Origin of the sequence: Albidovulum sediminicola (assembly GCF_025751575.1) — a bacterium.
In the GTDB taxonomy this organism is placed as follows: domain Bacteria; phylum Pseudomonadota; class Alphaproteobacteria; order Rhodobacterales; family Rhodobacteraceae; genus Albidovulum; species Albidovulum sediminicola.
This window is the reverse complement of sequence record NZ_JAOWLA010000002.1, coordinates 1-354,720: the sequence shown is the minus strand read 5'-3', so window position 1 is coordinate 354,720 and position 354,720 is coordinate 1. Positions and strand designations below refer to the sequence as shown.

The window sequence follows — 354,720 nt, the reverse complement described above, 5'->3', positions numbered from 1 at the left end:
AGAAACGCATCGGCTTCGAGCACATCATCGAGACCGCGCTTGGCATGCAGAACGTCTCCCAGATCGCCGCCGCCTCCAGGCGCAACGAAAGCCTCCACTTCGGCGTCGCCGACTACGCCGCCTCCACTCGCGCCCGCACCACCATCATCGGCGGCGTCAACCCCGACTACTCCGTCCTCACCGACCCGCTCGATGACGGCTCCCGCGCAATCCACTGGGGCGACATGTGGCACTACGCGCTCGCCCGCATGGTCGTCGCCGCCCGCGCCAACGGCCTGCGCCCCGTCGACGGACCCTTCGGAGACTTCTCCGACCCCGATGGATACCGCGCCGCCGCCAAACGCGCCGCCGTCCTCGGATGCGAAGGCAAATGGGCCATCCACCCCTCCCAGATCACGCTCGCAAACGAGGTCATGAGCCCCTCCGACGCCGAGGTCACAAAAGCTCAACGCATCCTCAAAGCCATGGAAGACGCCGCAGCCGCCGGGAAAGGCGCCGTCTCACTCGACGGAAGACTCATCGACTACGCCTCAATCCGACAAGCCGAAGTCCTCGTCCAAAAAGCAAAGCAAATCAAAGGAGAATAAGGCCTATGGACGGGTTGCGAGACAGGGCCGCCAAGCTGTTCCGGACGGCCTGCGAGGCCGCCGACCCGGCGCACGCGCTGGCGCGTGAGATGTCGCGCAACCCGCCTGGAAAGCCCGGCAAGAACGGTCGATACATCATTGTTTCCATTGGGAAAGCGGCCATTCCCATGACAGAGGCTCTGCTGCCCGCGTTGGCCGGCGCGCCGGTCGAGGCAGTGGTCGTCACGAACTATGAGAACGCCCGCGCCCTGCCCGGCGCGATGGTGATCGCCGCCGGGCACCCGGTGCCGGACGAAAATGGGGCAAAGGGCGCAGAGGAGGTCATCCGCCTGCTCTCGTCAGCCGGCGCGCAGGACCGCGTGATCGCGCTCATCTCGGGCGGCGGCTCGGCCCTTCTGCCCGCCCCCGTTGAAGGGGTGTCGCTGGCCGACAAGGCCGAGGTCAACCGCCTGCTGCTGGCTAATGGGTTCGAGATTACCGAGGTCAATCTCGTCCGCCAGCAGCTCTCCCGCCTCAAGGGCGGCGGCATGCTGCGCTTTGCGGCGCCCGCACCGGTGACGGCCTATATCCTGTCGGATGTCATCGGCGACGACCTGCGCGTCATCGCCTCGGGGCCGACCGTGGCGCCCGTCGGCACGCGGAGCGATGCGCGCGCGCTTCTGACCGACCGCGGGCTTTGGCCGCGCCTGCCCGAATCGGTCCGGCTTCACCTTGACGCACCCAACGAACCCGCTCCGTCCGCTCATCCGGCCCAAAACCACCTGATCGGCTCCAACCGGCTCAGCCTTGAGGCGGTCTGCGCTGCCGCACAAGACATGGATGCGGAGATCGTGAGCGACGAGCTGACCGGCGACGTGGCGGAGGCGGCGGAACGCATCGTCGCCGCCGCGCAATCAACGCGAAGTAATGGCGACAAGTGCCTGATATTTGGCGGGGAAACCGCCGTAACCCTCAAGGGGACGGGCCTTGGAGGGCGCAACCAGGAACTGGCGTTGCGCGTCGCCATGGCCATGCCCGATCTTGGCCGCGGCTGGGTGTTCCTGTCAGGGGGAACCGACGGCCGGGACGGCCCAACGGAAGCGGCGGGCGGCATCGTCGATGCCGGGACACCCGCCCGCATCGTAGCCGCAGGCGGCGATCCCGAAGCGCTTCTGGCCAACAACGACAGCAACCGGGCGCTCGCCCTGGCGGGTGACCTGCTGGTCATCGGGGCCACGGGCACCAATGTCGCCGATGTGCAGATCCTGCTCCTGGGGCCGAAGGCCGTCTAACGCCCCCAGGGGTCAGACAAGCTTGGCGTCGCGGGCGCGGCGCAGCGCGTCCTCGGGCGTCGAGACGAAGAAAAGGTCGCAGAGATCCTTTTGCCGGGCCTTCACCGCAGCCTCGGTCAGGCCGGTGCGCCGGGCGAGCTTGGCTGTCCCTTCCCCTTTGGCGAGGCCTTCCAGAACGGCTTTCTGCGCCTCCGTCAGGGACGCTGGCGGCGCGGTCAGCGCGTGCAACTGCTCGACAATCTCTTTCGCCTCCGCGATCTCGTCCTTGGAGGGATCGCGGTCCTGACGGCAGATCGAGCAGATGCTGAGCGCCGATCGCGGGCCAATCGCGATCGAGGCGCCATGCTTCAACCCGTGTTCGGCCGCCTGCCGCAGCACACCGAAGGGGTCGGGCAGGAAGGGCGAACTCCACTTGATCGTGCCGCCTACCGTCAGCGCCCAGGTCGTGACCGGGTCGCGCATCATGTAGCCGTTTTCCATGTAGGTATCGAGCCAGTCCTGCGGGAAGGTCTTGAACACCATGAGCGGCGAGGCCCCGCGCACCCGAAGGGCCAGAAAATATCCCGCAGGTGCAATGGCTTCCAGCCTCTGGACGGCGTCGTCAATGGCTTCACTCGGTGTCACTGGCGCCTCCGTCGGGCGGCCGCCCCGCCCCGGCGCGCGCCCCAGGGCGCAAGGGGGATGGCCGCCGCGGGAATGGTGGGTCGTGAGAGACTCGAACTCCCGACATCCTCGGTGTAAACGAGGCGCTCTACCAACTGAGCTAACGACCCTGCGGATGCCGACATAGCCTGCCTTCCCCGTTGGGGCAAGAGGTCAGTCAAGGCGGCGGTGATGTCCGTCCTGCAAGTGATAGACGACGCCCTGCCCGCCGGGAAGTGCCGCGATCCCCTCAAGCTCAAGTCCGAGGACCGCGCCCCTTAGGAAGCGTGAGAGCATCCCATGCGCGATGATGACCGACGGCCCGGTCAGACCGGCCAGGAAGTTCTCCACGCGCGCCTGCAGGGCCGCGAACCCTTCGCCGCGCGGTGCGGTATCGTACCACAGGAACGGGTCCTGTTCGTCGAAGGCGCCTGGGAACCGCTGGCGGATTTCGTCCCGCGTGAGCCCCTCGTAGGCGCCCATCGCGATTTCGCGCAAGCGCGTGTCGACTTCTGGGTTAACCCCAAGCGGGGAAAGCACGATGCCGGCCGTCTGCCGCGCCCGGCCCTGCGGGCTAACATAGAAGCGATGCGTGCGCGGGCCCAGGCCAAGGTCGGCCAGGATCTGCGCCTGCCGCCGGGCCTGCGCGATCCCGCGTTCGGTCAGTGGGGAATCGAGCGCGCCCTGGATGCGTCCCTCTGCGTTCCAGAGGGTTTCGCCATGGCGAAGGACAAAGAGTTCCGGACAGGCCAGCATCGTCCCCTCAAGCGCGAAAGCGCGCCGTTTCGGGCGCGCTTTCGGTATGGATGGTGGGTGATAAGGGATTTGAACCCCTGACATCTTCGATGTGAACGAAGCGCTCTACCGCTGAGCTAATCACCCGATGGGCCGGGTAGGTAACGCTATTCCTTCCGCGCCGCAAGGGGTTCATGCAGGGTTTTTTAGAACCCCCGGCGTCACGGTTTTCGGGGTCAACACCTCGTTTCCGCGGCGCAAGGTGCGAAGGCGAGGTGCGTCGGGGTGAGGCAGGCATCCCGCCCCGGCACGAGGCGCAGAAGCCACCTTCGGGGCACACGGCGATGGCCAAAGGGAAAAACGGCCGGGGAAATACCCCCGGCCGCCAGATTGTCAGTGCGCAACCGCGCTGGCGGAATCAGACTTGTCCGCCAAGGCGTTTGAGGCGGCTTCCTCAGCGGCCTCGTCCCATTCGACCGGCTCGGGCTGGCGAACCAGCGCCAGCTTCAGAACCTCGCGCACATGGGCAACAGGGATGATCTCCAGCCCCGCCTTCACGTTGTCGGGGATCTCCGGCAGGTCCTTGGCGTTCTCCTCCGGGATCAGCACCGTCTTGACGCCCCCCCTGAGCGCCGCGAGGAGCTTTTCCTTCAGCCCGCCGATGGCCAGCACATTGCCGCGCAGCGTGACTTCGCCGGTCATGGCGATGTCCTTGCGCACCGGAATGCCGGTCAGGACCGAGACGATGGAGGTGACCATCGCCACCCCGGCCGAGGGCCCGTCCTTCGGCGTCGCGCCTTCCGGAACGTGGACGTGGATGTCCACCTTCTCGAACTTCGGCGGCTTCACCCCGATTTCCGGGCTGATGGAGCGCACGAAGCTCGACGCGGCGTCGATGGATTCCTTCATCACGTCGCCCAGCTTGCCGGTGGTCTTCATCCGCCCCTTGCCGGGCAGCTTCAGCGCCTCGATCGACAGAAGGTCGCCGCCCACCGACGTCCAGGCGAGCCCGGTCACGACGCCGACCTGGTCCTCCTTCTCGGCCAGACCGTAGCGGAAGCGCTTGACGCCCAGGAAATCCTCCAGGTTCTCGGGTGTGACCTCGACCCTGTCGGTGTCCTTGCGCACGATCTTCGTCAGCGCCTTGCGCGTCACCTTGGCGATCTCACGCTCCAGATTCCGCACGCCCGCCTCGCGGGTATAGGTGCGGATCATCTCCTGCAATGCGGCATCGCTCAGCGCGAACTCCTTCTTCTTCAGACCGTGGTTGGCGATCTGCTTCGGAATGAGGTGCTGTTTCGCGATCTCGCGCTTTTCGTCCTCGGTGTAGCCGGCCAGCGGAATGATCTCCATCCGGTCCAGGAGCGGCCCGGGCATGTTGTAGCTGTTGGCCGTGGTCAGGAACATCACGTTCGACAGGTCGTATTCGACCTCAAGGTAGTGGTCCATGAACGTGTTGTTCTGTTCGGGGTCCAGCACCTCCAGCATCGCGCTGGCCGGGTCACCACGGAAGTCCTGCCCCATCTTGTCAATCTCATCGAGCAGGATCAGCGGGTTCGTGGTCTTGGCCTTCTTCAGCGCCTGGATGATCTTGCCGGGCATGGAGCCGATATAGGTCCGGCGGTGACCGCGGATCTCGCTCTCGTCGCGCACGCCGCCGAGGCTGATGCGGATGAACTCCCGCCCCGTGGCCCTCGCCACCGACTTGCCAAGAGAGGTCTTGCCGACGCCCGGAGGCCCGACGAGGCATAGGATCGGCCCCTTCATCTTGGCCGAGCGCTGCTGAACGGCAAGGTATTCGACGATCCGTTCCTTGACCTTCTCAAGACCGTAGTGATCGGCGTCCAGCACCTCCTGCGCCTTGCGCAGGTCCTTCTTGACGCGGCTCTTCACGCCCCACGGCAGGCTCAGAAGCCAGTCGAGGTAGTTGCGCACCACCGTTGCCTCTGCCGACATCGGCGACATCGACTTGAGCTTCTTCAGCTCGGCTTCCGCCTTGTCGCGCGCCTCCTTGGAGAACTTGGTGGCGTGGATCTTCTCGGCCAGCTCGTTGATCTCGTTCTGGCCATCCTCGCCATCGCCCAACTCGCGCTGAATGGCCTTCATCTGCTCATTCAGGTAGTATTCGCGCTGGGTGCGCTCCATCTGGCTCTTCACGCGGGACTTGATCTTCTTCTCGACCTGAAGGACCGACATTTCGCCCTGCATCAGGCCGTAGACCTTCTCAAGTCGCGCCGCGACCTCAAGGGTTTCCAGAAGGTCCTGCTTCTGCGCGACCTCGATCCCGAGATGCCCCGAAACGAGGTCGGCAAGCTTCGCCGGATCGCGCGTTTCCGCGACCGTCGACAGTGCCTCCTCGGGGATGTTCTTCTTGATCTTGGCGTATTTTTCGAACTCGTCGGCGACGGAACGCACCAGCGCCTCCACCGCAGCTTCCTCGCCCATCGTTTCCTCGAGCGCCTCGGCATCAGCCTCGAAGAAGGCTTCGTTTTCCACGAAGCCGGTGATCCGGACGCGCGATTTGCCCTCGACCAGCACCTTCACGGTGCCGTCGGGCAGCTTGAGAAGCTGAAGCACGTTCGCCAGAACGCCGAAGCGGTAGATGCCGTCCGTGGTCGGCTCATCGACCGACGGATCGACCTGCGAGGACAAGAGGATCTGCCTGTCCTCGGCCATGACCTCTTCCAGCGCGCGGACGGATTTTTCCCGGCCAACGAACAAGGGCACGATCATGTGCGGGAAGACCACGATGTCGCGCAGTGGCAGCACCGGATAGGTATGGGTCTTTTGCTCGCTCATTCTAATTCCTTTCCTGCAGGATGGCGCCGGCCCCTTTCAGGCAGCTCCGGCCATCCCCTGTTCCGGACCATAGATGGGGCCGGATGTGTCCTGCTTCAACTCCACCCGACTCTCCTGCTTTCGACGGGCGAGTGCAAGGGGAGGACGCCCCAGCCGCGCGGGATTGCGGCGGCATTGGAACGGATTCCCCGCTTTCGACCCCCGTTGGCCACAATTCGGGCCGATTGCCCTGCGTTCTTGTGCGTCAGGGGGACAATCTGCAATGACCAGGACGTTCGAAGGCACGCTCAGACGCATCTACCGCGAAAGGCGCCGGCTGGGGGTGGTTTCGCTTTTGGTCTTCGCGGCAGGCTACCTGCTTTACGCCCGCTACGGTGCGCACCGGGTCTGGGGAATGCCTGCGCCGGTCTTTGCAGCACTCCTCTACACCTTCGCCATCGGTGCGGCCTCAATCGCCACCGCGCTCTTCCTGCCCCGCCTGCGCTTCACGGTGGAGGCGATGGCCGCCGCCCGTCTCGTCTTTGCGGGCGTCGCGGCCCTGAGCGCGCCGGGCGTCCTGCCGGATGCGCGCGCGCCCGCGCTTCAGGCGACGCTGATCATCGCGCTCGCCGTCATCCTGGTGCGGCTGTTCTTCGGCGGCTGGTCAGCCCGGCGCCTGCTGGTCACGGGGCACGTCGCCGTAGCGACGCGTTTTTGCCACGAAAGCCCGGAAACGCTATTGCGCGCGCTTGGAGGAAGCAGCGGCACCCCGTCCTGGGCCAGCGCGTTGCGAGGTCTTTCCAGCCCCGACCGGACGCTTGACCGCCTGATCGAGGGCGCCGCGGACCCGGAAGCCGTCGCGGGGATCGAGGCGCTGCCCGACCGCCCCGGCTGCCGCATCCATTATCGCGCCGACCGTGGCCCCGCGCCGCTTTGGAAGGAGGTCGCGATCGAGGATCGGGGCACTCACCGCCGCGTGACGCTGAAGGTCGCCCATGGCCCCCTGCCCTTGTCCGCCGCCGTCACCGCCTGGCTTGACGACAGCTACGGGCGCTTCTGCGACAACCTGATCGCCGCGGCGCGGGCAGATGCCCTGGCGCCCGCGCAGGCGGAGGCCGCCCCGGCCCTGGCCTGAGCGCGCTCAAAGCGGCCCGATATCGCCTTCGGCCCGCAAGGCATGGAAATCGCGCACGAAATCGGCCAGTTTCCCGGCCGCGATCGCCGTGCGCAGGCCCTGCATCAACTCCTGATAGTAGTGCAGATTGTGCCAGGTCAGCAGCATGCCCGAGATCATCTCCCCCGCGCGGAAGACGTGGTGCAGATAGGCGCGCGAATAGCTGCGGCAGGCCGGGCAGGTGCAGGTTTCGTCCAAGGGGCGCGGGTCGTCCATGTGGCGGGCGTTCTTGATGTTGACCTGCCCCCGCCGGGTCCACGCCTGCCCCGTCCGGCCCGAGCGCGAGGGCAGCACGCAGTCCATCATGTCAATCCCGCGCTCGACAGCGCCAACGATGTCATCGGGCTTGCCCACGCCCATCAGGTAGCGCGGCTTGTCCTCGGGCAACATGTCCGGCGCATAGTCGAGCACGCCGAACATCGCTTCCTGCCCCTCGCCCACAGCAAGGCCGCCAACGGCGTAGCCGTCAAACCCGATAGCCCTTAGCGCCTCGGCGCTTTCGGCGCGCAGGTCCTTGGTGACGCCGCCCTGCTGAATGCCGAACAGCGCGTGCCCCGGCCGGTCGCCAAAGGCCGCCTTCGACCGTTCCGCCCATCGCATGGAAAGCCGCATGCTGGCCGCCACCGTCTCCTCCGAGGCGGGCAGCGCGGGGCATTCGTCAAAACACATCACGATGTCCGAGCCCAGGAGGCGTTGGATCTCCATCGACCGTTCCGGGCTCAGCATGTGCTTCGACCCGTCGATATGGGAGGAGAAGCGCACCCCCTCCTCCGTCAGCTTGCGAAGGGCGGCCAGGCTCATCACCTGGAAGCCGCCGGAATCGGTCAGGATCGGGCGATCCCAGTTCATGAACTTGTGCAGGCCGCCCAGCCGGTCGATGCGTTCGGCCGTGGGCCGCAGCATCAGGTGGTAGGTGTTGCCCAGCAGGATGTCGGCCCCGGTCGCGCGCACGTTTTCGGGCAGCATCGCCTTGACGGTCGCAGCGGTGCCCACGGGCATGAAGGCGGGCGTGCGGATTTCGCCGCGCGGGGTTTGGATTACGCCCGTGCGGGCCTTGCCGTCGGTGGCGTTCAGCGTGAAGGAGAAGCGTTGGGTCATGGTTCCGCGCCTATAGCGCAAGCCGTCCGCCTTGCCTATTCGTCTTCGCGCGTTTTCGCGCCTCAGGCCGCGCGGCCGTAGAACCCGATCTGCTCTTCGGTTGTGAACCGTGCGCCCGGGCGCTCGTAGTAGGTCAAGACCGCGATGATGCGATCCCGGCCACCCTTGACCGGGGTCACGCGATGCGCGGTGTTCTTGCCGCGAAAGACATTGAGCGTGCCCGCGTTGAGCCTGAGCCGCCGCATCTCCGGATCTGCGCCCTGCAAGAGACGCGCCACGCCGTCGTAGTTGGGGTCCGACTCGCTGCGCAGGTCGCTGCGGTACTCGAACTCGCCCCCCGCGTCCGGGGCTTGCAAGAGCAGCGTCACCGTGAATTCCGAGCGGTCGAAATGCCAGTTCAGCCCCTCCCCCTCGCGGTAGCACATCACGTTGTGCGAGGCGAGCGGATCGGCCATCGGGTAAAGCGCGGGCTTGTCCATCGTGGCAGCCAGGAAGGCCGCGAATGCCGGCCACTCGTAAAGCGCCCGGATCGCGCCGCCGACCTGGTCGCCGCACAGTGTGCGGTTGACGGTCTCGACCTCCTGCAAGGCCGGGTGGTCGGGCGGCAGACCCTCGATCGACTTTCGGAAATAGATGTTGTGACGGCGCTTGTGGGTAAAGGCCTCGGTCGCGAACTTCGGGGTCAATTCGGCCACCGTCTGCTGCAGCGGCCCCTGCCTGACGAAATCGGCAAGGTTGAACATGCCGTCGCGGGCAAGGTCGGCCCTGGCGCTGCCGACAAGCGCCTGCCATTCCGGGCTTTCCGGACGGTCGAGAGGGTAGAGATCAAGATCGATGATGGACTGCATGGCGCGCTCCCCTTTTGACGCAGCATTCGTCGGGGGCGCGTCGCTATGCAACATGGATTATTTTCGATATCCATAAGAAAATATTTCGGAGTATCCCCGTGCGCCCGCTCCCTCCCCTCAACGCCCTGCGCGCCTTCGAAGCCGCGGCGCGCCACCTCAGCTTCGTTCAGGCAGGAACCGAGCTTGGCGTGACCTCTGCCGCCGTCAGCCAGCAGGTGCGCAACCTTGAGGACTTTCTGGGCAAGCGCATGTTCGTCCGGCAGGGCAACCAGCTTTTCCTGACCGACGCGGGGCGGGAGGTCTATCCACGGCTGGAACAGTCGCTCGCCGATATCGCGGCGCTCGCCGAACAGGTCCGCGAAGGCGGCGCGCGGCGGCGGCTGGTCCTTTCGGTCCTGCCATCGCTGGCCGAACATTGGCTGGCCCCGGCGCTGGAAGGCTATCAATCTCCCGGCGGGCTCGACCTGCGGGTGGAGGATGATCCGGTCGCCTTTGCCCGAGACGGGGCCGATCTCCGCCTGACCTACGGCGCGGCCTATTACGCCGGGCACCAGGTCGAAGAGCTTTTTACCGACACCATCGTCGCCGTCGCCGCACCGGGCATGGCCGATGTGCCGCTTGAGGATTTGGAGGAGGCGCGTTTCATCCACACGCACTGGGGCCCCAATTACGTCACCCAGCCCTCCTGGGCGAACTTCTTCGCGCATACCGGGATCCGTCGCAGCCTGGACCCCGCGCGCGGCACGCGCGTCGGGCAATCCGGTCTTGCCCTCGCCGTTGCCCGCGCAGGCTTGGGTGTGGCCCTCGTCCAGCACCGGATGGTCAGAGCCGACCTCGCCTCCGGCACACTTCGTCAGGTCCACCCGACGCGGATGCCGATGCCGTTGCCCTATGTCGCGGTCCTGCCCCACGGCCGGACGCGCCGCGCCGACATCCGGGCGCTGGTCGCACATCTTCTGCGCAAGGCGGCCATGCCTTGAGCGCGGCTTTCGCCTCTGGACCTCCTGCAACCCATTCCTTATATAATTCCTCAGGAACCGAGCGAGAGACCATGACAGTCGAACCGAAAGAGCCGATCGAAGGCGCGCCCCTCATCAAGCCATCGACCACCGATCACCCGCTTTACGACAGCGTGGTAGAGGCCTGCCGGACCGTCTACGACCCCGAGATCCCGGTCAACATCTTCGATCTGGGCCTGATCTACACGATCGAGATCTCACCCGAGAACGAGGTGCAGATCGTCATGACCCTGACCGCGCCGGGCTGCCCGGTGGCCGGCGAGATGCCCGGCTGGGTCGCGGATGCGGTCGAGCCGCTCGACGGCGTGAAGCAGGTCGATGTCGAGATGACGTTCGAGCCGCAGTGGGGCATGGACATGATGTCGGACGAGGCGCGGCTGGAACTGGGGTTCATGTAGGGCGCCCCCCTTCCCCGACGGCTTGAGATCGCACAGACCCCGCCCTAGATTGAAAGGGCAGGAAACGGAGACGGATATGTTCGGCATTCCCGGCAAGGCCCCGGTGACGCTTACCCCGCGCGCGGTCACCCAGATCGCGCGGCTGATGGCGCGCGACAATGCCTTTGGGCTGAAGCTCGGCGTCAAGAAGGGCGGCTGCGCGGGCATGGAATACACGATGGAATTCGCCGCCGAGGCCGGACCTCTGGACGAGATCGTCGAACAGGACGGCGCCCGCGTGATGATCGCCCCCATGGCGCAGATGTTCCTTTTCGGGACCGAGATCGACTATGAAACCTCGCTGCTGGAAAGCGGGTTCCGGTTCAACAACCCGAACGTGGCCGAGGCCTGCGGTTGCGGGGAGTCGATCAAGTTCAAGGACGCGCCAGACAGCGCCGGAGCATGAGCGTCTCGGCCGCGGAGATCGCCTTCGCGCTGGAACTTTTCCAGGGGCTTGGCCCCCTGACGCACCGCAAGATGATGGGCGGGCTCTGCCTTTACCGGAGCGGCGTCATCTTTGCGCTGCTGCATTCCGACGGTTCGGTCTGGCTCAAGGGCGCGGGCGGTTTCGCCGCGACGATGACGGCCGAGGGCTGGGAACGCTGGACCTATGCGCGCCCCGGCGGCAAGCCCGTGGCCATGCCTTACTGGCGCCTGCCCGACGCGGCCCTTGACGATCCGGACCTGGCCTGCAATCTGGCGGCTCAGGCACTGAACGATCTGGGATAGGGACAAACGGATGCGGCGGAAACTGGCGGCGGGCAACTGGAAGATGAACGGCACAAGCGCAAGCCTGGCCGAGGTCGCGGCCCTGGCGGCAGCCTATCCGGCCCCCACCTGCGAGATGCTGATCTGCCCGCCCGCGACGCTGGTCGCGGCGGCGGCGTCCCTGCCGGGCCGGGGAGCGATCCAGATCGGCGGCCAGGACTGCCACACCGGCACCTCGGGCGCCCATACCGGCGACATCGCGGCGGGGATGCTGGCCGACGCGGGCGCGAGCCATGTGATCCTTGGCCATTCCGAACGGCGCGCCGACCACGGCGAAACCGACGCGCTGGTTCGCGCCAAGGCCGAGGCCGCGCTCGCGGCGGGCCTGATCGCCGTGATCTGCGTGGGCGAGACCGAGGCCGACCGCGATGCGGGCCGCACGCTCGACGTGGTGGGAACCCAGCTGGTCGGATCGGTTCCCGATGACGCGACCGCCGCTACCGTGGTCATCGCCTATGAACCGGTCTGGGCCATCGGAACGGGCCGCACCCCGACGCTCGCACAGATCGCGGAGGTCCATGACTTCCTGCGCGCCGGGCTGGTGGCGCGCTTCGACGACGGCGATGGCTTCCGCCTGCTCTACGGCGGTTCGGTCAAGCCCGCCAACGCGGCAGAGATCTTTGCCGTCTCCAACGTCGATGGCGCGCTGGTGGGCGGCGCGAGCCTCAAGGCGCAGGACTTCGGCCCCATCGTGGCGGCGCTGGCTTCGGCCTGACATTTGCGTCACCGGCGCGTCGGGAACGGACGCGCCGCGGGGGCGGGATGGATCGACGACCGCGGCAGAATCCGACGGACCCGTGAGATCCCCAGTCATGACCCACTTTCCAGACCGCGGCCTGACCTCCGGTTCTAGCGGCCACTCATTGCCGCGGCCCCGATGCTGGTCTGGGCGGCGGGTTTTCCAGCCGGCGACGCGCTGCTGTAACAGATCGCGCCGGCCCACCTTGCCACGATCCGTATCGCGCTTGCCGCCGTGATCCTCCTGCCCCTCTGGCTGGTGCTTGAGGGCGCGCGCGGCGCTGCCCTTCGTGGCCGCCGCGCTGGTTATGGCGGGGGTCAGCCTGGCCATGGGTGGCCTCGGGGAGGCAGTCGCTACCGCGCTGTCATCCCCCGACATGCTGGCCATCACCCTCCTTTACGGCATGGGCTCGCTCGCGTTGTCGCGGTTGCTTTGGCTGATGTCGGTGCAGCGGCTGGGGATCGGCGTTGCCTCGATGCATTTCAACGCAGCGCCCTTCTACGTCATGCTGATCGCCTGGTCGCTGGGGGGCGCTCGTCGTCCTGGCGGGCGTCCTGGTTGCCCAAGGGCGCGCCGCCCGGCCAGGCCGGGCGGCGGCAGTGGATCCTACCTGACGATCGTTTCGGGCCCCATCACCTCGGTCGGTAGCCAGGTCGACAGGATCGGGACATAGGTCACGATGATCAGGAAGATGAAGAGGATGCCGAGGAACGGCAGCGCCGCCTTGACCACCCGCATCATCGACATCCCCGCGACGCCCGACGTCACGAAGAGGTTCAGGCCCACCGGCGGCGTGATCATCCCGATTTCCATGTTCACGACCATGATGATGCCCAGGTGGATCGGATCGACGCCAAGATCGATGGCGATCGGGAAGACCAGCGGCGCGACGATCAGGATCAGGCCCGAGGGCTCCATGAACTGACCGCCGATCAGCAGGATCACGTTGACGATCACCAGGAACATGATCTTGCCGAAGCCCGCGTCCAGCATCGCGGCCGCGATCTTCTGCGGGATCTGTTCGTCCGTCAGCACATGCTTGAGGATCAGCGCGTTCGCGATGATGAACATCAGCGTGACGGTCAGCTTTCCGGCCTCGAACAGCGTGTTCTTGGTGTCGGGATGGAAGAAGGCCGTGATCAGCGCCTGGGGCTTTTTCAGAAGGTTCGTGTTGCCCCCCTCTTTCGCCAGGGGCCCCATGTCGCGGTAGATGAAGGTCGCGACAATGAAGGCCCAGACCGAGGCGACAGCCGCAGCCTCGGTCGGCGTGAAGATCGCGCCGGTGATGCCGGGGATGCCGTAAAGACCGACCATGATGATGACGATCAGCATCAGGCCCCAGAAGGCCTCGGCGAAGCTTTCCGCAACCTCGCCCCAGCCCTGCCATTCGCCCTTGGGCAGCTTCTTCCAGATCGCAATCCCGAGGATCGCCGCCATCAGCATCCCGCCCGCCAGAAGGCCCGGGAAGACACCGGCCAGGAACATCCGCCCCACAGAAACATCGGTCGCGGAGGCATAGACGACCATCACGATCGAGGGCGGGATCAGGATGCCCAGCGTGCCCGCATTGCAGATGACCCCGGCGGCGAAATCCTTGGAATAGCCTACCTGCCGCATCGCCGCGATGACGATGGAGCCGATGGCGACCACGGTCGCGGGGCTGGAACCGGAAAGCGCGGCGAAAAGCATGCAGGCGAAGACGCCGGCGATTGCAAGCCCGCCCGGCAGGTGCCCCACGCAGGCGATGGAGAAACGGATGATCCGCTTGGCCACGCCACCCGTGGACATGAAGCTGGAGGCAAGGATGAAGAACGGGATCGCCAGGAGCGTCGCGTGCCCCTCCATCGCCTGGTAAAGCGTCTGCGCGATCGAGGCGAGCGAGGTGTCGGAGAACCACAGCAGGAACAGCGTCGAGGCAAGGCCCAGCGAGACCGCAATCGGTACGCCGACCAGCATGAAGCCGACCACCATCACGAAAAGAAGAACGACTTCCATTGGTTATTCCTCGTAATTCATGTGGCGGACATCTTCGATCGCGTCCTCGGCCTCATGGCTGACGATCAGGCTCGCGCGGGTGCCGCGCAGGATGCCGACGCTGGCCTGAAGAAGGCGGAACAGAAGCAGCGCGCAGCCGATCGGCAGGATCGCGTAGGGGATGAAACGCGGCAGCTTCTCATAGACCTCACCCTGGTTGAAGATGGGCTCGATGAAGCGCAGCCAATCGAACATCGGGATCGTCTCGGTCACATACCAGGCCTGGTCGCGGGTCTTGATGAACTCGGTGGGGAACCAGCGCCCCCCGGTCTGCTGGTAGCCACCAAAAGGCGCCCAGTAGTCCCAGGCCCCCTTGAGAAGAAGGAAGGCATAGGCCACGCACAGGGCCGCCGAGACGATCGCCATCACGCGCCGCCCGCGGTCGGGCAGGATGTTGATGATCGCATCGACACCCAGATGCGCGGTGACCTTGACCGCATAGGACATGCCGAAGAGGACCAGCCAGGCGAACAGGATCAGCGTCGCCTCAAGCCCCCAGATCAGCGAAGAATTGAAGACATAGCGCAGGATCACGTTGACGAAGGTGATCAGCGTCATCGCGCCAAGAATGATCGCGATGAAGGTTTCCTCAAGGCCGTTCACGATCTGGCCCAGCCGCGATTGCGGCGCGTGTCGGGTGTTCATCCCGGTCTCCTCCCCCGGAAACGCCGGGCCCGGCCTGATGCCGGACCCGGAAAGGTTGGTCGTACCGGCGGTCTTAGCTGCCGCCGTTGAAGGCCTGCGCCGCGTCGATGTTGTCCTGACCCACGCCCTCGGCGAACTTGTCCCAGACGGGCTTCATCGCATCGACCCAGGCCTGACGCTGTTCGTCCGTCAGTTCGCGGATCACGCCGCCCGCGTCGAGGATCGACTGACGCGCCGCGGCATCGACCTCGCTGACGGCGGCGTTACGCTCGGACGAGACCTCGTGCAGGATCGTGGTCAGCTGGGTGCGCACATCCTCGGGCAGGCTGTCCATCCAGTCGACCGAGGTCACGACGAGGTAGTCCAGCACGCCGTGGTTGGTTTCGGTGGTGCCGTCCTGAACCTCGTAGAACTTCTGGCCGTAGATGTTCGACCAGGTGTTCTCCTGCCCGTCGACGACGCCGGTCTGCAGCGCGCCGTAGACTTCCGCGAAGGCCATCGGCTGCGGCGAGGCGCCAAGCGCTTCCATCTGCGCCACGATCACGTCCGAGGGCTGGACGCGGATCTTCAGGCCCTTCATGTCCTCGGGCAGGGCCAGCGGCTTGTTGGCCGACATCTGCTTAAGCCCGTTGTGCCAGAACTCCATCCCCAGGAGGCCGCGGCGGACCATCGATTCCTTCATCTTCTGGCCGGTGTCGGAGTTCTGGAAGCCATCGACCGCCTCCATGTTCTTGAACATGAACGGCAGGTCGAAGATCTGGAACTGCTTGGTGAAGGTCTCGAACTTCGAGAGCGAGGGCGCGGCGAACTGCACGTCGCCCTGAAGCATCGCCTCAAGCACTTGGTCGTCATCGTAAAGCGTGGAGTTCGGGTAGACCTCCATGCAGGCCTTGCCGTCCATCTCGTTGTTGACGCGCTCGGCGAAGAGCGAGGCCGCGATGCCCTTGGGGTGCTTGTCGGTGTTGGTCACATGGGCAAACTTGATCACGATCTCGCCGTCGTCGCAGCCCGGCGTGGCCAGCGCCGCGCCAGCCGACAGGGCCACGGCCATCGCGGTCATGGTCATAAGGGTCTTCATCAGTGGTTCCTCCCGTAAGGTGTTCCGTTGCGCCGCGAAGCGATCCGCAGCGCCCACGCCAAGGATGCAGCCCGGCGCGCCTCGATCAACGATTTCGTGACGAGCCTCGGCCACAGGCGTTTTTTGCTTCCAAAACACTTACTTGAGAGATCTTCCTGCCAAGGGCCCTTTCGCAGCGTGGCGAAACTCCGCACAGGGGTTAGCGCCCAATGTGCGCAAACCCACACACTACCGCCGGAAGTCTTCGGGCCGAATCGCGTGCCGGGCGAGCTTGTCGTAGAAGGTCTTGCGCGGCAGGCGCAGGGCCGCTGCGGCCTCGGTCGCGTTGCCGCCATGGCGGCGCAGCGCGTCGATCAGCAGCGACTGTTCCACCTGCGCCATCTGCTCGGCGAGGCCCAGCACAGGCCCGCCCTCCGGCGCCTGTTCGACCCCCATGGCAAAACGCATCGCCGCCCCCATGAGCGCGCGCGCGTTCCCCGGCCAGTCCTGCGCCATCAGCCGCCCGACAACGGCGGGCGTGATCTCGGGCGGCACCAGACCGGATTGCTCGCAGGCCAAGGCCACATAGTGCCGGAACAGGATCGGGATATCCTCGGGCCGTTCCTTGAGCGCGGGGATGCGGACCCGCACCACGTCGAGCTTCCAGTAGAGGTCCGGGTTGAACCGGCCCTGCTGCGCCTCGCCCGCCAGGTCGCGGTAGGTGCCGGCGATCACGCGGGTGCCCGCGTGGCCGTCCAGCAGCTCAAGCAGCGCGAACTGCGCGGCGGCGGGCAGTGCGGCCACCTCGTCCAGGAAGATCGTGCCCCCCTCGGCCTTCTCGAAGGCCGCAGCCAAAGCCTCGGGCGTCGCGCTGACCGCGGGCAGTTTCAGGAAGGGCCGCATGGCCGCCCCGGAAAGAAGGTGGATCACCTCCGCCACCTTGGAGGTCCCCGCCCCCGGCGGGCCGGAGACCAGCACCTCGGCCGCGTTGCGCGCAGCCGCCCGCGCGGCATCGCGCATCTGCTCTGACAGGGCCGAGGTCCCGACCAGCATCCGCGCCGCGGCGTCTCCGCGTCGCAGTTCCCGTTTCAGCGCGCGATTTTCCATCACCAGCGCCCGCGTCTTCAGCGCCTTTTCGACCACGGCCAGAAACGCTTTGGGATCGCAGGGCTTTTCAAGGAAATCGAAGGCGCCCCCCGCCATCGCGCGGACCGCCATGGGGATGTCGCCCTCGCCGGTCAGCAGGATGACGGGCAATTCGGCGTCAACCTCCCGCGCGTGGTCAAGAAGGGCAAAGCCGTCCTTGCCCGGCATCCGGATGTCTGTGACGACGATGCCCTCGAACTCCGGGCCGATGTGGTCCTTGGCCTCGATGTAGCTGCCGGCGAGCGTGGAGCGCAGATTGGCAAGTTCGAGCGTCTGCCCCAGCGCCTCGCGTACGGCGCGATCATCATCGACCAGAAGCACACGCCCCGCGCCCACCGCCCTCATGCCGCTGCCTCCACTTCCGCCGCATCCAGTTCAACCGTGAATTCGGCCCCGCCGCCAGGGCTGTTGCGCCCCGCAATCGCGCCCCCGAAGCTCTGGACGATCCCGTAGGAGATCGAGAGCCCAAGGCCCATCCCCTCACTATGGCCGACCTCCTTGGTGGAATAGAACGGGTCGAAGATCCGCTCCGGCTCGGCGATGCCGGGCCCGTTATCGGCGACCGAAAGCCGAACCCGACCGCGATCGGTTGTGATGGAGATCTGTATCCGCGCGTCCGCCTGCCCCGCGATCGCGTCGGCGGCGTTCGACAGCAGGTTCATCACCACCTGCTGAAGCCGCACCTCGCCGCCCCGGACCATCACCGGCTCGGCGGGCGCCGCCCAGTCAAGCGCGACGCCAGATGTCCTGAGCTTGGCCTCGGTCAGTTCCAGCGCCGCCTCGACCACGCCGACAAGATCGACATTGCCGATGGCTTCGCTTTCCTGCCGGGCGAAGGCGCGCAGGTTCTTGATGATGCGCCCCATCCGCCGCGCGAGTTCCGAGATGCGGGCCAGGTTATCGCCAGCGCGCCCCGGCTCACCACGCTCCAGGAACAGGCCTGCGTTTTCCGCGTAGGAGCGGATCGCCATAAGCGGCTGGTTCAGCTCGTGGCTGATCCCCGCCGACATCTGCCCCAGCGCCGAAAGCTTGCCTGCCTGCACCAGTTCTGCCTGCGTCAGCCGCAGCTGGTCGTTGGCCTGGCTCAGTTCGCGTGTCCGCTCCTCGACCCGCGCTTCCAGCCGGGCGTTGGCGACCGCCTCCGCCGCAAGCCGCAGCGCCAATGCCCGGCGCCGCTCGACCAGGGCGAACAGCACCGCCCCGAGCCCAAGCGCCAGCGTTCCCGCGGCCGAGGCCAGCAACATCGCCTGCCGCCGCGCGGGGAGGGTATCGACCAGCACCTCCGCCGTCAGCTCCACCACCGGGAAGCTGCGCGACAGGTGGATGGCTTCCGCCGGCAGGTAGGGGCCGCCCTGAAGGGTCCAGATCTCGAACCCCGCCGCGACATGGGTCGCATGATCCAGAAAGTCGCGCAGCGCGCCTTCCGGATAGCCTGTGGGCAGCGCGCCCCCAGACTTGCGGCGGCGCAAGACCAACTCCTCCCGGCTGGCCACGAAAACCACATCCTCGGCATCGGTGAAAAAGACCGTCAGGGGATCGCCGCGCCAGGTGGCCTCCACCCGTTCGGTATCGACCCGCACCACGACAGCGGCCGGAACCCGACCCCGCGCCCGGACCGGTGCGGCATAGGCGAAGGCGCGCCGCCCCTGCCCGACGTCAACCGCGTGCGAAAAATCAAGCGCACCCTGAAACGCCCGGCCCACGAAGGGCGCCCGGTATCCCGCCCCGCCAGTCGAGGCCGCCAGAACCCGCCCGCCCGGCGCCACCAGCGCGATGTCCATCGCCCCGGTCTTGTCGGCCGAGCGCAGGAACAACGCCTCCAGCCCCACGGCCTCACCCGAACCCTCGGCGAGTGCCCGCACCTCGGGATGGTCGGCCAGAAGCACTGCAAGCTCGCGGTAGCGCCGCAACTCCCCGGTCAGCCGGTCGCCGGCCAGCGCGAGGTCCGCCTGCCCTCGCTCGGCAAGGCGCGCCACCTCGCCTGTGTAGGCCTGGCGCCACACGCCATAGGACAGAAGCGCGATCGCCAGCCCATAGGCGAGTATCAGCAAAAGGCGTCGGTTCATTGCTCCTCCCGGTCCCGCAGGTTAGAAACTCGGGCCTGCGTTGGCCAGTGGCTTTCGCTTGCCCCCGGTCCCCTGCCCCCTGAGGCCGCCATGCAAAGCCTGTCCCAGTCCCCGACCGATCCGGCCTTCGTTCAGGACCCCTACCCGTTCTACGAACGCGCCCGCGCCACCGGCCGGCTGTTCTTGTGGGAGGATTACGGGCTGGTCTGCGCCACCTCCGCCGCCGTCGTGGGTGCGATCATGCGCGACCGCCGCTTCGGGCGCGAGGTTCCGGAAGCGGCCCGCGCACCCATTCCCGAACACCTCAGGCCCTTCTACGCGGTCGAGGCGCATTCGATGCTGGAGCTTGAACCGCCCCGCCACACCCGCCTGCGGTCCTTGGTCCTGCGCGCCTTCACCAGCCGACGGATCGCCGCCCTCGCCCCCGAGATCGCCGCACTGTCCCACGCGCTGATCGATGCCTTTCCGGCGGTCGACTTCGACCTCATCCGCGCCTTTGCGCAGAAGCTTCCCGTGACGATCATCTGCCGCCTGCTCGGCGTGCCGCAAGCCGACGGGGACCAGATGCTCGCCTGGTCGAACGCAATGGTCGGCATGTACCAGGCCCGCCGCACCCGCGCGACCGAGGAAGCCGCCGTCGCCGCTACGGAAAGCTTCGTGGCCTATATGCGTGCCTATGTGGAGGAACGGCGCGGCAAGCCCGCAGACGACCTCATCACCGAACTCATCGCCGCCGAAAGCGGGGGCGAGCGGCTCTCGACCGACGAGCTCATTACCACCTGCATCCTGCTTCTGAACGCCGGGCACGAGGCGACGGTGCATACGCTTGGCAACGGGGTGAAAGCGCTTCTCGAAGGCGGTTACGGCGCCGAGGTGCTAACCCCGGACCGGGTCGAGGCCACGGTCGAGGAGATCCTGCGCCAGGACCCTCCGCTCCACCTTTTCACCCGCTGGGTCTACGAGGACACGGAGCTTGGCGGCCACAGCTTCCGCAAGGGCGACCAGGTCGGCTGCCTCCTGGCCGCGGCCAACCGCGACCCGCAAGCCTGGGACGACCCCGCGCGCTTCAACCCAAGCCGTCCGGTCAAGGCCAACCTCAGCTTCGGCGCGGGACTCCATTTCTGCGTGGGCGCGCCGCTCGCGCGGCTCGAACTCCGTGTCGCCCTGCCGATCCTCTTCGAGCGCTGCCCAGGCCTCGCTCTCGCCGCCGCGCCCCGCTATGCAAACCTCTACCACTTCCACGGCCTCGAAAGCCTGATCGTCCGCCGCGCCTGACCTCTTCTTCTTTTTCCTAAGTATCCTCGGGGGGCCCGGGGGGCAGACAGCCCCCCGGCGTCTACCCCAATCACAGCGGCAGCAGGGTCGTCGACTTGATCTCTTCCATCGACAGAAGCGCCGTCACGTTGTGGATCCTGACCTCCGAGATCAGCGCCTGATAGAACGTGTCATAGGCCCGCGCATTCTTGACCCGCACCTTCAGGATATAATCGATATCGCCCGCCAGCCGATGCGCCTCCAGCACCTCGGGCCGGTCCTTCAGCGCCTTGAGGAAGCGGCGCTGCCAATCCGCCTCATGCTCCGAGGTACGGATGAGCACGAAGAAGCAGGCCTCCAACCCCAGCGCCTCGGGGTCGAGGATCGCGGTCTGCCGGCCGATGACGCCCGCCTCCCTCAGCTTGCGGATACGGTTCCAGACCGGCGTCTTCGAGGACCCGACCTTCCTCGCGATCTCGTCGAGCGACTGGCTCGCGTCCTCCTGCAACTCGGCAAGAATTTTTCGATCCATGTCATCAAGGCGGACAGACATTCGGATTTTTCTCCGGTTTGAAGACAAAGGTTCCACTCGTCGCGAAAAACAGAACGATCATCCTTATTCGTACGAGGTAATGGCGGAGATATGGGAAATTTTCCTATATTGGAAGCGGAAATTCAGCAGCCCCGAGAGTCCGTCCATGGCCCGCAGCTTCACCCCCAAGGTCGTCACCGCCAACGCGCTTGTCGAGGGCGACGTGATCTACCTCACCCAGGATGACCGCTGGTCGCGCTCCCACCAGGAGGCGGAGCTGCTCGAGGACGAGGCGCACGCCCAATTGCGCCTTCTTTTCGCGCAGGCCCAGAAGGGCCAGATCGTCGGCGCCTATCTGGCCGACGCCAAGGCCGGCCCGAACGGCCCCGAACCCATCCATTTCCGAGAGGCCTTCCGCACCCGCGGCCCCTCGAACTACGCACACGGCAAGCAGGAGGCCGGTAATGTATAAGTATTCCGACTTCGACGCGGCCTTTGTCGCGCAGCGCAATGCCCAGTTCCGCTCCCAGGTCGCGCGCCGCATCGACGGCTCGCTGACCGAGGACGAGTTCCGCCCGCTGCGCCTGATGAACGGTCTCTACCTCCAGCTGCACGCCTACATGCTGCGCGTGGCGATCCCCTACGGGACGCTGTCCTCGGCGCAGATGCGCCAGCTTGCCTATATCGCGGAGCGCTGGGACAAAGGCTACGGCCATTTCACCACGCGTCAGAACATCCAATACAACTGGCCGAAGCTGACCGACGTGCCCGACATCCTGGACGCGCTGGCCGAGGTGCAGCTGCACGCGATCCAGACCTCCGGCAACACGATCCGCAACGTGACCGCCGACCATTTCGCCGGCGCCGCCGCCGATGAGGTCGAGGACCCGCGTCCGACGGCCGAATTGATCCGCCAGTGGTCCACCGACCACCCGGAATTCCAGTTCCTGCCGCGCAAGTTCAAGATCGGCATCACCGGCTCGCCCAACGACCGCGCGGTGATCAAGTCGCATGACATCGGCCTGCGCATCGTGCGCGGCGGTTCCGGCAAGCTCGGCTACGAGGTCGTCGTGGGCGGCGGTCTTGGCCGCACCCCGATGATCGGCCAGGTGATCCGCCCCTTCCTGAAGAAGGAAGACCTGCTGCCCTACCTGGAGGCGATCGTCTCGGTCTACAACCTGATGGGCCGGCGCGACAACAAGTACAAGGCGCGCATCAAGATCACCGTCTTCGAGAACGGGATGGAAGCCTTCCGCGACGCCGTGGAAGAGCGCTTCAAGGTCACCCGAACCGAGTTCTCCGGCGTCGATCAGGACGTGCTGCGCGAAATCGAGGCGCAGTTCGCCGCCCCCGCCTTCCGCAACGCCCCGGCCGATGCCTACGCGACCGCCCGCAAGGCCGATCCGGTCTTCCGGTCCTGGACCGACACCAACCTGGCCGAGCACCGGGCGCCGGGCTATGCGATCGTCACCGTCTCGCTCAAGGCGCATGGCGAGACGCCGGGCGACGCGACGGCGGCGCAGATGCGGCTGCTGGCGGATCTTGCGGACCGCTATGGCCACGGCGAGTTGCGCATCAGCCATGAGCAGAACGTGATCCTGCCGCATGTCCACAAGTCGGACCTGCCCGCGCTGCACGCGGCGCTGAAGTCCGAGGGTCTGGCGACCGCGAACATCGGGCTTGTCTCCGACATCATCGCCTGCCCCGGCATGGATTACTGCGCGCTGGCCACCGCCCGCTCGATCCCCGTCGCGCAAGAGATCTCCACCCACTTCAAGGCCATCGGCCTTGAGGAAGAGATCGGCGCGCTGAAGATCAAGATCTCCGGCTGCATCAACGCCTGCGGACACCACCACGTCGGCCACATCGGGATCCTCGGTCTCGACCGCGCGGGGGTGGAGAACTACCAGATCACGCTCGGCGGCGACGCGACCGAACACGCCCGCATCGGCGAGCGCGCCGGCCCCGGCTTCGCCTACGATCAGGTCGTGCCCGCAATCGAGCGCCTGCTGCGCGCCTATCTGGACCTGCGCACCAGCCCGTCGGAAACCTTCGGAGACGCCTTCCGGCGCCTTGGGGTCGATCCCTTCAAGGCCGCCCTTTACCCCGCCGAGGCCGCCCGGGATGCCGCTTGACGACCACGCAACGGGACTGGCCCGCAAGGCCGCCGCGCTCAACGACCGCTATCGCCATCACTCGGCGACGGCGGTGCTTGAGCGCGCGCTGAAGGATCCGGAGGTGGGCGACCTTGCGCTCGTCTCCTCCTTCGGGGCGGAATCGGTGGTGCTTTTGCACCTCGTCTCGGTCATCGCGCCGGGGACGCCGGTTCTCTTCATCGACACGCGGATGCTCTTTGCCGAAACGCTGGCCTACCAGCAGGAGTTGGCGGCGACGCTCAACCTGACGGACATCCGCACGATCCGTGCGGACCTGACGCTTCTGAACCGCGACGACCCGGACGGGACGCTTCACCAATTCTCCACCGACGCCTGCTGCGGGCTGCGCAAGGTCGAGCCACTGGAACGCGCGCTGGCAGGGTTCGACGGCTGGATCACCGGGCGCAAGCGTTTCCAGAACGCCGACCGCGCCGCGCTCGACTTCTTCGAGGTCGAGGCGGACAAGCGCCTCAAGGTCAACCCGCTGGCCCACTGGGACCGCGCGGATCTTGAGGACTACATGGTCAACAACCGCCTGCCGCGTCATCCGCTGGTGGCCAAGGGATATCCCTCCATCGGCTGCGCGCCCTGCACCACGCCGGTCAAACCGGGGGAGGACCCGCGCGCGGGCCGCTGGCGGGGTTCGGCCAAGGTCGAATGCGGCATCCACTTCATCAACGGGCGCGCCGTGCGCGGCCCCCTGCCCGCCGAAGAGGCGCAGGCAGCCAATGCGAACAAGGAGAACGCGGCATGAACGTGATCGTGCGCGACGACGGCTTCCATGCCGATGACTTCACCGGGGACGCGGCGCTGGATATCGCGCCCGACACCCTGCCAGAGGCGCTGCCGACAAGCTTCGAGGGCGTCGAGATGATCCGCGTCGCCTTCCCCTCCTTCAGCGACGGGCGCGGGCTGACGCTGGCGCGCCACCTGCGCGCGCGCGGCTTCCGCGGCCGGCTGCGGGCCGGGGGCCACGTCATCGCGGACCAGTACACCATGGCCCGCCGCGCCGGCTTCGACGAAGTGGAGATCCCGGACGAGTTGGCCCAACGCCAGCCCGCCGAACAGTGGATCTTCCGCGCCGACTGGCGCGACCATGACTATAGGTCGCGGCTGAAAGGGTGATCCGGGGCTTTCCCGACCTCTGAAATCTGCATAGAAGGGAGAGCGCGCCAGACGCGCCAAAGGCACATGAACGATCTGAAAACCGTGAACGACACCCAAGCCACCCCCGTCCGCACGCTTCCCGACGCGCAGACCGTGACGACGGTCCGCCACTGGACCGACCGCCTGTTCTCCTTCCGGGTGACGCGGCCGCAAAGCCTGCGCTTCCGCTCCGGCGAATTCGTGATGATCGGCCTTCTGGACGACCGCGGCAAGCCGCTCCTGCGGGCCTATTCCATCGCCTCGCCCTCCTGGGACGAGGAGCTTGAGTTCTACTCGATCAAGGTGCCCGACGGCCCCTTGACCTCGCGGCTTCAGCATATCCAGCCGGGCGACCAGATCATCCTGCGCCCGAAGCCCGTGGGCACGCTGGTGCTGGACGCGCTCCTGCCGGGCAAGCGGCTGTGGTTCCTGGCCACCGGCACCGGCATCGCCCCCTTCGCGAGCCTGATGCGCGATCCCGAGACCTATGAGAAATACGACCAGGTCGTGATGATGCACACCTGCCGCACTGTCGCGGAACTGGACTACGGGCGTCAGCTGGTCGAAAGCCTCAAGGACGATCCGCTGATCGGCGAACTGGTGGGCGACAAGCTCAAGTACTACCCGACGACGACGCGCGAAGAGTTTTCCCAGATGGGCCGGATCACCGACAACCTGACCTCGGGCAAGGTGTTCGACGATCTCGGCATCGCGCCGATGGACCGGGAACGGGACCGCGCCATGGTCTGCGGCTCCCTCGCCTTCAACCACGATGTGAAGGCGGTGCTGGAATCGTTCGGCCTGCGCGAGGGCGCGAATTCGGACCCGCAGGAATACGTGGTCGAGAAGGCCTTCGTCGGAGACGGCATCTAGAACAATCCGCGCGAGCGAAAGGTTCTTTTCCACAGCATCAAGCCAATATCGAACCGGGCGGCCGCAGTCGGCTGCCCGGTCTTGGCGCGCGCGCGGGACCGATCTATTATCCGTCGGATCGGGGGCGTATTTCCGCCCCAACGCCGGAGCCACATTATGAAAACATCCGCACGGGCGTTCAGGTCAGCTTCGCCCGAACGTCTGTCCGATCGGGTCATTCACCTGTCGGTCGATGCGCGCCAGGTCGCGTTCGTTCTTTTCGCCGGCCTCGGCGTGCTCGCGCTTCTCGATATCTATTCGATCTACCTGACCGCCCAGGGCAGCGCGCTCTCCTGGAAGATGAGCGTGCTCGCAGGGCGCCTTCAGATGGGGGAGGAGGTCTCTCTCCCGACCTGGGCGTCGAGCGTGCTGCTGGCCTTCAACGCGGGGCTGCTGTTCCTGACGGCGCAGGCGAGCCGCAAGGCGCGCGACGGCAGCGCGCTGCATTGGGCAGGGCTCGCCCTGATCATCATGCTCCTGTCGATGGAGGAGATCGCCCAGTTCCACGAGGCGCTCGGATCGGCCCTGCGCCATCGTTTTGGCACAACCGGCGTGCTGTATTTCGCCTGGGTCATTCCGGGCATCTTCTTCGCCCTCATCGTGCTTTTGACCTATACCCGCTTTCTACTTCGCCTGCCCACGCGCGAACGCATCCTGTTCCTGCTGGCGGGCGGGCTTTACATCCTCGGCGCCGTGGGGGCTGAGATGGTCGGTTCTGCCATCGTTTCAGCACGCCTCGTCGGCGCGGCCACGATCAGCGACACGCAGTACCTCTTCGTCGTGCTGATCGAGGAATCGCTTGAGATCTTGGGGCAGGCATTGTTCGCCTATGCGCTCGTCGATCACCTTGCGGCACGAGGGCTTTGCCTGACGGTCGGCCAAAGCGAACCGGGTGCGGCGCAGCGGCGGGACGCCGCCTGAGCGGCCCGCGCCGCGCATCATAAGGCGCGCGGCACGGGCCATGTTTTGCGTGTTCGGGTCAGAGGCCGAGCGCGGCCTTGACCTGATCGACGACGGTCTGGACCAGCGCCGGATTCTGGGCGGCGCCATCGACGGCCGTCTTCAGCGACATCTTCGTCGCGTCATCGAGCTCGGAGCCGTCGATCGCGGCCTTGATCTTCTCGGCGTCGAAGTTTGCCGGGTCCAGCGCGGCGCCCATGTCATCGGCGGCTTCGGAAACGGCGTCCGCAGCTTCGGTCGCGGCTTCTGTGGCGGCCTCAACGGCGCCTTCCACCGCTTCGGTCGCCTGCTGCGCGGCGGACTCGGCGGCCGCGGCGGCCTCTTCCGCGGCCTTGGCGGCGACTTCCTCAGCGGCTTTCGCGGCCTCCTCAGCCGCTTTGGCGGCGGCCTCTTCGGCGGCCCGTGCTGCGGCGGCAGCTTCCTCGGCGGCCTTCGCGGCGGCTTCCTCTTCGGCCTTCTTCGCGGCTTCCGCGGCGGCGGCGGCAGCCTCTTCGGCGGCCTGCTCGGCAGCGGCGGCTTCCTCGGCCGCTTTCTGCGCCGAGTAGTAATAGTAGCCGCCGCCCGCCAGGACGACGATCAACAGGGCGATGAGAACATTGCGGTTCATGGCACAATCCTTTCGATTGCGGCTGGTCATTTTATGCATGCCGCTATGACACATCCGCCGGACATAGGCAAAGGCCCGGCGCAAGCCAAGGAATCCGGGTTGTGTCGGACCTCCCCCGCGTCTATTTTGCGCGCCGAACCGAATGGCCACCATAGAAGGAGCGCCACCATAGCCCGCAGACCGCACAACGCCCCGCCGCAACGCGATACGGGACCCCGCGTCAACGACCGCATCCGCGCCCCGGAGATCCGCCTCATCGGCGCGGACGGGGAAAACGTGGGCGTGGTGACACCGGCACGCGCCATGGCGCTGGCAGAGGAAGCCGGGCTCGACCTCGTCGAGATCTCGCCCAACGCGGTTCCGCCGGTCTGCAAGATCATGGACTTCGGCAAGTTCAAGTACGAACAGCAGAAGAAAGAGGCCGAGGCGCGCAAGAAGCAGAAGATCATCGAGATCAAGGAAATCAAGTTCCGCCCCGGCACCGACACGCATGACTATGATGTCAAGATGCGCTCGGTCCTGAAGTTCCTGTCCGAGGGCGACAAGGTCAAGATCACGCTTCGCTTCCGCGGCCGCGAGATGGCACACCAGGAGCTTGGCCTCGAACTGCTCAAGCGCGTGGCGGCCGACGTCGACGAGGTCGCCAAGATCGAGAACATGCCGAAGCTGGAAGGCCGGCAGATGGTGATGATGATCGCGCCCAAGTAACGGCGCGGCGGCGAAGGCCAGCGGCCCTCCCCTTCGGGAGGGCCTTTTCATTTCCGGCGGAAAGAAACCGGTCGCTGCTCCGGCGCTCCCGGCGGTGCCGGGGGGGCGGTCGTAGTGCCGGGTCTTAGTCATGTGCCTCGCGCCGGAATGGGAACGCGCGCCACGCATCCGGAACGGACGGTCACGCTTAGGACCTGATCGCGGACATTGTTCATCGCGGCCCTCGCCTCGGGGATCATCGCGCGGGCGGGCACGCGCCGGTCCGACCGGATCGTGCTTCGCCTGACGCTCGCGGCCGATCTACGGTCGTACTCGGCGTGGGTGTTGCGGTTTGCCTCGCGCTCGGGCTAAGGCGTCGGAACATGCCGCCGGCCGACTGGGATACGCCAGAGCGGTGGGCTTGCCGAAGGGGACCGGATGCTTTCCTACCAGCACATCTACCACGCCGGGAACCTGGCCGACGTGCACAAGCACGCGCTACTGGCCGTCATGCTCGATTACCTGACGCGCAAGGACAAGCCGCTGAGCTACCTTGAGACCCATGCCGGACGCGGTCTTTACCGCCTTGACGCGCCCGAGGCGGCAAAGACCGGCGAGGCGGCGCAGGGCATCGGCCGGCTCGGCTCGGCCTTTCCCGCAGGTCACCCCTACGCCCGCGTCCTGTCGCGGGTTCGGGAAGTTTACGGCCCAAGCGCCTACCCGGGCTCGCCACTGGTGGCGGCTCTGTCGCTGCGACCCTTCGACCGGATGCATCTGGCCGAGCTTCATCCTCGTGAACACGACGCGCTGGCCGAGGCGATGGCGCCCTACGGCGCCGACATCCGACATCAGGACGGGGCCGAGATGGCCCTGGCCCTGACCCCGCCCGAGCCGCGCAGGGGGCTGATGCTCATCGACCCGAGCTACGAGGTGAAGGCCGACTACGCCGCCATGGCGCGGCTCGTGGGCCAGGTCGCGCGGAAGTGGAACGTCGGCATCCTCGCGCTCTGGTATCCGATCCTCGCCAGCCGCGCGCATGAACCGATGCTGGCCACGCTGGCGGACAAGTCCCTTCCCGGCGCGCTCCGACACGAGGTGCGCTTCCCGCCCGCGCGGGCAGGCCACGGCATGACCGGAAGCGGCATGTTCATCGTCAACGCCCCCTTCGGCACCGACGCGGAATGCGCGCGGCTGGACGCGATCTTCGCGCGCCTGCAAGGCTGAGGGCGGCGCGGGGACCCTGCCCGGCGCACTCAGGCCGCGAAGGCCAGCGCGACGCCGAAGGCGCGCTCGGGCGGCAACACCAGGCGCTCTCCCGCCGCGACCAGACCCTTACCGGAAAGCGCAGCAATCGAACTGCATCCGATCGTCAGCCCTGCCAGGTGCGGACCGTCCGCCGGATGCGGCGGGTCAACGCCGAATGCCTGCCGAAACGCGCCGTCGCTGGCGAGGATGATCGACCCGGTCGCGGTATTGAACGTCACCCGCCCGTCCCCGATACGCCCTTCGCATCCCGTGAAGGCCGCCATATGCCCGGCAAGGTCAAGCGCGCCAGGCCCAGACACCCATACCTCCCGAACCGACTGGGCCGTGTTCGGATGGTTTAGGAACTGGGGTTGCTCGTAATACTCCGGCCGGAAATGTTGGCAGGCGAAATGGCCAAGCCAGGGCGCGGCCCGCGATGAGGTAAAGGCCAGGGCGAAGCCAACCCGCGTTTCGCTGCCGTCGGGAAGGCTGGCGATGCGCGAGAACGCGAAGGGCTCGTAGACCGGCAGCCCCTTGGCCTGCCAGACGCGCCGGTCCTCCGCCGCATCCTGCGAGCCCAGGACGACCATCGAGAACCCCTCGTGCCGCTTAAGGTAATCGCGATTGAATGCCGAAAACGAGAAACTGCGCGCGCCATGTTCGACCACATCCGCCGGTCGCGTGACGGCCAGCAACTCCAGATAGTTGCCATGGAGCTGGATGATGGTGTTGCCGGTGCCGAAGGGATGCTGACCGGGCGGCGTCAGAGTGAACCCGATGCCCTGATAGCTCGCGCGCATCGCATCGAGATCGTGCCCCGCCAGTACGAGATGATTGATGCCGTCCACCTGAGCTCCCGCATCACCGACACCCTGCGGACAATCTACCAGATGGCGCGCGGTGGTGTGAAACGATTTGGGGGTGGCAGGAACCGCGCGAGGCTGCCCGCAGAAAAAAACGCTGCGGGGGGAGGCCCGCAGCGTTGTCAGGACTGGCAGCCGGAAGGGAGGGCTGCACTAAAGACCGCGCGGCGTTCACACGCCAGCCAGGGAGAGACGCGATCTCTGAATTCGACCATAGCGATTCCCGGGCCGCACGCCTTGATCTATGTCAAGCAAGACTGCGGACGCTGCCCCCGTGGCCGTAGCCCGCGATCACGCCGGCCCGTGTCCCTTGACAGGCGCGCCGCCAAGCCCCTTGCTGAGGCGGTCACTTCGGAGTGCCCCGATGCCCCTGGACCTTTGGCTTGCCTTTGTCGCCGCCTCATTCGTTCTTCTGGTCATTCCCGGCCCGACAATCCTGCTGGTGCTGAGCTACGCACTAAGCCAGGGCCGCAGGGTTGCCTTGGCGATGGCGTTCGGCGTGGCGCTTGGTGACCTGATCGCAATGACGGCCTCGCTCGCGGGGCTTGGCGCGCTGGTCATGGCCTCGGCGGAACTCTTCTCGGTCCTGAAGTGGATCGGCGCGGCCTACATGGTCTGGCTGGGGATCAGGCTGGCCCGGTCGCGCCCAACGACCGCCGTGGACCCCGGCCAGGCCCTGCCCGCGCGCGGCATCTTCCTGCACGCGGCGGCTGTCACCGCGCTCAATCCGAAGTCGATCGCCTTCTTCGTGGCCTTCGTCCCGCAATTCCTGCGCCCGGAGGCGGCGCTTCTGCCCCAGTTCGCGGTCATGATCGCCACGTTCGTCACGCTCGGCGCCGCGAACGCCCTTGCCTACGCGCTTCTGGCCGACCGGATGCGGGCAGGCATCGCGCATCCTTCGGTCACGCTTTGGATGGCGCGGGCGGGCGGGGCCACGCTGATCGGCATGGGCACCTGACCGCCAGCTTGCGCCGGGCCTGACACCGGAAGAGCGACTCCTTTTGGCCTCCGCGCGGGTCCCGCACAAGGAATGTGGACAGACGCGCTGGAAGGCGCCATCTGGGCGCCGTATCGAAACAGTCAGACACCGTTTTGCCCCCATTTGACCCCCAGGATGTCAGACTCCTTGCGCCGCCCGACAGGCGAAGGGACAATGGCTTTGGGTAATTTCCGCTTGGGCGGGTGATTGGATGCAGGACGACAGGCTGCGAGACGGCGATCTGAGGTCGCTGACCGATGGCGAATGGCTTCAACGGCTTGAGGCGATCGGCGAGGATGCGGGGTATTTCGCCCCGCTCGGCCCGATGCATTCGGCCATGTTCCTGGACGATTCCGCGACGCTGCTTGTCACCTTCGACACGGTGAAGGGCATTCGCCAGTCCCAGCCCTCGCAACTGCCGCTGGGCTATCTGATCGCGAAAAGCCGCCGCTGGTCGCATCTGGGCCTGATCGCGCGCCACAATACCTGGTTCCGCGACCGCTCGGTCTACGGTTTCTTCGACCGGCTGATCGAGGATGCATTCTTCGAGGATTTCGACCAGGTCGTCTTTTACGGCGCGGGCATGTGCGGCTACGCGGCCGCGGCCTTTTCCGTTGCGGCCCCGGGCGCGACGGTGATCCTCGTGCAGCCGCAGGCGACGCTCGACCCGCGCATCGCGGGCTGGGACCCCCGCTTCACCGAGATGCGGCGCACCTCCTTCACCGATCGCTACGGATTTGCGCCGGACATGACCGAGGGCGCGGGGCCGGTCTATGTGATCTACGACCCCGAACAGTCGCTCGACGCGATGCACGCGGCGCTTTTCGCGCGGTCCTACTCCACGCTCCTGCCCTGCCCGAACCTGGGGCGCGACATCGCCGGATCGCTCGACGGGATGCGCATCCTGCCCTCGATCCTGACCGCAGCGGGAACGGGGGCCTTCGATGAGCGGCTGTTCTGGACCTTTTACCGCTCGCGGCGCAATCATCTGCCCTACCTGAGGGCGCTGATGGCGCGGCTCGACCGCGACGCGCGCCCCTATCTGAACGCGCTCTTGTGCAATAACGTGACCCAGCGGCTTGACGCGCCCGATTTCGCGCGCCGCCTGACCGAGGTCGAGGCGGACCTGGTGCGCGCGGGCCTTCCCTTTCCGCCTCTTACCACCGCCTGAGGGTCAGCAACTGTAGGCCTTGGCGTGCAGCTTGTAGACATCCGAACCCGGCGTCGCCTGGTCGAAGACGACCGTGTTCGCCCCGGAATCGAGCGCATCCGCCATGATCGTGTTGCGGGCGTATTTCAGCGCCTGCTGCCCCAGAACCGGCCCGTAAAGCGAGGGGCGCATGGAAATGTCGCTGATGTAGCGGCAGGCGAGCACGTCCTCTGCGCGCGCCTCTCGAACACCGATGACGCCTCGAAAACCGGGGTCGTTGGTGCAGCCGGCAAGCGCCGCCGCACAAAATAGAAATGCCGTGATGCGCACGATCCGCCCTTTCCTCATGTCCGGCGGTCCGTGCCGCCTTGGCGGCAGTGTCGCAAACCGTGGACCGGACGCAAGGCCCCGCCCGGCGGATCGGCGGAAACCGTCCTATTCGGCCCGGACTGCCAGACGGTAAAGATGCCAGCTTGCATGGCCCAGGACCGGCAACACGATCGCCAGCCCCAGGAACAGCGGAATCGTCCCAAGCACCAGCAGGCCGGCCACGATCGCCCCCCAGGCCAGGACCGGCCCGGGCGCCGCGCGCGTGACCCTGAGCGAGGTCACGATGGCCGCAGGCAGCCCGACATCACGATCCAGAAGCAGAGGAAAGGTCACGATCGCGCTGGCTAGAACCATTGCCGCGTAGACCGCGCCAAGGGGAACGCCGATCGCGATCATCGCCCAGCCCGAAGGCGTCGTCAGCACGTCGCGCACGAAGTCCTGCGCGCTCATCGGGATCTCCGGCCCCATCGTGACCAGGAACACGAAATAGGCCGTCAGCAGCCAACCGAAGAACACCGCGGCCAGCATCATCGCGCCGATGAACATCACGCCGAATGCGGGCGAGGCCAGGACCCGGAATCCGTCAAGCCAGTTTGCCGCCTGCCCGGCCTCGCGTCGTCGGCTCATCTCGTAAAAGCCGATGGCGACGGCGGGCCCAACAAGCGCGAAGCCCGATGCGATGGGAAAGACCAGGTGCAGCAACGCGCCGTGCCAGGCGGCCCAAACCATGCAGATCCCCGCAAGCGGATAAAGCATCGCGGCGGCGATCACATCCGTCCTGAGCGCCGCGAAGTCCCGCAGGCCCAACCGCAGCGCCGCACCCAGGTCGGCGAAGCTTAACGCGCGGACCCGTGGGATCTCGCCCGTGCCACCGATCCTGCGGCTCACTTTACCGATATCGTCCCCCGCCGTGCCCAGTTGTCGAAGGCCCCAGCTCAGGGGGTTGCCGATCGTTCTGACCATCACGCACCTCCGTCCGTTGCATGTGGGGGCGGACCTGCAAGCACACCGAAATAGCGTGCCCGGGGCCCGCCGTGATTAGCTGATATTAACACGAAAGCGCCTTGGGCCCCTGCACGATTGCGCGACTGCGCGAAGCCGTGTAGGGGCAAGGCCATGACCCAGACACTCACGCTTCGCCGTCCCGACGACATGCACCTGCACCTGCGCGACGGCGCGATGCTGGAGGCCGTCCTGCCCGAAACCGCGCGCCATTTCGCCCGTGCGATCATCATGCCGAACCTCGTGCCGCCCGTCGTCACCGCGGCCCAGGCCGCCGCCTACCGCGACCGGATCCTGGCCGCCCTGCCCGAGGGCATGACGTTCGAACCCCTGATGACGCTCTACCTGACCGAGGCGACGGACCCGGCCGATGTCGCCGCCGCCCATGCCTCGGGCCTCGTCAAGGCAGTCAAGCTCTATCCCGCGGGGGCGACGACCAATTCGCAATCCGGCGTGCGCGATTTCGACAAGGTCCGCGCCGTGCTGGAGAAGATGGCCGAGATAGGCCTGCCGCTGTGCGTCCATGGCGAGGTGACCGATCCCGCCGTCGACATCTTCGACCGCGAGGCCGTGTTCATCGACCGCGTGCTCGACCCGGTCCGGCGCGCGACGCCGGGCCTTCGCGTCGTCATGGAACACATCACCACCAAGGACGGCGTTGACTATGCGCGCGCGCAGGGCGACGACCTGGGCGCCACGATCACCACGCACCACCTGATCATCAACCGCAACCACATCCTCGTGGGCGGGATCAAGCCGCATTACTACTGCCTGCCCGTCGCCAAGCGCGAACTGCACCGCCTGGCCCTGCGGGAGGCCGCGACCAGCGGCGAGGCGCGCTTCTTCCTCGGCACCGACAGCGCGCCACACCCCGATCACCTGAAGGAACATGCCTGCGGCTGCGCGGGCTGCTTCACCGCCACCAACACCATGTCGCTTCTTGCCCATGTATTCGAGGAGGAAAGCGCGCTCCACCGGCTGGAGGCCTTCACCTCCTTGAACGGCGCGGCCTTCTACCGCCTGTCGCCAAATCCGGGCACGCTGACCCTGACCAAGGGCGAACCCGTCGCCTTCCCGGCCAAGATCGAGACCGGTGCCGGTCCCGTGACCGTCTTCGATCCGGGCTTCGCCACACACTGGAAAGTCCAGGATTGACCTTTCATTCTGGTCCAAATACTCCCGCCGGAGGCGCCCGGCCCTGCCCGCGGAAGCCTCCGGCGGGAGTATTTTCGCCAGACTGAAACCGCCAAGCGAGGAACGCCCGATGATCCCCACGTCCTTCCCCCTGAAAGAGGAAATCGCTCGCCTGACGGCGCGGATGCTGCTGGAGATCAAGGCCGTACACTTCAACGCAGCGGAACCCTTCACGCTGGCTTCCGGCCTGCCTTCGCCGACCTATATCGACTGCCGCAAGTTGATTTCCTATCCGCGCATCCGGTCCACCCTGATGGATTTCATGGCCGTCACCGTCATGCGCGAGGCCGGCTTCGAGGCATTCGACAACATCGCGGGCGGCGAGACGGCGGGCATCCCCTTCGCCGCCATGGTGGCCGAACGGCTGGCACTGCCGATGACCTATGTGCGCAAGAAGCCCAAGGGCTACGGCCGCAACGCCCGGATCGAAGGCGTGATGACCGAGGGCCAGCGCGTGCTCCTGGTCGAGGATCTGACGACCGACGGCGGCTCGAAGCTGTCCTTCGTTGACGCGATCCGCGAAACCGGGGCGAGTTGCGCGCATACGGCGGTGATCTTCTACTACGGGATCTTCCCCGAAACGGTGAAGACGCTTTCCGATCACGGGGTGGCGCTGCACCACCTCTGCACCTGGTGGGACGTTCTGGCGGAGGCCCGCGAGTCGGGCGCCTTCGACACCGAGACCCTGGCGGAGGTGGAGGCTTTCCTGACCGATCCCCGCCCCTGGCAGGACGCGCGGAAGAAGTCCTGACGGGCTGTGGGCAATTCGCACTAACTTGTGGGTAAGTCGGGGACAGATCGAGAGTCTCGGCCACGATTCGGCCCACAGGAAGCGGCGTCCTCGCACTACGCCACCAAATGTGGTAATCAAGAAATCATACATAGGTTATCCACACCGTTCGCGGGCGGATATCCACCGAAACATGAACCTTGAATCCTGCGGCTTACTCGATATGAGGCCTCCCAAGAACGGGGGACAGAATGAACGACGTGGCGAAGATTCGGGCGGTGGAGCAGCCACCCGAAGCTGAAACGCTTCCGCATAACATCGAGGCTGAGCAGCAGCTTCTCGGCGCGATCCTGACCAACAATGATATCTACGACCGGATTGCCGCGCTCGTGAAGGCGGAGCATTTCTTCGAGCCCGTCCACCGGCGGATCTACGAGATCGCCGTGGCGCGGATCCAGAAGAACGCGCTGGCCTCGCCCGTCACGCTCAAGGGTTTCCTGGAGGAAGACGAGGGGCTGAAGGCCCTGGGCGGGCCAGCCTATCTGGCGCGGCTTGCCGGGGCGGCGATCTCGGCCTTCGCGGCGCGCGACTATGCGCAGATGATCTACGAACTCGCCGTGCGGCGGGAATTGATCCGGCTCGGCCAGGACATCTCCGATCGCGCGCGGACGATCGAGGTCGAAAACGACCCCAAGGACCAGATCACGGAGGCCGAGCAGCGGCTTTACACGCTGGCCGAACAGGGCACGGCGGAGCGTGGCTTTGTCTCCTTCCTGAAGGCCACGACCGAAGCCGTGCAATCGGCGCTCGCCGCCTATCAGCGCGAGGGCTCTCTGTCGGGCATCTCGACCGGCCTGGTCGATCTGGACAAGAAGCTGGGAGGTCTGCACCCGTCCGACCTTCTGATCCTTGCGGGCCGCCCCTCGATGGGCAAGACCTCGCTGGCCACCAACGTTGCCTTCAACATCGCCAAGGCCTATCGCAAGGGCCAGAAGCCCGACGGCAGCGAGGGCGCGGTCGAGGGCGGCGTGGTCGGCTTCTTCTCGCTCGAAATGTCGGCCGAGCAGTTGGCCGCGCGGATCCTGTCGGAAGCCTCCGAGGTTCCGTCCGAACAGATCCGCCGCGGCGACATGAGCGAGGCCGAATTCCGCCGCTTCGTCGAGGCGGCCAAGGCGCTGGAGGCCTGTCCGCTTTACATCGACGACACGCCAGCGCTGCCCATCAGCCAGGTGACGGCACGCTGCCGCAGGCTCAAGCGCACCCATGGACTGGACGTCGTCTTCGTCGACTACCTTCAGCTGTTGCGGGGCACCGGGCGGGGCGACAACCGGGTGCAGGAGATTGCCGAAATCTCCATGGGTCTCAAGGCCTTGGCGAAGGAACTTAGCATTCCCGTCATCGCCCTGTCGCAGCTTTCGCGTCAGGTCGAAAGCCGCGACGACAAGCGCCCGCAACTGTCTGACCTGCGCGAATCCGGCTCGATCGAGCAGGACGCCGACGTGGTCATGTTCGTGTTCCGCGAGGAATACTACAAGGAGCGCGAGAAGCCCGGCGACCACGACCTTGAGGCCATGGCCAAGTGGCAGGAGGTCATGGAGCAGGTCCATGGCAAGGCCGAGGTCATCATCGGCAAGCAGCGCCACGGCCCCATCGGCACGGTCGAGTTGAGCTTCGAGGGCCGCTTCACCCGCTTCGGCAATCTTGTGAAACCCTGGCAGGGTGACGGCGGGTTCTGATCCGCCGCCGCCACGTCCCCGCACGATTGTGACTGGACAGGCGCGTTGCCGGGCGCAAGGTTGGGCCATGCGCCTTGCCGCCCTTCTGTCCGCCGCGTTCCTGTCGCTCCCGACCGCCGCCGCCCCTGCGGAAGAGGTCGATCTGGAGCTTCTTCTGATGGTCGATGTCTCCCGCTCCATGTCGGCGGAAGAGCTGGAGATCCAGCGTCAGGGATATGCCCGCGCGCTGACGGGCGACGCGGTTGCCGCCGCTCTGGGCCGGACGCTGACGGGTCGCATCGCGCTGGCCTATGTGGAATGGGCGGGCGAATATCGCCAAAGCATCCGCCACGACTGGGCGTTGATCGAGGACCGCGACGACCTGGAGGCCTTTGCGGCCACGCTTCTTCAGGGGCGCAGCGTCACGCAAAGCCGCACCTCCATCGCCTCGGCGCTGCGTTTCGGCGCCTTCCTGATCGGCGCGAACGAGTTTGCCGGCCTCAGGCGGGTCATCGACATCTCCGGCGACGGGCCGAACAACCAGGGCGGCCTCGTGACCGAGGCGCGCGACGAGGTTCTGGCCGAGGGCATCACCATCAACGGCCTGCCACTGATGACACATGACGACTATGGGGCACGCTGGCGGCTGGAAGACCTCGACATCTACTATTCACGCTGCGTGGTCGGGGGGCCAGGCGCCTTCGTCGTGCCGGTGACCGACTGGCGCGACTTCTCGGACGCCGTCACGCGTAAGCTTGTCCTCGAAATCGCGGGCGCGCCGGTCGAGCGGCTGCATGCAGCCCAGGCAGATGCCCCTTACGACTGCCAGATCGGCGAAAAGATGTGGCGCCGGAACCGGCGCTTCGACGACATGCCCTGAGCGCGGGGCAAAGCGCTTGCCAGTTGCGGGCGCGCCTGCGAAAAGACGCGCCATGACACAGGCACAACTGACCATCGACCTTGACGCCATCGCCGCCAACTGGCGCGCCCTCGCCCGCCTTTCCGGCGCGGCGGAGGCGGGTGCCGTCGTGAAGGCCAACGCCTACGGGCTTGGCGCCGGTCGCGTTGCTGCGCGGCTTCAGGCCGAGGGTGCGTTCAGCTTCTTCGTGGCTGAGGCGCAGGAAGGCGTCGCGCTGCGCGCAGCGGTGGGGCCGACGGCCGACATCTACGTCTTTACTGGCCACATGGCCGGTGACACCGCGGCGATCGAAGGCGCGGGGCTGATCCCGCTGCTCAACTCCCCCGAACAGGTCGCACGCCATCGCGCCGCCCTGCCCGGCCACGTCTTCGGCGTGCAGCTCGACACCGGCATGAACCGTCTGGGCATGGAAGAGGCCGACTGGCGCGCAGTGGCACCAGAGCTTTTGGCGCTGGCGCCCAAGCTGGTGATGTCGCACCTGGCCTGCGCGGACGAGCCCGGCCATGCGATGAACGGGCAGCAACTGGCAGCCTTCCGCCGGATGACGGACAGAACGGGCCTGCGCCGGTCGCTTTCCGCGACGGGCGGCATCCTGCTGGGGGCCGAGTATCATTTCGACCTGACCCGGCCGGGCATCGGCAGCTACGGCGGCCAGCCCTTCGCCGAGGCGCGCCCCGTCGTCCACCTGTCGCTGCCCGTGGTTCAGACCCGCACCGTCGATGCGGGGGAGACCGTGGGCTACGGCAACACCTGGACGGCCCCCCATGCCGCGCGCATCGCGACAGTTTCGGCGGGATATGCCGACGGGCTCTTGCGGGCCCTGACGGGCCACGGGAGGCTCTATTGCGGCGACACGCCCTGCCCGCTGGTCGGGCGCGTGTCTATGGACCTGATGGGCGTCGATGTCACCCACCTGCCGGAGGCACCCGAAACGCTCGACATCCTCTGCCCGGCGCAAGGAGTGGACCGTCTGGCGGAGGCCGCCGGAACCATCGGGTATGAGATCCTGACCTCGCTCGGCGGGCGCTACGCTCGCACCTATACCGGGACCGACGCATGAGCTTGCTCTTCGCACCGCTCAGGGGCATCGGCCGCACGACCTTTGCCGCCTTTGCCGCCATCGGGCGGATCGCAATCTTTGCCGGCGCGGCCATCAGCCATCTTCTGCGCCCGCCCTTTTACCCGAAGGAGTTCCTGCAAGCCTTTCTTCAGATTGGGTATTTCAGCTTGCCCGTCGTAGGCCTGACCGCGCTGTTCACCGGGGGCGCGCTGGCTCTGCAGATTTATTCCGGCGGCGCACGCTTTTCGGCCGAAACCGTCGTGCCCTCCATCGTCGCCATCGGCATGGTGCGGGAGCTTGGCCCGGTTCTGGGCGGGCTGATGGTCGCGGCGCGTGTCGCCTCCTCCATCGCGGCGGAGATCGGCACCATGAAGGTGACCGAGCAGATCGACGCGCTGGTGACACTCTCGACCCACCCGATGAAATACCTGACGGTGCCGCGGGTGCTGGCTGCCACGCTGGCGGTTCCGATCCTGGTGGCGGTCGGCGACAGCATCGGCATCTTCGGCGGCTACCTGGTCGGCGTGAACCGGCTGGGCTTCAACCCCGCCAACTACCTGAAGAACACACGCGAGTTCCTTGAGATCTGGGACGTGGTCTCGGGCCTTTGGAAGGGTGCGGCCTTCGGCTTCATCGTGGCGGTGACGGGCTGCTACTACGGGATGAATTCGGGCCGTGGCGCGCAAGGCGTTGGGCGCGCGACCAAGGCCGCCGTCGTCGCGGCCTCGGTCCTGATCCTGGCCACCAACTACCTGCTGACGGAGGTCTTCTTCTCCGCATGATCACGCTGTCTGGCATCCACAAGGCCTTTGGGCCGAACAAGGTTCTCCGCGGGGTGGACCTGAGCGTTCCGACCGGCCAAAGCATGGTAATCATCGGCGGCTCCGGGACCGGAAAATCCGTTCTTCTCAAGTGCATCCTGGGCCTTGTTCACCCCGATACGGGCACCATCACCGTGGACGGGCAGGATGCAGACACCGCTGCTAGGGACGCGTTCCTCGCGCGGTTCGGGATGCTGTTCCAGGGTGGCGCGCTATTTGACTCGCTCCCCGTCTGGCAGAACGTGGCATTTCGCCTCCTGCGCGGGTCGCTGAAGCGCCCCAAGGCCGAGGCGCGCGAGATTGCTATCGAGAAGCTTCGCCGCGTCGGCCTGAAGCCCGAGACCGCGGACCTTTTCCCCGCCGAACTGTCAGGCGGCATGCAAAAGCGCGTGGGCCTGGCCCGCGCCATTGCCGCCGAGCCGGAGATCATCTTCTTCGATGAACCCACGACCGGCCTCGACCCGATCATGGCGGGCGTGATCAATGAACTGATCCGGGAAATCGTGACCGAGATGGGGGCGACCGCCATGACCATCACGCATGACATGTCCTCGGTCCGCGCGATCGCCGACCGTGTGGCGATGCTGCACTCGGGCGTCATCCAGTGGACCGGCCCGATCGCGGAAATGGACACAACCGCAGACCCTTACGTCCAGCAGTTCATCCATGGTCGCGCCGAGGGCCCGATCGAGGCCGTGCGCTAGACCCATGCTGCGGGCTCTCAACCTTTTGCTCCTGATTCTTTTTCCGGTGGCCTGGTTCGCCCCGATGCTGCGGGCGGGGTTGCTGCCCTTCTTCGCATTGGATGAAATCTCGGTCGTCACGGGGCTCCAGGCGATCTGGAAAAAGGACATCCCGCTGGCGCTCGTGGTGACGTTCCTGGCCCTTTTCGCGCCCTACGCGAAGGTTCTGGGCCTTGCGCTGGTGCAGTTCGACCTCGCCTCGCCACGCATCCAGCCCGCGCTGCATGTGCTGGGGCGGCTGGCGATGGCCGACGTGTTCCTGATCGCGATCTACATCGTCGTCGCCAAGGGCGTCGGGGTCGGCCGGTTGGAAACCGCCTGGGGCCTTTACCTTTTCACCGGCTGCGTGCTGGCAAGCTTCCTGATCGCGAAGGCGAACGGCAAGGGCTGAGGCCAAGCGCGCTTGCCACGCCCCCGACCTTCGGGCAGGAAGGGCCATGGCCAAGGATCTATCACGCTTCGTCTGTAGCGCCTGCGGCGCAGTCCACCGCAAATGGGCGGGCCGCTGCGATGCCTGCGGCGCCTGGAACTCCATCGCCGAGGAGGCGCCGCTCTCCGCGGGCCCCGGCGCGCGCGCCCTTGGGGCTGCGCGGGGTCGCACTGTCGAACTGACCACGCTGGCGGCGCAGGACGCTCCCTTGCCCCGCCGCGCCAGCGGGCTTGAGGAATTCGACCGCGTGCTTGGCGGCGGGCTCGTCCCGGCCTCCGCCATCCTGGTGGGCGGCGATCCCGGCATCGGCAAGTCCACGCTGCTGCTTCAGGCGACCGCAAGTTACGCCCGCAAAGGACTGAAGACGCTTTATATTTCCGGAGAGGAAGCCAGCGCGCAGGTCCGCATGCGGGCGCAGCGTCTTGGCCTCGCCGAAGCGCCGGTAAGGCTCGGCGCCGAAACCAACCTGCGCGATATCCTGACGACGCTCGACGCCGAACGCCCGGACCTTGCGATCATCGATTCGATCCAGACCATGTGGCTCGACACCGTCGAAAGCGCACCCGGCTCCGTGGCGCAGGTGCGCGCGGCGGCGCATGAACTGGTGACCTTTGCCAAGACCCGCGGCACCGCGGTTATCCTTGTCGGCCACGTCACCAAGGAGGGGCAGATCGCCGGTCCCCGCGTCGTCGAGCACATGGTCGATACCGTGCTTTACTTCGAAGGCGAGCGCGGCCACCAGTTCCGCATCCTGCGCGCGGTCAAGAACCGCTTTGGCCCCGCCGATGAGATCGGGGTGTTCGAGATGACGGGCGCGGGCCTCTCTGAGGTGGCCAATCCCTCCGCCCTGTTCCTGTCCGAACGCGGGCAACCCGCACCGGGATCGGCGGTCTTTGCCGGGATCGAGGGGACGCGCCCGGTCCTGACCGAGGTTCAGGCCCTGGTCGCGCCCTCGCCGCTTGGCACGCCACGGCGCACGGTCGTCGGCGTCGACTCGGGCCGGCTCTCGACGATTCTCGCGGTGCTGGAGGCGCGCTGCGGCATCCCCTTCGCCGGGCTCGACGTTTTTCTGAACGTCGCGGGCGGCATGCGGATCTCGGAACCGGCCGCGGATCTTGCGATCGCGGCCGCCCTTCTTTCGGCGCGCGAGGACGTGGCGATCCCGCCCGACATGGTGATTTTCGGGGAAATCAGCCTGTCAGGGGCGCTCAGACCCGTGGCCCAGACCGAAAACAGGTTGAAAGAGGCGCAAAAACTTGGTTTCTCAGGCGCGGTAGCCCCGGAAAATTCCAAGTCCGAGGCCAACGGTAGCGGGATGAGGGTGCGCAAGATGCCCGATCTCGTGACCTTTGTCGGCGAAATGTTCGGCGCAGGTTAGGACAGGAGAACGAGCATGCAAGGCTTCACCATCGTCGACGCCGGGGTCGGTGTCATCATCCTGCTGTCGGCGGTGCTTGCCTACAGCCGCGGCTTCGTCCGCGAGGCGCTGGCCATCGGGGGGTGGATCGCTGCGGCTTTCGCGGCCTTCGTCTTCGCGCCCCAGGCGCAGCCGCTGATCCAGCAGATCCCGGTTCTTGACCGTTTCCTGGGCGACAGCTGCGAACTGTCGATGATCGCCTCCTTCGCGGTCGTCCTCGCGCTGACGCTTGTCGTCGCCTCCATCTTCATTCCGTTGTTCGCCTCTGCGGTGCAACGCTCGGCGATCGGCGGGATTGACCAGGCGCTCGGGTTTCTCTTCGGCGCGCTGCGCGGGATCGTGCTGATCGCGGTGGCCTTCCTGGTCTACGAACGCGCGCTTGCGGGTTCGACGCTTCCGGTCGTGGACAATTCCCGTTCGGCCCAGGTTTTCCAGGACTTCGAGGCGCGGCTGAACGAACAGATGCCCACCGACGCGCCGGGCTGGGTCGTGCAGAAATACGAAGAACTGGTGAAAAGCTGCCCCGCGCCCGACGGTTCCACCGATGCGCCGCAGTCCGATACCGGCGCCAAGACGCTGACCGCCCCGGCCTCCGGCGGCTGACAGTTTCATAAAAGTGAGGATGGAGGGCGTGACAGCGGCGCTCCATCCCACTAAAGGAGGGGCCGTTCGGAACCCGGATTCGGAGCCCCCCCGATGACACGCTACCTTGCCCACCCCTTCGACGACGACAAGCTGAAGGAGGAGTGCGGCGTTTTCGGCGTGATCGGCGTTCCCGACGCGGCGAACTTCGTGGCCCTTGGCCTGCACGCCCTGCAACATCGCGGACAAGAAGCCGGCGGCATCGTCGCCTATGACGAGCGCGAAGGCTTCAACAACGCCCGCCGCTTCGGCTACATCCGCGACAACTTCACCAAGGCCGACGTGATGCAGATGCTGCCCGGCAGCCTTGCCATCGGTCATGTGCGCTATTCCACCGCAGGCTCCAAGGGTCACACCGCGATCCGCGACGTGCAGCCCTTCTTCGGAGAGTTCTCCATGGGCGGCGCGGCGATCGCGCACAACGGCAACCTGACCAACGCGGCGGCGCTGCGCCGCGACCTGATCGACCGGGGCGCGATCTTCCAGTCCTCCTCTGACAGCGAATGCATCATCCACCTGATGGCGCATTCGATCCACAAGTCTCTGGCGGAGCGGATCAAGGACGCCCTGCGCGCGGTCGAGGGAGCGTTTTCGGTCATCGCGATGACGCGCACCAAGCTGATCGGCGTGCGCGACCCTCTGGGCGTCCGCCCGCTGGTCCTTGGCCGGATCGGCGAGGACGGCTACGTGCTGTCGTCCGAGACCTGCGCGCTCGACATCATCGGCGCCGAATTCGTGCGGGAGATCGAGCCGGGCGAGATGGTCGTGATCGCGAAGGGCCAGGTCGCAAGCTCGCGCCCCTTCAACCCCGCGAAGTCGCGTTTCTGCATCTTCGAACATGTCTACTTCTCGCGCCCCGACTCGATCCTCGGCGGACGCTCGGTCTATGAGACGCGGCGCCAGATCGGGGTCGAGTTGGCCCGCGAAAGCCCGGTCGAGGCCGATCTGGTCTGCCCGGTGCCGGATTCGGGCACGCCCGCCGCGATCGGCTTTGCCGCCGAAAGCGGCATCCCCTACGGCATGGGGATCATCCGCAACCAGTACATGGGCCGCACCTTTATCGAGCCGACCGAGCAGATCCGCAACATGGGTGTGCGCCTGAAGCTCAACGTCAACCGCGCCCTGATCAAGGACAAGCGCGTGATCCTGGTGGACGACTCGGTGGTGCGCGGGACCACCAGCCGCAAGATCAAGGACATGATCCTCGATGCCGGCGCGGCGGAGGTGCATTTCCGCATCGCCTCGCCCCCCACCGCCTGGCCCTGTTTCTACGGGGTCGATACGCCGGACCGCGACAAGCTTCTGGCCGCGACGATGAGCGAGGATGAGATGCGCGACTGGATCGGCGTCGACTCCCTGAAGTTCATCTCGCTCGACGGGCTCTATCGCGCGGCGGGTGAGGCCAAGGGGCGCGACGCCTCGTGCCCGCAATATTGCGACGCCTGCTTCTCTGGCGAATATCCCGTGGCGCCCTCGGACCAGATCGCCAAGGGCTTCACCATGAAGGCGGCGGAGTGAGCGGGCGCCCCGTCCGCTACCGCCCCCACCATTTCCTCTGCTCGCTCGGCTTCGAGGGCAAGGGCTATTCCGAGGCGTTCACCGCCAACATGACCGCGATCGTCATGGGACGTCTGCGCGCGCAGGGCGGTGATGCGACGGTGATCGAGGTCACGGGGGCCGCGGACGATATCTGCGCCCCCTGCCCCAAGCGGCGCGGCAATCTCTGCGCCAGCCAGGACAAGATCAAGGTGCTGGACCGCGCCCATGCGGCCGCGCTTGCGCTGGCGCCGCGTGAGCGGCTGACCTGGGGCGAGGCCAAGGCGCGCATCCGCCGCAATGTCCCGCCCGGACGCCTCAAGATCCTTTGCCAGGGCTGTGAGTGGGAACCCTACGGCATGTGCGAGGCGGCGCTGGCCCGCCTTCACGCGGACACCTGACGGACGCCCTTAGCGGTCCATCAGCCGTCCGGGCAGCGCGATCGCGCAGAGACGGTCGAAATCGGCAAGGTCCACGGTCGCCCCGTCGATGGTGACGCCATCCTCCCGAAGCTGCTTAAGCGCGCGCGACAGGTTTTCGGGGGTCATGCCCAGGTAGGACGCGATGATGCGCTTTTCGTAGGGCAGCGCGAAGGTCCGGCTGCGGCCGTTGCGTTCGCATTCGGCAATCAGGAATGCTGCGAGCCGTTCTTTCGAGTTTCTGAGCTTGATGTTCTTCGCGTGCCGAACGACGCCCCGGTAGGACCCGGCGAGTTCGCGCACGATCGCCTGCGCGAAAGCCGGATCGCGGGCGAAGACCGAACGCAGGTCCGTGCCGGGGATCAACGCAACGCGCGAGGGCACCAATGTGCGGGCCGACATCAGGTAGGGCGCATCGTTGATACAGGCCGCGAGGATGAAGGTGGACACGGGTCGCACCACGGCCATGGTGGTTTCCCTGCCGTTCCATCGTGCGAAAAGCTCGACCGCGCCGTCGGTGATGACGTGCAGGAAGTCGGCGGGCCGCCCCTCGACGATCAGGTCGACCTGGGGCGGAAAGGATTGGTGGTAGGCCCCCCGCGTCAGTTCCGCGAAATGCGCAGGCGCCATGTCGCGAAAAAGCGGCAGGGAGCGAATCTCTTCGAGGTCGGCGCTACGCATGAATCGCAAGGGTCCGAATTTCGGTTCTTGATAATTGTTAAGGCATACGCTGAAAAAAGTCGATCAAGGTTCCAAAACTTCTCATCCCGGCGGGCCGGGATTTTGCCCCCCTCAGATGACATAAGTCATAAATCATTGTTTTTCATATGTAAAATTTCAAAACTTGACCTGAATCAACCTCCCCCGCGCGGACCGATGGTTCTGTGCCGCCAATCGCGCGGGATCCGCCTGCGCGTCTCAAACGGAGGCGACAATGCTTCAGGGCTTGCATGTGTCGAAGGGCGACCAAAATCGCGCCCTCGCTCTTAGCACCATCGCGTTCACGGTCTGCTTTGCGGTCTGGACGATCTTTTCCATCATCGGTGTGGCCATCAAGAAGGAGCTTGGCCTCAGCGAATTCGAGTTCGGCCTACTGGTCGCAACACCGATCCTGACCGGCTCTCTCACCCGCCTGATCCTTGGCGTCTGGACCGAGAAATACGGCGGCAAGCTGGTGTTTTCGTCCCAGATGATCCTGACGGGCCTCGCGACCTGGGCACTCACGCTGGCGCATACCTACACGATGTACCTTGTCGCCGCGCTGGGGATCGGCCTTGCCGGCGGCTCGTTCATCATCGGCGTGGCCTATGTGTCGCGCTGGTATGACGCGGGCAAGCAGGGCACCGCGCTTGGCATCTTCGGCGCCGGGAACGTCGGCGCCGCCGTCACCAAGTTCCTCGCGCCCTTCGTCATGGTGGCCTATGGCTGGCAGGGCGTCGCGCAGGTCTGGGCGGCGGGCATCGCCATCATGGGCGTCCTGTTCTTCATCCTCGCCAAGGACGATCCGGAACTGGTCGAGCGGCGCCGGAAAGGCGTCAGCGCCCCGAGCCTGGCCGAGCAGTTCGCACCGCTGAAGAAGCTCCAGGTCTGGCGCTTCTCGCTTTACTACTTCTTCGTCTTCGGCGCCTTCGTCGCGCTGGCGCTCTGGACCCCGCACTACCTGATCGATGTCTATCATGTCGATGTCCGCACGGCCGGCATGTCGGCGGCGGCGTTCTCGCTCTCGGCCTCGCTGTTCCGGGCCTATGGCGGGCACCTGTCGGACCGCTTCGGCGCGCGGGCGGTGATGTACTGGACCTTCCTCTTCTCGCTCGTGTTCCTGTTCATGCTCTCCTACCCGCCCACGGATTACGTCATCCAGGGCAAGGAAGGCCCGATCCACTTCTCGACCGAGATGGGGCGCTGGCCCTTCGTCGTGACGCTCTTCGGCCTTGGCTTCTTCATGAGCCTCGGCAAGGCGGCGGTCTACAAGCACATCCCTGTCTACTATCCCAGCCACGTCGGCGCGGTCGGCGGTCTGGTCGGCATGATCGGCGGCCTTGGCGGCTTCATCCTGCCGATCATGTTCGGCGCGTTGCTTGACCTGACCGGCATCTACACCAGCTGCTTCGCGCTGCTCTTCGTGCTCGTTGCCATCGCGCTTACCTGGATGCACCTGTCGATCCGCGCGATGGAACGTTCCGCCCATGGCGCATCGCTCGACGAACTCCCCGCCCTGCCCGAGTTGCAGGACATCCACATCCCCGGCACGACCGAGATGGCGCACATGCTCGAAGACTGGCGCCCCGAGGACCGCGCGTTCTGGGCCGAAAAGGGGCGCCGCATCGCACGCCGCAACCTGTGGATCTCGATCCCCGCGCTGCTCCTGGCCTTCTCGGTCTGGATGGTGTGGTCCATGGTCGTCGCCCGGCTTCCGGCCATCGGCTTCGACTTCACGCCCGGCCAACTCTTCTGGCTGGCGGCGCTGCCGGGGCTTTCGGGCGCCACGCTGAGGATCTTCTACAGCTTCATGGTCCCGATCTTCGGCGGGCGGCTCTGGACGACGCTTTCGACTGCCTCGCTGCTGCTTCCGGCGGCTGGCATCGGCTACGCCGTGCAGAACCCCGAAACCCCCTACCTGATCTTCATGGTTCTGGCGCTTCTCTGCGGGCTTGGCGGCGGCAACTTCGCCTCCTCCATGGCCAATATCGCCTACTTCTTCCCCAAGGCCGAAAAGGGCAACGCCCTTGCGTTGAATGCGGGCCTTGGCAACCTCGGCGTCTCGGTCATGCAGTTCCTGGTTCCGATCGTCATCACCGCGGGCGTCTTTGGCGCCATGGGGGGTGACGCGCAGGTGACAAAGGACGGTGCCGAACTTTGGATGCAGAACGCGGGCTTCGTCTGGGTGCCCTTTATCATCGTGGCGACCATCGCCGCATGGCTCGGCATGAATGACATCGCGGAGGCGAAGGCCTCGTTCCGCGATCAGGCAATCATCTTCTCGCGCTTCCACAACTGGATCATGTGCGTGCTCTACACCGGGACCTTCGGTAGCTTCATCGGCTACTCCGCCGGCTTCCCGCTCCTGACCAAGCTCATGTTCCCCGAGGTCAACGCCCTGCAATACGTCTTCCTTGGCCCCCTCGTCGGCGCGCTGTCCCGCGCGGGCACGGGCTGGGTCAGCGACCGCTGGGGTGGCGGCCGGGTCACCTTCTGGACCTTCCTCGGCATGATCGTGGCGGTCTTCGGCGTGATCACCTTCCTGCCCAGCGACGGCGCAGGTGGCAGCTTCGTGGGCTTCTTCGCCTGCTTCATGGCGCTGTTCTTCCTGACCGGCGTCGGCAACGCCTCCACCTTCCAGATGATCCCCGCGATCATGGGGCACGAGATCCCGCGGCTGATGCCCGCGCTCGACGCCGCCGCGAGCCGCCGCCAGGCGGAGCGTGAAAGCGCCGCGATCATCGCCTTCACCAGTGCCATCGCGGCCTACGGCGCCTTCTTCATCCCGAAGGCCTACGGCACCTCGATCGCGATGACGGGCGCACCGTTCCTGGCGCTCTGGGCGTTCCTCGGCTTCTACGCCATCTGCCTCGTGCTGACCTGGTTCTACTACACCCGTCCGGGCGGCGTCCTTCATGACATCGAGCGTGGCCGCGTCCATGCCGCCCCGGCACAAGCCTGAGAGGAAAGGAGAATACGATGAGCCATCTTCTCGACCGGCTGAACTTCCTGAAATCCGTCCGCAAGGATACCTTTGCGGACGGGCACGGACAGACCACGATCGAAAACCGCGACTGGGAGGACACCTACCGGAACCGCTGGCGCCACGACAAGATCGTGCGCTCCACCCACGGGGTGAACTGCACCGGGTCCTGTTCGTGGAAGATCTACGTGAAGTCCGGGATCGTGACCTGGGAAACCCAGCAGACCGACTATCCGCGCACGCGGGCCGATCTGCCCAACCACGAGCCGCGCGGATGCGCGCGCGGCGCCTCCTACAGCTGGTATCTCTACTCGGCCAACCGGGTGAAGACGCCGCTCGTGCGGGGGCGGCTCATGCGGATCTGGCGCGAGTTGCGCCGGACGATGTCGGCGGTGGAGGCCTGGAAAGCGATCCAGGCCGACCCGGCCAAGCGCGCCGACTACACCCGCACGCGCGGCAAGGGCGGCTTCGTCCGCGCAAGCTGGGACGAGGTGACGGAGATCGTGGCGGCGGCCAACGCCTACACGGCCAAGACCTACGGTCCCGACCGCGTTTTCGGCTTCTCGCCCATCCCGGCGATGTCGATGGTCAGCTACGCGGCGGGCTCGCGCTACCTGAGCCTTCTGGGCGGCACCTGCATGTCCTTCTACGATTGGTATTGCGACCTGCCGCCAGCCTCGCCCATGACCTGGGGCGAACAGACCGACGTGCCGGAATCGGCCGATTGGTACAACGCGGGCTTCCTGATCCTCTGGGGGTCCAACGTGCCGCAGACCCGGACCCCGGACGCGCATTTCTACACCGAAGCACGCTATCGCGGCACCAAGTCCGCCGTCGTCAGCCCCGACTATTCCGAGGCCGCGAAGTTCTCCGACATCTGGCTGAACGCCAAGCAGGGGACCGACGCGGCGCTGGGGATGGCCATGGGCCATGTGATCCTGCGCGAATACCACCTGGACCGTCAGGCGCCCTATTTCGAGGACTACTGCCGCAAGTACACCGACATGCCGATGCTGGTGAAGCTTGAGCCCAAGGGCGACGGCTTCATCCCCGGCCGCCAGCTTCGCGCCGCCGATTTCGACGGCGCGCTCGGCCAGGCGAACAACCCCGACTGGAAGACCGTCGCCCTTGACGAGAAATCGGGCAAGGTCGTCGTCCCGAACGGCTCGATCGGTTTCCGCTGGGGCGAACAGGGCAAGTGGAACCTGGAGGAGAGCGCCGGCGGCGCGGATGTGACGCTGAAACTGAGCAACATCCTCGACACCGACCGCGACGATGTGGTGGGCGTGGACTTCCCCTATTTCGGCGGCCAGGCCACGAACGGCTGGGCTAATGATGCGCGGGGCGAGGTGCTGACCCGCAACGTGCCGGTCCGCAAGCTCACCCTCGCCGACGGGCAGGAGCACTACGTCGCCACGGTCTTCGACCTTTTCTGCGCCAACTACAGCCTCGACCGGGGCTTGGGCGGGGATCATGTTGCGACCGACTACAACGCCGACGTGCCCTTCACCCCCGCCTGGGCGGAACGCATTACCGGCGTGCAGCGCGACCGCATCATCCAGGTCGCACGGGAATTCGCCACCAATGCCGAAAAGACGAACGGCAAGTCGATGATCATCATCGGCGCGGCGATGAACCACTGGTACCACATGGACATGAACTACCGCGCCGCGATCAACATGCTGGTCATGTGCGGTTGCGTGGGTCAGTCGGGCGGCGGCTGGGCGCATTACGTGGGCCAGGAAAAGCTGCGCCCGCAAACCGGCTGGACGGCGTTGGCCTTCGCGCTCGACTGGGCGCGCCCACCGCGGCACATGAACTCCACCTCGGCCTGGTACGCCCATACCGACCAGTGGCGGTATGAGACCGTGACCTCGTCCGAGATCCTGTCGCCCACGGCGCCCGAAGGCGACTGGAAGGACCTGAGCCTCATCGACTACAACATCCGCGCCGAGCGGATGGGCTGGCTGCCCTCGGCGCCGCAATTGCGCACCAACCCGCTGGAAGTGGGGCGCGCGGCAAAGGCGGCGGGCAAGGACATTCCCGCCTTTGTGGCCGAACAGCTGAAGGCCGGAACGCTGGAGATGTCGGCCGAGGACCCGGACGCCCCGGAAAACTGGCCGCGCAACCTCTTTGTCTGGCGCTCAAACCTGCTCGGCTCCTCGGGCAAGGGGCATGAGTATTTCCTCAAGCACCTCTTGGGCACCGATCACGGGGTCCTGGGCAAGGACCTGGGCGAGGAAGGCCGCCAGAAGCCGGCCGAGGCGCGCTGGCACGACAAGGCGCCGGAGGGCAAGCTCGACCTCTTGGTGACGCTCGACTTCCGCATGTCCACGACGGCGGTCTATTCCGACATCGTGCTGCCGACGGCCAGCTGGTACGAGAAGGACGACCTCAACACCTCGGACATGCACCCGTTCATCCACCCGCTTCAGGCGGCGGTGGACCCGGCCTACGAGTCGAAGACGGACTGGGAGATCTTCAAGGCCATCGCGCGGAAGTTCTCTCAGGTCGCGCCAGAGATCCTCGGGGTCGAGACCGACGTGGTGCAGCTTCCGCTCCAGCACGACAGCCCGATGGAAATCGCGCAGCCGAGCGTCAAGGACTGGAAGAAGGGCGAATGCGACCTGATCCCGGGCAAGACCGCGCCGAACTACATCGCCGTGGAACGGGACTACCCCAACCTTTATGCCCGCTTCACCGCCCTTGGCCCGCTGATGGAAAAGGTCGGCAACGGCGGCAAGGGCATCGCCTGGGACACCAAGGACGAGGTCCATCACCTCAAGGACCTGAACGGCACCCATCGCGAAGGTCCGACGCAGGGCATGGCGAAGATCGAGACCGCCATTGACGCGGCCGAGGTCATCCTGATGCTGGCGCCGGAAACCAACGGCGAGGTCGCCGTCAAGGCCTGGAACGCGCTGTCGAAGGCCACGGGGCGCGAACACGCCCACCTGGCCGAAGTCAAGGAAGACGAGAAGATCCGCTTCCGCGACATCGCCGCCCAGCCGCGCAAGATCATCTCCTCCCCGACCTGGTCGGGCATCGAGAGCGAGGAGGTCTGCTACAACGCCGGCTGGACCAACGTGCATGAGCTGATCCCCTGGCGCACCGTTTCCGGCCGCCAGCAGCTTTACCAGGACCACCAATGGATGCAGGCCTTCGGCGAATTCTTCGTGACCTGGCGCCCGCCGGTGGACCTCAAGACCATCACCGCCTCGGCCACCCGCGCGCTTGGCGCGAATGAAAAGCACGTCGTGCTGAACTTCATCACGCCGCACCAGAAATGGGGCATCCACTCGACCTACTCCGACAACCTCTTGATGCTCACGCTGAACAGAGGCGGCCCGGTGGTCTGGATCTCCGAGAACGACGCGGCCGTGGCCGGGATCGTGGACAACGACTGGGTGGAGGTCTTCAACTCCAACGGCGTGCTGACCGCCCGCGCGGTCGTCAGCCAGCGGATGAAGGATGGCACGCTCTTCATGTACCATGCGCAGGAAAAGATCGTGAACACGCCGGGATCGCAGATCACCGGCAAGCGGGGTGGCATCCACAACTCCGTCACCCGCGCGGTCGTCAAGCCCACGCACATGATCGGCGGCTATGCCCAGCAGAGCTATGGCTTCAACTACTACGGCACCGTCGGCTCCAACCGCGATGAACTCGTGGTCGTGCGCAAGATGGAAAAGGTCGACTGGCTCGACCGGCCCGCAGCAAGAACGGAGGCAGCGGAATGAAAGTCCGTGCGCAAATCGGCATGGTGCTGAACCTCGATAAATGCATCGGGTGTCACACCTGCTCTGTCACCTGCAAGAACGTCTGGACCAGCCGCGACGGCGTCGAATACGCCTGGTTCAACAACGTCGAGACCAAGCCTGGCATCGGTTATCCGAAGGACTGGGAAAACCAGAAGCGCTGGAACGGCGGCTGGGAACGCACGCGCTCGGGCGGCCTTCGCCCGAAGCAGGGCGGCAAATGGCGGATCCTGGCGAACATCTTCGCCAACCCCGACCTGCCAGAGATCGACGACTTCTACGAGCCCTTCGACTTCGACTACGACCACCTGAAATCGGCCCCCGAGATGGAGGCCTTCCCCACCGCGCGCCCGCGCTCCAAGGTCTCGGGCGAGCGGATGGAGAAGATCGAGTGGGGCCCGAACTGGGAAGAGATCCTGGGCGGCGAATTCTCGAAACGCTCCAAGGATTACAACTTCGAGGGCATCCAGAAGGACATCTACGGACAGTATGAAAATACGTTCATGATGTATCTGCCCCGGCTTTGCGAACACTGCCTGAACCCGGCCTGCGCGGCCTCCTGCCCCTCGGGTGCGATCTACAAGCGCGAAGAGGACGGGGTCGTCCTGATCGACCAGGAAAAGTGCCGCGGCTGGCGCATGTGCGTGTCCGGCTGCCCCTACAAGAAGATCTACTACAACTGGTCTTCGGGCAAGTCGGAGAAGTGCACGCTCTGCTATCCGCGTCTGGAAAGCGGGATGCCCACGGTCTGTTCGGAAACCTGCGTCGGGCGCATCCGTTACATCGGCGTGATGCTTTATGACGCCGACAAGATCGCGGAGGCGGCCTCGGTCGCGGGGGAGAAGGACCTTTACGACGCCCAGCTGGGCGTCTTCCTCGACCCCAACGATCCGAAGGTGATCGAGGCCGCGCGCGCCGAGGGCGTGCCGGAGGACTGGATCGAAAGCGCGCGCAAGTCGCCGATCTGGAAGATGGCGATGGAGTGGAAGATCGCCTTCCCGCTGCACCCGGAATACCGGACGCTGCCGATGGTGTGGTACATCCCGCCGTTGTCGCCGATCCAGAACGCCGCCGCCGCGGGCCAGATCGCGAGCCAGGACGACATGCCGGACGTGAAATCGCTCCGCATCCCGGTGCGCTACCTCGCCAACATGCTGACGGCGGGGGACGAGGCGCCGGTGGTCTCGGCGCTGGAACGGATGCTCGCCATGCGTTCTTACATGCGGTCGAAGACGGTGGACGGGGTCGTGAACCTTGGCGTCGCAAATCGCGTGGGTCTCACGCCCCATCAGATCGACGAGATGTACCGGATCATGGCCATCGCCAATTACGAGGATCGCTTCGTCATCCCGACGACGCACCGCGAAATGGTGGAGGACGCCTACGACCTGCGCGGCGGCTGCGGCTTTACCGACGGCAACGGCTGTTCGACCGGCACCTCGGGCGGCAAGCTCTTCGGCAGCCGCAAATTCGTGACCCCTGCGGAGGGCTGGAAATGAAGACGTTCAAGGCACTTTCGGCGCTGCTCTCCTACCCCTCCCCGGACCTTCAGGCCGCGGTCCCCGCGATCCGCGAGGTGATGGTCAAGGAGGGGCTCTTGAACAGCGACCAGCGCGCGGCGCTGGAACCGCTGCTCTCGGACCTGGAAAGCGGCGACATCTATGACCTGCAGGAGCGCTATGTGCTCCTGTTCGACCGCTCGCGGACGCTCTCGCTCAACCTCTTCGAGCATATCCACGGCGAAAGCCGCGACCGTGGCGGCGCGATGGTGGACCTGCTGGAGACCTACCGGGCGGGCGGTTTCGACCTGACGGGTCCCGAGCTTCCAGACCACCTGCCGGTGCTGCTGGAATACCTCTCGACCCGGACAGTGGCCGAGGCGACGGCGCTACTGGCCGACGCCGGTCACATCGTCGCGGCCTTGTCCGAACGCCTGACGCGGCGTGAAACGCCCTATGCCGCTGTCCTGACCGCGCTTGTTCGGATCTCCGGGACCGGAACCGACAGCCCCGAGGCAGAGGCGCTTCTGTCCGAGGCCGACGACGACCCCGAGGACCTGGCCGCGCTCGACGCGGTCTATGAGGAGGCGCAGGTGACCTTCGCCCCGGACCCCAACGCGGGATGCCCCGTTTCGCGCGACATCCTCGCGCGGATGGACATTCCAAGGACCCCGGCGCCGGCCGGCGTGCCCCAGTGAAGGAGGGCTAACGATGCATCAATTCTTCTTCGGAACCTATCCCTACATCGCGCTTTCGGTGCTGCTGCTGGGATCGGTCGCGCGCTATGAACGCGACCCCTTCACCTGGAAGTCGTCCTCCTCGCAACTGCTGCGGCGCAAGCAGCTTGTGATCGGATCGAGCCTTTTCCATGTCGGCGTGCTGGTGATCTTCTTCGGGCACCTGATCGGGCTTCTGACCCCGATCCAGGTCTTCGACGCGCTCGGCATCAGTCATGGCGCGAAGCAGCTTCTGGCGGTGATCGCCGGGGGCATCGCTGGGGTCATGGCGCTGACCGGGGGCGGGATGCTGCTTCACCGCCGCCTGACCGACCCGCGCATCCGCGCGACCTCAACCTTCGCGGATACCGGGATTCTGGTGCTACTGCTGGCGCAGCTTGTGCTTGGCGTGCTGACGATCTTCGTCTCCCTCCAGCACCTCGACGGGCACGAGATGACGAAGTTCATGTCCTGGGCCTTCGGGATCTTCACCTTCGACGGCCAGGCGGCCAGCTACATCGCGGATGTGAACCCGCTCTTCAAGCTGCACCTGTTTCTCGGGCTGACGATCTTCCTGCTGTTCCCCTTCACCCGTCTCGTTCACATGCTCTCGGCCCCGGTCCGCTACCTGTGGCGTCCGGGCTACCAGATCGTTCGCACGAAGAAGCGCGGGGCCTAGGATGGGACCGCTCCTGAACGACATCACGGTGAACGGCGAGGTCATCCCCGCCGCCGCCATCGCCGCCGAGGCGCAGATGCACGCCGCACCGAAGGGCAAGCCGGGTCTGGCCTGGCGTGCGGCGGGCCGGGCGCTGGCCGTCCGCGCCCTGCTTCTGCAAGAGGCGCGCCGCCGCGGCCTCACCCCCGCGCCGGTGACGGAAGGCAGTTTGGCCGAGACCGAGGAGGAGGCGCTGGTGCGCCAACTCCTCGACATGGCAGTCCTGCCCGCCGCCCCGGAACCTGCGGACGTGCGCGCGGCCTATGAAGCCGATCCCGGCCGCTGGCGGGCACCCACGCTTTACGAGGCGGCGCATATCCTCTTCCCGGTCCGGCCGGGCGATACCGAGGCGCTGGCCGCCGCACGCGCCAAGGCCGAGGTGGCGCTGGCCGAGTTGAAGCGCGCGCCGCGCGACTTCGACCGGCTCGCGCGGGAACTGTCCGCCTGCCCTTCTCGCGAGGCCGGCGGGCGTCTGGGCCAGATCGCCACCGGCGATACCGTGCCCGAATTCGAGGCCGCGCTAAACGCTCTGGCGGAGGGAGAGCTTGCGGCGGAGCCGGTTGCGACGCGCTACGGGCTTCATGTCATCCGCCTCGACGCGCGGGCCGAAGGCGCGGTCCTGCCCTTCGAGGCCGTTGCCCCCCGCATCGGGGAAATGCTGGCCAAGGCCGCTTGGACCACCGCCGCGCGCGACTTCGTCGCTTCCCTGGCCGAGGCGGCCGAAGTCACCGGCATCGACCTGAAGGCGGCATGAGATGGGCGAGGTGCTCGACGCGCTGCTGGATCGCAACCGGAAGTGGTCGGCCCAGATCCGGGCCGCCGCGCCGGATTACTTCGACGGCCTTGCCGAGCAGCAGACGCCCGAGTTCCTCTGGATCGGCTGTTCGGACAGCCGCGTGCCCGCCAATGTGATCTCTGGCCTCGCCCCGGGCGAGGTCTTCGTTCACCGAAACGTGGCGAATGTCGTGCACTCTTCGGACATGAACCTTCTGTCGGTGCTCGAATTCGCGGTGGAGGCGCTCAAGGTCCGTCAGATCATCGTCTGCGGCCACTATGGCTGCGGCGGCGTCCGCGCCGCGACGGAAGAGGACCTGCCCCACGGCCTCGCCGACCACTGGCTGGAGCCGATCCGGCGACTTGCGAAACGCCACATCCACGAGTTGTCTGCGATTGAGGACGTCGAGATGCGCCGCGACCGGCTGGCGGAATTCAACGTGCTGGAAAGCGTGGCCCGCGTCGCCGAAACGCCGATCCTTCGCCGGGCCTGGAGCAAGGGGGAGTACCCGCTGCTTCACGGTCTGATCTACGGGATCCGTGATGGCATTCTCAGAAGCCTCGACTGCACGCTCAGCGGCGCCGACAGGCACTGAAAGGGACGACAGATGCATCTTGCCTATATCACCTCCGCCCAGAGCGGAGAGACTGACCGGGTCTTGTCTGAAACCGCCGCGCTGCTGGCCCGGCGCGGCGTCCGGCTGGCGGGCGTCGTTCAGACCAATATCCATCGCCCCCGGCGCTACCGCTGCGACATGGACCTGAGGCTTCTGCCGGACGGGCCGGTCATCAACATAACGCAGGACCTTGGCGCGAACGCGCGCGGCTGCCAGTTGAACCCCGGCGCGCTGGAGCAGGCGGTCGCAGAAGTCGCCCGCCGCCTCGCGCGCGGGGACGCCGACATGCTGATCCTGAACAAGTTCGGCAAGCACGAGGCCGAGGGCCGAGGGTTCCGCGAATTGGTGGGTGAGGCGCTGGAACGGGGTCTGCCGGTGTTGCTGGGGGTCAACGGGCTGAACCTTCCCGACTTCCTGGCCTTCACGGGCGGGCTGGCCGTGCCCCTGCCCTGCGACCCCGCGGCGCTGGCCGACTGGGCCGGACAACGGGCGCTTACCCCGGCCTAGAGGCCGATATTGGTGAAGCTCGCGCCCTGGAACTTGCGCCGGTAGGCCGCCGCGGTGATCCCCGCGCACCGCTTGAAGAGCCGCCGGAACGAGGCAGGGTCGTCGTAGCCCACCTCCATCGCGATGTCGTCGATGGGCTCTGAGGTGGCTTCGAGCATCTGCTTGGCCTCCTCGATCCGCAGCGCCTGAACGTATTCGATCGGGCTGTAGCCGGTCGCGGCCCGGAAGCGCCGCGCGAAGGTTCGCTGCGACAGGCCCGAGCGCTCCACCATCTCGCTGACCGGGTTCGGGCAGCCGTAGTTGCCGGCGATCCAGGACTGGCTCTGGGCGATAACGGCATCCAGCGCAGACACCGGCCGTGGCATCGCGGCATAGGGAAGCTGCCCGTCCTCATGATGCGACAACAGGAAGACCTTCGCGGCGGTGGCGGCATGGTTCGGCCCGCAGTAGCGCGCGATGAGGTAAAGCACCAGGTCCTGCCAGGCGGTGACGGCGGCGGCGGTCACGATGTTGTCGGCCTCGCTGCTGCGGCAAACGGCGGTCTGGTGGCGCAGCTTCACGCGGGGGTAACACCTGCGGAACAACGCCTCATAGGCCCAGTGGGCGGCGGCCTCCCGCCCGTCCAAGAGGCCGCTTTCGGCCAGCACAAGCGCGCCCGAGCAGACCGCGCAGATCAGCGCCCCGCCGGAATGCACCCGGCGCAGCCAGGCGATCTCCTCGGGGTATTTGCCGGTCATGGGCACGTCGATCGGCGTGAACATGTCGCAGACGATGACGACATCGGGGTCGGCCAGATCGCCGATCGACTGGTGCGGCTCGATCACCACATTGCCGGTGCAGCGGAAGGGCGCCCCATCGGCGGCGACGATGCGGACATCCAGAAGCCCCTCTCCCGGCTCGCCCACCGTCAGTTCGGGAAAGATCGCGCCGACCGAGTAGAGCACGTCATACAGGCCATAAAGCACCGATGGCGAGGTTTCGCGCGAGGTCAGCAAGGCGAAAACCGGTTTCCGATCCCGTTTCATGTCCCCAATCCAGGTCCGTTCGCCTGTCCAGTTTGGCCCGTTTTCGCCATTTTTGCCACTGACATGTCCACGCGCCCTCCGTCACACTCGGTCATGGACTTGCAGGAGGGAGAGGTCATGGACATCGAAACAACCGCAGGAACCACCTTTTCGAGATCGTCGGAGGCCAAGGCGCTGGCGACCAGGATCTCGGGCGAGCTGATCGCGCCAGGCGATGCCGCCTATGACACCGCACGCGCTGTCTGGAACGGCATGATCGACCGTCGGCCCGCGCTGATCGTGCGCCCGAAAGATGCCGCCGACGTTGTGGCCACGGTCAATTTCGCGCGCGGCGCGGGACGGCCGGTCTCGATCAAGGGCGGCGGGCATAATGTGGCGGGGCATGCGACCTGCAACGACGGGATCATGATCGACATGAGCCTGATGCGCGGGGTCGAGGTCGATCCCGAGGCCTGCGTGGCCTGTGTTCAAGGCGGCGCGACATGGGGCGATGTCGATCGCGCGACGCAGGAATTCGGCCTGGCGACGCCGGGCGGGCTGATCTCGGACACGGGCGTGGCGGGACTGACCTTGGCCGGCGGCATCGGCTGGCTTCGCAGCCGCCACGGGCTCGCGGCCGACAATGTGCGGGCCTTTCACCTTGTCACCGCCGCCGGGGAGCGCGTGACCGCATCGGCCGACAGCCACCCCGATCTCTACTGGGCGCTGCGCGGCGGCGGCGGCAACTTTGGCGTGGTGGTCGAGTTCGAATTCGCGCTGCATCCCTGCGGGCCGACGGTCATGTTCGCCGCCCCGATCTACCCGCTTTCGGCAGGCAGCGGCCCGATCCGCTTCTGGCGCGACTTCCTCGCTGACAAGCAGGACCGGATCGGATCGCTCTGCGAATTCTCGACGATCCCGCAATCGGAGGACTTCCCCGAACGCTATTGGGGCCAGCGCTGCTATACGCTCGCGGCCATGTGGGCGGGCGATCCTGACGAGGGCGAGCGCGTCATGCAGCCTCTGCGCGAGTTGGGCGAACTTGCCGCCGATTTCTCTGGCCAGATGGCCTATTGCGAGTTGCAGTCGCTCTTTGACACGCTCATGCCGGCCGGGGCCTTCCGATGCTACTGGAAAAGCCACTACCTGCCAGAACTGCCCGATGAGTTGATCGATATCGCCCTCACGAACGCGATCGAGGCGCCCTCGGACAACACGCTGAGTTCGCTGTGGAACATGGGGGCCGGCACGATGGCCGTGCCGCCGGAGGCCACAGCGATCGACCGGCGGGGCATGGCCTGGATGTATTCGCTCGACTCGGTCTGGGAGGGGGCGGAAAACGATACCGCGAACCTCGCCTTCACCCGCAAGGCGTGGGAGGGGAGCCGTCGCTTCTCGACCGAGGGGCGGCTTTACCTCAACTTCGCTGGCGGCAGCGACGAGGGCAGCGGCCTCGTGCAGGAGGCCTATGGCGACAGCTATGGTCGGCTGAGCCGGGTCAAGGCGCACTATGATCCGGACAACAGGTTCCGCTTTAACGCGAATATCGAGCCCGCCGCGACCTAGGGCAGCGCCCGCGCGAAAGCGGGGCAGCACCCTGCCCCGCCTTCGGGATCAGTCGGTGACCTTGCGCACGAACTGGGACTTCAGCCCGATCTGCCCGATGCCGGGGATCTTGCAGTCGATGTCGTGATCGCCCTCGACCAGCCGGATGCCCCGGACCTTGGTGCCGACCTTGATGACCGAGGACGAGCCCTTGAGCTTCAGATCCTTGATGACCGTCACCGTATCGCCGTCCGCCAGCAGGTTTCCGACACTGTCGCGGACCCCGGCCTCTTCACCCCCCTCGGCCGTCGCGGCCCATTCGTGCCCGCACTCAGGGCAGATCAGCAGGGCGTCCACTTGATAGGCGAAGGACGAGGCGCATTCGGGGCACGGGGGCAAGGGCGTTGTCATGGCCCTTGCCTTAGCGCCCCGACCGGGCGCGGGCCAGCGGAAATTCCGTTCCCTCCCCACCTTCCGACTCTTTGCGCCCGGACGGCCTGCGCCGGGCGCGACGATTTGGCAGTTGCAAAACATATCTCGACTTCCGAATGTTGCCCGGTTGCCCCGCGACCGGCAGCGGCATCGGAGGCCCGCATGAGCTTACTCAAGACCGTCTTTCTTCGTGGCCTCGCCGTGGCTCTGCCCTCTGCCGCGGGGGTGGCGGCGATCATGTTATCGGGCGCCATCGCGCAAGCCCCCGAAAGCAAGGGGAAATCCCCGAACCCGGCCCCGGTCCGCGTCCTGACGCTGGCGCCGGTTGAGATCGTTCCGCGCGTCATCGGCTACGGCGCGGTCGGGCCCGCCCGCGAATGGCGCGCCGTGGCCCGGATCGACGGCGAAGTCGTGGAAACCGCGCCGGACCTTGCCAACGGGGAAAACGTGTCCGCAGGCACACCGCTTCTCAGGATCGACGATACTGACCTCAGGCTCGCACTCGCCCAGACAGATGCGCAGTTGCGCGCGCTCGACGTGAAGGACGCGACCTTGCGCGCCAGCCGGGCGCTGAGCCAGTCGGACCTGGAGCTGAGCGCGGCGGAACTGGCGCGCCAAAGGACGCTCCAGGATCAGGGCGTCGCGACGCGGAGCAGGCTGGAGCAGGCTGACCGCGCCGTCCTTGCCGCGCGGGCGAAGGTGACCGAGATCGACAACCAGATGGCGCTGAACGCCGCCGAACGGGAGGTCTTGACCGCGCAGCGGGATATCGCGCGCCGCAGTCTCGACTTCACCACGATCCGCGCGCCCTACGACCTGCGGATCGGCGCCGTCAGCGCCGAGCTGGGGCAGGTCGTGACCCGCGGCGCCACGCTTTTCACCGCCGAAGGGACCGAAGCGGCAGAGATCGCCGCGCAATTCCCCCTTGGCCGCATGGCCCCCGTCGTCCGCGCGCTGGGACCGGAGGTCCAAGTCAGCAACCTGCGCGCGGTGGTCCGGCTTCCCGTACCCGGCCACATCGCCGAATGGCCCGCGACGGTCATGCGCGTGGGCGAGGCCATCGACGCCCGGACCCAAAGCGCCAACATCGTGGTGCGGGTGGACGACCCGCTGGACCTTACCCAGCCCGGCCTGCGCCCGCCGCTCCGGCGCAACATGTATGTGGAGGTCGAGCTTTCCGCCCCCGCGCGCCAGGCGCTTGTCATCCCGGCCGAGGCGATTTCGGCGGGCCGCGTGCTCCTGGTCGGCGCGGACGACCGGCTTGAGACCCGCAGCATCGTGCCGGCCTATGCCATCGGCGGCCTCGCCATCGTCACCGAGGGGCTGGCGGCGGGCGACCGGCTGGTCGTCACCGATCCGACGCTCGCCATCCCGGGCATGGCTGTCACGCCCCTCGAGGACGCGCGCCTTGCCGCCGCGATTGCCGCAGAGGCCAAGGGCGGGGGCACGGGCGAATGATCGGCCTTTTCGCGCGCCACCCGACGGCGTCCAACATCCTGATGCTGGCGCTGATCGGGCTTGGTCTCGCAGCGGCGCCCACGCTGCGCCGCGACACCTTCCCGGTGGTGCCCCCCTCGGATGTGGAGGTCCGCATCGCCTATCCCGGCGCCGCCCCGGCGGAGGTCGAGCGCGGCATCTGCATGGCGGTCGAGGACCCGATCCGCGCGGTCGAAAACCTCTCTGAACTTCGCTGCGAGGTACGCGACAACCTTGCGCTGATCACGGCCGAGATCGTCGAGGACGCCGACATGGACCGCTTCGCCGGCGATGTGAAGGCGGCCGTCGATGCGGTCAGCGGCCTGCCTGACAAGGCCGAGGACCCGGTGACGCGGGTCGTCGAACGCGTGGCCAATGTCGCCTCGGTCGCTGTGACGGGGATCGAGGACCCCGCGATCCTCTTCGCCTATGCCGACCGCCTTGCGGAAGACTTCAAGCGCAACCCGCAGATCGCCCAGGCCACCGTCTCGGGCTTTTCGGAACGCGAGGTCGCGGTCGAACTCTCCGCCGCGGCGCTGGAACGCCATGGCCTGACCATCGCCGATGTGGCCGCCGCGCTGGAACGCAGCAGCCTCGACCTGCCAGCGGGCACGATCGAGGGGCTGCGTGGCGACGCGCTGGTCCGCTTCGCGGGCGAGCGGCGCAGTCCCGAGGACTTCGCCACCGTTCCCCTGGCCGGTTCCACCCTGGGCGGGCAGGTGCTGTTGGGGGAGGTCGCAACGATCCGCCAGGGCTTTGCCGACCCTGGGGTTGCGACCTACTTCAACGGCGAGCGTGCCGCGATCATCGCCGTGACCAAGACCACCAGCCAGGATGCCTTGAAAGTCATGGCGGAGCTGCAAACCGAACTGGACGCCGCCCGCGCCGCCGCCCCGCCGGGCGTCGCGCTGACGATCTCGCAGGACAGCACCTCGAACATCGTGGAGCGGCTCCGGATCATCACCACGAACGGGATACAGGGCCTTGTGCTAGTGCTTGTCGCGATGTGGCTCTTCTTCGGCTTCCGCTTTTCGTTCTGGGTGGCCCTAGGGCTGCCGGTTTCATTCCTTGGCACGGTCTTCGCGATGCAGGTGATGGGGTTGACCATCAACATGATCACGATGGTGGCGCTTCTGGTGGCGATCGGCCTGCTGATGGACGATTCCATCGTCATCTCGGAAAACATCGTGCGGCGGCGGCAGCAGGGCGAAGGTGCGATCGAGGCCGCAGTCAAGGGCGCGAGCCAGGTGATGCCGGGGGTCGTCGCCTCGTTCCTGACGACGGTCATGATTGTGGGGCCCTTGGGCCTCATGATGGGCGCGATCGGGGCGGTGCTGAAGTTCCTGCCCATCGTGCTGGTCATCACGCTGATCGTGAGCCTGTTCGAGGCCTTCTTCATCCTGCCCCGCCACCTAGCCCATTCGCTGGAGGGCGAACAGCGCCAGGGCGCTGTCGGCCGGGCCGTCAACAACGGCTTCGCCTGGCTGCGCGACCGCGTAGTTGTGCCGCTGGCGGCGCTGGCGCTCCGGTTTCGCTACCTGACGCTTGGGCTTGCGGTGTTCCTCATGCTCTTCTCCGTCACACCGATCAGCGGCGGCTTCCTGAAATTCCAGAGCTTCCCGGCCCTTGAAAGCGACACGGTGGAAGCGCGGCTGCTGTTGGCGCAGGGCGCCCCCCTGTCGCTGACCGCCGAACGGGTGGACAAGATCGTGGCCGCGCTTGAAGACCTCAATGCCGAGGAGACGCCGAAGCAGCCGGGCGGCCAGTCCCTGGTGGGCAAGGTCACCGTGACTTACGGCAGCAATTCCGATGTGGCCGACAGCGGCCCCCACGTGGCAACGGTCAGCGCCGCGCTCTTGCCCGCGGGAACCCGCAGCACCACGGTCACCGCGATACTGGATCGCTGGAAGCAACTGACCGGCCCGATGCCGGACATGGCCGCGCTGCGCTTCACCGACCGCGAACGCGGCGTCGGCGGCAAAGCGATCGACATCCGCCTGCAGGGTCCCGACCTCGAAGACCTGGAGGCGGCGGCGCAGGATCTGCGCGACTTCCTGCGGGGCTTCGCGGGGGTGCGTGACGTGACCCATGACCTGCGGCCCGGCAAGCGCGAATACGTGCTTCGCCTCGGGCCTACCGCTACGGCGCTCGGTATCACCGCGCAGGGCGTGGCCACCCAGCTTCGCGCCGCGTTCCGGGGCGACACGGCGCTTTCCTTCCCCGATGCGCTTGGCCAGGTGGACGTGGTCGCGCGGCTCGCCGCAGCAGACCGATCCGAGGCCGCCGACATCGCCCGCATCCGCATCACGGGTCCCGACGGCGCGCTGGTGCCCCTGTCGGCAGTCACGGAGATGACCGAGACGCGGGGTTTCGCCGGGATCACCCGGATCGACGGCCAGCGGACCGTCTCTGTCACCGGCTCGATCAACCCCGACATCGCCAATGCCCGCGAACTCGTCGCGGCGGTGAAGCGCGACTTCCTGCCGGGCTTGAGCGAAACCCGTCCGGGCGTGCGCGTCATCGTTTCGGGCGAGGAGCAGGACACCGCGACCACCGGCGGCTCCCTGGCCAAGTACCTGGCGATGGGCCTGATCGGGGTCTACCTGATCCTCGCGTTCCAGTTCCGCAGTTTCATCCAGCCGGCGGCTGTCCTTGCCGCCATCCCGCTTGGCGCGGTGGGGGTCGTCTGGGGGCATATGGCGATGGGCATGCAGCTGTCGTTGCCGAGCCTCGTCGGCCTCGCAACGCTCGCCGGGGTCGTCGTCAACGACTCGATCCTGCTGATCGAGTTCATCAAGGACCACTACGCCAGGGGCGAAGATATCGTGGCCGCCGGGGTTGGCGCCGTGCGCGACCGCTTCCGCGCGATCTTCCTCACCTCGCTCACGACGGTCGTCGGGCTTGGTCCGCTGCTGTTTGAGCAGTCAACCCAGGCGCAGTTCCTGCGCCCCATCGTCACGAGTCTGGCCTTTGGCCTGACCGGGGCGACGTTGCTGGCGCTGTTCGTCTCGCCCGCCGTCTTCGCCGTGCTGCACGACCTCAGACTGATCCGGCGCCGACTGCAGGAATAGATCAGGGCAGGCGCCTCAGCCCCCCGCCGTCCCCCCCCCTCGGCCACGTTCATCTCCACCCCGTCAAACCTGTCCGGCGCGCAGGAGATGGAGTCGATCTCCGCCGCGACCAGCGCCTTGGCGACGTCAGGGTCGTGGGATGGGGGCGGGACGGTGGCCGCCCCGGCATCCTGCCCGAACAGCCCCTCCTTCGCGGCGACACCGACGCCGGTGTTCTGATCGCGTTTTTGCAGGGGTTGTGCCTATCGCTGTCCGGCGCCCAACGCGCGGCAATGGAAACTGGAGCTGCACGCTGCGCAACTCGGCAGGGCACACCAGCGACTCCTTCATGGGTTTGGGGCGCGGTCCGGTCTTTCCCCATGCCCTGCTGGCCGCTTTCCTCAAGGTCGCGCCACATCTTTGGCCCGACGCGCCCGCGCCTAGACGTCCAGACCGGCCAGCCGGAAGCCCTGCCGCCAATGTTCCCGGTCCTCCTCGCGCAGGCAGGTGGCGATCTGGGCCAGCGCGTAGTCCCCAAGGCGAAAGCCCGGCGACCCGGCGCCATCCAGGGCCTGTGCGCAGGCCCTGGCCTCCTCTAGCCGCCCAAGCTGCGCCAAGGCCGCGACGAACACCGCCGCGAAGGCTGGCGGGGCCTCGGCCTGTCCGCTGAAGCTATCCAGTGCCGCGACATAGTCTCGGTTCATGTATTGGGTGTCGGCGTAGCAGGCGGAGATCATGTAGCCGCCAAGCGGGTTGAGCCGGCGTGCCCGCTCCAACCATTCCAGTGCCTCTCGGGGCTTCCCGGCGAAGGCCAGTTGCCAGGCCTGGAACAGCATGATCTCGCAATCGTGGGGATTGAGGCGGCTGGCGATGGCGGCATGGGTCACCCCGCGCTGCTTTTCCAGAAGCGGCGAAAACCCGAAGGCCATGCTGGCGTAGGCATGCACAATGGGGTCATTCTCGTCGAGCGCCAGCGCGGCCTCCGCGTGGAAGCGGCAGTTGTCCGCGATCTCCCCCAGCGATAGCCCCTGTGTGCCGCTATAGAACTGATAGGCATTCTGAAGCGCCAGATAGGCATGCGCGCGGGCGAAGTCGGGGTCCGCCTCGACCGCGCGGCGCGCGAAGGCGAAGGCCTCGCGGTCATTCCCGTGCCACCAGGCAGAGCGGGCGCGCAGAAGCAGGTCGTAGGCGTTCAGCATGTTCGTGGGCCTGCGCCGTGCCTCCGCCGTCTTCACCCCGTCAAGGCTGAGGCCAAGGTTTGCCACGACCGAGGCCACGACCTCATCCTGAACCGCGAAGATGTCATCCAGGCTGCGCTCGTAACGGTCGGCCCAGAGATGCGCACCGCTTTTGGCATCGACAAGCTGCGCGGTGATGCGCACGCGGTCGCCCGCCTTGCGGACGCTGCCCTCAACCAGATAGCTGACGCCCAGACGTCCGCCCGCGTCCCGTTCCCCCTGGTCGAGTTCGGTGAACGCGAAGGAGGAGCTTCGGCCAATCACCCAAAGTGTCGGGAAGCGCGAAAGCTCGGCGATGATGTCCTCGGTCAGCCCATCCGCGAAATACTGCTGTTCGGGATCGCCGGAGAGGTTGGCGAAGGGCAGGACCGCGACATAGGGCCTTTCGGGCTGCGCCGCCGGCTTGGCGCCGGGTCCGGCGGCGGCTTCTTCCCCGAACGACAGGCGCGTGTCACGCAGCCAATCCTCGAAGGCCGGATCGCGGATGCTCAGGCCCGCCAGAAACGGCTCGCCATTCGCCGCCTCGACAGAGACCTTGCCGGGATCGAGCGCGACGCTGTCCTCCTCGATCCGCAGCAGACCTGCCCCCTCGGCGCCGAGGTCCCGGCGCAACCCGGTCAGCGCCTGCCGCAGCGAGGCCCGCGCCTGCGCCTCGCCCCGGTCGGACCAAAGCAGCGCCATGATCTCTTCTCGGCTCCGGGGCTTGCCGGGGCCGAGCGCGAGGAAGGCGATCAACGCCCTGGCCTTGCGCGAGGTCAGGCGCACCGGCGCGCCATCCGGACCGATCAGGGAAAAGGTTCCGAAAAGGTTCAGCCGGTACATACCGTTCCCCGCGCACGGAAATACACGCATTCCCGATTATTAACAGAGATTTCACGTCTCGCACAGCGCGGGAGAGCCGCCATTCACGCGGTCCTTCACGGCGAAATCACGGGTCCGGACCACACTGCTTGCAGAGGAGGAACGGACATGTATGGCGATCTTTACAGCTCTCTCACCTTCACCGGCTCCTACGAGGCCGCGGTCCGCGCCGCGCGGGCACGCGAATTGCAGATGCGCCGACAGGCGCCCGACGCTGACGCGGCGGAGGACGCGATGCGCTGCACTGAGGCCCCCGCGCCGGGGTTCCTTGCGCGGATCGGCAGCTGGCTGCACCTGCCGCTTCTGCGTCACACCTAAGACGCGCCCCAGCCGTCGGGCCCGTGGCTAGGCGGGCCGCTGGGCCAGAAGCCAGTCGCGCACCTGCGCCGCCGCGCGCGACAGAACGGCGTCGCGCGGCCAGACCACATGGAAGCTCTTGCCGGTGGAAACGACATTGTCGGTCAGCCGCAAGAGCACTCCCTTCTCCACCATCCCCTCGACCAGGTGACGCCAGCCAAGGGCGATCCCCTGCCCTTCGAGTACGGATTGCACCACCAGCACATAATCGTTGATCTGAAGCCCCTTCGGCACAAGCCTGCCCTCGATCCCGACGGAGCGGAACCAGTCGCGCCAGGTCGTGGCGTAGCGGAAGGGTTCCTCCAGGTGGATCAGCGGATGGGAGAGCAGGTCCGGCGCCGTCGCTGGAGGCTCATTCGTCGAAAGGTAGCCCGCGCCACAGACGGGATAGATCTCTTCCGGCGCCAGGGCCTCGGCCTGGTACTGCGGCCAGTCGGCGGGCTCGCCCCCACGGATGCCCAACGGGATGCCCTCCCCCGAAAGGTCCAGGTCGCGGTCGGCGGTCTGGATGCGCAGGTCCACCTCGGGCAGGTCCTGGCGGAAGCGGGCCATTCGCGGCACCATCCAGAAGGCGGCGAAGGCGGTCGAGCAGGACAGCGTCACATGCCCGCCCGTCGCGACCGCGCGCAGGTCCTGAGCGGAGCGCTGGATATGTGACAGCCCGATCGAGACATCGGCGTGGAACCTTTCGCCCGCCTCGCTCAGCCGGACGCGACGGTGTTCGCGCAGAAACAGCGTGGCGCCCAGATGATCCTCAAGCCCCCTTATCGCGTAGGATACGGCGGCCTGCGTCATGTTCAGTTCGCGCGCGGCGGCGGTGAAGCTGGACAGGCGGCCAGCGGCCTCGAACACCACGAGACTGTTGATCGACGGGAGCAGGCTACGAAGGGAATCCATAAACCCACCTTATCAATCTTATCAGGATTTTCAGGCGTTACAGCGACATTACGCAGTCGTATTTTCGCGCTGATCAAAGGAGGGGCCGATCATGCCGGACGGTGACAGCACAAACCAAGACGCGAAACGCCAGCGCAGCGGCCGCAACCAGCGACGTGAAACCCGCCTGGGCGGCGGACAGGGGGTCAAGCGCCCCTACATCGTTCGCAACATCCCCACCTATGACATCCTCTCCGACGAAAGCCTGTCGCGGATCGAGGCGACGGCCGACCGCATCCTGGCCGAAATCGGCATCGAGCTGCGCGAGGACGCGGAGGCGATGCGGCTTTACAAAGAGGCTGGCGCCGATGTGACCGAGCAATCGGCCGACGTGTGGCGGATCAAGTTCGAACCCGGCATGCTGCGCGAGGTCCTGAAGACCGCACCGGCGGAGTTCACCCAGCACGCCCGCAACCCCGCCAACTCGGTCCGCATCGGGGGCAAGAACGTGGTCTTCGCGCCCTCCTACGGGTCGCCCTTCGTGATGGACCTCGATCGCGGGCGCCGCTACGGCACCATCGAGGACTTCCAGAACTTCGTGAAGCTGGCGCAATCCTCGCCCTGGCTGCACCATTCCGGCGGTACGGTCTGCGAGCCGACCGACGTGCCGGTGAACAAGCGCCACCTCGACATGGTCTATGCCCATATCCGCTATTCCGACCGAGCCTTCCTGGGCTCGATCACCGCCGCCGAACGCGCCGCCGACAGCGTCGAGATGGCCCGGCTGGTCTTCGGCGAGGCCTTCACCGATCAGAACTGCGTGGTGATGGGGAACTTCAACACCACCTCGCCGCTCGTTCTGGACGGCGTCACGACCTCGGGCATCCGCACCTATGCGGCCGCCAACCAGGGCTCCATCCACCTGCCCTTCCTGCTGGGCGGCGCGGTGGCGCCCCTGACCATCGCCGGCATGGTGGCCCAGGGCCTCGCCGAATCCATGGCGTCCTGCGCACTGACCCAGCTGGTTCGCCCCGGCGCGCCGGCGATCCTGGCCAGCTTCTTCTCGTCCATGTCGCTCAAATCCGGGTCGCCAACCTTCGGCACGCCGGAGCCCGCGATCGGCTCGCTCGCCATGGGGCAGCTCGCGCGGCGGCTGAACCTGCCCCTGCGCTGCGCCGGCAACTTCAGCACCTCCAAGCTGCCCGACGGGCAAGCAATGCAGCAAAGCATGATGTCGATGATGTCGGCGGTTCAGGGCGGCGCGAACTACGTCCTGCACTCGGCCGGGTTCCTCGACGGGCTTTTGTCGGTGTCCTACGAAAAGCTGGTGATGGACACCGACATGTGCGGCGCGCTGCACGCCTATCTGGACGGGATGGAGGTCAACGAGGACACGCTCGGCTTCGACGCGCTCGCAGAGCTTGGACCGGGTCAGCATCTGTTTTCCACCGCCCACACGCTGCGCCACTATGAAACCGCCTACTGGGACAGCGCGCTGAACGACGATCAGCCCTGGGAAACCTGGGATGAACAGGGCGGGCTGGACTACGCGGTGCGCGCCAATGCGCGCTGGAAAAAGCTGCTGGCGGAATACCAGGCCCCCGCGCTGGACGAAGGCATCGACGAGGCGCTACGCGATTTCGTCGCGCGGCGAAAGGGCGACATGCCCGACATGTGGTACTGACACCACCCCAACCCGACCCGACCCCAGATTGCTGAAAGACCCCCGGCGCACGTCCGCGCCGGGGAACGGGACCCCGCGCCCGCAATCCTTATCCCCACGAGGAGACTACGCAGATGAGCAACGATTTGGTCGCCCGGCTTGACGACAAGCTGCGCGCCCGGCGCGAAAGCTTCGACAGGATTCCGATGGTCGACCTGGCGCCGCTTCTGGATGGCAGCGACAAGCAGGGCGTGGCCCGCCAGATCCGCTGGGCGCTCTCGAATGCCGGCTTCATGTATGTGAAGAACCACGGCATCGCGCAGGACTTCGTCGATCAGGTCTTCGACGTGACCCGCCGCTTCTTCGACCTGCCGATGGCGGAAAAGACGGCGCTGCATGTCAGCTGGTCCGACGTGGCGCTGCGCGGCTATATCGAGCCCTTTGGCGAGAACACCGACCCTGGCAAGACCCGCGACCTGAAGGAATGCTTCGACATCGGTCCGGAGCGCGACACGATCGAGGGGCCGTTCTTCGGACCCAACCAGTGGCCGGCCGGTTTCCCCGAGTTCCAGGAACTGGTCTACGGCTATCACCAGAAGATGGTGACCCTTTCGAAGTCGATCCTGCGCGGGATCGCGCTGAGCCTTGACCTGCCGGAAACCCATTTCGAGGGGCTGATGTCGAACCCGATCAGCATCCAGCGTCTGCTGCACTACCCGCCGCAGACCGGCAACATCGGCGAGGATGTCATCGGCATCGGCGCCCATACCGACTACGGCAACCTGACGATCCTGGCGCAGGATGACGTCGGTGGTCTTCAGGTGATGAACCGGGACGGCGACTGGATCGAGGGCACGCCGATCCGTGGGGCCTTCGTCATCAATATCGGCGACCTGATCCAGAAGCTGACGAACGATCTTTACCTCGCGAACATGCACCGGGTCATCAACACCTCGGGACGGGAGCGCTATTCGATCCCGTTCTTCATCGACGCCGACTTCGACGCCGTGATCACGCCCCTGCCCTCCTGCGTGTCCGAGGCGAACCCGCAGCGTTACCAGCCGGTGACCTGCGGGGCGCACAAGTTCGGCCGTTTCGCCGCGAGCTACGCGCATCTCACCAAGCGCGCGAGCTAAGGCCTTTGCGACCCGGCGGCCTCCTCCCCGCCGGGTCGTATTGTCCTGCGAAGCGGGGGCTGAACTTTCTTGCGCGCCGTCACTGGCATTCCAATTCATGAATGTTTAAATGACCCAGAGATGTCCGAAACCGGTCATGCTGGTGCCCGCGTTCCGCCGTTTGCTGAGCATCGGGGCCAGGCCCCGGCCAGCGTTTCCGGACGATGGCAAGACCCGCAGACAGGACCGATCAAGACATGTCCCGCTCATACGACCTTCCGTCCTGGTACGAGGAGGTCAGCGCCGCGCTCGCCTACTCCGACCACCTCGTTCTATCGGGGAACCTCGGCGATCTTTACCCCGCCCCGCAGGATGTGTCCGAGGACTTCCAGGAGCTTGACGCGATCCTGTGGAACCTGCTGCGGGCAGCCGGCTTCGGGGCGCTTCTGCGCTACGATCCGGTGCAGGGCCTGAGCCTTCTTGCCGGTTCGGAGGAGGGGCACGAACAGGCACTGCGCAAGGCGGGCTTGCCCATCGGCGCGGTTGCGGCGGGCCTGTCGGACATCAGCGACATTCACGCCAAGGTGGCGGCCTTCGACAGTTTCCCGGTCGCGTTGCTTCTGGACCATGCCTCACACCTGCGGCCCGCGTCCGGTGACGGCGCCGAGGACTTTTTCGTCGCCATCGACGCGGCCTCGCGCGCACGGCGGCGCGAACACGGCGGTGCGCCGCTCAACCCGACGATCTGGCTGGTCGATCACCCCGCCGACCTGCCCGACTGGTTCGTCCTGCAAAACGCGGCCCTGCGCGAGATCCAGGTCGAACACCCGAACCTCGAAGACCGCTTCCGCTTTGCCAGGCACCTGGCGCAGGCGCGGGGCTGGCTCGACGATCTGGCAGAGGCGGATCAGGACCGGTTTCTTCAGCAATTCGCGCTGGAATGCGACGGCAAGCCGCTGCTGGCGATGGATGCGATCGCCCGGATCGCCGCAATCGAGGGCTTCACGCTGTCCCATATCTCGGACGCGATCCGGGTGTTCCGCACCGGGTCGCGCCGCAATCCCTGGACCTCTCCGGTGCTGCGCAAGCGGATGCAGCGCGCGGGCGCGATCCTGGGCGCGCGGATCAAGGGACAGTCGCACGCGCTGGAAAAGACGCTCGACATCCTCGCCCGGTCGATCCTTGGCCTGTCGGGGGCGCAGTCGGGGGCGATGCACACGCGCCCGCGCGGGGCGCTGTTCCTTGTCGGCCCGAGCGGTGTCGGCAAGACCGAGCTTGCCAAGGCGGTGACGGAGCTTCTGTTCGGGGACGAAACGCTTTGCCACCGCTTCGACATGTCGGAGTTCATGGCCGAAAACTCCGTCGCGCGGCTGATCGGGGCACCTCCCGGCCATGCGGGCCACGAAAACGGCGGGCAGCTTGTCAACGCCGCGAACCGCCGTCCCTTCAGCGTCTTTCTGTTCGACGAGGTGGAAAAGGCCCATCCCCGCGTGCTGGACGTGTTCCTTCAGATCCTTGACGAGGGGCGGCTGACCGATGCGCGCGGCATGACGGCCTACTTCTCGGAGGCGCTGATCATCTTCACCTCCAACATCGGGATCGCCAGCGGGTCGCGCGCCAACAACATGGGCATGAACGTCCTGCCCTCGGACAGCTATCCGGAATTGTCGAGCAAGATCGGGCGCGCGGTCGAGGATCATTTCCGCACCGAGCTCAAGCGGCCGGAGCTTCTGAACCGCATCGGCCAGAACATCGTCGTCTTCGACTTCCTCAAGGGCCCAGGCATGGCGCAGATCTTCGATGCGCTTTTGGGCCGGGTGATCCGGCGGATCGAGTCGATGCACCACATTTCGCTCGGCCTGTCGCCCGAGGCCGCATCCTTCCTGCGGCTGCTGTGCACCCAGGACTATTTCGAGGGCGGACGGGGCATCGCGAACCGGATCGAGACGCACTTCATCAACCCCCTCGCCCGCATGATGTTCCTGGAGGGCGTGACAGGCGACATCTACATCGCCAACGTCAAGGAGGCGGAGGGCAAGACCGTGCTGGAACTCGGCACGCCCCAACCGGAGGTTCAGGACACCCCATCCGCCCCCGCCCTTCCAGAGATCGAGGAACCCCGGATTCCGCGCCGGGTAACCCCCGGGACCGACCGCTGGCGCGCACGCTTCGAAAGGTGACGCCCCCGGCCGGTCCGGGTGACGGCCGCCAAGGTCGGCTGCGCGCGGTCACGCGGTTACAGTCAATCCGTTACGGTCAGGCCGCATCGTGCGGCCCAGCCGCCGCGCGATAGGCGTCTGACAGGATCTGCGCGCCTTCATACTGAAGCATGGCCGCGGCCAAGGCCACCGTGATCTCCGCATGGGTGTGCTCGGCAACCGGGCCGAATTCGTTCATCATCATGCCTTTGGCGATGTGGATGTAAGCCTCGGCGCGGGCCTTCGACAACTCCATCATGGTTTCCAGCTGTGCTGCGGACATGCTTTCCCCGCTCCTCTCCATTACGGGGCCAGCCTATATCGGGCACCGGTCTGTTTCCCACGGATTTGCGACGGCGACCGGGGACAACCCGTCGCTGCGGCGCGCTGGTTGAGAGATCCGGCCGTTCGTGATAGGGTTCCTCGCAAGGGATGCGCGGTCAGGGATGTGTGGCCAGTCGTCCCACCAACAATCATTCTTTCTGTGGCAGTTTCCTGGGCTGACGTCGCGGCAGCCGCATTCCGATCACCGGCGTGCGGACCAAGGAAGGAGTCGTCTAGATGAAAGACTGGAGCATTCAGGGCCTGGAACTGGCCAACTGCAACTGCAACTTCGGCTGCCCCTGTCAATTCAGCCAGCCGCCCTCGCACGGAAGCTGCGAGGCTGTCGTCGTCTTCGATATCCAGAAGGGCCACCATGACGGCGTGATTCTGGACGGGCTTCGCGCGGCGGGCGTCTACAAATGGCCCGGCGCGATCCATCAGGGGAACGGGCAGATGCAGCTCATCATCGATGAGCGCGCGGATGCCGCGCAGCGCGCCGCTCTCGAAACCATCATGACCGGCGGCGACACGGAAGAATTGGCCACCATGTGGTTCATCTTCAGCGCCATGTCCCCGAACAGGCATGAAACCCTCTTTGCGCCGATTTCCTGCGATATCGATGTCGATGCGCGGAAAGGGAGCGGCGAGGTGGGCGGCGTCTTCGAAGTTACGGGCAAGCCCATTCCCAATGCCGTGACGGGCGAGCCGCATCGCATCAGCATCCACCTGCCGAATGGGTTCGAGTTCGACACGGCGGAAATGGGATGCGGCAGCGCCAGCACGACCGGCGGTGCGATCCGGCTCTCGAAGAACAACGACACCCACGCCCATTTCGCGCGCCTGCATCTGACCGGCACCGGCGTGGTACGGGCGGCCTAACGAGCGCCACGCCATGAGCAAGACAGGACCCCAGCGGACCGCCAGCCCGGTCGAGAGGTTGGTCCAGCATGACCGCGCCATCGTGGTGGGCGCGGTCATGATCATCGTCGCGGGCGCGGCAATTTACACCGTCTTGGGCGTCGGCATGTCGATGTCCGCGATCGAGATGACGCGCATGGCCCGTTCGGTCGGCCGGCCCATGCAGATGGGCGGGCCGATCGCCTGGACGCCCGCCTACGCGCTGCTGGTCTTCCTGATGTGGTGGATCATGATGATCGCCATGATGACGCCCAGTGCCGCGCCGATGCTCCTGCTTTACGCGGCACTGAAGCGCCGGGGACCGCAGAGCGATCAGGCATGGCTTTACAGCCTCCTGTTCCTCGTGGGGTACCTTGCGATCTGGGCCGGGTTCTCGGTGATCGCGGTGGCGCTGCAATGGGGACTGGAACAGGCGGGGCTGGTGGCGTCTTCGATGATGACGCTCAGTTCGCGGGCTTTGGCGGGCGTCGTGCTCCTGGCCGCCGGGGTCTACCAGTTCACGGGCTTCAAGGATGCCTGTCTCAGCCATTGCCGCTCGCCTGCCGAGTTTCTGGCGCGACACAACCGGCCCGGCGCGGCGGGGGCCTTCGGGATCGGCGTCCACCACGGCACCTACTGCCTGGGCTGCTGTTGGGCGCTGATGGCGCTCCTGTTCGTGGGCGGGATCATGAACCTGTACTGGATCGTGGGTCTTGCCCTTTTCGTTCTGGCAGAGCGGCTGGCGCCGGGCGGCCGGCTCTTCGCCCGCCTGGCCGGCGCCGCGCTTGCAGCGGCGGGCGTCTACATGCTTGCGAGCGCGGTGCTTTGACCGGGTCCAGCATCCCCGACCACTGCCCGGTCAAAGGGAGGAGATATCCACCGCGCCTTCGATGATGGCGAAACCGCTGGCCCCAAGGGTCAGGATGCCGGCGCGATGGCTCGCATTGCCTTCGATGCGCGCCGCGCCGCCCTTGCAGGCCAGCGTGTGGGTGTCGGCTGACAGGTTGAAGACGCAAAGCGTACCCGCCCCGCGCCGGAAGCCCAGCAGAGGTTCCGGCAGTGGCAGGAAGGCGGTCGCGCCTGCCATCAGGTCGGCACTGGCCTTTCGGTAAGCAAGCATCCGGCGATAGAAGGCCAGGACGGAACCCTCCCCCCCTTGGGTATCGACCGCGACCGCGCGCTGGGGGTCACGGACGGGTAGCCATGTCTTCTCCGCCGTCGAAAAGCCCGCGTTGGGTGCGTCGCGTTCCCATACCATCGGGGTCCGGCACCCGTCGCGGCCCTTTTCCTCGGGCCAGAAGTTGATGCCTGCGGGGTCGGTCAGTTCCTCGAACCGCAATTCGGTTTCGGTCTGGCCCAGTTCCTCGCCCTGGTAGAGGCAGATCGAGCCCTGGAACGACAGCAAAAGTGCGGCGGCCTGTTTCGCCACCTCATCCCGCCCCGCGCCCTGGGCGAGCCAGCGCGTGACGTGGCGGTTCACGTCATGGTTGGAAAAGGCCCAGCAGGGCCAGCCGTCGGGCGCCCCGGCAAAGAACTCCTCGATCTTGGAACGGAAATGCGCGGCCGTGAATTCCGGCCCCAGCATGTCGAAGGAATAGCACTGATGCAGTCGCCCGCCAGAGGTGTAGTCCCCCATCATGCGGATGGCGTGGTGGCTTTCCCCCATCTCGCCCACCAGCATGCGGGAGCCATAGCTCTCACTCAGCGCGCGCAAGCGTTCGAGAAAGGTGATGTTCTCGGGCTGGTTCTTCGAGAACAGGTGATACTGCATGTTGTAGGGGTTGTTTTCCAGCTTCGACTTCACCCGGTAGTCGGCCGCGTCATCGCGTAAAAGCCGGTCGTGGAAATAGTAGTTGACCGTGTCCAGCCGGAACCCGTCCACGCCCCGGTCGAGCCAGAAGGCCATGTTGTCGAGATGCCAGTCCTGAACCTCCGGGTTATGGAAGTTGAAGTCGGGCTGTTCGGGCAGGAAGTTGTGGAAATAGTACTGGTGCCGGCGTGCATCCCAGGTCCAGGCGCTGCCGCCGAAGACCGCGAGCCAGTTGTTTGGCGGTGTCCCGTCGGGGTGCGGATCGGCCCAGACATACCAGTCGGATTTCGGCCCCGTGCGGCTGGCCCGGCTTTCGACGAAGGCCGGATGCAGGTTCGAGGAATGCGAGATCACCTGGTCGATGATCACCTTCAGGCCCAGCTGATGCGCGCGCGCGACCATGCGGTCGAAATCCGCAAGCGTTCCGAAGACCGGGTCGATGTCGCGGTAATCCGACACGTCATAACCCATGTCCCGCATCGGCGAGGTCGAGACGGGCGAGAGCCAGACCACATCGACGCCGAGGTCGGCCAGATAGGGCAGACGCCGCGTGATGCCCGGCAGATCGCCGATCCCGTCACCGTTGTCGTCCTGGAACGAGCGGGGATAGACCTGATAGGTCACCGCCCCACGCCACCACTCTGCCGTCATGTCCGCTCCGTCCTGCCTTGTCCTCGCCCCCGGCGGGCGCGTCTGTTCATTCCGTGGTGCCGGCGGCCGCCTTGCGGGCGGCCAGCCTTGCGTCCTCATCCCGGACATAGACCCGGATCGACTGGGCCGCCATGACCGCCTGGCCCGACACGCTCGGGCCGGGGGCCGTCGCCGGCGCCCGGGTGTCGAGCCGGCACCGCCACGCGCCGTCCGGCAGGCGCAGCGCGACCTCATCGCCCGCGTTGAAGAAGGCGAAGACATCCCGGTCACCGCGACAAACGGCCGTTTCGGCCGATTCCCGGATCAGGAGGCCAAAGGCCTTCCAGTCGGGCGATTGCCAGTCTGCATCCGTGGGCGCCGCCCCGTCCGCGCGCCGCCATTCCAGATCGGGCGGATCGCCCTCCGTCCGGCGCCGTCCGTGCAGGAAGCGACGCTGGGACAGCACCGGATATTCCCGCCGCAGGGCGGCAAGGCGCGCCACGAAATCCGCGAACTCTTCCTCCGCCCCGCTCCAGTCCACCCAACCGGTGGGGTTGTCCTGCGCATAGGCGTTGTTGTTGCCACCCTGGCTGTTTCCCGCCTCGTCCCCAGCCAGGATCATCGGCGTGCCCTGCGACAGGAAAAGTGTCGCCAGCAGGTTTCGGCGGCGCAGGTCCCGCAGCGCCTTGACGCCGGGATCGTCGCTTGGCCCCTCGACCCCGAAATTCTCGGAGTGGTTGGCGTCGTGGCCGTCGCGATTATCCTCGCCGTTCGCCTCGTTGTGCTTGTGGGCGTAGCTCACAAGGTCGGCCAGCGTGAAGCCGTCGTGACAGGTGACAAAATTGACCGAGGACACTGCCGGACGCCCGCCGTGATCGAAAAGTTCGGCCGAGCCCAGAAGCCGCCGGGCAAGATGCGCCGCGCCATAGGTGTCGCCCCGCCAGTAACGGCGCACATCGTCGCGGAACCGGTCGTTCCATTCGAGGAACGGATGGGGAAAGCGGCCAAGCCGGTAGCCACCCGGGCCGATGTCCCAGGGTTCCGCGATCAGCTTCACCCGCGACAGGACAGGGTCCTGGCGCAAAGCATCCAGAAAGGCGGATTCGGGCTCGAACCCCGACGGGCCGCGCGCGAGAGCGCTGGCGAGGTCAAAGCGGAACCCGTCCACATGCATGACCTCCACCCAGTAGCGCAGCGAGTCCATGACCATCCTGAGCACCATCGGATGATCGAGGTTCAGCGTATTGCCCGTGCCGGTGTAGTTCAGATAATGCCGCCCCGCCCCCGTCAGCCGGTAGTAGCTGCCGTTGTCGATCCCGCGAAAGCACAGCGTCGGACCCAGTTCGTCGCCCTCGCCCGAGTGGTTATAGACGACATCCAGCAGCACCTCGATCCCGGCGGCATGGAAGCGCCGTACCATGGCCTGGAATTCCCAGACCGCGCCCTGGCTCATGTAGCGCGGCTCCGGCGCGAAGAAGCCGAGCGTCTGGTAGCCCCAGTAGTTGCGCAGGCCCCGTGCCTCCAGGAAGCGGTCGTTGAAGAAGCACTGGACGGGCAGCAACTCGACCGCCGTGACGCCAAGGCGCGTCAGATGCTCGATCATCGGCTCGGAACTCATGCCGAGGAAGGTGCCGCGCAAGCCCGGATCGACGCCGGGATGCGCCATGGTCTGGCCGCGCACATGGGCCTCGTAGATGACCGTCTGGCGCAGATCGCGCCGAGGGGGACGGTCATCGCCCCAATCGAAGCTCGTATCGGCGACCACACATTTGGGCATGGCGAAGGCGCTGTCGCGGCTGTCGAAGGAAAGGTCCGCGGCAGAAGCCCCCACGCGGTAGCCCATCAGCGCGTCCGACCACTTCAGCGGCCCGACGATCTGGCGGGCATAGGGATCGATCAAGAGCTTGTTCGGGTTGAAGCGGTGCCCGGTCTCAGGATCGTAGGGGCCATGGACGCGAAGACCGTAGCGGGTGCCTGGCGTCAGACCCTCCACATGGCCGTGCCAGATGTCCCCGTCACGTTCGGGCAAGGCAAGCCGCGCGATCTCTCTCCGCCCGTCGTGGGTGAACAGGCAGACTTCGACCTTGGTCGCGTGGGCGGAGAAGACGGCGAAGTTCACACCCGCGCCGTCGAAGGTCGCGCCCAGCGGCCAGGCCCGCCCCCCGGCGACGGCCCGGTGACTGAGCCGGTCCGGTGCCACCCCGGGCCGCGTGGAGGTCATGACATCAGGTTCCGGTAAAGCGCGGCGTAGGCACGCGCGGGCCCGGACCAGCCGACCTCCGCCCGCATGGCGCGGCGGCGCATCGCCTCGAACAGGCGGCGGTCGGCGTGAAGCTGAACGAGACGGCGGAGCGCGCCCGACAGCGCGATCCCATCGACCGGATGAAAGGTGATCCCCGTCGCGGCCTCGGCGGCAAGGCTTGCCGGTGTCGCGCCGATGACCGTGTCGTTCAGCCCGCCGGTCGCCGCGACGACCGGGATGGTGCCGTAGCGCAGGCCATACATCTGGGTCAGGCCGCAGGGCTCGAACCGGGAGGGCACCAGCACCGCGTCGCCCCCCGCGAACATGCGGTGCGCCAGCGCCTCGTCATAGCCGATGCGGACCCCGACCCGGCCGGGCCAGCGCCCGGCCGCAGCCTGCATCGCGCCTTCAAGGCCCGGATCGCCCGCGCCCAGAAGCGCAAGCCCGCCCCCCGCCTGCACGAACCCGTCAAGCGCCCCGGCCAGAAGGTCGATACCCTTTTGATCGGTCAGCCGGCTGACCACGATGGCAAGCGGCCCCTCCACCGCCTCCAGCCCGAATTCGTCGAGAAGCCGCTGCCGGTTGACCGCCTTGCCCTTCAGGCTGCGCGTCGAATAGGGGGTGATTTCAGGGTCAGCCTCCGGCGACCAGACGGCTTCATCGACGCCGTTGAGGATCCCCTGAAGATCCGCCGCACGGGCCGCCAGAACCCCCTGAAGCCCCATGCCGAACTCCGGACGCATCAGCTCCTCGGCATAGGTGGGCGAAACCGTCGTGATCCGGTCGGCGGTGACAAGCCCCGCCTTGAGGGTTGAAAGGTTGCCGTAGTATTCAAGCCCCTCGCTGGTGAAGGCATGGCCGGGCAGCCTGAGCGTGCCCAGCCGGGATGCGGGCGCAATCCCCTGGAAGGCCATGTTGTGGATGGTCAGGACGCTTTTCGCCCGCGCAGGGGGGCCGTAGCGCAGGTAGGCGGGCGCAAGCCCACCCTGCCAGTCGTGTGCGTGCAGGATATCGGGCCGCCAGCCATCCTGCCCGGCGCCGCGCGCGATCTCTGCCGCGGCCCAGGAAAGTGCCGCGAAACGTTCGGGATTATCGGCATGGTCCGCCCCGCCAGAGGCATAAAGACCGCCCGCACGGTCGAACAGATGCGGCGCGACCAGAAGCAGGATCTCAAGCCCGCCGACCGAACCGCGCAGAACACGGGCCGGGCCGCCGAAAAGATCGCTGTCCCGCCAGATGACCTCTGCCCGCTCCAGCCGCGCCTCCAGCCCTGGATAGGCGGGAAGAAGCACGCGCATGTCCCAGCCTTCGGCGGCCAGCGCCTTGGGAAGCGCGCCGACGACATCCGCGAGCCCACCGGTCTTGATCAACGGCACGCATTCGGACGCGACCGAGAGAACCTTGCCCAACAGCTTTCCTTTCGCGCGAGCCTCTAGCCAAGTTTCGCGGCCCGGCGGTCCAGCATCTCCTGCGTGATCAGGACGATGCCGGCGTCGGTCCGGCGGAACCACTTCGCATCTTCCTCGGGGTCGGCGCCGATCACAAGCCCCTCGGGGATGACCACCCCGCGGTCGATGACGCAATTGCGCAGCTCTGCCCGCCGGTTGATCGTGACATAGGGCAGGATGACCGAAAACTCGACGCTGGAAAACGAATGCGCACGCACCCCGGTGAAAAGGAGCGAGTTCTTCACCTCAGAGCCCGAGACGATGCAGGCGCCCGAGATGAGCGAGGAGACGGCAGAGCCGCGCCGCCCGTCCTCGTCATGGATGAACTTGGCGGGCGGGACGATCTCCGCATAGGTCCAGATCGGCCAGCTGTTGTCGTAGATGTCCAGCTTCGGGACGAAGTCGGTCAGGTCGATATTGGCCTGCCAGAACGCGTCGATGGTACCCACGTCACGCCAATAGGGCTCCTCCTCGGTGCTGGCGCGGACGCAGCTTTCGGAGAAGCGGTGCGCCATCGCCTTGCCGTCCCTGACGATCTGCGGGATCAGGTCGTTGCCAAAATCGTGGCTGGAATTCGCGTCCTCGGCATCGCTCAGCAAGAGCCCCCTGAGGAACGCCCAGTCGAAGACATAGATCCCCATCGAGGCAAGAGAATGGTTAGGGTCGCCCGGCATGGCGGGCGGGTCCTTGGGCTTTTCCAGAAAGGCCGTGATGCGCCCGGTCGCGTCCACGTCCATGACGCCGAAGGCGCTCGCCTCCTGCCGGGGGACGGTCAGGCAGCCGATGGTCACGTCGGCGCCCGTGTCGACATGCTGGCGCAGCATGATCTCATAGTCCATCTTGTAGATGTGGTCGCCTGCGAGGATGATCACATACTTGACGTTGTAGCTGTCGACGATGTCGATGTTCTGCGTCACGGCGTCGGCGGTGCCCAGGTACCACTTGCTTTCCTCGACCCTTTGGCTGGCCGGCAGGATGTCCAGGTATTCGTTGCGCTCCGCCCGGAAGAAGCCCCAACCCCGTTGCATGTGCCGGATCAGGCTATGCGCCTTGTATTGCGTCGCGATCGCCATCTTGCGGATGCCCGAGTTCAGCGCGTTCGACAGCGCGAAATCGATGATCCGCGCCTTGCCGCCAAAAGGCACCGCGGGTTTCGCGCGCTTGTCGGTCAGTTCCTTCAGGCGGCTACCGCGCCCTCCGGCAAGCACGAAAGCCATGGCCTGCGATGACAGGCGCTGGTTGGGCCTTGGCTGCATTCCGTCCTCCCCTCATGTGGCAGGTCGCGCCTGCCTGAATACCACCGCGCCGAGCGGCGGCAGATCGACCGCCGCTGAATGCGCCTGGCGATGCCAACCGACCGGTTCGGCCGTGATCGCCCCGCCATTGCCCCGGTCGCCGCCGCCGTAAAGGCCCGCGTCGCTGTTGAAGACCTCGGCCCATGTGCCCCCTGCCGGAAAGCCGATGCGGTAGCCCCTCCGCTCGACGGGGGTAAGGTTCAGCGCGACAACAACCGCCGGATCGCCCGCGCCGCCGCGACGGATGAAGGCGAAGACGGAGTTTTCCGCGTCATCCGCCTCAAGCCATTCGAAGCCTTCAGGCCGGCAGTCATTGAGGTGGAGCGCGGGCGTCTCCCGGTAAAGCCGGTTGAGGTCGCGCACCAGAAGCTGCACCCCGCGATGGTGTGGGTCGTCGCACTGGTGCCAGTCGAGGCTGGCCGCGTGGTTCCATTCGCGCCCTTGCGCAAACTCCTGCCCCATGAACAGGAGCTTCTTGCCCGGATGCGTCCACATGAAGCTGTAGTAGGCGCGCAGGTTCGCGAATTTCTCCCACGCGCTCCCCGGCATCTTGCCCAGCATGGAGCCCTTGCCGTGCACCACCTCGTCATGGCTGATCGGCAAGATGAAGTTCTCCGACCAGGCATAGGCCATACCGAAGGTCATCTGGTTGTGGTGATGCCTGCGATAGATCGGGTCCTTCTGGATGTAGCCGAGCGTGTCGTTCATCCAGCCCATGTTCCACTTGAAGCCGAAGCCCAGCCCGCCCCGGTCCACAGGCGCGGAGACGCCGGGAAAGGCCGTCGATTCCTCGGCCGCCGTCATGATGCCGGGCACCTCGCCGTAAGCCAGGCTGTTGACTTTCCTCAGGAAAGCGATCGCCTCGTAATTCTCGCGCCCGCCGTGGACGTTGGGGACCCACTGGCCCTCGCCGCGCGAATAGTCGCGGTAAAGCATCGAGGCCACGGCATCCACCCGGAGCCCGTCCAGATGGTATTCCTCAAGCCAGTAAAGCGCGTTGGCGACAAGGTAGTTCGACACCTCCGCCCGGCCGTAGTTGTAGATCAGCGTGTTCCAGTCGAGGTGGAAGCCCTCTTTCGGGTCGGCATGTTCGTAAAGCGGCGTACCGTCGAAGCGGCCAAGCCCGTGTTCGTCCGTCGGGAAATGCCCCGGCACCCAGTCGAACAGCACGCCGATCCCCCGCCGGTGCGCGGCGTCCACGAAGGCCGCAAATTCCTGCGGGGTTCCGTGCCGGATCGTTGGGGCGAAAAGCCCGATGGGCTGGTAGCCCCAGGAGCCGTCGAACGGGTGTTCGCTGATCGGCAGAAGCTCGATATGGGTGAAGCCCATCCACTCCACATAGTCCAGAAGCGCGTCGGCCAGTTCCAGGTAGGACAGCGGTCGCTGATCCTCACCGGTCCGCCGCCAGCTTCCCAGATGCACCTCGTAGATCGAAATGGGCGCATCGACGGAATTGCGCGCGGCGCGCGCCGCCATCCAGTCGGCGTCATCCCATTGCGCGGCGCCCGGACGGCGCACCACCGAGCCGGTCTGCGGCGGGTGTTCCGACCCGAACCCAAGCGGATCGGCCTTGAGCGGCAGCAGCGCCCCGTCAGGGCCGCGGATCTCGTATTTGTAAAGCGCGCCCTCGGCGAGGCCGGGCAGGAAGATCTCCCACACGCCCGTCGCGCCGCGCCGCCGCATGGCGTGGACGCGGCCGTCCCAACGGTTGAAATCGCCCACGACCGAGACGCTTTGCGCATTCGGCGCCCAGACGGCGAAATGCACACCCCCTGCCCCCTCGTGCGCGATCAGATGCGCGCCGAGCGCGCGCCAAAGGTTGCGGTGATTGCCCTCGCCGATCAGGAATTCGTCGATCTGCCCCAGAACGGGGACGAAGCGGTAGGGATCCTCGATCTCGCGCAGCGCGCCGTCGCCCGACTCGATCCGCAGCCTGTAGGGCCCCGCCCCGCCCGTGCCGGCGGCGAAGATATCGCCGAAGACCGGGTGGCGCTGCATCTCCTCCGGTTCGCCGTCTGCGGGTACGACCCAGACCCGTGCCGCGTCCGGTATCAGGGCCAGAACCCGACCGCCATGCGGCCCAAGAATGGAAAACGGATCGCCATGCCGGGCCGATGCCAGCGCCGCAAGGGCACCATCGTCGGGCCAGTCTACCTGTGGGTGCACTTCCGTCGTGGCCGCCACCGTCTGCCTTTCCCCGGCGCTCAGAGCGCCGAACCGGTGTTCCAGATATCCCTCATGTAACCGCGAATTGCGCGATCTGACGAGAAAAATCCCATCCGCGCGGTGTTGATCGCCGCCTTGCGCGACCATCCGTCACCGTCCTGATAGGCGGCATCAACCGCGCGCTGCGCCGCGCAGTAGGAGGCGAAGTCGGACGCGACCAGGAAGTAATCGTGGTTCCAGACGCGATCGACGATGCCGTGGTAGCGCCCTGGCTGACCGGGGCTGAAGCGGCCCTCTGCCAGCATCTGCAGCACGTCTTGCAGCATCTGGCTTTCCATGATCGCGTGGCGCGCGTGGTCAGGGTCCTTGCGGCGCTCCAGAACCTCCTCGGCGGTGAGGCCGAAGAGGAAGAAGTTCTCGGCCCCGACGTGATCGCGGATCTCGACATTGGCGCCGTCGAGCGTGCCGATCGTCAGCGCCCCGTTCAGCGAAAGCTTCATGTTGCCGGTGCCCGAGGCTTCCTTCCCGGCGGTGGAGATCTGCTCGGAAAGGTCCGCCGCCGGGATCAGCCGTTCGGCCATCGAGACGTTGTAGTTCGGCGGATAGACCACGCGCAGCAGGTCGCGCGTCGCGGGGTCGGCGTTGATCACGCCGGCCACGTCGTTGATCAGGTGGATGATCTCTTTCGCGACGACATATCCCGGCGCAGCCTTACCGGCAAAGATCTTGACCCTTGGCACATGGTTGGCGTTCGGGTTCTGGCGGATGTCGTGCCAGACCGCGATCGTGTGCAGGAGGTTCAGCAACTGGCGCTTGTATTCGTGGATACGCTTGACCTGCACGTCGAAAATCGCGTCGGGGGACACCGTGGTCCCCGTCGCCCGCCGGATCCAATCCGCCGTTTCGGCCTTGTTCGCGCGTTTGGCGGCCGCGAAGCGCTCGCGGAAGGCGGCGTCGCCCACATGCCCTTCAAGCCCCGCGAGCCGGTCCAGATCATCCTCCCACCCGGCGCCGATGGCCTCAGTGACCAGCGTCGCAAGGCGCGGGTTGGCCATGCGCAGCCAGCGGCGCGGCGTGATGCCGTTCGTCTGGTTCACGATCCGGCCCGGATGAAGCGCGTCAAGCTCGGGGAAGAGCCGCGCCTTCACAAGGTCCGTATGCAGCGCCGAGACGCCGTTGACGCGGTGGGACGAGATGAAGGCGAGCTCGCCCATCCGCACCTCGTGGTGCTTGACGATGCCCACGTAATGGGGCCGCTTCGGATGCGCCTTGAGGTGATCCTCGTCGATGCGCTCGATGATCTGCATGTGGCGCGGCAGGACATTGCCCATGAGCCAGGTCGACCACCGCTCCAACGCCTCGGGAAGCAGCGTGTGATTGGTGTATCCCAGACAGGCGCGCGCGATTTCCACCGCTTCGCCAAAGCCGATCCCGTGGTGGTCGGTCAGAATCCGGATCAGTTCCGGCCCGGCCAGCGCGGGGTGGGTGTCGTTCATCTGGATCGCGACCTTCGCGGGCAGCGCGCGCAGATCCGAATGGCTGTCGAGGTAGCGCCGCAGGATGTCCTGGATCGCGGCGGAGGTCAGGAAGTATTCCTGCTTCAGGCGCAGCTCCTTGCCCTGATAGGTCGCGTCCTCCGGGTAAAGAACGCGGCTGATGGTCCGGGCCAGCGTCTCGGACTCGGCAGCGGCCGCATAATCGCCGCTGTTGAACCGCGCCAGATCGAAGCGCTTCGTGGGCAGCGCCCCCCAAAGCCGCAGCGTGTTCGCCCAGCGTCCCGCCCAACCCACGACCGGCGTGTCATAGGCCGAGGCACGCACGCTTTCGCCAGCCACCCAGACGCTGCGCCCGCGCTGCGTCTCCACTTGGCCCTTGAAGCCGATGGTATAGGCGCATTCGGGGCGCTCGAATTCCCAGGCGTGTTTCTGCGACAGCCAGTCCTCGGCCAGTTCGACCTGCTGGCCGTTCTCGAACTCCTGCCGGAAAAGGCCGTGTTCGTAGCGAATCCCGTAGCCGTAGGCCGGACAGCCAAGCGTCGCCATGCTTTCCATATAGCAGGCCGCCAGCCGCCCCAGCCCGCCATTGCCAAGCGCCGCGTCGGGTTCGGTGGCGGCCACGGTCGCGAAGTCCTGGCCAAGATCGGCCAGCGCCTCGGCCGCGACCTCCCTGAGGCCGAGGTTGATGGCGGCGTCCTCAAGGATGCGGCCGATCAGGAACTCCATCGACAGGTAGTAGACCCGCTTGTGGTCCTCCGCCCAGGTGCGGCGGGTCGCGTGGAACCAAGGCGTGACGATCCGGTCACGCAAGGCAAAGGACAGCGCCATCCGCCAGTCGTAAAGGGAGGCGTGCGATGCATCCTTCCCGACCGTGTAGGTCAGGTGGCGAAGGATCTCGGCGCGGAAGGCGTCGCGGGTCAGCGGGGCGGGATGTAGCGCGTTCATACGCCCGATTCTATGCATCTTTCGGGCGAGACAAAAGCCATTCCGTGGCGGTCCGCCGCGCGAACCGCGCGTCGTGTCAACGCGGCTCTGGCTGGTATCCGAGTCCCGCCTGGAAACGCGCCATTTCCCGTTCGCTCGGGGTCTGACCCGAATAGGTTTTGACGTAGGCGGGGATGCGGGCCATCCGGGTGGCGAGGCTTTCCGTCACCTGCATCGAGATATAGCCGATCTGGACCAGGTAGACGGTTCGCGCGCGCACGTCGGCCTCTGCCCCCGTCAGCCCGAAGCGTTCGAACATGCCCCTGATCGCTGCCAGCCGGCGTTCGTCCGCCGCGGCCACGCGGGCCATCACGGCGTCGGACTGATGCGCCCAGCCCCGGATCGCGAAATCAAGGCGCGGCTGGAAGCGGGTGTCATCCAGAAACACGCTCAGAAGGTTCAGCACCGCCTCGGTGATCGTCTCGGCATAGGCGTCGCAGGCGCTGACAAGGGCCGCGGTGTTGGTTTCATCCCAATGTTCGAGCAACGCATCAAGGATTGCGGCGCGATCCTTGAAAAACCAGTAAAAACTGGTGCGTGACAGGTTAAGCTGACTGGCGAGCGGCTGGATCTTCACCGCCTCGATCCCGCTTTCCAGAAACGCTGCCTTCGCAGCCTCAAGCCAGCCCTCGCGGGAGCCGCGCCAGCCGGTCGCCTTTCTGTCTTCGTCACATGCGTGCGCGTCATCCATGGCACAAGCATACTGCGCCGCCGCAGCCCGCTCAATCCAAATCAACACTCATGAACTTTTTCTTGACACAGGTGAACATTTTTTGGATTTTGCCTTCATATCGATAGGGAGCCCCCGATGTCCAACGACCCGCTGCTTCAACCCTACCAGCTCAAGCACCTGACGCTGAAGAACCGCCTGATCATCACCAGCCACGAACCGGCCTATCCCGAGGATGGCATGCCCAAGGCGCGTTACCGGGCCTATCACGCAGAGCGTGCCAAGGCTGGGGTTGCGATGACGATGACGGCGGGCTCGGCCTCGGTCGCGCGCGACAGCCCGCCGGTCTTCAACAACATCCTGGCCTGGAAGGACGAGGTCGTGGGCTGGATGAAGCAGCTGACCGACGAATGCCACGACCACGGTTGCGCGGTGATGATCCAGCTGACCCACCTTGGCCGCCGCACGCGCTGGGACAAGGCCGACTGGCTGCCCGTCGTCTCCCCCAGCCATGAACGCGAGCCCTCGCACAAGGCCTTCCCGAAGAAGGCCGAGGATTGGGACATCGCCCGCATCATCGAGGACTACGCCGACGCCGCCGAGCGGATGAAGGAAGCCGGCCTCGACGGGATCGAGCTTCAGGCCTACGGCCACCTGATGGACCAGTTCTGGTCGCCGCTGACCAACGACCTCGACGGCCCCTATGGCGGCAGCCTCGACAACCGGCTGCGGTTCACCTTCGACACGCTGAAAGCGATCCGTGAGCGTGTCGGGCCAGAGTTCATCGTGGGCATCCGCTACACGGGGGACGAGGACATGCCCGGCGGTCTGACCAAAGCGGACGGGCTGGAGATCTCGCGACGCCTGAAGGACAGCGGGATGGTCGACTTCCTGAACGTCATCAAGGGCCATATCGAAACCGACGCGGCGCTGACCGACGTGATCCCGGTTCAGGGCATGCGCAGCGCGCCCCATCTGGACTTCGCGGGCGAGGTGCGCGCCGCGACCAACTTCCCGACCTTCCACGCCGCCAAGATCCAGGATGTCGCAACTGCGCGCCACGCCATCGCCTCGGGCAAGCTCGACATGGTGGGCATGACCCGCGCCCACATGGCCGACCCGCACATCGTCGCCAAGATCATGCGCGGCGAGGAGGAGCGCATCCGCCCCTGCGTCGGCGCGAACTACTGCCTCGACCGGATCTATCAGGGCGGAATGGCGCTTTGCCTGCACAACCCCTCGACGGGCCGTGAACTGGAACAGCCGCACGCGATCGCCAAGGCGGAAACCCGCAAGCGCGTCGTCATCATCGGCGCGGGACCGGCGGGGCTTGAGGCGGCGCGCGTCGCCGCCGAGCGCGGGCATGAGGTCATCGTGCATGAGGCCGCGAACGATCCGGGCGGCCAGGTGCGCCTGACGGCGCAAACCCCGCGCCGGGCCGAGATGATCCAGCTGATCCAGTGGCGGTTCGAGGAATGTACACGCCTTGGCGTGACATTCCGCTTCAACAGCTTCGCCGATGCCGACACCGTTCTGGCTGAAAAGCCCGATGTGGTGATCGTCGCCACCGGCGGCCTGCCCCATACCGAGGTGCTGGAGGACGGCAACCCGCTGGTCGTGTCCACCTGGGACATCCTGTCGGGCGACGCGCAACCGGGTTCGAACGTGCTGATCTATGACGACGCGGGCGACTATCCCGCGCTTCAGGCGGCCGAGAAGATCGCTGCGACCGGCGCCAAGGTCGAGATCATGACCCGCGACCGGACCTTCGTGCCCGAGGTTATGGCCATGTCGCTAACCCCTTCCATGCGTGAACTGCAAAAGCGCGACGTGACCTTCACGGTCACCTGGAAGCTCGACGCGGTGCGCCGCGACGGCAACGAGTTGATCGCGACCCTGGGCAGCGATTACGGCGGGGTCAGCCGCGAACGTCGCGTGGACCAGGTCATCGTCAACCACGGCACGCGGCCGCTCGACGATCTCTACTTCGACCTGCGCGACGGTTCGGTCAACCAGGGCGAGGTGGACTACGAGGCCATGGTCGCCGGCCAGCCGCAGACCGTCACGCGCAACCCGGAAGGCGCCTACCAGCTTTTCCGCATCGGCGACGCGGTCGCTGCGCGCAACACCCATGCGGCGATCTACGACGCGATCCGCCTCGTGCGCCACGTCTGACGAAAAAGCCCGGCGCGGGAACCACGCCGGGCTTTCACTTCTGAACGGAAATCGCTGCCCTCAGGCGTCGACCTCCACCGTTCCGATCGGCTTCGAGCAGCAGGCCAGGATATAGCCCGCCTCGATATCTTCCTCGCTGATACCGCCGTTGTGCACCATGAGGACCTCGCCCGAGATCTTCTTGACCTTGCAGGTCCCGCAGATCCCGAAGTTGCAGCCCGAAGGCACCGGCAGACCCGACCCCTTGGCGACCTGAAGCACGGTGTCCGTCTCGGAGCAGTCGACCGAGATACCCGCGCGGGCGAACCGGATCTCGGCGCGCGCCTCGTCGGCGGGGACGAAGTCGTCGAAGACCGTGATGTCCTCGACCGTCTCGGCAGGCGCGGCGAAGGATTCCTGGTGGTACCGGCCCATGTCGTAGCCGAGCGAGATCAGGATCTCGCGCACCGCGTTCATGAATCCCTCGGGCCCGCAGCAATAGACGTCGCGTTCCAGGTAGTCGTGGCACATCAGACCCAGCATCAGCTGGTTGAAGGTGCCGCGATAGCCGGTCCAGACCTCGTAGGGGTCGCTGTTCTGCACCACGAAGTGCAATTGCAGCCCGCTGATGCGGCCGGCCATGAACTCCAGCTTGCGGCGGAAGATCAGCTCGACCGGCCGGTTGGCGCATTGGATGAAGCAGATGTTGGGGTCCTCTCCCCGCTCGAAAAGCGTGGTGGCCATCGACATCATCGGCGTGACACCCGACCCGGCGGAGATGAACAGATACTTCCCGTCCGGCTGCCGCGGCAGATGGAACAGGCCCGCAGGCCCGAAGGCCTTGATCCGCATCCCGGGCTGCAGGTGATCGAGCATCCAGCGCGTGCCGATGGAATCCGCCTGAGCCTTGACCGTCACCGTTATATAGGCGCTCGACACCGGAGAGGAGGAGATCGTGTAGGTGCGCTGCACGTTTCCGCCCGGCACCGGCAGGTCCAGCGTGATGAACTGGCCCGCCCGGTAGACGAAGGTCGCACCCGAAGGCGGGCGGAAGGAAAAGGTCTTCACGCCCGGCGCCTCGGGGATCACCATCACACATTCAAGCGGCTCGCTGTCCTTCCAGACCGGCGTGTCTTCGCGGGGCATCGGGATCATGGCGTTACTCCGCGGCGACGGCTGCGCGGCCGACAAGGCCGGCCTGAAGCGAACGGCAATACCAGTCCACGAACTGGTTCACGCCGCCTTCTTCGACTTGGCTGTAGGGGCCGGGCACATAGGCCGGGGTGTTGATGCCTTTCTGGTTCTCCTCGACGATGCGGCGGTCCTCGTCGTTGGTGGCGATCCAGACCTCGGTCAGGCGGTTCAGGTCATAGTCCACGCCCTCCACCGCGTCCTTGTGGACCATCCAGGTGGTGGTGACCTCGGTCTCCTCCGGCCCGATCGGCAGCACGCGGAAGGTCAGGACGTGATCCGACAGGAAGTGGTTCCAAGTGTTCGGGTAATGGAAGTAAAGGCAAGAGCCTGCGTTGTCGAAAGGCATCGAGCCCACGCGCTTGGTGACCGCCGCCTTGCCGTCCATCGTATAGCTGACGCCATTGCCCAGGAACGGGATGCGGACAAAGCGCCACTGCTCGGACGGGGCAATCGCGTATTTCGAAGGCAGGCCCGCAGCCTCGCAGCGCTCGACATGCGCCTTGCCCATGTTCGAAGAGGTCGAGTCGTCCGCGCCGACCAGGTTCGGGTCGTCGGGGAAGGTCACGCAAAGCGCCGGGTGGTTCGCGCTGCAGTGGTAGCATTCGCGGTTGTTTTCCAGCACCAGCTTCCAGTTCGCCTTCTCGATGATCTTCGACTGGTGGGCGACCTTGAGGTTCGACAGGTCGTGCGGCGCGAGGTAGCGCGCCGCCTGCGCCTCAAGCGCGGCGGTGTCCGGCGCCTCCTTGCCAAGGCAGATGAAGATCATGCCCTGGATTTCGCGGCAGTGGACAGCGCCAAGGCCGTGGTCGCCGGGCTTGAAATCCGGTCCCATCTCGCGCGCCCAGAGAAGACGCCCGTCCAGTTCGTAGGTCCATTGGTGGTAGGGGCAGACGATCTTCGGAGAGGTTCCCTTCTCGGCCGAACAGATCCGGCTGCCGCGGTGGCGGCAGGAGTTGTGGAAGGCTCGCGCGATGCCGTCCGCGCCGCGCACGACGATCACGGAATAGGTGCCGATCTGGACCGTGACATAGCTGCCGGTCTTGGGCAGTTCGGGACCGGCCACGGCGTAGATCCAGTCCTTGTACCAGATCTGTGCCAGATCGGCCTCATAGGCGCCGGCGTCACGGTAAAAGGCTTGCGGCAACGAGTGCCACGGGCGCCGGGTAAGGAGGAGAGAGAGGACCTCGGAGTTCGTCATCATGCGGGCAAAGCCTTCGGCTGAGGGGCGTTGGAATCTGGGCGCACAATGCGCTTCTCAGGCCAATACAGAAATGCTGAAACCGTCATGATCGCAGCCAAATCTGACACGCCGCTGCATCGCACAGGGCGCGGCCACCGCGGCCGCGCCACAAGGACGAAGCGCCCCGCCGCACGGGACGCTTGACAAATATAAAAACAAATATGATATCAGTATCAGTTTTTTGGATGAGAGCGGCCATGGGCCTTCCGGATCAGCGCCAGACGCCCTCGAACGGTCAGCCCTCGGGCTTCGCCGACTGGATCGCGCGCGGCCGCGACGGGATGCGCAAGGGCGAGCGGACGCGCACCGACCTTCTGGTCGCCGGCGCCGGTTTTCTTGGCGCCCATCCGCTTGACACCCTGACCGTCGCCGCCATCTGCAAACACGCCGGGATCGCGCACGGCACCTTCTACCTCTACTTCTCAGACAAGAGCGCGCTGGCGAGCGCCGTCCTCAGCGCCTTTGTCGATCACCTGCAGGACCGCATGCGCGCCGCCGCGCGCCAGCCCGGCGACGCGGTCCGCAACACGACCGCCGCCTATCGGCGCCTGTTCGAGGAAAACGCAGGCTTGATGAAATGCCTTGTCGTGGGTGTCGATACCTTCCCCGAGGCCCGCGCGGCCTTCCAGCGGCTGAACCGGGAATGGGTTCAGACGGTGGTCCGCTCCTCCCTGCGCCGCCACGCGGGTGCCGCGCGGTCGGAGGAGGACCTGACGCGCCGGGCCTACGCGCTTGGCGGCATGGTCGATCAGTATCTTTCCGCCCTTTTCATCACCGGCGACCCCTGGGTCGGCGCCTTGTCCGAGGATCGCGAGGCGGTGCTGGAGATGCTCACCGATCTTTGGAAACGAGGCATGGCGCCATGAGCCTGATCGACAACGGACACCGCATTCCCCTGTCGGACCTGACAGAACACCGCCAGGCCGCCTGGGAACGGCAGGGCAGCTACGTCGCCCGGCATTCGGCCTTCTACCAGCGGATCTGGAACGGCAAGACCCCGCCCCGGCGGCTGGCGGATCTGGGCGAACTGCCCTTTTCCGACAAGGCCGACCTGCGGCTGTCGCAGCCCGCGCACCCGCCCTTCGGCGACTACCTGGCCGCGCCCCGCGACCGGGTCAGCCGTCTGCACCGCACCTCGGGAACGACGGGCCAGGCGATGAACCTCGCGCTCAGCGCGCGCGACTGCGAGGTGACGGAGATTGTCGGCGGCCGGGCGCAGGCGCTGGCGGGGCTCAGGCCCGGAATGATGGTCGTGCATTGTCTGAATTACCAGATGTGGATGGGCGGGCTGACCGACCACCTGACGCTGGAGCGGACGGGCGCGACGGTGGTCCCCTTCGGCGTCGGCTCAACCGAGCTGCTGGTGCGCACGATTCTGGAAACCGGGATCACCGCCATTTCCTGCACGCCCTCCTACCCCGCGGTGCTGGAACGTGTGGTGGCCGAGAAATTCCCCGGCCTGAGACCCGCCGACCTGGGCCTGAAGCTCGGGTTGTTCGGGGGCGAACCGGGGCTGGACGATCCGGCCTTCCGCCAGCGGTTCCGCGACACCTGGGGGATGGAGGCGCGCAATTCGAACTACGGCGTATCGGATGTCTTCTGCAACTTCGCGGCCCAATGCGAAGACGACACCGCGCTGCACTTCGTCGCCCATGACGTGCTGCATGCCGAACTGATCGACCCCGATACCGGCGCCCCCAGGGTGCTTGAGGCCGGTGCGGAGGGCGAACTGGTCCTGACCCATCTGGAGCGCGAATGCCAGCCGCTGGTCCGCTTCCGCACCGGCGACATCATCGCCGTGGACGCGACCGAGACCTGCCGCTGCGGCTGCGCTGGCTTCCGCTTCCGCGTCATCGGACGGTCGGATGACATGGTGGTTGTGCGGGGTCTCAACATGTTCCCCACCATGGTCGCGGCGGTCGTCACCAGCTTTGCCGAGCTTTCGGGCGATTACCGCATCGTTCTGGACAGCCCGCCGCCTTACGACGCGCTGCCGGTCCAGGCGGAACTGGCAAAGGGCCGCGCCGACGACGGCACGCTGGCGCTGCGGATCGAGGCGGCCTTCAAGTCCAAGCTGGGTGCCACCGCCCGGGTGACCATCGTGCCTTCGGGCACCTTCCCGGTGACCGAGGGCAAGACCAAACGCGTGATCAGGAGCCATCCATGACCGATTTCACCTACGACACGATCCTGTCGACCATGACCGGCGAAGGCGTGCGGACCATCGCGCTGAACCGTCCCGGCGCGCTCAACGCCATGAACCGGCGGCTGATCGACGAGGTGGCGCTGGCTTTCGACGACGCCAACCGCGACCCTGCCACCCGCGCCATCGTCTTCACCGGCGAGGGCCGCGCGTTTTGCGCGGGCGACGATCGCCACGAACACGTCCACCCCGAGACCGAGGAAGAGGCGCGCGCCCTTGTCGATGCGATCCAGCGCGCGACCGTGGCCATCGTCTTCGGGGCAAAGCCCGTTGTCGGCGCGATCAACGGCTGGGCGGTCGGCGGCGGCTTCGAGTGGGCGATCAACTGCGACTTCCCGATCTGGGCCGAAAGCGCCAAGGCATTCTTCCCCGAGGTTTCGCTCAATCTTTTCGTGACCGGCGCGGTGACATCGCTGCTGCCCGCGATTGTCGGCCCGGTGAAGGCGAAGGAGATGCTGTTCTTGGGCCAGCGCTACACGGCCTCGGAACTGAAGGACTGCGGCGTGGCCTGGCGGGTCGTGCCGGATGCCACGCTGAAGGAAGAGGCAGGCAGGGTTGCGGCGCAACTGGCCGCGCTGCCGACGCTGTCGGTGCGCGCGATGAAGCGGGTTCTGAACCAGGCCACCGCCGGCGGCCTCAACCGCGCGCTGGAACTTGAGACCGACGCGACCGTCGCGGGCTTCCTCGACCCGGAAACGACCCGGCTTCTGAAGGCGTTCTAGCCCCCCCGCGACGCCAGGATCAGGTCGCGCAGTTCGGCGGCGTTGCGGTCCTGGTCGTGCAGACGCTCGACCCGCGCGCGGCCCTCGCGGCCCATGGCGGAAAGCGTCTGCGGGTCTGCGGACAGAAGCGCGCGCAGGCAGGCCTCAAGGCTCGCCTGATCGCCGGGCTCGGCCAACCAGCCGCAGGCGGCGTCCACGAGCTCCGGGATGCCGGTGATCCGGGTCGTCAACACCGGACGGCCGAGCGCGAAGGCCTCCATGATCACGATCGGCAACCCCTCGGCGAGGCTCGGCAGGACCAGCGCGCGCGCGCCCGCCAGCGCATCGGCGACCTCGGGGTTCTTCTTCCAGCCGGCCAGTACCACGCTTTGCCCCAGGTCAAGCGCCGCCATGCGCGCCTCGATCGGCGCGCGCAGATCGCCGTCCCCGATCAGGACCAGCCGGGCCCCGCGGAAGTCGCGCGCAACCGCCGCGAAGGCCTCCACCAGCAGGACCTGCGCCTTGGCCTCGCACAGGCGCCCGACACAGACGAGCGTTTGACTGTCCGACACATCGCCGGGAGGGGCGAAGTCGCGCAGATCGAGGCCGCAGCGCACGACACGGATCTTGTCCGCATACTTGCCTTCGGTGAAGCCGTTCACAACCGAATGGCAGTAGTCGCTGATCACGGCAATCAGGGTCGCGTGGCGCACCTTCGCGGTCAGAGAGTTCTCCGCCATTTCCCACAGTTCGTCGGGGCCGTGGATGGTCATGCTGTAGCTGGGTCCACCCATCAGGAAGGACAGCAGCGCGACCGTGGCGGAGTTGGTGGAGAAATGCGTGTGCAGGTGGTCGATCCCTCGCCGCGACGCCTCGGCCTTCAAAAGCACAGCTTCGACGAAATAGGCAACATGCTTCAACCGCTTGCCCCGTGCGGGCCGCGCCAGGGAAACCGCCGAGGCAAGCCCCCGGAAAAACCCGCGCGGGTTGCAGACCAGTTCGCCCAGAACCTGCCCCAGCATCTTGGGCACGCCCTGGCGCAACAGGTAGTAGGTCCTGTCCGCATCCGCGACATCGCGCGGATCGACAAGCCCCTGCCCCCAGGGCCGGATCGCGAAACGGTCGATCGCCACCCCTGCCCGCTCATGGGCCTCGATCTCGCGGCGAATAAAGGTCGTGCTGGTCATCGGGTAGGCGTTGAGGAAATAGCCGAGCTTCATGGGGCCGCCGTCCCTGGCGCCGTCCCGCGCGCGGCTTCCGTCAGCGCGGCGATGCTTTGGCTCAGCGCGTGGGGAACAAGGGCGCTTTCGCTGCGCCCCGCCTCGACTGCGGCCTTGAACTCCGTCAGGATCGGGACGTAGCAGGTGGCACCGTAGCTCAGGAAGGCGCCCCGCGCCGGGGCCCTTGCCTTGAGCGCGCGCAGCATCGGCAGGGCCTTCAACCGCGACTTCAACCCCGCCCGCGCCCCCTGCGCGCCGCCGGACAGGTCGGCAGCCTTCCAGGACAGGATCTCGGGAAGCAGCGACCCGGGCGCGAGGCTGGCCAGACCCTCCGGCAGCGCGACATCCAGCCGGTTGGGGCCAAGCCGATCGAAGGACAAGGTGATAAAGGATGCGCCGCCGCCCTCATGCGTCAGCCGCAGGTCCGCGCTTGTGTCCAATCCATCCGCGCGGCGGGTGACGTGAACCTCTTGCGACTGCACGGGGCCGTTGATGGCGATCGCCGCCGCATAGCCGTAGACGGCCCGGTCCAGAAGGACACCGCCCTGTCCGGGATTGAAGTAATGCGCATCCTCGGACGCGATCAGGGGCATGGAGAAGTCGAAGAAAAGCTGGCCGCCCGCGTCGCCGGCCCGCGCCCGGACCAGGTCCCGAAAGGCCCGGTAGGCCGGAAGGGCCAGCGTCCAGATCGCCTCCATCACCAGAACGCCGTCGGCACGCGCCTTGCCCAGGATCTCGGCGCAATCGGCGGAGGACAGCGTCAGCGGCTTTTCACACAAGACCGGAACCCCGGCCGCGATCGTGGCGCGCAGGTAGGACGCGTGGATGCCAGGCGGCGTCGCGATATAAAGCGCGTCGATCCCGCCCAGCGCATCGCCCAGATCCTCGGTCGCGCGGGCGCCGGGGGCGTGCGTGTCGCAGAACGTCCGGGCGCCCGCGACGCGGCGCGACAGGACCGCGCTGACCGTCAGCCCCGGCACATGCCGGGCCGCGCGGGCCATCTCTGCCGCCATTCCGCCGGTTCCGACTATTCCGAGGCGCATTGGCCCGTCCCCTCGCTTGGCCTACCGCAGCTTCTGTGCCCAGCCCAGCGCGGGCAACGGGTCGCATGCGGTCTGCATCATATACGTTTCGCTAGCCTCGCCCGCGTTCTGCAGATGCAACGCGGCCTCCGTCACATGCAGGGCCAGCCGGTCGTCGCAGCGGTTCGTGTCGCCCTCGTGAAGAAAACGGAACATCTCCTCCGCCCCCAGAAGGAAATCCATCGACGCCGAGCCGCGGCGCCTGGCCCGGCGCCGTGCCGGACCTTCCGCCAGCCTAATGCGCCGGGGCAAAGGCGCCTCCATCAACCGGCGGCGCATGACGAAGCGGCGGCGGAAGCGGACCTTGGCACTGTTGTCCCAGGTGTCGCGGACCTCCAGCGTGCCCTTGTCGCCGGTCATCAGAAGCCGATGATCATGTGGCGCGACGATGCTGCAGGTCAGCCGCACGACCTGCCCGGCGCGGAACTTCAGGATGCCGATCGACATGTCGGGTACCGTGCAGCCGCCCTCCAGCCCCTTGTCGATCGTGGCAGCGGAGAACGCGGTGATGGAATGGATCGAGCCGAACATCGCAACGAGCCAGCTTAGCACGTAGCCCGCGTGTTCCAGCGTGCAGCCGGTGCGCATCTCATTCTCGTAGGGCCAGGGCGCGCCGCTTTCACTCAGCCACTTCTGGTGCGGGGCCTGCGGGATGTAGCCGTCGTCGAGTTCGGCATAGACCAGCCGGACCGGCCCGCAGACCCCGGCACGGGTGGCGGCGGCAAGGGTTTGGGCGGCCTCGGACAGGTAGCTGCACGGCGCACCGCCAAGAAGCCTCCCGCGACTGCGCGCCAGGTTAACCAGGTCTTGCGCTTGAGCCAGATCCATCGCCAACGGTTTTTCCGAATAGACGTGGCGGCCGGCCTCAAGACTGGCGCGCGTGACCGCGTAGTGCGCGTCCGGGTTGGTCAGGTTCAGGACGATCCCTTCGCCGGGCAGGGCATCCAGCACCTCGGCAAGCGAGGCGAAGGGCCTGAGGCCCCAGTGCCGGCAGAAGGCGGCAAGCCGCCCCTCGCGAATGTCGAAGGCGCCGACGACCTCGATGTCCGGGTGCAGATCGCGCGACCGCATGTAAAGGTCGGCGACATAGCCGGTCCCGACAATCGCCACCGCTTTGCGGGCAACTTCCAAAGACACACACCCTTTTCACAAACACCGGATCGAATGGGCGAGAGTAAGCATCTTGCCGGGAACGAGACAATCCCCCTGCCCCTTCACCACGGGAGCGCGCATCAGGACGGGCCGGCGCCAGAGGCCGCATCTGGGCGCCATCGTCATGCATCGGCCACAAAACGCAGGATTTCAGAGCCTTGGAACGCGCAGCGCGCCTATCTGAGAGCATGAGATCCGTTGGCCCGCGCAGTTTCACAGGCAAGAAAAGTCTTGCCGCGTGCGCGGGATTGTATCCCATTCGGCACAAATCTTGACGGCAGCCCTAGGCGCTCCGGTCGGCCAGGATCATCGCGGCCCCCTTTTCGGCGATCGCCATCGTCGGCGCGTTGGTGTTGCCCGAAGTGATGCTTGGCATGACCGAGGCATCGACGACCCGAAGGCCGCCCACACCGCGCACGCGCAGGCGGGGGTCCACGACCGCATCCTCTCCCGGCCCCATGGCGCAGGTACTGACCGGGTGGAAGATGGTCGAGGCGTGCTGCATGGCCGCGACGACCAGTTGCTCGTCATCCGTCAGTTCGGCGCCGGGGCGGACCTCCTCCGGCGCATAGGGGTGCAAGGCGCGCGCCTGCATCAGCCGCCGCGTCAGCCGAAGCGCCGTCACCATCTTGCGCCGGTCCTCGGGCGCAGAGAGGTAGTTCGGGTCGATCGCGGGCGCGTCCAGTGCCTCCGGCGTGACCGCATGGACCGAGCCCCGGCTTGCGGGGCGCAGGTTGCAGACGCTGGCGGTGATCGCGGGAAAATCATCAAGCGCGCCGCCGAACCGCTCAAGCGACAGCGGCTGGAAATGATATTGCAGGTCCGGAGAGGCGACATCGGGGCCCGAGCGGACAAAGGCCCCGAGCTGGCTTGGCGCCATCGACAAGGGGCCCGTGCGGCGCAGCGCGTATTCAAGGCCGATCCGCGCCTTTCCCAAAAGACTGCCCGCCAGCGTGTTCAAGGTCTTGGCGTTGCGGACCCGGAAGACCGGGCGCATCTGCAGATGGTCCTGGAGGTTCTCGCCGACATTCCGGCTCTCGGCGAGGACGGGAATGCCAAGCGCGCCCAGCCGCGCCCCCTGCCCGATGCCCGAAAGCTCCAGCAGCTGCGGCGAACCGATCGCGCCGCTGGACAGGATGACCTCGGACCGGGCGGTGACGGTCCGGGTTTCTCCGCCGATGCGCAACGCGACCCCGGTTGCGCGGCGCCCCTCGAAGACGACACGCAGGACATGTGCCTCGGTCAGCACGCGAAGGTTCCCGCGGGCCCGCGTGGGTCTCAGAAACGCCGCCGCCGCGCTGACACGGATGCCCTGTCGCTGGGTCACGTCGAAATAGCCCACGCCCTCATTATCGCCGCGGTTGAAGTCCTCGGTCGCGGGAATACCGCTTTCGACAAGCGCCGCGCGGACGGCGTCAAGGATCTCCCAGCGCAGGCGCTGCTTTCGGATCGCCAGTTCTCCGCCCGCGCCGTGCAGGTCGCTTGCACCCGCGTGGTAATCCTCATGCTTGCGGAAAAGCGGCAGAAGATCGTCCCACCCCCAGCCGGTATTGCCCATCTGCGCCCAGCCGTCGTAATCGAGCGCCTGGCCACGAATGTAGATCATGCCGTTGATCGAGGAGCAGCCGCCCAACCCCTTGCCGCGCGCGTAGTTCATGCGCCGCTTCTTCAGATCGGCCATCGGCGTCGTCTGAAAACACCAGTCCGTGCGGGGATTGCCAATGCAATACAGATACCCCGCCGGGATGTGGATCCAGGGGTAGGTGTCGCGCTTTCCCGCCTCGATCAGCAGCACGCGGCTCTGCCCGTCGGCCGAAAGGCGGTTCGCCAGAAGGCAGCCCGCCGTTCCCGCGCCGACGATGATGTAGTCGAAATCCCCCAGGTCCGTGGTCATGCCGTTCCGGTTCTCCGTTGCGCGGCTTGGGTCCGTGCCGCGCCTCACGGCAGCAGGACGACCGAGCCCGTTGTCCGGCGCGCCTCAAGCTCCGCATGCGCGCGCGGCGCGTCTTTGAGGGCGAAGGTTGTCATCGTGGGCACGGCGATCGCACCCGTGCCGATTGCCTCGAAAAGGCGCGCCGCGCCTGCCTCGTACTCGCCGCGGTCGGCCGTGTAATGCGCGATCGAGGGCCGCGTGACGAAGAGAGAGCCCTTGCCGCCGAGTTCCGCGACCTTCAGCGCGGGCACCGGGCCTGAGGCCTCGCCGAAGCTGACGAGCGTTCCGCGCGGGCGCAGGCAGTCGAGCGAGCCTGCGAAGGTATCTGCGCCGACCGCGTCGAAGACCGCGCGCACGCCCGTCCCGCCGGTCAGCTCGCGCACGCGGGATGGGAAATCCTCTTCGCGGTAGTTGATCACATGGGTGCAGCCATTCGCCCCGGCGATCTCCACCTTGTCGGCCGAGCCGACCGTCCCGATGACCGTCACGCCCTTCTGGCGGAGCCACTGCGCGGCGATGGACCCGACCCCGCCCGCCGCAGCGTGCCACAGCACCGTTTCGCCCGGAGCGACCGGGACGCAGCGGTGTATCAGGTATTCGACCGTCAGCCCCTTGAAGATCAGCGCCGCCACCGTCTCCGGCGCGAGCCCGTCCGGGAGCTTGAGCGCCCGGGCAGCGGGCAGGTTGCGCGCCGTCGCGTAGGCGCCGGGCGGCCCGCCGACATAGGCGACGCGGTCGCCAACCGCGAAATTCGCCACCCCCTCGCCCAGGGCGGTGACGATGCCAACCCCCTCAACCCCAAGGCCCGAAGGCAAGGGCAAGGGTGGGGCATAGACGGCCGTCCGGTGATAGATGTCGATGTAGTTCACCCCGATCGCCAGATGGCGCAACTGGACCTCTCCGGTCGCCGGCGGGGCCAGATCGACCTCTTGCCAGTGCAGGACCGATGGATCGCCAAAGCCCGAGATCCGGAAAGCCGATGCCGTCTGCGCCATGTGATACCTCCGCCCGGGCCGTTTTCGCCGCCGCCGCGATCCCCCTTGGCGGAATCGGGCCCAGCCTTGGCACCATGACACAAAATCGCGCCAAGGCCATGGCCGGGGGCCCTAAAGCAGCACATCCCAGAACGCCTGTGCGGCCGGTCCAAGCTTGCGGTCAGCCCGACAGATCATCCGCAACGCGCGCCGCGTCGGCGGATCGTCGGGGCGGACGAAGCCGATGGCGCTGCCCAGGATCGGCACGGCCCCTTCGGGCAGGACCGTCGCTCCCAGCCCCTCGCGCACGAAGGACAGAAGCGCGGTGGTGTTGCGCGCCTCCAGGTTGCAGGCCTCCAGCAGGCGGGCGACCACGGGACTTTCAACCATCGAACAGAGCGGGTTGGAGATCAGCGGCTCCAGCGCCAGAAGCGACCAGGAGGGCGCGCCTTCGCCCTCCGCAAGCGCGCGGGCGATCGGGCCGTCCGTGCGGTAGACGATCCCCAGCCGGTCGGCGGCGACCGTGACGCCCTCGCCCGGTTCGTCGACCGCAGCGGACAGGATGCCGATATCGGCCTCGTCCAGGCGGATGCGGCGGCGGACGGAGGCGGAGTCGAGGTCGCTGATCTCAAGCCGAACCTCGGGGTGGGCGAAGCGGAACCGCGCGATGGCGCCGGGCAGAAGCGTGGCGATGATCGAGGGCACGGCCGCGATCCTGACCGTTCCCGCGGTCGAGGCCGTCAGCCGCCGGATCGCGCCCATGCTGCTGTCGAACACGTCCGTGGCGCGCACGGCCTCCTCCAGGATCATCTCGCCCAGCCGGGTCAGGCGGTTCTTGCGGTCGGTCTCGAACAGCGGCGCGCCGATGTTTTCCTCCAGCCGCGCCAGCGTCATGGAGACGGCCGAGGGCGTCCGGCCCAACAGATCCGCCGCATCGGCCAGCGCCCCCTGCTCCGCCACGACCCGGAAGGTGCGCAGCATCTCCAGCTTGATCGCCATTTCATATTTCCTGAAATAATATTCAATTGTTTCAGATTGCCTGAATATCCTGTCTGCGTCTAGTGTCCTGCCCAAAGGATCAGGAGGACGAGATGGCGGAAACGAACGGTCTTTACATCGCGGGACGTTGGCAGGACGGCGCTTCGACGGTCGAGAACGTGAACCCCTCGGATCTTTCGGACGTGATCGGCGCCTTCGCCCAGGCCGACAGCGCCCAGCTTGACGAGGCGCTTGCCGCCGCACGCAGGGCGCAACCCGCCTGGTGGGCGGCTGGCGTTCAGAAGCGCCATGACGTGTTGATGGCAATCGGCAACGAGCTCATGGCGCGGGCCGAGGAAATCGGCCGCCTGTTGGCGCGCGAGGAAGGCAAGCCGCTCGCCGAGGGCAAGGGCGAGGTCTACCGCGCCGGCCAGTTCTTTACCTATTTCGCCGCCGAGGCCCTGCGCAACCAAGGCGATCTGGCCGAAAGCGTCCGCCCGGGGATCGAGATCGACGTGCGGCGCGAACCGGTGGGCGTGGTGGCGATCATCTCGCCCTGGAACTTCCCGGTGGCGACGCCCGCATGGAAGATCGCGCCCGCCCTCGCCTTCGGCAACGCGGTGGTCTGGAAGCCCGCGAACCTGACCCCCGCGAGCGCGATCGCTCTGACCGAGATCATCGCGCGCCAGGACATTCCGGCGGGTCTCTTCAACCTCGTCACCGGGCCGGGCCGCGCGGTCGGCCAGCGGCTGGTCGAAAGCCGCGACGTGGATGCGATCAGCTTTACCGGCTCGGTCTCGGTCGGGCGCGGCATCGCCGCCAGCGCGGTGGCCAACATGACCAAGGTGCAGATGGAAATGGGGTCGAAGAACCCCATGCTGATCATGGACGACGCCGACCTGGACCTTGCCGTCGCGCACGCGGCGAACGCGGCCTTCGGCGGCACGGGGCAGAAATGCACCGCCGCCTCGCGCCTGATCGTGCACGAGGCCGTCCACGACGCCTTCGTCGAAAAGCTGGTCGCTGCGGCTCAGGCCCTGAAGGTCGGCCACGCGCTGGAGGCTGGTACGCAGATCGGACCCGTCGTCTCGGCCGGGCAGCTGGCGCAGAACCTCGACTACATCGCCGTCGGCAGGGCCGAAGGGGCGGAACTGCTCTGCGGCGGTGAGCGGCTGGAACGCCCGACCGAGGGCTACTACATGGCGCCCGCCGTCTTCGCCGGGACCCGCAACGACATGCGCATCAACCGGGAAGAGATGTTCGCCCCCGTCACCTGCGTGATCAAGGCGGGCAGCTATGGCGAGGCCCTTGCCATCGCCAACGACAGCGACTTCGGCCTGACCGCCGGGATCATGACCTGCTCGCTCTCCCGCGCCAGCCACTTCCGCGCCAACATGCGCGCGGGCTGCGTGATGGTGAACCTTCCGACGGCGGGCACCGATTACCACGTCCCCTTCGGCGGGCGCGGCGCGTCCTCCTTCGGCCCGCGCGAGCAGGGCCGCTACGCGGCGGAGTTCTACACCACCGTCAAGACCGCCTATGTCGCGGCCGGGGCGCCCGAATGACCGCGCTCATCGACGGGCTGCAATACGCGAACTGGTCGGAAAAAATCTTCCGCCAGATGCGCGCAGGCGGCGTGGATGCGGTGCATGTGACTATCACCTATCACGAGACGTTCCGCGAAACGGTCCTCAACATCGAACGCTGGAACCGCTGGTTCGAGCGTTTCCCCGACCTGATCTTCCAGGGCCGGACCGCCGCCGACGTGACGCTGGCGCGCAAGACCGGACGCACGGCGATCTTCTTCGGGTCGCAGAACCCCTCCTGCATGGAGGACGACATCGGCCTGGTCGAGGTGCTGCACACGCTCGGCCTGCGCTTCATGCAACTGACCTACAACAACCAGTCGCTGCTGGCCTCGGGCTGTTATGAGGCCGACGATACCGGCCTGACCCGCATGGGCCGCGCCGTGGTGTCCGAGATGAACCGCGTGGGCCTGGTCGTTGACATGAGCCATTCGGGCGAACGCTCGACGCTTGAGGCGATCGAGCACTCCACCCGCCCCATCGCGATCACCCATGCCAACCCGGCAAGCTGGCACCCCGCACTGCGCAACAAATCCGAAACCGTGCTGCGGGCGCTTGCCGAAAGTGGCGGCATGCTGGGCTTTTCGGTCTACCCGCACCACCTGAGGGGCGGCAGCGCCTGCACGCTTCAGGATTACTGTGAGATGATCGCACGCACCGCCGATCTCATGGGGATCGAGCGGATCGGGATCGGCACGGATCTTTGCCAGGACCAGCCCGACAGCATCGTCGAATGGATGCGCGTCGGCCGCTGGACAAAGACCATCGACTACGGCGAAGGCAGCAAGGACGCGCCGGGGTTCCCGCCGATGCCGGACTGGTTCGAGGGCAACCGCGACTTCGGGAAGATCGCGTGGGGCCTCGGCGAAACGGGGATGACCGCCGCGGAGGTTTCGGCTGTGATGGGCGGCAACTGGTTGAGGTTCTTTGCGGAAGGCTTCGGCCCCGCCACGGGCCCACGCGCCCACCAGAAAGGGGCATGACCGATGACCGATACCACCGCCAGCCAGCTCGAAGCCCCGGCCATCGGCCTGCGCCCACCGGAAACGGTCATGCGTTTGGCCAGGATGGGATCGGCGCATCCCACGCGGCTGTCGTTCCTGCGCGTGCTGCTCAGGCGGATGCGGGACGAAGGCTGGCGCTTCGACCGCCCGGTCTGGGAGATCGACGGCAAGGGCGTGGGCCGCGCGGTCTACCGGGCGGTCGGTCCCGTGCGGACCTATAGCCTTGTGGCCTTCGCCCATGACTTGCCCGACGCCATGCGGTCGGACAGGGTGATCGCCACCGCCTGGGACGCAACCTTCGCACTCTTCGACGGCACGCCGACGGCGGCGGACCTGGACCGACTGCAGGCCAATGTGCCCTTGCAGGAAGCCGGCCGCATCTCGGCGCGCGAGCTTTCGCTCAGCCGCGCCAACCGGTCGGTGCGGCTTTGGGCCCATGTCGTGGAGAGCCTGGCCGCGGGGCGCCAGCCCGATCCGGCCGAGATCGATGCCGTGGGTTACCTGATGCGCACCACCGCGGTCTACGGATCCGGAAAATTCGGCGCCGCGGACCGACGCGACATCGCCGAACGGCCCGAATTGCAGGGCCCCTTCCAGGCCGAAATGCTGTCGGTCTGGCTGACGCGGCAATTCACCGTGGACATCGTCGAACATCTTGCGGCGGCGAAGGGCGGCGACCAAGCCGCTCGGCTTGCCCCTGAAATCAAGCGCCGCCTCGGCGTCGGCAATTCCACCGGGCTTGGCATGGCCCCTTTCCTGGTGCGCCATCCCCTGCTCTTGAACAACTGGATGGCGATGCGTGAGGCCGCGCTCGCCCGCGTCCGCGCGCTAACCGGGGTTGGCGCCCAGGCCATTGAACGCCTGCGCCACGCCTACGCCCAAGCTTGCGAGAACGCCGAAAGCTGGCATTCGGACCATCCGATCCAGATCGCGAAGCTGCGTGACCTGCGCGATGACCTGGCCCGGATCGGCGCGCGGCTGCAATCCTTCCCCGGCGACGCGGCGCACCCCTGGGACGCGCTGTGGCGCTGGGGCGAAGAAACGCTGACGCTCGAAGGGCAAGAGATGCTGTTCGCCCTGCTGATCGAACCGCACGGCGACCTTGTTGACGATCTTGCCGCTGGCATGAGCGCGGAGGAGGACCCGGCCCATCCGATCAACGGCGCCATGTCTGTCGCGTCCTTCCGCGCGATCCTGGCGCAGCGGTACGCCTGGGCCTTGGCCATTGACTTCGACCGGCCCGAAAACGCGGCGCGCTTCTGGTATGTGTCAGAAGAAAAGTTGGAACCCCGGCTGGGCGAACGCGCGACCGAAGCGGGGGCCGAGCGCGAGCAGCCGCTTTGCACCGCCCGCCTTGTTGCGGAGCTTCACGCCGCGCTGGCAGGGTGGCCCGACCAACGGCCGCTCGCGGCCTTCCTGCTGGCCCATCCCGAACACCGTTACATGGCGCGGCGCGTCCAGATCGCCGCCGACCATCCCTATGCCGAGGTGCAGGACAACCTGATCGCGGCCGACATGCTGCCCATCGACCTGATGCGCTGCAAGCTGGCCTTCTTCGGCGCAAGCCATTTCGACCCGAGGTCGGATAAATGGGTGCGCATCAGCCTGTTCCAGGGCGCGCCCTATCCGCTCGATATGCAGGGAGGGGCAGCTCAATGACGCTGGAACCGAACGACCCGACGGCCTCGGGCCCGTCCTTCCCGGATGCGGGTGCCGCCGTCGTCCTGTCGCGCAACGAAATCGAAAGCCTGTGCGCCAAGGCGGCCCGTGGCGCTGGGATAAGTTGGGGCGATGCCGAAGAGGCGGGGTTTGCCGCGGGCTGGCTCCACGCCCATGGCCTCGACGGGTCGTCGGTGCTGCTGACCCACCTCGAAACCGGCGCGGCTAATCGCCCGATCGTGGGCCAGGGGCACTGGCGGCCCGCCGGTGCGGGGCCGCTTTGCCCGATCGCGACCGGCGCCACGCTCAGCGATTATTGCACCCTGCCCGAGGGGGCGTTGGGCGGGGGCGGCCTGACGGTCGAGGCCGTGGCCAGCCCGGTGCTGCTTTTGCCGTTCCTGTCGCGGAATGCCACCCGGCTGGGCCACGGGATCGCGGTCAGCTTTCCGGGCGGCGCGGTCATCGTGGAGGGTGCAGGGGCCATCGCGGGTGACCTGGGCCTGCTCGTGGCGCAGGGGACGGCAACGCTTTTGATGAAACCCTGCACCAGCGCTGCGGCTGCGCCACATCGCGCACCGGCGGGCTGCGTCGGCACGGTGCTTGCGCGGCTGAATCGGCTTGCAATGCAGACAACGGTCCCGCCCTCCGATCGCTCGCGGGGCGACGCGGGGTCTGGCACCGACGACAACGACTGACCAGGAAAATCTGAAAAAGCGGGGCAAGCCATGCGGATCAGCATCGAGGACATCGCGCGGATAAGCGAGCGGGCGCTTCTGGCGAGCGGAGCCGGCGCCTGGCAGGCGGCCGAAGTCGCGCGCGCCGTCGCCCGCGCCGAGGAAACCGGCAACGTGATCTGCGGCCTTTACTACCTGGAAAGCTATTGCCGGCAACTCGTCTCGGGCCGGGTCCTCGGTCGCGTTGAGCCCAGCGTGTCCGCCCCGCGACCGGGCGCGGTCACGGTGGACGCCCGTTTCGGCTTTGCCCAGCCCGCCTTCGCACGCGGGCTGGACCCCGCGATTTCGGCGGCGCGGGCCTGCGGCATCGCCAGCCTGGCGATCTGTCACTCGCATACCTGCACATCGCTGGGATATTTCACCGAACAGATCGCCGCGCGCGGGCTGATCGGGATCGGCGTCACGAATGCCTCGGCCATCGTCGCGGGACCAGGCGGCAAGCGGCCGGTGATCGGGACCAACCCCATCGCCTTTTCCATCCCCGGGCCGGATGGCATCGCCATGCATGCCGATTTCTCGACCGCCGCGGTCGCGCTGGGCAAGATCACGCGCGCGCAGGCCGCGGGCGAGGCGATCCCGCCGGGCTGGGCCGTGGACCGAGACGGAAACCCCACGACCGACCCGGCCGCCGCCCTTGCCGGATCGCTGGTCAGCGCCGCTGGCTACAAGGGCTGGGCGCTGGGGCTTCTGATCGAGTTCCTGGCGGCGGGGCTGACCGGATCGGTGAACTCGCTCGGCGTTCGAGGCCTGAAGGCCGAGGCCGGGCCGCCACATGACCTGGGTCAGTTGTACATCCTGATTGACCCCGAGACACATGCCAACACCCTGGCCGACCGCATCGCCCGCGTCGCAGATGCCATCGCCGAGGATCCGGACGTTCGCATTCCGGGCCGCAATCGCCGAACCCTGGACACGGTCGAGGTGGCGCCCGCACTTTGGGCGCTGGTGCGAGGGCTTGCCGGCGAAGGCTGAGGGTCTCCCCGAACGCCTTGCTTCCAAACCGCGCACGACGACAAAGGCCCCCCGGATAACCAGGGGGCCTTGGGTTCTGCGACGCTTGTCCGCTTACATCAGGTTCTGGACACTGACGCCGAAGGTCACGGCCCCGATCAACTCGCCGGACGCCGGATCGAAGATCGGCAGCGAGGCCTGGGTCTGGTAGAAGCCGGTGCTGTCGTCGAACTCGATCTCGCTGACATGCATGCTGCCGCCGCCGTTGCCATAGGTCTCTTGCCACTTCGCCTCGTCACCCTGCCAATAGTCCGAGGTGACCGCGCTTTGGCCGACGTTCAGGCCCTTGTCGTCCATGACGAAGACCTCGGTGACCAGGCTGGCGGTGCCGGTCTGCTTCTCCAGCAGCCATTTCGACAACGGGCGGCCCATCACGGTCGAGATCAGGTCACCCGCCGCGCCCTTCGCCTCGGCCCGCCACTGCTTGTCGAGCGCGTCGATGTCTTCCTGTGTCAGTGCCGCATGTTCGGCGTTCTGCGCCTTGACCGCGGCGATCAACGCCGGATCCGTCAGCCATTGCGACAGCTCCGAGTCGACATAGGCCTTGAGCGGAACCCGGTAGACCCCTTCCTGTCCCGGCGACGAGATCAGGTGCAACGTGATGGTGTTGTGCAGGTCGTGGTCAAGCGACTTCGACATTTCGAGGGCTTGGGCTTCCATATCAGGCGTGACCGCCGCCCCTGCAAGGACCGCGTCATAGACGCCCTTGCCGCCCGTCCAGGTCTGGTAGGACTTGTCGAGCGACGCCCTGACCGCGTCGTTCCGGGGCGGGTTGATCCCGGCCGCGGGGAAACCGTCGCGCAAGGCGACCAGCGACCGGCCGAACAGGTCCACCGTTTCGCGCAACTCTTCAACATTGCCCAGTTCGGGATCGCCCGACGCCAGGGCGCACATCACTCGCGACATGCGGCTGAGGAACATTTCCTGCCGGGCCATGAAATCGAGCGTGAGGGCGTCGGTCTGCAGCAATTCCTGCGGGTTGGAATAGTGACCCGAGGTCCGCGCCGTCAGCTCGATCGCCCGCTCCAGCAGGTCCTTCAGCTTCTCCGCGATCACGGGCATGCCGGCACCGCGCCCGCCCGCCAGAAGCGTGTTGGCCTCGGCCTCGATCGGCCCCCAGTCCGCCGACACCGCCTGAAGATTCCGGAGGATGTCGCTGGCCTTTTCCGGCGCGGGAATGCCCAGGGCCGTGTCCCCGTCGCGCAGACCCTTGACGATCTTGCTGAACTGTTCCGTTGCGACCGCAAGGTCTTCTTGCGCCTCGCCGGCCCCCAGCTTCGCGTCCACGCGGCAGGCCGCCGAGGCCACCTCTTCCGTCAACGAACGCAGCTTGGCGGAGAACTTCACGCGCGCCTTGCCGCCATCGTAAAGCGCGTCCTGGGCCAAGGCGGTGCCGCTGCCCGCCAGGACGGTGCAGGCCGCCGCCGAACACAACAATGCCCCGGCTCTCGCGATCATTTTCGGCCCCTGTGCGCCAGGCGCTCCGCGCCGGCCAAAATACATTCTCAGTGACTTCATCTCGATGGTTCCTTTTTGCGCAACATCATCGATCAATGCTTTGGCATCGGGGCTGCCGGGCCGGGTCGTACGTAAAGCGCTGGGCGCGCCGCCCTACCGGCCTGACATTCCGATACATGCTCAATCCCGGCTTAGTCAGCGGCGGTCTTGTCGATCCACACCTCGACCCGACGGTTGATCCCGCGTCCGGCTTCGGTGCTGTTGCACGCGGCCGGGGCGATCTCACCGTAACCCTGAGAGGTCAGGTCGATCCCCGCCAGGCGAGTACCGGCATAGCCCACAAGCTCGTCCGCAACGGCGCGTGCACGTTCCTGGCTGAGCTTCTGGTTGGACACGAAGGCGCCAACATCGTCGGTGAAGCCGACCAATGTCACGCGGGTGCCCTCGGGCATGCGCTCAAGGTATTTCGTGAGCCGCTCCATATCCAGCCGCGCCCGCTCATCAAGGTTCGCCGAACCCAGGCGGAAGCGGAAGGTGGTTGAGAGACGGTCGAACTGGATCATCTGCGCCAGGAATTCGCGGATCACGTTGCCTTCAAACGCGTCCACCTGGCTATTCAACAGGCTCACCGCGCGGCCGCCGTCGATGGTTTGCGCGCGCCGCTCGACACCCAGATCGACGAAGCCCGCCTTGGCGATCACCCCGTCCGCCGATTCCGACTGGGCGAAGGTCAGGAAGTCGCGCGTCATCTGATCCGCCGCTTCCGTGGTGTAAAGGTAGAGACGCCGTTGCAGCGCGTATTCCTCGGTCTTGGCCGAGAACGAGTCCGGCTCGACGGTGATGTTGCATTCATTGACCAGCGTCACCGGCTTGGCGCCACGTTCGAAGGCGAAGCCCACGAAACCGATTGCGCCGGGCTCCTGGTTCACCGCGGCAGCGACGGCCGTGTTGTCCTCGACGATGATCGCCGAGTCGGGCCGGGGCCTGGGGCTAGCGCCGAAGATCTGGGCGTCGAGCACCGCGCTTGAATCCGAACCCTCAGGCGGCGATACGACGGTGATGGGAAGATCGACGCCGCCGAGCTGGCTCCAGTTCGTGTATTCACCCGAGAAGATCCGGGCAAGATCCTGAACGTTCAGGGTCTCGACTTCGTTTTCGGGATTAACGATGACGACCAGCCCATCGACTGCGACGATGTATTCCTGCGTCGGCGCGACCATGTTGCCCATGCCCGCACCCTTGAGCGCCCGCGCCTCGGCAGGCGTGATGCGCCGCGACGACATCGCAATCGCCGCTTCCTTGTTCAGAAGCGCCTCGAAGCCGTTACCAGAGTTGGTCGAGGAAATCAGGAAGCTGCCGATATCGTCGCCGAAGCCCGCGTCGGCGACCAGGCTTGCCAGCACCTGCCCCGCGACGTTGGTGTTCGTGATCGATGCCTCGGCATCGAGATAGCCGGCGTATCCGCTCATCAGAAGCGGCATGACGCCCTCGCCCAGCGTATCCGAACCAGTGATGCGCACGTTGGCAGCCGCGGTTTCGAAGGTCGGGCAGCTGTCGCCCTCGCAACGAACGCGGCTTGCGGCGACCCGCAGTTCGCCCAGGGCGGTGCGGATGACGTAGCTGTCATCCTTGAACTCGATCAGCTCGCCCACAAGATTCACGGTACCGTCGGACGATTTCAGCGCGACTTCGCCGGCAAATCCAAGGTGGGGAAGCAGCCCCGCAAGCATGGCGGCGGTCGCCATGAGTGAAGACTTTCTGTACGATTTCAGAAACTTGTTCACGGCAGAACTCCTTAATCTGCGTTATTCAAACATCTCTGGGAAACAAAAAGACCGTCTTACATCCGGCCGGCACTCGCCTGTGGTCGTGATTGTTTTCGACCTCGGCCCGAACGGTTATTTGCATCTGTGGCAATTTTTTGACCGAAGATTGACTTCAGTGGCGCTTCGAAAAAAGCGCGAACTTTCCGACAAGTTCATGAAATAGGATTGAAATTCACGAATTTCGGCTATTTTTTTGACGCGTCCGAACCAAATTTCGCCACACGCAACACGACAAACAAAACCGCCTCAAGCCGAAATTATTGTTCATTAACATTGCAAAAGGCCGGGGCGGATCGCAGCGTCTTGTTTCCGGATCGCGGCCAAACACTAACCTTAATTTCCTCGCTTACGCCTTTTTTTGGGCTTGTTTTCGCGAATCATTGCATCAATCAGCGCCTCAAGGCGCGACGTTAATTGGTGCGAGGTGTTTCACGGGTCTGATCACATTTTGACAGGTAGAGCATGCAGATCGCCGCCCTTTCACAAAAAGAAGATACATTCGAAACGGACGAATTGACCCCCGGCACTTCGCTCCTGCGCGGTCAATACACGATCGAGAAATTCCTCAGTACGGGCGGTTTCGGCATCACCTATCTGGCGCGGGATTCCCTCGACCGCCGGGTGGTGATCAAGGAATGCTTTCCCAACGCCCTGTGCCGCCGCGCCGGTCCCAGCGTTTCGGCGCGCACGCGCGTCCGTCAGGCCGAGTTCGTATCGGTCGTCAAGCTGTTCGTCCGCGAGGCATGGTCGCTGTCCAAGCTGACCCATCCCAACATCGTCGGCGTTCACCAGGTCTTCGAAGACAATGAAACCGCCTACATGGCGCTCGACTACATCGACGGCTACGATCTGCTGGAGGTGATCAAGGACGAAAACCTTCGCCTCTCCAAGCCGCAGGTCGAGGACGCGCTACGCAAGATCCTGAGCGCGGTCGCCTTCATCCATTCGCAGGACGTGCTGCATCGCGACATTTCGCCCGACAACATCCTGATCGAGCGCGAGACGGGCGAACCGGTGCTCATCGACTTCGGCGCAGCGCGCGAGGAAGTGTCGAAAGTCAATCGCGTATTGTCGGAATTGCGCGTGGTCAAGGACGGCTACTCGCCCGAGGAATTCTACGTCAATGGCAGCACGCAGGGACCGTCCAGCGATCTCTATGCGCTGGCGGCCACGTTCTATCATGTCATCACCGGGGCCGCCCCGCCGTCGTCGCAGTCGCGCCTTTTCGCCATCGCGACCCAGGACCCCGACCCCTTCGTCCCGCTGGACACGACATGCGGCTACGATCAGGCTTTCGTCGCCGCGATCAACATGGCGCTGGCGGTGCTGCCCAAGGACCGGCTTCAGTCTGCCGACGAATGGCTGGCGATGATCTCGCCCGAGTCCGCGCCCGTTATTGCGCCCGCGAAATCCGATCCCGCCGATGCCCCCAAGCGCGGGGATTCTGTCGCCGCAGCCAAGGCGACCCTTGACCGTGCGGCCGCCGCCCAGCTGCAGCAGTCGGCGCCGGCCCGGAAATCCAAAACGCCGTTCTTGCTGGCTTCGGCCGCGGTGATCGCGATCGCGGCCGGGTTGACGGTGACCCTTGGTGGCAAGTCCGAGAGCGAGCCGCCCGATGTCGAGGTCGCGACCGCGCCGCTTCAGCCCGTCGCCCCAGCCGAACCCGCCGTCGCGGTGACGGTCGCGCGCGCTGCGACCCCGGCGCCTGCGGAACCCGTGGACGCCGACGCTGAAACCGCGCTCGCCGAGGCAACGCCGGCTGCGGTTGTTGACACGGCTGCGGCGCCTGACCCCGAGCCCACGGAAAAGGTCGCCTCGGCCGATCCCGCGTCCACTGAGGCCGCGCCCGTCGTGGACATCGTCCTGCCTGAGGGCGTCGAGTTGATCACGCCCGCCCCGGGCTACAAACTGGCCGAAACACCTGACGCAAGCGGCAATTCCGTGCCTGCGGCGGACCTACAAGTGGCCGCCGCAGCGCCCGCCCTGCCCGACGGCCTGGTACTGCCGGAAGGCGTTGAGCTTATCACCCCGGCGCCGCAGCCCGGCACGGAAAGCGCGCCGGAACCCGAGGTCACGGGCGGCCCCGACGCCACGGCGCCCGCAACAAAGGCAGAGCCGGCGCCCGCCGCACAACCTCTCAGCACCGAACTTGCCCTTTCGGCAGTGACCGAAACGCAGGGTCTGCACTTGCCGTTCTTCCACGATGGCGCGGCGCTGACCCGGATCGCGACACTGGCCCCCGGCGCGGCGGACTGGATGGCACCAGGCCAAGTCATCGTGGATATCGCGGGCGATCCCATGCGCAGCTTCGACGACATTCCCGGCCTGCTACGCTCGAAGGTGAACTCCGCCCGGACCGCAGGCAAGACCGAGGTGTCCACGATGGTCGGCATCGAGGCCTATCCCGGTGCCGAGATCATCCGGAAGCCACTTTCCCTCGCGATCGTGCCCGAGGTTTCGATCGGCCGCAGCGTTCAGATGCAGGTCGTCCAGACCCAAGACGGGCTGCGCCCGGTCGTGACGGCGATCGCCCAGGACGTCCAGACAGACTTGCAGGTCGGGGACATCCTCCAGATGTATGTCTCGAAGGATGGGCCGATCGAAATTGGCGGCAATCTGCGAGAAATCGTGATGCGCGAAATCGCGTTGGGCACGCGGCAACTCAACTTCGCGGTGACCCGCGACGGAGATGGCTGGCTGGCCTCTCTGACGATCGACCTTCAAAGTTAATCTTTTCACGAGCACGCCCGCCATTTCCCGGCGCAAGGGCGAAGGTTTACCACGCGATAGCCGGCGCGGCGGACCGTCATCGCGTCAAAACAAACGAATTAACAAAATAAAAATATGGGATTAATGGCATGTGGCGATCCAGGGAGCCGCGATACGATGTTGCCTCGGCCATCGACACCGGTGCGCGCGACTATCAGGAAGACGCGATCACGAGCGACTTTCTAGTGGGCGCCGACTCGGGCTTCGTTGTGGTCGCCGATGGCATGGGCGGCCACGCGGCCGGAGATGTCGCCAGCAAGATCGTGTTGACCAAGGTCTTCAGCGAGCTGAAGTTTCAATACGCCGACGTGGACCGGTTCGAAGCCGGCGCCACACGGGTCCTGCGCGAGATCGCCGAAGTGGCGAACGAGTGCATCGGCGCCCACATCCGCTCGCACCCTGAGACCAGGGGCATGGGCTCGACCCTGGTGGTCCCAGTGATCCTGGAAAACCGCCTGTTCTGGATCTCGATCGGCGACTCGCCTCTTTACCGCCTGCGGGGCGGCAAGCTCCAGCAGTTGAACGCGGATCACTCGATGGCGCCACAGATCGACCTGATGGTGGCGACCGGGCTCATGCGCCCCGAGGTGGCGCGCGATCATCCCGACCGCAACTGCCTGACTTCGGCACTCATGGGGGGAAGGATCGCAAAGGTGGATTGTCCGTCGGAACCGGTGGAATTGCAGGCCGGCGATATCCTGCTGTGCGGTTCGGACGGGATGCAGGTTCTGCCGGACGCCCATCTTGAGCGGCTGCTGACCAAGTACCGCCGCAAGCGCAGTTCGGAAATCGCTGAGCGGCTTCTGGACGAGATCCGCGCCGCGAGGAACCCGCATCAGGACAACGTGTCCTTCTGCATCATCAAGATCAACGACGCCAGCGCGACCCCCCTGGAGGAACGCCGCAGGCGCACCCCTGCGGGCGCACTCCAGGCCGGGCTGCTGACCCGGCTGGTCACCGAAGAGTCGGCCGAGCCCCCCGCCATGGCGGAACCGGCCCCGCTGAAGGCGGCTTCGCGGGGTCGCTAGGCGCCGTGGCCCCCCGGGGTCAGAGGTTCCCCGCGGCAAGCACCGCGATCAGCCGGTCGCACATCGCGTCGCAGGCCGCGAGTTGGTCGAGCGCGATGAACTCGTCCGGTTTGTGGCCCTGCTCCATCGAGCCCGGCCCGCAGACGACGCTGGCGATACCCGCGGCCGCGAAATGCCCCGCCTCGGTCCCGCAGGCGATCTTGGTGATCGCCGCGCCAGGGACAAGACCGCGCATCAGGTCCAGCGTCCCCGCATCCCCGGTCAGGCCGAGGCCAGGATAGGCGTTGACCGTCTCGACCTCGATCCGGGCGCCGGGGAAGGCTGCACGGAACGGGGCGGCGGCAGCTTCGGCGGCGGCATCGATCGCGGCGTGGACGGCCTTGGCGGATTGAGTGGCCGGATAGCGGAACTCAAAATCCACCACCGCGCGGTCGGGCACGATGTTGAGAGCCGTGCCCCCCGCGATCCGGCCCGCGTGGACGGTCGCATAGGGGATGTCATAGCCGTCCTCGCGTACGCCGTCCCGCGCCAGGTCGCGTTGCAGGGTGCGCAGCCGCGCGACGAAATCGGCAGCAAGGTGGATCGCGTTGACGAAGTCGGGCGCCATCGCCGAATGCCCCGCCTGACCGTGGCAAATGGCTCGCAGCGCGACCTTGCCCTTGTGACCCACTGCGATCTGCATCTGTGTCGGCTCCCCCACGATGCAGAGCTGCGGGCGGCCGATCGCGGCATCAAGCGCGGGCAGCATCTGCGGGATGCCGAGACAACCCACCTCCTCATCCCAGGAAAAGGCGAGCTTCAGGGGCGCCGCCAAGGACGCGCGCGCGGCGCGTTCAGCGGCCGAAAGCATCGCGGCCAGAAACCCCTTCATGTCCGTGGTTCCGCGCCCGTAAACCCGGTCTCCCGAACGCCGCAACCGGAACGGGTCGGCCGACCAGTCCTGCTCGGCCACCGGAACCACGTCGGTATGACCCGAGAGCATCACCCCGCCCGGCCCCGCCGGGCCAATGCTGGCGAAAAGCCCGGCCTTCGCCCCTGTCGCATCCGCGACCCGGTGGACGGCCGCCCCGCACCCCGAGAGCACCGAGGCGATGTAGTCGAGGATCGGAAGGTTGCTGTCGCTGCTGACCGAAGGGAAGGCCACCAGCCGGTCGAGGTGTTCTATAGTGCGCGTCATCATCCGCTTAATCCGCCGCCAGGTCCGCAACTTCGCGGCGGAACGGCAGGGCGTCGCCGATGTCGGGTCCGTCCAGGTCCCGCGCATAGCGGTGACCGGCATAGGTCGCCCAGGCAATGGGGCCCGGCGCCGCCGCATCCCCGATCAGTTTCACCGACCGGATGCCCGCGTCTGCCCAGTCAGCCTGACGCGCCATCAGCGCGTGGTAAAGCGCATCCTCGGACCGGCGCGAGGCGACGACGACCACGGCATCGCAGGACGTGACCTCGCGCGCGTCGGTGTAGGTGCAGTTGGTCTCCACTCCATCCGCGCGGATCGCCGCCACGCCCCGGTTCAGGACGATCTTCACCCCCGCCCCCGCCAGCCGCACATGGATCGCGTGCTGTTCCAGCGTGTTGCGCGCCCAGTCGGAGACATAGGGCGCGGGCGTCACCAGCGTGACCTCGCAGCCCTTTTGCGCAAGAAGCTCGGCGATCACGCCGCCCATGTAGTAGTGGTCGTCGTCATAGACCACGACCCGGCCCGAGGGCAGTCGTCCCGCCATGATGTCGTCGGGGGTAAGAACCGGCATCGCCGGGTCCATCGGCATGGGGACAACGTGTTGGCGGCTGACGCCGTCGGCGCGCCAGTGCGATCCGGTCGCGATGCAGACGTTCTGGAACCCGAAGTCGAGGATCTGGTCCGCATCCAGTTCGGAGCCGATGTAGGTCTCCACGTTCGGGCGCTGCGAAAGCTGGTATTGCCGGTAATCGACCACCCGGCCCCAGGCCGACAGCCCCGGCAGCAACCGCTCGCGCGCGACGCGGCCGCCGATGACCTCCCGCGCCTCGGCAAGGGCGACATCGTAGCCGCGCAGCGAGAGCGCCCGTGCCGCTTCCAGCCCCGCCGGCCCCGCGCCGACGATCAGCACGCTGGAACTGTCGCCCTTCGCGTTCATCCGCTCGGGGTGCCAGCCCTTACGCCATTCCTCCATGAAGGTCGGGTTCTGGGTACAGCGGCTGATCGACATCGTCATGTCGCCGGTGATGCAGATATTGCAGCCGATACATTCGCGGATGTCCTCGATCCGCCCCTCCTCCACCTTCTTGGGCAGGAACGGGTCGGCGATGGAGGGCCGCGCGCATCCGATGAAGTCGAGCGCGCCGGATTTCACCATCCGCACCATCACATCGGGCGAGGTGAAGCGGCCGACCCCCACCACCGGCTTGTCGGTCAACGCGCGGATGCCGCGCACCAGCGCCTCCTGCGCGGCCTCCTCCTTGAAGCGCGAGGGGCCGGAGCAGTCCTCCCACGTTCCCTGCGCGAGGTCCCAAAGGTCGGGCAGGTCGCGGTTCATCTCGATGAAATCCCGCACCTCGGCGTTGGAAAAACCGAGATCCCCGATGCTCTCGTCGAGCGACACCCTCAGCGTCAGCGCCATCGTGTCGCCCACCGCGTCGCGCATGTCCGCGATCACCTCCCGCGCGAAACGAGAGCGGTTTTCGAGACTGCCGCCGTATTCGTCGCCCCGCTGGTTTGTCGCGCGGCTGAGGAAATGCTGGAAGATGCCGAAGCCATGGGCCCCATAAAGGCAGATCAGGTCGAAGCCCGCCACCTTAGACCGCTTCGCCGCATTGACGAACCAGCGGCGCAGGTCGCGGATGTCGGTCTTGTCCATCGCGCGCGCCTGGACGGGATCGTTGGTGAAGGTGCGGATCGGCAGCGCGGTCGGCGCCAGCGGCACCTCCTTGGTATAGAGGTTGGGGCCGTTGATCCCCGAATAGGCAAGCTGGATGCCCGCCAGCGCGCCATGGGTCTTCATCGCCTCCGACATCTTGCGAAGCGCGGGAATGTCCTTGTCGTCCCAAAGCCTGAGCTCGATGAAGGGCGTGATTTCCGAGGTGTGGTGCATCTCCGTCTGCTCGGTGAAGATGACGCCCCAGCCGCCCTCGGCCTTGATCCCCCGCATCGCGGCCGCCGCCGAGGGGTCGCGGTATCCGCCGCCATTGCAATGCGGCACCTGGTAGAACCGGTTCTTCGCGCTCAGGGGTCCGATGGCCATCGGCTCGAACAGGATGTCGTAGCGGGGGTCGCGCAATTGGGTCTCCTCAGGGTCGGTGCGGCGCGCACTTTAGCGTGGCGCATCTTCGAATACAGTCGCCTATGCGGAAGCCTTGGTTAGGAATTTCCTACGCCTCGCCCGGCCGCGCCGGAGAGGTCGGGCGCACGGACATCCCCGGCAGGCCCTCGCCGCCGACGACTTCGCGGCAGTGCTCAATGAAACGCCTGACGGTCAGGACGCTGTCCGCCCCCTCGGCCGCCAGAAGCCCCACGACCATGGGGCGCACCTTTCCCACCAGCGGCACGCAGCAAAGCCGGTGGCCGTCGGGCGACAGGTCATTGGGCGGCCGGCTGTTGGCGATCGAATAGCCGAAACCGTTGCCGACCAGGCTTTGCATCACCGCCATGTCGCGCGTCCGTTCGGCGATCATGGGCTTGACCCCGGCCGCGCGGAAGAAGGAGAGGAAGTAGTCTGCACTCAGCGGCAGGTCGAGAAGCACCATGGGGTGATCGGCCAGATCCTCGACGGTCAGCGAACCGCGCCCGGCCAACGGATGCGCCTCCGGCATGAGGACATAGGGCGGCAGCGTGGCGAGCGGGGCGAAGCGCAGGTCCTCGGGCAATTCCAGGTCGTAGGTCAGGGCGACATCGAGTACGCCGCTGCGTAGCGCCTCGAAGATCTGCTGCTGGTTCAGTTCTGTCTGCCGCATCCGGACCGCCGGGTAGCGCAGCTCGAACCCCCGGCGCAGCGCAGGGACGACAAGCTGGGCGAAGGTCAGCAGGCAGCCAAGCGCCAAAGGGCCCTGCACCGCCCCTGTCACGTCGCTCGCAAGACGGGTCAGCGCCTCGGCCTCACGCAGGACCTGCCGGGCCTGGTCCATGACCTGCCGTCCCGCCTGCGTCAGCGCCAGCCCCTGTGCATGCCGGCGCACGAAAAGCGACAGGCCCAGTTCGGCCTCAAGCTGCCCGATCGCGGTCGAGATCGAGGGCGAGGAGACATGAACCCGCTCCGCCGCAAGCGCGATCGACCCCGCCTCGCCCACGGCGACGAAGTATTCGAGCTGGCGAAGGGTGAAGCGCAGCGGCATGGGCCGACTATCCTTTGCGCCCCGGGGCGGATCAAGCCCGATCCGTCTCACTCGTCGCCCGGGACACCGTAGGACGGCGCCGCGCGCGGGTCGAGCGCGCGCTGAACATAGGCGTCAAGCTGGGGCTTGTAGATGTCCCACGCGGTGGCCACGGCCTCGATCGGGCAGCCCTCAGTCCAGTCGCAGCGCAGATCGGCCACGGGCCAGGACATTCGATCCACGACCTTCATCCCCGCCGAGTGGACAGGCCCGGCCTCGCCCCCCGCGGCCAACCCCGCGCGCAAGGCCGCAACCAGCCGGTCGCCCAGATGGCCATCGGAGTCCAGGAAGGCCGCAACGATTGCCCCCGGCACACCGTCATTTGCCAGCAGATTTCCACCCGAGGCCACGTTGTCCGCGCGCGCCTCCGCCCAGATGCCCAGCGCGTTGGGGCCCGAATGAATCGCGGTGCCGCCCGCGGCATCCACAGCAAGCACCTGGCGATATTCCATGAAGCGCCCCTGCCGGCGCAACTCCTCCACCGCCGCCTCCGCCGTCATCCCGCCCGCCATCAGGTCAAGCGCCATCGGCCCCAGCGCCGGGTCCGTCACGTTCTGCGAGGCCACCGCGCCCACGCCCGCCCGCGCATGCGAACAGCGCGCCGCCACGGCGGGCGAGGACGATGAAATCGCCACCCCGAACATTCCGGTCCGTTCGCACCGCGCCACCAGCGAAAAGGTCATGCCCCAGCTTCCTTCTTCATTGTTGAAATACCCCACGGGGGTCCGGGGGTGTGAAACCCCCGGGGGCGGCCCGGCTTAGTCCGGAATGACCGCCGTCGCGTCGATTTCCACCAGCCAGTCAGGCCGCGCCAGCGCGTTGACCACCAGCCCGGTCGAGACCGGATGCACCCCCTTCAGATATTCCCCCATGGTGCGGTAGACCGCCTCGCGGTGGCGGACATCGGTGATGTAGACCACGATCTTCACCACATGCTCCATCCGCCCGCCGCATTCCTCGACCAATTGGCGGATGTTCTGCATGACCTTGTGGGTCTGTTCGACCGGATCGTGGCTTTCGATGTTCTTCGCGGTGTCGAGATCCTGCGGGCACTGGCCGCGCAACCAGACCGTGCGCCCGCCTTGGGTGACCACGGCCTGACAGAGGTCATTGTCGAGCTGTTGCTCGGGATAGGTGTCCTTGGTGTTGAACTTGCGGTGGCGGTAATGCGCCATGATGAGTCTCCTGAAGGGAAAGTGGGGCCGTCCCGGTTCCGCCGATCAGTTCCGTGGCGGACCGGGAGGTGTCAAGGGGTTTGCCTTGTCGGGGCGTCTCAGCTGCCGGTGCCTGCGGGTGCGCCCGGACCGCTGTAGTCGCGGTACTTGCGCTGCGTGACGATATGGTCCGCCACATGCCTGGCATCATGCCACACGCCCCAGATGAAGCTCGACCCGCGCCGCGACAGCCAGGGCAGGCCCACGAAATAGACCCCGGGTTCCGAGGAAACGCCCCGCTGGTGCTTCGGCTTGCCCTTGTCGTCGAACGCATCGACCTGAAGCCAGGCGAAGTCGAGCGCGAAGCCCGTCGCCCAGATGACCGAGGTGATCCCGGCCGCGCCCAGGTCCAGTTCCAGGATCGGGTTGGTCAGGCAATCGGGATCGGGCAGCAGATCGCGCGCGCCGGGCTCCTCGGGCAGGCCGAGGCCGTTGCGCCGGACATAGTCGTCGGCCTTGTCCAGAAGCTTCAGATAATAGTCGTCGCCCCGCGCGATGTTGCCAACCAGGTCCGGCTGGAAGGAAACCTTGCCGTCCGCGAAGCCCTTGGTCAGCCCGACAAGCGTGATCCCCTCCTGCGCGAGGACACGGAAATCCACCGTGCGCCCGCCATAGGCGCCGCTGACCGCGATGGTGACATGTTCGGTCCCCGGCGCCAGCGCCTCGATGTCCCACAGGCCCAGCACCCCCAGCCACCAGACGAAGTCGCGGCTGCGGTAGGACCGGGGCATGCGGTCATGCGCGCCGACCGACAGGTAGACCTTGCGCCCCGCGCGGCGAAGTTCGTCCGCGATCTGCGTGCCCGAGGACCCACCCCCGACCACCAGCACCGCGCCCTCGGGCAATTGGCCGGGGTTACGGTATTCGGCGGAATGGATCTGCATCAACACCCCGTCCCTGGGTGCGATGGCCGGGATCACCGGCCGCTGGAACGGCCCTGTCGCGGACACGACGCGCTCTGCCTCGATCACGCCCTCGGAGGTTTCGACGATGAAGCCCCCCCGCCCCTCGTTGCGCACGACCTTCCGGACCTCGACCCCGCAGCGAACGGGGGCGTCGATCATCTTGGCATAGTCGACGAAGTAATCCGCGATCCGCTCTTTCGAGGGGAAGGCATCGGGATCGACGTCGGAAAACGTCAGCCCCGGAAACCGATCATGCCAGGCCGGCCCGTTCGCCACCAGCGAATCCCAGCGATGCGTCCGCCAGCGCTCGGCGATGCGGTCGCGTTCCAGCACCAGATGCGGCACCCCCGCCTTGCCCAGATGCTCGCTCATCGCGATGCCGGCCTGACCCGCCCCTACGACCAGTGTGTCTATTCTTTCGGTTGCCATCTTTCGTCCTTGTCCGGCGGCCCGGTTCCCTGATCGGCGGGCCATTCGCCGGCGCAAACTGAGCGAAGCTGGCTTTGGCTACAAGTAATAGGTTTATCAGCTGCGATTAGTGAAAATCTAATCAAGCTGTTTGCGACGCCCGACCGAAAACGGCTCTCCCGGACCGATCGCGCAAAGCGCCGGGAACATGGTGCGCCCTTGCACCGCGCGCCCCTGCGACCGCAAACCCGGCAGGGTTGAGGTGTGACACCCAGACTATACCGGCGCGACAATCTGCCCTATTGTGAGGGGCAGGACCGCGGACAAGAGGATTCTTGCATTGTACAACCCCGCACCATTACGCGCGCAAGTCTGGGGACAAGATCACGAGGCATCATCGTTACGCACGCTGAACACGTTCGCGGTGGATCTGATAGGGATCCCCAGCGCCGAGGACCTTTTCTGGTATGTCGCGCAGAACGTGGTGGGGCGGCTCAATTTCGTCGACTGCGTCATCTATCAGGCAGACGACGCGCAGACCGAACTTCGCCAGGTCGCCGCGTGGGGCGAAAAGAATCCTTACGGCCGCAACATCATCAACCCGCTGGTCATCCCCTTTGGTCGCGGCATCACCGGCCAGGTCGCGCAAACCCAGAGGGCAGTCATCGTCGATGACCTTCTGCAGGACAAGAACTACATCCCCGACACCCAGTTGGCGCGGTCCGAGATCTGTGTGCCGCTGGTCTTTCGCGGCCGCGTCGTCGGCGTCATCGACAGCGAACACCCCGAGCCGCACGCCTTTGGCGAGGCGGAGCTGGAGATCCTGAGCACCGTTGCGGCCATGACGGGGGCCAAGCTTGAACTGCTGGCCGAGGCGCAGCGCTCTACCCGGCGCTATCAGGACCTGATGGCCTCGCATGCGCAATTGACGCTTGAAATCAACAATCGCAAGGCGCTGGAGGCTAAGCTTTTCGAGGCAAAAAAGCTCGAAGCGATCGGCCGGCTTGCCGGCCGCTTCGCGCACGAATTCAACAATCTCTTGACCGTGATCCTCGGCAATCTCGAATTCCTCGAAGAGGACATGGCGGGCCCGGAGTCCGGGCAGTACCTCTCTGACGCCAGCACAGCGGCAAGCCGGGGCGCCCGGCTGATGCAGGACATGCTGATCTTCGCCCAGCGGACGCGGCTGGAGCCATCCATTATCGACATGAATGCGCTGGTTCATGACTTCTGCCGCTCCCACCCGTTGGAGCGGAACTCCGAAACGGACTTGCACCTTGGCGAGCGGCTCTGGAGCGTTTCGGCCGATGCCAAGGCGGTCGAGAACATCCTTTCAAACCTGCTTGAGAATGCCCAGGATGCCATGCCCTCTGGCGGCAGGGTCATCGTCCAGACCGAAAACATCCGGCACCACCTCGGGGCCAACGCGCTGTTCGGCACCGATCTGCTTCCCGGGCGCTACGTTCGCCTGAGTGTGACGGACGACGGCATCGGCATTCCGGAGGATCGCCTGTCACAGATCTTTGACCCGTTCTACACCTCCAAGCCCGTAGGCTCGGGCACCGGCCTCGGCCTTTCGATCGTCCGCGGCCTGGCACAGCAGCTCGGCGGTGCCGTGGCCGTGGAATCCGAGGTTGGACGGGGCACCACCTTTCAGGTGCTCCTCCCCGCCGTCTTCGAAGGCGCAAACGATTTCTTAACCATCAAGCGTTAGCCCAAGACAGTTTTAGACCGGGGCGCGTCCCATGACAGTTACGTTCCAGCGATATGATCGTGTGCTTGAGGGGCTCCCCCTGATCGACGTGGCGGGGCTGCGGCGCGGGGACCGGTTCCAGGTCGCACGGATCGCGGACGAACTGGGCCAGGCAGCGCGCGAGATCGGGTTCTTCCGCATCACCGGCCACGGGATCGACCCTGCGCTGATCGAGGCGACCTACCAGGCGGCCGCGCGCTTCTTTGCGCGGCCCGAAGACTTCAAGCAGCGCTATTACATCGGCCACAGCCGCAACCATCGCGGATATGTTCCATTCAGCGAAAAGGGCGACTACGCCGACGAGATCAACCGTAACTACGAGGCCTTTGACCTTGGCCTTGACCTGCCCAGCGACGATCCGGATTTCCTGTCGGGCAATCTCATCCTGGGACCGAACGTCTGGCCCGACCTGACCGGTTTCAAGGGAACGGTTTCGCGCTACTATGCCGAGATCTCGTCACTTGGCCGGCTCGTCTGTTCGGCGCTGGAACTTCATCTGGGTTTGCCCCGCGGCGCGATCACCGATCACATGAGCAAGCCGATCTCGCAGCTCCGCCTGCTCCACTACGTCCGCGAAAACGAGGCGACCGACCACAAGTCCATCAACATGGGCGCCCATACCGATTACGAATGCCTGACACTCTTGCACACCCGCAACGAGGGGCTTCAGGTCATGACGCAGGAGGATCGCTGGATCGACGTGCCCGTCGATCACAGCGTTTATGTGGTGAACATCGGCGACATGCTCGAAGCATGGAGCAACGGGCTTCTGCGGTCGACCCCGCACCGGGTCCTGAACCGGAGCCGTGAACGCTTCTCGATGCCCTATTTCGTCGCGGCCAACCACGACACCGAGATCCGGCCCTTTCCACAGCTCGTCGGCCGTGGGCAACCGGAAAGATATCAACCGTTCCTGGCCGGGGCCCATCTGGAACGGATGCTGATACGGGATTTCCCCTATCTTCGCGAACGCCGCCGGCTGAGCCAGGCGGCGGGCCTCATTTCACCGGATGCACCGGTTCACAATCCTTTCGAACACCGAATCAATCGGAGTCCCACCAGTTGATGCCTTCATTTCAATCCATTCTTTCCGTCTGCCTCGCCGGACTGGCCTTGAGCGCCACGCCCGGCCCCTCCATGCTCTACGTCCTGTCGCGCAGCGTCGGGCAAAGCCGGGCCGCGGGCCTGGCCTCGGCGCTGGGTCTATGCCTGGGCGGGATCGTCCTGGCGGTCGCGACCGCGCTTGGCCTTGCCACCGTTTTCAGCAATGCCGGCTGGCTCGTCGATATCCTGCGCTACGTCGGCTCGGCCTATCTGGCCTGGCTGGGGCTGGGGATGATCCGCGGCGCGCGGAGCGGGGCGCAGACCGAGCTCCACACCACGGACGTCGGCAGCAAGCCCCTCTACGCCATCATGTGGCAGGGCGTTGTCGTCGAACTGCTCAACCCCAAGACCGTGCTGTTCTTTGCGCTTTTCCTGCCGCCCTTCGTCGCCCTCGACGGCGCGCGGGCGGACGTGGGTGCGCAGGGCGGAAGCGTTACGCTTCAACTCCTGGTGCTGGGCGTCCTGGTGCCACTGACGGCAGTTCCGTCTGACTTGCTGGTGGCGATGATGGGCGGATCGATGAAAAAGGCACTGAACAGCAGCAGACGCGCGCGCGAGCTTCTGGCCTGGGCCGGCGGGCTGACCCTGATCGGGATCGCCCTCACCATCCTGCTGGAGGCGATGTAGCGCCGCCCGGCGGCTGGGCCGATTGCCCCTTGAGAACGCGGGAAAATCCGCGGCCCACATCAAGGCATCCCCCGGTTTCAACGAAAAACGCCGCCCCGAAAGGGCGGCGTTTCCTGTTCTGGCTGCGGCTTGAACTCAGGCGTTCTTGCCCTTCAGCGCCGCCCAGCCGCCGGTGACGATCAGCGCGGCCATCACGGCCTTGATCGCATCGCCCAGCAGGAAGGGCGCCATGTAGTACTGCCAGATCAAGGCGAAGCTGTCCGCGCCCCATTTCGTGGCGTCGAGACCAAAGACGCTGTCGGCCAGCATCGCCCAGGCCACGCCCGGCACATAAAGCAGAACCGAAGCGACCAGCGCCACCAGCGCGCTCGGGACCAGCCCCTTTACGCCGCGGTCGGCGGCAAAGCCCGCGAGCCATGCCATTCCGACGAAGCCGACGAGGAACCCGGCGGTCGGGCCGAAGAAGGCAAGGCCGTTCATGCCCTGCGCGAAGACCGGCAGGCCCATCGCGCCCTCGGCCAGATAGGCCAGCAGCGTCGCGGCGCCCATGCGCGCGCCGAAGGTCATGCCAACGATCAGCACGGCGAGCGTCTGCAGCGTCATCGGCACGGGGAACCCGACCGAAACCTGCGCGGCCACGGCGATGAAGAGCGAGCCGCCCAGAACCATGAGCACACGGGTCAGAAGCGACTGCGAGGGCACGAGGGCCTTGGAGAGGGTCATTGCGGCATCCTTCCTGAAGATGATTTGCCGCGCAATTTCGCTGCGACGCGGCGTCCTGTCAATCAATTCTGTTGCACCCGCCCCGCCGGAATGCCAAAGGGGCGCGCATGAGCGATACCACATCAGACACCGCCGCGCCCCGCGTGGCCCTCGTGACCGGCGCCTCGCGCGGTCTCGGCTTTGCGCTTGCCGCCGCCCTTGGCGCGGCGGGCTGGCACGTCGTCGCCCTCGCCCGCACCGTTGGCGGGCTTGAGGAGCTTGACGACCGCATCCGCGCCGCGGGCGGGCAGGCGACGCTCGCCCCCATGGACGTCAACGACGAAAAGGCAATGACGCATCTGGCGCAGTCGATTGCCGGGCGCTGGGGCGGACTCGGCCTTTGGGTTCACGCGGCGATCCATGCCGCGCCGCTCGCGCCCGCGGGCAGCCTTGACCTCAAGGACCTCGACAAGTCGATCGCGACCAATGTTCGCGCCACCGCCACGCTGATCCCGCTGCTTGAACCGCTCCTGCGGGCGCACAGGGGAACCGCGCTGTTCCTCGACGATCCGCGCGCCGGGCAGAAGTTCTTCGGCGCCTATGGCGCGACGAAGGCCGCGCAGACCGCGCTGGCGCAAAGCTGGCAGGCCGAGGCCGCCCGTATCGGACCGCGCGTCCTGATCGAGACGCCGCACCCCACGGCGACCGCCACGCGCGCGCGCTTCTTCCCCGGCGAAGACCGGGCGCCGCTCGCCGACATCCACGACGAAGCCGCACGCCTGCTCGCGCGGGTCTGACCTCTTCATTGCCGAAATACCCCCGCCGGAGGCCGCGCGCGGGGTGACCCGCGCGCCTCGGCGGCGCCAGCCGCCGGGCGCCGACAAGCGCGCCCCGATCGGGCGTGCGCGAAGGGGCCATCGCGCCTTTACCTGCCTGCGGCTTCCGTCTAAGCAGGGGGAAACACCGCAAAGACGGGGCAGCCCAAATGCGCATCCTGATCACCAACGACGACGGCATCAACGCGCCCGGGCTTGAGGTGCTGCACGAAATCGCGACCGAGATCGCCGGCCCCTCGGGGGAGGTCTGGACCGTCGCCCCCGCCTTTGAACAATCGGGCGTCGGCCACTGCATCTCCTACACTCACCCGATGATGATCGCCAAGCTCGGCCCCCGCCGCTACGCCGCCGAGGGCAGCCCGGCGGACTGCGTCCTGGCCGGCATCTATGACGTCTTCCAGGGCGGGCGCCCGGACCTTGTGCTTTCCGGTGTGAACCGCGGCAACAACGCGGGGGAAAACGTCCTTTATTCCGGCACCATCGGCGGCGCGATGGAGGCGGCGCTTCAGGGCGTGCCGGCCATCGCGCTCTCGCAATTCATGGGCCCTGCAACCAACGAGCTTGAAGATCCCTTCGAAGCCGCCCGCGCCCATGGCACCAAGGTGGTGCGCGACCTTCTCGACAAGGGGCTTTGGGATCCGCATGACTACCGCGTCTTCTACAACGTGAACTTCCCCCCGGTGGGCGCGGCGGGTGTCAAGGGCACGCGCATCGCCGCCCAGGGTTACCGGCGCGAGACCTTCTTCGGGGTGGAGCCGCATATCTCCCCCTCGGGGCGCAAGTTCCTCTGGATCACCGGCGGGCCACAGCACGAACCGACCGCGCCCGGCACCGATGTGGCCGTCAACCTCGAAGGCTATATCGCCATCACGCCGATGCGAGCGGACCTGACCGCGCACGACCGCCTCGCGGAGCTTGAGGCGCGCATGGCATGAGCGATCTGGCCGAGCGGAAGATGCGCTTTCTCTACGCGCTCCGCTCCAAGGGCGTGACCGACCCGCGCGTGCTCTCCGCGATGGAGCGGATCGACAGGGGTCATTTCGTCAAGGGCCTGTTCGCCGAGCGCGCCTATGAGGATACGCCGCTTCCGATCGCCTGCGGGCAAACGATCAGCCAGCCCTCGGTCGTCGGGCTGATGACCCAGGCGCTGGACGCAGGCCCCCGCGACAAGGTGTTGGAGATCGGGACCGGCTCCGGCTACCAGGCGGCGATCCTGTCGCAGATCGCGCGGCGCGTCTACACGGTCGAGCGCCACCGCCGCCTGGTGCGCGAGGCGCAGGAGGTGTTCGAAGCCCTCGACCTGGCCAACATCACCGCGCTTTCGGCCGACGGCAGCCGCGGATTGCCCGAACAGGCGCCTTTCGACCGCATCCTGGTCACGGCCGCGGCCGAGGACCCCCCGGGCCCCCTATTGGCTCAGTTGCGCGAAGGCGGTATCATGGTTCTGCCGGTCGGCCAGTCGGATGCGGTTCAAAGCCTGATAAAGGTGACCCGCACGGCGGACGGCTATGATTACGAGGAGCTTCGCCCGGTGCGTTTCGTGCCGCTGGTCGAAGGATTGGGGCAGGATTGAGCCCCGGAAAGTGACACCAAGGCCCGGAAAACAGGGCCCGTGCAATGAGGAGCGAGCGATGATGTCTTCCCGGAAAAGCCGGTTTATGCCCGTGGCGCTGCTTGGTGTCTCGGCGCTGTCCCTTGCGGCCTGCAACGGCTTTGACCCGGACTTCAGGCGCTATGGCGGCGGCGGGCTGTCGACCGCCGATGCGGCCGCCCAGGCGGTGCAGCCGCGCCCCAGCACAGACTCCCGGGGCGTGATAACCTATCCGAACTACCAGGTCGCGGTCGCACAGGATGGCGACACCGTCGCCGCGGTTGCCACCCGCGTCGGCGTCAACGCCGACGAGCTGGCCCGGTTCAACGCCGTCCCGCTCGGCACCCCGCTGCGCCGGGGCGAGGTCCTGGTGCTGCCCGCCCGCGTGGCCGCAGGCCCGATGGGAACGCCCGGTGTGCCCGTGACCGCCGCCCCCGGCGGCGGGATCGACGTGACGGCCATCGCCTCCTCCGCCATCGACCGGGCGCAGACGGGCGCTACTTCGCAGGCGCAGCCCGCCGCAGCAAAGCCCGCGGGCGCACCGACGGGCGAGCCGATCCGCCACCGCGTCCAGCGCGGCGAAACCGCCTATTCCATCGCGCGGCTCTACAACGTCAACGTCAAGGCGATGGCGGACTGGAACGGGCTTGGCGCCGACCTTTCGGTGCGCGAGGGCCAGTACCTTCTGATCCCGGTCGCCGCGACCGGCACGCTGAGCGAGCCTGTCACCCAACCCGGCCAGGGCTCGCCCACGCCCCTGCCGCCCTCGGCCTCGACCCCGCTCCCGGCGGAGAAGACCACGCCCGCAGCGGCGCCTGTGGCCGCCCCGGCTTCCCCCGACCTGGGCTCGGAGCGCACGTCGGCCTCCCGTCTCGGCATGCCGGTCGAGGGCAAGATCATCCGCGCGTACCAAAAGAAGAAGAACGACGGGATCGATATCGGCGCATCCGCAGGAACGGCGGTGAAGGCGGCTGGCGACGGCACGGTCGCGGCGATCACCAAGGACACCGATCAGGTGCCGATCCTCGTCATCCGGCACGACGGCAACCTGCTGACAGTCTACGCCAATATCGACGGCATCAAGGTCGCCAAGGGTGACAAGGTCAAGCGCGGCCAGCCGATCGCCGTGGTACGCGCCTCTGACCCGGCGTTCCTGCATTTCGAGGTGCGTCAGGGCCTCGACAGCACGGACCCGGTTCCCTACCTGAAGTAACCAGATCGACCGCCTGCGACGCGCGCGGGCGGCCCCCTTGGGTCAAAGCCGGACGCCGTGCCGCCCCGCGAGGTCGGTGAAGAATTGCCATGCGACCCGGCCCGACCGCGCCCCGCGCGTGGCCTGCCATTCGATCGCCTCGGCGCGCAGCGCGGCCTCCTCGACCGCAACCCCATAGGCCGCGCAATAGCCCCGGATCATGTCCAGGTATTCGCCCTGGCTACAGGGGTGGAAGCCCAGCCAGAGCCCGAAACGGTCCGAAAGCGAAACCTTCTCCTCCACCGCTTCGGAGGGGTTGATGGCGCTTGAGCGTTCATTCTCGATCATGTCGCGCGGCATCAGGTGGCGCCGGTTCGAGGTCGCGTAGAAGATGACGTTGGCGGGTCGCCCTTCGATCCCGCCGTCCAGGACCGCCTTCAGCGCCTTGTAGTGCTGGTCGTCATGGGAAAACGACAGGTCGTCGCAGAAAAGCAGGAAGCGGTGATCGCGCGCCCCGCGCAGATGTCCCAGAAGCCGGCCGATGCTGGGCAGGTCCTCGCGGCTCAGTTCGACGATCTTCAGCGGCAGGCCCTGATGGACCACCTCGGCATGGACCGCCTTGACGAGAGAGGACTTGCCCATCCCCCGCGCCCCCCAAAGAAGCGCGTTATTGGCCGCGAAACCCTTCGCGAACTGGAGGGTGTTTTCCAGCAGCGTGTTGCGCGCCCGGTCCACCGCGACGAGAAGCGACAGGTCGACCCGCGCGACCTCCGGCACCGGGTCGAGACGGTCGGGCGAACTGTGCCAGACGAAGGCGTCGGCTGACGTCCAGTCCGGCGCGCGCGCGGGCGCCGGGGCCATCCGCTCAAGCGCGTCGGCGATGCGCTTCAGGTCCTCGGCGCTCACGCCGCGTCCTCGTCGTCCTCTTCCCAGGTGCCGTCGGCACGGGCCTGTGCCTCGCGCTGCCGCTCGAAGCGGGTGATGAGGAAGATCGACATCTCGTAAAGCGGGTAGATCGCGCCAAAGAGGATGACTTGCGAGAAGACATCCGGCGGCGTCACGACCGCCGCAACCCCGAGGATCGCCACGACCGCGTATTTCCGCGTGGCCTTCAGCCCCTGGGAGGTGATCAGCCCCGCCTTGCCCATCAGGGTCAGCAGGACCGGCAGCTGGAAACACAGTCCGAAGGCCATCACGAAGGTCATGGTCAGCGACAGGTAGGCCTCCATCGAGCCAAGGAATGAAATCCCGGTCGGCGGCGAGGACAGGGATCCCCCCTCCTTGATCGCTTCGGCGAACACATCCTGGAACCCCAGGAAGAAGCGGAACGCGAAGGGCAGGATGATGTAGTAGGCGAATGCCCCGCCGATCAGGAACATCACGGGCGAGGCGACGAGGAACGGCAGGAACGCCGCCTTTTCCGAGCGGTAGAGGCCTGGGGCCACGAAGCGCCACATCTGATAGGCGATGATCGGGAAGGCCAGCGCGAAGCCGCCCCAAAGCGCGATCTTGATGGCGACGAAGAAACCCTCCTGCATCTTCACGAGGATGAGCTGGCATTCCTGACCGCGCTCGGTCAGGACCATGCACATCGGCCGGGCGAGGAAGCGGAAGATGTATTCCCAGACGACGTAGCCGACGACGAAACAGGCCGCGAAGGCGGAGATCGAGTAAAGGACGCGCGTGCGCAGCTCGCGCAGATGCTCGATCAGAGGGGCGGCGGAATCGTCGATTTGATCGGAGTTCGTCATGCCTCGTCGGCCTTCTTCTTGCGCGGGGCGCGGGGTTTCGGCGCGGGCTTGTCGGCGGATGCGGTCGTGTCAGCGGCAGCCTTGGGCTTTGCGGGGGCCTTGGCCCTCGGTTTGGCCGCCGGTTTCGCGGCGGGCTTTTCGGCGGGCTTTTCGGCGGGCTTTTCGGCCGGCACTGCTTGCGCCGATGCCGCGCCTTCGTCGATGGCCTTCAGCTTGGCGTTGGTCTCGGCGATGACGGCCTTGCGCGCGGCTTGTTTTTCCGCCAGCGCCTGGGTCGCGGCCCCGTGCTTGGGCTTGTCGGTAACCGCAGCGGGACCGGCGGTGTCAGGCGCCGCCGCCGGCGCGTCGGCCTTCGCCACCTCGGGCTTGGCAGCGGAGGGGAAAGGCTTCGTCGAGGGTTTGCTCTGCTTCAGCGGATCCCACTTTTCGAAGCGGTCCGCCGCATCCTTGACCGCGTCAAGCCCCAGCGCCTTGGAGGAGGTCGCCGTCTTCAGGTCCTTGGCCACGTCGTTGACGCCCGATTCCTTGGCCGCCTGATCCATCGCACGCTGGAACTCCCGCCCCATCGCGCGGATCTTTCCGGTGAACCGCCCGAGCTGGCGGAACATTTCCGGCAGGTCCTTAGGGCCGATGACGATCAGCGCCACGACCCCGATGACCAGAAGCTCGGTCCAGCCCATATTGAACATCTGCGGCCCCCGTCAGCCCGAACTCAGGCCTTGTCTTTCTCTTCCGGCGTCACGTCCTTGGCCGCCTCGGAGGCTTCCTTCTCAATCTCGGCGGTGCTGTCCTTCACGCCTTTCTTGAAGGCGGTGATGCCCTTGCCGACCTCGCCCATGAGCGAGCTGATCTTGCCGCGCCCGAAAAGCACCAGCACTACGATTGCGATCACCAGGATCTGCCAGGGACCCATCTGCATCTTCAGTTCCTCCAACAAGGGGCGCCCGTCGGGACGCCGTGCCGGCGGCTTGCCGGCTTTCCGACATGTATCAAAGACCGAAACCGGGGGCTGCGCCATCGTCACATCATGCGGGATCACGCGGCAACTGACAGGATTCTGTCGGTATGTCTTGCCCTTCACCCCCGCTTTCAGGCAGGATCGGCCCGCGCGGGCCACCGCCGACCTGATGCAGACCCCTCAGCAGATCCGACATGCCCCGTTCCGACCGCCTGCTCGACCTGATCCGCATCCTCAGCGATGGCAAGCTCCATCGCGCGGCGGAGCTTGCGCTGACGACCGGCGTTTCGGTTCGAACCATCTGGCGCGACATGGGGCGGCTTCAGGCCGGGGGCGTCCCGATCGAGGGGGAGCGTGGCATCGGCTACATGCTGCGCGATCCCGTCGCGCTCCCCCCGGTCGCTCTGTCGCGCGACGAGTTCGAGGCGCTGAGGCTCGGCCTCGGCCTTGTCGCCTCGGGCGCGGACCAGACGGCGGCACGCGCGGCGGTCAGCCTGCGCGCCAAGATCGCGGCTGTGGCCCCCACCATCCTGGCCGAGGCCGGCAGCGACAGCTTCGTCTTTTCAAGTGCGGAGGCCGCGCGTGCCGCCCCCCACCTTGGCCTGATCCGCCGCGCGATCCGCGAACACCTCACGCTCGCGCTGTCCTATCGCGACGAGGCAGAAACGGAGACCCAGCGCCGTATCCGGCCCCTGCAACTGGAGTTCTGGGGCAAGGTCTGGACGCTTCTGGCCTGGTGCGAGCTGCGCGGCGATTTCCGCATGTTCCGCGTCGACATGATCCAGGCGCTGGTGCCCGATGGCGGCGCCTTCCTGCCCGAACCCGGACGGACGGTCGAGGACTACCTGGCCCGGCAGGCGGAGCCCTGAGGTCTCAGCCCGCCTTAGGGAAGACGAAGCAGCGGTCGCGGCGCAGCATCAGCCACATGGGCGTTCCAGGCTTGGGCAGGAAGACGGCCGGAACCGTCGCCTTCAGGATGCGCCCGTCGTGGCAAAGCCGGAACTCCACCAGGCTTTCGCGGCCCATGAAGCGGGCGCGCGCGACCTCGGCCCGGGCAGGGGTTCCGTCAACGGCGGTGGGCAACGGGCCCTTTCCCGCGCGGTCGAAGTCGATCTTCAGATGCTGCGGACGGATGACGATTTCGACCGCCGTGCCGTCGGCGAGGCCGGGGGTCAGGAACTCCCCGAACGGGGTCTCGGTCAGGGCGCCCTGGACCATGCCCTCAAGGATGTTGATGTCGGAGAAGAAGGCCGCCGCCGCCCGGTCCACCGGAGCGTTGTAAAGGTTGTAGGGCGCGCCCCGCTGGACGATCCGCCCCGCGCGCATCAGCGCGATCTGATCGGCCATGCGCATCGCCTCATGCGGTTCGTGCGTGACCAGAAGGACCGCCGCCCCTTCTTCCTTCAGCAGGGCGAGCGTGTCGTCGCGAATGCCGTCGCGCAGCCGTTCATCCAGGCCCGAGAACGGCTCGTCCATCAGCAGGATGCGCGGGCGCGGCGCCAGCGCACGGGCCAGCGCCACCCGCTGCTGTTCGCCCCCGGAAAGCTCGTGCGGGTACTTCGGCCCGAAGCCCGACAGCGCCACGCGCTCCAGCAGTTCCTCGACCCGCGCCATCCTCGTGCTGTCGGAGCGGGGAAGACCGAAGGCGATGTTCTCGGCCACGCTCAGATGCGGGAACAGCGCGAAATCCTGGAACATCAGGCCGATCGAGCGACGTTCGGGCGGCACGCGGAAGACCGTGTCGCAGACGAGGCTCCCATCGACGAAGATGCGGCCCGCGTCCTGCATGTCCACGCCCGCGATCATGCGCAGGGTCGTGGACTTGCCGCAGCCCGACGGCCCGAGCAGGCAGGTCACCTGCCCCGCCTCGATCGTCAGCGACACATCGTCCACCACCGTCCGGCCGTCATAGACGCGGATCAGGTTCTGAACCTCCAGCCGTGGCGGTGTCGCGGTCACGTCGTCCTCTTTTTGCCTGTTTTCCCCGAGGGAAATCGTCAGGTTTCCCCTCCCGATAACAGGCCGGGCAGGCCGTCGCAAGCACCCGAAGGCGGCTGCGTCACAGCGTCAGGTTCACGCTGCCCCCATCGACCAGGATGTTCTGCCCAACGATGAAGCCGGCATGAACCGAACAGAGGAAGGCGCAGGTGGCCCCGAACTCCTCGATCGTGCCGTAACGGCCGGCAGGGATCGACGCCGCGCGCCGCGCCCGTGCCTCCTCCAGCGTCAGGCCCTCGGCCTTGACGATGCCCTGGTCGAGGGCATTGGCCCGGTCCGTCGCATGGATGCCCGGCAGCAGGTTGTTGATCGTCACGCCGTGGCGCGCGACCTGGCGCGCGGTGCCCGCTACATAGCCCGTCAACCCCGCGCGCGCGCTGTTCGAAAGCCCAAGCGCCGGGATCGGCGCCTTGACGGCGCTTGAGGTGATGTTGACCACCCGGCCCCAGCGCCGTTCGATCATTCCCGGCATCAAGGCTTTCATGAGAGCGATCGGCGCCAGCATGTTCGCGTCGAGCGCCCGGATGAAGTCGTCGCGGTCCCAGTCGGACCAGAGCCCCGGCGGGGGACCGCCCGCGTTGTTGACCAGGATATCGACGGCGCCCGCGGCCTCCAGCAAGGCCCCCCGCCCAGCCTCTGTCGCCACATCCGCCGCGACCGTCGTGACCTGGACCCCGTATCGGGCGCGGATTTCGGCCGCCGTCGCCTCCAGCACCTCGGTGCCCCGGGCATTCATCACCAGATCGACGCCCGCCGCCGCCAGCGCCTCGGCCGAACCGCGGCCAAGCCCCTTAGAGGAGGCGCAGACAAGCGCACGTTTTCCGCGAATCCCAAGATCCATAGCCAGTCCCCTTCTGTTCTGCGCGAGAGGATATCGAAACAGGGCGTGAGGGCCAGACCCGAGTTTTCCGCCCCCAGATTGACGCATGGGTCCGACACCTGCATGCTTTGCGCGCCTCCCGCAGGAAAGGGTCCGCAAGTGCAGAACGCCGAAGCCAAGATCCCCCCCGCCACCGACCGCTTTCGCAGCCGCGAAGAACTCGCGGCGGCGCTGGACCATATCCTGTCGTCACCCGCCGATGAGGGGGTCGTGCGCGCCCTTGTGGTGCGGCCCGCCGCCGGGCAACGCCAGATGGCAGAGGAGGTCACGGTCAGCGCCCAGGGCGGCGTCCACGGCGATCACTGGGCGAAGGGCTGCTGGCTTTCGACCGAGGACGGCGCGCCGCACCCCGACGTGCAGGTCTGCATCATGAATGCGCGCTGCATCGAGGCCATCGCGGGCGCGGCGGAAAACTGGGCCGCAGCGGGCGACAACGTCTTTGTCGACATGGACCTCTCCCCCGCGAACCTGCCCCCGGGAACGCGGGTGGCGATCGGCACCGCTGAACTGATTCTCACCGAGCAACCCCATAACGGCTGCCAGAACTTCATCGACCGCTACGGGCGGGATGCTTGCCTCTTCGTCAACATGGGCCCCGGCAAGGCCAACCGCCTGCGCGGGATCTACGGGCGCGTTGTCCGGGACGGCACCATCCGGCGGGGCGACGTGATGCGCAAGATCCCCTGACCGGGACCGGCGGTCCATCTTCCCATTGCGCGAGACGGGCGCTATATGCCGCCCATGTCAGAACACGTCGCCAATCGCCCCGCCCTGCCCGCCGAGATCGCCCGGCGCCGGACCTTCGCCATCATCTCGCACCCAGATGCGGGCAAGACGACGCTGACCGAAAAGTTCCTGCTGTTCGGCGGCGCGATCCAGATGGCGGGCCAGGTGCGCGCCAAGGGTGAGGCGCGGCGCACGCGGTCGGACTTCATGAAGCTGGAACAGGACCGGGGCATCTCGGTCTCCGCCTCGGCGATGTCCTTTGACTTCGACCAGTACCGCTTCAACCTGGTGGACACGCCGGGCCACAGCGACTTTTCCGAGGACACCTATCGCACGCTGACCGCCGTCGATGCCGCGATCATGGTGATCGACGGGGCGAAGGGGGTCGAAAGCCAAACGCGCAAGCTCTTCGAGGTCTGCCGCCTGCGCGACCTGCCGATCCTGACCTTCTGCAACAAGATGGATCGCGAAAGCCGCGACACGTTCGAGATCATCGACGAGATCCAGGAAAACCTTGCCATCGACGTGGCGCCCGCAAGCTGGCCCATCGGGATGGGGCGCGACTTCATCGGCGCCTATGACCTGCTGCACGACCGGCTGGAGATCATGGACCGCGCCGACCGCAACAAGGTGGCGGAATCGGTCGCGATCAGCGGCCTGGACGACCCCAAGCTTGCCGCGCGCGTGCCCGCCGACCTTCTTGCCAAGCTCAAGGAAGAGTTGGAGATGGCGCGCGAGCTTCTGCCCGCCTTCGACCGCAAAAGCTTCCTTGAAGGCCACATGACGCCGATCTGGTTCGGATCGGCCATCAACTCCTTCGGGGTGAAGGAACTGATGCGCGGGATCGGCGACTACGGCCCCGAGCCACAGCCGCAAAAGGCGGCCGAACGCGAGATCCTGCCGGAAGAGCCCAAGGTCACGGGCTTCGTCTTCAAGGTCCAGGCCAACATGGACCCCAAGCACCGCGACCGCGTGGCCTTCGTTCGCCTTGCCTCCGGTCATTTCGAACGGGGCATGAAGCTCCTGCACGTCCGCTCCAAAAAGCCCATGGCGGTGTCGAACCCGGTTCTGTTCCTTGCCGCCGACCGCGAACTGGCCGAAGAGGCCTGGGCGGGCGACATCATCGGCATTCCGAACCACGGCCAGCTTCGGATCGGCGACGCCCTGACCGAGGGCGAGGCGCTCAGGTTCACCGGCATCCCCTCCTTCGCGCCGGAACTGCTGCAAAACGTGCGCGCGGGCGACCCGATGAAGGCCAAGCACCTGGAAAAGGCGCTGATGCAATTCGCCGAGGAGGGCGCCGCCAAGGTCTTCAAGCCCTCGATCGGGTCCGGCTTCATCGTTGGCGTCGTCGGCGCGCTTCAATTCGACGTTCTGGCCAGCCGGATCGAGATCGAATACTCCCTGCCCGTCCGATTCGAGCCGACGCAATTCACGTCCGCCCGCTGGGTCACGGGCCCCAAGACGGATGTGGAGAAGTTCGTCAACACCAACAAGGGTCACATCGCGCAGGACCACGACGGCGACATCGTGTATCTGACCCGCCTGCAGTGGGACATCGACCGCATCGTGCGCGATCATCCTGCGCTGACGCTCTCGGCGACCAAGGAAATGATGATCTGACCCGGTTTCCGGCAGTAAAGCTGGCCTGATCCCGAGGCTTTCGCCCCCGGTGAGAGGTGAGTCGCCGGGAGACACGGGCCCTGAGAACCCGAGTCAAGGCATGCGCGCGCGCATTACCCCGCGCACTGGAAACAGTCCGTTCTCCCATCTTCACACTGCGTCAATTTTGTGGATATTGGGGCAGTTGCCACAAAAAAGCCGCACTTTTCCTCAAAAAAATTGGTTATGGAAGCGCAACAATAAGCGCTTCTCCCCGGACTGAAGCAGTTGACGCACCGTCGGCCCTATCGGGGGCCAGAGCAGACGGCGGTGTGAAAGCGAAGGGGCGGCGCCAATTCTCCCTCTTGGTTGCCGCCCCCCGCTTCCTGCAAGTTTTGCCCGGCGCGATGCCGGACCCTTGCCGGACGCCTTCGGGCGCCGCACAAAAGGAAAGGAGACAGCCGCCGAACATCCAAAGCGACCAAGCACCATTACCCACATGGCGGCGCCGTCCCTCCCAGGGCGGCGTCCTTCTTTGCATGAAGACCTGCAAGCCTATATGTGTCGGTGAGGAACGCGGGCACCGGCGGCGGCATGAGCGAACAAGAAACCTTCGAAACCTACCCCGACGGCATGCGGGATCTAATCGCATCACGGCGCAGACGGCGTGCCGGCCTCGTCTATCACGAGGGAGAGGCGCTCCCGCCCCTTGATGCCGATCTGGATGCGCTGGCTACCCGCCTGGTGCCGGACGAGGACCCCGCCCCCCTTCCCCCAGGCCACAGCAGCTTTGCGCGCAAGCGCCACGAACTTCTGCCAGAGTTCCGGGGCAAGCCCGAGCTTTGCCTGTTGAACGCGCTGCTGATCGCCAATTTGCGCAAGTTCACCTGGCCCGAACAGGCGCCCGAACTGTTCCTCCGGCTCTGGCGCGAAAAGGCCGGCCTGCTGCTCGAACATCTGAGCTCGCGCTGGCTGATCTCTTCGATTATCACCTATGCCGAACACGGGCCGACCGAGGCCGACCGCCGCGTCGGGCAGTCGATGAATGTGCTTTTCTCGCTCATGAAGCTCTATGAGTACGAACGCCAGTATTCCGGAACCCCGTCCGAAGAGCCGTTCCGCATCCCCGGCCGGGCCAAGGGACCGCTGCCGATGAACATGCTGGGATTTCAGATCGTGGGCGGCGACCTTGAAGCGAACCTCCTGCTGGACATCGTCGAACAGGCGCTGGACGCGCCCGACGCGGGTCCGCTCGCCACTGCACTGATGGACCGGTTGAACCGCGATTCCCGCAATATCTTCCGCCGCTTCGCGCTCATGCGGCTGCGGCTTGAAATGATGCGCGTGAACCGCGACGAAACCGCCTGAATCCCCCGCGCCGACGCACGATCCTTGACCTTTTTCGCTTGTTCGGCTAACGGGGCGCACGGCCTCTGGCCTGACGACGCACGGGCGCCCAGTGTTAGCGCCCTTCACCCTTGCGGCCCGACGCCGCAGATCGACGGACGCTCATGACCAAATTCACGGACCTAAAGCTGGACGCGCGCGTCCTGCAAGCCATTGCAGAAGCAGGCTACGAAAACCCCACGCCGATCCAGGCCGGCGCCATTCCCCACGCTCTTGAAGGCCGCGATGTCCTCGGCATCGCCCAGACCGGCACGGGCAAGACCGCCAGCTTCACGCTGCCGATGATCACGCTTCTGGGCCGTGGCCGCGCGCGCGCGCGGATGCCGCGGTCGCTGGTTCTGGCGCCGACGCGCGAACTGGCGGCGCAGGTCGCGGAAAACTTCGACGTCTACGCCAAGCACACCAAGCTCACCAAGGCGCTTCTGATCGGGGGCGTCAGCTTTGCCGACCAGGACAAGCTGATCGACCGCGGCGTGGACGTTCTGATCGCGACCCCGGGCCGGCTTCTGGACCATTTCGAACGCGGCAAGCTCCTCCTGACCGGCGTGCAGATCATGGTGGTGGATGAGGCAGACCGCATGCTCGACATGGGTTTCATCCCGGATATCGAGCGCATCTTCCAGCTGACGCCCTTCACGCGCCAGACGCTCTTCTTCTCTGCCACCATGGCGCCGGAGATCGAGCGGATCACCAACACCTTCCTTCACAACCCCGCCCGGATCGAGGTCGCGCGCCAGGCGACGACCTCCGAGACGATCGAGCAGCGCCTGATCGAGCTCACGCCGACCCGCAAGGACCAGAGCGCCAAGCAAAAGCGCGAGTTGCTGCGCGCGCTCATCGAGGCCGAGGGCGAGACCTGCACCAACGCGATCCTCTTCTGCAACCGTAAGAGCGAGGTCGATATCCTTGCCAAGTCGCTGAAGACGCACGGATTCAACGCAGCCCCTATCCATGGCGACCTGGACCAGAGCCAGCGGATGAAGACGCTGGACGGGTTCCGTGACGGATCGCTGCGCTTCCTCGTCGCCTCCGACGTGGCCGCGCGCGGGCTCGACATTCCGGCCGTCAGCCATGTCTTCAACTTCGACGTGCCGAGCCATGCCGAGGACTATGTCCACCGGATCGGGCGCACCGGCCGCGCCGGGCGCAAGGGGGTGGCGATCACCATCGCGACGCCCTCGGACACGAAGTTCCTCGACGCCATCGAAAGCCTGGTGAAGAACCAGATCCCGCGCGGCGCGATCCCCGAGGGCTTCACATTGTCCGAGGCTGCGCAAAAGGCGCCGCGCCCGCGCAGCGAAAAACCCGCGCGCGAAGGCGCAAAGCGCGGACGCGAAGACCGCCGCGAACGTCCGGTGAAGCCGCATAACGAAATGGCCCCGATGCAGGCGCTCGATGTCGAGCCCGTGGTGGCTGCCGAGCCCGCCCCCGCGAAGCCCGCCGCGTCGAAGCCCGAAGCCGAAGCCCCGAAACCGCGCCGCGAAGAGCGCCGGCCGGAGCGCCGGGGCGACAACCGCAAGGGCGATGAGCGCCGCGACCGCCGCCGCGACGACGACCGCCGCGACAACGCGCCGGTGGTCGGCATGGGCGATCATGTGCCGGATTTCCTCCTGCGCGGCCTGCCGAAGACTGTGGAAAGCTGAGCCTCAGGCGATGCGCGCGGCCATCCCGGCCGCGCTAACCATCGCTCTCAGGCATCAATCGAGACCGCGACGCCTGCGCGCCGCGGTCTTTTCTTGTGCGGGCTATTCGACCGCGAGCCGGCTGATGACGACCGTCACTTCGGGCTTCTTGCCGATCTCTTCCATCGTGACTTGGCGCACGATGCGCTTGACGGCTTCCTCGATCTTGTCGTCGTTGGTGATGACCTTCGGGCCCGCACCGTCCAGGAAGTCCGTCAGTTCCCCCTCGATCTCCTCGGCGAGCGCGGCGCCGGAACGTGTCGTCTCCGCCAGGCCCTTCAGGTCCACCCAGGCTTCGCCCAGGGGGCGGTCGTCCTCGTCCAGAAGGATCGTCACCAGGACGTGCCCGTTCAGCGCCATGCGGATACGGTCGCGCACGACGCCGTCCATCGCCCCCAGCAGCGCCGTGCCGTCCAGATAGGTCCGCCCGGCCTCGATCCTTCCCGCCAGCTTCGGCGCGTCGCCGGTGATGTCGAGCATGGTCCCGTTGGTGGCGATGGCAGAGGCGATGCCCTTGGACAGGCCAAGCTTGACATGTTCGCGCAGGTGACGATGTTCGCCGTGCATCGGGATCAGGATCTTCGGCCGCATCAGGTCATGGACCGCCTCAAGATCGGGGCGGTTCGCGTGGCCCGAGACGTGATAGAGGCCGCCGTGATCGTCGACGATATCGACGCCCATCTCGGAAAAGGCGTTCATCACCCGGATCACGCCGCGTTCATTGCCGGGGATGGTCTTCGACGAAAACAGGAACATGTCGCCCGCCTTCATCTCCAGCCCCAGGTACTTGCCCCGCGCAAGCTGGGCCGAGGCGGCGCGGCGTTCGCCCTGGCTGCCGGTCACGATCAGCATCAGGCTGCCGCGCGGCACATCCGCCGCGTCCTCGGGCTGGACGAGCGTGGGGAAGTCGGTGAGGATGCCGGTCTCGACGGCGGCGGTGATCATCTTCTTCATCGCGCGGCCCAGAAGGCAGACCGAGCGCCCGGCCGCGCGTCCGGCCTCGGCCAGCGTCTTCAGCCGCGCTATGTTGGAGGCGAAGGTGGTGGCGACAACCATTCCCTTCTGCCCTTTCAGCAGTTCGGCGATGGGCTCGGCCAGCGTCGCCTCGGACCGGCCAGGCAAGGGCGAAAAGACGTTGGTGGAATCGCAGACGAGCGCGCGCACGCCCGCGCCCTCGTTCGCGATCGCATGCCAGAGTTCAGGGTCGAAGGGTTCGCCGACCACGGGTGAGCCATCGAGCTTGAAGTCGGCCGTGTGGACGACGCGGCCCGCGGGCGTGTCGATGACCAGCGCGGCGCTTTCGGGGATCGAGTGGCTGACGGGCACGAACTGAACCTGGAACGGTCCCGCCTCGGTCACGGCGGGGCGCGGCCCGACGATGCGAATGGCGTCGAGCGGCTGACCCGCATCCTCCATCTTCATCCTGGCGATGGCGCCGGTGAAGGCGCGCGCATAGACCGGCGCGCGCAGCCGCGACCAGAGGTGGCCAAGCGCGCCGACGTGATCTTCGTGCGCATGGGTGATGAAGATCGCCTCGATCCGGTCGGCATTCTCTTCGAGCCAGGCGACATCGGCCATGATCAGATCGACGCCGGGCGTGCCGTCCATGTCGGGGAAGGTCACGCCCAGATCGACGACGATCAGCCGCTCCTCTCCCTCCGGCCCGTAGCCGTAGACATAGCAGTTCATGCCGATTTCGCCGGCCCCGCCCAGCGGCAGGTAGATCAGGCGGTCCTTCACGCTCATGCGGTTTCCAAATCCTTGTTGTGGCGGTGGATCAGCACCAGCCCGTGCATGGTCAGGTCATCCTCGACACTGTCAAAGATTTCGGTGCCCTGACCGAAAAGCGGCGCCAGTCCGCCGGTGGCAATGACCTTCATCGGGCGGTTCCGCTCCAGCCGGATCTGGCGCACGATCCCCTCGACAAGGCCGACATATCCCCAGTAGATGCCCGACTGCATGCAGGCAACCGTATTCGTCCCGATCGCGAGCGCGGGTTTGGTGATATCCACATGCGGCAGCGCCGCCGCTGCCATGTGCAGCGCCTCAAGCGATAGGTTGACGCCAGGCGCGATCACGCCACCGATATAGGCACCATCTGCATCGACCACATCGAAGGTCGTCGCGGTACCGAAATCGACAATGATCAGGTTGCCGCCGTGACGGTCATAGCCCGCGACCGTGTTGACAAGGCGATCCGGCCCTACGGTCGTGCCCTGATCGACGCGCGGCGCAACAGGCAGCGCGCAATCCGGCTTGCCCACGACCAGCGGTCGGCAGTTGAAATAGCGGTCGCACAGGACCCGCAGGTTGAACACCACCCGCGGCACGGTCGAGGAGATCACGACCGCGTTGATGTCGACCGGCACGCGGTGATGCCCCATCAGGGTGGAGAACCAGACGAAATACTGGTCCGCCGTGCGCTGATGCTCGGTCGCGGTCCTGAGCGTGCAGCGAAAGGTTTCTCCGTCCCAGACGGAAAAGACCGTGTTGGTGTTGCCGCAGTCGATGCACAGAAGCATCCCGCCCCCCGTTTTCAGAAAAAGACATCCGCCGCGGGAATGGCGCGGCGCCCCGCGGGCGTCACCAGGATCAGCGATCCATCCTCGCCCAGCGTATCGAAGGTACCCTCGATTGTCTCGGCCATGGTGCGGGCCATGACGTGTTGGCCAAGCCGGGCCGCCCGCGCAAGCCAGGCGGTACGGATCGGCGCGAAGCCATAGGTGGAAAACTGCGCCTCCCATCGGGCAAAGGCGGCGGCCAGATAGGTCAGAAGCTCCTCCGGCGCGATGCGCGCTCCGGTTTCACCCATGACCGAAACGGGGGTCAGGGCGCCCGGCTCCACCGCCTCTTTCGGCGGCGCGGCGACCAAGTTGACGCCGATGCCGATCGACAGATGCGTGACGCCTGCGCCTGTTCCCGCACTTTCCAGCAGGATGCCCGCGACCTTGCCGCCGTTCAGCAGCACATCATTGGGCCATTTGAGGGAGATGACCGCCCCCGGCCCCACGACCAGCGCGAGCGCGTCAGCGAGCGCCAAGGCGGCCACGAAGCTGCGCAGCGCTGCCTGAGCGGGGTCGCCGGCGGGCCGCATCAGCAGGGTTGCGGCGAAATTGCCCTCGGGGCTGACCCAAGCCCGGCCACGGCGCCCGCGCGCCGCGGTCTGGCGGCGCGCCATGATCCAGGTCGGCTGGGTCAGGCCGGGCGCCAGGCGCGCGGCCTCGGAGTTGGTGCTGTCGACCTCGGTCAGGACGTGGCGCGCCACACCCTCAGGCCAAGTGATAAGGTCAGCGGACAAGGACTTCGGCCGCGACCGCCGCCGCGCCTTCGACGCCGAAGACGTTGACGACACCCAGGACCATGACCGCGGCAGAGGCCATGAGCAGCAGCCATTGCGGCGCGGTCATGCGGCTTTCCAGCGCCTCGCCCTCTTGCCCGAAGTACATGAAGTAGACGATGCGCAGGTAATAGAAGGCGCCGATGACCGAAGCGACCGCCCCGCCGACGGCCAGCCAGACCATGTCCGCCCCCAGCGCAGCCCGCAGCACGCCGTACTTCGCGAAAAAGCCCAGCATCGGCGGCACACCCGCCAGCGAGAACATCAGGATCAGCACGGCGAGCGCCTTCACCGGCTCGCGCCGGGCGAAGAGGTTCAGCGCGTCGATCTCCGTGACCGGGGCCCCGTCGCGCTCCATCGACAGGATGAAGGCGAAGGTGCCGATGTTCATGGTCACATAGACCGCCATGTAGGTCAGCATCGCCTGAACGCCCATCTGGGTTCCCGCAGCCAGCCCCATGAGCGCGAAGCCCATGTGCGCGATCGAGGAATAGGCCATCAGGCGCTTGATATTGCGCTGGCCGATCGCGGCGAAGGCGCCCAGGAACATCGACAGGACCGACAGCAGCGCGACCACCTGGCTCCAGTCGCCGACGGCGGCGCCAAAGGCGTCATGCACGAGCCGCGCGAAGAGCGCCATTGCAGCAACCTTCGGCGCGGTGGCGAAGAAGGCCGTGACCGGCGTGGGCGAACCCTCGTAGACGTCGGGCGTCCACATGTGGAAGGGGACGGCGGAAACCTTGAAGGCAAGCCCCGTGATCAGGAACACCAGCCCGAAGAGGAGCCCGGTGGAAACATGCCCCTCTGCGATCGTGGCGAAGATGCCTGCGAACTGCGTGGTCCCGGTGAACCCGTAGGTCAGCGAGGCGCCGTAAAGCAGCAGGCCCGAGGACAGCGCGCCGAGGACGAAATACTTGAGCCCCGCCTCGGTCGATTTGACGCTGTCGCGGCGCAGTGCGGCCACGACGTAAAGCGACAGCGACTGAAGCTCCAGCCCCATGTAAAGCGACATCAGGTCGCCCGCGGACACCATGATCATCATTCCGACAACCGCCAGCGTGATGAGGACCGGGTATTCGAAGCGCGCGATACGCCGGCGTTCCATGTAGTCCTGGCTCATCACCAGGACGCCGGCGGCGGCAAGCAGCACGGTGACCTTGGCAAAGCGCGCGAAGGCGTCGTCGGTGAAGGTCCCGCCAAAGGCCACGGCATCACCTGTGCTCGACAGGCCGATCCAGGCCGCGACGCCGACGAAGATGGCGGCCGTGGCCCAGGTGAGCGTGGAGGTCATCTGGTCCTTGCCGCCCCAGACCGCGCCCAGAAGCGAGACCATCGCGAAAAGCGCCAGCAGCACCTCGGGAAGAACGGCGGAGAAATCAGCGGAAATCATCGCGTGGGATCCTTCAGTGGCTGGCCTCGGCCACTGCCTCGGGCAGCGGCACGTCGGCACGGTAGTCTGCAATCAGCGCCTCAACCGAGGGGCCGACCATGTCGGTGACGAGGCTCGGATAGACACCCAGAAGAAGCGTCATCGCGACGAGCGGCGCCATGATGAATTTCTCGCGCGCGGTCATGTCCTTGATGCCCTTCAGGCTTTCCTTGATCAGCTCGCCCATGATCACCCGGCGATAGAGCCAGAGCGCATAGGCCGCCGACAGGATCACGCCCGAGGTCGCGACCAGCGCCACCCAGGTGTTCACCTGGAAGATGCCCATGAGCGTCAGGAATTCACCGACGAAGCCCGAGGTGCCCGGCAGGCCCACGTTCGCCATGGTGAAGAACATGAAGATCAGCGCATAGGTCGGCATGCGGTTCACAAGCCCGCCATAGGCGTCGATCTCGCGCGTGTGCATCCGGTCGTAGATGACGCCGACCGAAAGGAAGAGCGCGCCGGAGATGAAGCCATGGCTCAGCATCTGGAAGATCGCGCCGTCGATCCCCTGCTGGTTCACCGCGAAGATGCCCATGGTGACGTAGCCCATGTGCGCGACCGAGGAATAGGCGACCAGCTTCTTCATGTCCGACTGCGCCAGCGCCACCAGCGAGGCATAGACGATCGCGATCGCCGAGAGCCAGAAGACGAAGCCCGACAGAAGATCCGAGGCGACAGGGAACATCGGCAGCGAGAAACGCAGGAAACCGTAGCCGCCCATCTTCAGCAGAACCGCCGCCAGGATCACCGAACCGGCCGTCGGCGCCTGAACGTGCGCGTCGGGCAGCCAGGTGTGGACCGGCCACATCGGCATCTTCACCGCGAAAGAGGCGAAGAAGGCCAGGAACAGTAGGGTCTGCATGCCGCCCACGACATGGAAGCCCAGAACCGAGATCGTATCGGAGCCAAACGGGTGGCTGAGCAGCGTCGGAATGTCGGTCGTGCCCGCATCCACATACATCGCGATCATCGCGACCAGCATCAGGACCGAGCCGAGGAAGGTGTAAAGGAAGAACTTGAACGCGGCGTAGATCCGCTCCTTCCCGCCCCAGATGCCGATGATCAGGAACATCGGGATCAGGCCGGCCTCGAAGAAGAGGTAGAAGAGGACGAGGTCAAGCGCCACGAAGACGCCGATCATCAACCCTTCGAGGATCAGGAAGGCGACCATGTATTCCTTGACCCGCACGGTCACGTCCCAGGTGGACAGGATCGTGATCGGCATGAGGAACGTGGTCAGCAGCACGAAGAGGACCGAGATCCCGTCGACGCCAACCTTGTACTTCAGGCCCATGATCCAGTCGCGCTCTTCCACGAACTGGAAGCCCGTGTCGGCCGGCTCGAAGCCCGCCAGCACGAAGAGCGAGATCAGGAAGGTCGCCGTGGTCGCGAAAAGCGCCACCCATTTCGCGTTGCGCTGCGCCGCCGGGTCGTCGCCCTTGAGGAAAAGCGCGAGGATCGCTGCGGCCACAAGGGGCAGGAAAGTAATGATGGAAAGCAGGTTTTCCATTAGTGCGCGCCCCCCGAGAGCGTCATCCAGAGCAGAAGGATCGCGATGCCGATGACCATCGCGAAGGCGTAGTGGAACAGGTAGCCCGACTGCGCCCGGTTCACGATGCGCGTCAGCGTGGGCACGATGCCCATGGCAACGCCGTTGATCGTCCCGTCGATCACGTCACCATCGCCGCGCTTCCACAGGAAGCGGCCAAGGCCTTTGGCGGGACGCACGAAGATCGCGTCGTAGATCTCGTCAAAATACCACTTGTTGAGGAGGAAGCGGTAAAGGATCGGCTGGTTCTCCGCGAAAAGGCGCGGCAGTTCGGGCCGACGGATGTAGAAGACCCAGGCCGTGATGAAGCCAAGAATCATCGCCACGAAGGGCGAAACCTTGACCCAGGTCGGCGCATGGTGCGCATCGTCCAGCACGGTGTTGGAGGCTTCCGACATGTAGATCGCGCCAAGCGGGGCATGTTCCGCCGCGCCATGATCCTCGGCCGCCGTGGCCTCGCCATGGCCTTCGGTTGCCGCAGCCTCACCTTCGGTGGTCGCCGCAGCCTCGGTCCCGTGGCCGGTTGCGCCCTCGGCCTCTGCCACGACCTCGTGGTGCGGCATGGCGAAGAACTTCGTCATCGCGTCGTGGTCGCCGAAGAAGGGCTTGTACCAGACCATCCCCGCAAGGACCGCGCCAATAGCAAGGACCCCCAGCGGGACAGTCATCGTCAGCGGGCTTTCATGCGCATGTTCATGCGCGTGGTGATCGCCGCGTTCCTTCCCGTAGAAGGTCATGAAGATCAGCCGCCAGGAATAGAAGGAGGTGAAGCAGGCCGCCACGACCAGCGCCCAGAAGGCAAAGCCGTTGCCCGAGCCCCAGGCGCTTTCGATGATCGCGTCCTTCGAGAGGAACCCGGCGAACCCGATGGAGGTCAGCGGAATGCCGACGCCGGTGATGGCGAGCGTGCCGATCATCATCGCCCCGAAGGTCAGCGGGATCTTCTTGCGCAGGTTGCCGTAGTTGCGCATGTCCTGCTCATGGTGCATCGCATGGATGACGGAGCCCGCGCCAAGGAACAGCATCGCCTTGAAGAAGGCATGGGTCAGCAGGTGGAACATCGCGGCGCTGTAGATGCCCGCGCCCGCGGCCACGAACATGTAGCCCAGCTGCGAACAGGTCGAATAGGCGATGACACGCTTGATGTCGTTCTGCACCAGGCCCACGGTCGCGGCGAAGAACGCCGTCGCGGCCCCGATATAGATCACGAAGGTCTTCGCCTCGGGCGCGTATTCGAACAAGGGGGACATCCGGCAAACCAGGAACACGCCCGCCGTCACCATGGTCGCGGCGTGGATCAGCGCGGAAACCGGCGTCGGGCCTTCCATCGCGTCCGGAAGCCAGGTGTGCAGGAAAAGCTGCGCCGACTTGCCCATGGCGCCCACGAACAGGAGGAACGCCAGCAGGTTCGCCGCATTCCACTCGGTCCAGAGGAAATGCAGGTTGGTTTCGGCAAGCGCCGGGGCCCCGGCAAAGACATCATCCATGTTGATGCTGTCGATCAGGTAGAAGAGCCCGAAGATCCCCAGCGCGAAGCCGAAGTCGCCGACGCGGTTGACGACGAAGGCCTTGATCGCGGCGGCGTTGGCGCTGGCCTTCTTGTAGTAGAACCCGATCAGCAGGTAGGAGGCGACGCCCACGCCCTCCCAGCCGAAGAACATCTGCACAAGGTTGTCGGCCGTCACCAGCGCGAGCATCGCGAAGGTGAAGAACGACAGGTAGGCGAAGAAGCGCGCCTTGTAGTGTTCGTGGTGGCCCCAGTTCTCGTCATGGGCCATGTAGCCCCACGAATAAAGGTGGACGAGCGCCGAGACGGTCGTGACCACGATCAGCATGATCGCCGTCAGCCGGTCGAGCCGGATCTGCCAGGACGTATCAAGCGTGCCGGAGCGGATGAAGTCCAGGACGTGGATGTGCTGCGTGGTGCCGTCGAAGCCCAGGAACACGATCCAAGACAAGAGGCACGCAAGGAACAGCAGACCCGTGGTCACCGCCTGCGCGCCCTTTTCCCCGATCACGCGCCAGCCGAAGCCCGCGATGAGCGAGCCCAGGAGCGGGGCAAAGAGGATGATCTTTTCCATTTGCCCTTACCCTTTCATCACGTTGACGTCTTCGACGTCGATGGTCCCGCGGTTGCGGAAGAAGCAGACGAGGATCGCGAGCCCGATCGCGGCCTCGGCGGCGGCGACGGTCAGGACGAACATCGTGAAGACCTGCCCCGCAAGGTCATGCAGATACGTCGAGAAGGCGACGAAGTTGATGTTGACCGCCAGAAGCATCAGTTCGATCGACATCAGGATGACGATCACGTTCTTCCGGTTGAGGAAGATCCCGAAGATCCCGATCACGAACAAAGCGGCGGCAACGCCAAGGTAATGTGTCAGTCCGATCATTCTCGTCCCTCCGGGCCTCGCCCGTATCGTCTTTCCTTGTCGCCCCCGCCTGATGCGGAAGCTTGATCGTCAGTGCCCCGGAAACCGGGGCGGCCGGTCAGAGCCCCTGCCCCGGCTTCACGTCCTTGAGTTCCATCGCCTTGGCCGGATCGCGGTACATCTGGCTGAGCACGTCCTGGCGCTTGACGTTCGGGCGGTGGCGCATGGTCAGCACGATCGCGCCAATCATCGCGACCAGCAGGATCAGGCCCGCGACCTCGAACAGGAACACATACTGGTCATAGATCAGCATCCCCAGCGCGGCGGTGTTGGTCAGCCCCTCGGGCGTCGCGGCGGTGCGCATGCCCTCGGCGCTTTCGGCCGTTTCCCAGGCGCCAAAGGCGATACCGAGCTGCATCAGGATCACGACACCGATCAGCAGGCCCAGCGGCATGTAGCGCGCCATCTCGCCCTTCAACTCGGCGAAGTCCACATCGAGCATCATGACCACGAACAGGAACAGCACCGCGACCGCGCCGACGTAGACGATCATCAGAAGCATCGCCACGAATTCCGCCCCCATCAGGACGAAAAGCCCCGCCGAGGACAGGAAGGCGAGGATCAGCCACAGGACCGAATGCACCGGGTTGCGGCTGACCACGACCATCAGCCCCGCCGTCACCGCCGTGATGGCGAAAAGGTAGAAGGCGAAAACAAACACGCTCATGCGTTGTCCCCCGTTTCGTTCTTGCCGGCCTCGTCGAAGACCGATTGCGCGATCTCAAGCGCCTTGGTCATCGCCGGCAGCCCGCCGAACATGCTCATCTGGTAGATCGTCTCGGCGATCTCGCGCTGGGTGGCGCCGGCCTCGACCGCGTGGCGGATGGCGATCTTCATCTGCGCCTCGGCCTGCGCGCCAAGGACCGTCAGCCCGGCGATGGTCAGCAGAAGCCGGGTCTTGGCGTCCAGCCCCTCGCGGTTGAAGGTGTTGCCGAACCACATCTCCATCATGTCCTTCGACATGGTGGGCCACATCTTCGCGAAGTCGAAGCCTTTGAAGTTCTCAAGCGCGGGGTTGATGGAGCGGGCCATTTCCTGCCCCTGCTCCATCATCTGCTGAAACATCTTCTGGAATGCGTCGCTCATCTGTAGGGCGCGTCCGTTTCGAGGTTGCGGGCGATCTCGGCCTCCCAGCGGGCGCCGTTTTCAAGGAGCTTCTCCTTGGTGTAGAACAACTCCTCGCGCGTTTCGGTCGCGAATTCGAAGTTGGGGCCTTCGACGATCGCATCGACCGGGCAGGCCTCCTGGCAGAAGCCGCAGTAGATGCACTTGGTCATGTCGATGTCGTAGCGCGTCGTGCGGCGGGACCCGTCCTCGCGCGGTTCGGCGTCGATGGTGATGGCCTGCGCGGGGCAGATCGCCTCGCAGAGCTTGCAGGCGATGCAGCGTTCCTCGCCGTTCGGGTAGCGGCGCAGCGCGTGTTCGCCACGGAAGCGGGGGCTGAGCGGCCCCTTCTCATGCGGGTAGTTCAGCGTCGCCTTGGGGGCGAAGAAGTATTTGAAGCCAAGGCCGAAGCCCTTGATGAAGTCGAACAGCAGGAAGTATTTCGCCGCGCGGGTATAGTCGAGCGCCATCTCAGCCTCCAATCGCCCAGCGGGCCCAGAAGGTGCCCAGGACTTCGTATTTCGCCAGGAAAGCCACGATCACGACCCAGCCCAGCGACAGCGGCAGGAAGACCTTCCAGCCAATCCGCATCAGCTGGTCGTAGCGGTAGCGCGGGACGATGGCCTTCACCATGGCGAACATGAAGAAGAAGACCCACATCTTGGCGACCATCCACCACCAGCCGTCGGCGATCCCCGGAATGGGGCTCAGCCAGCCGCCGAAGAACAGAAGCGAGATCAGCGCGCACATCAGGAAGATGGCGATGTATTCGCCCGCCATGAACAGCAGGTAGGGCGTCGAGGAATATTCGACCATGAAGCCCGCGACGAGTTCGGATTCTGCCTCCGGCAGATCGAAGGGCGGGCGGTTCGTTTCAGCCAGCGCCGAGACGAAGAACAGCACGACCATCGGCAGGTGCGGCAGCCAGTACCAGTTGAAGAGCCCGTAAGCACCATCCTGCGCGGCCACGATGGCCGAGAAGTTCATCGACCCGGTCGAGATGATCACGCCGATGATGATCAGGCCCAGCGAGACCTCATACGAAATCATCTGCGCGGCCGAACGGAGCGAGCCGAGGAACGGGTACTTGGAGTTCGAGGCCCAGCCACCCATGATCACGCCGTAGACCTCAAGCGAGGAGATGGCGAAGACGAACAGGATCGCGACGTTGATGTCGGCCAGCACCCAGCCGGGGTGGAACGGGATCACCGCCCAGGCCAAAACCGCCAGCACGAACGACAGCATCGGCGCCAGGAAGAAGACGAACTTGTCCGAGCCGGCCGGCAGGACGATCTCCTTCACGACGAACTTCAGCGCGTCGGCGACCGATTGCAGGATGCCCCAGGGCCCCACGACGTTCGGCCCGCGCCGCATCTGGACCGCGGCCCAGACCTTGCGGTCGCCGTAGACCAGGAACAGCAGGGAAATCATCACGAAGGCGATGATCCCCAGACACTGCACCGCGATCAGGAGGAAGGTTCCAAAGGGGGTCGCAAGAAAATCTGCCATGTTGGTTCCTCAGACCGTCGGTATTCCCTGTTCGGCGTATTTGGCCGACGCCATCGCACGGGCGTTGGCCCGCGCCGCGATGAGCAAATCAGGCGAGACGCTGTAAACAGCATCCGCGTGCCAAATGCCACCCTCTTCGTGGACATTCGTGCCGATGTGGCACAGGAAAATCGCGCCATCGCCAAACGCATAGCCCGGCTGGCGAAGCTGCGCCCCGCCAGTGTACGAGATCGCGTGAGGGACGTGCGCCATCGTCATTCCGCAGCCATCGGCGCGTCAGTGCGCGACTTGGCCATGGCCGAAAGCTCCGCCATCAGGCCGGACGCCCGCGCGATCGGGTTGGTCAGGTAGAAATCGCGCACGGCGTAGCGGAAATCGGCCTTGCCCGGCGCGGCGACGGGCAGCGCCTGCCACGCGTTTTCGGCAACCGTGTCGATGTCGGCCAGGTGGGGATGCGCCGCGACCAGCGCCTGACGGAGGCCGGCCAGCGTATCCCAATCCTGGGTCGCCCCCAGTTCCGCCGAAAGCGCGCGCAGGATCGCCCAGTTCTCTTTCGCCTCGCCGGGGGCAAAGCCCGCGCGGAAGGCCAATTGCGGCCGACCTTCGGTGTTGACGAACAGGCCGTTTTCTTCCGTGTAGGCGGCGGACGGCAGGATGATATCTGCCCGGTGCGCACCACGGTCGCCATGGCTGCCCTGGTAGATCACCGTGGCGCCCGGCGCGATCTCGACTTCGTCGGCGCCGAGGTTGTAGACCACCTCCGCCCCGTCCAGCGCGGCCAGACCGCCCTCGGTCACGGCGCCCACGTCCATCGCGCCAACGCGCGAGGCGGCGGTGTGCAGGACCAGAAGCTTGGCGCCCGCGCCCTCGGTGTAGCGCATGACCTGGCTCAGCACCGCTTCGCCATCGGCCTCGTTCAGCGCGCCCTGGCCGACGATGACCACGGTGTTGTCCTTGGCCTGAACCTTCGCGACCAGGTCGGTCAGCGCCTGACGGTCGTTGCCGAAGTGGTAGTAGTCGTAGGTCAGGTCGGCCTTCGGCCCGATCAGGCCGACGCGCGCGCCCGCGGCCCAGGCCTTGCGGATGCGGGCGTTCAGGACCGGCGCCTCGGTGCGCGGGTTGGTGCCCACCAGCAGGATGACCTTGGCGCTGTCGATATCCTCGATCTTCGCCGTTCCGGCATAGGCCGAGCGGTTGCCTGCGGGCAGGCGCGCGCCGTCGGTGCGGCATTCGACGCTTCCGCCCTGCCCTTCGACCAGCTGCTTGAGGCTGAAGGCGGCCTCGACCGGTGCCAGATCGCCGATCAGGCCCAGAACCTTCTTGCCCTTCATGGCGGCGGCGGCAGCCGCCAGCGCCTCGCCCCAGGAGGCTTTGCGGAGCTTGCCGTTTTCCCGGATGTAAGGCGTGTCCAGACGCTGGCGGCGCAGGCCGTCCCAGACGAAGCGGGTCTTGTCGCTGATCCACTCCTCGTTCACGCCGTCATGGTTGCGCGGCACGATCCGCTTGACCTCACGCCCCTTGGTGTCGACCCGGATGTTCGACCCCAGCGCGTCCATGACGTCGATGGTCTCGGTCTTGGTCAGTTCCCAGGGACGCGCGGTAAAGGCGTAGGGCTTCGAGGTCAGCGCGCCGACCGGGCAAAGGTCGATGATATTGCCCTGAAGGTTCGAATCGAGCGTGGTGTTGAGGTAGGAGGTGATCTCCGCATCCTCGCCACGGCCCGTCTGGCCCATCTGGGTGATCCCCGCGACCTCGGTCGTGAAGCGCACGCAGCGGGTGCAGGAGATGCAGCGCGTCATGGTCGTGGCGACCAGCGGGCCAAGGTCCAGATCCTCCGACGCGCGCTTGGGTTCGCGGTAGCGGCTGAAATCGACGCCATAGGCCATCGCCTGGTCCTGAAGGTCGCATTCGCCGCCCTGGTCGCAGATCGGGCAGTCGAGCGGGTGGTTGATGAGCAGGAACTCCATCACCCCTTCGCGGGCCTTCTTGACCATCGGCGAATTGGTCTTGATGACCGAAGGCTCGCCATTCGGGCCGGGCCGCAGGTCCTTGACCTGCATCGCGCAGGAGGCCGCGGGCTTCGGGGGGCCGCCCACGACTTCCACGAGGCACATGCGGCAGTTACCTGCGATCGAAAGCCGTTCGTGGTAGCAGAAGCGCGGGATCTCCACCCCCGCCTGCTCGCAGGCCTGGATGAGCGTCATCGAAGGATCGACCTCGACCTCGATACCGTCGATGAGGATCTTGCGGAGGTTGGACATCAGTTATTCTCCGTGGAATTCCCGGCCGAACCGCCGGTGGGCGGCCAGGCCATGAAGGCAAGAACGAACAGCGGCGCAAGTGACAGCGCCATGGGGATGAAGACGAGGACCGCCATGGCCGGCCCCCCGTAGTAGAAGGAGCCGAACAGCACCCGCGACAGCACGCCGCCAACCAGCGGCAGGACGGCGACGGCCAGCATCGGGCCACGGAACCCCGCCTTCTGAAAGACGATCACGTAGAGGACCGAGGCGATGAGCGGGGCGAGAAGGGGAAGCAACATCATTGGTCTACTCCGCCGCCAATCGGGTGCAGGCGTGCGCCCGCCAAATCTTCGCGGCCTCCAGATGCGACCAGCCGAAGGCATGGTCGCTGTCGCCGTGAAGGCGCTTGTGATCCAGGCGAAGAAGCCCCTCGGCCAGGGTCGGGCGGTGGCCCGCAGGCACCCACCACATCACGAAATGCTGGTCGCCAAGGATCTCGAACCACTCGGCCCGGCGCTCGTAGAACTGCCGGTGAACGGTGTTCCAGACAAACGCCTCCAGCGTCTCGACGCTTTCCCAGACGGTCAGGTTCGCGACGAACTGCGGATCGTCGCCGATGTTGTTCCCGGTGTTTCCGGTCCCCGGCTCACCCGAGCCTTCCATCATCCAGACAAAACCCGGCATGCGCTTGCCCAGGCCGTTGACCCGGTCGAGCGCGCCCATGAACTCGGCCACGCGCGGATCGTCGGTCGGCGCCAGCAGGCGCCCGACGTTCAGTTCCGCAAGATGGTGGCCGGTGGGGATCATGGTTATTCCGCCGCCATCGCGCCCATGCGGCCGGTCTTCTTGGCCTTGATGCGGTCCTCGATCTCGTCCCGGAACTGGCGGATCAGGCCCTGGATCGGCCAGGCGGCCGCGTCGCCGAGGGCGCAGATCGTGTGGCCCTCAACCTGCTTGGTCACCGACAGCAGCATGTCGATTTCCTCGATCTCGGCCTCACCCTTCACCAGGCGGTCCATGACGCGCATCATCCAGCCCGTGCCCTCACGGCAGGGCGTGCACTGGCCGCAGCTTTCGTGCTTGTAGAATTTCGACAGCCGCCAGATCGCCTTGATGACGTCGGTCGACTGGTCCATCACAATCACGGCGGCGGTGCCCAGGCCCGAACGCGCCTCGCGCAGCCAGTCGAAGTCCATGATCGCCTCGTCGCACTGCGCGGCGTTCAGCATCGGGACCGAGGACCCGCCGGGGATCACGGCCTTGAGGTTCTTCCACCCGCCGCGCACGCCGCCACAGTGGCGGTCAAGCAGTTCCTTCAGCGTGATCGACATTTCCTCTTCGACGACGCAGGGATTGTTGACGTGGCCGGAGATGCCGAACAGCTTCGTCCCGGTGTTGTTCGGACGCCCGAAGGAGGAAAACCAGGACGCGCCGCGGCGCAGGATCGTCGGCACGACAGCGATGGACTCGACGTTGTTCACCGTCGTCGGGCAACCATAAAGGCCCGCGCCCGCCGGGAACGGCGGCTTCATCCGCGGCATACCCTTCTTGCCCTCAAGGCTTTCCAGCAGCGCGGTTTCCTCGCCGCAGATATAGGCGCCCGCACCGTGGTGCAGGTAAAGGTCGAAGTCATAGCCCGACTTGCAGGCGTTCTTGCCGATCAGGCCTGCGTCATAGGCCTCGTCGATCGCCGCCTGAAGCGCCTCGCGCTCGCGGATGTATTCGCCGCGGATGTAGATGTAGCAGGCGTTCGCCCCCATCGCGAAAGAGGCGATCAGGCAGCCCTCGATCAGCGTGTGGGGATCGTGGCGCATGATTTCCCGGTCCTTGCAGGTACCCGGTTCGGATTCGTCGGCGTTGACCACCAGATAGGACGGACGCCCATCCGATTGCTTGGGCATGAAGGACCACTTCAGCCCCGTGGGGAAGCCCGCGCCGCCCCGGCCGCGCAGACCGGAGTCCTTGATCTGCTGGACGATCCAGTCGCGCCCCTCGGCCAGGAACTTCGCGGTGCCGTCCCAATGTCCGCGCTTCATCGCGCCCTTCAGGCTGCGGTCGTGCATCCCGTAGAGGTTGGTAAAGATCCGGTCCTGATCTTTCAGCATCTTAGTTCCTCATCTCTCCTGGCGCCGGGTGCGCCGCCAGATCCGCCAGGTTACCGCGAACGCCCAGATGAACGCCGCCAAAGCCATCAGGTCGAACAGGGCCGCAAAGCGGCTTGTCGGCTCGACCAGCCATTGCGCGGCGACCCAGAGGACGCCGGCCACGGCAATCACGATCGCCACGAGCCGGGCCTGCCGGACCTGGCTCATATCGACCTCTTCGTTCTTCCTCGGCACCATCCCTACCCCTCGCCCCGCTGGGCCTGGACGAGTGCGCGGGCCTGCTTGACCCATTCGTCCCGGGTGATGCGGCCGTGAAAGCCCGTCATCCTTTCATCGACAAGCGCGATGTGCCGCGCCCGCCAGCTGGCAATCTGGTCGTAGTGCCAGACACCGATATCGTTCAGAAGCGCCTCCAGTGCGGGGCCGATGCCCCGGATGCGCTTCAAGTCGTCCGCCTGGCCGTTGCGCGGGGCGGCCAGGAATTCCGGCGGCGGCTCCACGCTATGGGCGCGCGCCCGCGAAAGCGCCGCGTCCAGCCCGCTGACCGGCCGCGCCGCGTCGTGGGGACTGCCGCGGTCAGCCGCGCGCTGCGGCGCTGCCGCCCCCACCGGTTCCGGCGCCGCCTTCGCCGGCACGGTGGGCTCTTCCGCTTCAACCCCGCCGACGACCGCAGTGGCAGTCCTCGGCGCGTCCTCCGCTTGCCCCGGGCAGACCAGCCGCGCGGCGAGCGCCCCGAGCCCCGCAAAGGCGATCAGCCCGATCAGCACCGAGGCCCCAAGTCCCATTCCCGCCCATCGGTGAAGCACCGCAACCATGGCGAGCCCCAGAAGCGCCGCGACCAGCCAACATCTTGTCCGACAGGATGAATTCGAAACTCGCGCCATCGCCCCCATTTCCCGCCCCCGACGGGCCTAAATCAGTTCCCTCAGTCCTTTCCGCCTTCGGCAAGCGCCTTGGCCTGCGCGACCCAGTTGTCGCGGCTGACCCGGCCCTTGAACCCTTCGAGGTTGTCATCGACCCAGGCGACCTCTGCCGCTGTCCAGGTCGCGATCTGGTCAAAGTGGAAATAGCCGAGCCCATGCAGAAGGGCCTCCAGCTTCGGGCCGACGCCCTTGATGCGCTTCAGGTCGTCCGCCCCTCCGTCACGCGCGGCTGCAAGCCCAGTGGGCTTTTGCGCCGGGGCCGACGCGGGCGCCGCGGCTGCAGCGGGCTTTTCCGCCTTGGCCTTGGCCGGCTTTGCGGCCTTGCCAAGCCAGGGCGTCAGCAGCGGAACCTCGGTCCCGTCAATGCGCTTGATCCCGTCGCGCAGGTCCACCGCCCGCTGGACGGAGGCGTTGTACTGCGCCTTGCCCGCGTCGTGATCCTTGAGCGAGGTCAGCCCCTTCAGCGGCTCGGACGCATAACGCCCGTTCTGCGGCCCCGGCACCGGCGCACGACCGCCCGACATCTCGTCCAGGAGGCGGTTGAGGCTCGAAGCCGTCAGATCCTCGTAATAGTCCTTACCGATCTGGGCCATCGGCGCGTTGGTGCAGGCGCCCAGGCACTCAACCTCTTCCCAGGAAAACTTGCCGTCAGCGGACAGCGTGTGCGGGGTCGGCGCGATGCGTTCCTTGCAGACCGAGATCAGCTCCTCCGCCCCGCAGATCATGCAGGACGTGGTGCCGCAGATCTGGATATGCGCAACAGTGCCAACGGGTTGCAGTTGGAACATGAAGTAGAAGGTCGCAACCTCCAGCGCCCGGATATGAGCCAGGCCAAGCATGTCCGCGACATGCTCGATCGCCGGACGGCTCAGCCAGCCCTCCTGCTCCTGCGCGCGCCACAGCAGCGGGATGATCGCGCTGGCCTGGCGGCCCTCCGGGTACTTGGTGATCTGCCCCTTCGCCCAGGCGAGGTTCGCGGGCGTGAATTCGAAGGAGGCAGGCTGTTCTTTGTGAAGGCGGCGGAGCATGACTTAGATGTATCCCCTGGCGATAGTCAGGATTGCAGCGGTGATGGCGCCGATGATGGCCCCCATGACAAGACGATTTCCCGCCCGGGCGCCGAAGACCGCGGCAAGGCCAGAGGCCGCGCCGAGGATCAGCGTCCAGAGGTTGATCGTCAGGTCGGGCATCAGCGGTCGATCTCCCCGAACACGACGTCCATGGTGCCGATGATCGCGGCGACGTCGGCCAACATGTGGCCCTTGGCCATCCAGTCGAGCGACTGGAGGTGCAGGTAGCCGGGCGCGCGGATCTTGGCGCGGTAAGGTTTGTTGGACCCGTCGGACTTGAGGTAGACCCCGAATTCGCCCTTAGGCGCCTCGACGGCGGCATAGACCTCGCCCGAGGGCACGTGGAAACCCTCGGTGTAAAGCTTGAAGTGGTGGATAAGCGCCTCCATCGAGCGCTTCATCTCCCCCCGCTTCGGCGGCGACATCTTGCCGCGCGCCATCACGTCGGTCTTGCCCGCAGGTTCCCGCAGCTTGGCGATCGCCTGGTGGATGATCGACGTGCTCTCCCGCATCTCCGCCATGCGGCAGAGGTAGCGGTCGTAGCAGTCACCGTTCTTGCCGACCGGGATCTTGAAGTCGAACTCGTCGTAGCATTCGTAGGGCTGCGCGCGGCGCAGGTCCCAGGCCATGCCCGATCCGCGAACCATGACGCCCGAATAGCCCCAGTCGAGCGCGTCCTGTTCATGGACGATGCCGATATCGGCGTTGCGCTGCTTGAAGATACGGTTGTCGGTCAGGAGGCCGTCGATATCGTCCAGCACCTTGGGGAAGGCGGTCGCCCATTCCTCGATATCGTCGATCAGGTCCTCGGGCAGGTCCTGATGGACGCCGCCGGGGCGGAAATACGCGGCGTGAAGCCGCGCGCCGCAGGCGCGTTCGTAAAAGACCATGAGCTTTTCACGCTCTTCGAAGCCCCAGAGCGGCGGCGTCAGCGCGCCCACGTCCATCGCCTGCGTGGTGACGTTCAGCAGGTGGTTCAGGATGCGCCCGATTTCCGAGTAAAGCACCCGGATCAGCTGCCCGCGACGTGGCACCACGGTGCCTGTCAGCTTTTCGATGGCCAGGCACCAGGCGTGTTCCTGGTTCATCGGCGCCACATAGTCGAGGCGGTCGAAATACGGCAGGTTCTGCAGGTAGGTGCGGCTTTCCATCAGCTTTTCGGTGCCGCGGTGCAGAAGGCCGATATGGGGGTCGGCACGCTCCACGATCTCGCCGTCAAGCTCCAGCACGAGGCGCAGCACGCCGTGCGCGGCCGGGTGCTGGGGACCGAAGTTGATGTTGAAGTTGCGGATCTGCTGTTCGCCGGTCAGGGCGTCATTGAAATTGCCGTCCATCACGCAGCGCCTCCGGTGCGGTGAAAATCGCCGTACATCATGTCGTTGCCCCACCCCCATGCTCTGTCTCGGCGGCTTTCGGCTCGGACAAGGCTAGTATCCAAAGAAGGACTAAGGCAATGAATCCCGACATCGGAATGATCAAGAGCGAAAGCGATATCCACTTTGAAATCCCGAACTTTGGCAAGAGCTTCCAGAACGGGAATATGACCAAGAACGCGGCCATTATCAGGATGCCGATATTTGCGGGCGAAAGGATGTCCCACATCACTTCGCACCCTTCTCGTCACCCGGAAGGATGTACTGGGCACCCTCCCACGGGCTCATGAAATCGAACTGGCGGTAGTCCTGGACCAGCTTGACCGGTTCATAGACCACGCGCTTCTCGGCCTCGTCGTAGCGGACTTCGGTATAGCCGGTGGTCGGGAAATCCTTGCGCAGTGGATGGCCGCGGAAACCGTAGTCGGTCAGGATGCGCCGCAGGTCCGGATGACCGGAGAAGAGGATGCCGAACATGTCGAACACCTCGCGCTCGAACCAGTTGGCCGAGACGTGGACCGGGGTGATCGAAGGCACCATGTCGTCTTCGCGCGCGGCCAGTTTCACGCGGATGCGGTGATTCCGGTACATGGACAGGAAGTGGTAGATCACATCGAAGCGCGCGGGGCGTTCCGGGTGGTCCACGGCGGTGATGTCGACAAGGGTCGAGAACCGGCAGTTCTGGTCGGAGCGGAGGAACTCGACGAACTCCACGATGCCCGAAAGCGTCACGGTCACGTTCAACTCGCCAAAGGCGATCTCGGTGGCGACGACCTCGTTCGGGCGTTTGATCTCGATATGGGCGGCGAGTTCCTGAAGAGCAGCAGTCATGGATACCCCCTCAGCGCACGAGCGTGCCGGTGCGGCGGATCTTCCGCTGCAATTGCAGGATGCCGTAAAGCAGCGCCTCGGCCGTCGGCGGGCAGCCGGGAACGTAGATGTCCACCGGCACGATGCGGTCGCAGCCGCGCACGACCGAGTAGCTGTAGTGGTAGTAGCCGCCGCCGTTGGCGCAGGATCCCATGGAGATCACGTAGCGCGGCTCAGGCATCTGGTCGTAGACCTTGCGCAGCGCCGGCGCCATCTTGTTGGTCAGCGTGCCGGCCACGATCATCAGGTCCGACTGGCGCGGAGAGGCGCGCGGTGCCGTGCCGAAGCGTTCAAGGTCGTAGCGCGGCATCGAGGTGTGCATCATCTCGACCGCGCAGCAGGCCAGGCCGAAGGTCATCCAGTGCAGCGAGCCGTTGCGCGCCCAGTTGATGATGTCCTCGGTCGTCGTCAGCAGGAAGCCCTTGTCCTGAAGCTCGCGGTTCAGCGCCTCTGTCGCGACCTCGCGGTCCGCGCCGGCCGTGTTGGCACCGGTCATCACGCCCATTCCAAGGCCCCTTTCTTCCACAGGTAGGCAAAGCCCAGCGTCAATTCCGCCAGGAAGGTCATCATCGACCAGAACGCCACGTCAGAGAGGTTCTGGAACGCCACCGCCCAGGGGAAGAGGAAGGCCACTTCCAGGTCAAAGATGATGAACAGGATCGAGACGAGGTAGAAGCGCACATCGAACTTCATCCGCGCGTCGTCGAAGGCGTTGAAGCCGCATTCGTAGGCCGAGACCTTCTCCGGATCCGGGTTGCGAACGGCGATCACGACGGCGGCGAGGATCAGGACAAGCCCGAGGCCGACGGCGATGGCCAGAAAGATCAGGATGGGCAGGTATTCTCGCAGGAGTATGTCCAAGGGGCGGCTCCTTCTTCGCGGCGACAAAGCGCCTGCGGCTTGTGGCTTCTGAGCCGTTTACTCCCCCGCCATGGCCGGGTCAACCAAGGGCAGCGCTCCGGCCTATCCGTAAAAGCGGGCAAAACCCGCAAGATGGTCGATTTCGCGGAAAATGTCGCAGCCGTGCCGCAGCGCAGCATTCGCGCGGCGGCGCGGGTCCGGCCTGACCGATTCCGTCAGCACTTCCAGGCGGGCGGGCGCTTTTCGAAGAAAGCCGCGATTCCCTCTTGCGCCTCGTCGCCCTCCCAACGGCGGACAAGCGCCCCGATCGTCTCGGCGATGATCGCCGCGTCGATGGGCGGGCCGAGCCTGCGCGCAAGCGCCTTGGCCTCCGCCACCGCGCCGGGGGCGCAGGACAGATAGGGGACGACTTCGTCCTCGATCGCGGCGTCAAGATCGGCGGGGTCGACGACACGGGCCAGCAGGCCCAGCGCGACGGCCTCCTGCGCGCCGAAAAGGCGCCCGGACATGAAGACCCGCCGCGCCTTCGCCTCGCCCATGCGGGCAAGCACATAGGGGCCGATCGTCGCCGGGACGAGGCCCAGCCGCGTCTCCGTCAGGCCGAAACGGGCGCCCGGCACGCCGATGGCCACATCGCAGACCGACATCATGCCGACGCCGCCGCCAAAGGCGTTGCCGTGGACGCGCCCGATCAGGGGCTTCGGGCAGGTGTTGAGCGCCTGGAGCATCATGGCAAGCTTCGTCGCCTCACGCGCGCGGGTCGCAGCATCGGCCTCCATCTGCGCGCGCATCCAGCCAAGGTCGCCCCCGGCGCAGAAGCTTTCGCCCGCCCCCGCCAGCACGATCACCCGCACCGCCGGGTCCCGGCCCAGCCGTTCGGCCGCGTCGGTCAGTTCGGCGATCATCTGGGCGGACAGGACGTTGTGCTTGGCCGGGCGGTTCAAGGTCAGCCGCGCGACACCGCGCGCGTCGCAGTCGATGGTGATGGTCTCGTTCATTCCGCCGTTCCTTCCTGTCCGCTCCGCATCGCCCGCGCCATTGCCGCCGCGGCGGCCAGAAGCGCGGGGTCGAGCCCGGTGTCATAGCCCAGCGCGCCGAGCCGTGCAGCAACCGCCTCGGTCGCGACGTTTCCGGCGGCGCCGGGGGCATAGGGACAGCCCCCCAGCCCCCCCACCGCCGCGTCGAAGACCCGGAGGCCCCGCGCCAGCGACACCTCGATATTCGCCAGCGCCCGACCGGCCGTGTCGTGATAATGCCCGGCCAAACGGTCTGCCGGCATCTCTTCCAGCACCGCCGAAAGCATCGCATCCACCCGTTCCAGGCGCCCCTGACCGATCGTGTCACCGAGGCTGACCTCGTGACATCCCATCTCGCGCAGCTCCGCCGTCACCCGCGCGACCGCCTGCGGCGCCACGGCGCCGTCGTAGGGACAATCCGTGACCACCGAAACATAGCCACGCAGCGCGATCCCGTCGGCGCGCGCGGCCTCCGCCACCGGGCGGAAGCGTTCCAGGCTTTCGGCGATCGTGCAGTTGAGGTTGGCCTTCGAGAACCCCTCCGAGGCGGAGGCGAAGATCGCGACCTCGTCCGCGCGGGCGGCGCGGGCGGCCTCGTAGCCCTTGAGGTTAGGCGTCAGCGCCATGTAGCGCACACCCGGGGCACGCGTCATGCCCGCCATCACCGCGGCACTGTCGGCCATCTGCGGAACCCATTTCGGGGAGACGAAGCTGGCCACCTCGATCCGGCGGAAGCCCACCCGGTTCAGCGCATTGATCAGCGCGATCTTTTCTTCGGTCGGGATCAGGCGCTTTTCGTTCTGGAGCCCGTCACGCGGCCCCATTTCGACGATCTCGACGAACTCAGGCATTGGCCACCTCGTAGAAATCCCGGTCATAGAACTTCTGCGGCCCGTCCAGTTCCCGCGCCCGGACGAAGCCCGGCCGCGCGCCCACCCGCGCCAGATAGGCGCGGATCGCCGGGAACGGATCAAGCCGGACGAAATAGGCCGCCGCCAAGAGGTTGTAGACCAGCATCGTGTCAGCGCCCGAAAAACCCCCGGACAGGATATGGTCCCGACCAGTCAGACGCGCCTCGACGGTGCGCAATGTCAGTTCCAGCCGCATGGTATCGAGCTTCAGAAGCGTCTTCGACCGTGTCGCGGGATCGCGCAGAAACACCCATTGCAGGTTGAGATTGGCGATCAGATGCCCCTGCGTCTCGGCGAAATGCACCCATTCGAGGAACGCGGGGCGTTCGGGGTGACCCACGGCCCGGCCAAGGCCATGGCTCGCTCGGGTCTCGCAGAGGTATTCGGTGATGGCGCCGCTCTCACTCATCGTGATGCCGTCAATCTCCAGCGCGGGCACGCGTCCGGCCAGCGACTTGCCCATGTAGTCGGGATGGCGGAGCGATCCGTCGGTGATGGAGTATTCCACGATCTCCGGATCGATCCCCATTTCGCAGAGCAGAAAGAGCACGCGGAAGGAGCGCGAGAAGGGCACATGATGAAGGCGGGGTGTCATGCCTGTTCCTCCTCCAGCCGGATCAGGGCGACACCGGCCTCGACCTGGCTGCCGGGGCTGGTCAGGACCTCGGCCACGGTACCGTCGCGGGCGGCGGCGAGCGTATGTTCCATCTTCATCGCCTCCAGTACCGCCAGCCGGTCGCCCGCCTTGACGGTCTGTCCGGGGCTGACGAACACCGCCTTGACGAGCCCCGGCATCGGCGAAAGCGTCAGCCCCCCGCCGGCTGCCTCCGACCGGCGGTCGAGCGGATCGGTCCGCTCAAAATGGAAGGCGCCGGGGCCGAAGACGCTGATGCGGCCCGGCGTCGGGACGATCCGCGCGCCCGAGGGGCGGCCGTTGACCCACCAGCTGCCGGAAACGCGACGGCATTCCGCCTCTTCGTCCTCGATGCGCACGCGCGCATGGCCGGGGGCGAGGACCTGAACCTGCGCGGTGAACCCGTCGAGCGTGACGGTATGCAGAAGCGGCGCCCAAAGCGCGAAACCGGCCATGGCCCCTCCCCCTTCGGCAAGCCCCGCTGCCCCCAGCGCGGCAAGTGCGCGCACGCTAAGGTCGGGGGCCGCAGCGCGGGTCAGGCTGTCAAGGTCGCGGGCGATCAGGCCGGTATCGACCTCGCCCCGTGCAAAGCCCTCGTGCCGGGCGAGCGCGCCCAGGAACGACAGGTTGGTGACGGAGCCGGCAACCTCCGTCCCCTCAAGCGCGGCGCGCAGGCGCGAAAGCGCGATGGCGCGGGTGGGCCCGTGGGTGATGATCTTGGCGATCATCGGGTCATACCAGGGGCTGATCGTGTCACCGGGGCGCACGCCGGTATCGGCGCGGGCGCCCTCGGGGAAGCGCAGATGGCTCAGCGTGCCTGTCGCGGGCAGGAAGCCCGCCGGGACGTCCTCGGCGTAAAGGCGCGCCTCGAAGGCATGGCCGGAAAGGCGGATCGCGTCCTGGGCGGCGGGTAAGGGCTCTCCGCTGGCCACGCGCAACTGCCATTCCACGAGGTCGATCCCCGTGATCGCCTCGGTCACCGGGTGTTCGACCTGAAGGCGGGTGTTCATCTCCATGAACCAGAAGCGGTCGGCACGCAGCCCGTCCGAGCCGTCGACGATGAACTCGACCGTGCCCGCGCCCTTGTAGCCGATCGCCTCGGCGGCGCGGACGGCGGCCTGGCCCATGGCGGCACGCATCGCCTCGGTCATGCCCGGGGCGGGCGCCTCCTCGATCACCTTCTGGTGGCGGCGCTGAAGCGAGCAGTCGCGCTCGAAAAGATGGACCGCGCTGGCGCCGTCGCCGAAGACCTGGACCTCGATATGGCGGGGCTTCTGGACGTATTTCTCGATCAGGACGGCGGGGTTGCCGAAGGCGGTCCGCGCCTCCCCTTGTGCGCTTTCAAGCGCCGCCGCGAAGTCCTGCGGCCGCTCGACCAGGCGCATGCCCTTGCCGCCGCCGCCCGCGACGGCCTTGATGAGCACGGGGTAGCCGATCGTGTCCGCCGCGCCGGCCAGATGTTCGGGGTCCTGGTTCGCGCCGTGATAACCTGGCACGACCGGGACGCCCGCCTGTTCCATCAGCGCCTTGGCGGCATCCTTGAGACCCATGGCGCGGATGGCGCTGGCCGAGGGACCGATGAAGGTCAGGCCCGCCTTTTCGACCGCCTCCACGAAGTCCGGGTTTTCGGAGAGGAACCCGTAGCCGGGGTGGATCGCCTCCGCCCCTGTCGCGATGGCGGCGGCGATGATGGCGTCACCCCTCAGGTAGCTGTCGGCCGGGCGGGGCCCGCCGATATGGACGGCCTCATCGGCCATCGCCACATGGCGGGCGGTGGCGTCGGCATCGGAATAGACGGCGACGGTGGCGACGCCCAGTTTGCGGGCGCTGTCGATGACGCGGGCGGCGATCTCGCCCCGGTTGGCGATCAGGATCTTCTTGAACATCAGCGGACCTCTGGATTGGCGCGCGGCCGGGGGCTGCCTGCCCCCGGACCCCCGGGGATATTTAGCGAAAAGAAGAAGGAAGGATGGGCCATCGGCTTACATCCGGAAGACGCCGAAGCGGGTGGGCTCGATCGGCGCGTTCAGCGCCGCCGAGAGCGAGAGCGCGAGGACCTCGCGCGTGCGGCGCGGGTCTATGATGCCGTCGTCCCAAAGGCGGGCCGAGGCATAGAGCGGGTGCGACTGTTCCTCGAACATCTCGATCGTGGGGCGCTTGAACTCGGCTTCCTCCTCGGGCGACCAGGTGCCTCCGGCCCGTTCGATCCCCTCGCGCCGGACGGTCGCCAGGACGCCCGCCGCCTGTTCGCCCCCCATGACCGAGATGCGGCTGTTGGGCCAGGTCCAGAGGAAGCGGGGGGAATAGGCGCGCCCGGCCATGCCGTAATTGCCCGCGCCGAAGGAGCCGCCGACGAGGCAGGTGATCTTCGGGACAGAGGTGGTTGCGACGGCGGTGACCATCTTGGCCCCATGGCGGGCGATGCCTTCGTTCTCATACTTCCGGCCGACCATGAAGCCGGTGATGTTCTGGAGGAACACCAAGGGCACGCCGCGCTGGGAACAGAGTTCGACGAAATGCGCGCCCTTGACCGCGCTTTCCGAAAAGAGGACGCCGTTGTTGGCGACGATGCCGACGGGACAGCCCGCGACATGGGCGAAGCCCGTCACCAGCGTTTCACCGAAGCGCGCCTTGAACTCGTCGAAGCGGGAGCCATCGACGATGCGGGCGATGACCTCCCGGATATCGTAGGGGGTGCGCAGGTCGCCCGGAACCAGGCCCAGGATCTCTTCCGGGTCGTAGGCCGGATCTTCCGGGCTTTGCCAGGCGACGGTTCCGGGGCGCTGGCGGTTAAGGTTGGCGATGGCGCGGCGGGCAAGCGCCAGCGCGTGGGCATCATCCTCGGCCAGGTAGTCGGCGACACCCGAAAGGCGCGTATGCACGTCGCCGCCGCCCAGGTCCTCGGCGCTGACGACCTCGCCGGTTGCGGCCTTCACGAGCGGGGGACCGGCCAGGAAGATCGTCCCCTGGCCCTTCACGATGATCGAGACATCGGACATGGCCGGCACATAGGCGCCGCCGGCCGTGCAAGACCCCATGACGACGGCGACCTGGGGGATGCCCTTCGCGCTCATCTGCGCCTGGTTGAAGAAGATGCGGCCGAAATGGTCGCGGTCGGGGAAGACCTCGTCCTGGTTGGGCAGGTTGGCGCCGCCAGAGTCCACGAGGTAGACGCAGGGCAGATGGTTCTGCTCGGCGATCTCCTGCGCACGCAGGTGTTTCTTCACCGTCATCGGGTAGTAGGTACCACCCTTCACGGTGGCGTCGTTGGCGACCACCATGACCTCTTGCCCATGGACGCGGCCGATCCCGGCGATCAACCCGGCGGAGGGCGCGGCGCCGTCATACATGCCATGGGCCGCTGTGGCGCCGATTTCGAGGAACGGGGAGCCCGCGTCGAGCAGGTTCGCCACCCTCTCACGCGGCGGCATCTTGCCGCGCGCGGTGTGGCGGGCGAGCGCCTTGGCGCCGCCACCGGCGGCGGCGAGGGCGGCGGCCTCAGCCACGGTCGCCAGCATCGCCTCATGCGCCGCGCGGTTGGTGCGGAAGGTGTCGGAGGTGGGCAGGACGGAGGAGGTCAGGCGCATGGGATCACCTCGGATCTACGGGAAGGCGCATCACGCGCGTGGCGAATGCGCAACAGGCCCCCGGCGGGCGGGGACGGCTTTGTGGAAGTTGACCTGCATCAACGCGCTGCACTGCAGCAATGCTAGTCAGCCGCCGCGCGACATAACGGAGAGACGTATTATGAAACTGACCCTTGCATCCGCCCTGATCGCCCTCGCGACCGCGGCTCCGGCCTTCGCCCAGTCCGCTGGCGACTGGACCGTGGGCTTCGGCCTTGGCTGGGTGTCGCCCAAGGACGACAACGGGCTTCTGGCCGGCGCGGCGACCTCGGTCGACAACGACCTGCGCCCGACCATTACCGTGGAATACTTCCCCTGGAACAACGTCGGCATCGAGCTTCTGGCCGCCACGCCCTTCGAGCATACCGCGACGATCGCGGGCGTCGGCACCGCCAGCACGAAGCACCTGCCGCCCACCCTCTCGCTCGTCTACCACATCCCGACCGCGGGCAAGGTCACGCCCTTCGTCGGCGCCGGTCTCAACTACACCACCTTCTTCAGCGAGAAATCCGCACTGGGCAACGTGAAGCTGGACGACTCCTTCGGTCTGGCGGTGAAGGCGGGCTTCGATGTCGCGGTTTCCGACAAGGGCGCACTGCGGACCGAGGTGCGCTGGATGGACATCGACAGCGACGTGTCGCTGAACGGCACCCCGATCGGCACGGTCAACATCGACCCGGTCGTCTTCGGCATGTCCTACGTGATGAAGTTCTAGGACGCAGACCCGTTCAAGGGTCCGAACGAGGCGCGCCTGCCGGGCGCGCCTTTCTGCTATCCGGCCGTCGCGACCGCGCATCACCCCATCGCCCCCATCAGCTCCCGCCCGATCAGCATGCGACGGATCTCGCTTGTCCCCGCGCCGATCTCCATGAGTTTCGCATCGCGGAAGATGCGAGAGACGGGGGTTTCGTTCATGAAGCCCGCACCTCCCATGGCCTGCACGGCCTGATGCGCGACCGTCATCGCCTCTTCCGAGGCGTAAAGCACGCAGGCCGCCGCGTCCTGGCGGGTGACCTCGCCCCGGTCGCAGGCGCGGGCGACCTCGTAGACATAGGCGCGGGCAGAGTTCATCTTGGTGTAGATGTCGGCAATCTTGGCCTGCATCAGTTGGAAGCTGCCGATCGGCTGGCCGAACTGCTTGCGCTGCGCGAGGTAGGGCATGATCTCGTCAAGGCAGGCGGCCATGATCCCGGTGCCGATCCCAGACAGCACGACCCGTTCGTAGTCGAGCCCCGACATCAGGACGCGCACGCCCTTGCCTTCGGTCCCCAGCACGTTTTCGAAGGGCACCTCAACATCCTCGAATACCAGTTCGGCCGTGTTCGAGCCGCGCATGCCGAGCTTGTCGAAATGCTTCGAGGTCGAGAAGCCCTTCATGGTCTTTTCGACGATGAAGGCGGTGATGCCCTTGGACCCGGCATCCGGGTCGGTCTTGGCGTAGACGACCAGCGTATCGGCGTCCGGGCCGTTGGTGATCCAGAACTTGGTGCCGTTCAGCACGTAGTAGCCGTTGCGCTTCTCGGCCCGCAGTTTCATCGAGACGACGTCGGAGCCCGCCCCGGCCTCGGACATGGCGAGCGCGCCGACATGGTCGCCCGAGATCAGGCCGGGCAGGTACTTGCGCTTTTGCTCAACGGTCCCGTTCAGCTTGATCTGGTTGACGCACAGGTTCGAATGCGCGCCGTAGGACAGGCTGACCGAGGCGGAAGCGCGGGCGATCTCCTCGGTCGCGACGACATGGGCAAGGTAGGACATGCCTGCCCCCCCGAATTCCTCGGGAACCGTGATGCCCAGAAGGCCAAGATCGCCCATTTCCTTCCAGAGCGCGGCCGGGAATTCGTTCGTGCGGTCCACCTCGGCCGCGATCGGCTTGACCCGATCCTGCGCCCAGCGGTGCACCATGTCCCTGAGCGCCTCGACCTCCTCGCCAAGGTGGAACTTCATGGATGCGGTGAACATCGGCGGCCTCCCGGAAATGAACAACTGTTCAATTCATAGGGCGAAAGCGTGAGTCGGGTCAATGGGGTCGTGAGGACCCTAAGGTTGACGAAACGGAAACAATGATGGCGCCTTCAGGCGATCAACCGCTCAGCAAGCAACGGTAGCTGATGAAAGGCGTCAAAGGTCGCCTCGGGCGCGAAGGCGCGCACGCCCTGCCCCGCCGGGCCGAAGGTGACAAGCGCCACCGGAACCCCCGCGGCGGCGGCGGTCTTTCGGTCGGTGTCGGTGTCCCCCACCAGCATGGAACGGCCCAGTGCGCCGCCCGCGCGCGCCACCGACAGGCGATAGGGCGCGGGATCGGGCTTGCGCACCGGCAAGGTATCGGCCCCGACGAGCGAGCCGAAGAGGTCGCGCACTCCCAGCCGCGACAGCAGCACCTCGGCCAGCCGTTCGGGCTTGTTGGTGCAGATTCCGGTCGCGAACCCCGCGCCGCGCAAGGCCTCAACTGCCTCGACCGCGCCCGGATAGAGGCGCGTTTCGCGGTCGATCCCCTCCTCATAGGCAGAAAGAAGCAGGGGATACTGGCGGTCCACCTCGGCCTCCGACACCGCGCCCAGCCGGGAAAAGCCAAGCCGCAGCATCGCGCGCCCGCCGTGAAACGCCGTCAGCGCATCGGCGACCGGGTCCAGCAGGTCACCCGCCCCAAGCCCGCGAAAACAGGCGTTCGCCGCCGCGATGAGGTCGGCGGACGTATCCGCCAGCGTCCCGTCCAGATCGAAGATGACCGTGCGCATGCCGCCCCCCGTACGAGCGCCCTCGCGCCCGCCTGTAACCTCCGGTAAGGGATCGTGATCCCCCTCGCCCTTGCGGCAACCGATGCCATGGGTAAAACGGTCAAGTCTGAAAGAAAAGAGCAAGAGCATGGCGACAGCGCTGATCCTCCTCGCCGCGGGACAGGGAACGCGGATGAACTCCGACCTGCCCAAGGTCCTTCACAAGGTGGCGGGCGCGCCGCTTCTGCACCACGCGATGGCGGCTGGCGCGGCGCTTGCGCCCGAACGCGTGGTCGTGGTCGCCGGGCACGGGGCGGAGGCGGTGGCGAAGGCCGCCCTGTCCTATGACGACACCGTGGCGGTGGTTCGCCAGGAAGAGCAGCTCGGCACCGGGCACGCGGTCCAGCAGGCGCTGCCCGCGCTCGAAGGGTTCGAGGGGACCGTGATCGTCCTTTACGGCGACACGCCGTTCATCCAGGCCGAAACCCTCGACGCGATGCTGGTGACGGGGGCCGACGTGACCGTCCTTGGCTTCGAGGCCGCGGAGCCAGGCCGCTACGGCCGCCTGATCGCGCATGACGGTGCGCTGGACCGGATCCTGGAATTCAAGGACGCGACCGAGGAGGAACGCGCGATCCGCCTGTGCAACAGCGGCGTGATCGCGGTTGAGGCGCGGCTGCTCGCCCAACTGGTTGCCGGCCTCACGAATGACAACGCGGCGGGCGAATACTACCTGACCGACATCGTCGCCGCCGCCCGCGCGATGGGCCGCACCGCCCGCGTCGTGACCTGCGACGAGGCCGAAACCATGGGCGTCAACACCCGCACTGAGCTTGCCCGCGCCGAGGCGGCCTTCCAGGCCCGCGCCCGGGCCGAGGCGCTGGACAACGGCGTCACGCTCTCCGCGCCCGAAACCGTCTTCTTCGCGCTCGACACCTGGGTGGGGCGCGATGCGATCATCGGGCAGAACGTCGTCTTCGGCCCCGGCGTGACCGTGGAATCGGGGGCGGAGATCCTGCCCTTCTGCCATCTCGAAGGCTGCCACATCTCACGCGGTGCGCGGGTGGGTCCCTTCGCCCGCCTGCGCCCCGGCGCAGAACTGGCCGAGGAGGTGCACGTCGGCAATTTCGTCGAGGTCAAGAACGCCATCCTCGACGAGGGCGTGAAGGTCGGCCATCTGACCTACCTGGGTGACGCGCATGTGGGCGAGCACACCAACATCGGCGCGGGGACCGTCACCTGCAACTACGACGGCGTGATGAAGCACCGGACCGAGATTGGCGCGCACGCCTTCATCGGCTCGGACACGATGCTGGTGGCGCCGGTCCGCGTCGGCGCCGGGGCGCTGACGGCGTCGGGATCGGTCATCACCCAGGATGTGCCGGACGGGGCCCTGGCGCTCGGCCGGGCGAAACAGGAAACAAAGCCTGGACTCGCAATTAAATTGTTCGAAAAATTGAGACAACAGAAAGCCCGCAGGGCCGAAGGTGGCAAATAATGTGTGGAATCGTCGGTGTGCTTGGCAACCACGAGGTTGCCCCCCTTCTGGTCGAGGCACTCAAGCGGCTCGAATATCGCGGCTATGACTCGGCGGGCATCGCGACGGTCAATCACGGCAAGCTCGACCGCCGCCGCGCCGTGGGTAAGCTTGTCAACCTTTCGGACCTGCTCGTCCACGAACCGCTGCCCGGCAAGTCCGGGATCGGCCACACCCGCTGGGCTACGCATGGCGCGGCGACCGTCATCAACGCCCACCCCCACCGCTCCGGTCCCGTCGCGGTCGTCCACAACGGCATCATCGAGAACTTCCGCGAGTTGCGCGCCGAACTGGCCGAAGCCGGGCTTGCCGGCGAAAGCGAGACCGACACGGAGACCGTGGCCCTTATGCTGCGGCTTTACATGGATCGTGGCCTGCCGCCGCGAGAGGCCGCGCGCGAGACCCTCAAGCGCCTCGAAGGCGCCTTCGCGCTGCTCTTCCTCTTCGAGGGCGAGGACGACCTGATGATCGCCGCCCGCAAGGGCTCGCCCCTTGCCATCGGGCATGGGGAGGGTGAGATGTTCGTGGGCTCCGACGCCATCGCGCTGGCGCCCATGACCGACCGCATCACCTATCTGGAGGAGGGCGACTACGCCTTCGTCACCCGCGATGGGGCGGAGATCTTCGACTCCGAGGACCGCCGCGCCAACCGCGACGCCCTGCGCATCCAGCTGGACCAGACCCGCATCGACAAGGCCGGCTTCAAGCATTTCATGGCCAAGGAGATCGCCGAGCAGCCGGTGGTGCTGGCCGACGCGCTCAAGCACTATGTGCGCGCGGGCCAGATCACCCTGCCCCAGGCGCTGGATTTCTCGAACCTTGACCGGCTGACGCTGGTGGCCTGCGGGACGGCGAACTACGCCTGCCAGACGGCGAAGTACTGGTTCGAAAGCCTGGCGGGCCTGCCGTGCGAGGTCGATATCGCCTCCGAGTTCCGCTACCGCGAACCGCCGCTGCCGGGCAATTCCTTCGCGCTTTTCGTGAGCCAGTCGGGGGAGACCGCCGATACGCTCGCCGCGCTCCGCTTCGCGGCCGACAAGGTCGCCAAGACCGTGGCGGTGGTCAATGTGACGACCTCCTCCATCGCGCGGGAATCTGACATCGTTCTCCCGATCTACGCGGGGGTGGAGGTCGGCGTCGCCTCGACCAAGGCCTTTACCTGCCAGTTGCTGGTGCTCTACCTGCTGGCGCTGAAGGCGGCCGCCGACCGCGGGCGCCTTGACCCGGCGGCACTCGCTGAGCGGCTCGCCGAGGTGGCGAGCCTGCCGGGGCTGATGAACCAGACCCTCTCGCGCGAGGGGGAGATCGCCATGATCGCCCGCGCCCTGGCGGAGGCGCAGGACGTGCTGTTCCTCGGCCGTGGCGCGATGTTCCCCCTGGCCCTGGAAGGGGCTCTGAAACTCAAGGAAATCAGCTATATCCACGCGGAAGGTTATGCATCAGGCGAACTCAAGCACGGGCCGATCGCGCTGATCGACAAAAGCGTTCCGGTGGTGGTGCTGGCGCCGCATGACGGGCTTTTCGACAAGACCGTTTCGAACATGCAGGAGGTGATGGCGCGCCAGGGCAAGGTGGTGCTGATCACCGACACCAAGGGCGCGATCGAAGCGCGCGAGGGGACCTGGAAGCACATCACCCTGCCGACCGTCGCTCCGGCGCTTGCCCCCATCCTATACGCCCTGCCCGCGCAGCTCATGGCCTATCACGCCGCCGTCGCCAAAGGGACCGACGTGGACCAACCGCGCAACCTCGCCAAATCGGTGACGGTGGAATGACCCTGGACGAGGCGCTCGCAGAACTGCGTGCGGGCATCGAACCCGGACGCGCCGGGGAAATGGCGGCCTACCACAAGCAAACGCGCGAGGTCCTGGGTGTTGCGAACCCGTTCCTGAACGATCTGGCGAAGGCGTGGCGGCAGGCGCTGACGGTGGAGGAACGTGTGGCGCTGGCCGATCAGCTCTGGCGGACGGATATCTTCGAGGCGCGGATCCTCGCCGCGAAGCTCCTGACGCAGGCGCGGATCAAGGGGGATGAGGGCGTGTGGCGGCTGATCGCCTCCTGGGTGCCGGAGTTTGACAGCTGGGCCATTGCGGACCATGCCTGCGACGCGGGCGAGCGGCGGCTGGTCGCGGACCCGTCGCGCCTGGAGGAGGTCGAACGCTGGACCACCTCGGACCACATGTGGACGCGGCGCGCGGCGCTGGTCATCACCCTGCCCTGGACCAAGCAGAATCACCCGACGGCGGCCGACCTAGCAATCCGCGACCGGGTGCTGGGCTGGGCCGCCGCCTATGCCGAGGATCGCGACTGGTTCATCCAGAAAGCCATCGCCTGGTGGCTGCGCGACCTGTCGAAGCACGACGCGCCCCGCGTGCGCGCCTTTCTTGAGGCCCATGGCGACCGGCTGAAAGCCTTTGCCCGCAACGAGGCGGCCAAGCACCTCGGCTGACCTGTCCGAAAGTCGAACCGAAGCGCGCCTTGTGGGCTGAACCGCAAAGGACTAGATTTGCGCCATGACACCGCTGATCGACCCTTTCGCCCGGCCCATCTCCTACCTCCGTGTTTCGGTAACGGACCGCTGCGATTTCCGCTGCACCTATTGCATGGCCGAACACATGCAGTTCCTTCCCAAGAAGGACCTGCTGACGCTGGAGGAACTGGACCGCCTCTGTTCCACCTTCATCCGGCTCGGGGTGGAGAAGCTGCGCATCACCGGGGGCGAGCCCTTGGTGCGGCGTGACATCATGACCTTCTTCCGCACGATGTCCCGGCATCTGGACAGCGGCGCGCTGAAGGAACTGACGCTGACCACCAACGGATCGCAGCTGGCGCGGTTCGCTGATGAACTTGCTGCCTGCGGCATCCGCCGCGTCAACGTCTCGCTCGACACGCTCGACCCCGCGAAATTCGCCGAGATCACCCGCTGGGGCCGACTGCCCCAGGTACTTGAGGGGATCGCGGCCGCGAAACGCGCAGGGTTGCGCGTCAAGATCAACACCGTCGCGCTGAAGGGCTTCAACGAGGACGAGTTGTTCCCGCTTCTCGACTGGTGCGCGCAGGAAGGCCACGACCTGACCTTCATCGAGGTCATGCCGATGGGCGAGATGGGCGAAGAGATGCGGCTGGACCAGTACTGGCCGCTGAAGGACCTGCGGGCCCGGCTGGCCGAGCGCTTCACCTTGACCGACCTTGCCGAACGCAGCGGCGGCCCGGCACGATATGTGCGGATTGAGGAGACGGGCCAGAAGATCGGCTTCATCACGCCGCTGACCCACAATTTCTGCGAAAGCTGCAACCGCGTGCGCGTGACCTGCACGGGCGAACTGTTCATGTGCCTGGGGCAAGAGGACATGGCCGACCTGCGCGCGCCCCTGCGCGCTGCCGCCGACGACGGCGTGCTGGAACAGGCGATCCGCGCGGCGATCGCGCGCAAGCCCAAGGGCCATGACTTCGACTACTCGCGCCAGAAGGTTGCGGGCCAGATGTCGCGCCACATGAGCCATACCGGCGGCTAGGTCCCGCCTGCCCCCCCCTGCGCCCGGCGCCAAGCCTCGGGCGTGATCCCCTCCGCCGCGCGAAACACCCGGATCAGGTGAGAGACATCGGAAAATCCCGTCTCCGCCGCGATCTGCGTCACGCTTTTCTCGCCCCGCGCCAGCAGGGCCCGCACCTGCGCCAGACGCATGCGCCGCCCCGCCTCGGCCGGGGAGATGGCCAGATCCTCCGCAAAGCGGCGTTCGAGCGTCCGGCGGCTGACGCCCAGCTGGCGCGCCAGTCGTTCAGCGGTCGGGGGAGTCTCGGGGAATTGCTGCATCCAGAGCAGGGCGCGCTTGACCAGAGCATCGCTTGCGCGCAGTTCCACCGGCAGGCCGGGCTGCGGCCGCTCCGCTGCCAGGGCATCGTCGACGATCATGATCGACAGGCTTTTGCGCGCCGCCGCGCGCCCGATGTGGCGGTCGACCAGGAAGGCCGCCAGATGCGCGGTCGAGGCGCCGCCCGAACAGGTCAACCGGTCGCGATCCACCACGAAGATCTGGTCGGAAACCGGCAGCATCTGATCGAACAGCTCCAGGAAGTCCTCGCGGTGGAACCAGCTGACACAGCAGCGGTAACCCTGCATCAGACCGGCCCGCGCCAGGATGAAGGCGCCGGTGCAGAGCCCGATCAACGGCACACCGGATGCCGCCGCCCGGCAGAGCCATGCCTCCGCCTCGGGGGAGATCCACTGGCCCTCGCCGATCAGCCCGCCGACGACCGCGATATAGTCGAAGCGGGTTGGGTCGCCGAGCGAATCCTCCGCCTCCACGTAAAGGCCGCAGCTTGATTCCACCGGGCCCGGCCGCATCGCGACGACACGCCAGGAACACAGGATCGGCCGGGATCGGTCGCCCTCGTCCGCGGCCAGCCGCAGGACATCGATGAAATTGGCGAGGGCAGCCAGCGTGAAGCGCCGCGCAAGCAGGATGCCCACGCGCAGGCGCGCGGGTTGCTTGGCCGGAAGGGATTGGGTCTGGTGACGCATTTGTAACGCCAGGATGACGCATAAATTCAGGAAAAACGAAAAATATTCGACATAATCAGACCCGGAAGCGACATGACGCGCCGGAGTGGCGCGCTGTGATGGGGGGATGGGACATGCTGCATCAACACCAGCCGCGCGCGGCGGCCAAGGTCACCGCGCCCACCAACGCCGAGACCCGCGCCGACAGCGAGGGCTTCGTGTTCCTGTTGCTCGACGGGTTCGACGCCATGGCGCTGTCCTGCGCGACCGAACCCCTGCGGCAGGCCAACGCGCTCTCGCGCAAGGCGCTTTACAATTGGCGCGTGGTCTCGGTGACCGGGGCGCCGGTCGTCGCGGCGGGCGGCCTGACGGTGCTGAGCGATGGCCGCCTGACCCCGCTGTCGCGCGGAGAGTCGCTTTTCGTGATCGGATCGCCGGCCGAGGATGGCAGCGGGCGCGCCGCGCTCAATGCCGCGCTCCGGCGTGAGGCAGCGCATGGCACCCGCATCGGCGCGATCGGCTCGGGGATTCACGCGCTCGCCCGCGCGGGCATCCTGGACGGTGAGGAGGTCGCAGCCCATTGGGACCACGCCGACGCCCTGGCCGAGGACTTCCCGCAGCTTGAGGTCAGCCGGGCGGCCTTCGTCGCAGGACGCCGCCCAACCGCGCCCGGCGGGGCCGCCGCGACCGACCTGATGCTGCATCTGATCGCGGAGCGCCACGGCGGCGACCTTGCCACGCGTATCGCCGACGCCATGGTCTGGGCCAATGTCCGCGGCCCGCAGTCGCGCCAGACCGTCTCGGCCCAGTCCCGCTACGGCGTGCGCAACGCCCGTCTGGTTCGCGTGCTCGCGGTGATGGAGGAAAACCTGGAAGCGCCGCTTTCCGCGCAGGAAATCGCCGACATCGCCGGGATGTCGCCGCGCCAGACAGAGCGGCTCTTTGCCCGCTACCTGTCCACCACGCCCATGGGTTTTTACACCAAGATGCGGCTTGAGCGGGCGCGCAGCCTGCTCATGCAGACCGAGCTTTCGGTGACCGAGGTGGCCGTCGCCTGTGGCTACCGGTCGCTGTCGCATTTCGCCAAGGTCTACCGCGCGACCTTTGGGCAGGCGCCGCGCCGGATGCGGGCGGTGGCCTGAACCCGCGATATTGAACCCCGCCCCGGAATCGGGAACAGTCACGCCTGCCGCGTGACGACGGCGGAGAGGTTCAATGACATCGCTTGGCGCCGACGCCCCCTGTTTCTCGCAGGACGACTTTTCCACGCTCGCCGCGCGTCACCACGGGCTGACGGGGGCGCTGACGCCGCTGGTGTCCGAGCGCGACCAGAACATGCTCCTGCGCACGCAGGACGGGCGGGCCTGGGTCCTGAAGATCGCGAATGCGAATGAGGACCCAGCGCTGATTGACGCGCAGATCGCCGCGTTGCGGCACATTCAGGCGGTGGATGCCACGCTTCCCGTGCCGGAGGTAAGGCCGACCACCGATGGGGCCGACAGCGTCCTGATCACCGCGCCGGACGGACGGCGGCACCGCTTCTACGCGGTCTCCTACCTGGAAGGGGAGATTGCGGGGAGCTGCGACCTCGGCCCTGCCGACTATCGCCGGATCGGCGCCGGGATCGCCCGGCTCGGGCGGGCGCTGCGCGGCTTCACCAGCCCCGCGCTGATCGGACGGCGGTTGGTCTGGGACCTGCGCGAGGCCGGCGCCGCACTGGCAAAAGCGGACTGCCTGCCCGCGGGCGCCCCGAGGGCGGAGGTCGCCGCCTGTCTCGACCATGTGGTGCGGGAGGTGCTTCCGCGCCTCGCGCGGCTTCGGGCACAGACCATCCACGGCGACGTGCATGAACATAACCTGATCCTGGGCACAGGGAACGCCATCGCGGGCTTCATCGACTTCGGCGACATGATCCACGCGCCCCTGGTCTTCGACATCGCCTCTGCGCTCGGCGATTTCATCACCCGGCCCGAGGGCGCGGCCGGCATCATGTCGGCGCTGGTGGAGGGCTACAACAGCGTAACGCCGCTTGAGGAGGAGGAGCTTGAGGTCCTCTACGACCTGATGCTTGCCCGCCAGGCGACGACGATGGTGATCCTCGCCTACCGGATCGCCGCCAATCCCGACAACCCGCCCTACCTGGCCGCGCATGGCTTCGGCGCGCCGGAGGCCTTCCGCGCCCTGCACGCGATGGGGCGCGGGGCCGCGACCGCGCTGTTCCGCCGCGCCTGCGGCCTGTCCGGCAGCGCCACCCCGGCCCCGGTCGCGGAACTGCTGGAGCGGCGCAAGCGGGTAATGGGCTCGCGCCCTTACGTCTTCTACGACCCGCCGCTGCACATGGTGAAGGGCGAAGGCGTCTGGCTGATCGACGCTACGGGGCGGCGCTATCTCGACTGCTACAACAACGTGCCGATCGTGGGTCATTGCCACCCCCGCGTGATCGGCGCGATCGACCGGCAGATGCGCGTCCTCAACACCAACACGCGCTACCTGGGCGAACAGGTGCTCGACTATGCCGAGCGGCTGGGAGCGCTGACCGGGGGCGAACTGACGGCCTGCGCCTTCGTCAACTCGGGGTCGGAGGCCAATGACATCGCCTGGCGCATGGCCCGCGCCTGGACCGGAAATCGCGGCTTCCTCTGCCAGGACTTCGCCTACCACGGCATCACCGAGGCGATCGAGGCCGTGTCGCCCTCGGCCATCCGCCGGGGCCAGTCGCCCGATCACGTACGCACGGTCCTGGCGCCCGACGGCTATCGCGGCCCCTACCGGCACGGCACGCCGGACCTTGGCGCGCGCTATGCCGCCGACGCCGACCGCGCCATCGCTTCCCTGGCCGAGGCGGGGCTGAAGCCCGCTACGGTGATCGTGGACAGCGCCTTCATGACCAACGGTATCCTTGCGCCGGTGCCGGGCTATGTGGGCGCCCTTTTCGACAAGGTGCGCGCGGCGGGCGGGCTTTGCATCGCCGACGAGGTACAGGCAGGCTTCGGCCGCATGGGCGAACACTTCTGGGGCTACCAGCACCACGGCGTCACCCCTGACTTCGTCACCATCGGCAAGCCCGCGGGCAACGGCCACCCGCTGGGCGTGGTCCTGACCCGGCCTGAGATCCTTGACCATTTCTGCGAGCAGACCGCCTTTTTCTCGACCTTCGGCGGCAACAACGTCTCTGCCGCCGCGGGACTGGCGGTGCTGGACGTGATCGCGGATGGCGATCATGTGCGCCGGGCGGGCGAAACGGCGCGCTCCCTCTTCGCGGGGCTTCAGGCGCTGAAAGCGCGGCACCCGATCATCGGCGACGTCCGCTCCGCCGGGCTCGCCTTCGGGGTCGAACTGGTGCGGGACCGCGCCGATCTGACCCCGGCGCCGGAGGAGACGGAGCGGCTCATCAATCTGATGCGCGAAGAGGGACTGCTGGTCGGGTCGGAGGGCGTGCATGGCAACATCGTCAAGATGCGCCCACCGCTGATTTTCGAGGCGGAACACGCGGATCTGGCGTTGGAGATGATGGACCGCGCGCTGGCCCGGCTTTAGGATAAACCAAAGAGGGGTGCCATGGCCGATCTCAGCCGTTTTCACGAAGCCCAGGACAGGGTCTGGCCCGAGGTGCTGGCCGAGCTGCGCGATGGCCGCAAGACCAACCACTGGATGTGGTTCATCTTTCCCCAATTGCGCGGGCTCGGACGGTCAGAGACCGCGCGTTTCTACGGCATCGCGGATCTGGCGGAGGCGCGCGCCTATCTTGCCGACCCGGTCCTCAGAACCCGGCTGCATGACGCGGCGGTGGCCCTGCTGTCGCACCCGGGCCTGACGGCCGAGCAGATCCTTGGTCCCGTCGATGCGATGAAGCTGCGCTCCTCCGCCACGCTCTTCGCGCGCGCAGCCGAGGGGGAGATGGCCACGCTCATGCATGACGTTCTGGCCCGTTTCCACGGCGGCAGCCCCTGCCCCCTGACCGAGGCCGCGCTGGATCAGGGCTAGGCTAGAATGTGCTGCGACCCTGCACGTCCAGGTAGACCAGGAAATCGCCCTTCGGTTTCTTGGTCTTCGTCAGCCGGCAGGTGGCCTTGGCGCGGTTCAGCGGCTTGCCCTCCGGGATCGTGGTGAAGAAGGTGATGTCCTTCAGGATTGCCTTGCCATCCAGCACCACCTTGCCGCGCTTCATTTGCCGCAGCGTCTGCTGCCGGAGGCTCGGGTTCACAAACTGCCCCACCCCGCAGACGGCGATCCGGCCATCCACATAGGTCAGCCCCCAGAGGAACTTGTAGGAACGTCCTTGGGTCTTCCAGCGCAGCTCGTCCGCGACAAATCCGCTGTCGATCTTGACGGTAAAGTCCTCGGCCCGCGCCAGAGGCGCGACCAGCAGGGCCAGAAGAAAGACAAGCAGAAAGCGCATTCCATCACCTCGCAATGCCTACGCGCGGGCCCCGACCATCCTGCACGCCAAAAAGGGCGAAATCGCGTCAGGCTGCGGGCATCCGCGCCTCGACCATTCCGGCATACCAGCTTGAGCCGAAGGGAATGGCGTTGTCGTCGAAGTTGTAGGCGGGATGGTGGACCATCGGCGTATTGCCGTTGCCCAGGAAGATATAGGCCCCCGGACGTTCGTTCAGCATGAAGCTGAAGTCCTCGGCCCCCATCATCGGCTCGGGATCGGTATCGACCTGGCCCGAGACCGCGCGCGCGACCTCGACGGCGAACTCGGTGTTTTCGGGGGCGTTCATGGTCACCGGATAGCCGCGCTTGTAAGTGACCTCGGCCGTCGCGCCATGGGCAAGCGCGGTGCCCTCGACGATGGCCTTGATCCGTGCCTCGACCATGTCCTGGACCACGGGGTCCATGGTGCGCACGGTACCGCGCATCAGCACGGTCTGGGGGATGACGTTATGCGCCTCGGTCTCGGTCTTGACGGTGCAGACCGACACGACCACCTCCTTCAGCGGATTGACGACACGCGCGGCGATGGTCTGAAGCGCAAGGATGATATGCGCCGACACCACCGTGGTGTCGATGCAGTCGTGGGGCTTGGCCGCGTGGCCGCCCTTGCCAGTCACGACGATGTCGAACTGGTCGGCGGCGGCCATCATCGCGCCGGGGCGGATGGCGAACTGGCCCAGCGGAATGCCGGGCATATTGTGCATACCGTAAACCTCCTGCACGCCGAAACGCTCCATCATCCCGTCCTGGACCATCTCGCGCCCGCCGCCGCCGCCCTCTTCGGCGGGCTGGAAGATCACGACCGCGGTGCCGTCGAAATTGCGCGTCTCGGCCAGGTATTTCGCCGCGCCGAGGAGCATCGCGGTATGTCCGTCATGGCCACAGGCATGCATCTTGCCCGGCGTCTTGGAGGCATAGGGTACCCCCGTCGCCTCATGGATGGGCAGCGCGTCCATATCGGCGCGCAGGCCGATCACCCGGCCCCGGCTGTCGCTCTTGCCGCGGATCACGCCGACGACGCCGGTCTGGCCGATGCCCTCGACAACTTCGTCGCAGCCGAAATCGCGCAACAGCGCGGCAACCTTGCCAGCGGTGCGGTGCACGTCGAACAGAAGCTCGGGATGCTCATGAAAGTCCCGGCGCCAGGCGGTGATTTCGGGCAGAAGCTCGGCGAAGCGGTTCTTGACGGGCATGGCATTCTTCCTTTCGCGGTGTCGCGTCGCGGGTATCGGGGGGAAGGTGGCGACTTTCGCCGCCTTCCGCAAGGTTGAACGCCACGGTTTACAGCGCCGGGCCGGGCACGATCCGTGATCCGTCGGTAAAACGGGCGTGGCGGAAGCGGCCGATCTCATGCCCCGGCGCGCGCCCCATCACCAGGTTAGCGGCCACCCGTCCCACGGCGGGACCGATGCCGAAGCCGTGGCCGGAAAGTCCGGTGACGATGGTCAGGCCGGGCGCGCCCTGCGCATGGTCGATCACCGGCACGACATCGGGCATCGTGTCGATCATCCCCGCCCAGGCCGTCCGAAGGCGCGGGCGGCCGAGCTTGGGGAAGGCGCGCGCGAACTGGTCGCGCAGACGCTCCACCCGGGGGGTGAAGGGGGCGGGGTTCAGGACCCGCGTCCGCTCGAACGGGGAGACGGCATCGGGCGACCAGCGGCGCGGCGTGGACCAGGCATCGGGAAAGCCCGAGGGCGCCCCGGGCAGGAAGCGCGTGCCGCTGATGGGCGTGCGCAGGCCGGGCCGGTAGATGGCAAGGTGGCGGAACGCATCCGGCCCGATCATGAATTCGTGGAAATCGCAGGGCGCCAGCGTGTATCCGCCGTCCTCGCGTCGGCGAAAGGCGAATTCGGCATCCGCCGCCGCGCCCGCGAAGACCTGCGGCAGCGGTTCGGTCGCGCAGACCGAGGCGCGCACCGCCAGTTGCGGCAGGTGAACGCCCTCGGCCCGCGCGAAAAGCCCGGACCAGGCCCCGCCTGCCAGCACGACATGATCGGCCGCGATCCTGCCGCGCTCGGTCACGACCCCCGCGACGCGCCCGCCCTGGCGATCAAGTGCACGGACGGCGCAGTCCTCGATCACGGCCGCGCCGCGCGCGGCCAGCGCCCCGGCGATGGCGGGCACCGCGATCCAGGGCTCCGCGCGGCCGTCCGACGCCGTCCAGAGCCCGCCTGCCCAATCCGCCGCACCGGGCACCATCGCCGCCACCTCCTCCTTCGTCAGCAAGCGGGTGTCGAGGCCGTGGGCGCGGGCATGAACCATCCAGGCCTCGTGCGGCGCGATGTCCTTGGGCGTGTTAGCGAGATAAAGGACGCCGGTCTGCCGGTAGCCCAGATCCTGCCCGACCTCGGCCGCGAGGCCGGCCCAGATCCGCTGTGCCTCCGCGACCAGGGGGATCTCGTCCGGGTCCCTGCCCTGCTTGCGCACCCAGCCCCAGTTGCGGGAGGATTGCTCGCCCGCGATCCGTCCCTTTTCGCACAGGACCACGCGCAGACCCGCGCGGTTCAGGAACCACGCGGTCATGACGCCCGCGATCCCGCCGCCGATCACGACGACATCGGCGCGTGGCGGAACGGGCGCCGTGAAGCGGGCGGGATTGTGAAGTCCGATCGGGAAAGGGGTCACCTGCAAAGCTCCGCCGCAAGAGGGTTCGGGACGGCTGCGTCACGGGGGACCAGAGAGGGCCGCCGGGCACCGTCCGTCCCGTCGGCGCCACACTGGCGCGGCGCGCGTGCGCGGTCAAGATGCCCGCACGACGCTACACATTGCAGCGCATGACCCGACGGAATGCAGTCGAATTTGTATGTTGCCGGGCGAGGGAAAATATCTAACACTCACAGCGCATAATCCCGGCGCAAGACCGGAAAGAACAGCAATAACAAGAACCGACTGGGGAGTTTCCATGCCCGATGGGGCCGCGCCCGTCCTTGATGTCAAGGACCTGAAGACGGTATTCAGGACACGCGGCGGGGAAGTCCACGCCGTCAACTCCGTCAGTTTCGACCTGCGCCCGGGGGAACTTCTGGGCGTTGTCGGCGAAAGCGGGTCCGGCAAGTCCGTGACGATGATGTCGCTGATCGGTCTTCTGCCGACGCCCCCGGCCGATGTGCGGGGCGGCACCGTCATGTTCGAGGGCATTGACCTTCTGAACTGCTCCGAGGCGGAGTTGCGATCGGTTCGCGGCGCGCGGATCGGCTTCATCTTCCAGGACCCGATGACCTCGCTCAACCCCGTCTTCACCGTGGGCTTCCAACTCATGGAGCCCCTGCGCAAGCACATGGGGCTTGGCAAGCGCGACGCGCGGGTGCGGGCGCGGGAGCTTCTGGAACTCGTCGGCATCCCCGACGCGGAACGGCGCCTGGACGACTACCCGCACCAGTTCTCGGGCGGCATGCGCCAGCGGGTGATGATTGCCATCGCGCTGGCCTGCGATCCCAAGGTTCTGATCGCGGACGAACCGACCACGGCGCTCGACGTGACGATCCAGGCCCAGATCCTGGAACTGGTCAAGGATCTGCGCCAGAAGCTGGGAATGGCCATCGTCTGGATCACCCACGACCTGGGTGTGATCGCCGGCATCGCCGACCGGGTGATCGTGATGTACGGCGGCCAGATCGTCGAACAGGCCCCGGTGCGCGAACTTTTCGGCAACCCGCGCCACCCCTACACCCGCGCGCTGCTCCGGACCGTGCCCTCGGTCAGGGGCTCGCGCACGGCCAAGCTGAACGTGATCGAGGGCCAGCCCCCGATCCAGAAGGCAGAGCCCGCGGCCTGCGCCTTCCGGGGCCGCTGCGCCCATGCCATGCCGCGTTGCGCGCAGGAAAACCCCCAACGCCGAATGGTCGGGCCCGGCCATGACATCGCCTGTTTCTGGGACCCCGGCATGCAGGAGTGGCAGGATGACTGACCGCAACGCAATGCGCCCCCGATCGGCCCTTGGGGACGGAGGTTTGCGCCATGCTTGACCGACCCGCCCCTGCCGCCCGCCGCAAGCTGGTCGAGGTCAAGGGCCTGAAGATGTACTTCCCGATCACGGCGGGCATCCTGCGCCGCAAGGTCGGTGACGTGAAGGCCGTGGACGATGTCAGCTTCGACATCTACGAGGGCGAGACGCTGGGCCTTGTCGGGGAATCCGGCTGCGGGAAGTCGACCTGTGGCCGCGTGATCCTGCGCCTTTACGACCCCACCGCCGGGTCAATCCGCATTGACGGGACCGACATCACCGAGACAGACAGCGAGACGCTGCGCAAGTTGCGTCCCGCGATGCAGATGGTGTTCCAGGACCCGCAGGCGAGCCTCAACCCGCGCATGACCGTCGCAGCGATCATCGGCGAACCGCTGGATGAGCACAGCCGCCTGTCCAAGGCCGAGAAGCTCAATCGCATCTACGAGTTGATGGACGCCGTCGGGTTGAACCGCAACTTCGCCAACCGCTATCCGCACGAGTTTTCCGGCGGTCAGCGCCAGCGCATCGGGATCGCGCGGGCACTGGCGCTCAATCCCAAGTTCATCGTCTGCGACGAACCGATCGCGGCGCTCGACGTGTCGATCCAGGCGCAGGTCGTCAACCTGCTGGAGGATCTGCAGGACCGGATGAACCTGACCTACCTGTTCATCAGCCATGACCTGTCGATGGTGCGCCATATCGCCGACCGGGTCGCGGTCATGTATCTGGGCCGGATCGTGGAGCTTGCCCCGCGTGACGCGCTTTACGAACGCCCCATGCACCCCTACACGCAGGCGCTCCTCTCCGCCGTGCCCGAACCCGACCCGGAGATCGAGACCGTGCGCAAGCGGATCATCCTGACCGGCGACGTGCCCTCACCCGCCAATCCGCCCAAGGGCTGCAACTTCTGCACCCGCTGCCCTAAGGTCATGGACATCTGCCGCGCCGTGAAACCCCCGTTCCGGGAGGTCGAGCCCGGCCGCTACACCGCCTGCCACCTTTACGAAGACACGACGACCGCCGGCCGAACCGGGGCGCCAGAGGCATTTACGAGCACCCAACAAGGAGTATGACATGAAACTTAAGACAGCCCTTCTGGGCGCGGCGGCCGGTCTGGCGCTGGCCCCCGCGGCCTTCGCCGAGCGCGGCGCCGACGGCCACGTCAACATCATTTACTGGCAAGCTCCCTCGATCCTGAACCCCTACCTGTCGTCCGGCACCAAGGACATCGAAAGCGCCTCGCTCGTGATCGAGCCGCTCGGTCGCTACGACGAGAAGGGCAACCTGGTGCCCTACCTCGCCGAGGAAATCCCGACGGTCGGCAACGGCGGCGTATCCGAGGACCTGACCTCGATCACCTGGAAGCTGAAATCGGGCCTGCTGTGGTCGGACGGCAGCCCCGTGACCTCGGCGGACGTCGTCTTCACGGCGGAATACTGCATGCATCCCGAAGGCGGCTGCGCGCAGCTGGCGAAATTCGATGGCGTCGACAAGGTCGAGGCGATGGATGACCTGACGGTCAAGGTGACCTTCAAGGAACCCAAGCCCAACCCCTATGGCCCGTTCATGGGCGGCCAGTCGCCGATCCTGCAGAAGGCGCAGTTCGAAAACTGCCTGGGCGCCAAGGCCCCGGAATGCACCGACGCCAACTTCGGCCCGATCGGGACCGGCCCCTTCCACGTCGTGGAGTTCAAGCCGAACGACGTGATCCAGATGGAAGCCAACCCGAACTACCGCGATCCGGCCAAGCCGGCCTTCGCCACGCTGACCTTCAAGGGCGGCGGCGACGCGGCGGCCGCGGGCCGCGCGGTGCTTGAGACCGGCGAATTCGATTACGCCTGGAACCTCCAGCTTGCGCCGGATGTCCTTGCGGGGATGGCCGCCGCCGGCAAGGGCGAGGCGCTGTCGGCCTTCGGCACGCTGGTCGAGCGGATCGAGATGAACATGACCGACCCCTCGCCCGACCTGCCCGAGGGCGAGCGCGCCACCGCCAAGCACCCGCACCCGTTCCTCAGCGACCTGCGTGTGCGCAAGGCGCTGTCGATGGCGATCGACCGCAATCTGCTGGTCGAGGTCGGCTACGGCCAGGCTGGCCGCCCGACCTGCAACCTGGTGCCCGCGCCGGAGCTTTACGCCTCCGACAACACCGACTGCATCGCGCAGGACGTCGAGGGCGCCAAGGCGCTTCTGGAAGAGGCCGGCTGGACCGACACCGACGGCGACGGCGTCCGCGACAAGGACGGCAAGAAGCTGCACATCCTCTACCAGACCTCGACCAACGCCGTCCGTCAGGACTTCCAGGCGCTGATCAAGCAGTGGTGGTCGGAAATCGGGGTCGAGACCGAACTGAAGAACATCGACGCCTCGGTCTACTTCGGCGGCGATCCGGGCTCGCCCGACACGTTCCAGAAGTTCTACGCGGACGTGGAGATGTATGCCAACAACTTCGACGGCACCGATCCCGAGCCCTATCTTGGCCAGTACGGCTGCGACAAGGCCCCGACGCCCGAGAAGCAATGGCAGGGTGAGAACATCAACCGCTATTGCGACCCGGCCTATGACGAACTGCTGGCCGAACTGGGCCGCACCGGCGACCTGGAGAAGCGCGGCGAGATCGCCAAGCGTCTCAACGACATGCTGACCAAGGACAGCTACACCGTCGTGGCCCTTGTCGATCGCGGCCGGGTCTCGGCGCGGTCGAACACGCTGGGCGGCGTGATCCTCAACACCTGGGACAGCGAGCTGTGGAACGCGGCCGACTGGTACCGGATGAAGTGATCTGACGCCGGGCGGCGCCGGGCCTGCGTGTCCGGGGCCGCCCTTTTCCTTTCGAGACCGCTGAACAGAGACGCCGATGCTGACCTACACGCTCAGACGTTTGCTCATCGCAATCCCGACGCTTCTGTTCATCAGTTTCGTCATCTTCATGCTGCTTGACCTGGCGCCCGGCGATCCGCTGGCGGACCAGCCGCTGACGATCCCGCCGGAGGTGCGCGAAAAGATGCGCACGGCGCTTGGCCTCGATCAGCCGGCCGGGGTGCGCTATGTACTTTGGCTTAAGCAGTTCTTCTGGACCGAGCCGCTGCACACCTTCGACGTGCTCTTCGGGACAAGCTTCGCCGAGGGCGGGCAAAGGATCATCTCCTGGCAGTTCCGTTCGCCCGCGATGGACGTGATCTGGCAGCGCCTCCCGCAGACGCTCTGGGTCGTGGGGCTGGCCTATGTGGTCGGCGTGATCATCGCGCTGCCCATTGGCATCATCTCTGCCTACAAGCAGTATTCCTGGTTCGACCAGATCGGGACCTTCGTGTCGATGATCGGCTTTTCGGTGCCGACCTTCTTTACCGGCGTCGTGCTGATCATCGTCTTCGCGGTCAACCTGCACTGGTTCCCTTCGATCTATGACACCACGCTGAAGGTCAACGACTGGGCGAGCTTCTGGAAGCAGGTGCGCCAGATGATCATGCCGGTGACGGTGCTGGCGCTGTTCAACGCCAGCCAGATCAGCCGCTTCATGCGCGCCTCGATGCTCGACAACCTCGGGCAGGATTACGTCCGCACCGCCCGCGCCAAGGGGATGAGCGAGAAGGTCGTGGTGCTGAAGCACGTCCTGCGCAACTCGCTTATCCCGGTCGTGACGGTGATCGCGCTCGGCATCCCCACGATCTTCGGCGGCGCGATCATCACCGAGCAGGTGTTCAAGGTGAACGGGCTCGGCCAGCTTCTGATCACGGCGATCTATGCCAACGACCTGCCGATGGTGCAGACGCTGACCTTCATCTTCGCGGCGCTGACCGTGCTCTTCAACCTGATCGCCGATGTCCTCTACGGCGTTCTGGACCCGAGGATCCGCTATGACTGATCTGCCCGCCGCCAAAGTCGATGCCGCGCTGAGGCCACCCCGCAACCAGTGGTGGGATGTCTGGGACCAGTTCAAGACCCACAAGGGCGCGCTGATCGGCCTGATCATCTTCGCGCTGATCCTTTTCGGGGTGGCGCTCGGCCCGTTCCTTTGGGGGATCGATCCGACCTATGTGGACCCGAACCCGGTCCAGATGCTGAAGCTCAGGAACCAGGGGCCGAGCCTTGCGCATCCCTTCGGGACTGACCAGCTGGGCCGCGATATGCTGGCGCGGGTGATGGCGGGGGGCAAGGTCTCCATCGCGGTGGGGCTGACGGCGATGCTGCTGTCGCTCTTCCTCGGCACGCTGATCGGGGTTCTGGCCGGGTTCTTCCGGCGGCTCGACGGAATCCTGATGTCCGCGACCGACCTCTTCCTGTCGCTGCCGCTGCTGCCGCTGCTGCTTCTGATGGTGACCCTTTTCCGCGAACCGCTCTCACAGCGCTTCGGGACCGAGGCGGGGATCTTCCTCCTGATCGTCTTTGCCATCGGCGTGACCAGCTGGATGCAGACCGCCCGCATCGTCCGGGGCGAGGTTCTGGCGCTGAAGGAGCGGGAGTATGTGCTGGCCGCGCGCTCGATCGGCACGCCGTCGCGCCGCATGGTGCTGCGCCATGTCCTGCCCAACGTGATGAGCCCGATCATGGTCTCCGCGACACTGGGGATCGCCAACGCGATCATCACCGAATCCGCGCTCTCGTTTCTGGGCCTCGGCTTCCCGCCCGATTTCCCGACCTGGGGGCGGATCCTGTTCGACGCTGTCGATCAGATGCAGCTCTACCCTCTACGCGTGATCCTGCCGGGGGTGGCGATCTCGCTCACCGTGCTGTCGGTGAACTATATCGGCGACGGTCTGCGCGACGCCCTCGACCCGCGGATCAGGGGGCGTTGAGCCCCCTGCGCGACCAAAAATAAGGACGGTATCGCTTGGGCCGCCCCGTCAACGGAACCACTGTTCCGCATAGGGCGAACCCAGGCAGCGCTGATGCGCACAAATCCCGTGAAACCGGGAAAATGTTCCGTTTCTCCCGGCTCGCCCCACTGCCGGCATAGTTTATCACGCCTGCGACTCGCGCTATCTGAGAACAAATTCCCATATGCGGAGATGTTCAGATGTTCGAGTCACTTGGGTTCGAGACGCTTGGCCCGCGCGAGGTGTCTGTCATCTTCGGCCTGCTCGTCGGACTCGCCTTCGGCGCCTTGGCCGAGGCCACACGCTTTTGCCTGCGCCGCGACCTTGTCGGGCCTGAGGGGGAGCGGCGCGCGGCCCTTGGCGTCTGGCTGATGGCGCTGGCCGTGGCGGTCGCGGGAACGCAGGGCGCCGCTGCGCTTGGCTGGATCGAGTTCGGCGACCATCGCTTCATGGCCACGGACCTGCCGATCCTCTCGATCCTGGTGGGCGGGCTTCTCTTCGGCGCGGGAATGGTGCTGACGCGCGGCTGCGCATCGCGCCTGACAGTCCTTGCGGGCACCGGGAACCTGCGGGCGCTGACGGTGCTTGTGGTCTTCGCGATCGTGGCCCACGCGACCATCAAGGGCATCCTGTCCCCCCTGCGCGAGGCGCTTGGCGCCTACACGATCACCTTGGGCGATGGCGTATCGCTGGCCGCGCTGCCGGGCGGCGCGGCCGTCTGGTCGGCGCTGATCGTCGCGGTCACCGCAGGCTATGCCCTGCGCTCGAGGAACGAGGGCGCGCCGCTGCTGGGCGGGGCGCTGATCGGGGCGCTGGTCCCCATCGCCTGGATCGGCACCGGGCTGGTCCTTTTCGACGAATTCGATCCGATCGCCTTTGAGAGCCTGTCCTTCACCGCGCCGGCGTCCGAGACGCTGTTCTGGACCATCGCGGCAAGTTCGATCCCGGCGGGCTTTGGCACCGGCCTGATCGGCGGTGTGCTGGCGGGCGCGGCGGCCCTGTCCCTCCTTGCGGGGCGCTTCCGGTGGCATAGCTTCGTCTCCCCGCGCGAGACCGGGCGCTATATGGCCGGCGCCCTCCTGATGGGGGTCGGCGGCGTGCTCGCCGGCGGCTGCACGCTGGGCGCGGGCCTTGCGGGTGTGCCGACGCTGTCGGTGGCCACGATCCTGGCGCTGGCGGCGATGGCCGCGGGCGCCCTGGCGACAAACGCGGCCTTGAACCTCCGCGCCGCCCCGCGCCTGCAACCGGCGGAGTGACGGGGCGGGCTGGTCCCGCCCCTTAGTGCATCGAACGCCGGATGCGCCGCACCAACAGCCAAACCAGCACCATGACCGCAGGCGTCAGCGCCGCGGTCATCATCCCCTTGGAGATGCCCAGCGGCTCGCTGATCGGGTAGGCGGCATAGGCCGCGAGGTTCACCGCGTAGTAGCTGATCGCCACCACCGACAGTCCCTCGACCGTGTGCTGGAGCCTCAGCGCCAGATCGGCGCGCCGGTCCATGCTTTCCAGAAGTTTCTGGTTCTGGGCGGAGCGTTCGACATCGACACGGGTCCGAAGCAATTCCCCGGCCCTCTCCGCCCGCTCGGCCATCTCGGCAAGCCGCCGCTCGGCCGACTTGACCGTGCGCATGGCCGGATCGTACCGGCGCATCATGAACTCGGCGAAGGTCTGGCGGCCATTGAAGCGGGCCTCGCGCAGGATCTGAACGCGCTGGTTCACGATCGCCTCGTAGGCACCCGTGGCGCCGAAGCGGAAGGAATGCCGGACCGCCAGGTTTTCGAGACCGGCGGAGATTTCGAGCAGCTCCCGGAGCGTCTCCTCGGCCGGGCGGGTTTCGTCGGCCATGGTCGCGACCAGCCGCGACAACTGCGGGTCCAGAGCGTTCAGCTGGCCGTTGAGTTCGCGCGCGCGACCCAGCCCCAACATCGACATGGCGCGGTAGGTCTCGATCTCGCACAGGCGCTGGACGATCCGGCCCACGCGCCGGGCGCCGGCGCCACGGCGTACGAAGACCGCGAAGCGCATGTGACCCGCCGGGTCGATCTGGAAGTCGCCGACGATGATCGCCGCTTCGTCCAGGACCCAGGAACAGGCCAGGCTTTCGGGCACGAACCAGTCCTCGATCCGCGCCTTCACGCTCTCCAGGTCCTCAGGCAGTTCCTCGACCCGGACGAGGACCGAGGCGAGGCGGCGCCCGGGCGCCTGCGCGAGCCAGTCGGCGGGAAAGACCTCGGCCGCGCGGGGATCGAAGGCATGCGCCGAAAGCCCCTTGGAAAACGCCGAATAGGTCACGAATTCCGTGTGGCTTTCCCACTTCAGGTCGTGCTTGCCGATGCGCGCGGCATGATGGGTGGCGCCGGGCTGCGGATGGGGGGCGCCGTGGCGTTCCAAGAGCGCAAGAAGATGCGCGCGGTCCGCATCGCGATCGCGGTTATGCGCGGCCTGCGGTTCCTTCACGGCCACATAGACCGCCTGGCAGGGCACCTCCAGCGAGGGGAAGGGCCGCGCATGCAGTTCGTTCACGAGCGCGTAGCGCAAGGGGTGGTCGTCGATCATGGTCATGCCCCGTTGGATGGCACCGGCATAACGCCTCCGTGCCGCCGATCCAGCCCCGGCAGGCATGGCCGACAGGCACACGCAGGTATACTTGCTTTTCTGCAACGGCCCGTCATGAAAAACGCCCCGCCGTGGGGCGGGGCGCTCAATTTTTGCTCAAAGGACGAAGCTTCTCACTCGATCATCGGGAGAAGGTGGTCGAGGCTCTTCTTCGCGTCGCCGTAGAACATGCGCGTGTTTTCCTTGTAGAAGAGCGGGTTCTCGATACCCGAGTAGCCCGTCCCCTGCCCGCGCTTGGAGACGAACACCTGCTTGGCCCGCCAGACCTCCAGCACCGGCATCCCGGCGATGGGGGAGTTGGGATCCTCCTGCGCGGCGGGATTCACGATGTCGTTCGAACCGATGACGATCACCACGTCGGTGTCGGGGAAGTCCTCGTTGATCTCGTCCATCTCAAGCACGATGTCGTAGGGCACCTTCGCCTCGGCCAGAAGCACGTTCATGTGGCCCGGCAAGCGCCCTGCGACGGGATGGATGGCAAAGCGAACCTCCTTGCCCTTGGCGCGCAGCTTGCGGGTCAGTTCGCTGACGGACTGCTGCGCCTGCGCCACCGCCATGCCGTAGCCCGGCACGATGATCACGCTGTCGGCATCGTTCAGCGCCGCCGCCACGCCATCGGCATCGATGGCGATCTGTTCGCCCGCGATCTCCATCGCCGGGCCCGTCGTGTTGCCGAAGCCGCCCAGGATCACGCTGACGAAGCTGCGGTTCATCGCCTTGCACATGATGTAGCTCAGGATCGCACCCGAGGAGCCCACCAGCGCGCCGACCACGATCAGAAGGTCGTTGGAGAGCGAGAAGCCGATCGCCGCCGCCGCCCAGCCCGAGTAGCTGTTCAGCATCGAGACCACGACCGGCATGTCCGCGCCGCCGATCCCCATGATCAGGTGATAGCCGATGAAGAACGCCAGAAGCGTCATCAGGATCAGCGTCCAGCTTCCAGCGCCGTTGAAATACATCACCAGAAGCGCAATCGAGCCCGCCGCCGCCGCCGCGTTCAGCAGGTGCCCGCCGGGCAGCTTCATCGCCTTCGACGTCACCTTGCCCGCCAGCTTGCCGAAGGCGATGACCGAGCCGGTGAAGGTCACGGCCCCGATGAACACGCCCAGGAACACCTCGAACTTGAGGATGTTGATCTCGGCCGGGGTCTTGTGGGCGACCTTTTCGGCAAAGCCCTTCAGCGCCTCAAGCCCGGTCGCGTCGCCTGCGGCCTGAAGGGCGGCGATGCGCACCATCTCGATCTCGGCGTTGAAGCCGATGAAGACGGCGGCCAGACCGACCAGCGAGTGCATCGCGGCGACAAGCTGCGGCATTTCCGTCATCTGGACGCGCTGCGCGACGACCCATCCGATGGCGCCGCCCGCCAGCACCAGGACGACAGACAGCGCCCAGTTGCCATGCCCTGGCCCCATGAGGGTCGCCAGAACCGCAAGGCCCATGCCGACGATCCCGTACCAGACCGCGCGCTTGGCGCTTTCCTGGCCCGAAAGCCCTCCCAACGAGAGGATGAAGAGAACCGCCGCAACGACATAGGCGGCCGTGGAGAATCCGTATTCCATCGCGACCGTCTCCTTACGACTTCTGGAACATGGCGAGCATGCGCCGGGTGACCATGAAGCCACCAAAGATGTTGATGCCGGCCATGAAGACCGAAAGCGCCGCCAGCACCACGACGAGCCAGGAGCCCGACCCGATCTGGAGAAGCGCGCCGACGATGATGATCGACGAGATTGCGTTCGTGACCGCCATCAGCGGCGTGTGCAGCGAATGCGAGACATTCCAGATCACCTGGAAGCCCACGAAGCAGGCCAGCACGAAGACGATGAAGTGCTGAAGGAAGCTGGCCGGGGCGTAATGCCCGACCAGCAGCATCAGCGCGCCGCCGACGCCCAAAAGCGCAAACTGGCTGCGCGTCTGCGCCTTGAAAGCAGCGGCCTCGGCCGCACGCCGTTCCTCCGGCGTCGGCTCCTTGGCCTTCTCCTTCGGCTTCTGCGCGGCGATGGCCTGCACCTTCGGCGGCGGCGGCGGGAAGGTGATCGCGCCCTCATGCGTCACCGTCGCGCCCCGGATCACGTCATCTTCCATGTTGTGGTTGATGACCCCGTCCTTGCCGGGCGTCAGGTCCGTCATCATGTGGCGGATGTTGGTCGAATAAAGCGTCGAGGCCTGCGCGGCCATCCGGCTGGGGAAGTCGGTGTAGCCGACAATGGTCACGCCGTTGTCGGTGACGATCTTCTGATCGGCCTTGGTCAGTTCGCAGTTACCGCCGCGCTCGGCCGCAAGGTCCACGATGACCGATCCGGGCTTCATCGCCTCGACCATGTCCTTGGTCCACAGGACCGGCGCGTCGCGGCCCGGGATCAGCGCGGTGGTAATGACGATGTCCACCTCGGGCGCAAGCTCGCGGAACTTCTTCAGCTGCGCTTCGCGGAACTCGGGGCTGGACGGCGCGGCATAGCCGCCCGTCGCGGCGCCATCGGTCTGAGCCTCGCTGAAGTCGAGGTAGACGAACTCCGCCCCCATCGACTCGATCTGCTCGGCCACCTCGGGGCGCACGTCGAAGGCCAGCGTGATCGCGCCAAGCGACGTCGCCGTCCCGATCGCGGCCAGACCGGCGACACCGGCACCGACGATCAGCACCTTGGCCGGCGGCACCTTGCCCGCGGCCGTCACCTGGCCGGTGAAGAAGCGGCCGAAGTTGTTGCCCGCCTCGATCACCGCGCGGTAGCCCGCGATGTTGGCCATCGAGCTGAGCGCGTCCATCTTCTGCGCGCGGCTGATCCGCGGGACCATGTCCATCGCGATGACGCTCGCGCCCTTGTCCTTGCAGGTCTCGAGCAGGTCCTTGTTCTGCGCCGGGTAGAAGAAGGAGATCAGCGTCTGGCCCTTGCGCAGCTGCACGGCCTCCGCATCGCTCGGCGGGCGCACCTTGGCCACCACATCGACCGCGGCGAACAGATCGGCGGCAGAGCCCACGACCGTGACCCCGGCCTTTTCATAAGCCGCGTCCGAAAATCCCGCGGCCTTGCCCGCGCCGGTCTCGATGAAGCATTCATGGCCCAGCTTCTGCAACTGGATCGCGCTGTCGGGTGTCATCGCCACCCGCGCCTCGCCTTCGAAGGTCTCTCTCGCTGCCCCGATCTTCACAGTTTCTCCCTTCCCGAAACGACGATTTCCAGCAGTTTTCGCCAAAACTCGCCCGTTCTGTCCCTTGCGCAAGTTTGTTACCGGCGTCGCCGCGATGCGGCAACGTCTTTTTTGGTCCTACAACCAGCGCCGCGTGCGCGCGCAATAGGCCGCGAACTCTGCCCCAAACGCCTGACGCAGAACGGTTTCCTCGCCCTTTATGAAGCGCCGGTTGATGATCATGACAAAGATCGCGACCAATGGCAGCGCCAGAATCGCATGCCAATAAAGCGAAAGTCCCGCCAGAATCAGCGCATCACCGACGTAGATGGGGTTGCGCGTCTGTGCGAAGACGCCCCAAGTCACCAGCTTGGTGGGGGATTTGCGGGGCACGAAGGTCGTGCGCGCCCAGACCATCTGCGCCAGCGCCGTCAGCATCAGCGCCGCGCCCAAGCCGGCCAGCCCAAGCCCCGTCACTGGCATCGACGCCATGGGAACGAGACGCCCCACCACCCAGCTAACGCCAAGGAAGGCCGCCAGCCAGACGGGCGGGTAATCGATCGCTTTCAGTGGCGTCATCGCCGCCTCCCTTGCCTGATGCGAGCCTACCTGCTGGGGCCGCAGCCGCAAGGCGCCAGCGTGTCGCGGGCGAAATTTCCTTGGCAAGTCGCAAGCAGGTGTTTTAGGCACGAAACATCCGCCTGAGGGAGTGACATGGCCACCGATTTCAACGCCACGCGCGCGATGTTCCACCTGCCCGAGGGGGTGATCTACCTCGACGGGAACTCTCTGGGTCCGCTGCCCCGCGCCGCCGCGGAACGGATGCGCGCCTGCGTCGAGGACGAATGGGGCGACATGCTGATCACGGCCTGGAACCGGGCCGGCTGGATGGACAAGCCGCGCGCCCTTGGCGACCGGATCGGGCGGCTGATCGGGGCCGCGCCGGGGACGGTGGTGCTGGGCGACACGCTCTCGATCAAGGTCTATCAGGCGCTGGCCTCGGCGCTGGAGCTTCGGCCCGACCGCCGCGTGATCCTGTCGGACACCGGCAACTTCCCCTCCGACCTTTACATGGCCGACGGGCTGGTGCGCACCCTGGGCGAAGGCTACGAGCTTCGCACCGTCGCGCCCGAGGCGGTCGAAGACGCGATCACCCCCGACATCGCCGTCCTGATGTTGACCGAGGTCGACTACCGCACCGGGCGCCGGCACGACATGAAGCACCTGATCGACAAGGCCCATGCCGCGGGCGCGCTGGTGGTCTGGGACCTCGCGCATTCGGCGGGCGCGATCGAGGTCGATCTGGCGGGCGCGGACGCCGACTTCGCGGTCGGCTGCACCTACAAGTACCTCAACTCCGGCCCCGGTGGCCCCGCTTTCATCTATATCGCGCCGCGCCTCGCCGCGCAGGTGCGTCCGGCGCTTTCGGGTTGGCTCGGCCACGCCTCACCCTTTGCCTTCGACCTCGACTACCGCCCCGGCGCGGGGATCGAGCGCATGCGGGTTGGCACGCCCCCGATCCTGCAAATGGCGGCGCTGGATGCCTCGCTCGACATCTGGGACCGGGTGGAGATGACGGATGTCCGCGCCCGCTCCATCGCGCTGTCAGAGGCCTTCCTGAACGGGGTCGAGGCCACTTGCCCCGAACTCACCCTCGCCTCGCCGCGCGACCCCGAGGCGCGTGGCAGCCAGGTCAGCTTCCGCCATCCTGAGGGCTACGCCATCATGCAGGCGCTGATCGCCAACGGCGTCATCGGCGATTTCCGCGCGCCCGACATCTTGCGCTTCGGCTTCACGCCACTTTACACCTCCATGGCGGACGTGACGGGCGCGGTCGCGATCCTGAAACGGATCATGGACACGCGCCTGTGGGATCGGCCGGAATTCAAGGCGCGGGCAAAGGTGACATGATGCAGATCCGGTCCTATCGCCCGGAGGATCGCCCCGCCGTCGCGTGGGTCTTCTACCGCGCCGTCCGCGAGGGCGCGGCTGCTTTCTACGATGAGGCGCAGCGCGTCGTCTGGGCGCCCTCCGCCCACCCCGATCCGGACCGTCCCGACAAGCTTCTCGACCAATGGTGCTGGGTGGCGGAGGACGCGGACGGCCTCAAGGGCGTCATGTCGCTGGAACCGGGCGGCTACCTTGACATGGCCTTCGTGCTGCCCGAGGTCATGGGCAAGGGCGTGGCGGACGCGCTTTACGCGGCCCTCATCGAAGGCGCCCGGGCAGAGGGCGAACGACACCTGACCGTCCGCGCCAGCCATCTTGCCCGGAGGTTCTTCCAGAAGCGCGGCTGGCGGATCGATGCGGCGGAGGATTACGAGACCGGCGGACAGGTGTTCGAGACCTTCATGATGTCGATCGACCTCGGGGACAGCTGATGGGGCGGGACAGGGTACCCATCCTTTGCCGGCCCGCCGCCTGGATCTGTCTCTGGCGCCGGATCGGCAGCTTTTCCGTCCTGAACCGGAAGGGGCGCGGCCTGCCGCACCCCTCCCTTCCCTTCTTGCACGGAGCAACCGCATGCCCACTTACGACCCCGCTTCCGAAGGCGCGCAGATGTCCTTCGACGGCCGCATTAGCTATGGCGACTACCTGAAGCTCGACACGATCCTGAACGCGCAGACGCCGCTGAGCGACGCTCAGGACGAGATGCTGTTCATCATTCAGCACCAGACCGCCGAGCTTTGGATGAAGCTCGCCCTGGGCGAACTGTCCGCCGCGCGCGAGGCGATGGCGCGCGACGCCCTGCAACCGGCCTTCAAGATGCTGGCGCGCGTGGCACGGATCATGGAGCAGTTGAACTCCGCCTGGGACGTTCTGCGGACCATGACGCCCTCAGACTACACGCGGTTTCGCGCGGCGCTCGGTCAGTCCTCGGGCTTCCAGTCCTGGCAATACCGGCTGATCGAATACGCGGCCGGGAACCGCAACGCCGCGATGCTGCGCCCGCACGAACACCGGCCTGATATCCTCGCAAAGCTGGAGGCGGAGCTTGCCCGCCCCTCGCTTTACGACGAGGCGCTGCGCGTGGCCGCGCGCGCAGGGCTTGCGGTACCCCAACCGGTCCTTGACCGCGACTTTTCGCGGCCATGGGTCGAAGACGCGGCCGTCACGCGGGTCTGGGCCGAGGTCTACCGCGCGCCAGAGGACCACTGGGCGCTTTACGAGTTGGCCGAGAAGCTCATGGATTTCGAGGATTACTTCCGCCGCTGGCGCTTCAACCACGTCACCACGGTGGAACGGGTGATCGGGATGAAGCGCGGCACCGGCGGAACCGGCGGGGTCCCCTACCTCCGGCGGATGCTGGAGGTGGAGCTTTTCCCCGAGCTTTGGCGCGTGCGGACCGCCCTCTGACCAGCGGGATCAGAAGATGCCGTTCGCAGCCTGAAGCTTGCGCACATAGGCGATGATCGTGGCGATTTCGGCGTCGGTCAGACCTTCCACCGGCTTCATGTCGCCGAAGGGCCAATGGTGCGCGCGGGCGCCGTTGCGAACGGCGTTGAAAAAGCCCGCGTCGGCATGGTGGTTGGGCTCATAGATCTTGTGAACCAGCGGCGGGCCAGACCCGTCCTTGCCCGCCGCGTTTTCGCCGTGACACTCCGCGCATTTCGCGGCGAAGGCGACGGCGCCCAGCGCCTCCGGCCCGGCCAGGTCCGGGACCGTGACCTCCACCAGGGCCGCACCGGGCTGCGCCGCCCGATCCACCCGTTCGGCGCGCCGATCGCCAAGCACATACCAACCCGCGACGGCCACAATGATGAGGAGGACCCCCATGAGCATCCGCTTGTTCATTCTTCTTTCCTTAAGCTTTCAACGCGCGCGATCCTGACCGCTTCGGGCGTTCAACGCAACACGGCCCAGCGATGGGCGGCCTCGCCAAAGGCCTCGAACAACGGGCGAGAGACCGGATCGTTGGCGGCGTTGTATTCGGGGTGCCACTGCACCGATAGCGTGAAGCCCGGGGCGCCCTCGACATAGATCGCCTCGGGCGTGCCGTCGGGCGCACGTCCGTCGATCGCAATCCGCGCGCCCGGCGTCTTGATGCCCTGACCGTGAAGCGTATTCGTCAACACCTCCGTCGCGCCCAGAAGCTGGTGGAACGGCCCGCCCTCGGAAAAGCTTACGGTGTGGCGCAGCGCGAATTTTTCCTCCAGCGAGCCGTCCGGGGGCATGCGGTGGTTCATCCGGCCGGGCAGTTCCCGGATCTCGGGGTGGAGCGTGCCGCCCATGGCCACGTTGACCTCCTGAAAGCCGCGGCAGATACCGAAGAAGGGCTGCCCGCGCTCGACACAGGCGCGCACCAGCGGCAGCGTGATCGCATCGCGCGACCGGTCGAAATCGCCATGCGCCTCGGTCGCGGGTTCGCCGTATTCCTCGGGGTGGACGTTCGGGCGCCCGCCGGTCAGCACGAAGGCATCGCAGGTCTCCAGCAGTTCGGCCACCGTCACCAGCCGCGGGTCGGAGGGGATCACGATCGGCATGCAGCCCGCCACCTGCGCCACGGCCATGGAGTTCATAAGCCCCGCGCTATGGACCGGATACTGATCGTTGAGCAGGTTGCTGTTGCCGATGATGCCGACAATGGGGCGTCGCATGTCCGATCCGGGCCTGTTTCATGTAAGGCAAGATTAGCCCCGCCGAGCGCCGGGGTGAAGGGGCCGCGCGCACAGCCCCTGTTCAAGCGCCGCTTGGTGCGACCACGACGATGGCCCGCGCCGGTTCCTTGCCCAGGCAGGCATAGCTATGCTCGAAATCCGCCTCGAAATAGATCGAGTCCTCCGCCTCCAGCCGGTTTTCGCGGCCATGGATGAAGACCGCGAGTCGCCCTGACAGCACGAACATCATCTCAACCCCCGGGTGCCGGTGCGGCTGCGACAGCGGCGCGCCTGGCGGGAACTCCGCCAGATAGCTTTCGATGGGGCGTTCGAGCACGGGGAAATCGAGGCTTTCGAACAGATAGGACGGCGTGCCCTCCGCGGGATTGGGCAGCCTGACTCGGTCCGCCTTGCGGACCACCTCCAGGATGGGTTCGCTTGGCGCAACGAAGAAATGCTCTAGCCCCACCCCGAAGACCAGCGCGATCCGCATCAGCGTCGGAAGCGTCGGAACCACCTGCCCTGTCTCGATCTTCGACAGCATTCCCGCCGAGAGCCCGGTGTGCGCGCCAAGCTGAATCAGGCCCAGCCCCTTGGCTGTGCGCAACGCCCGGATTTTGGCGCCGATCCGGTATTGGTCCAGCCTTTCCCCCAGCGTTTCAGAGGTCACGGGGCCGCTCCTTCTCTTCTCATGCAAACATGAAAGGCGATATTTTCATGATGTTACAATCACTTTCTTTTTACCAAAAATTTTCTTGTAACAAAAATCTTTTAAACAACATTCACAGTCAGTTCACGCAACCGCGCTGAACGGGATGCCAAGAAAGGAAAACAGATGACCTTCCTGACGAAATCTCTGAAGCCACTTTGCCTTGCTGCCGCTCTCTCCGCGCCCCTGCCGCTCTGGGCGCAGTCTGCCGATATCGTCGACACCGCCGTGGCCGCCGGCGGGTTCGAGACACTCGCCGCCGCACTCGGCGCGGCGGGCCTTGTCGATACGCTGAAAGGAGACGGGCCGTTCACCGTCTTCGCGCCGACCGACACCGCCTTCGCGGCCCTGCCCGAAGGCACGGTCGAGGACCTGCTGAAGCCTGAGAACAAGGACAAGCTGGTGGCGGTCCTGACCTACCACGTCGTGCCCGGCAAGGTGATGTCAGGAGACCTGAGCGACGGAATGATGGCCGCGACCGTGAACGGCGCCGAGGTGACGATCACCACCGAGGGCGGCCCCAAGGTCGATGGCGCCAACATCACCGCCGCCGATATCGAGGCCACGAACGGCGTCATCCACGTCATCGACGCGGTAATCCTTCCGCCTGCCAACTGAGCGCGCCTGTTGGGAAGGTGAACGGAAGGGGCAGTCACGCTGTCCGCCAAAGCGCGCTAACAGATGAAGGCCGTCCGTCACCTCCCCCGCACGGGGCAAAGCGACTGAAAGGAAGCCTTTGAAAACCACTCGACGCCAAGGAAAGGAACAGACATGAGAGCCTTCAAGATTGCGATTGCGGCGATGCTGCTTGCCGGAACCGCCCATGCCGGCGGCGGCAACTCCGGCGCCGCGCAGAACATGGTGGAGGATCTGAGGGCGGGCCTTGGAAGCGCCGCACCCACGGTATCGGGCAAGGACTTCCGGTCCGCCTCGGGCTGGGGCAACAACGGCTCGGCCCTCGTCAGCGGCGACCGCGTCTCGGACTACAAGAAATAGGCCGCCCGGCCGGAAGCGCCGCCCGCCCGCGCGGGCGGCCCTTTCACGCCTCGCCCGTGAGGCCGACCGCCGCGATCCCGGCCAGCGCGGCCTCCGCGTCATTGTCCGAGGTGTCGCCGGTCACGCCCACCGCGCCGATGACGGCGCCCTCCGCGCCCCGCACCAGGACCCCGCCCGGCACCGGGACAACCTTGCCGCCGAAGGCGCCGTTGATCGCCGCCATGAAGGCCGGGCCGGAGGCCGCGCGCTCCGCCTGCGCCCGCCCGCCCATTCCCAGCATGACCGCGCCATAGGCCTTGCCGCGCGCGATCTCGAACCGGCCCGGCGAAGCGCCATCCGCCCGCTCGAACGCGATCGGATGCCCGCCCGCGTCCAGAACCACCACTGACAAGGGCTTCATCCCCCGCGCTACGCCCGTCTCTTGAGCAGCCGCGATGATCCGCCGCGCCGTCTCGATCCCGATCTCCATCATCCGCTCCTCTTCATTCTGGCATAAATACTCTCGGGGGGTCCGGGGGGCGGAAAGCCCCCCGGCGCCTTAGCTCTAACCCGCGCGCTTCACCTCAAGCCGGCGACGATGCAGGATCGGCTCGGTATAGCCCGAGGGCTGGACCCGGCCAAGGAACACCAGATCGCACGCGGCCTGAAAGGCCAGCCCCTGGAAGCCTGGTGCCATCGGGGTATAGTCGGGATCGCCCGCGTTCTGGCGGTCCACCACTTCGGCCATGCGCTTGAGGATATCCATGACCTCGCCCTCGCTCACCACGGAATGGTGCAGCCAGTTGGCGACGTGCTGGGCCGAGATGCGGCAGGTCGCGCGGTCCTCCATCAGGCCGACGTCATTGATGTCGGGCACCTTGGAACAGCCGACGCCCTGGTCGATCCAGCGGACGACATAGCCAAGGATGCCCTGGGCGTTGTTTTCGACCTCGCGCCGGATCTGGCCGGGGGTCCACTTGCGGTAGGTCGCCATCGGAATGTCCAGAAGCGCGTCCACATACGCGCGCCGCCCGCCCTTCTTCAGCCGCGCCTGCACCGCAAACACATCGATCCGGTGATAATGCAGCGCGTGTAGCGTCGCCGCCGTCGGCGAGGGCACCCAGGCGGTGTTGGCGCCCGCTTTCGGATGCTCGACCTTCTGCTCCAGCATCGCCGCCATCATGTCGGGCATGGCCCACATGCCCTTGCCGATCTGCGCCCGCCCCGACAGGCCGCATTCCAGACCGATATCGACGTTCTGGTTTTCATAGGCCGTGATCCAGCCCTTGCGCTTGATGAAATCCTTGCGGCTGAAGGGCCCGGCCTCCATCGAGGTGTGGATCTCGTCGCCCGTACGGTCGAGGAAGCCGGTGTTGATGAAGGCCACCCGGTGCCGGGCCGCGCGGATGCATTCCTTGAGGTTGACCGAGGTGCGGCGTTCCTCGTCCATGATGCCGATCTTGACGGTGTGGCGCGGCAGGCCCAGTGCATCCTCGACCATGGCGAAGGTTTCGTCGGCGAAGGCCACTTCCTCGGGCCCGTGCATCTTGGGCTTCACGATATAGACCGAACCCTTGACCGAGTTGCGTGCGCCCTCGGTCTTCTTCAGGTCGTGGATCGCGACCGCGACGGTCACCATGGCGTCCATCAGCCCTTCGGGGATCTCGTTGCCCTCGGCATCCAGGATCGCGGGGTTGGTCATCAGATGGCCGACATTGCGCACCCAAAGAAGCGCCCTGCCCTTCACGCTCGTCGCCGAGCCGTCCGGCGCGGTGTAGGCACGGTCCGGGTTCAGCACACGGCGGACGAGCTGGCCGCCTTTCTGGAACGCCTCCTCCAGATCGCCGCGCATCAGGCCCAGCCAGTTGGCATAGGCCTGGACCTTGTCGGCGGCATCCACGCAGGCCACCGAATCCTCGCAATCCATGATCGCGGACAGCGCGCTTTCGATCTGCACGTCGGCCAGGCAGGCCTGGTCGCGCGCACCGATGAAATGCGCGCGATCGAAGATCAGTTCCACATGCAGGCCGTTGTTGCAGAGCATGACGGCCTCCGGCGCGCGGGGATTGCCGCGATAGCCCGCGAATTTGGACGGATCCACCAGCGGCAGGTCGTCGATCAGCAGCTGGCCGTCCTTGACATGGTAGCGGCGCACGTCGGCATGGCTGGCCCCCGCGATCGGGAAGGCCTCGTCCAGGAAGACGCGGGCCCGCGCGACGACCCGGGCGCCCCGGCCGCGCTCATATCCACCCGCAGGCGGCGCGCTGCCCATGGCATCGGTACCGTAGAGGCAATCGTAAAGGCTGCCCCATCGCGCGTTGGCGGCGTTGAGGGCGTAGCGCGCGTTGGTGATCGGCACCACAAGCTGCGGCCCGGCGACGGTCGCGATCTCCGGATCGACATTCGCGGTGTCGATCTCGAAGGCCGGACCCTCGGGCAGAAGGTAGCCGATTTCGGTCAGGAAGCCCTTGTAGGCCTCGTGGTCATGCGGACGGCCGCGGTGGGCGACATGCCAGGCGTCGATCTTGGCCTGTAGTTCCTCGCGCTTGGCCAGAAGCGCGCGGTTCTTTGGCGCCTGCCGCGACACGAGGCCCGCCAGCCCGGCCCAGAACACCTCTGCCGTCACCCCGGTTCCGGGCAGCGCCTGCCCCTCGATGAAGGCGGCAAGTACATCCGCCACCTGAAGCCCGTTTCGTTCAACCCGCGTCATTCATCCCTCTTGGCTCTGCATGCGGCGGTATGCCGAGAATACTTTCTAACTACAGGACCGCCCGCCCCGCTTCAACGTCCGCGGCCCCGGCTTTTTCGCCTTTTCGCGAAAGCTGTATGCGGCAGATAAAGTTAGTCATCCAGCTAAGTTTTTCTTGAGCGACTCGCGGCGGCGATATACTTAGATAAGAAGCTAAGTATCGAACCCCATGAACCTCTCACCCGGCCAACTCGACATCCTCTTCCAGGCGCTTGGCGACCCGACGCGCCGGGCCATCCTCGAACGGCTGGCGCGCGGCCCGGCAAGCGTCACCGAACTCGCCGCGCCCTTCGACATGGCGCTGCCCTCCTTCCTTGGCCATGTCCGGAGGTTGGAGGCCGCGGGGCTTGTCGCGACCGCGAAGGATGGCCGGGTCCGCACCGTGACGCTGGTGCCCGGCGCCTTCACCCCCGTGCGCGGATGGCTCGATGAGCAGCGCGCGCTGTGGGAGGGGCGGCTGGACCGGCTCGACGACTACGTAACCCGACTGATGAAGGAACGCGCGAATGGATCTGGATCCGAAGACTGACCTTCATTTCACCCGCCGCCTCGCCGTGCCGCGCGCACTGGTGTGGGAATGCTGGACTTCTGCCGAACATATCCCGCATTTTTTCGTACCCCGCCCGCACCGGGTGACGGCATGCGACATCGACCTGCGCGTGGGCGGCCGCTTCAACACCACCTTCGATGTGGACGGCAAGCAAATGGCGAACAACGGCGTCTACCTGGAGGTGATCGCGGAGGAGAAGCTGGTCTTCACCGACGCCTATTCCGAAGGCTGGAAACCCGCGCCCGATCCCTTCATGACCGCGATCCTGCTGTTGTCAGACGCCGAGGACGGCGGCACGACCTACACCGCCATCGCGCGCCACCGATCGGCCGAAACGGCGGAGGCGCACAAGGCCATGGGCTTCTATGACGGCTGGGGCACAGTGGTCACGCAGCTGGAAGACTACGCGAAGGGGCTGATGCCATGACACCCGACACCGCCGACCGCACGATGGTCATCGAACGGTTCATTGCGGCCCCCGTGGCCGTCGTCTGGGCCGCCTGGACCGACCCAGAGGCCCTGCCGCGCTGGTGGGGGCCTGACGGGTTTTCCTGCCGCACGGCCCGCATCGACATTCGCGAGGGCGGCGAATGGGTCTTCGACATGATCGCGCCCGATGGAACGGTCTTTCCGAACCACCACCGCTATGGCCGCGTCCGGACGGAGGCGCGCATCGACTACACGCTGCACTGGGGCGAAAACGGACCGAAGCACGCCGATGCCTCCGCCCTTTTCGCGCCCGAGGGGAACGGCACCCGGGTCACGCTGACGATGATCTTCGTGACGGCGAAGGAATATGAGGACGCCAAGGGCTTCGGCGCGGTCGAGCTTGGGCTTCAGACCCTGGGCAAGTTGGCGGCCTATGTGGGCGCGCCCTGAGCGCCGGTTGCAGCGCCGTGGCGGAGCGCATAGGCTCCGCCGCGACGAAGCCGGAGTGCCCCGATGAAAGACGCGAGCCCGCAGACGATCTACCTGAGCGACTATCAGCCCTACCCGTTCCGCATTGCGCGGGTGGACCTGACCTTCGGCCTCGCGCCCCGGGCCACGCGCGTGCATTCGCGCATCGAATTCGCCCCCAATCCCGCCCGCCCCGGCCGTCACGATCTGTTCCTGCACGGCGAAAAGCTGCGTCTGCACTCTGCCCGGATCGACGGCAAGCCGGTCGCCGCCGAGGCCATGGCGATCACGGATGAGGGCCTGACCGTCACCGCGCGCGCCCTGCCCGACGGCCCCTTCCTTTGGGAGGCGGAGGTGGAGATCGACCCCGAGGGCAACACCGCGCTCGAAGGGCTCTACATGTCGGGGGGCATGTATTGCACCCAGTGCGAGGCCGAAGGCTTCCGCAAGATCACCTATTACCCCGACCGACCCGACGTGATGGCGCCCTTCAAGGTGCGCATCGAAAGCGACCTTCCGGTTTTGTTGTCGAACGGCAATCCGGTGGCGAAAGGAGCCGGCTGGGCCGAATGGAACGACCCCTGGCCCAAGCCCGCCTATCTTTTTGCCCTGGTTGCGGGGAACCTTGTCAACCTGCCCGACAGCTTCACGACCCGGTCGGGCCGCAAGGTCGATCTGAACATCTGGGTCCGCCCCGGCGATCTCGACCGCTGCGCCTTCGCGATGGACAGCCTGATCCGTTCCATGAAGTGGGATGAGGACGTCTATGGCCGCGAATACGACCTCGATGTCTTCAACATCGTCGCGGTGGATGACTTCAACATGGGCGCGATGGAGAACAAGGGGCTGAACATCTTCAACTCCAAGCTCGTCCTCGCCAGCCCCGAGACCGCGACCGACCTCGACTTCGAACGGATCGAGGGCGTGATCGCGCATGAGTATTTCCACAACTGGACGGGCAACCGCATCACCTGCCGCGACTGGTTCCAGCTTTGCCTGAAGGAAGGGCTGACGGTCTTCCGCGACCAGCAGTTCACCTCCGACATGCGATCGGGGCCCGTCAAGCGGATCGAGGACGTGCTGACCCTGCGCGCCCGCCAGTTCCGCGAGGATATGGGGCCGCTTGCCCACCCGCCGCGGCCCGACCACTTCGTGGAGATCAACAACTTCTACACCGCGACCGTGTACGAAAAGGGCGCCGAGGTCATCGGGATGCTGAAGCGTCTGGTGGGCGATGACGGCTACGCCCGGGCGCTCGACCTTTACTTCGAGCGCCACGATGGCGAGGCCGCGACCATCGAGGACTGGCTCAAGGTGTTCGAGGATGCGACGGGCCGCGACCTGACCCAGTTCCGGCGCTGGTACACCGACGCCGGGACCCCGCGCCTTACGGTGGCGGAGGACTGGGCGCCCGGCGCCGGGGGCGGCACCTTCACCCTGACCTTCACGCAAGTGACACCGCCGACGCCGGGACAGGACATCAAGCCCCCCCGCGTCATCCCGGTCGCGGTGGGCCTTCTGAACCCGAACGGGGACGAGGTCGTGCCGACGACGGTGCTGGAGATGACCGAGGCCACCCAGAGCTTTGCCTTCGAGGGGCTGGCAAGCCGCCCCGTCGCCTCGATCCTGCGCGGATTCTCGGCCCCGGTGGTGCTGGAGCGCGCCGCCCTGGCGGCGGAACGCGCCTTCCTTCTGGCCCATGACACCGATCCCTTCAACCGGTGGGAAGCGGGGCGCGCGCTGGCCAAGGACGTGCTGGTACGCATGGTGACCGAGGACGCGGCGCCTTCGGAGGACTATCTGTCGGCCCTCGGGCGGCTCCTGGCGGACGAGGCGCTGGACCCCGCGTTCCGCGCGCTTTGCCTGCGTCTTCCGTCCGAGGACGATCTGGCGCAGACCCTGGCCGAGGCCGGGCGCAGCCCCGACCCCGACCGCATCCACGCCGCGCGAGAAGATCTGGCCCGCGCCATCGCTACCCGCTTCGAGGGCCCGCTGGCGCAGACCTACGAGGCGCTGGCCGACGCGGGGCCATTCTCGCCCGATGCCGCCGCGGCCGGGCGGCGCGCGCTGCGCGTCGCCGCACTCGCGCTCCTGAACCGCATCGACGGGGGCGCGCGGGCGGCGGCGCTGTTCGAGCGCGCGACCAACATGACCGAAAGCGCCGCCGCGCTTGCGTGCCTGATCGAGGCTGATCGGGCAGAGCCGGCGCTGGCCGCCTTCCATGCCCGCTGGAAGGAAAACCGGCTGGTGATCGACAAGTGGTTCATGCTCCAGGTCGTGCACGCCGCCCCGGAGCGCGCGGCGGAGGTCGCCGAACGGCTTGCCGCCCATCCCGATTTCGACTGGAAGAACCCGAACCGCGCCCGTGCGCTTCTGGGCGGGCTTGCCGCGAACCATGCGGGCTTCCATGCGGCCTCCGGCGCGGCCTATCGGTTCTATGCCGACTGGCTCCTCAGGCTCGACGCGCTGAACCCACAGATCGCGGCGCGCCTGTCCACAGCCTTCGAGACCTGGGCGCGCTATGACGCCGACCGGCGGGCACTGGTGGCGGCGGAGCTTGAGCGCATACGCGCGACGCCGGGCCTCAGCCGCGACCTGTCGGAAATGACCGGAAGGATCCTCGGCGCCTGAGTTCCGGTGGGGCTGGGTTCCGACACAGCGCGGACCCAGCCCGCCAGCGACTCGACCGGCCCCATCCGATCGCCACGAACCGCAGACAATCCCCACCCCCGCCGCAAGACAGTTTCCCGTTACGACCGAAACCGCACCCTGCCGCAGGGCTTTGCTTTGCTGAGCGCGCGCGCCGGTCCAATCTCGTGCCAGGCGGTCCCGTTGACCGTCGGCGTAACGAGTAAATTGTGACCATGTTGAGCGATACTTTCGAATACCGCGACCAATCGCGCACCCCTGCCCGCTATTTCGCCCTGGGCGCCGCCATGGCCTCGGCCTACCTGATCCACAGCCTCGGCCTGCCGCCGCTTCACCAACTGCTAGCGGTCGCCTTCGTCGGGGTGGTGCTTTGGCGGATCGCCGACAACTCCATCCATGGTTTCCGGCTTTCCCGCTCCGCGCTTGAGGTCTTCGAGGGCCGCTATCGCCGCCGGATCGCGCTGGCGGAGGTCGCGAGCGTCACCATTTTCCAGACCGTCGACGACGATACGCGCTGCATTTTGAACCTGCGCTCAGGCGACCGGCTGTCGCTGCCGGGCGCGGAACGCTTCGGAACCCGGCGGCTGGTCGCGGAGTTCGCGGAGCTCGGCCTGCCGATCCTGATCTGAGGGTAGACTTACTGGCAGTAGCTCTGGCTGCGCGTCCAGGCCGCGATGTCGTCGCGCTTGGAACTGGCGCGCATCGGCGCCCAGTCGCGCGCGATCCCGCGCCAGCCGCCCGAGCCGTCGCTGACGATCGCATCGTCGCGCGCGACCTGCGTCGCGGCGATCCGCACAGCGCAGGCAAGGTTCGCCGAACCGTCCTGAAGCCCCTCGCGGTCGGAGGCATCGCAGTCATAGGCGCGCGCGGTGCGCGGTGCGATCTGCAGAAGCCCGATCCAGCGCCCGCCGCCGCCACGCGCCTCGGGGTTCCAGGTGCTTTCGTGCTTGGCCAGCGCCGAGAGAAGCCCGGCCCAGAAGGCGCGGCGATCCTCGGGACCCGCAGTACTGTAGCCGGGGCAAAAGGTGTCGATGTCCTGCGGAACCGTCTCGGCCAGCGCGGCGCCATCGTCGCTCAGCGCGCGAAGGGTCGAAACCGTCCATTCCTCCCCCTCGGGCAGGTGGTCCCAGCGCATCGGCGGCAACTGCATCGCGCCCATGGTGGACTGCGGCGTGACGCATCCCGTCAGCATCGACAGCGCGGCGGCTGCGGCCACAAGTCCCAAAGCTTTCGGCATCGGCCTGCCCAGATGAACCGGCCCACGGCGTCCGGCGAAGTTTCCTGTTCCGCATCCGCCCCTCTTGCGCAAGCGTGCGATTTCGGCATCGGCGGAGATTCGCCGCCCGCGCCCGGCGCAACCGGCCCCTTTCCGCCCAGCCTTACCCCGCGCCGCCACGGCCCGCCTGGCAGCGAGGCGCACGGAACCGCGCCGTTGCGCCTTGTCTGGCGCGCGCCCCTGCCCTAGAAAGCGCGCGGACAGTGGAAGGACCCCGGCATGCTCGACCTGACCTTTGAAGCCCCGAAACCCAAGGTGATCGCTGGTGCGAAATCCGATTGGGAACTGGTGATCGGCCTCGAGGTGCATGCCCAGGTCGCCTCTAGGGCGAAGCTCTTCTCCGGCGCCTCGACCGAGTTCGGGGCGGAGCCGAATTCCAACGTTTCCTTCGTGGATGCGGCGATGCCGGGCATGCTGCCAGTCATCAACGAATTCTGCGTGGCGCAGGCGGTCCGCACCGGGCTGGGCCTGAAGGCCGCGATCAACCTGCGCTCGGCCTTCGACCGCAAGAACTACTTCTACCCCGACCTGCCGCAGGGCTACCAGATTTCCCAGCTTTACCACCCGATCGTGGGCGAGGGTGAAGTGATCGTGGACATGGGCCCCGGCATCGCCCGCCGCGTCCGGATCGAACGCATCCACTTGGAACAGGACGCGGGCAAGTCGATCCATGACCTTGACCCCAACATGTCCTTCGTGGACCTCAACCGCACCGGCGTCGCGCTGATGGAGATCGTCAGCCGCCCGGACATCCGCGGGCCGGAGGAAGCGGCGGCCTATGTCGCGAAGCTGCGCCAGATCATGCGCTACCTCGGCACATGCGACGGCAACATGCAGAACGGGAACCTGCGCGCGGACGTGAACGTCTCGGTCTGCAAGCCGGGTGATTACGAGAAGTTCCAGGCCACCGGCGACCACTCGGTCCTGGGCACGCGCTGCGAGATCAAGAACATGAACTCCATGCGCTTCATCCAGGCCGCCATCGAATACGAGGCGCGCCGCCAGATCGCGATCATCGAGGACGGCGGCAAGATCGTGCAGGAAACGCGACTCTATGACCCCGACAAGGGCGAGACGCGCTCCATGCGGTCGAAGGAAGAGGCGCATGATTACCGCTACTTCCCCTGCCCCGACCTCCTGCCGCTTGAGATCGAGCAGGCCTGGGTTGACGACATCGCCGGTTCGATGCCGGAACTGCCGGACGAGAAGAAGGCGCGCTTCGTCACCGACTACGGCGTGACCGAATACGACGCGAGCGTGTTGACCGCCGAGGTGGAAAACGCCGCCTTCTTCGAAGCCGTGGCCAAGGGCCGCGACGGCAAGCAGGCCGCGAACTGGGTCATCAACGAGCTGTTCGGACGGCTCAACAAGGAAGGGCTGTCGATCGCCGAAAGCCCGCTGTCGGCGGCCCAGCTTGGCGGCGTCCTGGACCTGATGGCCAAGGGCGAGATTTCCGGCAAGATGGCCAAGGATCTGTTTGAGATCCTCTGGACCGAGGAAAAGGGCGCCGACCCCGCCGAGGTCGCGGCCGCGCGCGGCATGAAGCAGGTCACCGACACCGGCGCCATCGAGGCCGCCGTGGACGAGGTCATCGCCCAGAACCCGGCGCAGGTCGAAAAGGCCAAGGCTAACCCGAAGCTCGCGGGCTGGTTCGTCGGTCAGGTGTTGAAGGCCACGGGCGGCAAGGCCAACCCCGCGACCGTCAACGAACTGGTGGCCAAGAAGCTCGGCCTCTGACCGCGCCGGGTCTCAGGCGCGAGCCGCGAGCTTGCAAGGCGCGCTTCACGCCCGCTTTGATCGCGGCCCCGCCCGCATGACCGTCCGGCGGGCGCCTTTTGACGAACGACCATTGACGTTTCAGTCAGCGGCTCATGGCTCTAGCAGTTGATTTGCGCACCTCATGGTGTGCAGACTGCGCTGATGCAAGTCTTGACCTGAAGAACGGGTGATGCGGCGCGTCCGCCCCGAAACGGAAGGAATATGGCACCGTGACCAATTCAGCCGACATCGCCGCGATAACCGAGGTTGTGCGCGTTTACGCGACCGCCATGACATCCGGCGACCGCGCCGAGTTGGAGCGGGTGTTTTTCGAGAAGGCTTGCGAGGTCGGCCACTTCCAAGGCGAACTGCTCTGGAACGCGCGCGACGATTTCATCCGCATGTGCGAGGAGGCGGCCGACCCATCGGCCAAGGCCTGGTGGGAGGTCCGCAACATCTCCATCCACGGCGATATCGCCGTCGCCCATGTCGAGGACGATTGGGCGGGGATGCGCTTCGACACCATCTTGACGATGCTCAAACACGAAGGCGCGTGGCGCGTAATGGCCAAGGCCTACCGGATACAGTCCTGACGGCTGCGCCAAGCGAAGGACGCCTCAAGGATCGAATCCGCCGATTGCGCCTGGCCCCTAAGGCGCAAACGAGCGAAGGGATCTGACCAACCCGGGTCAGCAAAACGCATAGGCGCCCCGACACTGCAATTCGTCCGACAAGCGGCATTCCGTCCCGCCTTCAGCCGAAGACATCGCGCGCCTGCGCCTCCAGCCGTGCGCGCTGGAAGGCCGCCATGTCGGCCGCCGGCTGGTTTCCGACCAGCGACGCCAGAAGCGGGTCCTCGACGCCAGTCCTGTGACCGGCCAGTTCCTCCATGATGGCGAGGCCGCAGAAGGGCACATAAAGCTCGGAATAGCCGCCCTCATGCGCGGCAACGAGGCGCCCACCGCAAAGCGTGCCGGCCTCTGCCATCAGGATGCGCGTCATCTCGCGGAAGGTGTCGGAATGGGCGAGCATCCGCGCCAGCGGATCGACGCCGCTTGCGTCCAGCCCGCTGGCGACCACGATCAGGTCAGGCCGGAAGGCGCGTAGCGCGGGCACCACCAGCACCTCCATCGCATCAAGATAGGCGCGGTGCCCGCCGCCGGGCAGAAGCGGGACGTTCAAGTTGAACCCCTCCCCCGGCCCGCGCCCCCGGTCGCCCGCCCGGCCGCTGTCGATTGGATAGCAAGCCTCCTGGTGGAGCGAGATCGTCAGCGTGTCGTCGCGGTCATAGTAGATGGCCTCGGTCCCGTTGCCGTGGTGGACGTCCCAGTCCACGACGGCGACACGGACGGGCCCAAGGCGCGCGCGCAGCGCCTCAAGCGCCACGGGGATATTGGCCAGAAGGCAGAAGCCCATGCCCTTGCCGGGCAGGCAGTGGTGCCCCGGCGGGCGCGTCAGGACATAGGCGTTGGCAACCGCGCCCGACATCACGTCGGCCACGCCGCGGATGACGAGCCCCGCAGCCAGGGCCGCGATCTCGTACCCGCCCGGGCTAAACCGCGCATCCTCCCCCATGTCGCCGCCGCCCGCGTCGGAAAGCGCCTTGAACCGGTCGAGGTAGGAGGCGGGATGCACCCGCTCCAGGTCGGCGCGCAGGGCGGGCGGCGCGCTTGCGACCTCAAGCCGCGCCATCAGGCCCGAGACCTCCACCAGGTTCCTGAACCGCCGCTTGGTGAAGCCGTTTTCCACATGGATCGGGTTCGATGGCGGCTCCACACAGCCGCCGACCGGCAGGTAGAGCGCATGTTCGCCCTGCGAGTGCCACATGCAGCGTTCATCGTAGTAGAAACCGGTCGCCATCACTGCCCCCTTGTTTCGTTCGCGCCCATTGACCTCCGGCGGCGCGCAACTGGCAAGGGCGGCCAGCGCCGCACCTGCGAAGCGCCCGCGCCTGTTGCACGCTTCCCCCGGTTCGCGCCGCGCGTTCCGGCACGGTGATGCAACCCGCCCCAGAATCGGTCTATCCTGCCTCGGCCTGATTGGAGACCGTCGATGCAACGCTATGAGTACAAGGCCGTTCCCCTGCCCGAGAAGGGCGAAAAGGCGCCGGGCGCCCGGACGGCGGACGAACGCTATGCCCATGCGATCGTCCAGATGATGAACCGGCTGGGCCGTGACGGTTGGGACTATGTACGCAGCGATACCTTCACGCGCGAGGACAAGGTTGGTCTGGCCCGCCGTTCGGTGACGGTCCACCAGACCCTGATGATCTTCCGCCGCCCGCTGGTCGAAACCGCCGCCACGGCCCCGTCAGAGGCCGCCCGGCCGTCGATCTCCGCCACCCGGGCGCCCGAAGGCTCCCCAGCCTGGGAACCGCTGGTGCTTGATCGGAAGGAACCGAAAGTCACCAAGGGCGAGGGCTGAAGACGCCCGACGCGGGTTCGCGGGTTGCCCGTCAACAGTGCGGGCGACCGCGCACGATTTGTCACCAGGGATGAACGGTCAATCGAGGCTTTCGCCCCGAAGTTGAAATTAATGTGCGGCGCGACGGCCGCTACAAGCCTTAATACAGGCATGAAAGCAGTTGATTTAAATTAAAAATTCGAACTCGACCTCCGCGCGACAGACAGGTCCCGCATCCCACACGGCCTTGCACGCCTTCCACACGCCCTGCATGATTTCCGTGTTGTTAAGCGGTGATCCTTATGTACGAGTTCAAGTATTTTCAGGCCCCCAAGCCCACGGGCCGTGGCAAGGGTGGCAAGGCGGAATCTGCGCTGGCCGGGCGCGAGATTGACCTGATGATCGACGCCGGTTGGGAATACGTCGGCATCGAAGAGCGTCCGGTGATGTCGCGTGGCTGGCTCGGAAGGGCGCGCAGGCGGCTGGAAAGCTTCATGGTCTTCCGGCGGCCGACGGATATTCGCGCGCATGTCCCCCTGCTGATCGGTCCGGGGCCCAGCGATGGCGGTGACGGCTGGCGGGCAAGGGCGGTCCTGCCGCGCCGCGTGCGTGTGCTGAACCCCGACGGGGGGCGGCGGCGCCCGCCGGCGATGTGCCTGCCCGGGCTGCCCGCGCCGCAGGACTAGCGCCCGCAACCCTGCGCTCTTCCGAAGGCCAAGCGCACCGATCACGCATTTTTTCGCGTCTGCCCCTTCCACGCCCGGCCAAAAGCCCTAAACTCGGTCCCCCGAGTCGGAAAGCCAGGTTTCGGAAGGCAGGATGAGCAGGAACGACCCCTTCGGATTCGACATCTCGGCCGCGTCGGACAAGAAACGGCGCGCCAAGACCAAGCGCGGCATGTCCGGCGCCTTTGAGACGTCGACGCGCGGCTGCGACCATTCCGGCTGCCGTGAGGCCGGACAGTACCGCGCACCCAAGTCGCCGGACAATCTGGACGACTATTACTGGTTCTGCCGTGATCATGTGCGCGAATACAATCTCAAGTGGAATTTCTTCCAGGGATCGAGCGAGGACGAGTTCGAGAAGTTCCTCGACAATGACCGCGTGTGGGGGCGTGAGACCAAGCCCTTCGGCAAGCGCGACGGAGAGGATCGCGCCTGGTCGCGTCTCGGCATCGCCGATCCGATGGAACTGCTGGGGGCGAACGCGACGCAGAACCCCGGACGTGGCGCCGGACGCAAGCTCCCCCCGACCGAGCGGCGCGCGATCGAGATCCTCGAAGCCAAGGACAGCTGGACGAAGGTTGAAATTCGAAAACAATACAAGAGCCTGGTCAAGGATCTTCATCCGGACATGAACGGCGGCGACCGCTCTGACGAGGAACGCTTGCAGGAGGTCGTCTGGGCCTGGGACCAGATCAAGGACAGCCGCAACTTCAAGGATTGAGGCGCCGATCGGGCGGCGGCGGGGGCCCTGCCCCCGCACCCCCGGGGTATTTCGGCAATGAAGAAACGGGGGGCGGTCAGGCGGCGCGGAAGGTGAGCGCGACGCCGTTCATGCAGTAGCGTTTGCCCGTCGGTTTCGGTCCGTCGTCGAAGACATGGCCCAGGTGCCCGCCGCAGCGGCGGCAATGAACCTCGGTCCGGCGGCCGAAGATCCCCCAGTCCGCACGCGTGGCGACGGCGTTGGGCAGCGGTTCCCAGAACGAAGGCCAGCCGGTGCCGCTGTCGTACTTGGTCGCGGAGGAATAGAGCGGCAGGTCGCAGCCCGCGCAATGGAAGGTGCCTTCGCGATGCTCGTCGTTGAGCGGGCTGGTGAAGGCGCGTTCGGTCGCCTCCTCGCGCAGGACCTCGAACTGGGCGGGCGTCAGCAGGCGGCGCCATTCCGCCTCGGATCGCGTGATCTCGAAAACCTCCTCGGCGCGCGGGCGCAAGGGGATGAGCGCGGCGAGCCCCGCACCGGCCATCGAAAGAACCTGTCTGCGTCTGATCATTCCATTCTCCGCCATCGACGTCTTGCAGACCCTATCATGCACCTTCAGGGCGCGCCTGCGGGTAAAAGGTTGTCCCCGCCCGTTCCCAATCGCGTGATCCCGCCTGGGCGGCGGTCCCGCCGACCGCACCGTGCTGGACCCATCGTTTGTCGCGATCTGGCAGGCAGAATTCGCCCCCCGCCCTTGCACGCCCCCGCGATATGCTCCATCAATCGCGGGGGCGGCCCCGCCCGCCTTGGGGCCTTTAGTCAGAATGGGCAAGACGATGCTGGATACGACCGCGAAACCCACCGAAGAGATCTCTGTCCGCGAGGTCTTCGGGATCGACACCGAGATGAAGGTGAAGGGCTTCGCCGAGCGCAGCGACCGCGTGCCCGAGATCGACCATACCTACAAGTTCGACCCCGACACCACGCTCGCTATCCTCGCGGGCTTCGCCTACAACCGCCGGGTCATGATCCAGGGCTATCACGGCACCGGGAAATCGACGCATATCGAGCAGGTGGCGGCGCGACTCAACTGGCCTTGCGTGCGCGTCAACCTCGACAGCCACATCAGCCGGATCGACCTAATCGGCAAGGACGCGATCAAGCTGCGCGACGGCAAGCAGGTGACGGAGTTCCATGAGGGCATCCTGCCCTGGGCGTTGCGCAATCCCGTCGCCATCGTCTTCGACGAATACGACGCCGGCCGCGCGGACGTGATGTTCGTGATCCAGCGCGTGCTGGAACATGACGGCAAGCTTACGCTGCTGGACCAGAACGAGATCATCACGCCGAACCCGTCCTTCCGGCTGTTCGCGACCGCGAACACCGTGGGCCTGGGCGACACGACCGGGCTTTACCACGGCGTGCAGCAGATCAACCAGGCGCAGATGGACCGCTGGTCTCTGGTGGCAACGCTGAACTACCTTTCCCACGATGCAGAGGCCGCGATCGTCCTCGGCAAGGCGCCGCATTACAACAGCGAGAAGGGCCGCAAGACCATCGGCCAGATGGTCACCGTCGCCGACCTGACCCGGACTGCCTTCATGAACGGCGACCTTTCGACCGTCATGAGCCCGCGGACCGTGATCAACTGGGCCTGGAACGCCGAGATCTTCCGCAACGTGGGATACGCCTTCCGGCTGACCTTCCTCAACAAATGCGACGAGCTGGAGCGCAAGACGGTGGCCGAGTTCTACCAGCGCTGCTTCGACGAGGAACTGCCGGAAAGTGCGGCGAGCCAGAGCATTCGGTGATGAGCGATCACACCATCTCGTTGGAACTTACGCGCGATAGCGTTTGTGCCGGAGATGACATTGATGCACCGCACCTGACAAATCTGGACTTGTCTGCAAATACGACGACCATGGCTTTGGCTGCGCAAATTCAAAGCTCCAGATACCTCGCCAATATCGCGGGCGGTCAGGCAACTTGGGTAATGGAAGTTGACGGTACTCCTGTCGCTGTGATCGCCCAACAGTGGGAAAAACCCGCCATACTCGACGCGCATCTGGACCTGAGCAGAGCTTCATCGGTACATATCCGATACATGGCTCAGTCGAACCCGGCATTGGTTTCCGAGACGATTCAAGCGCATAAATTGCGGGGCAACGCATGACCCAACGCAACGACAACCCCGCCGACCCGTTCAAGAAGGCGCTCGCCGACGCGACGAAGACACTCGCCGACGCCCCTGACCTGACGGTCACCTATTCGGTCGATCCTCCGGGGATGACGGCGGACGCGATGCGCCTGCCGCAGGTCTCGCGCCGCATGACGCGGGACGAGGTCTTGATCGCCCGCGGCACCGCCGATGCGCTTGCGCTTCGGCGCCGGCATCACGACGCGGACGTGGCCGCGAAATACAACCCGACCGGCCAGATGGCGCGCGACCTCTACGAGGCGATGGAAACCGCGCGCTGCGAGGCGGTGGGCGCCCGCGCCATGCCGGGCACCCTTGGCAACATCGATGCCAAGATCGCGCATGAGGCCGAGCGCAAGGGCTATTCCCAGATCCGTTCGGCCCAGGACGCGCCCCTTGCCCAGGCGGCGGGCTACCTGGTGCGCCATCTGGCCACGGGCCGCCCGATGCCCGGCGGGGCGGGAAATGTGATGGAACTCTGGCGGCCCTTCATCGAGGAACAGGCCGGCGGCACGCTTGATCATGTGAATGACGTCCTGGCCGACCAGGCCGCCTTCGCCCGCCTCGCGCGGCAGGTGATCAAGGACCTGGGCTACGGCGACCAGCTGGGCGAGGATCCCGACCTTCAGGACGAGGATGAGGGCGAAGGCGACGAGGCGGAGGAACAGCCCGACACCTCCGAAGGCCAGGAGGAAAACGAAAGCGAAGAGGCCGAGGCCGAACCCGACCAAAGCCAGGAGGACACCCAGGACACGACCGAGTCCAAGGTGATGATGGACGAGGCGCCCGACATGGAAGAGGGCGAGGAAGCGGAGCTTCCCGAAAGCGACGCGCCGCTTGAGCCGCCGCAGCCCGCCCCCTATTCCGACGCGGACCCTAACTACTCCGTCTATACGACTGATTTCGATGAGGAAATCAAGGCGGAGGAGCTTGCCGAACCGGCCGAGCTTGAACGGCTGCGCGCCTATCTGGACCAGCAGCTTGAGCCCCTGAAGGGCGCCGTCAGCCGGCTGGCCAACAAGCTCCAGCGCCGCCTTCAGGCACAGCAGAACCGTAGCTGGGAATTCGACCTTGAGGAAGGGATCCTGGACGCCGGCCGCCTTGCCCGCGTGGTCGCGAACCCCACGACTCCGCTCTCGTTCAAGATCGAGAAGGACACGGAGTTCCGCGACACCTGCGTGACGCTGCTTCTGGACAATTCCGGCTCGATGCGCGGCCGCCCGATCTCGATCGCGGCGATCTGCGCCGACGTTCTGGCACGCACGCTCGAACGCTGCCAGGTCAAGGTGGAGATCCTTGGCTTCACCACCCGCGCCTGGAAAGGCGGGCAGTCGCGCGAACGCTGGCTGGCGCAGGGCCGCCCGCCACAGCCGGGCCGCCTGAACGACCTGCGTCACATCATCTACAAGGGCGCTGACGCCCCTTGGCGGCGGGTCCGGTCGAACCTGGGCCTGATGATGAAGGAGGGGCTCTTGAAGGAAAACATCGACGGCGAGGCGCTGGAATGGGCGCACCGCCGCATGATCCAGCGCCCCGAACAGCGCAAGATCCTGATGGTGATTTCCGACGGGGCGCCGGTGGATGACTCGACACTCTCGGTCAACTCCGCCAACTACCTCGAAAAGCACCTGCGCGACGTGATCGCGATGGTCGAGAAGCGCAAGGCCGTCGAACTGATCGCCATCGGCATCGGGCATGACGTCACCCGCTACTACCAGCGCGCGGTGACCATCACGGATGTGGAGCAACTTGCCGGTGCGATGACCGAGCAGTTGGCGAGCCTTTTCGATAGCGACCCCCGTGCGCGGGCGCGGGTGATGGGCATTCGCAAGGCCAGCTAAAGCCTGCGCGCGCTCACCAGCGCTGCGGGGATGGGGACGCGCCAGGGCGGCCCCTCCCCGCAATGCCCGGCCACCCATCGCGCGACCGCCGCCCGGATCGCGCGCCGCGCCCGGTCGCTCTGCTGGCGCAGAAGATAGCCGCCACGCGCCGTCCCCTGTTCGAAGAGACGCGCCGGCGCGTCGGGTTCATCGAGCGTCCAGATACTCGGGACGGTCTGAAACTCCGGCGCGGCGAAGCCCGCCGCCGCCAGCGACGGGACGGCGATTTCCGGCTGGGCATAGTCATGCGCCCCTGGCCCCGGCGGCAGCGCGATGCCCGGATCTCCGAACTGCATGATGGCCTCGAAGACCGCCGTCAGGACGCTTTCGCGTTCGGGCCCATGCCAGACGCTGTAGACCAGCACGCCGTCGGGCCGCAGCACCCGCGCGCATTCGCGCAGGACCCGCACGGGGTCAGGCACATGCGGGATGCCGAAGCCGATGGTAATGGCGTCGAACTCCTCGTCCGCGAAGGGCAGTTCCATCGCGTCAGCCTCGACCAGGTTCGCCTCGGGCACCCGCTCGCGCGCCAGGTCCAGCATCGCCGGGGAGAAATCGGCCGCCGTCACCTGACAGCCCCGGTCCAAGAGGCCGCGGGCAACGATGGCGTGGCCACAGCAAAGGTCGAGCGCGCGGCAGGGCCCGCCCACCCGTTCGACAAAGGCTGGCACGCATTGCTCTGCCGCCCGCGCAAAATGGCTGGCATAGTGCGCGGCCACGGCGCCCTTGCGCCATTCCTGCCGTTCTACCCCCGCGAAGTCCATGGATCAGCCTAGCACCGTTCGCCCCGGGCACAAAATGGGACGTGCGGGTGCTGGCGTTCGGCCGCGAAGCGAGTCACAAAGTCCTGAACCCCGAAGGAGTGCGCGATGTTCCAGACCTTTCACACCAACGCCCGCCCCGAACAGGGGCCTTCTCGTCTGGCTGCGCTGCGCGAGGCCCTGTCAGGCGTCGGGTTCAGCGGCTTTCTGGTGCCCCGCGCCGATGTCCATCAGGGCGAATACGTCGCCCCCCATGACGAACGCCTGGCCTGGCTGACCGGCTTCACGGGCTCCGCCGGCTTCTGCATCGTGCTGCCCGAAATCGCCGGGGTCTTCATCGACGGACGCTACCGGACCCAGGTGAAGGCGCAGGTGGACCTGGCGCATTTCACCCCCGTTCCCTGGCCCGAGGTGAAACCCGCCGACTGGCTGAAAGAGATGTTGCCCTCTGGAGGGCGTGTCGGTTTCGACCCCTGGCTGCACACCGCGAAGGAGGTCGAGGATCTTCGCACCGCGCTCGAAGGAAGCGGCATAGAGCTTTGTGAAAGCGTGAATTTCGTTGACGCTGTCTGGCCGGACCAGCCCGCACCGCCGCTGGGGGCGACCCGCATTCACCCGCTGGACTTCGCGGGCGAAAGCTCGGCCGACAAGCGTGCGCGGCTGGGCAAGGAATTGTCCCGCGCGGGCCAGGCGGCGGCGGTGCTGACGCTGCCGGACTCGATTTCCTGGCTGCTGAACATCCGTGGGGGCGACATCCCGCGCAACCCCGTCGTTCATGCCTTCGCCATCCTCGACGCGGGCGGCCATGTCACGCTTTTCACCGCGAAGGAGAAACTCTCGGACGCCGTGCGCGAGCATCTGGGCCCAGACATCACCATCCGCCCGCCAGAGGCCTTTGCGCCCGCGCTGCGCACCTTGGCGGGCCCCGTGCGGGTCGACCGGGCGACCGCGCCGCTCGCCGTGTCGCAGGAACTGGCCTCGGCGAGCATCGCGCTGTCCTGGGGACAGGATCCCTGCATCATGCCCAAAGCGCGCAAGAACGCCGCCGAGGTCGCCGGCATGGCCGAGGCGCATCTGCGCGACGGCGCCGCGATGGTGGAGTTCCTGGCGTGGTTCGACCAGGAGGCCCCCAAGGGCGCCCTGACCGAGATCGCCGCGGTGCGGGCGCTGGAAGAGTTCCGCCGTGCCACCAACGCGCTGGAGGACATCAGCTTCGAGACGATCTGCGGCACCGGGCCAAACGGCGCGATCATGCATTACCGTGTGACCGAGGACAGCGACCGCCCGATCGAGCCTGGCCAGATCGTCGTCATCGACTCCGGTGGGCAGTACCTTGACGGCACGACCGACATCACCCGCACCGTCTCGGTCGGGCTGGTGGACCCGGACGTGCGGTCCTGTTTCACGCGCGTCCTTCAGGGGATGATCGCGATATCCCGCCTGCGCTGGCCGCGCGGCGTGGCGGGCGCGCATCTCGACAGCCTCGCGCGCTACAACCTCTGGCTCGCCGGGCAGGACTTCGACCACGGCACCGGACACGGGGTCGGCGCGTTCCTTTGCGTTCATGAAGGACCGCAGCGGCTTTCGCGCGTTTCCGACGTGCCGCTGGAGGTCGGCATGATCCTGTCGAACGAGCCGGGCTACTACCGCGAAGGCGCCTTCGGCATCCGGATCGAGAACCTCGTGGTGGTCGAGGAGGCGCCCGCCCTGCCCGGCGGCGATGATCATCGCAAGATGCTGGCATTCCGCACCCTGACCTTCGCGCCCATCGACCTGCGTCTGGTGGACACCGCCGCGCTCAGCGAGGGGGAGCGCGGCTGGCTCAACGCCTACCATGCCGAAGTGCGCGCGCTGATCGGGCCGCGGGTCTCGGACGCCGCCCGCGCATGGCTGGAGGTTGCGACGCGGGCCGTCTAGGCCCGGCTTGGCTGCGCCCGGCTCAGCTCCGGTAGTCGCGCAGCACCGCCGTGGCGATGGAATCGCGGGTCAGAACCCCGATCACGTTCTCGGGCCGCGGCATGGTCTTGTCCGGCAGGACCAAGAGCGCCGCATGGCCACGGTCGGCCATATTGGTCATGGCCAGTTGCAGGAAGCTCGATTCCTGCACATAGCCCACCGGAGAGATGATGGGTCCGTGGCGCCGCGTCGGGTCCTCCGGATGAACGCGGACGATGCCGACGACGTTGCGCCCGTCAGTCACGACGGCGTATTGGCGATCGCGCCCAAGCTCCGTGTCAACCTCGCCCCGCGCGCCAAGATCGGCCTTCTCGATCACCGCGATGGCGGGTTCCATCATCTCCCTGATCATGCGGATCGCGAACATGTGCGAGCGGCTTTCGCGCGGAATGCGGTGACCCCGGCGGGTCAGCTTCATGGTGTAGATGTCCTCGGCCGACAGCCGCTTGCGGACCCCCATGGCCACGACCACCGCGAGGATGGCCGCCAGCGTGATCGTGTAGTCCCCCGTCATCTCGAACAGCATCATGATCGAGGTCAACGCCCCGCCGGTGGAGGCGCCCACGATGCAGGCCATGCCGATCAGCGCGAAGGTGACGGAATGGAATCCCAGATGCGGGAACATCAGGTCCAGGAACCCGCCAAACGCCCCCCCGAGCGCCGCGCCAAGGAAGAGCGAGGGCGAAAAGATCCCGCCCGAAGCGCCGGAACCCAGACTGACCGAGGTCGCGATCATCTTGAGAAGGAACAGAAGGAAAAGGAACGCGGGCGCGGTCAGTTGCCCGGTCAGGATCGCCTCGATCGTGTCGTAGCCGACCGAGGCGGTGTGATAATTGCCCGTCGTCAGAAGCAGCACATACATCAGGATGCCGAGCGACAGCATCCCTGCGAAGTTCTTGAGGTAGGGATTGATCTTCCAGCCATCGAACAGATCCTCGACCTTGTAGAGCCCGCGCACGAAACCTGCGGCCGCAACGCCGGTGAGAAGGCCGAAGATCACGTAAAGCGGCAGCATCTCGGCCGAGAGCGGCACGAAAAGCTCGGGCCGGTCGTGGCTGGCCACCAGAAACGCCGGGGCAAGCCCGAAGGCCAGGCGCCCGACATAGGTCGCGGTGCCGGTGGCGAGCACGACCGGGATGAGCGTACGGGCGGAAAATTCGGGCAGCATCAACTCGACCGCGAACATCACCGCGCCCAAGGGCGTGTTGAACGTCGCGGCGATCCCCGCGCCCGCGCCGGCGGCAACCATGGTGATGACCTGCCAGGTCCTGAGACGGAAGAGCTGACCCAGGACCGAACCGATCCCCGACCCGATCTGGATGATCGGCCCCTCGCGCCCGACCGAGGCGCCCGACCCGATCGACAGCGCCGAGGCGAGCGATTTCACCAGCACGACCTGCGGGCGGATCTTGCCGCCGCGGTAGTAAATCGCGTCCATCACCTCTGGCACGCCATGACCCTTTGCCTCGGGCGCGAAGCTGCGCACCAGCCAGACCACGATCAGACCGCCGACGACCGGCGCGAAGATCACCAGCGGCCCGTAGGGCGAGGGCGGCGTGGGCAGGTTCGCATCGTAGTCGAGCGAAAACGTGCCAAGGAAGGCAAGGTTGTGCACGATCGAGATCAGGTAGCGCAGCGCAATGGCGCCAAGCCCGGTGACGATCCCGATCAGGATCGCGATCAGCGACAGCCAGATGATCGAAAGGCGGCGGTTGTCGGGAAAGGCTTGATGCGGTTCGTTCGGCGTGGCTTCGGTCATCGTCCCGGTGGCGCGGTTGTGGACGGGCGCGCGCATGGCTAATGTCAGGCGACCCGGCTGGTTGCTGTTAGACTCGCTTGTTCCCTGCTACGCCCTTGGTCCGGTCGATGCAAACCCAAGCGCCGCAGAACCGGCAGAAATGCAAAGGAAAAGGGACCGCGCATGAGCCGACCCGCGATCGCAAAGATCAAACCGCCCGCGCTGCCCCGGCTCGACGCACGCCAGTGGGCGGGGGTCGTCGTCGTCGCGGCGGCGATTCTGGGCTATTTCGCATGGCTTTACACGCTGGAGCAACGCAGCGCGGACCACTTCGCGCGCATGCGCGCTGAAGACCCCGCCGTCTATCTTGAGCAGTTGCGGGAGGCCGACGGCTTCGCGCGCTTCCTGCCGGAATATGCCACGCTGACGGGGCTCGACGCCTTCAAGGCCGATACGCCGAGCTTCCTTCTCGGGCGCTGGACGATGCAGAAGGCGCCGCTGCGCCTGCCGCCTGGCGTCGTGCCCGAACAGTGTTCGGACCCGATCACCTTCGACTACGGGCTGGTCCTGATGGCCGAGGCGGGTGGAAGCGCGCTTTCGGTGCAATACCGGGTGGCCGATGGCGGGGTCGATCTGAAGGGGCCGACGATGAAGGACACGCGGATCGCGCTCGTCAGCTTCGGCGCGCTTTTGGACCACCTGGAATTCACCCCTCCGGGCCGGGAAACCGGCGTCTACGCCTATCGCTGCGGGCACTGATCATGATGGACGCGACCGCACTTTCCGAACTTTCGGCGCTTTTGGGATCACGGCTGATCACCGCGGGGGGCGACCTCAGGTCACATGGCCAGAACGAATCCTGGTTCCCGGAAACCCCGCCCGACGCGGTGGCCTATCCTGAGACCACCGAGGAGGTTTCCCGCCTCGTCGCGATCTGCGCGCGCCACGGCTGCCCGGTCGTGGCTTGGGGGGCGGGCACCTCGCTTGAGGGGCACGCTCTGGCCTTCGACGGCGGCGTGGTCGTCGATTTCGCCCGGATGAACCGGGTGCTGGAGGTGCGGCCGGGCGACATGCAGGTGGTCGTCCAGCCCGGCATCACGCGCGAGGCGCTCAATGCCGAGTTGCGCGCGACGGGCCTGATGTTCCCGGTCGATCCGGGGGCCAATGCCTCCATCGGCGGGATGGCGGGCACCCGCGCCTCAGGCACGACGACGGTGCGCTATGGCACGGTCAGGGACAATATCCTGGCGCTTGAGGTGGTGTTGGCCGATGGCCGGGTCATCCGCACCGGGTCGGGCGCGCGCAAGTCGGCGGCGGGATATGACCTGACGGGGCTCTTCGTCGGGTCCGAGGGGACGCTGGGCCTGATTACCGAACTGACCCTGCGCCTTCATGGCCAACCGGAGGCGATCTCGGCCGCGGTCTGCGCCTTTCCGGATTTCGCCGCCGCCGTCGACACGGTGATCGCGACGATCCAGTCGGGCATCCCGATGGCGCGGATCGAGTTCGTAGACGAAACCGTCGCCCGCATCTTCAATGCGCAGGCGGGCACCGCCTTTCCCGAACTGCCCCACCTGATGGTGGAGTTCCACGGCTCGGACGCCAGCGCGGCAGAGGACGCGCGCCGTTTCGGCGAGGTTGCGGAAAGCTTCGGCGCGCTCGGCTTCGACTGGGCCAGCACGACCGAGGACCGCAACCGGCTCTGGCGGATGCGGCACGGGGCCTACCGGACCTGTATCGCCTCGCGCCCCGGCTGCATGGGCATGGTCACGGATATCTGCGTCCCGATCTCCCGCCTGGCCGAGGCCGTGGCGGAAACCCGCGCCGATATCGCCGAACTGGAACTAGTGGGGCCAATCCTCGGCCATGTCGGCGACGGCAATTTTCACGCCATCTTGCTGCTGGAACGGGACAACCCGGAGGAACTGGCCCGCGCCAAGACGCTGACCCGGCGGCTGGCGGAACGCGCGGTGCGCTTGGGTGGCACGGTCACTGGCGAACACGGCGTGGGCGTGGGCAAGAAGGGCCTGATGCCGCTTGAACATGGTGAGGCTTGGGAGGTGATGGCCCGCATCAAGCGCGCGCTGGACCCCGACGGCATCCTCAACCCCGGCAAGGTCGTCGAGGTCTCGCAATGAGCCTGGGTGACCCGGCGGAATTCGCGCGCGCCTTCTCCAACGCTTTCGCCGACCGGGATCCCGCCGCGATCGCGGCGCTGTTCGCCGAGGATGCGGATTTCCTGTCGCTGACCGGCGCCTGGGCCGAAGGCCGCGCGGCCGTCGCAGATGTGCTGGGCGCCGAGATGGACGGAATGCTGGCCCGTGCACGCCTTGTCAGCGGTCGGACCAAGCTGCGCGCGGTCGCACCCGGCGTCGCGCAGGTCATGCAGCGTTTTGTCCTCTCGGGGCTTGTTCACCCGGACGGCAGCGACGCCGGGCGCATCGGCGCGGTCCTGTCGGCGCTCTTGCGCGAAACCGCCGCCGGATGGGAGGTCGTCGCCGCCCAGTTCACGGCCGAGGGCTGAGCGGCCACCCGGGCTCAGTAGCAGGCCGCGTTGGCCCCGACGACGGCGCCCGCGCCCGCGCCGACCATCGTGGCGATGGTGTTGCCGGTGCCGCTGCCGATCTGGTTGCCAACGACCCCGCCCACGGCCGCACCGGCGACGGTGCCACCCGCGCAGCGCAGGTCGGCGTTCGAGGGCTGCTGCGTAGCGCAGCCGCCCAGCGCCAGGACGGCGGCGAGGAGTCCGGCGGAAACAAGGCCCGTTTTCATGTGATCAATCCCTTCAGATGCAAACGCACCTCAAAGGTATGCCGCCCGCCGAGAAATAACAGGGGGGGTGAGGCCCCTGCCCGGCCAGCCTCAGGCGTTGAAGAGGAAGTGCAGGACGTCGCCGTCCTTGACCTCATAGGTCTTGCCCTCGACGCGGAATTTGCCCGCCTCGCGCGCGCCGGCCTCGCCGTTTCCGGCGATGTAGTCGTCAAAGGCGATGGTCTCGGCGCGGATGAAGCCGCGTTCGAAGTCGCCGTGGATGACGCCTGCGGCCTGCGGGGCCAGCGTGCCCTTTTCGATGGTCCAGGCGCGCGCCTCTTTGGGGCCCACGGTGAAATAGGTCTGAAGCCCCAGCAGGTCGTAGCCGGCGCGGATCAGCCGGTCGAGGCCGGCTTCCTCAAGCCCCATCTCTTCCAGGAACATGGCTGCGTCCTCTTCGGGCATCTGGGCCAGTTCCTCCTCGATCTTGGCGGAGATGACGACGACGCCGGCGCCCTGCTTCGCGGCCATCTCGGCCACGCGGGCGGACTCCGAATTGCCGGTCGCGGCCTTGGATTCCTCGACGTTGCAGACGAAAAGGACGGGCTTGGCAGTCAGAAGCTGAAGCATGTTCCAGGCCTTCTGATCCTCCTCCGACACGGAGACGGTACGCGCGGGTTGGCCGTTTTCAAGCGCCGCCAGCGCCAGCTTCATCAGCCGCTCCTGCGCCGCCGCCTCCTTGTCGCCGCCCTTGATCTTGCGGGCGATGTTGGCAAGCCGCCGCTCGATCGATTCCATGTCGGCGATCATCAGCTCGGTCTCGATCGTCTCGGCATCGGCGACGGGGTCGATGCGGCCCTCGACATGGGTGATGTCGCCATCCTCAAAGCAGCGCAGCACATGGGCGATGGCATCGACCTCGCGGATGTTGGCGAGGAACTGGTTGCCGAGGCCCTCGCCCTTGGACGCGCCGCGCACGAGGCCCGCGATATCGACGAAGGTGATGCGCGTCGGGATGATCTGCTTGGAGCCCGCGATGGCGGCCAGCTTGTCGAGCCGCGCGTCGGGGACCGCGACCTCACCCACGTTGGGCTCGATCGTGCAGAAGGGGAAGTTCGCGGCCTGCGCCGCGGCCGTGCGGGTCAGCGCGTTGAAAAGCGTCGACTTGCCCACGTTCGGCAGCCCGACGATGCCCATCCTGAAGCCCATTGTCCCGATCCTTCCCGCAAAACCGCGCGCATCTAGGGGGCAAGGCCAAGGGGCGTCAAGCCCTGCCGCCCTCAAGCGCACCATCCCCCATTGATTTTCCCGGCGCTTTTCTGCAAGACCCGCTGGACGCTCAAGGAGATTTCGCATGACCCGGATCGACCGCAAGTTCGCCGCACTGAAGGCCGAGGGCAAGAAAGCCTTCGTCTCTTACACAATGGCGGGCGATCCCGACTACGATACCTCGCTGGAGTTGATGAAGGGCCTGCCGGGCGCGGGCGTGGACATCATCGAGCTGGGCATGCCCTTCACCGATCCGATGGCCGACGGCCCCACGATCCAGCTTGCGGGCCAGCGCGCGCTCGACGGCGGGCAGACGCTGCAAAAGACGCTCGACATGGCGGCGGAGTTCCGCAAGGGCGACGACGACACGCCGATCGTGATGATGGGCTATTACAACCCGATCTACTCGCGCGGCGTGGACCGGTTCCTGACGGACGCGAAGGCCGCCGGGATCGACGGGCTGATCGTCGTGGACCTGCCCCCCGAAGAGGATGAGGAACTGTGCATTCCGGCGCAGAAGGCGGGGCTGAACTTCATCCGCCTGGCGACCCCCACGACCGATGACCGGCGCCTGCCGAAGGTGCTGCAGAACACTTCGGGCTTCGTCTACTACGTCTCGATCACCGGGATCACCGGCGCGGCCGCCGCGCAGGCGACCGACGTGGGCCCCGAGGTCGCGCGGATCAAGGCGGCGACCGACCTGCCGCTGATTGTCGGCTTCGGCATCCGTTCGCCCGAAACCGCGCGCGCCATCGCCTCGGTGGCGGACGGCGCCGTGGTGGGCTCCGCCATCGTCAAGATGGTGGAGGAGAAGCGCACCGTGCCCGAAATCTTGTCCTTCGTGGAAAGCCTGGCGGCGGGCGCGCACAGCGCCTGACCCCCCGGGGAGCAGGGCACGCGGGAAATTGCCGCAGCGCCGGGAAAGCGTTGCGGAAACCTTCTGAAATCGGTAAAGAAAAATTACCAATCCGGAGGCACCCATGCCCGTGATCACCAATATCGACGACCTGAAGAAGATTTACCGGCGGCGCGTCCCCCGGATGTTCTACGACTATGCCGAAAGTGGCAGTTGGAGCGAACAGACCTTCCGCGACAACGTCTCGGATTTCGCCGAGATCCGCCTGCGCCAGCGCATTGCGCGCGACATGACCGGCCGCAGCGTCGCGACGCAGATGATCGGACAGGATGTCGCCATGCCGGTCGCGCTGGCCCCGGTCGGGCTGACGGGGATGCAGAACGCCGACGGGGAGATCAAGGCCGCCCGCGCCGCGGAGAAGTTCGGCGTGCCCTTCACCCTGTCCACGATGTCGATCTGCTCGATCGAGGACGTGGCGCAGCACACGACCAAGCCGTTCTGGTTCCAGATCTACACGCTCAACGACGACGACTTCAACGCGAAGATCATCAACCGCGCCAAGGCCGCGGGCTGTTCGGCGCTGGTCATCACGGTTGACCTCCAGATCCTGGGGCAACGGCACAAGGACCTGAAGAACGGCCTCTCCGCGCCGCCCAAGTTCACCATCCCGACGATGCTGAACCTGGCCACGAAATGGGCCTGGGGGTTGGAGATGCTGGGCACCAAGCGCCGCTTCTTTGGCAATATCGTCGGCCATGTCGAGGGTGTGGATGACCCCACGTCGCTGTCCGCCTGGACGGCACAGAAGTTCGACCATGCGCTCGACTGGGGCAAGATTGCCAAGCTGCGCGACATGTGGGGCGGCAAGGTGATCCTGAAAGGGATCCTCGATGCCGAGGACGCCGAGCATGCCGTGGGCGTGGGGGCCGATGCGATCGTGGTCTCCAACCACGGCGGGCGGCAGCTGGACGGCGCGCTGTCCTCGATCCGCATGCTGCCGGAAATCGTGGCGGCCGTGGGCGAGCGGACCGAGGTCTGGATGGACGGCGGCATCCGCTCGGGCCAGGACGTGCTGAAGGCGGTGGCTTTGGGTGCCAAAGGCACGATGATCGGGCGCGCCTTCGTCTACGGGCTGGGCGCGATGGGCGAAAAGGGCGTGACGACGGCGCTCGACGTGATCCGCAAGGAGCTTGACACCTCCATGGCGCTCTGCGGCGAGCGCGACATCGCGGCGGTCGGGCGGCACAACGTCCTGCTCCCCAAGGGGTTCCTGGGCGCCTACAGCTGACTAGCGCCGCCGCGCCTCAAGCCGGGCAAGGTATAGGACGACGGGCAGGATCGCGGCCATCAGGACCGCGATCCCGCCAAAGGCCCAACGCAGCCCCAGTGCGGCGGACACCTGCCCCATCATGGACGGGCCGATGAAGAAGCCCGCGAAGCCGAAGATCCAGGCGCGCGACAGGGCCAGCCCGCGCTGGTCGGGGCGCACGAGCCGGCCGAGGATGGTGTTGGCCGAGGGCACCATGACCGCAGCCCCCAGCCCCAGGAACGCCACCCCCAGGACGCCAACCCATGGCGCCCAGGCGATGGCCGTCACCACCGCGCCAAAGGCACCGACGGCCGCCGACCAGGCGATCAGGGCGCCCTCGCCCAGGCGTGCGGCGGCCACCTGGCCGCCCATGCGCCCGATCCCCATCGTCAGGCCCAGCATCGCGGGGCCGTAGCCGCCGATGCCGACCGCGGCGCCCAAGGTCCGTTCGATATGCAGCGCCGACCAGCTGTCGGTCGCGTTTTCGCAGATGAAGGCCAGGAACAGGATCGCGGCCACCGGCAGGACCACGCGCGCCACCCCGTCCGAGTGCCCCGCCCCCTCGGGTGCGGAGGGCGCGGCACGCCAGCCCGCGCCCTCCGCCGTGCCAAGGGACAGAAGCAGGATCGCCAGCGCCGAAAGCGGCAGGAAGACCTCCGGCGGCCAGCCTGCCCGCCGCGCCTCGGCTGCCGCGAAGGCGGCGATCGCGAAGGCGAAGGAAAAGGCCGCGTGGCAGAAGTTCATCAGGTGCAGGCCCTGTGCGGCCTCCTCCAGCGACAGGCGGATGTTGGCGGTGATGTCGATCATCGCGATCGCCGCCCCCATGAAGAAGAGCGCGACCGCCAGACCGGCCGTATCCGCCGCCAGAAGCGGCGAGAGCGAGATCGCGGCCGCCGCGACGCCAGCCACCGGCGTTGTCGCACGTCCGAAACGGGCCAACACGCGCGGGGCCGCCTGCATCGAGACGATGGAGCCCACCGCCGCCATCATCAGCGCCAGCCCGAAAGCGCCGTCCGGCGCCCCGATCCGCGCCTTGATGTCCGGGATATAGGCCGCGAACGTGCCCCAGAAGACCCCGACCGCCATCAGCGCCAGGCTCGGCGCACGCGAAAGCCGTGCCACCGTGACCAGCGATGCCGCACCCCCCGCCGCCATCCTCAGGCAACCCCAAGGGGCGGTCTGTCCGCCGCGCGCCCCGGCGTGCCCGATGCCAGCAGACGCGGAAAGAGCGCCAGCACCGCCAGAAGGACCGCCGCGATGCAAAGGAAGGCCACCCGCAGCCCGAAGAGCTCTGCCACCAGCCCCAGCGCGGGCGGGCCGAAGAAATAACCGAGATAACCCAACGTCGTCGCCCGGGCGATCATCAGCGCCCGCCGCCCGGGGTCCGAAAGCCGCCCCACGACCGAAAAGGCCGTCGGCGCGATGACCGAGGTGCCGAGCCCGGTCACGACAAGCCCCAGATGCACCGCCAGCGGCGAGGGAGCAAGCGCCGTCATCACCATGCCAAGCGCCGCGACCACCACGCCCCAGCGCATCAGCCGCACCTCGGCCACGCGGGCGACGATGACCTGTCCGACCGTCCGGCCAAGCCCGGCGGTTAGCGCCAGGGTCGCGGGGCCAAAGCTGCCCTCGCGCACCGACCCGCCCAGCGTCCGCTCGATATGCAGCGCCGACCAGTTTTCGGCGGCGTTTTCGGACAGGAAGGCGATCAGCACGATCAGCCCTCCCCAGACCGGCAACATCCCGAGCCGCCCGGTCAAACCTGTCGCCCGGTCGAAGCCGTTGATGTCCGGCCCGCGCTCGGCCGTCAGGACCGAGAGGACCGCGACCGTCAGCGCGACCGTGCCCAGGATCTCCCCCGGGCCGTAGCCGGCAGCGCGCGCAAGCCCCGTGGCCACCGCAGAGCCGGCGTAGCCGAAGGAATAGGCCGCGTGGTTCAGGTTCATCAGGTGCAGCCCGTGCGCGATCTCCAGCGCGCTGACGCGGGCGGTCATGGTGACATCCAGGAACCCGTTGCTGGCGCCCACGGCCATCATCGAGAGCGCGAAAAGGAAAGGCACCGCCATCCAGCCCGGAAGCAGGAACGCGAGGCCAAGCGCCAGCGTCGAAAGCGGCAGGACGTGGCGGCCCAGGTGGGGGGCGAGCTTCGGCGCCAGCAGCATGGCCGCGACCGCCGCGAGGGGCGTGGCGAACAGGAGCGCGCCATATTGCGCGTCCGATGCGCCCAGCATCGCCTTGATGTCCGGCACCATGGCCGCGAAGGCGCCCCAGACCATGCCCATCGCGGCGAAGGCGACAAGCGGCGCGCGTGCAAGTCGGATCTGGACCAGAAGCGGCATGATGGTTACTCCGTACCTTTCGCTTCTAACCCGGCGGATGGCGCGCGCACTAGGCCAGCCGCGACACGCGGCCTTGCGTTTTTGCGCTTCCAATCGCCGCGTTTTGCCTCTATAGCCCCCCGCTCATGGGCATGCACCCTTGGAGGATGCCCTTAACTTGAATGGAGAGACCAATGGCTGGTGAGATCCCCGATCTTATCGCCGCGGTACGGACGGGGACAGGCAAGGGGGCCGCTCGTCAAGCTCGTCGTGAGGGCAACGTACCCGGCATCGTTTACGGCGGCGGCGCAGAGCCCCTGCCGATCAACATCCAATACTACTCGCTGCTGAAGCGCCTCAAGGCGGGCCGCTTCCTTCAGACGCTTTTCAACCTCAAGGTTGAAGGCCAGGAAGACGTGCGCGTGATCTGCCGCGGCGTGCAGCGCGACGTGGTCAAGGACCTGCCGACGCATGTGGACCTGATGCGCATCCGCCGCACCACCCGCATCAACCTTTTCATCCACGTCACCTTCGTCAACCATGACAAGGCGCCGGGGCTGAAGAAGGGCGGGACCGTCACGATCGTCCGTCCGGAAGTCGAACTGGAAGTGACCGCGGGGGACATCCCCGATCACATCACCGTCGACCTGACCGGCCGCGAAATCGGCGACGTGATCCACATCGGCGACATCGAGCTGCCCTCGGGCGCGAAGCCGACCGTGGCGCGCAACTTCGTGATCGCGAACATCGCGGCGCCTTCGGGCCTGCGGTCGTCGGAAGACGAAGAGACCTCGGAAGAAGCCTGATCCGCCATCAGGCGACAGGATTGAGACGCAGGGCCCCCCTTGGCCCTGCGTTTTCGTTTCCGGCGCGCCCTCTGACCGGGCCCCGGCGGCCAATGGCGTTGCAGAACCGCCCCCGCCCCCCTAGCTTTTGCGGCAGCAAAGGAGCCACCCCATGCGGCTTTTCGTCGGCCTTGGAAATCCGGGGCAGAAATATGCGGGCAACCGCCACAACATCGGCTTCATGGCGCTGGACCGGATCGCCGAGGACCACGGCTTTGCCCCGTTCCGCGCCAAGTTCCAGGGCCTGTTGAGCGAGGGGCGGTTGGGTTCGGCGCGCGTGGCGCTGCTCAAACCGCAGACCTTCATGAACCTGTCGGGGCAATCCGTGGGCGAGGCGATGCGCTTTTACAAGATCGAGCCCGAGGCCGTCACCGTCTTTCACGACGAACTGGACCTCGCCCCCGGGAAATGCCGGGTAAAGATGGGCGGCGGCCATGCGGGCCACAATGGCCTCAGGTCGATCCACGCCCATATCGGCGAGGGCTACCAGCGCGTGCGGCTCGGCATCGGCCATCCCGGCCACAAGGACCGGGTCGCGCCTTATGTTCTGTCGGACTTTGCCAAGGCCGACGCGGACTGGCTCGACGATCTGATGCGAGGGCTGTCGGACGGTGCGGCCGCGCTGGCCGAGGGCGATGCCGCGCGGTTCCAGAACGCCGTTGCGCTGCGCACCGCGCCGCCACGCTCCTCGACCGGGGGCGCGGGCACAGCACCTGCAGCCGCGAAGGCGACGCCCCCTGCCCCGGACAAGGCCCCAGCGGCGGAAGACCCCGATCCCCGCAGCGCCCTGCAAAAGCTCATGGACCGCTTCCGGTGAGCTCGCGCCTGCGCGACGCCTTCCGCGAACAGGGGGAAAGCTGCGCCGCGCTCGGCTCCCCTTTCATGGCGCGGTTGATGACGCTACTGGGCGCGCGGCTGCAGCCGGGAACGCCCCTTTCCGACCGGCTGTTCGCCTGGCCGGGCGACGTCGGCCCGCGTGGCGCCTCGGTCCCTCTCAGGCTGGCGGGCGCCCTGCACGCGCTGCGCCTTTCGGGACACGGCGAACTGACGGCGGTCTATCCGCCGGCCACCGTCGACGATGAGACGCTATGGCGGGCGATTGAGCGCGCGCTGGCGACCGAGGCCCAAACGATCGGGCGCTTCATCGACAGCCCACCCCAGACGAACGAGGTGCGCCGCGCGGCGGTGCTGGTGGCACTTGCCCACTGGCTTGCGGCGCGCGCGCCGCTGCCAATCAGGCTCCTCGAACTGGGGGCGAGCGCGGGGCTGAATCTGAGCTTCGACCGTTTCGGGGTTGAGCTTGGCGGGCACAGGCGCGGCGCCGAAGCGCCGGCCCTGATCCTGCGCCCCGACTGGCGCGGCACACTTCCCCCCGCGTCACCCTTCACAGTGGTCGCGCGGCAAGGCGTGGACCTTGCCCCCATCGACATCGGCCAGGCCGGGGACCGGCTGCGCCTGCGCGCCTACCTCTGGCCGGACCAGACGGAGCGCCTGGCGCTGACCGATGCCGCGATCTCGGTCGCCGGGCCGCCGCCTGCGAGGGGCGACGCCATAGACTGGCTCTCCGGGCGCTTGGCCCCGGCACGGGGGACGCTCCTCCTGGTCTATTCGACGGTGGCCTGGCAGTATTTCCCAGTGCCGTCCCAGTCCCGCGGGCGTGCGCTGATCGAAGCCGCGGGCGCCGCGGCCACCGCCGATGCGCCGCTCGCCTGGTTCGGGATGGAGGCCGACGATGCGACGCCCGGCGCGGGCCTGGCATTGCGGCTTTGGCCCGGCGACCTTAGGATTGATCTGGGCCGCGCCGATTTCCACGGGCGTTGGGTGGATTGGCGCGCCCCTGAAGTTTCCTGGCCCTGAAAGGTCCGCGATGATCAAGATGGACGACAGCATCAATGTTCTGGGCGGTCCGTTGGAACCCTGCTCGACCGCACCGCTCACCGGCTTCTTCCGCGACGGGCATTGTAACACCTGCGCCGAGGATCGCGGTAGCCACACCGTCTGCGCGGTCATGACGGCCGAATTCTTGGCCTATTCGAAGTATGTGGGCAACGATCTGTCCACCCCCCGGCCCGACCTGCGTTTTTCGGGCCTGAAGCCGGGCGATCGCTGGTGCCTTTGCGCCGCGCGCTTCATGCAGGCGCACGAGGAAGGCTGCGCGCCGAACGTCCATCTTGCCGCGACACACAGCCGGGCGCTCGAAATCGTGCCGCTGGAGGTGCTGACCGGATATGACGAAGGCCGCTAACCCACCTTCTGCCGGGCGCGCGCCATCGGGGTTTCCTCCATCAGATCCTCGATGAAAAGGCTCAGAAGCTGGGGTCGCCCCGCGACGCCCGCCTTGCGGTAGATCGCGTTCGTCTGCGCCTTGACCGTCCCTTCGGAGGTGCTGCGCAGGCTCGCGATCTCTGCCGTGCTCATGCCCTTGATCGCGAAAAGCGCGACATCCTGTTCGGCCGGGGTCAGGCCCCAGTCGTCGAAGCGCTCGGCCAGAAGCTCCATGAAGGCGCCGGAGGCCTGGCGCAGCTTCTCCTCCGCCCGGCGGCGTTCGCGGTTGCTGTGGTGGATGACCGTGGCCCCGAGTGCCAGCCCCAGGACCAATCCGACGGACGCGCCGATCTCAAGATATTCGCGCGTCTGCCAGGGGATCGGAGAGGCGTAGATGTTGAACACCGACAGCACGATGTCGGAGACGAAGAAAATCGCGCAAATGGCTTGAACCAATAGAATTATGACAACGACGATCTTTCCTGTCACCCCGACCTCGCCTTGGTTTCGGGGCATCTGGCGCAACGCCTGGGCACCTGTGGATCAGTCATCGTCACCCCCACTGGGGCCGGAGTTGTCGGATGAGCCGGAGCGATCCTCCTCCTCGCGGTCGTCGTCGGACTTGTCGTCGTCGGCCTTATCATCGTCGGACTTGTCGTCGTCATCCTTATCGTCGTCGGATGCGTCCGGGCCGCCGCGAATGATCGACATGTCCTCGTCGGCCGTGGGCTGGGCGCCGGAAACCAGCGACCAGTAGTCGCGCAGGATTTCCCCGGTGCGCGGGTTGACGATGATCTCTCGCTGATATTCCGGGCTGCGCGCGACGATGCGCTGACGCCCCAGAAGCGTCCGCGTGACGGCGATCGAGGTATAGCCCTGCGCGCGCAGCTGCGCCGTGATATCGGCGACGATATCAAGCGCAAGGGCCGGTCCGGCCGCAAGTGCCGCGGCCGTCGCCAACAGAAGGAAATGCCGTCGCTTCATCGCTTCTGGCCTCGGGCGGAACTGGCAGAGTTCGGTGCCACTATCGGAAAACCACGGGGATGGCGCAAGCCCGGGCGGTGCCGCGCCCCGGCCGGGGCGCGGCCGCCGGGATCAGTCGTCGTCACCGCCGCCGTGATCGTCGCCGCCGCCGCCATGGTCATCACCGCCGCCGCCATGGTCATCGTCATGGTCGTCGTCATGATCATCGTCATGGTCGTCATCGTGATCGTCGTCATCACGGCCGGAATGATCTTCATCGTCATCGTCATCGCTGCCCGAGTGACTGTCGTCGTCGCCGTCGTCAACGAAGTTCTTGTCCTCATTCTCGACCTCGATGCCGGGGTCCACCTCGGAGCCCTGCCCCGCGTAGACCTCGCTTTTCAGCACCTCGCCGGTTTCCTTGTCGTAGACGACTTCCAGCTTGTCCGTGCCGTTCGAGGCCTCTGCCTTGATCTGGGTCGGGCCGACCTTGACCTCGATGCTCGTGTAGCCCTGGGCCTGGAGATCCGAGATGACCTCGTCGGTGGTGATTGCCAGTGCGGGGCCCGTGGTCGCGATGACGCCCGCCGCCGAGAATGCGGCGAAGGCGGAGGTCAGCAGAAGAGTCCTGAACATGTCTTTTCCTTTCGTTGTCCTTTGGTGCGAAATCCGTTGATACGGGGCGCGCCGCCAGACCGGCGCACCGTCATCAAGGCGAGAACGGCGAACATGGGAAATCTGCCGGACGTTTAGGCTCGCGTCTCTAGGCCCCAAGGCTAAGGCGCATAAACCAGGGTTTATGGCGGCATTCCGCCGGTGTTCGCGCCATGCAAAACGAAAAAGGGCGCCCACCAGGGCGCCCCTTGGACGTGTAGGATGTGCGGTCGGTCAGGTCTTGACCTCGACACCCAGGTGCTTGGCGACAGTGAAGATGTCCTTGTCGCCGCGGCCACACATGTTCATCACGATGATGTGGTCCTTCGGAAGCTCCGGCGCGATCTTCATCACATGGGCCAGCGCATGGCTGGGTTCCAGCGCCGGGATGATCCCCTCTTGCGCGCAGCAAAGCTGGAAGGCGCCAAGCGCCTCCTTGTCGGTGATCGAGACGTATTGCGCGCGGCCCGTGTCGTGGAGCCAGGAATGTTCCGGCCCGATGCCGGGATAGTCGAGCCCGGCCGAGATCGAGAACCCTTCGAGGATCTGGCCGTCCTCGTCCTGAAGCAGGTAGGTGCGGTTGCCGTGCAGAACGCCCGGACGCCCGCCAGTGAGGCTCGCGCAATGCTCCATCCGCTCGTCCACGCCCTTGCCGCCGGCCTCGACGCCGATGATGCGGACCGAAGGGTCATCAAGGAACGGGTAGAAAAGCCCCATGGCGTTCGACCCGCCGCCGATCGCGGCGACGACCGTATCGGGCAGGCGACCCTCACCCTCCTGCTCGGCCAGTTGCCAGCGGACCTCCTTGCCGATGATCGACTGGAAGTCGCGGACCATCGCCGGATAGGGGTGCGGGCCGGCGACCGTGCCGATGCAGTAGAAGGTGTCGCGCACGTTGGTCACCCAGTCGCGCAGCGCGTCGTTCATCGCGTCCTTGAGCGTCCCGCGCCCCGAGGTGACGGGCACGACCTCTGCCCCCAAAAGGCGCATGCGGAAGACGTTCGGCGCCTGGCGTTCGACGTCATGAGCGCCCATGTAGACGATGCACTTCAGCCCGAACTTGGCGCAGACGGTCGCGGTCGCCACGCCATGCTGGCCCGCGCCGGTTTCCGCGATGATCCGGGTCTTGCCCATGCGCCGCGCCAGGATGATCTGGCCCAGGACGTTGTTGATCTTGTGCGCGCCGGTGTGGTTCAGCTCGTCGCGCTTCATGTAGATCTTGGCGCCGCCCAGATGCGTCGTCAGCCGCTCGGCGTAGTAAAGCGGCGAGGGGCGGCCCACGTAGTGCTTCCAGAGCCAGTCCATCTCGGCCCAGAAGGTCGGGTCGGTCTTGGCCTTCTTATACTCCGCCTCAAGATCGAGGATGAGCGGCATCAGCGTCTCGGACACGAAACGCCCGCCGAAGATGCCGAACCGGCCCTGTTCGTCGGGTCCGCTCATGAAGCTGTTGATCAGGTCCTCGGCCATGGTCGCCTCCTCTCAGTTCAGATCGCGTTTATAGCCAATGTGGGATGGGGTAAAGCCAAGGCGTTCGTAGAAACGATGGGCATCGGGGCGGGTGCGGTTGGTGGTCAGCTGCATCAGCCCGCAGCCGGCCGCGCGGGCGCGGGCCTCGGCGTCACGCATCATCGCGGCGCCAGCGCCCTGTCCCCTGAGGCCGGAGGCCACGCGCACCGATTCCACCTGCGCCCGCCGCGTCGCGCGCAGCGACAGGCCAGAGATGAAGGTGATCTGGTAGGTGGCGACGATGCGCCCCTCCTGCTCGCCGACGATCAGGTGGTTCGCGCCCTCTGCCCGCATTCGATGGAACGCGGCCAGATAGGCGGCGTCCGCCCCCGCCTCCCGGGTCGCGCCCAGAACGTCGTCCACAAGCAACGCGACGACCGCGGGCACATCGGCCTCTTCCGCAGGGCGGAAGCGGATCATGCCAGCGCGGCCTTGCAGAAGGCACGGATCAGGCCCTCGTCCTTCACCCCCGGCGCCGTTTCGACGCCGGAGGAGACATCGACCTGCCGCGCATTGGTGGAGCGGATGGCGAGCGCCACGGTCTCGGGCGTGAGGCCGCCAGCCAGCATCCAGGGCCGCCGCCAGACCCGGCCCAGCATCAGCCGCCAGTCAAAGGCAAGCCCGTTGCCGCCGGGCAGCGCTGCGCCCTTCGGGGGCTTGGCATCGACCAGGATCTGGTCGGCGACATTCTGGTAAAGATCGAGCGCCGCGAGGTCGCCCGGCTCGGCTACCCCGACCGCCTTCATCACCGGCAGGCCATAGCGCGCGCGCACCTCCACCACCCGCTCGGCGCTTTCCGAGCCGTGAAGCTGGAGCATGTCGAGCGGCACCGCACCGGTGATGGCATCAAGCTCCGCATTGGTCGCATTCACCGTCAGCGCCACCTTGGCAACGCCTGTCGGCACCGTCAGCGCCAGCGCGGCCGCATCCGCGATCGCGAGGTGACGGGGCGAACGCGCGAAGAACACGAAGCCCACATAACGCGCGCCCGCCTCGGCGGCGGCGGCGACATGGGCGGGCTCCCGAAGGCCACAGATCTTGACGGCGATGTCCATGGCTGCGCTCTAGCGGATTATCGGCCGTCGCACAAACCCCAAGCAGGGTTCAGCGCGCGCCCTTGCCTTCGACCAGGGCCAGGACGTCGTCCTCGGGCTCCGCCTTGTCGGCCTTCAGGCGGTCAACCTCGCGCGCCAGGCGCCCGGCCTCGCGCCGGTGTTGGGACGCGGCGCTGCGGTGCTTCGCCTCGCGCAACCATTCCCAGACGAACCCGATCGCCAACCCCGCCACGATGCCCGCGAAAACGACAAGGAAAAGCGGCATGCGCAGCGACAGGCCGAAGCCGAAGAAGCTATCGACCTCATCGGGGACAAGCTTCAGCAGCACCGGCTCCCGGTTCGCGGACGCGACGGCGAGCAACACGAGGCCCAGAAGAGCAAGGAAAAGCCATTTCAGAACGCGCAGCATGGTACCGGATCATTCACCGTTCAGGCGGTCTCGCAGCAGTTTGCCGGTCTTGAAGAAGGGGACGTGTTTTTCGTCCACCTCGACCGAGGCGCCGGTGCGCGGATTGCGCCCCTGGCGCGAGTCGCGCTTCTTCACCGAAAACGCACCGAAGCCCCTCAGCTCCACCCGATCGCCACGCGCCAGCGCGCTCACGATCTCTTCGAAGATCGTGTTCACGATCCTTTCGACGTCGCGCTGAAACAGATGCGGATTCTCGTCGGCGATCTTCTGGATGAGTTCCGACCGGATCATTCAACTCCCCCCTGCGCATACGGCACAATATGCCGCCGCCACAATTTTCTTCTTTGGCCCGACTATAGGGCCAAATTCAAAAGCGACAAACAGGAAAGCCCTTGGAAAAGCAGCATTTCCCCGTCGTTAACCTATTTTAGCGCGGCTTTTCACCGCGATCCCGGAAGCCGCAGTGCAGCATTTACGCGCGTAAAAGCTTTGCCGCGCGGCTCGCCAAAAAGACTCTATCCTGATTCGTCTTCCGGCGCGCTATCGTGATCGGGCGAGGCCGCGGGGCCAGGGCCGCCAGGGGGGGCGCTGCGCATGGACTGTTTCGGCGAAACCTATGCCCAGTCGCGGGCCGCCTTTCGCGGTGCCGCGAAAGCGGCAGGCGCGCGGTGCTTCCAATACGGGCGCGACGACCTGCTCGGCGCGGAGGGAGAGGCGCTTTGCGTCGATGTGGCGGTGCTGGGGCGCGACGACGCCCCGCGGGCGGCGCTGGTCATCTCGGGCGTGCATGGGGGCGAGGGGTTCGCGGGCGCGGCCATCCAGACCGGCTGGCTCAGGAAGCATCCGGGCGCCACCCTGGCGGAGGATCTGCGGCTGGTCCTGGTGCATGGCGCAAACCCCTGGGGCTTCTCGCACATGCTGCGAACGACTGAGGCGAACATTGACCTCAACCGCAACTTTCGTACCGCCTGGCCTGCCCCCCACAACCAGGCCTACGCGGCGCTGGCGCCGTTCCTCCACGCCCGCGACCTGGATGCGGGCGACGACCTCAGGGCCTGGCGCGACTACGTTGACTATCTGGACCGGAACGGCTGGGACATCGAGGGGCGCGCGATCTCAGGCCAGTCGCAGGCGCCCGAGGGGCTTTACTATTGCGGAACCGGACCCGACTGGGCCAACCGGACCTTCCGGCGCATCCTGACGACCCATCTGGCCGGCGCGGCCTGGATCGGCTTCATCGACTTTCACACCGGGGTCGGGGATTACGGCGAGGTGGTACACCTGATCTTCGCACCGCAGGGAAGCGAGGCGCGTGCGCAGGCCATGGCCTGGTGGGGGCTGGCGAGGGACGGCGCCTCCGGCTTCCGGGCGCGCTCCGTTCCGCCCTACGAGGGGCTGCTTTGCGGGGCCATCGGGCAGAAACTTCCCGGCGCGCGCATCGCGGGTTCGGTCATCGAGTTCGGGACCGGGGACGCGGCAAGCGTCTTCCGGCAGGACCGGATGGAACGGTGGCTTCGGTTCAAGGGGCGCGATGCCCCGGATCAGGCCGCCCTGCGCGCCTGCTGCCGCGACGCGGCCAGCCCGCGCAATCCGGGCTGGCGGGCCTTTGTGCTGCGCGAGGGCGTCCAGCAGATCGACCGCCTGCTTTCAGGACTGGCGGCCTGGACCTGACCCTGTTGGAAACGCAAAAGCCCCGCGCGTTTCCGCGCGGGGCTTTCCGTCCGGCCAATCGGCCTGACGATTACTTCTGACCCTTGAGCGCGGCGCCCAGGATGTCGCCGAGCGAGGCGCCCGAGTCGGAGGAACCGTACTGTTCGACGGCTTCCTTCTCTTCGGCGATCTCGCGCGCCTTGATCGACACGCCCAGCTTGCGGGTCTTGCTGTCGACGTTGGTGACGCGGACATCGACGTGATCGCCAACCTGGAAGCGCTCGGGGCGCTGGTCGGCACGGTCACGGGCCAGGTCCGAACGGCGGATGAAGGACTTCATGCCATTGTACTCGACCTCGATGCCGCCGTCCTCGATCGCGGTGACGGTCACGGTGATGACCGAGCCACGCTTCACGCCGTCAACGGCGTCAGAGAACGTATCGGCGTCCAGCGCCTTGACGGAGAGCGAGATGCGCTCCTTCTCGACGTCCACTTCGGTGACCGCGGCCTTGACCACGTCGCCCTTGCGGTAGGACTGGATCGCCTCTTCGCCGCGCTGATCCCAGCTCAGGTCGGAGAGGTGGACCATGCCGTCGATGTCGTTTTCCAGGCCGATGAACAGACCGAATTCGGTGATGTTCTTGACTTCACCTTCGATCATGCTGCCGACCGGGTGGGTCTCGGCGAAGACTTCCCACGGGTTGCGCATGCACTGCTTGAGGCCAAGCGAGACGCGGCGCTTCGCGGTGTCGATCTCGAGCACCATGACGTCGACTTCCTGCGAGGTCGACACGATCTTGCCCGGATGGACGTTCTTCTTGGTCCAGGACATCTCGGAGACGTGGACAAGGCCCTCGACGCCGGCTTCCAGCTCCACGAATGCACCGTAGTCGGTGATGTTCGTGACGCGGCCCTTGTGGATGGAGCCGAGCGGGAACTTCGCCTCGACCGAATCCCACGGGTCGGACTGAAGCTGCTTCATGCCGAGCGAGATGCGGTGGGTTTCCTTGTTGATCTTGATCACCTGGACCTTGACGGTCTCGCCAATGTTCAGGATCTCGGACGGGTGGTTCACGCGGCGCCACGCCATGTCGGTGACATGGAGCAGACCGTCGACGCCACCGAGGTCAACGAACGCACCGTATTCGGTGATGTTCTTGACGACGCCATCCACGACCTGGCCTTCGGACAGGTTGCCGATAACCTCGGCGCGCTGCTCGGCGCGGGACTCTTCGAGGATCGCGCGGCGCGACACGACGATGTTGCCCCGGCGGCGGTCCATCTTGAGGATCTGGAACGGCTGCTTCATGCCCATGAGCGGGCCGGCATCGCGCACCGGACGGACATCGACCTGGCTGCCCGGAAGGAACGCCACGGCGCCGCCCAGATCGACGGTGAAGCCGCCCTTGACGCGGCCGAAGATGGCGCCATCGACGCGCTCTTCGTTGGCATAGGCCTTCTCAAGACGGTCCCAGGCCTCTTCGCGGCGGGCTTTCTCGCGGCTGATGACGGCTTCGCCGCGGGCGTTCTCGACGCGGTCGAGATAGACCTCGACCTCATCGCCCACCGCGATCTCGGGGGCCTGGCCGGGGGCTGCGAATTCTTTCAGATCGACGCGGCCTTCCATCTTGTAGCCGACGTCGATGATGGCCTGGCCCGCCTCGATGGCGATGACCTTGCCCTTGACGACCGAACCTTCGTCCGGGGTGTCGATCTCGAAGCTTTCGTTCAGGAGGGCTTCGAATTCCTCCATGGTCGCTTTAGCGCACATGCGTTTTCAGTTCCTTTTCAACATGTTTTCTGGCCATGCGGTTGGCTCCGCCGGTCTTTGGTTTCGCGTCTTTCGGGCACACCACCCGGACAAAGACACAGGGCCGCAGCGTGACGCCCGACCCTGCACTGCCCGTCTCGTTGGCTTCGATCGCCTTATTGGACGGCTGCGTCTATAGTGAGTTCCGGCCCCCGAGGCAAGCCACAAAGGCCGGATGCCGCCTGCGCGCCAGACATTCGCAAGTTTTCGGACGATCTCTATCGCCAACTCGGAAACTGGTCCGCACATGTCGGTAAGGACAAGACGCAGCCAATTATGATACGCCCCCCGAGATCCAACAGGCCAAGGCGCTATTGCACCGTCAGTACACCAAGATAGACAAGCCGTACGCCACCAACCTCTGCATCACGCGGGCTTGTGAACCAGCCGGGCAGAGTTCCACCTTGTGAGAAAACCATGACAAATGCGTTGGCGGTCACCCCACGCGCAACCGCACGTCGGTCAAATTCAGCACCCCATTGATCGACAAAGCTGTTCCCGACGAAGATTTCCCGAGCTGGCCCATGGTGAGCCGACCAGCCACACTCGACGAAATCGTCATCATACCACGTCATTGACTGACATGCTGCAAATGGGGTCAGCGGCGCATTGTCTCTTTCGTCCTCGTCCTCAAGGCCCCAAAAATCTCGGTCGTCAAAAAGCGCGGCCCAGACGTTCTGATCCTGCGCTTCTGCCGCCCAGACCTGCGCGGTGCCAAAGGGATCAGAGGAGGCGGTATCAGCCGGCACAATCCCCAGCACTTGGCCAAGGCGAGAGACAAGCCCCTTCATTGCCGAACACCAAGTGCTTCGGCAATGACCCGGCAAGCAACATCAACGGCCGCATTGATCGAAAGGACCGTCGTGTCGATAACAACCGCATCCTCAACCGCCTTGAGCGGTGCCGTGGCGCGTTCCGCATCCCTTTTGTCACGCTCGATCACCTCTGCCAGAACCTGCGCCTCATCTCCGCCGACTTCCAGCCATCGGCGATGGGCGCGGACCTCGGCGCTGGCGGTGACGAAAAGCTTCACCTCGGCCTCGGGGCAGATCACCGTGCCGATGTCGCGCCCGTCCAGGACCGCGCCACCCTCGCGCCGGGCGAAGCTGCGCTGGTAATCGGTCAGGGCTGCCCGCACCTCGGGGATCACCGCGACGCGGCTCGCGGCCTGCCCGGCTTCAAGCGTGCGCAGGTCGTCGCGGGTCAGGTCGGCATCTGACAGGGTTAGCGCCGCCTCGACCGGGTCACCGCCCTTGGCACCCACGGCGCGGTAAAGAAGCCCGGTGTCGAGATGGGCGAAACCGAAACGCTCGGCCACAGCGCGCGAGATGGTCCCTTTCCCCGCCGCGGCCGGCCCGTCGATGGCAACGGTGAAGATCATGCGCCCGTGCGCGCGACCTCGGCGCCCAAGCCGCGCATCAGGCCCTCGAACACCGGGAAAGAGGTCGCGATCGGCGAGCCGTCGTCGATGCTAACGGGCTTTTGCGAAGCGAGACCGAGGACCAGGAAGGACATCGCGATCCGGTGGTCGATATGGGTCTTCGCGGTCCCGCCGCCGGGCACGCCGCCCGCGCCCATCCCGTGGACGATCAGCGTATCCTCATCCTCCTCGATGCGCACGCCCATGGCCTCAAGGCCCCGCGCCATCGCGTCGATACGGTCGCTTTCCTTGACGCGCAGTTCCTTGACCCCGCGCATGACGGTCGTGCCCTCGGCGCAGGCCGCCACGACCGACAGCACCGGATATTCGTCGATCATCGAGGCCGCGCGCTCCTCCGGCACCTCGATCCCCTTGAGGGCGGAGAAGCGCACGCGCAGGTCGGCCACGGGTTCACCGCCCTCTTCTCGGGGGTTCTGGAACTCGATCTCGGCGCCCATCTCCACCAGCGTGGTGTAAAGGCCGTTGCGGGTCGGGTTCTGGCTGACGCCGGGCACCGTGATGTCGGAGCCCTCGACGATCAGCGCGGCGCAGACCGGGAAGGCGGCCGAGGAGGGATCGCGCGGCACCGCCACGGTCTGCGGCTTCAGTTCCGGCCGCCCCGTCAGGGTGATGACGCGCCCCTCCGTGGTGTCCTCGACGCGGACCTCGGCGCCGAAGCCGCGCAGCATGCGTTCGGAATGGTCGCGGGTCGGTTCCTTTTCGATCACGACGGTTTCGCCCGGCGCGTTAAGCCCGGCCAGCAGCACCGCCGACTTCACCTGGGCCGAGGGCATCGGCACCGTGTAGCGCACCGGCACCGGATCGGCCGCGCCGACGACCGTCATCGGCAGCCGCCCGCCCTTGCGCCCGTAGGATCGCGCGCCGAACAGCGCCAGCGGATCGGTGACACGGCCCATCGGGCGCTTGCGCAAGGAGGCGTCGCCCGTAAAGGTCGCTGTGATCGGCGATGTCGCCATCGCGCCCATGATCAGGCGCACCCCGGTGCCGGAGTTGCCGCAGTCGATGACCTCGGCCGGTTCGGCAAAGCCGCCGACGCCGACGCCGTGGACGGACCATTCGCCGGCGCCAAGCCGCGTGACCTCAGCCCCGAAGGCCCGCATCGCCTTGGCGGTGTCGAGCACGTCCTGCCCCTCCAGCAGGCCGGTAACCCGCGTCTCGCCAACGGCCAGCGCGCCGAGGATCAGCGAGCGGTGGGAAATCGACTTGTCGCCCGGAACCTCGGCCACGCCCCTCAGGGGGCCGGACCTGCGGGCGGTCATCGCGACGGGCTCACCATGGGCGGACATTCGGAACTCCCTTCAAAATCCGCATCGCTGATAGCGCAAGCGACGGGGGGCGTCCATGGGCATGGTGCCCGGAACGCAGGCGCGCCAGAGCTGCGGCAATATGCGGCATTGGGGCGACACAGATCGCGGCATCGCCTCATGCCCTGCAAAATCGTTGACCCAAAGGAAACGATTACCTAACGTCATCATATAAGCGGATAACCGCCCGGCATTTCGAAAAGCTTCGTGGGACAGTTTGGAGAATTCGGCATGATCTTTGGGCCCTTTGAGCCGGCGCATCCCATCGTGGGCCGCGCCCTTCGGACCAGCCGGGAAGCTCTGTTCATCCTTTGCGGCCTTGTTGTTGCACTGCTGGTGATGGCCGCGACGCCCGCCGCCGCGCAGGACAGCGCGAACTCCATGCCCGGCTTCGATCACGTCCAGGCCGGCGGCATTCCGCTGACCGGACGCCACGCCGAGATCTTCTGCGAGGCCTGCCACGTCAACAACACCACCAAGGGCACGCCTAGCGACTGCGTGGCCTGCCATGACGGCGGTCTGGCGCGCGGCAAGCCCGCCTCTCACCCGCCGGTCGGCAACAACTGTCAGGATTGCCACACCTCGCGCAACTTCGTGCCCTTCGCCTTTGATCACACGCAAATCACGCAGGAATGCGCGACCTGCCACAACGGGTCAAAGGCGCGCGGCAAACCCGCGAACCATATCCCCGCCAGCGACAGCTGCGACAACTGCCACGTCACCACCAACCGCAAGGACGTCCGCGTCGATCACCGCGACGTGCTGGGAAGCTGCGCTTCGTGCCACAACGGCGTGACCGCGCCCGGCCAGCCGGCGAACCACATCCAGGCGCCCGACGATTGCGCGGCCTGCCACGGAACGCTGACCTTCGCGGGCGGCGCGGTCGATCACCTGCTGGTCGATCAGCCCTGCGCCAACTGCCACAACGGCACGACTGCGATGGGCAAGCCCGTCGATCACATCCCGGCGCCGGAAACCTGCGACACCTGCCATTCGCCGTTCTTCGAGCGCAGCTTCGCGGTGGTGAACCTGGACCATGACGCAGTCCCGGGCGCCTGCGCGTCCTGCCACTTCGACGGCAACCCCTGGGGCGCCGAATCCCAGCCGCCGAGCCACCCGCCGGTCTCGCAGGACTGCGCGGAGTGCCACAACACCATGGCCTTCTCGATCGGCCGGACCTTCCAGCACTCCGAGACGACGGAGCCCTGCGCGGCTTGCCACTTCAGCGGCAACAGCTTCGGCGCGCCCGCGCAGCCGGCAAGCCACATGGCCACCACCGACGACTGCGCGGCCTGTCACGGTTCGACCGCAAGTTTCACCGCTTCGCTGAGCGTGGACCATGCCGAGGTTGTCGGCGACTGCGCCTCGTGCCACTTCTCCGGCAACACCTGGGGCGCGCCTGCCAAACCTGGCGACCACATGTCAACCTCGAACGACTGCGCGGCCTGCCACGGCTCGACCACAAGCTTCACCGCTTCGCTGAGCGTGGACCATGCCGAGGTTGTCGGCGACTGCGCGTCGTGCCACTTCTCCGGCAACACCTGGGGCGCTCCGGCCCAGCCGGGCGATCACATGCCGACCTCGACCGACTGCGCGGCCTGTCACGGCTCGACCACAAGCTTCACGGCATCGCTTGACGTGGACCACGCCGAAGTGATCGGCACCTGCGAGGGTTGCCACTTCTCCGGCAACACCTATACCGCCGACACGCCGCCCTCCTGGCATGAATCCATCGGGATCGCCACGGATTGCGCCGGTTGCCACACGAGCACCGATACATGGTTCAGCTACTCCGGCGTCATGAGCTGGATCGATACAAACCTGCCCGGCGGCCGCGGATCCCTGAGCGACCCGGACGACTGCAGCTACTGCCACTAGGTAAGAGGGTTGCGGCCCCTGGAATATCGCACCGCCACGTCGGGGCACCGGGCCGGAACCCAGATTGACAGTTGACATTGCGGCAAGCCCCCGGAAGCGGGGCACCCGCACCAGACCGGCAGGGATTTGAAGCCGGCGGAAACGGAGTAAGGCAATGAAACAGATCAAGAGCATCGGCCTGCTGGTCCTGGCGCTCCAGATCGGGCAGGCAGAACTGAGCGCGGCCCAGACCGCCCAGCCAAGCGCCGCGGTGCAAAACCTGATGCAACAGGCCGAGCAGGCCGCGGACGCGCAGGAATATCTGCGCGCCGTGCAGTTGCTGACGCGGCTGATCGCGATGCCCGAGAACGCCTACAGCGCCCGCGCGCAGGAGCTTCTGGGCAACGTGCGCGAGGCGAACGGCCAGCTCGCCCATGCCAAGGCGGAATACGAAATCTATCTGCAGAAATACCCCAACGGCGAGGGCGCGGCGCGGGTCCGCGCACGGTTGAACGCGATCCTGTCGGGGGCCGCCCCGATGCCGCCCAACCCGCCCGCCGCAGTCGTCGTCGCGACGCCCCCCCGCACCGCCACCGCGCCGCGCCGCACGGCCGCGGCGACCGCCGCCGCGGCGGACGAGGCCGCGACCGGGACCGTGGTGCGCGACCGCGGGCACTTCTCGCTCACCTATCGCTACAACGAGGGCACGACCGAGATCACCGATCTCACGCCCGACCCCGACGACATCACGGAAGAGGACGACACGTTCGAGAACGCGCTTGTCGCGGGGCTGAACTACACACGCACGATCGACAACGCCGACCGCCGCGTGCGCCTGACCTTCTCGGGCCTGCTCGAGCACGACTTCGAGGAGGGCGACACCGACCTGCGGCTCTCCGAGGCGCTGGTCGCATTCGAGGACAAGGCATCGGGCCGGGTGGTCACGGTGGGCCGCCAGAAGCTCGACCCGCGCGCCATCGCCTACCGGACCGACGGCGTGTCGCTGAAATGGCCGACCGGCAGCGGCGTGACGCTGGGCGCGGTCCTGGGCCAGGTCGTGGAAAGCTCGCGCGACGACTTCCTGTCGGCCGACCGCTGGCTGCTCGGGGCGAGCGCCACCTGGGAAGACCTCGGCGGCGCCGGCGACCTGACCGTCTACACCGCGATGGAGCGCGAGGATTCCCTCACCTATCGCCATGCGCTGGGGGTCGAATACCAGCGCAGCTTCGACGGAATGAACCTTTATGCGAACGCCGAATACGACCTCAAGTTCGAGGAGATCACCCGCCTTCTGGTGACCGGATCGGCCCGGCTGGAGAACAACGCCCGCGTAACCGGGCGGCTGTCGCACTATCGCAGCCCGCAGCTGAACCTCGACAACGCGCTGATCGGACAGGGCGCCACCACCGTCGAGGACCTCGTCGCGCTTTTCGGCGAGGACGCGGTGGAGGATCTGGCGATCGCCCGCTCCTCCAAGGTAACGACGCTGGGCCTGACCTACTACGGCAAGCTGAACGAAAGCTGGGACCTGTCGCTGGACGGAACCCTCTTCAACCAGAGCTCCAAGCCCGCGACGACGACCGGAACGCCGGTGGCCGCGGTGCCGGACGAGGGCGTGCGCGGCTATTACGGCGTGCGCTTCACCGGCTCCTCGATCCTCATGGAGGACGACCGTGTGAACCTTGGCCTGCGCTACGCCGACGCGCCCGGAAGCGATCTTTACGTCGCCGACGGCTCGATCCGCATCCCGGTCGCGGAAAACATCCACGTCAGCCCGCGCCTGCGCGTCGGCTACCGCGATCTTGCGGACGGGGACGAGACCTTCGTGATGCCCTCGGTCAACTTCCGCTACAAGATCGATCGCTCCACCAGCCTGCAGTTCGACGCGGGCGGGCGCTGGTCGCAAACGGACACCTCGACCACGCGCGAGAAGCAGAAGGAACTCTACTTCATCGCGGGCGTCTCCAAGTCGTTCTGAGGTCATTCGCCCCGGCGGGGCACGGGACCGGCCCGGCATCCGCCGCGGCCGGTTCTTTCTTGCCTAGCGGCAGCCGCCCATGGCCCAGCTGCGCAGGTGCTGCTTGAACTCGACGCCAAGCGGATGGGGCTTGTCCAGCGACCGCTCGGCCTGTTCGGTGACGTAGAACTTCGCCTGCTCGCAGATGCGTTCCTTCGTCCAATCGTGGCAGTTGGTGCAATGCTGCCCCTTCCAGAGCTCGTCGGGAATGCCCTCGAACGGCGGGAAGAGCGGCTGGCTCTTGATCAGCTCCTGGATCGAACGCCCGACGATCTGCGGCTCGCCCTTTTCGACGGGGGCGGTGAAGGTGACCGCGACGACGCCGTCCTGCGCAGGGTCGGGCTGCGGGGCCTCCGGCTTGGGCCGGGTCAGCGCGGCCAGAAGCGATTCCGCCTCGCCCCGGTGGCGGCCCTGCGGGAAGGTCCAGAGGTAAAGCTGGACCTGCGTCGCGTCACCGCTGTCCTTGACCGAGGTCCAAAGCGTTTCCTCAGCATTCGACGGGGCGGCAGCGGCGGGCGCGCTCCCGCCCTTCCCTTCGGACTGGAAATAGAAATCCGACGTCAGTGAGGAGCTTTCCCAGGGCGTCTGCGCGCCGCCGGTGGTCTCAAGCACCTGGACGCGCACCTTCTTGAACAGAAGCTCGATCGATTCCCGGTCGGACGCGATCGCCCTGGCCAGCGCGCTCGTGTAGGGGCTGTTGCCCGAAAGCCCGTCCAGCGCCACGCTGCCCGGCGCGGTCGCATAGGCGATGAAGCTGCCCGTGGGCGCGTTCATCTCTGCCAGGCCCTGATCGCGGAAGCCCGCGACGTTGGGAAACGGGTTGTTCCGGCAACTGTCGAGGATGACGATATTGGTGCGCACCCGCGCCGAGTAGAGCTGACGCAGGATCCACCCCGCCTCTACCCCGACAAGATCAAGATCGGCCTGGTCGCGGATGGCGCTGTCGACGGGCAGCAGGTAGTTGGTGCCAAAGGACTGCACCGCATGGCCCGCGTAGTAGAAAAGCGCGACCGTATCGGGCCCCGCCTCGCGCAGCGCGCGCCCGAAATTCGCGATGCCGCGCTTCATCGCGTTCTGGTCGGCGTCGATCAGGTTGGTGACCTCGAAACCCACCCCGGTCAGGGTCCGCGCCATCAACTCGGCATCGCTGACGGTGTTGTCGAGCGCGCCGATGGCCTCGTAGCGGCCATTGCCGATGACCAGCGCGATGCGGTGGTCGCCGGTCACGGTCTTGCCCACATTGGCAAGCTTCAACTCGGCCTGTGCGGCCGGGGCCGCGAGGCCCAAGGCCAGGGCAATCATTACAAGCAGGCGAGCCAATGTCATCGACGCGTTTCCGTTCGGCGTTGAGGGCAAGACTACGCCTCGCGCCCCGGCCCCGGCAACAGCGCAAGGCCCGACACGGCCCGCAGCGCGCCCAATCGTGATCGAAATCCCATGGGGGCGCCGGAAGGGCAAGGAAAGTTTGGCAAGCCGCAGAGGCGCGGCTAACGTTGCGTTAAGCAACGCGCGCACGATTCGAACAGCTTTCATCCTGAACAGTCGGTGCATTGTCGGGCGTTGTCCAAGACGAGTCTTTTGTGCGACCAGCGGGGTAGCAAAGTGTTTGGCATGCGATTTGGGCAACTCAATGTCAACCTGACGGGTATGATCGTCGCGCTCGGCCTTGCGCTGACGGTTTCGACGGCCCACGCGCAGGACAATCCCTTTGAACCGGGATGGGATCTGGACCCCGCGACCTCCTTCATTCGCTTCGGCTCGATCAAGCACGTCGAGGGCAAGGAGATCGTGGAGACGCATTCCTTCGCGACCTTCGGAAGCTCGATCGAGGCCGACGGCAAGGCCACGATCAACGTGAAGCTCGAATCCGTCGATACCCGCAACGACCTGCGCAACGTGCGCATGCGCTTCCTGTTCTTCGAAACCTTCAAGTTCCCCGAGGCGGTCGTGACCGCGCAACTGTCACCCGACATGGCGGCGGGCCTTGCGCCCGGCGGACAGAAAGAGGTGCAGATCCCCTTCTCGATGGATATCCACGGGGCGTCGAACCGCCTGGTCACGGACGCGATCATCACGCCCGACAGCAATGACCGCTTCGTTGCGGCCTCTGCCCGGCCGATCGTCTTTCATGTCGATGACTTCGCCCTGGGCAACAACCTGCGCAAGATCGCCGAGACCGCGGGCGGCTTCGACATCGTGCCCGAGATGAACATCACCTACCAGTTCACCTTCGTGCGCCGGGCGGCGGGGGCCAGCGCCCAGGTGGCGGATGCGGCGCCCGCTACGCCGACGCCCGACGTGCCCCAGCCGTCGGCGGCGCTTGAGACGCAAGGAGAGTTCTCCTACGAAGAATGCGTCGGCCGGTTCGAGATCCTGTCGGAAACGGGCAACATCTACTTCGCCTCCGGCAGCGCGCGGCTTGATGCCGAAAGCGACTTCGTGCTGTCGACCGTGGTCGATATCGTCCAGCGCTGCCCCAGCCTCAGGCTCCTGATCTCGGGCCATACCGATGACGACGGATCGAACGCCTATAACCAGAGCCTGTCGGAACGCCGCGCGCTCTCGGTTGTCGACTACCTCTCGCGCAGGGGCGTGGACCGCCGCCGCCTGCATTCGGCGGGCTTCGGAGAGGACCGGCCGATGGTCCCGAACGACTCGGCCTTCAACAAGAGCAGGAATCGCAGGATCGAGTTTTCTCTCTACCAGTAAGCGGCGAGCGGCCGCGCGTCGTCCCTGACGGCGCGTGGTCCCTACGCAGGGAAAACCGGCCGGACGCCGAGGGGGCAGCGGCATGACAGCTGAAATCGGCCATTTCGCGATGATCCTCGCGCTGATGATCGCCGTGGCGCAGGCGACGGTGCCAATCTATGGCGCCTGGCGGCGCATCCTGCCGCTGATGCGGTTCGCCGATGGTGCGGCCGTCGCGCAACTGGGCTTCGTGGCCCTTGCGATGGCGATGCTGCTGCGGGCCTTCGCGGCCACCGACCTTTCGGTCGCCGTCGTTGCGAACAACGCCAACGCGGCGATGCCGCTTCATTTCCGGCTATCAGCCGCCTGGGGCAACCACGAGGGCTCGCTGCTGCTTTGGGTACTGATCCTGTCGGTCTTCGGCGCGGCCGTGGCCCTCCTCGGGCGGTCGCTGCCCGCGACGCTAAAGGCGCGGACGCTGGCGGTGCAGGGGATGATCGCGGTCAGCTTCCTGGCGCTGAGCCTTTTCACCTCGAACCCGTTCGAGCGCCTTCACCCCGCCCCGGCGCAGGGGATGGAGCTGAACCCGCTTCTCCAGGACATCGGGCTGATCCTGCATCCGCCCTTCCTGTATCTCGGCTATGTGGGCTTCTCGATCGTCTTTTCCTTCGCCGTCGCCGCCCTGATCGAGGGGCGGATCGACGCGGCCTGGGCGCGGCTGGTGCGGCCCTGGGTGCTGCTCGCCTGGATCTTCCTGACCATCGGCATCACGCTGGGCAGCTTCTGGGCCTACTACGAACTCGGCTGGGGCGGCTGGTGGTTCTGGGACCCGGTGGAAAACGCAAGCTTCATGCCCTGGCTCGTGGGTACCGCGCTTCTGCATTCCGCGCTGGTGGTGGAGCGGCGCCAGACCCTGATCGTCTGGACGATCCTCCTGGCGATCCTGACCTTCTCATTGAGCCTGATCGGGACCTTCGTCGTCCGTTCCGGCGTCATCACCAGCGTGCATGCCTTCGCCGCGGACCCGGCGCGGGGGGTGGGCGTCCTGGTCATCCTCAGCGCCTTCACCGGCGGGGCCCTGACGCTTTTCGCGCTGAGGTCGGGGGATTTCGACCAGTCCGCGACCTTCCGCCCCGTCAGCCGCGAGGGCGCGCTGATCCTCAATAACATCCTTCTGGTCGTCGCGACCGCCACGGTGTTCCTGGGCACCTTCTACCCGCTTTTCGTCGAGATGATCGGACCGGAGAAGATCTCGGTCGGCCCGCCCTATTTCAACCGCAGCTTCGGGCCGATCATGGCGGTGCTGGCGCTGGCGCTGAGCGTCGGACCGTTCCTGCGGTGGAAGCGCGATCAGCTGGGCGCGGCGCTGATCCGCTTGCGCTGGCCTCTGGCCGCCGCAGGCCTTGCCGCGCTGGCCGCGACGGCGCTTGGCGGCATGACGGGGCTGGGCGCGGCGCTTGGGCTGGGGCTGGCGATCTGGCTGGTGCTTGGCGCCTTCTGGATCGTCGTGGCGCGCGCGCAGCCCTCCCGCCTGCCCCGCGCGCGGGCTTGGACGCTCCTGCGCACGACGCCGCTCGCCACCTGGGGCACGGTCCTTGCCCATGCCGGTCTTGGGCTGCTGATCGCAGGCATCACCTGCATGACCCTGTGGGAAGAGGAGATCATCGCCGCGCTTAAGGAGGGCGAGAGCATCTCCGCCGGTGGCTATGACTTCACGCTGCAATCGGTGCGCGTGACGCTTGAGGCGAATTACGAGGTCGAGCGCGCAAGCTTCGCCGTCGAACGGGACGCCCGCCCCGTGACGGTGATGGAGGCAGAGCGCCGCTACTACCCCGTCAGCCGCCGGGTGACGACCGAGGCCGCGATCGCACCGAGGTTCCTCAGCAACCTTTACGTGTCGGTCAGCGGCCCCTCGGGCACCGGCAAGTGGGGGGTGCGGGTCTACTACCACCCCTTCGTGATCCTGATCTGGCTGGGGCCGCTGATCATGGCGCTCGGCGGTCTCCTGTCGCTGATCGACCGCCGCTTCCGCGTGGGCACGCTGTCCGCGCGACCGGCGGCACAGGCGGTGCGGGCATGAGGCGTACGTTGATCCCCCTGGCGGTGATCGCCACGCTGGCGGGCCCCGTCGCGCTGCCTCTCCCCGCGCTCGCCGTCCTGCCGGACGAGGTTCTGGCCGACGCCACGCTTGAGGCGCGCGCCCGCGCGCTCAGCCGCGACCTGCGGTGCGTGGTCTGCCGCAACCAGTCCATCGACGATTCCAACGCGGCACTGGCGCGCGACATGCGGGTGATCCTGCGCGAACGTCTGGTCGCGGGCGATAGCGACGACGCGGCGGTCGCGTTCCTGGTTGATCGCTTCGGCAGCTTCGTGCTGCTCGACCCGCCGGTGCGCCCGCTGACCTATGCGCTCTGGTCCGGCCCGGCGATCCTGCTCATCGTCACGGTCCTCGGCTTCTCACGCCTCTGGCGGCGACGGGTCCAACCGGCAGAGCCGGAGCTTGACGCGGCAGACCGGGCGCTGGCGGCTTCGCTTCTGGACGAGGGGCGCGAGACATGACGCTCTGGCTCTTTCTCTCGCTGCTCACGGCGCTGGCAGCCCTGGCCATCGCCCTGCCCTTCCTGCGCGGCCCTGCGCCGGACGCGGCGGGTGAGGCAGGGATCGAGGTCTTTCGAGAGCAGGCTCGGCAGTTGGAGCGCGACCACGCGGCCGGCATCGTCACGGCAGAAGACGCGGCCGCCACGCGGCGGGAAATCGAACGGCGCGTGGTGGCTGCGGCACGCAAGGCGGATGGGGAACAGATGGCGGGACTGGGCAGCAAGGGACAGGTCGCGGCGGTCGCGGTGACGGTCGGATGGGTGGTCGTGGGCAGCGCGCTCCTTTACGGCGCGACCGGGCGCCCGGAACTGGCGGGGGTCGTGGCGAAGCCGGCGCGCGGCGTTGCGGCCAGCCCGCTGGCAATTCTTCCGCCGCCAAGCGGCGCGATGACCGCCCCCGGCGCCGCCGCCCCCACGCAGACGCCAGAGGGCAGCCGGCTTGACGACGTAGACACGATGATCGCGCGCCTGGCCGCACGGCTGGAGGGCGCCCCCGGGGACGTCGAGGGCTGGAAGATGCTGGGTTGGTCCTATTCCGGCACCGGCCGGTATGAGCATGCGGCAGGCGCCTATGCCCGCGCGGCGGCGCTGGCGCCGGAGGATGCCGACATCCTCGCGCTTCAGGCAGAGGCGCTGGTGCGCGCGGACGCGGACCGGGTAACCGACCGGGCCGAGGCGGTCATCGCGCGGGCGCTCGACCTCGATCCCGGCAATCCGCGGGCGCGCTTCTTCAATGGGCTCGCCATGGATCAGGCTGGCGACGCAACGGGCGCGGTCACGCTCTGGCTCGACATCCTCGACAAGGCGCCACCCGATGCGGCCTGGACCGGCGACCTGCGCGACCGCATCCGGGAGCGCGCCGGCGCCGCCGGCATCGACCTGACCGGCCGTCGCGGCTTTGCCCCGGTCGCCGACACCGCACCCGCCGCCACCCCCGGCCCAACCGCCGCCGACGTCGCCGCCGCCTCGCAGATGAGCACGCAGGACCGACAGGCGATGATCCGCGGGATGGTGGACCGCCTTGCCGAGCGGCTTGAGGGCGCACCGGACGACCTTGAGGGTTGGCACAAGCTGATCCGCGCCCGCATGGTGCTGGGCGAACGGGCAGAGGCGGCGGCGGCGCTGGCGCGCGCGCGCGACGTCTTTGCGGGCGATGCCGGGGCGCTCGCACGGCTCGAAGCAGCGGCAGTCGAGCTTGGCCTGAACTGAGGCGCGGCGCGCCAGTGGGGCGGCGAAACATCCAGGGCTGATCCAGATCAACGACCGGGCGCTCGCGCGCGTGTACGCGCGAGGGAACGCAAGGAGCGCCCATGGATCTGACCGCCCTTCTGGAGATTTTCGAGGAACCACAGTTGGCCGCCCTTCTGGGGCTTCTGACCGGCGCGGTCTTCGGCTTTTCCGCCGAACGATCTGCCTTCTGCCTCAGGGCGGCGACGGTCGAGTTCGCACGCGGACGGCTGGGTGAACGCATGGCGGTCTGGCTCCTGACCTTCTCCACCGCGGTCATCTGGGTGCAAGGCGCGGAGCTCTTGGGTCTTTTCCGTGCGGAGGACTCCCGCATGATGGCCATCGCGGGGTCGTGGTCGGGCGCAGTCATCGGCGGGCTGATGTTCGGCGCCGGGATGGTGCTGGCGCGGGGGTGTTCCGGGCGGCTTCTGGTGCTGGCCGCGACGGGCAACCTGCGCTCGGTCGTGGCCGGGCTGATCTTTGCGGTGGTCGCGCAGATGGCGCGCCACGGCTGGCTGTCGCCCGCGCGCCAGTACCTTGCCGGGCTTTGGGTGACACCGGGGGGGCGCAACGTCGATCTGGTCAGCGCGATCGGCCTGCCGGATGGTGCGGGCCTTGCCTTGGGTGTGGCGGTGGCGCTCCTGTCGCTCTGGCTCTCGTTCCGCAACGGGCTTGGGTGGCCGCGGCTGATCTTCGCCTCGGGCGTGGGTTTCGCCGTGGCGCTGGGTTGGGTGCTGACCTTCTCGCTGTCGCAGGTCGCGTTCGAGCCGGTCAGCGTGACCTCCGCCTCGTTTTCCGGCCCGTCGGCGGACACGCTGATGTTCTTCCTGAGCGACAGCCCGGCCCTCGACTTCGACATCGGGCTGGTGCCGGGCGTCTTCGCGGGCGCGCTGATCTCGGCGGCGCTGAAGGGAAGCCTGCGCTTCCAGGGCTTCGATGGCGAAAGCCAGATGCGCCGGGCGATGACGGGGGCGGTCCTGATGGGATTCGGTGCCATGCTGGCAGGCGGCTGCGCCATCGGCGCCGGTGTCACCGGCGGGTCGATCTTTGCCGCGACGGCTTGGGTCGCGCTCTTCTGCATGTGGGTCGGCGCGGTGCTGACCGATTTCGTGGTCGATCAGCGCGCGCGCCTCGCGACGGCCTGAGGGCCGCTGCCTCAGACCTCGGGGATAAAGCGGTAGCCCGCACCCGCGCGTTCGGCGCGGCCGATCCCGCCGTCTGGCAGGTGGTAGCCGATCAGAACGACCTCATCCGCGGCCATCCGGTCCAGAAGCGCGACCCGCGTGCTGGCGGCCAGGTCCTTGTCCTGGTCGGAGCCCGAGGCCCAGTCGGGCCGCTCGAACCCGACGTGATGGTTACCGATGGCATCGCCGATGACGGTGACGGGGACCGACCCGCCGGTCAGGTCGAAGGACATGTGGCCGGGCGTGTGGCCCGGCGTCAGCCGCGCGAAGAGGCCCGGCAGGACCTCCTCCCCGTCCGAAAGGCGCCGCAGGTTGTCCGCCACGGCCCCGAGCCGCCGCGCGGCGCCGACGGCGAAGGTGGTGCGCGCCGCGCCGATCGTGTCCACGGTCTCTGGGTCGGTCCAATAGTCGAACTCCGCCCCGCCGATGGAATGCTCCGCATTGGGGAAAACGGGGTCGTCGAATTCATCCAGAAGGCCCCAGAGGTGGTCGGGGTGGCCATGGGTGAAGACGACATGGGTCACATCCTCGACCGTGAGGCCGAGCGCCTCCATCGCCTCGGCCAGTTTTCCGGCAGTGGGCTGGAAATCCGGTCCCGACCCCAGATCGAAAAGCACCGTGTTGGTGCCGTCCCGCCAAAGCGTGACGTTGCAGGGTGGCGTCAACTGGTCGCCCGCGACGCCATATCGGGCCGTGATCTCTTGCACCTCGGCCTCGGGCATGCCGCCGAGGATGAAATCGGCGGGCAGCGTCAGGAAACCGTCCGACAGCGTGTCGATGCGCGCACCGCCGAGGTCGAGCGTGCTGGCCGCCCAGAGGCGGGGGGCGGGAAGCGCAAACGCAGCCCCAGTGGCGGCGATGAAATGGCGGCGGGTCAGCATGTCGGGGCTCCTTTGGCGCGACGGCGCGCGGCTAGCCGAATATCTCGGCGGTCAGGGTGTCATACCAGGCAAAGGCTTCCTCATAGGTCAGCCGGCGCTCGTCTTCGGTCTCGTCGGGGCGGCTGATGAAGCTTCCGGTCTGGGTGATGCGGTCATACCCCGGGGCATAGGCGCCGCCGAGCTTGATGGAATCCCCGGGCGCAAGCGCCGACCAGCAGGTGTTGACGAACAGGGGCGGCGGCACCGAGGCACCGGTCAGTTCACCCAGAAGCGAGGCGACCACGACCCCGGCCTGCGAATGCGCGGCCACCGCCGATTTCGGCATCTCGGCCGCCTGCGCGGCATCGCCAAGCACCCAGACCATCGGATCGATGGCCGAGCGCAGGCTGTCGGGCCGGATCGGCGCCCAACCGCTGTCGTCGGTCACGCCCGCGATTTCGGCGATGCGGCCGGCCTTTTGCGCCGGGATCACGTTGCAGACATCGACCGGCTGCGCCTCGCCCTCGATCAGGACTTCCATGGTCTCGGGGCGCACCTCAACGTCGGCGCCGCCGAATTCGGGGTTCACCCATTCGATCATGCCGCCGTAATGCTTCAGCCAGCCGTTCTCGAAGAGCGTCTGCTTGGAATACCTGTCCTTGGGGTCCAGGATCATGATCTTCGCGGTCGGGTTCGTCTGTGTCAGCAGATGCGCGATCATGCAGGCGCGTTCATAGGGCGCGGGCGGGCAGCGGTAGGGATTGGGCGGCGCGACCATGACGAAAAGCCCGCCCTCGGGCATGGCCTCGACCATGCGGCGCAGAAGGTCGGTCTGCGGCCCGGCCTTGTAGGCATGGGGCATGACGTCCGCCTGGTCGAGCGTCCAGCCGGGAACTGCACCCTCGACGAAATCGATGCCGGGGGCCAGCACCAGCCGGTCATAGCCCAGCACTGCCCCACCGGCGAGCGCCACGGTGCGCGCGCCACGGTCGATCCCGGTGGCAAGGTCGTGGATGACGGTGACGCCCGCCGCGGTCAGGCCGTCGTAGCTGAACTGAAGGCTCTCGATCGGGCGCAGCCCGCCAAGGTAGAGGTTGGAGAAGAAGCAGGTCGTGTAGCGGGGGTTGGCCTCGACCAGCGTCACCTCGATCGCACCGGCGGAGGCCAGGGCAAGACCGCGCGCGACGCTCGCCCCGCCGGCCCCGCCGCCGATGACGACGACATGCGGACGGCCCTGACCGAAGACGGCCGGGGCGGCCAGCAGACCGGCGGCCCCCGCGCCGGCGGCCATCACGGTTCTTCGTGTCAGGCGCATGCCCGTCCCCTTCCCTTCAGAAAGCGGCGCGCACCGGCTTAGGGTGCCAGGGTCGAAAGATAGGCCACGATCGCCGCCCGGTCGTCCTCTTTCTTCAGGCCCGCGAAGGACATCTTGGTGCCCTTGAGGAAACCCTTCGGGTTTTCGAGGAAGGACATGAGCGACGCCTCGTCCCAGACCAGCCCGCCGGCGCCGGCATCGGTCATGGCCTTGGAATACTTGAAGCCGTCAAGCGAACCCGCCGCACGGCCAAGCGCGCCGTTCAGATGCGGGCCGGTGCCGTTCTTGGCACCCTCACCAACCTTGTGGCAGGCCGCGCATTTCTTGAAGACCTTCTGGCCATCCTCGACCATCTCGGGATCGACCGCCGCCATCGCCTCGGCCGTGTCCACTGCCGCCTCTTCGACGGCCTCCTCGGCGGCGGGTTCGGGTGAGGCTTCGGGCGCCGCGCCCATCGCCGACGCCATGTAGTCGGGCAGCGTTCCGGCAGGGCGGCCGTCGGGGTCCTCGGGCGTCACGTTGATCTCGACCGCGCGCTTGGTGATCTTCACTTCGGGGCCGCATTCGCTCATGCAGGCCGCGGCGCTGAAGAGCGGGTATTCGCTTTCGGCCCGGTCGTCGGGGTAGAACCCTTCGGCGTTCGGCAACACGATCTCGGTGAAGTTTTCATTCGACAGGACGAAGTCGTCCTCAACCAGCCCATTGGAATAGAGAAGGAAGGCCGTGATCGCATAGGCCTCGTCATTGGTGACCGTCTGCGCGCCGCCAAAGGGCATGGAGCGGTGGACGTAGTCAAACACCGTCGAAAGATAGGGCCAGTAGCTGCCGATGGTCTTGACCGGGCGGCGGTCATGGAGCGTCCCCGCCCCGCCCGCCAGCACCGGCCAACTGTCGAGCCCCTCGGCGAATTCGCCGTGGCAGGACGCGCATTTGTCGGCAAAGACCTCATCGCCGGTCAGGACATCGCCCTCTCCCTCGGGCAGGCCGGTGCCGTCGGGCAGGACTGACACGTCCCAGGCGGCGATCTCTTCGGGTAGCGCCGCGCGACCCAGGCCCATTTTCTCGGCCAGCGCGGGACTGGCTGCAAGGCCCGCCGCCAGCACGGTTCCGGCAAGAAGGTTAAGCGACTTCGACATTTTCAACCTCCCCGTCGGACTTCAGCCACCAGGTCTGGATACCGTTGTTGTGATAGACGTTGTTGAGCCCCCGGATCGCGCGCAGCGCGTCCTTGGTCGGCTGGACGTAGCCGGTCTCATCCGTCGCGCGGGACTGGAGCAGCAGTTCCGACCCGTCCCAGTCGATGTCCAGGTGGAAGCGCGTCAGCGCCTTGGACTTCGCCTCGCCGGTGATGCGGGCCTCTTGCCAGTTGCGCCCGCCGTCAAGCGACACATCGACCTTCGCGATCTTGCCGTTGCCCGACCAGGCGAGCCCGGTGATCACCAGCGGTCCCTTGCCATGACGCACCGGCGCCTGCGGCGAGGGCGAGGTGATGACGGATTTCGCGTCCATCACCCAGGTCCACTTGCGCGCCCGCCCGTCCGGCATCAGGTCGGTGTATTTCGAGGTCTCCTCGCGGCTTTCGACCGCCTGGTCGTAGACACCGATGCGGCGCACCCACTTGACCCACATGTTACCTTCCCAGCCCGGCACGACCAGCCGAACGGGATAGCCATGCTCCTTGCGCAGCGCCTCCCCATTGGCGAAGAAGGCGACCATCACGTCGTCCAGCGCCTTTTCCATCGGGATCGAGCGGCCGTTCGAGGACGCATCGGCGCCCTCGGCGTAGATCCACTTGCCCTCGGCCTGGACGCCCGCTTCTTCCAGCAGGTAACGCAGGGGCACGCCCACGTATTCCATGTTGTGGATCATGCCTTGGGTGAACTGGCAGCCCTCCAACTGGGCACCGCCCCATTCCATGCCGCCGTTGGCCGCGCATTCGAGGAAGGCCGTGACGGTCGCGCGCGGGAAGCGCATCAGATCCTCGAAAGTGAAGACCAAGGGTGTATCGACCAGCCCGTTGATCATCAGCCGGTAGTCGGCTTTCGACAGTTCGATCGCGCCGGAATGGTGACGCTCAAACGCGCAGCCCTGCGGGGTGATCGTGCCTTCCAACGCATGAATGGGCGTGAAGTTGATCGAGGAGACCGGGCTTTCGGTCAGCCATTCCACGTTGCGCCGCACGACGTGCGATTCAAAGCGGATGGGCATGCCATAGGGCGAAGCATCGACCGCATCCCCGAAGGAGGAGGCCCAGTCCTGAACCTCGGTGATCAGCGGATCGGCGCCCTCGGCCCCGGCGGCGCTGGCGGCCAGCGCGCCCGCGCCAAGCGCGGCACTGCCCTTCAGGAACGTGCGGCGTGAAGCCCCTTTGGCGGGTTCGTCGGTCATGGCGAACTCTCCCTTTCTGTCTCAGATGCCGGTTACGGTGACCGTGGTGTTGGGTTCCAGGCTGACGGTGCCGATCTTCCGGATGTGGGATTCGATCACGTCCCAGATCTGCGGCCCTTCGGTACCTTCGTTGACACTAGCCCAGCCGGCGACGGTGTAGGATTTCGCCGCCTCGATCGCCTCGCCGGTGTCGGCCAGGCGCATGTCGCTGATCCGCTCGCCAATCGGCTTGGACACGTCGATCGCATAGGCCAGCCCGCCGACGCGGACCATGTCGCCGCCCTGCTGGTAGTAGGGATCCGTGTTGAAGATGTTGTCGGCCACGTCCTCAAGGATCAGCTTCAGCGTCTCGCCCGTCATCGCGTTGCGGTAGCAGGCGCCGTAGGTCATCGAGGTGACGTTGTGGATATCCTCGCGCGTGATCGCGTCGCCGGGCAGGAGCGTCGTGCCCCAGCGCACCCCGGGCGACAGCGCGATCTGCGCATCACGCTCGGACCGGACCGCCCGACAGATCAGGTCGTCCCAGGTGCCGTTGAAGTTGCCCCGGCGGTAAAGCAGGCTGTCCGTCGTGCCGATCTGCTCCTCCAGCTGGTCCTTGAAGGGCGCGCGGGCTTCGTCGATAAGCGAGGCCATCTCTGCATCCGGCGCGATCACGTCCGAGAAGATCGGGATCAGCTTATGGCGGAAGCCCATCATGCGCCCGTCACGCACGTCGAGGTCCACGCGGCTGACGAACTTGCCGTTCGAGCCGGAGGCGATCAGGATCGTCTCGCCCACCAGAACCGGCTCGGGCACGGCGTCATGGGTATGGCCGGTCAGGATCACATCGATGCCCTTGACGCGGGAAATCATCTTACGGTCGACGTCGAAGCCGTTGTGCGACAGGCACACGACCAGATCGACGCCCTGCCCGCGCACCTCGTCCACCACCTCCTGCATGCGCTCCTCGCGGATGCCAAAGCTGTATTCGGGGAACATCCAGCCGGGGTTCGCGATCGGCATGTAGGGAAAGGCCTGGCCGATGACCGCGATCCGGACGCCGCCGCGTTCGAAGATCGTATAGGGCTCGTAGGCCGGCTCGTTCCACTCCACGTCGAAGATATTGGCGCCGAGGAAGGGGAAGGGCAGCCCCTCCACGATCTCGTTCACCCGCTCGGAGCCGTAGGTCCATTCCCAGTGGCTGGTCATCGCCTCGACACCCAGCGCGTTCATGACATCGACCATGTCCTGTCCCTTGGTCAGGAAGCTGGTCATGGACCCGTGCCAGGTGTCGCCGCCGTCGAGCAGGATCGCTTCGGGGCGCGCGGCCTTGATCGCCTTGACGACGGTCGCCACGCGGTCCATGCCGCCCATCTTGCCGTAGGTCTTACCCAAGGCGGTGAAGTCCTCGTAGGTCAGCGCGTAGGCTTCGGGCGAGCCGGGCGTCAGGTTGAACATCTTGATGAAGTCCTTGCCCGTCACATGGGGCGGGCGGCCGGCGGCCTCGCCCACGCCGATGTTGATCTCCGGTTCGCGGAACCAGATCGGTTTCAGCTGCGCGTGGATGTCGGTGATGTGGATCAGCGTCACGTTGCCGAAGTCGTCGAACTGCAACAGCTGGTCCTGGGTCAGGGCCTGCTGGGCGGCAAGGCGCGACCAGTTTCCGAAGCCGGAAATGCCAACGATGGCAGAAGCTGCCACCGAAGCCTGAAGGAATTCCCGACGGGTGATCATGACCGACTCCTTGACTTGCAGACATGCGATCGCAACCGCGCAAACGCGTCGGGCGACCCGCTCATTTCGTGAGTTGATAGAGACGGCGGCCGCCGGACACACCGGCGGCCGCCCGATTTCGTCAGTGGCGGACGCCCACGCCTTCGACCGAAAGGCCGTTGCCGCGCGAGGCGACATAAAGCTCAAGCGCCTTGAACTCGTCCGACCCGGCCTTGAAGGTCTCTGCCCGTGTGTCGCGCACACAGCCGACGAAGCGCTGCTGGGCCGACACCAGACCCGCGTCCTTCAGCCGGTAGACCGGGAAGCCCGAAAGCTGGCCTTGGCTCAGGTGGTCGGCGCGGATGTAGTTGCCGTAGTTGTCCTCATGACAGGTCGCGCAAGACATCTCCAACTGGCCATAGCGGTTGTAGTAGATTTCCTTGCCCTGCTCCCAGAACGGGGCGGCGGGGCCGTCGATGGCCACATTCTGCGGCATGCCGCGCGACTGCATGGAGATCAGGGCCAGCATGTTCTTCATGTCGCCCGAGGTCGTGCCCCACTTCTCCAACCCCATGCGCTCGGTCACGCAGGTGTTGATGTAGTCCTCCATGATCATGAGCTTGCCGGTCGCTTCATCGACCTGCGGCATGACGGCGCGAAGACCCGCCATGCTTTCGGGCCCCTCGTGGCAGCCGGCGCAGCTTTCGCCGTTGGTTCCGATGGCCTCGTCCCACTTCTCCTGCCCGAGGTCGACGAAGACCATGCCCGGGTTGTCGAAGTCGTCCCGCTGCATGTCCCGGGTATCCGGGTCGCGGAAGTGCCAGCCCGAATAGACCGTGTCGAACACATCGGCCACCGCCGCCGGCGCGGGCGCCGTCGTGGTCAGCGTGATGGTGGCATCGTCGGTCGTGACCTCAAGCGTGTCCTCGGCCGGGTCCGCGTTGGCGATGCCCGTAAGGGCCAGACCAAGCGCCGCGGCCACCGCCAGGTTCCTTGTCGTTCTTCTGTGCTGCATTCCGTCTCCTCCCCGACCTGCGCTGGCCATCAGGCGATGGCGATGGGCTTCGTGTCCTCGTAGACAGAGCCGTCGTCGTCGTACCAGGTGAACTTGAACTCCCCCGCCGCATCGACCTTGGCGTCGAACTCGAAGTAGGGGTTGGTGGAGATCGCCGGTTCCAGCGTCACATCAACGACGTTCACGCCGTTCAGGTCGCAAGTGAAGCGATTGATGATCGAGCGCGGGATCAGGTTCCCGTCCTTGTCCTTGCGCTGGCCAGATTCCATCTGGTGGCTGATCAGGGCCTTGATCGTGACGACCTCGCCGGCAGCGGCCGACTTCGGAACCTTCACGCGCGGTTTTGCATCTTTTGCCATGTTTCTAACTCCTGATCCTCAGCCGCCGCAGCCGCCGATGGTAACCTTGACAGTGGCCGAAGCCTGAACGACCGAACCGTCGGCCATCTTCGCCATCGCCACGACATCCTGGGTCTTGGCCAGGCGGATGCGGGTGGCGGCGCGCTGGCTGCCTGCCGCCGGGCCGAAGGTGAAGGTCGCAACCGCCGGTTCCGGGTTGCCCGTCGCCAAGATCATGATCGCGACCGCACCCGGCGCGTTCACTTCGACCGGAACGGTGTTGCCGTTCTCGGCGATTTCCGGGGCCGTCAGGGTCAGCCCACCCTCGCCCGCGGCGGCGCCGCCGGTGAAGGTTGCGGTCAACTCGTCGACGGTGGCCGCAAGCCCCATGCTGGGGACCGCTGCGGTCGCGATGCTGCCGAACCCGGCAAGGATCGCTTCACGTCTGGTGATCATCATGGTCATCTCCTTGAAATCCCTGGCCCGTCACTCTTTGAGCGTGAGCAGATAGGCGACAACGTCCTCGATCTGCTGACCCGTCAGGATCGGCGGCAGATTTTCCGGCGCGGCCTTGCCCGAGTAGGCATCGCCGGGACGAATGAAGCCGGTCGTCTTGTAGAAGGCGGGCATGAAGGTGCCCTCGAAGCTCATCTTCGCATTGGAGACGATGCCGCGCAGCTGCGCCTCGTCGTAGCGGTCGGCCACCCCGTCAAGCGCGGGCGCGATATCGCCCTGGAACGGCACGTCCGGCATCGCGGCGATCTGGTGGCATGCGACGCAGTTCCCCTCGGACCGGGTCGTCATGACCTTGGCGCCTGCCGCCGCATCACCGGCCACTCCGGTCAAGGACACGGCCACCGCCCCGTCCGTATAGGCCACGTCGCCCGGCGCGGTATCGGCCGCCGCTGGCAGCGCCGCGGACAGCGCTACCAAGGACGCGAGCCAAAGCTGGCTTTTCATTGCGATCCTCCCTGATCTTTCCCTCGGAGTGACGATAACGCCGCTCGGCCATCGAGAGCAACTAAAAACATATGCATTCATGAATATTCTTATATTCAAAACTCGATAGGCGCTAATTGCCCGGATTTACACGCGAAGCGACGAATTTCTGGAAGTGCTCACCGGTCTCGTAGCCATGGTCGCGCACCCAGATGAAGAGCGCCTCGGTCGTGCCCTTGCCGAAAGCGCCGGGCATCACGGCAACCGCCGATTCGACCGCGCTCTGCCCTTCCGGGACGTCTTCGGGCAGGAAGATCATCGTCGGCGTGAACATCACGCCCCACTTCGCCGCCATGTCCTTTTCCGACAGGACCTCGCCGTCGAAGTCCGTCACCTCGACATCGCCGAACAGGTTCATCTGAACGACGAAGTAGCCCTCTCGGATCAGCTTGTCGATTTCGGGGACCGTGAAGACCTCTTCCTGCATCTTGGTGCAGTAGATGCAGCCGCGCTGCTCGATCAGGACCAGCAGCCGCTTGCCCTCGGCGTTCGCCTCCTCCAGGTCCTCGCGCAGATCCTTGAAGGTCTCGCGCAGCCAGTCGGGCTTGTGCAACCCATCGTCGCCCAGGGGAACGGCCAAGGCCGGACCCGCAGCCAGGAAGAGCGCGGCGGCGAGGGTCAGAAGGCGTCTCATGTCGGTACTCCTCTCAGGTGATGGTGGCGGACCAGTCGAAGGTCCGGATCATCCAGTCGGCAATCAGGTTGACGGTATCCGTCGCGATCAGGATCCCGAAGACGATCAGCATGACGCCGGTCGCCTTTTCCACGTATCGGACAATGGCGCGATGGCGGCCCAGCCAGGCCAGGAACGGACCCGCGAAGGCCGAGGCGAGCACGAAGGGCGAGGTCATCGCCAGCCCGAAGACCAGAAGCAGCGCCCCGCCCCGCCAGATTTCTCCCATGCCCCCGGCAATCATCAGGATCGCGGCCAGAGCGGGGCCAACGCAGGGCGTCCAGCCGAAACCGAAGGCCAGGCCCAGGACATAGGCCCCGACGACCGTCGTCGGGCGCTGGTCGGACTGAAGCCGCGCCTCGCGGTAGAACAGTCCGATCCGCAGGATGCCCAGGAAATGCAGGCCGAAAAGGATCAGTACCCCACCCGCGACCCAGGACAGCGTCTCCATCCAGGCGGCAAGTCCGCGACCAAGGCCGGAGGCCGCGAGGCCCAGCATCATGAAGATCGTCGTCACGCCCAGCGCAAAGGCCACCGTCCGCACGACGAGCCGTCCGCGCGCCGCAGGCGTCAGCCCGCCGCCCGCGCCCAGTTCGTGCACCGAAACGCCGGCCAGGTAGGACAGATAGAACGGCACCATGGGCAGCACACAGGGGGAAAAGAACGCGAGGAAACCCGCAATCAAGGCGCCCCCAAAGGAAATCTCCAGCATCAACGCCCCCAAGAGCACGGCAGTCCGCGGCGCTTGCCGAGGTCCCAAAATTACATTAGAATATTTATATGTTCATATGACCTGTCAACATGCCTGTTCGCTCAATCCTCGCGGTCCTTCTGCTTCCCCTGTCCGCCGCTGCGGCCGGGGCGACGGAGTATGAGCTTTTGATGTTCGAACAGGCTGGCTGCATCTACTGCGCGCGCTGGAACGAGGAGGTAGCGCCCGAATATCCCCTGACAGCCGAGGGCCGCCTGGCCCCGCTGCGCCGGATCGACCTGCGGGCGCCCCTGCCGGAGGGGTTGCGGATCGAGGCGGCCCCCATCTTCACGCCGACCTTCGTCGTCGTCGCTGATGGGGTCGAAAGCGGTCGGCTTGAGGGCTACCCGGGCGAAGATTTCTTCTGGCCGATGCTCGGCGCCATGCTGCGCCAGGCGGGCGCGGTGCTGGCGGACTGAGAGGCCGGGGGCCTTTTCGTTCGCAGTCGAACGAATTCGACGCGTCGGGGGGGTTGCGGGATCGACGCCGCCCCGCCATGAGTCGAGGGAGAAACAGGAGCCGCGAGTGAGCGACGAGGCGAAGACTGGCATCCCCAAGCGATCGGAGCGCGATCTCGAAGCGCTCGTCGAGCGCGCGAATGAGGCGGCGACGTTTCTCAAGGCTCTTGGCCATGACGGGCGGCTCACCATTCTTTGCCACCTGCGGGGCGGCGAGAAGAGCGTGACCGAGCTTGAAAACCTTCTGTGCTCGCGTCAGGCTGTCGTGAGCCAGCAGCTTGCGCGCCTCAGGCTCGAAGGGCTTGTGAGTGCCCGCCGGGAGGGGCAGGCGATCTTTTACTCGATCCTGGATCCCAGAGTGCTGGAGATGGTCAACCTGCTCTCCAGGCTATTCTGCGAACCGGACTGAAATGTTGATAGCGCCCCCAGCGCGCGGGGGCGCGAGGGAGGATAAGGGATGGACGGCTTGCCTTTCGGCCTTCTGGCGGCCCTGGTCGGGCTGGTGGGGGGCGTCGTGTTGGGGCTCACCGCGCGTCTGGGTGATTTCTGCACGCTCGGCGCGCTGGAATCAGCGATCTACGGCGGCAGCCAGAGCCGCCTCCGGCTCTGGGGGATTGTCTTGGGCGTGGCAATCCTGGGAACGCAGGTCGGGGCGATGGCCGGCTGGATCGACCTGGAGGGTACCATCTATCACAGCATCGCCTGGGACCCGGTTGCCTCGATCGTCGGCGGGCTGATGTTTGGCTACGGTATGGCGATGGCGGGCAACTGCGGCTTCGGAGCGCTCGTTCGCTTCGGCGGCGGCGATCTGCGATCGCTCGTGGTAGTGGTGGTGATGGGCCTTTTCGGTTTCGTGGCGCTATCTGGCCCGCTGGCGCCGCTGCGCGTCGCGCTTTTCCCGCAGCCAGCCGCCGAGGGGCCGCAGGGCGTTCTTTCCGACCTGGGCGCACTTGGCGTTCCCGCCGCCCTCACGATCGCGGCCGTCGCGGTCCTTTGCTTCGGCTGGGCGCTCTCCAGCGCCGCGCTGCGCGCGCGCCCGGCCATGATGCTTTGGGGGATCGCCGCGGGTCTGGCCGTCGTCTGGTGCTTTGCCGGGACAAGCTGGCTTTTCGATGCCAGCCTTGAGGAGATCGCGGTCGAGGGGCCATCCTTCACCGCGCCGGTCGGGCGCACGCTGATCTACCTGATGACCTCGACCTCGGGCGGGCTCTCCTTCTCGGTCGGGTCCGTCGTCGGCGTTCTGGCGGGCGCGCTCGCGGGCTCGATGATCCGCGGCCTGTTCCGCTGGGAAGCCTGCGAGGACCCGCGCGAGCTTGGCCGCCAGGTCGGCGGCGCGGCCCTGATGGGGATCGGCGGGGTTCTGGCGATGGGATGTTCCGTCGGCCAGGGCGTCTCCGCCATCGCGGCGCTTTCCTGGTCGGGGCCTGTCACGCTGGCCGCGATCAGCCTGGGCGCCTGGATCGGCCTGCGCCAGCTGATCGGCGGCTTCCAGCCCGAGTGATGCCCACGCCCCGGCCGGGCGGCCTTAGGCCGCCTCGGCCGCGCCCGGGGCCTCTTTCGCGCCGGTCATGAAGGCCACGGCGTCCGACATCGTGTAATCGCCCGGCTTGATCACGCACAGCCTGCGGCCCAGCCGGTGGATGTGGATGCGGTCCGCGACCTCGAACACATGGGGCATGTTGTGGCTGATCAGGATGATCGGAATGCCGCGCGAGCGCACGTCGCTGATTAGCTCCAGCACCCGGCGGCTTTCCTTGACGCCCAGCGCCGCGGTCGGCTCATCCAGGATCACCACCTTGGACCCGAAGGCGGCAGCACGCGCGACGGCCACCCCCTGCCGCTGCCCCCCCGACAGCGTTTCCACCGCCTGGTTGATGTTCTGGATCGTCATCAGGCCAAGCTCCGTCAGCTTGTCGCGGGCGAATTTCTCCATCGCCGGGCGGTCAAGCTGGCGGAAGAGGCTGCCCATGATGCCGGGCTTGCGCAGCTCGCGCCCCATGAACATGTTGTCCGCGATCGAAAGCGCGGGCGACATGGCGAGCGTCTGGTAGACGGTCTCGATCCCCGCGCCCCGCGCCTCCAGCGGGCTTGAAAAGCCGATCTTGCGGCCTTCGAGCCAGATTTCGCCTTCGTCCGGCGTGACCGCGCCCGAGATGGCCTTGATCAGTGTCGACTTCCCCGCACCGTTGTCGCCGATGACGGCCAGGATTTCCCCCGGCATCAGCTCGAAGTCGCAGTGGTCAAGGGCCACCACACGGCCATAGCGCTTGACGAGATTGCGGGCTTTCAGGATCGGTTCCATCACGCAGCCACCTTTCTGATCCACTGGTCCACGGCGACGGCGCCAATGATCAGCGCGCCGATGAGGAGATAGGTCCATTGCGGGTCTGTGCCGAGCATCTTGAGACCCAGCGAGAAGACCCCGACGATGAGCGCCCCGAAGAGCATCCCGAGGATCGAGCCGCGCCCGCCGAAGAGCGAGATCCCCCCGATCACCACCGCCGTGATGCTTTCAATGTTCGCGAACTGCCCCGCGGTCGGCGATACCGAGCCAAGCCGCCCGATCAACACCCAACCCGCCAGCGCGCAGATCAGCCCCGAAAGCACATAGACCGTCACCAGAACGCGGCTGACCTGGACGCCCGCAAGCTCGGCCGCGTCGGGATCATCGCCCACGGCGTAGACGTGGCGGCCCCAGGCGGTGTGGCGCAGGACATAGGAGAGCACCAGGACCAGCACCAGCATCGCGACGACACCATAGGTAAAGACCGCTCCGCCGATCCGAAAGCTTTCCCCGAAGAGCTGCAGAATCGGCGCCTGTTCGGTGATGTCCTGGCTGCGGATGGTCTCGTTCGCGGAGTATAGGAAGTTCGTGGCAAGAACGATCTGCCACATGCCGAGCGTCACGATGAAGGGCGGCAGTTTCATCCGCGCGACCAGCGTCCCGTTGATGAAGCCCATCAGCGCCCCGCAGGCAAAGCCGCAAAGGACCGCGAAGGCGGGCGGGAGCCCGTAGCGGAAGGTGAACTGGCCCATGACGACCGACGAAAGCACCATGATCGCACCGACCGAAAGGTCGATGCCGGCGGTCAGGATCACCACCGACTGCGCCGCACCGACGATACCGGTGATGGCCACCTGCTGCAGGATCAGCGTCAGCGTGAAGGGCGAGAAGAACTTGGCGCCGAGCAGGGCCGCGAAGACCGCAACGGCAGCCAGCAGCACGATCAGCGGCACCAGCGACGGCGTCTGGTGCAGAAGGTGCTGGAAGCTGTGCACGGCAGAGCGGCGCTGCGTGAACTCGGCCACCGCGTCCGGGCTGCCCTTGATCGCGCTTTCGTAGCTATTTGTGGTACCGGATTCGCTGGCCATGTTCCCGTTCCTCCCGGATAACAGTCGGGGGCGGCGTCGCCACCGCCCCCACTTGGTCATTCTGTCCCTCTAAGGCGTTCCGATCAATGCAGGGGCATCAGCCCCAGCAAAGCTCGGTGCCTTTCGCGGTGTCGATGGACTCGACCCCTTCGGCGGGCTTGTCGGTGACAAGTGCGACACCGGTGTCGAAGAAGGACTTGCCCGGGGTCGGCTGCGGCTTGGTGCCGTCTTTCGCATAGGCCGCGATCGCCTCGATCCCGAGCGAGGCCATCAGCAGCGGGTACTGCTGCGAGGTCGCACCGATCACGCCATCCTTGATGTTGGCAACGCCCGGGCAGCCGCCATCGACTGAGACGATCAGCACGTCCTTCTCGCGGCCGATCGCCTTGAGCGCCTCGTAGGCACCGGCGGCGGCGGGTTCGTTGATCGTGTAGACGACGTTGATGAACGGATCTTTCGCCAACAGGCTTTCCATCGCCCGGCGGCCACCTTCCTCGTTGCCCTGGGTGATGTCATTGCCGACGATGCGCGCATCGGTCTCGTCGCCCCACTTGTTGGGGTCGCCCAGATCGATCCCGAAGCCCTGCAGGAAGCCCTGATCGCGCAGGACGTCGACGGTCGGCTGGCTGACATCAAGGTCGAGCATGGCGATCTTGGCATCCGCCGCGGCATCACCCAGCGCGGCTTTCGCCCATTTGCCGATCAGTTCGCCGGCAAGGAAGTTGTCGGTCGCGAAGGTCGCGTCGGCCGCCTCGATCGGGTCAAGCGGGGTGTCGAGCGCGATCACCAGAAGGCCCGCGTCGCGCGCCTTTTGAACCGCCGGCACGATGCCCTTGGTGTCGGACGGCGTCAGCAGGATGCCTTTGGCGCCATCGGCGATGCAGGTCTCGATCGCGGAAATCTGGCTTTCGCTGTCGCCGTCGATCTTGCCGGCATAGGATTTCAGCTCGATGCCCAGCTCCGCGGCCTTGGCGCTCGCGCCTTCTTTCATCTTGACGAAGAAGGGGTTGGTGTCGGTCTTGGTGATCAGGCATGCACTGTCAGCCGAAGCGGCCGAGGCGGCACCGAGTACAAGCGCGCCGACCGCGGCGCCCATCAGAAATTTGGTCATGTCATCCTCCCATGGATCGTCTCTGGCGGGGCACCTGCCTTGCGCCGGATTGCCGGACCGGCGGTAGTCTGCCCGTCCCTGCCCCTCCTATGCGGCGAGTCGCCCTCATCTGTCAATAAATAAATAAACTTGATTTATTAATTCAGACGGTCAAACTGGAGGCGCCAGAAAAACACCGGTCAAGAGCAATGGACACCACCACCATCCGCGATCCCATGGGGGGCGCCAATCAGTCGGGGATCCGCGATCACAATGAAAGGCTTGTCCTTTCCATGATCCAGCGCCACGGTGGCCTGCCCAGCGCCGAGATCGCGCGCCGTACCAATCTCTCGGCTCAGACCGTATCGATCATCATCCGGCAGCTGGAAAAGGACGGGCTTCTGGTCCGGGGGGAGCCGATCCGTGGACGGGTCGGAAAGCCTTCGATCCCGATGACGCTGCGCCCTGACGGAGCCCTCTCGGTCGGGCTGAACATCGGCCGCAGGAGCACCGATTTGGTGCTGATCGACCTGGCCGGCAAGATCCGGGCCCAGATCAAGCGCACCTACCCCTACCCCTCCCCCGACGCCCTGACGGCATTCCTGAGCGAGAACTTCGAAAAGCTGCTCGCCGGGTTGAAGCCCGCTGAGCGCCGGCGCGTGGCGGGCATCGGTGTCGCGGCGCCCTTCGAGCTTTGGAACTGGCTTGACGTCGTGAACGCCCCCAAGGAAGAAATGCAGCGCTGGCGGGATTTCGACGTGACTGCCGCGGTGGCGGAGATCACCGGCCTGCCCGTCACCGTTCGCAACGACGCGACGGCGGCCTGTACCGCCGAACATGTCTTCGGCCGCGGCCGAGAGTTCGCAGACTACGCCTACTTCTTCATCGGCTCCTTCATCGGCGGCGGCGTGGTCTTGAACGATACGGTCTATGTCGGGCGAACCGGTAACGCGGGCGCCTTCGGCTCGATCCCGGTCGCATCCGAAACCGGCGCCCAGCAATTGATCCACCATGCCTCGATCTATCTTCTGGAAGCGCGGCTGGAGGCGGCGGGCTTCGACCCCGCGGCCATCTGGCGGCCCGAGACCGACTGGTCCCAGTTCGGCCAGCCGCTGGAGGACTGGATCGACCATACCGCCCGACACCTCGCGCTCGCGGCGGTCGCGGTCTCCTCCGTCATCGACTTCGAGACCATCCTGATCGATTCGAACTGCCCCGACAGCGTCCGCAGCCAGATCGTGGAGCGGACCCGGAAGGCGCTGACCGTCATCGACACCCAAGGCATCGACGAGCCCGTGATCGCCGAGGCGGCGATCGGGCGCAACGCCCGCGCCATCGGGGCGGCCTCGCTTCCGATCATCGAGCGCTATCTGCTGGCGCAGCCACTCTTCGGCTGAGCGGCGCCTTTGGGCGGTCTCAGCCCCGAACGAAGGTCAGGTAATGCGGCGCGCGCCCTTCGCGCAGCGCCTTCTGCTCATAGCGCGTGGATATCCAGTCGTCCCAGGGCACGTCGCCTTGACGCACCAGCGCAAACCCGGCACGCGGCACTTCCTTCAGCGTCTGGCGCACGTAGTCGGGAATGTCGGTCGCGACCCGGAACTCCGCCCCCTTCGCCATGACGCGCGCCAGCGGCAAGAGGTGTTCCGCCGTGACGAAGCGGCGCCGGTGATGGCGGCGCTTCGGCCAGGGATCGGGGTAGTTGAGAAACGCCCGTGCGACCGCCCCCTCGGGAAGCACCTCCATCAGGTCGCGCGCATCGCCAGGATGTACGGCAAGGTTGGTCGCACCGGCCTCGCGGATCTTGCCCAGAAGCATGGCGACGCCATTGATGAACGGCTCGCAGCCGATGATGCCGACCGCAGGGTAGCGCGCGGCCATATGGACCAGATGCTCGCCCCCGCCGAAACCGACCTCAAGCCAGACCGGACGGTCATCGCCGAAGATCGCCGCAGGGTCGATGGGCTGCCGCTCGGGGTTATCCTCCCGCGTCACGCCAAGGGGACGCAAGGTTTCCAGATCCTCGGACAGATAGGTCTTCTGGCTCGGACGCAGCGTCTTGCCATGGCGACGGCCATAAAAGTTGCGCCACTCGGGCTGGGGGGTCTCTGGGTCGGTCATCGGCACCATCAGGCTGGGATGCGGCGGCCTAGCGGGCGCGGGCCCCGCCGTCAAGGCACGGGCGCCGCCCTCAGCCCCGGCCGCGATAGGGCGCGACCCCCTGATCGGGGATCCAGACGCCCGCGGGCGGCGCGCCGGTCTGCCAGAAAACGTCGATCGGGATACCCCCGCGCGGATACCAATAGGCGCCGATACGCAGCCACTCCGGGTCGAGCAGCGCCACCAGCCGCTTGGCGATGTCGATCGTGCAGTCCTCGTGGAAGGCCCCGTGATTGCGGAAGGAATGCAGGTAAAGCTTGAGGCTCTTGCTTTCGACCAGCCAGTCGCGCGGGATGTAGTCGATCACGATATGCGCAAAATCCGGTTGCCCCGTCATCGGGCAGATCGAGGTGAACTCCGGCGCCGTGAAGCGCACGACATATTGCGTTCCGGAATGCCCTGCCGGCACCTTCTCCAGCAGCGCCTCCTCGGGCGAGGCCGGCATCTTCGTCTCCGCCCCCAGCTGCGTCAGTCCCGAGACATCGGTCTTGGCCATGTCACACCTCCAGAACGGCCGCATATGAACGGCCCCTTCTTCATTGCCCAAATACCCTGCGGGGGTCCGGGGGTGCAAAACCCCCGGCGTCCGTCCCGCCCGGTTCGGCTCAGACCGCCTTCTTCAGCGCCTCGGCCAGGTCGGTGCGTTCCCAGCTGAAGCCGCCATCGGCTTCCGGCGCCCGGCCGAAATGGCCATAGGCCGCGGTTCGCTGATAGATCGGCCGGTCCAGGCCCAACTGCGTGCGAATGCCGCGCGGGGTCAGGTCCATGACCTCGGCAACCGCCTTTTCGATCTCGGCATCGGCGACCTCGCCCGTACCATGGGTATCGACATAGATCGACAGGGGCCTCGCCACGCCGATCGCATAGGACAGCTGCAGCGTGCAGCGTTCGGCAAGCCCCGCCGCCACCACGTTCTTTGCCAGGTAGCGTGCCGCATAGGCGGCCGAACGGTCAACCTTGGTCGGGTCCTTGCCGGAGAACGCCCCGCCCCCGTGGGGCGCCGCGCCGCCATAGGTGTCGACGATGATCTTGCGCCCGGTCAGGCCCGCGTCCCCATCCGGCCCGCCAATGACGAAGGTGCCCGTGGGGTTCACGTGCCATTCGGTCTTCCGCGTCAGCCAGCCATCGGGCAGGACCTCGCGGATATAGGGCTCGACGATCTTGCGGATGACTTTCGAGGTCTGCCGCTTCGAGGTGTGCTGGGTCGACAGCACGATCGAGGTCACCTCGACCGGCTTCCCATCCACGTAGCGCAGCGACAGCTGGCTTTTGGCATCCGGCCCCAGCGTCGGTTCGGCGCCGGACTTCCGCGCTTCGGCCAACCGGCGCAGGATCGCGTGGGCATACTGGATCGGCGCAGGCATAAGCTCCGCCGTCTCGCGCGTGGCGTAGCCGAACATGATCCCCTGATCCCCGGCCCCGTCCCGGTCCACGCCTTGCGCGATATGGGCGGACTGCTCGTGCAGGTAGTTGTGAACCTTGATCTTGTCCCAGTGGAACTTCTTCTGCTCGTAGCCGATGTCGCGGACGCAGTCGCGCACGATGCCATCGATACGCGCCATCATCGCCTTGGTCTTTTCCTTGGTGGACAGGCCGACCTCACCGCCGACGACGACGCGATTGGTGGTGGCAAAGGTTTCGCAGGCAACGCGGGCGTTCGGTTCCTCAGACAGGAAGGCGTCCAGAACGGCATCGGAAATGCGGTCGCAGACCTTGTCAGGGTGCCCCTCCGACACGGATTCAGAGGTGAAGATGTAATTTTTGCGGGACATGAAGTGCTCCATTGGGGTTATCCCCGTCACGCCAGGAAGCCGTTGTGACGGTTCGCCCGGTCTGACTATCCGGCACGCAGGCCCGGGTCAATCCGCGAATCGGCGCCGGAGCAACAGGCCGCCGAGGCCGAGGCACAGCAAGAGCGCGGCCGGAAGATCGCCCGTCCGGGCGTAAAGAGGACGGTCAAGGGAAGGTGGAACATCCGCATCCAGAACCCCTTGGGTGTTCAGCGCAAGGTTGCCCACCACCCGGCCCTTCGCGTCGATGACCGCAGAAACCCCGGTATTGGCGACGCGCACCACCGGCAGACCCTGCTCGATCGCGCGCAGCTTCGTCTGGGCAAGATGCTGATAAGGCCCCGAAATGTCGCCAAACCAGCCGTCGTTGGTGATCTGGAGAACCCAGTCCGCCTGGCCCACAGCCCGGTTCAGGTCCTGGGGAAAGATCGCCTCGTAACAGATCAGCGGCAGGACCTGACCCGCGCGACCAAGGTCGAGCGTCCGGATCTTCGAGCCGCCGGTATAGCCGAACCCTTCCTGCGCGGCGAAGGCGCGGATGCCGAAAGGCACCAGAAGATCGCCGAAGGGAATGTATTCGCCGAAGGGGACGAGATGCGATTTGTCATGCAGTGCCGTGACCTCGGCGGTCGCGTCGATGGCGATCAGGCTGTTGAAGTAACGCGTGCCCTCGGCACGTTGGATGCCGGTCACGATCGGCACCCCGCCGGAGGCCGCGATCATCCGCTCGAACAGGTCCCCGGTCTCGCCCAGAAGGTAGGGGACCGCGGTTTCGGGCCAGATCACCAGATCCAGGGGTTGGGTCGAAGGCGCGGACGTCAGCGTGATCTGCCGCTCCAGGAACACGCGCCACATGTCGCCCTGCCATTTCAGCGCCTGATCGGCGTCGGGCTGGACCAAGCGCACGCGAACCGGCGGCTCACGTCCGGCGATGTCCCGATGCAGGCGCGCCTCCCCGGCCAGCCAAAGCCCGCCCAGGGCCGCGGCCGTCACGACCGCAAGCGCCAACCGCGCCCGCATGCCGCGCGCCAGCAGGGGCATGGCCGCCAAAAGCGTGGTCATAAGCGTCAGCCCGACCGGCCCGACAAAGGCTGCGGCTTGTGCCACGGGCGTGTCGATCCAAACATGGCCGATCAGCGCCCAGGGAAAGCCGGTCAGAACATAGCCCCGCGCCAGATCGCTGAGCGCGAGACCCAGCGCAAAGCCCAGCACCCGGCCGGCGCGACCGTGCCCAAGCCCGGCAAGCGCCGCCGCGAAAAGCCAGAACAGCGCCATGCCCGCGCACATCAGGATCAGCGCGAAAGGGGCCATCCAGCCGAAGATTTCCGGCTCCACCAGAAAAGGATCGACGATCCAGAACAGCGCCAGCGCGAAATAGCCAAGGCCTGCGGCCCAGCCCAACCAAAGCCGCTGAGCGCGCCGCGCCTCTGCCGCAACGACGCCGGTCAGCACGCCAAGCGCCCCGAGCGACAGCCACCACAGCCCGAAGGGCGCCTGCCCCGAGGCCATGGCGACGCCCAGCACCACCGCCCCGGCCAGCGCGCGCCAGCCCGGCCGACTGTCGCGGCGCAGGAAGCGGAAGATCCGCATGTCAGCCCTTCGGCTGCGGCAGGCGGACGCGCAGACGCTTGATCCGGCGCGGGTCGGCGTCCACGACCTCGAACTCCGCCCCGCTGTCGTGGGGCACGACCTCGCCCCGCGCCGGAACCCGCCCGGTCAGCATGAAGACCAGGCCGCCCAGGGTTTCGATTTCCTCATCCTCTTCGGCATCGGCAAGCTTGATGCCGATCTCGGCCTCGAACTCCTCAAGCGGGGCGCGGGCCTGGACAAGGTATTGCCCCGGCTTTTCCAGCGTCCAGAGGCCGGATTCGGAGGTGTCGTGTTCGTCCTCGATTTCCCCGATCACGGTCTCGATCAGATCCTCGATCGTCACGAGGCCGTCCACACCGCCATATTCGTCGATGACCAGCGCCATGTGGATGCGCTCGCTCTGCATCTTCTGCAGGAGCACGCCAATCGGCATGGAGGGCGGCGCATAAAGCAGCGGCCGCAGCAGCTTGCGCAGCGAAAACCTTGGCTTCGCGTCGGAAAACGCCTGTTGGAGCGCGAGGTCCTTGAGGTGGACGATCCCCAGCGGGCTGTCGAGCGTCCCCTTGAAGACCGGCAACCGCGAAAATCCGCTTTCCCGAAATCTTGCCACCAGGTCGGTCAGGCTGATCGTGACGGGAACCGCGACGACCTCGGCCTTGGGGATGGCCACGTCGTCAACGCGCAATCTGCGCAGGTTCGCAATGCCCGGAAGCACCGCGCCGGGTGCCGGCGCCTCCCCGCGCAGGGTCGGCGCGGTATCGTCCTCTCCTGATTCCGAGGGGGTCAGGGCGCTGAAGATACGGCCAAAAAAGCCCTTCTGCGCGCTACTGTCTGCGGGATCGTCAGTGCTGTCTGCGAACTGCGACCCGTCTGCGGATTCGCCCATCTGTCCTTTCCAACTTGCAGGGCCGTTCTGCCCCGGCTCACTCATATGGGTTCGCCAGGCCCATCTGTTCAAGTATGCGGACTTCGGTGCCTTCCATCAATGCCGCATCGCCATCGCGGATGTGATCGTAGCCCAGAAGATGCAACGTTCCATGAACAAGAAGATGCGTGACATGATCGCGCAGGGGCTTGCCCTGCTCCACCGCCTCGCGCTCGCAGGTTTCCCAGGCGATCGCGATGTCGCCCAACTCCTCGGGCATCTCCTCGGGTCCCGGGTCGGGCAGGTCGGGCGCGGCGCCGTCTTCGTCGGCCGCGCGCTCATCGGAGGGCCAGGACAGCACGTTGGTCGGTTGCGGCTTTCCGCGGTAGTCGGCATTCAGATCGGCGATCCGCCGGTCATCGCAACCCAGAAGGCTGATCTCGAACCCCGACGCGGCCAGGCCGAGCGCGGCAAGCGTCGCGCGCGCGGCCTCCTCGGCCAGATCCTCCAGCCCGAACGCGTCCCAGCGCGCGTCCTCGATCAATGTGTCAACCAGCGGCTCCATCGTCGCGGTCATAGGCCTCGATGATGCGGGCCACAAGGGGATGGCGCACCACATCCTTCGCGGTGAAGTAATTGAAGCTGACACCGCGGACATCGGCCAGGATCCGCTCGGCGTCCGTCAGGCCCGAGGACACGCCGCGCGGCAGGTCAACCTGCGTGCGGTCGCCGGTCACGACCATGCGGCTGCCCTCGCCCAGGCGGGTCAGGAACATCTTCATCTGCATGGTGGTGGCGTTCTGCGCCTCGTCCAGCACGACGAAGGCGTTGGCGAGCGTACGCCCGCGCATGAAGGCCAGGGGCGCGATCTCGATGCGCTTTTCCTCCATCAGTTTCTGCACCTGCTTGGCGGGCAGGAAGTCGTTCAGCGCGTCGTAGAGCGGCTGCATGTAGGGATCGACCTTTTCCTTCATGTCGCCGGGCAGGAAGCCCAGCCGCTCGCCCGCCTCGACCGCGGGGCGCGAGAGCACGATCCGGTCCACATGGCCGCCGATCAGCATCGTCACGCCCACCGCGACGGCCAGATAGGTCTTGCCCGTGCCTGCCGGTCCGATCCCGAAGGCGAGCTCGTGCTGAAAGAGGTTCTTCACATAGGCCTTCTGGGCCTCGGTGCGTGGTTCAACCTGTTTCTTGCGGGTGCGGATTTCCATCCGACCAGCGGCGAACATTTCAAGCTGTTCGTCAAGGCTCGGCGGGTTGGCGACGCCCATATCACCCATGCGGATGGCGGCGTCGATCTCGCCCGCGTCGATGCCGCGCCCGGTTTCGAGCCGCCCGTAGAGCGTTTGCAGCACCGCCGCCGCGCGCCCCCTGCCCTCCGCACCACCCACCACCGCGAGATGATTGCCGCGGCGCAGGATGTGGACCCCAAGCTGGTGTTCGATCTGCGAGAGGTTGCGGTCAAACTCGCCGCACAGATCGATCAGAAGCCGATTATCGGGAAATTCCAGAAGCGTCTCGTGCAGATCTTCCGGCTTCGGCGGGGGGGTCAAGGCAGAGAAGCCCAAACGTGTCTCCTTCGCAAAGGGTTCGCACCTAGATGGTGCCCGCCTATGGGTGCACACGCAAGCCCTAGTGCTGCGCGCCCGGGCATAGCATCAAGATAGCGTGAAAAGCGGGCGTTATTGAGGCGCTTGCGCACCGCTTTTCCGCCGATCCGGACGCTTGGGCGCACCTGCGGGGCGGACTCAGGCCGCCACGATCTCTCCGGCAAGCGAGTTCGGAGCGGAGGAAACGATTCTCACCCGCGCGATGGCGCCGACCGGCAGGCCGGTCTCGACATGGACCGCGTGCAGGTAATCGGACTTGCCCACCATCTGCCCCTTCAGCCGCCCAGGCTTCTCGAACAGGACCGAGACCTCGCGCCCGACCATGCCTTCCTGCGCGGCACGCTGTTGCTGGGTGATCAGTGCCTGAAGCGTCTGAAGCCGCGCGTCTGCCACATCGGCCGGCACCGGCGCCTTTTCGGCCGCGGGCGTGCCGGGTCGGGCGGAATACTTGAAGGAATAGGCCATGCCGTAGTTGACCGCGCGGATCAGGTCCATCGTCGCGTCGAAATCGGCATCGGTCTCGCCGGGGAAGCCGACGATGAAATCGCCCGACATCATCATGTCGGGGCGCGCGGCGCGGATCTTCTCGATCAGGCGCAGGTATTGTTCGGCCGTATGCTTGCGCGCCATGGCCTTCAGGATCCGGTCCGAGCCCGACTGCACCGGCAGGTGCAGGTAGGGCATCAGCTTCGGCTCCTCGCCATGCGCCGCGATCAGGTCGTCGCCCATGTCGTTGGGATGGGAGGTCGTGTAGCGGATGCGTTCCAGCCCATCGACGCGCGCAAGCTCCCGCACCAGCCGCGCCAGCGTCCAGTCCCCGTCCGCGCCTTGCCCGTGATAGGCATTCACGTTCTGGCCCAGAAGCGTCAATTCCCGTACACCCTTTTCCACCAGCCCGCGCGCCTCGGTCAGGATGCGTTCGACGGGGCGGGAGACCTCGGCACCACGGGTATAGGGCACCACGCAAAAGGCGCAGAACTTGTCGCAGCCCTCCTGCACGGTCAGGAACGCGGTCGGGCGGACCGAAGCTTTGGGGCGGTCCGGCAGGTGGTCGAACTTGTCCTCCTCGGGGAAATCGGTGTCGACCGTCTTCTGCCCCGCCTCGGCTGCCTTCGCCATCGCGGGCAGGCGGTGATAGCTTTGCGGCCCCACCACCAGATCGACCAGCGGCATCCGCTTCAGGATCTCCTCGCCCTCCGCCTGCGCGACGCAGCCCGCGATACCGATCTTGAGGTCGGGTTTCGCCTGCTTCAGTGGACGCAGGCGGCCAAGGTCGGAATAGACCTTCTCCGCCGCCTTCTCACGGATGTGGCAGGTGTTCAGAAGCACCATGTCGGCCTCTTCGGCCACCTCGGTCGTCACATAGCCTTCCGCGCCCAGCGCCTCGGCCATGCGCTCGCTGTCGTAGACGTTCATCTGACAGCCGTAGGTCTTGATGAAAAGCTTCTTCGGTTCGGACATGGATGGATCCCTTCGGATGCGACGGGATAGCGCAATGCCGCGCAAGGGGCAACTGCGCGCAATTTCCCCCCAAACGCCGGTTGACCCGCCGCGCATCGCCACGCCAGACTTCCACAACTGGTATTCGGAGGACGGCATGCGCATTCTCGCCGTTGCAGCATTCGCATTCACCTTGGTTCTGTCGGCAGGGCTTGCCCAGGCAAAGCAGGTCGCGCTGGTCATCGGCAACGACGCCTACCAATCGGTCCCCGCGCTGGAAAAAGCCGGCGGCGACGCCCGCGCAGTCTCCGCGCTTCTGGGGGCCCAAGGTTACGATGTCATCGCCGATTTCGACGTGACCCGGCGAAACATGGCACGCGACATCGCCGAATTCGTCGGCCGGATCGAGCCGGGCGATACCGCGCTCATCTATTACTCGGGCCATGGCGTCGAGATCGAGGGCGAAAACTATTTGCTGCCGGTCGACATCACCTCTCCCGAGGCGGGCGGGGAGAACTTCATCAAGCTCGAAAGCTTTGCCCTGTCGAACCTTCTGGACACGGTGCGCAGTTCCGGGGCGCGCGCGACGCTGGTGTTCCTCGACGCCTGCCGCAACAATCCCTTCGCCGCGGGCGGGACGAAGCGCGCCATCGGCCAGGCCCGCGGCCTTGGCCGCATCACCGCGCCCGAGGGGACCTTCGTCGTCTTCTCGGCGGGCGCCGGGCAGACCGCGCTCGATGCGCTGGACGATCAGGACAGGGACCCGAACTCGGTCTTCACCCGGCTTCTGCTGCCCAAGCTCACGCGGCAGGACATGGAATTGCGCGCAATGATCGCTGAGTTGCGGGTCGAGGTCCGCGATCTGGCCAAGACACGCAACCACGCGCAGTTCCCGGCCTATTACGATGAGTTGCTGGGGGAATTCTATTTCGCGGGCGGCTCGGCCCAGCCGGTCGATACAGCCGTTCCGTCAGATACGTCCCAGATCCGCGATGATTTCCGTCTGGCGATGGAACTCGGCACCCGCGACGCGCTGGAGGGGTTCTTGCGCCGCCACGGCGACAGCGGCGACTTCTCGGTCGATCTGGCGGAGCGCGCGCTTGAATCGCTGGGACGAGAGGAAAGCGCCCCCTCGGCGCGTCTCGCCAGCACCTCGCAGGTGGAGGAGGCTCCGCCGCCGGCCAGCGCGGCGGAGGCTGAGGCGGAGGCCGCACGCGCTTTGATGCGTGACACCCAGGCCGAACTCAATCGCCTTGGGTGTTCGGCGGGCGGTGCCGACGGGATCGCCGGGGCGCGCACCCGCGCCGCCTGGGACCGCTATCGCGCCGCCTCGGGGTCCGCGTTGGCTAAGACCGCGCTCGGCTCCCCCGCCGCGCTGACGGAGTTGAAGGGCGCGAAGCCGGGCACTTGCCCCGCCGCCCAGGTCGCGACCGGACGGGCGCCAGAGACGGCACCCGGGACGGTGGTCGAGACGGGCACCACTCGGGCTGCCGCCCAGCTCGACGTTTCCGGAACCTGGCAATGGGTGGCGAATTGCGCCCTGCTCGTCCGGGTGTCGGGCTGGACCCGGTTGAGCCCGATGGCCGACGGCAGCTGGGCGGCCAGCGCCGGAAACTCGCTCGGCGCGCAGGGCAGCGGCAGCGGCACGCTGTCAGGATCGACGTTGACGCTGCGGATGCGCTGGTCGAACGGGATCAAAGAAGTCGCGACCATGCATTTCGCCGGCAACGACTTCACCTCGACAAGTTCAGCGGGGTGCACGGGCGCCGGGCATCGTTGATCCCAAGGTCACGCATCACCGGCCCTTGATTCCCGGCGCCCGTTGACGCCATCTAGTCGCGCCCGAACCCGAACGCACTGGCGCGACATGCCGGGCGGCCCAGTCAAGACCGAGCAAGATGACACCCCAGCCGCTGTCCCATTTCCTGGCCAATCACCGCGCCCTGCTGGGCAAGGGTCCCGTCGCGCTGATCTTCGCCGAGGATGAGGTGGAGCTTGAGTCGACCCTGCGCCACCATCTTGCGGCAGGGTTCCAGCCGGTGCTGGCCTTCCTGCCCGACGGGATCGATCTTCCGGCGGAATTCGAAGGGCGCGTTCACGCGATCCGTCACGACACGCGGGCCGAGGGTGCGGTCACCGGCGCGGTCAACGCGCTTCTGGCCGTCGCACCGCCGACGACCTGGTTCTACTACTGCTACAACGGCGAATACCTCTTCCACCCCTTTGCCGAAAGCCGCAGCGTTGAGGAGATGCTGACCTTCCACACCGAGGAGCGGCGCAGCGCGGTCTTCTGCATGGTGGTCGATCTTTACGCCGCCGACCTTGAACGGGCGCCGCTCGGCGTCTCGGTCGAGGACGCGATGCTGGATGCGGCCGGCTACTACGCCCTACCCCGCTGGGATGAGGAGAAAGGCGCCGAGAAGGCGCGTCAGGTCGATCTTTACGGCGGCCTCAAGTGGCGGTTCGAGGAACACATCCCCTGGGCGCGTCGCCGCATCGACCGGATCGCGCTTTTCCGGGCGGAACCCGGGCTCAGGCTCCTGCCCGACCATTCGCTCTCGATTGAGGAGATGAACACCTGCGCCTGTCCCTGGCACAACAACGTGACCGCCGCCATCGCGTCTTTCCGGACCGCCAAGGCGCTGCGGCGCAACCCGGCGTCGAAGCACGCGGTGCAAAGCTTCGTCTGGGCGCGCTCCACCCGCTTCGACTGGAGGGCGCAGCAGTTGATGGACCTGGGTTTCATGGAGCCCGGGCAATGGTTCTGAGGCCGGAGGCCGGGACATGACCCCAACGCGGGCGGAATGGGCGGTCTTCGCCTTCACCCTGGCCTACGCGGCCATCTTCGGCACCTGGTTCCTCTCGATCGGCAACCTGGAGTTCCTGTGGTACCTCGCCACCATGGCGGGGATGATCGCACTGGTGGGGGTGAACCTGCGCCGGGCGGCCTTTCCGCCTGCGCTGCTCTGGGCGCTCTCGCTCTGGGGGCTTGCGCATATGGCGGGGGGCGGGGTGCCGGTCGGCGGCTCCGTCCTTTATTCCGCGGTTCTCGTGCCCATCTCCGGTACCGGCGAATTGACCATCCTGAAATATGACCAGCTCGTCCATGCCTACGGCTTCGGGACGACGGCCTGGCTGCTGTGGCATCTGATGCGCCACAACTATCCGGGCGTGCGCTGGGGCTGGACGCTCTGGGTCTATCCGGCGATTGGCGCGATGGGGCTCGGCGCGGCGAACGAGATCGTGGAGTTCGTCGCCGTCCTTGGCATCGCCGACACCAATGTGGGCGGCTATTACAACACGGCGCTCGACCTCGTGTTCAACGCGGGCGGCGCCATCCTGGCGATGGTGGTGCTGGCCTGGCGGTCCGGGCGCTGATCAGACCCGCTTGAGGCGGATCACCACGTCAACGCGCGCCACCTCGCCCCCTTCGGGCGTCTCGGGAAGGTGCGCGATTTCCAGCTGGTCCTTCGGCGCATCGACCAGCTGAGAGGTATCCTCCCAGAAGAAATGCGGGTGGTCGTCCAGGCGCGTGTCGAAATAGCTGCGCGATCCGTCCACCGTGATCTCGTTCATCAGGCCCGCGTCGCAAAAGGCGCGCAGCGTGTTGTAGACGGTTGCCAGCGAGACCGGCTCCCCGGCCGAACGCGCCGCCGCGTGCAGGCTTTCGGCGGTGACATGGCGGTGTTCCCCGTCGCCGACCAACAGCGCGGCAAGCGCGAGCCGCTGCCGCGTGGGCCTGAGCCCCGCGCCCGCAAGCCAGCTTTCCGCGCCTGTCGCCAGGTTGTCGTCCATAGTCCGCTCCAGCAAGATACAGTCCCATTTAGACCAAAGGCGGTGGGTTTTTCAATCGCCCGCCGCAAGATGGGGCGTCCGGGCCCCAGCCCGCCCTTGCTCTGCCGCGCACCGGGGTGCTAGAGGGGTTTGAAACAGGGCAAGGGACGGGAACCAACCGCATGGCGGCATATCCGAAGAGCTTCGATCGCGACGACCTCCTGAAATGTGCAAGAGGCGAGCTTTTCGGCCCCGGTAACGCGCAGCTTCCGGAACCGCCGATGCTGATGATGGACCGCATCACCGACATCTCGGAAGATGGCGGGCTGCACGGCAAGGGCCATGTCGTGGCGGAGTTCGACATCACCCCCGACCTGTGGTTCTTCGCCTGCCATTTTCCCGGCAACCCGATCATGCCGGGCTGCCTCGGCCTTGACGGGCTTTGGCAGCTGACGGGCTTCAACCTCGGCTGGCGCGGCTGGGAAGGCCGCGGCTATGCGCTTGGCGTGGGCGAGGTCAAGCTGACCGGCATGGTGCGCCCGGACCGCAAGATGCTGACCTACAAGGTGGACTTCACCAAGGCGATCCAGACCCGCCGCCTGACCATGGGCGTGGCCGACGGCATCGTCGAGGCCGATGGCGAGGTCATCTACCAGGTCAAGGACATGAAGGTCGCGCTTTCCGCAAGCTGACCCCCAAAGAAGGAGTGCGCCCATGCGCCGCGTCGTCATCACCGGGATCGGGATCGTCTCGCCCATCGGCAACAATGCCGCCGAGGTCGAAGCCTCGCTCCGCGCCGGCCGGTCGGGCATCGTCTTTGCCCCCGAATACGCCGAACACGGCTTTCGCAGCCAAGTTCACGGCAAGCCGCAGATCGTGCTGGAAGACCACATTGACAAGCGCAACCTGCGATTCATGGGCGACGGCGCGGCCTTCAACTTCATCGCCATGGAACAGGCGATCCAGGACAGCGGCCTGACCGAGGCCGAGGTCTCGAACGATCGCACGGGCCTGATCATGGGCTCGGGCGGTCCATCCACCAAGAACTTCTTCGTGGCCTTCGACACCGTGATCAACAAGGGCAGCCCCAAGCGCATGGGTCCCTTCATGGTCACACGCTGCATGTCGTCCACGAACTCTGCCTGCCTGGCGACGCCGTTCAAGATCAAGGGCGTGAACTACTCGATCACTTCGGCCTGCTCCACCTCGGCGCATTGCATCGGCAACGGCACCGAACTGATCCAGATGGGTAAGCAGGACGTGGTCTTCGCCGGCGGCGGCGAGGAACTGGACTGGACGCTGTCGTGCCTTTTCGACGCGATGGGCGCGATGTCGTCGAAGTACAACGACGCACCGTCTACCGCGTCCCGCACCTATGACGCGACCCGCGACGGTTTCGTCATCGCAGGCGGCGGCGGCGTCGTCGTGCTTGAGGAACTGAGCCACGCGCTGGCGCGCGGCGCCAAGATCTATGGCGAGGTTACGGGCTACGGCGCGACCTCGGACGGGTACGACATGGTGGCGCCCTCGGGCGAAGGCGGCGAACGGTCGATGCGGCTCGCGGTCTCCACGCTGCCCGAGGGGCGCAAGATCGACTACATCAACAGCCACGGCACCTCGACTCCCGTGGGCGACGTGACCGAGATGGAGGCGATCCGCCGCGTCTTCGGCAAGGGCACGACGCCCCCCGTCGCCTCCACGAAGTCGCTGACTGGCCATTCGCTCGGCGCGACCGGGGTGCATGAGGCGATCTATTCGCTGATCATGATGAACAAGGGTTTCATCGCAGCCTCGGCCAACGTGACCACGCTCGACCCGGCGCTCGATCCGTCCGAGATCGTGACCGAACTGCGCGACGGCGTGGAGCTTGACGGCGTCCTGTCCAACAGCTTCGGCTTCGGCGGGACCAACGCGACCCTTGTGATGAGCAAATACCGGGGGTGACCTGAGATGGCCGATCTGATGAAGGGCAAGCGCGGGCTGGTGATGGGCGTCGCGAACGAACGCTCCATCGCCTGGGGCATCGCGGCGGCGCTCGCGGCCGAAGGCGCGGAGCTGGCGTTCTCCTACCAGGGCGAGGCCTTCGGTAAACGGGTTGAGCCGCTGGCGGCATCGGTCGGGTCCGATTTCCTGGTCGATGTCGATGTGACCGACGACGAAAGCCTTTCGGCCTGCTTCGGCGCGTTAAAAGATCGCTGGGGCACGATGGACTTCCTTGTCCACGCCATCGCCTTCTCGGACAAGAACGAGCTGACGGGGCGTTTCGTCAACACCAGCCGCGCGAACTTCAAGCACTCGCTCGACATCTCCTGCTATTCGTTCATCGACGTGGCGCGGCGCGCCTCGGAACTGATGCCGGAGGGCGGTTCGCTGATCACGCTGACCTACGGCGGCTCGAACCGCGTGACGCCCAACTACAACGTGATGGGCGTGGCGAAGGCGGCGCTGGAAAGCGCCACGCGCTACTTGGCCAATGACCTCGGCCCCCAGAAGATCCGGGTGAATGCCATTTCCCCCGGGCCGATGAAGACGCTGGCCGGCGCGGCCATTGGTGGCGCCCGCGCGACCTTCCGCCATACCGAGGCGAACGCGCCCTTACGCGCGAACGCCACGCTGGAGGCCATCGGCGGCACGGCGGTTTATCTCTGCTCGGACTACGGCGCCTGCACGACGGGCGAGGTCATCCGCGTGGACGGCGGTTATCACGTCCTGGGCATGCCGCAGGGTGAGAATATCTGATCAACGGTCCTTCCTGAGGTCCTCGCGCGGCTTCCGGCCCTGCGTACGAAACGCGTCGCCATCGCCGTAGTCCAGGAACTCCGGATAGTGGTCGTGAGGATCGGCCGGGCTGCGGGCGTGGCGGATCGGGCACCAGTAGTGCTCGGTCCTAGCCGCGACTTCCCTGACCATCGAGATCAGGCCGTTCGCATACCCGCAGTAAAGGCAGTTCAGTTTCTGAAGCCCGTTCAGATAGGCAAGCCGGTGCCGGTCGATGACGATATGATCGCGCCGCCGCACCTTGTCGATCCCATAGATCGGAAAGCAGATCGCCTGGTAGATCGTCACGAAGAGGTCGAGAAGCGCGAATGGCAGGATCAGCGAATAGATCACCGGCGCGGTCAGAATGACGCCGGGCCGGGCCCGCAAGACATAGCCCGGCAGCTTTTCCCGGATCGCGCGATGCGCATCGCGGATCTCGTTGTCGAAGACCGCCCGCCCCCGCTCGATCCGGTAGCGCAAGCGTTTCCGCCGCTCGGCCAGGTCCTGGTCGATCTCTGACCGGGTTTCCTCCAGAAGGTCCCTGAGACGTTCGAATGGGCTGGTCATTGCGGCCTCCGCTTTCGGTCCCGCTTGGGGGCGATTTCACCACGGAACCGCCCCGAGGACCAGAGCGGCGCCTGTCACGCGGGTCATTAGGCGCTTGCACCCGCCCCATTCCGCGGCCAGTCTGCCCGCAAGGGAGGGACCGATGCCCATCAAGGTCTGCGTCTTCGACGCCTATGGAACGCTTTTCGACGTGGCCGCCGCCGCCCGGATCGCGGCCGCCGAACCCGGCCGCGCGGCGCTGGCCGAAGCCTGGCCGAAGCTGGCCGAGGACTGGCGGCGCAAGCAGCTGGAATACAGCTGGCTTCGGGCCGTCATGGGGGCGCATACCGATTTCTGGCAGGTGACCCAGGACGGGCTCGACTGGGCGCTTGAGGCCTCCGGTCTTTCCGAGCCGGAGCTTCGCGAGCGGCTTCTGGCGCTTTATTGGGAACTTCAGGCCTACCCCGAGGTGCCCGCGATGCTGGCGCGGCTGAAGGAAGCGGGCCTTGCCACCGCGATCCTGTCGAACGGCGCCCCGGAGATGCTGGCAGGCGCCGTGCAATCGGCCGGGATCGGGGATCTGCTTGACGGCGTGCTTTCGGTCGAAAGCGTCGGCATCTTCAAGCCCGCCCCTGCCGTCTACCGCCTGGTGACCGACCGCTTCGGCGGCACGGCGGCCAATGTGCTCTTCGTCTCGTCGAACGGATGGGATGCGGCGGCGGCCTCGGCCTACGGGTTCCGGGTGGCCTGGGTCAACCGGGCGGGTCTGCCCCTTGACCGGCTTCCGGGCAAGCCCCATCACATCCTTTCCGACCTGACCACGATCCCGGATATCGCCACCCCATGACGCTTGCCTATTTCACCGCCTCCGACGGCGCCCGCCTGGCCTACCGCGACGAGGGCGCGGGGCTTCCGGTCCTGTGCCTGGCCGGGCTGACCCGGTCCTCGACCGATTTCGATTTCCTTGTCCCGCATCTGCCCGGCGTGCGCCTGATCCGGGCGGACTATCGCGGGCGTGGCGCATCGGACTGGACCGGGGCGGAAAGCTACACCGTCGCGCGGGAAGCGCAGGACGCGCTGGAACTGCTGGCGCATCTGGGCATCGCGCGCACTGCGATCCTTGGCACCTCGCGCGGGGGGCTGATCGGCATGGCGCTGGCGGCAACCGCGCGCGACCGGGTCAGCGGCCTGTGCCTGAACGACATCGGCCCGGTGATCGAGCGCGGCGGGCTCGACCGGATCTGCGATTATGTCGGGCGCAACCCGGCGGCCAGAAGCATCTCCGAACTGGCCGAAAAGTTGCCCCGCGCCATGCCCGGCTTTGAGGACGTGCCCCCCGCCCGCTGGACCGCCTTCGCCCATCAGCTTTACGAGGAAACGCCAGACGGGTTGAAGATCCGCTACGACCCGGCGCTGCGCGACAGCTTTCTGGCGGGGTACCAGGCGCCGGTCGCCGACCTCTGGCCGCTTTTCGACGCCAGCGCGGGATTGCCTCTGGCGCTGATCCGGGGGGCGAACTCCGACCTGCTGTCGCCAGAAACCGCGGAAGAGATGCGGCGGCGGCGCCCCGACATGATCTTTGCCGACGTGCCCGGCCGCGCCCATGTGCCTTTCCTTGATGAGGCCGAAAGCCTTGCCGCGATCCGGGCGTGGCGGGAAAAACTCTCATGAACATCGAGATGATCCGCGCGGCGGCGGGCCGTCTTCACGGGGCCGTGCGCGAAACGCCGCTCCTGTCATCGCCCGCGCTCGACGCCATCGCCGGGCGGCGGGTGCTGGTCAAGCCCGAATGCCTGCAGCACACCGGATCGTTCAAGTTCCGGGGCGGCTGGTCGGCGGTCTCCGCCCTGCCGCCAGAGGCGCTGGAACGCGGGGTGATCGCCTATTCTTCGGGCAACCACGCGCAGGGCGTGGCGCTGGCAGCGCAGCGCCACGGCGCCCCGGCGGTGATCGTCATGCCCTCCGACGCGCCGGCGGTGAAGATCGCCAACACTCGCGCGCTGGGGGCCGAGGTTGTACTCTACGACCGCGCGGGCGAAGACCGCGATGCCATCGGTGCTGCCATCGCCTCCGAACGCGGCCTGACCCTGATCCGCCCCTTCGACGAACCCCTGGTCATCGCCGGGCAAGGGACGACGGGCCTTGAGATCGCGCGCCAGGCGGCAGCAACTGGCGTGACGCGGGCGGAGGTCCTGGTGCCCTGCGGCGGTGGCGGCCTCAGCGCCGGGATCGCCCTGGCCTGTGAGGCCGAGGCGCCGGGCCTGCGCGTCCGCCCGGCGGAGCCAGAGGGGTTCGATGACGCCGCCCGCTCGCTCGCCAAGGGCAGCATCCAGCGCAATACCCGGCTTTCGGGCTCGCTCTGCGACGCGATCGTGACGCCGCAGCCGGGCAACCTGACCTTCCCGATCCTTGCCCGACTGGCCGGCCCCGGCCTTGTCGTCAGCGAGGAGGCGGCTCTGCATGCCATGGCCATGGCCTTCGCCCACCTGCGCATCGTGGTCGAGCCGGGCGGCGCGGTGGCGCTGGCGGCGGCCCTGTTCCACCCCGACCGAATCGCGGGCGATACCGTCATCGCCGTCTGTTCCGGCGGCAATGTCGATGCGGGCGTCTTTGCCCGCGCCCTTTCCATGCTGGAGGACGCATGAACATCCTCGACCTGGGCGACACCCATATCCACTGGCGCGAGGATGGCGACCCGAACGGTGCGCCGGTCGTCTTCTCGAACTCGCTCGGCACCGATTTCCGGATGTGGGACAAGCTTGTGCCCATGCTGCCCCGTGACCTGAGGCTGATCCGCTACGACACGCGCGGCCACGGCCTGTCTGCTTGCCACAAGGGCCCCTATTCGATGGGCACGATCATTCGCGACGCCGAGCGGTTGCTCGACGCGCTAGAGGTGCGCGATTGCGTCTTCGTGGGCCTGTCGATGGGCGGGCTGATCGCGCAGGGGCTGGCGGTGAAGCGGTTCGACATGGTTCGGGCGATGGTGCTGTCCAACACCGCCGCCAAGATCGGCACCGCGCAGATGTGGGCGGAGCGCATCGCCAAGGTCCGCGCCGAGGGGATTGAGGCCATCGCCGACGTGATGATGGAGCGTTGGTTTTCGCGACGCTTCCGCGAAACGGCAGAGTTGAAGGGCTGGCGCGCCATGCTGGCCGGGACCCCCGTGGACGGCTATGCGGGCTGTTCGGCCGCCATCGCGGGGACCGACTTCATCACCCCGACCTCCGGCCTGACCCTGCCGACGCTGGCCATCGCCGGGTCCGAGGACGGCTCGACACCCCCCGATCTCGTGCGCGAGACCGCCGAACTGGTGCGTGGCAGCCGCTTTCACCTGATCCGGGGCGCGGGACACCTGCCCCCGGTCGAAAAGCCCGAGGACTATGCAGAGGTGCTGACGGGCTTCCTGCGCGACATTGGCCATACCGCGGGTTAGGGGATGGCGCGCTTCCTGCTTGTCCACGGCTCCTGCCATGGTGCCTGGTGCTGGTCGCGGGTCGTCGATGCGCTAACCCGCCTCGGGCACGAAGCCAGGGCCATCGACCTGCCCGCACACGGGGACGACCCGACACCTGCGTCCGAGGTGACGCTTGATCTCTACGCCAGCGCGCTCCTTGCGGCGGCCGAGGCGCCGACGGTTCTGGTCGGCCATTCCGCGGCCGGGTTCCCCGTGACGCTTGCCGCCGCTCTGGACCCCGGGCGGATCGCCCGGCTGATCTATCTTTGCGCCTACGTTCCCAAGACGGGGAAATCCATCATCGACCTGCGCCGGGCCGGGCCGCGCCAGCCGCTCAAGGACGTGGTCAGGGCCGATCCGGGCGGCGTGACCTACAGCGCCGATCCGCAGGGCGCGCGGCGGACCTTCTTCCACGACTGCCCGGAGGATGAGATCGCCCGTGCCCTGCCCCGGCTTTGCCCCGAACCGATCGCGCCCCAGGCGACGGCCCTGCCACCTGGCACCGAGACCCCGCCGCAGCCCCGCCACTACATCCTGTGCCAGGACGACCACACCATCCCGCCCGAGTACCAGGCCGAAATGGCGCGCCCCTTCGGCGCGGCCATCACGCGCCTGCCCTCGGGCCATTCCCCGTTCCTGACAGCGCCTGCCCGCCTTGCCCGCGTTCTGGCGGCGCTCGCCGACGAAGGCCCTTCCCTCGGCCCCTGAGCGGCGCTAGCGTGGCGCGGCCCGGCGGCCATTTCCGCGGGCCGGGACCCCATGCAGAACCGCCTCGCGCTGATCTTCATCCTGGCGACCGTCGCCATCGATTCCATCGGGATCGGCATCATCTTTCCGGTGATGCCCGACCTCATGCGCCAGGTGACGGGCGCCTCGCTTGCCGATGCCGCACTCTGGGGCGGGGTGCTGGCCACTGCCTTCGCTGCGATGCAATTTCTCTGTGGCCCGGTCGTGGGCAACCTTTCCGACCGGTTCGGCCGCCGCCCGGTCATGCTGGTGGCGCTCGCGACAATGGCGCTCGACTACCTCGTCATGGCTCTGGCGCAGTCGGTCTGGCTTCTGCTTGCGGCCCGCATCGTCGCGGGGGCGAGCGCGGCCACCTATGCGACGGCGGGCGCCTATGTCGCGGATATCTCCGGCCCGCAGGACCGCGCGCGCAGCTTCGGCCTGATCGGCGCCGCCTTCGGGGTGGGGTTCGTGCTTGGCCCGCTGATCGGTGGCGCGGCCTCGCTCCTTGATGTGCGGGCGCCTTTTGTCGCCGCCGCCGCCATCGCCGGGGCGAACCTCCTCTTCGGCTGGCTGATCCTGCCCGAGAGCCTGCCCCAGCACCGCCGCCGCCGCATCACGCTGGCGCGCGCCAATCCCTTCGCCGCGTTCCGCGCCATCGGCCATCTGCCGGGGCTGCGGCGTTACCTCGTGGTGATGTTCCTCTACACCATGTGCTTCACGGCCTACCCCGCCGTCTGGTCCTATTTCGGCACCGCCCAGTTCGGCTGGGATGGCTGGTGGAACGGGCTGTCACTGGCGATCTTCGGCGTCTTCATGGCCCTGGTGCAGGGTTTGGGCGTCGCCCCCGCGACCCGCCGCTGGGGGGAGGAGCGGACCGCCGTCTACGGCGCCGCCATGCATGTGCTGACCTTCGGCTTCTACGGTCTCGTGACCTCTGGTTTCTGGGCGCTGGCCTTCACCCCGATCGCGGCCCTGGGCGACGTGGCGGGTCCCGCGCTGCAGGGGCGGATGACGAACCTCACCCCCGACGACCAGCAGGGAGAGTTGCAGGGCGTCATCGCCTCGGTCTCCGCCGTCGCCGCGACAACCTCGCCGCTCATCATGACCTGGATCTTCGCGCATTACACAAGGGTCGGCGCCGCACCCCACTGGCCCGGCGCCCCCTTCATGCTCTCGGCCGCGATCATGGCCGGTGTCGTCCTGCTTCTCGTCGCGCCCACACGCGCGCCTTCGGCCCCGCCGACCCAGATCTGACCCACGAAAGGACCCCTGATGAGAACGGTCAAAGCCGCGATCTGCGAAGCCTTCGGCGCCCCGCTGCGCCTTGAGGAACTGAGCCTCCGCGCACCCGGCCCCGGCGAGGTCGAGGTCAAAGTCGAGGCCTGCGCGATCTGCCATTCCGACATCACCTATATCGACGGCGGCTGGGGCGGCGACCTTCCCGCCGTCTTCGGGCACGAGGCTGCGGGCCGCGTCACCGCGACAGGACCCGGCGTCACGCGCCTGGCCCCTGGCGACGCGGTCCTCGTGACGCTGATCCGGGCCTGCGGCCACTGCGCGCCCTGCGCCTCTGGCCATCCGACACGCTGCGCCAGCCCCGCGCGCGGCCCCTCACCGCTGAGCCGCGCCGATGGCACGCCCGTCGCCCAGGGGCTCGACTGCGCCGCCTTCGCCGAGCGGGTCGTTGTGGACAAGAGCCAGATCGCCCCCCTCCCCGAAGGCATCCCGATGGAAACGGCGGCACTTCTCTCCTGTGGAGTCATCACCGGGCTCGGCGCGGCGGTCAACACCGCCTGCATCCGCCCCGGCGAAATCGCCGTCGTCATCGGCGCGGGCGGCGTCGGCCTGAACGCGATCCAGGGCGCGCGCCTCGCGGGTGCCGCCCGAGTCATCGCCGTCGACACCAATCCCGCGAAGCTCGACGCCGCGCGCGACTTCGGCGCCACGGACGGCATCCTCGCGACCGATCCCAAACCTTGGTCCGCCGCCCGCAAGATCGCGGGCCGCGGCGCCGATGCCGTGCTCGTCACCGTGGGGGCCATCCCCGCCTACGACAGCGCCGCGCGCTACCTCGCCCCCGGCGGGCGCCTCGTGGCGGTGGGCATGCCGCATTCGGGCGCGAAATCGGCATGGGAGCCGGTGATCGTTGCCGCCACCGGCCAGTCGATCACAGGCTCCTTCATGGGCGACACGGTCCTCGCCCGCGATATCCCCTGGATCGTCGACCTCTACCGCCAGGGCCGCCTCAAGCTCGATGAGTTGATCTCAGGTCGCTGGAGGCTCGACCAGATCAATGAGGCGATCGCCGACACCAGAACCGGCGCCGCCCGCCGCAACGTCCTGATCTTCTGACTTCTTCTTTTCACAAATATCCCGCGGGGGGCGCGGACCGGGGCACCCGGTCCCCGGGGGGCGCGAAGCCCCCCGCTCACCGCCAGAACCGGAGGAACCATGCGTCTCAAGGATCTCGAAATCTTCACCGTCGCGCCGCCAGCCCCCGGCTGGGGCGGGCGCTACTGGATCTTCGTCAAGCTCACGACCGACGACGGCATCGCGGGTTACGGCGAATGCTACGCCTCCTCGGTCAGCCCCAAGGCGATGGAGGCGGTGATCACCGATGTCTTCAACCGACACATGGCGGGCGAAAACCCCGAGATGATCGAGCTGATGTTCCGCCGCGCCTATTCCTCGGGCTTCACCCAGCGGCCGGACCTGACGGTGATGGGCGCGTTCTCCGGGCTCGAGATCGCCTGCTGGGACATCCTCGGCAAGGCGCGCGGGCGTCCCGTCCACGCGTTGCTCGGCGGCAAGATCAACGAACGGCTGCGCAGCTACACCTACCTTTACCCCGCGCCCGGCAACGAAAGCAGAGAGTTCTGGGTCAGCCCGGACATGGCCGCAGAGGCCGCCGCCCGCTTCGTGGGCATGGGCTTCACGGCGGTCAAATTCGATCCCGCCGGCCCCTACACGATCCGTGGCGGGCATGATCCCTCGGGCTCCGACATCACTCGCTCCGCCGCCTTCTGCAAGGCGATAAGGGAGGCCGTCGGCGACCGCGCCGACCTGCTCTTCGGCACGCATGGCCAGTTCAACGTGGCAGGCGCCGTGCGTCTTGCCCAGGCCATCGAGCCCTACGGCCCGCTCTGGTACGAGGAACCGATCCCGCCCGACAACCTTCTCGATTTCGCCGAGGTGCAGAAGGCCGTCCGCATCCCCGTCGCGACCGGCGAACGCTTCACCACCAAGGCCGAGTTCGCAACCGTCCTCAGGACCGGCGGCGCGCGCATCCTGCAACCCGCACTGGGTCGCGCCGGCGGCATCTGGGAGGCCAAGAAGATCGCCGCCATCGCCGAGGTCTTCACCGCCCAGATGGCGCCGCACCTTTACGCGGGCCCCGTCGAATGGGCGGCCAACATCCACCTCGGCGCCTCGATCCCCAACCTTCTGATGGTCGAGACGATCGAGACCGGGGGCGCCTTCCACCTCAAGCTCATCCGGAATTCGATCCGGTGGGAGGACGGTTACGTCATCGTCCCCGACGAACCCGGCCTCGGCATCGAGTTTGACGAGGATCTGGCCCGCGCCCATCCCTACACCGGCAGCGCGCTACACCTTCAGATGCAGGAGGCGCCCTGCGACTACTCCCGCCCGAACTGGTTCGAAGGCGGCGCGCCGACCACCAGGAAACCGGGCTGAGACCGCCCGTCCGCGGGCCGCGGCCCTTCCGGGGGCGCGGCCACGCCATCGGGCCGGTCGATCGTGACGCGCGCGCGGCCGCTGCTCTTTGACCGATACAGCGCCGCGTCCGCATCCTCGATCATCGCCTTGGGCGCGGGCCGGGCATAGACGACCGAGCGCGACACCCCGATGCTGCCCGAGATGCGGCAGGACGTGCCCTCGAACTCGATCGGTTGCTCGATCCCTGCGATGATCCGGCCACCGATACGGCCAAGCACGGAGGCATCGGTGGCCCCCGTCAGGATCGCCATGAACTCATCCCCGCCGATCCGCGCGACGGTGTCGTTCTGACGCACCTGGCCGCGCAGCACGCGGGCGACTTCCGCCAGCACATGATCGCCCGCCGCATGGCCCAGCGTGTCGTTGACCTGCTTGAAGCGGTCGAGATCGAGATGCAGGAGCGAGAAAGGCACCCCCCGCTCCGACCCCGCCACGGCCCGCTCCAGCGCGGCATCGAAGGCGCGGCGGTTCGCGAGCCCCGTCAGCGGGTCCGTCAACGCCTGCGCCTCCGCCCGGCGCCGGGCGGACTGGAGGCGATGGTTCAGCGATCTCAACTCCCCCATCACCGCGGATTTCACCTCCGTCAGGTAGAGCAGTTCGACCGTCAGGTCCGTCGGCGCAAAATCGGCATGGCTAAGCCCGTGGTCGCGCACGGCCTCAGCGGCGGAGATCCCGAGGGAGAGATTGACCAGCGCGCCCTGCCCGCCCGCCAAGGGGACGAGATGGCCGCGCAACTGGCGCGCGGGCTGGGCGCGGAATCGCAGCACGATCTTGCGCGCCGCCAGCTCCAGAAGTTCCGTCATCGTCGCGGCGGGACGCGGGCGCAGGACCTCGAAGAGGTCAAGGAAGCGGCGGCCGGGCAGATCGAGGCCGCCGCAGATCCGCCCCAAGGTCGGCCCCGCGGCGAGGATATCCCCGCCGCCCGACAGGAGCGCGTACATCGGCATCAGCCGCGCCAGACCCGGTTCCGGGATTGGCACGGGGCCGGTGCTTGGCCGGCTCGCCATCAACCGCCCCTGCCGACCGCAAGGTCAAAGCGCCGGCCCTCCGCGAAGCGGGCCTGCAACAGCTCGATCCCGACGGCCTCGGCGCCCTCCTCCGCGTCGATCAGCGCCAGCGCACCATAGTCATCGGCCATCGCGCGCAGGATGCCGGCGAAGACCGCGCCATAGCCGCGACGCCGGGCGCAGATCAGCCTGTAGCGGTCGGGCCCCAGTGGGATCAGCCGAACCTCAGGCAGATCAAGCTCCGGCACCGCCAGATGGGCCCGTTCCGCCAGTTCATCGAGGGAATGAAGGAAGTCGGCATAGTCCACGCCCCCGAAGCGCAGCAGCCGTCGCAGCGGTTCGAGCGAGGCAAGATAGATCCCCAGATCCTCCAGCAGCGCCTCGCGCGGCTTGGCCAGATCCTCGGCGGCGAGGTCGAGGACGCGATCGGTCACCGCCTCCTCATAGGTCAGCATGGTTTCAAAGCCTTCGGGTGGAAGCCCGGCAGCAACCGCCACACGCGACCAGAGCGCCACCCCGTAGGTATCGCCCAAAAAACACTGAATCGACCGATTGATAAGCCCGTGCATGCCCACCCGCCTTGTTAGGGCAAGACTAGGGTATGGCGGGTTAAGAAAAGGCAAAGGCGGCCCCGAAGGCCGCCCCAACCCCGGCTTAGAAGTCCGTGGGCGCGCCGCCTTCCGCCTTGCGCCGGTCGACGAAGGCGCAAAGCTCTTCGCGGATCGCGGCGTCCATGGGGGGTGCCTCGAACTCCGCCATGATGGCGTGGAAGACGCGGTTCGCGCGTTCGGGCGTCCAGACGGCGCCGTCGATCTGCCAGGCCTCGAAGTTGCGCCAGTCGCTGACGAAGGGCTGGTAGAAGGCGGTTGTGTAGCGGTCCTGCGTATGCTGGCAGCCGAAGTAGTGGCCGTCCGGCCCGACCTCGGCGATGGTGTCGATGGCGATGTCTTCGGGCCCGGCCGACCAGACCTCCGGCTCCATGTAGCGCTGGATCATCTGCAGGACCTCGCAGTCCATGATGAACTTCTCGGGGCTGGCGATCAGCCCGCCCTCAAGCCAGCCCGCCGCGTGGTAGACGAGGTTCGTCCCCGACTGCACCGCTGCCCAAAGGCTGTTGGAGGTTTCCCACATCGCCTGCCCGTCCGGGACGTTCGCGGCGCAAACGCCCGAGGACCGAAGCGGCAGCCCGTAGAAGCGGGCCATCTGCCCGGTCATCTGCGTGGCGCGCATGTATTCCGGCGTTCCGAACGCGGGCGCGCCCGACTTCATGTCGACGTTGGAGGTGAAGGTGCCGATCATCACCGGCGCGCCGGGCGCGACGTACTGGATCAGCACGATCGCGGCCAGGGCCTCAGCGATGGAGAGCGTGACCGCCCCCGCCATCGTCACCGGCGCCATCGCGCCCGCCAGCGTGAACGGCGTCACGATCACAGCCTGCCCGGCCCGCGCCAGCCTGAGCGCGCCGTCGATCATCGGGAAGTCATGCTTGAGCGGCGAGACGGAGTTGATGTTGGTGAACATCCGGGGCTTGGCGCGGAACTCCTCAGGGCTGAGGCCGCCAGCGATGCGCACCATCTCCATCGCGTCCTCGACCCGCTCCTTGCCGAGGCTGTAGGCATGGCAGACCTTGTCGGTCAGCGTCAGCTTCTCGAACAGGCAATCGAGGTGACGGACCGCGGGGTGAACGTCGATCGGCTCCACCGGGTAGCCGCCCGCGAAGTGGATGCAGTTGAAATACTGCGTGAGCTTGATGAAGTCGCGGAAGCCGTCCATGAAGCCCGAGACCTTGCCGCGCTCCATATCCCAGTAGTTCGGCGGCGAGGAGACATTGCCGAACAGAATATGCTTGCCACCCATCGGCAGCACCCTGTCGGGGTTGCGCGGGGTTATCGTGAATTCGGCGGGGGCGCGGCGGACCATCTCCATGACGAAGTCTTCGTCCATGCGGACGGTCTGGCCCTCGACCTTGCAGCCCGCCTGGGCGAAGATCTCCAACGCCTCGTCGTTGAGGAAGCGGATCCCGATGTCCTTGAGGATGCGCATCGCACCCTTGTGGATCGCCTCGACGCCCTCGGGCCCCATCGGCTCGATCGGGCGGTCCGGGTTGACGGGGATGCGCCAGGGCATCTGCGTGATGGCATGGTCGCCAGCCCGCCGCGCGTTGCCCGTTCGCCCGCCTGCCCGCTTGCGTTTCAGTTCGTCGGCCATCGAAGATCTCCCCGGTCTTTTCCGAAGATTTGAGGGGGAGAGCCCCGACCTTCGCCACCTTTCGCGACAAAGAATGTCGTATTTGCCGCTTCAGCGCACCTCGGCGGCCTCATGGACGCTGGCGACCCAGTCGGGAAGATGGCCGATATGGGGAAGGACCACATCAGCATGAGGCGCCAGCTCCGCCGCCAGGGCGATTCCGGTCAGCACGCCAACGGTGCGCATGCCCGCCGCGCGGCCCGCGACCAGGTCGTGGACACTGTCGCCCACCATCGCGACCTCGGCGGGGTCAAGGCCGCCGCTCGCCGCGAATGCCAGAAGCGGACCCGGCGCGGGCTTGGCGCCATGGCCGCTGTCGAACCCCGCGACGAAGTCGAAGAACTGGCGCACGCCGGCCTGGCGCAGATGCGCCTCCGCCGGCGCGGCGAAATCGTTGGTCGCAAGGCCAACGTAAAGGCCCGCGCCCTTCAGCGCTGCGAAAAGCGGCGGCAGATCGGTCGCCGCCACCAGCGCCGTTTCCGTGGCAAGGCTCGACATGCGCGCGACCAGGGCAGCGCGCTCCACCCCCGGCAGGTGCGGGATCATCCGGTCCGCGATCTCCTCCGGCGTGTGGGCGATCACATAGCTGTCGGGCGCGAAATCACCGCTGGCGAGGTCATAGCCGATCACCCGGCCCACGGCGGCGGCGCGCGCGTCCTCGCCTTGCGTCAGTTCAAGCAGCAGCGCGCGCGTCCAGGCGCCCCAGGTCGCCCGAAAATCGAAAAGCGTCCCGTCCTTGTCAAAGACCAGTCCCCGGATGGCGCGCATCATTTCCCCCGCTTGAAGCGGCGCGACACTGGCGCATTCCCCGGCGGCTGGCAAGGGTTCTCAGCCCCACTCGGGGGCGGCCCCCGGAAGCGCCTGGCGCGCCCGGCGCAGGCTTTGATAGCCAAGGCCAGCCCCGTCGCAGCAGGCGATCACCCAGGCGTCGTCCATCAGCAGGAAATCGAGGACCGAGGCCAGAACCTCCGGCTCCGCCGCGCGTCCGAGAAGATCGGCGGGTCTCAGGCCCGACGCGCCGAGGAAGACCGGCAAAAGCTCATCATTGCCCGCGATCCAGCCCAGCGCGTGCAGGGCCACGGTCTCGGCGGCCTCACCGTCATGCAGAATTTTGCTCAAATTTGCCTCAACCTCGCAAGGCTTTGTTAACCAAAGCCGGAGCAGGATGACCCCATGGCGAAATCATGTAAAGCGGATAGGCGGGTTCCATGGCCGGACGCATCCTGATCGTGGACGACATCGCGACGAACCGGATCGTGCTGAACTTCAAGCTGACGGCCGCGCTTTACGAGACGGCCCAGGCCACCAGCGCCGCCGAGGCTATCGCCAAGGCGAGGGACCTGCGCCCCGACCTGATCATCGTGAATGTCGAATTGCGGGATATCAACGGGATAGAGCTTTGCCGGCGGCTCAGGTCGGATCACCTGACGCGCGACATTCCAATCGTCATGACTTCCGCGCGCCGCGACCCGGACCGCAAGATCCAAGCGCTCAGGGCAGGCGCGGCAGAGGTGTTCTGGAAACCGCTGGACGATTCGCTGTTCCTGGCGCGGCTCAGATCGTTGCTTCGCGCCCGGGAACGGGAAAAGGAACTGGGCGTTCCCGCAGCCTATGCGCCCCCATCGGGATTTGCCGAAGACATCGCCGGATACGAAGGACCCGGCCATGTCGCGATCGTGGGCTCTCAGATCGACTGGGCGCACCGGCTGATGCGCGACCTCGTGCAGTCGACGGCCGACCGCCTCTGCGTTTTGCACGACGATGCAGCGCTCAGCCTGTCTGAGGCCAGCCCCGCCCCCGATGTCTTCCTGGTGCTCGCCGATGGCGGCCGTCCCGACAAGACGCTGCGCCTGCTCTCGGAGCTGCGGTCGCGCCCGCTCACCCGAAATTCGGCGACCTGTGTGCTGGTGCCCGAACGAGCCGCGACGCTGGGTGCCATCGCGCTCGACCTTGGGGCGAACGACGTGATCGAGGACATGGCGGAGATCTCCGAACTGGTGTTGCGCCTGTCCCGCCAGTTGCAGTGCAAACGCCGCGCAGACCGCCAGCGCAGTTCGCTTGCCGACGAGCTCCGCATGGCGGTGACGGACCCGCTGACGGGCCTGCACAACCGCCGCTACGCGCTGCGTGAGATCCAGCGCATCGACGAACTGACGCGGCTATCGGGCCGGGCCTACGCGGTGATGATGCTGGACGTGGACTGGTTCAAGACGATCAACGACAGCTTCGGCCATGCGGCCGGGGACGCCGTCCTGGTGCAGATGGCCGATCGTTTGCGGGCCAATTTGCGCCCGGGCGACCTGGTTGCACGGCTTGGGGGGGAGGAGTTCGTGATCGCGACAGCCGACACGTCCCTGCGCGCCGCGCAGGCGCTCGCCGAACGCATTCGCCACGCGATCGAGGAGACACCCTTCGTTCTGGCCGACGGCATGCCCATCGGCGTCACGCTGTCGGTCGGGCTGACCATGGGCGGCGGCGACACCGCCCCCTCATCGGTCAGTGCGCTGCTGGAGGCAGCGGACCAGGCGCTTTTCCGCTCGAAATCCGAGGGGCGCAACCTGGTGAGCGTCTCGCGATCGGCCGCCTAGCGGCGCGGCTCGTCGTGCTCGTCCTCCAGCGCCTCTTCCAGCCGGTCGGCATAGTGCATGCGCTCCGCCCTCGACATGGCCGCGATCCGTTCGAGAAAGAGCGCGCGCCCTTCTGCCAGGCGCTGCGCGGCGCGGCCCGTCTGCCGGTCAAGCACCGCGGCCGCAGCGGCAGGATCAAAGGGCTCAGCCCGCAGCGTGCCCAGGAAGGCCGCGAAGTCCTCGGACCGTTCGCGCCCGAGATCGCGAAGACCCGGCATCCGGTGGAACATCTCGGAGCGAAGGTGGCCCCGGTCCGCGCGCGGCAGCGCATCGAGGTAGGGCGCGAAAGCCGCCCTGTCGCCCCCCGGCCCGATACCCCGGTGATGGCGCAGCGCCACCCCCGCGATCAACCCGACCAGCGCCAGATTGAGCGCCAGCGAAAGGACGAGCGCGATCTTCACCGCCTTGCCCGGCGCGGCGGGGGTCTTTTCGCTTTCACTCATACGCCTTCCTCCGCAACGGTCAGGGACACGATGTCCGCCGGCCCGTAAAGCCAGCCTTCGCCTGAATTGTCATAGACATAGCCGGAAACCCCGCCGGTATCGGACAGGCCGAGCCAGAGCCCCGCAAGGCCCGCCGTCATCAGCCCGCCCAAGGCCGGCCAGCCCCCCAGCGTGCCGAAGATCGCGCGCCAGGGACCGGACCCGCGCTGGGCTGCGGGCGCGTGCTTGGCCTCTGACGCGGGGCGGGGCAAGGGTTGCAGCGCCCGCCCCTCGGCCGCGATGCGGTCCAGAAGCGCGCGATCGGGCATCGGCGCCAGGGTGCGCGCGGCGGCGAAACAGGCCTCCAGATCCTTGTCCTTTTCCATCTCAGCCCTCCTCGTATCCCAATTCCTCGCGCCGCCCCGCCAGCGCCGCCGCGAGCGCCCGGCGCCCGCGCGCGGTCAGGCTTTCGACGGCTTCCACCCCGATTTCCATGATCTCGGCAATCTCGGGGTTGCCGAGGCCCTCCAGGTGGCGCAGCACGACGGCCTGGCGCTGGCGCTCCGGCAGGCGCAGGAGCGCGGCGTTGAGCGCCGCCGCCCGGTCTGCCTCCACCAGTTCGGCCAGCGCGCCGGGCCGGTCGTCGGCAACTTCCGGCGCGTCGTCCAGGGGTGCCGTGCGGCGGCGGCGCAAGCGGTCCGTCGCCAGGTTCGACGCCACCCGGTAAAGCCAGGTCGAGACCTTGGCCCCGCCCGACTGCCAGCCCGGCGCGGCACGCCAGAGCCTTAGCATCGCCTCCTGTGCGATATCCTCGGCCTCCGCCGCATCGCCGAGCATCCGCATCCCGATCCGGTAGGCCAAGGGCGCGAGGCGCTCGGTCAGGCCGCGCGCGGCCGCCGGATCGCCGGCGCCGTAGAGACGAAGTAGATCCTCGTCCGAGGCTCCCGCCCGGGTTCCCGCCGGTGCCGAGATGTCTTCGAGCGAACCCACGCTGCCCCGCCGCCTTCCGCTTCATGGCGCGCACCGGTCGCCCCGGTGCGCGAACTGGTCCAAACGATGCCGGACTTATTCATCCATACCGGGGCGGCCCCAGCCGAACCAGCCCCAGCCGTCGCCATCGCGACCACCCCATCCATGGCCACCCCAGTCGTCGCCATCCCAGCCCATCATGCCGCCGCGACCCATCATGCCATGTCCCATCATGCCGTGCCCCATCATGCCGTGACCGTCGTGGCCGTGGCCCCAACGCCCGCTGCGGCCCTCGCGCATTTCGGCCATCCGCCCGCGGGCGGCATCGAACTCTTCCTGGCTTACCGCGCCGTCACCATCGGCATCGGCCCGCTGGAACAGACGTGAAGGCATCGGGGGGGCCAGAAGCTCCTCTGCGCTGAGCGCGCCGTCGCCGTCGGCGTCCTGGGCCGCCACGCGGGCTTTTGCCATCTCCTCGATCCGCTCGGCCATGCGAGCAGACATGTGGGCGGCCAGTTCGTCCGCAGTGATCTTGCCGTCGCCATCGGCATCCACGCCCGCGACATGGGCCTGCCGGAAGGCGAGGAGCTCAGCCTCCGTGACCTTGCCGTCGCCGTCGGCGTCGAGGGTGGCGAAGTCAGGCATCATGCCGCCCGGCCCCATTCCAAAACCTTGCCCCATACCCATTCCCTGGCCCATCCCCTGGCCCATGCCGCGCCCCATGCCCGGCGTGTCCGCCCCGACCAAGCCGGCCGACAGGACCGCAGTGCCTAGGGTCAAGGCCGCCAGAATTGTCTTCGTTTTCATCGTCATCTCCTGTGTTTGACGCATCGGCGCTTCCGGCGCCTTCATGTCATCTAACGGCGCAGGGCGGGGTTTCCGTCGCCCGCCGCCGCGACATTCCATCGCAACGGCCCATCGCGCCGGTACCGCGCTTCCAAATTCGGGCCGCAAATGCTACATGAGGCCGCGCGACAGGACATGAGACGACATGAACGATCCCCAGGAAACCGACCGCCCGATGAAGAATGCCATGCTGCGCGGATGGCGCCGCCGCTGCCCGTCCTGCGGGTCGGGTCCGATGCTTTCGGGCTACCTGAAGGTGCGCGACAATTGCCCCGTCTGCGGCGAGGAACTTCATCACCACCGCGCCGACGATGGCCCCGCCTACCTGACGATCCTGATCGTCGGCCATCTCATGGCGCCGATGCTGATGTGGGCCTTCGTGAAGTTCCAGCCCGACCCCTGGATTCTGACCACCGTCTTTTCGGTCGGCTGCGTGACGCTGTCGCTCTATCTGCTGCCACGGCTCAAGGGCGTGCTTGTCGCGATCCAGTGGGCCAAGCGCATGCACGGTTTCGGCCTTGCCGCCAATGGCTGAGGGCAAACCCGCCATCGACAAGAGCGCGGTCCGCAACGCCGCCACGGTGATCCTGTGGCGCGACGGGGCCGAGGGGCCGTCGGTCCTGATGGGGCAACGCGGCGCCGGCGCGGCCTTCATGCCGTCGAAATACGTCTTTCCAGGTGGTGCCCTTGACGCGGGCGACGCGGGCGTGCCGCTCGCGCGGCCGCTGCCCGCCCCCTGCCTCGCGCGGCTCGACGAACGTTCGGCACCCGGCCTGGGCGGAGCGCTTGCCGCCTGCGCAGTCCGCGAACTGTGGGAGGAGACCGGCCTCGTGATCGGCGCCCCCGGCGCCTGGCCCGGTGCGGTGCCGGACGACTGGGCGGGCTTCGCCGCGACCGGGCGCCTGCCCGATGCCGCGCCGTTCTCCTTCGTCTTCCGTGCCATCACCCCGCCCGGCCGCCCCCGGCGCTTCGATGCGCGCTTCTTTCTGGCCCGTGCCGACGATGTCGCGGGCGACCCGGACGATTTCTCGCAGGCCTCAGACGAGCTTTCGCACCTGCACTGGGTCCCCATCGCGGAGGCACGGCGGCTGAACCTTCCTTTCATCACCGAGGTCGTGCTGGCCGAGGTGGGCGCGCTTCTGGCGCGCGGGGGACGTTCGCAAAGCGTTCCGTTCTTTGACAACTCGGGCGAGCGTCCGATGTTCCGGCGCCTTGGCCTCGGCTAACCGAGCGCGAAGACGATCAGCATCAGCGACCCCACGACCAGCGCGATGCCCAAGGCTTCGCGCAGCCGCAACCTTTCGCGGAAAAAGAACGCGGAGGCCAGAAGCGTGAACACGATCTCCACCTGACCGACCGCGCGGACATAGGCCGCGTTCTGGAGGGAGAAGGCCGCGAACCAGCCCAGCGATCCCAGAACCCCCGTCAAGCCCACCAGCGCGGTGCGCCGCCAGCGCGCCAGCACCCGCCCCAGTTCGCCCGGCTCGCGCCAGGCCAGCCAGGCCGACATCGCGACGCTTTGCGCCACCGTCGCCGCGGCAAGCGCCAGGATCGCGCGGGGGAAGAACCCGAGTGGCAGCAACTCCAACGTCGCGCCCCGGTAGCCAACGGCCGAGATCCCGAAGAGCCCGCCCGCCAGGATCCCGTAAAGCGCAGGCCGGCCGAAGAAGCGCGCGCCCGCCTCAGGGTTGCGCGACAGGAACAGCACCCCGACCAGCCCGACGCCGATCGCGCCCCAGCCGAAGGCGCTGACGGGCTCACCCAGCACCACCGCCGAAAACAGCGCCACCTGAACCGTTTCCGTCTTGGTGAAGGCGACGCCGACGGCGAAGTTCCGCAGCGCGAAAAGCGCGACCGTCAGGAAGGTCGCGACGATCTGCGCCGCCCCGCCCAGCAGGACGAACCCCCAGAACCGCGCCGAGGGCAGCGGCAACGCCTGGTCCGTCGCGGCAAGGGTCGCGGCCGCGATCGCGCAGGCAATGGGGGCTGCGAACAGGAACCGGGCGAAGGTTGCCCCGCCAGTCGACAGGCCCGCGCCGCGCAGCAGCTTCTGCAACACGAAGCGCAGCGTCTGCATCGCCGCCGCCGCGAGGGTGAAAAATACCCAAGTCTCCATTCCGCGTCCTCCACGCCGCGCTTTCTGTCACGCGGCGCGGACGGGGGGAAGATCACTTCTGCCGCATCATCGGATGCGGAACCGGGTCCTTGGCCTTGAGGAGATGGCTCCGGAAGATCTGGGCGTAGGAGGCGTAGTAGTAACTGTCGTTGCGCTTCAGGTAGGCCTCACGGCCCTCACGGAAAAGTTGCGGCAGCCGATACCAGGCGACGTTCGGCCGGGTGTGGTGGACGCAGTGGAGGTTGTTGTTGAGGAAGAGGAAGGGAAGAAGGCCGCCCCGCTCCACAATCACGCTGCGCCCGCGCGCCAGTTCGTGGGCGCGATGTTCCAGAAAGGTACGGATCTTCAGGATGGCGAGGCCCGCATAGGCCGCCGGCAGGTAGATCGCCCAGGGAAACCCTGTGTACCCGAGCCAGAGCGCCACAAGGACAAGCCCTGCGACGTGCAGCGCCCAGTCGCGTGCGATGGCCCTGTCGCCCGCAAGGATCGCGCGCATGTCGCTCCCGATAAAGCTCAAGACGCCCATCGCCGGTCCGACCAGCATCCGCCCCGCCAGCGTGTTGTTGATGCGCAAGAGCCGCTGGCGCCAGCGCGGCAGCGCGGCCCAGACCGCAGGATCGAGGAAGTTCGACTCCGGATCGTCATAGGGGTCGGTCAGCCGCTCGTCCCGGTGATGTTCCAGGTGCAGGTCGCGGAACCGGCCATAGGGATAGGCGAGGCCGAGCGGCAGGAACATCAGCGCCTCGTTCAGCAGGCGGCTCCGGAACGGGTGGCCGTGCAGAACCTCATGCTGAAGCGAGGAATGCAGCACGAGCGACAGCACCAGCACCGCAAAGGCAAGCGGCATCCACAGATCCGCGAGGACGGTCGTGGCCAGGCCCCAGGACAGATACACCGCGCCGATCAGCGCAAGCGTCGGCCATTCGACCTCGCGATTGCGCTCAGCCATGGCGGACACCCCCTTGGCCGACCGTCCGCCCCCAGGACACCCGCGCCCAGCAACGCTCGTACAGCACATAGGACACGAAGCCGATCGCGGTGTTGATCGCCGCCAGCGCGCCCCCGACCGCGATCGAGCCGGTCATCGCCAACCCCACCAAGGCCATTGAGGCAAGACCTATGAGATTCCAGAGGATTGCCTTCGTCAGGGTGCGTCTTCGGGTTTCCATTCCACCGTCCTTCTTTTCCCCTGTGCTAAGCGGAAGGCGCGATTTTTCGTATTCTGAAAATGATTAACATTTGTCATCAAATGTGATTTTATTAACGACATGAGGAATAAAGTAGACAAGCGGGACCGCGCCGGCCTGTTTCGCGAACGTCTGGCGCAGGCGATGGCCGACAAGGGCGAGAGCCAAAGCGGTCTGGCGCGCAAGGTGGGGGTCGATCGCTCGACCATTTCCCAGCTTCTGGGCGGTGAGGGCGCGCGGCTTCCCAATGCGCAGGTCGTGGCGGAATGCGCGCGCGCCCTGGCGATTTCGGCGGACTGGCTGCTGGGATTGAGTGACCGGCCGGAACCGCTGGCGAACCTGCTCGCGACCTCGCTGACCCTGACGGAGGCGCCGCGCGCCCTGATCGACGAGGCGATCTTTGCCTGGCACCAAGAGGCGGCGGGCTTCAAGGTCCGCCATGTGCCCGCGACGCTGCCCGACATGCTCAAGACGCGCGAGATGCTGCGCTGGGAATACGAACCCCAGCTTGGCCGCAGTGCCGAACAGGCCATCGGCGCGAGCGAGGATCGACTGGGCTGGATGCGTTCGGCCCAGTCCGACTATGAAATCGCCCTGCCCCGGCACGAGCTTTTCGCCTTTGCGCGGGCGGAGGGCTACTACAGCGGCCTTCCCGCCGCGATCCGGCTGGAACAGATCGACCGGCTCGCGCAGCTTTACGATCAGCTTTACCCCCGGCTGCGGATCTACGTCTTCGACGCCCGGCGGGTGTTCTCGGCCCCGGTCACGGTCTTCGGCCCGCTGCTGGCGGTGATTTACCTTGGCCGCCACTACGTCGCCTTCCGCGACAGCCAACGGGTTGCCGCGATCTCTCAGCACTTCGACTGGCTGGTGCGCGAGGCCGACACGGGCGCGCGGGAATTTCCGGGGTGCCTAAAGGAATTACGCGCGATCGTTACGGCGTCGTCCGAACCAGGCGCGACAGGTCATAGCCGTTGAAGGCCAGCACATCGCGCGCGGCCTGCATCAGGTCACCGCGCGGGCCGGGATCACGCGACAGGATGCGGCCGAAACGGCCGTCGGGCGTTCCGATCACCGCGACCCGGTCCCCGCCATCGACCCAAAGCAGCCAGAGCGATTCCACCCCCGCAGGCCCGCGCCGGCTGAACCGGCCCGGCCCCGAGGGCATCGCGACGGTATCGAGCGCCACGGGCGCGCCATTGCGGCAGCCCTGCCCCGTCACCGCCAGCGCGCCGCCTGTCCGTGGGGTCCAGGCCTCGGCCAACGGGCCGCAGGCAGCCTCGCCCCCGAAGGCGGCCGCGAGGTGCCAGGTGCCCGCCATCCGGGCGGGATCGAACAGCGCCAGCGAGGCGATCATCACGTCGGGGTCGCGCAGGGGCCGCGCGCCGCCATCACAACCGGCCAGAACGGCCAAGCCAAGAAGCGCCGCCAGCCCCCGTCGTCCGGTTATCCGCATGGCCGCTCCCCCTTCCGCCGCATCGGCGCAGTCTCTTCACGCCGGGGGAAAAAGCGCAAGGGGGGGCTTGCGCGGCAGCGCATTTGCACAATACGAAATCGCTTGATGAAACACGCAACGATCTTTGCCCCGGAACCCGGCCCGCTTTCGGTCGGCATCCTGCTGATGGAGGAGACGAACGCGCTTGGCCTCGCCTCGGTTGTCGATCCCATGCGGGTGGCGAACCGGCGGTCGGGGCGCACCCTTTATAGCTGGCGCTACTACTCGGTGCGGGGCGGCCAGATCCGCCTGACCGCCGGAATGGAGGTGCCGACCGCCGCCTTGCCGGAGCGTCCGGACTGTGACCTGCTGGTCTTGGTGGCAAGCTTCCGATTGGCCGAACAGGCCACGCCCGCGCTTCTAACCGCGTTACGTCGGATCGCCCCACGGGTCCGGGCGATGGCGGCGGTCGATGGCGGCGCCTGGTTCTTCGCCCGCGCGGGGCTGCTCGATGGTGCGCGCGCAACGGTCCACTGGGAGGACCTGGAGGCCTTCGCCGACGCCTTTCCCGCCATCGATGTGCGCCGCGACCGGTATGTGATCTCGCGCGACCGCATCACGACGGGGGGCGCCGCGCCCAGCCTTGAGCTGATGCTGGACCTGATCCGCGCGCGACAGGGTGCCGAACTGGCGCTGACCGTTGCGGGAACGCTGCTGTACGAACCCGTTCACACCGCGGCCGCCCCCCAACGCACGATGTCGGCCGCCCGGATCGCCCGCGTTGATCCCGCCCTGGGCCGTGCCGTCGCGCTGATGGAGGCTGCAATCGAGGACCCGCCCCCCGTTGCCGAGATCGCGCGCCGGATCGGCCTTTCCGCCCGGCGGATGGAAATGCTGTTCCGCGCGCGTCTGGGAACCTCGCCCGGGCGCTTCTTCCTCGACCTGCGGCTGGAGGAGGCGCGGCGGATGGTCGCCGACACCCGCCTTCCGTTTCAGGAAATCGCGCTCAGGACCGGGTTTTCCGGCCAGGCGTCCTTCGCGCGCGCCTTCCGGGCCCGGTTCGGCGCGAGTGCCACGACGCTCCGCGCCGGGGGCGCTCAGTAGGGCAGCGGATGCGCCCGATGCGCGGCGGAGATGGCGTCCATCACGTCCTCGCGCAGCGCGATGTCGGCGGCGCCCAGCGCGATCTCAAGCTGCGGGAGGGTCGTTGCGCCAAAGATGGGCACGACCGGGAAAGGCCGCGTCAGCGTCCAGGCGATGGCCAGCTGCGCGGGGTCGAGACCGGCCTCGCCCGCGATCTTCAGATAAGCCGCGACCGCGCCCCAGACGCGGGGCGTGATGCGCCCGCCAAGCTCGGGGTTGAGCGACCGGCGCGAGCCCTCGGGGATCACGTCGCCTGCGTACTTGCCCGTCAGCAGGCCCGTCGCCAGCGGCGAAAACGCCAGAAGGGTCACGTCCTCGTTATGGCCGAGTTCCGCCAGGTCGGTGTCATACAGCCGACAGAGCAGCGAGTATTCGTTCTGAAGCGACACCGGCCGTGGCCCGAGCCCCTGATCGGCGAGCCTGAGCCATTGCGCCATGCCCCAGGCGGTCTCGTTCGACAGCCCCCAGTGGCCAATCTTGCCTTCGCGGACCAGTGCGCCGACCGTCTCCAGGCACTCGGCCATGTTGTCGAGCGTGGCGGCGCGGTCCTGCCCCGAGGGGTCATAGGTCCAGTGCTTGCGGAAGAAATAGCTGCCCCGGTTGGGCCAGTGGAACTGGTAAAGATCGATGTGATCGGTCCTGAGACGGCGCAGCGAACCCTCCAGCGCCTTGCGGATCGTGGGGCCGTCGATGATTTCGCCCGCCTCGCGGGCGGCGCCGCCCTCGCCCGCGATCTTGGTTGCGATCACCCAGTCGTCGCGCCGACCGCCCCGCGCGATCCAGTTGCCGATCACCTCCTCTGTCCGGCCGACCGTCTCGCGGCGGACCGGGTTCACCGGATACATCTCGGCCGTGTCCATGAAGTTCACGCCGCGTTCGCCCGCGCGGTCGATCTGGGCGTGGGCTTCGTCCTCGGGCGTCTGGTTTCCCCAGGTCATCGTTCCGAGGCACAGGACCGAAACCTCCGGCCCGTCGGCACCAAGTCGCGTCTTTCGCATCTGTTCCCCACCACCGCTGCAACCGCGCGACCTTGGCCCGGCCTCGTCCCATGGTCAAGCCGGGGATGGATCTGGCCCGGGTCAGCGCAATCGTCCGCGATGACGCGCAAGACGCTTGCCTGCGCGGACCCGGCCCTTACACTCACCCCGGCGAACGACATGCGGAAACCGGGGGCAGGCACGATGAGCGACAGCAGCGATCCGAACGGTGGCCGCCTTCCCGGCAAGGTCTACGCCTGGGTGTCGGAGTTCTTCTACTTCATGTCCTGGAGCATGACCGCCCTTGGCCCGGAGCCCGAGGAATTCTCGGCAGCGGAGGAGATGCTGAACACGCTCGACCCGCGGCCCGACGACATGACAGCCCCCGCCGGCGCCGCCGCGGCAGAGCGTGACGCCATCGACAAGGCCTTCGAATCGCTCGTGGATCAGTTGGCGGCGCATGGCTTCAACCCCGACCTGGGCAATGCGCCGGCAAAGGCCGCAGCGATCCGGCAAGCGGTGACACAGACCGCGGCCAAGGTGGTCGAGCGTGCCGGGGCTGCCGATGGATTGCGCGCGCGCCTGGCGCAGATCAGGCCGCCCGACGGGTGTCTGCCGGCGGAGGCGAAGGCCATTTCCGACCGCGCCACGGCGCTGACCGGGGCGCTGAACCCGCCGCATGAGGACAAGGTCCTGGCCGATACGGCGGCCCGCGCCGATACGCTGGACGCGGATCGCGCCAAGCTCGCCGAAGCGGTCACTGCACGCGCCGAGCGGGCGTTAAAACTGACGCAGGACCTCGACGGGGTGGCACTTTCCGATGAGGCCAACACGGCGGAGTCGGAGGAAATCGCCAAGGCCGTCGCGGCGGCGAAACTGTTGATCACCCTGCCCCACGACCCCGCCAAGCTTGACGAGGCTGACAAGGCCACCTCGGCGATCTCTGCCCGGATCGCCGCCATCAAGACCGCCATCACGGAGCGCGAGGCCGCGCGCAAGGCGCTGCGCGACCGGCTCGACGCGCTGAAATTCGCGGCCGGGGCCACGCCGCGCGAACTCGCAGGTTTCGCCAAGCGCCGCATCAAATGCCTCGCTGCGATCGCCAAGGCAAACGATGACGAGGCGCTTGCCGCCGTGACGGCAACCGTCGAAGGGATCGAGAAGGATGTGGCCGAAAATGCCGCCTTCGCCAAGGCGCGGGACGAGGGCCTGGCGGCGATCGACGCGGCCAAGGCGCTGCTGAAAGCCGAGGCCGGGGCGATCGAGCAAAGCTTCCAGGCGGCGATGACGGGCGCGATCTCTGCGGCGGTGGCCGCGCTTGGCAAGGCCACCAAGCCCGCCGATATCGATGCGCTTCGGGCAACGCTCGCGCAGGTGACCGGCAAGCTTGCCGCCGCCAAGGCCCATGCCGCGCATCGGCAGGACTGGCTGATCAAGACCGCGCTTTATGTCCAGACCAACCCCGCGGCCGCCACGGCACGCGATACCGCGATCGCGGCAGCCGAGGCGAAGGCGAAGACCGGCGATTATGCGGGCGCGACCTCCGCGCTCGACGGCTTCGCAACAGCGGCGGGCGTCAGCAAGGACGTCCTTGACGCGGCGGAGGCTTACAGGGTGCGGCTCTTGGCGTTCCAGTCCGCCAATGACGCCCTTTTGGCCGCCATCGCGAAATCGAAGATCCCCGGCGGCGATGACGTAAAACTGCAAGCCGATGCCGCGCGCGCCAAGGCCGGCGGGGGCGATTACGCCGGGGCCATCACCGCCCTCGACGCGGCCGAGGCGAACATCGCCGCTCTCTTCGCCTGTGTCGATCTGTGGCGCAAGCTGAACACCCTGATCACCAAGAACACACCCGCCAACGATCCGATCCGCAAGGCCGTGACGGACGCAGAGGCCGAAATGGTGGCCGGGAAATACGGCGATGCGCTGAGCGCGCTTAACGGGGCGCCGGGCGAGAGCAAGGACCTCGCCGCGGCCAAGGCAAGGCTCCAGCGGCTTTCGGGCGAGGCCGGAACGCTCGGCAGCGGGAACAATCCCCACAAGACCTGGGTCAAGGCGGCGATGCCAGCCTCAAACGCGCTGGTGGCGACGGCTGATTTCGTTGACCTGAACGGCAAGATGGACACCGCGCAGGGCCGTATCGCAAGCGTCCGCGCCTGGATGGACGCGGACGCGCCCGTCCGCGCGCTTCAGGCGCAACTGGACACCGACCCGCCCTCGCTGACCTTCCTTGATGCTGCCGACGCCAAGGCCGCTGCCAACGACTATCCCGCCGCCATCACCAAGCTGAACGAAGCGATGACGAAGCTGCGCAAGCTGGCAGACTTCCGCGCGCTCGACACCCAGGTGGAGCGGCTGGTGGCCGTGCAGACCGCCGGCAGCGACGGGCACAAGACGGCCAATGACGCGCTGACCCAGGCGCGCGCCAAGATGAACACCGAGGGCAAGCCGGATGAGGCCATCGCGGTGCTGGAGACGCTGCTGGAGAACCCGGGCCAGTCCGCGCTGGCCGCCATCGATACCGACTGGCGCAAGCGGCTTGCAGCGACCGCCGCGCGCCAGAAACGGGTAATCGCCTTGCTTTCGGGCGCAGCCGTCCCCGAGCCGGCGGCCGCACTGACCGCCAAGTTCGACGCCGCCCAGGCAAAGGGCGAAACGGACCACGCGATCGAGGAGGCGATAGCCCTTCTTGAGACCCATGACGCGACGCTGGCCAGGGCGCAGCCGATGGCGGCCCTTCGGCGGCAGGTCGTGAAACTCCAGGCTGCGATGGAGCGTGCCGAGGACGCCTTCCCCGGCAACCAGTCGAAGATCTACGCGGGCAAATCCAAGGCCGACATCGCCACGGACCTCGCGGCGGCCGACGCCGAGGCCAGGAAGCTCAACTTCGCGGGGGCCGGCGCGGGCTACAAGGCGCTGATCGAGGCCTGCAAGGCGTTTGCCGTCAAGACCGCATCGATTTACGAGCAGGCGGACGCGAAGGGCACCAACGCGGGGCATTCGCTTGACCGCCACGGCCCCAATGTCACCGACGAAGAGCTTCTGATCCGCCTCCAGACCGGACAGGCGCCGGACGGCAAGACCTCGTTCTGTTCGGCCTCGTCACGCTTCGATGACCCCGTCGCCTGGCTCGCCGCTCGGGAAATCGCGCTGGAAGAGGCGACCGCGCGGGGGATCGACCTTTCCAAGACCGATTACTCGGCCTCGGCCATCACCGAGGCCGATCTCAAGCATGAAACCGAGATCGACCATGGCGAGGCGATCGACCGCGCCTTCCGGGGCGAGAAGAAGAACACCGGCCTGCGCCCTGACGGCACGCTGGGCGAGTTGCAAAGCTATGAGACCTTCACGGAACTCAAGGGCATCACCAAGAGCAAGTCGCTGGTGCTCTTCGTGATCGATCCGCCGCCCGACGACCCCGACCCCTCGCGCCCCAAGACGCTGAAGGCCTTCAAGGAGCGGCTGAAGAAGGTCAACGACGCCCACAAGGCCCACAACGACGCCAACCCGCCGCCCGCGCCGCAGAAGCCCATTCACCCCGACAGGATGACCGGCCGTTGGGTGGTCATGCAGCATTTCCCGGTCGTGGAAGGCTGGGACCAGGAGACGGGCAGCTATGTCTGAGAAAAGGATCACGAAATGAAGGTCGAGCTGGCACCGATCCGCCACTATCTGCGCATGCTGACCGAAAGCCGTGTCGCCGCGCAGGGCGACCCGATGGAGAATGTCTCGGACATGGACGAGCCCATCGACGAGATGGCCGCTTCCGCGCAGGCGAATGGCGACGACGACCTGCTGCGTCTTGTCATCGACGCGCTTGCCGCCGATCCCGACGGGCGCCTCGACCCGTTCCGGGGCAGCTACTACGGCTGGTCGGACGCCGAACTGGTGGACCTTCTGGTCTATGCGCATGACCGCATCTGGCCCGATTACCTGCGCAGCCTGCCCGGCGACGAGGCAGAGATCGAGTTCGTCGAAACCCCGGCCGCCGTGCCGGGGCGCGGCTAGGAAGGAGGCCCCCATGGCCGATGACGGCGATCCAGTCTTCGACACCGATGGCATCCAGAAACTCTTCGCCAAGGCGAAATCCTCGGGCGAGACCTATTCCTTCGCCTTCGGGCTCGCCTCCAAGCCCAAGGAATGCGGCTTTGCCGTCCATTTGCGCAAGCCCGGCGCGGTGCTCAAGAAGGAGCTGAAGTCGTCGAGCAAGGCCATCCGCAAGGCCTGCTTCGGCACCTTCACACTTGACGGGGCGCTGGTGAAGCTGTCGAGCGAGAAACCCCTGAAGGGCATCGTCAAGCAGCTGAAGGTGCGCTTCCGCGAGGAGGGATTGCTGAAGTTCAAACCCATCCTCGTGGGGCCTGATGGCGCCGAGATCGACGAGGAGACGCTGCCCGACGACACGGGCGACGATGAGGACGATGACGCGTTGGACCAGGCCGAGGCGGTCGAAGCCGAGGCATCCCCCGATACGGACACGCTCAAGGCGCGGCTCGTGGCGGTCCGCGCCCGGATCGAGGCCCTGGACAAGGACCGCGCCGCCCCCCTCGTGGCCGCCTTCGCCAAGGCCGTAGGCCAGGTCCGCGACGGTGATACCGGAGCCGCCGCTCAAACGCTCGACCTCATCGCGCGCGCGCTTGATCGCCTAGCCCCACCGGCCGCCGCGCCCGCCGCAGCCCCCGCGGGCGGTGATGCGGCGGCCAAGATGACCCAGGCCCTGACCACGCTGGTTCCGCGCATTCGGGCCTTGGCGGCAGGACCCGCACAGCAGGCGCTGGCCGCCAGTGCCCGCGAGGCGCAGGCGCTGATCGCGGGCGGCGACGCCCCGGCGGCGGTCGCGGCCCTGAAGGCGCTGGCCGCCGAGATCGCCGCGGCCGAACGCGACAGCACCGCCCCAGCGACGGTCGAGATCTGGACCACGGCCAAGGAACAGGTGGACACCGGCATCGCCAAGCTCCAGTCGGCCCTGCGCGGCGCCGGACACCCCGACACCGACCGGATCGCGGAGTTCGGGCTCGCGGGCCTCAGCGGCGGCGGGGTGCAGACCGCGATGATGGCCGCACTCATGGACTACGACCGCGCAGCGCCGGCCGACCGCGCCAAGGCCGCCGGAAAGCTCCGCAAGGCCATTGGCGATTACCGCAGCTTCCTGAGTGGCAATCGCCTCGTCGAGCTTTGCGAGGGCAACCCCTTCGGCGTCGCGGTCGATATCCGCGGCCCATTCACCGCCGCGTTGGGGCAGATCGAGGACAGGCTTCCGGCCTGAGCCCAAGCCTACGCCTTGTGAGCGGCAGCAGCGACGACGCAAGGGGGCGCTGCCCCCTCTGCGGGCAGTTGCCCGCATTCACCCCTGGGGTATTTCGGGCAATAAAGAAGAGGCGGGATTTCTTCATTGCCCAAATACCCATGATCCCGAGCGCCGGCTGCCCCGGCAGCCGGTGCGAGAAATGGGCTTCGCGCGCCGGAACGGCGCGTGGCCGCTTGGCTGGCTCAGCTCTCGTCCCGCCAGCGGTTGACGATCGGATAGCGCCGGTCCAGCCAGAAGGCCTTCCGAGAAAGCCGCGCGCCGGGCGCGGACTGAAAGCGCTTGTATTCGCTGATATAGACGAGGTGCTCGACCTTTTTCACCATCGACCGATCGAAACCTTCAGCAACGATCTCGGCCACGGACATGTCGCCCTCGATCAGCCGCTCCAGTATCGCGTCCAAGACCGGATAGGGCGGCAGCGAATCCTCGTCCTTCTGGTCGGCGCGCAACTCGGCCGAGGGGGCCTTGTCGATCACGCGCTGGGGGATCACCGCACCTTCGGGTCCCAGCATCCAGGGCCGGTGGTTGGCGTTGCGCCAGCGGCAGGTCTCAAACACCCGCATCTTGTAAAGGTCCTTGATCGGGTTGTAGCCGCCCGCCATGTCGCCGTAGATCGTGGCATAGCCGACCGCCACCTCCGACTTGTTGCCGGTGGTCAGCAGCATCTCCCCGAACTTGTTCGAGATCGCCATCAGCAGGAGCCCCCGCAGGCGGGACTGCACGTTTTCCTCGGCGATACCGAAGGGCGTTCCGGAGAAGAGGGGTGCCAGCGCCTCGGTCACTGCGGCACGGGGGCCGCTGATGGGGACCGTGTCCAGGCGGCAACCCAGCGCATCGGCGACGCCCTTGGCATCCTCCAACGAATGGGCGGAGGTGAATTCGGACGGCAGCATCACGCAATGGACGTTCTCGGGGCCCAGCGCATCGGCCGCGATGGCGGCGACCAGCGTGCTGTCGATGCCGCCCGAAAGGCCAAGCACGACCTTTGAAAACCCGCTCTTGCGCATGTAGTCCGACAGTGACAGGACCATCGCGCGGTAATCCTGTTCCCATTCGTCGGGGTGTACGGCGCGCGTGCCGGTCTGCGCGCGCCAGCCTTCGGGGTGGCGGGTGAAATCGACATGCGCGATCGTTTCTTCCCAGACCGGAAGCTGCGCGGCGAGTTGGCCGCCGGGATTGATCACGAAGGACCCGCCATCGAACAGCTGGTCGTCCTGGCCGCCGACGAAGTTCAGGTAGACCATGGGCAGGCCCGTCTCGACCACCCGCGACACCATGAGGTTGACGCGCCGCTCGAACTTTCCTCGGTAGTAGGGGGAGCCGTTCGGAACCAGCAGGATCTCCGCCCCTGTTTCCTCCAGCGTCTCGCAGACATCGGGGAACCAGGCGTCCTCGCAAATCGGCGTGCCGATCCTGAGCGGCCCGATCCGGTAGGGACCCGAGACAGGGCCCGATTCGAAGAGCCGTTTTTCGTCGAAGACGCTGTAGTTCGGCAGGTGGTGCTTGAGGATCCGGGCGGTAATGCGCCCGTCCTCGCAGACATACCAGGCGTTGAAGAGCCGCCCCTCCGCGTCAAGCCAGGGTCCGCCGATGCCAAGCGCGGGGCCGTCGGCGCAGTCGCGGGCCAGATCCTCGACCGCCTGCATGGCGTGGCGCGTGAAGGCGTTCTTCTTCACCAGGTCCTGCGTCTGGTAGCCGGTGATGAACATCTCCGGCAGCGCCAAAAGGTCGGCGCCCGCATCCTTGGCCGCCTGCCATGCGGCACGGGCCTGGGCTGCGTTATCGGCAATCGCCCCCACGGTCGGGTTGAGTTGCGCGAGCGTCAGGCGGAATCTGTCGGACATGCGGCATCCCCATAGGTTTGCCATCTCTTAGCAGACTTGCGCGCAAGCGAAAGCGGCAAGGGTGCGTGCGCGGGGGCGCGTATGCGGGGGTCTGCGCGGCGGCGGTGGACGCGCGCGGGGGCGCTTGCCACCGCCCGCCCCGTTCAATAGGTTTTTAGGCAAGCATCGGCGCGGGGTCTCTCCTTGCGGCGGTGGTGGCAGCAAGGGGGCATCATGGCGACCACGGGCAAGGCGATTTACGGTGTGGCACTGGCGCTTGCCTGTGCCCTTGGCAGCGGATCGGCCCTCGCGCAGGACGTCGTCGCCAAGCAGTACGAGGACGGCGGCATTTACGAGGGCACGTTCAAGGACGGCAAGCAGCATGGCCGGGGGACCTACCGGCTGCCCAACGGCTACGAATATTCCGGCGACTGGGTCGAGGGCGAGATTCTCGGCCAAGGCGTCGCGCGCTATCCCAACGGGTCGGTCTACGAAGGCGCCTTCGTGAAGGGCAAGCCGCAGGGCAAGGGCAAGATCACCTTCGCCGATGGCGGCACCTACGAGGGTGACTGGGTCGAGGGCGAGATCGAGGGCCAGGGCGTCGCCCACTACGCCAACGGCGTGACCTATACCGGCGGCTTCACCAAGGCGCTACACAACGGGACCGGCCGGATGGAAAGCCCCGGCGGCTACGCCTACGAGGGCGACTGGGTCATGGGCGTCAAGGAGGGCAAGGGCAAGATCACCTATCCCGACGGCGCGGTCTACGAAGGTGACATGCTGCGCGGCCAGCGCGCGGGTCAAGGCCGGCTGACGACAGCCGACGGGCTGATCTACGAGGGGGCCTGGAAAGAGGGCCAGATCAACGGCGCGGGCAAGCTGACCCAACCCAACGGCGATGTCTACGAAGGGCAGCTGGCCAACGGCAAGCGCAGCGGCGCGGGCAAGGTCACCTATGCCAATGGCGATGTCTACGAGGGCGACTTCGCCGAGGACCAGCGCCAGGGCAAGGGAACCTTCCGGGGCCACGACGGCTATACCTACGAAGGCGACTGGGCCAATGGCCAGATCGAGGGGACGGGCAAGGCCAACTACCCCGACGGTTCGGTCTACGAGGGGCAGTTCAAGGCCGACAAGGCCGATGGCACGGGCAAGATCACCTATGCCGACGGCGCGACCTACGAGGGCGCGTGGAAGGCCGGCGTGATCGAGGGTCAGGGCAAGGCCGTCTACGCCAACGGGCTCGTCTACGAGGGCGGGTTCAAGAACGGCAAGAACCACGGGAAGGGCAAGATGACCTATCCCGACGGCTATTCCTACGATGGTGACTGGAAGGACGGCACCCGCGAAGGCCAGGGCGTCGCGGTCTACACCGACGGCACGGTCTATACCGGCGGCTTCGTCGCGGGCAAGCGCGAGGGCGGCGGCGACATCGTCATGACCGACGGCTTCCGCTACTCGGGCGAGTGGAAGGCAGGAGAGATCGACGGCCAGGGCGTCGCTACCTATCCCAACGGCGATGTCTACGAAGGCACCTTCCGCAAGGGCCGGCGCCAGGGCCAGGGCACGCTGCGCTACGCCAGCGGCGAGGTCGCGACCGGCACTTGGGACGGCGACACGCTGACCGCCACCGACGGCGCGCCCGAGGCCACGGAGGCCCCTGCTGAAGGGGACGCGGCGACCGAAACCGCGCCCGCCGAGGGCGCCTCAGGCAACTGACGGGCGGGGCGAAAAGCCCCAGTCCCGTTCATTTTTCGCTTTTCCTTTCGGCGGCGCTCCGTATAGTCGCGCGCATGACACGGAACCGGCACATCCTTTCGACCCCCCGCGCCCTCGGCGCGGCGCGCCGCCGTGGCCTTCTTCTCCTTAGCTGCCTCTGAGCGTGCCTTCCGGCGCGACCGCTCAGAGGTGACCAGCGCCAGAACCCGACGCTAAGGACAAAGACGAGAGACATGCCATGACCGACAAGACCAAAGCCCCCGGTGCCGCCGCACAGGACCGCGTGCTGATTTTCGATACCACGCTGCGTGACGGCGAACAGTCGCCCGGCGCGACCATGACCCAAGACGAGAAGCTCGAGATCGCCGAGATGCTCGACGAGATGGGCGTGGACATCATCGAGGCGGGCTTCCCCATCGCCTCCGAAGGCGACTTTGAGGCGGTGTCGGACATCGCCCGTCAGGCGAAGAATTCGGTCATCTGCGGGCTCGCGCGGGCCAACTTCAAGGACATCGACCGCTGCTGGGAAGCAGTGCGCCACGCCAAGCACCCTCGCATCCACACCTTCATCGGCACCTCGCCGCTGCATCGCGCGATCCCGAACCTGGACATGGACCAGATGGCCGAGCGCATCCATGAGACCGTGACCCATGCGCGCAATCTCTGCGACAACGTGCAGTGGTCACCCATGGATGCCACACGAACCGAACACGACTACCTCTGCCGCGTGGTGGAGATCGCGATCAAGGCGGGCGCCACGACGATCAACATCCCCGACACCGTGGGCTACACCGCGCCGCGCGAAAGCGCCGACCTGATCCGCATGCTGCTGGAACGGGTGCCCGGTGCGGACACGATCACCTTCGCAACGCATTGCCACAACGACCTGGGCATGGCGACGGCCAATGCGCTCGCCGCTGTCGAGGCCGGCGCGCGCCAGATCGAATGCACCATCAACGGTCTGGGCGAACGCGCGGGCAACACCGCGCTCGAAGAGGTCGTGATGGCGCTGAAGGTGCGCAACGACATCATGCCCTACCGTACCGCCATCGACACTACGAAGATCATGGGCATCTCGCGCCGCGTGGCGGCCGTGTCGGGCTTCCCGGTGCAGTTCAACAAGGCCATCGTCGGCAAGAACGCCTTTGCCCATGAAAGCGGAATCCATCAGGACGGAATGCTCAAGAACGCCCAGACGTTCGAGATCATGCGTCCTGAGGATATCGGGCTGTCGGCCACCAACCTGGTGATGGGCAAGCATTCGGGCCGCGCGGCGCTGCGCGCCAAGCTGAAGGAACTGGGCTACGACCTGGCCGACAACCAGCTCAACGACGTGTTCGTGCGCTTCAAGGCGCTCGCCGACCGCAAGAAGGAGGTCTATGACGACGACCTCGTCGCGCTGATGACCGACACCGCGTCGGAGGCCGCGGGCGACCACCTGCAAGTCAAGTTCCTGCGTGTGATCTGCGGGACCGAGGCGCCGCAATCTGCCGACCTGATCCTGACCATCGACGGTATCGACCGGCAGGTGACGGCGCAGGGGGACGGGCCCGTGGACGCGACCTTCAACGCGGTCAAGAAGCTCTTCCCGCATCACGCGCGCCTCGCCCTCTACCAGGTCCATGCCGTGACCGAGGGGACCGACGCGCAGGCCACCGTCTCCGTCCGCCTGGAAGAGGACGGAAAGATCGTGACCGGCCAGTCCTCGGACACCGACACGGTGGTGGCAAGCGCCAAGGCCTATGTCAGCGCGCTCAACAACCTGATCGTTCGACGGGCGAAGACCAAGCCCGAAGAGGACGTGAAGTCGGCTTCGTGAAAGTTTCCGGGGCAGGTTCGCCGCCTGCCCCGGAAAATGTTCGAAAAGTGCAGTCCGGCGATTTCTCGCCGGACCTCACCCGATAGCCCCCTTCCGCTCGGCGCGCCATACCCCTATAAGATTTGTCAACGAATTAAGGCCCGCGCGCGGCGAGTCGCGGGCCTTTCTTGCTTGGGGTAAGTGCAGATGATGGGATTTGGTCTCTTTTCGTCAGACATGGCGATCGACCTCGGGACGGCGAACACGCTTGTCTACGTTAAGGGCAAGGGGATCATCCTCAACGAACCTTCGGTGGTCGCCTACCATGTCAAGGACGGCAAGAAGCAGGTTCTGGCCGTGGGCGAGGACGCGAAGCTTATGCTCGGCCGTACGCCCGGCTCGATCCAGGCGATCCGGCCCATGCGCGAGGGCGTGATCGCCGACTTCGACGTGGCCGAAGAGATGATCAAGCACTTCATCCGCAAGGTCCACAAGCGCACGACGTTTTCCAAGCCGAAGATCATCGTATGCGTGCCCCATGGCGCGACCCCGGTCGAAAAGCGCGCGATCCGGCAGTCGGTCCTTTCCGCCGGTGCGCGACGCGCGGGCCTGATCGCGGAGCCGATCGCGGCGGCCATCGGCGCGGGAATGCCGATCACCGATCCGACCGGCTCGATGGTCGTGGATATCGGCGGCGGCACGACTGAGGTGGCGGTGCTATCGCTGGGCGACATCGTCTATGCCCGCTCGGTCCGCGTCGGCGGCGACCGCATGGACGAGGCGATAATCTCCTACCTGCGGCGCCAGCAGAACCTTCTGGTCGGCGAAAGCACGGCCGAGCGCATCAAGACCTCGATCGGCACGGCGCGGATGCCCGACGACGGGCGTGGCGCCTCGATCCAGATCCGCGGCCGCGACCTTCTGAACGGCGTCCCGAAAGAGATCGAGATCAACCAGGCCCAGGTGGCCGAGGCCCTGGCCGAACCTGTCCAGCAGATCTGCGAGGCGGTGATGATCGCGCTTGAGGCGACGCCCCCCGACCTGGCAGCCGATATCGTGGACCGCGGCGTGATGCTGACCGGGGGCGGTGCGCTGCTGGGCGAGCTGGACCTGGCGCTGCGCGAGCAGACCGGGCTGCCGATCTCCATCGCCGACCAGTCGCTGAACTGTGTGGCACTTGGCACGGGCAAGGCGCTTGAATACGAAAAGCAGCTTCGCCACGTGATAGACTACGACAGCTGAGGCGCCCGCCGGGCGTCGGAAGACGAGGCCGCGCATGGCACGCCAACGCGACAGCGCCGACTACAAGGGGCCGGTCCGCCGAGTGCTGATCGCCATGCTTTTGCTTGCGCTGGCAGCTCTGTTCCTGATCTGGCGGATCGACAGCCCACGCGTGGAGCGCTTCCGCGCCGCCTTCATCGACCGCGTGGTGCCGAACTTCGACTGGGCGATGGTGCCGGTCACCAAGCTTTCGGGCATGGTGGAAGGCTTCCAGTCCTACGCGAACCTCTACGAACAAAACCAGGACCTGCGGCGGGAATTGCAGCAGATGAAGGCGTGGAAAGAGGCCGCCGTCCAGCTTGAGCAGCAAAATGCCAAGCTGCTGGCCCAGAACCAGGTCCGGCTTGATCCGAAACTGACGACCGTTTCGGGCGTGGTGCTGGCGGATGCGGGGTCGCCGTTCCGTCAGTCCGTGCTCCTGAATGTGGGGGCCCGCGACGGGATCGTGGACGGCTGGGCGACGACCGACGGGCTTGGCCTTGTCGGGCGCATCTCGGGCGTGGGGCAGACGACGTCCCGCGTGCTCCTTCTGACGGACACGTCGAGCCGCATTCCGGTGACGATTCAGCCCTCGGGCCAGAAGGCCATGCTGGTCGGCGACAACAGCGCGGCGCCGCCCATCGACTTCCTTGAGAGCCCGGACGAGGTGCGCCCCGGTGACCGGGTCGTGTCCTCGGGCGACGGCGGGGTGTTCCCGGCGGGGCTTCTGGTCGGACAGGTGGCGCAGGGCACCGACCGGCGCCTGCGCGTGCGCCTCTCGGCTGACTACCAGCGGCTGGAGTTCCTGCGCGTCCTGCGCAGCCACCCGGCCGAGCAGATCACCGAACCCGGCGTCCTGATCCCGCCGCCCCTGCCCCCGCTCCTGATGCAGGAACCCGAGGGGCTGCAACTTGACGGGGGGGCGAATGGTTGATCCGGTCAGAGCCCGGCGGCTGGGCTACCCCTTCATTTACGCCGTTCTTTGCGCGGCCTTCCTTTTCCTGCGCATCCTGCCACTGTCCACCCTGCCCGCTTCGGTGCCGGGGCCGGACTTCGTGCTGCTGCTGACGGTGCTTTGGGTCATCCGGCGGCCCGACCACCTACCGGCGCTAGTGATCACCGCCGTCATCCTGGTCGAGGACCTGATGACGCTGCGTGCGCCGGGCCTGTGGGCGGCGCTGGTGCTGCTGGTGACGGAGTTCCTGCGGTCCCACCGGATCGGCCTGCGGGAGGTAAACTTTCTCGTCGAATGGCTGGTCGCCTCGGGCGCGATCCTGGTCGTCACGATCGCGAACCGCGCGGTGCTGGCGCTCTTCGTGATCCCGCAGGCGGGGCTGGGCCTGACGCTGTTGCAGGTCCTGATCTCGGTCGCCGCCTACCCGATCCTGGCCTATGTTATGCAAGAAGCCCTCGGCCTGCGCCGCGCCGCCCCGGGCGAGGTCGATGCCATGGGACAACGGCTATGAGGCGTTCGGCCCGCGACGCACAGGAAAGCACCCGGCGCATCAGCCGCAGGACCATGGTGATCGGAGGTCTTCAGGCCGCGACGATCGCGACGCTCGCGCTCCGGATGCGGTTCATGCAGGTCGAGCGGGCGGACGACTTCCGGCTTCTGGCCGAGGAAAACTCCATCAAGATCCGCCTGATCCCGCCGGCACGGGGGCTGATCCTCGACCGCAACGGCGCGGTCATCGCCGGCAACGGCCAGAACTATCGCGTCGTCATCACGCGCGAGGACGCGGGCGACGTGGAGGAGGTGCTGCGCCGCCTCGCCCGGCTGATCCCGATGACAGAGGACGATATCGCGCGCACGCTGAAAGAGGTCATGCGCCGCAGTCCCACGCTGCCGATCACGGTCGCGGACCAGTTGACCTGGGAAGACCTGTCGCGCGTCGCCGTCAACGCCCCGTCGCTGTCCGGCATCACGACCGAGGTCGGCCTGTCGCGGTCCTACCCCCAGGGCGGCGACTTCGCCCATGTGCTGGGATATGTCGGCCCGGTCAGCGATTACGACCTGTCGCGGATCGAAAACCCGGACCCGCTGCTCCAGATCCCGAAATTCCAGCTTGGAAAGCTCGGTGTCGAGGCCAAGCTGGAAGAAGACCTCCGCGGCAAGGCCGGAACCCGGCGGATCGAGGTGACCTCGACCGGTCGGGTCATGCGGGAACTGGACCGCAATGAAGGCGCGCCGGGAACCGCGATGCAACTGACGCTGGACCGCTACCTTCAGAACTACGTGCAGGCGCGGCTCGGCAGCGAAAGCGCCGCGGCCGTGGTCATGGACGTGAGGAACGGCGACATCCTGTCGATCGTCTCGGCCCCGACCTTCGACCCCAACCTGTTCGTGCGCGGCATCTCCTCGGCGGATTACAGGCTTCTGACGGAAAACGACCACCGGCCTTTGGCCGACAAGACCGTGCAGGGCGCCTACCCGCCCGGCTCGACCTTCAAGATCGTGACGGCCCTGGCGGCGCTTGAGGCCGGGGTGATCGACCCGGAGGAAACGGTCTACTGCAAGGGCTTCACCGAGCTTGGCAACCACCGCTTCCACTGCTGGAAACGCGGCGGCCATGGGCATGTGAGCCTGCCCCACAGCCTCGAACAGTCCTGCGATGTCTATTATTACGAGGTGGCCCAGCGGGTCGGGATCGACAAGATCGCCGCGATGGCGCGCAGGCTTGGGATCGGGGTGCGCCATGATCTTCCGATGTCGGCGATCAGCGAGGGGCTGGCCCCCGACCGTGATTGGAAGCGGGCCAAGTACGGCAAGGACTGGCTGATCGGCGACACGCTGAACTCCGGCATCGGGCAGGGCTATGTGCTGGCCTCGCCCTTGCAACTGGCGGTGATGACGGCGCGGGTGGCCTCGGGAACCGACGTTTCGCCCCGGCTCCTGCGGGCCCGCGACGGCGTGCCGGAGCCCGCGCCCGCGCCGCAGCCGCTGGACCTGCCGGAGGCGGCGCTGCGTGCCGTCCGCAAGGGCATGTTCGACGTGATCAACAGCCAGCGCGGGACCGCGCACGGGTCGCGCATCGTGGACGATGCCATGCTGATGGCGGGCAAGACCGGCACCAGCCAGGTTCGCAACATCACCAAGGCCGAACGTGAACGCGGCGTCATTTCGAACGACGATCTGCCCTGGGAACGGCGCGACCACGCACTTTTCGTGTGCTACGCCCCCTATGACAACCCGGAGATCGCGGTCTCCGTCGTGGTTGAGCATGGCGGCGGCGGATCGGCGGCCGCGGCCCCGATCGCCCGCGACATCCTGCTTCAGGCGCTTTACCGCGACCTGCCGCCGCTCAGCGCCTACCCCTCCAGCCAACGCGACCGCATTGAGGCGCAACGCAAGACGCTCGATCTGATCCTGCGCGACGACAAGCCGGGGGCCAAGTCGCGCGCATGAGTTACCTTGAGTACAACGTCAAGACCGTACCCACAGGCATCCGCAAGATCCTGTATCTCAACTGGCCGGTCGTGGTGCTGCTGACCGCGATCGCCTCGGTCGGGTTCCTGATGCTTTATTCGGTCGCGGGGGGCCAACTCGACACCTGGGCCGAACCGCAGATGAAGCGTTTCGCGGTCGGGCTGGCCGGCATGTTCGTGGTCGCCTTCATCCCGATCTGGTTCTGGCGCAACGTCTCCGCACTCGCTTACGTCGTTTCATTCCTGCTGCTGGTCGCGGTCGAGTTTTTCGGTGCCATCGGCATGGGCGCCCAGCGATGGATCGAGCTGGGCCCCCTGCGCCTGCAACCCTCCGAGCTGATGAAGATCAGCCTGGTGATGCTGCTTGCCGCCTATTACGACTGGCTGGACGTGAAGCGGGTGTCGCGCCCGCTCTGGGTGCTGATCCCGGTGGCTCTGGTGCTGGCGCCGACGATCCTGGTCCTCAAGCAGCCCGACCTTGGCACGGCGATCCTGCTGCTGGCGGGCGGCGGCATCGTGATGTTCGCGGCCGGGGTCAGCTGGTGGTATTTCGGCACCGTCATCGCGCTGGTCGTGGCCCTGGTCTTCGCGGTCTTCGAAAGCCGGGGAACGGAGTGGCAGTTGATCAAGGACTATCAGTTCAAGCGGATCGACACCTTCCTCGACCCCGGCAGCGACCCCTTGGACGCCGGCTACAACATCATGCAGGCGCAGATCGCCCTGGGCTCCGGCGGATGGGCGGGCAAGGGCTACATGCAGGGCACCCAGTCGCGGCTAAACTTCCTGCCTGAAAAGCACACCGACTTCATCTTCACCACGCTGGCCGAGGAGTTCGGCTTTGTCGGTGCCTTCTCGCTTCTGATGCTCTACGCGTTGACGGTCGCCTTTACCCTGGTGTCGGGTCTGTCCAACAAGGACCGCTTCGCCTCGCTCATGACGATCGGGATCGGATCGACCTTCTTCCTCTTCTTCGCGGTCAACATGTCGATGGTGATGGGGCTGATCCCTGTCGTCGGCGTGCCGCTGCCGCTTGTATCCTATGGCGGAACCGCGATGATGATCCTGCTCCTGGCCTTCGGCCTGACCCAGAGCGCCCACATTCACAGACCGAGGTAAGCCAATGGCTATAAACGTCTATTTCGCCGCCGCGGCGGCCTTGTGGCCGGAATACCGCGCGGCGCTGCAGACGGCCTGCGCGGCCAAAGGGCTGGACGTTGCACTGTCGGACGCGGCGCCCGATCCGGCGGCGGTCGACTACATGGTCTATGCCCCGAACTCGGAAGTTTCGGACTTCACCCCCTTCACCCGCTGCAAGGCGGTGCTGAGCCTTTGGGCGGGGGTGGAGCGGATCGCGCCAAACCCGACGCTGACCCAGCCGCTTTGCCGGATGGTCGACAGCGGCCTGACCGAAGGGATGGTCGAATGGGTCACTGGTCATGTGCTGCGCCACCACCTGGGCATGGACGCGCATATCCTGGGCCAGGACGGCGTCTGGCGCGGCGAGATCAAGCCCCCCCTGGCGCGCGACCGGAGGGTGTCGATCCTGGGCCTTGGAGAGCTTGGAACGGCCTGCGCCAATGCCTTGGCTGCGCTCAATTTCCCGGTCACGGGATGGAGCCGGACCGCCAAGCAGATCGAGGGGATCACCTGCCTTTCCGGCGACGTGGGGCTAACGGAGGCGCTGTCGCGGGCCGACATCCTGGTGACGCTCCTGCCCCGCACGGCGGCGACCGAGAATCTGATGAACGCGGAACGCTTCGCCCTGATGCCGATGGGCAGTTTCCTCATCAACCCCGGTCGCGGACCTCTGATCGACGATGACGCGCTTGTTGCCGCCTTGGAGGAAGGGCGGATCGTCCACGCGACGCTCGACGTCTTCCGGGTGGAGCCCCTACCGCCGGATCACCCGTTCTGGGCGCATCCCGGCGTGACGGTCACGCCGCATGTGGCGGCCGACACCCGCGCCTCGACGGCGGCGGAGGTCGTGGCGGAGAACATCCGGCGGGGCGAGGCGGGTGAGCCGTTGCTGTACCTTGTTGACCGCAAGCTTGGGTACTGAGGCAAAAACTGATCCAGATCAGCGCCTTGCAGTCAAATCCTAAACTCTTCCCTCAGCCATCCCGCTGGCGGTAGCCGCGCAGATTCGGGATCGGCGGCTCGGTCGGCCGCACATCCTCAGCTTCGGGTTCAGGCGCCGGGGGCGCGGCCAGCGGCAGGTCTTGCGCGACGGCAAGGAACGCCTCCGTCACGGCCCCAGCATCGGGCAGGAAGGTCACGTCGAGCCCCTCCGCCTCTGCGCCGGAAAAGGTGACGGCCTCGGCCACGGCCTTGGCAAACCCGGCCTCGGCCCCCGGCCGGGCCCCGATGAAGGCCAGGAGCGTCCCTTCCCGGCCGTCCGGGTAAAGCGCCCGCGCAAGCCCCGCGCGTTGGGCCAGCGCCCCAAGGCCCAGCAGCTTCGCCGCCAGTTCCGCGACAAGCGCGGGTGCCAGATCGCCCGGCGCCGCAAACCCCGTGGGCCGCACGCCCCCGTGTTCGGGGCTGTGGTCAGGACCGTAGCCAAGCGTTTCGGCCAACCAGTCGATGGCCAGAGCGGGCAGCAGATGCGCGGACGGCGCGACGGCGAGGTTCAGCGCAAGCCCGACGCCCTGCCCCGCAAGCTGGGCGGCGATGACGCGGCCGGGCAGCGCCGCATAGGGGGTGGGCGCGTCGCAGAAGGTCGCCAGCCGCTCCTCCCGGTCGAAGGCGGCGACGAACGATCCTTCCTCAAGATCGAAGACCTGGGGCGCGATGGCCTCCCCCTCGGGCTCTTCGGAAAGCAGCAGGAAAAGCTCGGTATCGGCCAGCCGGTGATAGAAGCGCAGACGTGCGGCGTCATCCTCGGGCGCGGCCTCCATCGCGGCATGGGCCAGATCCAGCGGGGTCGTCTCAGTCATCGCGCATCACCTCGGCCACCCTTTGCCGCAGCTCGGGCAGAAGCTCCGCCGCGAACCACGGGTTTCGGTTCAGCCACGCGGTATTGCGCCAGGACGGATGGGGCAAGGGGAAAACGTCTGGCGCAAAGTCGCGCCAGCGGGCGACGGTCGCTGTGACCCCACCCTTGCAGGTGGTGCGGCCCAGATGCCAGCGGTGCGCGTGGCCGCCGACCAGAACCGTCAGGCGGCGCGGCCCCAACGCCGCCATCACCCGCGCGTGCCAGGTGGCCCCGCAACGCGCGGGCGGCGGCAGGTCGGCACCCTTCGCGTCATAGCCGGGAAAACAGAAGGCCATGGGCACGATGGCGACGCGCGCGCGGTCGTAGAACACGGCCTCGTCCAACCCCAGCCAATCGCGCAGGCGGTCGCCGGAAGGATCGGTGAAGGGCCGGCCGGAGGCATGGACCCGCGCGCCGGGCGCCTGCCCCGCGATCAGGAGACGCGCGCCGGGGCGGAACCAGACGACCGGGCGCGGCGCATGTGCCGTGGCGGTCGCGGCGAAGTCGGGCGCGCAGAGCTGGCAGGCGGAAATCGCCTGCACCAAGGTCGAAGCGGGATCTTCCGAGGGGTCGGACATGGCTCCAAGCTAGGGCAGACGCCGCATTGCGGCAACGCCTGGGTGCAGGGCCACGCGCTGCGGACGGGCGGCGGTTGCCCAGCCAGTGCAATTCCATTATGCCACCCTAAAACGCCAGGAGGAGCGGCCGCCCATGTATCGCGTCTGGAATTTCGTTGCCAGCTATTCGCTTCTGCTGATCGCGGGCGCCGTGCTTGCCCTCGTCTGGGCCAATATCGACGCCGAAAGCTATCACCATTTCGTCGAATACCCGCTGATCGAGAACTTCTGGATCGGTCACCTGGAACATGAGGGCGGGCACGCCACGCGGACCCTGACCATTCACTACCTCGTCAACGACGTGCTCATGGCGCTGTTCTTCGCCATCGCCGCCAAGGAAGTGTGGGAGGCCGTGATCCTCGAAAACGGCGCGTTGCGAGGCCGCAAGGCGGTGACGCCCCTGATCGCGACCGCGGGCGGGATGCTTGGGCCGGTGGCCGTCTACCTCGGCCTCGCCGCCGTCCTTGGCGTCTATGAGGCGGTCAGCCGCGGCTGGGCGATCCCGACGGCCACCGACATCGCGTTTTCCTACCTCGTCGGGCGCATGGTCTTCGGCGCGGGCCACCCCGCGATCCGGTTCCTGTTGCTGCTGGCGATCGCGGACGATGCCGCGGGGCTGATCATCCTCGCGATCTTCTACCCGTCGGGCGAGCTGGCGCCGGAATGGCTGCTGGTCTCGCTGGGCGCGGCGGTCGCAGTCTTCTTCCTTTTCAACTGGCTGCCGCGTTTCCTGGACCGGGGCAACCAGCTTCGCCCGAACTCGACCTGGGTGCGCAAACGGCTCTCGTTCGTGCCTTATCTGGTCGGCGGCGCGATCAGCTGGTACGGCTTCCAGGAGGCGGGCATCCACCCCGCACTGGGCCTGCTGCCGATCGTTCCGACCGTGCCCCACGCCGACCGCGCCTTCGGCATCTTCGCCGCCGCGGAGGAGCATCTGACCGATCTTCTGAACTGGATGGAACACCACCTGAAATACCCGGTGGAGATCATCCTGTTCTTCTTCGGGCTCCTGAACGCGGGCGTGGAGTTCTCCTCGATTTCCGAGCCGACCTGGCTGGTTTTCTTCGGTCTGATCATCGGCAAACCGCTCGGCATCGCGATCATGGGCTGGCTCGCGGCCTACCCGTTGCGCTTCGGCCTGCCGCTCGGCATGCGGACGATTGACCTGGTGGTCGTGGGCTGCGTCGCGGCCATCGGCTTCACCGTCGCGCTTTTCGTTGCCTCGGTCGCCTTCCCGGGCGGTCCGGTGCAGGACGCGGCAAAGATGGGGGCGCTCTTCTCCTTCGGGGCTGCGATCATCTCGCTCATCGCGGGCAAGCTTTGCCGGGTCGAGAAGGTCAGCGGCTAGGGCCGCTACGCCGGCAAGATACCCCTTCCCCTTTCGGGCGGCGCCACGTCATAATGCCGCCCGGAAGACCGCGTATCTTCCCCGTTAAGAAAAGTGCGCTAGGCACGGCGGAGAGAGAGCAGAAAACGGGGCGGGCAAATGCTCGAATTCATCGAAGTCAGCAAGTCCTATTGGACGGGGACACGGCGCAAGGTCATCCTCGACCGGGCCACCTTCCGGGTGGAGCTTGGCAACTCCCTCGGCATCCTCGCGCCCAACGGCACCGGCAAGACCACGATCATCAACATGATGGCCGGACTGACCCGCCCGGACGAGGGGCGCATCCATCGCGGCTGCCGGGTGTCCTTTCCGCTTGGCGCGCCCTCGACGGTGAACCAGACCGAAAGCGCCAAGGGCAACGCCCGGTTCCTCGCCCGGCTCTACGGCCTTGACCCCGACTACGTGGAGGCGTTCTGCCGCTGGGTCTGTGACCTTGGCGAATATTTCGACCGCCCCATGTCGACCTATTCGAGCGGCATGAAATCGCGCGTTGGCTTCGCGCTTCTTCTGGCGCTGGAGTTCGACATCTACCTGATCGACGAGGGCATGCCGGGCACCGCCGACGTGGAGTTCAACCGCAAGGCGGGCAGTCTCCTGCGCGAACGGCTTGCCAAGTCGACGGTGGTCATCGTGTCCCACCAGGCCAAGACGCTTGAGAAGTTCTGCCGCTCGGCCGCGGTGCTGCGCGACGGGCGGCTCCACATGTTCGACACGCTGGAGGAAGCAAAGCGGATGTACGACTATGCAGCCTAAGGCCATCCGCTTCCGCATCCGGCGCGATCCGAGCGCCCCCGCCCGCCCCGCCCCCGAGGCTGAAACCGAGGAGGATGACGGCTTCGGCGACGCGCCCTTCCCCACCACGCTCTCCCCCGCCGAGGACGCGGAGATCGCCTCCATCCGGGCCGAAGGTCTGTCGGGCCATCAACTGCGGACGGCGGCACGCATCGCCCAACGGCGCGGCTTCCGCTCAACGTCCGAGTTCGACGCAGTCCGGCTTCTGCGCAAGGCGGGGATCGACCCCTTCGCCCGCGCGGAACTCGTGGGAATCGCCGGCCAGCCCGGTGCGGCCGCGCAGGCAACGGGGGAACAGGGCGAAACCCACCTGCCGCGCGTGGTCCCGCAGCCGTCCGCGCAGGTCCCCGCCGCGCCGATGGGCGAAGGCGAGCGCGCCCGCGAAATCCTGAAGATGCAGCGCGAGATCGTGCGCCGCCGCCGCCGCGCCCTGCGCGCCCTGATCTTTCGCCTCGCGGCCTTCATCGTCCTGCCGACGGTGATCGCGGGCTACTACTTCTTCGCGCTTGCGACGCCGCTTTATGCCACGCGCAGCGAATTCCTGATCCAGCAGGCCGACAGCAAGGCCGGCGGGGCGTTCGGTGGCCTTCTGTCAGGGACGCAATTCGCCACATCGCAGGATTCGATCACCGTCCAGAGCTTCCTGCAATCGCGCGACGCGATGGGACGGCTCGACGCGGACCTGGGCTTCAAGGCGCATTTCAGCCAAGACTGGATCGACCCGATCCAGCGCCTCGGGCCCGATGCCTCGAACGAGGAGGCCTACAAGCTTTACCGCCGCAACGTGCGCATCGGCTTCGATCCGACCGAGGGCATCGTCAAGCTTGAGGTGATCGCGGCAGATCCGCAGACCTCTCAGAATTTCTCCGAGGCGCTGATCGGTTATGCCGAGGAGCGCGTGGACAACCTCTCGCTCCGCCTGCGCGAGGACCAGATGCAGGGCGCGCGCGAGGTCTATGAGGACGCCGAGGGGAAGCTGCTGGAGGCACAGCGCCGCGTGCAGACGCTTCAGGAACAGCTTGGCGTGTTCGATCCACGCTCCGAATCCGGCGCGGTCTTGTCTCAGATCGCGACGCTGGAATTGCAGGCGCAGGAAAAGCGGCTCCAGCTTGAGCAGCTTCTGGACAACGCCCGCCCGAACCAGGCCCGCGTCGAGGGGGTGCGCGGCGACATTTCCCGGATCGAGACGATGGTCTCGGACCTGCGCGCGCAACTGACTGGCACGACGCGCGACGGCGGATCCCTGGCCGCCGTAACCGGAGAGATGCGGATCGCGGAACACGACCTGGAAACCCGGCAGATGATGCTGTCGCAGGCGCTCCAACAGCTTGAACTGGCCCGGATCGAGGCGAACCGGCAGGTGCGCTACCTGTCGACCGGTGTCCGACCAATCGCCCCGGATGAGCCCACCTATCCGCGCAGCTTCGAAAATACGGCCTTGGCCTTCCTGATCTTTGCTGGCATCTACCTCATGCTGTCGCTGACCGTCTCAATCCTGCGGGAACAGGTCAGCGCCTGACGAAGGAGCGGCAGATGCAAGATGTGAAGATCGGCGGCTTGACCGTCGGCAATGACCGGATCCTGACGATCATCGCGGGCCCTTGTCAGCTGGAAAGCGCGGATCATGCGCAAATGATCGCCGGGCGCATGGCCGAAGCCTGTGCGGCCGTGGGCGCGCAATACATCTTCAAGGCCAGCTACGACAAGGCCAACCGCACCTCGCTGAAGGGCAAGCGCGGCCTCGGGATCGACGAAGGGCTGAAGGTACTGGAGGGCGTGCGCGCCGCTTTGGGGATGCCGGTGCTGACCGACGTCCATGATATCGAGCAGGCGCGCAGCGCCGCCGCGGTCGTGGACGTGATCCAGATCCCGGCGTTCCTCTGCCGCCAGACCGACCTGCTGCTCGCGGCCGGGGAGACGGGCTGCGTCGTCAACATCAAGAAGGGCCAGTTCCTCGCACCCTGGGACATGGCGAATGTCGCCGCCAAGGTCGAGAGCACCGGCAACCGCAACATCCTCCTGACCGAGCGGGGCGTCAGCTTCGGCTACAACACGCTGGTCGCCGACATGCGCTCGCTCCCGACGATGGCGAAGACCGGTTATCCGGTGATCATGGACGCGACGCATTCGGTCCAGCAACCGGGCGGGCTTGGCGGGTCCTCCGGCGGGCAGCGGGAATTCGCGCCGGTCATGGCGCGCGCCGCGGTCAGCCTGGGCATCGCGGGCGTCTTCATCGAGACGCATGAGAACCCCGACGCCTCGCCCTCCGACGGGCCGAACATGATCCCGCTCGACCAGATGCCGAAGCTGCTTGAGACGCTCATGGCGCTGGACCGTATCGCCAAGGCCGACCCGGTGCGCGTCTGAACCCCGGGCTTCAGACCGCCTGCCCCGCCGCCCAAGCGGATGACCAGGCCCATTGGAAGTTGTAGCCGCCAAGCCAGCCGGTGACATCGACGACCTCGCCGATGAAATAGAGGCCCGGCACGGTGCGTGCCTGCATGGTGCGGGCGTCGAGCGCGGCGGTGTCCACGCCGCCAAGCGTAACTTCTGCCGTCCGATAGCCCTCGGAGCCTACGGGCTTGATCCGCCAGCGATGGACCGCCCCCGCCAACTGGTCGAGCCGCGCGTTCGACTGATCCGCCAGCCGCCCGGACAGGCCAGCGCGCGCCACCGACCAAGCCGCGACCTTGTCTGGCAGGAAACCCGCCAGCGCCGTATGCAGCGCCTGCCGCCCCGACTGGCCGCGCAGCGCGGCCAGGGCGCGGGCCAGATCAGTGCTGGGCAGCAGATCGGCCTCGATCTCCTCCCCCTCGCGCCAGTAGGACGAAATCTGAAGGATGCCTGGGCCCGAAAGGCCCCTGTGGGTGAAAAGCAGCGGCTCATCGAAAGCCGTCTTTCCCACAGCGATGCGGGCCGGCAGCGAAACGCCTGCCATCGGGCGGACACCTGCGAGGTCCTGGTCGGCGAAGGTCAGCGGAACAAGTGCGGGCCGCGTCTCCGTCACCCGCAGCCCGAAGGATTGGGCGATCCGGTAGCCAAGCCCCGTCGCACCCATCTTGGGGATCGACTTGCCCCCGGTCGCCACGATGACCGCCCGCGCCGCGACCTCGCCCTGCGCGGTGCGAACGCGAAACCCCTCCGCCCCGCGCTCCACCGTTTCGACGGCGGTGGAAAGCCAAAGCTCCGCCCCCCCTTCACGCAGCCCGCCGACCAGCATATCGGTGACCTGACGCGCGGAGCCGTCGCAGAAGAGCTGTCCCGCCGCCTTTTCGTGCCAGGCGATACCGGCCGCGTCGATGCGCGCCACGAAGTCGCGGGCGGTGAAGCGGCTTAGTGCCGAGACCGCAAAGCGCGGGTTCTCCGACAGGAATCGATCCGGCCCGGTGGCGAAGTTGGTGAAGTTGCAGCGCCCCCCGCCGGAAATCCGGATCTTCTCCCCCGGACGCGCGGCGTGATCGATAACGACGACACGGCGCCCCCGCCGCGCGGCCTCACCGGCGGCGAACAGGCCGGCCGCACCGGCCCCCAGAACGAGGACATCGCAAGATCGCATCGGCTGGCCATAGCCTGAATTCTCTCCGGGCTCAACGTCACGAAAATGCGCATTTTTGACTTGCAGCGCCGGATGGGCTTGGATAAGAACCCCGGCACCGGATGGGGCGTCGCCAAGTGGTAAGGCAGCGGTTTTTGGTACCGCCATTCCCAGGTTCGAATCCTGGCGCCCCAGCCATCCAGTCTCCAAAATTCCTGTCTCTTTTGTCTCGCCCTGAATAGGCGCGTGATATCCGCGGCTTGGCAGGATAGCGCGAGCACGGAGCCCGCAAGTCGTTGCCAAACCGGGGCGGTTTCGGGTCCCTGTCTCTAATGGGGATTTCCGGACTGCACGGTTGCCGTGCGGCCGATGGCGTCCGCGATGCTGTTTGGTGAGATGCGGTCAGAGAGTCGCGAGGATTGCCCGCTGCGCCTGCCAGTCGGACGGCAGCGGATGGCGCGTCAGCCACTTGGTGGTGAGCGCGGCAGGCTGCCGACCCTCGGCGATGGACCGCACGATATCGGGCGCCAGGAACGCCAGATGCAGCATCTGCTGCACCCGATGCCGGGAGGTCCCGGTGGCGCGCGCGATCGCCTCGTAGCTCCTGCCCTCGCGGATCATCGCGAACCAGGCATGGGCGCGGGCGATATTGACCAGCAGCACCTGGTCCACCGGGCGCGCGGTTCCGTTCAGGATCAGCTTCGTCTCAACCCCGCGCTTGCGGCTCCGGAACGGCGCCGCGATGGAGAGAGCCGAGGGATCGATCTGGCCCGGGTCGATGCCGAGCGTCTTGCCGAGGGTTTGCGCGCTGATCCTGAGGGCGATCTGGCCGGGCGCGACATCGAGGCGCTCCACAAGCTCGAAGAGCGGGCGATCGTTCTCCATCGCCATCAGGTCCGCAAGCCGGGATCTCACTCGCCCGATCGCCGCGGCGTCGGCCTGCGGCAGGACCCTCGGGATGAAGGCGGGCTTGTCCAGGTGTCGCCGGACCGTCTGAAGGACGAGCGCCTCCAGCTCCGGCCCCGGCAGGCGCCAGCCGGCTACGCCCGCCTCGCCGCTCTTCTTGATGAGCCGGTGGGAGACGTAGTAGCGCAGCCGGTGACCGGCTTTGGTTTTCGCATGGCTCGGGGTCAGCCGGTCGCCGGTCTCGTCGAAGATGCGGCCGGCCAGCAGTGATCGGTGAGCGCTGTCTTTCGTGCCGCGCGCGCGGGGCTTGCGGGCCTCCCCCTGCATCTTCACTTGGAGCGCCTCCCAGTCCTCGGGCGGGATGATCGCCGGGTGCTGGCCCTCGTGCACCTGGCCGCGGTGCCGGATCCGGCCAGCATAGACCGGGTTGGTCAGGAGCTGCCAGAGATGGCCCCGATGGTAGGGAAGCCCACCGGTGCGCGATCCGTCCGGCTTGCTCCTGACCTTGGTGACGAGGCCAAGCCGGTCGGCCTCCGCCTTGACCCCGCGCACCGTCCCGAGCCTATCGTAAAGATCGTACAGCGTCCTGACCGTTCTGGCCTCTGCTTCGTTGATCCTCAGCGTCCTTCCCTCGGCCTCGTAGCCGAGCGGCACCTGTCCTCCCATCCAGAGCCCCTTGCGCTTGGAGGCCGCGATCTTGTCGCGGATGCGTTCGGCCGTCACCTCGCGTTCGAACTGTGCAAAGGAGAGGAGCATGTTGAGCGTCAGCCGCCCCATGCTAGTCGCGGTATTGAAGCTCTGGGTGACTGAGACAAAGGAGGCCCCCGCCGCGTCGAGCCGGTCGACGATCTTGGCAAAATCCGCCAGCGACCGGGTCAGGCGGTCGATCTTGTAGACCACGATCTGGTCGACGAGACCTTCGTCGATATCCCTGAGCAGGCGCTGCAGTGCCGGTCGCTCCAGCGTGCCCCCGGAGATGCCGCCGTCATCGTATTCCGCCGGCAGCAGCACCCAGCCCTCCGCCTTCTGGCTCGCGACGTAAGCGGCGCAGGCCTCCCGCTGCGCATGGAGCGAGTTGAACTCCTGCTCCAGGCCCTCTTCCGAGCTCTTGCGGGTGTAAATGGCGCAGCGGATCTTCGGCATATCTCAGCCCTCCCCGACCTTCATCCCGCGCTTAGGTGTCAGGCCGAAGAACCGCGGGCCGGACCAGTTGGTGCCGGTGATCCGTTTCGCGATCGCCGTCAGCGAGGCCCAGGTCCGCCCGTCGAAGCAGTAGCCCTCATCCAGCACCTCGACCCGGTAGGTCCTGCCGTTCCATTCCCGCACGAGGAGCGCTCCCGGAGCCGCAACCGGCGAAGCCGCGGCTGCCTGCGCCGCCCTGCCCTCCCAGCCTGCACGGGCGGCCAGCGCCGATGCCAGCGCCCTCCGTGTCGCCGGGCTCAGCCCACCGAACGTCCAGCATTGCCGCTCATACCCGATCGCCGTGCGCATGAACGCCAGAGACAGGTAGAGCGGCGGAGAAGACCCGAAGGTCTTCTCCCACTCTGCCTTCAACGCCTCGCGATCGAGTTCTTCGAGATCGGCGGACAGATTGGCTTGCAGGTCCTTCGCCATCACGCGCGCCCGGCTGCAATGGCAGAAGCGGACTCCGCATCGGAGGATGCCGCCGCCAGGATCCGGTAGCGCACCGCCCTGCCCTCGCCCGGCCGCGCCGCCTCAACCTTGTATCCCGCCTTCCTCAGCCCGCTCAGCGCTGCGCGCACCGTGTGCGGCTGCCAGCCGAGCTTTCGGTCGATCATGGCCACATCCGCGCCCGCCTTCGCCGACAGGAGCCGGATCAGCTGCTGTCTCTTGCTCGGCTGAGCGCGAGTTGCGCGCTTCAGTGTACGGTGCGCCGGGGAGTCGGCCGTCGCCGCATCCACCGTTTCAGTCATCGTCACTTGTTTGGCCATTTTCGTCTCCCGTGTCCTACCGCGGGATCAGCACGATCCCGCTACTGACACGAGGCCCGGCATCCCGGGCGGAGACGCGCGGACGGACCCAATTGCGTCGCGCGCAGCACCACCAACGCTCTTCCGGGCGGTGAAGTCCAGTCGGAAAACTTACAACCAGAAGTTGTACGGTTACACCAGGCCAAGGCACGGTGATCTTGACCGGCATTGATGGTGTGACCGCCCCCCGACGGCATCGGTGTGCCAAGGTGGGTCTGCGATGATCCACAAAGGAGAGCGGTCATGTCGGAGATTATCACGGTCGGACTCGATCTGGCGAAGAATGTGTTTCAGGTTCACGGGGCTGATGCCTCGGGCCGCGCGGTGCTGTGCAAGAAGCTGAGGAGGGACCAGGTGCTGGCGTTCTTCGGCCATCTTCCGCGTTGCGTTGTCGCTATGGAAGCCTGTGGGGGTGCGCATTTCTGGGGCCGCGAGATCGGCAAACTGGGCCATGAGATCAGGCTCATCCCTCCCGCTTACGTGAAGCCTTTCGTCAAGCGCCAGAAGAACGACATGGCTGATGCCGAGGCGATCTGCGAAGCGGCGACGCGCCCCACGATGCGCTTCGTGCCCGTGAAGAGCGAGGAGACCCAAGGCGCGGCGATGGTCTTTCGCATCCGTGAGCTTTTGATCCGGCAGAGGACCCAAGCCATCAATGCCTTGCGAGGGCATCTGGGCGAGTTTGTATCGACCCAGTGAAATTCTGCTCATGCTACAAGGGAGATCGTAGCAATGAGTATGACGATGGACGAGAACATCAAACGCTGGACGGCCAAGCGCAAAACCGCGCTCGTCATTGAGGTCATCCAAGGCAAAACGACGATTGCTGAGGCGAGCCGGTCGTTTGACCTGGCGCCCTCCGAAATCGAAGGCTGGGTCGAAGATGCTAGGCGGGGCATGGAAAACTCTCTGCGCGCCAATCCGCTGGATATCCGCGAGCAATACGAGAAGCAGCTGAAGGATCTGCAGGAGGCCTATGGCGAGGCAATGCTGGAACTGCGTGCCCGAAAAAAGCTGCAGGCCCTCATGGAGCGGGAGGACGGACAATGATCCGGACGCTCCATGAGGGCCTGCTGGCCGACGGCATCACGGTGTCGATCGCCAGGCTCTGCGCCTGGTTCGGCGTCCCGCGGCGGACGGTCTACTACAGGCCGGTCAAGGCGGCGCCCAAGATCGATCCGCGCTTCGCCGAACCGATCAAGGCGATGATCGAGCAGGAGCCGTCGTTCGGCTATCGCACGGTCGCGTGGCTCCTGGGGTTCAACAAGAACACGGTGCAGCGGGTCTTCCAGCTCAAGGGCTGGCAGGTCCGCAAGCGCGCCATCGGCATGCGGCCCCGCATCGAGGCCGTGCCCTCGGTCGCCACCGCGCCGAACGAGCGTTGGTCGACGGATCTTGCGCGGGTCTGGACCGGCAAGGATGGCTGGGCCTCTCTGGCGCTGGTCATCGACTGCCACACGCGCGAACTTCTGGGCTGGCACCTGTCGCGCTCGGGCAAGGCGACCACGGCCAGTGCCGCGCTCGAGCAAGCCCTGATCAGCCGGTTCGGCACCCTTGGACGTGTCGATAGGGAATTCTTGCTGAGGTCGGACAATGGGCTCGTTTTTACCAGCCGGCACTTCACGGCCCTGGTCCGCAGCTACGGCCTGCGCCAGGAGTTCATCACGCCGCACTGCCCGCAACAGAATGGCATGGTCGAGCGCGTCATCCGGACACTGAAGGAGCAATGCATCCACCGGCATCGCTTCGAGAGCATCCAGCACGCCAGCCGAGTCATCGGCGACTGGATCTGCTTCTACAACCACCGCCGCCCTCATCAGGCCCTTGCCATGCGCACGCCTGCCGAGGCATTCAGATTAGCGGCTTAACCTGAGCAGAGTCCGCTGGGTCGATACATCAGCGCCTTCTCGGCCATCCGATGCGGTTCAAGGAAGCCGGGGAAGTAGCTGCCCTTCCGGAGCTTCGGGATGCGCAGCTCGACCGCCCCGGCGCGCGTCTCCCAGTCCCGGTCGCGATAGCCGTTGCGCTGCGCCAGCCGCGCCGGGTCCTTCTCGCCATAGGCCGCGCCCGTCGCAGCGCCAACCTCCAGTTCCATCAGCCGTTCGGCGGCAAAGCCGATCATCTCGCGCAGAAGATCGGCGTCAGGGGTCTTCTCGACCAAGTCGCGCAGGTTCATCATGTCGGTGGTCATCGGTGGAATCTCCGGTCCAGGTTGGTGTCAGCAACCAGACCCTACCGGAACATCGCCGGTGACCGCATCACCCAGAACCTACACCACGCTCAGGGACAGCATCGCGAAGTGCCACGAAGGGTACGATCTGTGCATCAGTGCGTTAGGGCTCATCCTTTACGGTTCCTTGCTGGTACTGGACCCGGATCCGTTATCCACAACTCGGGCATCCGGATCCGATTTGGATTCGGCCCGAAATCCTGTCGGCGTCTTGCCCGTCCATCGGCTGAATGCCCTGTCGAACGCGGCCGGGCCGGAGAGGCCTACCTGAAGGGCGATTTGCGAGATGGGTAGCGTTGTGTTTGACAGGAGGTCTTCGCTGACGCTCTGGCGCACGTCGTCTTTCATCTGGCTGAAGGAGGTGCCCTTTGCCTGTAGGATGCGCTGTACACGACGTGGATGCAGGCCACAGATTTCGGCAAATACATTAAGAGTCAGATCGTGTTGAGCGATGTTATCCGCAAGCACGCTACGAAGATAGGAAAGGGGTGCGTCGCTGGTGCCGTCGGGCGCGAATTCCCCTCGTGACGCTTCCACCAGGTCCCAGTCCAGCGAGAATGGCGTCCAAAGCCATTGCGGCGGAAAAGAAATCCGCAAGCCGTTGATCTCGGATTTCACAAGCGCCTGTTTCGGCAGAAACCCCGGCGGAAGACCTGCGGTGGTCGGCACAGTGACGAGGATGTCTTTGGGGTCAAAAGTGCCACCGATACCCTGTCTGATCAAGGTCACGTAGAAGGCGACGCCGACTGCATCCCATTGTCTTGATGGCTTCAACACCCTGATCGTGCGCAGAATCTCCAAGCTTGCAACGTCGGGTAAAACGATTAAGGAATACCTGACATTATCAACTTGCTTCTGAACCTCCACAATCACCCGGGAGAGGAAATCTCCAAGGGTAGCCGCGTGGCTCGCCGCGTCCCGGAGCCCGGGCGTCCCCTTCCGGGCGACTTCGATCGCCACCGTTGCGCCAAAATACGGGTCGCCGAGAGTTTCGGCCATGTCCTCCATGGCAGCATAACAGGCGCTCGCCTCAACCAGCATCGCAGGATCGGTCAGCGCGCCGAGCGGAATCCTGTTGCGGGCAAGCAAAGCTTCGATATCGCCGCCGCGCAAGGCGAATGCCTTGCCGAGCGGGTACAAAACCAACATTGCTCGGGTAAATTTCGGGGTAGATGGCTTGCTCATCCGCGCTTTTTCTCATCTTTCAGGGGCTTAGCCACACGCTATAGAATAGTGCCACTGCTGGCATGAGATGCAAAGACCTGACCTCACGGGTAGTGTAGCTTTGAGGCCAGACACGAAGAGATTCTGGTGACGAGCGCGCGGCGTTCATGATCCTAGCAAGCGCGGGGGGCTTGAATATGCTGCGAACAAGGACCTTGGGAGCCGCCACGATGGTGGCTTTGCTGTTGTCGACTACGGCCGTGCTGGCGAATGACATCGTCATAGCCGGCGGGAGGGTGATCGACCCCGAAACCGGTCTTGATGCCATTCGCAACGTCGCCATCGAGGGCGACAAGATCGTGGCGATCAGTGAATTTCCGTTAGAGGGCGATGTGGTTATCGACGCCACCGGCCACGTCGTGTCGCCGGGCTTCATCGACCTGCATTCCCATGGCCAGAACATCGGCGACTACCGGATGCAGGTTATCCAGGGCGTCACAACGGCGCTGGAGCTTGAATCCGGGCTTCTGCCCATCGGCGACTGGTATGATGCGCAGGCCACCAAGAACCTACCGATGAACTATGGCGCTTCAGCAGCTTGGGTTTTTGGCAGGATCGCAACCTTTACCGAAACCGATCCATTGGCGACGGCAGGCTATTTCCTGGATGTACAGGGCCGCACCGACTGGAAGCTGGACATCGCCAGCCCGGAACAATCCGAACGCATCATGGCGCTGGTCGAACAGGGCCTGAAGGACGGTGCGCTCGGCATCGGCGTCAATGCCGGTTACGCGCCGGGTTTTGGACACAAAGAGTATTACGCGCTCGCCGAACTGGCCAAGAAATACAACGTCCCGACCTATACTCATGTGCGTTATGCCAGCAACACCGAGCCGCAAAGCTCCTTCGAGGCTGTCCAGGAGTTGATCAGCCTCGCCGCCATCACCGGCGCGCACATGCACCTGTGCCACATCAATTCGACCTCGCTGTCGGACATCAAGGCCACGATGGCGCTGGTGGAAGAGGCGCAGGCCCAGGGCATCAACGTCACGACCGAAGCCTATCCTTACGGCGCAGCCAGCACCGTGGTCGGCGCGGCCATGTTCAGCGGCCCGGACTGGCGCAGCAGGATGGATTCGACCGCAAACAACTTCCAGCTTGGCGCTGATCGGATGACCGAGGATGAACTGGCCGATTATCAGGCGAACAAGCCCGGTACCATGATCGTCTGGCATTTCCTGGACGAGGCTGATCCTGCTGCTCTTTCACTGCTGGACATTTCGGTGACCAATCCCGCGACAGCGATCGCCTCGGATTCCGTGCTCTGGTCCTATTTCGATGAAAACGGCAACATTCTGCATTACGAAGGCGATGAATGGCCGTTGCCCGACAATGTGTTCAGCCATCCGCGGTCAACAGGCGCGTATACCAAGATCCTGCGGTCCTATGTGCGCGAACGCGGGGTATTGTCGCTTTCCGAAGCGATCCGCAAGATGTCGCTGCTGCCCGCGCAGATACTGGAAGACAGCGTGCCGCAGATGCGGACCAAGGGCCGCATTCAGGTGGGCATGGACGCAGACATCGTCGTCTTCGATCCCGCAGCGGTCGCTGACCTGGCCACCTTCGAGAACGCCAATCAACCGACCGTGGGCGTGCAAACCGTGATCGTGAACGGCGGCTTCTCGGTGCGTGACGGCGAGCTGGTATTGAACGCACCCAATGGCAGGGCGATCCGTAATGTCGTTGCAGACTGAAAACACGGACTCGCTGGAGAATTCATCTATGGTTACTAAATTGGCGGGCATCGACCACGACAAAGATGACGACGCTCTGAATAGTATTTCCCGGCGCAGCTTCATGGCAAGCGGCGTTGCCGTTGGAGCGGCGGCGAGTGTAGCCGGGCTCGGGCTGGCATCCCAGCCTGCCTCTGCACAGACGAGCGGGCCAGTCCGCGCCGGCGCATCAGGTTTTGAGCCGCTTGAAGTCGACAGCCCGATGGCGAGATGGAAAACGTCCCAGTCTCTGGAATTCGTCGAAAAGGCGACCAGGAATTACAGTTTTCCCAATTGGCAGTCCGGCAGCGAAGACTCCATCTACTACAACCTAAATATCCCTGAGTTCTTCAAATGCTCTTATATCGCACCCCCGAAGGAATTCTCGAAGCTCGAACGCGCGATTGATTCGTCGATCCTGGATCTGACCTATACGTCCGTTGACGGCACACCCACACCGCCGCTGAAGGAATACCTGGTCGGCAAGCGTCAGGTTCAGGCGATGATGATGGCGCACAAGGGCAAAGTGGTTTTCGAGGTTTATCCGGGAATGAACCCCACGGATATTCATATCTGGATGTCGGCATCCAAGCCAACCGTGGGTCTGCTCGTCGCGATGCTCGCCGATGAGGGCAAGATCGATCTGGATGCACCCGTCCCGACCTATGTGCCCGAGGTCAGGGGGTCGGCATGGGAGCAGGCCACGGTCCGCAACGTGATGAACATGTCCTCCGGCCTCGATATCGAGGAAACCATCGAGAACTTGCTGAATCCGGATTCCTGGATCGCCAAATGGTTCACGGCCGGTTTCGAGCTGAACAAGGGCGATTTCCGCGAAATGTCGAAGAACGCCCAACCGCTGCCCGATGAGCCTGCAGGCTCGCATTTCCGGTATTCTGGCGCAAATACGCAGACACTGGTGCTGCTGACGCAATTTGTTACCGGAGAGCGGTGGCAGACCACGTGGAACGAACGTGTTTGGTCAAAAATCGGGGCGAAGAACGCCTTTATCACCGCCCTTGCGCCGGATGGAACGCCCTTGTGCGCCGGAATGCACAACACCACGCCGGAAGACTTGTTGCGCTACACGATGATTTACACGCCCAGCTGGAATGTGGTGTCGGAGGAGCAGATCATCTCGGACAGGTTGCTGAAAAGCATCCAGACCATGGGCAATCCCGAGGCCTACAAAGGCTCGACCGAAGAGCAATACGGCACGGACTGGTTCGGCGAAGTCCCTGACTACAACTCGGCCCAGTGGGACCATGTCTTCAACGACGGCGCCATGTTCAAGCACGGGAACATGGGGCAGGGCATCTATGTCGATCCCTCCCGCGATTTCTGTGGCATGTATTTCGGGTTGGCGCCCAACCCGGATGAAATCTCGGGAGTCGATCATTCCCCGGGATTTCTGCGTAACGCTGCGAGAATGCTGGCCGGTGGATAAGCGCCCGATGACCTCGCCGTGCTACCGGATAGGGCCATCCGCAACCTGGTTATGGGTTGAGGCTGTCCCGGTGAAAAAGGAAGAATCTGAATGAAACACCTATTGACGATCCCCGCAACTGTGTGTTCGGCAATCTTGGTTACCGGGGCCTGGGCGCAGTCTCAACCCGAGGTGAACAACGGCACCAACCCGACCATTCTGGCGACCAGCGCCGGCATTCAGTACAAGTATTCGGATTTCGGATCAGGTTTTTCCAACGGCCTCTTCGAAGCCAGTTTCACGGTGCCGTTCGGTCCAGGAAACAACAACGCCCTGACTTTCACGTTGCCCTACGCCTCAGGCCCAGTCGATGACAGTTTTGGGCTTGGCGACCTTAACGTGAAGTTTATTCATGTCCTTGCCGTGAATGCGACGCGCGGGATCGCCTATACGGCGAAGCTTTCGTTCGATAGCGCTGACCGGCCCGATCTTGGCAGCGGCCAGACGGTGCTGGAGCTGTCCGGATTCTACGCCAAATTCCTCAAGGATGGTTCCATCGTCGCGCCGTCTCTGGTGCAGACCTTCGGTCTGGGCGACGAAGATGCGGGCCGCAGCAAGATCAACATGACCACCTTCGATTTCTACTACGTGCCCAAGCTCGCGACCGAAAAAATGTTCGTCGCCTTTGATCCGGCCCTCATCTACGACTGGCAAAGGGATAAAGGATATGCCAGCCTGACGACCACTTTCGGCTTTCCGTTGGGAAAGGCGTTTGGCGGCGACAGCCAGATTTTCATCAAACCGCAGATACTAGCGGGCGCCCACCGCCCTGCCGACTGGAGCCTTCAGGTCGGGTACAAGGTCATCGGATTTTAGCCGCTGGCCTGAGACCCTTGAAGGCTTCGTGAAGCCAAATAACTGTAAACGTAACTCAGAAGGGAAGTGAGAAATGCGACCAAGTAAGAAATTTCTGCCAGTTGCGCTCATGCTTAGCACTCTGGCCGCCACCGCTGTTTATGCGCAAGACTATGATCTGGTGATCAACAACGGCCGGGTCATCGACCCGGAAACGCTGTTCGACGACATCGCCAATGTCGGCGTGAAGGACGGGCGCATCGTTGCGATCAGCAAGGACCCGCTGACGGGCACCGAGACTGTGGATGCCACGGGCCATATCGTTGCACCGGGCTTCATCGACACGCATTTCCACTTTCAGATGCCGATCGGTTATTCCCTCGGGTTGCGCGACGGGTTGACCAGCAGCATGGATTTCGAGATGGGCTGTGCGGGATCCTATGTCGCCGCCTGGTACGAGGCGCGCGCCGGTGTGACCCAGGCCAACTATGGCTGCGCGGTCAGCCACGAGTTCGCCCGGGCGATGGTGCTCGACGGTTCGGACGGCGCCGAGTACCTGATAAACGGCCCCGTAGCCGCTTACACAACTCGGGCGAAAACAGGCTGGAGCGTGACGCGCCCGACCCTGGAACAGGGCAACGCGATTCTCGAAGAGCTTGACAAGGGCCTGCAGGCCGGCGCACCCGGCATTGGCAGCACCACGGGCTATATGAGAGCGGGCATCTCTTCCCGCGAGTTGTTCGAGGTGCAGAAGGTTGGCGCACGGTATGGCCGCCCGACTGGCTCACATACACGCTATACGCTTGGCAACGACACGACCGAGGTCAACGGCGCGCAGGAACTCATCGCAAACGCAATCGCGCTCGGCGCGCCTGCGATCGTCTTGCACTTCAACAACCCCGGCTGGCGCGTGACACACGAATTGATTTCAGGGCTGCAGGAAAGGGGCTTCAACATCTGGGGTGAAATCTATCCCTACGCTGCAGGCTCCACCACGATCAATGCGGAGTTTCTGGAGCCCCAAAGCTGGGTCGATGATCTGGGCAACCGCTATGAGGAAACCATTCTGGATCCGGTCACGAATGAGTACTATACCCTCGAGACCTACAAGGCGACCATCGCATCCGAACCGACCAGGCCGGTCGTCGTGTTCAAGATGCCCGAAGAAGATCAGGCGAAGTGGCTGACGCTGAAGGGCGTGACCATGGCCAGCGATGGGGTTGGTGCCCAGCCGTACGACGCCCCGTGGGATTTCCCGATGGACCAGCTGGGCGGCACACACCCCCGGACCGCCGGATCCCGAGGCGCGACGATCCGGCTCGGTCGGGAACACAACATCCCGATGATGCAGCTGATGTCGATCCTCAGCTACAACGCAGCCAAGCATCTGGGCAATACTGGCCTGAAGGCCATGCAGGAACGCGGTCGCATCCAGACCGGCATGGTCGCCGATATCGTGGTCTTTGACCCCGAACGCTTCACGGACAATTCGACCTACGACAAGGGTGCCGTCCCTTCAACGGGCATGAAAGCCGTGATCGTCAACGGTCAGGTCACCGTGCGTGACGATGTGCTGCTTCCTGTCTTCGCCGGTCAGCCGATCCGGTTTGAGCCCGAAGACAAGCCGCGCTTCGTGCCGGTCTCGCTGGAAGCATGGAATGCCGAATTCTCGACCGGGATGCCCAGTGACTTCACGGGTGCTTTCCCCGTGGACGGTGGAAACTGATCGTGATCGCGTTCAGGCAACGAGAAGTCAGCGTGCGATTCTTGATCTCTGTCTTTGTGGCGGCCTTGTTGGCCGCTACTCAAGCAACTGCAGAACCGGAGGCGATCGAGTTCTCCGACTTGGCGGATCCGTTGGCGGTGGCCTTTGACGACCCCTACGCAGCCATGGGGGTCGACATGCTGAACGAATTGAAACTGTTGGTTCAGTCGGACCAAAAGCTCGCTGGCACTGATCTTGATGAGGAGGCACGCACGCGCCTGGAGGTCCGCCGCACCGCCGCGCGGGAAGTGCTTGAAGCGAATGGTCACGATGTGGAAGCGCTGCTTGAGCAGCGCTGGGACGTCGCCAGGAAGCGGCAGACCGCCCGCATGGCCACCAACCCCATCTTCGATGGCGTCGAGGTCTCGATCTCGGGCTATATCATCCCTGCACCGCCAGACGCGGATGGCAGCGGGTTCGGCTATCTGGTGCCGCAGGTCGGAATGTGCAGCCACCTTCCGCCGCCACCACCAAACCAACTCGTCAGGGTCAGACTGCGCGTGGATCAACAGGTCGAATCCCTTTATCTGCCGGTTCGGGTGTCGGGGCTGTTGCGCGTCGAGCCAAGCGATGAGACCATATTCGTTCTCGACGGGGAGTCGCGCATGCTGAGTGGCTGGACCCTCAACGCCGAAACCGTCGAGTTGCCGGATGGATGAGGTTGGAATGGCCCGGCCCTAACCCCGGAAAATGGGAGATGTTGGCGAAGCCGGGCGGCGCCGCGTCCAGGAAAGAAGAATTCGCCAAGGGCGCATTGAAGACGATCGTCCGGCTAGCGCTAAAGCCATCAATAGAAGCCGAAATTGACATGGAGACACTAATGAAGAAGCAAAGATACATATTGACAGGCACATTCCTGCTAAGCGTCATGTGCTCCGTTCCGGCCCTGGCGCAAGACTATGATCTGGTAATCAACAATGGCCGGGTCATGGACCCGGAAACCCTGTATGACGACATCGCCAATGTCGGTATCAAGGATGGCCGGATTGCCGCGATCACCAAGGATGCGCTGACGGGTGCCGAGACGGTGGATGCGACCGGCCATATCGTGGCGCCGGGCTTCATCGACACCCATTTTCACTGGCAGACGCCAATCGGCTACCGGGTCGGCTTGCGCGACGGGTTGACCAGCGGCATGGATTTCGAGGCGGGCTGTGCGGGATCCTATGTCGCCGCCTGGTACGAGGCGCGTGCCGGTGTGACCCAGGCCAACTATGGCTGCGCGGTCAGCCACGAATTGGCCCGAGCTATGGTACTCGACGGGTCAACGGGCGATTTTCTGATAAACGGTCCCATTGCTGCTTTGGAAACCCGCAAGAAATCGGGCTGGAGCGTGACGCGCCCGACCCTGGAACAGGGTAATGCGATTCTCGAAGAGATTGACAAGGGTCTGCAGGCGGGCGCACCCGGCATTGGCAGCACCGTGGGTTACATGAGAGAGGGCGTCTCTTCCCGCGAGATGTTCGAGGTGCAGAAGGTTGGCGCACGCTATGGCCGCCCGACTGGCGCACATACACGCTATACGCTTGGCACCGACACGACCGAGAACAACGGAGCGCAGGAACTCATCGCCAATGCCCTGGCGCTGGGTGCCCCGGCGATTGTTCTTCACTTCAACAACCCCGGCTGGCGGCTTGCCCAGCAAATGATTGTTGGGCTTCAGGAACAGGGCCACAACATCTGGGGTGAAATCTACCCCTACGCTGCCGGGTCCACCACGTTGAATGCGTCGTTCCTGCAGCCGGAGAGCTGGGTCGAGCAATTGGGCAACCGCTATGAGGATACCGTGCAGGATCCGGTCACGGGGGATTTCTACACCCTGGAGACATTCAAGACCGACATGGCCGCCAATCCGACCAAGCCGATCGTCGTGTTCAAGATGCCCGAAGAAGATGCGCCGAAATGGCTGACGCTGAAGGGCGTTACCGTGGCCAGCGACGCGCTTCCTCCCGAACCTCTTTTCGGCCCGTGGGATATCCCGCTGGACCAGCTCGGCAACACCCATCCCCGCGCGGCTGGCACCCGGGGTATTACGATCCGCCTCGGTCGGGAAAACAACATTCCGATGATGCAGCTGATCTCGATCCTCAGCTACAACGCGGCCAAGCATCTGGGCGATACGGGCCTGAAGGCGATGCAGGAACGTGGCCGCATCCAGACCGGGATGGTTGCCGATATCGTGGTCTTTGACCCCGAACGCTTCACGGACAATTCGACCTACGACAAGGGTGCCGTCCCTTCAACGGGCATGAAAGCCGTGATCGTCAACGGTCAGGTCACATTGCGTGACGACAAGGTGCTTCCTGTTTTCGCCGGTCAGCCGATCCGGTTTGACCCCGAAGACAAGCCGCGCTTCGTGCCAGTCTCGGTAGAAGCGTGGAATGCCGAATTCTCGACCGGTATGCCCAGTGACTTCACGGGCGCCTTCCCGGCGAATGGCGGCAATTGATCGCGGCGCATCCAAGCAAGGAGACGGGATCATGCAGTTTTTGATCTCCGTCTCCAGGCTGCCATTTGCCCAGATCTTCAGCGCGGGCTGTCGGTTCCGCGTTGTCAATACCGAACGGGACAGTCCCGAAACCCATCTCACAGAATAGGGAGAACGAGAATGAAATTTCGAAACACCATCATGGCCCTTGCGGTTTCCGCGGCGGCGACCTTCGGCCCGGCATACGCCCAGACAGCGGAAGGACAGTCCGTTGGAGCCGCGATCGAGCGGGTCGCGACGAAGCTTGCGGGGCGCATCGGCTTCGCGGCGCAGGAAATCGGCGGCGACGACGTCATCGCGTTCAATGGCGATGAGGCCTTCGTCATGGCCAGCACCTACAAGGTTGCGATCGCCGCTGCGGTCCTGGATCGCGTGGACAGGGGTGAACTGACCCTCGACCAGATGGTCGAGGTCACACCCGACATGATGATGATCGGGGACGCTGCGCTGAACGGCACATTCGTTCACCCTGGGCTCCAGTTGTCGATCGCGAACGTGATCGAGGTGATGATCACGGAGAGCGATAACACGGCGACCGACATCTCGATGGGACTGGCCGGCGGACCCGCGGCGGTGACCCAATATCTGCGCAGGATCGGGATCAGCGATATCAGAGTCGATCGGCCCACCGGCGAGATCATCGGGGAGTTCTATGGTTTGCCGGGACCGGCCACGCATAAACTCGCCACAGAGGTCTTCAAGGCCCGGCCGGAACTCTTGAAGATCCAGGCTGACCGCAATCTGGACTTCGAGGCAGATCCACGTGACCAAGCAACGCCCCTCGCGATGCTGCAACTGCTGCTTGCCATCGACAGTGGCGCGGCGACAAGCGCCGAGAGCCGCGACTTCCTGATCGATGTCATGTCACGCACGCGCACTGGCGCTGGCCGGCTCAAGGGACTGCTACCCCGGGGAACGCCCGTGGCGAACAAGACCGGAACCATCGGCGGAGTGGCCAATGACGTCGGCTATATCACGCTCCCCGACGGTCGTCGGTTTGCAATCGCCGTGTTCACCAAGAGCAGCGAGACATCCGAGGCGGACAGGGATCGGGCAATTGCCGAGGTCACCCGGTCGCTGTTCGACTACTTCCACGTCGGGCAGATGGCGAAGCAGTAAACGGTGAAACTTCGCCTTGCAGACTCGCCCTGTCTGATGGTGTGGACGGCTCCACCCCGACGGCATCGCATTGTGCCATGTTGGTGCTTTGTGAACGCCAACAAAGGAAGGAGCCGACCACATGAAGATTACAACACTCGGGATCGATCTGGCCAAGTCCGTCTTTCAGCTTCATGGCGTTGATGAGGGTGGCGCCGTGGTCTTGCAGAAGAAGCTGCGGCGGAACGCGTTGCGCGATTTTCTCGGCAGGCTCGAACCTTGCCTGATCGGCATGGAAGCCTGTCCGACCTCGCATTTTTGGGCGCGGGAAATCGCGGCTCTCGGCCACGACGTGCGTCTGATCCCGCCCGCGTATGTGAAGCCCTATGTGAAGCGTCAGAAGAATGACGCCGCCGATGCCGAGGCGATCTGCGAGGCAGTGACACGGCCGAACATGCGTTTTGTTCCTGTGAAGACCGAAGATCAGCAGGCGGTCCTTGTCCTGCACCGGTCGCGCGACTTGCTGATGCGGCAGAGAACCATGATCCTCAATGCAACCCGAGCCCATCTGGCGGAGCTCGGGATGATCACCGCGCAGGGACCACGGAAGGTTTTCGATCTCGTCCGGCGCCTGAGCGATTCCGACGACGGGCTGGACCTGCCAGCCCTTGCTCGGTCGGCGCTTCTGTCGCTGGCCAGGCAGCTGGAGGGCCTGGCCGAAGAGATCGGCAAGATCGAACGGCAGCTGATGGCGTGGCATCGGCAGAGCGCTGCGAGCCAGCAGCTCGAGACGATCCCGGGCGTTGGCATCATCACCGCCACGGCGCTCGCGGCCAGTGTGCCGGATCCATCCGTCTTCAAATCGAGCCGGCAGTTTGCTGCCTGGCTCGGGCTCGTGCCGCGGCAAAACTCCTCAGGCGGGAAAGATCGGCTAGGGCATGTCTCGAAGATGGGCAACGGCTATCTGCGCCGTTTGCTGGTCGTCGGCGCTACCTCAGTGACGCGCCGCGCCGGAACAAACGTCACCCGAACCGGAGCCTGGGTCAGATCCCTGCTTGAACGCAAGCCAACGCGGCTCGTGACCGTGGCGATCGCCAACAAGACGGCGCGTACTGCGTGGGCGCTGCTCGTGAAGGGAGAGAACTACAGGGCCGAACAGGCCAACTGCACGAAGGAGGACGTGGCGGTGCCCTAAAGGCAACGCAACGAGATGCAAGGGCAGATGTAAGTGATGATGATCGAACGGGACCGCTGCAAGGACACTCCGGGGTGCTGTCCGGGCTTCCGAGCCCGCCTGTCTGATAGGAACCCTGCACGCGGACTTCATCAGGGCCAGCGGTCGGAAACACCGCGCACACAGGCCAGACTCATGACCGCACCCCGCTACGATCGAAATCAGCTCAAATCAACTCTTGCACAAACGGAGCCGTCCACAAATGACGTCAGCACCCCCCGGACAGGTTCAGGGGTTTGCGTAACGGAGGGTTCTGGTTCATCGAAGCCATTATGGAGCGCAGATGAAACAGAAACCCGGAACATCGAAGGATGCCGCTGACAAGTTGGTCAGGGGCATCAAGCGGAAGACCCGCAAGCATTACTCGGCCGAGGAGAAGATCAGGATCGTCCTAGCCGGCTTGCGTGGCGAGGAGAGTATCGCCGCGCTGTGTCGCCGCGAGGGCATCGCCGAGAGCCTGTATTATTCCTGGTCGAAGGAGTTTCTTGAAGCTGGGATGAACCGCCTGGCGGGTGACACTCCCCTGCGCCAGCCCATGTGGTGATAAAGGCTGCGGACGAGTTCCGGGACAAGACCAGCCGACCAAACGAGCTCTGGCAGACGGACTTCACGTATCTAAAGGTGATCGGCTGGGGCTGGTTCTATCTCAGTACGATCCTCGACGACTACAGCCGCTTCATCATCGCCTGGAAGCTTTGCACCACGATGAAGGCCGCAGACGCCACCGACACGCTGGACCTGGCGTTGGACGCGTCTGGGTGCGATCAAGCCATGGTCGTGCACAAGACAAGGCTGCTCAGCGACAGTGGCGCGTCCTACGTCGCCGCCGACCTGGCTGACTATCTCGATGACAAGGGCATGGATCACGTTCGCGGTGCGCCGCACCATCCCCAGACACAGGGCAAGATCGAGCGCTGGCATCAGATCATGAAGAACCGGGTTCTGCTGGAAAACTACTTCCTACCCGGCGACCTCGAACGGCAGATCGGCGCCTTCGTCGACCATTACAACAACCATCGCTACCACGAGAGCCTGGCCAACCTGACGCCGGCCGATGTCTACCACGGCCGAAGTGCGAAGATCCTGAAGATGAGAGAGGAGATCAAGACACAGACAATCAGAAAACGACGGTTGCAGAACCAAGCCGCTGCTGCCTAAACTTGAACGGAAACCGAACCAGAGCCTCCGTTACTAAACAGCCCAAGATGTCCGGAAAACTCTGACGACGGACACTCTGCCAGTGCGCTCCTGCCCGGCGAAGACAGAACTCTCCGCCAGGTGCCATCGTTATCCCGCGAGGAAACCTCCAGTGAAGACTCCAATGCAAAGGAAAAACTCAGTGAAGAACCGAATGAAACCACTACCTGCCCTGCTTGTTTCGTCGCTACTGTGCGTCACACCGGCACTCGCACAGCAGGCCATGACACAGGAAGAGGGCCAGGCGACCTTTGATGCGGTCCTCG

Annotated in this window: 334 protein-coding genes, 3 tRNA genes, 4 pseudogenes and 1 riboswitch; of the genes and pseudogenes, 175 read left to right on the top strand and 166 right to left on the bottom strand. The window is 66.5% G+C overall.

Annotation, left to right across the window (positions count from 1 at the left end; genetic code table 11):
* Both OE647_RS03720 and OE647_RS03715 read left to right on the top strand, forming a co-directional pair.
* A partial coding sequence (locus tag OE647_RS03720; RefSeq protein WP_263720308.1) for an HpcH/HpaI aldolase/citrate lyase family protein occupies positions 1-587 on the top strand: 587 nt, incomplete at its 5' end.
* A gap of 5 nt (positions 588-592) precedes the next feature.
* Complete coding sequence (locus tag OE647_RS03715) at positions 593-1,858, top strand: glycerate kinase type-2 family protein (protein WP_263720307.1); 1,266 nt, start codon at positions 593-595, stop codon at positions 1,856-1,858.
* A gap of 12 nt (positions 1,859-1,870) precedes the next feature.
* Here OE647_RS03715 and OE647_RS03710 read toward each other — a convergent pair whose 3' ends face one another.
* From OE647_RS03710 to lon, 5 genes are all read right to left on the bottom strand, one after another.
* Positions 1,871-2,482, bottom strand: coding sequence for a helix-turn-helix transcriptional regulator (locus OE647_RS03710; RefSeq protein WP_263720306.1), 612 nt, complete (start codon positions 2,480-2,482; stop codon positions 1,871-1,873).
* Between the two features lie 73 nt (positions 2,483-2,555).
* A tRNA-Val gene (locus OE647_RS03705) sits at positions 2,556-2,631 on the bottom strand.
* A 43-nt stretch (positions 2,632-2,674) separates the two neighbouring features.
* Complete coding sequence (locus tag OE647_RS03700) at positions 2,675-3,256, bottom strand: histidine phosphatase family protein (protein ID WP_263720305.1); 582 nt, start codon at positions 3,254-3,256, stop codon at positions 2,675-2,677.
* Between the two features lie 51 nt (positions 3,257-3,307).
* Positions 3,308-3,382 (bottom strand) — tRNA-Val (locus OE647_RS03695).
* 246 nt (positions 3,383-3,628) lie between these two features.
* Complete coding sequence (gene lon, locus OE647_RS03690; protein WP_263720304.1) at positions 3,629-6,034, bottom strand: endopeptidase La; 2,406 nt, start codon at positions 6,032-6,034, stop codon at positions 3,629-3,631.
* A 262-nt stretch (positions 6,035-6,296) separates the two neighbouring features.
* On the opposite strand from lon, the gene OE647_RS03685 reads away from it, so the two are divergent.
* Positions 6,297-7,148 carry a hypothetical protein gene (locus OE647_RS03685; protein WP_263720303.1) on the top strand — a complete coding sequence of 284 codons (852 nt, stop codon included), beginning with the start codon at positions 6,297-6,299 and terminating at the stop codon, positions 7,146-7,148.
* A 6-nt stretch (positions 7,149-7,154) separates the two neighbouring features.
* Here OE647_RS03685 and tgt read toward each other — a convergent pair whose 3' ends face one another.
* The gene (gene tgt / locus OE647_RS03680) at positions 7,155-8,285 is read right to left on the bottom strand and encodes a tRNA guanosine(34) transglycosylase Tgt (protein ID WP_263720302.1); all 1,131 of its coding nucleotides are present in this window, start codon (positions 8,283-8,285) and stop codon (positions 7,155-7,157) included.
* Between the two features lie 62 nt (positions 8,286-8,347).
* Positions 8,348-9,133 carry a HalD/BesD family halogenase gene (locus tag OE647_RS03675; RefSeq protein WP_263720301.1) on the bottom strand — a complete coding sequence of 262 codons (786 nt, stop codon included), beginning with the start codon at positions 9,131-9,133 and terminating at the stop codon, positions 8,348-8,350.
* A 98-nt stretch (positions 9,134-9,231) separates the two neighbouring features.
* On the opposite strand from OE647_RS03675, the gene OE647_RS03670 reads away from it, so the two are divergent.
* The 6 genes from OE647_RS03670 to OE647_RS03645 all read left to right on the top strand — a co-directional run bounded on the left by OE647_RS03670 (position 9,232) and on the right by OE647_RS03645 (position 12,769).
* Positions 9,232-10,113, top strand: a complete 882-nt coding sequence (locus tag OE647_RS03670) for a LysR substrate-binding domain-containing protein (RefSeq protein ID WP_263720300.1) — start codon at positions 9,232-9,234, stop codon at positions 10,111-10,113.
* A gap of 71 nt (positions 10,114-10,184) precedes the next feature.
* Positions 10,185-10,550, top strand: coding sequence for an SUF system Fe-S cluster assembly protein (locus OE647_RS03665; protein ID WP_263720299.1), 366 nt, complete (start codon positions 10,185-10,187; stop codon positions 10,548-10,550).
* 76 nt (positions 10,551-10,626) lie between these two features.
* A complete protein-coding gene (locus tag OE647_RS03660) occupies positions 10,627-10,995 on the top strand; it encodes a HesB/IscA family protein (RefSeq protein WP_263720298.1) in 369 nt (122 codons plus the stop codon).
* Entirely contained in the window at positions 10,992-11,318 is a 327-nt protein-coding gene (locus tag OE647_RS03655; protein ID WP_263720297.1) for a TfoX/Sxy family protein, read from the top strand. The genes OE647_RS03660 and OE647_RS03655 overlap by 4 nt, the downstream gene beginning before the upstream one ends.
* 10 nt (positions 11,319-11,328) lie before the next feature.
* Positions 11,329-12,072: a triose-phosphate isomerase gene (tpiA, locus tag OE647_RS03650; protein WP_263720296.1), complete on the top strand. Its 744-nt coding sequence runs from the start codon at positions 11,329-11,331 to the stop codon at positions 12,070-12,072.
* Positions 12,073-12,358: 286 nt separating this feature from the next.
* Positions 12,359-12,769 (top strand): hypothetical protein, encoded by a 411-nt coding sequence (locus OE647_RS03645; protein WP_263720295.1) that lies wholly within the window; start codon positions 12,359-12,361, stop codon positions 12,767-12,769.
* Here OE647_RS03645 and OE647_RS03640 read toward each other — a convergent pair.
* From OE647_RS03640 to OE647_RS03620, 5 genes are all read right to left on the bottom strand, one after another.
* The gene (locus tag OE647_RS03640; protein ID WP_263720294.1) at positions 12,703-14,091 is read right to left on the bottom strand and encodes a TRAP transporter large permease; all 1,389 of its coding nucleotides are present in this window, start codon (positions 14,089-14,091) and stop codon (positions 12,703-12,705) included. The two genes, OE647_RS03645 and OE647_RS03640, sit on opposite strands and share 67 nt — an antisense overlap.
* A 3-nt stretch (positions 14,092-14,094) precedes the next feature.
* Positions 14,095-14,775 (bottom strand): TRAP transporter small permease, encoded by a 681-nt coding sequence (locus tag OE647_RS03635; RefSeq protein ID WP_263720293.1) that lies wholly within the window; start codon positions 14,773-14,775, stop codon positions 14,095-14,097.
* A 73-nt stretch (positions 14,776-14,848) separates the two neighbouring features.
* Entirely contained in the window at positions 14,849-15,853 is a 1,005-nt protein-coding gene (locus OE647_RS03630; RefSeq protein WP_263720292.1) for a DctP family TRAP transporter solute-binding subunit, read from the bottom strand.
* A gap of 228 nt (positions 15,854-16,081) precedes the next feature.
* Positions 16,082-17,323, bottom strand: a complete 1,242-nt coding sequence (locus OE647_RS03625) for a sigma-54-dependent transcriptional regulator (protein WP_263720291.1) — start codon at positions 17,321-17,323, stop codon at positions 16,082-16,084.
* Complete coding sequence (locus tag OE647_RS03620) at positions 17,320-19,044, bottom strand: sensor histidine kinase (protein ID WP_263720290.1); 1,725 nt, start codon at positions 19,042-19,044, stop codon at positions 17,320-17,322. Before OE647_RS03620 ends, OE647_RS03625 begins: the two co-directional genes overlap by 4 nt.
* Positions 19,045-19,134: 90 nt before the next feature.
* Here OE647_RS03620 and OE647_RS03615 point away from each other — a divergent pair, with 90 nt between their 5' ends.
* Positions 19,135-20,319 carry a cytochrome P450 gene (locus OE647_RS03615; RefSeq protein WP_263720289.1) on the top strand — a complete coding sequence of 395 codons (1,185 nt, stop codon included), beginning with the start codon at positions 19,135-19,137 and terminating at the stop codon, positions 20,317-20,319.
* A 70-nt stretch (positions 20,320-20,389) separates the two neighbouring features.
* Here the strand turns inward: OE647_RS03615 and OE647_RS03610 are convergent, their stop codons facing one another.
* Positions 20,390-20,851: an Lrp/AsnC family transcriptional regulator gene (locus tag OE647_RS03610; RefSeq protein WP_263720288.1), complete on the bottom strand. Its 462-nt coding sequence runs from the start codon at positions 20,849-20,851 to the stop codon at positions 20,390-20,392.
* A 145-nt stretch (positions 20,852-20,996) separates the two neighbouring features.
* On the opposite strand from OE647_RS03610, the gene OE647_RS03605 reads away from it, so the two are divergent.
* The 6 genes from OE647_RS03605 to OE647_RS03580 all read left to right on the top strand — a co-directional run bounded on the left by OE647_RS03605 (position 20,997) and on the right by OE647_RS03580 (position 25,965).
* Positions 20,997-21,302 carry a DUF2849 domain-containing protein gene (locus tag OE647_RS03605; protein ID WP_263720287.1) on the top strand — a complete coding sequence of 102 codons (306 nt, stop codon included), beginning with the start codon at positions 20,997-20,999 and terminating at the stop codon, positions 21,300-21,302.
* Complete coding sequence (locus tag OE647_RS03600; RefSeq protein WP_263720286.1) at positions 21,295-22,965, top strand: nitrite/sulfite reductase; 1,671 nt, start codon at positions 21,295-21,297, stop codon at positions 22,963-22,965. Before OE647_RS03605 ends, OE647_RS03600 begins: the two co-directional genes overlap by 8 nt.
* Entirely contained in the window at positions 22,955-23,740 is a 786-nt protein-coding gene (locus OE647_RS03595; protein ID WP_263720285.1) for a phosphoadenylyl-sulfate reductase, read from the top strand. The genes OE647_RS03600 and OE647_RS03595 overlap by 11 nt, the downstream gene beginning before the upstream one ends.
* Positions 23,737-24,111 carry a DUF934 domain-containing protein gene (locus tag OE647_RS03590; RefSeq protein WP_263720284.1) on the top strand — a complete coding sequence of 125 codons (375 nt, stop codon included), beginning with the start codon at positions 23,737-23,739 and terminating at the stop codon, positions 24,109-24,111. Before OE647_RS03595 ends, OE647_RS03590 begins: the two co-directional genes overlap by 4 nt.
* Before the next feature lie 66 nt (positions 24,112-24,177).
* A complete protein-coding gene (locus OE647_RS03585) occupies positions 24,178-25,005 on the top strand; it encodes a ferredoxin--NADP reductase (protein ID WP_263720283.1) in 828 nt (275 codons plus the stop codon).
* 156 nt (positions 25,006-25,161) lie between these two features.
* On the top strand, positions 25,162-25,965 hold the full coding sequence (locus OE647_RS03580; RefSeq protein WP_263720282.1) for a hypothetical protein: 804 nt from the start codon (positions 25,162-25,164) through the stop codon (positions 25,963-25,965).
* Between the two features lie 58 nt (positions 25,966-26,023).
* Here the strand turns inward: OE647_RS03580 and OE647_RS03575 are convergent, their stop codons facing one another.
* Positions 26,024-26,611 (bottom strand): hypothetical protein, encoded by a 588-nt coding sequence (locus OE647_RS03575; RefSeq protein ID WP_263720281.1) that lies wholly within the window; start codon positions 26,609-26,611, stop codon positions 26,024-26,026.
* A gap of 33 nt (positions 26,612-26,644) precedes the next feature.
* Here OE647_RS03575 and infC point away from each other — a divergent pair, with 33 nt between their 5' ends.
* Complete coding sequence (gene infC, locus OE647_RS03570; RefSeq protein WP_459542706.1) at positions 26,645-27,319, top strand: translation initiation factor IF-3; 675 nt, start codon at positions 26,645-26,647, stop codon at positions 27,317-27,319.
* Positions 27,320-27,736: 417 nt separating this feature from the next.
* Positions 27,737-28,522, top strand: coding sequence for a 23S rRNA (adenine(2030)-N(6))-methyltransferase RlmJ (locus OE647_RS03565; RefSeq protein WP_263720280.1), 786 nt, complete (start codon positions 27,737-27,739; stop codon positions 28,520-28,522).
* A gap of 29 nt (positions 28,523-28,551) precedes the next feature.
* Here the strand turns inward: OE647_RS03565 and OE647_RS03560 are convergent, their stop codons facing one another.
* Positions 28,552-29,391 (bottom strand): VOC family protein, encoded by an 840-nt coding sequence (locus OE647_RS03560; protein ID WP_263720279.1) that lies wholly within the window; start codon positions 29,389-29,391, stop codon positions 28,552-28,554.
* Positions 29,392-29,770: 379 nt separating this feature from the next.
* On the opposite strand from OE647_RS03560, the pseudogene OE647_RS03555 reads away from it, so the two are divergent.
* Positions 29,771-30,387, top strand: a pseudogene (locus tag OE647_RS03555) (LysE family translocator).
* Positions 30,388-30,596: 209 nt separating this feature from the next.
* Entirely contained in the window at positions 30,597-31,556 is a 960-nt protein-coding gene (locus OE647_RS03550; RefSeq protein WP_263720278.1) for a phosphoadenosine phosphosulfate reductase, read from the top strand.
* Between the two features lie 3 nt (positions 31,557-31,559).
* On the opposite strand, the gene OE647_RS03545 is transcribed toward OE647_RS03550, so the two are convergent.
* Together OE647_RS03545 and OE647_RS03540 are read right to left on the bottom strand one after the other, a co-directional pair.
* Positions 31,560-31,883, bottom strand: a complete 324-nt coding sequence (locus tag OE647_RS03545) for a hypothetical protein (protein WP_263720277.1) — start codon at positions 31,881-31,883, stop codon at positions 31,560-31,562.
* An 87-nt stretch (positions 31,884-31,970) separates the two neighbouring features.
* Positions 31,971-32,828, bottom strand: coding sequence for a DUF2189 domain-containing protein (locus OE647_RS03540; RefSeq protein ID WP_263720276.1), 858 nt, complete (start codon positions 32,826-32,828; stop codon positions 31,971-31,973).
* Between the two features lie 153 nt (positions 32,829-32,981).
* Here OE647_RS03540 and pyrC point away from each other — a divergent pair, with 153 nt between their 5' ends.
* The 12 genes from pyrC to OE647_RS03480 all read left to right on the top strand — a co-directional run bounded on the left by pyrC (position 32,982) and on the right by OE647_RS03480 (position 44,475).
* Entirely contained in the window at positions 32,982-34,022 is a 1,041-nt protein-coding gene (gene pyrC, locus OE647_RS03535) for a dihydroorotase (protein WP_263720275.1), read from the top strand.
* Between the two features lie 109 nt (positions 34,023-34,131).
* Complete coding sequence (locus tag OE647_RS03530; protein ID WP_263720274.1) at positions 34,132-34,812, top strand: orotate phosphoribosyltransferase; 681 nt, start codon at positions 34,132-34,134, stop codon at positions 34,810-34,812.
* A gap of 230 nt (positions 34,813-35,042) precedes the next feature.
* Positions 35,043-36,527: a replicative DNA helicase gene (locus OE647_RS03525; protein WP_263720273.1), complete on the top strand. Its 1,485-nt coding sequence runs from the start codon at positions 35,043-35,045 to the stop codon at positions 36,525-36,527.
* A 67-nt stretch (positions 36,528-36,594) separates the two neighbouring features.
* Positions 36,595-37,386, top strand: coding sequence for a DUF1194 domain-containing protein (locus tag OE647_RS03520; RefSeq protein ID WP_263720272.1), 792 nt, complete (start codon positions 36,595-36,597; stop codon positions 37,384-37,386).
* 52 nt (positions 37,387-37,438) lie between these two features.
* Positions 37,439-38,485, top strand: a complete 1,047-nt coding sequence (gene alr, locus OE647_RS03515; RefSeq protein WP_263720271.1) for an alanine racemase — start codon at positions 37,439-37,441, stop codon at positions 38,483-38,485.
* Positions 38,482-39,267 (top strand): MlaE family ABC transporter permease, encoded by a 786-nt coding sequence (locus OE647_RS03510; protein WP_263720269.1) that lies wholly within the window; start codon positions 38,482-38,484, stop codon positions 39,265-39,267. The genes alr and OE647_RS03510 overlap by 4 nt, the downstream gene beginning before the upstream one ends.
* Entirely contained in the window at positions 39,264-40,010 is a 747-nt protein-coding gene (locus tag OE647_RS03505) for an ABC transporter ATP-binding protein (protein ID WP_263720268.1), read from the top strand. The genes OE647_RS03510 and OE647_RS03505 overlap by 4 nt, the downstream gene beginning before the upstream one ends.
* 4 nt (positions 40,011-40,014) lie before the next feature.
* Positions 40,015-40,440: a paraquat-inducible protein A gene (locus OE647_RS03500; protein WP_263720267.1), complete on the top strand. Its 426-nt coding sequence runs from the start codon at positions 40,015-40,017 to the stop codon at positions 40,438-40,440.
* Between the two features lie 46 nt (positions 40,441-40,486).
* Entirely contained in the window at positions 40,487-41,857 is a 1,371-nt protein-coding gene (gene radA / locus OE647_RS03495) for a DNA repair protein RadA (protein WP_263720266.1), read from the top strand.
* A 15-nt stretch (positions 41,858-41,872) separates the two neighbouring features.
* The gene (locus tag OE647_RS03490; protein WP_263720265.1) at positions 41,873-42,499 is read left to right on the top strand and encodes a CvpA family protein; all 627 of its coding nucleotides are present in this window, start codon (positions 41,873-41,875) and stop codon (positions 42,497-42,499) included.
* A 93-nt stretch (positions 42,500-42,592) separates the two neighbouring features.
* Entirely contained in the window at positions 42,593-44,056 is a 1,464-nt protein-coding gene (gene purF / locus OE647_RS03485) for an amidophosphoribosyltransferase (RefSeq protein ID WP_263720264.1), read from the top strand.
* The gene (locus OE647_RS03480; protein ID WP_263720263.1) at positions 44,053-44,475 is read left to right on the top strand and encodes a DUF1284 domain-containing protein; all 423 of its coding nucleotides are present in this window, start codon (positions 44,053-44,055) and stop codon (positions 44,473-44,475) included. The genes purF and OE647_RS03480 overlap by 4 nt, the downstream gene beginning before the upstream one ends.
* A 9-nt stretch (positions 44,476-44,484) precedes the next feature.
* Here the strand turns inward: OE647_RS03480 and OE647_RS03475 are convergent, their stop codons facing one another.
* On the bottom strand, positions 44,485-45,174 hold the full coding sequence (locus OE647_RS03475; RefSeq protein ID WP_263720262.1) for a helix-turn-helix domain-containing protein: 690 nt from the start codon (positions 45,172-45,174) through the stop codon (positions 44,485-44,487).
* Between the two features lie 253 nt (positions 45,175-45,427).
* Here OE647_RS03475 and OE647_RS03470 point away from each other — a divergent pair, with 253 nt between their 5' ends.
* From OE647_RS03470 to OE647_RS03435, 8 genes are read left to right on the top strand one after another with little or no spacing between them, the layout of a single operon-like run.
* Positions 45,428-48,154, top strand: a complete 2,727-nt coding sequence (locus OE647_RS03470; protein ID WP_263720261.1) for a nitrate/nitrite transporter — start codon at positions 45,428-45,430, stop codon at positions 48,152-48,154.
* A 17-nt stretch (positions 48,155-48,171) separates the two neighbouring features.
* Positions 48,172-51,915: a nitrate reductase subunit alpha gene (locus OE647_RS03465; RefSeq protein ID WP_263720260.1), complete on the top strand. Its 3,744-nt coding sequence runs from the start codon at positions 48,172-48,174 to the stop codon at positions 51,913-51,915.
* Positions 51,912-53,432, top strand: coding sequence for a nitrate reductase subunit beta (narH, locus tag OE647_RS03460; protein ID WP_263720259.1), 1,521 nt, complete (start codon positions 51,912-51,914; stop codon positions 53,430-53,432). The genes OE647_RS03465 and narH overlap by 4 nt, the downstream gene beginning before the upstream one ends.
* Positions 53,429-54,130, top strand: a complete 702-nt coding sequence (narJ, locus tag OE647_RS03455; protein ID WP_263720258.1) for a nitrate reductase molybdenum cofactor assembly chaperone — start codon at positions 53,429-53,431, stop codon at positions 54,128-54,130. The genes narH and narJ overlap by 4 nt, the downstream gene beginning before the upstream one ends.
* A 13-nt stretch (positions 54,131-54,143) precedes the next feature.
* Entirely contained in the window at positions 54,144-54,827 is a 684-nt protein-coding gene (gene narI, locus OE647_RS03450; RefSeq protein ID WP_263720257.1) for a respiratory nitrate reductase subunit gamma, read from the top strand.
* A gap of 1 nt (position 54,828) precedes the next feature.
* Positions 54,829-55,620, top strand: a complete 792-nt coding sequence (locus OE647_RS03445) for a peptidylprolyl isomerase (RefSeq protein WP_263720256.1) — start codon at positions 54,829-54,831, stop codon at positions 55,618-55,620.
* A gap of 1 nt (position 55,621) precedes the next feature.
* Entirely contained in the window at positions 55,622-56,236 is a 615-nt protein-coding gene (locus tag OE647_RS03440) for a carbonic anhydrase (protein ID WP_263720254.1), read from the top strand.
* 12 nt (positions 56,237-56,248) lie between these two features.
* Positions 56,249-56,764, top strand: coding sequence for a DUF2478 domain-containing protein (locus OE647_RS03435; protein ID WP_263720253.1), 516 nt, complete (start codon positions 56,249-56,251; stop codon positions 56,762-56,764).
* Here the strand turns inward: OE647_RS03435 and OE647_RS03430 are convergent.
* Positions 56,761-57,789, bottom strand: coding sequence for a GlxA family transcriptional regulator (locus OE647_RS03430; RefSeq protein ID WP_263720252.1), 1,029 nt, complete (start codon positions 57,787-57,789; stop codon positions 56,761-56,763). The two genes, OE647_RS03435 and OE647_RS03430, sit on opposite strands and share 4 nt — an antisense overlap.
* A gap of 117 nt (positions 57,790-57,906) precedes the next feature.
* Between OE647_RS03430 and OE647_RS03425 the strand changes: the two genes are divergently transcribed.
* Positions 57,907-59,334: an FAD-binding oxidoreductase gene (locus tag OE647_RS03425; RefSeq protein WP_263720251.1), complete on the top strand. Its 1,428-nt coding sequence runs from the start codon at positions 57,907-57,909 to the stop codon at positions 59,332-59,334.
* Between the two features lie 48 nt (positions 59,335-59,382).
* Here the strand turns inward: OE647_RS03425 and OE647_RS03420 are convergent, their stop codons facing one another.
* Positions 59,383-59,724, bottom strand: a complete 342-nt coding sequence (locus tag OE647_RS03420; RefSeq protein ID WP_263720250.1) for a zinc ribbon domain-containing protein YjdM — start codon at positions 59,722-59,724, stop codon at positions 59,383-59,385.
* Positions 59,725-59,907: 183 nt separating this feature from the next.
* On the opposite strand from OE647_RS03420, the gene OE647_RS03415 reads away from it, so the two are divergent.
* Together OE647_RS03415 and OE647_RS03410 are read left to right on the top strand one after the other, a co-directional pair.
* Entirely contained in the window at positions 59,908-61,203 is a 1,296-nt protein-coding gene (locus OE647_RS03415) for an efflux RND transporter periplasmic adaptor subunit (protein WP_263720249.1), read from the top strand.
* On the top strand, positions 61,200-64,292 hold the full coding sequence (locus OE647_RS03410; RefSeq protein WP_263720248.1) for an efflux RND transporter permease subunit: 3,093 nt from the start codon (positions 61,200-61,202) through the stop codon (positions 64,290-64,292). The genes OE647_RS03415 and OE647_RS03410 overlap by 4 nt, the downstream gene beginning before the upstream one ends.
* 419 nt (positions 64,293-64,711) lie before the next feature.
* On the opposite strand, the gene OE647_RS03405 is transcribed toward OE647_RS03410, so the two are convergent.
* On the bottom strand, positions 64,712-66,331 hold the full coding sequence (locus OE647_RS03405; RefSeq protein ID WP_263720247.1) for a winged helix-turn-helix domain-containing protein: 1,620 nt from the start codon (positions 66,329-66,331) through the stop codon (positions 64,712-64,714).
* Positions 66,332-66,478: 147 nt separating this feature from the next.
* Here OE647_RS03405 and OE647_RS03400 point away from each other — a divergent pair, with 147 nt between their 5' ends.
* Entirely contained in the window at positions 66,479-66,688 is a 210-nt protein-coding gene (locus OE647_RS03400) for a hypothetical protein (RefSeq protein ID WP_263720246.1), read from the top strand.
* A gap of 27 nt (positions 66,689-66,715) precedes the next feature.
* On the opposite strand, the gene OE647_RS03395 is transcribed toward OE647_RS03400, so the two are convergent.
* Positions 66,716-67,624 carry a LysR substrate-binding domain-containing protein gene (locus OE647_RS03395; RefSeq protein ID WP_263720245.1) on the bottom strand — a complete coding sequence of 303 codons (909 nt, stop codon included), beginning with the start codon at positions 67,622-67,624 and terminating at the stop codon, positions 66,716-66,718.
* A 91-nt stretch (positions 67,625-67,715) separates the two neighbouring features.
* Here OE647_RS03395 and OE647_RS03390 point away from each other — a divergent pair, with 91 nt between their 5' ends.
* From OE647_RS03390 to OE647_RS03380, 3 genes are all read left to right on the top strand, one after another.
* Complete coding sequence (locus OE647_RS03390; protein WP_263720244.1) at positions 67,716-69,287, top strand: trimethylamine methyltransferase family protein; 1,572 nt, start codon at positions 67,716-67,718, stop codon at positions 69,285-69,287.
* 113 nt (positions 69,288-69,400) lie between these two features.
* Positions 69,401-70,402 carry an isopenicillin N synthase family dioxygenase gene (locus OE647_RS03385; protein ID WP_263720243.1) on the top strand — a complete coding sequence of 334 codons (1,002 nt, stop codon included), beginning with the start codon at positions 69,401-69,403 and terminating at the stop codon, positions 70,400-70,402.
* Between the two features lie 236 nt (positions 70,403-70,638).
* Positions 70,639-72,561, top strand: coding sequence for an AAA family ATPase (locus tag OE647_RS03380; RefSeq protein ID WP_263720242.1), 1,923 nt, complete (start codon positions 70,639-70,641; stop codon positions 72,559-72,561).
* Between the two features lie 76 nt (positions 72,562-72,637).
* Here OE647_RS03380 and OE647_RS03375 read toward each other — a convergent pair whose 3' ends face one another.
* Positions 72,638-72,862, bottom strand: a complete 225-nt coding sequence (locus OE647_RS03375; protein ID WP_263720241.1) for a hypothetical protein — start codon at positions 72,860-72,862, stop codon at positions 72,638-72,640.
* A gap of 278 nt (positions 72,863-73,140) precedes the next feature.
* Between OE647_RS03375 and OE647_RS03370 the strand changes: the two genes are divergently transcribed.
* Positions 73,141-73,782, top strand: coding sequence for a DUF1326 domain-containing protein (locus OE647_RS03370; RefSeq protein WP_263720240.1), 642 nt, complete (start codon positions 73,141-73,143; stop codon positions 73,780-73,782).
* A 13-nt stretch (positions 73,783-73,795) separates the two neighbouring features.
* Positions 73,796-74,629, top strand: coding sequence for a DUF2182 domain-containing protein (locus tag OE647_RS03365; protein ID WP_263720239.1), 834 nt, complete (start codon positions 73,796-73,798; stop codon positions 74,627-74,629).
* A 30-nt stretch (positions 74,630-74,659) separates the two neighbouring features.
* Here the strand turns inward: OE647_RS03365 and OE647_RS03360 are convergent, their stop codons facing one another.
* The 7 genes from OE647_RS03360 to OE647_RS03330 form a co-directional block, all read right to left on the bottom strand.
* A complete protein-coding gene (locus tag OE647_RS03360) occupies positions 74,660-76,261 on the bottom strand; it encodes an alpha-amylase family glycosyl hydrolase (RefSeq protein WP_263720238.1) in 1,602 nt (533 codons plus the stop codon).
* Positions 76,262-76,307: 46 nt separating this feature from the next.
* On the bottom strand, positions 76,308-78,461 hold the full coding sequence (gene glgX, locus OE647_RS03355; RefSeq protein WP_263720237.1) for a glycogen debranching protein GlgX: 2,154 nt from the start codon (positions 78,459-78,461) through the stop codon (positions 76,308-76,310).
* Positions 78,458-79,891 carry a glycogen synthase GlgA gene (gene glgA / locus OE647_RS03350; protein ID WP_263720236.1) on the bottom strand — a complete coding sequence of 478 codons (1,434 nt, stop codon included), beginning with the start codon at positions 79,889-79,891 and terminating at the stop codon, positions 78,458-78,460. The genes glgX and glgA overlap by 4 nt, the downstream gene beginning before the upstream one ends.
* Before the next feature lie 23 nt (positions 79,892-79,914).
* A complete protein-coding gene (gene glgC / locus OE647_RS03345; RefSeq protein ID WP_263720235.1) occupies positions 79,915-81,186 on the bottom strand; it encodes a glucose-1-phosphate adenylyltransferase in 1,272 nt (423 codons plus the stop codon).
* A gap of 12 nt (positions 81,187-81,198) precedes the next feature.
* Entirely contained in the window at positions 81,199-83,409 is a 2,211-nt protein-coding gene (glgB, locus tag OE647_RS03340) for a 1,4-alpha-glucan branching protein GlgB (protein WP_263720234.1), read from the bottom strand.
* Positions 83,410-83,429: 20 nt separating this feature from the next.
* On the bottom strand, positions 83,430-85,832 hold the full coding sequence (locus OE647_RS03335; protein ID WP_263720233.1) for a glycogen/starch/alpha-glucan phosphorylase: 2,403 nt from the start codon (positions 85,830-85,832) through the stop codon (positions 83,430-83,432).
* A 76-nt stretch (positions 85,833-85,908) separates the two neighbouring features.
* Entirely contained in the window at positions 85,909-86,562 is a 654-nt protein-coding gene (locus tag OE647_RS03330; RefSeq protein ID WP_263720232.1) for a TetR/AcrR family transcriptional regulator, read from the bottom strand.
* Between the two features lie 117 nt (positions 86,563-86,679).
* Here OE647_RS03330 and OE647_RS03325 point away from each other — a divergent pair, with 117 nt between their 5' ends.
* Complete coding sequence (locus tag OE647_RS03325) at positions 86,680-88,716, top strand: NADH:flavin oxidoreductase (protein WP_263720231.1); 2,037 nt, start codon at positions 86,680-86,682, stop codon at positions 88,714-88,716.
* A gap of 60 nt (positions 88,717-88,776) precedes the next feature.
* Here OE647_RS03325 and OE647_RS03320 read toward each other — a convergent pair whose 3' ends face one another.
* Together OE647_RS03320 and OE647_RS03315 are read right to left on the bottom strand one after the other, a co-directional pair.
* A complete protein-coding gene (locus tag OE647_RS03320) occupies positions 88,777-89,841 on the bottom strand; it encodes an FAD-binding oxidoreductase (protein ID WP_263720315.1) in 1,065 nt (354 codons plus the stop codon).
* A 13-nt stretch (positions 89,842-89,854) separates the two neighbouring features.
* Positions 89,855-91,090 (bottom strand): aromatic ring-hydroxylating oxygenase subunit alpha, encoded by a 1,236-nt coding sequence (locus tag OE647_RS03315; RefSeq protein WP_263720230.1) that lies wholly within the window; start codon positions 91,088-91,090, stop codon positions 89,855-89,857.
* A gap of 236 nt (positions 91,091-91,326) precedes the next feature.
* On the opposite strand from OE647_RS03315, the gene OE647_RS03310 reads away from it, so the two are divergent.
* The 3 genes from OE647_RS03310 to OE647_RS03300 are packed head-to-tail and all read left to right on the top strand — an operon-like array spanning position 91,327 to position 94,054.
* A complete protein-coding gene (locus tag OE647_RS03310) occupies positions 91,327-91,995 on the top strand; it encodes a TetR/AcrR family transcriptional regulator (RefSeq protein ID WP_263720229.1) in 669 nt (222 codons plus the stop codon).
* Positions 91,992-93,296: a phenylacetate--CoA ligase family protein gene (locus OE647_RS03305; RefSeq protein ID WP_263720228.1), complete on the top strand. Its 1,305-nt coding sequence runs from the start codon at positions 91,992-91,994 to the stop codon at positions 93,294-93,296. The genes OE647_RS03310 and OE647_RS03305 overlap by 4 nt, the downstream gene beginning before the upstream one ends.
* Entirely contained in the window at positions 93,293-94,054 is a 762-nt protein-coding gene (locus tag OE647_RS03300; protein ID WP_263720227.1) for an enoyl-CoA hydratase/isomerase family protein, read from the top strand. The genes OE647_RS03305 and OE647_RS03300 overlap by 4 nt, the downstream gene beginning before the upstream one ends.
* Here the strand turns inward: OE647_RS03300 and OE647_RS03295 are convergent.
* From OE647_RS03295 to OE647_RS03270, 6 genes are all read right to left on the bottom strand, one after another.
* A complete protein-coding gene (locus OE647_RS03295) occupies positions 94,051-95,253 on the bottom strand; it encodes a glycosyltransferase family 4 protein (protein WP_263720226.1) in 1,203 nt (400 codons plus the stop codon). The two genes, OE647_RS03300 and OE647_RS03295, sit on opposite strands and share 4 nt — an antisense overlap.
* The gene (locus OE647_RS03290; RefSeq protein ID WP_263720225.1) at positions 95,250-96,296 is read right to left on the bottom strand and encodes a Gfo/Idh/MocA family protein; all 1,047 of its coding nucleotides are present in this window, start codon (positions 96,294-96,296) and stop codon (positions 95,250-95,252) included. Before OE647_RS03290 ends, OE647_RS03295 begins: the two co-directional genes overlap by 4 nt.
* 21 nt (positions 96,297-96,317) lie before the next feature.
* Positions 96,318-97,472: a Gfo/Idh/MocA family protein gene (locus tag OE647_RS03285; protein ID WP_412174923.1), complete on the bottom strand. Its 1,155-nt coding sequence runs from the start codon at positions 97,470-97,472 to the stop codon at positions 96,318-96,320.
* Positions 97,473-97,770: 298 nt separating this feature from the next.
* Positions 97,771-99,381, bottom strand: a complete 1,611-nt coding sequence (locus OE647_RS03280) for a GMC family oxidoreductase (protein WP_263720223.1) — start codon at positions 99,379-99,381, stop codon at positions 97,771-97,773.
* 44 nt (positions 99,382-99,425) lie between these two features.
* Positions 99,426-100,415: a quinone oxidoreductase family protein gene (locus tag OE647_RS03275; RefSeq protein WP_263720222.1), complete on the bottom strand. Its 990-nt coding sequence runs from the start codon at positions 100,413-100,415 to the stop codon at positions 99,426-99,428.
* A gap of 111 nt (positions 100,416-100,526) precedes the next feature.
* Positions 100,527-101,393, bottom strand: a complete 867-nt coding sequence (locus OE647_RS03270; protein ID WP_263720221.1) for a LysR family transcriptional regulator — start codon at positions 101,391-101,393, stop codon at positions 100,527-100,529.
* A gap of 92 nt (positions 101,394-101,485) precedes the next feature.
* Between OE647_RS03270 and OE647_RS03265 the strand changes: the two genes are divergently transcribed.
* From OE647_RS03265 to OE647_RS03245, 5 genes are read left to right on the top strand one after another with little or no spacing between them, the layout of a single operon-like run.
* Entirely contained in the window at positions 101,486-102,937 is a 1,452-nt protein-coding gene (locus OE647_RS03265) for an aldehyde dehydrogenase family protein (RefSeq protein WP_263720218.1), read from the top strand.
* Positions 102,934-103,941, top strand: coding sequence for a dipeptidase (locus tag OE647_RS03260; RefSeq protein WP_263720216.1), 1,008 nt, complete (start codon positions 102,934-102,936; stop codon positions 103,939-103,941). The genes OE647_RS03265 and OE647_RS03260 overlap by 4 nt, the downstream gene beginning before the upstream one ends.
* Before the next feature lie 3 nt (positions 103,942-103,944).
* Entirely contained in the window at positions 103,945-105,621 is a 1,677-nt protein-coding gene (locus OE647_RS03255; RefSeq protein ID WP_263720214.1) for a hypothetical protein, read from the top strand.
* The gene (locus OE647_RS03250) at positions 105,618-106,316 is read left to right on the top strand and encodes a DUF3726 domain-containing protein (protein WP_263720213.1); all 699 of its coding nucleotides are present in this window, start codon (positions 105,618-105,620) and stop codon (positions 106,314-106,316) included. The genes OE647_RS03255 and OE647_RS03250 overlap by 4 nt, the downstream gene beginning before the upstream one ends.
* Before the next feature lie 30 nt (positions 106,317-106,346).
* Positions 106,347-107,327, top strand: a complete 981-nt coding sequence (locus tag OE647_RS03245; protein ID WP_263720212.1) for an Ldh family oxidoreductase — start codon at positions 106,347-106,349, stop codon at positions 107,325-107,327.
* Positions 107,328-107,420: 93 nt separating this feature from the next.
* Here the strand turns inward: OE647_RS03245 and OE647_RS03240 are convergent, their stop codons facing one another.
* Both OE647_RS03240 and OE647_RS03235 read right to left on the bottom strand, forming a co-directional pair.
* Positions 107,421-108,824, bottom strand: a complete 1,404-nt coding sequence (locus tag OE647_RS03240) for a hypothetical protein (RefSeq protein WP_263720211.1) — start codon at positions 108,822-108,824, stop codon at positions 107,421-107,423.
* Between the two features lie 191 nt (positions 108,825-109,015).
* Positions 109,016-110,569, bottom strand: a complete 1,554-nt coding sequence (locus OE647_RS03235; protein ID WP_263720210.1) for a phosphate ABC transporter substrate-binding/OmpA family protein — start codon at positions 110,567-110,569, stop codon at positions 109,016-109,018.
* Here OE647_RS03235 and OE647_RS03230 point away from each other — a divergent pair.
* The 3 genes from OE647_RS03230 (at position 110,568) to OE647_RS03220 (ending at position 114,447) form a co-directional block, all read left to right on the top strand.
* On the top strand, positions 110,568-110,813 hold the full coding sequence (locus tag OE647_RS03230) for a hypothetical protein (RefSeq protein WP_263720209.1): 246 nt from the start codon (positions 110,568-110,570) through the stop codon (positions 110,811-110,813). The genes OE647_RS03235 and OE647_RS03230 overlap by 2 nt on opposite strands.
* 350 nt (positions 110,814-111,163) lie before the next feature.
* Complete coding sequence (locus OE647_RS03225; RefSeq protein ID WP_263720208.1) at positions 111,164-113,380, top strand: serine/threonine protein kinase; 2,217 nt, start codon at positions 111,164-111,166, stop codon at positions 113,378-113,380.
* Between the two features lie 128 nt (positions 113,381-113,508).
* Positions 113,509-114,447, top strand: a complete 939-nt coding sequence (locus OE647_RS03220) for a PP2C family protein-serine/threonine phosphatase (RefSeq protein ID WP_263720207.1) — start codon at positions 113,509-113,511, stop codon at positions 114,445-114,447.
* Positions 114,448-114,466: 19 nt separating this feature from the next.
* Here the strand turns inward: OE647_RS03220 and argE are convergent, their stop codons facing one another.
* The 6 genes from argE to OE647_RS03190 form a co-directional block, all read right to left on the bottom strand.
* A complete protein-coding gene (gene argE / locus OE647_RS03215; RefSeq protein WP_263720206.1) occupies positions 114,467-115,624 on the bottom strand; it encodes an acetylornithine deacetylase in 1,158 nt (385 codons plus the stop codon).
* 7 nt (positions 115,625-115,631) lie between these two features.
* Positions 115,632-117,701 carry an oxidoreductase gene (locus OE647_RS03210; RefSeq protein ID WP_263720205.1) on the bottom strand — a complete coding sequence of 690 codons (2,070 nt, stop codon included), beginning with the start codon at positions 117,699-117,701 and terminating at the stop codon, positions 115,632-115,634.
* Positions 117,702-117,792: 91 nt separating this feature from the next.
* On the bottom strand, positions 117,793-118,752 hold the full coding sequence (locus OE647_RS03205; protein ID WP_263720204.1) for a LysR family transcriptional regulator: 960 nt from the start codon (positions 118,750-118,752) through the stop codon (positions 117,793-117,795).
* A 47-nt stretch (positions 118,753-118,799) separates the two neighbouring features.
* Positions 118,800-119,474, bottom strand: a complete 675-nt coding sequence (locus OE647_RS03200; RefSeq protein ID WP_263720203.1) for a DUF1028 domain-containing protein — start codon at positions 119,472-119,474, stop codon at positions 118,800-118,802.
* Between the two features lie 75 nt (positions 119,475-119,549).
* Positions 119,550-119,966: a RidA family protein gene (locus OE647_RS03195; protein ID WP_263720202.1), complete on the bottom strand. Its 417-nt coding sequence runs from the start codon at positions 119,964-119,966 to the stop codon at positions 119,550-119,552.
* Positions 119,967-120,064: 98 nt separating this feature from the next.
* The gene (locus tag OE647_RS03190) at positions 120,065-121,339 is read right to left on the bottom strand and encodes a flavin-containing monooxygenase (RefSeq protein ID WP_263720201.1); all 1,275 of its coding nucleotides are present in this window, start codon (positions 121,337-121,339) and stop codon (positions 120,065-120,067) included.
* A 319-nt stretch (positions 121,340-121,658) separates the two neighbouring features.
* Here OE647_RS03190 and OE647_RS03185 point away from each other — a divergent pair, with 319 nt between their 5' ends.
* Genes OE647_RS03185 through OE647_RS03175 form a run of 3 tightly spaced genes read left to right on the top strand, consistent with a single transcriptional unit; the run spans position 121,659 to position 124,802 of the window.
* Positions 121,659-123,032: a sensor histidine kinase gene (locus OE647_RS03185; RefSeq protein ID WP_263720200.1), complete on the top strand. Its 1,374-nt coding sequence runs from the start codon at positions 121,659-121,661 to the stop codon at positions 123,030-123,032.
* Between the two features lie 31 nt (positions 123,033-123,063).
* Positions 123,064-124,137: an isopenicillin N synthase family dioxygenase gene (locus tag OE647_RS03180; RefSeq protein WP_263720199.1), complete on the top strand. Its 1,074-nt coding sequence runs from the start codon at positions 123,064-123,066 to the stop codon at positions 124,135-124,137.
* Between the two features lie 47 nt (positions 124,138-124,184).
* The gene (locus OE647_RS03175; RefSeq protein ID WP_263720198.1) at positions 124,185-124,802 is read left to right on the top strand and encodes a LysE family translocator; all 618 of its coding nucleotides are present in this window, start codon (positions 124,185-124,187) and stop codon (positions 124,800-124,802) included.
* A gap of 135 nt (positions 124,803-124,937) precedes the next feature.
* Here OE647_RS03175 and OE647_RS03170 read toward each other — a convergent pair whose 3' ends face one another.
* Positions 124,938-125,525: a biotin transporter BioY gene (locus OE647_RS03170; RefSeq protein WP_263720197.1), complete on the bottom strand. Its 588-nt coding sequence runs from the start codon at positions 125,523-125,525 to the stop codon at positions 124,938-124,940.
* Positions 125,526-125,632: 107 nt separating this feature from the next.
* On the opposite strand from OE647_RS03170, the gene OE647_RS03165 reads away from it, so the two are divergent.
* From OE647_RS03165 to OE647_RS03150, 4 genes are all read left to right on the top strand, one after another.
* Positions 125,633-126,301 carry an SDR family NAD(P)-dependent oxidoreductase gene (locus OE647_RS03165; RefSeq protein ID WP_263720196.1) on the top strand — a complete coding sequence of 223 codons (669 nt, stop codon included), beginning with the start codon at positions 125,633-125,635 and terminating at the stop codon, positions 126,299-126,301.
* A gap of 188 nt (positions 126,302-126,489) precedes the next feature.
* A complete protein-coding gene (surE, locus tag OE647_RS03160) occupies positions 126,490-127,275 on the top strand; it encodes a 5'/3'-nucleotidase SurE (RefSeq protein ID WP_263720195.1) in 786 nt (261 codons plus the stop codon).
* Positions 127,272-127,913, top strand: coding sequence for a protein-L-isoaspartate(D-aspartate) O-methyltransferase (locus tag OE647_RS03155; protein WP_263720194.1), 642 nt, complete (start codon positions 127,272-127,274; stop codon positions 127,911-127,913). Before surE ends, OE647_RS03155 begins: the two co-directional genes overlap by 4 nt.
* Before the next feature lie 61 nt (positions 127,914-127,974).
* Positions 127,975-129,144 carry a peptidoglycan DD-metalloendopeptidase family protein gene (locus OE647_RS03150; RefSeq protein WP_263720193.1) on the top strand — a complete coding sequence of 390 codons (1,170 nt, stop codon included), beginning with the start codon at positions 127,975-127,977 and terminating at the stop codon, positions 129,142-129,144.
* Positions 129,145-129,186: 42 nt separating this feature from the next.
* Here the strand turns inward: OE647_RS03150 and OE647_RS03145 are convergent, their stop codons facing one another.
* Genes OE647_RS03145 through tatA form a run of 4 tightly spaced genes read right to left on the bottom strand, consistent with a single transcriptional unit; the run spans position 129,187 to position 131,793 of the window.
* On the bottom strand, positions 129,187-129,984 hold the full coding sequence (locus OE647_RS03145; RefSeq protein WP_412174924.1) for an ATP-binding protein: 798 nt from the start codon (positions 129,982-129,984) through the stop codon (positions 129,187-129,189).
* Positions 129,985-130,025: 41 nt separating this feature from the next.
* Complete coding sequence (gene tatC, locus OE647_RS03140) at positions 130,026-130,874, bottom strand: twin-arginine translocase subunit TatC (protein ID WP_263720191.1); 849 nt, start codon at positions 130,872-130,874, stop codon at positions 130,026-130,028.
* Positions 130,871-131,563, bottom strand: a complete 693-nt coding sequence (gene tatB, locus OE647_RS03135) for a Sec-independent protein translocase protein TatB (protein WP_263720190.1) — start codon at positions 131,561-131,563, stop codon at positions 130,871-130,873. The genes tatC and tatB overlap by 4 nt, the downstream gene beginning before the upstream one ends.
* Positions 131,564-131,586: 23 nt before the next feature.
* Positions 131,587-131,793 carry a twin-arginine translocase TatA/TatE family subunit gene (tatA, locus tag OE647_RS03130; RefSeq protein WP_263720189.1) on the bottom strand — a complete coding sequence of 69 codons (207 nt, stop codon included), beginning with the start codon at positions 131,791-131,793 and terminating at the stop codon, positions 131,587-131,589.
* Positions 131,794-132,026: 233 nt separating this feature from the next.
* Here tatA and OE647_RS03125 point away from each other — a divergent pair, with 233 nt between their 5' ends.
* A complete protein-coding gene (locus OE647_RS03125; RefSeq protein WP_263720188.1) occupies positions 132,027-132,701 on the top strand; it encodes a helix-turn-helix transcriptional regulator in 675 nt (224 codons plus the stop codon).
* Between the two features lie 4 nt (positions 132,702-132,705).
* Here OE647_RS03125 and OE647_RS03120 read toward each other — a convergent pair whose 3' ends face one another.
* Together OE647_RS03120 and OE647_RS03115 are read right to left on the bottom strand one after the other, a co-directional pair.
* Positions 132,706-133,791, bottom strand: a complete 1,086-nt coding sequence (locus OE647_RS03120) for an ABC transporter ATP-binding protein (RefSeq protein WP_263720186.1) — start codon at positions 133,789-133,791, stop codon at positions 132,706-132,708.
* A 100-nt stretch (positions 133,792-133,891) separates the two neighbouring features.
* Entirely contained in the window at positions 133,892-134,671 is a 780-nt protein-coding gene (locus tag OE647_RS03115) for an SDR family oxidoreductase (protein WP_263720185.1), read from the bottom strand.
* A gap of 138 nt (positions 134,672-134,809) precedes the next feature.
* Here OE647_RS03115 and OE647_RS03110 point away from each other — a divergent pair, with 138 nt between their 5' ends.
* From OE647_RS03110 to OE647_RS03095, 4 genes are all read left to right on the top strand, one after another.
* The gene (locus tag OE647_RS03110; protein ID WP_263720184.1) at positions 134,810-135,397 is read left to right on the top strand and encodes an MOSC domain-containing protein; all 588 of its coding nucleotides are present in this window, start codon (positions 134,810-134,812) and stop codon (positions 135,395-135,397) included.
* 54 nt (positions 135,398-135,451) lie between these two features.
* A complete protein-coding gene (locus tag OE647_RS03105) occupies positions 135,452-137,059 on the top strand; it encodes a peptide chain release factor 3 (protein ID WP_263720183.1) in 1,608 nt (535 codons plus the stop codon).
* 573 nt (positions 137,060-137,632) lie between these two features.
* Positions 137,633-138,406 carry a hypothetical protein gene (locus OE647_RS03100; RefSeq protein WP_263720182.1) on the top strand — a complete coding sequence of 258 codons (774 nt, stop codon included), beginning with the start codon at positions 137,633-137,635 and terminating at the stop codon, positions 138,404-138,406.
* A 143-nt stretch (positions 138,407-138,549) separates the two neighbouring features.
* Positions 138,550-140,088 (top strand): DEAD/DEAH box helicase, encoded by a 1,539-nt coding sequence (locus OE647_RS03095; protein WP_263720180.1) that lies wholly within the window; start codon positions 138,550-138,552, stop codon positions 140,086-140,088.
* 102 nt (positions 140,089-140,190) lie between these two features.
* Here OE647_RS03095 and OE647_RS03090 read toward each other — a convergent pair whose 3' ends face one another.
* From OE647_RS03090 to OE647_RS02950, 29 genes are all read right to left on the bottom strand, one after another.
* Positions 140,191-141,873, bottom strand: a complete 1,683-nt coding sequence (locus tag OE647_RS03090) for a ribonuclease J (RefSeq protein ID WP_263720179.1) — start codon at positions 141,871-141,873, stop codon at positions 140,191-140,193.
* Entirely contained in the window at positions 141,870-142,649 is a 780-nt protein-coding gene (locus OE647_RS03085; protein WP_263720178.1) for a type III pantothenate kinase, read from the bottom strand. The genes OE647_RS03090 and OE647_RS03085 overlap by 4 nt, the downstream gene beginning before the upstream one ends.
* 14 nt (positions 142,650-142,663) lie before the next feature.
* Positions 142,664-143,425: a biotin--[acetyl-CoA-carboxylase] ligase gene (locus OE647_RS03080; protein WP_263720177.1), complete on the bottom strand. Its 762-nt coding sequence runs from the start codon at positions 143,423-143,425 to the stop codon at positions 142,664-142,666.
* A complete protein-coding gene (nuoN, locus tag OE647_RS03075; protein ID WP_263720176.1) occupies positions 143,415-144,854 on the bottom strand; it encodes an NADH-quinone oxidoreductase subunit NuoN in 1,440 nt (479 codons plus the stop codon). Before nuoN ends, OE647_RS03080 begins: the two co-directional genes overlap by 11 nt.
* Before the next feature lie 13 nt (positions 144,855-144,867).
* Entirely contained in the window at positions 144,868-146,406 is a 1,539-nt protein-coding gene (locus tag OE647_RS03070) for an NADH-quinone oxidoreductase subunit M (protein ID WP_263720175.1), read from the bottom strand.
* Positions 146,406-148,526 (bottom strand): NADH-quinone oxidoreductase subunit L, encoded by a 2,121-nt coding sequence (nuoL, locus tag OE647_RS03065; RefSeq protein WP_263720174.1) that lies wholly within the window; start codon positions 148,524-148,526, stop codon positions 146,406-146,408. The genes OE647_RS03070 and nuoL overlap by 1 nt, the downstream gene beginning before the upstream one ends.
* A gap of 6 nt (positions 148,527-148,532) precedes the next feature.
* On the bottom strand, positions 148,533-148,838 hold the full coding sequence (nuoK, locus tag OE647_RS03060; protein WP_263720173.1) for an NADH-quinone oxidoreductase subunit NuoK: 306 nt from the start codon (positions 148,836-148,838) through the stop codon (positions 148,533-148,535).
* Between the two features lie 97 nt (positions 148,839-148,935).
* A complete protein-coding gene (locus OE647_RS03055; RefSeq protein WP_263720172.1) occupies positions 148,936-149,544 on the bottom strand; it encodes an NADH-quinone oxidoreductase subunit J in 609 nt (202 codons plus the stop codon).
* The gene (locus OE647_RS03050; protein WP_263720171.1) at positions 149,541-149,963 is read right to left on the bottom strand and encodes a carboxymuconolactone decarboxylase family protein; all 423 of its coding nucleotides are present in this window, start codon (positions 149,961-149,963) and stop codon (positions 149,541-149,543) included. Before OE647_RS03050 ends, OE647_RS03055 begins: the two co-directional genes overlap by 4 nt.
* The gene (nuoI, locus tag OE647_RS03045; RefSeq protein ID WP_263720170.1) at positions 149,960-150,451 is read right to left on the bottom strand and encodes an NADH-quinone oxidoreductase subunit NuoI; all 492 of its coding nucleotides are present in this window, start codon (positions 150,449-150,451) and stop codon (positions 149,960-149,962) included. The genes OE647_RS03050 and nuoI overlap by 4 nt, the downstream gene beginning before the upstream one ends.
* Before the next feature lies 1 nt (position 150,452).
* On the bottom strand, positions 150,453-151,490 hold the full coding sequence (gene nuoH, locus OE647_RS03040; RefSeq protein ID WP_263720169.1) for an NADH-quinone oxidoreductase subunit NuoH: 1,038 nt from the start codon (positions 151,488-151,490) through the stop codon (positions 150,453-150,455).
* A gap of 9 nt (positions 151,491-151,499) precedes the next feature.
* Positions 151,500-151,748 carry a hypothetical protein gene (locus OE647_RS03035; protein ID WP_263720168.1) on the bottom strand — a complete coding sequence of 83 codons (249 nt, stop codon included), beginning with the start codon at positions 151,746-151,748 and terminating at the stop codon, positions 151,500-151,502.
* Entirely contained in the window at positions 151,745-153,751 is a 2,007-nt protein-coding gene (gene nuoG, locus OE647_RS03030) for an NADH-quinone oxidoreductase subunit NuoG (protein ID WP_263720167.1), read from the bottom strand. Before nuoG ends, OE647_RS03035 begins: the two co-directional genes overlap by 4 nt.
* Entirely contained in the window at positions 153,751-154,035 is a 285-nt protein-coding gene (locus OE647_RS03025; protein WP_263720166.1) for a hypothetical protein, read from the bottom strand. Before OE647_RS03025 ends, nuoG begins: the two co-directional genes overlap by 1 nt.
* Positions 154,036-154,039: 4 nt before the next feature.
* Positions 154,040-154,540 carry a DUF3291 domain-containing protein gene (locus tag OE647_RS03020; protein WP_263720165.1) on the bottom strand — a complete coding sequence of 167 codons (501 nt, stop codon included), beginning with the start codon at positions 154,538-154,540 and terminating at the stop codon, positions 154,040-154,042.
* 2 nt (positions 154,541-154,542) lie between these two features.
* The gene (gene nuoF, locus OE647_RS03015) at positions 154,543-155,838 is read right to left on the bottom strand and encodes an NADH-quinone oxidoreductase subunit NuoF (RefSeq protein WP_263720164.1); all 1,296 of its coding nucleotides are present in this window, start codon (positions 155,836-155,838) and stop codon (positions 154,543-154,545) included.
* A 9-nt stretch (positions 155,839-155,847) separates the two neighbouring features.
* Positions 155,848-156,075 (bottom strand): DUF5337 domain-containing protein, encoded by a 228-nt coding sequence (locus OE647_RS03010; protein ID WP_263720163.1) that lies wholly within the window; start codon positions 156,073-156,075, stop codon positions 155,848-155,850.
* A gap of 2 nt (positions 156,076-156,077) precedes the next feature.
* Positions 156,078-156,653 (bottom strand): NADH:ubiquinone oxidoreductase, encoded by a 576-nt coding sequence (locus OE647_RS03005; protein WP_263720162.1) that lies wholly within the window; start codon positions 156,651-156,653, stop codon positions 156,078-156,080.
* A 110-nt stretch (positions 156,654-156,763) separates the two neighbouring features.
* Positions 156,764-157,789, bottom strand: a complete 1,026-nt coding sequence (gene nuoE, locus OE647_RS03000; RefSeq protein ID WP_263720161.1) for an NADH-quinone oxidoreductase subunit NuoE — start codon at positions 157,787-157,789, stop codon at positions 156,764-156,766.
* A 3-nt stretch (positions 157,790-157,792) separates the two neighbouring features.
* Positions 157,793-157,951 carry a hypothetical protein gene (locus tag OE647_RS02995; RefSeq protein ID WP_263720160.1) on the bottom strand — a complete coding sequence of 53 codons (159 nt, stop codon included), beginning with the start codon at positions 157,949-157,951 and terminating at the stop codon, positions 157,793-157,795.
* On the bottom strand, positions 157,951-159,165 hold the full coding sequence (locus OE647_RS02990; RefSeq protein ID WP_263720159.1) for an NADH-quinone oxidoreductase subunit D: 1,215 nt from the start codon (positions 159,163-159,165) through the stop codon (positions 157,951-157,953). The genes OE647_RS02995 and OE647_RS02990 overlap by 1 nt, the downstream gene beginning before the upstream one ends.
* 267 nt (positions 159,166-159,432) lie before the next feature.
* Positions 159,433-160,035: an NADH-quinone oxidoreductase subunit C gene (locus tag OE647_RS02985; RefSeq protein ID WP_263720158.1), complete on the bottom strand. Its 603-nt coding sequence runs from the start codon at positions 160,033-160,035 to the stop codon at positions 159,433-159,435.
* 10 nt (positions 160,036-160,045) lie between these two features.
* Positions 160,046-160,579: a NuoB/complex I 20 kDa subunit family protein gene (locus OE647_RS02980; protein ID WP_263720157.1), complete on the bottom strand. Its 534-nt coding sequence runs from the start codon at positions 160,577-160,579 to the stop codon at positions 160,046-160,048.
* On the bottom strand, positions 160,570-160,935 hold the full coding sequence (locus tag OE647_RS02975) for an NADH-quinone oxidoreductase subunit A (protein ID WP_263720156.1): 366 nt from the start codon (positions 160,933-160,935) through the stop codon (positions 160,570-160,572). The genes OE647_RS02980 and OE647_RS02975 overlap by 10 nt, the downstream gene beginning before the upstream one ends.
* Before the next feature lie 215 nt (positions 160,936-161,150).
* Complete coding sequence (locus OE647_RS02970) at positions 161,151-161,933, bottom strand: crotonase/enoyl-CoA hydratase family protein (protein WP_263720155.1); 783 nt, start codon at positions 161,931-161,933, stop codon at positions 161,151-161,153.
* Positions 161,930-162,802, bottom strand: a complete 873-nt coding sequence (locus OE647_RS02965) for a hydroxymethylglutaryl-CoA lyase (RefSeq protein ID WP_263720154.1) — start codon at positions 162,800-162,802, stop codon at positions 161,930-161,932. The genes OE647_RS02970 and OE647_RS02965 overlap by 4 nt, the downstream gene beginning before the upstream one ends.
* Positions 162,795-163,457 carry a glutathione S-transferase family protein gene (locus OE647_RS02960; RefSeq protein WP_263720153.1) on the bottom strand — a complete coding sequence of 221 codons (663 nt, stop codon included), beginning with the start codon at positions 163,455-163,457 and terminating at the stop codon, positions 162,795-162,797. Before OE647_RS02960 ends, OE647_RS02965 begins: the two co-directional genes overlap by 8 nt.
* Positions 163,454-165,382, bottom strand: coding sequence for an acetyl-CoA carboxylase biotin carboxylase subunit (locus OE647_RS02955; protein ID WP_263720152.1), 1,929 nt, complete (start codon positions 165,380-165,382; stop codon positions 163,454-163,456). The genes OE647_RS02960 and OE647_RS02955 overlap by 4 nt, the downstream gene beginning before the upstream one ends.
* 96 nt (positions 165,383-165,478) lie before the next feature.
* The gene (locus OE647_RS02950) at positions 165,479-167,083 is read right to left on the bottom strand and encodes a carboxyl transferase domain-containing protein (RefSeq protein ID WP_263720151.1); all 1,605 of its coding nucleotides are present in this window, start codon (positions 167,081-167,083) and stop codon (positions 165,479-165,481) included.
* 160 nt (positions 167,084-167,243) lie between these two features.
* Here OE647_RS02950 and OE647_RS02945 point away from each other — a divergent pair, with 160 nt between their 5' ends.
* Entirely contained in the window at positions 167,244-167,837 is a 594-nt protein-coding gene (locus OE647_RS02945) for an OmpW/AlkL family protein (protein ID WP_263720150.1), read from the top strand.
* Between the two features lie 80 nt (positions 167,838-167,917).
* Here OE647_RS02945 and OE647_RS02940 read toward each other — a convergent pair whose 3' ends face one another.
* The gene (locus OE647_RS02940; protein WP_263720149.1) at positions 167,918-169,081 is read right to left on the bottom strand and encodes an isovaleryl-CoA dehydrogenase; all 1,164 of its coding nucleotides are present in this window, start codon (positions 169,079-169,081) and stop codon (positions 167,918-167,920) included.
* 113 nt (positions 169,082-169,194) lie between these two features.
* Positions 169,195-169,857, bottom strand: coding sequence for an HAD-IA family hydrolase (locus OE647_RS02935; RefSeq protein ID WP_263720148.1), 663 nt, complete (start codon positions 169,855-169,857; stop codon positions 169,195-169,197).
* 127 nt (positions 169,858-169,984) lie between these two features.
* On the opposite strand from OE647_RS02935, the gene glmU reads away from it, so the two are divergent.
* The 4 genes from glmU (at position 169,985) to moaA (ending at position 174,888) form a co-directional block, all read left to right on the top strand.
* Positions 169,985-171,334, top strand: a complete 1,350-nt coding sequence (gene glmU, locus OE647_RS02930) for a bifunctional UDP-N-acetylglucosamine diphosphorylase/glucosamine-1-phosphate N-acetyltransferase GlmU (protein WP_263720147.1) — start codon at positions 169,985-169,987, stop codon at positions 171,332-171,334.
* A complete protein-coding gene (gene glmS, locus OE647_RS02925) occupies positions 171,334-173,148 on the top strand; it encodes a glutamine--fructose-6-phosphate transaminase (isomerizing) (RefSeq protein WP_263720146.1) in 1,815 nt (604 codons plus the stop codon). The genes glmU and glmS overlap by 1 nt, the downstream gene beginning before the upstream one ends.
* Positions 173,145-173,822 carry a DNA alkylation repair protein gene (locus OE647_RS02920; RefSeq protein ID WP_263720145.1) on the top strand — a complete coding sequence of 226 codons (678 nt, stop codon included), beginning with the start codon at positions 173,145-173,147 and terminating at the stop codon, positions 173,820-173,822. Before glmS ends, OE647_RS02920 begins: the two co-directional genes overlap by 4 nt.
* A gap of 64 nt (positions 173,823-173,886) precedes the next feature.
* Positions 173,887-174,888 carry a GTP 3',8-cyclase MoaA gene (moaA, locus tag OE647_RS02915; RefSeq protein ID WP_263720144.1) on the top strand — a complete coding sequence of 334 codons (1,002 nt, stop codon included), beginning with the start codon at positions 173,887-173,889 and terminating at the stop codon, positions 174,886-174,888.
* Here moaA and OE647_RS02910 read toward each other — a convergent pair.
* Complete coding sequence (locus OE647_RS02910; RefSeq protein WP_263720143.1) at positions 174,885-175,895, bottom strand: GlxA family transcriptional regulator; 1,011 nt, start codon at positions 175,893-175,895, stop codon at positions 174,885-174,887. The genes moaA and OE647_RS02910 overlap by 4 nt on opposite strands.
* Before the next feature lie 113 nt (positions 175,896-176,008).
* On the opposite strand from OE647_RS02910, the gene OE647_RS02905 reads away from it, so the two are divergent.
* The 3 genes from OE647_RS02905 to OE647_RS02895 all read left to right on the top strand — a co-directional run bounded on the left by OE647_RS02905 (position 176,009) and on the right by OE647_RS02895 (position 179,858).
* On the top strand, positions 176,009-177,016 hold the full coding sequence (locus OE647_RS02905; protein ID WP_263720142.1) for a GlxA family transcriptional regulator: 1,008 nt from the start codon (positions 176,009-176,011) through the stop codon (positions 177,014-177,016).
* Between the two features lie 73 nt (positions 177,017-177,089).
* Complete coding sequence (locus OE647_RS02900) at positions 177,090-179,411, top strand: aminotransferase class III-fold pyridoxal phosphate-dependent enzyme (protein WP_263720141.1); 2,322 nt, start codon at positions 177,090-177,092, stop codon at positions 179,409-179,411.
* A 21-nt stretch (positions 179,412-179,432) separates the two neighbouring features.
* Entirely contained in the window at positions 179,433-179,858 is a 426-nt protein-coding gene (locus OE647_RS02895; protein ID WP_263720140.1) for a DUF1810 domain-containing protein, read from the top strand.
* 1 nt (position 179,859) lies between these two features.
* Here the strand turns inward: OE647_RS02895 and OE647_RS02890 are convergent, their stop codons facing one another.
* The 3 genes from OE647_RS02890 to OE647_RS02880 form a co-directional block, all read right to left on the bottom strand.
* Positions 179,860-180,273, bottom strand: coding sequence for a hypothetical protein (locus tag OE647_RS02890; RefSeq protein ID WP_263720139.1), 414 nt, complete (start codon positions 180,271-180,273; stop codon positions 179,860-179,862).
* A 67-nt stretch (positions 180,274-180,340) separates the two neighbouring features.
* Positions 180,341-181,507, bottom strand: a complete 1,167-nt coding sequence (locus OE647_RS02885) for a M20 aminoacylase family protein (protein ID WP_263720138.1) — start codon at positions 181,505-181,507, stop codon at positions 180,341-180,343.
* A gap of 88 nt (positions 181,508-181,595) precedes the next feature.
* Positions 181,596-182,939: an NAD(P)/FAD-dependent oxidoreductase gene (locus OE647_RS02880; RefSeq protein WP_263720137.1), complete on the bottom strand. Its 1,344-nt coding sequence runs from the start codon at positions 182,937-182,939 to the stop codon at positions 181,596-181,598.
* 277 nt (positions 182,940-183,216) lie between these two features.
* Here OE647_RS02880 and OE647_RS02875 point away from each other — a divergent pair, with 277 nt between their 5' ends.
* The 6 genes from OE647_RS02875 to OE647_RS02850 all read left to right on the top strand — a co-directional run bounded on the left by OE647_RS02875 (position 183,217) and on the right by OE647_RS02850 (position 190,330).
* Positions 183,217-184,221, top strand: a complete 1,005-nt coding sequence (locus OE647_RS02875) for an ABC transporter ATP-binding protein (protein ID WP_263720136.1) — start codon at positions 183,217-183,219, stop codon at positions 184,219-184,221.
* A 50-nt stretch (positions 184,222-184,271) separates the two neighbouring features.
* On the top strand, positions 184,272-185,333 hold the full coding sequence (locus OE647_RS02870; protein ID WP_263720135.1) for an ABC transporter ATP-binding protein: 1,062 nt from the start codon (positions 184,272-184,274) through the stop codon (positions 185,331-185,333).
* 1 nt (position 185,334) lies between these two features.
* The gene (locus OE647_RS02865) at positions 185,335-187,038 is read left to right on the top strand and encodes a peptide ABC transporter substrate-binding protein (RefSeq protein ID WP_263720134.1); all 1,704 of its coding nucleotides are present in this window, start codon (positions 185,335-185,337) and stop codon (positions 187,036-187,038) included.
* Between the two features lie 76 nt (positions 187,039-187,114).
* A complete protein-coding gene (locus OE647_RS02860) occupies positions 187,115-188,122 on the top strand; it encodes an ABC transporter permease (protein ID WP_263720133.1) in 1,008 nt (335 codons plus the stop codon).
* Positions 188,115-189,053 (top strand): ABC transporter permease, encoded by a 939-nt coding sequence (locus tag OE647_RS02855; protein WP_263720132.1) that lies wholly within the window; start codon positions 188,115-188,117, stop codon positions 189,051-189,053. Before OE647_RS02860 ends, OE647_RS02855 begins: the two co-directional genes overlap by 8 nt.
* A 221-nt stretch (positions 189,054-189,274) precedes the next feature.
* The gene (locus OE647_RS02850; RefSeq protein WP_263720131.1) at positions 189,275-190,330 is read left to right on the top strand and encodes a YeeE/YedE family protein; all 1,056 of its coding nucleotides are present in this window, start codon (positions 189,275-189,277) and stop codon (positions 190,328-190,330) included.
* A gap of 22 nt (positions 190,331-190,352) precedes the next feature.
* On the opposite strand, the gene OE647_RS02845 is transcribed toward OE647_RS02850, so the two are convergent.
* The 4 genes from OE647_RS02845 to OE647_RS02830 form a co-directional block, all read right to left on the bottom strand.
* Positions 190,353-191,636, bottom strand: coding sequence for a DUF3422 family protein (locus OE647_RS02845; RefSeq protein ID WP_263720130.1), 1,284 nt, complete (start codon positions 191,634-191,636; stop codon positions 190,353-190,355).
* Positions 191,637-191,803: 167 nt separating this feature from the next.
* Positions 191,804-193,249 carry an NAD(P)(+) transhydrogenase (Re/Si-specific) subunit beta gene (locus tag OE647_RS02840; protein ID WP_263720129.1) on the bottom strand — a complete coding sequence of 482 codons (1,446 nt, stop codon included), beginning with the start codon at positions 193,247-193,249 and terminating at the stop codon, positions 191,804-191,806.
* A gap of 13 nt (positions 193,250-193,262) precedes the next feature.
* A complete protein-coding gene (locus OE647_RS02835; RefSeq protein WP_263720128.1) occupies positions 193,263-194,837 on the bottom strand; it encodes a Re/Si-specific NAD(P)(+) transhydrogenase subunit alpha in 1,575 nt (524 codons plus the stop codon).
* Between the two features lie 117 nt (positions 194,838-194,954).
* Positions 194,955-195,395 carry a methyltransferase family protein gene (locus OE647_RS02830; protein ID WP_263720127.1) on the bottom strand — a complete coding sequence of 147 codons (441 nt, stop codon included), beginning with the start codon at positions 195,393-195,395 and terminating at the stop codon, positions 194,955-194,957.
* Between the two features lie 135 nt (positions 195,396-195,530).
* Between OE647_RS02830 and kynU the strand changes: the two genes are divergently transcribed.
* The 3 genes from kynU (at position 195,531) to kynA (ending at position 198,173) form a co-directional block, all read left to right on the top strand.
* Positions 195,531-196,727, top strand: coding sequence for a kynureninase (gene kynU, locus OE647_RS02825; protein WP_263720126.1), 1,197 nt, complete (start codon positions 195,531-195,533; stop codon positions 196,725-196,727).
* Positions 196,727-197,197: a GNAT family N-acetyltransferase gene (locus tag OE647_RS02820; RefSeq protein WP_263720125.1), complete on the top strand. Its 471-nt coding sequence runs from the start codon at positions 196,727-196,729 to the stop codon at positions 197,195-197,197. The genes kynU and OE647_RS02820 overlap by 1 nt, the downstream gene beginning before the upstream one ends.
* 142 nt (positions 197,198-197,339) lie before the next feature.
* On the top strand, positions 197,340-198,173 hold the full coding sequence (kynA, locus tag OE647_RS02815) for a tryptophan 2,3-dioxygenase (protein ID WP_263720124.1): 834 nt from the start codon (positions 197,340-197,342) through the stop codon (positions 198,171-198,173).
* Positions 198,174-198,182: 9 nt separating this feature from the next.
* On the opposite strand, the gene OE647_RS02810 is transcribed toward kynA, so the two are convergent.
* The 3 genes from OE647_RS02810 to OE647_RS02800 all read right to left on the bottom strand — a co-directional run bounded on the left by OE647_RS02810 (position 198,183) and on the right by OE647_RS02800 (position 200,084).
* Entirely contained in the window at positions 198,183-198,611 is a 429-nt protein-coding gene (locus OE647_RS02810; protein WP_263720123.1) for a c-type cytochrome, read from the bottom strand.
* Positions 198,612-198,661: 50 nt separating this feature from the next.
* Entirely contained in the window at positions 198,662-199,414 is a 753-nt protein-coding gene (locus OE647_RS02805) for a gamma-glutamyl-gamma-aminobutyrate hydrolase family protein (RefSeq protein ID WP_263720122.1), read from the bottom strand.
* 82 nt (positions 199,415-199,496) lie between these two features.
* Positions 199,497-200,084, bottom strand: coding sequence for a helix-turn-helix domain-containing protein (locus OE647_RS02800; protein WP_263720121.1), 588 nt, complete (start codon positions 200,082-200,084; stop codon positions 199,497-199,499).
* A gap of 165 nt (positions 200,085-200,249) precedes the next feature.
* Here OE647_RS02800 and OE647_RS02795 point away from each other — a divergent pair, with 165 nt between their 5' ends.
* Together OE647_RS02795 and OE647_RS02790 are read left to right on the top strand one after the other, a co-directional pair.
* Positions 200,250-200,741 (top strand): fasciclin domain-containing protein, encoded by a 492-nt coding sequence (locus tag OE647_RS02795; protein ID WP_263720120.1) that lies wholly within the window; start codon positions 200,250-200,252, stop codon positions 200,739-200,741.
* Between the two features lie 153 nt (positions 200,742-200,894).
* Positions 200,895-201,119 (top strand): hypothetical protein, encoded by a 225-nt coding sequence (locus OE647_RS02790; RefSeq protein WP_263720119.1) that lies wholly within the window; start codon positions 200,895-200,897, stop codon positions 201,117-201,119.
* A 43-nt stretch (positions 201,120-201,162) separates the two neighbouring features.
* Here the strand turns inward: OE647_RS02790 and OE647_RS02785 are convergent, their stop codons facing one another.
* Both OE647_RS02785 and OE647_RS02780 read right to left on the bottom strand, forming a co-directional pair.
* Positions 201,163-201,591 (bottom strand): GlcG/HbpS family heme-binding protein, encoded by a 429-nt coding sequence (locus OE647_RS02785; protein WP_412174922.1) that lies wholly within the window; start codon positions 201,589-201,591, stop codon positions 201,163-201,165.
* 72 nt (positions 201,592-201,663) lie between these two features.
* A complete protein-coding gene (locus tag OE647_RS02780; RefSeq protein ID WP_263720118.1) occupies positions 201,664-203,808 on the bottom strand; it encodes a malate synthase G in 2,145 nt (714 codons plus the stop codon).
* Positions 203,809-204,016: 208 nt separating this feature from the next.
* Between OE647_RS02780 and OE647_RS02775 the strand changes: the two genes are divergently transcribed.
* The 5 genes from OE647_RS02775 to OE647_RS02755 all read left to right on the top strand — a co-directional run bounded on the left by OE647_RS02775 (position 204,017) and on the right by OE647_RS02755 (position 208,572).
* Complete coding sequence (locus OE647_RS02775) at positions 204,017-204,376, top strand: ArsR/SmtB family transcription factor (RefSeq protein ID WP_263720117.1); 360 nt, start codon at positions 204,017-204,019, stop codon at positions 204,374-204,376.
* Positions 204,354-204,824: an SRPBCC family protein gene (locus tag OE647_RS02770; protein ID WP_263720116.1), complete on the top strand. Its 471-nt coding sequence runs from the start codon at positions 204,354-204,356 to the stop codon at positions 204,822-204,824. Before OE647_RS02775 ends, OE647_RS02770 begins: the two co-directional genes overlap by 23 nt.
* Positions 204,821-205,276, top strand: a complete 456-nt coding sequence (locus OE647_RS02765) for an SRPBCC domain-containing protein (protein ID WP_263720115.1) — start codon at positions 204,821-204,823, stop codon at positions 205,274-205,276. Before OE647_RS02770 ends, OE647_RS02765 begins: the two co-directional genes overlap by 4 nt.
* Before the next feature lie 63 nt (positions 205,277-205,339).
* The gene (pepN, locus tag OE647_RS02760; RefSeq protein ID WP_263720114.1) at positions 205,340-207,925 is read left to right on the top strand and encodes an aminopeptidase N; all 2,586 of its coding nucleotides are present in this window, start codon (positions 205,340-205,342) and stop codon (positions 207,923-207,925) included.
* A gap of 227 nt (positions 207,926-208,152) precedes the next feature.
* Positions 208,153-208,572, top strand: a complete 420-nt coding sequence (locus OE647_RS02755; RefSeq protein ID WP_263720113.1) for a hypothetical protein — start codon at positions 208,153-208,155, stop codon at positions 208,570-208,572.
* 8 nt (positions 208,573-208,580) lie between these two features.
* Here the strand turns inward: OE647_RS02755 and OE647_RS02750 are convergent, their stop codons facing one another.
* Positions 208,581-209,180, bottom strand: a complete 600-nt coding sequence (locus OE647_RS02750) for a transglycosylase SLT domain-containing protein (RefSeq protein ID WP_263720112.1) — start codon at positions 209,178-209,180, stop codon at positions 208,581-208,583.
* Between the two features lie 258 nt (positions 209,181-209,438).
* Here OE647_RS02750 and gatB point away from each other — a divergent pair, with 258 nt between their 5' ends.
* Positions 209,439-210,956 (top strand): Asp-tRNA(Asn)/Glu-tRNA(Gln) amidotransferase subunit GatB, encoded by a 1,518-nt coding sequence (gene gatB, locus OE647_RS02745; protein ID WP_263720111.1) that lies wholly within the window; start codon positions 209,439-209,441, stop codon positions 210,954-210,956.
* Positions 210,957-211,207: 251 nt separating this feature from the next.
* Positions 211,208-211,570 (top strand): nuclear transport factor 2 family protein, encoded by a 363-nt coding sequence (locus OE647_RS02740; RefSeq protein ID WP_263720110.1) that lies wholly within the window; start codon positions 211,208-211,210, stop codon positions 211,568-211,570.
* A gap of 160 nt (positions 211,571-211,730) precedes the next feature.
* Here the strand turns inward: OE647_RS02740 and OE647_RS02735 are convergent, their stop codons facing one another.
* On the bottom strand, positions 211,731-212,837 hold the full coding sequence (locus OE647_RS02735) for a class II histone deacetylase (RefSeq protein ID WP_263720109.1): 1,107 nt from the start codon (positions 212,835-212,837) through the stop codon (positions 211,731-211,733).
* Between the two features lie 192 nt (positions 212,838-213,029).
* Here OE647_RS02735 and OE647_RS02730 point away from each other — a divergent pair, with 192 nt between their 5' ends.
* From OE647_RS02730 to OE647_RS02720, 3 genes are all read left to right on the top strand, one after another.
* Positions 213,030-213,401 (top strand): DUF4177 domain-containing protein, encoded by a 372-nt coding sequence (locus tag OE647_RS02730; protein ID WP_263720108.1) that lies wholly within the window; start codon positions 213,030-213,032, stop codon positions 213,399-213,401.
* Between the two features lie 281 nt (positions 213,402-213,682).
* Positions 213,683-214,066, top strand: coding sequence for a hypothetical protein (locus OE647_RS02725; RefSeq protein WP_263720107.1), 384 nt, complete (start codon positions 213,683-213,685; stop codon positions 214,064-214,066).
* Between the two features lie 133 nt (positions 214,067-214,199).
* Positions 214,200-214,826: a J domain-containing protein gene (locus OE647_RS02720; protein WP_263720106.1), complete on the top strand. Its 627-nt coding sequence runs from the start codon at positions 214,200-214,202 to the stop codon at positions 214,824-214,826.
* A gap of 76 nt (positions 214,827-214,902) precedes the next feature.
* Here OE647_RS02720 and msrB read toward each other — a convergent pair whose 3' ends face one another.
* Complete coding sequence (gene msrB / locus OE647_RS02715; RefSeq protein ID WP_263720312.1) at positions 214,903-215,370, bottom strand: peptide-methionine (R)-S-oxide reductase MsrB; 468 nt, start codon at positions 215,368-215,370, stop codon at positions 214,903-214,905.
* 268 nt (positions 215,371-215,638) lie between these two features.
* On the opposite strand from msrB, the gene cobS reads away from it, so the two are divergent.
* The 3 genes from cobS to cobT are packed head-to-tail and all read left to right on the top strand — an operon-like array spanning position 215,639 to position 218,840.
* Positions 215,639-216,613, top strand: coding sequence for a cobaltochelatase subunit CobS (gene cobS / locus OE647_RS02710; protein ID WP_412174921.1), 975 nt, complete (start codon positions 215,639-215,641; stop codon positions 216,611-216,613).
* Positions 216,613-216,975 carry a hypothetical protein gene (locus OE647_RS02705; protein WP_263720104.1) on the top strand — a complete coding sequence of 121 codons (363 nt, stop codon included), beginning with the start codon at positions 216,613-216,615 and terminating at the stop codon, positions 216,973-216,975. Before cobS ends, OE647_RS02705 begins: the two co-directional genes overlap by 1 nt.
* Entirely contained in the window at positions 216,972-218,840 is a 1,869-nt protein-coding gene (cobT, locus tag OE647_RS02700; protein ID WP_263720103.1) for a cobaltochelatase subunit CobT, read from the top strand. Before OE647_RS02705 ends, cobT begins: the two co-directional genes overlap by 4 nt.
* Here cobT and OE647_RS02695 read toward each other — a convergent pair.
* Positions 218,837-219,643, bottom strand: a complete 807-nt coding sequence (locus tag OE647_RS02695; protein ID WP_263720102.1) for a methyltransferase domain-containing protein — start codon at positions 219,641-219,643, stop codon at positions 218,837-218,839. The genes cobT and OE647_RS02695 overlap by 4 nt on opposite strands.
* Before the next feature lie 105 nt (positions 219,644-219,748).
* Here OE647_RS02695 and OE647_RS02690 point away from each other — a divergent pair, with 105 nt between their 5' ends.
* Positions 219,749-221,557, top strand: coding sequence for an aminopeptidase P family protein (locus OE647_RS02690; protein WP_263720101.1), 1,809 nt, complete (start codon positions 219,749-219,751; stop codon positions 221,555-221,557).
* A gap of 22 nt (positions 221,558-221,579) precedes the next feature.
* Here OE647_RS02690 and OE647_RS02685 read toward each other — a convergent pair whose 3' ends face one another.
* Positions 221,580-223,391, bottom strand: a complete 1,812-nt coding sequence (locus tag OE647_RS02685; RefSeq protein ID WP_263720100.1) for a chloride channel protein — start codon at positions 223,389-223,391, stop codon at positions 221,580-221,582.
* 126 nt (positions 223,392-223,517) lie between these two features.
* Between OE647_RS02685 and OE647_RS02680 the strand changes: the two genes are divergently transcribed.
* From OE647_RS02680 to OE647_RS02670, 3 genes are read left to right on the top strand one after another with little or no spacing between them, the layout of a single operon-like run.
* Entirely contained in the window at positions 223,518-224,093 is a 576-nt protein-coding gene (locus OE647_RS02680) for a hypothetical protein (protein WP_263720099.1), read from the top strand.
* Positions 224,094-224,095: 2 nt separating this feature from the next.
* Positions 224,096-225,472 (top strand): FAD-binding oxidoreductase, encoded by a 1,377-nt coding sequence (locus OE647_RS02675; protein WP_412174920.1) that lies wholly within the window; start codon positions 224,096-224,098, stop codon positions 225,470-225,472.
* On the top strand, positions 225,469-225,858 hold the full coding sequence (locus OE647_RS02670) for an SgcJ/EcaC family oxidoreductase (protein ID WP_263720098.1): 390 nt from the start codon (positions 225,469-225,471) through the stop codon (positions 225,856-225,858). The genes OE647_RS02675 and OE647_RS02670 overlap by 4 nt, the downstream gene beginning before the upstream one ends.
* A 14-nt stretch (positions 225,859-225,872) precedes the next feature.
* On the opposite strand, the gene OE647_RS02665 is transcribed toward OE647_RS02670, so the two are convergent.
* Both OE647_RS02665 and ychF read right to left on the bottom strand, forming a co-directional pair.
* Positions 225,873-226,106 carry a glycine zipper 2TM domain-containing protein gene (locus tag OE647_RS02665; RefSeq protein WP_263720097.1) on the bottom strand — a complete coding sequence of 78 codons (234 nt, stop codon included), beginning with the start codon at positions 226,104-226,106 and terminating at the stop codon, positions 225,873-225,875.
* Between the two features lie 90 nt (positions 226,107-226,196).
* Positions 226,197-227,294 (bottom strand): redox-regulated ATPase YchF, encoded by a 1,098-nt coding sequence (gene ychF / locus OE647_RS02660; RefSeq protein ID WP_263720096.1) that lies wholly within the window; start codon positions 227,292-227,294, stop codon positions 226,197-226,199.
* 145 nt (positions 227,295-227,439) lie between these two features.
* On the opposite strand from ychF, the gene trpA reads away from it, so the two are divergent.
* Together trpA and OE647_RS02650 are read left to right on the top strand one after the other, a co-directional pair.
* On the top strand, positions 227,440-228,231 hold the full coding sequence (trpA, locus tag OE647_RS02655; RefSeq protein ID WP_263720095.1) for a tryptophan synthase subunit alpha: 792 nt from the start codon (positions 227,440-227,442) through the stop codon (positions 228,229-228,231).
* A 103-nt stretch (positions 228,232-228,334) separates the two neighbouring features.
* Positions 228,335-229,498, top strand: a complete 1,164-nt coding sequence (locus OE647_RS02650; RefSeq protein WP_263720094.1) for an alpha-hydroxy acid oxidase — start codon at positions 228,335-228,337, stop codon at positions 229,496-229,498.
* Here the strand turns inward: OE647_RS02650 and OE647_RS02645 are convergent, their stop codons facing one another.
* Both OE647_RS02645 and OE647_RS02640 read right to left on the bottom strand, forming a co-directional pair.
* The gene (locus OE647_RS02645; RefSeq protein ID WP_263720093.1) at positions 229,499-230,674 is read right to left on the bottom strand and encodes an MFS transporter; all 1,176 of its coding nucleotides are present in this window, start codon (positions 230,672-230,674) and stop codon (positions 229,499-229,501) included.
* Positions 230,675-230,676: 2 nt separating this feature from the next.
* The gene (locus OE647_RS02640) at positions 230,677-231,858 is read right to left on the bottom strand and encodes an MFS transporter (RefSeq protein ID WP_263720092.1); all 1,182 of its coding nucleotides are present in this window, start codon (positions 231,856-231,858) and stop codon (positions 230,677-230,679) included.
* Between the two features lie 173 nt (positions 231,859-232,031).
* On the opposite strand from OE647_RS02640, the gene OE647_RS02635 reads away from it, so the two are divergent.
* The 4 genes from OE647_RS02635 to OE647_RS02620 all read left to right on the top strand — a co-directional run bounded on the left by OE647_RS02635 (position 232,032) and on the right by OE647_RS02620 (position 234,927).
* Positions 232,032-232,643 carry a 50S ribosomal protein L25/general stress protein Ctc gene (locus OE647_RS02635; RefSeq protein ID WP_263720091.1) on the top strand — a complete coding sequence of 204 codons (612 nt, stop codon included), beginning with the start codon at positions 232,032-232,034 and terminating at the stop codon, positions 232,641-232,643.
* Positions 232,644-232,794: 151 nt separating this feature from the next.
* Positions 232,795-233,499: an aminoacyl-tRNA hydrolase gene (gene pth, locus OE647_RS02630; protein ID WP_263720090.1), complete on the top strand. Its 705-nt coding sequence runs from the start codon at positions 232,795-232,797 to the stop codon at positions 233,497-233,499.
* Positions 233,496-234,539, top strand: coding sequence for a DUF2332 domain-containing protein (locus OE647_RS02625; RefSeq protein WP_263720089.1), 1,044 nt, complete (start codon positions 233,496-233,498; stop codon positions 234,537-234,539). The genes pth and OE647_RS02625 overlap by 4 nt, the downstream gene beginning before the upstream one ends.
* Before the next feature lie 10 nt (positions 234,540-234,549).
* On the top strand, positions 234,550-234,927 hold the full coding sequence (locus OE647_RS02620) for a DUF2237 family protein (RefSeq protein ID WP_263720088.1): 378 nt from the start codon (positions 234,550-234,552) through the stop codon (positions 234,925-234,927).
* On the opposite strand, the gene OE647_RS02615 is transcribed toward OE647_RS02620, so the two are convergent.
* The 8 genes from OE647_RS02615 to ihfB all read right to left on the bottom strand — a co-directional run bounded on the left by OE647_RS02615 (position 234,924) and on the right by ihfB (position 239,825).
* Complete coding sequence (locus tag OE647_RS02615) at positions 234,924-235,463, bottom strand: helix-turn-helix transcriptional regulator (protein ID WP_263720087.1); 540 nt, start codon at positions 235,461-235,463, stop codon at positions 234,924-234,926. The two genes, OE647_RS02620 and OE647_RS02615, sit on opposite strands and share 4 nt — an antisense overlap.
* A 27-nt stretch (positions 235,464-235,490) precedes the next feature.
* Positions 235,491-235,931, bottom strand: coding sequence for a hypothetical protein (locus tag OE647_RS02610; protein ID WP_263720086.1), 441 nt, complete (start codon positions 235,929-235,931; stop codon positions 235,491-235,493).
* A gap of 111 nt (positions 235,932-236,042) precedes the next feature.
* On the bottom strand, positions 236,043-236,546 hold the full coding sequence (locus tag OE647_RS02605) for a PepSY domain-containing protein (RefSeq protein ID WP_263720085.1): 504 nt from the start codon (positions 236,544-236,546) through the stop codon (positions 236,043-236,045).
* 252 nt (positions 236,547-236,798) lie between these two features.
* Positions 236,799-238,031 carry a tryptophan synthase subunit beta gene (gene trpB, locus OE647_RS02600; protein WP_263720084.1) on the bottom strand — a complete coding sequence of 411 codons (1,233 nt, stop codon included), beginning with the start codon at positions 238,029-238,031 and terminating at the stop codon, positions 236,799-236,801.
* A gap of 12 nt (positions 238,032-238,043) precedes the next feature.
* A complete protein-coding gene (locus OE647_RS02595) occupies positions 238,044-238,490 on the bottom strand; it encodes a GNAT family N-acetyltransferase (RefSeq protein ID WP_263720083.1) in 447 nt (148 codons plus the stop codon).
* On the bottom strand, positions 238,487-239,125 hold the full coding sequence (locus OE647_RS02590) for a phosphoribosylanthranilate isomerase (RefSeq protein WP_263720082.1): 639 nt from the start codon (positions 239,123-239,125) through the stop codon (positions 238,487-238,489). Before OE647_RS02590 ends, OE647_RS02595 begins: the two co-directional genes overlap by 4 nt.
* Before the next feature lie 49 nt (positions 239,126-239,174).
* Positions 239,175-239,534 (bottom strand): LapA family protein, encoded by a 360-nt coding sequence (locus OE647_RS02585; RefSeq protein ID WP_318527927.1) that lies wholly within the window; start codon positions 239,532-239,534, stop codon positions 239,175-239,177.
* Between the two features lie 9 nt (positions 239,535-239,543).
* Positions 239,544-239,825, bottom strand: a complete 282-nt coding sequence (ihfB, locus tag OE647_RS02580) for an integration host factor subunit beta (RefSeq protein ID WP_263720081.1) — start codon at positions 239,823-239,825, stop codon at positions 239,544-239,546.
* A 303-nt stretch (positions 239,826-240,128) separates the two neighbouring features.
* Between ihfB and OE647_RS02575 the strand changes: the two genes are divergently transcribed.
* Positions 240,129-241,205 carry a M14 family metallopeptidase gene (locus tag OE647_RS02575; RefSeq protein ID WP_263720080.1) on the top strand — a complete coding sequence of 359 codons (1,077 nt, stop codon included), beginning with the start codon at positions 240,129-240,131 and terminating at the stop codon, positions 241,203-241,205.
* A 70-nt stretch (positions 241,206-241,275) separates the two neighbouring features.
* Here the strand turns inward: OE647_RS02575 and rpsA are convergent, their stop codons facing one another.
* The 4 genes from rpsA to aroA all read right to left on the bottom strand — a co-directional run bounded on the left by rpsA (position 241,276) and on the right by aroA (position 245,721).
* Positions 241,276-242,955: a 30S ribosomal protein S1 gene (gene rpsA, locus OE647_RS02570; RefSeq protein ID WP_263720078.1), complete on the bottom strand. Its 1,680-nt coding sequence runs from the start codon at positions 242,953-242,955 to the stop codon at positions 241,276-241,278.
* Positions 242,956-243,305: 350 nt separating this feature from the next.
* Positions 243,306-243,785: a hypothetical protein gene (locus OE647_RS02565; RefSeq protein ID WP_263720077.1), complete on the bottom strand. Its 480-nt coding sequence runs from the start codon at positions 243,783-243,785 to the stop codon at positions 243,306-243,308.
* Positions 243,782-244,375, bottom strand: a complete 594-nt coding sequence (locus tag OE647_RS02560; RefSeq protein ID WP_263720076.1) for a (d)CMP kinase — start codon at positions 244,373-244,375, stop codon at positions 243,782-243,784. Before OE647_RS02560 ends, OE647_RS02565 begins: the two co-directional genes overlap by 4 nt.
* On the bottom strand, positions 244,372-245,721 hold the full coding sequence (aroA, locus tag OE647_RS02555; RefSeq protein ID WP_263720075.1) for a 3-phosphoshikimate 1-carboxyvinyltransferase: 1,350 nt from the start codon (positions 245,719-245,721) through the stop codon (positions 244,372-244,374). The genes OE647_RS02560 and aroA overlap by 4 nt, the downstream gene beginning before the upstream one ends.
* A 249-nt stretch (positions 245,722-245,970) precedes the next feature.
* Between aroA and OE647_RS02550 the strand changes: the two genes are divergently transcribed.
* Together OE647_RS02550 and OE647_RS02545 are read left to right on the top strand one after the other, a co-directional pair.
* The gene (locus OE647_RS02550) at positions 245,971-247,617 is read left to right on the top strand and encodes a CxxxxCH/CxxCH domain-containing protein (RefSeq protein ID WP_263720074.1); all 1,647 of its coding nucleotides are present in this window, start codon (positions 245,971-245,973) and stop codon (positions 247,615-247,617) included.
* 154 nt (positions 247,618-247,771) lie between these two features.
* Positions 247,772-249,574, top strand: coding sequence for a hypothetical protein (locus OE647_RS02545; RefSeq protein WP_263720073.1), 1,803 nt, complete (start codon positions 247,772-247,774; stop codon positions 249,572-249,574).
* A 63-nt stretch (positions 249,575-249,637) separates the two neighbouring features.
* On the opposite strand, the gene OE647_RS02540 is transcribed toward OE647_RS02545, so the two are convergent.
* Positions 249,638-250,939: a caspase family protein gene (locus tag OE647_RS02540; protein ID WP_263720072.1), complete on the bottom strand. Its 1,302-nt coding sequence runs from the start codon at positions 250,937-250,939 to the stop codon at positions 249,638-249,640.
* Positions 250,940-251,224: 285 nt separating this feature from the next.
* Here OE647_RS02540 and OE647_RS02535 point away from each other — a divergent pair, with 285 nt between their 5' ends.
* The 5 genes from OE647_RS02535 (at position 251,225) to OE647_RS02515 (ending at position 257,270) form a co-directional block, all read left to right on the top strand.
* Entirely contained in the window at positions 251,225-252,322 is a 1,098-nt protein-coding gene (locus OE647_RS02535) for an OmpA family protein (protein ID WP_263720071.1), read from the top strand.
* 82 nt (positions 252,323-252,404) lie between these two features.
* On the top strand, positions 252,405-254,381 hold the full coding sequence (locus OE647_RS02530) for a heme lyase CcmF/NrfE family subunit (RefSeq protein WP_263720070.1): 1,977 nt from the start codon (positions 252,405-252,407) through the stop codon (positions 254,379-254,381).
* Entirely contained in the window at positions 254,378-254,860 is a 483-nt protein-coding gene (locus OE647_RS02525; protein ID WP_263720069.1) for a cytochrome c-type biogenesis protein, read from the top strand. The genes OE647_RS02530 and OE647_RS02525 overlap by 4 nt, the downstream gene beginning before the upstream one ends.
* Positions 254,857-256,107, top strand: coding sequence for a c-type cytochrome biogenesis protein CcmI (gene ccmI, locus OE647_RS02520; RefSeq protein ID WP_263720068.1), 1,251 nt, complete (start codon positions 254,857-254,859; stop codon positions 256,105-256,107). Before OE647_RS02525 ends, ccmI begins: the two co-directional genes overlap by 4 nt.
* 101 nt (positions 256,108-256,208) lie before the next feature.
* Entirely contained in the window at positions 256,209-257,270 is a 1,062-nt protein-coding gene (locus OE647_RS02515) for a YeeE/YedE family protein (protein ID WP_263720067.1), read from the top strand.
* An 11-nt stretch (positions 257,271-257,281) separates the two neighbouring features.
* Here the strand turns inward: OE647_RS02515 and OE647_RS02510 are convergent, their stop codons facing one another.
* From OE647_RS02510 to OE647_RS02460, 11 genes are all read right to left on the bottom strand, one after another.
* Positions 257,282-258,190: an MBL fold metallo-hydrolase gene (locus OE647_RS02510; RefSeq protein ID WP_263720066.1), complete on the bottom strand. Its 909-nt coding sequence runs from the start codon at positions 258,188-258,190 to the stop codon at positions 257,282-257,284.
* A gap of 31 nt (positions 258,191-258,221) precedes the next feature.
* The gene (locus OE647_RS02505) at positions 258,222-259,484 is read right to left on the bottom strand and encodes an NAD(P)/FAD-dependent oxidoreductase (RefSeq protein WP_263720065.1); all 1,263 of its coding nucleotides are present in this window, start codon (positions 259,482-259,484) and stop codon (positions 258,222-258,224) included.
* Between the two features lie 38 nt (positions 259,485-259,522).
* Entirely contained in the window at positions 259,523-260,620 is a 1,098-nt protein-coding gene (locus tag OE647_RS02500; RefSeq protein ID WP_263720064.1) for a c-type cytochrome, read from the bottom strand.
* Positions 260,604-261,872, bottom strand: a complete 1,269-nt coding sequence (gene soxC, locus OE647_RS02495; protein ID WP_263720063.1) for a sulfite dehydrogenase — start codon at positions 261,870-261,872, stop codon at positions 260,604-260,606. The genes OE647_RS02500 and soxC overlap by 17 nt, the downstream gene beginning before the upstream one ends.
* A gap of 21 nt (positions 261,873-261,893) precedes the next feature.
* Entirely contained in the window at positions 261,894-263,585 is a 1,692-nt protein-coding gene (soxB, locus tag OE647_RS02490; protein WP_263720062.1) for a thiosulfohydrolase SoxB, read from the bottom strand.
* 121 nt (positions 263,586-263,706) lie between these two features.
* Positions 263,707-264,579 (bottom strand): sulfur oxidation c-type cytochrome SoxA, encoded by an 873-nt coding sequence (gene soxA, locus OE647_RS02485; protein WP_263720061.1) that lies wholly within the window; start codon positions 264,577-264,579, stop codon positions 263,707-263,709.
* A 29-nt stretch (positions 264,580-264,608) separates the two neighbouring features.
* Positions 264,609-264,938 carry a thiosulfate oxidation carrier complex protein SoxZ gene (soxZ, locus tag OE647_RS02480; RefSeq protein ID WP_263720060.1) on the bottom strand — a complete coding sequence of 110 codons (330 nt, stop codon included), beginning with the start codon at positions 264,936-264,938 and terminating at the stop codon, positions 264,609-264,611.
* A gap of 18 nt (positions 264,939-264,956) precedes the next feature.
* Entirely contained in the window at positions 264,957-265,376 is a 420-nt protein-coding gene (gene soxY, locus OE647_RS02475) for a thiosulfate oxidation carrier protein SoxY (protein ID WP_263720059.1), read from the bottom strand.
* A 27-nt stretch (positions 265,377-265,403) separates the two neighbouring features.
* Positions 265,404-265,877, bottom strand: a complete 474-nt coding sequence (gene soxX / locus OE647_RS02470; protein WP_263720058.1) for a sulfur oxidation c-type cytochrome SoxX — start codon at positions 265,875-265,877, stop codon at positions 265,404-265,406.
* A 112-nt stretch (positions 265,878-265,989) separates the two neighbouring features.
* Positions 265,990-266,550 (bottom strand): thioredoxin family protein, encoded by a 561-nt coding sequence (locus OE647_RS02465; protein WP_263720057.1) that lies wholly within the window; start codon positions 266,548-266,550, stop codon positions 265,990-265,992.
* Positions 266,551-266,563: 13 nt separating this feature from the next.
* Positions 266,564-267,301, bottom strand: coding sequence for a cytochrome c biogenesis CcdA family protein (locus tag OE647_RS02460; protein WP_263720056.1), 738 nt, complete (start codon positions 267,299-267,301; stop codon positions 266,564-266,566).
* 89 nt (positions 267,302-267,390) lie between these two features.
* Between OE647_RS02460 and OE647_RS02455 the strand changes: the two genes are divergently transcribed.
* The 3 genes from OE647_RS02455 (at position 267,391) to OE647_RS02445 (ending at position 269,299) form a co-directional block, all read left to right on the top strand.
* On the top strand, positions 267,391-267,759 hold the full coding sequence (locus OE647_RS02455; protein ID WP_263720055.1) for a thioredoxin domain-containing protein: 369 nt from the start codon (positions 267,391-267,393) through the stop codon (positions 267,757-267,759).
* 106 nt (positions 267,760-267,865) lie between these two features.
* Positions 267,866-268,207 (top strand): ArsR/SmtB family transcription factor, encoded by a 342-nt coding sequence (locus OE647_RS02450; protein WP_263720054.1) that lies wholly within the window; start codon positions 267,866-267,868, stop codon positions 268,205-268,207.
* Positions 268,208-268,255: 48 nt separating this feature from the next.
* Complete coding sequence (locus OE647_RS02445; RefSeq protein WP_263720053.1) at positions 268,256-269,299, top strand: YeeE/YedE family protein; 1,044 nt, start codon at positions 268,256-268,258, stop codon at positions 269,297-269,299.
* Positions 269,300-269,323: 24 nt separating this feature from the next.
* Here the strand turns inward: OE647_RS02445 and OE647_RS02440 are convergent, their stop codons facing one another.
* The 3 genes from OE647_RS02440 to OE647_RS02430 all read right to left on the bottom strand — a co-directional run bounded on the left by OE647_RS02440 (position 269,324) and on the right by OE647_RS02430 (position 272,281).
* Positions 269,324-270,100, bottom strand: a complete 777-nt coding sequence (locus OE647_RS02440; protein ID WP_263720052.1) for an ATP-binding cassette domain-containing protein — start codon at positions 270,098-270,100, stop codon at positions 269,324-269,326.
* Positions 270,100-271,170 carry an ABC transporter permease gene (locus OE647_RS02435; RefSeq protein ID WP_263720051.1) on the bottom strand — a complete coding sequence of 357 codons (1,071 nt, stop codon included), beginning with the start codon at positions 271,168-271,170 and terminating at the stop codon, positions 270,100-270,102. Before OE647_RS02435 ends, OE647_RS02440 begins: the two co-directional genes overlap by 1 nt.
* 97 nt (positions 271,171-271,267) lie before the next feature.
* Positions 271,268-272,281, bottom strand: a complete 1,014-nt coding sequence (locus tag OE647_RS02430) for a sugar ABC transporter substrate-binding protein (protein ID WP_263720050.1) — start codon at positions 272,279-272,281, stop codon at positions 271,268-271,270.
* A gap of 188 nt (positions 272,282-272,469) precedes the next feature.
* Between OE647_RS02430 and OE647_RS02425 the strand changes: the two genes are divergently transcribed.
* Entirely contained in the window at positions 272,470-273,657 is a 1,188-nt protein-coding gene (locus OE647_RS02425) for an ROK family transcriptional regulator (protein ID WP_263720049.1), read from the top strand.
* A gap of 19 nt (positions 273,658-273,676) precedes the next feature.
* On the opposite strand, the gene trmB is transcribed toward OE647_RS02425, so the two are convergent.
* The 8 genes from trmB to miaB form a co-directional block, all read right to left on the bottom strand.
* A complete protein-coding gene (gene trmB, locus OE647_RS02420) occupies positions 273,677-274,378 on the bottom strand; it encodes a tRNA (guanine(46)-N(7))-methyltransferase TrmB (protein WP_263720048.1) in 702 nt (233 codons plus the stop codon).
* A gap of 70 nt (positions 274,379-274,448) precedes the next feature.
* On the bottom strand, positions 274,449-274,913 hold the full coding sequence (gene queF, locus OE647_RS02415) for a preQ(1) synthase (RefSeq protein WP_263720046.1): 465 nt from the start codon (positions 274,911-274,913) through the stop codon (positions 274,449-274,451).
* Between the two features lie 109 nt (positions 274,914-275,022).
* Positions 275,023-276,189 (bottom strand): methionine adenosyltransferase, encoded by a 1,167-nt coding sequence (gene metK / locus OE647_RS02410; protein ID WP_263720045.1) that lies wholly within the window; start codon positions 276,187-276,189, stop codon positions 275,023-275,025.
* Positions 276,190-276,193: 4 nt separating this feature from the next.
* Positions 276,194-276,243: riboswitch (SAM-SAH riboswitch) on the bottom strand.
* A 33-nt stretch (positions 276,244-276,276) separates the two neighbouring features.
* Positions 276,277-277,797, bottom strand: a complete 1,521-nt coding sequence (gene lnt, locus OE647_RS02405; protein WP_263720044.1) for an apolipoprotein N-acyltransferase — start codon at positions 277,795-277,797, stop codon at positions 276,277-276,279.
* Between the two features lies 1 nt (position 277,798).
* Positions 277,799-278,683, bottom strand: a complete 885-nt coding sequence (locus tag OE647_RS02400; RefSeq protein WP_263720043.1) for a hemolysin family protein — start codon at positions 278,681-278,683, stop codon at positions 277,799-277,801.
* Positions 278,684-278,720: 37 nt separating this feature from the next.
* Positions 278,721-279,227 carry an rRNA maturation RNase YbeY gene (gene ybeY, locus OE647_RS02395; RefSeq protein ID WP_263720041.1) on the bottom strand — a complete coding sequence of 169 codons (507 nt, stop codon included), beginning with the start codon at positions 279,225-279,227 and terminating at the stop codon, positions 278,721-278,723.
* The gene (locus OE647_RS02390) at positions 279,211-280,230 is read right to left on the bottom strand and encodes a PhoH family protein (protein WP_263720040.1); all 1,020 of its coding nucleotides are present in this window, start codon (positions 280,228-280,230) and stop codon (positions 279,211-279,213) included. Before OE647_RS02390 ends, ybeY begins: the two co-directional genes overlap by 17 nt.
* A gap of 180 nt (positions 280,231-280,410) precedes the next feature.
* Positions 280,411-281,733: a tRNA (N6-isopentenyl adenosine(37)-C2)-methylthiotransferase MiaB gene (gene miaB, locus OE647_RS02385; RefSeq protein WP_263720039.1), complete on the bottom strand. Its 1,323-nt coding sequence runs from the start codon at positions 281,731-281,733 to the stop codon at positions 280,411-280,413.
* 34 nt (positions 281,734-281,767) lie between these two features.
* Here miaB and OE647_RS02380 point away from each other — a divergent pair, with 34 nt between their 5' ends.
* The 3 genes from OE647_RS02380 to OE647_RS02370 all read left to right on the top strand — a co-directional run bounded on the left by OE647_RS02380 (position 281,768) and on the right by OE647_RS02370 (position 285,090).
* Positions 281,768-283,492, top strand: a complete 1,725-nt coding sequence (locus tag OE647_RS02380) for a caspase family protein (protein ID WP_263720038.1) — start codon at positions 281,768-281,770, stop codon at positions 283,490-283,492.
* Between the two features lie 118 nt (positions 283,493-283,610).
* Complete coding sequence (locus tag OE647_RS02375) at positions 283,611-284,480, top strand: glycosyltransferase family 2 protein (RefSeq protein WP_263720037.1); 870 nt, start codon at positions 283,611-283,613, stop codon at positions 284,478-284,480.
* Between the two features lie 16 nt (positions 284,481-284,496).
* The gene (locus OE647_RS02370) at positions 284,497-285,090 is read left to right on the top strand and encodes a DUF2238 domain-containing protein (protein WP_263720036.1); all 594 of its coding nucleotides are present in this window, start codon (positions 284,497-284,499) and stop codon (positions 285,088-285,090) included.
* On the opposite strand, the gene irr is transcribed toward OE647_RS02370, so the two are convergent.
* The gene (irr, locus tag OE647_RS02365; protein WP_263720035.1) at positions 285,091-285,507 is read right to left on the bottom strand and encodes a Fur family transcriptional regulator Irr; all 417 of its coding nucleotides are present in this window, start codon (positions 285,505-285,507) and stop codon (positions 285,091-285,093) included.
* Between the two features lie 161 nt (positions 285,508-285,668).
* On the opposite strand from irr, the gene fabA reads away from it, so the two are divergent.
* The 3 genes from fabA to OE647_RS02350 are packed head-to-tail and all read left to right on the top strand — an operon-like array spanning position 285,669 to position 288,225.
* A complete protein-coding gene (gene fabA, locus OE647_RS02360) occupies positions 285,669-286,178 on the top strand; it encodes a bifunctional 3-hydroxydecanoyl-ACP dehydratase/trans-2-decenoyl-ACP isomerase (RefSeq protein WP_263720034.1) in 510 nt (169 codons plus the stop codon).
* Positions 286,179-286,200: 22 nt separating this feature from the next.
* Entirely contained in the window at positions 286,201-287,430 is a 1,230-nt protein-coding gene (fabB, locus tag OE647_RS02355) for a beta-ketoacyl-ACP synthase I (protein WP_263720032.1), read from the top strand.
* A gap of 6 nt (positions 287,431-287,436) precedes the next feature.
* Positions 287,437-288,225, top strand: coding sequence for an enoyl-ACP reductase FabI (locus OE647_RS02350; RefSeq protein WP_263720031.1), 789 nt, complete (start codon positions 287,437-287,439; stop codon positions 288,223-288,225).
* Here OE647_RS02350 and OE647_RS02345 read toward each other — a convergent pair whose 3' ends face one another.
* Entirely contained in the window at positions 288,226-288,813 is a 588-nt protein-coding gene (locus tag OE647_RS02345) for a hypothetical protein (RefSeq protein WP_263720030.1), read from the bottom strand.
* A gap of 142 nt (positions 288,814-288,955) precedes the next feature.
* Between OE647_RS02345 and OE647_RS02340 the strand changes: the two genes are divergently transcribed.
* The 8 genes from OE647_RS02340 (at position 288,956) to OE647_RS02305 (ending at position 296,674) form a co-directional block, all read left to right on the top strand.
* Complete coding sequence (locus tag OE647_RS02340) at positions 288,956-289,639, top strand: haloacid dehalogenase type II (RefSeq protein WP_263720029.1); 684 nt, start codon at positions 288,956-288,958, stop codon at positions 289,637-289,639.
* The gene (locus OE647_RS02335; protein ID WP_263720028.1) at positions 289,636-290,463 is read left to right on the top strand and encodes an alpha/beta fold hydrolase; all 828 of its coding nucleotides are present in this window, start codon (positions 289,636-289,638) and stop codon (positions 290,461-290,463) included. Before OE647_RS02340 ends, OE647_RS02335 begins: the two co-directional genes overlap by 4 nt.
* The gene (locus OE647_RS02330; RefSeq protein WP_263720026.1) at positions 290,460-291,437 is read left to right on the top strand and encodes a threonine ammonia-lyase; all 978 of its coding nucleotides are present in this window, start codon (positions 290,460-290,462) and stop codon (positions 291,435-291,437) included. Before OE647_RS02335 ends, OE647_RS02330 begins: the two co-directional genes overlap by 4 nt.
* Positions 291,434-292,228: a 3-oxoadipate enol-lactonase gene (gene pcaD, locus OE647_RS02325; RefSeq protein ID WP_263720025.1), complete on the top strand. Its 795-nt coding sequence runs from the start codon at positions 291,434-291,436 to the stop codon at positions 292,226-292,228. The genes OE647_RS02330 and pcaD overlap by 4 nt, the downstream gene beginning before the upstream one ends.
* Before the next feature lie 3 nt (positions 292,229-292,231).
* Positions 292,232-292,957, top strand: coding sequence for an alpha/beta fold hydrolase (locus tag OE647_RS02320; protein WP_263720024.1), 726 nt, complete (start codon positions 292,232-292,234; stop codon positions 292,955-292,957).
* Positions 292,958-293,008: 51 nt separating this feature from the next.
* Positions 293,009-294,232, top strand: coding sequence for a TCR/Tet family MFS transporter (locus OE647_RS02315; protein ID WP_263720023.1), 1,224 nt, complete (start codon positions 293,009-293,011; stop codon positions 294,230-294,232).
* An 18-nt stretch (positions 294,233-294,250) separates the two neighbouring features.
* Positions 294,251-295,330 carry a Zn-dependent alcohol dehydrogenase gene (locus OE647_RS02310; protein ID WP_263720022.1) on the top strand — a complete coding sequence of 360 codons (1,080 nt, stop codon included), beginning with the start codon at positions 294,251-294,253 and terminating at the stop codon, positions 295,328-295,330.
* A 99-nt stretch (positions 295,331-295,429) separates the two neighbouring features.
* Complete coding sequence (locus tag OE647_RS02305; protein WP_263720021.1) at positions 295,430-296,674, top strand: mandelate racemase/muconate lactonizing enzyme family protein; 1,245 nt, start codon at positions 295,430-295,432, stop codon at positions 296,672-296,674.
* Here OE647_RS02305 and OE647_RS02300 read toward each other — a convergent pair.
* The 5 genes from OE647_RS02300 to OE647_RS02280 form a co-directional block, all read right to left on the bottom strand.
* Positions 296,617-297,723, bottom strand: coding sequence for a GGDEF domain-containing protein (locus OE647_RS02300; RefSeq protein WP_263720020.1), 1,107 nt, complete (start codon positions 297,721-297,723; stop codon positions 296,617-296,619). The genes OE647_RS02305 and OE647_RS02300 overlap by 58 nt on opposite strands.
* Positions 297,723-298,292: a heme NO-binding domain-containing protein gene (locus OE647_RS02295; protein ID WP_263720019.1), complete on the bottom strand. Its 570-nt coding sequence runs from the start codon at positions 298,290-298,292 to the stop codon at positions 297,723-297,725. Before OE647_RS02295 ends, OE647_RS02300 begins: the two co-directional genes overlap by 1 nt.
* An 85-nt stretch (positions 298,293-298,377) precedes the next feature.
* A complete protein-coding gene (locus OE647_RS02290) occupies positions 298,378-299,931 on the bottom strand; it encodes a trimethylamine methyltransferase family protein (RefSeq protein WP_263720018.1) in 1,554 nt (517 codons plus the stop codon).
* A gap of 90 nt (positions 299,932-300,021) precedes the next feature.
* Positions 300,022-300,738, bottom strand: coding sequence for an HAD family hydrolase (locus OE647_RS02285; protein WP_263720017.1), 717 nt, complete (start codon positions 300,736-300,738; stop codon positions 300,022-300,024).
* 60 nt (positions 300,739-300,798) lie between these two features.
* Complete coding sequence (locus tag OE647_RS02280; RefSeq protein WP_263720309.1) at positions 300,799-301,080, bottom strand: DUF3572 domain-containing protein; 282 nt, start codon at positions 301,078-301,080, stop codon at positions 300,799-300,801.
* A 98-nt stretch (positions 301,081-301,178) separates the two neighbouring features.
* Between OE647_RS02280 and OE647_RS02275 the strand changes: the two genes are divergently transcribed.
* On the top strand, positions 301,179-302,558 hold the full coding sequence (locus OE647_RS02275) for a diguanylate cyclase (protein WP_263720016.1): 1,380 nt from the start codon (positions 301,179-301,181) through the stop codon (positions 302,556-302,558).
* Here the strand turns inward: OE647_RS02275 and OE647_RS02270 are convergent.
* The 4 genes from OE647_RS02270 to OE647_RS02255 form a co-directional block, all read right to left on the bottom strand.
* Positions 302,555-303,040 carry a periplasmic heavy metal sensor gene (locus tag OE647_RS02270; RefSeq protein WP_263720015.1) on the bottom strand — a complete coding sequence of 162 codons (486 nt, stop codon included), beginning with the start codon at positions 303,038-303,040 and terminating at the stop codon, positions 302,555-302,557. The two genes, OE647_RS02275 and OE647_RS02270, sit on opposite strands and share 4 nt — an antisense overlap.
* Positions 303,037-303,405 (bottom strand): hypothetical protein, encoded by a 369-nt coding sequence (locus OE647_RS02265; RefSeq protein ID WP_263720014.1) that lies wholly within the window; start codon positions 303,403-303,405, stop codon positions 303,037-303,039. Before OE647_RS02265 ends, OE647_RS02270 begins: the two co-directional genes overlap by 4 nt.
* A gap of 1 nt (position 303,406) precedes the next feature.
* Complete coding sequence (locus OE647_RS02260; protein ID WP_263720013.1) at positions 303,407-304,009, bottom strand: RNA polymerase sigma factor; 603 nt, start codon at positions 304,007-304,009, stop codon at positions 303,407-303,409.
* Positions 304,010-304,084: 75 nt separating this feature from the next.
* A complete protein-coding gene (locus OE647_RS02255) occupies positions 304,085-304,795 on the bottom strand; it encodes an EF-hand domain-containing protein (RefSeq protein ID WP_263720012.1) in 711 nt (236 codons plus the stop codon).
* 184 nt (positions 304,796-304,979) lie between these two features.
* Between OE647_RS02255 and OE647_RS02250 the strand changes: the two genes are divergently transcribed.
* Positions 304,980-305,369, top strand: coding sequence for a DUF983 domain-containing protein (locus tag OE647_RS02250; protein ID WP_263720010.1), 390 nt, complete (start codon positions 304,980-304,982; stop codon positions 305,367-305,369).
* Complete coding sequence (locus tag OE647_RS02245) at positions 305,362-306,060, top strand: NUDIX hydrolase (protein WP_263720009.1); 699 nt, start codon at positions 305,362-305,364, stop codon at positions 306,058-306,060. Before OE647_RS02250 ends, OE647_RS02245 begins: the two co-directional genes overlap by 8 nt.
* On the opposite strand, the gene OE647_RS02240 is transcribed toward OE647_RS02245, so the two are convergent.
* From OE647_RS02240 to OE647_RS02230, 3 genes are read right to left on the bottom strand one after another with little or no spacing between them, the layout of a single operon-like run.
* Positions 306,057-306,950 (bottom strand): DMT family transporter, encoded by an 894-nt coding sequence (locus tag OE647_RS02240; RefSeq protein WP_263720008.1) that lies wholly within the window; start codon positions 306,948-306,950, stop codon positions 306,057-306,059. The genes OE647_RS02245 and OE647_RS02240 overlap by 4 nt on opposite strands.
* A gap of 52 nt (positions 306,951-307,002) precedes the next feature.
* Positions 307,003-307,899 carry a fatty acid desaturase gene (locus tag OE647_RS02235; protein WP_263720007.1) on the bottom strand — a complete coding sequence of 299 codons (897 nt, stop codon included), beginning with the start codon at positions 307,897-307,899 and terminating at the stop codon, positions 307,003-307,005.
* Positions 307,892-308,119: a DUF2061 domain-containing protein gene (locus tag OE647_RS02230; protein ID WP_263720006.1), complete on the bottom strand. Its 228-nt coding sequence runs from the start codon at positions 308,117-308,119 to the stop codon at positions 307,892-307,894. Before OE647_RS02230 ends, OE647_RS02235 begins: the two co-directional genes overlap by 8 nt.
* A 99-nt stretch (positions 308,120-308,218) precedes the next feature.
* On the opposite strand from OE647_RS02230, the gene OE647_RS02225 reads away from it, so the two are divergent.
* Positions 308,219-309,115 carry a helix-turn-helix domain-containing protein gene (locus OE647_RS02225; protein ID WP_263720005.1) on the top strand — a complete coding sequence of 299 codons (897 nt, stop codon included), beginning with the start codon at positions 308,219-308,221 and terminating at the stop codon, positions 309,113-309,115.
* Here OE647_RS02225 and OE647_RS02220 read toward each other — a convergent pair.
* A complete protein-coding gene (locus OE647_RS02220) occupies positions 309,072-309,593 on the bottom strand; it encodes a lipocalin/fatty acid-binding family protein (RefSeq protein ID WP_263720004.1) in 522 nt (173 codons plus the stop codon). The two genes, OE647_RS02225 and OE647_RS02220, sit on opposite strands and share 44 nt — an antisense overlap.
* A gap of 105 nt (positions 309,594-309,698) precedes the next feature.
* Here OE647_RS02220 and OE647_RS02215 point away from each other — a divergent pair, with 105 nt between their 5' ends.
* On the top strand, positions 309,699-310,676 hold the full coding sequence (locus tag OE647_RS02215) for a GlxA family transcriptional regulator (RefSeq protein WP_263720003.1): 978 nt from the start codon (positions 309,699-309,701) through the stop codon (positions 310,674-310,676).
* Here OE647_RS02215 and OE647_RS02210 read toward each other — a convergent pair.
* Entirely contained in the window at positions 310,670-311,713 is a 1,044-nt protein-coding gene (locus tag OE647_RS02210) for an aldo/keto reductase (RefSeq protein WP_263720002.1), read from the bottom strand. The genes OE647_RS02215 and OE647_RS02210 overlap by 7 nt on opposite strands.
* 183 nt (positions 311,714-311,896) lie before the next feature.
* On the opposite strand from OE647_RS02210, the gene OE647_RS02205 reads away from it, so the two are divergent.
* The 3 genes from OE647_RS02205 to OE647_RS02195 are packed head-to-tail and all read left to right on the top strand — an operon-like array spanning position 311,897 to position 316,958.
* Entirely contained in the window at positions 311,897-315,316 is a 3,420-nt protein-coding gene (locus OE647_RS02205; protein WP_263720001.1) for a coiled-coil domain-containing protein, read from the top strand.
* 15 nt (positions 315,317-315,331) lie between these two features.
* A complete protein-coding gene (locus tag OE647_RS02200; RefSeq protein ID WP_263720000.1) occupies positions 315,332-315,700 on the top strand; it encodes a hypothetical protein in 369 nt (122 codons plus the stop codon).
* A gap of 13 nt (positions 315,701-315,713) precedes the next feature.
* Positions 315,714-316,958: a hypothetical protein gene (locus OE647_RS02195; RefSeq protein ID WP_263719998.1), complete on the top strand. Its 1,245-nt coding sequence runs from the start codon at positions 315,714-315,716 to the stop codon at positions 316,956-316,958.
* Between the two features lie 224 nt (positions 316,959-317,182).
* Here the strand turns inward: OE647_RS02195 and OE647_RS02190 are convergent, their stop codons facing one another.
* On the bottom strand, positions 317,183-318,844 hold the full coding sequence (locus OE647_RS02190; protein WP_263719997.1) for an NAD+ synthase: 1,662 nt from the start codon (positions 318,842-318,844) through the stop codon (positions 317,183-317,185).
* 213 nt (positions 318,845-319,057) lie between these two features.
* Here OE647_RS02190 and OE647_RS02185 point away from each other — a divergent pair, with 213 nt between their 5' ends.
* The 8 genes from OE647_RS02185 to OE647_RS02150 all read left to right on the top strand — a co-directional run bounded on the left by OE647_RS02185 (position 319,058) and on the right by OE647_RS02150 (position 329,085).
* A complete protein-coding gene (locus OE647_RS02185) occupies positions 319,058-320,542 on the top strand; it encodes an MORN repeat-containing protein (protein ID WP_263719996.1) in 1,485 nt (494 codons plus the stop codon).
* 238 nt (positions 320,543-320,780) lie between these two features.
* On the top strand, positions 320,781-322,361 hold the full coding sequence (locus tag OE647_RS02180; protein WP_263719994.1) for a 2-isopropylmalate synthase: 1,581 nt from the start codon (positions 320,781-320,783) through the stop codon (positions 322,359-322,361).
* Positions 322,362-322,547: 186 nt separating this feature from the next.
* Positions 322,548-323,582: a rod shape-determining protein gene (locus OE647_RS02175; RefSeq protein ID WP_263719993.1), complete on the top strand. Its 1,035-nt coding sequence runs from the start codon at positions 322,548-322,550 to the stop codon at positions 323,580-323,582.
* Positions 323,583-323,616: 34 nt separating this feature from the next.
* A complete protein-coding gene (gene mreC, locus OE647_RS02170; RefSeq protein WP_263719992.1) occupies positions 323,617-324,534 on the top strand; it encodes a rod shape-determining protein MreC in 918 nt (305 codons plus the stop codon).
* Positions 324,527-325,066 carry a rod shape-determining protein MreD gene (locus OE647_RS02165; RefSeq protein WP_263719991.1) on the top strand — a complete coding sequence of 180 codons (540 nt, stop codon included), beginning with the start codon at positions 324,527-324,529 and terminating at the stop codon, positions 325,064-325,066. Before mreC ends, OE647_RS02165 begins: the two co-directional genes overlap by 8 nt.
* Entirely contained in the window at positions 325,063-327,006 is a 1,944-nt protein-coding gene (mrdA, locus tag OE647_RS02160) for a penicillin-binding protein 2 (protein WP_263719990.1), read from the top strand. Before OE647_RS02165 ends, mrdA begins: the two co-directional genes overlap by 4 nt.
* The gene (rodA, locus tag OE647_RS02155; protein WP_263719989.1) at positions 327,003-328,142 is read left to right on the top strand and encodes a rod shape-determining protein RodA; all 1,140 of its coding nucleotides are present in this window, start codon (positions 327,003-327,005) and stop codon (positions 328,140-328,142) included. The genes mrdA and rodA overlap by 4 nt, the downstream gene beginning before the upstream one ends.
* Before the next feature lie 4 nt (positions 328,143-328,146).
* Positions 328,147-329,085, top strand: coding sequence for a 2-hydroxyacid dehydrogenase (locus OE647_RS02150; protein ID WP_263719988.1), 939 nt, complete (start codon positions 328,147-328,149; stop codon positions 329,083-329,085).
* Positions 329,086-329,137: 52 nt separating this feature from the next.
* Here OE647_RS02150 and OE647_RS02145 read toward each other — a convergent pair whose 3' ends face one another.
* Together OE647_RS02145 and OE647_RS02140 are read right to left on the bottom strand one after the other, a co-directional pair.
* Entirely contained in the window at positions 329,138-329,959 is an 822-nt protein-coding gene (locus OE647_RS02145) for an SseB family protein (protein WP_263719987.1), read from the bottom strand.
* Complete coding sequence (locus OE647_RS02140) at positions 329,952-330,575, bottom strand: uracil-DNA glycosylase family protein (protein WP_263719986.1); 624 nt, start codon at positions 330,573-330,575, stop codon at positions 329,952-329,954. Before OE647_RS02140 ends, OE647_RS02145 begins: the two co-directional genes overlap by 8 nt.
* A 133-nt stretch (positions 330,576-330,708) precedes the next feature.
* Between OE647_RS02140 and OE647_RS02135 the strand changes: the two genes are divergently transcribed.
* The 4 genes from OE647_RS02135 (at position 330,709) to kdsA (ending at position 335,160) form a co-directional block, all read left to right on the top strand.
* Complete coding sequence (locus OE647_RS02135; RefSeq protein ID WP_263719985.1) at positions 330,709-331,962, top strand: Na+/H+ antiporter NhaA; 1,254 nt, start codon at positions 330,709-330,711, stop codon at positions 331,960-331,962.
* 138 nt (positions 331,963-332,100) lie between these two features.
* On the top strand, positions 332,101-332,754 hold the full coding sequence (locus tag OE647_RS02130; protein ID WP_263719984.1) for an ABC transporter ATP-binding protein: 654 nt from the start codon (positions 332,101-332,103) through the stop codon (positions 332,752-332,754).
* Positions 332,744-334,312, top strand: coding sequence for a capsule biosynthesis protein (locus OE647_RS02125; protein ID WP_263719983.1), 1,569 nt, complete (start codon positions 332,744-332,746; stop codon positions 334,310-334,312). The genes OE647_RS02130 and OE647_RS02125 overlap by 11 nt, the downstream gene beginning before the upstream one ends.
* A gap of 14 nt (positions 334,313-334,326) precedes the next feature.
* The gene (gene kdsA, locus OE647_RS02120) at positions 334,327-335,160 is read left to right on the top strand and encodes a 3-deoxy-8-phosphooctulonate synthase (RefSeq protein WP_263719982.1); all 834 of its coding nucleotides are present in this window, start codon (positions 334,327-334,329) and stop codon (positions 335,158-335,160) included.
* 10 nt (positions 335,161-335,170) lie between these two features.
* Here kdsA and OE647_RS02115 read toward each other — a convergent pair whose 3' ends face one another.
* A complete protein-coding gene (locus OE647_RS02115) occupies positions 335,171-336,349 on the bottom strand; it encodes a BaiN/RdsA family NAD(P)/FAD-dependent oxidoreductase (RefSeq protein ID WP_263719981.1) in 1,179 nt (392 codons plus the stop codon).
* A 102-nt stretch (positions 336,350-336,451) separates the two neighbouring features.
* Here OE647_RS02115 and OE647_RS02110 point away from each other — a divergent pair.
* A tRNA-Gln gene (locus OE647_RS02110) sits at positions 336,452-336,526 on the top strand.
* A 204-nt stretch (positions 336,527-336,730) separates the two neighbouring features.
* On the opposite strand, the gene OE647_RS02105 is transcribed toward OE647_RS02110, so the two are convergent.
* From OE647_RS02105 to OE647_RS02095, 3 genes are read right to left on the bottom strand one after another with little or no spacing between them, the layout of a single operon-like run.
* Positions 336,731-338,377: a recombinase family protein gene (locus OE647_RS02105; protein ID WP_263719980.1), complete on the bottom strand. Its 1,647-nt coding sequence runs from the start codon at positions 338,375-338,377 to the stop codon at positions 336,731-336,733.
* A gap of 3 nt (positions 338,378-338,380) precedes the next feature.
* Positions 338,381-338,848, bottom strand: coding sequence for a DUF2924 domain-containing protein (locus OE647_RS02100; RefSeq protein ID WP_263719979.1), 468 nt, complete (start codon positions 338,846-338,848; stop codon positions 338,381-338,383).
* Positions 338,848-339,186 (bottom strand): DUF3489 domain-containing protein, encoded by a 339-nt coding sequence (locus OE647_RS02095; protein WP_263719978.1) that lies wholly within the window; start codon positions 339,184-339,186, stop codon positions 338,848-338,850. Before OE647_RS02095 ends, OE647_RS02100 begins: the two co-directional genes overlap by 1 nt.
* Before the next feature lie 282 nt (positions 339,187-339,468).
* Between OE647_RS02095 and OE647_RS02090 the strand changes: the two are divergent.
* The 3 genes and pseudogenes from OE647_RS02090 to OE647_RS02080 all read left to right on the top strand — a co-directional run.
* Positions 339,469-339,909, top strand: a pseudogene (locus OE647_RS02090) (IS110 family RNA-guided transposase); the annotation flags it as partial.
* A 60-nt stretch (positions 339,910-339,969) separates the two neighbouring features.
* A complete protein-coding gene (locus OE647_RS02085) occupies positions 339,970-340,275 on the top strand; it encodes a DUF1153 domain-containing protein (RefSeq protein WP_263719977.1) in 306 nt (101 codons plus the stop codon).
* Positions 340,272-341,093, top strand: a complete 822-nt coding sequence (locus tag OE647_RS02080) for an IS3 family transposase (RefSeq protein WP_263719976.1) — start codon at positions 340,272-340,274, stop codon at positions 341,091-341,093. The genes OE647_RS02085 and OE647_RS02080 overlap by 4 nt, the downstream gene beginning before the upstream one ends.
* A gap of 29 nt (positions 341,094-341,122) precedes the next feature.
* On the opposite strand, the pseudogene OE647_RS02075 reads toward OE647_RS02080, so the two are convergent.
* Together OE647_RS02075 and OE647_RS02070 are read right to left on the bottom strand one after the other, a co-directional pair.
* Positions 341,123-341,416 (bottom strand): annotated as a pseudogene (locus OE647_RS02075) (transposase); the annotation flags it as partial.
* Positions 341,417-341,572: 156 nt separating this feature from the next.
* Positions 341,573-342,640 (bottom strand): AraC family transcriptional regulator, encoded by a 1,068-nt coding sequence (locus OE647_RS02070; RefSeq protein WP_263719975.1) that lies wholly within the window; start codon positions 342,638-342,640, stop codon positions 341,573-341,575.
* 209 nt (positions 342,641-342,849) lie between these two features.
* Here OE647_RS02070 and OE647_RS02065 point away from each other — a divergent pair, with 209 nt between their 5' ends.
* The 10 genes and pseudogenes from OE647_RS02065 to OE647_RS02025 all read left to right on the top strand — a co-directional run.
* Entirely contained in the window at positions 342,850-344,373 is a 1,524-nt protein-coding gene (locus tag OE647_RS02065) for an amidohydrolase family protein (protein WP_263719974.1), read from the top strand.
* Positions 344,357-345,838 carry a serine hydrolase domain-containing protein gene (locus OE647_RS02060; protein ID WP_263719973.1) on the top strand — a complete coding sequence of 494 codons (1,482 nt, stop codon included), beginning with the start codon at positions 344,357-344,359 and terminating at the stop codon, positions 345,836-345,838. The genes OE647_RS02065 and OE647_RS02060 overlap by 17 nt, the downstream gene beginning before the upstream one ends.
* Positions 345,839-345,928: 90 nt before the next feature.
* Positions 345,929-346,693 (top strand): hypothetical protein, encoded by a 765-nt coding sequence (locus OE647_RS02055; RefSeq protein ID WP_263719971.1) that lies wholly within the window; start codon positions 345,929-345,931, stop codon positions 346,691-346,693.
* Between the two features lie 73 nt (positions 346,694-346,766).
* Complete coding sequence (locus tag OE647_RS02050) at positions 346,767-348,398, top strand: amidohydrolase family protein (RefSeq protein ID WP_263719969.1); 1,632 nt, start codon at positions 346,767-346,769, stop codon at positions 348,396-348,398.
* A gap of 2 nt (positions 348,399-348,400) precedes the next feature.
* Positions 348,401-349,096, top strand: coding sequence for a DUF3299 domain-containing protein (locus OE647_RS02045; RefSeq protein WP_263719967.1), 696 nt, complete (start codon positions 348,401-348,403; stop codon positions 349,094-349,096).
* A gap of 38 nt (positions 349,097-349,134) precedes the next feature.
* Positions 349,135-350,886, top strand: coding sequence for an amidohydrolase family protein (locus OE647_RS02040; RefSeq protein ID WP_263719965.1), 1,752 nt, complete (start codon positions 349,135-349,137; stop codon positions 350,884-350,886).
* 180 nt (positions 350,887-351,066) lie between these two features.
* Positions 351,067-352,044 (top strand): class A beta-lactamase, encoded by a 978-nt coding sequence (gene bla / locus OE647_RS02035; RefSeq protein ID WP_263719963.1) that lies wholly within the window; start codon positions 351,067-351,069, stop codon positions 352,042-352,044.
* A 121-nt stretch (positions 352,045-352,165) separates the two neighbouring features.
* Entirely contained in the window at positions 352,166-353,218 is a 1,053-nt protein-coding gene (locus tag OE647_RS02030) for an IS110 family RNA-guided transposase (protein WP_263719961.1), read from the top strand.
* Between the two features lie 322 nt (positions 353,219-353,540).
* Positions 353,541-353,801 carry a transposase gene (locus tag OE647_RS20230; RefSeq protein ID WP_459542705.1) on the top strand — a complete coding sequence of 87 codons (261 nt, stop codon included), beginning with the start codon at positions 353,541-353,543 and terminating at the stop codon, positions 353,799-353,801.
* A pseudogene (locus OE647_RS02025) lies at positions 353,783-354,415 on the top strand (transposase); the annotation flags it as partial. The gene OE647_RS20230 and the pseudogene OE647_RS02025, both read left to right, overlap by 19 nt.
* Positions 354,416-354,720: the final 305 nt, after the last annotated feature.

Excerpts from the sequence above, each read along its gene's own strand:
- OE647_RS03715 (WP_263720307.1), top strand. The coding sequence starts at position 593 with ATGGACGGGTTGCGAGACAGGGCCGCCAAGCTGTTCCGGACGGCCTGC.
- OE647_RS03700 (WP_263720305.1), bottom strand. The coding sequence starts at position 3,256 with ATGCTGGCCTGTCCGGAACTCTTTGTCCTTCGCCATGGCGAAACCCTC.
- lon (WP_263720304.1), bottom strand. The coding sequence starts at position 6,034 with ATGAGCGAGCAAAAGACCCATACCTATCCGGTGCTGCCACTGCGCGAC.
- OE647_RS03685 (WP_263720303.1), top strand. The coding sequence starts at position 6,297 with ATGACCAGGACGTTCGAAGGCACGCTCAGACGCATCTACCGCGAAAGG.
- tgt (WP_263720302.1), bottom strand. The coding sequence starts at position 8,285 with ATGACCCAACGCTTCTCCTTCACGCTGAACGCCACCGACGGCAAGGCC.
- OE647_RS03675 (WP_263720301.1), bottom strand. The coding sequence starts at position 9,133 with ATGCAGTCCATCATCGATCTTGATCTCTACCCTCTCGACCGTCCGGAA.
- OE647_RS03665 (WP_263720299.1), top strand. The coding sequence starts at position 10,185 with ATGACAGTCGAACCGAAAGAGCCGATCGAAGGCGCGCCCCTCATCAAG.
- OE647_RS03660 (WP_263720298.1), top strand. The coding sequence starts at position 10,627 with ATGTTCGGCATTCCCGGCAAGGCCCCGGTGACGCTTACCCCGCGCGCG.
- OE647_RS03655 (WP_263720297.1), top strand. The coding sequence starts at position 10,992 with ATGAGCGTCTCGGCCGCGGAGATCGCCTTCGCGCTGGAACTTTTCCAG.
- tpiA (WP_263720296.1), top strand. The coding sequence starts at position 11,329 with ATGCGGCGGAAACTGGCGGCGGGCAACTGGAAGATGAACGGCACAAGC.
- OE647_RS03640 (WP_263720294.1), bottom strand. The coding sequence starts at position 14,091 with ATGGAAGTCGTTCTTCTTTTCGTGATGGTGGTCGGCTTCATGCTGGTC.
- OE647_RS03635 (WP_263720293.1), bottom strand. The coding sequence starts at position 14,775 with ATGAACACCCGACACGCGCCGCAATCGCGGCTGGGCCAGATCGTGAAC.
- OE647_RS03630 (WP_263720292.1), bottom strand. The coding sequence starts at position 15,853 with ATGAAGACCCTTATGACCATGACCGCGATGGCCGTGGCCCTGTCGGCT.
- OE647_RS03625 (WP_263720291.1), bottom strand. The coding sequence starts at position 17,323 with ATGAGGGCGGTGGGCGCGGGGCGTGTGCTTCTGGTCGATGATGATCGC.
- OE647_RS03620 (WP_263720290.1), bottom strand. The coding sequence starts at position 19,044 with ATGAACCGACGCCTTTTGCTGATACTCGCCTATGGGCTGGCGATCGCG.
- OE647_RS03615 (WP_263720289.1), top strand. The coding sequence starts at position 19,135 with ATGCAAAGCCTGTCCCAGTCCCCGACCGATCCGGCCTTCGTTCAGGAC.
- OE647_RS03610 (WP_263720288.1), bottom strand. The coding sequence starts at position 20,851 with ATGTCTGTCCGCCTTGATGACATGGATCGAAAAATTCTTGCCGAGTTG.
- OE647_RS03605 (WP_263720287.1), top strand. The coding sequence starts at position 20,997 with ATGGCCCGCAGCTTCACCCCCAAGGTCGTCACCGCCAACGCGCTTGTC.
- OE647_RS03600 (WP_263720286.1), top strand. The coding sequence starts at position 21,295 with ATGTATAAGTATTCCGACTTCGACGCGGCCTTTGTCGCGCAGCGCAAT.
- OE647_RS03595 (WP_263720285.1), top strand. The coding sequence starts at position 22,955 with ATGCCGCTTGACGACCACGCAACGGGACTGGCCCGCAAGGCCGCCGCG.
- OE647_RS03590 (WP_263720284.1), top strand. The coding sequence starts at position 23,737 with ATGAACGTGATCGTGCGCGACGACGGCTTCCATGCCGATGACTTCACC.
- OE647_RS03585 (WP_263720283.1), top strand. The coding sequence starts at position 24,178 with ATGAACGATCTGAAAACCGTGAACGACACCCAAGCCACCCCCGTCCGC.
- OE647_RS03580 (WP_263720282.1), top strand. The coding sequence starts at position 25,162 with ATGAAAACATCCGCACGGGCGTTCAGGTCAGCTTCGCCCGAACGTCTG.
- OE647_RS03575 (WP_263720281.1), bottom strand. The coding sequence starts at position 26,611 with ATGAACCGCAATGTTCTCATCGCCCTGTTGATCGTCGTCCTGGCGGGC.
- infC (WP_459542706.1), top strand. The coding sequence starts at position 26,645 with ATGCATGCCGCTATGACACATCCGCCGGACATAGGCAAAGGCCCGGCG.
- OE647_RS03565 (WP_263720280.1), top strand. The coding sequence starts at position 27,737 with ATGCTTTCCTACCAGCACATCTACCACGCCGGGAACCTGGCCGACGTG.
- OE647_RS03550 (WP_263720278.1), top strand. The coding sequence starts at position 30,597 with ATGCAGGACGACAGGCTGCGAGACGGCGATCTGAGGTCGCTGACCGAT.
- OE647_RS03545 (WP_263720277.1), bottom strand. The coding sequence starts at position 31,883 with ATGAGGAAAGGGCGGATCGTGCGCATCACGGCATTTCTATTTTGTGCG.
- OE647_RS03540 (WP_263720276.1), bottom strand. The coding sequence starts at position 32,828 with ATGGTCAGAACGATCGGCAACCCCCTGAGCTGGGGCCTTCGACAACTG.
- pyrC (WP_263720275.1), top strand. The coding sequence starts at position 32,982 with ATGACCCAGACACTCACGCTTCGCCGTCCCGACGACATGCACCTGCAC.
- OE647_RS03530 (WP_263720274.1), top strand. The coding sequence starts at position 34,132 with ATGATCCCCACGTCCTTCCCCCTGAAAGAGGAAATCGCTCGCCTGACG.
- OE647_RS03525 (WP_263720273.1), top strand. The coding sequence starts at position 35,043 with ATGAACGACGTGGCGAAGATTCGGGCGGTGGAGCAGCCACCCGAAGCT.
- OE647_RS03520 (WP_263720272.1), top strand. The coding sequence starts at position 36,595 with ATGCGCCTTGCCGCCCTTCTGTCCGCCGCGTTCCTGTCGCTCCCGACC.
- alr (WP_263720271.1), top strand. The coding sequence starts at position 37,439 with ATGACACAGGCACAACTGACCATCGACCTTGACGCCATCGCCGCCAAC.
- OE647_RS03510 (WP_263720269.1), top strand. The coding sequence starts at position 38,482 with ATGAGCTTGCTCTTCGCACCGCTCAGGGGCATCGGCCGCACGACCTTT.
- OE647_RS03505 (WP_263720268.1), top strand. The coding sequence starts at position 39,264 with ATGATCACGCTGTCTGGCATCCACAAGGCCTTTGGGCCGAACAAGGTT.
- OE647_RS03500 (WP_263720267.1), top strand. The coding sequence starts at position 40,015 with ATGCTGCGGGCTCTCAACCTTTTGCTCCTGATTCTTTTTCCGGTGGCC.
- radA (WP_263720266.1), top strand. The coding sequence starts at position 40,487 with ATGGCCAAGGATCTATCACGCTTCGTCTGTAGCGCCTGCGGCGCAGTC.
- OE647_RS03490 (WP_263720265.1), top strand. The coding sequence starts at position 41,873 with ATGCAAGGCTTCACCATCGTCGACGCCGGGGTCGGTGTCATCATCCTG.
- purF (WP_263720264.1), top strand. The coding sequence starts at position 42,593 with ATGACACGCTACCTTGCCCACCCCTTCGACGACGACAAGCTGAAGGAG.
- OE647_RS03475 (WP_263720262.1), bottom strand. The coding sequence starts at position 45,174 with ATGCGTAGCGCCGACCTCGAAGAGATTCGCTCCCTGCCGCTTTTTCGC.
- OE647_RS03470 (WP_263720261.1), top strand. The coding sequence starts at position 45,428 with ATGCTTCAGGGCTTGCATGTGTCGAAGGGCGACCAAAATCGCGCCCTC.
- OE647_RS03465 (WP_263720260.1), top strand. The coding sequence starts at position 48,172 with ATGAGCCATCTTCTCGACCGGCTGAACTTCCTGAAATCCGTCCGCAAG.
- narH (WP_263720259.1), top strand. The coding sequence starts at position 51,912 with ATGAAAGTCCGTGCGCAAATCGGCATGGTGCTGAACCTCGATAAATGC.
- narJ (WP_263720258.1), top strand. The coding sequence starts at position 53,429 with ATGAAGACGTTCAAGGCACTTTCGGCGCTGCTCTCCTACCCCTCCCCG.
- narI (WP_263720257.1), top strand. The coding sequence starts at position 54,144 with ATGCATCAATTCTTCTTCGGAACCTATCCCTACATCGCGCTTTCGGTG.
- OE647_RS03445 (WP_263720256.1), top strand. The coding sequence starts at position 54,829 with ATGGGACCGCTCCTGAACGACATCACGGTGAACGGCGAGGTCATCCCC.
- OE647_RS03440 (WP_263720254.1), top strand. The coding sequence starts at position 55,622 with ATGGGCGAGGTGCTCGACGCGCTGCTGGATCGCAACCGGAAGTGGTCG.
- OE647_RS03435 (WP_263720253.1), top strand. The coding sequence starts at position 56,249 with ATGCATCTTGCCTATATCACCTCCGCCCAGAGCGGAGAGACTGACCGG.
- OE647_RS03430 (WP_263720252.1), bottom strand. The coding sequence starts at position 57,789 with ATGAAACGGGATCGGAAACCGGTTTTCGCCTTGCTGACCTCGCGCGAA.
- OE647_RS03425 (WP_263720251.1), top strand. The coding sequence starts at position 57,907 with ATGGACATCGAAACAACCGCAGGAACCACCTTTTCGAGATCGTCGGAG.
- OE647_RS03420 (WP_263720250.1), bottom strand. The coding sequence starts at position 59,724 with ATGACAACGCCCTTGCCCCCGTGCCCCGAATGCGCCTCGTCCTTCGCC.
- OE647_RS03415 (WP_263720249.1), top strand. The coding sequence starts at position 59,908 with ATGAGCTTACTCAAGACCGTCTTTCTTCGTGGCCTCGCCGTGGCTCTG.
- OE647_RS03410 (WP_263720248.1), top strand. The coding sequence starts at position 61,200 with ATGATCGGCCTTTTCGCGCGCCACCCGACGGCGTCCAACATCCTGATG.
- OE647_RS03405 (WP_263720247.1), bottom strand. The coding sequence starts at position 66,331 with ATGTACCGGCTGAACCTTTTCGGAACCTTTTCCCTGATCGGTCCGGAT.
- OE647_RS03400 (WP_263720246.1), top strand. The coding sequence starts at position 66,479 with ATGTATGGCGATCTTTACAGCTCTCTCACCTTCACCGGCTCCTACGAG.
- OE647_RS03395 (WP_263720245.1), bottom strand. The coding sequence starts at position 67,624 with ATGGATTCCCTTCGTAGCCTGCTCCCGTCGATCAACAGTCTCGTGGTG.
- OE647_RS03390 (WP_263720244.1), top strand. The coding sequence starts at position 67,716 with ATGCCGGACGGTGACAGCACAAACCAAGACGCGAAACGCCAGCGCAGC.
- OE647_RS03385 (WP_263720243.1), top strand. The coding sequence starts at position 69,401 with ATGAGCAACGATTTGGTCGCCCGGCTTGACGACAAGCTGCGCGCCCGG.
- OE647_RS03380 (WP_263720242.1), top strand. The coding sequence starts at position 70,639 with ATGTCCCGCTCATACGACCTTCCGTCCTGGTACGAGGAGGTCAGCGCC.
- OE647_RS03375 (WP_263720241.1), bottom strand. The coding sequence starts at position 72,862 with ATGTCCGCAGCACAGCTGGAAACCATGATGGAGTTGTCGAAGGCCCGC.
- OE647_RS03370 (WP_263720240.1), top strand. The coding sequence starts at position 73,141 with ATGAAAGACTGGAGCATTCAGGGCCTGGAACTGGCCAACTGCAACTGC.
- OE647_RS03365 (WP_263720239.1), top strand. The coding sequence starts at position 73,796 with ATGAGCAAGACAGGACCCCAGCGGACCGCCAGCCCGGTCGAGAGGTTG.
- OE647_RS03360 (WP_263720238.1), bottom strand. The coding sequence starts at position 76,261 with ATGACGGCAGAGTGGTGGCGTGGGGCGGTGACCTATCAGGTCTATCCC.
- glgX (WP_263720237.1), bottom strand. The coding sequence starts at position 78,461 with ATGACCTCCACGCGGCCCGGGGTGGCACCGGACCGGCTCAGTCACCGG.
- glgC (WP_263720235.1), bottom strand. The coding sequence starts at position 81,186 with ATGCAGCCAAGGCCCAACCAGCGCCTGTCATCGCAGGCCATGGCTTTC.
- OE647_RS03335 (WP_263720233.1), bottom strand. The coding sequence starts at position 85,832 with ATGAACGCGCTACATCCCGCCCCGCTGACCCGCGACGCCTTCCGCGCC.
- OE647_RS03330 (WP_263720232.1), bottom strand. The coding sequence starts at position 86,562 with ATGGATGACGCGCACGCATGTGACGAAGACAGAAAGGCGACCGGCTGG.
- OE647_RS03325 (WP_263720231.1), top strand. The coding sequence starts at position 86,680 with ATGTCCAACGACCCGCTGCTTCAACCCTACCAGCTCAAGCACCTGACG.
- OE647_RS03320 (WP_263720315.1), bottom strand. The coding sequence starts at position 89,841 with ATGCCCCGCGAAGACACGCCGGTCTGGAAGGACAGCGAGCCGCTTGAA.
- OE647_RS03315 (WP_263720230.1), bottom strand. The coding sequence starts at position 91,090 with ATGATGACGAACTCCGAGGTCCTCTCTCTCCTCCTTACCCGGCGCCCG.
- OE647_RS03310 (WP_263720229.1), top strand. The coding sequence starts at position 91,327 with ATGGGCCTTCCGGATCAGCGCCAGACGCCCTCGAACGGTCAGCCCTCG.
- OE647_RS03305 (WP_263720228.1), top strand. The coding sequence starts at position 91,992 with ATGAGCCTGATCGACAACGGACACCGCATTCCCCTGTCGGACCTGACA.
- OE647_RS03300 (WP_263720227.1), top strand. The coding sequence starts at position 93,293 with ATGACCGATTTCACCTACGACACGATCCTGTCGACCATGACCGGCGAA.
- OE647_RS03295 (WP_263720226.1), bottom strand. The coding sequence starts at position 95,253 with ATGAAGCTCGGCTATTTCCTCAACGCCTACCCGATGACCAGCACGACC.
- OE647_RS03290 (WP_263720225.1), bottom strand. The coding sequence starts at position 96,296 with ATGCGCCTCGGAATAGTCGGAACCGGCGGAATGGCGGCAGAGATGGCC.
- OE647_RS03280 (WP_263720223.1), bottom strand. The coding sequence starts at position 99,381 with ATGACCACGGACCTGGGGGATTTCGACTACATCATCGTCGGCGCGGGA.
- OE647_RS03275 (WP_263720222.1), bottom strand. The coding sequence starts at position 100,415 with ATGGCGCAGACGGCATCGGCTTTCCGGATCTCGGGCTTTGGCGATCCA.
- OE647_RS03270 (WP_263720221.1), bottom strand. The coding sequence starts at position 101,393 with ATGGCGATCAAGCTGGAGATGCTGCGCACCTTCCGGGTCGTGGCGGAG.
- OE647_RS03265 (WP_263720218.1), top strand. The coding sequence starts at position 101,486 with ATGGCGGAAACGAACGGTCTTTACATCGCGGGACGTTGGCAGGACGGC.
- OE647_RS03260 (WP_263720216.1), top strand. The coding sequence starts at position 102,934 with ATGACCGCGCTCATCGACGGGCTGCAATACGCGAACTGGTCGGAAAAA.
- OE647_RS03255 (WP_263720214.1), top strand. The coding sequence starts at position 103,945 with ATGACCGATACCACCGCCAGCCAGCTCGAAGCCCCGGCCATCGGCCTG.
- OE647_RS03250 (WP_263720213.1), top strand. The coding sequence starts at position 105,618 with ATGACGCTGGAACCGAACGACCCGACGGCCTCGGGCCCGTCCTTCCCG.
- OE647_RS03245 (WP_263720212.1), top strand. The coding sequence starts at position 106,347 with ATGCGGATCAGCATCGAGGACATCGCGCGGATAAGCGAGCGGGCGCTT.
- OE647_RS03240 (WP_263720211.1), bottom strand. The coding sequence starts at position 108,824 with ATGATCGCGAGAGCCGGGGCATTGTTGTGTTCGGCGGCGGCCTGCACC.
- OE647_RS03230 (WP_263720209.1), top strand. The coding sequence starts at position 110,568 with ATGAGTGAAGACTTTCTGTACGATTTCAGAAACTTGTTCACGGCAGAA.
- OE647_RS03235 (WP_263720210.1), bottom strand. The coding sequence starts at position 110,569 with ATGGCGACCGCCGCCATGCTTGCGGGGCTGCTTCCCCACCTTGGATTT.
- OE647_RS03220 (WP_263720207.1), top strand. The coding sequence starts at position 113,509 with ATGTGGCGATCCAGGGAGCCGCGATACGATGTTGCCTCGGCCATCGAC.
- argE (WP_263720206.1), bottom strand. The coding sequence starts at position 115,624 with ATGACGCGCACTATAGAACACCTCGACCGGCTGGTGGCCTTCCCTTCG.
- OE647_RS03205 (WP_263720204.1), bottom strand. The coding sequence starts at position 118,752 with ATGCCGCTGCGCTTCACCCTTCGCCAGCTCGAATACTTCGTCGCCGTG.
- OE647_RS03200 (WP_263720203.1), bottom strand. The coding sequence starts at position 119,474 with ATGACCTTTTCGCTGGTGGCGCGGTGCGAACGGACCGGAATGTTCGGG.
- OE647_RS03195 (WP_263720202.1), bottom strand. The coding sequence starts at position 119,966 with ATGGCGCATTACCGCCACCGCAAGTTCAACACCAAGGACACCTATCCC.
- OE647_RS03190 (WP_263720201.1), bottom strand. The coding sequence starts at position 121,339 with ATGGCAACCGAAAGAATAGACACACTGGTCGTAGGGGCGGGTCAGGCC.
- OE647_RS03180 (WP_263720199.1), top strand. The coding sequence starts at position 123,064 with ATGACAGTTACGTTCCAGCGATATGATCGTGTGCTTGAGGGGCTCCCC.
- OE647_RS03170 (WP_263720197.1), bottom strand. The coding sequence starts at position 125,525 with ATGACCCTCTCCAAGGCCCTCGTGCCCTCGCAGTCGCTTCTGACCCGT.
- OE647_RS03165 (WP_263720196.1), top strand. The coding sequence starts at position 125,633 with ATGAGCGATACCACATCAGACACCGCCGCGCCCCGCGTGGCCCTCGTG.
- surE (WP_263720195.1), top strand. The coding sequence starts at position 126,490 with ATGCGCATCCTGATCACCAACGACGACGGCATCAACGCGCCCGGGCTT.
- OE647_RS03155 (WP_263720194.1), top strand. The coding sequence starts at position 127,272 with ATGAGCGATCTGGCCGAGCGGAAGATGCGCTTTCTCTACGCGCTCCGC.
- OE647_RS03150 (WP_263720193.1), top strand. The coding sequence starts at position 127,975 with ATGTCTTCCCGGAAAAGCCGGTTTATGCCCGTGGCGCTGCTTGGTGTC.
- OE647_RS03145 (WP_412174924.1), bottom strand. The coding sequence starts at position 129,984 with ATGGCCCCGGCGCCCGCGCGCGCGCCGGACTGGACGTCAGCCGACGCC.
- tatC (WP_263720191.1), bottom strand. The coding sequence starts at position 130,874 with ATGACGAACTCCGATCAAATCGACGATTCCGCCGCCCCTCTGATCGAG.
- tatB (WP_263720190.1), bottom strand. The coding sequence starts at position 131,563 with ATGTTCAATATGGGCTGGACCGAGCTTCTGGTCATCGGGGTCGTGGCG.
- tatA (WP_263720189.1), bottom strand. The coding sequence starts at position 131,793 with ATGCAGATGGGTCCCTGGCAGATCCTGGTGATCGCAATCGTAGTGCTG.
- OE647_RS03125 (WP_263720188.1), top strand. The coding sequence starts at position 132,027 with ATGCCCCGTTCCGACCGCCTGCTCGACCTGATCCGCATCCTCAGCGAT.
- OE647_RS03115 (WP_263720185.1), bottom strand. The coding sequence starts at position 134,671 with ATGGATCTTGGGATTCGCGGAAAACGTGCGCTTGTCTGCGCCTCCTCT.
- OE647_RS03105 (WP_263720183.1), top strand. The coding sequence starts at position 135,452 with ATGTCAGAACACGTCGCCAATCGCCCCGCCCTGCCCGCCGAGATCGCC.
- OE647_RS03100 (WP_263720182.1), top strand. The coding sequence starts at position 137,633 with ATGAGCGAACAAGAAACCTTCGAAACCTACCCCGACGGCATGCGGGAT.
- OE647_RS03095 (WP_263720180.1), top strand. The coding sequence starts at position 138,550 with ATGACCAAATTCACGGACCTAAAGCTGGACGCGCGCGTCCTGCAAGCC.
- OE647_RS03090 (WP_263720179.1), bottom strand. The coding sequence starts at position 141,873 with ATGAGCGTGAAGGACCGCCTGATCTACCTGCCGCTGGGCGGGGCCGGC.
- OE647_RS03085 (WP_263720178.1), bottom strand. The coding sequence starts at position 142,649 with ATGCTTCTGTGCATCGACTGCGGCAACACCAACACGGTCTTTTCCGTC.
- nuoN (WP_263720176.1), bottom strand. The coding sequence starts at position 144,854 with ATGATTTCCGCTGATTTCTCCGCCGTTCTTCCCGAGGTGCTGCTGGCG.
- OE647_RS03070 (WP_263720175.1), bottom strand. The coding sequence starts at position 146,406 with ATGGAAAACCTGCTTTCCATCATTACTTTCCTGCCCCTTGTGGCCGCA.
- nuoL (WP_263720174.1), bottom strand. The coding sequence starts at position 148,526 with ATGGAAAAGATCATCCTCTTTGCCCCGCTCCTGGGCTCGCTCATCGCG.
- nuoK (WP_263720173.1), bottom strand. The coding sequence starts at position 148,838 with ATGATCGGACTGACACATTACCTTGGCGTTGCCGCCGCTTTGTTCGTG.
- OE647_RS03055 (WP_263720172.1), bottom strand. The coding sequence starts at position 149,544 with ATGAGCGTGTTTGTTTTCGCCTTCTACCTTTTCGCCATCACGGCGGTG.
- OE647_RS03050 (WP_263720171.1), bottom strand. The coding sequence starts at position 149,963 with ATGAGCGACGCATTCCAGAAGATGTTTCAGCAGATGATGGAGCAGGGG.
- nuoI (WP_263720170.1), bottom strand. The coding sequence starts at position 150,451 with ATGGCGCTCGACTATACCCGCGCGGCGAAATACTTCCTGCTGTTCGAC.
- nuoH (WP_263720169.1), bottom strand. The coding sequence starts at position 151,490 with ATGGCAGATTTTCTTGCGACCCCCTTTGGAACCTTCCTCCTGATCGCG.
- OE647_RS03035 (WP_263720168.1), bottom strand. The coding sequence starts at position 151,748 with ATGACGATGGCGCACGTCCCTCACGCGATCTCGTACACTGGCGGGGCG.
- nuoG (WP_263720167.1), bottom strand. The coding sequence starts at position 153,751 with ATGTCCAACCTCCGCAAGATCCTCATCGACGGTATCGAGGTCGAGGTC.
- OE647_RS03025 (WP_263720166.1), bottom strand. The coding sequence starts at position 154,035 with ATGATGTTGCTTCCCCTTCTCGCCCCGCTCATCGCCTCGGTCCTCTAC.
- OE647_RS03020 (WP_263720165.1), bottom strand. The coding sequence starts at position 154,540 with ATGATCCCCACCGGCCACCATCTTGCGGAACTGAACGTCGGGCGCCTG.
- nuoF (WP_263720164.1), bottom strand. The coding sequence starts at position 155,838 with ATGCTGAAAGATCAGGACCGGATCTTTACCAACCTCTACGGGATGCAC.
- OE647_RS03010 (WP_263720163.1), bottom strand. The coding sequence starts at position 156,075 with ATGGTGCCGAGGAAGAACGAAGAGGTCGATATGAGCCAGGTCCGGCAG.
- OE647_RS03005 (WP_263720162.1), bottom strand. The coding sequence starts at position 156,653 with ATGGTTGCGGTGCTTCACCGATGGGCGGGAATGGGACTTGGGGCCTCG.
- nuoE (WP_263720161.1), bottom strand. The coding sequence starts at position 157,789 with ATGCTCCGCCGCCTTCACAAAGAACAGCCTGCCTCCTTCGAATTCACG.
- OE647_RS02995 (WP_263720160.1), bottom strand. The coding sequence starts at position 157,951 with ATGCCCGACCTGACGATCAACCTCTGGACGCTGATCCTCGGCGCGGCC.
- OE647_RS02990 (WP_263720159.1), bottom strand. The coding sequence starts at position 159,165 with ATGGACGGCAATTTCAATGACGCCCTGACCGGCGAACAGCAGATCCGC.
- OE647_RS02985 (WP_263720158.1), bottom strand. The coding sequence starts at position 160,035 with ATGACTGCTGCTCTTCAGGAACTCGCCGCCCATATCGAGATCAAACGC.
- OE647_RS02980 (WP_263720157.1), bottom strand. The coding sequence starts at position 160,579 with ATGGGCGTGATGACCGGTGCCAACACGGCCGGCGCGGACCGCGAGGTC.
- OE647_RS02970 (WP_263720155.1), bottom strand. The coding sequence starts at position 161,933 with ATGAACGAGACCATCACCATCGACTGCGACGCGCGCGGTGTCGCGCGG.
- OE647_RS02965 (WP_263720154.1), bottom strand. The coding sequence starts at position 162,802 with ATGCCTGAGTTCGTCGAGATCGTCGAAATGGGGCCGCGTGACGGGCTC.
- OE647_RS02960 (WP_263720153.1), bottom strand. The coding sequence starts at position 163,457 with ATGACACCCCGCCTTCATCATGTGCCCTTCTCGCGCTCCTTCCGCGTG.
- OE647_RS02955 (WP_263720152.1), bottom strand. The coding sequence starts at position 165,382 with ATGTTCAAGAAGATCCTGATCGCCAACCGGGGCGAGATCGCCGCCCGC.
- OE647_RS02950 (WP_263720151.1), bottom strand. The coding sequence starts at position 167,083 with ATGCGCCTGACCTCCTCCGTCCTGCCCACCTCCGACACCTTCCGCACC.
- OE647_RS02945 (WP_263720150.1), top strand. The coding sequence starts at position 167,244 with ATGAAACTGACCCTTGCATCCGCCCTGATCGCCCTCGCGACCGCGGCT.
- OE647_RS02940 (WP_263720149.1), bottom strand. The coding sequence starts at position 169,081 with ATGTTCACCGCATCCATGAAGTTCCACCTTGGCGAGGAGGTCGAGGCG.
- OE647_RS02935 (WP_263720148.1), bottom strand. The coding sequence starts at position 169,857 with ATGCGCACGGTCATCTTCGATCTGGACGGGACGCTGGCGGATACGTCC.
- glmU (WP_263720147.1), top strand. The coding sequence starts at position 169,985 with ATGGCGACAGCGCTGATCCTCCTCGCCGCGGGACAGGGAACGCGGATG.
- glmS (WP_263720146.1), top strand. The coding sequence starts at position 171,334 with ATGTGTGGAATCGTCGGTGTGCTTGGCAACCACGAGGTTGCCCCCCTT.
- OE647_RS02920 (WP_263720145.1), top strand. The coding sequence starts at position 173,145 with ATGACCCTGGACGAGGCGCTCGCAGAACTGCGTGCGGGCATCGAACCC.
- moaA (WP_263720144.1), top strand. The coding sequence starts at position 173,887 with ATGACACCGCTGATCGACCCTTTCGCCCGGCCCATCTCCTACCTCCGT.
- OE647_RS02910 (WP_263720143.1), bottom strand. The coding sequence starts at position 175,895 with ATGCGTCACCAGACCCAATCCCTTCCGGCCAAGCAACCCGCGCGCCTG.
- OE647_RS02905 (WP_263720142.1), top strand. The coding sequence starts at position 176,009 with ATGCTGCATCAACACCAGCCGCGCGCGGCGGCCAAGGTCACCGCGCCC.
- OE647_RS02900 (WP_263720141.1), top strand. The coding sequence starts at position 177,090 with ATGACATCGCTTGGCGCCGACGCCCCCTGTTTCTCGCAGGACGACTTT.
- OE647_RS02895 (WP_263720140.1), top strand. The coding sequence starts at position 179,433 with ATGGCCGATCTCAGCCGTTTTCACGAAGCCCAGGACAGGGTCTGGCCC.
- OE647_RS02890 (WP_263720139.1), bottom strand. The coding sequence starts at position 180,273 with ATGCGCTTTCTGCTTGTCTTTCTTCTGGCCCTGCTGGTCGCGCCTCTG.
- OE647_RS02885 (WP_263720138.1), bottom strand. The coding sequence starts at position 181,507 with ATGCCCGTCAAGAACCGCTTCGCCGAGCTTCTGCCCGAAATCACCGCC.
- OE647_RS02875 (WP_263720136.1), top strand. The coding sequence starts at position 183,217 with ATGCCCGATGGGGCCGCGCCCGTCCTTGATGTCAAGGACCTGAAGACG.
- OE647_RS02870 (WP_263720135.1), top strand. The coding sequence starts at position 184,272 with ATGCTTGACCGACCCGCCCCTGCCGCCCGCCGCAAGCTGGTCGAGGTC.
- OE647_RS02865 (WP_263720134.1), top strand. The coding sequence starts at position 185,335 with ATGAAACTTAAGACAGCCCTTCTGGGCGCGGCGGCCGGTCTGGCGCTG.
- OE647_RS02860 (WP_263720133.1), top strand. The coding sequence starts at position 187,115 with ATGCTGACCTACACGCTCAGACGTTTGCTCATCGCAATCCCGACGCTT.
- OE647_RS02855 (WP_263720132.1), top strand. The coding sequence starts at position 188,115 with ATGACTGATCTGCCCGCCGCCAAAGTCGATGCCGCGCTGAGGCCACCC.
- OE647_RS02850 (WP_263720131.1), top strand. The coding sequence starts at position 189,275 with ATGTTCGAGTCACTTGGGTTCGAGACGCTTGGCCCGCGCGAGGTGTCT.
- OE647_RS02845 (WP_263720130.1), bottom strand. The coding sequence starts at position 191,636 with ATGACCATGATCGACGACCACCCCTTGCGCTACGCGCTCGTGAACGAA.
- OE647_RS02840 (WP_263720129.1), bottom strand. The coding sequence starts at position 193,249 with ATGGAATACGGATTCTCCACGGCCGCCTATGTCGTTGCGGCGGTTCTC.
- OE647_RS02830 (WP_263720127.1), bottom strand. The coding sequence starts at position 195,395 with ATGACGCCACTGAAAGCGATCGATTACCCGCCCGTCTGGCTGGCGGCC.
- kynU (WP_263720126.1), top strand. The coding sequence starts at position 195,531 with ATGGCCACCGATTTCAACGCCACGCGCGCGATGTTCCACCTGCCCGAG.
- OE647_RS02820 (WP_263720125.1), top strand. The coding sequence starts at position 196,727 with ATGCAGATCCGGTCCTATCGCCCGGAGGATCGCCCCGCCGTCGCGTGG.
- kynA (WP_263720124.1), top strand. The coding sequence starts at position 197,340 with ATGCCCACTTACGACCCCGCTTCCGAAGGCGCGCAGATGTCCTTCGAC.
- OE647_RS02810 (WP_263720123.1), bottom strand. The coding sequence starts at position 198,611 with ATGAACAAGCGGATGCTCATGGGGGTCCTCCTCATCATTGTGGCCGTC.
- OE647_RS02805 (WP_263720122.1), bottom strand. The coding sequence starts at position 199,414 with ATGCGACGCCCCATTGTCGGCATCATCGGCAACAGCAACCTGCTCAAC.
- OE647_RS02795 (WP_263720120.1), top strand. The coding sequence starts at position 200,250 with ATGACCTTCCTGACGAAATCTCTGAAGCCACTTTGCCTTGCTGCCGCT.
- OE647_RS02790 (WP_263720119.1), top strand. The coding sequence starts at position 200,895 with ATGAGAGCCTTCAAGATTGCGATTGCGGCGATGCTGCTTGCCGGAACC.
- OE647_RS02785 (WP_412174922.1), bottom strand. The coding sequence starts at position 201,591 with ATGATGGAGATCGGGATCGAGACGGCGCGGCGGATCATCGCGGCTGCT.
- OE647_RS02780 (WP_263720118.1), bottom strand. The coding sequence starts at position 203,808 with ATGACGCGGGTTGAACGAAACGGGCTTCAGGTGGCGGATGTACTTGCC.
- OE647_RS02775 (WP_263720117.1), top strand. The coding sequence starts at position 204,017 with ATGAACCTCTCACCCGGCCAACTCGACATCCTCTTCCAGGCGCTTGGC.
- OE647_RS02770 (WP_263720116.1), top strand. The coding sequence starts at position 204,354 with ATGGATCTGGATCCGAAGACTGACCTTCATTTCACCCGCCGCCTCGCC.
- OE647_RS02765 (WP_263720115.1), top strand. The coding sequence starts at position 204,821 with ATGACACCCGACACCGCCGACCGCACGATGGTCATCGAACGGTTCATT.
- pepN (WP_263720114.1), top strand. The coding sequence starts at position 205,340 with ATGAAAGACGCGAGCCCGCAGACGATCTACCTGAGCGACTATCAGCCC.
- OE647_RS02750 (WP_263720112.1), bottom strand. The coding sequence starts at position 209,180 with ATGCCGAAAGCTTTGGGACTTGTGGCCGCAGCCGCCGCGCTGTCGATG.
- gatB (WP_263720111.1), top strand. The coding sequence starts at position 209,439 with ATGCTCGACCTGACCTTTGAAGCCCCGAAACCCAAGGTGATCGCTGGT.
- OE647_RS02735 (WP_263720109.1), bottom strand. The coding sequence starts at position 212,837 with ATGGCGACCGGTTTCTACTACGATGAACGCTGCATGTGGCACTCGCAG.
- OE647_RS02730 (WP_263720108.1), top strand. The coding sequence starts at position 213,030 with ATGCAACGCTATGAGTACAAGGCCGTTCCCCTGCCCGAGAAGGGCGAA.
- OE647_RS02725 (WP_263720107.1), top strand. The coding sequence starts at position 213,683 with ATGTACGAGTTCAAGTATTTTCAGGCCCCCAAGCCCACGGGCCGTGGC.
- OE647_RS02720 (WP_263720106.1), top strand. The coding sequence starts at position 214,200 with ATGAGCAGGAACGACCCCTTCGGATTCGACATCTCGGCCGCGTCGGAC.
- cobS (WP_412174921.1), top strand. The coding sequence starts at position 215,639 with ATGCTGGATACGACCGCGAAACCCACCGAAGAGATCTCTGTCCGCGAG.
- OE647_RS02705 (WP_263720104.1), top strand. The coding sequence starts at position 216,613 with ATGAGCGATCACACCATCTCGTTGGAACTTACGCGCGATAGCGTTTGT.
- cobT (WP_263720103.1), top strand. The coding sequence starts at position 216,972 with ATGACCCAACGCAACGACAACCCCGCCGACCCGTTCAAGAAGGCGCTC.
- OE647_RS02695 (WP_263720102.1), bottom strand. The coding sequence starts at position 219,643 with ATGGACTTCGCGGGGGTAGAACGGCAGGAATGGCGCAAGGGCGCCGTG.
- OE647_RS02690 (WP_263720101.1), top strand. The coding sequence starts at position 219,749 with ATGTTCCAGACCTTTCACACCAACGCCCGCCCCGAACAGGGGCCTTCT.
- OE647_RS02685 (WP_263720100.1), bottom strand. The coding sequence starts at position 223,391 with ATGCGCGCGCCCGTCCACAACCGCGCCACCGGGACGATGACCGAAGCC.
- OE647_RS02680 (WP_263720099.1), top strand. The coding sequence starts at position 223,518 with ATGAGCCGACCCGCGATCGCAAAGATCAAACCGCCCGCGCTGCCCCGG.
- OE647_RS02675 (WP_412174920.1), top strand. The coding sequence starts at position 224,096 with ATGATGGACGCGACCGCACTTTCCGAACTTTCGGCGCTTTTGGGATCA.
- OE647_RS02670 (WP_263720098.1), top strand. The coding sequence starts at position 225,469 with ATGAGCCTGGGTGACCCGGCGGAATTCGCGCGCGCCTTCTCCAACGCT.
- OE647_RS02665 (WP_263720097.1), bottom strand. The coding sequence starts at position 226,106 with ATGAAAACGGGCCTTGTTTCCGCCGGACTCCTCGCCGCCGTCCTGGCG.
- ychF (WP_263720096.1), bottom strand. The coding sequence starts at position 227,294 with ATGGGCTTCAGGATGGGCATCGTCGGGCTGCCGAACGTGGGCAAGTCG.
- trpA (WP_263720095.1), top strand. The coding sequence starts at position 227,440 with ATGACCCGGATCGACCGCAAGTTCGCCGCACTGAAGGCCGAGGGCAAG.
- OE647_RS02650 (WP_263720094.1), top strand. The coding sequence starts at position 228,335 with ATGCCCGTGATCACCAATATCGACGACCTGAAGAAGATTTACCGGCGG.
- OE647_RS02645 (WP_263720093.1), bottom strand. The coding sequence starts at position 230,674 with ATGGCGGCGGGGGGTGCGGCATCGCTGGTCACGGTGGCACGGCTTTCG.
- OE647_RS02640 (WP_263720092.1), bottom strand. The coding sequence starts at position 231,858 with ATGCCGCTTCTGGTCCAGATCCGACTTGCACGCGCGCCGCTTGTCGCC.
- OE647_RS02635 (WP_263720091.1), top strand. The coding sequence starts at position 232,032 with ATGGCTGGTGAGATCCCCGATCTTATCGCCGCGGTACGGACGGGGACA.
- pth (WP_263720090.1), top strand. The coding sequence starts at position 232,795 with ATGCGGCTTTTCGTCGGCCTTGGAAATCCGGGGCAGAAATATGCGGGC.
- OE647_RS02620 (WP_263720088.1), top strand. The coding sequence starts at position 234,550 with ATGATCAAGATGGACGACAGCATCAATGTTCTGGGCGGTCCGTTGGAA.
- OE647_RS02615 (WP_263720087.1), bottom strand. The coding sequence starts at position 235,463 with ATGCCCCGAAACCAAGGCGAGGTCGGGGTGACAGGAAAGATCGTCGTT.
- OE647_RS02610 (WP_263720086.1), bottom strand. The coding sequence starts at position 235,931 with ATGAAGCGACGGCATTTCCTTCTGTTGGCGACGGCCGCGGCACTTGCG.
- OE647_RS02605 (WP_263720085.1), bottom strand. The coding sequence starts at position 236,546 with ATGTTCAGGACTCTTCTGCTGACCTCCGCCTTCGCCGCATTCTCGGCG.
- trpB (WP_263720084.1), bottom strand. The coding sequence starts at position 238,031 with ATGGCCGAGGACCTGATCAACAGCTTCATGAGCGGACCCGACGAACAG.
- OE647_RS02595 (WP_263720083.1), bottom strand. The coding sequence starts at position 238,490 with ATGATCCGCTTCCGCCCTGCGGAAGAGGCCGATGTGCCCGCGGTCGTC.
- OE647_RS02590 (WP_263720082.1), bottom strand. The coding sequence starts at position 239,125 with ATGGACATCGCCGTCAAGATCTGTGGCCTTCGGGAGCCCGCCCATGTC.
- OE647_RS02585 (WP_318527927.1), bottom strand. The coding sequence starts at position 239,534 with ATGCTGCGCGTTCTGAAATGGCTTTTCCTTGCTCTTCTGGGCCTCGTG.
- ihfB (WP_263720081.1), bottom strand. The coding sequence starts at position 239,825 with ATGATCCGGTCGGAACTCATCCAGAAGATCGCCGACGAGAATCCGCAT.
- OE647_RS02575 (WP_263720080.1), top strand. The coding sequence starts at position 240,129 with ATGGACTGTTTCGGCGAAACCTATGCCCAGTCGCGGGCCGCCTTTCGC.
- rpsA (WP_263720078.1), bottom strand. The coding sequence starts at position 242,955 with ATGTGCGCTAAAGCGACCATGGAGGAATTCGAAGCCCTCCTGAACGAA.
- OE647_RS02565 (WP_263720077.1), bottom strand. The coding sequence starts at position 243,785 with ATGAAGGGGCTTGTCTCTCGCCTTGGCCAAGTGCTGGGGATTGTGCCG.
- OE647_RS02560 (WP_263720076.1), bottom strand. The coding sequence starts at position 244,375 with ATGATCTTCACCGTTGCCATCGACGGGCCGGCCGCGGCGGGGAAAGGG.
- aroA (WP_263720075.1), bottom strand. The coding sequence starts at position 245,721 with ATGTCCGCCCATGGTGAGCCCGTCGCGATGACCGCCCGCAGGTCCGGC.
- OE647_RS02550 (WP_263720074.1), top strand. The coding sequence starts at position 245,971 with ATGATCTTTGGGCCCTTTGAGCCGGCGCATCCCATCGTGGGCCGCGCC.
- OE647_RS02545 (WP_263720073.1), top strand. The coding sequence starts at position 247,772 with ATGAAACAGATCAAGAGCATCGGCCTGCTGGTCCTGGCGCTCCAGATC.
- OE647_RS02540 (WP_263720072.1), bottom strand. The coding sequence starts at position 250,939 with ATGACATTGGCTCGCCTGCTTGTAATGATTGCCCTGGCCTTGGGCCTC.
- OE647_RS02535 (WP_263720071.1), top strand. The coding sequence starts at position 251,225 with ATGCGATTTGGGCAACTCAATGTCAACCTGACGGGTATGATCGTCGCG.
- OE647_RS02530 (WP_263720070.1), top strand. The coding sequence starts at position 252,405 with ATGACAGCTGAAATCGGCCATTTCGCGATGATCCTCGCGCTGATGATC.
- OE647_RS02525 (WP_263720069.1), top strand. The coding sequence starts at position 254,378 with ATGAGGCGTACGTTGATCCCCCTGGCGGTGATCGCCACGCTGGCGGGC.
- ccmI (WP_263720068.1), top strand. The coding sequence starts at position 254,857 with ATGACGCTCTGGCTCTTTCTCTCGCTGCTCACGGCGCTGGCAGCCCTG.
- OE647_RS02515 (WP_263720067.1), top strand. The coding sequence starts at position 256,209 with ATGGATCTGACCGCCCTTCTGGAGATTTTCGAGGAACCACAGTTGGCC.
- OE647_RS02510 (WP_263720066.1), bottom strand. The coding sequence starts at position 258,190 with ATGCTGACCCGCCGCCATTTCATCGCCGCCACTGGGGCTGCGTTTGCG.
- OE647_RS02505 (WP_263720065.1), bottom strand. The coding sequence starts at position 259,484 with ATGCGCCTGACACGAAGAACCGTGATGGCCGCCGGCGCGGGGGCCGCC.
- OE647_RS02500 (WP_263720064.1), bottom strand. The coding sequence starts at position 260,620 with ATGTCGAAGTCGCTTAACCTTCTTGCCGGAACCGTGCTGGCGGCGGGC.
- soxC (WP_263720063.1), bottom strand. The coding sequence starts at position 261,872 with ATGACCGACGAACCCGCCAAAGGGGCTTCACGCCGCACGTTCCTGAAG.
- soxB (WP_263720062.1), bottom strand. The coding sequence starts at position 263,585 with ATGATCACCCGTCGGGAATTCCTTCAGGCTTCGGTGGCAGCTTCTGCC.
- soxA (WP_263720061.1), bottom strand. The coding sequence starts at position 264,579 with ATGCAGCACAGAAGAACGACAAGGAACCTGGCGGTGGCCGCGGCGCTT.
- soxZ (WP_263720060.1), bottom strand. The coding sequence starts at position 264,938 with ATGGCAAAAGATGCAAAACCGCGCGTGAAGGTTCCGAAGTCGGCCGCT.
- soxY (WP_263720059.1), bottom strand. The coding sequence starts at position 265,376 with ATGATGATCACCAGACGTGAAGCGATCCTTGCCGGGTTCGGCAGCATC.
- soxX (WP_263720058.1), bottom strand. The coding sequence starts at position 265,877 with ATGAAAAGCCAGCTTTGGCTCGCGTCCTTGGTAGCGCTGTCCGCGGCG.
- OE647_RS02465 (WP_263720057.1), bottom strand. The coding sequence starts at position 266,550 with ATGAGACGCCTTCTGACCCTCGCCGCCGCGCTCTTCCTGGCTGCGGGT.
- OE647_RS02460 (WP_263720056.1), bottom strand. The coding sequence starts at position 267,301 with ATGCTGGAGATTTCCTTTGGGGGCGCCTTGATTGCGGGTTTCCTCGCG.
- OE647_RS02455 (WP_263720055.1), top strand. The coding sequence starts at position 267,391 with ATGCCTGTTCGCTCAATCCTCGCGGTCCTTCTGCTTCCCCTGTCCGCC.
- OE647_RS02445 (WP_263720053.1), top strand. The coding sequence starts at position 268,256 with ATGGACGGCTTGCCTTTCGGCCTTCTGGCGGCCCTGGTCGGGCTGGTG.
- OE647_RS02440 (WP_263720052.1), bottom strand. The coding sequence starts at position 270,100 with ATGGAACCGATCCTGAAAGCCCGCAATCTCGTCAAGCGCTATGGCCGT.
- OE647_RS02435 (WP_263720051.1), bottom strand. The coding sequence starts at position 271,170 with ATGGCCAGCGAATCCGGTACCACAAATAGCTACGAAAGCGCGATCAAG.
- OE647_RS02430 (WP_263720050.1), bottom strand. The coding sequence starts at position 272,281 with ATGACCAAATTTCTGATGGGCGCCGCGGTCGGCGCGCTTGTACTCGGT.
- OE647_RS02425 (WP_263720049.1), top strand. The coding sequence starts at position 272,470 with ATGGACACCACCACCATCCGCGATCCCATGGGGGGCGCCAATCAGTCG.
- trmB (WP_263720048.1), bottom strand. The coding sequence starts at position 274,378 with ATGACCGACCCAGAGACCCCCCAGCCCGAGTGGCGCAACTTTTATGGC.
- queF (WP_263720046.1), bottom strand. The coding sequence starts at position 274,913 with ATGGCCAAGACCGATGTCTCGGGACTGACGCAGCTGGGGGCGGAGACG.
- metK (WP_263720045.1), bottom strand. The coding sequence starts at position 276,189 with ATGTCCCGCAAAAATTACATCTTCACCTCTGAATCCGTGTCGGAGGGG.
- lnt (WP_263720044.1), bottom strand. The coding sequence starts at position 277,797 with ATGCGGATCTTCCGCTTCCTGCGCCGCGACAGTCGGCCGGGCTGGCGC.
- OE647_RS02400 (WP_263720043.1), bottom strand. The coding sequence starts at position 278,683 with ATGGGCGAATCCGCAGACGGGTCGCAGTTCGCAGACAGCACTGACGAT.
- ybeY (WP_263720041.1), bottom strand. The coding sequence starts at position 279,227 with ATGGAGCCGCTGGTTGACACATTGATCGAGGACGCGCGCTGGGACGCG.
- miaB (WP_263720039.1), bottom strand. The coding sequence starts at position 281,733 with ATGTCCGAACCGAAGAAGCTTTTCATCAAGACCTACGGCTGTCAGATG.
- OE647_RS02380 (WP_263720038.1), top strand. The coding sequence starts at position 281,768 with ATGCCGCGCAAGGGGCAACTGCGCGCAATTTCCCCCCAAACGCCGGTT.
- OE647_RS02375 (WP_263720037.1), top strand. The coding sequence starts at position 283,611 with ATGACACCCCAGCCGCTGTCCCATTTCCTGGCCAATCACCGCGCCCTG.
- OE647_RS02370 (WP_263720036.1), top strand. The coding sequence starts at position 284,497 with ATGACCCCAACGCGGGCGGAATGGGCGGTCTTCGCCTTCACCCTGGCC.
- irr (WP_263720035.1), bottom strand. The coding sequence starts at position 285,507 with ATGGACGACAACCTGGCGACAGGCGCGGAAAGCTGGCTTGCGGGCGCG.
- fabA (WP_263720034.1), top strand. The coding sequence starts at position 285,669 with ATGGCGGCATATCCGAAGAGCTTCGATCGCGACGACCTCCTGAAATGT.
- fabB (WP_263720032.1), top strand. The coding sequence starts at position 286,201 with ATGCGCCGCGTCGTCATCACCGGGATCGGGATCGTCTCGCCCATCGGC.
- OE647_RS02350 (WP_263720031.1), top strand. The coding sequence starts at position 287,437 with ATGGCCGATCTGATGAAGGGCAAGCGCGGGCTGGTGATGGGCGTCGCG.
- OE647_RS02345 (WP_263720030.1), bottom strand. The coding sequence starts at position 288,813 with ATGACCAGCCCATTCGAACGTCTCAGGGACCTTCTGGAGGAAACCCGG.
- OE647_RS02340 (WP_263720029.1), top strand. The coding sequence starts at position 288,956 with ATGCCCATCAAGGTCTGCGTCTTCGACGCCTATGGAACGCTTTTCGAC.
- OE647_RS02335 (WP_263720028.1), top strand. The coding sequence starts at position 289,636 with ATGACGCTTGCCTATTTCACCGCCTCCGACGGCGCCCGCCTGGCCTAC.
- OE647_RS02330 (WP_263720026.1), top strand. The coding sequence starts at position 290,460 with ATGAACATCGAGATGATCCGCGCGGCGGCGGGCCGTCTTCACGGGGCC.
- pcaD (WP_263720025.1), top strand. The coding sequence starts at position 291,434 with ATGAACATCCTCGACCTGGGCGACACCCATATCCACTGGCGCGAGGAT.
- OE647_RS02320 (WP_263720024.1), top strand. The coding sequence starts at position 292,232 with ATGGCGCGCTTCCTGCTTGTCCACGGCTCCTGCCATGGTGCCTGGTGC.
- OE647_RS02315 (WP_263720023.1), top strand. The coding sequence starts at position 293,009 with ATGCAGAACCGCCTCGCGCTGATCTTCATCCTGGCGACCGTCGCCATC.
- OE647_RS02310 (WP_263720022.1), top strand. The coding sequence starts at position 294,251 with ATGAGAACGGTCAAAGCCGCGATCTGCGAAGCCTTCGGCGCCCCGCTG.
- OE647_RS02305 (WP_263720021.1), top strand. The coding sequence starts at position 295,430 with ATGCGTCTCAAGGATCTCGAAATCTTCACCGTCGCGCCGCCAGCCCCC.
- OE647_RS02300 (WP_263720020.1), bottom strand. The coding sequence starts at position 297,723 with ATGGCGAGCCGGCCAAGCACCGGCCCCGTGCCAATCCCGGAACCGGGT.
- OE647_RS02295 (WP_263720019.1), bottom strand. The coding sequence starts at position 298,292 with ATGCACGGGCTTATCAATCGGTCGATTCAGTGTTTTTTGGGCGATACC.
- OE647_RS02290 (WP_263720018.1), bottom strand. The coding sequence starts at position 299,931 with ATGGCCGACGAACTGAAACGCAAGCGGGCAGGCGGGCGAACGGGCAAC.
- OE647_RS02285 (WP_263720017.1), bottom strand. The coding sequence starts at position 300,738 with ATGCGCGCCATCCGGGGACTGGTCTTTGACAAGGACGGGACGCTTTTC.
- OE647_RS02275 (WP_263720016.1), top strand. The coding sequence starts at position 301,179 with ATGGCCGGACGCATCCTGATCGTGGACGACATCGCGACGAACCGGATC.
- OE647_RS02270 (WP_263720015.1), bottom strand. The coding sequence starts at position 303,040 with ATGAGTGAAAGCGAAAAGACCCCCGCCGCGCCGGGCAAGGCGGTGAAG.
- OE647_RS02265 (WP_263720014.1), bottom strand. The coding sequence starts at position 303,405 with ATGGAAAAGGACAAGGATCTGGAGGCCTGTTTCGCCGCCGCGCGCACC.
- OE647_RS02255 (WP_263720012.1), bottom strand. The coding sequence starts at position 304,795 with ATGAAAACGAAGACAATTCTGGCGGCCTTGACCCTAGGCACTGCGGTC.
- OE647_RS02250 (WP_263720010.1), top strand. The coding sequence starts at position 304,980 with ATGAACGATCCCCAGGAAACCGACCGCCCGATGAAGAATGCCATGCTG.
- OE647_RS02245 (WP_263720009.1), top strand. The coding sequence starts at position 305,362 with ATGGCTGAGGGCAAACCCGCCATCGACAAGAGCGCGGTCCGCAACGCC.
- OE647_RS02240 (WP_263720008.1), bottom strand. The coding sequence starts at position 306,950 with ATGGAGACTTGGGTATTTTTCACCCTCGCGGCGGCGGCGATGCAGACG.
- OE647_RS02235 (WP_263720007.1), bottom strand. The coding sequence starts at position 307,899 with ATGGCTGAGCGCAATCGCGAGGTCGAATGGCCGACGCTTGCGCTGATC.
- OE647_RS02230 (WP_263720006.1), bottom strand. The coding sequence starts at position 308,119 with ATGGAAACCCGAAGACGCACCCTGACGAAGGCAATCCTCTGGAATCTC.
- OE647_RS02225 (WP_263720005.1), top strand. The coding sequence starts at position 308,219 with ATGAGGAATAAAGTAGACAAGCGGGACCGCGCCGGCCTGTTTCGCGAA.
- OE647_RS02220 (WP_263720004.1), bottom strand. The coding sequence starts at position 309,593 with ATGCGGATAACCGGACGACGGGGGCTGGCGGCGCTTCTTGGCTTGGCC.
- OE647_RS02215 (WP_263720003.1), top strand. The coding sequence starts at position 309,699 with ATGAAACACGCAACGATCTTTGCCCCGGAACCCGGCCCGCTTTCGGTC.
- OE647_RS02210 (WP_263720002.1), bottom strand. The coding sequence starts at position 311,713 with ATGCGAAAGACGCGACTTGGTGCCGACGGGCCGGAGGTTTCGGTCCTG.
- OE647_RS02205 (WP_263720001.1), top strand. The coding sequence starts at position 311,897 with ATGAGCGACAGCAGCGATCCGAACGGTGGCCGCCTTCCCGGCAAGGTC.
- OE647_RS02200 (WP_263720000.1), top strand. The coding sequence starts at position 315,332 with ATGAAGGTCGAGCTGGCACCGATCCGCCACTATCTGCGCATGCTGACC.
- OE647_RS02195 (WP_263719998.1), top strand. The coding sequence starts at position 315,714 with ATGGCCGATGACGGCGATCCAGTCTTCGACACCGATGGCATCCAGAAA.
- OE647_RS02190 (WP_263719997.1), bottom strand. The coding sequence starts at position 318,844 with ATGTCCGACAGATTCCGCCTGACGCTCGCGCAACTCAACCCGACCGTG.
- OE647_RS02185 (WP_263719996.1), top strand. The coding sequence starts at position 319,058 with ATGGCGACCACGGGCAAGGCGATTTACGGTGTGGCACTGGCGCTTGCC.
- OE647_RS02180 (WP_263719994.1), top strand. The coding sequence starts at position 320,781 with ATGACCGACAAGACCAAAGCCCCCGGTGCCGCCGCACAGGACCGCGTG.
- OE647_RS02175 (WP_263719993.1), top strand. The coding sequence starts at position 322,548 with ATGATGGGATTTGGTCTCTTTTCGTCAGACATGGCGATCGACCTCGGG.
- mreC (WP_263719992.1), top strand. The coding sequence starts at position 323,617 with ATGGCACGCCAACGCGACAGCGCCGACTACAAGGGGCCGGTCCGCCGA.
- OE647_RS02165 (WP_263719991.1), top strand. The coding sequence starts at position 324,527 with ATGGTTGATCCGGTCAGAGCCCGGCGGCTGGGCTACCCCTTCATTTAC.
- mrdA (WP_263719990.1), top strand. The coding sequence starts at position 325,063 with ATGAGGCGTTCGGCCCGCGACGCACAGGAAAGCACCCGGCGCATCAGC.
- rodA (WP_263719989.1), top strand. The coding sequence starts at position 327,003 with ATGAGTTACCTTGAGTACAACGTCAAGACCGTACCCACAGGCATCCGC.
- OE647_RS02150 (WP_263719988.1), top strand. The coding sequence starts at position 328,147 with ATGGCTATAAACGTCTATTTCGCCGCCGCGGCGGCCTTGTGGCCGGAA.
- OE647_RS02145 (WP_263719987.1), bottom strand. The coding sequence starts at position 329,959 with ATGACTGAGACGACCCCGCTGGATCTGGCCCATGCCGCGATGGAGGCC.
- OE647_RS02140 (WP_263719986.1), bottom strand. The coding sequence starts at position 330,575 with ATGTCCGACCCCTCGGAAGATCCCGCTTCGACCTTGGTGCAGGCGATT.
- OE647_RS02135 (WP_263719985.1), top strand. The coding sequence starts at position 330,709 with ATGTATCGCGTCTGGAATTTCGTTGCCAGCTATTCGCTTCTGCTGATC.
- OE647_RS02130 (WP_263719984.1), top strand. The coding sequence starts at position 332,101 with ATGCTCGAATTCATCGAAGTCAGCAAGTCCTATTGGACGGGGACACGG.
- OE647_RS02125 (WP_263719983.1), top strand. The coding sequence starts at position 332,744 with ATGCAGCCTAAGGCCATCCGCTTCCGCATCCGGCGCGATCCGAGCGCC.
- kdsA (WP_263719982.1), top strand. The coding sequence starts at position 334,327 with ATGCAAGATGTGAAGATCGGCGGCTTGACCGTCGGCAATGACCGGATC.
- OE647_RS02115 (WP_263719981.1), bottom strand. The coding sequence starts at position 336,349 with ATGCGATCTTGCGATGTCCTCGTTCTGGGGGCCGGTGCGGCCGGCCTG.
- OE647_RS02105 (WP_263719980.1), bottom strand. The coding sequence starts at position 338,377 with ATGCCGAAGATCCGCTGCGCCATTTACACCCGCAAGAGCTCGGAAGAG.
- OE647_RS02100 (WP_263719979.1), bottom strand. The coding sequence starts at position 338,848 with ATGGCGAAGGACCTGCAAGCCAATCTGTCCGCCGATCTCGAAGAACTC.
- OE647_RS02095 (WP_263719978.1), bottom strand. The coding sequence starts at position 339,186 with ATGGCCAAACAAGTGACGATGACTGAAACGGTGGATGCGGCGACGGCC.
- OE647_RS02085 (WP_263719977.1), top strand. The coding sequence starts at position 339,970 with ATGGACGAGAACATCAAACGCTGGACGGCCAAGCGCAAAACCGCGCTC.
- OE647_RS02080 (WP_263719976.1), top strand. The coding sequence starts at position 340,272 with ATGATCCGGACGCTCCATGAGGGCCTGCTGGCCGACGGCATCACGGTG.
- OE647_RS02070 (WP_263719975.1), bottom strand. The coding sequence starts at position 342,640 with ATGAGCAAGCCATCTACCCCGAAATTTACCCGAGCAATGTTGGTTTTG.
- OE647_RS02065 (WP_263719974.1), top strand. The coding sequence starts at position 342,850 with ATGGTGGCTTTGCTGTTGTCGACTACGGCCGTGCTGGCGAATGACATC.
- OE647_RS02060 (WP_263719973.1), top strand. The coding sequence starts at position 344,357 with ATGTCGTTGCAGACTGAAAACACGGACTCGCTGGAGAATTCATCTATG.
- OE647_RS02055 (WP_263719971.1), top strand. The coding sequence starts at position 345,929 with ATGAAACACCTATTGACGATCCCCGCAACTGTGTGTTCGGCAATCTTG.
- OE647_RS02050 (WP_263719969.1), top strand. The coding sequence starts at position 346,767 with ATGCGACCAAGTAAGAAATTTCTGCCAGTTGCGCTCATGCTTAGCACT.
- OE647_RS02040 (WP_263719965.1), top strand. The coding sequence starts at position 349,135 with ATGTTGGCGAAGCCGGGCGGCGCCGCGTCCAGGAAAGAAGAATTCGCC.
- bla (WP_263719963.1), top strand. The coding sequence starts at position 351,067 with ATGGCCCTTGCGGTTTCCGCGGCGGCGACCTTCGGCCCGGCATACGCC.
- OE647_RS02030 (WP_263719961.1), top strand. The coding sequence starts at position 352,166 with ATGAAGATTACAACACTCGGGATCGATCTGGCCAAGTCCGTCTTTCAG.
- OE647_RS20230 (WP_459542705.1), top strand. The coding sequence starts at position 353,541 with ATGAAACAGAAACCCGGAACATCGAAGGATGCCGCTGACAAGTTGGTC.